General features: G+C 42.2%; 400 protein-coding genes, 6 tRNA genes, 1 rRNA gene and 8 pseudogenes. 241 read left to right on the top strand and 174 right to left on the bottom strand.

Features of this window, described 5'->3' with window-relative positions; genetic code table 11:
• Positions 1–105 precede the first annotated feature (105 nt).
• Positions 106–227 (top strand): 5S ribosomal RNA (gene rrf / locus E7X57_RS09205).
• A gap of 533 nt (positions 228–760) precedes the next feature.
• On the opposite strand, the gene E7X57_RS09200 is transcribed toward rrf, so the two are convergent.
• Positions 761–1,114 carry a helix-turn-helix domain-containing protein gene (locus E7X57_RS09200; protein WP_135612663.1) on the bottom strand — a complete coding sequence of 118 codons (354 nt, stop codon included), beginning with the start codon at positions 1,112–1,114 and terminating at the stop codon, positions 761–763.
• 322 nt (positions 1,115–1,436) lie between these two features.
• Between E7X57_RS09200 and E7X57_RS09195 the strand changes: the two genes are divergently transcribed.
• Positions 1,437–1,670, top strand: coding sequence for a sulfurtransferase TusA family protein (locus tag E7X57_RS09195; protein ID WP_135612662.1), 234 nt, complete (start codon positions 1,437–1,439; stop codon positions 1,668–1,670).
• Positions 1,671–1,777: 107 nt separating this feature from the next.
• On the opposite strand, the gene E7X57_RS09190 is transcribed toward E7X57_RS09195, so the two are convergent.
• Genes E7X57_RS09190 through E7X57_RS09180 form a run of 3 tightly spaced genes read right to left on the bottom strand, consistent with a single transcriptional unit; the run spans position 1,778 to position 4,355 of the window.
• Positions 1,778–2,785 (bottom strand): DUF169 domain-containing protein, encoded by a 1,008-nt coding sequence (locus tag E7X57_RS09190; protein ID WP_135612661.1) that lies wholly within the window; start codon positions 2,783–2,785, stop codon positions 1,778–1,780.
• Positions 2,782–3,963 (bottom strand): O-phospho-L-seryl-tRNA:Cys-tRNA synthase, encoded by a 1,182-nt coding sequence (gene pscS, locus E7X57_RS09185; protein ID WP_256369417.1) that lies wholly within the window; start codon positions 3,961–3,963, stop codon positions 2,782–2,784. Before pscS (E7X57_RS09185) ends, E7X57_RS09190 begins: the two co-directional genes overlap by 4 nt.
• A 59-nt stretch (positions 3,964–4,022) precedes the next feature.
• On the bottom strand, positions 4,023–4,355 hold the full coding sequence (locus E7X57_RS09180) for a thioredoxin family protein (RefSeq protein WP_135612659.1): 333 nt from the start codon (positions 4,353–4,355) through the stop codon (positions 4,023–4,025).
• 14 nt (positions 4,356–4,369) lie between these two features.
• On the opposite strand from E7X57_RS09180, the gene E7X57_RS09175 reads away from it, so the two are divergent.
• Complete coding sequence (locus E7X57_RS09175) at positions 4,370–4,597, top strand: hypothetical protein (RefSeq protein WP_135612658.1); 228 nt, start codon at positions 4,370–4,372, stop codon at positions 4,595–4,597.
• A 56-nt stretch (positions 4,598–4,653) separates the two neighbouring features.
• Here the strand turns inward: E7X57_RS09175 and E7X57_RS09170 are convergent, their stop codons facing one another.
• Positions 4,654–5,613 carry an inorganic phosphate transporter gene (locus tag E7X57_RS09170; RefSeq protein WP_135612657.1) on the bottom strand — a complete coding sequence of 320 codons (960 nt, stop codon included), beginning with the start codon at positions 5,611–5,613 and terminating at the stop codon, positions 4,654–4,656.
• Positions 5,614–5,830: 217 nt separating this feature from the next.
• Here E7X57_RS09170 and E7X57_RS09165 point away from each other — a divergent pair, with 217 nt between their 5' ends.
• From E7X57_RS09165 to E7X57_RS09145, 5 genes are all read left to right on the top strand, one after another.
• The gene (locus tag E7X57_RS09165; RefSeq protein ID WP_135612656.1) at positions 5,831–6,691 is read left to right on the top strand and encodes a 4Fe-4S binding protein; all 861 of its coding nucleotides are present in this window, start codon (positions 5,831–5,833) and stop codon (positions 6,689–6,691) included.
• Positions 6,692–6,805: 114 nt separating this feature from the next.
• Complete coding sequence (locus E7X57_RS09160) at positions 6,806–7,549, top strand: phosphoadenylyl-sulfate reductase (protein ID WP_135612655.1); 744 nt, start codon at positions 6,806–6,808, stop codon at positions 7,547–7,549.
• 92 nt (positions 7,550–7,641) lie between these two features.
• Complete coding sequence (gene cysD / locus E7X57_RS09155) at positions 7,642–8,550, top strand: sulfate adenylyltransferase subunit CysD (protein WP_135612654.1); 909 nt, start codon at positions 7,642–7,644, stop codon at positions 8,548–8,550.
• A gap of 14 nt (positions 8,551–8,564) precedes the next feature.
• Positions 8,565–10,094 (top strand): sulfate adenylyltransferase subunit CysN, encoded by a 1,530-nt coding sequence (cysN, locus tag E7X57_RS09150; RefSeq protein WP_210409054.1) that lies wholly within the window; start codon positions 8,565–8,567, stop codon positions 10,092–10,094.
• 264 nt (positions 10,095–10,358) lie between these two features.
• On the top strand, positions 10,359–11,060 hold the full coding sequence (locus tag E7X57_RS09145) for a DNA alkylation repair protein (RefSeq protein ID WP_244603658.1): 702 nt from the start codon (positions 10,359–10,361) through the stop codon (positions 11,058–11,060).
• Between the two features lie 16 nt (positions 11,061–11,076).
• On the opposite strand, the gene E7X57_RS09140 is transcribed toward E7X57_RS09145, so the two are convergent.
• The 3 genes from E7X57_RS09140 to thrC form a co-directional block, all read right to left on the bottom strand.
• Positions 11,077–11,985, bottom strand: coding sequence for an ABC transporter substrate-binding protein (locus E7X57_RS09140; protein WP_135612651.1), 909 nt, complete (start codon positions 11,983–11,985; stop codon positions 11,077–11,079).
• Positions 11,986–12,083: 98 nt separating this feature from the next.
• Positions 12,084–12,359, bottom strand: coding sequence for a ubiquitin-like small modifier protein 1 (locus E7X57_RS09135; protein WP_135612650.1), 276 nt, complete (start codon positions 12,357–12,359; stop codon positions 12,084–12,086).
• A gap of 21 nt (positions 12,360–12,380) precedes the next feature.
• Positions 12,381–13,628: a threonine synthase gene (gene thrC, locus E7X57_RS09130; RefSeq protein WP_135612649.1), complete on the bottom strand. Its 1,248-nt coding sequence runs from the start codon at positions 13,626–13,628 to the stop codon at positions 12,381–12,383.
• 358 nt (positions 13,629–13,986) lie between these two features.
• Here thrC and moeB point away from each other — a divergent pair, with 358 nt between their 5' ends.
• Complete coding sequence (gene moeB / locus E7X57_RS09125) at positions 13,987–14,805, top strand: molybdopterin-synthase adenylyltransferase MoeB (RefSeq protein ID WP_135612648.1); 819 nt, start codon at positions 13,987–13,989, stop codon at positions 14,803–14,805.
• Positions 14,806–14,859: 54 nt separating this feature from the next.
• On the opposite strand, the gene E7X57_RS09120 is transcribed toward moeB, so the two are convergent.
• Positions 14,860–15,096 (bottom strand): sulfurtransferase TusA family protein, encoded by a 237-nt coding sequence (locus E7X57_RS09120; RefSeq protein WP_135612647.1) that lies wholly within the window; start codon positions 15,094–15,096, stop codon positions 14,860–14,862.
• Positions 15,097–15,337: 241 nt separating this feature from the next.
• Between E7X57_RS09120 and E7X57_RS09115 the strand changes: the two genes are divergently transcribed.
• From E7X57_RS09115 to E7X57_RS09100, 4 genes are all read left to right on the top strand, one after another.
• Positions 15,338–15,748, top strand: a complete 411-nt coding sequence (locus E7X57_RS09115) for a threonyl-tRNA synthetase editing domain-containing protein (RefSeq protein WP_135612646.1) — start codon at positions 15,338–15,340, stop codon at positions 15,746–15,748.
• A gap of 68 nt (positions 15,749–15,816) precedes the next feature.
• Positions 15,817–16,449 carry a hypothetical protein gene (locus tag E7X57_RS09110; RefSeq protein ID WP_135612645.1) on the top strand — a complete coding sequence of 211 codons (633 nt, stop codon included), beginning with the start codon at positions 15,817–15,819 and terminating at the stop codon, positions 16,447–16,449.
• A gap of 9 nt (positions 16,450–16,458) precedes the next feature.
• The gene (locus E7X57_RS09105) at positions 16,459–17,151 is read left to right on the top strand and encodes a tetratricopeptide repeat protein (RefSeq protein ID WP_135612644.1); all 693 of its coding nucleotides are present in this window, start codon (positions 16,459–16,461) and stop codon (positions 17,149–17,151) included.
• Between the two features lie 300 nt (positions 17,152–17,451).
• Positions 17,452–18,687 (top strand): PGF-pre-PGF domain-containing protein, encoded by a 1,236-nt coding sequence (locus E7X57_RS09100; RefSeq protein WP_135612643.1) that lies wholly within the window; start codon positions 17,452–17,454, stop codon positions 18,685–18,687.
• 215 nt (positions 18,688–18,902) lie between these two features.
• Here E7X57_RS09100 and E7X57_RS09095 read toward each other — a convergent pair whose 3' ends face one another.
• The 3 genes from E7X57_RS09095 to E7X57_RS09085 form a co-directional block, all read right to left on the bottom strand.
• On the bottom strand, positions 18,903–19,838 hold the full coding sequence (locus tag E7X57_RS09095; RefSeq protein WP_135612642.1) for a UDP-N-acetylglucosamine 3-dehydrogenase: 936 nt from the start codon (positions 19,836–19,838) through the stop codon (positions 18,903–18,905).
• Position 19,839: 1 nt separating this feature from the next.
• On the bottom strand, positions 19,840–20,916 hold the full coding sequence (locus tag E7X57_RS09090; protein WP_135612641.1) for a DegT/DnrJ/EryC1/StrS aminotransferase family protein: 1,077 nt from the start codon (positions 20,914–20,916) through the stop codon (positions 19,840–19,842).
• A 102-nt stretch (positions 20,917–21,018) separates the two neighbouring features.
• Positions 21,019–21,687, bottom strand: coding sequence for an acyltransferase (locus tag E7X57_RS09085; RefSeq protein ID WP_135612640.1), 669 nt, complete (start codon positions 21,685–21,687; stop codon positions 21,019–21,021).
• A 278-nt stretch (positions 21,688–21,965) separates the two neighbouring features.
• On the opposite strand from E7X57_RS09085, the gene E7X57_RS09080 reads away from it, so the two are divergent.
• From E7X57_RS09080 to ftsY, 10 genes are all read left to right on the top strand, one after another.
• Positions 21,966–23,237, top strand: coding sequence for an adenylosuccinate synthase (locus E7X57_RS09080; protein ID WP_135612639.1), 1,272 nt, complete (start codon positions 21,966–21,968; stop codon positions 23,235–23,237).
• A 197-nt stretch (positions 23,238–23,434) separates the two neighbouring features.
• Positions 23,435–23,884: a 30S ribosomal protein S19e gene (locus tag E7X57_RS09075; protein ID WP_135612638.1), complete on the top strand. Its 450-nt coding sequence runs from the start codon at positions 23,435–23,437 to the stop codon at positions 23,882–23,884.
• 109 nt (positions 23,885–23,993) lie between these two features.
• Positions 23,994–24,350: a DNA-binding protein gene (locus tag E7X57_RS09070; protein WP_048193900.1), complete on the top strand. Its 357-nt coding sequence runs from the start codon at positions 23,994–23,996 to the stop codon at positions 24,348–24,350.
• 2 nt (positions 24,351–24,352) lie between these two features.
• On the top strand, positions 24,353–24,946 hold the full coding sequence (locus E7X57_RS09065; protein ID WP_135612637.1) for an alpha hydrolase: 594 nt from the start codon (positions 24,353–24,355) through the stop codon (positions 24,944–24,946).
• 156 nt (positions 24,947–25,102) lie between these two features.
• Positions 25,103–25,258 (top strand): 50S ribosomal protein L39e, encoded by a 156-nt coding sequence (locus tag E7X57_RS09060; RefSeq protein ID WP_135612636.1) that lies wholly within the window; start codon positions 25,103–25,105, stop codon positions 25,256–25,258.
• A gap of 10 nt (positions 25,259–25,268) precedes the next feature.
• Positions 25,269–25,535: a 50S ribosomal protein L31e gene (locus tag E7X57_RS09055; RefSeq protein WP_135612635.1), complete on the top strand. Its 267-nt coding sequence runs from the start codon at positions 25,269–25,271 to the stop codon at positions 25,533–25,535.
• Positions 25,536–25,584: 49 nt separating this feature from the next.
• Positions 25,585–26,238 carry a translation initiation factor IF-6 gene (locus tag E7X57_RS09050; RefSeq protein ID WP_135612634.1) on the top strand — a complete coding sequence of 218 codons (654 nt, stop codon included), beginning with the start codon at positions 25,585–25,587 and terminating at the stop codon, positions 26,236–26,238.
• Positions 26,239–26,282: 44 nt separating this feature from the next.
• Complete coding sequence (gene rpl18a, locus E7X57_RS09045; protein ID WP_135612633.1) at positions 26,283–26,459, top strand: 50S ribosomal protein L18Ae; 177 nt, start codon at positions 26,283–26,285, stop codon at positions 26,457–26,459.
• A 5-nt stretch (positions 26,460–26,464) separates the two neighbouring features.
• A complete protein-coding gene (gene pfdA / locus E7X57_RS09040; protein ID WP_135612632.1) occupies positions 26,465–26,881 on the top strand; it encodes a prefoldin subunit alpha in 417 nt (138 codons plus the stop codon).
• A gap of 58 nt (positions 26,882–26,939) precedes the next feature.
• Positions 26,940–28,079, top strand: coding sequence for a signal recognition particle-docking protein FtsY (gene ftsY / locus E7X57_RS09035; protein ID WP_135612631.1), 1,140 nt, complete (start codon positions 26,940–26,942; stop codon positions 28,077–28,079).
• Positions 28,080–28,223: 144 nt separating this feature from the next.
• Here the strand turns inward: ftsY and trpA are convergent, their stop codons facing one another.
• From trpA to E7X57_RS09010, 5 genes are all read right to left on the bottom strand, one after another.
• Complete coding sequence (trpA, locus tag E7X57_RS09030; RefSeq protein ID WP_135612630.1) at positions 28,224–29,000, bottom strand: tryptophan synthase subunit alpha; 777 nt, start codon at positions 28,998–29,000, stop codon at positions 28,224–28,226.
• A 1-nt stretch (position 29,001) separates the two neighbouring features.
• On the bottom strand, positions 29,002–30,186 hold the full coding sequence (gene trpB, locus E7X57_RS09025) for a tryptophan synthase subunit beta (RefSeq protein WP_135612629.1): 1,185 nt from the start codon (positions 30,184–30,186) through the stop codon (positions 29,002–29,004).
• Between the two features lie 32 nt (positions 30,187–30,218).
• Entirely contained in the window at positions 30,219–31,022 is an 804-nt protein-coding gene (locus E7X57_RS09020) for an indole-3-glycerol-phosphate synthase (protein ID WP_135612628.1), read from the bottom strand.
• Between the two features lie 67 nt (positions 31,023–31,089).
• A complete protein-coding gene (locus E7X57_RS09015) occupies positions 31,090–31,452 on the bottom strand; it encodes a hypothetical protein (protein ID WP_135612627.1) in 363 nt (120 codons plus the stop codon).
• Entirely contained in the window at positions 31,445–32,233 is a 789-nt protein-coding gene (locus E7X57_RS09010) for a hypothetical protein (protein ID WP_135612626.1), read from the bottom strand. The genes E7X57_RS09015 and E7X57_RS09010 overlap by 8 nt, the downstream gene beginning before the upstream one ends.
• 260 nt (positions 32,234–32,493) lie before the next feature.
• On the opposite strand from E7X57_RS09010, the gene E7X57_RS09005 reads away from it, so the two are divergent.
• The 7 genes from E7X57_RS09005 to E7X57_RS08975 all read left to right on the top strand — a co-directional run bounded on the left by E7X57_RS09005 (position 32,494) and on the right by E7X57_RS08975 (position 37,942).
• The gene (locus E7X57_RS09005; protein WP_167880958.1) at positions 32,494–33,261 is read left to right on the top strand and encodes an archaellin/type IV pilin N-terminal domain-containing protein; all 768 of its coding nucleotides are present in this window, start codon (positions 32,494–32,496) and stop codon (positions 33,259–33,261) included.
• Between the two features lie 41 nt (positions 33,262–33,302).
• The gene (locus E7X57_RS09000; protein ID WP_135612624.1) at positions 33,303–34,076 is read left to right on the top strand and encodes an archaellin/type IV pilin N-terminal domain-containing protein; all 774 of its coding nucleotides are present in this window, start codon (positions 33,303–33,305) and stop codon (positions 34,074–34,076) included.
• Positions 34,077–34,307: 231 nt separating this feature from the next.
• Positions 34,308–35,213 (top strand): hypothetical protein, encoded by a 906-nt coding sequence (locus E7X57_RS08995; RefSeq protein ID WP_135612623.1) that lies wholly within the window; start codon positions 34,308–34,310, stop codon positions 35,211–35,213.
• A gap of 108 nt (positions 35,214–35,321) precedes the next feature.
• Positions 35,322–35,564 carry a thioredoxin family protein gene (locus E7X57_RS08990; RefSeq protein ID WP_135612622.1) on the top strand — a complete coding sequence of 81 codons (243 nt, stop codon included), beginning with the start codon at positions 35,322–35,324 and terminating at the stop codon, positions 35,562–35,564.
• A 14-nt stretch (positions 35,565–35,578) separates the two neighbouring features.
• On the top strand, positions 35,579–36,499 hold the full coding sequence (gene trxB, locus E7X57_RS08985; RefSeq protein ID WP_135612621.1) for a thioredoxin-disulfide reductase: 921 nt from the start codon (positions 35,579–35,581) through the stop codon (positions 36,497–36,499).
• Between the two features lie 82 nt (positions 36,500–36,581).
• On the top strand, positions 36,582–36,974 hold the full coding sequence (locus E7X57_RS08980; RefSeq protein WP_135612620.1) for a DUF2111 domain-containing protein: 393 nt from the start codon (positions 36,582–36,584) through the stop codon (positions 36,972–36,974).
• A gap of 77 nt (positions 36,975–37,051) precedes the next feature.
• Positions 37,052–37,942: a serine/threonine-protein kinase RIO2 gene (locus E7X57_RS08975; RefSeq protein ID WP_135612619.1), complete on the top strand. Its 891-nt coding sequence runs from the start codon at positions 37,052–37,054 to the stop codon at positions 37,940–37,942.
• A 114-nt stretch (positions 37,943–38,056) separates the two neighbouring features.
• On the opposite strand, the gene E7X57_RS08970 is transcribed toward E7X57_RS08975, so the two are convergent.
• The 14 genes and pseudogenes from E7X57_RS08970 to E7X57_RS08905 all read right to left on the bottom strand — a co-directional run bounded on the left by E7X57_RS08970 (position 38,057) and on the right by E7X57_RS08905 (position 50,873).
• Positions 38,057–38,920, bottom strand: coding sequence for a DMT family transporter (locus E7X57_RS08970; RefSeq protein WP_135612618.1), 864 nt, complete (start codon positions 38,918–38,920; stop codon positions 38,057–38,059).
• Between the two features lie 72 nt (positions 38,921–38,992).
• Positions 38,993–39,307 (bottom strand): hypothetical protein, encoded by a 315-nt coding sequence (locus E7X57_RS08965; protein ID WP_135612617.1) that lies wholly within the window; start codon positions 39,305–39,307, stop codon positions 38,993–38,995.
• A 48-nt stretch (positions 39,308–39,355) separates the two neighbouring features.
• Positions 39,356–39,796 (bottom strand): class II SORL domain-containing protein, encoded by a 441-nt coding sequence (locus tag E7X57_RS08960; RefSeq protein WP_135612616.1) that lies wholly within the window; start codon positions 39,794–39,796, stop codon positions 39,356–39,358.
• Positions 39,797–40,112: 316 nt separating this feature from the next.
• Positions 40,113–40,397 (bottom strand): monomethylamine transporter, encoded by a 285-nt coding sequence (locus E7X57_RS08950; protein WP_135612614.1) that lies wholly within the window; start codon positions 40,395–40,397, stop codon positions 40,113–40,115.
• On the bottom strand, positions 40,384–41,811 hold the full coding sequence (locus E7X57_RS08945; RefSeq protein WP_135612613.1) for an APC family permease: 1,428 nt from the start codon (positions 41,809–41,811) through the stop codon (positions 40,384–40,386). The genes E7X57_RS08950 and E7X57_RS08945 overlap by 14 nt, the downstream gene beginning before the upstream one ends.
• A gap of 237 nt (positions 41,812–42,048) precedes the next feature.
• Complete coding sequence (locus tag E7X57_RS08940) at positions 42,049–42,948, bottom strand: GAF domain-containing protein (RefSeq protein ID WP_135612612.1); 900 nt, start codon at positions 42,946–42,948, stop codon at positions 42,049–42,051.
• Positions 42,949–42,993: 45 nt separating this feature from the next.
• A pseudogene (gene mtbB, locus E7X57_RS08935) lies at positions 42,994–44,397 on the bottom strand ([dimethylamine--corrinoid protein] Co-methyltransferase).
• 10 nt (positions 44,398–44,407) lie between these two features.
• Complete coding sequence (gene mtbC, locus E7X57_RS08930) at positions 44,408–45,049, bottom strand: dimethylamine corrinoid protein MtbC (protein WP_135612611.1); 642 nt, start codon at positions 45,047–45,049, stop codon at positions 44,408–44,410.
• Positions 45,050–45,170: 121 nt separating this feature from the next.
• Positions 45,171–45,323: a hypothetical protein gene (locus tag E7X57_RS12520; protein ID WP_167880956.1), complete on the bottom strand. Its 153-nt coding sequence runs from the start codon at positions 45,321–45,323 to the stop codon at positions 45,171–45,173.
• A gap of 15 nt (positions 45,324–45,338) precedes the next feature.
• The gene (locus E7X57_RS08925) at positions 45,339–45,635 is read right to left on the bottom strand and encodes a hypothetical protein (protein ID WP_135612610.1); all 297 of its coding nucleotides are present in this window, start codon (positions 45,633–45,635) and stop codon (positions 45,339–45,341) included.
• Between the two features lies 1 nt (position 45,636).
• The gene (locus tag E7X57_RS08920; RefSeq protein WP_135612609.1) at positions 45,637–46,689 is read right to left on the bottom strand and encodes an EamA family transporter; all 1,053 of its coding nucleotides are present in this window, start codon (positions 46,687–46,689) and stop codon (positions 45,637–45,639) included.
• Between the two features lie 132 nt (positions 46,690–46,821).
• Positions 46,822–47,472, bottom strand: coding sequence for a methyltransferase cognate corrinoid protein (locus E7X57_RS08915; protein ID WP_135612608.1), 651 nt, complete (start codon positions 47,470–47,472; stop codon positions 46,822–46,824).
• 28 nt (positions 47,473–47,500) lie between these two features.
• Positions 47,501–49,036 (bottom strand): annotated as a pseudogene (gene mttB / locus E7X57_RS08910) ([trimethylamine--corrinoid protein] Co-methyltransferase).
• A gap of 394 nt (positions 49,037–49,430) precedes the next feature.
• The gene (locus E7X57_RS08905; RefSeq protein ID WP_135612607.1) at positions 49,431–50,873 is read right to left on the bottom strand and encodes a trimethylamine methyltransferase family protein; all 1,443 of its coding nucleotides are present in this window, start codon (positions 50,871–50,873) and stop codon (positions 49,431–49,433) included.
• A 378-nt stretch (positions 50,874–51,251) separates the two neighbouring features.
• Between E7X57_RS08905 and E7X57_RS08900 the strand changes: the two genes are divergently transcribed.
• The 9 genes and pseudogenes from E7X57_RS08900 to E7X57_RS08860 all read left to right on the top strand — a co-directional run bounded on the left by E7X57_RS08900 (position 51,252) and on the right by E7X57_RS08860 (position 61,366).
• Positions 51,252–51,902, top strand: a complete 651-nt coding sequence (locus E7X57_RS08900) for a corrinoid protein (RefSeq protein WP_135612606.1) — start codon at positions 51,252–51,254, stop codon at positions 51,900–51,902.
• Between the two features lie 14 nt (positions 51,903–51,916).
• Positions 51,917–53,296 (top strand): monomethylamine:corrinoid methyltransferase, encoded by a 1,380-nt coding sequence (locus E7X57_RS08895; protein WP_135612605.1) that lies wholly within the window; start codon positions 51,917–51,919, stop codon positions 53,294–53,296.
• Positions 53,297–53,747: 451 nt separating this feature from the next.
• Positions 53,748–54,572, top strand: a complete 825-nt coding sequence (locus tag E7X57_RS08890) for a CbbQ/NirQ/NorQ/GpvN family protein (protein WP_135612604.1) — start codon at positions 53,748–53,750, stop codon at positions 54,570–54,572.
• A gap of 5 nt (positions 54,573–54,577) precedes the next feature.
• Positions 54,578–57,592 carry a nitric oxide reductase activation protein NorD gene (locus tag E7X57_RS08885; RefSeq protein WP_135612603.1) on the top strand — a complete coding sequence of 1,005 codons (3,015 nt, stop codon included), beginning with the start codon at positions 54,578–54,580 and terminating at the stop codon, positions 57,590–57,592.
• A gap of 50 nt (positions 57,593–57,642) precedes the next feature.
• Positions 57,643–58,227 carry a DUF2284 domain-containing protein gene (locus E7X57_RS08880; RefSeq protein WP_135612602.1) on the top strand — a complete coding sequence of 195 codons (585 nt, stop codon included), beginning with the start codon at positions 57,643–57,645 and terminating at the stop codon, positions 58,225–58,227.
• A 64-nt stretch (positions 58,228–58,291) separates the two neighbouring features.
• A complete protein-coding gene (locus tag E7X57_RS08875; RefSeq protein ID WP_135612601.1) occupies positions 58,292–58,714 on the top strand; it encodes a response regulator in 423 nt (140 codons plus the stop codon).
• Between the two features lie 293 nt (positions 58,715–59,007).
• Positions 59,008–59,480, top strand: a pseudogene (locus E7X57_RS08870) (PAS domain-containing protein); the annotation flags it as partial.
• Positions 59,481–59,489: 9 nt separating this feature from the next.
• Positions 59,490–59,909, top strand: a complete 420-nt coding sequence (locus tag E7X57_RS08865) for a PAS domain S-box protein (RefSeq protein WP_135612599.1) — start codon at positions 59,490–59,492, stop codon at positions 59,907–59,909.
• Positions 59,910–59,920: 11 nt separating this feature from the next.
• Entirely contained in the window at positions 59,921–61,366 is a 1,446-nt protein-coding gene (locus E7X57_RS08860; protein WP_135612598.1) for a PAS domain-containing sensor histidine kinase, read from the top strand.
• A 924-nt stretch (positions 61,367–62,290) separates the two neighbouring features.
• Here the strand turns inward: E7X57_RS08860 and E7X57_RS08855 are convergent.
• Both E7X57_RS08855 and E7X57_RS08850 read right to left on the bottom strand, forming a co-directional pair.
• A pseudogene (locus tag E7X57_RS08855) lies at positions 62,291–62,568 on the bottom strand (hypothetical protein); the annotation flags it as partial.
• Between the two features lie 94 nt (positions 62,569–62,662).
• Positions 62,663–63,157 (bottom strand): hypothetical protein, encoded by a 495-nt coding sequence (locus E7X57_RS08850; RefSeq protein ID WP_371413186.1) that lies wholly within the window; start codon positions 63,155–63,157, stop codon positions 62,663–62,665.
• A 205-nt stretch (positions 63,158–63,362) separates the two neighbouring features.
• Here E7X57_RS08850 and E7X57_RS08845 point away from each other — a divergent pair, with 205 nt between their 5' ends.
• From E7X57_RS08845 to E7X57_RS08835, 3 genes are all read left to right on the top strand, one after another.
• Entirely contained in the window at positions 63,363–63,761 is a 399-nt protein-coding gene (locus tag E7X57_RS08845) for a DUF2284 domain-containing protein (protein ID WP_135612597.1), read from the top strand.
• Positions 63,709–63,819, top strand: a complete 111-nt coding sequence (locus E7X57_RS12970; RefSeq protein WP_135612596.1) for a hypothetical protein — start codon at positions 63,709–63,711, stop codon at positions 63,817–63,819. Before E7X57_RS08845 ends, E7X57_RS12970 begins: the two co-directional genes overlap by 53 nt.
• Before the next feature lie 241 nt (positions 63,820–64,060).
• Entirely contained in the window at positions 64,061–66,046 is a 1,986-nt protein-coding gene (locus E7X57_RS08835; RefSeq protein WP_135612595.1) for a DUF460 domain-containing protein, read from the top strand.
• Positions 66,047–66,098: 52 nt separating this feature from the next.
• Here the strand turns inward: E7X57_RS08835 and E7X57_RS08830 are convergent, their stop codons facing one another.
• On the bottom strand, positions 66,099–66,644 hold the full coding sequence (locus E7X57_RS08830) for a ferredoxin domain-containing protein (protein ID WP_135612594.1): 546 nt from the start codon (positions 66,642–66,644) through the stop codon (positions 66,099–66,101).
• Positions 66,645–66,732: 88 nt separating this feature from the next.
• On the opposite strand from E7X57_RS08830, the gene E7X57_RS08825 reads away from it, so the two are divergent.
• From E7X57_RS08825 to E7X57_RS08815, 3 genes are all read left to right on the top strand, one after another.
• A complete protein-coding gene (locus E7X57_RS08825) occupies positions 66,733–67,338 on the top strand; it encodes a molybdenum cofactor guanylyltransferase (protein ID WP_135612593.1) in 606 nt (201 codons plus the stop codon).
• A gap of 625 nt (positions 67,339–67,963) precedes the next feature.
• A complete protein-coding gene (locus E7X57_RS08820) occupies positions 67,964–68,788 on the top strand; it encodes a CbbQ/NirQ/NorQ/GpvN family protein (protein ID WP_135612592.1) in 825 nt (274 codons plus the stop codon).
• A 6-nt stretch (positions 68,789–68,794) separates the two neighbouring features.
• Entirely contained in the window at positions 68,795–72,052 is a 3,258-nt protein-coding gene (locus tag E7X57_RS08815; protein WP_135612591.1) for a nitric oxide reductase activation protein NorD, read from the top strand.
• A 153-nt stretch (positions 72,053–72,205) separates the two neighbouring features.
• Here E7X57_RS08815 and E7X57_RS08810 read toward each other — a convergent pair whose 3' ends face one another.
• The 11 genes and pseudogenes from E7X57_RS08810 to E7X57_RS08765 all read right to left on the bottom strand — a co-directional run bounded on the left by E7X57_RS08810 (position 72,206) and on the right by E7X57_RS08765 (position 82,901).
• The gene (locus E7X57_RS08810) at positions 72,206–73,441 is read right to left on the bottom strand and encodes an MBL fold metallo-hydrolase (protein WP_135612590.1); all 1,236 of its coding nucleotides are present in this window, start codon (positions 73,439–73,441) and stop codon (positions 72,206–72,208) included.
• Positions 73,442–73,462: 21 nt separating this feature from the next.
• On the bottom strand, positions 73,463–75,685 hold the full coding sequence (locus tag E7X57_RS08805) for a DNA topoisomerase I (RefSeq protein ID WP_135612589.1): 2,223 nt from the start codon (positions 75,683–75,685) through the stop codon (positions 73,463–73,465).
• A gap of 249 nt (positions 75,686–75,934) precedes the next feature.
• The gene (locus E7X57_RS08800; protein ID WP_135612588.1) at positions 75,935–76,702 is read right to left on the bottom strand and encodes a succinate dehydrogenase/fumarate reductase iron-sulfur subunit; all 768 of its coding nucleotides are present in this window, start codon (positions 76,700–76,702) and stop codon (positions 75,935–75,937) included.
• Positions 76,702–78,378, bottom strand: coding sequence for an FAD-dependent oxidoreductase (locus tag E7X57_RS08795; RefSeq protein WP_135612587.1), 1,677 nt, complete (start codon positions 78,376–78,378; stop codon positions 76,702–76,704). Before E7X57_RS08795 ends, E7X57_RS08800 begins: the two co-directional genes overlap by 1 nt.
• The gene (locus E7X57_RS12780; RefSeq protein WP_244603662.1) at positions 78,375–78,725 is read right to left on the bottom strand and encodes a hypothetical protein; all 351 of its coding nucleotides are present in this window, start codon (positions 78,723–78,725) and stop codon (positions 78,375–78,377) included. Before E7X57_RS12780 ends, E7X57_RS08795 begins: the two co-directional genes overlap by 4 nt.
• A 30-nt stretch (positions 78,726–78,755) precedes the next feature.
• A pseudogene (locus E7X57_RS08790) lies at positions 78,756–79,730 on the bottom strand (lyase family protein); the annotation flags it as partial.
• Between the two features lie 110 nt (positions 79,731–79,840).
• The gene (locus tag E7X57_RS08785; RefSeq protein WP_135612586.1) at positions 79,841–81,331 is read right to left on the bottom strand and encodes a glutamate synthase-related protein; all 1,491 of its coding nucleotides are present in this window, start codon (positions 81,329–81,331) and stop codon (positions 79,841–79,843) included.
• A 35-nt stretch (positions 81,332–81,366) separates the two neighbouring features.
• On the bottom strand, positions 81,367–81,537 hold the full coding sequence (locus E7X57_RS08780; RefSeq protein WP_167880954.1) for a rubredoxin: 171 nt from the start codon (positions 81,535–81,537) through the stop codon (positions 81,367–81,369).
• A 21-nt stretch (positions 81,538–81,558) separates the two neighbouring features.
• Entirely contained in the window at positions 81,559–81,996 is a 438-nt protein-coding gene (locus E7X57_RS08775; protein WP_135612584.1) for a DsrE/DsrF/DrsH-like family protein, read from the bottom strand.
• A 15-nt stretch (positions 81,997–82,011) separates the two neighbouring features.
• Positions 82,012–82,233 (bottom strand): sulfurtransferase TusA family protein, encoded by a 222-nt coding sequence (locus E7X57_RS08770; protein WP_135612583.1) that lies wholly within the window; start codon positions 82,231–82,233, stop codon positions 82,012–82,014.
• Positions 82,234–82,379: 146 nt separating this feature from the next.
• Complete coding sequence (locus E7X57_RS08765; protein ID WP_135612582.1) at positions 82,380–82,901, bottom strand: DUF367 family protein; 522 nt, start codon at positions 82,899–82,901, stop codon at positions 82,380–82,382.
• A 455-nt stretch (positions 82,902–83,356) separates the two neighbouring features.
• On the opposite strand from E7X57_RS08765, the gene E7X57_RS08760 reads away from it, so the two are divergent.
• The 4 genes from E7X57_RS08760 to E7X57_RS08745 are packed head-to-tail and all read left to right on the top strand — an operon-like array spanning position 83,357 to position 86,007.
• Entirely contained in the window at positions 83,357–83,704 is a 348-nt protein-coding gene (locus E7X57_RS08760) for a DUF5518 domain-containing protein (RefSeq protein ID WP_135612581.1), read from the top strand.
• A gap of 38 nt (positions 83,705–83,742) precedes the next feature.
• Positions 83,743–84,483 (top strand): DNA/RNA nuclease SfsA, encoded by a 741-nt coding sequence (gene sfsA / locus E7X57_RS08755; protein WP_135612580.1) that lies wholly within the window; start codon positions 83,743–83,745, stop codon positions 84,481–84,483.
• A gap of 46 nt (positions 84,484–84,529) precedes the next feature.
• Positions 84,530–85,156, top strand: a complete 627-nt coding sequence (locus E7X57_RS08750; RefSeq protein WP_135612579.1) for a class I SAM-dependent methyltransferase — start codon at positions 84,530–84,532, stop codon at positions 85,154–85,156.
• 14 nt (positions 85,157–85,170) lie between these two features.
• Positions 85,171–86,007, top strand: a complete 837-nt coding sequence (locus tag E7X57_RS08745; protein ID WP_135612578.1) for an MBL fold metallo-hydrolase — start codon at positions 85,171–85,173, stop codon at positions 86,005–86,007.
• A 12-nt stretch (positions 86,008–86,019) separates the two neighbouring features.
• Here E7X57_RS08745 and E7X57_RS08740 read toward each other — a convergent pair whose 3' ends face one another.
• Positions 86,020–87,225, bottom strand: a complete 1,206-nt coding sequence (locus E7X57_RS08740) for an MFS transporter (protein ID WP_135612577.1) — start codon at positions 87,223–87,225, stop codon at positions 86,020–86,022.
• 127 nt (positions 87,226–87,352) lie between these two features.
• Between E7X57_RS08740 and E7X57_RS08735 the strand changes: the two genes are divergently transcribed.
• Positions 87,353–87,526, top strand: coding sequence for a PLDc N-terminal domain-containing protein (locus tag E7X57_RS08735; RefSeq protein WP_135612576.1), 174 nt, complete (start codon positions 87,353–87,355; stop codon positions 87,524–87,526).
• 214 nt (positions 87,527–87,740) lie between these two features.
• Here E7X57_RS08735 and E7X57_RS08730 read toward each other — a convergent pair whose 3' ends face one another.
• The 4 genes from E7X57_RS08730 to E7X57_RS12775 form a co-directional block, all read right to left on the bottom strand.
• Entirely contained in the window at positions 87,741–87,959 is a 219-nt protein-coding gene (locus E7X57_RS08730) for a hypothetical protein (protein ID WP_135612575.1), read from the bottom strand.
• A 201-nt stretch (positions 87,960–88,160) separates the two neighbouring features.
• Complete coding sequence (locus E7X57_RS08725) at positions 88,161–89,435, bottom strand: Glu/Leu/Phe/Val dehydrogenase (protein WP_135612574.1); 1,275 nt, start codon at positions 89,433–89,435, stop codon at positions 88,161–88,163.
• A gap of 178 nt (positions 89,436–89,613) precedes the next feature.
• Positions 89,614–91,908, bottom strand: a complete 2,295-nt coding sequence (locus E7X57_RS08720) for a CDC48 family AAA ATPase (RefSeq protein WP_135612573.1) — start codon at positions 91,906–91,908, stop codon at positions 89,614–89,616.
• A gap of 530 nt (positions 91,909–92,438) precedes the next feature.
• On the bottom strand, positions 92,439–94,004 hold the full coding sequence (locus E7X57_RS12775; protein WP_244603657.1) for a formylglycine-generating enzyme family protein: 1,566 nt from the start codon (positions 94,002–94,004) through the stop codon (positions 92,439–92,441).
• A 539-nt stretch (positions 94,005–94,543) separates the two neighbouring features.
• Between E7X57_RS12775 and E7X57_RS08710 the strand changes: the two genes are divergently transcribed.
• Both E7X57_RS08710 and E7X57_RS08705 read left to right on the top strand, forming a co-directional pair.
• Entirely contained in the window at positions 94,544–94,726 is a 183-nt protein-coding gene (locus tag E7X57_RS08710; RefSeq protein ID WP_135612572.1) for a hypothetical protein, read from the top strand.
• A 116-nt stretch (positions 94,727–94,842) separates the two neighbouring features.
• Entirely contained in the window at positions 94,843–95,028 is a 186-nt protein-coding gene (locus tag E7X57_RS08705) for a hypothetical protein (protein ID WP_135612571.1), read from the top strand.
• A gap of 161 nt (positions 95,029–95,189) precedes the next feature.
• Here the strand turns inward: E7X57_RS08705 and E7X57_RS08700 are convergent, their stop codons facing one another.
• Complete coding sequence (locus E7X57_RS08700) at positions 95,190–96,914, bottom strand: PAS domain S-box protein (RefSeq protein WP_135612570.1); 1,725 nt, start codon at positions 96,912–96,914, stop codon at positions 95,190–95,192.
• Between the two features lie 105 nt (positions 96,915–97,019).
• Between E7X57_RS08700 and E7X57_RS08695 the strand changes: the two genes are divergently transcribed.
• Complete coding sequence (locus E7X57_RS08695) at positions 97,020–97,391, top strand: hypothetical protein (RefSeq protein ID WP_135612569.1); 372 nt, start codon at positions 97,020–97,022, stop codon at positions 97,389–97,391.
• A 50-nt stretch (positions 97,392–97,441) separates the two neighbouring features.
• Here the strand turns inward: E7X57_RS08695 and E7X57_RS08690 are convergent.
• The 5 genes from E7X57_RS08690 to E7X57_RS08670 all read right to left on the bottom strand — a co-directional run bounded on the left by E7X57_RS08690 (position 97,442) and on the right by E7X57_RS08670 (position 101,338).
• Positions 97,442–97,519: transfer RNA gene (locus E7X57_RS08690), tRNA-Glu, on the bottom strand.
• Between the two features lie 71 nt (positions 97,520–97,590).
• Positions 97,591–97,944: an Lrp/AsnC family transcriptional regulator gene (locus E7X57_RS08685; RefSeq protein ID WP_135612568.1), complete on the bottom strand. Its 354-nt coding sequence runs from the start codon at positions 97,942–97,944 to the stop codon at positions 97,591–97,593.
• 25 nt (positions 97,945–97,969) lie between these two features.
• A complete protein-coding gene (locus tag E7X57_RS08680) occupies positions 97,970–98,221 on the bottom strand; it encodes an LSM domain-containing protein (RefSeq protein WP_244603656.1) in 252 nt (83 codons plus the stop codon).
• A 173-nt stretch (positions 98,222–98,394) separates the two neighbouring features.
• Positions 98,395–98,766: a DUF3467 domain-containing protein gene (locus E7X57_RS08675; protein ID WP_135612682.1), complete on the bottom strand. Its 372-nt coding sequence runs from the start codon at positions 98,764–98,766 to the stop codon at positions 98,395–98,397.
• 94 nt (positions 98,767–98,860) lie between these two features.
• Positions 98,861–101,338 (bottom strand): DUF5814 domain-containing protein, encoded by a 2,478-nt coding sequence (locus E7X57_RS08670; protein ID WP_135612567.1) that lies wholly within the window; start codon positions 101,336–101,338, stop codon positions 98,861–98,863.
• Between the two features lie 168 nt (positions 101,339–101,506).
• Here E7X57_RS08670 and E7X57_RS08665 point away from each other — a divergent pair, with 168 nt between their 5' ends.
• Complete coding sequence (locus E7X57_RS08665) at positions 101,507–102,442, top strand: ATPase domain-containing protein (RefSeq protein ID WP_135612566.1); 936 nt, start codon at positions 101,507–101,509, stop codon at positions 102,440–102,442.
• A gap of 74 nt (positions 102,443–102,516) precedes the next feature.
• Here E7X57_RS08665 and E7X57_RS08660 read toward each other — a convergent pair whose 3' ends face one another.
• The 6 genes from E7X57_RS08660 to E7X57_RS08635 all read right to left on the bottom strand — a co-directional run bounded on the left by E7X57_RS08660 (position 102,517) and on the right by E7X57_RS08635 (position 111,979).
• Positions 102,517–103,281: an MTAP family purine nucleoside phosphorylase gene (locus tag E7X57_RS08660; protein ID WP_135612565.1), complete on the bottom strand. Its 765-nt coding sequence runs from the start codon at positions 103,279–103,281 to the stop codon at positions 102,517–102,519.
• 18 nt (positions 103,282–103,299) lie between these two features.
• Complete coding sequence (locus tag E7X57_RS08655; protein WP_135612564.1) at positions 103,300–104,427, bottom strand: DUF373 family protein; 1,128 nt, start codon at positions 104,425–104,427, stop codon at positions 103,300–103,302.
• A 444-nt stretch (positions 104,428–104,871) separates the two neighbouring features.
• On the bottom strand, positions 104,872–106,395 hold the full coding sequence (locus tag E7X57_RS08650) for a catalase (protein ID WP_244603655.1): 1,524 nt from the start codon (positions 106,393–106,395) through the stop codon (positions 104,872–104,874).
• Positions 106,396–106,817: 422 nt separating this feature from the next.
• Complete coding sequence (locus E7X57_RS08645; RefSeq protein ID WP_135612562.1) at positions 106,818–107,441, bottom strand: 6-hydroxymethylpterin diphosphokinase MptE-like protein; 624 nt, start codon at positions 107,439–107,441, stop codon at positions 106,818–106,820.
• A gap of 15 nt (positions 107,442–107,456) precedes the next feature.
• On the bottom strand, positions 107,457–110,633 hold the full coding sequence (gene ileS, locus E7X57_RS08640; RefSeq protein ID WP_135612561.1) for an isoleucine--tRNA ligase: 3,177 nt from the start codon (positions 110,631–110,633) through the stop codon (positions 107,457–107,459).
• Between the two features lie 194 nt (positions 110,634–110,827).
• A complete protein-coding gene (locus E7X57_RS08635; RefSeq protein ID WP_244603654.1) occupies positions 110,828–111,979 on the bottom strand; it encodes a KamA family radical SAM protein in 1,152 nt (383 codons plus the stop codon).
• A gap of 522 nt (positions 111,980–112,501) precedes the next feature.
• Here E7X57_RS08635 and E7X57_RS08630 point away from each other — a divergent pair.
• The 25 genes from E7X57_RS08630 (at position 112,502) to E7X57_RS08515 (ending at position 129,730) form a co-directional block, all read left to right on the top strand.
• Entirely contained in the window at positions 112,502–112,987 is a 486-nt protein-coding gene (locus E7X57_RS08630; RefSeq protein WP_135612559.1) for an RNA-binding protein, read from the top strand.
• A 183-nt stretch (positions 112,988–113,170) separates the two neighbouring features.
• Positions 113,171–113,551, top strand: a complete 381-nt coding sequence (sepF, locus tag E7X57_RS08625; protein ID WP_091690040.1) for a cell division protein SepF — start codon at positions 113,171–113,173, stop codon at positions 113,549–113,551.
• Positions 113,548–114,213, top strand: coding sequence for a ZPR1 zinc finger domain-containing protein (locus tag E7X57_RS08620; RefSeq protein WP_135612558.1), 666 nt, complete (start codon positions 113,548–113,550; stop codon positions 114,211–114,213). Before sepF ends, E7X57_RS08620 begins: the two co-directional genes overlap by 4 nt.
• 70 nt (positions 114,214–114,283) lie before the next feature.
• Positions 114,284–115,720, top strand: a complete 1,437-nt coding sequence (gene proS / locus E7X57_RS08615; protein WP_135612557.1) for a proline--tRNA ligase — start codon at positions 114,284–114,286, stop codon at positions 115,718–115,720.
• Positions 115,721–115,749: 29 nt separating this feature from the next.
• Complete coding sequence (gene cobT, locus E7X57_RS08610) at positions 115,750–116,796, top strand: nicotinate mononucleotide-dependent phosphoribosyltransferase CobT (RefSeq protein ID WP_135612556.1); 1,047 nt, start codon at positions 115,750–115,752, stop codon at positions 116,794–116,796.
• Positions 116,797–116,915: 119 nt separating this feature from the next.
• Positions 116,916–117,114 (top strand) — tRNA-Trp (locus E7X57_RS12515).
• Positions 117,115–117,303: 189 nt separating this feature from the next.
• Complete coding sequence (locus tag E7X57_RS08605; RefSeq protein ID WP_135612555.1) at positions 117,304–117,897, top strand: 50S ribosomal protein L15e; 594 nt, start codon at positions 117,304–117,306, stop codon at positions 117,895–117,897.
• Positions 117,898–117,911: 14 nt separating this feature from the next.
• A complete protein-coding gene (locus E7X57_RS08600; protein WP_371413184.1) occupies positions 117,912–118,349 on the top strand; it encodes an RNA-binding protein in 438 nt (145 codons plus the stop codon).
• Positions 118,342–119,070: a ribonuclease P protein component 3 gene (gene rnp3, locus E7X57_RS08595; protein WP_135612553.1), complete on the top strand. Its 729-nt coding sequence runs from the start codon at positions 118,342–118,344 to the stop codon at positions 119,068–119,070. Before E7X57_RS08600 ends, rnp3 begins: the two co-directional genes overlap by 8 nt.
• Positions 119,070–119,432 (top strand): Rpp14/Pop5 family protein, encoded by a 363-nt coding sequence (locus E7X57_RS08590; protein ID WP_135612552.1) that lies wholly within the window; start codon positions 119,070–119,072, stop codon positions 119,430–119,432. Before rnp3 ends, E7X57_RS08590 begins: the two co-directional genes overlap by 1 nt.
• Positions 119,433–119,546: 114 nt before the next feature.
• Entirely contained in the window at positions 119,547–120,320 is a 774-nt protein-coding gene (gene psmA / locus E7X57_RS08585) for an archaeal proteasome endopeptidase complex subunit alpha (RefSeq protein ID WP_135612551.1), read from the top strand.
• Between the two features lie 41 nt (positions 120,321–120,361).
• Complete coding sequence (locus tag E7X57_RS08580) at positions 120,362–121,054, top strand: ribosome assembly factor SBDS (protein ID WP_135612550.1); 693 nt, start codon at positions 120,362–120,364, stop codon at positions 121,052–121,054.
• Between the two features lie 11 nt (positions 121,055–121,065).
• Positions 121,066–121,854, top strand: coding sequence for an exosome complex RNA-binding protein Rrp4 (gene rrp4, locus E7X57_RS08575; protein WP_135612549.1), 789 nt, complete (start codon positions 121,066–121,068; stop codon positions 121,852–121,854).
• 50 nt (positions 121,855–121,904) lie between these two features.
• Complete coding sequence (rrp41, locus tag E7X57_RS08570) at positions 121,905–122,927, top strand: exosome complex exonuclease Rrp41 (RefSeq protein WP_135612548.1); 1,023 nt, start codon at positions 121,905–121,907, stop codon at positions 122,925–122,927.
• Positions 122,908–123,699: an exosome complex protein Rrp42 gene (gene rrp42 / locus E7X57_RS08565; RefSeq protein ID WP_135612547.1), complete on the top strand. Its 792-nt coding sequence runs from the start codon at positions 122,908–122,910 to the stop codon at positions 123,697–123,699. The genes rrp41 and rrp42 overlap by 20 nt, the downstream gene beginning before the upstream one ends.
• 93 nt (positions 123,700–123,792) lie before the next feature.
• Positions 123,793–124,080 (top strand): 50S ribosomal protein L37ae, encoded by a 288-nt coding sequence (locus tag E7X57_RS08560; protein ID WP_135604491.1) that lies wholly within the window; start codon positions 123,793–123,795, stop codon positions 124,078–124,080.
• A 4-nt stretch (positions 124,081–124,084) separates the two neighbouring features.
• Complete coding sequence (locus E7X57_RS08555) at positions 124,085–124,225, top strand: DNA-directed RNA polymerase subunit P (protein WP_081955744.1); 141 nt, start codon at positions 124,085–124,087, stop codon at positions 124,223–124,225.
• 6 nt (positions 124,226–124,231) lie between these two features.
• Positions 124,232–124,699, top strand: coding sequence for an rRNA maturation protein (locus E7X57_RS08550; RefSeq protein WP_135612546.1), 468 nt, complete (start codon positions 124,232–124,234; stop codon positions 124,697–124,699).
• Positions 124,696–124,950 carry a KEOPS complex subunit Pcc1 gene (locus tag E7X57_RS08545; RefSeq protein WP_135612545.1) on the top strand — a complete coding sequence of 85 codons (255 nt, stop codon included), beginning with the start codon at positions 124,696–124,698 and terminating at the stop codon, positions 124,948–124,950. Before E7X57_RS08550 ends, E7X57_RS08545 begins: the two co-directional genes overlap by 4 nt.
• Positions 124,951–125,033: 83 nt before the next feature.
• Positions 125,034–125,387 (top strand): prefoldin subunit beta, encoded by a 354-nt coding sequence (locus E7X57_RS08540; RefSeq protein WP_048193980.1) that lies wholly within the window; start codon positions 125,034–125,036, stop codon positions 125,385–125,387.
• Positions 125,388–125,453: 66 nt separating this feature from the next.
• Complete coding sequence (locus tag E7X57_RS08535) at positions 125,454–126,419, top strand: bifunctional oligoribonuclease/PAP phosphatase NrnA (protein ID WP_135612544.1); 966 nt, start codon at positions 125,454–125,456, stop codon at positions 126,417–126,419.
• Positions 126,420–126,468: 49 nt separating this feature from the next.
• Complete coding sequence (locus E7X57_RS08530) at positions 126,469–127,773, top strand: phenylacetate--CoA ligase family protein (protein ID WP_135612543.1); 1,305 nt, start codon at positions 126,469–126,471, stop codon at positions 127,771–127,773.
• A 45-nt stretch (positions 127,774–127,818) separates the two neighbouring features.
• Positions 127,819–128,256 carry an ACT domain-containing protein gene (locus E7X57_RS08525; protein WP_135612542.1) on the top strand — a complete coding sequence of 146 codons (438 nt, stop codon included), beginning with the start codon at positions 127,819–127,821 and terminating at the stop codon, positions 128,254–128,256.
• 130 nt (positions 128,257–128,386) lie between these two features.
• Positions 128,387–128,734, top strand: coding sequence for a DUF2103 domain-containing protein (locus tag E7X57_RS08520; RefSeq protein ID WP_210409053.1), 348 nt, complete (start codon positions 128,387–128,389; stop codon positions 128,732–128,734).
• An 18-nt stretch (positions 128,735–128,752) separates the two neighbouring features.
• Positions 128,753–129,730 carry a methanogenesis marker 12 protein gene (locus E7X57_RS08515; protein ID WP_210409052.1) on the top strand — a complete coding sequence of 326 codons (978 nt, stop codon included), beginning with the start codon at positions 128,753–128,755 and terminating at the stop codon, positions 129,728–129,730.
• Between the two features lie 9 nt (positions 129,731–129,739).
• On the opposite strand, the gene E7X57_RS08510 is transcribed toward E7X57_RS08515, so the two are convergent.
• Complete coding sequence (locus E7X57_RS08510; protein WP_135612540.1) at positions 129,740–130,594, bottom strand: nitrilase-related carbon-nitrogen hydrolase; 855 nt, start codon at positions 130,592–130,594, stop codon at positions 129,740–129,742.
• Between the two features lie 138 nt (positions 130,595–130,732).
• Between E7X57_RS08510 and E7X57_RS08505 the strand changes: the two genes are divergently transcribed.
• From E7X57_RS08505 to E7X57_RS08490, 4 genes are read left to right on the top strand one after another with little or no spacing between them, the layout of a single operon-like run.
• On the top strand, positions 130,733–131,872 hold the full coding sequence (locus E7X57_RS08505) for a methanogenesis marker 9 domain-containing protein (RefSeq protein ID WP_135612539.1): 1,140 nt from the start codon (positions 130,733–130,735) through the stop codon (positions 131,870–131,872).
• Positions 131,862–132,833 carry a triphosphoribosyl-dephospho-CoA synthase gene (locus tag E7X57_RS08500; RefSeq protein WP_135612538.1) on the top strand — a complete coding sequence of 324 codons (972 nt, stop codon included), beginning with the start codon at positions 131,862–131,864 and terminating at the stop codon, positions 132,831–132,833. The genes E7X57_RS08505 and E7X57_RS08500 overlap by 11 nt, the downstream gene beginning before the upstream one ends.
• Entirely contained in the window at positions 132,833–133,429 is a 597-nt protein-coding gene (locus E7X57_RS08495) for a DUF447 domain-containing protein (RefSeq protein ID WP_135612537.1), read from the top strand. The genes E7X57_RS08500 and E7X57_RS08495 overlap by 1 nt, the downstream gene beginning before the upstream one ends.
• A gap of 3 nt (positions 133,430–133,432) precedes the next feature.
• On the top strand, positions 133,433–133,900 hold the full coding sequence (locus E7X57_RS08490; RefSeq protein WP_244603653.1) for a nucleoside deaminase: 468 nt from the start codon (positions 133,433–133,435) through the stop codon (positions 133,898–133,900).
• Here the strand turns inward: E7X57_RS08490 and E7X57_RS08485 are convergent, their stop codons facing one another.
• Positions 133,901–134,806, bottom strand: a complete 906-nt coding sequence (locus E7X57_RS08485) for a tetratricopeptide repeat protein (RefSeq protein WP_167880953.1) — start codon at positions 134,804–134,806, stop codon at positions 133,901–133,903.
• A 330-nt stretch (positions 134,807–135,136) separates the two neighbouring features.
• Here E7X57_RS08485 and E7X57_RS08480 point away from each other — a divergent pair, with 330 nt between their 5' ends.
• The 8 genes from E7X57_RS08480 (at position 135,137) to E7X57_RS08445 (ending at position 142,557) form a co-directional block, all read left to right on the top strand.
• Positions 135,137–137,656, top strand: coding sequence for a PAS domain-containing protein (locus E7X57_RS08480; RefSeq protein WP_135612535.1), 2,520 nt, complete (start codon positions 135,137–135,139; stop codon positions 137,654–137,656).
• A 160-nt stretch (positions 137,657–137,816) separates the two neighbouring features.
• Positions 137,817–138,662, top strand: a complete 846-nt coding sequence (locus tag E7X57_RS08475) for a hypothetical protein (protein ID WP_135612534.1) — start codon at positions 137,817–137,819, stop codon at positions 138,660–138,662.
• Between the two features lie 216 nt (positions 138,663–138,878).
• A complete protein-coding gene (gene rpl7ae / locus E7X57_RS08470) occupies positions 138,879–139,232 on the top strand; it encodes a 50S ribosomal protein L7Ae (protein WP_048194001.1) in 354 nt (117 codons plus the stop codon).
• A gap of 22 nt (positions 139,233–139,254) precedes the next feature.
• Positions 139,255–139,470 (top strand): 30S ribosomal protein S28e, encoded by a 216-nt coding sequence (locus E7X57_RS08465; protein ID WP_135612533.1) that lies wholly within the window; start codon positions 139,255–139,257, stop codon positions 139,468–139,470.
• 5 nt (positions 139,471–139,475) lie between these two features.
• Positions 139,476–139,664, top strand: coding sequence for a 50S ribosomal protein L24e (locus E7X57_RS08460; protein WP_048194005.1), 189 nt, complete (start codon positions 139,476–139,478; stop codon positions 139,662–139,664).
• Between the two features lie 13 nt (positions 139,665–139,677).
• Entirely contained in the window at positions 139,678–140,127 is a 450-nt protein-coding gene (gene ndk / locus E7X57_RS08455; RefSeq protein ID WP_135612532.1) for a nucleoside-diphosphate kinase, read from the top strand.
• Positions 140,128–140,289: 162 nt separating this feature from the next.
• Positions 140,290–142,065 carry a translation initiation factor IF-2 gene (gene infB, locus E7X57_RS08450; RefSeq protein ID WP_135612531.1) on the top strand — a complete coding sequence of 592 codons (1,776 nt, stop codon included), beginning with the start codon at positions 140,290–140,292 and terminating at the stop codon, positions 142,063–142,065.
• Positions 142,066–142,149: 84 nt separating this feature from the next.
• Positions 142,150–142,557, top strand: a complete 408-nt coding sequence (locus E7X57_RS08445; RefSeq protein WP_135612530.1) for a 30S ribosomal protein S6e — start codon at positions 142,150–142,152, stop codon at positions 142,555–142,557.
• Positions 142,558–142,756: 199 nt separating this feature from the next.
• On the opposite strand, the gene E7X57_RS08440 is transcribed toward E7X57_RS08445, so the two are convergent.
• The 4 genes from E7X57_RS08440 to E7X57_RS12510 all read right to left on the bottom strand — a co-directional run bounded on the left by E7X57_RS08440 (position 142,757) and on the right by E7X57_RS12510 (position 145,976).
• Positions 142,757–144,049 (bottom strand): hypothetical protein, encoded by a 1,293-nt coding sequence (locus E7X57_RS08440; protein WP_135612529.1) that lies wholly within the window; start codon positions 144,047–144,049, stop codon positions 142,757–142,759.
• Between the two features lie 18 nt (positions 144,050–144,067).
• On the bottom strand, positions 144,068–144,916 hold the full coding sequence (locus E7X57_RS08435; protein WP_135612528.1) for a 26S protease regulatory subunit: 849 nt from the start codon (positions 144,914–144,916) through the stop codon (positions 144,068–144,070).
• Between the two features lie 335 nt (positions 144,917–145,251).
• Positions 145,252–145,821, bottom strand: coding sequence for a hypothetical protein (locus E7X57_RS08430; protein ID WP_135612527.1), 570 nt, complete (start codon positions 145,819–145,821; stop codon positions 145,252–145,254).
• Entirely contained in the window at positions 145,821–145,976 is a 156-nt protein-coding gene (locus E7X57_RS12510; RefSeq protein ID WP_167880952.1) for a hypothetical protein, read from the bottom strand. Before E7X57_RS12510 ends, E7X57_RS08430 begins: the two co-directional genes overlap by 1 nt.
• A 170-nt stretch (positions 145,977–146,146) precedes the next feature.
• On the opposite strand from E7X57_RS12510, the gene E7X57_RS08425 reads away from it, so the two are divergent.
• From E7X57_RS08425 to E7X57_RS08415, 3 genes are all read left to right on the top strand, one after another.
• Positions 146,147–147,433, top strand: coding sequence for an SPFH domain-containing protein (locus E7X57_RS08425; RefSeq protein WP_210409051.1), 1,287 nt, complete (start codon positions 146,147–146,149; stop codon positions 147,431–147,433).
• A gap of 141 nt (positions 147,434–147,574) precedes the next feature.
• Positions 147,575–149,365, top strand: a complete 1,791-nt coding sequence (locus E7X57_RS08420) for a PEGA domain-containing protein (protein ID WP_135612525.1) — start codon at positions 147,575–147,577, stop codon at positions 149,363–149,365.
• A 229-nt stretch (positions 149,366–149,594) separates the two neighbouring features.
• Complete coding sequence (locus tag E7X57_RS08415) at positions 149,595–150,890, top strand: tetratricopeptide repeat protein (protein ID WP_135612524.1); 1,296 nt, start codon at positions 149,595–149,597, stop codon at positions 150,888–150,890.
• A gap of 118 nt (positions 150,891–151,008) precedes the next feature.
• Here E7X57_RS08415 and E7X57_RS08410 read toward each other — a convergent pair whose 3' ends face one another.
• Positions 151,009–152,355 (bottom strand): MATE family efflux transporter, encoded by a 1,347-nt coding sequence (locus E7X57_RS08410; RefSeq protein WP_135612523.1) that lies wholly within the window; start codon positions 152,353–152,355, stop codon positions 151,009–151,011.
• 178 nt (positions 152,356–152,533) lie between these two features.
• On the opposite strand from E7X57_RS08410, the gene E7X57_RS08405 reads away from it, so the two are divergent.
• Positions 152,534–152,926 (top strand): co-chaperone YbbN, encoded by a 393-nt coding sequence (locus tag E7X57_RS08405; protein ID WP_135612522.1) that lies wholly within the window; start codon positions 152,534–152,536, stop codon positions 152,924–152,926.
• Positions 152,927–153,042: 116 nt separating this feature from the next.
• Here E7X57_RS08405 and E7X57_RS08400 read toward each other — a convergent pair whose 3' ends face one another.
• The 3 genes from E7X57_RS08400 to E7X57_RS08390 are packed head-to-tail and all read right to left on the bottom strand — an operon-like array spanning position 153,043 to position 155,713.
• Positions 153,043–154,686, bottom strand: coding sequence for an AMP-binding protein (locus E7X57_RS08400; RefSeq protein ID WP_135612521.1), 1,644 nt, complete (start codon positions 154,684–154,686; stop codon positions 153,043–153,045).
• A gap of 36 nt (positions 154,687–154,722) precedes the next feature.
• Positions 154,723–155,124, bottom strand: a complete 402-nt coding sequence (locus tag E7X57_RS08395; RefSeq protein WP_135612520.1) for a thioesterase family protein — start codon at positions 155,122–155,124, stop codon at positions 154,723–154,725.
• Positions 155,125–155,134: 10 nt separating this feature from the next.
• Positions 155,135–155,713 (bottom strand): helix-turn-helix domain-containing protein, encoded by a 579-nt coding sequence (locus tag E7X57_RS08390; RefSeq protein WP_135612519.1) that lies wholly within the window; start codon positions 155,711–155,713, stop codon positions 155,135–155,137.
• A 136-nt stretch (positions 155,714–155,849) separates the two neighbouring features.
• On the opposite strand from E7X57_RS08390, the gene E7X57_RS08385 reads away from it, so the two are divergent.
• From E7X57_RS08385 to E7X57_RS08370, 4 genes are all read left to right on the top strand, one after another.
• Positions 155,850–156,284, top strand: coding sequence for a hypothetical protein (locus E7X57_RS08385; RefSeq protein WP_167880950.1), 435 nt, complete (start codon positions 155,850–155,852; stop codon positions 156,282–156,284).
• Positions 156,285–156,313: 29 nt separating this feature from the next.
• Positions 156,314–157,474, top strand: coding sequence for a tRNA (guanine(10)-N(2))-dimethyltransferase (locus tag E7X57_RS08380; RefSeq protein ID WP_135612679.1), 1,161 nt, complete (start codon positions 156,314–156,316; stop codon positions 157,472–157,474).
• Positions 157,475–157,607: 133 nt separating this feature from the next.
• Positions 157,608–158,186, top strand: coding sequence for a MarR family transcriptional regulator (locus E7X57_RS08375; RefSeq protein WP_135612517.1), 579 nt, complete (start codon positions 157,608–157,610; stop codon positions 158,184–158,186).
• A 24-nt stretch (positions 158,187–158,210) separates the two neighbouring features.
• Positions 158,211–158,900 carry a DUF2110 family protein gene (locus tag E7X57_RS08370; protein ID WP_135612516.1) on the top strand — a complete coding sequence of 230 codons (690 nt, stop codon included), beginning with the start codon at positions 158,211–158,213 and terminating at the stop codon, positions 158,898–158,900.
• Position 158,901: 1 nt separating this feature from the next.
• On the opposite strand, the gene E7X57_RS08365 is transcribed toward E7X57_RS08370, so the two are convergent.
• Entirely contained in the window at positions 158,902–159,636 is a 735-nt protein-coding gene (locus E7X57_RS08365) for a V4R domain-containing protein (protein WP_135612515.1), read from the bottom strand.
• Positions 159,637–159,783: 147 nt separating this feature from the next.
• On the opposite strand from E7X57_RS08365, the gene E7X57_RS08360 reads away from it, so the two are divergent.
• Positions 159,784–160,827, top strand: coding sequence for a class I SAM-dependent methyltransferase family protein (locus E7X57_RS08360; RefSeq protein WP_135612514.1), 1,044 nt, complete (start codon positions 159,784–159,786; stop codon positions 160,825–160,827).
• Between the two features lie 107 nt (positions 160,828–160,934).
• On the opposite strand, the gene E7X57_RS08355 is transcribed toward E7X57_RS08360, so the two are convergent.
• A complete protein-coding gene (locus E7X57_RS08355) occupies positions 160,935–161,408 on the bottom strand; it encodes a DUF2124 domain-containing protein (protein WP_135612513.1) in 474 nt (157 codons plus the stop codon).
• 58 nt (positions 161,409–161,466) lie between these two features.
• The gene (gene mch, locus E7X57_RS08350; RefSeq protein WP_135612512.1) at positions 161,467–162,429 is read right to left on the bottom strand and encodes a methenyltetrahydromethanopterin cyclohydrolase; all 963 of its coding nucleotides are present in this window, start codon (positions 162,427–162,429) and stop codon (positions 161,467–161,469) included.
• A gap of 88 nt (positions 162,430–162,517) precedes the next feature.
• Between mch and E7X57_RS12505 the strand changes: the two genes are divergently transcribed.
• Complete coding sequence (locus E7X57_RS12505) at positions 162,518–162,676, top strand: hypothetical protein (protein ID WP_167880949.1); 159 nt, start codon at positions 162,518–162,520, stop codon at positions 162,674–162,676.
• 11 nt (positions 162,677–162,687) lie between these two features.
• Here the strand turns inward: E7X57_RS12505 and E7X57_RS08345 are convergent, their stop codons facing one another.
• Both E7X57_RS08345 and E7X57_RS08340 read right to left on the bottom strand, forming a co-directional pair.
• Positions 162,688–163,044, bottom strand: a complete 357-nt coding sequence (locus E7X57_RS08345; RefSeq protein WP_135612511.1) for a hypothetical protein — start codon at positions 163,042–163,044, stop codon at positions 162,688–162,690.
• 299 nt (positions 163,045–163,343) lie between these two features.
• Positions 163,344–164,435: a hypothetical protein gene (locus E7X57_RS08340; protein ID WP_135612510.1), complete on the bottom strand. Its 1,092-nt coding sequence runs from the start codon at positions 164,433–164,435 to the stop codon at positions 163,344–163,346.
• A 129-nt stretch (positions 164,436–164,564) separates the two neighbouring features.
• On the opposite strand from E7X57_RS08340, the gene E7X57_RS08335 reads away from it, so the two are divergent.
• The 8 genes from E7X57_RS08335 (at position 164,565) to E7X57_RS08300 (ending at position 171,704) form a co-directional block, all read left to right on the top strand.
• Positions 164,565–165,056: a GbsR/MarR family transcriptional regulator gene (locus E7X57_RS08335; RefSeq protein WP_135612509.1), complete on the top strand. Its 492-nt coding sequence runs from the start codon at positions 164,565–164,567 to the stop codon at positions 165,054–165,056.
• 257 nt (positions 165,057–165,313) lie between these two features.
• Positions 165,314–166,279 carry a COG1361 S-layer family protein gene (locus E7X57_RS08330; RefSeq protein ID WP_244603652.1) on the top strand — a complete coding sequence of 322 codons (966 nt, stop codon included), beginning with the start codon at positions 165,314–165,316 and terminating at the stop codon, positions 166,277–166,279.
• A gap of 12 nt (positions 166,280–166,291) precedes the next feature.
• On the top strand, positions 166,292–167,503 hold the full coding sequence (locus E7X57_RS08325; protein WP_135612508.1) for an ABC transporter permease: 1,212 nt from the start codon (positions 166,292–166,294) through the stop codon (positions 167,501–167,503).
• A 1-nt stretch (position 167,504) separates the two neighbouring features.
• Complete coding sequence (locus E7X57_RS08320; protein WP_135612507.1) at positions 167,505–168,206, top strand: ABC transporter ATP-binding protein; 702 nt, start codon at positions 167,505–167,507, stop codon at positions 168,204–168,206.
• Between the two features lie 285 nt (positions 168,207–168,491).
• Entirely contained in the window at positions 168,492–168,683 is a 192-nt protein-coding gene (locus E7X57_RS08315) for a TRAM domain-containing protein (protein ID WP_048194214.1), read from the top strand.
• A gap of 392 nt (positions 168,684–169,075) precedes the next feature.
• Entirely contained in the window at positions 169,076–170,524 is a 1,449-nt protein-coding gene (locus tag E7X57_RS08310) for a DEAD/DEAH box helicase (protein WP_135612506.1), read from the top strand.
• 126 nt (positions 170,525–170,650) lie between these two features.
• Complete coding sequence (locus E7X57_RS08305) at positions 170,651–171,007, top strand: CidA/LrgA family protein (protein WP_135612505.1); 357 nt, start codon at positions 170,651–170,653, stop codon at positions 171,005–171,007.
• On the top strand, positions 171,000–171,704 hold the full coding sequence (locus E7X57_RS08300) for an LrgB family protein (RefSeq protein ID WP_210409050.1): 705 nt from the start codon (positions 171,000–171,002) through the stop codon (positions 171,702–171,704). The genes E7X57_RS08305 and E7X57_RS08300 overlap by 8 nt, the downstream gene beginning before the upstream one ends.
• A gap of 304 nt (positions 171,705–172,008) precedes the next feature.
• Here the strand turns inward: E7X57_RS08300 and E7X57_RS08295 are convergent, their stop codons facing one another.
• The 3 genes from E7X57_RS08295 to E7X57_RS08280 form a co-directional block, all read right to left on the bottom strand.
• Positions 172,009–173,478: a PAS domain-containing sensor histidine kinase gene (locus tag E7X57_RS08295; RefSeq protein WP_244603651.1), complete on the bottom strand. Its 1,470-nt coding sequence runs from the start codon at positions 173,476–173,478 to the stop codon at positions 172,009–172,011.
• 251 nt (positions 173,479–173,729) lie between these two features.
• A complete protein-coding gene (locus tag E7X57_RS08285) occupies positions 173,730–174,047 on the bottom strand; it encodes a hypothetical protein (RefSeq protein ID WP_135612504.1) in 318 nt (105 codons plus the stop codon).
• Between the two features lie 113 nt (positions 174,048–174,160).
• Positions 174,161–174,781: a class I SAM-dependent methyltransferase gene (locus tag E7X57_RS08280; protein WP_244603650.1), complete on the bottom strand. Its 621-nt coding sequence runs from the start codon at positions 174,779–174,781 to the stop codon at positions 174,161–174,163.
• A gap of 148 nt (positions 174,782–174,929) precedes the next feature.
• Here E7X57_RS08280 and E7X57_RS08275 point away from each other — a divergent pair, with 148 nt between their 5' ends.
• The gene (locus tag E7X57_RS08275; protein ID WP_135612503.1) at positions 174,930–175,601 is read left to right on the top strand and encodes a molybdopterin-dependent oxidoreductase; all 672 of its coding nucleotides are present in this window, start codon (positions 174,930–174,932) and stop codon (positions 175,599–175,601) included.
• A 22-nt stretch (positions 175,602–175,623) separates the two neighbouring features.
• Here E7X57_RS08275 and E7X57_RS08270 read toward each other — a convergent pair whose 3' ends face one another.
• Positions 175,624–175,821, bottom strand: coding sequence for a hypothetical protein (locus E7X57_RS08270; protein WP_135612502.1), 198 nt, complete (start codon positions 175,819–175,821; stop codon positions 175,624–175,626).
• A 208-nt stretch (positions 175,822–176,029) separates the two neighbouring features.
• Between E7X57_RS08270 and E7X57_RS12770 the strand changes: the two genes are divergently transcribed.
• The 3 genes from E7X57_RS12770 to E7X57_RS08260 all read left to right on the top strand — a co-directional run bounded on the left by E7X57_RS12770 (position 176,030) and on the right by E7X57_RS08260 (position 177,764).
• Complete coding sequence (locus tag E7X57_RS12770) at positions 176,030–176,812, top strand: hypothetical protein (RefSeq protein WP_244603649.1); 783 nt, start codon at positions 176,030–176,032, stop codon at positions 176,810–176,812.
• Between the two features lie 231 nt (positions 176,813–177,043).
• The gene (locus E7X57_RS12500) at positions 177,044–177,199 is read left to right on the top strand and encodes a hypothetical protein (RefSeq protein WP_167880948.1); all 156 of its coding nucleotides are present in this window, start codon (positions 177,044–177,046) and stop codon (positions 177,197–177,199) included.
• 76 nt (positions 177,200–177,275) lie between these two features.
• A complete protein-coding gene (locus E7X57_RS08260; protein ID WP_135612501.1) occupies positions 177,276–177,764 on the top strand; it encodes a GyrI-like domain-containing protein in 489 nt (162 codons plus the stop codon).
• A 130-nt stretch (positions 177,765–177,894) separates the two neighbouring features.
• On the opposite strand, the gene E7X57_RS08255 is transcribed toward E7X57_RS08260, so the two are convergent.
• Complete coding sequence (locus E7X57_RS08255) at positions 177,895–178,503, bottom strand: GNAT family N-acetyltransferase (protein WP_135612500.1); 609 nt, start codon at positions 178,501–178,503, stop codon at positions 177,895–177,897.
• A gap of 83 nt (positions 178,504–178,586) precedes the next feature.
• Positions 178,587–178,712, bottom strand: coding sequence for a hypothetical protein (locus E7X57_RS08250; protein WP_135612499.1), 126 nt, complete (start codon positions 178,710–178,712; stop codon positions 178,587–178,589).
• A 310-nt stretch (positions 178,713–179,022) separates the two neighbouring features.
• Here E7X57_RS08250 and E7X57_RS08245 point away from each other — a divergent pair, with 310 nt between their 5' ends.
• Positions 179,023–180,240: a M28 family metallopeptidase gene (locus E7X57_RS08245; RefSeq protein WP_135612498.1), complete on the top strand. Its 1,218-nt coding sequence runs from the start codon at positions 179,023–179,025 to the stop codon at positions 180,238–180,240.
• Between the two features lie 684 nt (positions 180,241–180,924).
• Here the strand turns inward: E7X57_RS08245 and E7X57_RS08240 are convergent.
• Positions 180,925–181,010 (bottom strand) — tRNA-Ser (locus E7X57_RS08240).
• A gap of 89 nt (positions 181,011–181,099) precedes the next feature.
• The gene (locus tag E7X57_RS08235) at positions 181,100–181,822 is read right to left on the bottom strand and encodes a peptidylprolyl isomerase (RefSeq protein WP_167880947.1); all 723 of its coding nucleotides are present in this window, start codon (positions 181,820–181,822) and stop codon (positions 181,100–181,102) included.
• A gap of 385 nt (positions 181,823–182,207) precedes the next feature.
• Between E7X57_RS08235 and E7X57_RS08230 the strand changes: the two genes are divergently transcribed.
• From E7X57_RS08230 to E7X57_RS08215, 4 genes are all read left to right on the top strand, one after another.
• Entirely contained in the window at positions 182,208–183,884 is a 1,677-nt protein-coding gene (locus tag E7X57_RS08230) for a cell wall metabolism sensor histidine kinase WalK (protein ID WP_244603648.1), read from the top strand.
• Positions 183,885–184,104: 220 nt separating this feature from the next.
• Positions 184,105–185,607 (top strand): homocysteine biosynthesis protein, encoded by a 1,503-nt coding sequence (locus E7X57_RS08225; protein ID WP_135612496.1) that lies wholly within the window; start codon positions 184,105–184,107, stop codon positions 185,605–185,607.
• Between the two features lie 2 nt (positions 185,608–185,609).
• Complete coding sequence (locus E7X57_RS08220) at positions 185,610–185,996, top strand: 4Fe-4S binding protein (RefSeq protein ID WP_135612495.1); 387 nt, start codon at positions 185,610–185,612, stop codon at positions 185,994–185,996.
• Between the two features lie 9 nt (positions 185,997–186,005).
• On the top strand, positions 186,006–186,719 hold the full coding sequence (locus E7X57_RS08215) for a UPF0280 family protein (RefSeq protein ID WP_135612494.1): 714 nt from the start codon (positions 186,006–186,008) through the stop codon (positions 186,717–186,719).
• A 54-nt stretch (positions 186,720–186,773) separates the two neighbouring features.
• Here E7X57_RS08215 and E7X57_RS08210 read toward each other — a convergent pair whose 3' ends face one another.
• The gene (locus E7X57_RS08210) at positions 186,774–187,472 is read right to left on the bottom strand and encodes an AIM24 family protein (protein WP_135612492.1); all 699 of its coding nucleotides are present in this window, start codon (positions 187,470–187,472) and stop codon (positions 186,774–186,776) included.
• 654 nt (positions 187,473–188,126) lie between these two features.
• Between E7X57_RS08210 and ftsZ the strand changes: the two genes are divergently transcribed.
• From ftsZ to E7X57_RS08175, 7 genes are all read left to right on the top strand, one after another.
• Entirely contained in the window at positions 188,127–189,311 is a 1,185-nt protein-coding gene (gene ftsZ / locus E7X57_RS08205) for a cell division protein FtsZ (protein ID WP_135612490.1), read from the top strand.
• Positions 189,312–189,426: 115 nt separating this feature from the next.
• Entirely contained in the window at positions 189,427–190,893 is a 1,467-nt protein-coding gene (locus E7X57_RS08200) for a dihydropteroate synthase-like protein (protein WP_135612488.1), read from the top strand.
• Between the two features lie 15 nt (positions 190,894–190,908).
• Positions 190,909–191,367 carry a hypothetical protein gene (locus E7X57_RS08195; protein WP_135612486.1) on the top strand — a complete coding sequence of 153 codons (459 nt, stop codon included), beginning with the start codon at positions 190,909–190,911 and terminating at the stop codon, positions 191,365–191,367.
• A 211-nt stretch (positions 191,368–191,578) separates the two neighbouring features.
• Entirely contained in the window at positions 191,579–191,773 is a 195-nt protein-coding gene (locus tag E7X57_RS08190) for a TRAM domain-containing protein (RefSeq protein ID WP_135612484.1), read from the top strand.
• 244 nt (positions 191,774–192,017) lie between these two features.
• Positions 192,018–193,208, top strand: a complete 1,191-nt coding sequence (locus E7X57_RS08185) for a geranylgeranyl reductase family protein (RefSeq protein WP_135612482.1) — start codon at positions 192,018–192,020, stop codon at positions 193,206–193,208.
• Between the two features lie 490 nt (positions 193,209–193,698).
• Positions 193,699–193,926, top strand: a complete 228-nt coding sequence (locus E7X57_RS08180; protein WP_135612480.1) for a gamma-glutamylcyclotransferase — start codon at positions 193,699–193,701, stop codon at positions 193,924–193,926.
• Between the two features lie 143 nt (positions 193,927–194,069).
• Positions 194,070–194,690: a TatD family nuclease-associated radical SAM protein gene (locus E7X57_RS08175; RefSeq protein WP_135612478.1), complete on the top strand. Its 621-nt coding sequence runs from the start codon at positions 194,070–194,072 to the stop codon at positions 194,688–194,690.
• 109 nt (positions 194,691–194,799) lie between these two features.
• On the opposite strand, the gene engB is transcribed toward E7X57_RS08175, so the two are convergent.
• The 3 genes from engB to E7X57_RS08160 all read right to left on the bottom strand — a co-directional run bounded on the left by engB (position 194,800) and on the right by E7X57_RS08160 (position 198,352).
• Complete coding sequence (gene engB, locus E7X57_RS08170) at positions 194,800–195,423, bottom strand: GTP-binding protein EngB (RefSeq protein WP_135612476.1); 624 nt, start codon at positions 195,421–195,423, stop codon at positions 194,800–194,802.
• A 69-nt stretch (positions 195,424–195,492) separates the two neighbouring features.
• The gene (locus tag E7X57_RS08165; protein ID WP_135612474.1) at positions 195,493–196,752 is read right to left on the bottom strand and encodes a hypothetical protein; all 1,260 of its coding nucleotides are present in this window, start codon (positions 196,750–196,752) and stop codon (positions 195,493–195,495) included.
• A gap of 7 nt (positions 196,753–196,759) precedes the next feature.
• On the bottom strand, positions 196,760–198,352 hold the full coding sequence (locus E7X57_RS08160; RefSeq protein ID WP_135612471.1) for a BatD family protein: 1,593 nt from the start codon (positions 198,350–198,352) through the stop codon (positions 196,760–196,762).
• Positions 198,353–198,631: 279 nt separating this feature from the next.
• Between E7X57_RS08160 and E7X57_RS08155 the strand changes: the two genes are divergently transcribed.
• A complete protein-coding gene (locus E7X57_RS08155) occupies positions 198,632–198,952 on the top strand; it encodes a transcriptional regulator (protein ID WP_135612469.1) in 321 nt (106 codons plus the stop codon).
• 59 nt (positions 198,953–199,011) lie between these two features.
• On the opposite strand, the gene E7X57_RS08150 is transcribed toward E7X57_RS08155, so the two are convergent.
• Positions 199,012–201,306: an ATP-binding protein gene (locus tag E7X57_RS08150; RefSeq protein ID WP_244603647.1), complete on the bottom strand. Its 2,295-nt coding sequence runs from the start codon at positions 201,304–201,306 to the stop codon at positions 199,012–199,014.
• 376 nt (positions 201,307–201,682) lie between these two features.
• Between E7X57_RS08150 and E7X57_RS08145 the strand changes: the two genes are divergently transcribed.
• From E7X57_RS08145 to E7X57_RS08080, 15 genes are all read left to right on the top strand, one after another.
• Positions 201,683–201,753: transfer RNA gene (locus tag E7X57_RS08145), tRNA-Cys, on the top strand.
• A 101-nt stretch (positions 201,754–201,854) separates the two neighbouring features.
• On the top strand, positions 201,855–202,646 hold the full coding sequence (locus tag E7X57_RS08140) for a sulfide-dependent adenosine diphosphate thiazole synthase (protein WP_135612467.1): 792 nt from the start codon (positions 201,855–201,857) through the stop codon (positions 202,644–202,646).
• A 216-nt stretch (positions 202,647–202,862) separates the two neighbouring features.
• Complete coding sequence (locus tag E7X57_RS08135; protein WP_135612465.1) at positions 202,863–204,032, top strand: cysteine desulfurase family protein; 1,170 nt, start codon at positions 202,863–202,865, stop codon at positions 204,030–204,032.
• A gap of 31 nt (positions 204,033–204,063) precedes the next feature.
• Positions 204,064–204,699, top strand: coding sequence for an iron-sulfur cluster assembly scaffold protein (locus E7X57_RS08130; RefSeq protein ID WP_135612463.1), 636 nt, complete (start codon positions 204,064–204,066; stop codon positions 204,697–204,699).
• 60 nt (positions 204,700–204,759) lie between these two features.
• Positions 204,760–205,047 carry a hypothetical protein gene (locus tag E7X57_RS08125; RefSeq protein WP_135612461.1) on the top strand — a complete coding sequence of 96 codons (288 nt, stop codon included), beginning with the start codon at positions 204,760–204,762 and terminating at the stop codon, positions 205,045–205,047.
• A 267-nt stretch (positions 205,048–205,314) separates the two neighbouring features.
• Positions 205,315–205,908 (top strand): FmdE family protein, encoded by a 594-nt coding sequence (locus E7X57_RS08120; protein WP_135612459.1) that lies wholly within the window; start codon positions 205,315–205,317, stop codon positions 205,906–205,908.
• A gap of 16 nt (positions 205,909–205,924) precedes the next feature.
• A complete protein-coding gene (locus tag E7X57_RS08115; RefSeq protein WP_135612457.1) occupies positions 205,925–206,947 on the top strand; it encodes a 4Fe-4S binding protein in 1,023 nt (340 codons plus the stop codon).
• Positions 206,947–208,701, top strand: coding sequence for a formylmethanofuran dehydrogenase subunit A (locus E7X57_RS08110; RefSeq protein WP_135612455.1), 1,755 nt, complete (start codon positions 206,947–206,949; stop codon positions 208,699–208,701). Before E7X57_RS08115 ends, E7X57_RS08110 begins: the two co-directional genes overlap by 1 nt.
• Before the next feature lie 4 nt (positions 208,702–208,705).
• Positions 208,706–209,515: a formylmethanofuran dehydrogenase subunit C gene (locus E7X57_RS08105; protein WP_210409049.1), complete on the top strand. Its 810-nt coding sequence runs from the start codon at positions 208,706–208,708 to the stop codon at positions 209,513–209,515.
• A gap of 9 nt (positions 209,516–209,524) precedes the next feature.
• Entirely contained in the window at positions 209,525–209,914 is a 390-nt protein-coding gene (locus tag E7X57_RS12670) for a molybdopterin dinucleotide binding domain-containing protein (protein WP_210409048.1), read from the top strand.
• Position 209,915: 1 nt separating this feature from the next.
• Positions 209,916–211,223 carry a formylmethanofuran dehydrogenase subunit B gene (locus tag E7X57_RS08100; protein WP_135612453.1) on the top strand — a complete coding sequence of 436 codons (1,308 nt, stop codon included), beginning with the start codon at positions 209,916–209,918 and terminating at the stop codon, positions 211,221–211,223.
• A 2-nt stretch (positions 211,224–211,225) separates the two neighbouring features.
• Complete coding sequence (gene fdhD, locus E7X57_RS08095; protein ID WP_135612451.1) at positions 211,226–212,074, top strand: formate dehydrogenase accessory sulfurtransferase FdhD; 849 nt, start codon at positions 211,226–211,228, stop codon at positions 212,072–212,074.
• A 265-nt stretch (positions 212,075–212,339) separates the two neighbouring features.
• Positions 212,340–213,230, top strand: a complete 891-nt coding sequence (locus tag E7X57_RS08090) for a nitrous oxide reductase family maturation protein NosD (protein ID WP_167880945.1) — start codon at positions 212,340–212,342, stop codon at positions 213,228–213,230.
• A gap of 73 nt (positions 213,231–213,303) precedes the next feature.
• A complete protein-coding gene (locus E7X57_RS08085; protein ID WP_244603646.1) occupies positions 213,304–213,957 on the top strand; it encodes a hypothetical protein in 654 nt (217 codons plus the stop codon).
• Between the two features lie 5 nt (positions 213,958–213,962).
• Complete coding sequence (locus tag E7X57_RS08080) at positions 213,963–214,325, top strand: hypothetical protein (RefSeq protein WP_135612444.1); 363 nt, start codon at positions 213,963–213,965, stop codon at positions 214,323–214,325.
• Position 214,326: 1 nt separating this feature from the next.
• Here E7X57_RS08080 and E7X57_RS08075 read toward each other — a convergent pair whose 3' ends face one another.
• The 3 genes from E7X57_RS08075 to E7X57_RS08070 form a co-directional block, all read right to left on the bottom strand.
• A complete protein-coding gene (locus tag E7X57_RS08075) occupies positions 214,327–215,388 on the bottom strand; it encodes a hypothetical protein (protein ID WP_135612442.1) in 1,062 nt (353 codons plus the stop codon).
• A gap of 183 nt (positions 215,389–215,571) precedes the next feature.
• Entirely contained in the window at positions 215,572–215,724 is a 153-nt protein-coding gene (locus tag E7X57_RS12495; protein ID WP_167880944.1) for a hypothetical protein, read from the bottom strand.
• Positions 215,725–215,913: 189 nt separating this feature from the next.
• A complete protein-coding gene (locus E7X57_RS08070; RefSeq protein WP_135612441.1) occupies positions 215,914–216,663 on the bottom strand; it encodes a winged helix-turn-helix transcriptional regulator in 750 nt (249 codons plus the stop codon).
• A gap of 208 nt (positions 216,664–216,871) precedes the next feature.
• Here E7X57_RS08070 and E7X57_RS08065 point away from each other — a divergent pair, with 208 nt between their 5' ends.
• The 8 genes from E7X57_RS08065 (at position 216,872) to E7X57_RS08030 (ending at position 224,343) form a co-directional block, all read left to right on the top strand.
• The gene (locus E7X57_RS08065) at positions 216,872–217,960 is read left to right on the top strand and encodes an outer membrane lipoprotein-sorting protein (RefSeq protein WP_167880943.1); all 1,089 of its coding nucleotides are present in this window, start codon (positions 216,872–216,874) and stop codon (positions 217,958–217,960) included.
• A 135-nt stretch (positions 217,961–218,095) separates the two neighbouring features.
• On the top strand, positions 218,096–218,323 hold the full coding sequence (locus tag E7X57_RS08060) for a hypothetical protein (protein ID WP_135612437.1): 228 nt from the start codon (positions 218,096–218,098) through the stop codon (positions 218,321–218,323).
• 1 nt (position 218,324) lies between these two features.
• The gene (locus tag E7X57_RS08055; protein ID WP_244603645.1) at positions 218,325–218,834 is read left to right on the top strand and encodes a hypothetical protein; all 510 of its coding nucleotides are present in this window, start codon (positions 218,325–218,327) and stop codon (positions 218,832–218,834) included.
• Between the two features lie 601 nt (positions 218,835–219,435).
• Complete coding sequence (locus tag E7X57_RS08050) at positions 219,436–220,614, top strand: NEW3 domain-containing protein (protein ID WP_135612435.1); 1,179 nt, start codon at positions 219,436–219,438, stop codon at positions 220,612–220,614.
• A gap of 2 nt (positions 220,615–220,616) precedes the next feature.
• On the top strand, positions 220,617–221,519 hold the full coding sequence (locus E7X57_RS08045) for an ABC transporter ATP-binding protein (protein ID WP_167880942.1): 903 nt from the start codon (positions 220,617–220,619) through the stop codon (positions 221,517–221,519).
• Positions 221,520–222,572, top strand: coding sequence for an ABC transporter permease (locus E7X57_RS08040; RefSeq protein WP_135612431.1), 1,053 nt, complete (start codon positions 221,520–221,522; stop codon positions 222,570–222,572). It abuts the gene before it with no gap.
• A gap of 249 nt (positions 222,573–222,821) precedes the next feature.
• Positions 222,822–223,706, top strand: coding sequence for a hypothetical protein (locus tag E7X57_RS08035; protein ID WP_135612429.1), 885 nt, complete (start codon positions 222,822–222,824; stop codon positions 223,704–223,706).
• 22 nt (positions 223,707–223,728) lie between these two features.
• Positions 223,729–224,343 carry a hypothetical protein gene (locus E7X57_RS08030; RefSeq protein WP_135612427.1) on the top strand — a complete coding sequence of 205 codons (615 nt, stop codon included), beginning with the start codon at positions 223,729–223,731 and terminating at the stop codon, positions 224,341–224,343.
• Positions 224,344–224,414: 71 nt separating this feature from the next.
• Here E7X57_RS08030 and E7X57_RS12965 read toward each other — a convergent pair whose 3' ends face one another.
• From E7X57_RS12965 to E7X57_RS08015, 3 genes are read right to left on the bottom strand one after another with little or no spacing between them, the layout of a single operon-like run.
• Positions 224,415–225,155: an endonuclease NucS domain-containing protein gene (locus E7X57_RS12965; protein ID WP_135612425.1), complete on the bottom strand. Its 741-nt coding sequence runs from the start codon at positions 225,153–225,155 to the stop codon at positions 224,415–224,417.
• A 49-nt stretch (positions 225,156–225,204) separates the two neighbouring features.
• The gene (locus tag E7X57_RS08020) at positions 225,205–226,002 is read right to left on the bottom strand and encodes a Rossmann-like domain-containing protein (protein ID WP_135612424.1); all 798 of its coding nucleotides are present in this window, start codon (positions 226,000–226,002) and stop codon (positions 225,205–225,207) included.
• A 22-nt stretch (positions 226,003–226,024) separates the two neighbouring features.
• On the bottom strand, positions 226,025–226,819 hold the full coding sequence (locus E7X57_RS08015) for a nicotinate-nucleotide pyrophosphorylase (protein WP_135612422.1): 795 nt from the start codon (positions 226,817–226,819) through the stop codon (positions 226,025–226,027).
• A gap of 597 nt (positions 226,820–227,416) precedes the next feature.
• Between E7X57_RS08015 and E7X57_RS08010 the strand changes: the two genes are divergently transcribed.
• Entirely contained in the window at positions 227,417–228,157 is a 741-nt protein-coding gene (locus E7X57_RS08010) for a Nif3-like dinuclear metal center hexameric protein (protein ID WP_135612420.1), read from the top strand.
• Complete coding sequence (locus E7X57_RS08005) at positions 228,158–228,373, top strand: hypothetical protein (RefSeq protein WP_135612418.1); 216 nt, start codon at positions 228,158–228,160, stop codon at positions 228,371–228,373.
• A gap of 182 nt (positions 228,374–228,555) precedes the next feature.
• On the opposite strand, the gene E7X57_RS08000 is transcribed toward E7X57_RS08005, so the two are convergent.
• Both E7X57_RS08000 and E7X57_RS07995 read right to left on the bottom strand, forming a co-directional pair.
• Positions 228,556–229,092 carry a tRNA (cytidine(56)-2'-O)-methyltransferase gene (locus E7X57_RS08000; protein ID WP_135612416.1) on the bottom strand — a complete coding sequence of 179 codons (537 nt, stop codon included), beginning with the start codon at positions 229,090–229,092 and terminating at the stop codon, positions 228,556–228,558.
• 5 nt (positions 229,093–229,097) lie between these two features.
• Positions 229,098–230,618 carry an AMP phosphorylase gene (locus tag E7X57_RS07995; RefSeq protein ID WP_135612414.1) on the bottom strand — a complete coding sequence of 507 codons (1,521 nt, stop codon included), beginning with the start codon at positions 230,616–230,618 and terminating at the stop codon, positions 229,098–229,100.
• Positions 230,619–230,907: 289 nt separating this feature from the next.
• Between E7X57_RS07995 and E7X57_RS07990 the strand changes: the two genes are divergently transcribed.
• The 3 genes from E7X57_RS07990 to E7X57_RS07980 are packed head-to-tail and all read left to right on the top strand — an operon-like array spanning position 230,908 to position 235,109.
• A complete protein-coding gene (locus E7X57_RS07990) occupies positions 230,908–232,806 on the top strand; it encodes a type II/IV secretion system ATPase subunit (RefSeq protein ID WP_135612412.1) in 1,899 nt (632 codons plus the stop codon).
• Complete coding sequence (locus E7X57_RS07985) at positions 232,799–233,722, top strand: type II secretion system F family protein (RefSeq protein WP_135612410.1); 924 nt, start codon at positions 232,799–232,801, stop codon at positions 233,720–233,722. Before E7X57_RS07990 ends, E7X57_RS07985 begins: the two co-directional genes overlap by 8 nt.
• Positions 233,723–233,726: 4 nt before the next feature.
• Positions 233,727–235,109 carry a type II secretion system F family protein gene (locus E7X57_RS07980; protein WP_244603644.1) on the top strand — a complete coding sequence of 461 codons (1,383 nt, stop codon included), beginning with the start codon at positions 233,727–233,729 and terminating at the stop codon, positions 235,107–235,109.
• 71 nt (positions 235,110–235,180) lie between these two features.
• On the opposite strand, the gene E7X57_RS07975 is transcribed toward E7X57_RS07980, so the two are convergent.
• The 3 genes from E7X57_RS07975 to E7X57_RS07965 all read right to left on the bottom strand — a co-directional run bounded on the left by E7X57_RS07975 (position 235,181) and on the right by E7X57_RS07965 (position 236,694).
• A complete protein-coding gene (locus E7X57_RS07975) occupies positions 235,181–235,753 on the bottom strand; it encodes a FumA C-terminus/TtdB family hydratase beta subunit (RefSeq protein ID WP_135612408.1) in 573 nt (190 codons plus the stop codon).
• Positions 235,753–236,592: a fumarate hydratase gene (locus E7X57_RS07970; protein WP_135612406.1), complete on the bottom strand. Its 840-nt coding sequence runs from the start codon at positions 236,590–236,592 to the stop codon at positions 235,753–235,755. Before E7X57_RS07970 ends, E7X57_RS07975 begins: the two co-directional genes overlap by 1 nt.
• 16 nt (positions 236,593–236,608) lie before the next feature.
• Positions 236,609–236,694: transfer RNA gene (locus tag E7X57_RS07965), tRNA-Leu, on the bottom strand.
• Between the two features lie 157 nt (positions 236,695–236,851).
• On the opposite strand from E7X57_RS07965, the gene E7X57_RS07960 reads away from it, so the two are divergent.
• The 7 genes from E7X57_RS07960 (at position 236,852) to E7X57_RS07930 (ending at position 242,957) form a co-directional block, all read left to right on the top strand.
• The gene (locus E7X57_RS07960) at positions 236,852–237,310 is read left to right on the top strand and encodes an ester cyclase (protein ID WP_244603643.1); all 459 of its coding nucleotides are present in this window, start codon (positions 236,852–236,854) and stop codon (positions 237,308–237,310) included.
• A gap of 109 nt (positions 237,311–237,419) precedes the next feature.
• The gene (locus tag E7X57_RS07955; protein WP_135612402.1) at positions 237,420–239,165 is read left to right on the top strand and encodes a site-2 protease family protein; all 1,746 of its coding nucleotides are present in this window, start codon (positions 237,420–237,422) and stop codon (positions 239,163–239,165) included.
• 105 nt (positions 239,166–239,270) lie between these two features.
• Positions 239,271–240,275: a TrkA family potassium uptake protein gene (locus E7X57_RS07950; protein ID WP_135612400.1), complete on the top strand. Its 1,005-nt coding sequence runs from the start codon at positions 239,271–239,273 to the stop codon at positions 240,273–240,275.
• Positions 240,276–240,288: 13 nt separating this feature from the next.
• Positions 240,289–240,975, top strand: coding sequence for a TrkA family potassium uptake protein (locus tag E7X57_RS07945; protein ID WP_244603642.1), 687 nt, complete (start codon positions 240,289–240,291; stop codon positions 240,973–240,975).
• Between the two features lie 23 nt (positions 240,976–240,998).
• Positions 240,999–241,775, top strand: coding sequence for a sulfite exporter TauE/SafE family protein (locus E7X57_RS07940; protein WP_135612398.1), 777 nt, complete (start codon positions 240,999–241,001; stop codon positions 241,773–241,775).
• A gap of 145 nt (positions 241,776–241,920) precedes the next feature.
• Positions 241,921–242,015, top strand: a tRNA-Arg gene (locus E7X57_RS07935).
• Positions 242,016–242,099: 84 nt separating this feature from the next.
• The gene (locus E7X57_RS07930) at positions 242,100–242,957 is read left to right on the top strand and encodes a rhomboid family intramembrane serine protease (protein WP_135612395.1); all 858 of its coding nucleotides are present in this window, start codon (positions 242,100–242,102) and stop codon (positions 242,955–242,957) included.
• Between the two features lie 74 nt (positions 242,958–243,031).
• Here the strand turns inward: E7X57_RS07930 and pheT are convergent, their stop codons facing one another.
• Positions 243,032–244,654 (bottom strand): phenylalanine--tRNA ligase subunit beta, encoded by a 1,623-nt coding sequence (gene pheT / locus E7X57_RS07925; RefSeq protein WP_135612393.1) that lies wholly within the window; start codon positions 244,652–244,654, stop codon positions 243,032–243,034.
• A 222-nt stretch (positions 244,655–244,876) separates the two neighbouring features.
• Between pheT and E7X57_RS07920 the strand changes: the two genes are divergently transcribed.
• Genes E7X57_RS07920 through rnhB form a run of 3 tightly spaced genes read left to right on the top strand, consistent with a single transcriptional unit; the run spans position 244,877 to position 250,091 of the window.
• Positions 244,877–247,132, top strand: a complete 2,256-nt coding sequence (locus E7X57_RS07920; RefSeq protein ID WP_135612391.1) for a type II/IV secretion system ATPase subunit — start codon at positions 244,877–244,879, stop codon at positions 247,130–247,132.
• 19 nt (positions 247,133–247,151) lie between these two features.
• Complete coding sequence (locus E7X57_RS07915) at positions 247,152–249,398, top strand: type II secretion system F family protein (protein WP_244603641.1); 2,247 nt, start codon at positions 247,152–247,154, stop codon at positions 249,396–249,398.
• A gap of 48 nt (positions 249,399–249,446) precedes the next feature.
• Positions 249,447–250,091, top strand: a complete 645-nt coding sequence (gene rnhB, locus E7X57_RS07910) for a ribonuclease HII (RefSeq protein WP_135612390.1) — start codon at positions 249,447–249,449, stop codon at positions 250,089–250,091.
• 181 nt (positions 250,092–250,272) lie between these two features.
• Here the strand turns inward: rnhB and purQ are convergent, their stop codons facing one another.
• The 5 genes from purQ to E7X57_RS07885 all read right to left on the bottom strand — a co-directional run bounded on the left by purQ (position 250,273) and on the right by E7X57_RS07885 (position 255,001).
• Entirely contained in the window at positions 250,273–250,968 is a 696-nt protein-coding gene (gene purQ, locus E7X57_RS07905) for a phosphoribosylformylglycinamidine synthase subunit PurQ (RefSeq protein ID WP_135612388.1), read from the bottom strand.
• Positions 250,969–251,217 carry a phosphoribosylformylglycinamidine synthase subunit PurS gene (gene purS / locus E7X57_RS07900; protein ID WP_091690769.1) on the bottom strand — a complete coding sequence of 83 codons (249 nt, stop codon included), beginning with the start codon at positions 251,215–251,217 and terminating at the stop codon, positions 250,969–250,971.
• Between the two features lie 87 nt (positions 251,218–251,304).
• Positions 251,305–251,850 (bottom strand): CDP-alcohol phosphatidyltransferase family protein, encoded by a 546-nt coding sequence (locus tag E7X57_RS07895; RefSeq protein ID WP_244603640.1) that lies wholly within the window; start codon positions 251,848–251,850, stop codon positions 251,305–251,307.
• Between the two features lie 122 nt (positions 251,851–251,972).
• Positions 251,973–252,587, bottom strand: a complete 615-nt coding sequence (locus E7X57_RS07890) for a tetratricopeptide repeat protein (protein WP_167880941.1) — start codon at positions 252,585–252,587, stop codon at positions 251,973–251,975.
• A gap of 140 nt (positions 252,588–252,727) precedes the next feature.
• Positions 252,728–255,001 (bottom strand): hydrophobe/amphiphile efflux-3 (HAE3) family transporter, encoded by a 2,274-nt coding sequence (locus E7X57_RS07885; RefSeq protein WP_371413190.1) that lies wholly within the window; start codon positions 254,999–255,001, stop codon positions 252,728–252,730.
• A gap of 272 nt (positions 255,002–255,273) precedes the next feature.
• Between E7X57_RS07885 and E7X57_RS07880 the strand changes: the two genes are divergently transcribed.
• Both E7X57_RS07880 and E7X57_RS07875 read left to right on the top strand, forming a co-directional pair.
• Positions 255,274–256,776: an asparagine synthase gene (locus E7X57_RS07880; protein ID WP_167880940.1), complete on the top strand. Its 1,503-nt coding sequence runs from the start codon at positions 255,274–255,276 to the stop codon at positions 256,774–256,776.
• 10 nt (positions 256,777–256,786) lie between these two features.
• Positions 256,787–257,470 carry a diphthine--ammonia ligase gene (locus E7X57_RS07875; RefSeq protein ID WP_244603661.1) on the top strand — a complete coding sequence of 228 codons (684 nt, stop codon included), beginning with the start codon at positions 256,787–256,789 and terminating at the stop codon, positions 257,468–257,470.
• Positions 257,471–257,512: 42 nt separating this feature from the next.
• On the opposite strand, the gene E7X57_RS07870 is transcribed toward E7X57_RS07875, so the two are convergent.
• Positions 257,513–258,205 carry an ATPase domain-containing protein gene (locus E7X57_RS07870; RefSeq protein ID WP_135612379.1) on the bottom strand — a complete coding sequence of 231 codons (693 nt, stop codon included), beginning with the start codon at positions 258,203–258,205 and terminating at the stop codon, positions 257,513–257,515.
• Positions 258,206–258,646: 441 nt separating this feature from the next.
• On the opposite strand from E7X57_RS07870, the gene E7X57_RS07865 reads away from it, so the two are divergent.
• On the top strand, positions 258,647–260,752 hold the full coding sequence (locus tag E7X57_RS07865; protein WP_167880939.1) for an ATP-binding protein: 2,106 nt from the start codon (positions 258,647–258,649) through the stop codon (positions 260,750–260,752).
• Positions 260,753–260,790: 38 nt separating this feature from the next.
• Here the strand turns inward: E7X57_RS07865 and E7X57_RS07860 are convergent, their stop codons facing one another.
• From E7X57_RS07860 to E7X57_RS07850, 3 genes are all read right to left on the bottom strand, one after another.
• On the bottom strand, positions 260,791–261,483 hold the full coding sequence (locus tag E7X57_RS07860; protein WP_135612375.1) for an ATPase domain-containing protein: 693 nt from the start codon (positions 261,481–261,483) through the stop codon (positions 260,791–260,793).
• A gap of 68 nt (positions 261,484–261,551) precedes the next feature.
• Positions 261,552–262,697, bottom strand: coding sequence for a hypothetical protein (locus E7X57_RS07855; RefSeq protein WP_135612373.1), 1,146 nt, complete (start codon positions 262,695–262,697; stop codon positions 261,552–261,554).
• A 19-nt stretch (positions 262,698–262,716) separates the two neighbouring features.
• On the bottom strand, positions 262,717–264,363 hold the full coding sequence (locus E7X57_RS07850; protein ID WP_135612371.1) for a DUF835 domain-containing protein: 1,647 nt from the start codon (positions 264,361–264,363) through the stop codon (positions 262,717–262,719).
• A 381-nt stretch (positions 264,364–264,744) separates the two neighbouring features.
• On the opposite strand from E7X57_RS07850, the gene E7X57_RS07845 reads away from it, so the two are divergent.
• Positions 264,745–265,287, top strand: a complete 543-nt coding sequence (locus E7X57_RS07845; RefSeq protein WP_135612370.1) for a TIGR00288 family NYN domain-containing protein — start codon at positions 264,745–264,747, stop codon at positions 265,285–265,287.
• A gap of 111 nt (positions 265,288–265,398) precedes the next feature.
• On the opposite strand, the gene E7X57_RS07840 is transcribed toward E7X57_RS07845, so the two are convergent.
• The 7 genes from E7X57_RS07840 to E7X57_RS07810 form a co-directional block, all read right to left on the bottom strand.
• Positions 265,399–266,577 carry a homocitrate synthase family protein gene (locus tag E7X57_RS07840; RefSeq protein WP_135612368.1) on the bottom strand — a complete coding sequence of 393 codons (1,179 nt, stop codon included), beginning with the start codon at positions 266,575–266,577 and terminating at the stop codon, positions 265,399–265,401.
• 69 nt (positions 266,578–266,646) lie between these two features.
• Positions 266,647–267,483 (bottom strand): NAD(+)/NADH kinase, encoded by an 837-nt coding sequence (locus E7X57_RS07835; protein WP_135612366.1) that lies wholly within the window; start codon positions 267,481–267,483, stop codon positions 266,647–266,649.
• Between the two features lies 1 nt (position 267,484).
• Complete coding sequence (locus tag E7X57_RS07830) at positions 267,485–268,288, bottom strand: bifunctional fructose-bisphosphatase/inositol-phosphate phosphatase (RefSeq protein WP_135612364.1); 804 nt, start codon at positions 268,286–268,288, stop codon at positions 267,485–267,487.
• Positions 268,289–268,313: 25 nt separating this feature from the next.
• Positions 268,314–269,321 (bottom strand): type II glyceraldehyde-3-phosphate dehydrogenase, encoded by a 1,008-nt coding sequence (locus E7X57_RS07825; RefSeq protein WP_135612362.1) that lies wholly within the window; start codon positions 269,319–269,321, stop codon positions 268,314–268,316.
• A gap of 129 nt (positions 269,322–269,450) precedes the next feature.
• Complete coding sequence (locus tag E7X57_RS07820) at positions 269,451–269,639, bottom strand: CooT family nickel-binding protein (RefSeq protein WP_135612360.1); 189 nt, start codon at positions 269,637–269,639, stop codon at positions 269,451–269,453.
• 138 nt (positions 269,640–269,777) lie between these two features.
• The gene (locus E7X57_RS07815) at positions 269,778–270,653 is read right to left on the bottom strand and encodes a DUF89 domain-containing protein (protein ID WP_135612357.1); all 876 of its coding nucleotides are present in this window, start codon (positions 270,651–270,653) and stop codon (positions 269,778–269,780) included.
• Positions 270,654–270,991: 338 nt separating this feature from the next.
• The gene (locus tag E7X57_RS07810; RefSeq protein ID WP_256369414.1) at positions 270,992–271,387 is read right to left on the bottom strand and encodes a transposase; all 396 of its coding nucleotides are present in this window, start codon (positions 271,385–271,387) and stop codon (positions 270,992–270,994) included.
• Between the two features lie 181 nt (positions 271,388–271,568).
• Here E7X57_RS07810 and E7X57_RS07805 point away from each other — a divergent pair, with 181 nt between their 5' ends.
• From E7X57_RS07805 to E7X57_RS07765, 9 genes and pseudogenes are all read left to right on the top strand, one after another.
• The gene (locus E7X57_RS07805) at positions 271,569–272,225 is read left to right on the top strand and encodes a corrinoid protein (protein WP_135612354.1); all 657 of its coding nucleotides are present in this window, start codon (positions 271,569–271,571) and stop codon (positions 272,223–272,225) included.
• A gap of 16 nt (positions 272,226–272,241) precedes the next feature.
• Positions 272,242–273,618 (top strand): annotated as a pseudogene (locus E7X57_RS07800) (monomethylamine:corrinoid methyltransferase).
• A gap of 854 nt (positions 273,619–274,472) precedes the next feature.
• Positions 274,473–275,849: an APC family permease gene (locus tag E7X57_RS07795; RefSeq protein WP_135612353.1), complete on the top strand. Its 1,377-nt coding sequence runs from the start codon at positions 274,473–274,475 to the stop codon at positions 275,847–275,849.
• A 13-nt stretch (positions 275,850–275,862) separates the two neighbouring features.
• Complete coding sequence (locus tag E7X57_RS07790; protein ID WP_135612351.1) at positions 275,863–276,126, top strand: monomethylamine transporter; 264 nt, start codon at positions 275,863–275,865, stop codon at positions 276,124–276,126.
• A gap of 12 nt (positions 276,127–276,138) precedes the next feature.
• Entirely contained in the window at positions 276,139–276,366 is a 228-nt protein-coding gene (locus E7X57_RS07785) for an AcrB/AcrD/AcrF family protein (RefSeq protein WP_135612349.1), read from the top strand.
• A gap of 216 nt (positions 276,367–276,582) precedes the next feature.
• Positions 276,583–277,386 (top strand): winged helix-turn-helix domain-containing protein, encoded by an 804-nt coding sequence (locus E7X57_RS07780; RefSeq protein WP_135612347.1) that lies wholly within the window; start codon positions 276,583–276,585, stop codon positions 277,384–277,386.
• The gene (locus tag E7X57_RS07775) at positions 277,386–278,171 is read left to right on the top strand and encodes a winged helix-turn-helix domain-containing protein (protein WP_135612345.1); all 786 of its coding nucleotides are present in this window, start codon (positions 277,386–277,388) and stop codon (positions 278,169–278,171) included. The genes E7X57_RS07780 and E7X57_RS07775 overlap by 1 nt, the downstream gene beginning before the upstream one ends.
• 32 nt (positions 278,172–278,203) lie before the next feature.
• The gene (locus tag E7X57_RS07770) at positions 278,204–280,384 is read left to right on the top strand and encodes a histidine kinase dimerization/phosphoacceptor domain -containing protein (protein ID WP_135612343.1); all 2,181 of its coding nucleotides are present in this window, start codon (positions 278,204–278,206) and stop codon (positions 280,382–280,384) included.
• 9 nt (positions 280,385–280,393) lie between these two features.
• Complete coding sequence (locus E7X57_RS07765) at positions 280,394–280,804, top strand: response regulator (RefSeq protein WP_135612341.1); 411 nt, start codon at positions 280,394–280,396, stop codon at positions 280,802–280,804.
• Positions 280,805–280,988: 184 nt separating this feature from the next.
• On the opposite strand, the gene E7X57_RS07760 is transcribed toward E7X57_RS07765, so the two are convergent.
• The gene (locus E7X57_RS07760; protein ID WP_135612338.1) at positions 280,989–281,312 is read right to left on the bottom strand and encodes a DUF4405 domain-containing protein; all 324 of its coding nucleotides are present in this window, start codon (positions 281,310–281,312) and stop codon (positions 280,989–280,991) included.
• Between the two features lie 443 nt (positions 281,313–281,755).
• Between E7X57_RS07760 and E7X57_RS07755 the strand changes: the two genes are divergently transcribed.
• From E7X57_RS07755 to E7X57_RS07725, 7 genes and pseudogenes are all read left to right on the top strand, one after another.
• A complete protein-coding gene (locus tag E7X57_RS07755; RefSeq protein WP_135612336.1) occupies positions 281,756–282,412 on the top strand; it encodes a methyltransferase cognate corrinoid protein in 657 nt (218 codons plus the stop codon).
• A gap of 16 nt (positions 282,413–282,428) precedes the next feature.
• A pseudogene (locus tag E7X57_RS07750) lies at positions 282,429–283,805 on the top strand (monomethylamine:corrinoid methyltransferase).
• Between the two features lie 252 nt (positions 283,806–284,057).
• A complete protein-coding gene (locus E7X57_RS07745; protein ID WP_135612335.1) occupies positions 284,058–285,431 on the top strand; it encodes an APC family permease in 1,374 nt (457 codons plus the stop codon).
• 15 nt (positions 285,432–285,446) lie between these two features.
• Positions 285,447–285,710 carry a monomethylamine transporter gene (locus tag E7X57_RS07740; RefSeq protein WP_135612333.1) on the top strand — a complete coding sequence of 88 codons (264 nt, stop codon included), beginning with the start codon at positions 285,447–285,449 and terminating at the stop codon, positions 285,708–285,710.
• A gap of 12 nt (positions 285,711–285,722) precedes the next feature.
• Positions 285,723–285,968, top strand: a complete 246-nt coding sequence (locus E7X57_RS07735) for an AcrB/AcrD/AcrF family protein (protein WP_135612331.1) — start codon at positions 285,723–285,725, stop codon at positions 285,966–285,968.
• Positions 285,969–286,053: 85 nt separating this feature from the next.
• Complete coding sequence (locus E7X57_RS07730; protein WP_135612329.1) at positions 286,054–286,530, top strand: class II SORL domain-containing protein; 477 nt, start codon at positions 286,054–286,056, stop codon at positions 286,528–286,530.
• Between the two features lie 101 nt (positions 286,531–286,631).
• Positions 286,632–287,045: a response regulator gene (locus E7X57_RS07725; RefSeq protein WP_135612327.1), complete on the top strand. Its 414-nt coding sequence runs from the start codon at positions 286,632–286,634 to the stop codon at positions 287,043–287,045.
• A gap of 77 nt (positions 287,046–287,122) precedes the next feature.
• Here the strand turns inward: E7X57_RS07725 and E7X57_RS07720 are convergent, their stop codons facing one another.
• From E7X57_RS07720 to E7X57_RS07700, 5 genes are all read right to left on the bottom strand, one after another.
• Complete coding sequence (locus tag E7X57_RS07720; protein WP_135612325.1) at positions 287,123–287,560, bottom strand: hypothetical protein; 438 nt, start codon at positions 287,558–287,560, stop codon at positions 287,123–287,125.
• Positions 287,561–287,701: 141 nt separating this feature from the next.
• A complete protein-coding gene (locus E7X57_RS07715; RefSeq protein ID WP_135612323.1) occupies positions 287,702–288,340 on the bottom strand; it encodes a MarC family protein in 639 nt (212 codons plus the stop codon).
• 134 nt (positions 288,341–288,474) lie between these two features.
• Entirely contained in the window at positions 288,475–288,750 is a 276-nt protein-coding gene (locus tag E7X57_RS07710) for a hypothetical protein (RefSeq protein WP_135612320.1), read from the bottom strand.
• Between the two features lie 326 nt (positions 288,751–289,076).
• Positions 289,077–289,442 (bottom strand): hypothetical protein, encoded by a 366-nt coding sequence (locus E7X57_RS07705; RefSeq protein WP_135612318.1) that lies wholly within the window; start codon positions 289,440–289,442, stop codon positions 289,077–289,079.
• A gap of 209 nt (positions 289,443–289,651) precedes the next feature.
• Positions 289,652–291,589, bottom strand: coding sequence for a glycoside hydrolase family 15 protein (locus E7X57_RS07700; RefSeq protein WP_135612316.1), 1,938 nt, complete (start codon positions 291,587–291,589; stop codon positions 289,652–289,654).
• A gap of 263 nt (positions 291,590–291,852) precedes the next feature.
• On the opposite strand from E7X57_RS07700, the gene E7X57_RS07695 reads away from it, so the two are divergent.
• Together E7X57_RS07695 and E7X57_RS07690 are read left to right on the top strand one after the other, a co-directional pair.
• The gene (locus E7X57_RS07695; RefSeq protein ID WP_135612313.1) at positions 291,853–292,920 is read left to right on the top strand and encodes a glycosyltransferase family 4 protein; all 1,068 of its coding nucleotides are present in this window, start codon (positions 291,853–291,855) and stop codon (positions 292,918–292,920) included.
• 580 nt (positions 292,921–293,500) lie between these two features.
• A complete protein-coding gene (locus E7X57_RS07690) occupies positions 293,501–293,941 on the top strand; it encodes a universal stress protein (RefSeq protein WP_135612311.1) in 441 nt (146 codons plus the stop codon).
• Between the two features lie 471 nt (positions 293,942–294,412).
• Here E7X57_RS07690 and E7X57_RS07680 read toward each other — a convergent pair whose 3' ends face one another.
• Positions 294,413–294,778, bottom strand: a complete 366-nt coding sequence (locus E7X57_RS07680) for a hypothetical protein (protein ID WP_135612306.1) — start codon at positions 294,776–294,778, stop codon at positions 294,413–294,415.
• Positions 294,779–294,860: 82 nt separating this feature from the next.
• Positions 294,861–295,202, bottom strand: coding sequence for a PRC-barrel domain-containing protein (locus E7X57_RS07675; RefSeq protein WP_135612304.1), 342 nt, complete (start codon positions 295,200–295,202; stop codon positions 294,861–294,863).
• A gap of 115 nt (positions 295,203–295,317) precedes the next feature.
• Here E7X57_RS07675 and E7X57_RS07670 point away from each other — a divergent pair, with 115 nt between their 5' ends.
• From E7X57_RS07670 to E7X57_RS07625, 11 genes are all read left to right on the top strand, one after another.
• Positions 295,318–295,605 (top strand): metal-sulfur cluster assembly factor, encoded by a 288-nt coding sequence (locus E7X57_RS07670; protein WP_135612302.1) that lies wholly within the window; start codon positions 295,318–295,320, stop codon positions 295,603–295,605.
• Positions 295,606–295,831: 226 nt separating this feature from the next.
• Positions 295,832–296,536, top strand: coding sequence for a phosphoribosyltransferase (locus E7X57_RS07665; RefSeq protein ID WP_135612299.1), 705 nt, complete (start codon positions 295,832–295,834; stop codon positions 296,534–296,536).
• 530 nt (positions 296,537–297,066) lie between these two features.
• Complete coding sequence (locus tag E7X57_RS07660) at positions 297,067–297,387, top strand: hypothetical protein (RefSeq protein ID WP_135612297.1); 321 nt, start codon at positions 297,067–297,069, stop codon at positions 297,385–297,387.
• Positions 297,388–297,445: 58 nt separating this feature from the next.
• Complete coding sequence (locus tag E7X57_RS07655; RefSeq protein WP_135612294.1) at positions 297,446–297,859, top strand: hypothetical protein; 414 nt, start codon at positions 297,446–297,448, stop codon at positions 297,857–297,859.
• 15 nt (positions 297,860–297,874) lie between these two features.
• Positions 297,875–298,045, top strand: coding sequence for a hypothetical protein (locus tag E7X57_RS12490; protein ID WP_167880937.1), 171 nt, complete (start codon positions 297,875–297,877; stop codon positions 298,043–298,045).
• 512 nt (positions 298,046–298,557) lie between these two features.
• Positions 298,558–299,082: a VIT1/CCC1 transporter family protein gene (locus E7X57_RS07650; protein ID WP_135612292.1), complete on the top strand. Its 525-nt coding sequence runs from the start codon at positions 298,558–298,560 to the stop codon at positions 299,080–299,082.
• A gap of 52 nt (positions 299,083–299,134) precedes the next feature.
• Positions 299,135–299,575, top strand: a complete 441-nt coding sequence (locus E7X57_RS07645; protein ID WP_135612290.1) for a universal stress protein — start codon at positions 299,135–299,137, stop codon at positions 299,573–299,575.
• Positions 299,576–299,622: 47 nt separating this feature from the next.
• The gene (locus E7X57_RS07640) at positions 299,623–300,564 is read left to right on the top strand and encodes a calcium/sodium antiporter (RefSeq protein ID WP_371413180.1); all 942 of its coding nucleotides are present in this window, start codon (positions 299,623–299,625) and stop codon (positions 300,562–300,564) included.
• Positions 300,565–300,707: 143 nt separating this feature from the next.
• The gene (locus tag E7X57_RS07635) at positions 300,708–301,154 is read left to right on the top strand and encodes a hypothetical protein (RefSeq protein ID WP_244603638.1); all 447 of its coding nucleotides are present in this window, start codon (positions 300,708–300,710) and stop codon (positions 301,152–301,154) included.
• A 210-nt stretch (positions 301,155–301,364) separates the two neighbouring features.
• Positions 301,365–301,643 carry an ACT domain-containing protein gene (locus E7X57_RS07630; protein ID WP_135612285.1) on the top strand — a complete coding sequence of 93 codons (279 nt, stop codon included), beginning with the start codon at positions 301,365–301,367 and terminating at the stop codon, positions 301,641–301,643.
• Between the two features lie 14 nt (positions 301,644–301,657).
• Positions 301,658–303,019 carry a PFL family protein gene (locus E7X57_RS07625; RefSeq protein ID WP_135612283.1) on the top strand — a complete coding sequence of 454 codons (1,362 nt, stop codon included), beginning with the start codon at positions 301,658–301,660 and terminating at the stop codon, positions 303,017–303,019.
• Between the two features lie 28 nt (positions 303,020–303,047).
• Here E7X57_RS07625 and E7X57_RS07620 read toward each other — a convergent pair whose 3' ends face one another.
• Positions 303,048–303,557 (bottom strand): shikimate kinase, encoded by a 510-nt coding sequence (locus tag E7X57_RS07620; protein WP_135612281.1) that lies wholly within the window; start codon positions 303,555–303,557, stop codon positions 303,048–303,050.
• A 144-nt stretch (positions 303,558–303,701) separates the two neighbouring features.
• Here E7X57_RS07620 and E7X57_RS07615 point away from each other — a divergent pair, with 144 nt between their 5' ends.
• The 4 genes from E7X57_RS07615 (at position 303,702) to E7X57_RS07600 (ending at position 308,901) form a co-directional block, all read left to right on the top strand.
• A complete protein-coding gene (locus tag E7X57_RS07615; protein WP_135612279.1) occupies positions 303,702–303,941 on the top strand; it encodes a hypothetical protein in 240 nt (79 codons plus the stop codon).
• Positions 303,942–304,102: 161 nt separating this feature from the next.
• Positions 304,103–305,227 (top strand): MFS transporter, encoded by a 1,125-nt coding sequence (locus tag E7X57_RS07610; protein ID WP_135612277.1) that lies wholly within the window; start codon positions 304,103–304,105, stop codon positions 305,225–305,227.
• A 241-nt stretch (positions 305,228–305,468) separates the two neighbouring features.
• Positions 305,469–306,626 carry a GTP-binding protein gene (locus E7X57_RS07605; RefSeq protein ID WP_135612275.1) on the top strand — a complete coding sequence of 386 codons (1,158 nt, stop codon included), beginning with the start codon at positions 305,469–305,471 and terminating at the stop codon, positions 306,624–306,626.
• Between the two features lie 265 nt (positions 306,627–306,891).
• Positions 306,892–308,901, top strand: coding sequence for a PAS domain S-box protein (locus E7X57_RS07600; protein WP_135612273.1), 2,010 nt, complete (start codon positions 306,892–306,894; stop codon positions 308,899–308,901).
• Between the two features lie 306 nt (positions 308,902–309,207).
• On the opposite strand, the gene E7X57_RS07595 is transcribed toward E7X57_RS07600, so the two are convergent.
• The 10 genes from E7X57_RS07595 to mtaA form a co-directional block, all read right to left on the bottom strand.
• Positions 309,208–311,124, bottom strand: coding sequence for a hydantoinase/oxoprolinase N-terminal domain-containing protein (locus E7X57_RS07595; protein WP_135612271.1), 1,917 nt, complete (start codon positions 311,122–311,124; stop codon positions 309,208–309,210).
• A 70-nt stretch (positions 311,125–311,194) separates the two neighbouring features.
• Complete coding sequence (locus E7X57_RS07590; RefSeq protein WP_135612268.1) at positions 311,195–312,043, bottom strand: cation diffusion facilitator family transporter; 849 nt, start codon at positions 312,041–312,043, stop codon at positions 311,195–311,197.
• An 84-nt stretch (positions 312,044–312,127) separates the two neighbouring features.
• Positions 312,128–312,745, bottom strand: a complete 618-nt coding sequence (locus tag E7X57_RS07585; protein WP_135612267.1) for an acetate uptake transporter — start codon at positions 312,743–312,745, stop codon at positions 312,128–312,130.
• A 331-nt stretch (positions 312,746–313,076) separates the two neighbouring features.
• Positions 313,077–314,462 carry a methanol--corrinoid protein co-methyltransferase MtaB gene (gene mtaB, locus E7X57_RS07580; RefSeq protein WP_135612265.1) on the bottom strand — a complete coding sequence of 462 codons (1,386 nt, stop codon included), beginning with the start codon at positions 314,460–314,462 and terminating at the stop codon, positions 313,077–313,079.
• A gap of 13 nt (positions 314,463–314,475) precedes the next feature.
• Positions 314,476–315,246, bottom strand: a complete 771-nt coding sequence (gene mtaC / locus E7X57_RS07575) for a methanol--corrinoid protein MtaC (protein ID WP_135612263.1) — start codon at positions 315,244–315,246, stop codon at positions 314,476–314,478.
• A gap of 792 nt (positions 315,247–316,038) precedes the next feature.
• Positions 316,039–317,424 (bottom strand): methanol--corrinoid protein co-methyltransferase MtaB, encoded by a 1,386-nt coding sequence (gene mtaB / locus E7X57_RS07570; protein WP_135612260.1) that lies wholly within the window; start codon positions 317,422–317,424, stop codon positions 316,039–316,041.
• Between the two features lie 13 nt (positions 317,425–317,437).
• The gene (mtaC, locus tag E7X57_RS07565) at positions 317,438–318,202 is read right to left on the bottom strand and encodes a methanol--corrinoid protein MtaC (protein WP_135612258.1); all 765 of its coding nucleotides are present in this window, start codon (positions 318,200–318,202) and stop codon (positions 317,438–317,440) included.
• A gap of 143 nt (positions 318,203–318,345) precedes the next feature.
• Complete coding sequence (locus E7X57_RS07560) at positions 318,346–322,011, bottom strand: PAS domain S-box protein (RefSeq protein WP_135612256.1); 3,666 nt, start codon at positions 322,009–322,011, stop codon at positions 318,346–318,348.
• 338 nt (positions 322,012–322,349) lie between these two features.
• Positions 322,350–323,960, bottom strand: coding sequence for a methylamine methyltransferase corrinoid protein reductive activase (locus tag E7X57_RS07555; protein ID WP_135612254.1), 1,611 nt, complete (start codon positions 323,958–323,960; stop codon positions 322,350–322,352).
• A 127-nt stretch (positions 323,961–324,087) separates the two neighbouring features.
• The gene (gene mtaA, locus E7X57_RS07550; RefSeq protein ID WP_135612252.1) at positions 324,088–325,107 is read right to left on the bottom strand and encodes a methylcobamide:CoM methyltransferase MtaA; all 1,020 of its coding nucleotides are present in this window, start codon (positions 325,105–325,107) and stop codon (positions 324,088–324,090) included.
• Between the two features lie 612 nt (positions 325,108–325,719).
• Between mtaA and E7X57_RS07545 the strand changes: the two genes are divergently transcribed.
• From E7X57_RS07545 to ppsA, 9 genes are all read left to right on the top strand, one after another.
• A complete protein-coding gene (locus tag E7X57_RS07545; RefSeq protein WP_167880935.1) occupies positions 325,720–327,144 on the top strand; it encodes a sulfatase-like hydrolase/transferase in 1,425 nt (474 codons plus the stop codon).
• Positions 327,145–327,191: 47 nt separating this feature from the next.
• Complete coding sequence (gene pheA / locus E7X57_RS07540; protein ID WP_135612248.1) at positions 327,192–328,046, top strand: prephenate dehydratase; 855 nt, start codon at positions 327,192–327,194, stop codon at positions 328,044–328,046.
• A gap of 75 nt (positions 328,047–328,121) precedes the next feature.
• On the top strand, positions 328,122–329,015 hold the full coding sequence (locus E7X57_RS07535) for a hypothetical protein (RefSeq protein WP_135612246.1): 894 nt from the start codon (positions 328,122–328,124) through the stop codon (positions 329,013–329,015).
• Positions 329,016–329,065: 50 nt separating this feature from the next.
• Positions 329,066–330,040 (top strand): MoxR family ATPase, encoded by a 975-nt coding sequence (locus tag E7X57_RS07530; RefSeq protein WP_135612244.1) that lies wholly within the window; start codon positions 329,066–329,068, stop codon positions 330,038–330,040.
• A 57-nt stretch (positions 330,041–330,097) separates the two neighbouring features.
• Positions 330,098–330,979, top strand: coding sequence for a DUF58 domain-containing protein (locus tag E7X57_RS07525; RefSeq protein ID WP_135612242.1), 882 nt, complete (start codon positions 330,098–330,100; stop codon positions 330,977–330,979).
• Complete coding sequence (locus E7X57_RS07520; protein WP_135612240.1) at positions 330,979–332,850, top strand: VWA domain-containing protein; 1,872 nt, start codon at positions 330,979–330,981, stop codon at positions 332,848–332,850. Before E7X57_RS07525 ends, E7X57_RS07520 begins: the two co-directional genes overlap by 1 nt.
• Entirely contained in the window at positions 332,850–335,291 is a 2,442-nt protein-coding gene (locus tag E7X57_RS07515; protein WP_371413179.1) for a hypothetical protein, read from the top strand. Before E7X57_RS07520 ends, E7X57_RS07515 begins: the two co-directional genes overlap by 1 nt.
• Positions 335,292–335,414: 123 nt before the next feature.
• Positions 335,415–336,170: a hypothetical protein gene (locus E7X57_RS07510; protein ID WP_135612236.1), complete on the top strand. Its 756-nt coding sequence runs from the start codon at positions 335,415–335,417 to the stop codon at positions 336,168–336,170.
• A gap of 188 nt (positions 336,171–336,358) precedes the next feature.
• The gene (gene ppsA / locus E7X57_RS07505; protein ID WP_135612234.1) at positions 336,359–338,764 is read left to right on the top strand and encodes a phosphoenolpyruvate synthase; all 2,406 of its coding nucleotides are present in this window, start codon (positions 336,359–336,361) and stop codon (positions 338,762–338,764) included.
• A gap of 161 nt (positions 338,765–338,925) precedes the next feature.
• Here the strand turns inward: ppsA and E7X57_RS07500 are convergent, their stop codons facing one another.
• The 3 genes from E7X57_RS07500 to pscS (E7X57_RS07490) are packed head-to-tail and all read right to left on the bottom strand — an operon-like array spanning position 338,926 to position 343,076.
• The gene (locus E7X57_RS07500; protein ID WP_135612232.1) at positions 338,926–340,392 is read right to left on the bottom strand and encodes a homoserine O-acetyltransferase; all 1,467 of its coding nucleotides are present in this window, start codon (positions 340,390–340,392) and stop codon (positions 338,926–338,928) included.
• A complete protein-coding gene (locus E7X57_RS07495; protein ID WP_135612230.1) occupies positions 340,389–341,687 on the bottom strand; it encodes an O-acetylhomoserine aminocarboxypropyltransferase/cysteine synthase family protein in 1,299 nt (432 codons plus the stop codon). The genes E7X57_RS07500 and E7X57_RS07495 overlap by 4 nt, the downstream gene beginning before the upstream one ends.
• A gap of 9 nt (positions 341,688–341,696) precedes the next feature.
• Positions 341,697–343,076 carry an O-phospho-L-seryl-tRNA:Cys-tRNA synthase gene (gene pscS, locus E7X57_RS07490; protein WP_135612228.1) on the bottom strand — a complete coding sequence of 460 codons (1,380 nt, stop codon included), beginning with the start codon at positions 343,074–343,076 and terminating at the stop codon, positions 341,697–341,699.
• Between the two features lie 697 nt (positions 343,077–343,773).
• Here pscS (E7X57_RS07490) and E7X57_RS07485 point away from each other — a divergent pair.
• Together E7X57_RS07485 and E7X57_RS12880 are read left to right on the top strand one after the other, a co-directional pair.
• The gene (locus E7X57_RS07485) at positions 343,774–344,853 is read left to right on the top strand and encodes a hypothetical protein (protein ID WP_210409047.1); all 1,080 of its coding nucleotides are present in this window, start codon (positions 343,774–343,776) and stop codon (positions 344,851–344,853) included.
• Positions 344,854–345,174: 321 nt separating this feature from the next.
• Positions 345,175–345,309 carry a hypothetical protein gene (locus E7X57_RS12880; RefSeq protein ID WP_256369412.1) on the top strand — a complete coding sequence of 45 codons (135 nt, stop codon included), beginning with the start codon at positions 345,175–345,177 and terminating at the stop codon, positions 345,307–345,309.
• Between the two features lie 216 nt (positions 345,310–345,525).
• Here E7X57_RS12880 and E7X57_RS12960 read toward each other — a convergent pair.
• The 4 genes and pseudogenes from E7X57_RS12960 to E7X57_RS07465 form a co-directional block, all read right to left on the bottom strand.
• Positions 345,526–346,626, bottom strand: a pseudogene (locus E7X57_RS12960) (ABC transporter ATP-binding protein).
• Between the two features lie 9 nt (positions 346,627–346,635).
• On the bottom strand, positions 346,636–347,304 hold the full coding sequence (gene modB / locus E7X57_RS07475) for a molybdate ABC transporter permease subunit (protein ID WP_135612223.1): 669 nt from the start codon (positions 347,302–347,304) through the stop codon (positions 346,636–346,638).
• Complete coding sequence (gene modA / locus E7X57_RS07470) at positions 347,304–348,110, bottom strand: molybdate ABC transporter substrate-binding protein (RefSeq protein ID WP_135612221.1); 807 nt, start codon at positions 348,108–348,110, stop codon at positions 347,304–347,306. The genes modB and modA overlap by 1 nt, the downstream gene beginning before the upstream one ends.
• 207 nt (positions 348,111–348,317) lie before the next feature.
• The gene (locus E7X57_RS07465; protein WP_244603637.1) at positions 348,318–350,237 is read right to left on the bottom strand and encodes an ATP-binding protein; all 1,920 of its coding nucleotides are present in this window, start codon (positions 350,235–350,237) and stop codon (positions 348,318–348,320) included.
• A gap of 252 nt (positions 350,238–350,489) precedes the next feature.
• Here E7X57_RS07465 and E7X57_RS07460 point away from each other — a divergent pair, with 252 nt between their 5' ends.
• Complete coding sequence (locus E7X57_RS07460) at positions 350,490–351,047, top strand: CBS domain-containing protein (protein WP_135612219.1); 558 nt, start codon at positions 350,490–350,492, stop codon at positions 351,045–351,047.
• 130 nt (positions 351,048–351,177) lie between these two features.
• Here E7X57_RS07460 and E7X57_RS07455 read toward each other — a convergent pair whose 3' ends face one another.
• Positions 351,178–351,759, bottom strand: a complete 582-nt coding sequence (locus tag E7X57_RS07455; protein ID WP_135612217.1) for a hypothetical protein — start codon at positions 351,757–351,759, stop codon at positions 351,178–351,180.
• A gap of 446 nt (positions 351,760–352,205) precedes the next feature.
• Here E7X57_RS07455 and E7X57_RS07450 point away from each other — a divergent pair, with 446 nt between their 5' ends.
• From E7X57_RS07450 to E7X57_RS07430, 5 genes are all read left to right on the top strand, one after another.
• Positions 352,206–353,348, top strand: a complete 1,143-nt coding sequence (locus E7X57_RS07450) for an alanine--glyoxylate aminotransferase family protein (protein WP_135612215.1) — start codon at positions 352,206–352,208, stop codon at positions 353,346–353,348.
• A 5-nt stretch (positions 353,349–353,353) separates the two neighbouring features.
• A complete protein-coding gene (ribC, locus tag E7X57_RS07445) occupies positions 353,354–353,818 on the top strand; it encodes a riboflavin synthase (protein ID WP_135612212.1) in 465 nt (154 codons plus the stop codon).
• Positions 353,819–354,250: 432 nt separating this feature from the next.
• Positions 354,251–355,516, top strand: coding sequence for a class I SAM-dependent methyltransferase (locus tag E7X57_RS07440; RefSeq protein WP_135612210.1), 1,266 nt, complete (start codon positions 354,251–354,253; stop codon positions 355,514–355,516).
• A complete protein-coding gene (locus tag E7X57_RS07435) occupies positions 355,516–357,981 on the top strand; it encodes an ATP-binding protein (RefSeq protein ID WP_135612208.1) in 2,466 nt (821 codons plus the stop codon). The genes E7X57_RS07440 and E7X57_RS07435 overlap by 1 nt, the downstream gene beginning before the upstream one ends.
• A gap of 407 nt (positions 357,982–358,388) precedes the next feature.
• Complete coding sequence (locus E7X57_RS07430; protein ID WP_135612205.1) at positions 358,389–359,051, top strand: hypothetical protein; 663 nt, start codon at positions 358,389–358,391, stop codon at positions 359,049–359,051.
• 99 nt (positions 359,052–359,150) lie between these two features.
• On the opposite strand, the gene E7X57_RS07425 is transcribed toward E7X57_RS07430, so the two are convergent.
• A complete protein-coding gene (locus tag E7X57_RS07425; RefSeq protein ID WP_167880934.1) occupies positions 359,151–360,260 on the bottom strand; it encodes a DUF2971 domain-containing protein in 1,110 nt (369 codons plus the stop codon).
• A gap of 229 nt (positions 360,261–360,489) precedes the next feature.
• Between E7X57_RS07425 and E7X57_RS07420 the strand changes: the two genes are divergently transcribed.
• Positions 360,490–361,281, top strand: a complete 792-nt coding sequence (locus tag E7X57_RS07420; protein WP_135612200.1) for a hypothetical protein — start codon at positions 360,490–360,492, stop codon at positions 361,279–361,281.
• 73 nt (positions 361,282–361,354) lie between these two features.
• Here the strand turns inward: E7X57_RS07420 and E7X57_RS07415 are convergent, their stop codons facing one another.
• Positions 361,355–361,618, bottom strand: a complete 264-nt coding sequence (locus E7X57_RS07415) for a hypothetical protein (protein ID WP_135612198.1) — start codon at positions 361,616–361,618, stop codon at positions 361,355–361,357.
• A gap of 127 nt (positions 361,619–361,745) precedes the next feature.
• On the opposite strand from E7X57_RS07415, the gene E7X57_RS07410 reads away from it, so the two are divergent.
• Both E7X57_RS07410 and E7X57_RS07405 read left to right on the top strand, forming a co-directional pair.
• Positions 361,746–362,168, top strand: a complete 423-nt coding sequence (locus tag E7X57_RS07410; RefSeq protein ID WP_135612196.1) for a hypothetical protein — start codon at positions 361,746–361,748, stop codon at positions 362,166–362,168.
• Positions 362,169–362,243: 75 nt separating this feature from the next.
• Positions 362,244–362,774, top strand: coding sequence for a YfcE family phosphodiesterase (locus E7X57_RS07405; protein ID WP_135612194.1), 531 nt, complete (start codon positions 362,244–362,246; stop codon positions 362,772–362,774).
• A gap of 39 nt (positions 362,775–362,813) precedes the next feature.
• Here E7X57_RS07405 and E7X57_RS07400 read toward each other — a convergent pair whose 3' ends face one another.
• The 7 genes from E7X57_RS07400 to E7X57_RS07370 all read right to left on the bottom strand — a co-directional run bounded on the left by E7X57_RS07400 (position 362,814) and on the right by E7X57_RS07370 (position 373,388).
• Positions 362,814–364,796, bottom strand: coding sequence for an amylo-alpha-1,6-glucosidase (locus E7X57_RS07400; RefSeq protein WP_135612192.1), 1,983 nt, complete (start codon positions 364,794–364,796; stop codon positions 362,814–362,816).
• A gap of 44 nt (positions 364,797–364,840) precedes the next feature.
• Positions 364,841–366,604 carry a glycoside hydrolase family 15 protein gene (locus E7X57_RS07395; RefSeq protein ID WP_371413178.1) on the bottom strand — a complete coding sequence of 588 codons (1,764 nt, stop codon included), beginning with the start codon at positions 366,602–366,604 and terminating at the stop codon, positions 364,841–364,843.
• 245 nt (positions 366,605–366,849) lie between these two features.
• Entirely contained in the window at positions 366,850–368,049 is a 1,200-nt protein-coding gene (locus E7X57_RS07390) for a glycoside hydrolase family 57 protein (protein ID WP_135612188.1), read from the bottom strand.
• Positions 368,046–369,176, bottom strand: coding sequence for a glycoside hydrolase family 57 protein (locus E7X57_RS07385; RefSeq protein ID WP_135612187.1), 1,131 nt, complete (start codon positions 369,174–369,176; stop codon positions 368,046–368,048). The genes E7X57_RS07390 and E7X57_RS07385 overlap by 4 nt, the downstream gene beginning before the upstream one ends.
• A gap of 58 nt (positions 369,177–369,234) precedes the next feature.
• Complete coding sequence (locus tag E7X57_RS07380) at positions 369,235–370,404, bottom strand: glycosyltransferase family 4 protein (protein ID WP_135612185.1); 1,170 nt, start codon at positions 370,402–370,404, stop codon at positions 369,235–369,237.
• A gap of 77 nt (positions 370,405–370,481) precedes the next feature.
• Complete coding sequence (locus E7X57_RS07375) at positions 370,482–371,456, bottom strand: DUF4931 domain-containing protein (RefSeq protein WP_135612183.1); 975 nt, start codon at positions 371,454–371,456, stop codon at positions 370,482–370,484.
• Positions 371,457–371,564: 108 nt separating this feature from the next.
• Positions 371,565–373,388 (bottom strand): glycogen synthase, encoded by a 1,824-nt coding sequence (locus tag E7X57_RS07370; protein ID WP_135612181.1) that lies wholly within the window; start codon positions 373,386–373,388, stop codon positions 371,565–371,567.
• 213 nt (positions 373,389–373,601) lie between these two features.
• Here E7X57_RS07370 and E7X57_RS12955 point away from each other — a divergent pair, with 213 nt between their 5' ends.
• Together E7X57_RS12955 and E7X57_RS07365 are read left to right on the top strand one after the other, a co-directional pair.
• Positions 373,602–373,955, top strand: coding sequence for a cation-transporting P-type ATPase (locus E7X57_RS12955; protein WP_371413189.1), 354 nt, complete (start codon positions 373,602–373,604; stop codon positions 373,953–373,955).
• A 12-nt stretch (positions 373,956–373,967) separates the two neighbouring features.
• Positions 373,968–376,316: a cation-translocating P-type ATPase gene (locus E7X57_RS07365; RefSeq protein ID WP_371413177.1), complete on the top strand. Its 2,349-nt coding sequence runs from the start codon at positions 373,968–373,970 to the stop codon at positions 376,314–376,316.
• A gap of 152 nt (positions 376,317–376,468) precedes the next feature.
• On the opposite strand, the gene E7X57_RS07360 is transcribed toward E7X57_RS07365, so the two are convergent.
• The 4 genes from E7X57_RS07360 to E7X57_RS07345 all read right to left on the bottom strand — a co-directional run bounded on the left by E7X57_RS07360 (position 376,469) and on the right by E7X57_RS07345 (position 380,671).
• Positions 376,469–377,332, bottom strand: a complete 864-nt coding sequence (locus E7X57_RS07360) for a glycine betaine ABC transporter substrate-binding protein (RefSeq protein ID WP_244603636.1) — start codon at positions 377,330–377,332, stop codon at positions 376,469–376,471.
• Between the two features lie 94 nt (positions 377,333–377,426).
• A complete protein-coding gene (locus E7X57_RS07355; protein ID WP_135612177.1) occupies positions 377,427–378,257 on the bottom strand; it encodes a proline/glycine betaine ABC transporter permease in 831 nt (276 codons plus the stop codon).
• 3 nt (positions 378,258–378,260) lie between these two features.
• Positions 378,261–379,472, bottom strand: coding sequence for a glycine betaine/L-proline ABC transporter ATP-binding protein (locus tag E7X57_RS07350; RefSeq protein WP_135612175.1), 1,212 nt, complete (start codon positions 379,470–379,472; stop codon positions 378,261–378,263).
• 152 nt (positions 379,473–379,624) lie between these two features.
• Positions 379,625–380,671 carry a calcium/sodium antiporter gene (locus E7X57_RS07345; protein ID WP_210409046.1) on the bottom strand — a complete coding sequence of 349 codons (1,047 nt, stop codon included), beginning with the start codon at positions 380,669–380,671 and terminating at the stop codon, positions 379,625–379,627.
• A gap of 190 nt (positions 380,672–380,861) precedes the next feature.
• Between E7X57_RS07345 and ribH the strand changes: the two genes are divergently transcribed.
• Both ribH and E7X57_RS07335 read left to right on the top strand, forming a co-directional pair.
• Positions 380,862–381,281: a 6,7-dimethyl-8-ribityllumazine synthase gene (gene ribH, locus E7X57_RS07340; RefSeq protein ID WP_210409045.1), complete on the top strand. Its 420-nt coding sequence runs from the start codon at positions 380,862–380,864 to the stop codon at positions 381,279–381,281.
• A 53-nt stretch (positions 381,282–381,334) separates the two neighbouring features.
• Positions 381,335–382,477, top strand: coding sequence for a pyridoxal phosphate-dependent aminotransferase (locus tag E7X57_RS07335; protein ID WP_135612173.1), 1,143 nt, complete (start codon positions 381,335–381,337; stop codon positions 382,475–382,477).
• A gap of 71 nt (positions 382,478–382,548) precedes the next feature.
• Here the strand turns inward: E7X57_RS07335 and E7X57_RS07330 are convergent, their stop codons facing one another.
• Positions 382,549–382,980 carry an adenylyltransferase/cytidyltransferase family protein gene (locus E7X57_RS07330; protein ID WP_135612171.1) on the bottom strand — a complete coding sequence of 144 codons (432 nt, stop codon included), beginning with the start codon at positions 382,978–382,980 and terminating at the stop codon, positions 382,549–382,551.
• Positions 382,981–383,100: 120 nt separating this feature from the next.
• A complete protein-coding gene (locus tag E7X57_RS07325) occupies positions 383,101–383,898 on the bottom strand; it encodes a DUF1638 domain-containing protein (RefSeq protein WP_135612169.1) in 798 nt (265 codons plus the stop codon).
• 623 nt (positions 383,899–384,521) lie between these two features.
• On the opposite strand from E7X57_RS07325, the gene E7X57_RS07320 reads away from it, so the two are divergent.
• The 3 genes from E7X57_RS07320 to E7X57_RS07310 are packed head-to-tail and all read left to right on the top strand — an operon-like array spanning position 384,522 to position 389,049.
• Positions 384,522–385,892, top strand: a complete 1,371-nt coding sequence (locus tag E7X57_RS07320; RefSeq protein WP_135612167.1) for a monomethylamine:corrinoid methyltransferase — start codon at positions 384,522–384,524, stop codon at positions 385,890–385,892.
• Between the two features lie 16 nt (positions 385,893–385,908).
• Positions 385,909–387,090 carry a Cdc6/Cdc18 family protein gene (locus E7X57_RS07315; RefSeq protein ID WP_135612165.1) on the top strand — a complete coding sequence of 394 codons (1,182 nt, stop codon included), beginning with the start codon at positions 385,909–385,911 and terminating at the stop codon, positions 387,088–387,090.
• A 30-nt stretch (positions 387,091–387,120) separates the two neighbouring features.
• A complete protein-coding gene (locus E7X57_RS07310; RefSeq protein ID WP_135612163.1) occupies positions 387,121–389,049 on the top strand; it encodes a hydantoinase/oxoprolinase N-terminal domain-containing protein in 1,929 nt (642 codons plus the stop codon).
• A gap of 369 nt (positions 389,050–389,418) precedes the next feature.
• On the opposite strand, the gene E7X57_RS07305 is transcribed toward E7X57_RS07310, so the two are convergent.
• A complete protein-coding gene (locus E7X57_RS07305) occupies positions 389,419–391,011 on the bottom strand; it encodes a sodium:solute symporter (RefSeq protein WP_135612160.1) in 1,593 nt (530 codons plus the stop codon).
• A 1-nt stretch (position 391,012) separates the two neighbouring features.
• The gene (locus E7X57_RS12950) at positions 391,013–391,132 is read right to left on the bottom strand and encodes a symporter small accessory protein (protein WP_371413176.1); all 120 of its coding nucleotides are present in this window, start codon (positions 391,130–391,132) and stop codon (positions 391,013–391,015) included.
• Positions 391,133–391,437: 305 nt separating this feature from the next.
• Here E7X57_RS12950 and E7X57_RS07300 point away from each other — a divergent pair, with 305 nt between their 5' ends.
• On the top strand, positions 391,438–392,343 hold the full coding sequence (locus E7X57_RS07300) for a cupin domain-containing protein (RefSeq protein WP_135612158.1): 906 nt from the start codon (positions 391,438–391,440) through the stop codon (positions 392,341–392,343).
• Positions 392,344–392,386: 43 nt separating this feature from the next.
• Here the strand turns inward: E7X57_RS07300 and E7X57_RS07295 are convergent, their stop codons facing one another.
• The 5 genes from E7X57_RS07295 to E7X57_RS07275 all read right to left on the bottom strand — a co-directional run bounded on the left by E7X57_RS07295 (position 392,387) and on the right by E7X57_RS07275 (position 395,073).
• Positions 392,387–393,109: a DUF1673 family protein gene (locus E7X57_RS07295; RefSeq protein ID WP_135612156.1), complete on the bottom strand. Its 723-nt coding sequence runs from the start codon at positions 393,107–393,109 to the stop codon at positions 392,387–392,389.
• On the bottom strand, positions 393,110–393,850 hold the full coding sequence (locus E7X57_RS07290; protein ID WP_135612154.1) for a DUF1673 family protein: 741 nt from the start codon (positions 393,848–393,850) through the stop codon (positions 393,110–393,112).
• 93 nt (positions 393,851–393,943) lie between these two features.
• Positions 393,944–394,180, bottom strand: coding sequence for a hypothetical protein (locus E7X57_RS07285; RefSeq protein WP_135612152.1), 237 nt, complete (start codon positions 394,178–394,180; stop codon positions 393,944–393,946).
• 33 nt (positions 394,181–394,213) lie between these two features.
• On the bottom strand, positions 394,214–394,630 hold the full coding sequence (locus tag E7X57_RS07280) for a DUF1673 family protein (RefSeq protein WP_135612150.1): 417 nt from the start codon (positions 394,628–394,630) through the stop codon (positions 394,214–394,216).
• Positions 394,627–395,073, bottom strand: coding sequence for a hypothetical protein (locus E7X57_RS07275; protein ID WP_135612148.1), 447 nt, complete (start codon positions 395,071–395,073; stop codon positions 394,627–394,629). The genes E7X57_RS07280 and E7X57_RS07275 overlap by 4 nt, the downstream gene beginning before the upstream one ends.
• Positions 395,074–395,330: 257 nt before the next feature.
• On the opposite strand from E7X57_RS07275, the gene E7X57_RS07270 reads away from it, so the two are divergent.
• From E7X57_RS07270 to E7X57_RS07255, 4 genes are read left to right on the top strand one after another with little or no spacing between them, the layout of a single operon-like run.
• Positions 395,331–395,621, top strand: a complete 291-nt coding sequence (locus E7X57_RS07270; RefSeq protein WP_135612146.1) for a PLDc N-terminal domain-containing protein — start codon at positions 395,331–395,333, stop codon at positions 395,619–395,621.
• Positions 395,618–395,983 (top strand): hypothetical protein, encoded by a 366-nt coding sequence (locus E7X57_RS07265; RefSeq protein ID WP_135612144.1) that lies wholly within the window; start codon positions 395,618–395,620, stop codon positions 395,981–395,983. Before E7X57_RS07270 ends, E7X57_RS07265 begins: the two co-directional genes overlap by 4 nt.
• Positions 395,980–396,345, top strand: coding sequence for a DUF4064 domain-containing protein (locus E7X57_RS07260; RefSeq protein ID WP_135612142.1), 366 nt, complete (start codon positions 395,980–395,982; stop codon positions 396,343–396,345). Before E7X57_RS07265 ends, E7X57_RS07260 begins: the two co-directional genes overlap by 4 nt.
• Positions 396,342–396,662 carry a hypothetical protein gene (locus tag E7X57_RS07255; protein ID WP_135612141.1) on the top strand — a complete coding sequence of 107 codons (321 nt, stop codon included), beginning with the start codon at positions 396,342–396,344 and terminating at the stop codon, positions 396,660–396,662. Before E7X57_RS07260 ends, E7X57_RS07255 begins: the two co-directional genes overlap by 4 nt.
• Before the next feature lie 78 nt (positions 396,663–396,740).
• Here the strand turns inward: E7X57_RS07255 and E7X57_RS07250 are convergent, their stop codons facing one another.
• Together E7X57_RS07250 and E7X57_RS07245 are read right to left on the bottom strand one after the other, a co-directional pair.
• On the bottom strand, positions 396,741–397,253 hold the full coding sequence (locus E7X57_RS07250) for an O-acetyl-ADP-ribose deacetylase (RefSeq protein ID WP_135612139.1): 513 nt from the start codon (positions 397,251–397,253) through the stop codon (positions 396,741–396,743).
• A 56-nt stretch (positions 397,254–397,309) separates the two neighbouring features.
• The gene (locus E7X57_RS07245; protein ID WP_135612136.1) at positions 397,310–398,569 is read right to left on the bottom strand and encodes a GntP family permease; all 1,260 of its coding nucleotides are present in this window, start codon (positions 398,567–398,569) and stop codon (positions 397,310–397,312) included.
• 59 nt (positions 398,570–398,628) lie between these two features.
• Here E7X57_RS07245 and E7X57_RS07240 point away from each other — a divergent pair, with 59 nt between their 5' ends.
• Positions 398,629–399,714, top strand: coding sequence for a (Fe-S)-binding protein (locus E7X57_RS07240; protein ID WP_135612134.1), 1,086 nt, complete (start codon positions 398,629–398,631; stop codon positions 399,712–399,714).
• 94 nt (positions 399,715–399,808) lie between these two features.
• Here E7X57_RS07240 and pyk read toward each other — a convergent pair whose 3' ends face one another.
• The 4 genes from pyk to E7X57_RS07220 all read right to left on the bottom strand — a co-directional run bounded on the left by pyk (position 399,809) and on the right by E7X57_RS07220 (position 403,027).
• On the bottom strand, positions 399,809–401,233 hold the full coding sequence (gene pyk, locus E7X57_RS07235; protein WP_135612665.1) for a pyruvate kinase: 1,425 nt from the start codon (positions 401,231–401,233) through the stop codon (positions 399,809–399,811).
• 91 nt (positions 401,234–401,324) lie between these two features.
• Positions 401,325–401,582, bottom strand: a complete 258-nt coding sequence (locus E7X57_RS07230; RefSeq protein WP_135612132.1) for a hypothetical protein — start codon at positions 401,580–401,582, stop codon at positions 401,325–401,327.
• Positions 401,583–401,723: 141 nt separating this feature from the next.
• Positions 401,724–402,143 (bottom strand): hypothetical protein, encoded by a 420-nt coding sequence (locus E7X57_RS07225; RefSeq protein ID WP_244603635.1) that lies wholly within the window; start codon positions 402,141–402,143, stop codon positions 401,724–401,726.
• A complete protein-coding gene (locus E7X57_RS07220) occupies positions 402,140–403,027 on the bottom strand; it encodes a rhomboid family intramembrane serine protease (protein WP_135612130.1) in 888 nt (295 codons plus the stop codon). Before E7X57_RS07220 ends, E7X57_RS07225 begins: the two co-directional genes overlap by 4 nt.
• A gap of 366 nt (positions 403,028–403,393) precedes the next feature.
• On the opposite strand from E7X57_RS07220, the gene cdhA reads away from it, so the two are divergent.
• The 7 genes from cdhA to E7X57_RS07185 all read left to right on the top strand — a co-directional run bounded on the left by cdhA (position 403,394) and on the right by E7X57_RS07185 (position 412,332).
• The gene (gene cdhA / locus E7X57_RS07215; protein ID WP_135612128.1) at positions 403,394–405,802 is read left to right on the top strand and encodes a CO dehydrogenase/acetyl-CoA synthase complex subunit alpha; all 2,409 of its coding nucleotides are present in this window, start codon (positions 403,394–403,396) and stop codon (positions 405,800–405,802) included.
• A 2-nt stretch (positions 405,803–405,804) separates the two neighbouring features.
• Positions 405,805–406,320 (top strand): CO dehydrogenase/acetyl-CoA synthase complex subunit epsilon, encoded by a 516-nt coding sequence (gene cdhB / locus E7X57_RS07210; protein WP_135612126.1) that lies wholly within the window; start codon positions 405,805–405,807, stop codon positions 406,318–406,320.
• 62 nt (positions 406,321–406,382) lie between these two features.
• Complete coding sequence (gene cdhC, locus E7X57_RS07205) at positions 406,383–407,789, top strand: CO dehydrogenase/CO-methylating acetyl-CoA synthase complex subunit beta (RefSeq protein ID WP_135612124.1); 1,407 nt, start codon at positions 406,383–406,385, stop codon at positions 407,787–407,789.
• A 12-nt stretch (positions 407,790–407,801) separates the two neighbouring features.
• On the top strand, positions 407,802–408,554 hold the full coding sequence (locus tag E7X57_RS07200) for an AAA family ATPase (RefSeq protein WP_135612122.1): 753 nt from the start codon (positions 407,802–407,804) through the stop codon (positions 408,552–408,554).
• A 40-nt stretch (positions 408,555–408,594) separates the two neighbouring features.
• Entirely contained in the window at positions 408,595–409,911 is a 1,317-nt protein-coding gene (cdhD, locus tag E7X57_RS07195) for a CO dehydrogenase/acetyl-CoA synthase subunit delta (RefSeq protein WP_135612120.1), read from the top strand.
• 3 nt (positions 409,912–409,914) lie between these two features.
• Entirely contained in the window at positions 409,915–411,324 is a 1,410-nt protein-coding gene (acsC, locus tag E7X57_RS07190) for an acetyl-CoA decarbonylase/synthase complex subunit gamma (protein WP_135612118.1), read from the top strand.
• A 72-nt stretch (positions 411,325–411,396) separates the two neighbouring features.
• Positions 411,397–412,332 (top strand): alpha/beta hydrolase, encoded by a 936-nt coding sequence (locus E7X57_RS07185; protein ID WP_135612116.1) that lies wholly within the window; start codon positions 411,397–411,399, stop codon positions 412,330–412,332.
• Positions 412,333–412,411: 79 nt separating this feature from the next.
• On the opposite strand, the gene E7X57_RS07180 is transcribed toward E7X57_RS07185, so the two are convergent.
• Positions 412,412–417,640 (bottom strand): cobaltochelatase subunit CobN, encoded by a 5,229-nt coding sequence (locus E7X57_RS07180; RefSeq protein ID WP_244603634.1) that lies wholly within the window; start codon positions 417,638–417,640, stop codon positions 412,412–412,414.
• Between the last annotated feature and the right edge of the window lie 326 nt (positions 417,641–417,966).

Genomic DNA, 417,966 nt, shown 5'->3' with positions numbered 1-417,966 from the left:
CTGATTCAGCATCCTGACCTCTTGAGCAAAGCTCAAAGGTCGCGCGCTGCAGAAGCGCTGATCTGGATTCGGACCTTGGCTTTCATCCATTAATATGAGTTAGAGTACGGCGGCCATAGCGGCAGGGTCACTCCTGTTCCCATTCCGAACACAGAAGATAAGCCTGCCCACGTTGCTTACTGTACTGAGGTACGAGAGTCCTCGGGAAATCTGCGTCGCTGCTGTGCTCACTCGATTACCCTTTTTCTTTAGCTAATTTTGATCTGCTAGTTCTGGCTTTGTTGTTCTGATATGTTTTAATCCATGATCACAATTTGCAGAGTCAAATTGATGCAGATCTTAGTTACTTGCAATTTATCTAACTGATCCCTATAACCTGGGCTTTGGTAAAATCCCCAAATTTATCTGAAGCTACATCTTCCTACTGATTATTAAACCGTGGAGAATCGAGATAATTGAAAAGATTGGATTATTTCTGGTTCTGAATATAAAGTGCAATATTTTTATCCATCGCTGAAGGTCTTATTATAATTTGAATATTTTCCAATATATTTAAATGGGGGATGTATCCTACTGAGAATTAATTTCAATTATCGATTTAAAAACGATATATTGGAAAATGAAAAAAATAGCTAAAATGAGTAATGAACCCATTGTTTTCGCAATGAGTCCGCCATTGGTTGTAACACCTTTTTCCAATCATATTTTAGACATTGGTTTTTTAGGTTATTGGTTTGATCCGTTTTTCACAGAATTAAATTTATGTTGCCAATACTTCGTACTCCTTAGGGACAGTATATACATTGGCAAAGTCAAATTCTGCCTGTGAAGCTGCTTCACCTGCTACTTGCTGCTTGGTCATGTCTTTCAGACCATACAGGCTTTGTCTTGCGTCTTTGAAGTAGAATCTTTCCTGCAGGAAATCCTCATCCTTCAGTCTTCCCAATGCATATCGGATGGTACGGGGGGGAAGATAACTTTGTTCGGCAATTTCTTTCTGTGTCAGAAGACCACCGTATTCAAGTACCTTATAGACAAGTTTTGCAGAAGGTGGCAATCCTTCAATTGTCTTTCTCAGGTGTTTGTCCTTTGGCTCTTCGACGCTTTTTTTCATCTGTACGTTTTTCTCGTGATTGTCAACAAAAGCGATCCCTCATTTTCATTACTCCTTTGTATAGGTTAGATCTAGTAGTATCCATAATTTGATATGGCACATCACAACTTCACTATTGTGAAGTCACAATTGTGAATACAATTCTCTTGTATATAAATATGTCGGCAAATCTCATTAATTTGAGTCAAACCTGCATAATGTTTTTTGTTGCCAGTCTTACATTGGATTGATGAAGAACCCGTCTTTATTTGCCTGTATCTTAGACCTTATATCTTTACAGGTAGAGCTGTCTTCATTCCAATATAAGACTAAAGGTAAAAATATGGCTGAAGAACAAATCGAATTAGATCTCAGGGGGGAGATTTGTCCCTTTACTTTCGTAAAAACAAAATTGCAGTTAGAGGAACTGGAATGTGGTGACCATCTCACAGTGATCTTTGATTATGCTCCTGCAATTTCAAATGTTCCTAAAAGTCTGATAAATGAAGGGCATACTATTCTTGGTATTGACAACGAAGAAAATAACATATGGAAGTTACATATCAAAAAGTCCTGACATCCCGGGAACTTCTTTTTTACCCTCTTATTTTAGTGAGCTGATTATTTTAAAAAGGTAAAAGCAGATCTACCACATCTTATAGAAGAACTGCTTTTACGAATGTTTCACTGTATCGTCTTGCGCTTGAACTTTGCAACACGATCCAGCATTGCCTCTATTCCATTGTTGACAAGTGCGTTGAACTTCTCAGGTTTCATGGCTGCACGCCTTATCGGTTCGTGAAGGTCGATCAGCAGTATTGAATCTACCCAGTTATCCCTGAGACGATAGTTCATCGGTTCCTCGAACAGGTCGGTTGCAACTTCTTCCGAAGCTTTTGCTGCATTTGCATCTTTGAACTTGACAGGAACATGCAGGGTTACTGATGAGCTCTTTCCACTTTCGTCCTTTGGAATGTATAGCCTTACGATCTCATCCCCGAAACGTCCGATGAAATGATCCGTACCTTTCGTGAAACCAAGTGCCAGGATAGCATCCACCAAACGTGCCGGGAGGTCATCCATCAAACAGCCACAGAGCGCTTTTGTGATACTCTCTTCCTTCAGCGATTCTGTGAGTTCAACAAAAGCCCCCATAGGGAATCCGAATACTATCTCATCGTTCCTGTAATCACTGAACATACGAGCTCCGGCACACAAAAGTGAGAGGTTCACCTTGTTCTCCATTACCGGGATGGTCGTACATTCTCCACAGACCGCGAATTCACCTTTGAATTTTGCATCTACCATGCCGCCTTTCACTTTGGAAAGTGTCGCAGCCACACGCATAAGTTTGCTGGCGGTTCCTACAACCACCACCACATCAGGTTCAAATTCACATCTGTCAAGTGGTGTGACGGTCATCGTCCTGGTATCCGCAGGTTTCACCCTTGGATACACATCCCCGTAAGCAGGTTCTGTAAAACCAAGTGCCAGCTCTGCGCTTGCACAGGACATATCGTCAGCCGAACAGGTGTAGGACGTACCAAAGGCCGCCGCTTTTCTAACTATCTCACAATAACGCATCGGGTGCGGAATATTTGGCTCATCATCGCTATTGAACTTGACAGCAACCGGTGTAAGAGGCAACTCGAAGAATTGCCTGAACTGTTTTGTCAGTTCCGTGTATTTCATGCTTCATCCTCCACCGGTATTTCATATTTCCTTGCTATCTCAATGAAAGCTCTGGCAACGTATTCTACCTGAACTCTGCTGAGTCCGAATGTATTCAATTTGAAGCTCTTGCTCATTCCTGGTTGTATTCCTATTATCTTTCGCTTCTTCAGTTCGTGGTAGAGGAAGTATCCTCGTTTCTTTGTCTTGGCAGCAGCCTCAAAGAGCGGCAGTGATTCGAATGCTACAAGCGTATGCTCTGTCGGCTTGACACCCATCTGGTGGAATCCTTCGATACGCTCAAGCTGTGATGCAAGGTATCTTGCATTCTCGACCTGCTCATCCCAATGCTTCACACGTTCCACAACACTCGGGAATGATGCCATCAGTGACATTACCGGAACTCCGAAGACAGGTGAACATCCAAACAGGGCAACCTCTTTTTTTGTGAAGCCACGTCCACTCCAGTCACCTCGGATGGTTGATTTATCGAATACCTGCTGGTTCCATTCAAAGGTAGTTGCGAGTATTCCCATTGGAGCGGATGCTGCCCAGCTTTTGTGCCCGGAAGCACAAAGGAAGTCCACACCAAGTTTTTTGCCATCAATAGGCATTATTCCTGAGGAGTAAGCTGTGTTCAGCAGGAACGGAACTCCGTATTCTTTACAGATCTTCCCAACAGCAGCAGCATCTGCCACATTACCATAGCGATAATCGACATGTGTAAGTAGTGCCAGTGCCGGAAGTGAACCGATGTTGCGTTCTACTTCCTCGAACTTTTCCGCGTAACCTTCGGGATCTATCGTAAATTCAGGGTAGCCGCTATGTGGCACCTCAACGACCTTAAGCTGGTTTGCCTCTGCTGCAAGATATGATGTATAATGTGCAAGTGAATCCAGTACAATGGTCTCGCCGGGTTCGGTGACCATGTGCATAGCTGCCCATTTTGCATGCCGGCAGCCAGCTGTGAATCTTACGTCATCCATATTCAGGAATTCGGCAATGTCTGCTGTAAGGTTCCTTACAGGCGGGTTCTGGACAAGATCGACCCTTGATTCGAAACAGAAGTCACAAACTGAATAACCATCCGCAAATTCAAGCGCTGCTTTCCTGGCCTCAGCTGTAAGCACTCCTCCCCTCTGGATGGGGTTAAGGTTTATGTATGTGCTTTCAATACCCCTGTTCAGATTTTTATAAATATCAAGATTCAGTTAGGAATTCCCCCTGGATTCTTTTGGTCTAATACAATCCTTATTACTCAAAGGAACTCTTCAAGTTCCTCTTGTATCTCGCCCTTTTCCACTCGTCCGATAAGCACGACCTCCCCATTAATAGTGATACTAGGTACTTCTTCTATCCCGAGTTGCTTTGCTCTCTCAGCACCTTCTATGCTTGTTACGTTAATTTCCTTGAACATAACACCTTCAGGAAGAACTTCTATTATCTGGTTCCTGACATAATGGCAGTTCATGCAAATATCGGAATAATATAGTTCTATTAATGTCATCGATGGTCTATTAGCTGCCAGATAAATAACAAGTGGCATCGTGACAATTATTGCCTCCCCCATTACCTTATTAATATCTTGCATATATAAGATATTCTATGGACGCTACAACAATTAACAGGACAAAATCAGCGGTCGATGCCCTTATCGAAGTACAGCAATTGTGGATCGATAATGTCCCGGAGTATGATCTTTCGGACAGGGAACTTGTACTATTGAAAAAACGCCTTAACCGTGCAATGGATAATATCCGGAAGATCTATGACGATAATGAAGAAATTATGAACAGGGCGGAAGAATCACTTAAAATAGAAAATTCCAGATGAATCTGTCACTTATTATGTGACATATCGATCCGGAATATCATCCTCTCTTTTTTTATTCAGGAAATAAGACTGATGGCAGTGTATGCTAACAGACCTGCTACCAATGGTGATATGATCCACATAACTGCAATGCGTCTTACTGTTTTATTCTTTATCGTATCCATGCCTTTATTGGCGCATCCAATGCCAATAACGGCTGCCGGTACTAACTGGCCGAGTGCTACTGGTATGCCGTAATGAGATGCACCGTGGACGATTATCGCTACGATCGCTTCAATGAAGATCGCACGGATCGTACAGATCTCTGCTATCTCCGTTCCAACCGTCTGGAGGATACGACCTCCTATCACTATCGCTCCAATACCAAGTGTAAGACCTCCGATAACAGCTCCTGTTGTCTGGTCTATGAACCCCGCTCCTACAAGAGGACCAACAGCATTGGCAGCATTATTTGCACCTGCTGAATAGGCGACATAACAACCGGTTACTGTCAGAAGCTTTGCAATAGTGCTTCTGATCTGTGCTTCTGATTCATGTTCCACAAGCCAGACGACAAGTCTGGGGTGAAGGTATTTCCCGGAAAGATAAGCAAGTACGAATGCAAGCACTGGTGTGGCAATCCACCATCCGACTATTGTTGATAGCAATTGGGTATCAAGTATCCCGTAGAACAGACCGATTCCTACAATGGCTCCTACTGCTGACTGGCTTGCTGATATCGGAATCTTTAGTATGTTCCCGATGAAAAGACTGATAGCAGCTGCGCTTGTTGCAATGATCGCTGCAGTAAGTGTTATTGTGTTGCCGGGAATTATTCCTTCACCGAGCGTCTTGATCACATCTCCACCACTCAGTACAGCACCAAGCAGGGAAAAAATGGCTATTAATATTACTGCCTGTCTTTTAGTACGGGCTCTTGCACCATATGCTGCTCCCATGGCAGCTGCTGCATTGTTCCCGCCAATGTTGATCCCCATGAAGATCGCAGATGCAATTGCAGCCAGTGCTATTATCATCTATTAATAACCCCCTTCTATTTTCCCTTTTACTTTTATCTATCTCGATTTACTTAGCTTTATTTACATGTCTGATTTGGAGTAAATATATAGCAAATGAAAGGTAATTTGCTATATAGCAGTGGGGAATGGGGCTAAAATTACCACTAAAAGAGTGCAACTTTTGCCTTTTTATATACCTATATATCTCAATCTGTGGAAGTTAGGGTGATAATACATGGGTAATAAGACGATCAACTATGACAGACTCAAAAAAGGCGGTTTTCTTCGCCAGAAGCAAAAAGAAGACCTTTTCTCAATGCGGCTTCGTGTTGTCGGGGGTCAGCTGACAGCTGATCAGCTTCGGGCACTTGCCGATGCTTCTGAGAAGTATGGCAAGGGTGAGGTCCATATAACTGCTCGTCAGGGACTTGAGATCTCATATATTCCATTTGAGGACACAGAGGATCTTCTTGATGAACTTGAGAAAAGAGATGTTCATCAGGGGACCTGTGGTCCAAGGGTTCGTGGAGTAGTTGCCTGTCAGGGTAATCTCATCTGTCCGCGTGGGCTGATCGATGCAGAGGACATTGCAAAAAGGATCGATGAGAAGTACTTTGCCATGGAACTTCCCGGCAAGTTCAAATTTGCAGTTACAGGCTGTCCATCATCATGCATGAAACCACAGGAGAACGACCTTGGGGTAATGGGGGGGCTTGAGCCGGAATGGGTAGAGGGTAAATGTACCTATTGTGGTCTCTGTCAAACAGTGTGTCCCGTGGATGCGATCAAGGTCGAGGATGGAGCCCTGCACTTTTACAGGGACAAATGTAACCTGTGTGGTCAGTGTCTCCTGATATGCCCCACGGAAGCATGGATCAAGGCAAGGGAAGGATATACGGTCTACGTTGGTGGCAAGGTGGGAAAACATCCAAGACTTGGTATCAGACTGACCGAACTCGTAGACGAAGATTCTCTGTTCAGGATTATTGAGAGATCTGTGGAGTTCTTCAAAATAGAAGCAACTTCAGGAGAACGATTTGGAGATACTATCCAACGTGTAGGTTTCGAAGAGTTCAAGGCTTTTGTGCTGGAATGAATCGAGGTTCCGGATCAACAGTATGTAGCTGTTATCCGGATCTCCTTTCTCTTAATTGCTGATAACTATAGATCTAGCATAATCATTCAATAAAAATAATCGGGAAATGGAACTATGCCAGAACCAAATCTGGAATTAATAAAAGAAATAGAACAATTAGCTGAAGAATATAAGGACAGTTCCCCACAGAAAATTCTTGAATATGCCCTGAATAGATTTGGCACAGGTATCTCTATTGCATTCAGTGGAGCTGAGGACGTCGTGCTCATTGATATGGCAACCAAGATCAAGGTCGATGTGAGTGTCTTCTCCCTTGATACCGGCAGACTACACCCTGAAACTTACAAATTCTTCGATGTGGTCCGGGACAAATACAACATCCCACTGGAGATATTCTTTGCAAACAGGGAAAAGACCGAAGAACTTGTCCTCAAAAAAGGGATGTTCTCATTCTATAAGGACGGTCATCAGGAATGTTGTGGTGCCAGAAAGGTCGATCCACTAAGGCGGTCCCTTAGCAAGAGGGCTGCATGGATCACAGGCCAGCGTAAGGACCAGAGCCCTAACACACGTGCATCTATCCCTGTGATCGAAGTTGATTCAGCTTTTGGTGATGGTACACTTGTGAAGTTTAATCCTTTGGCAAACTGGACCTCTAAGCAGGTATGGGATTACATCAGGGAGAACAATGTCCCGTATAATGAGCTTCATGAGAAGGGATATGTCAGTATTGGCTGTGAACCATGCACCAGACCGGTTCTCCCTGGGCAGCATGAACGTGAAGGACGCTGGTGGTGGGAAGAAGCAACCAGGAAAGAATGTGGACTTCATTCAGGAAATGTAAAATCCCGGATTTGACACTCAAAATTAAGACTTCAGAAGAAGAGATTACAGGATCAATTGAGAATGTCATTGAATATATCGATGAAAAAATTAGTGGAGGGTCAAATATGGTCATTACGGAAGAATCTTATCGGCTTTCAAACTTAAAGACACTTGAAGCGGAAAGCATAGGCATTATCAGGGAAGTCGCTGCAGAATTTGATAATCCGGTTATGTTATATTCGGTAGGCAAGGACTCGTCGGTCATGGCCCATCTGGCGATCAAGGCTTTTTACCCGAAAAAAGTACCTTTCCCTTTATTGCATGTTGACACTGGATACAAGTTTCCTGAAATGTACGAATTCAGGGATTATTATACAAAAAAACACAACCTTGACCTGAAGGTTCACAGGAACGAAGAAGCCATTAAAAAAGGTATAAATCCCCTTTCGGTGGGGACGGTCAAATGTTGTGCCGAGCTTAAAACAAAAGCACTCCTTGATGCATTAAAAGAAGGTGGCTATGATGCAGCGTTTGGAGGTGCCCGGAGAGATGAAGAGAAATCAAGGGCAAAGGAAAGGATCTATTCATTCCGCGACAAGCATGGCCAGTGGAATCCGAAGGACCAGAAACCTGAGCTGTGGAATCTCTTTAATTCAAAGATCGATCCCGGGGAATCTATAAGGGTATTCCCGCTCTCGAACTGGACCGAACTTGATATCTGGACATATATTTACCATGAAAATATTGAGATAGTTCCTCTTTACTTTGCAAAGAAAAGACCGGTCATTGAGAAGAATGGTCAGCTAATTCCGGTTTACACGGATGAGCATGAGGAAGAGGTCAAAGAGGTCATGTGCCGCTTCAGGACCCTGGGGTGCCATTATTGTACAGGCGCAGTAAGGTCAGAGGCAGACACTTTGCCAAAGATAATTGAAGAGATGATGGTTGCCCGTCATTCCGAACGTATCACAAGGGTTATCGACCACGATCAGGATAGCTCCATGGAGCAAAAGAAGAAGGAGGGATACTTTTGAAGGGTTCTGACTCTTTGATCGAACAAAATCAGAATATTGATCTATTACGGTTTGCCACTGCAGGAAGTGTGGATGATGGTAAATCAACCCTTATCGGGAGATTACTATATGATTCAAAATCAATATACGAGGATCAACTGAATTTAATAAAGACATTCTCGAAAGCTCATCGAAACCAGGAGATCGATTATTCGTTGGTAACCGACGGTCTGAAATCAGAACGGGAGCAGGGAATTACGATCGATGTCGCATACAGGTTCTATTCGACCCCGAAAAGGCGCTTTATTATTTCAGATACCCCAGGACATGAGCAATATACAAGGAACATGGCTACAGGTTCATCAAATGCATCTCTCGCCCTGATCCTCATTGACGCCAGGAACGGAGTTGTAACACAGACAAAACGTCATTCATTTATCTCATCGCTTCTTGGCATCCGGAACTTTGTAGTTGCAGTCAATAAAATGGATCTTGTTGACTACTCAGAAGAGGTGTTCGAGAATATTGTGAGTGAGTTCAATACCTTTGCTGATAAATTATCGGATGAATCAATTTATTTCATACCCCTAAGTGCCCTCAAAGGTGACAATGTCATCGAACGAAGTGCCAATATGTCATGGTATCAGGGTTCTACATTGCTTGATTACCTGGAGAACGTAAATGTATCCGGTGGTCGCAACCTAATTGATTTCAGGTTCCCGGTCCAGTATGTAAACTGGGGAGGGGGCGATGATTTCAGGGGTTATTGTGGCACAATAGCTTCAGGTGTGGTCCACAAAGGAGATAAAGTAAGAGTTCTCCCTTCGGGAAAAACCAGTGAGATCTCAAGGATCGTCACGTATGATGGCGACCTCGATTATGCTTATGCTCCCATGGCAGTAACCCTTTGCCTTGAGGATGACATTGACATAAGCCGCGGTGATCTGATCGCGAAGGTTGATGACCTTCCTGTAATTGCCGGCAGTCTGGAGGCGAATGTAGTATGGATGGATAGCGCTCCCATGGAGATTGGGAAAGATTATTTGATCAAGCATACTACCAGTACAGTTAAAGGAAATTTCTCAGAAGTACTTCATGAGTTTGATCCTGAAGACATCAGCATGAAACCTTCGGAGTTTTTGAGCTTAAATGAGATCGGAAAAGTTAAGGTTGAGCTAAAGACCCCGATATTTACCGATATTTATTCTGAGAACAAGATCACAGGTTCATTTATTGTAATTGATCCCCACACCAACCAGACGGCTGCTGCCGGCATGATCTCAAAATACAATCAGGTATCTCCTGACAAAGCATGCGAAGCTGTAAAGGCGAAGATTATCCGCTATCCGGGAGACAAAAGGGAAGAGGCACAGACAAATTATGACCGCCTTTCCATGCAGGGTACACATTGTATCTACGTGGATGATGATCTGCTACAGGAAACCCTTTGCAAGGGAATCCCGGTTGACAGTGAGCAATATTCCGATACAATTGAGGATCTGTGCAAGATCGTCACAAGATCAGGGGTGTCTGTGGTTTTGTGCTCTGATCATTTGAGCAATTAAATTTATTGAGATGGGATATCTCTGCATTTGATAATGGGTACGGAGTTACCTTCCTGTCTTCTTTTTAAGTTGGCAGGTTACTTTTCTTTTCTCTCAGAGGATTTTCTCAGGAGAGTGATTGTTGATGATCCAGACGTTTCGCCAGTTAATTCAGTATCTTTTCAGAATAATGGTCTTTGTCTCAGAAATAACAATTCTATATCATGTTTAATTTTTCAATTAGCCGTTAGCATTATACCCTAATCTATTCAATAAAATATGGATATGATCATCGCTAAAATAAGAAAAGAACTGGAACAAAACGCTGATGAGCAAACAAAGCTCAGTTCTTCACGGTTCTTTAAAGAAGACATAAAGTGTTATGGCGTGAAGACTGCTACAGTCAGGAAAATAGCAACTGAATATTTTAAAGACATATCCGGAAAAAGCAAGTCGGAGATCTATTCTTTATGTGAGGAACTTCTGAGCTCAGATTACAACGAGGAAGCCTTCATCGCATTCGAATGGTCATATCGCTTGAGAAAGAAGTATGAATCTGATGATCTCGCCGTTTTTGAAAGGTGGATTGGAGATTATGTCAACAACTGGGCAAAATGCGACACATTTTGCAATCACACAGTGGGTTCGTTCATCGAAATGTATCCTCAATACATTGTTTCGCTCAAGACATGGACAGGTTCAGACAACCGCTGGTTCAGGCGTGCTGCTGCTGTCACATTGATCTTGCCTGCCCGTAGAGGGGATTTTCTGGATGATGTTCTGGAGATTGCCGATCTGTTATTAACAGATAAAGATGATCTGGTCCAGAAAGGATGCGGGTGGATGCTTAAAGAGGCCAGCAAAAAACATCAGAATGAAATATTCGACTACGTCATGCGAAACAAGGAAAATATGCCTCGTACAGCGCTTAGATATGCGATAGAGAAATTCCCGGAAGATCTAAGGAAGAGTGCTATGGAAAAATAAATGTAAAAAATACAATTCAAATTCCTAAATGTTCAACAAACCGAAGGTCGAAGATATCCTTTTGCTCAAGTTTCTTTGAGATATATCCGAGTTCGTTCAGTACATCTACAAATTTCATGGTAGAGCTGATATATTCTTCTGATATGCCTGCTGAGTATTTTGGTGATACTTTATACATATCGTTCACGAAATCCGCATCAATGATCTCGATCGTCTTGGCGACAAGTCTTGATGCTTCTTCGGCATTTTCACGAATGAACTCACAGGCTTTTTCATGCAATTGTATGAACTTCAAAAGAGTATCTGGTGAGTTTTTGATCATCTCAGAGCTTGCAACGATCCCGTAACTTGGATTATCAGGCCACAGTTGTTCAGGCTGGATCACTATCTTTGTATCACAGTATCTCTTTGCCACAACGGCCAGGGATGGTGTTCCGACTGCAACCTTTATCTCCCCGTCGGCTATGGCTTCCGGGATCATGTCAGCCCACTCGTAGTTGCGGACATCAATATCATTCTCAAGCCCTGTTTCTTTGATATAGTTCCTGACGATCACATCGTGGATGGAACCTGAAGGAGGGCAGGCTATCGTATGGCCTTTGAATTGCTTCAAAAAAAGTGTCCGGTCATTTCTGCATTCATCAAGTGTCAGAAATTCGGGAGTTGCGATCATCACTGTCCCTTCAACATGAGCACCTGCAATGCACTTTATCTGCAAACCGCGATCTATTCTTATCATTGCAGGAGGGAGACCAATATATCCGATATCCAGTTCGTTGTTCTCGAACGCCTGGACAATTGCGGGTCCGCCTCCAAAGAGATTCCACTTAGGTTCGATGCCTGCTTTTTCAAGCCAGTCCGTCCCCATCAGTATGAATGAGGTATGGTACATGGTTGAAAGGTGTCCTATTCTTAATCCGGTCATCGATTCACCACTTTAAGGAATTGCAGGTCCTTTTTGATCGATATGCACGATATGCATATATCTTTCAGAGCCTGCTATTCCCTGTTAACTTCCCGGGCTCAGCCTCCGCTTACTGCTGGCAATATTGAAATTTCGTCCTTATCGGTTATTTCGGTGGAAATACCTGAAAGATGCCTTATGTCTTCACCGTTGACGTAGACATTGACGAACCTTCGTACCTCTCCATCATGAAGCAGGCGTCTTTCAAACTCTTCCCCGTACTCAGTAGTAAGTCTATCAAAAAGGGTCTTTATTGTAGTATCACCCAGATCGATGCTTGTTGACCTTGTTTTTGTTATGTTGTTCAATGCTGATGAAAATCTTATAGATACCATTTTACTTCACCTCTTGATGTATTAGTTATTGTTTTTTGCAATATTGCTGAACCTTTTCGTGAATTCGGAATATGACGGTTTGATCGATCCAGGTATTTCAACTGCCCCTGCAATCGTATCCTGTGCTTTTAGACCATTACCTGTTACATATACAACTGTTCTTTCATCGGGGTCAATATGGCCGCTTTCGACAAGGCTCTTAAGTCCTGCAACTGTTGTTCCACCGGCAGGTTCTGTGAAAATGCCTTCAGTTCTTGCAAGCAGGAATATGGCTTCAAGTATCTCCTCGTTCGTCACAGATGCAGCATATCCGCCTGAATTCTGGATCGCCTGTTTTGCATAGTATCCATCAGCAGGATTTCCAATAGCAAGACTGTGGGCTATCGTATCAAGTTCTCTTATCGGGATAACTTCCGTGTCATTCTGGACAGCGGTCGATATAGGAGAACAACCAGTTGGCTGTGAACCTGATATCCTTATGTTACTGCCGGAGTCGATTAAACCTATCTTTTCAAGTTCATTGTAACCTCTGGTAAGGGCACAAAGCAGCGCTCCGCTTCCAAGTGGTGCAACGATGTGGTCTGGAGCATTCCATCCGAGCTGTTCGGCAGTTTCAAAGGCAAGTGTCTTGGAACCTTCCGTATAGTATGGTCTGATGTTTATGTTAACAAATGCCCAGTCGGGATTCTGGTCTGCGACCTCACTTGCAAGGCGATTTGCATCGTCATAGGTCCCGTCAACTGCTATGACGTTTGGTTCGTATGCGAGCATCTGTGTTATCTTTCCGGTTTCAATTGAAGAAGGTATAAAGATGTATGACGGAATTCCTGCTTTTGCAGCATGGGCTCCTACAGCGGATGCGAGATTTCCGGTGGAAGCACAGCCAATTGCAGTAGCACCGAGTTCAAGGGCCTTGCTTACAGCCACGGATGTTACCCTGTCCTTGAACGAATTTGTTGGATTGACAGAATCATCAAGAATGTATAATTCCTTAAGTCCCAGTTCTTTCCCGAGGTTCTTTGCATGATGTAACTTATTGTAACCTGAACCAAGGTCAACATAATTCGTACCATCTATTGGAAGCAGGTCTGCATATCTCCAGATGGATGGAGGTCCTCGTGCGATCTTCTCCTTACTCACTGTGTTCTGTATCTCGTCCCAGTCGTAGTGCACTTCCAGAGGTCCGAAACATTCGTAGCAGGTATTCTGGATCCCACTCGGATATTCAGCACCACATTCTCTGCATTTTAATCCAATTACTTTGCTCATTTTGTATCTCTCCTGACAATCTGTAATTATTAACTAATCGTAATAAAATATGCATATAATATTACCATTAGTTATTAGGCAATATTTGCCAGTTTTTAATTTTGCTTCTTTACAAGCTGTTTTTGAGTGCCTTGTGTGCGGCTGTACAAAATTGCCGCTTTCTATACCTATTTATCAGGAAATTGCACATTTTTGAAAAGATGACACGAATTGGAACCTTTCATAAAAATTCCCACAGGTCCATGGTCAGCTATCATCAAACATAAGAAAACACGATTTTCCATAATAGATCGATCGATCAATCAATCAATCATGATCACTGCAATTCATTGAGATAAATTATTTCAGGGAGGCAAAAATGTTAGGCGAATTTACTGAAGAACAGATCCGGCGTTATTCAAGACACATAATACTGCAGGAAGTTGGAGGAAAGGGACAGCATAAACTACTGTCTTCAAAAGTGCTCTGTATAGGTGCAGGAGGACTTGGATCGCCGATAATACAATACCTGGCCGCTGCCGGGGTTGGGACTATCGGGATCGTTGATGATGATATTGTAGATCTCAGCAATCTTCAAAGACAGGTCATACATGGAGGAAATGTCGATATTCCAAAGGTAGAATCTGCAAAACAATTTGTTAAAAACCTAAATTCTGATGTGAATGTGATCACTTATCAGGAAAGAATAAATCCGGACAATATCCTCGATATCATTAACGATTACGACATAGTGGTTGATGGATCTGACAATTTTGCGACCAGATATCTCGTGAACGATGCCTGTGTGCTTGCCAAGAAACCTCTTTCACATGGGAGTATTTTCCGTTTCGAAGGTCAGGTCACGACCATTCTTCCGGATGATGGTCCATGTTACAGATGTCTTTTTGAGCATGCTCCACCTGCCGGAATGGTTCCAAGTTGTCAGGAAGCCGGAGTTATTGGAGTCCTTCCAGGCATAATTGGTGTTATTCAGGCAACCGAGGTTGTCAAGTACCTGCTGGGATTTGGTGATCTTCTGAAAGGTCGCCTTATATTCTATGATGCCTTTGGCATGTCGTTCGATGAAATAAAGGTCCGTAAGAATCCTTCATGTCCGGTATGTGGTGAAAATCCATCGATAACATCAATCGAGAATGAGAATTACCTGGAAGGTGGTGGCGTCTGTAGTATTGGGTAAAATGATCAAAACACCATGGAATAAGTGAATAAAAAGCATCAAAGGGAATGAATATCAGGCTTTACGGACGTATATGTTGAAGACGCCTCCCTTTTCTTCAACCGCAAGCAGTACATTCCCTGTCTTTTTTGTCCAGGTGGCGATGTTCTGAGGTGTCATGGCCTCATTTGCTATGACTAATAGTACCTCATTTGTTTGCAGCTCATCCATTATTTCCTTTGTTCTTATAAGTGGATACGGGCAGCACTGTCCTCTCACATCAAGTTCAAAGTCTGCTATTATCTTATCCATTTGAATCAACCATGATTATGATCTGTTTAATATTGTAGATATCCAATGAGGCAATATTTGTTATCACTGTATTTCTGCATTCGTCTATTTACCTTTATTTTCTAGTCATCGGCACTTCTTACCGCAAACGTTGTCGTTATGTATGTGGGCAGATCATACTAAGATAATTCAATACTTCAACGATTATGTCATGTTCAGAAAAAGCCATCATTCATTATGTTATTACGGGGGATAAGGATCCATGAAAATGCTAATGTTCGATACGGAATACTTTTGGTTTGAAACTTTTAGCAAACCCCTTGATCACGTAGATGACAGTGAACGAGAGGAAAAAATAGAAGATACGGCAGTTGTTTTCATTCATGTTGAAGCAGAGGATGAACTAAGAAAAAGCAAAGTGGTAAAAAAAGCAGTCGCAAATCTGAAGTGGTATCTTAATAAGGTGAATAAAGAAAGAATAGTACTGCACTCATTTGCTCATCTCTCTTCAAGTAAGTCCTCTCCTGAATTCGCGGTTGAGATAATTCTAGCGATCAAAGAAAAGCTGGATATCAAAGGATTTGATGTTCACACGACTGCATTTGGATACTTTTCTGAGTTTTCGATCCATGTTCGTGGTGAATCACTGGCAAAAGTATTCAAAGAGATATGAAGGTAGGTTTTGCTTGTTCGATTTTATCGCATACCTATAATTAACAAAAGCAACATTCTCGGACATGCATGGGCAATAAGGATGAACTACCTGAAAGTGAAGGATTTGAAGAACTGATCAGGTATACTGTTCCAGGATACATCCTTGGTCTTCTTGCAGGTGTTTTTCTTGATATGCAGGGTTACCAGACAAGTCCTGTTGGACAATGGTTGGTCAGGACCCTTTCAGGTGAAGGCGAAAGCATACTGGAAGGCATCTATTCGATTCGCCAACGCTTTCTTGGTGGCGCGAGTACAATGGCGGAAGCATATGGTTGGGGTAAGCTATTTGGATTGGCAGTGCCCTGGATGATCGATATTGCCAGTCGCCTTGCAGGTGTTAACGTATATGGAGTTGAGGGTTTCTATATTCCTTATTTCTATGCACTTAGTGACCAGATCGGTGCAAACATTTCCGGGATGCTTTTCCTGAAGAGAAAAGAAGGTAACTGGGTCGGTGCGTTCAATAAATATGTTCATCATCCTGTTATGCTAGCAAGTCTTGCAATAATTGTGACCGTACCTGTAGGTCTTTTACTTTTGCGCTTAAATGGTTTTAGTCCAACCACCCAAACATTTACTGCTCTTGAGACCATTGTGGCAAACCTATGCTGGGTTCCACCCCTTGTGGGCTGGTATGTACAGAAAAAAAGAGGGATCTGAGGATATTCTATGGCAAAAGATGATGTAAGTAAGATCGTTGAGAGGTACATTGCCTCTGGAAGATCTGAAAAGGACGTTGAAAGAAAAGAACATTATTTTAAAATGGCTTTACAGCTACAGCCTAAAAATGTCCACGCATTGAACAACATGGCTCTCCTTTTGCAGCAGCAACGCAAATTCAGGGAAGCTGTAGATATTTATGAAAAGATCCTGAGCATAGGCGTTGTGGCAAGACCATATCCTGTATATTATAATATCTCACTTTGCCTGAAAAGCCTTGGTAACCTTGAGGGCGCAAAAACATACATAAACAGGGCACTGGCAATAAAGCCTGATGATGAGCTCTTCCTTGAATTAAGGGAAGAGATCATTGATCTTTTAAGTAGTGGATCAAAGGAATCTGTTCCAAAGATCACCTCAAATACTTCGGAGGTCGGAGCAACCTATGATGAATGGGATCCTCCGGCAGTTTCTACGCTTACGAGTCAGATATATTATGCTGACTGGAATGATTACAAGTATCATCGTGGATTGGGTGAGACCGATCTTCACGAAAAAGTTATCCGGGACAAACTGGATCAGCGGGTTTACTGCTGTAATACATGTCGTTATTTCTCAGCAGGTACATGCAGAAAAAAAGGGAAGGTTGGCAGGAAAGTACTGAAAGATTCGATATGCAAGCAGTTTTTCCCAGCAAAATAATGATTTGATTTATTTTTTACGAAAGTTAATATTATATTTTTTAGCAATTATATTTCATTTATTGGGAAGATTAAGTTTTTTCTAAAAAACCCGTCTATTTATGAAAAGGTTTATCTATTAAGCAGTTATATCATATTTTGCCTTAGGAGAGAACATTGAGACCATTCCTGAACACAACTACAGAAATTATTGTACCACCAATATATTCCCCCACACAACTCAAAGTTCTCTTCTAGTGGTTTCAATCAACAGATAAATATCTTATAAGTAGCTAATTTTTTCTTATAAGTGGTGCTCAATATGATCAATAAAAATATAATTCCAGATAGTTTTACGAATAGTCTTCTAAAAACCCCTGATTCAAATTTACCGGCACGTTTCTTTATGGTCTTTCTGCTGGTATTATTATCATTTGCTCTTATAAGTCCGGTTTCTGCTGAGACTGTTGTAGGTCTTTCTCCTGATAATCAATCTGTGGAATTGGGTTCGGAAATTATTGTTGATGTCTACATAGATCCGGACATACCTATATCCGGAGCACAGTTCGATCTATATTTTGATGGTTCTGTTCTTGATGTAATAAGTGTATCAGAGGGGGATCTGTTTAGTAATACTGGTGCTACTTTCTTCAGTGAAGGTACTATTGACAATACAGGTGGGTCCATAATATATGCACATGGTGTTCTTTTTGGAAAAGATGAGGTCACAAGTCCTGGCATACTTGCAACTATTGTTTTTAATACAAAAGGTTCTGGTCAATCTAACTTGCAGATGGGCAATGTTGTGGTAAGTAATTCCAGTGGAACAGCAGTTCCAATATCGGTTGAAAATGCTGTAGTGAGCATATCAGGTACGTCTTCATCCGGAGGGAGCACCGATGGTGCTGGTTCTGGAAGTAGTGGGGGCGGAGGTGCTGGCGATTCCGGTGAGCAATTTGGGAATATTGAATTCAAAGATGTTACTGAAAGGACGGTTTATAAGGGAATGAATATGTCCTATCATTTCAATTCACCCGATAACCCGATTGTTAACGTAAACTTTACTCCACTAAAAAATTCAGGTTCTATAACTACAACTATTGAAGTTTTGAAAGATCGGTCTGCTTTTGTTCAAGATGATCCCGAGGGGCTTGTTTATAAGAATATGAACATATGGGTTGGGAAATACGGTTTTGCAACTCCTGCAAATATTGAATCCATGACAATTGGTTTCAGGGTCGAAACCTCATGGATGGAAACAAATGATATTAATGCTTCAGCTATCAGATTGAACAGAAATTCTGATGGTAAATGGGAGGCTCTCCAAACCATGTATATGGGTGAAAAAGATGGTTATGTTTATTTTGAATCTTCAACCCCGGGGTTTTCACCATTTGCAATAACTGCAGTTCCGGCTTCAAGCGTAATACCAGATGATGTTTCTCTAGGGGATTCAACATCTGAAGATGATGAAGACCAAACTCTGGACCAGAATCTGGCCTTAGTACTTTTCATTGTGTTTTTGGTCCTTATCGTAAAGCGCGGCAGAGATATGTGATCTCTGCCAATGCACTTTTTTTGCCCGCTTCTCTATTAGGTTTTAATAGTAAGGAATTATCTATTTTAATTTATGTATCTGGAACTTCAAGTATACAATCTCCTCGATCTCCTCAAAATTAAGCTACCGGGAATTTCTTAATTTCCAGTAACCGTAAGTTATTGTTTAGTTAAAAAATAAAGATCCTTAAAATTTACATTAAGCTTAAGGATAATTCAGTCAATCCTGGTTATACTGTCACTATTATAGGATTCTATTGCTGAAAGTGCGACTTTTAGTGCATGTTTTCCATCAATACCTGATTCAAGGGGCGTCTCTCCTGTCTCTACACAGCTGATGAAATGTTCGAGTTCCTTCTGCAGTGGTTCAGCTTTCTCAACCTTTGCATTTCTTACCCAGTTAGCATCATGTATCGTAACTGTTTGATCGATATAGTCCAGGTATCCTACCCCATTTACTCCGATAACTTCCATTTTTCTCACTCTGTGTGGGGTCAGCCAGTTAACATTAACTACACCTGCCTGTTCATCATCAAATCTAAGCATTATGGATGCATGGTCTTCCTTTGAATGAATATCCTTGCCGGCAATGGCGTAGACATCCTTGGCATTGCTGCCGTACATATATGATATGGCATCGATGTCATGTACTCCAAGATCTAAGATGATTCCCACATCCCTGATTCTTGGGTTGTAAGGGCCAACTCTTTTTGTGGAAATAGAGACTATCTTTCCAAGGAGTCCGCTATCGATTATTTCTTTCATCTTTGTTGTTGCAGGGTTGAATCTCTCGATCTGTCCTACCATAAGGATAACCCCTGCTTTTTCAGCGGCTTCTATCATTATGTCTGCATTTTCAAGTGTATCTGCAATGGGTTTTTCTACAAGTACATTCGTGTTTGAATTTATAGCATCCAATGTGACCTTTTTGTGGAGTGTAGTTGGTACAACAATGCTTACTGCATCGAGATCTTCTTTTAAGAGCTCTTCATAATCAGTATAAGCTTTGACATCATATCCTGTTGCCAGTTCTTCGACCCTGTCCTTATCGACATCGGATATTCCTACAAGTTCCACTCCTTCCATTTCGTTGTAGATCCTGACATGGTGCTGCCCCATAGCACCAACACCTATAACTCCTACACGTGTCATTTTATTTTACTCCCTCTATTACAGTTTTGATTATGTGTTTAATGTCTTTCTCTGAAACATCCGGGTGTACCGGAAGTGAGAGTACTTCCTTTGCTGCTTTTTCACATACTGGCAGATCGTAATTGTATCCTGCTGCAATATATGTCGGTTGCATATGTATTGGTATTGGGTAATAGACACCGGTCCCGATTCCATTCTCATTCAGCTTTGTGACAAGATCATCGCGTGCTTCCGTCCTTATGGTGTATTGGTGGAACATATGTTCACATCCTTTCCTGATCGTTGGAATGGTAACTCCGTTTACATCTTTTAGTTCTTCTGAAAGGAGTTGTGCATTCTTCCGGCGTTTAAGGTTGAATCCATCGACCTTTTTGAGCTGAACAAGACCAATTGCAGCTGCAATATCAGTCATTCTGAAATTATATCCTATCATCTCGTGAATGTAACGTTCTTGTGAACCATGTGCACGTATCATTCTTGCTTTTCTGGCAACTTCGCTGTCATTGGTGGTTATTATTCCGCCTTCACCGGTGGTCATGTTCTTTGTAGGGTAGAAGCTGAATGCTCCTGTCCCGAAGGAACCTGCTTTCTTTCCGTGGTAAGTTGCACCATGAGACTGGCATGCATCTTCAATAATTGTCAGGTTGTGATCTTCTGCAATTTCATTTATCTGCTTCATCTCTGCCGGATGGCCGTAGAGGTGTACCGGCATTATTGCCTTTGTATCTTTGGTTATACTATCTTCTATCAGATCAGTGTTGATATTGAATGTTTCAGGTTCAATATCCACAAATACTGGTCTTGCACCGGTATACATTATACTGTTCGCAGTTGCTATGAAGCTAAAGGATGTTGTGATGACCTCATCATTTTTTCCGATCCCATGTGCCAGCAGTGCTGCATGAAGAGCGGCCGTTCCGGAGTTTACTGCAATTGCATATTCTGTACCGATATAGTCAGCAAAAGTAGTTTCAAATTCTGCAACACGCTTTCCTTCTGCGATAATTCCTGAAGCCATCACTTCGGATACCGCAGCTATCTCTTCATCTCCAATGTTGGGTTTTGCTATTGGGATCATTTTATTCCTCATGTGTTTGGAATTATTCCTGCATGGCCTGATCAGATTAGATTAGATTAGATTAGATTAGATTGGATCTGGATGTGCTAGAGTAAAGTTCGATTAGATGCTATTTAATGACCTAAGTTCTTCTGGCAACTCTTCGATCTTTGCAGGGCATCCGATCGCAAGTTTCCATGGAGGTACCTCTCGTGTCACCAGCGCACCTCCTGCTATAAACGCACCTTCTCCGATCTCAACTCCCGGAAGGATGGTGGCATTTGCACCAATTGATGCTCCTTTTCGAATTATGGGGCCTTCAGGGTTGTATTTTTTACGAATTGGATATTTATCATTTGCAAGTACTGCACATGGACCGATGAATACGTTATCTTCGATCGTCACATGCGTTGGAATGTAGACGTTCCCCTGAATGCTGACGTTGTTTCCAATAGTAACGTTTCCATCGATGATCACGTTTGTTCCTATCAGGACGTTATTGCCGATGGTAGTGTTCTCACGTATTATGCAGTTGTGTCCGGTCCTGAAGTTGTTGCCTGTCCTGACATTATTGAAGATCGTTGTATTCGGTCTTATGAATGAGTTGGGGCCAATTTCACATCCCTGAAAATCAGAATCTTCGATGGGGGTATCACCTTCTACTATTTGGGAGAGGATCTTATGTTCCGGATATCCAAGTATAACGTTTTCAAGTACTACTGAATTATCTCCTATAGTGCTTGACCCATATATCCTGGCAGAAGAATGTATTTTTAAATTTATATTATCCAATATGAACTCCCCGGAATCTTATATGTCAGTAATATATTGATAATGTTTATGGTTTGTAACATATTTAATTTTGGGATTGATAGTATTTGTTAGTGCAGTTTTTCATATGATCGACAATTTAACCTTAATCTTACACTTTATTAAGTTGCAGTGAGTGATTTGCCATACTTTCCTTCGTCGGAATAAATTATTATTTGAGCATCAAAAGTGGATATATTATCTTAAAGTCTCTAATGTTGCCAAATGCTTTATATGTATAAACTGCAATTTCCCCCTCTATGTTTACTATTCTGACAGGATCACAGTTTGGTGATGAAGGAAAAGGAAAGATCGTTGATCTGCTTTCAAAAGACTACGATCTTGTCGTCAGGTTCCAGGGTGGCGACAACGCCGGTCATACGGTAACAGTTGGCGAGAATGTTTATAAGCTACATTTGATACCTTCCGGGTTTTTACTTGATTCAAGAGTGTTGATAGGTCCGGGTACTGTCCTGAACCCTGAGGTTCTGGCAGAGGAGATCGATATGCTTGGAGAAGGTGATGTTAAAATTCATTCCGATAAGCTTGGTATCGATGCAAAGACCAGTATCATCATGCCATACCATATTGAGCAGGATGGTCTTCGTGAATCTTCCCGTAAGGAGAAGATCGGCACTACTAAGAGGGGTATTGCTTTTGCTTATATGGACAAGATCGCAAGGGATGAGATCCGTATGGGTGACCTTGTCGACTCCGAGAAACTCCTGCGCAGACTTTCAGAGATGGCACCTTCCAAAGAGGCAGCTATCAGGGAACTTGGAGGGGACCCTTCAATTGTTACCGATAAGGCACTCATTGATAAGTATGTGAAACTTGGTCAGAGGTTAGCTCCGTATGTTACAGATGTTTCATATGAAGTCAACAAAGCTATTGCAGATGGCAAGAATGTAATGGCTGAGGGGGCACAGGGCACACATCTTGATGTTATCCACGGTACTCAGAAGTTCGTGACCTCTTCAAGCACTATTGCAGGTTCAGCATGTGCAAATCTTGGTGTTGGTCCGACTAAGGTGGATGAGGTTCTTGGTATTGTTAAAGCTTATATAACAAGGGTCGGAGAAGGGCCGCTTCCAACAGAGCTTGATGATGAGGCAGGCAAACATTTACATGATGTGGGTCACGAGTTCGGTACTACTACCGGCAGGTCCCGCAGATGTGGTTGGTTCGACCTCCCGCTTTTGAAGAAGGCGATCTTCCTGAACGGCTACACAAGTGTCGCATTGACAAAATTAGATGTGCTGACCGGTCTCGAAGTTAATAAAATATGTGTTGCCTATGAGCTCGATGGGAAAAGGCTGGATTATCCACCGATCGATACTTCCGATCTTGACAGGTGCAAACCCGTTTATGAAGATATGCCTGGCTGGGCTGATGACCTCACAGACGTCAAAAACTATGCAGATGTTCCCGAACCTGCCCGCAACTATGTCGAGCGTCTTGAAGAATTGATGGGAGTACCCATTGAATACGTGTCCGTAGGACCTGGAAGGGAGCAGACTTTCAGGAAATAATGCTCGATTATCTATAATGCAATACATGAGTACAGGGGTATATGCGAAAGCTGCCGAAACACGTATATACTAACCAATAAATTACAACCCTATTTCCATGCACACATTATGGTAGATAATTATACTTGCTGGTAACAAGTTTACTGAATAAATCAAATAGAAATCCAATCGATACATTTCATTCCAAGGAGGATAAGATGACTACAGCATATGATGTTCCTGCTGCAAATATTATTGCAAAGGTGGCAGAGAAACTAAAAGAGAACGATCAGATTGATGCTCCCGTATGGGCAGCTCACGTTAAGACAGGTGTTCATAAAGAATTACCACCTATTGATAATGAATGGTGGTACACCCGCTGTGCAGCTATTATGAGGACCATTTACATGGAAGGCCCTATCGGTGTGGAGAGATTAAGGTCTGTCTATGGCGGTAAGAAGAGGAGAGGCGCAAACCCATCCAAGAAAGCAAAAGGAAGCGGTTCTGTCGCAAGGGAAGCAGCTCAGCAACTCGAAAATGCAGGTTTTGTCCGCAAGTTGAAGAGCGGAAGAGTAATCGCTCCTGCTGGCCAGTCACTGCTTGATAATATGGCAGTTGAGGTCAAGAACGAGCTTGTTGAAACAATTCCAGAACTTGCAAAGTACTGAATGGGTGTTAAGGGAGTTGATCTCCCATCCTGCTCAGATACATGACAATTGCTATATGATGGTTCTATCAGGGCCATTATAATTAAATCGGAAAGGACGTGATGAAGTAATGGTGGACGATATTGAAGCTATCCGAAGAAAGAGACTTGCTGAAATGCAGCAGCAACAGCAGGCTGCTCCTCAGATGCAAAATGATGCCCAGGCCGCATACCAGCAGGAACAGGCACAGGCTGAAAGGGATGCCCAGGTCCAGGCGGTCCTTCGTCAGATCATGACCCCCGAGGCGCGCGAGAGGCTGACTCGCCTGAAACTATCACGCAAGGAACTGGCTGAACAACTTGAATCCCAGCTTGTGATGCTTGCTCAAAGTGGTCGCCTGCAGTCAATGATCGATGATGATAAGCTTAAAGTGCTTCTTTCACAGATGCAGCCCAAAAAACGTGAACCAACCATCACGCGCATGTGATTATGAAAGCTCAGGTACTGTTCAGTGGAGGAAAAGATAGTTCACTATCGGCAATATTGCTTGATCCCTTCTTTGACGTCGAACTTGTGACCTGCAGTTTCTCGATCCTTCCGGTTGGAGAAGTTGCAAAGGTTGCCGCAGATGAGCTGGGTTATTCCCACAGGGTCCTGGAACTTGACAGAGGCATATTGGAATCTGCTTTGGATATCATAATAGATGATGGTTATCCAAGGAACGCTATCAATCACATACACAAGACCGTGATCGAAACGCTGGCAAAGGAAGATGATGTTTCTTTTATCGCGGATGGTGTACGGCGCGATGATCGTGTTCCAAAACTGACCGATGCAGAAGTTCGAAGCATAGAGGACCGGTTTGGTGTAAGCTACATATGCCCTCTTCATGGGTATGGTAGAAGTGCCGTTAATTTACTGGTGAGCCGATATCTGGTGATCGAAGAAGGTCAAAGTGATAGTATTGCAAAAGCAGACTATGAAACTGAACTTCGTGAACTGATAAGGCAGCAATATGGTGATGAAAAAGTACTTGAAATATTTCCGGAGCATGTTCAATCGAGGGTTATCAGGCGTTTCTGATGGTCTGACGATGTTTTGGATAAGCAATTTATAAGCAATTTGTTATGTGAAGGCAGGAATCTATCGTACATAGATTAATAATTTATAGGATAATCGATTTATAGACGCAAATCTTTTAGATTGGCGTTACAATTAATCAATTCACAGGTGAGATAAGTGAGCCACAATACAAAAGGACAGAAAATGAGGTTGGCAAAGGCGCATAACCAGAATCAGCGCGTTCCAACCTGGGTTATCATAAAGACTAACAGACAAGTTGTTAGCCACCCTAAGAGAAGACACTGGAGAAGAAATAGTTTAGATGTAAAGTAAGGTGATGACAATGGCAGAAGACGCGGTAAAGGAACAGATTTACACCATACCACTTCGTCAAGCAAAGCTTGCACCAAGGTGGAAACGTTCCAGCAGGGCAATTTCACTTATCAGGAAATATCTGGTAAGACACATGAAGGCAGAACCTTCACAGATCAAGATCGATGCTTCCGTCAACCACAAGGTTTGGGAGAAAGGTTCACAGAAACCACCATCTTCAATACGCATTCGTGCAGCTAAATTCGAAGATGGGGAAGTTCAGGCAGAACTTGCCTGATCCTTCTTTCGATGATGGATAATATTCAACAAAAGTATAAAGGACAATAATGATCAAAACCGTGAACATTTACGACAATCCCGTTCTAGGGGTTTTTGCCACATGCACAGAGGATGTGGCAGTTGTTCCTATTGGTACAACTAAGAAGGCCATTGATATGATTGCAGAACTGCTTGATGTCAGGGTTATCTCTACACTGGTAAATGGCAGTACTGTTGTTGGCTCCCTTTCCAGGGGCAACTCGAATGGTTTTTTACTATCCAGGGATGCTAATGTCAACGATCTTAAAGACGTTGATGTCCCTGTGGAAGTGCTTCCAGACAGGCTCACTGCCACTGGGAACGTTATATTGGCAAACGATACGGCTGCAATAGTGCATCCGGATATCAGTGACAGGTCCATGGAGGTTATATCAAGGGTTCTTGGTGTGGATGTTCATAGGGGTACAATTGCAGGCCTCGGGACAGTTGGAATGTCTGGCGTAGCTACTAACAAGGGACTTCTGGTTCACCCAATGGTGACGCAGGAGGAACTTGCACATCTTGAGGAAGTGTTCGGACTTTCTGTGGATGTGGGTACTACAAATTATGGCTCACAGGCCGTAGGTTCCGGATTACTGGCCAACTCGAAAGGGTATGTAGCAGGTTCCAATACAACTGGACATGAGCTCGGTAGGATAGAGGATGCTCTGTTCTTTGATTGATCATATTATTGTTAAAATTTAATTTATAAAACAGGTGATTCCGTATGCAGAATTATGTTGTCAAAGGCACATTCAAAGCAGGTCATTCTTGGGAAAATTTTACTAAGACCGTTGAGAGCCAGAACGAGAAGAACGCTCGTGAAAAGACGTATTCCACTTTCGGCAGTAAACATGGTATTAACAGATCATTGATCAAGATCGATAGTATCGTAGAGGCGTGAAGCACATGTCAGAAGTAAGTGAGCAGGATGTGAGAAATCTCGCATCTCAGCATCGCGGGCTCCAGAATCAGGCAGAATCCCTGCAGCAGCAGATGGGAATGGTTCAGATGTCCATCGAAGAGTGCACACGTGCAGTAGGAACTCTCGAGGAACTTGAGGCAGTTTCCGGCAGTATCAACACGATGCTTCCTCTTGGAGGCGGTGCATTCGTACATGCAAATGTCGCTAACGTCGAGAAGGTCGTTGTTAGTGTTGGTGCAGGTATAAGTGTGGAGAAATCTCCTGCTGAAGCAAAGGAACTCCTTAATCAGCGCAAAGAAGAGCTAAGTAAGGTAGTTGAACGCTTGAATGGATCAATTGCTCAGGTCGGACAGCGTATCCAGTCCATAGAATCTATGGTTGGTAACAGAAGTCCGCAGTGATCCTGTTCATGAAGTTCTGATACTCTTTTTATTTTTATTACTTTAAGGATGAGTTTGCGTGTTCAATAAACTCAAGGATAAACTTAGTAATTTTAAACAATCGATCGGAAAGACGATCGATGAGAAAGCGGTTGATCTTGAAGAGCCGGTGGTAGAATCTGTTGAAGCGCCATCTGAAGAGATGGTTGCTGAACCGATCGAAGAGTCCGTCATTCCTGAGGGAAAAACTTCCTCTCCTGAAGTTTCAGCTACTCCTGAATCTTCAATTACTCCTGCAGATCAGCCTGAAGCAAGATCATCATTCAAGCAGAAGATAGGGTTTACCCAAAAAGCAAAGGCTCTTGTTTTCGAACGAGAAGTCATACTGGATGAAGATGATATCAGCGATTCTCTCTGGGAATTGGAGATGGCATTACTGGAAAGTGATATTGCAATTACAGTTGCTGAAGCTATTGTCGAAGCTGTTAAAGCAGAACTTGTGGGCAGCCGTAAAAAGATCGGAAGCAACACTGGTGAACATGTGGAGCAGGCACTAAGGACCGCTATCTACAATGTAATGTCTGCCAATGTTTTCGACCTTGATGAATACATAAAGAACGCTGAAAAGCCTGTTCATATAGTTTTCATCGGTATCAACGGAACCGGCAAGACCACCACTATTTCCAAGATGGCAAAACGTCTGAAAGATATGAAATATTCTGTTGTCATTGCAGCAGGCGACACTTTCAGGGCAGGGGCTATTGACCAGATCGCTATCCATGCAGAACGAATTGGCGTAAAGCTGATAAAACATCAGGAAGGCGGCGATCCTGCAGCTGTTGTCTATGATGCGGTACAGCATGCAAAGGCCCACAATGTGGATGTCATTCTTTCTGATACTGCAGGCAGGATGCACACCAATGTGAATCTCATGGCACAGCTTGAAAAGGTCTGTCGTGTGAGCACTCCTGATCTTATCATCTTTGTGGATGAGGCTGTTGCAGGGAACGATGCTGTAGAGCGTGCAGAGCAGTTCAACGCTGCTGTCCCTATCGATGGGTCCATACTGACGAAAACAGATGCAGATTCAAAAGGTGGCGCTGCGATCTCAATTGCATATATCACTGGAAAACCGATCCTGTTCCTCGGAATGGGTCAGGGATATGATGATCTTAGAAAGTTCGATCCGCAATGGTTTGTGGATCAGTTGTTCGAATGAAAAGATCCCACAAAAAGATATCTTAAAAAATCTTAACAAAAAAAGGTCTTTGAATTTATCAAGGACCTTCTTTGTTACTTTTTGCATTTATTTTTATTTAGCGTTGAATTCTACTATGGTATATTAACCAAATTTTATTATTTCTCAGACTTTGCATCCTCCTTTAATATCGCTTGCAAGCTCTTCAAGGCGTTTGTTAACATTGTTTCCTGATGCAACGATGTCCACGAAAGCGGATCCCACGATGATACCGTCCGCTCCTGCTGCAACAACTTTTGAAGCCTGTTCTCCGTTCGAGATCCCAAATCCGACAGCTTTTGGTATATCGGTCTTCACCCTGGAAAGTATCTGTGCAGTAGCATCGGTGACCTCTGAACGTGCGCCTGTAACTCCAAGCCTTGAAACAATGTAAACAAACCCGGAACTTTTCCCTAGTATCATCTTTATTCTTTCATCTGTGGTGACAGGTGCTATCAGGAAGATCAGGTCTACGCCGTTAGTTGAACATGATGCTGCAAGATCTTCACTTTCCTCTGCAGGTAGGTCTGGTACTATAAGTCCGCGAATTCCGGAATTTACACAATCGGCCACGAATTTGTCAAGACCTCGCTGGAATATCAGGTTATAGTAGGTCATGCAGACAAGAGGTACATCAACATCAAGAGATGCGACGAGCTCAAAATATCTGTCGGGGTTCATTCCGGCTACGAGTGCTCTTTCGGATGCTTCCTGTATTGTTGGTCCGTCTGCAACAGGGTCTGAAAAAGGTAATCCAAGTTCGATAATGTCTGCGCCGCCCTTTATAAGTGAATCAACGATCGCGGGTGTTGCCTCAATATTCGGATCTCCTGCGCAAACATATGCCAGTAGGGCAGCTTCGTTCTTAGAACTAAGCTCATTGAATTTAGTAGATAATTGCATTTTACTCACCCCTGTCGATCTTTCGAACGGCTTCAAGGTCTTTGTCTCCTCTTCCTGAAAGGTTGATGACCACAAGTTCACCAAGCTCTCCTGACTCTGCTGCTTCCATGACGTGGGCAACCGCGTGTGAGGATTCCAGTGCAGGTATGATGCCTTCCATAAGGCTCAGCTCGTGGAATGCATTGAGTGCCATCTCATCATTTGCAACGCGAGGTGTAAGCCTGCCAATATCTGCAAGATATGCCAGTTCCGGCCCAACTCCGGAATAATCCAGTCCGGCAGAAACAGAACTTGATTCCAGGATCTGCCCGTGCTTGTCCTGCAGGATCCGGGTGCGAGCTCCCTGAAGAACTCCATCTTCTCCCACCGACAGTGATGCGGAGTGGAGTGCAGCTCCTTCTGTCTGTTTCATCCCGCTGCCTCCGGCTTCCACAGCAACGAGCTTCACTTCCTTTTCTTCAATAAATGTATGGAAGATTCCCATGGCATTACTGCCACCGCCTGTGCAGGCCACAATGGAATCAGGGAATCGCCCTTCCTTCTCCATGATCTGCTGTTTGACCTCATTTCCTATAACACTCTGGAAATCCCTTACCATCATTGGGTATGGGTGTGGTCCCACTACAGAACCTATAAGGTAATGTGTATTCTCAACATTTGAGACCCAGTCCCGTAGAGCTTCATTAATTGCATCTTTGAGCGTCTTTGAACCGGATTCTACAGGGTGTACCTCTGCTCCCATAAGCTCCATCCGGTAGACATTCATTCTCTGTCTGATGGTGTCCTTTGCTCCCATATAAACGTGGGTCTGGAATCCCATGTTCGTGCCTGCCATGGCTGTTGCGGTCCCATGCTGGCCTGCACCTGTCTCAGCTACAAGTCTTGTTTTTCCCATGTATTTTGCAAGCAGGGCCTGGCCGATGGTATTGTTCAGCTTGTGTGCGCCACCATGTACGAGATCCTCTCTTTTCAGGTAGATCTTTACACCGTACTTCTTGCTCATGTTCTTTGCATAGTATAACGGAGTCTCACGTCCGGCAAAGTCCTTGAGGTAATAATCCAGTTCCTTCAGGAATTCCGGATCGTTTTTGTATCGTTCATATCCTTCCTCAAGTTCCTCAAGTGCAGGCATAAGTATCTCAGGGACAAATTGTCCTCCATACTTGCCATACTTTGGTCCACTCATATCATTTCCTCCTTATCATCATCAATTATATTTTATTCAAGAGCATCAACAAGCTCTTTTGTCTTGCTGTAAATATCGTCATTTTTCACGATGGATGTTCCAATAAGTATCGCATCGGCACCAGCTGAAATCATCCTTCTGACATCATTTGCAGTATAAACCCCGCTTTCACTTATGATGAGATGTTCAGTACCGTTTATGCGATCGTGTTCCTTTATTATCGGTACAAGTTCTTCTGTTGTTGCAATGTCCACTTGCATTGTTGTAAGGTTCCTGTTGTTAATCCCAATGATCTTTGCTGAGGTATCAAGCGCATTGAGCAGTTCCTCTTTATTGTGCACTTCTACGAGAGGCTCGAACCCCTTTGAACGTGCATATAGGATAAAATCTTCAAGTTTTTCATTTAGAAGTCCTGCGATAAGCAGTATAAGGTCACTTTTAACCTCGTCGAACTGGATCTTATCAATTATAAAGTCCTTTCTGAGGACTGGTAATGATATATTTTCCTTTACAGCTGTTAGGTTATCGGTAGATCCATTAAAAAATTCAGGTTCAGTCAGAACCGATATCGCAACAGCACCTGCTTTTTCCATTTCAGTGGCTATTCTTTTTGCTTCTGTTGGATCTATATCTCTTATTTTCATTGAAGGGGAAGCTGGCTTTACTTCAGAAATGATCGGAGCTTTACCTTTCTGTTTTTTCGATAATATCGATTCGATTATCTTTTGTGTATCTGGTGTGAAACTCTCCATTACAGCTTCATTATTCTTGATCTTATAGAGCTCTTTGACCCTATTTTCAGTTGAATTGATAATTTCATGTATTGCAGAATGCATAATAACCACTTATGTACAACAATGCTCATTGTTGTACATAAGTTTAATGGTATATACGTTTTGCGGATTAGGGGAGACGTTCAAGCATTGTCTGCATCGTCTTTGTCCTTTTGTAGAACACCGAAGTTTCCTTTAAAAAGTTTGCAGCTATAAGTCCCTTGTCTGTAATGATGTACCCCCCACGCTGTACTTTTTCAGCAAGGCCTTCAATCTGGAAAACAGTTTTCATCTTGCTCCCAATACTTCCACGATCTGCAACCTGGTCCGTATATTTTCTGATCTGTGAGAATTCTGTTATCTTTCCTTCATTCTTCTTTAGTACCAGCAGTATAATGCGATACTGAATATCTCCTGGTCCCTGGTTGATGCCAAGGGACTGGTAAAACTCAGCAACTTCTTTCTCAAAATCCAAATTGATCTTGTCAGGCATTTACATCTACCTCAGGATCAAACTCGTCCATTTCATCGTAGGGTTCGTAGTGTTTTTCTTCGATCCCAAGCCTTTCCTGCAGTGTAAGTGGGGGGAAATAGGAAAGATATGCTAGGATCGTTCCGATCAGGACGAATATCCTTGCAACAAGTTGCATGACATCGATGTTCGTGATCATGTCTATAAGCATGAAATCGATTACAAAGGATATCGATACAAGTAAGAGTGTTGTATGATAGAGTTGCTTCTTTGAAACCTTCCTGAGGAATATCAATGCCATTATCCCTAATATCATAGCAGTTGGTAGTATGAACAATCCTGTAAGGTATATATTGATGGCAATATCGCTATTTATATTAATGAGGGATGACCAGTATGAAACCTGTGGTTCCATTGCTCCCTGCCTGAATAGCAACATTAGGTATGCTATTCCAAAGATGAAAAAAACCAATCCTGTATATCTGCTTGTCCTTTTATTACCTGTTAGTATATATATTAAAATATATACTAATGGCACAGAAATAAATGCGAAGGGTATTGCTGCTATATAGTACACAGACATATCAAGTTCTGTATTGTTTGTGTAAGCAGCTATCATGCGAAATGCTGTGAGTAAATATGTTATCGCCACAAGTGACCATAGCGATATCAATGCTCTGAGCGAGGGTTTTGTTCTATCGTTCCACAATGGCTTGTTTTTTGTGATCACTGCTGCAAATGTCAAAGATACAATTGCAATAGCAAAGCAGATCGTTATGTTTAGAAGCAGTCCAGCACTCATCCTATTCCTCTTCCTTAACTAAATAATAACTTTTTAAAATGAATATATTCATTATGTTTAATATGGATATGGTCTTTGTTTGAAATTTCCAACCGGAGAGTATATATACTAAATATCTCATACTCATTATGATAATAATATCTTGAAGTACTATATAGCATTGTTTGTTTGGAATGAAATCCGAATAATTATGTTATTGAGTATTTGATACCAACCCACAACTCGTAATTTGGAGAGCCAATATGAAATCTGGAAAGTTTATGTTTATAAGAAAAGATTCCTGCGGACAGGTTGGTATTGGAACCCTTATTATCTTCCTCTCCATGATCCTGGTAGCTTCTGTGGCTGCCGGTGTACTCATCCAGACCTCTGGTGTACTTCAGCAAAAGGCACAGTCTACTGGGATTCAAGCGGCTGAGGAAATATCTTCAACTCTGGAAATTATAGGTATTGAAGGTATTAGGGCAAAGGACACTGGGTCGAACATGTCCGATTCCATTGACCTGCTCAAGATGAAAATGGGTTTAAATGTTGGCACTAGCGAAGTTGATCTTAGCACTCTCATTATTACGATCTCAGATGGTCAGGTCACCAATGATCTGGTCTATGGAAGTAATACTATGTTATACGGTAGTGAAATGGATGGTTTTACCGGCGATGTAAAAACCGGTGACCTTACAGCATTGCTTAATAACACTCATGAGGTTGCAGGACCAAACGTTGCGTCCTTCTTCACTGTAGAAAGAATGAGGGATGAGGACAATTCCTTAGCTGCCTCAACGCCTGTGCTGAACTCAGGAGATATTGCTATCATCTACATTGGAACTGCCAGTTCTGATGCAGTAAATTATACATATCTCGGTGATTTCAACGCCACAGCGCCCGGTACAAGTCTGAAAGATTCAGGATTGACCCTTAATTCAAGGACAACCGTGGATATTCAGATAACTCCGGAAAAAGGATCCCAGACGATCTCCACGTTTATGATCCCAACTCTGAACGTGAATGAAAAATACATGATAAGATAAAATCCCAATGATCTAATTTAACTCTATGAGGAGATGAATAAATGAAAGCAAACAGATATTTGATGAAAAAAGATGAGAGTGCACAGGTAGGTATCGGTACACTTATTATCTTCATCGCAATGGTATTGGTAGCTGCTGTAGCTGCCGCGGTATTGATCCAGACATCCGGTGTTCTTCAGGAAAGAGCATCATCAACTGGCCAGCAAGCTGCTCAGGAAGTATCATCCAACATGATGGTCAAGAGCATTGAAGGTGTAAGGTCCAGTGATGGTACCAACCTGTCTGACTCTGCTGATCTTCTTAAGCTCAAAGTAGCACTCAACATTGGTAGTTCTGACATAGATCTTAATCAGGTTGTCATCACTATAACTGATGGCGTGAATACGAATGATCTGGTTTATGCTGGTAACGATAAAACATATGGTGCTACCATGACCAGTTTCTCAGAGACTAATGCTACCTTAAATCTGATTAACTTACTGTCAGCAAGTACTAATGAAACCGGTGGCGACAACTGTAATTACTTCTTCGCTGTTGAGAAAATAAGAGATGAAGATGAGTCATTCTCACAGGCCAGTCCAATCATGAATCAGGGAGATCTTGTTACAATCTACATAGCCACTTCATCAACTGGTGCAGCCAGTAACACAGTTGTTGGCGATATAACTGTAACAGAGCTTAAAGACTCAGGTCTTACAATCGAGCCAAGAGCACAACTCAGCATACTCATGACACCTGAAGCAGGTTCATCAACAACTGCTGGATTCACTGCACCATCCTTCGGTGTAGACACAAACATTGGTCTCTACCCATAAGGTGAATTAATTCACCTTATTCTTTTTTTTAAATATTTAATTTAAAATTTATATTTTTTGTAGTTATTATTTTATACTTGTTCCATTATATTAGCCTCCGGTTAGTAAATTAAAATAACGTGATGGCATTGTATCGAGTTATGTGCATACTAAAAAGTGCATGGATGATCTAATAGTCATTTTCATATGGTGGTAGTTTTGGAAAATACGTTATTCTGTATATTAATGTGCATGGCTCTGCTACTTGTTGTGGGTAGTGGATGCCTCGGTTCAGGTGGTGATGAAGCGGTAAATGAAACCGTTACTTCATTCCTTACCTCGTTCAATGAGGGTGATGTTGGCACCGCATTTTCTTATTATGAAGGGAAAGATTTCCTTGTACCTGCTACACTGGAGATCAAGTTCAAGAATAAGGACATTATTGTAGGTTCTATAGAGCAGTTCGAACTGAAGGACACTGTAGTTGATGGGGACGTTGGTTATACAACTGCAGTATGTGATGTTACGCTTTTTGAAAGGAATAAAGCTGCTGGCACGGAAGAGAAGCTTATATACTTCAGGGTTCAGAAAGTTGGTGCTCTCTGGACCATTACAAAAGTAAATCTTGATGGACCGATATCTTCTTCTGAAACGCTTGAAAATGTTGAAGTTCCCGCTACACCGCTTGATCCTATTATTAATAATATTCCTCTAATTTCAGGAGTAACAGTTGCTGTGTTGGTTCTAGGAATTATCCTGAGCAAGAAGGATAAGTCCGGGGGTGCTGGTACTCCAGTAGTAGACATTTCAACTGCTGTACCGGTGGAAAAAGAAGCTCTTGCACAGTTCATTAAATTCGTACCTGCTCTCCAGTATTCTGCAGGTTCGAAGGCAGCAGTGGATATATGGGTCAAGAACTTTTCGCAGCAACCATATGATAATTTAACAGTCATTGCCAATTTTCCGGGAACTGTTAAAGTGAAAAAACCTGCATTATCATTTGGAAGCATTGGTCCGGGTGAGACTGTCAAAAAGACCTGGAGCATCACTCCGTCTATTCCGGGTTGGGTTGCCATAGAAGAACCAATGGTCGTTTTCGAATATGCCGGTGGACGATATTCCGGACAGCTCGATCCGATCTGGCTTAATGTTCAGTAAGGATGGGAATGGTTTGCAAGCCTTTTTATTTATCCTTTTTAGTGTGTATTTTTAAAAGATGAGTTACATATTATATTCTGTTGTTTAACAAACCAGGGGAGGTAGTTTATGGTAAAAGTAACTCTTATTCATGCTTCGTGGTGTCATGTTTGTCCTGCTGCTAGAAAGTTCTGGAATGATCTTAGATCTGAACATGATTTTGATTATGAAGAGGTAGATTATGATACTCCGGAGGGCGACGAACTCTCGGAAAAGTATTCGATCATGTCTGTTCCAACAACTATAATCGATGGTGAGATCGCTTTTATAGGCGTGCCTGGCAAGGATGAAGCGCTTTTGAAAATATCCTGATGGGGTAGCTCAAAATGGTATATGATCTAATAATTGTAGGTGGCGGTCCGGGAGGTCTGTCTGCCGGAATATATGCTGTTCGTTACGGGTTGAACACACTTGTTCTTGAGAAAGGATTTGTCAGTGGTCAGATCTCGACCACTGGTGAAGTAGAGAACTATCCGGGGTTTCCTTCTATAAGTGGTATGGATCTGATGGATAAGTTCTCCGAACACGCAAAAGCAGCCGGTGTAGTAGTTGAGAGCAGGGAAATTCTAGGGATCCGATCGGAGGGTGATCGTAAGATCATCAGTACGGACTCCGGAGACCTGGAAACGCTTAGTGTTATAATTGCTACAGGTGCAAATCCACGACACCTCGGTGTTCCCGGAGAGGATGAGTTCCGTGGAAAAGGTGTTTCATATTGTGCTACGTGTGATGGTCCTTTCTTCAAGGGTCGCAATGTGATCGTTGTGGGCGGAGGCGAATCTGCACTTACTGATGTATTGATCCTTTCAAATATTGCAGCTTCTGCCTGTGTAGTGCATCGCAGGGATAAGCTTCGGGCATCACAGATACTTCAGGACAGGGCCTTTGGGAAGTCCAATATTGAGTTCTCATGGAATACGGTTCTTGAGGAGATCATTGGTGATTCTGTTGTAAGGGAGGTCGTACTTCGAGACACCGTTACAAATGATATTTGGAGAACTCCTATTGATGGTATCTTCATCTACGTTGGTATTGAGCCTAATACTGAATTTGTTGATGTTGAAAAGGATGATTCCGGGTTTATTCTGACCGATGAGAGAATGGCCACATCAGTGGATGGTATATTTGCAGTTGGAGACTGCAGGGCAGGTGTCCTGCGTCAGGTTATCACTGCTGTGAGTGATGGTTCGATTGCGGCTTTCGAAGCATATGAATATGTATCTAACATTAAACATAATGGGGAATGAACAGATATTTCTATTATCTTACCCTTTAGGAATACATTAAAATAGTAACTAAATATTTCAATTTCAGGTGGGATGTAATAATATGATGTGTTTGAAGATCTGTCCGGATTCGACTTCAGAAGACCTTAAGCCAATTGCAGAAGCAGTACATTCGCTTCTGGGGATTCCTACTACTATTCGAAGCAAGAGCTTCCATGGGATCCGAATGGAGAAGGGTCAGATAATAGATGATGATTATACTGGTCCTGTTCTGGAAGAGGTACTGGAAAAGAATACGATCATCAGGAAAGTTCCTACAGAAGGTGTCTACAAAGGTAAAGCTGTGGTCGTAGTTCCGATCAGGTCAAATGAAGGTGAAGTTTTAGGTGCTCTTGGTCTTGTAGACCTGGTGGCAGCTCTTGATATCCTCTCTGTATTCCGTGAATATCCTGATATCATCGATGAGGTTGAAGATGCAAGAAAGCGTATGTCATGATAGCATAATTTCCTTTTCTTCTTTTTTTTTTGATCTGGCATCACAAAGCTCTTTAATATTCAGGACAATTACTGCCGATGATAGATGATGTGCTCAAGTTCTTCAGGACACTGGATAGTAAGGACCTCAGAATTCTGACCGGTATTGAGATCGGGATGAAAAATTTTGAATGGGTCCCTATCGAAGAGATCCGTAAATATACTAAACTCTCTTTCGAACAGCTTGAGTACAGGCTTTTTAAGCTTTACAAATCCAACATAGTAGTTGGTACAAAAACCCCTTACGAGGGTTATCAGATATATTTTGACGGATATGATGCACTTGCATTGAACACATTTGTCAAAAGGGGCGTCGTCAGTGCCATAGGTGATGAGATAGGTGTCGGCAAGGAATCAGTGGTCCATGAAGCAATTCAGGAACCTGAGCTGGCCATTGCAGATCCTATTCCTGTTATTATCAAGTTTCACAGGGAGGGGAGGACAAGCTTCAAAAGCGTAAAAAGAGTGCGTGACCACCTTGTTGATCGTGAACACTTTTCATGGATATACGCAGCCAGGCTTGCGGCCAAGAGGGAATATGACATCATGCAGACATTATATGGCAAGATCTCAATACCTAAACCTATTGATCACAACAGACATGCAATTGTCATGGCTCCTGCAAAGGGAAGCATCCTTGTAAAGACCAGGCTTCTGGAGCCGGAATGGGTCCTCGATGAGATCCTTTCACAGATAAAGATCGTTTACTCTGAGGGAATTATACATTCTGATCTTAGTGAATACAATATCTTCGTCAGTGATGAAGGCGTGGAGTTCATAGACTGGCCTCAGTATGTTACAGTAGAGCATCCACATGCAGATGAATTACTTGAGAGGGATGTGTTCAATGTGCTGACACATTTCAGGCGGAAGTACAATCTTGAGAAGGATCTGAATGAGGTAATCTCCCAGATCAAAGAAGATGTATAAAGGTTAGCATCAGAACTCGACTTTTAAAATTACTGGGCGAGTTCGGTTTGGAAACCGGATCTTTAAAAAACACATATTCTTATCATTTTTTAAAAAATTGAAAGAATTAGCTTTTTAGGCTGATATCAATATCAATGCAACAAGGGCAGATAACACACCGATCCACTGTTTGGACGACATATTTTCTTTTAATATCATCCATGCAAGTAATACGGTTCCTGCAGGATAGAGGGAAGAAGTTATTGATGCTATATCCAATCTACCTGCTTGGGATGCCAGTGCAAAAAAAGCGTTACCTCCTGTATTGAAAATGCCGGATAGTATAATGATAGGCATAACATTTCGTTTAGGTAGTATATTCCAAGAAGTTGCGGTTACAGACCTCTTGAAAATGACAAAACCGAGTATAATAAGAATCGCTGTAATACTAGCAACAGCAAGCGGCCATAGTACCGCCGTTTCACTGAAACGGTCAATTGAAATGAAGAAAAGACCAAATAAGGTTCCTGCTATCAATGGTAAGATAAAGTCACGACGTTCTATTTTTGTCTCAAGATCCCCACTTGCAATTAACCAGACTGCTACAACCGCAAAGACAAAACCTATCATCTGATAAATGGAAGGTATTCCTTCATGAAATGCACCATAGATAACCGGAATGGCTGCAGTTACCACGGCTGATAACGGTGCCACAAAACCCATTTTCCCTTCCGAAAGAGCACGATAAAGGGCAATAAGTCCAGCACTTATGAATAGTCCTGCCAGTATTCCCCAGATTATTCCTTCATTTGGCGGCATTTGTTCTTGCAGCAGAAAGGCAGATCCGACCAGTAAAATCAAACCAACGATTTGGACTATCAAGACAACACCATAGACGTTGGCTTTCTTTGATGCAAAACCTCCACTAAAATCACTGGCGCCCCATGACGCGGCTGCCAGTAGACCAAATATTACTACAAGGAATTCAGTTGGTATCATTGTATTCTCCCCATATTGATTTCGATTTAAATAAAATCAAGTTGTTTTGCTAGTTCCTTTCGGACATAATGTTCACTTTTTTGTGGGTTTCCACAACCCATGAACTCGCCTAAAAATACGACAAAAAGCAATAAGTCCAGCACTTATGATTATCCCTGCCAGTGCCCCCCATATAATTTCTTCAATTTGTGGTATTTGTTTTTGCAGTAGTAAGGCCGATCCACCCAAGAAAAGTAAACCCACGGTCGGGACTATCATGGCAACACCATAAATATTGAATTTTTTTGATGCAAAGTCTTCATTAAAATCACTGGCATTCCATGACGCTGCTGCCAGTAGACCAAAAATTACGACAAAGAATTCAGTTACTAATCCAATTGATATCATTGTATTCTCCTCCTATTGATTTATATTAAACAAAATCAAGTTGTTTTGTTACTTTCTTTTGGATACAACATTCACTTCTTTTGCAGATTCCCACAACCCATGAACATTGCAACTTGCAATGGCCTTAAGTTCCGTTCTCACCTCTTTAAGACCACATTTACTGCATAAGTTGACACCATGAATATTGCAGACTACATATTCCGTAGAAGAAATTAGATCTTCACTAGGAATTATATTAAAAATTGCTTCAGGTGTTGGATTTTCAGCCCCTAACTCGTATTTTCCAATCTTATTATCCGCAAACCATACTTCAACCCATTCAATGTAGTGTTCCATTTCCATCACATGTGGTTCTCCTCCAATAGTCACTTTCACCTCAAATGATTCTTCAGATGTTACAATATCAGGTGCTTCAATAATTGGAACATGTTTTTTCTCAACATCTGTTAGATTATTCCTGTCTTTGATCCGTTGGATACCTTCTTCCATATTATCACCCATTAAATTAATTTTTGCCACAGGGAAATTTCTCTTTATACATTTATAATCTGTAATTCTTGACCGAATGATACAGGATCACAACAAAAAAAACAAGAATTACTGCTACCAAACTGAAATAAGATGCTGGATCCCACACGAACTGCATTCCTCCTGTTTCATCCCATCCGACCAGGACTGTACCTTGTATAATAACCGGTGTAACTACGCATATACATGCGATTATAAAAATGAAAAGGATATCAAAAATTTGCATGAAGGGTCCACGTTCTCCGTTTTTATTGGTAACTGCCATTTTCATTCCTCCTTAGTCATAGTAATTAAATGAATACATGTGTTCCTTGATGGAATTATAAACTCGCAAACAACCAATCGTCTCAATACTAAGTAATAATATGAGAAAAATGATGTATAACGGTAAAATCACAGAAAGTTCTGGAATCTTACCCCAAAGGGTGGTGATTGTTTTGTAGAGAATAAATATCTCAGAAAAATACATTATGATCAGCAACAATACCACCACGCCTGCATCTCCCCTCAATTTTCGGACATATTTTGCGGAATCGATTCTTGTATTCTTATCTTCTTTCATTTTTCACAACTCCTTGTCTTTCTATTGGGTCCGGCCATCCCATATCATCACTCCAACTGTGATCGACTTCAAAAGAACGATATCTCCATGTGAAGTAGAAATATGCTATTACATAGAAGATGAGTGCGAAGATTAAATTGTAGCTGTATCCCCAGTGCAGAGTTGACATGATAACTATTGTGAGGAAAATAGTGAAATAAGCCAGCAAGGGATGCAAAGGTCCTGAAAAAGGTCGTACTTTATTAAGTGCATCTTTATCTTTCAAATATTGATCCGGGAACATCTTTCTAAACCTGATCAGGGAAAAAGGGATCAGTACATAACAAACCAAACCCGATGCAATTGCAAAAGTTACAACTTGGTCAAGGAAACCACTGAAAGCGAAGGCAACTGCAATAGGCATTGTAAAGATAACAGCTCTGTAAGGGGTCCTGTATTTGGGGTGGATTGCTGAGAACCATGGAGTCAGGAAATGATCTCTGGACAAAGAAAACCATGATCGTGAAGCATCGCAAACAGTACCATTTGCACTTGAGAGGCAAGTAAAGATGGTACCTACTGCAAGCAATATTATCAAGATCGGTACACCACTACGGCTTGCTGCTTCATAAAGTGGATATGCGGAAACTCCTAGTTCAGCTGTTGGAACTAGTCCTGAACACAAATAAAATGTCATGCCTGCTGCCAACAGAAGTGTTATCATACCAGCTTGTTGTCCAAGAGGAACTGCTCTACTTGGATGTTTGCATTCCTCTGCACACATCGCTGCTCCTTCAATTCCTAGATAAAACCAGGGACCAAATTGCAAGGCTGCTAAAATTCCGATGAATCCGTTGGGCATTGCACCTGAAAAGAGGTACTCTGGATGCCAGACTCCACCAAATCCTGCTATGTTTGCAAAGAAAAATATTATAATTCCGAGAAGTGCGATAAAAGCAAGTGCAAAATTGAGATTTAATACTGCTTCCACACCTCTGTAATTAATAAATGTCAGAGACGTAATGACCAGTAAAGTTACAGGAAATACTGCCAATTCTGCAGATGGAAATATCGCCGTTAAGACTGATGCCATTACAATTGCATCGGCTGCTTCAACAGCGATGAATTCCATATAAACTGCAAGTCCTACAAGTGCGGCTGCACCCGGACCTACAAATAACCGTGCCCAATCATAGGGCCCTCCTGCCAATTTTGTAGAAGCTCCTAATTCACTGGCACAAAGTGAAACCATGACATACATCGTACCGGCGACTAGCAATGCAAAAAGTGAGCCAAGAATACCACCTTTAGCTACAGTAAAATTCCAACCCATGAAATTGCCTACGAGAACGATGCCTACGCCCAAAGCCCATACTTGGTAGGGACGCAACGTTTTGACAAGGACTGGAGTTACTGATATTGTTCCTTCTCCCATTTCTAGATCTCCTGTTCATTTTTTTGATATTGATAAAGCATCTTGAAGCATCCAGCCAACCATGGCAAAGCACAGTAAGTAGATCAATCCATTAGCAACCATCCAAATGTCCATTTTTGATGCCTCCGTTTTTATTCATTAATATTTTTGTAACTGCTATTGGTCATAATTAACACCTAAAAACTTGTATTATTCCAAGGAAATAGTCCTTGAACCTATTCTTCAATATCCTTCCATTCATGCCACACCGTAACGCATATCGTCACTCATAATGGCCATTTCTATAGTACTAATCATAAGGCCAGCTAACGACTTGATAAGATCAAGATCATCACGATCACCTTCCGGAATTATGAATTCAGAAGATGATGAGACAATCAATACCCCTACAAAGTGGTGCTTATGATAGATCGGAATAATAGCAGTGCCTTGTAATCCCTCCTCTTCCATAGAAGAATCCGTAAGTAAAGGATAGATTTCAGAATAATGCATGTATATAGGGAATCCTTTCTTCGCAATCTCTACCGGAATGGAATTTACATCTAAATATGAAAAACTGTTCACAAAATTGGTTGAAAGTCCCTTATGGTTCACAAGTACTAGTCCTTTGTTGACCTCGTCAACAACATACAAGGCACAAATATCTATAGCTTCAAGTCTTGTTGTCAGCTCAATAAGGATATTCGTAGACTCTTCCAGATATACGGGCCAATTGAAATCACTGCCTAGCTCATCCTGAATGGACATAAAATCATCATGTTGTTTCTCATCATTAATATCAACAATCGTTGTCCTCAAACCTTGAATACAACCATCCTTGTCATAGATGATATGTGTATTTTCACGAACCCATCTATAATCACCGTCTAGCATCAATATCCGATATTCCTGTATAAGGTCACCTTCGGAATTGTCAGAATACTCTCGAAGTTTCTTCCTAAAATTTGCAAGGTCAGCAGGATGAATAAGATCTTCATAGAACAAGTCACCAATAAGAAAATCCTCGACTTCATGTCCGAAAATGGATACATTATCTGATACGGACTCAAGTGACCAGCCATCTTCAAACCTCCACACGAACACTACTTCAAGCATATTATCTGGTAAATCTGGTGAGTTTGCAATCCCTTTCATCATACCGCCAAACCTTGTTTAATATCCTCAGTTTCCTAACCCAAAGACTTACTTAATTGCTTCCCTGAACTTGTCGCAGCAATTGATATTGATGCCAAGAACCTTCTCGATATTCATCTTTGCTACGTAGCCTTTTGCACAACCAGGGACTGATGTTATTATTCCAATATCAAGTTCTTCACGAACTTCCCTCATGCGATGCACATCTGTAAGTTCAGCAACATCGACGCCAACTTTTTTGGCAACATATTTCTTTGCTTCGTTGAGTCTCATGCTCTTACCAAGCTGCATCCTTGCTACAAGATCACCAGCACCTCGCATTCCATGCATTCCAGAAGCAAGAATGTGTGCTATGGTCATACCGATTGGGTCGCCGACTCCTATCTATATACCGTCAACGCCGGCAACTTCGACCATTGCCTTGCTTGCACGGGTAACTGCGTCAACTGGTGGAGTTTCGAACATTGGGATGCCACCCACTCCCATGCCCATGTCTACATGACATGGAATTGTTGATGCTTCGACTGCAGCTTTTGTGAAAGTGACTGCACGAGCAAGATTCCAGGCAAATGACATTCCGGTGTTAGTATTGCACACAGGACCAAACACGTTAGCTCCAGCCTTTGAAACAAGTTCTACCTGCTCATGTGGCCAGAGTCCTGCAAGAACTTTACCATCGTATTCAAGTTCACCGTGCATACCAAGTACAAGCTCACCGGCCATGCCTGCTTCAATGTACATGTCAGGGAATTCTTTTCTGAGAGCTTCGATTGCATGGAGGGAAGCATACATGTCACCGTCACCAGCTGCTCCAATAGTATCAAAATTGATTCCGTCGCCACCAACGTCATAGATACGCTTCATAAGCCAGGTGATGTCACGTACTGCGTGGTCACCTGCTTTTTCGATGGAATCCTGGGCTTCTGAGATCTTGAAAGCTTTCATTAGGTCTCCTGGATTTTCAAATGGGCCATCCGGAGTGTAGTAAAGACCTAAGTTTGGCATTGCACCGTACATCATGGGGATAAGCATGTTCTGTTGACAAACTTCCATGACCTGCTGTTCCTGAGCAATAACAGGTTTAACAGGCTTGTAACTGTAGTCAATGTGGCCGAGTTCCATTGTGTCTGCAGCGAAAACTCTCTCATAGATCATACTGCTAACAAGACGACTGGCAGGGACACCAACACCACTGTTACCCTGATCTCCATCAATCTTAAGCGGAGCAATATCGTGAGTAACAACAATCTCATTTCCTGGGTCAACACCTACTATTCTGCTGGGGTTTAGGATGATGTCTGCAATTTTTTCCAGCTCATCTTCGGAAAGCATGGGGATTGTACCAAGGTCTGCTGCATCTGCAGTACCTTCATGGAGTTCTGTCATTATGGCATCCTTTGTCATAAAGATCAGTTCACCGTCACCCATTCTTGTAGAATATTCTGTTGCCATATCGATCACCTCAGAGTAATAGTTCCTTTGCTTTGTTCACAGCTTCACTGGCATTCTCTGCATAGCAGTCTGCACCGCACTTCTTTGCCCATGCATCTGTTGCCGGAGCACCACCGACCATGACCTTTACACTGTCCCTGAGGCCGTTCTCCTTGAGAAGTTCAATGACTTCCTTCTGTCCCGGTAGTGTTGTTGTCATAAGTGCGGAAAGGCCGACCATGTCAGCATCCGTTTCCTTGATCTTGTCGATGAAGTTCTGGAGTGGAACATCCCTTCCAATATCATGAACTTCAAAACCTGCTGCCTGGAGCATTGTTGATACGATTGCTTTGCCAATGTCGTGAACGTCGCCTTCGACGGTACCGTTGACAATTACACCGAGCTTTTCACCGGCCCCACTACCTGCCATTTCGTCTTCCAGTTCTGCGACACCTGCAGACATTGCGTCCGCTGCCATCATAACGTGTGGAAGGAAGAGTTTTCCTCTTTCGAAGAGAACACCAACTTCATTCATACCGGCAGCCAGCCCGTTCTCAATAATATCCGAGCCGGAAACTTCACCGCGAGCCTTCTCAACCGCTGCTAAAACAGCATCTTTCTTGCAGCTGACTACAGCATCAGCTAATTCTTTATATAGTTCTTCTTTTGACATAATTGATCTCCTTTTTCTGGCGATCTTAGTGGGGATGTGCTAAAATATGGGTAATAATTAAGGTATAACAATTTGATTTGTTGAATACGCAGAACTCCCCGCACACATCCCAAATTAACTTTCAGAATTTGGATGCAAAGGTTCTTGCCTTCCAAATTGCCAATAATGCGATTGCAATAATCGCAATCATCCACGTGTACTCAGCAATCGGAAAGGGAGAATTGTACATGTCATAGCCGTAATATCCAAGAGTTAAATCTGCTATTTGTCCCATATCTTGACCTCCTTATCAGACGTACTCCAGACATGCCTCTGATGCACGAGTCTTGCCGAAATCTGTTATCATATATTTATGCAACAGATAATTTTTCTTATAAGTTCCTTCTTCATCAACTTTAGTTTCCATTGCTTTCAACATCCCTCCGGAAGTTAGCTCAATGATATCGAAGTTAATACCATCTCTCCAGTAGTTACCTTGGAGGTTATATTCGTCCTGTATCTGGTTTACAATTTCATTATTCCAATGTTCTTTGTCATCAAGGAATAATTCAAGAATCCTGAATTTAATTGGTTGATCTGCAGTCATGTTATTCACCCCTAAGTGATTCGAGTTCACCGTTATCTTCAAAGAACATGATGAAACTGCCAATGACACATAGAACTGCACCTACCCATACGGTCCATGCAGGTACGGTGCCAAAGAACAAATAAATAAAGATCACAGCACAAAGTCCACTCAGATTTGCCACTCCTTGTCCACGCCCCACGCCGACCAGTGGGAATGACTTGTACCAGCAAACATAGCAGTAGCCAAAAGTGATGCCGGCAAATGACAGTATGAGGATAGATAGCGGGTTCAGTGCTTCAATTGCATATTCGAAAATTGGGAAACCAGCCAGTGCAACAATAGGTATGAGAATAAGCCACCATATAATGTTTTCACCAAGGAATCTAATGGTGATGCCTACATCGGGTTCTGCAATATCTAGGCCCTTGCCTGCAATTGCACCTTCAATTCCCCAACCAACAGCTGCCATGAGACCACCAACATAACCAATCCAGCCAGCACTTCCACTTGCGAGTTCTGCGTAAAGACCTCCGCCAAAGAGAATGACACCACCCATAATGATAACAACAATACCAATGATTGCTCTTTTACTCAATTTCTCACCGTACCACAAGTAGGCGAGAATAGATCCTGTTACCGGGTATAGGAGGGCTGCAACTGCTCCGAAAGCTGCTCCCACGAATCCTATTGCCAGAAATGCGCCCATAATTGCAACAGGGCCACCAAATATGGAAGCAGCAAAAAACCATTTGCTACAGGGTTTCATTGCCTTGAGAGTTCTCTTTATTTCACCGAACTTACCAAGCACTCCGTTCCATACTAATAGGGCAATCATAACTGTCAACGCATTAAATGCAGTAATCAACATAGCAACTATGACGGTTGCCATTGAAGCATTGGAATAGTCGGGAAGTGCAATTTCAGTCCACATAACATCGAAAGGCGGAACCGCCCAGATAATAGTACCCGGAATGTACCACATGGCCCACAAAACTGCACAAAAGAGAGCCCACATATATCCGCTATTAAATCTCCTTTTAATTTCTAATCGCCTCAGCTCTTGAACATCCAAAATTAATTCCTCCGTTTACAAATTTTATAATTATTTATTGATTTATACATATAATCTGTTTTAGCCAGCATCATTTTATTGATGATGAAATAGGGGGATGCATCACAAAGGGTACAACCCAGCAGATTAAATTTACTCAGCAGCTGCGTTACATTTAACGACTGCGTCTGTTGCGTTCTCAGCATAGATGTCTGAGCCGATCTTGTCTGCCCAGTCCTGTGTGACAGGTGCGCCACCGACCATGGTCATGACAGTGTCACGGACACCAGCTTCCTTGAGCTGTTCTTCGATCTGCATCTGAAGGACCATTGTTGTGGTCATGAGTGCAGAAGAACCGACTACAAGTGGGTTGTGTTCCTTGACTGCATCGACGTATGCGCCGATTGCAACATCTCTGCCGAGGTCAACGACCTTGAATCCAGCGATCTTGAGCATTGTTGCGACAATGTCCTTACCGATGGAGTGGATGTCACCCTCGATGGTACCGATGACAACTGTTCCCTTGGATTTTACAGATCCACCCTGTGCCTCAAGGACAGGGGTAAGTACTGCGACACCAGCACTCATTGCTTCGGATGCTGCAATGACGTGTGGAAGGAAAAGAGTACCCTGCTCGAACTGGTCTCCCACTTCGTTCATACCTGCGGTAAGACCGTCCTGAATAAGGGAAACTACGTCAACACCTGCAGCGATTGCTTCTTTGCATACTTCTTCTACTGCTTCTTCATCAAAGTCCATGACTGCTTTTTTTGCTTTTGCATTAATTCCATCCTGTGTAACCATTTTTTAAACCTCCTGTAATTTGTTTAGTTTACATAGTGGCTCTGAAAGCTTCATCGGCCTTGTCCACTACTGCTTTCATATCTTTGACCAGGTCGGCATCAATTGGTGTAACTTCATGGTTTTTGAGCACATCAACAACAACTTCATGTGCAACAGTTACTATGTCCTTGGAACCTGCAGCTTCCCAGTCACCATACATATCCCTATTGAATAGTCTAGGATCAGAAACAACGTCGATGTATTCCCTGGTCTGTTTATGTGCAAGGAAATTGTTACCGATTCCAACCTTTCTGATGGATTCTACTCCCAGAGTAAGATCACTGACGTCTATTCCACGCATTGCGTATTTGGTCATTTCTGCCATATCGTTGTCAAGAACAAGCTGCTCAAGAGAGAATGTCATACCTAGTTCAAGCATTCCCAGTCCATAGAGGGCATTACAGCCTGAAAGTGCAGGAAGAAGCATTGTCATTGTCTTTTCATGAGCTGCCTGGGGATCAGGTATCTTAGCATCTGCCTATCCGGATGCTACATAGGAAGGAAGGCCATAGTACTGTGCAAGTTTGCCGACTGTTGCACTGATCAGGCCAAGTTCAGGTGCACCGACTGGTGCAGTTCCTCTCTTCAGGTCGAATGTGGTGGTAGAGCTTCCATAGAATACAGGAGTTCCGGGTTCTACTAACTCTGCAAGTACGATACCGGCAAGGACTTCTGCATTGTGGGTAACAAGGGTACCTGCACGGAAAACTGGTGAAGAGCCACCGGACATTGCCATACTTAGAACATTAACAGGAGTTCCGTCTCGTGCACCTTTGATGATGACCTGGCATGCATTAACACTGAGTTCAAGTGGGCTGGTTGGACAGAGGAGCATGGAGAATATTGGTTTTTTACGTGCTTCTTCTTTATCTCCGCCATAGTATGCATAAACGATGTCCATATAATGCTCTACGTTTTCTCCAACAGGGTCAAGGTGATGGAAGTGTTTGGAGGTACTCATAATTGGTGTGAATGTCTCGTGTACATCCTGTGCACCTTTACCTGCCCAATCTCTTGCAGAAACTGCCAGTGAATAGAAATCAATGTTGTCTGCCCAGTCACAGACCTTTGCGGTCTTTGCAATATCTTCTTCAACGGAATCTACTGTTGTGAACTTGCCAGGCGCCTCATAGTTGCACATCTTAACGCCGACACCGAAACAGGTCCAGTTCACTTTACCCTTGTGTTCTAGTTTGGTATTATTTTTCTTGTCACGTCCCCAAAGGACAAATCTTGATGGTGCATCCATAAGTGCTCTATTAACGAGAAATTCAGGGATCTTGACATTCTGAGTCCTCTCATCGACTTCGCAACCTGCTTCTTTAAAGATTTGCCTTGCTTCTGGATCAGAAACCTGTACTCCCGGGTCCAGAAATACATCTATGGTTGCATAGTGAATTCTTCTCAAATCATCTTGTGTTAACAAATTGAGTTCTACACCATTCAGGGGATACTGTCCGGGATAGTAATGTTCTTTCATGTTACTTTCACTCCTTTTCCTTTTTTTGACCAGAAAGCTCACCATTCTGTGAAACTAAATTGGTGACATTTTGGCCAATAGGTGCAAGATTAGTAAATTAGGCTTGATAGTTTATCAAAAACAATAATTCTAGATGAATGAATAATACATTTTCAACATCCATAATTTTTTGCTTTTGTTTATTTCCTAATTAGTTTTCTTGCATATGTCAGCACTGTTTCATTAATATATATACTTTATTCAATAACATTTATATAGTACTTTTTAAAATAGTAAACTTTATATCTAATGAAAAAAAAGGAAAAGAACGACTTAGGAAACCCTGCTAACAAAAAAGTTCCACGTGCGATGGTCTAATATTTGTATACAACCAAATAGTAATTTAAGGTTTAAAGTTAAATATCATCTAAGATTTACCAAACAAAAAAGTAGTTGCTTTTCAACGCAACCCTTTCTGGAAAATTTCAATATCTTTAATTATATCTTTATGCACAGGAGTTTCAACATCATGCAATATTACGTCAACTTCTGCTTTCGCTTTTGTTATGACGTTCTCCCCACTCCAGCTTGAAAACGATTCCTTTTCACTTATTCTGGGTGAAAAACACTCATCTCCGGACCATTTTAATGTATGTGTCTGTTTAAAGTAACTTCCCCCTGGTCCGACTTTGCTGATGGTATCCATCCCTATCCTTTCGTCATCAACTTGAACACCTTTGAGCATGCGATCGACCATTCCGACAACCTCGTTGTCAATTACAAGTTGTTCAAGTGAGATCATAGTGCCGTTTTCGACATTTCCTGCTCCGCTTAAATAATTCATGCCTCCTAGAGTTGAAAGGGTCCATTGCATCATTTTTTCATAACCGACTTGTTGATCGGGGATATGGGAATCAGACATTGGGAAAAAACCGTTTGTTGGAATACCGTACCAATTCCCTAGCTGTGCTACACAAGATCCTATGATTCCCATCTCCACTGAGCCGGCAGAGTAGTTTCCCGTTTGCATATTCATTATTGAATTGTAATGCCCGTAAAGAACTGATGCACCTTTCTGGGCTATATTTGCAAGTACTACGCCGCCAAGGAATTCAGCATTACTCTGAACAAGTATTCCTGAGATAGTTATGGGTGCAGTGGCACCACCAACAACACCAGGCATAATTGTGACAGGTATTCCTGCATCTATGCACTTAAACATAGACATGATATGATCCTCTAAATATGCTAATGGGGAAGATGGATCAAAAGCAAGCATCGCAAATGGGCGTCTCTTTAGATTTGCAGGGCCTCCTGCAACCAATTCACATAAAGAAATGAGGCTATCAACTTCATTTTTAGACTCTGGAGCCCCGGTCAGGTAAAACTCAATGGTTTTGTTAGTGTATTTCAATGTTTCAGATACTATGGTAGGTGTTGCAATATTTGAGGGGATGTCAGAAACTCCCATCATTGGTGGGACTATTGAATGAATGTTATCTAGGTGGTGGGCAATCAGGGTAGCGTCTCTGACGTCTTTTAAAGTTCCAGCTCTGGCCATATTGTTCTTTTCGTCAATTACTCCATAACCTGAACCAGTAGATACATAAGTTCTCTTTTTTTCAACATTAATATTGTACTTTGAGTCCAGTCCATACAATTTAACTGAATGGGGGCAAGCTCGTAAGCAGTCTTCAACAAGGTAATTAGGAAACTTAACTATTGAAGTTCGCTTGCTCACATCACACCCCATCCCCTCCAATGCATCCAATGCATATCTTGATTCAATTTTTAGACCTACGTCTCTTAGCACCTCAAGCGATGCATAATGGATCTTCTCACAATCTTCGTCTGAAAGAAACTGTAACTTCCCACTCATCTTATTCTGCAAACCTTTTAGCATAACAAACCTCCTATGGCTGCATATTCACTCATTTCATATTTTATGATTTCTATATATACATTATATGTCGCACTTCATATTATAATTTTAATGAGTGGGGTCTATCATCGGAACTGGGTTTTGCATGTCTTTGTTATTCATATATAATTATTTGAATTTGAATAACTAATATATAAGCTATTCTCAGCAATCCTTTACTATTTTTTGTAGCACTCTCCAATCATCTACAGTAACTCCGTTACCGTCACTTTCTCATATATAAACATTTGCATTTAAAAAACTACTATATGTAATTACCTAAAAAAAACTTAAATATCATATTGAATTATGTTTACTTGACCTAGGAAAATGAGAGGTCAAAAATAAGGAGGATATAAAATGTCATCAAAGGAAGATTTGCTTAAAAAAGCATATGATGCGATTGTGGAAATCAACGAAGATAAGACAGCTGAAACTGTTAAAGAATGGATCAGTAACGATTTTGATCCTGTTGAACTGTTAAACAAGTTGGCCGATGGCTTGACTGAAGTAGGAAAAAAATTTGAAAGGATGGAATACTACCTACCACAGGTCATGATCGCAGCAGATATGATGGATGCATCAACTAAGGAGCTGTCTGCAAAGATTTCTGAAAAAGGAGAATCATCTGCTACGAAAGGTACTGTTGTCATAGGAACGATTGAAGGAGATATCCATGACCTCGGAAAGAATATTGTTGCAGGTATGCTGAGGGCTGGGGGTTTTGAAGTTATTGACCTTGGCAGAGATGTACCTGTTGCAACAATGGTTCAGACAGCAAAAGACAGAAATGCAGATATTATTTCTGGTTCTGCACTGATGAGCACTACCATGCCATACCTTGGCGATATTGTCAAGCTGCTGGAAGGACTGGGCATCAGGGACAACCATAAAGTGATGATCGGAGGAGCACCTGTTACTCAGGATTATGCTGATGGCATCGATGCAGATGCGTATGCTGTTAATGCAGCCGATGCTGTGAGAGCCGCAAATAAAATGGTATCCAAATAAACGAGGTGGATAAAATGTTAGACATCCTAGATATTTATGATCGATTTATTACCGCTGATAAGATTGAAGAGAAGAATTTTGATAACAGAATCCTTCCTCAAAGACTTAATGAACTTGCAAAAGAATATGACATCGAATATAGGCCGGATGAAATTGTTCCCCAGGACATGGACATGGTCGATTCCATATTCAAGGCAGCCATGGACCTCGTTACCGATGTAGGCGTTTATAACATAAACACCAGTAGCGCGATTAAACTTGAGGAAAGCGAAATAAAAGCCAATCTTCGGATTTTGCCAGGTGAAAAAAAATACGGAATTGGTAATGATGCACTTAAGGTAGTTCAGAGGAAAGTTGGCGATAAAAGAGCACCTGTCGTATTTGGAGGTGCTAATGGTGGTGTGATCAGCGAGCAATACTATTCCAAATTCGTAGAATCTGTTGCAAAAGAACCCCTTGTTGGAGGAGTTCTATGTGGTACAGTTGCAACCATTCATGGAATGGAGCTGAAAGCAAGGTCTCCTAGTGAGATGCTCGGTGCAAGAGCTGAAGCCGTATGGGCCCGAGAGGGTTTGCGCATGGCTGGAAGGCCGGGGATGCCAATGCAAAGTATCATGTCTGCAGTTACCAGTGAAGGACAGATCTTTGGAGATGGGCCTGGTGCAGTACGTCCTGAAGACCAGCACCTTGTTTGTCTCTTGAACGATATGAAGGTTGATTGGGATGTTCTTAAGAAAGTTGTCAGTACAACTCAGAACAACTACGTTGTAGAAGGCTGCATGTGCCCGGTTATGGGCGGTTACACCGGTGGACCTGCAACAACTGCTATCGCAAATGTTGCTGAGGGTATTGTTTCATATATCATGCTTGGTGGCCCAGCCTACTCGGTCTGTCCTCCATTCCACCCAATGACAGGTGAAGGTTCAAGTGCTGCCCCAACATTTGTTTCGGCATACACCGGAGCTGCATTAAAGAGAAACACTAAGGGTCTTTATGCAAACTATGTCTTCCCACTTTCTGGAATGTGTACTGAAATGGAGATTGATGAGATTGCAGTGTATGCAGGTGCAATAACTGCAGCAGGCAATGATATCCTCTCTGGTGCTGCAGCTACCTGTGGAACTGGAGTTGATGTATTTTCTGGAATGGATGCTCGTATCACTGCAGAAATTGGAATTGCAGCTGCTAAGATGAGCCTAGCCGATATGAACGAATTCTGTGTTGAACTCGAGAAAACATATGCAGATGCTTTAAAATCTGGCAATGTTCCAAAGGGCAAGACATTCCAGGAATGCTATGACATCGAAAAGGTTCGCCCATCCAAAGAATTCGAAGACCTTTGGGCTAAATCGAAGGCCAAACTGTCAGATCTTGGTATGGAATTCGAATTTTAAGTGAAGTCGGAAAGTTTTGGTGTAATTTTGTTTTAATTGCACCATGCTACCTTACAACCCCTTTAGAAGGTTTTGATAATTCCCATGGAATCAATGATTCCTTATCAAAACCTTCTCCCTTCACCTACAAATTATTTCAGAGATTCTTGTTCCTGAATGAACCTCTATGTTCTGATCGCAAAAAAGTCGGAGGAACGCATGTATCTTTCATATGTACAACGCGGAGTTATCAAAGCTCTTGTATCTGCTAACAAACCACTTACTTTGAGGGAAATAGTACATTCATTAACTAAGCGACCATGTGCCAGAAAACTTATTCCACAAATTGTTCAGCTCAAAAAAGAGGGTATAGTTGAATGTGTGAATAACAGTGATAATGTAATGGAAAGTGAATATAGTCTCGTTTCCGGTTGGTCTGGACACTTTTAGGAATTGAATAAGGGTGATAACGATGAAAAAAATAATTTGTGTGGAACAACCTGTTGAAGAATACATCATCACGGAAGAGCCCTACTATCTTCCGATCGGTGATGAAGTTGAAATATTCACTGCAGCCTATGAAAACAACCTTCCCGTTAACCTGAAAGGTCCCACAGGTTGTGGTAAAACACGTTTTATGGAATACATGGCCTATAAGTTAAAACGTCCGCTTATAACAATATCCTGCCATGAGGATCTTACAGCGAGCGACCTTATCGGAAGGTTCCTTATAAAGGGAGAATCTACCGAATGGAACGATGGTCCTCTCACAAAAGGTGTAAGGTCCGGTTCGATCTGTTATCTTGATGAGTTCGTGGAAGCAAGAATGGATACTAGAGTTGTCATACACCCTCTCACAGATGACAGGCGCATCATGCCTATTGATAAGCTGGGGATAATACTTCCTGCTCCCAACGAATTCATGATGTCTATTTCCTATAATCCCGGATATCAGAGTGTTTTAAAGGATCTCAAGCAAAGTACGCGCCAAAGATTCGTAGCTATGGACTTTGAGTATCCACCTGCGGAACTTGAGACTGAAATCGTGGCACATGAAAGTGGAATTGATAAAGAGAATGCCCGGACCCTAGTAGAGATCGGGCAGAGAATACGGAATTTCAAGCAACACGGTCTTGAAGAAGGGGTCAGCACACGTCTTTTGATCTATACTGGAATGCTGATCAAATCCGGCATCAATTCAAAGGAAGCATGTAAAGTAGCAATGATCAAACCGATCACCGATGATCATGATCTCCAGAAAAGCATAGAAGAGATAGTTTCTGCTATTGTGGAGTGAGGTCTTTGTCCAAAAATAACGGAAAATTGAAAGCTATGGATCCAATGGTTGAAAGAAATTATCAACGATACCTCTCGGAAGTCATGCCCCTAATGGATCCGAAACTTTCTCGGTTATGGCAATCTGTGATCAAGGATATTGCCAGCAAAGATAAAAAAGTGGCAATTGAATTGATCAAACGAACAAAGAACATATTTTCAGTTATCCCCCTCCAACAGCGTGGAAAACTTCTATTATCGTTGGAAAAACTCAATGAGCTTGATTTACAAACTTCACTTTCTTTTTTTGATAATGCACCTTTAGCAATGGCTATTCTCGATGATTCCGATTTCAAGATATGGGAAGCAATAACATTAGATCTAACTGGGGAAAATACAGAGATTGCGATACTTTTCCTGAAAATGACTCCCAAGATGCTTAAGAATCTGGAAATGGTAGAATTGTTGAAATGGGTGAAAAAAGGGAAGAAATTGCTGAAAAGCGATCCACAGATTGCAAATGCATTTTTAAAGGGAAGTTTCAGTGGATTGGAAAATTCATTTGAGAAAACAAACAAATACGAAAGATCATATTTGCTCGATATTGGTGCCTCTCTTGCAATTGTAAACTGGAAATGTGTCCAAAGTTTCTTTGAAAATGCCCCTGAAGTTCTCGCAGAACTCTCAGCAAAAGATTTTGCGAAATGGGTGGTTATTGGTGAAAATATTGCAGAAGAAAGTACTTTTTATGGTTCGGATTATTATAGTAATTCTTTTGTTACACTGAAAAATGCAAATTTGAAATATTGCGGGACAATTTTGAGGAATGCCTGTTTGCTGCTTAAAAAAGAGAGTTTACTTGCAGGAATTTACTTTAGCGAAATTCCGAAAATTTTATTGAATATGCATCCTAGGGAAATTGGTAAATGGGTGGACACAGGAATCCGCGTATTTGAAACAAACCGGGAAATCGCGATCAGTTATTTCCGAAATTCCCGGATGTTGCTGGAAGATCTTGATGTGACAGAACTTGAAGAGTGGGCTATGAATGGACTCCGAGTATTTGAAAAAGATCCATCAAATGCCAGATTATATTTCTCATTAAGATCCAGAAGTTCAAGAGAGTTCGTTGAACATTTGATGAGTGGTGTCGCTCTCAAAAGGGTATCTAAAGTCCTGAAGTATTACGCTTTTGGGATCTCAGGAATTAACTTTGTGATCCGATCACATAACCTTTTGCCGAAAGAACATGTTATGTCCGCACATCCGGTAGTTTCAGGCAGGGTAATATATCTGGAACCAACAATGAAAGGGTACGGAGATTTTGAAGAGAACTTCAATATTTATAAGCTGAGTGTAATGCATGAAGTTGGGCATGCACAATTCGGGACTTCAAAATGTACTGTTGGATCTTTATTATCGTTGTTAGAAAAAATAGGAGTAGATTCAGACACAACATTCCTGAAAGATCTTGCCGAAAAGGAGAAAGATGTATCCAAATCAGAGAATGTGGGAAAACAAGTAGAAGAGAATGAGATAATGGTTAATTTTTCAGCTGCAATAGGAATGTTCCCAAATCCATTCGTTACAACAGATATAATGGGAATAGTGGAGGATGCGCGGATTGAATATAAGACTGTGAACCTTTACAAGGGATTGCGTAGGGAATTTAAAAAAGTAAAGGAACAAATGCTATTGGACAGGCAAAATCCTGAAGGCAGACTTGAAAAATTTATGGAGGCCTTGCTTCTGGTCTCAATTGAGCATGAACCATTATTTGAGATTGATGATGAACTCAAAGTACCATTTGAAAAAACCCGTAACTTGCTGGAAAAGAAAATCCTACAGTCTTCATCATCTACTTTTGACTCCCTTGAAGTTACTTTTGAGATCTACAGCATGCTTGAAGAAAATTTGGGTTCCCTGAAATCCAGGGAATATGACTTTATTCGGAACCTTGAGTACCGAGGGCAGGGAGCTGGACTTTTTTCTATGCCGAAAAATGAAAAAGAGTTTGCAGAACAGATCCTAGAACGCTTTATTCCGCAAAAGCTATTGGATCAGGATGAAGACACCATGATTCAGGATGAGTTGCAATCTGGTCCAAGATGCGCAACTTCGATGAACTGGGACGTACTGGGGAATTACATTTATGATGAATGGGATGCCCGAATTAAAGATTACAAATCTGAGTGGTGTAAAGTTTATGAGGTCTTGCCCATAGGTGAATCCAATGATTTTTATCAGAATGCTATAGAGCAGTACAATCCTGAAATATCGCTCATAAACCGCATTTTTAAAATGATGAAACCTGAATCATTTACTAAGTTAAGAAGACAAACGGATGGAGATGAGATCGATTTCGATGCAATCACGGAAGCTTTCACGGATCGTAAATGTGGAATAAATCCAACTGATCGTCTTTACATACGAAGGGACAAACGTGAAAGGGATGTTGCTACTCTTTTCCTTGTAGATATAAGTGCATCTACAGAAAAAGAGCTGGATAATGGCAAAAGCATACTGGATATAGAAAAAGAAGCTCTTGTCATAATGATCGAGGCACTGGAAAGCATAGGCGACAAATATGCTATCTATGCTTTTTCTGGTGATACGAGAGCTGATGTTGAATACTACAACATAAAGGATTTTGATGAAAAATTCTCCGAGGATGTGGAATGTAAGATCGGTGCTTTGGAACCTGCATACAACACAAGACTGGGAACTGCGATAAGGCATTCCATAACAAAACTAAAGCAGGTTGATGCAAAAATAAAGCTTCTAGTATTGCTATCTGATGGCGAACCTTATGATCTTAGTTTTGGTGAAGGTAAATATGCAGGGAAAATTGCTATTGAAGATACAAGGATGGCCATTCAGGAAGGCAATACTCTTGGGATGCATTTCTTCTGTATCACTGTTGATACTGAAGCAAGTGACTATATGGATTCAATATTTTCTGATGTGGGATACACTATCATTGATAATGCTGCAAGTCTTCCAGAAAGGCTTCCCATTCTCTATAATCGTATAACAACCTGAGATGGTTGATCTTGAATTAAAATCACCGTTAAGTGATAGGAGAGAGCAAAATGGAAAATTTAAGCGATAAAAGTCAATTAGAGAAACTTGTAAACCTTGCACTCCAACATGGTGCAACAAGAGCTTCACTTATAAAAGCAACCGACATTGTTGTTGACGAACGTGTCCGATTAAAGTGCATGGTGCCAAGATGCAACCATTATGGTGATCTGGTATGTCCGCCAAACCTTCCCCCGGTAGAAGAAGTCAGGATGATCATTTCCAGATATGAGGTAGGTATGGTTCTTGCAGTCGAACACAAGAACCCGCCCAAACCTCAGTCCCTTCAGGAATCATCTTCTGTAGAGCATGAGCTTAATAAGAAAGCAAGGCAACTCTCCGATATCTTGCTAACCCTTGAAGGGGAAGCACTAAATAGCGGATATCGTTTTGCTACAGGATTCTCAGCAGGGGACTGCACTTATTGCGACAAATGTGTAGGGGCAGGAGAGGACTGCAGGCATCCGTTTAGTGCAAGGCCATCCATGGAAGGTATGGGTATAGACGTGGTGGGGACCCTGGAAAATGCGGGGATAAAACTCGAATTTCCTGTAACTGATAAAATTGAATGGTGGGGATTATTTCTGGTTGATTAACTGGTAGGATATCTACGAATAGGCATACAAATACTATTTTTTTGAAAATATGGGGGTAGTTACAATGAAAAGAAAGAAAATAGTTGTTGTCGAAGATGAATCGATTATCGGCATTATGTTCAAATTAATGCTTGAGGCAAAAGGTTATTCTGTAACTGGTATGGCTTCAAAAGGAGGGGATGCTATTTCTCTGGTAGAAACCACTCGTCCTGATCTTGTACTTATGGATATTTGGTTAAAAGGTGAGATGGATGGCATTGAGACTGCTATGAAGATTCGTAAGTTGTATAACACTCCTATAGTTTTTATTACTGCAGATTTTTCTAAGGAGACTCGCAAAAGAGCAGATTCAGTAGGTCATCAGGCTTATCTGAAGAAGCCTATTAGGTATGAATATTTGGAGTATGTTGTTCATTCTATATTTTACAAGTCGGTAGATTATGCAAAAGATGCCAATGCTCTGCGAAATATGATGGTTCAGGATTGAATGATATAAATGTAGAGTTATGAAATGAAGAGCGTTGGACTTAATTCTTGGTTTATGGGTGCAATACATGATCAGAAACTTAAAAGAACGTATATCGATTTTTGAAAAGGAACTATTACTAAAAAACCAGGTGATTGAATCAAGTATTAGTGCTATTGCTTTGATAAATCTGGAAGGTAAGGTCATCTACATAAATGCTTCTTTTTAAAGATGTTTGGGTTTGGTAACAAAAAAAATTTTTGCGTGGACATACAACCAGTTTTTGGAATGATCAAATCGAAGCAACAGAAATAATGAAAAAGGTTCATGAAATAGGATATTGGTCTGGTGAACTAACAATTAAAAAAAGGGATGGTTCAAAACTCATAACACAATTTTCTGCTAATTTCATTAGGGACAAATCTGAGAAGCCAGTTGCTATGATGGCATCTTTCATAGACATTTCCAAGCAGGAAGAATTAGAAAAGGATTTTGAAACGATATTTAATTCTGTTAATGATGGAATTCCTATTGTTCAGGATGGTTTAGTTAAATATGCTAATTCAAAAATGGTGGAGATGGCGGGGTATAGCCTAGAAGATGGAATTGGGAAACCATTTTCAGATTTATATGCAAATATCACCGTGAATTTGTTCTTGAAAGACATAAATGTCGATTGGAAATTGGTAAAAACATTCCACCCAGATATGAATTTGATATCATCTCTAAAAATGGCAATCAGATTAGGGTTAAAATCAATCCTTCCATCATTGAGTATGAAAACAGGCCCGCCATTATGGCAATCTTGCGTGATATAACCAAGAATAAAGAGATGCAAAATAAGCTGAAAACATCAGAAAAGAAGTTCAGGACTACTTTTAATAATTCTAATGATGCAATTATCATTTATGATATGGATGGTCACATTCTGGAAGTGAATAAAGTTGCTTGTGAATTTACAGGTTACGCCCGAAAGGAAATTATACAAATGTTAATCATGGATCTGGATTCACCCGAATATGCCTCAAAGATACCTGATAATATCAAGCAATTGCAGGAATTTAAGCATACCATATTTGAAAGCGTATCTTTTTGCAAGGACGGTTCCCTTGTTCCTATAGAACTAAGTAACCGTATCATTGAGGATGAAGGCAAAACAGCTGTACTCAGCATTGCCAGAGATATTACAGAACGTAAAAATACAGAAAACAAATAAAAGAGAGTGAAATGAAATACAAAGAAATCGTTTCAGCAATCGATGCGCTCTTCTGGAAAGCTGATGTAGCAGAAGATGGAAGTTTCACTAATACATATCTATCTCCTTTTGCAGATCAGTTTTATGGGGTAGATGAAGGAACAATAGGATGTGATTGGGATATATTTTTTAGTTATGTACACCCCGATGACCTTTCTTACGTATTCCAAAAAATAGACGAGACCATCAAGAAAAGATTTGCTTTAATTTCTTATGAATATAGAGTCATAAGACCCGATGGAAACCAATTGTGGGTATATGAAAAAGCCATTTCAAATGTTAATTCAGAAGGAACAGTGCAGATCTTCGGAACTACAGTCGACATAACAGAACTTAAAAATATAAATGATGCCCTGATAGTTGAAAAGGATCGGGCACAAAAGTATTTTGATGTTGCTAAAGTTATTATGTTAGTTCTTAACACGAATCGTGATGTTGTTCATATTAATAAAAAAGGTTGCGAAGTCCTTGGTTATGAAGAAGAAGATATTGTTGGTAAGAACTGGTGCGAGAATTTCCTTCCTGAAGAGTTCTGCGAAAAGGTTGAAAAACAAATTGAATATTTAATTTCAAATAGTAACAAGAAAATAGAATACCATGAATATCCGATTTTGAATTCTGCTGGTGAAGAAAGATGGATAGCATGGAATGTTTCGGTACTATATAGTAAAAACGGGGACATCGAGGTTTTCCTCTGTTCAGGACAGGATATCACAGAACGTAAAAGTTTAGAAAATAATTTGCTGAATGCAAAAATAACCTCTGAACTTGCAAATCGCTTCAAGAGTGAGTTCCTGACAAATATGACTCATGAACTAAGAACTCCACTTAATTCTATAATTTGTTTTTCGGATGTGTTATACAATGAGGCTTACGGAGAGCTTAATGAAAAGCAAAGGATATATACAGAAAATATCCATAAAAGTGGACAGAATCTTTTGAAAATTATAAATAATATACTTGATCTCTCAGCTATAGAAGCAAGGGCAACTGAGCTAAATTGTGAGAATTTCCTGCTATCCGACATTCTCAAAGAGATCAGGAGAAATGCTATTCCACTTGCAACGCAGAAGAACATATCCATAGATATCGATACTGACGAAACGATCTTGATGGATGCTGACAAAAACAAAATTAATCAGATAATAAACAATCTGGTCAGCAATGCGATCAAGTTTAACAGTAATGGCGGTTCTATTCTTATCAAAGCACGGAACATTGATAATGAGATAAATATCTCGGTTAAAGATACAGGAATAGGTGTCCCTGAAGAAGAGGTAGAAAAACTATTCGATCCATTCTATCAGATCGATGGTTCATCATCACGCAACTATGGTGGAAATGGGGTCGGTCTCGCTCTTGTGAAGCATTTTGTTGGTATGCATAATGGCGATGTTTGGATTGAAAGTCAGGAATAATTGGGAACTAAGGTTCACATAAGGCTTCCTGCTGAGCAGAAGATTACATCTGAACGTGTAGCAATTGAATCAGATATTAAAACGTACTTCTGATGGTTTAGAAAAATTCTACAGAACAGGTTTTATCAATTTGCTAACTAAAGAACTCAAAATAAAAACAGTTTCTCCTCAATATTGAGCAGTTAACTTAATTTATTCACATCTACTTTTCAAAGGTTATGGAATCAAAGAACTAATGCAAATCACAATCCTACGGGTGAAAATACTCCATCACAATTGGAGGATTGTGCAGAGAGATTATATAGAATTCCGAATAATTGTCTTTAGGAAGGTGAAATAACCCACACAATGTTAAAGAGAAACATTATTTTTAAAACATTGCTGCTTTAAAAATAATGGGGAAATATGATTTATGGTTTTTTACAGACGAAACTATTAAGAATATTGGAGAAAGACTGCAAGACGAAATAAATAACATTTTAAATAATGCACGTGAGGAATATTCTAATTTTGATTGTACGTTTGCTTCGAATTTGTTTGGTTCCCTTCCATTTATTACTTTGCATATAAGGTCTTATCGAGGCACTTTTTGTTGTCCATGTTGTGGCTCTCTCGTTGAAAATTTGGGCATTGTGTCGAAAAAATTCTATGTAATTAATGAAAATGTTACTTTTTGTGTTCGAGGTCGTGATCATGAGACATACTTTATAGAAGATGCTATCAATCGCTAGTACAAGTCAGAAAATTCTTTAAAAGTATCTGTAAATTTGCCTAACCAAAATGATCCTTTAATCTGCAATCAAACACTATGAAATTTCCGTATATTATGGTACCCAAATTTCGAAGGTTACTACAATGAACAATGGAATAAACAATGAATACGAACAGGTAAGAGAGAAACTGATCAAAGTTAACGTACCCAGAAGCATCGGATGCACGGACCTTTCCGAAATCAGTGATGATATACTTGTGCAAAAGGAAATCTTTCTTGTACACTATTCTTCATCGATATTTGATTCTACGGATCTGAGCATACCGCCTGAAGCTAACTCAAGGATATCGAAATTTATCGAATCCCTCCCGAAATTGCTGTTCATATCATATTCTTTCTGCATCTGTGTGACGATCTCGTTGTTCCAGTGCTCCTTCTCATCAGAGAATACTTCAAGCAACCTGAATTTTATTGGACGTTCTCTAGCTATATCCCTCACCTCTCAGTGATTCTATATCACCTGTTTCTTCAGAGATCGTTACAAAGCTATCCAGGACACAAAGTGCACCACCGACAAGTACGGTCTATGCTGGGACCTGTGCAAGGAAAAAGTAAAGGAAGATAAGTGCACAGAGGCCGTATAGGTTAGCAATTCCCTGTCCATGACCCACACCAATTAATGGGAAGGACTTGTACCAGGAAACATAACAATATCCAAATGTAATTCCTGCAAATGATAGAATGAGTATAGACAGTGGGTTGAGTACTGCAATTGCATATTCAAATATTGGGATGCCAGCCAGTGCAATAATAGGTACGATGATGATCCACCAGATGATGTTCTCACCAATGAAACGAATTGTAATGCCCACATCAGGCTCCGCAATATCAAGACATTTTCCGGCAATTGCACCTTCAATTCCCCAACCGCAGGCGCACATCATCCCACCAATATAATCTATCCAGCTAACATTGCCTGCAGCGAGATCTGCAAGAGCGCCACCTACGAATATGGTGATTCCGCCAATCACAATGACAATAATACCAAATGCTGCACGCCTTCCAGAAAGGCTTCCCATTCTCTATAATCGTATAACAACCTGAGATGTTTGATCTTGAATTAAAATCACCGTTAAGTTATAGGAGAGGGCAAAATGGAAAATTTAAGCGAAAAAAGTCAATTAGAGAAACTTGTAAACCTTGCACTCCAACATGGTGCATCAAAAGTTTTACTCATTATAAGGCTCTGATATTGTTGTTGATGAACGTGTCCGGTTAAAGTGCATGGTTCCAAGATGCAACCACTATGGTGATCTCGTATGTCCACCAAATCTCCCACCTGTAGACGAAGTTCAGAAAATTATCTCCAGATATAAGGTCGGTATGGTGCTTGTAGTTGAGCATAAGAACCCACCCAAGCCTCAGTCCCTTCAGGAATCGTCATCTATAGAGCATGAGCTTAATGTAAAAGCAAGACGCCTCTCCGATATCCTGCTAACCCTTGAAAGAGAATCATTAAGTCGTGGATATCGTTTTGCTACAGGTTTTTCAGCAGGAGACTGTACTTATTGTGATAAATGTGTAGGAACCGGCGAGGAATGTAGCCCCCCTTTTCAATGCAAGACCTTCTATGGAAGGCATGGGCATAGACGTAGTTGGAACATTGGAAAATGTGGGCATTAAGCTCGAATTCCCTGTGACTGATAAAATTGAATGGTGGGGATTACTTCGAGTGGATTAGTTGATGATCTCTATAAGATACTGTTCGTTCAAAATAGCTTTTAAATTTTCATCAAGTTAATAACTTGATTCATGCAGTTAGTCTCCAATTTTTAATAGACTATCGATCTGTTTTTTCATTATTTAATAGTCACTTTACTCTACCTATTCCCTTTTAAAATGACACCAACTGGGTATATATTTCTCTTTGACATATATTACATGGGGAAACATAATCAAATTTTATGCAATGATGGTACATTATGCAAAATCCAGATTATAAAGCCGGGGTAATATTCGGCATAGACATTGCAAAAGGCTCTTCCAGGGCTCGGGAATTGCCAAGATATGCAGTTGCTGTGCTGAAAGAGGGGGAGGTAACCCATTATAAAATGGTGCGCCTTCCGCGTATATTGAAGTTGGTTCGCGAAGAGCATCCTGAGTATATCGCAGTGGACAACATTTTTGAACTGGCTTCTGGCAAGAAGGAGCTTGTGCGTTTTCTTGAGAAACTTCCTGAAGGTGTTAGGCTTGTGCAGGTTACAGGCGGTCTGCACAAGAAATCCCTTTTACATCTTGCAAAGGAAAATGGACTGTCCTTCAACCAGTTCGATCCCAACGAGGAGGCAGAAGCATGTGCACGGCTTGCAAGCATGGGAGTTGGCTCTGAAGTATCCCTTTTTGAAGACATCACGAAGATCAAGGTTAGTCGTGCCCGCTCCCTTGGGCGTGGTGGATGGAGCCAGAACAGGTATCGTCGTAAGGTTCACGGAGCTGTGAGGGAAAGGAGCCGTGAGGTTGAGGCGATATTGAAGAAAGCTTCAAAGGAACACGGCTATACGTACACAAGCAGGATCTCCAGCGGGTTCGGAGGTTATGTGCGTGCTGAGTTCACAGTATATGCAAAGAGGAATCAGGTGCCCGTTGGTTCCGGTTCCACTGCGGATGCCCAGATCCGTGTAAGTAACGTGGTGCGAGATAAGATCAAGTACACTCCTTTAAATAAGCTCAAAAGGCGGCCTACGATCGTGGGGGTAGACCCTGGCACCACAGTGGGAATAGCTATACTCTCCTTCGATGCTGATCTTCTGCTTCTGAAAAGTATTCGTGGTATTTCCCATGATGAAGTTGTCAAACTTATTGCTGAGTATGGGAAACCTGCGGTCATTGCTACGGATGTCACGCCAACACCGGGTTCTGTGGAGCGTATCAGGCGCAGCTTCAATGCTGTGATAAACATGCCTTCAGCTGAGATCTCCTCTGAGGAGAAGATAGCACTTGGAAGGCCTTTTGGATATTCCAATGATCATGAACGTGACTCTCTTGCTGCAGCTCTTTATGCTTACCGGAATTACAAGAACATGTTTTCGCGTGTTGAGAAGAAAGCGCCTTCTCATCTGGATATGGATAAGATCAAATTGTATGTGATCCAGGGTGCTTCCATAGGTGAAGCCATTGAGAAAGTTTCCGGCGTGCCGATTCCTGAAAAGAAGCCCGTGAAGGTTCTGGAAACTCCTGATGAGGATACTGAAGAAAGGTACAGGAAAATTTCAGAGAAACTTAAGTTAAAGGATACTCAGATCAGCAATCTCAGAGATTATCTCCAGGAACTCAAGAAGGAGTTGAAGTCAAAGGATAAGCGTATCTCAAAACTTGAACTTAAGCTGGAGAATATGAGGAAAGCCAACCATCTTCAGATCCGCAAGGACAAGGAGATAGAGATACGTGAACATAAGATCTCATCTCTGAAGAAGGACCTGCGCAGGTCTAAAAAGTCGTTAAAAAAGGCCTATTCCAACATTAAGAAACTGAAGCAGATAAGAAAGATGGAGATAAAGGGTGAGGGGATCCCTGTAAAAATACTTCCTTCTTTTACACGTGAGGCAATTTTAGAAATAAAGGATCGTCTTGGCATCAAGAAAGGTGATGTCATTTTCCTTCAGGATGCAAGTGGTGGCAGTACAGTGACAGCTTCAATGGTCGTTGAATTGGGTGTTCGTGCTGTGATAACTTCCTCGGATATGACCTATGCTGCAGAAGATGTTTTCTTCAGGGCAAATCTGCCTTTGCTTAAAAATGTTAGGATGCAAAGAGTTGACGATCTTGCAGTAGTGGACCCTGCTCTTCTTCAGGAGGCTCTGGATGAGTGGGAAAAGGAAGCTGAGATAAAGCGTCAGGAAGATAAAGAAAAGAAATTGAAGCATCTTGTGGATGAGTACAGAAGTGAGAGGCGCAGGGGCCTTGTTTGAACTGTATGCCTTCTCCCTCTACCCCATCTCTAATTATAAGTCTCAATATCCCTTATTTCCTGTCAAAGAACAGGTTTTTGCCCTTAATGCTGAGAGGAATTCCACATGCGATATCAGCATCCAGAAGTCCGGCTGACAATGCTCCGGCACCCACTGAGTACATTACCCTGTTGTCAACACAGAGGTCCTTTGCCTTTGCAGCAGCGCTTCCAAGTGCAATACCCATGTCGATGTACTTGAACGAACAGTGCGGACCTGTAAAATCAATATCTACTTTTGAGTGCTGGAGCATATCCTTGCAGCTTTCAAAACCACAGGCTCCACAGTTGAGACCAACGACACTTTCGGTCTTGAAACCGATAAGTAATACTGCATCTGCATTGCGTACATTCTGTGCATCACGTTTGAAGAATGCAAATCCTTCCCCTTTCCTGTCTGCCATTTTTTCCATAGCTGAGGTAAGGATCTCGATATCTTTTGTTTCCAGTAATGCTGTTACAATATCGTCTTTTCCTTTTGCTTTAGGCGCTGTTCTTGCTGCAACAAGTATTGTCTTTGCAAGTATCTCAATAGCTTCGGATTCAGGATTAAGTTTCATGAACATATTTATGTTATTTCCAGACTTAATAATTTCTGTGTAAAGCTATACACATCTATTTGTATTATCATTCTCAATTAAAATTCACATGACATTATCAGCATTGATCCTTGCAGGCGGGCGCGGGAGGCGTCTTGGAAATGTGGAAAAGGCCCTGATGAACTGTGATGGGAATTCCGTACTGGAAAGAACGATCAATATACTTGACGATATAGTTGATGAAGTGCTGGTCTCTGTAAGGGATGAAGAGCAGAAAAAAGAGTTCGAGACTTATGCCTGTGGAAAAAGAATGGTTCTTGATAGCTATTCTGAAATAGGCCCCCTGGCAGGGATCCTTGAAGGTTTCAAAGCGGCAAAGGGTGAATATCTCTTTGTGACCGCATGTGATATGCCTTTTATTGATCCGAAAGTTGTTGAGCTCATGTTCCGTTGTGCAGAAGGACATGATGCAGCAGTACCCTTGCGTCCGGATGGTTCCATGGAGCCATTGTGCGGTGTCTATCGTGTTGATCCGATGTTGCCTTTGATCGAGAGGTCAATAAGCTCAGGAAAGAGGTTCATACTTGCGCCGGTCTTTGAACTGGATGATGTTGTGGGTGTTGAAATGGAGCGTATCCGTGAGATCGATCCGGAGTTAAGGACATTTATTAACATCAACACTGTTGATGATATGGATGAACTGAATATTTGTTGATATCTCATTACATTTTAGATTTTTATTTGGGATCCTAAAATTCATCACAACTAATTTGTTTTCTATGTTTCTTTTAGATACTGTTTTTTCCATAGGTTAAACAAAATCTATTTATATAAGTCAACCTCATACTCATTATGAGGATGTTATTACATCCCATAATTGCAGGCAATTAAGTCTGATACAAGAGGGGAACGATTTGAGAGATGCAGAATCAGGACAACAGGAAGAAGAGTCTAGCCAGATTATGTACGAAGAAGAATGTAATGGGTTCTATTCAAGTTCAGGACAGGCGTTTATCAGGATACCGATGAAATAATTGGATTTCCAATGTTTGCTTCATCGATTGTTTGATCGATCCATTCGGTTTATCTGATATTAGGCAGAACTTATTCAGCAAAAGGAATGTCTTTTTTAATTTCTTCTTTTTGCTTTTAACCATTTTATTTGATCGCTACTATTTTTATTTAGGATTCATCTAGATTTCATCTAAGTTTTATCTAAAATTCAATAATATTTTTCCAATTTGTTTGTCTTATTTTATTTTCGATCCACCTCTTTCATCTGCAAAACATTATCAACTTTGAACACTAAAATTATATCAAAAAGTTTGAGAGTGATCCCAATGACCGATATTATTTGTTCCCAGCAGCGTGTTGAAGAATGCGTTATCAAAGAAGAACCATACTACGTTCCTGTTGGAAATGAGGTTGAGATCTTCAGGGCTGCTTATGAAAATAAACTTCCTGTCAGCCTTAAGGGACCAACCGGGTGCGGGAAAACACGTTTTATCGAATATATGGCCTACGAACTGGGGCGTCCTCTTATTACGATCTCCTGTCATGAGGACCTGACAGCTAACGATCTTATTGGCAGGTTCCTGATAAAAGGAGAATCAACAGAATGGAACGATGGTCCCTTAACAGCTGCTTTGAAGAACGGTGCTATCTGTTACCTTGATGAGTTCGTGGAAGCAAGGATGGATACGAGAGTAGTAATTCATCCGCTTACGGATGACCGGCGTATCATGCCCATCGAGAAAATGGGTATTGTACTTCAGGCACCACCTGAGTTCATGCTGACCATCTCCTACAACCCGGGATATCAGAGTGTGCTGAAGGATCTGAAGCAGAGCACAAGGCAGAGATTTGTTTCCATCGACTTTGACTATCCACCGGCTGAACTGGAAACCGATATAGTTGCTCATGAAAGTGGAGTGGATGAGGAAACTGCCCGGACCCTTGTGGATATTGGACACCGCATACGTAATTTTAAGCAGCATGGTCTTGAGGAAGGAGTAAGCACCCGTCTTCTCATATATGCAGGCATGCTTATCAGGTCCGGGATAGGACCGGGGGAAGCATGCAGGGTTGCTATGGTAAAGCCGATAACCGATGATGCTGACCTCCAGAAAAGCATGGATGAGATCATATCAGCTATCATGGAGTGAAGGTAATTGTCGCAGGATGAAGGGGAGGTCGTTCATCTTAATGATGTAATTGATATCCTGGATTCAGCAGGTCTGCTCGAGGACCTGTCAGATGTGGAAATTTCTGAAATATCGGCTGAATTTGAAAAAATACCTCTGGAAAGGCTTGTACTTTTCAGAAAACAACCATCCCGGTTTGTAGAATGGTTCTCTATCTGGATGTATTCACTTAACAAGGACAAGGGTCTTGAAAATGTCTATTTATCTGAAACTTTTCCCGCATTTATTGACCTCGGTTCTGCCACTTTCAGTAGTTTGGTCGAACTGGCCACAGAACTTAATTCTTTGAATTCCAGTGTCGGAAATGCATTTCTGGGAAAGATCGAAGAGCTTGGACTTTTGATGGAACCGGAACTTTTAGCCATCTGGTATCCGATGATACGGGAGATTGCCGGCAACAAATGGAGAACTGCTATTGAGCTTATTGAGCAGACTGTGATTGTCCTTCCTGCTCTTCCGGAACACCAGAGAAAATTGCTTTTGCTCTCCTCAAAGGAATTCAGGAATATTGATCTTCAGCTGTTCCTTACATTCTTTACCAGTGCACCTCTTGCATTAGCCACACTCAGCAGAAGTGATTTTGGGAAATGGTCTCATCTCGGGGAAGAACTTGCCTTTGAGAACAGTGATGTTGGCACTTTATTCCTGAAGATCACTCCAAAGTTCATTGGCAGGATCAACATTGACGATCTTGGAGAATATGTGGATATTGGCAAAGAGCTCTTTTCACATGACGAACCAGAGGCTGCGAAGACCTTCTATGAAGCAGTTTTCAGGGGATTGGGAAACGATCTTCTGCGGGCTGACAGGGAAGAAACAAGACTTCTGATCGATATTGGTGCACAATTAGCTAACATTTGCTGGAGATGTGTTGGGAGCTTTTTTGAGAATGCACCTGTGATTTTAATTCATCTGAAAGAAAAGGAGTTCGATAAGTGGGTCTCTATTGGGGAGAGGATTTCACAGAGTTCGACATTTTATGGCTCGAACTATTTCCACAGTTCTCTTTCTGTATTGAAGAGCACGGATCGGAAATACTATTCGACAATATTCAGTAATGCAAACCTTCTGGCAGAAAATAATGGAATGCTTGCAGGCATCTATTTCTCCATCCTGTCGGATGTCATGCTCAATATACATCCGAAGGAGATCGAAAGATGGGTGCATATAGGTTTTGAAGTCTTTGAGATTGACAGCGAAATGGCATTCAGCTTTTTCAGGAATTCCCCGGCATTGTTAAAGGACCTTGATGTTACAGAGCTCGATGAGTGGGCAAAAAAGGGCATTTCCATTTTTGAAGGGGATCGTGGTAGTGGCAGGTCTTATTTCTCGCTTAAGTCAAAGGGTGCAACGGAATTTGCTGAAAAACTGATGAGTGGTGTGGCACTTAAACGTGTGTCAAGGATCCTTAAGTATTATTCAGTGGGGATCTCAGGTATAAATTTCACAATACGTTCAAAGAGTTTCCTGTCAGGAGAGTTCAGCAAGTACCCTAATCCGATAGTCTCTGGCAGGACGATCTATCTGGAGCCTACGGTAAAAGGGTATGGGGATTTCGAGGAGAACTTCACTATCTATAAGTTGGCTGTAATGCATGAAGTAGGACACATCCAGTTTGGAACTTCGGTCTTTGAGCTGAAGGATATTTTGCCACTGCTCGATAAGGTCGGTATGGACATCTTTGATCTTCCTGGGGATGTGGGAGTTGATCATGTTGTTACGTCCGCCGTAGTTGCATCCGTTATCGGAAAACTTCCAGCTCCATTCATTGCTGCCGACATAATGGGAATTATAGAAGATGCAAGAGTGGAGTACATGACAACATCCCTTTACAGGGGATTGCGCCGGGAGTTTGAAAAAGTAAGGATGCAGATGTCACAGAACAGAACTCCGGATGCATTCGGTATTGGGAAGTTCATAGAAGCTCTTTTACTTTACTCTGTAAGTATCGAACCATCGTTTGAAATTGAAGATGATCTCAAGGAAATTATTGATATTTCTCATGAAATGCTTGTGAATAATGTTTTCAAGCCTGATTCATCCACACTTGATTCCCTTGAAGCAGCTATCGATATCTATGAAATGCTTACTGATAGTTTTGGTCCCCTGGAATTACTGGAATATGTTCCTATAAGGAATTTTGACTATCGTGGAATGGGTGTTGGTTCATCCTCTCTCACTCAAGCTCGTAGTGAAGAATTTACGGAGCAGATAATGGAATCTTTTATTCCACAGACGATCCTTCCGGACGATGAAGAATTCATAGAGGACAGGCCGGGCAAAGGGCCGGAATATGCAAGATCGAAGAACTGGGAAGTGCTTGGAAGTTACAGTTATGATGAATGGGATTCTCACATGCAGGACTACAAGAACGACTGGTGCACTGTCTATGAAGTATCCCCTTCAGGAAATGACAATGAATTCTACCTTGGGGCCAGAGAGCATTATGCACGTGAGATCACTCTGATCAATCGTATCTTTAAGATGATGAAACCGGAATCCTTCCGTAAATTACGCAGGCAACTGGATGGGGATGATTTTGATCTTGATGCTTTGATCGAGGCCTTTACTGACAGGAAGTGCGGTATCAATCCAACAGACCGGTTATACATTAGAAGGGATAAGCGTGAGAGGGATGTTGCCACCCTTTTCCTTCTGGACATGAGTGCATCAACGAGGAAGAAACTGGGAAATGGTCGTCGGATACTTGATGTGGAAAAAGATTCACTTATAATAATGACCCAGGCACTTGAGGGCATAGGAGATAAGTATGCAATAGCAGCTTTTTCCGGTAATACAAGGTCTGATGTTGAATTCTATACGATCAAAGAGTTCAACGAGAATTTCTCCGAGGAAGCTGAATGCAAGATAAGTGCTCTTGAACCTGCAATGAACACAAGGTTGGGTGCTGTTATCAGGCATTCCATTTCAAAGCTTAAAGAAATCGATGCAAAGGTCAAGCTTCTTGTCCTGCTTTCAGATGGTGATCCTTATGATCTTGGTTTTGCTGATGGTAAATACGAAGGTCAACTGGCTATTGAGGACACAAGAGTTGCAATACAGGAAGGCAATGCACTTGGTATGCACTTTTTCTGTATTACTGTTGACAGTGAAGCAGGTGAGTATCTGGATTCCATCTTCTCGGATGTAGGGTACACTATAATCGATAATGCAGCTACACTTCCGGAAAGGCTTCCTATGCTTTACAACAGGATCACTACGTGATGTATTAAAGCAACGCTAAGTGATGCCAAAGTTATGTTAGTTTGATCTTAAAATGAGAATGATCAGGATAATCTAAAAAAGTGGAATTGCAGACATTATATCTGCAATTCTTTAATGTATTCTTATGAAAAGCCTGTGAAGTCTTTATGGCATTTAGATCGTAACGTCTTCACCGTTGGCAGGAGCATATCCTTCTGCACCGATCTCTTCATTGACCCATGTGGCGAAATCTTCTGCGTTCTCTCCATGCATTGGGAAAACCTTCTCTCCGCCTTTGTCACAGAAATCTTTCACAAGCTGTTTTAGCTCACTATCGCCGCAGTGGGCTGAGAAATCATACTGCTCCACCTTCATGCGGACCTGCTGGATAACTCCATCGTTATCGATAATGCCGGTGTCGAGCATCATTCTTCCATTGGTGCCTTCTACCTGATAGCCTGTAAGCATGATCTTGGACTTTGCGTCTTTGTAGAGCTGGTTGATATAGTAAAGGACAGGTCCGCCGTTTAGCATACCAGCAGTTGTCACGATGACAGATCCATGAAGTGGAACTTTTGATCTTTTTCTGCCTTTGACAAATGTTGCATTATCAAAAGCATGTTTCAGGTGTGCCGGATTCTTCAGGTAATCAGGATGGTTCATCAGAAGCTTGTAGATACCGACTCCCATTCCATCCACATAGCAGGGGATGCCATGGTCACTGAGGAACATAAGTATTTCCTGTGTTCTTCCTATAGCAAAAGCAGGGATCAGGACATTGCCGCCCATGTCCAGCGTGTCCTTTAATGAATCGATAAATTCCCTTTCTGTTTCCTTTCTGGAAGGATGATCTTCATTGAAATATGTGCTTTCTGTTATAAGGGCATCTGCTTTTGGAAGTTCATCTGCGACAGGCACAAGTCTTGTGTCGCGGGTGTTGAAATCACCGGTGTAAACAATGCTTTTTCCATCCTTTTCAAGATAGATCGCGGACGAGCCGGGTATGTGACCTGCATTATAGAACTGTGCAGTGTATCCGTGAGCATGGAATTCTATGCCTGTGTCCACCTTCTGGGTTTTCATTGTCAATTGCTGGAGTTCCCAGCCACTATAGGGTACGGATCTTCCTTCTCTTTCTGCTATTGCAAGTGTGTCCTTTGCGAGTATATGTGCAAGATCTGCTGTTGGTGGTGTCATGAAAACATCGGGTTTCATGTCCATGAGGTTTGCAACAGCTCCACAGTGGTCAAGATGGCCGTGTGATACAAAGACAGCTTTAGGATGAACTTCGCTCACAGGATAGAGTGGTTCCTCTCCCGGTTTGATGCCATAGTCGACCAGTATCTCGTCGTTGATCAAGAGTGCAGAACGTCCAACTTCCTTACAACCGCCTTTGAATCCCAGTTTCATTTGTATCCCTTCTTTGTTTATTTATGCAACAGCTTCCTGCCACTTCATGATCTTTCCGACAGGTATGCTGGTGCTTTTCGAAAGTTCTATTGCGTTTACTTCACCAAGCTCATCTACAGTTGAAACGCCTGCATCCTTGAGCTTTTCAGCTGTAACCTTTCCGATACCGGGTACATCCAGTATCTTCTCAGGTCTTGGAACTTCAGGAAGCTTCTTTTTCTCTTCTTCCTGTGTTTTCTTCCATTCGATGAAATTGCATTGCGGGCAGCCAAGGTCCCACGGTCGTTTTCCGGCATTTATTATCTTAATGTGGTTGATGCCGTGTTCCTCACATGTTTTATCAGTAACAATAACCTGTCCACTCTTTGGAAGTGGGAGGGAGAAATTGCAGTCAGGATAACCGTCACAACCGATGAACCTCGAACCTCTTTTTGAGCGCCTGACTATAAGCTTTGATCCACACTCTTTACAGATGCCGATGACCTTATCTTCGCGAAGACCGGCACGTAAGGATTCTGATATCTTTTCCTTATTTACTTCAAGTTCGACAAATACATTATCGAGCATCTTCCTTGATTCGCTCAGGACATCTTCCTCATTGACATTGCCTTCTGCAATACGGTCCATATCCTCTTCCAGCTTGCTTGTCATGTCATGCCTTGTGATCGTAGGAGCATATTCCTCAAGGGCCTCTACTACTGCAAAGGATGTTTTTGTAGGCTGGAGCGGATTTCCGTGTACGTATGCTCTTGAATAGAGCTTGCTGATAATCTCGTGGCGTGTTGCTTTTGTGCCAAGTCCAAGTTCTTCCATGATCTTGATGAGCCTACCCTGTCCATATCTTCCGGGTGGCTGTGTCTCCTTGGATGTCATCTCTTTGCTCTTTATAGTGAGCACATCACCCTCTTCAAGAGCAGGTAGCAGCCTGTCCTGTGGTGCATTATATGGGTAGTACCATCTCCATCCTGCGTGAAGCAATCTGGCACCGTTCGCTTTGAATTCCTCGCTTTCAATGTCGAACTTTACCTTTAGGGTCTCCCATTCAGCCTCTTCAGCAAAGGTCGCAAAGAATCTCCTGACCACCAGTTCGTAAAGCTTCCATTCCTGGTCATTGAGCTCGCTTTTCTTTGCAAGCGATGCGGGATAGATAGGAGGGTGATCAGTGGTCTCTTTCTTACCACGTGTCGGAACAAGTTTTTCCTTGGCGAGCAGCTTTTCGGCATATTCCTTGAAAGTGCCTTTCCTGAAGACCTCGATCTGTTCTCTCAGGTCGATGGATGCCGGATAGACTGTGTTGTCAGTCCTTGGATATGAAATGAAACCGCTTGTATAGAGTGATTCTGCGATCCTCATGGCATTGGCAGCACTATAACCGATGGAACTTGCAGCACCTATGAATTCAGTGGTATTGAACGGGGTAGGTGGCTTGTCTATCTTCTTTGACCTGACGACAGAGGTAACGGTTGCATTGTCACCTATGATGTCCATTACCCGTTCTGCTTCTGCTTTGTCCCAGAACTTCAGGGTCTTGTGCTGGATATTGAAGAGTTCACCTTTATCATCTCTGAGTGTGGCAAAAATTTCCCAGTATGGCTGTGGGATGAAAGCCTGTCTTTCTTTCTCCTTGTCGACTATCAGCGCAAGGGTTGGTGATTGTACTCGTCCTACAGATAGGAAAAGCTTACCTAACCTGCCTGCTGAAATGGAAAGGTATCTCGTGAGCGATGCACCCCATACGAGGTCGATGACCTGTCTGGAATGGCCTGCATCAGCAAGATTGAAGTCAATGGCTGCAGGGTTTGCAAAAGCATCATCGATCTCTTTCTTTGTGATCGCACTGTAGAACACACGGTCAAAGTCGACTTCAGGATTAATCTTCTTTATGATCTCAAGCGCTTCGACACCAATAAGTTCTCCTTCCCTGTCGTAGTCAGTAGCAATGGTGACGTGTGTCGCTTCCTTTCCCAGCTTTTTAAGGGCACTCACGATTTTTACATGTGTGGGCGTGGTGATAACCTCAGCATCGATAAGCTCTCTTGACTCTACTTTTTGCCAGTTGTTGTATGCTTTAGGGAAGTCCAGCTGGACGATGTGTCCACTAAGCCCCATAACAACGGTCCTGTCATCAGCATTGAACTCGTAGGTATCCATTCCGCTGACACGTACCTGCTTTGGCTTCTTCGGGGCAAGGATACTTGCTATCCTCTTGGCTGCAATGTGTTTTTCTGCTATGATAAGATGCATCGAAAACTCCGGTATTATCGATTTATAAATATATGGAATGTTTTGCCGTTACCAGTGAAATTATAATAGGTATGTCAGATGTTGAAAAATCTTTATATAATAAAAACTTTTGTGTCACACTAATATTCTCATATATTCGTTCCCGATAATCTGTTCCTGTTGAAATAATGTGGGATAATGTATTATATGCTATTCTGTCCCTTCCAATCCACATTTCATAATGATCTTTAAAGAACGGTAATACTTATTTTACTCTTCTTTTTTCTTATTTGTATTTATCCTATTGCGAAGTTCAATGATCCCCAACGTAGGTGCTACCTTTTTAGGACAGACTGCAACACATTTGTACACAGTGTCGCATCCCCAAACACCGGATTCGGAGTCCACGATCCCAAGCCTTTCTTTACGATTGTCTTCATTTTCCCTGGGATCAAGGTCAAAACGCCATGCTTTTGCAAGAGCTGCCGGACCGTAGTATTTCCTGTCTCTTTCTGCAACAGGACATGATCCGTGGCATATCGCACATAGGATGCAGTTGGTATATTGTTCAAGCCTGACCTGCGTTTCCTGATCCATAATGTTTTCCTTTTCAGGAACATCTTCCTTCGTCTCAAGCCAGGGTCTTATACTTTCCAGGAGGGAATAGAATGGATCCATATCTACCACAAGGTCACGGATGACCTCCAGGTTCGGTAGTGGTTCTATCAGTATCTCATCATTGTCTGTTTCTGTCTTCTTGTTAGCTATCAGGACCTCCGGGTTCCCTTCATTCGTAGGTTCCTTCCTCAGGTCAGATACCTGTACCTTGCAGGCGAGCCTTGGTACCCTGTTAATAAGCATTCCACAACTTCCACAGACAGCACCCCTGCACGAATAGCGGAAGGTAAGGCTTCCATCAAGCTTTTCCTGGACAAAGAACAATGCTTCCAGTAAATTCATTCCCGGCTTATCCTCAACCTCAAAGAGATCATACCATACCTTTTCGCCATCCTGTCTCCTTATCTTTAGCTTTATCATCAGTATGTCCTCCTCTGTGGCTGGAATATAGTTATGTTAACATCTTTGTATTCCAGTCGGGGTCCTTCCGGTGTATGGTATGCAAGTGTGTGTTTTAACCAGGTTTTATCATCCCTTTCAAGGTAATCGGTCCTGTAATGTGCTCCCCTGCTTTCCTCACGTACCAATGCCCCTAATGCGATCGCATGAGCAAGGTCCAGCATCCCCTTAAGTTCGATGGCATTAAGCAGTTCCAGATTGAACTCCCTGGCCTCTGTTCTGACCTTCAGTGACTTTGCCCGCTCTTCCAGATTTTTGATATCTTCGACTGCCTTTTCAAGTTTGCCTTGTTCCCTGAAAACTCCCACATTCTCCTGCATGGTCTTTTTGAGTTCCTCACTGATACCGGAATAAGTTTCACCATCATTCCCTCTCATCTCGGAAATAGTAGTTCTTTCACTGTCAAGTGCTTTTTCCAGAGGAGCATCGCTTGTTTCTTCCAACGATTTAACATAATCTGCTGCATGTACTCCTGCTCTTCTTCCAAAGACCACCGTGTCAAGAAGGGAATTTCCTCCCAGCCGGTTTGCACCATGAACGCTTATGCAGGCACATTCCCCAACTGCATAGAGGCCATTTGCAGGAGTGGCTCCATCCTTGTTCGAGCTTATTCCGCCCATTGAGTAATGTTGTCCGGGTTGCACCGGGATAGGCTCCTCCACAGGATCAATACCTGCAAAATCGATGCATATCTGCCTTATGCCGCCCAGTCTTTCTTCGATAAGGTCCTTTCCAAGGTGAGTTATATCCAGATGGATATATCCTCCGGGGAATCCTCTTCCCTCGTCGATCTCCTGCTGGATGGACCTTGCAACGATATCCCTGGGGGCCAGTTCCATTGATGAGGCTGCGTAGTTTTTCATGAACCTTTCATGGTCCTTGTTGTAGAGGTATCCACCTTCACCCCTTGCACCTTCGGTGATCAGTATATTAGTGCCCCATAATGTTGTGGGGTGGAACTGTACGAATTCCATATCCTGCAGTGGCACCCCTGCACGATAGGCCAGGCTTATCCCGAAACCTTTGTTGATGATGGCATTGGTGGATTTTGCGTAGATCCTCCCGTAACCTCCGGTGGCAAGTACTGTGGCCTTTGCCTTGAAAACCTTAAGTTCGGAGTTTAGCAGGTTCATAGCTACAAAACCCAGACACCTGTTATCCTCGATGACAAGTCTTGTTACAAGCCATTCCCTGTAGACCTTGATGCCAGCACGTAAGACCCTTTCATGAAGTGTATGGAGAAGGTTATGTCCGGTCCTGTCTCCGGCGTAGCAGGTCCTTGGGAATCCTGCCCCTCCAAATGGACGTTGTGCTATGGTCCCATCATTCTTCCTTGAAAAATTGGTGCCCCAGTGTTCCATTTCAAGAACCCCGTCAGGAGCTTCCTTGCATAATATCTCAACAGTGTCCTGGTCGGCAAGGTAATCGCTTCCCTTTACCGTATCAAATGCATGCGATTCCCAACTGTCATCTGAGCCAAGGGATGCATTGATACCTCCCTGTGCGGCTCCGGAGTGGCTGCGTATCGGGGGAACCTTTGAGATAATAGCTACGTCCACTCCCTTTTCATGAAGCTCAATCGCACACCTGAGACCTGAAAGACCGCCCCCTATCACTATCACTTCATGTGATATCATTTTTCCACTCCTGTCATGTTGATAGGATCAAGAAGTTGTTCTACGTCTTTCTCATCCATTATGTTCATCTCCTTCACGACCTCGATTATGCTCTTGTTCTCCCTGTGTGCAGTGTGTGCGATCTCTGCTGCTTTCTCATAACCTATGGTTGTTGCAAGTATAGTGACAAGAGCAAGGCTTTGTTTCGATAGTTCCTCACATCGTTCCCTGTTCACAGTTATTCCTCGAAGGCACTTTTCCGTAAAGGAGATCGATGCACCTGTCAGGATCTCTATCGAGCTCAGAAGATCATAGGCAAGTACAGGGGTGAATACGTTGAGTTCAAGCTGACCTCCCTGTGCAGCCATCGTTATTGTTGTGTCATTCCCGATGATCTGGAAACATGCCATATTAAGCATCTCAGCCATTACGGGGTTCACTTTCCCGGGCATGATGGATGATCCTGGCTGTACTGCCGGAAGATTTATCTCTCCGATACCTGTTCGCGGACCGCTTGAAAGAAGGCGCAGGTCGTTTGCGATCTTGATAAGGCTTACAGCAATACTTCGCAATGCACCTGATGCTCCAAGAATGGCTTCTGCAGACTGCGTGGCCTCAAATGCGTTTTGAGCAAGCCTGAAATCCTGGCCTGTGATATGTTCCATCTCTTTAATTGCCAGCTGTCCGAATTTTTCCGGTGTGTTCAGTCCGGTACCGACAGCAGTACCTCCCATGTTCAGTTCCTAAAGACCATCAATGGCTACTTCAAGCCGCTTGATCCCGAGTTCAAGCATATGTGCATATCCTGAGAATTCCTGTCCGAGTGTGACCGGCACAGCATCCTGAAGATGCGTTCTTCCCGGCTTGACGATTTCCATGAACTCAGCCGATCTTTCAGCAAATACTGTCAGCATTTCCACAAGTGCAGGCATGAGCTCTGAATTAATGGTCTCCACAGCCGCAATGTGGATAGCAGTATGTGTCGTATCATTTGAGGATTGGGACATGTTCACATGGTCATTCGGGTGAATTATGTCATAATGTCCCTTTTCGAACCCAATGATCTCAAGTGCCCTGTTGGCAATGACCTCGTTTGCGTTCATGTTCTGTGATGTTCCCGCACCTGACTGGAATGCATCCACCACGAACTGGTCATCGAACTTTCCTTCTCTAACCTCGCTTGCAGCCCTGATTATGGCTTCTCCCTTTGTGATGTCAAGCTTTCCGGATTCCATATTTGCACGTGCGGATGCCATCTTAATTGCAGCCTGTGCTTTCACAAAAGAAAGAGGTAGCCTCTGATGGCTGACCTTGAAATTATTAACTGCCCTTGTTGTCTGAGGGCCATAATAGGCTTCCTCAGGTACTTCCACTTCCCCAAGTGTGTCTTTCTCTAAACGGATATAACCCCCCCGGGTTTATTTTATGGCTTTACTTTATAGGTCTGCTTTATAACCTTATTTTTGATTATATGCATCAGATCTCATACATGTTCGATGTCCGTATGATCTGAAATTTCGGAATTTGTGGTGCAAAGGTCAGTGATGCTCAACTTATGAACATCATCATTTCCTGTGAGCCTTGCGAAATTCTCAAGCTCTTTGGTGGACACTCTCAGGAAGTTCTCAAGTTTCTTCGCGGAAATGTCGATCTTAAGTCTGGAACGAAGTTCAGGGTTCTGTGTTGTGACCCCGACCGGACATTTGCCGGTATCGCATTGCCTGTATTGCTGGCAGGCACATGCCATGAGCGCTGCTGTGCCTATGGCAATGGCATCTGCACCTAGTGCCAGTGCTTTTGCAAGATCGGAAGATACACGCAGACCGCCTGTAATTATCAGTGAAATATCCTTTATGCCTTTTTCATCAAGGAACTTCCTTGCACGGTAAAGTGCGAATATCGTAGGTATCGATGTTGAGTTCTTGACAAATTTTAGTGCAGCAGCAGTTGCTCCGGGTCTTCCGTCAATGGTAATGAAATCAGGTCCTGCGTAGACAGCAACTTCAAGGTCAGCTTCTATATTTCCTGCTGCCATCTTGATGCCTATGGGCTTGCCTCCGGAGGTCTCTCTCAGCCAATCGACCTTTGCTTTCAGTTCTTCCTTGCTTCTGATATCATCAAAATGTGCCGGGCTTACGATGTCAGTGCCTTCAGGGAATCCTCTGATCTCCGCTAATTCATGTGTTACCTTCTCGGCAGGCAGGTGTCCGCCCATGCCAGGCTTTGCGGATTGTCCGATCTTGATCTCGATAGCATCCACTTTCTTCAGGTTCTCTTCGGTGGCGCTGTATTTGTTAGGTACATATTCAAAAATATACTTGTGAGCTTTCTCCATGCTCTCTTTAAGGATCCCACCTTCTCCGGAACACATTGCAGTTTTTACAGCAGCACTTCCCATTGCAAGGGCCTGCTTTATTTCACTGGATAATGCGCCATATGACATATGGGTAATGAACACAGGAGTTTCAATGACAAGCGGGTGTTTTGCTTTTGGTCCTATGATAGTTTTAGTGTTAACAGCTTCATCCTCGTTAAGAGGTATCTTTGCAAGCTGTGCTCCTCTAATAAGGATATCGTTCCATGACAGTACAGCCTGTTGTGTCCTCATCGGCTCAAGGATCGATTCACCGGTTACTGATATCTTATGGATGTCTTCCATGTAGGGTTCAGTGATGTCAGAAGTCCTTCTCCACTCTCCCAGATAGCCGCTGATATCTACTTTCCCAAATTCAGATATAGTTATCTTGCTCTTTGTACCGCATTTCGGACAGGTGACTATTTCTTCGGAGGTGACCTCCTCGATCTCTTTTTTTTCGACAGGCATCTGGTGGTTCTTGTCAGCACCACATATGGGGCACCGCCAGTCATCCGGAAAATCTTCCGGCTTTGTTCCGGGTTTTATGTCGGTGTTCGAATCTCCCCTTGTATCATCATATTCAAAGGCACCACACACGTTACATCGGTATTCGGTCATCCCGAAAAAGCCTCCTTTTATCAGGTAAAAAAGTATCAGACAGGCATCTGGTGGCTTTTGTCGGCACCACATATAGGGCATTTCCAGTCATCCGGGAAATCTTCCGGTTTTGTACCCGGCGCAATGCCCATTTCAGCGTTGCCTTCTGTATCATCGTATTCAAAAACATTGCACACATTACACTTATATCCTGCCATTTCACTCATACTCCCGTTGTTAACTTTTATTTAAATGAACAGTGTTATTTTCGCATCTCTTGCCTCATTGACATAGGTTCCCACTGCACCGTACTCATCGATCCATTCAGTACGAAGCTCTTCGGCTTTTACTCCCATGATCTCCATGGTCATCTCACAAGCGAGTATCCTTCCACCCAGTTCCTTGTAGTCGTTCATGAGCTTTTCAAGAGAAGCAACATTTGCTGCTTTCATGCGTTTGTTTATCATCCACTTTCCAAGTCCCAGCATGTGCATCTTGGACAAAGGTCCCTTTTCAAGCCCGCCTTTCTTGAGTCTCTGGAGTCCCCAGAAAGTAAAGTACATGGAAACATCCATTCCCATTGCAAGTGCTCCATTGCCAATTATAAGGGCGCTGTATAGTTTGTCCATATCCCCACTATGGACAATGATGACAGCTTTATCAGTAGTCTCTGCAGTATCGGTCATAGTAACCCCCAAACGTTACCTTCGTATCTTTATCTTCCATTCCTCATCTTTTTGTTCAACATCAATGATCTCAAGCCCCAGTGCTTTGCAGGCCATTGGTATTTCCTTTTTTGATGCAGGATGTGTTCCAAGAATAGTGACTTCATCTCCTTCTGATGCCTTCTTCAAAGCTTTGCGGCATTCTACAAGAGGAACAGGGCATGTTTCGCCTCTGGTATCGATTTCTATCTCTGTCATATTTTAATTTCCCCCATAAATTTGTGTAGATCATAAATGTGATGCAGCACCATAAATAGATCCCAAATAAACTATCTTTATTATACTATTAAAGTATTGTTACCTTGTCAAAAATAGCCCCAATGCATTACTCTTTCCTTCATTGATCAGATGTATTCGCCCTGGATCCTGATGATATCCTTACTGTCCTTTGCTTTGGAGTAATCTTCAAGCGGCTCTTTATTGACCTCAAGGAAACTATGTCCCCAGTTGAACTTTGAAAGGATCTCCTCTGCCTGTTCCTTATTACCAAGTATATATAGGGCTGCTGCAAATGCTTCTACGGAGTTGAGTTTGAAAGGCCTGCCGAAGTTTACAGGATTGGCAGCTACAAGATACGGAAGTGCACGGTGTTTGAGCTGCAATCTCAATAGTTGTGGGAATACTTCCTCAACTGTCTCCCAGGAACAATCAAGGACAGTTATGTTCTGCTCGTTCCGGTCTGCCGGAGAAAGGGCTTGTTCTGCCATCGGGTCGAGAAGAATGGACCCTCGTGGGATTTTCTGTACCTTGTCGAAAAGGCGGGCAAGGTCAAACCGTGCCATCTTTTTCCCGGTGCATTTTTTCGGATCGCACTGGCGAGCGTGATAAATGTGAAGGTGGTACTTTTTGTCTTTCTGTTTATCCATGAAGCATTAATTGTTGTATTTGAGGTTATACTTTTTGGATTCCTGCTACTCGCAAAAGTTGATGGCCAGGTCGAAAATACGCATAAAAATGAGCTAGGCTGGGGTAGCTATAAGCCAGAATCGATATAAGGAAGGGTTGATCTGAACAAAATACTGTATATACAGGAATAGGCATGAAGCCTGATACTGAGAAATTCCAGCATCAGGTTCAAATTGGTGGTAGTATTCGTTTTTCCTCAAAGACATTCTCAAATAGGTTTTGCTAGTGTCTTTCAGTAATTGCTAATTGACATACTACTATTTAAATGTTAACGGCGTAAACATTGTTAATATATTCAGATGCGGTATGGGTGCCAGCTCTTGATTTTATAACATATGTTCTTTTTATTTTCAATAGATAACTAAATAATATGTTTAGTCCTATATTGCATGATATAGTAACAGGACACGTTCTTATGAATATTATAAAAGGAGCAATTATTGGGCTGGGTTGCACGCTCATTCTGTATATAGTACCGCTGGTAAATGCACTTTCTCCGTTCTTCGGAGGTTTTCTCGGAGGGTATGTTGCTTCCGAAGGTGCTTTCGGTGGCCTTAAAGTAGGTATTTTGATGTCTTTACTGGCAGCTATTCCCGGATTCTTACTTTCAGGTGCTCTGGCACTTCTGCTTAAGGATATTCCTGTGATGGGTGCTATTCTGGCAGGATCCAGTCTTTTCATCACTTTAGTAATTGTCATCTACACTGCTATATTCGGAATTATCGGTGGTGTTGTAGGTGGAGTTGTAGCAGATAGTAATTGATCTCCCCTTTTCATTTTTATTATCCGGGAAGCCAAATAATGCCTGAAAAAAAAGTGGTTCTGGAGATCCCATGGGATGCTGAAGCAAAATTATTGTCAAGACCTAACCGATTCCTGGGGATAGTGGATATAACATCAATTTCCGGGTCTCCTGTTGATATACGAGAAGAAAAGGTCCACATTCATGATCCCGGAAGACTTGAAGACCTGCTTTATACAGGAAATGACCTGCTCCTGAAAAAAGCCGCGAATACTAATCGAAAGACAGGCTGGGATGTCATTGCTGCTAAAGCTGAAGATGGCTGGATCCTGATAAATTCAGCATTCCATCGCAAGATCGCTGAATGGTCTATAAGGAATGAGATCTGCCCTTTCCTTGAAGGGCTGGATTCAGTTGCAGCTGAGCAGAAGTTCGGGGATAGCCGGCTGGATTTCCTCCTGAGGAAAGGTAACACGAAGATCTGGGTGGAAGTAAAAGGATGCACTCTTACTAATGGTCGGAAAGCAACATTTCCCGACGCCCCAACGTCAAGGGGAAAAAGGCATGTTGAAGAATTGATAAAGGCGGTTAGGGGTGGTGATGAAGCACTTCTCCTCATACTGATCTTCAGAAAGGATGTACAATGCTTCGCACCGAACGAAGTAATTGACCCTGACCTTGCATCTGCTTTCAGGAATGCTATGGATGCCGGCGTTAAGGTATGTCCTCTGGTATTCGGCTATGAGGGAAGGGAAATTATCTACAGGGGCAGGATACCTTTGTGTGATGGCTGGAAATGACTTTGAATTATTGCTTATGATAATTGGTTATAGGGAGCTGATGTGATTGGATATCGAGGAAGTTGTGAGGATCCATGCAAATCCTTCAGGTGAAGATGGAAAAAAAGTTGGTATTGAGATGAACGAGCACCATTATGAATTGTGGAAATGGGGCATTGGTCATATTTCCACTGATCCGGAGTCATGGATACTCGATGTTGGCTGCGGTGGTGGTCGTGCTGTGAGTATCCTTGCGGATCTTGTAGAGGCTGGTAAAGTTTATGGTGTAGACCATTCCAATGAGATGGTAGGTCTTGCTACCGAGTTGAACAGGACTGCGGTTGACAGTGAACATGTCACCATAATACATTCTTCTGTCTCAGAGTTGCCGCTACCTGATAACATGTTCGATATTGTCACGGCTTTTGAGACGTGCTATTTCTGGCCGGATATCGTAGAGGATCTCAAAGAGGTCAGACGTGTGCTCAAAGATGGTGGCATGCTTCTGATAGTCAATGAGATGTACGAGCATAGCAACTTTGAGGGTCGGAACACGCCTTTCACTGAAGTTGGCGGGATGAACATATTCTCACCCCAGGATTACCGGAATATGCTTGAAAGTGCAGGTTTTTCTTCTGTTGAGATCGATGAGGTTCCGGAAAACAACTGGATAACTGTTATCGCAAAGAAATGAACAGGGGGTTGAATATGCAGGTGACAGAACATGTCCATGCCATTAAGATACCTTTCAGTCTCACCACCGACTCAGGTATTGTGGTCAAGCGCTTTGTGTATGCTTATCTCATCTATGGAAAGAATGTTTGCCTTGTGGACTGTGGTGTTGCATCCTCTGAAAAACTCATCTTCGACTACATGAAAAAGACAGGCAGGGATCCGCAGGAGATCTCACTGATAGTGCAGACGCATTCCCATGCGGATCACATCGGCTCTACTCCTGCGATAAAGGAATTAACAGGATGCAAAGTTGCTGCTCACAGGGATGCTGTAGAGTGGATGGAGCATCCTGATATCCAGTTCAGGGAGCGTCCAATACCAAATTTTGATACCCTTACAGACGGTCCGGTGAAAGTGGATCGTGTCCTTGAGGATGGGGATGTGATCAACCTTGGGAAAGATATGTCCCTGAGATTTATTCACACTCCAGGTCACTCGAAAGGCTCGATCTCATTACTGTTATCTTCTGACAACGTACTGTTCTCCGGGGATTCTATTCCTCTGGTGGGGGATATTCCCATCTATGATAATGTTGCACAAGTTCTCTCATCACTCAGGAAACTTCGGGATGTGTCTGATGTGAATGTACTTTTGTCCTCGTGGGATGATCCAATTGAGGGTGAGGATGCCTATAATGCAATCGATGAGGGAATTGAATATGTCAAAAAGGTTCATGAGGCGGTTCAGAACTTCTCATCTGTTTCATGGGAAAAAGTGCTGGAAGATATTGGATTGGAAGGCTTTCCTGTCAATCCACTGGTCGTTAGGACCTTTGAATCTCATTTGAAAGCGGATGGAGATCTTTCCTGATCTTTCTGTTTTTCATTTGATCCCATTATTACCAGTATTGGAACTGCTCTTCCTTAATGCAGCCCATACCAAAATTCCTGATAGGACGATCAGTAGGCTGCTGATGTGGAATGGTGTTTCAAAACTAACATAACCTCCAAAAACTCCTCCTATCAGAGGACCCATTGCTACTCCTGCTGCCTGTGCACCGGTTATAGTACTTATCCTGCTACTGATCTTTTTCTCGCCCGATAGTTCCACTGCAAGAGCAAGCAGGGGTGTCTCAACTGCTGCCATGGCTATACCCTGTAGTAATCTCAGCAGGATAAGGGCGTTTATGGTATCAACGTGTCCGAGGCCATAGACGATTATCGCGTTGAAGAAGATACCTGCAATTATGGGAAGCTTTCTTCCGAACCTGTCCGAGAGGATACCTATTGGTACCTGGAATACGATCCTTGAGAACACATAAGCAGATAGTGCTATCCCGAGCAGGAACTCGCTTGCTTCAAGTCTTGTCTGGTAGGCAGGCAGGAGGGATAGTATGAGCATTATGCCTACAAGCATCATGAACATGGCAATGGCGAGTATCTTGATGATGAAAGGGCCGTCAGTTGATCTTTCATCCGGTTTTTTGATCTCAGGTGCTTTTGTTTCCTTCACAAAGAGGACTATAAGGATGGTACTTAACAGGACAAGGGCTGCACTGATGTAGAATCCTGCAACGAATCCATAGTAGGTTACAACAGCACCACCGACCACTGAACCGATTCCAAATGCTGCACCTCTGAGAGTGGAGTAGATGCCTATTGCCTGCCCCCTGGCCGTTGACGCAGAGAGATGTGTGACCATTGTAACGATGGCGGGAATGGTCGCACCTATTGCAATTCCCTGGATCATCCTGAAGAAAAGTATTGATTCAAAGTAACCTGAGATCGCATAGGTGTAACAGATAATTGCGAAGACTATGTAACCGATGGTCAGGAAAAGCTTCCTCCTGTCAAGTCGTTCACTTAGTCTTCCCATATATGGTTGGGATATGGAGTTTGCCAGCCCGAAGACAGTTGTTGCGAGTCCCGCTTTGAGAACAACGGGCATATCCTGCAGTATCAGGGAGTCCATGTTCGCAACGTATAAGGGAAGTATGAATACCAGCATTCCGGTAGCAAGGTCCTTGAATAGCTTTGATATGGAGAGGACGTAAAGCTGGCGCTTGATTGGATGGTCCGAAGATGCCATATATTCATTTATTTATGATGTATGGGTATAAAAGGAAGTAGGTTGCTAGCTTGTTATGGTTTTCTCATCAATTTTAAGATAATTTTAAATATTAATCATGTGAATATAACATCGGAGGTTAATAAAAATGCTCGAAGCAATATGGGGCCTTATAGTATTGGTTTCAGTTATCTGGGTTATCTATGATGTAGTGACACAGAATAAAGGGTTAAGCGGTTTAATGAAAGTGGTGTGGATACTTGTAGCACTTGTATTCGGTATCCTTGGTGCCGCTGTATATTACTTTGTAGGCAGAAAATAAGATTTCTGCTATTTTTATTTTTTTGAAATAATTTGAAAATATATCCCTGCTGGAATGAAATGAAATATAGTTTTTTCTAAAAAGCAAGTCATATCGAACCTGTGGTACTTTAATACTGGATATGTTCGGTAAAAAAAAAATGATCCCTCATTGATTTATCTTTCTGAATATCATTGCCTGTCCATGGCAAAAATGGATCAATTTATTTATTTATTTATTTATTTTTGGCTCGAGAAGCCAGTCCTCTTGAAAGTACCTTGTAGGTCATCAAATATACTCCAAGAACTAACAATATTATATTTTGAGTGAGTGTAAGACCACTGTTGGATAGGACTGGTATGTTAATACCAAGAAAATTGCTTATACTGGCAATGAAGAATGCAAATCCTGCTATCTCACTTATAATACTTTGGTTTTTGTCGATTATTCCCATAATTGATCATCCATGAATTCGGTCATTAATTCTAAGTTATTATTTATTAACCGGAACCAGCTGCTTCAAGTGTTCGATCATCTCTAATGTAATGTTAACGATCTGCCACTCTAAATGGTCTTTATTTGTATTTAATTGCAGTGTATGAAGAAAGAAAAAAGAGAATGTAATATCAAAAATGAATGTGGGAAATAAACGTCATTAAAGATTCCCACGGAGTCTTTCAGCGTAGAGTATCCTGCGAACTGAGAATTGTAATGCTGCTCGCCTCATACTGCAATCTTGTTCCATGCATATCTCATATACTTTATCGAACGCCGTTATCATCTTCTGCTGAAGTCTTTCCAGAACTTTGTCTTCTTCCCAGTAATCCTGACTGAGGTTTTGTATCCATTCAAAGTAACTGACCACAACACCACCGGCATTAGCAAGTATGTCCGGTACGATTATTACGGATTTTTCAAGTAATATTCGGCTTGCATCCATTGTAATGGGGGCATTAGCAAGTTCAAGGATTATTTTTGCTTTTATGTCATTCACGTTCTCGCGTTTGATCTGTTTTGAAAGAGCTGCAGGGATGAGTATTTCACAATCGGATTCCAGCAATTCTTCATTGGTTATATTCCTGCTCTCCGGGAAATCGATCACGCTTCCGGTCCTGTACTTGTGGTCTATGACCTCCATGATGTCAAGACCTTCCTCTTTGTATATTCCGCCACTTGAATCGCTTACTGCACATATTGTAAATCCTTTTTCATAGAGTATGCGTGCAGCGTTCAAGCCTACTTTTCCGAATCCCTGAATGGCAACACAAAGGTTCGACTTGTCCAGTTTGGCTTTTTCCATGGCTGCTTCAAGGATGTAGACGCCTCCAAGGGATGTGGAATATTTCCTGACCTGGCTTCCTCCTAATTCTATCGGTTTCCCGGTAACAATTGAAGGCGTGTGTTCCCTTTTGATCCTTTCGAACTCGTCAAGGATCCATACCATGATCTGCTCATCGGTATATACATCAGGTGCAGGGATATCCTTCAATGGTCCGATGTAGTCAGCGATCTCTCGAATGTAGGCCCTGGTAACCCTTTCAAGTTCACCTCGGCTGAGCTCTTTGGTATTGGTGACGATGCCGCCTTTTGCTCCCCCGAATGGTATGTCAACAAGAGCACATTTTATGGACATCAGGAATGCGAGGTCCCTAAGATATTCAACGGTAAGGTCTGGATGATATCGTATTCCTCCCTTGGTGGGCCCTCTGGCATCATTGTATTGAACCCTGTGACCCACGAACATCTTCATTCTTCCGGAATCCATGCGTACAGGGAAATGTACTGTAAAAGAACGTTTTGGCATGTCGAGCAGATCGATCTCTTCTGTTGACATAGCAAGGTGATCATATAGGTTTTCCATCTCCTGCATGCACAATGAGCAGGTCATTGCACTATCCGCATGGATCCTTTCGAGTTTGTTTTCTACCATAATTGCACTTCCTGATCTTCCCTTATGCTAATATTCGAGTAACCGTTTTTCTTTATCAAAATGAACTTGCCAGTACTCTATCGATATTCGGACTGGCAGTGAGCCCATGGAAATTCCCAATAGGTATAATAGTTCATTGTTCTTAGAACTTATAACCTGAACTGATGTTCCTTATATATCAGCCATAGACTGGGCTCTCTATCTCTCTGGATCTCTTTGTCTTAAGGTCGCCCTTAAGATCCTCGTAATATTTCATGGTGTCAGAAGTGACCGATGTTCCTGTTTCAGCGATGGCCTTCAGGAAATGCTTCTGTGAGACCTCTTTTGCCATTAGGTCTTCACGAAGGGCAAAGCGTCCTGCTTTTTTACAGACCGCAGCAACATCAGCTCCGGTGTACTTGTCTGTTGAAGTCACGAGTTCATCTATATTTACATCACTTGCAAGTGACATCTTTTTGGTATGGACTGAAAAGATCTTGCGCCGGGTGGGCAGATCAGGCACGGGAACAAGTATAAGCTCATCAAATCTTCCCGGGCGAAGAAGTGCCGGATCAATGATGTCAGGTCTGTTCGTAGCACCTACTATCACAACGCCATGGAGCTCTTCAAGTCCATCAAGCTCTGAGAGTAACTGGTTCACGATACGTTCGGTAACCTGAGGTTCTCCCATTGCTCCTCCGCGTATGGGTGCAAGTGCATCAAGCTCATCAAGGAAAATGATGGATGGTGCTACCTGACGTGCACGGGAGAACATCTCCGAGATGTGCTTTTCAGATTCCCCATACCATTTTGAAAGAAGGTCACTTCCCTTTGAGGTTATAAAATTAGCATTAGATTCATGGGCGATGGCTTTTGCCAGCATGGTCTTACCGGTTCCTGGAGGGCCATACAGCAATACTCCCTTTGGAGCTTCCACGCCGATACGCTGGAACGATTCCGGATTTTTAAGAGGCCATTCAACAGCTTCCTTGAGCAGTTCCTTAACATCTTCCAGTCCTCCTACATCGTTCCATCCAACATTTGGTGTCTCTATCATGATCTCACGCATGGCGGAGGGCTCCACATCTTTCTGTGCCACCTTGAAATTTTCGGAGGTGACAGTCAGCTTTTCAAGGATGTCTGCAGGGATGTGTTCTTCTTCAAGGTTGATCTGGGGAAGGACCTTTCTGAGCGAGCTCATTGCCGCTTCACGACAAAGTGCTGCAATGTCCGCTCCCACAAAACCATAAGTGGTCTCAGCCAGTGCCTTAAGGTCCACATCATCTGCAAGTGGCATTGCGCGGGTGTGTATCTGGAATATTTCCAGCCGCCCATCCTGATCAGGCACATGTAGCACTATCTCACGATCGAACCTTCCGGGACGGCGCAGGGCCATATCCAGGGCTTCCGGACGGTTGGTTGCACCAATGACGATGACATTCTTACGTTCCTTGAGGCCGTCCATCAATGAAAGAAGCTGTGAGACTACTCTTCTTTCGACCTCTCCGGTAACTTCTGCCCTTTTTGGTGCGATGGAATCGATCTCGTCAAGGAATATGATTGCAGGTGCATTCTTTTCGGCATCATCGAATATCTCGCGTATCTGATGTTCGGACTCGCCATAGTATTTGGACATTATCTCGGGACCGTTAATGGAAACGAAATAAGCATCGGATTCATTGGCAACTGCTCTTGCCAGCATGGTCTTGCCGGTCCCGGGCGGGCCGTGAAGCAATACGCCCCTCGGTGGTTCGATGCCCAACCGGTCAAATAGCTCCGGGTGCTTTAACGGTAACTCGATCATTTCCCTTACTTTAGCTATTGCTGGCTTGATGCCTCCAAGGTCCTCATACATTACAGTAGGGATCGATTGCTCTGGCGGGAGCTCTATAGCTTCGGGTAGCAGCTGAAGTTCTGTGACATCAGTGATCTTGACAATGCCCTTTGGGGATGTTGAGACTACCTGCATTTTGATCTCGCCCAGGCCGAACGAGTAATCAAAGAGATCGCTGAACATATCCTCGAGCATCATGCTCCTGGCAGGGCTTTCCTTTGATCTCTTGAAATGTGTAGTGGAGATAAAATCCCCTTTTGATACGGTCCTGTTCCTGAAAACGGATGTCAGGATCTCACTTGAGGCTGAAATGTGCATACCTTTGCTCACAGGTGCAAGAGTGACACTAAGTGCTTCCTTCCACTCTGCCTTCCTGACCTCGACATAATCTCCAATGCTGATCTTTGCATTGGCACGCACAAGACCATCCATTCGGATGACATCAAGCCCGACGTCTGCAGGATCAGTATTTATCGCAAGTGCTGATGTTTGACGTCCGCCCTCGATCTGTACAACCTCATACTCTCCGACATCGATCTTTTCCCTCTGTGCCGGATCGATACGCACAATGCCTTTACCCACATCTTCCTGTGATGCCTCTGCTACTTTTAATTTAATACTAACCCCGTTCGAATTGTTTTTTTCTACAATTGCTGGCATATCCCTATCTCCCACAGATAATCTAAATATATGATATGTTAAGTTCAAGTATTTATTATTGTTTGGAAGTGATGTAGGGAGTTTTTCAGATGGTTTTGCAGGAATTACTTTAAAGAAAATGCTATCGATGACCTGCCAGATAACAAATTACGACAAGAACATGATCCTCGATCACGTTGCCAGTGTCAACATAGTCTTTGATCCCGGAGGTTCAATTCATACATCTTGCACAACAAATCGGGGATATAGGTATCTTCAAAAAACCGAACGATCTCAATTAATTTGCTAACAATTTTAAAAAAGTTGTTTTTATTTCTAAGTGCATATTTTATTAAAATTCGATATGTTTAATAGATATATGATGTTCATGATAGAAAACGTTCATAAGTATACCAACTTCCGTTCCCATTCGATCAACAACATCTTCAGACTTTAAGATCCTCTTCCTTTTAATTATCAATTCCTCTTAAAGTATCACTTTCATTTTCCATATCATCGATCATATGTTTCCTTTCTTACCACAGTAAATATCACACGTCCATAACAAGACGGAATCCTACGGTGTTAAGACGTAAATCGGGCTCAATAGATGTACGGCTCGCAGAACGGCAAGTGCTGGGATCTGCGTTCAAGCTACCACTCCTCAGGGTTCTAAAATCAGAAATACCCTCCTCCCAGGCACTTCCAACCTCTGGAGCACCTTCATAATCAGGATGCCATTCATCCTGAACAAATTCATAGACATTGCCATGCATATCATACAAACCCCAGCTATTGGGTTTCAGGTGCCCTACTGAATAAATGTCTCCAGTGTGCCACGCATACTCATGCAAGTTGGATTCATTGTCCCCGAAGTAATATCTGGTTGTTGTACCTGCCCTACAGGCATATTCCCACTCTGCTTCAGATGGCAGTCGATATTTATCTGTACCTTCCATTGAGTTCAATTTTTTAATGAATTCCTGTACCTCATCCCATGATATACTTTCAACCGGCCGATGATCTCCTGTGGAGTAAGAGGGATTACTACCCATAACCATAGCCCATTGCTCCTGGGTAACCACGTATTTGCCGAGATAATAATCTTTTTCGATGGTCACTTCGTGGATAGGCCCTTCCCTATCATAATACCTGCCTTCCTCATCATTAGGGGACCCCATCATGAACTCACCCTTAGGGATAAGCACAAACTTCATTCCAATAGAGTTGGTATAGTTCTTGGGCAGCTCCTGTGCTCTTATGACCTCTTCGTTTTTGACAGCATTATCATTAACATTTTCAGTTGCGATAACAGTTTGAGCCGTATTTAAGATCCCCAGATCCTGAGGTGATATACCCTCCGAATTATCAGTAAAAGGAATAGCAACTAAACTTACAAACAACCAGGCTGCTATTATGATACCTACCCACTTGATCAGGGCACCTTTCCTCGATTTCCGGGCTTTCACAGGTTTCTGCCGTTTTTTCTTTGCCCCTTCCTGCTCTTTCCGTAATTCCTCTTCTTCACGCTGCTTTCTTGCTACCTTTTCCTTCTCTTTCCGGAACTTCTCTTCTTCAAGTTGCTTTCTTGCCGCCTCTTCCTTCTCTTTCCGGAACTTCTCTTCTTCAAGTTGCTTTCTTTCTGCCTCATCCCATTTTTTCAGCAATTTCTCTTCTTCAAGATGATTTCTTTTTTCCTCTTCTTTTTCTTTCCACATCTTTGTTGCTTCGTGAAGTTTCCTCTCGAAATCTGTAGCTTTCGAGCTCAGGGATTCCAGAATATTCGGTTCATTTTTATCAGAAGAAGAAGAAGAAGAAGAATAAAAATAAAGATCAGGATCAATGTTTTGCTTTCCATTTTCATCTCCCAAAATGTTCACACCACCATCAGAAGGCGATGTAAATGCAACCCACCCAGATCCCAAATTGACTTTATTGGCATTTGCACTATTGATGTTCCAAAAGCGTGTAGCTTTTTTACCACCTATAGTTGATGCTGGAAGCTTACCCCCGTAGTCTCCATCCATATAAACGTATTTAACTCCCTGGTGACATCCCTTTTCTTTTGCTTTTTCGCATACAGATGGGGGAACTTCCATACCAAGTTCGTTCTTCATGATATTATCCTCTTAATATCAATCATTACATACGTATCCGCCACAATTTACTCCTCTATTCTATAGTTGTATGAATTGATCCCGACATATTCTTTTTAGCTTAACACTAATAAATCATACCGAATCTCAATAACAAAGTAGTTATTTTGCTGTTCTCAGCGACCGGAAGCAATAAATTACATTTGGAAATGAAATATATCAAATTTTGGGAATGATAAATTCAGAGAGTATTACTTTATCAAAGAGGAGATATCCGGAAGTTGATAAATTATCCTAGTTTTCGATGTCTTTTCCCTTTATTGGTTTATTGACATATATATGATACTTATCTATACAATATCCATAATATTAACATATTATCCATAATTAACATACATAACTAACTTTTTCATTTATAATAACAAAATATTTTTATCGGCAATTTGAGCACAAAATTTGCAATTCTTCTCAAGTTAATATGCCTCATTGTTTTTTATAAGATCATTCCAGTTAATCGAAGATACCCAGATTGAAATAAATAAACGACTTGAAAAAGTCATGTGGGTACATTCCCGGTACTTGAGGACCAGATGTGCGAATGGATTCCGGGAGATGGAAAGTCGCCTGACAGAGTCGACGCACTGGTGTGGGCACTAACTGAGTTACTTCCTCCGGAGAAGCCTGGTACCCCGATTCCTCGTTTTAGTGGGGGATTCGGTGTGAGTGGTGGGGTTAGAATTTAAATTTTTAAAATAGTATGATAAACTTTATCTATAGTAGTAATAAAATATTACATTGTTACAATGTTTTACTTTAGCAAACGGAGGAAGTCGATGAAAATACAGAATTTGATGCAACCATGATTGTAGTGGCAAGTGAAGATACTGTAAGAACCATTATTGATTCGGATCATCCACTAAAAGCGTCTATTGATGCAAGAGACAACGGTGAAATTGTTATCGAACCAGTGGGCATTGTGAACAGCGTTACATACACGGTTGTAAATGGTGTAATAAAAGCATCACAGTTGCTTGAGCTCTTTTAACACCGGTGTGGCAGCTTCAGGAATGCTCGTCAACGTTTTTGTCATTATTCCGTTGGCTACTATCTTTTTTTAACTTTCCTTTTTATAACCCGACGTGACATCCTACTTCATGTCACAAATTCAATCTACTTCTCTTGTAGAGTCCGTATTAAATAGTCAAGTTAAACTTCGGATATTCCCTGATTGATTGGTATACTAAAAGTAAACGTACTGCCTTCTCCCACATTGCTTTCAACCCAAACCTCACCACCATGCATTTCAACAAATTTCTTGACAAGTGCAAGGCCAAGACCGGTGCCTCCATATTCTCTGGCAGTTGAAGAATCCACCTGAAAGAAAGGCTTGAACAGTTTATCCCGATCCTCTGGTGAAATACCGATGCCAGTGTCCTTTACAGAAATATGCACAAAGTCCTCTGATATTTTTCCTCCGATTGTCACTGATCCACCTTGATCTGTGAACTTAATGGCATTGCTCACGAGGTTGTAAAGAATCTGCTTGAATTTTATCATGTCTGCTTTAATGGTAGGCACTTCAATGTCGATGTTACATGTCAGGTCAATTTCCTTCTCTGATGCAATAGGCATCATCAATGCTTCTACTTCATCAATAGCATCGGATACAAAGAATTCATTAATATGAAGATCCATCTTACCGCTTTCGATGTTTGAGATGGATAGGATGTCGTTGATGAGATTCAAAAGATGCTTTCCACTTTTATGAGCATTGGATATGTATCTCTTCTGTTTTTCATTCAAGGGACCAGAGTTCTCATTCAAAAGTATATCCGAAAAACCAATAATTGAGTTTAAAGGTGTTCTTAGCTCATGGCTCATATTTGTGATAAATTCAGTCTTGACCCGATTAGCATTTTCGGCAGTAATTTTGGCATTGATTATCGCTTTCTCTGTCTTCTTGCGTTCGGTGATGTCACGAACAACACATAGTAAAGCCGGCTTTTCTTCATATTTAATTATCCGGATACTCAACTCAATTGGTATGGTGGAACCACCCTTACAAACGCCAACTGTCTCAAAGATAGCATATCCTTGCTTGCGTAATTCCTTCATTCGTTCCAGTGATTCTTCTATCTGTTCGTGAGGTTCCAGGTCCCACATCTTCATCTGCAGCAGTTCATCCCGGCTGTACCCCAGAAGTTCACAAAATTTCTGATTAACGTCCCAAAAGTGACCCTCTATGCCTGCTATACTGATTCCATCATTGGCATTTTCAAATATAGTTCTGAATTTCCTTTCAGACTCCTGCAAATCGGTCTCAGCCTTCTTGCGTTCGGTGATGTCACGGGCAATGCTTAGGATTGCTGTCTTTCCACCATATTGAATAATTTGAGAACGTATCTGACCATAAGCATTGGAACCATTCTTGAGAATAGAAGCTGACTCGAAACTGGTGTATCCTTTCTTGTATAATTCTTTCACTTGTTTTTTGTAATCAATTTCAGGAAAGCCCATGTCCTTATATGTCATTTGCAGCATTTCATCCCGACTGTAACCCGTTTGTTTACATGCTATAGCATTTACATCAATGAAACGACCATGAAGATCTATCAGATATATCCCATCATTAGCCTTGTCAAATATGGTTCTGAATTTTTCCTCAGATTCTTGCAGAGAATGTTTAACATCCCTGTAGCTGCCGATTTCTTGATCAGTTTCATTGTAGCTACGGAGGCCATATATTGCAAGACCGGACATCAAAACTAAAAATCCAAAAATGGGTGCATGTACCACTTCATGTGCTTGAAACCATTCACAAAACATCTGGATTCCGCCAGATATTTTTGCTATTATTGTCACGATAATGGTCATAACCACAATAATGGCAATTTCTCTGAATGTCCTGTTTATTTTCAACTCATTAACCATGCAAGACCCCTTGCAGTAGATATACTATGATATATCTTTTTATTGTTATAAAAAATTGTTTCTTTTAAACTTTCCTTTTTATAATCCGACGTGACAGCCTCCTTCATGTCACAAATTCAATCTTCTCTTCTTTCTGAAACTCCACTCATTGAAGGCTACTCTGTCACCCTGCCAATTGTCAAAGTTGGTACGAAGGCCTACAGTGCTGATGGTAAAGAATTCACCCTCACGAAAAATGCATTGGAATCGGGGCTGAGTCGTGGAAAGATGATTTCTCGCACAGATTCCGGATATCCTCATTTCCTGGCATTGGGTTGGTGTTCACATTCATGTGAGGAAGTTATCGTTTGTAGAGTCGGCAACTGGAGACTTCGTCTCATGCATGAAGTTGGTCATGAGGTCGGGATGGAACATGTGAGAAAGAAAGGCTTTTTGATGCATCCTTGGGGATTTAGGGGAGAGAATAGGTTATTATGATTGGGAACAGAAAATAAAACACTTGAAAAAAGGGAGCATAACAAAAGTTTTGGTGCTCCGGCCGGGATTCGAACCCGAGTTTTCAGCTCGAAAGGCTGGAATGATTGGCCGGACTACACTACCGGAGCACGCTGTTTTTTGCTTACCTTGAAGCGACCCTAGTAGGTACGTTAGCAATATAAAGCTTTCGGCTGAAGGGTCATTCTTCGTCTGTTTTGTCTTCGTCGTCCTGTTTTATCTGGTTGATCCAGGTGGATAGTAGTTCGCAGATCTCAGGCTGGCAGGCTAATCTGCAACCTGCGCAGGGTGAGAACATCTCTCCTGCGAGAAGAAGGTCATAGGATTCCTCTTCTGGTGCGACTACTTTGATCAAATAGGTCCTTGCGCCGTTGTTGACTGCAGACTCACGGTATATCAGGTCTGAATTCATCAACTTGGTGATGACCCTTGAACATTTGCGACTGTCGATCTCCAGCATCTTCCAGAGTTCGTTCTGGTAGACGCCGTCCTTGCTATCGCCTATAAGTTTAAGAGTTTTTTCTTCTATTTCCATGGTTTATATCCGGAAAATAAAAGTTTTAGTTCTCTACAGGCACGATCAGGATTATGTTGTTTCCTCTCAATACAACGGAACCAAGAGAGCGCAGGCGCTGTCCGTCAGCTATCTCAACAGTGTCCACAAGGTGAAGGTTAAGGTAATCATCAGCACTTTCTAATGTACCTTCAAGAATATGCTGGTTGCCTTTCATCTCTACCTGGACCTTAGATCCTATCAATTTCTGAACTTTCTTATTTGGGAACAAGATCGTATCCTCACATGCATTACTCAAAGATAATTAACAATATGATCTGCAATATGTATTACTACGTATTGGAAAAAGTAAACTGTCCAACCTACTATTTATTACTGCCGATTAGAAAGCCGAATAAGCTTCTATTATTTTATTATTACAGTAGGTATGCAGCTAACTTCTTCAAGTTTAGTTTTAGTTTTAGTTTAGCTTTAGATATATCCCTGTATCTCGGATGTATCCTCAGGCTGCTTCATTTTTGGTTGCTGTTTCTGCACTCTGGTGATCGGTCCGAACATTGCCTCGTAATCGCGGATGTGCTGTTCAAGCCAGTGTGAAAGCTCCAGTGCCGCAAGGGGTGAGAGTATCACTTCTGTCTCAATGTTTCTCTGGACCACCTGTGAATTAGATGACTTGTCGAAGCCTTTTGGGCTGTCATTGTAGAAGCCGATCCTGAAATCATACGGGCTGTGCCCGCCAAGTGCACCGATAGCATAAACCTGTTTGAAGTCTTCAGGTTTCCTTATCTCGATCTTCAACTTTTTTGTCACTTTACCTTCAGGATTTTTGTTCTCTTCTGTCATGGTCATATATCCTTCAAAAGCCGTACCTAATTTTGAAAAGTAATTGTTAACATACATTATAAGGTTTTGTTATCATTGATCCAAAGTGCGATCTTCATCTTACGATAAGCTTCTTCAGATGCCTCGCCGAATTTGCCAGGTCCTTTTTGGAATAAGCCTTTGCGATCATTTCAACAGCATCAAGGTTGCGTATTGCATCATCCAGGTATCCCAGCAGGTCTCCCGGGTAGGCAGTGATCCCGTACTTATTCTCAAGGTAGTTCACGATCTGTATAGGATCATGACCATCCACTCTCAGGTTTATGATCTTCTCCGAGAACAATCTCTCAGGACAGCCGCAGTAAGGACTTTCCTTACAACCGCAGGTCAGGAAATCAGTAGCGAAGTTCAGGATCTGGTCCTGCATCTTCATTTCAAGCCTGGAAAGGTTCTCGCCCTCAAGAACAATGTCCATGGAAGCTCCCTGGAACACCCTTGAAGGCATGTTGATCTTCAGTGCAGTAGATATTTGTGCTGCATATTTGAAATAGACCGCTTCAAAGAACTCAAGGTTGGTTATTATCTCCACCGGGTTGTGGTCGGAAAGTACTGCATCCCTTATCAGGAATGCCTTTGAAACGGAAAGGAAATGCCCGGCTGCAATGCTTCCGAACTTCGTAAGTGCTATATTGTCCCCTTTAATGTTCACGAACTTCTTTTTCTGGAGCTTTGAAAGCAATTCTTTCAAAGAATAGGTTGCAAGCATGCCCTTATGTATCGCCTCAAGGTCACGCTTGGACGATGTCACCGCAGCAGTGGCCAGGATCTCTTCCATCTGTTCCTCTTCACCATATTCCACATCGGTGTGTTCCATCTCTCCGTTAAGGAGTTTGATGGCAACCTCTTCCTCAGTGCCGGTCTGCTCGCTTGTATAGCTCTTCTGTGGCGTAGCAAGCACCACTACCACACCCCTGTCATGGAAATCCGGCCTTCCTGCACGTCCCAGCATCTGCAGGAACTCCTGCATGGTGAGCCACTCTATACCCATTGAAAGGGATTCGAATATTACCTGTGATGCAGGGAAATCAACACCTGCTGCAAGTGCAGCGGTTGTGACCACGACAGGTAGCTCTCCCTTTTCAAAACGTCTCTCTACCTTCTTCCTCTCCTGCATGGAAAGTCCTGCATGGTAAGGGGCAGTAGATATTGGAAGTGCCTGGGCTATTCGATGGCAGTTCCTTCGGGAATTCGTAAAAATGATGGTCTGGCCCTTGTGACCTTTAGATGATGTTCTGGCATACTCGTCCCGCACAAGCTTTGACATAAGTCTGATCTTGTTGCTCTCCGGGCAGAACAGCAGGTGGCGCTCAATAGGCACAGGCCTGTATTCATACTCCACAAGCTCGGCGTCAAGCCTTTTCGCAAGCAGCTTCGGTTTAGCCACGGTTGCTGAAAGATAGATGAACTGTGCTCCTGATGCTACATACTTCAGCCTTCCGATGAGTCCGTCCACCCTATGGCCACGCTCAGAATCCTCTATCATGTGGACCTCATCGATAACAACAGTGCCTATCTGACCCAGAAGGTCTGAGTCCTTTGACCTTAATATGTAGTCAAGACCTTCATATGTGGCCACAATTATATCCGAATCGAGAGTTCTTCGCATGGACTTTGTCTTCGATGTGCGTATCCTGGAGCTTCCCACTCTTATGGATGCCTTAAGGCCGAGTTCAGAATACCTCTTGTTGAACTGGTCATACTTCTGGTTCGCTAATGCCACAAGCGGTACAAGATATAGCATCTTACCCTGACCACGTATGATGTTCTCAATACCGGCTATCTCTCCAATGAGCGTCTTTCCGGTAGCAGTTACCGATGTCACAAGCTGGTTCTTACGCTTTAACAGTCCCTTTTCCACCGACAGGGATTGTACAGGCAGCAGTGTATCGGATTTCTTTAATAATATCTTTTTAAACTTATTTGACAGCGGTATGTCCTTTATCCTGACCTGTGTAAGTTGTGTCTGGGCTTCTATAGTATCAAACCGGGTGTATTCAAGGTCGAGGTCTTCCGGGCTCAGCATTCCTATTGTGCGATCAAGGTCCCGTGTGGTGAGCATGATCTGCTGGATACGCTCTGCTGCTTCGTCTCCGAAATAGCTATGAGCATTTCTAAGTGCACGGTCCAGTTCTTCTTTTGCACATTCTTCACAAATAAGCTCATGATGATATTTGATGGATTTCTTATTGATAAAATTGAATCTCTTTTTTAAAAGGCAGAACCTGCACACATGTGCATGCTCCCAGTCAAGATGGAAACCTGAAAGAAGCTCCTTAACATCTTCCTCTCCTTTCTTCTCGCTTTCGATATCAATGAGAATACGCTCTGACATCCTCAATAGGTCTATGAATTCTTCAGGTGGTCTGAGTTCGTCCTTTTCATCCCTGAATATCCTGAACTTGTGTGGACGCGGTCCTGCGTCTGCCTTTCTCAGAATAAGCTCTCCGGTAAATTGGGGAAGACGTTTCCTGTCCTTAATGGCCATTACAATGACCTTGGCCTTTTCGGCCTTGAGAAATGTCCACAGAGTCATTTTCGCGTTTCAAAGAGATGTACTTGTATATAAATCATGTTTATTTAGGGATGTTACTTGGAATGTACTTTCTGTGTTCACATGTGTTCATACCTTTTATATGCATGTACATGCCTACATTTGATTGAGTATATCTAAACTGATTGTATAATTCGGTGTGGGATAAAAATGTCAAGTCAGCTTTCTGTAGGTACGGAGGTAATAATTACTCCGAGGACGTCGCAACATAAAGTAGCGGCAGAACAAGAGGTGTCTCTTACAGAAGATGCCCAGGTTCGCAGGAAGCTTGAGCTACGTACCGTCCCGAAGGAAACTGTTCCTGTAACTGAAACAAATGCTGTAGAGGAGAGCCGCATAACAGCTGATGTCAGTCCCGTCCAAAAGAATTTATGTGATGGTCCTGTTGTCGTTCCAACTGGCATCTACGTATTGGACAGGACCCTTGGGGGAGGCCTGCCCCTAAATTCAATGGTCTATTTCTCTGCAGATCCAAGATCCATGTCAGAAGTATTCTTTTACGAGTTCACACAGTCCCGTAAAACCTATTATTTTACCACTGGGCGCAGGCCTAAATATGTGCGCAGGGACATCATGAACCAGAATCTTGATCCTTCGAATGTCATATTTGTGGACATCTACAGTGAGTATTATTTCACTTCCATGGGTGACATGGTCGATAATCTGGGTAATGGCCACATTGATTCCAAGATTATCGAGTACGCTGAATATAACTTACGCACCATCCTGAATAATTCAAAGGGAGAAGAGGTCAATATCATTTTTGATAATTTCTCGTTCTTCATGAACCTCAATGTGAATCCGGGACTTCTCAAGCGTCTGATCAATCTTCTATATGAGACCACGAAAGAAGCCAACAGTATTACATTCCTTTATTCCCTGAAAGGCAGTCATGATGAAAAATCTGAAAATGAGATCCTCAATGCATCAGATGTTATCTTTGATGTAGATGTTGAAAGGCATCCTGATAAGATCATGAGCAAGCTTTCGATCCCAAAGATACGTGGAATGGCACCTAAAACAGACGTTATCAAGTTCAATGTCTCAGAAGGCATCAACATTGATACGTCAAAGGATATTGCATAATCCCTTTTTTATTATCTTCTTTTTCAAATTCTGCTTTTCGTTAGCCTGGATCTTCAAATTAGACTAAAACGAACTTAAAGACGTGCCCCTTGTGTAGCATTCATGCATTCACATTCACGCGTTGGGGGAATGCAGTCAATAACATCGGTTAGCACACTCAGCAGTATATCCTGCGTCGTACCAAGCTCATCCACGACTTCATCTGCCGTTATCTTGTTTTCGGTAAGTCCACATGCCTGGTTCGTTATGGTACAAATGGAGGCATAGCACAGTTCCAGCTCTCGTGCAAGGACAACTTCCGGAAGTCCTGTCATACCAACAATATCTCCGATCGTACTCATCATTTTTATCTCTGCACGGGTCTCAAAGCGTGGCCCTTCGGTACAAACATATGTTCCTCTGGTATAGTCAAGCCCTTTTTTCTCAAGTGTTTCCATAAGGCATTTGCTGATAAGAGGACAATATGGTTCTGTCATATCAACATGAACTGTGTTCTTGTCATGGAATGTGGATATGCGGCTTTTGGTAAGGTCTACAAAATCATCAGGTATAACAAAACTGCCGAGTGCATGACCTTTCATGGTTCCTACGGAATTGGTGGCTACTATCTTTTCCACTCCAAGTTCCTTTATCGCCCATATATTGGCACGATAGTTGATCATATGTGGAGGAACATGTTCAGCAGCTCCTGAATGCCGGGGTACTATGGCTATGGTCTTATCATTCAGTTCGCCAATATATACGCCAACATCCCCGTAAGGTGTATTGACGATCTTTGCAGATCCTTCTATAAAAGATGAGAATCCAACGCCACCAAGTACTGCTGCATCGATTTTCATGTGTGGTAATCGGTCTTATTATTTTTTAGCTTTACCCTTTTCTTTCTTCAGAAGCTTCTCGGGTGATGTATTGCTCATAGAGATCCTTATGCCAAAAAGTGCGATCATTATGGCACCTACTACTGAGTACACGAAGTATTGCAGGCTCAGTTCATTGCTTGCTGCATCGCCGGCAAGAGCGCTTACTGAGAGTATATAGCTGCTTGCACCCCAGAAAAGCAGACCAATTGCTATTATGAAAAGAGCCGGTGCTATCTCTTTTACTGTAAAGGTTTTGCTTACTTTCTGGTCGACCATCTTCCCGATGTCTGCAAAAAGAATGGCTATAACGTACCACCAGATGGTGACATTAATGAAAACGGTGATGAGGGTTACTATCCCATAGTACCAGCTGCCGCCTGTAATGTAGTATTGCCAGAGCGTCACAGCGCCGATCATGGTGGCGATCACTCCAAGGATGGCAGCGATCGTGTAAGTGACAAAGGTCATCTGGCCTTCATAAAAAGCATCTTTCATCCTTTCTCTTAAAAGCGCGAATGGCTGGTCAAGGTTGAATCCCCTGTAAAGCATGTACATTCCGATAGCGGCTGAAATACCAATAATTGCGCCTTCCGGATATCTTGCCAGCAGGAAAATTGCATAGATAAGTGCTGCAAGTCCTAATGGCACAAAGAAGGTCTGCGATATTTTCGGATCGTTCAGTGCATTTTTCAGGATATAGTAAGTACTTTCGAGGTTTGCACTTTGCTTAACCACGATACGTTTTACTGAATCGATCTTGATACGGGATTGGACGATGGGCAGGAGTGTTTCATCTTCTGCTCCATCGGATATGAATATTGCATTTGTGATCTCATTCTCGCTCAGGAATGCATCCAGCTGGGCAGATATTTTCTGGTCTGATATAACGCCCACATTCTTGTCACCTGCAAATGTGATTATCTGGGCATCAAGCCCCTTTGCAAGCAATTCATCAAGAACATTCACGCCGCCAAATATTGTATTGCTGTCGGAGTCCTCGGGGTCTGCAGTTGCAAGTTTCACTGCTGCATCGATGTTATCTTCACGTCCTATGAGTGGGGTGATAACATTTGCTTTTTCACCAAGATCATTGTCTCTGTCGATGCATATGACTAAAGTTTGCATGAAACCTCTTTATTTTAAATTTATTAATAACACTTCAATTCTGTTCATTGTGTTATAATTCACTATCTGACTTTAGAAGTATTACAATTAAAAGAATATAAAGGATACTATCTACGCTTTTATATTATTGTATCTGATGCTGTATTTTTAATTGATCTTCGCTGTCTCGATCCCGGTAATAAAATTACAATTTCAAATACTCATGTTCGACAGAATGATCTGCTATATCTCTCTATATTTTCAGCAATCTATTGATCTGAAATGCAATGATATGTATAGTTCGAACTATTGCAATTAGTTCGATATCTGTTCATAAGTAGCTTAATGTAAAGTGATCCTGCAGTTGCCTTCATCATGGCCATATCCGCCGTGAAACCAGAAATGATTGGAAATCAGGATCATTCGGTTTCACAGTGGATGGAAAACATTTCATCGCATTTCACTTTACTTTTCAGTCGCTTTTGCACGTTCTTCTTTGGTCATATTAGCAAGACGTTCTACTTCCTTTACATCCAGTCCCAGTCCCTCGGCTACCCGGCTTCCATAATCAGGATCCGCCTTGAAGAATAGAGCTGTCTGCCTTAGCTGGATGCGCTTTTGTGCACCTGATATATGGGACACAATATTGCCTACCAGATTCTCACGGGCCTGATCATCCATAACATTACGATACAGGTTGCCTGCCTGTACAAAATCATCGTTGGGATGGTTATAAGGTGTACGTGCTGCCGGGCCGGATATTTCAAATTCAGGCTCAAGAGCATCCGCATCTGGCCCAGGTCCGCCAAAACTGTTTGGCCAGTAATTTGGTCCGCCACTACCATTGCCATCAATGCGCATAAATCCGTCACGCTGGTAACTGACTTCCGGTGCGTTCTTGGGTATGTTCACAGGGATAAGGTGATAGTTGGGCCCAAGTCGGTGGATGTGAGTGTCGTGGTAGGAAAATACTCTGGCTTGCAGCATCTTGTCCGGCGAGATCGCGATCCCTGGCACAAGGTTGGCCGGACTGAAGGCTGCCTGCTCAACTTCTGCAAAGTAATTTTCCGGGTTCCGGTTCAGTACCAGCTTGCCTATCTTGATGGTCGGGAAATCCCCGTGTGGCCAGACCTTGGTTATATCGAGGATATCGAACCGGTAGTCTTTGGCCTGCTCCGGTGTCATGATCTGCATTTCAAGGGTCCATGATGGGTAATCTCCTCTTTCAATAGCTTCATAGAGGTCCCTTGTAGCATGATCCGGGTCGCTGCCACTTAATTTATCCGCTTCTTCGCGGGTCAGGTTCTTTATCCCCTGGTCAGTCTTGAAATGGTACTGTACCCAGACGTAATTACCATCTTCAGTGTACCATTTGTATGTGTGGCTCGAGTAGCCGTTCATGTTGCGGTAAGTTGCAGGTGTACCCCTGTCCGAGAACAGTATGGTGACCTGATGAATGGATTCCGGGGTAAGGGAAAGGAAATCCCAGAACATGTTCGGGTCCTTACAGTTGGTTGCAGGATTTCGTTTCTGTGTGTGGATGAAATCAGGGAACTTCAATGGATCCCGAATGAAGAATACAGGGGTATTGTTCCCTGTCAGGTCGTAGTTTCCCTCTTCTGTATAGAACTTAATGGCAAATCCACGCGGATCGCGTGCTGCATCAGCAGACCCTTTCTCACCACCTACCGTTGAAAAGCGGACAAAGACTTCAGTACGCTTGCCGATATCTGAAAGGAATTTGGCCTTTGTGTATTTGGTAACGTCGGCAGTCACTTCGAAGTAACCTCCTGCACCTGCACCCTTTGCATGTACAACGCGCTCAGGTATTCGCTCGCGGTCAAAGTGTCCGAGTTTCTCCAGCAGATGCACATCCTGCATCAGGACCGGTCCACGTTCCCCTGCTGTCAAACTGTTCTGATCGTCCCCGACCGGGATCCCAAAGGCAGTAGTTAATACCTTTGGAGTTTTCTCATTTGTATCACTCAATCTTGGTTCCCCCATTGTTGATCTAATTTCAATTGGTGTTAGCAAGAGAATAACTGAAATCTTTCTTATGCTTCACCTTTCTTGAAAGAATAGTATTATATCGATCTCCCCCTGTCGAGGAAACGGAGGGCGACCCCATGCTCACACTATTCAGTAATTCTTTGTATTCTAATTTCTGGTGTTCAGACAGTTTGCCCCCAATTGTCTGATAGAAAATTTATGCTTACATCTTATTTATCTATTCTGTAAGCAGGTTGTGAATGGCAAGCAGTAAGTGATATTGATCTCGATTATTGGTGATTTTCAATATGTAGCGAATTGCTAAAGCAAAAGCTGTTCAATAACCTCTTTGTGTTATCGATTAAGAAAAGACATTGGCTTTGCAATAAAACCAGCCTGGGTAAAATCAAAAAAAGAAAGTTTCAGAAAGCTCCTAAGAGCCTCTGTGCCCACTTGAGCTTCTTTTCCTTCATAGGTGTCACGTTCTTGTCATAGAAATCAAAACCTACAAGGGTTATGCTTTCAGCATTGAACTCGTGTGCAAGGAAGACGCATCTGTCCCCGTCCGTGAAACCACCGAAGTTGTGGATGTTTCCAAAAGGTTCTGCCTGGGTGGTGCCGATGACGTTCCTGAACTGTGGGACGTATCTTAGCAGCTTTTCAGTATTGTCACCATGTGCATGGACGACCATGATCGAACCTTCCTGATTTGCCTGGATCTCTTTTTCCACATCGCCATCAAGGTCTGTTACAATTACGTGTGGGACAATACCCTTATCTATCAGGGGTGCTGTGGCGCCATCGGCTGCTATGATCACGTAGTCTTCTACGTTGACCTCCTTCAGGTCGATCAGAAGCTTTGGTGCATTGCCACAAACAAGGACGTCCTTTCCGCTGATCAGCTCCTCAAGTGTGTTCGTATCGGCAGTACCTGCCCCTATCAATAGATTGGAAAGGAGGATGGCGGAATTCTCATCATCCTCTCTGGAAAAACCGAAGTCTTCGAGAATCTTCTCGTAGACTGGTTCCCATTTCTTAAAATCCATTATCTTACCTCGGTCTCATTCTTCTTTTGAGATCGCGATGTGCATTGGAATGCCTTCGACATTCCAGTCCTTTGCAAGCTCACCGGTGGTATCGACATCTAAACCGACCACAAGAACCCTTGCACGAACTTCCTTTGCGATGTAGTTCTCAAAGTCAAGTACAAGGTCAAGGACTCTATCATCGTCGATCTGGATGTGTGCCTTTATGCTGTCATCAACATCGAGGTCAAGCTCCTTGCGCATATCCTGTATCCTGCGGATAACTTCCCTTGAGTATCCTTCGGATTCGATCTCGCGTGTAAGGGTTGCATCGACAAAGACAACTCCGCCTGCAAATTCAGCACTTGCTACAGCTTCCGGAAGTGTTTCGCTGAAGTTCACCATCTTCTCTGTGATGGTGATATTAGTGCCATCTGCAATGGATATCTCCATTTCACCGTCTGCAAGTCCCTTCTTTAGATCCATAGCATCCATCGAAACGATCGCTGCATTCACCTTGCCGGCATCTCCCTTGAAGACAGGTCCGATCGCTCCGGGGTTTGGTGCGGCTTCAACTCCGAGTTCCTTCCAGCTTTCGCCGATCTCTATAAGTTCGATATACTTGGCGTTGGTCTGGTCCATAAGGACATAGCGAAGTTGTTCAACGGCTGCAACGGTGTTCTCGTCGGCAGGGCTGACAACGATGCGTGATACAGGCCATCTGAGCTTGCGTCCGACCTTCTGGCGTGCGTTCGAAGATGATTCGACCATAGAGCGTACCGCTTTCATATGTGCTTCAAGGTCCACGTCCACAAGTGCCTCGTCGACAGTTGGCCAGTCGCAAAGATGGATGGTTACAGGAGCATTCTCATCGACATTCCTGACAAGGTTCTGGTACATCTCTTCTGCAAGATGTGGCATGAATGGTGCGATCAATTTTGCAGTTGTAACGAATACTTCGTAGAGCACCCTGTAAACTGCAAGTTTATCAGGATCGTTCGCTTCGGTCCATGTCCTTGGCCTGATAAGCTGGATATACCATCTTGAAAGGTCCTCAAGCACGAATTCATTAATAGCACGCATTGCCTTGTGCAATAATCTCTCGTCCATTGCTTTGTTGACATCCGCAATGACGGACTGCATGCGTGAAAGGATCCACTTGTCCTCGCTTCTCAGGTGTGCTTCAACGGACTCGTATGAAACTTCCTGTGGGTCGAACTTGTCAAGTGCCATGTATGGAAGCGGGAAACGATAGACATTCCACAGAATGTTGTTTGTCCTGTGTATTGTTGCGATCTCATCCCAGTTGAACTTCAGGTCTTCCCATGGTGCGCTGGATGCAAGTACGTATGCCCTTAGAGTGTCAGCACCGAACTTTTCGATGACCTCTGCTGGCTGCACAACATTTCCAATGCTCTTTGACATCTTCTTTCCGCTGCCATCGAGGGTAAAACCGTGCATCAGCACGTTCTTGTATGGAGCTTTACCAAATGCTACCATGCTGGCACCAAGCTGTGAATAGAACCATCCGCGTGTCTGGTCGTGTCCCTCTGTGATAAAGTCAGCAGGCCACCACTCATCGAACTTTTCCTTTGTTTGCGGGAACCTAAGTGTAGCCCAGGATGCCACTGCAGAGTCGAACCATACGTCGAAAACATCTTCCACACGTTTCATGGTGCCGCCACAATCACAAGGCATGGTGATCTTGTCAACATACGGTCTGTGCAATTCAATATCTGCATCTGCACCTGAACGCTCCAGAAGCTCTTCCTTTGTGCCGATCACATCGATCTTTGCACACTTTGAACATTTCCATACCGGAATTGGGATACCCCAGTAGCGCTGTCTGGAGATACACCAGTCACGTGCACCTTCGATCCAGTCCTTGAACCTTGCAGAACCTGCCCAGTCCGGTGTCCAGTTGACCTTCTTGATCTCTTCAAGCATAGCTTCTTTGAGCTCGCCGATCTTCAGGAACCACTGTTCGGTTGCAAGGTAAATGATAGGTGTTTTGCATCTCCAGCAGTGACCATACCTGTGGCTGATGGTCTTTTCGGAAATAAGCAGTCCCTTCTCGAGTAGATCATCCATAACAACGCGGTTTGCATCGCGGATGTTCATGCCGGCGTATTTTCCTGCTTCATCTGTGTAGCTACCATTGGAACCTACGGGGCAGAAGATCGGCAGCTCGTTCTTTACACCGACCTCGAAATCGTCAACACCATGTCCGGGAGCAATGTGGACACAACCGGTGTTCTCTGCTGTAACATAATCTGCATTGTAGACCTTGTGTTCGATCTCAGCCTGGAGTGGCACGAGGTCTGCAAGAGGATGCTCATAGGCCATGCCTGCAACATCTTTTCCGCTCATGGTCTCAAGGATCTCGTAGTCTGCGTATCTTCCTATTCTGAGTACGTTCTCTACAAGTTCAGTAGCCATTATCAGTGTTTCACTGTCACCTTCAACGTTGTATGCCTTTACTCTGGCATACTCGAACTCCGGGTGTACTGCCACAGCGATGTTGGATGGGATGGTCCATGGGGTGGTGGTCCATATAACGATGAATGCATTCTCTTCATCTTTTAATTTGAATTTGATGTAGATAGATGGGTCATCACGGTCCTCATACTCGACCTCAGCATCAGCGATAGCTGTTTCGCATCTGGGGCACCAGTTAACGACTCTCTTTCCGGTATCAAGCAGATTTTTTTCCTGTGCCTGTTTCAATGTCCACCATGCAGCTTCTATATACTCATCCTTGAGTGTCATGTATGGATCTTCCCAGTCAAGCCATGCACCAAGGGTGCGGAACTGACCGGTCATATCATCCTTCTGGCGAAGTGCGAACTCCTTGCATTTTTCAATGAAATTGCCGACACCATATGCTTCTATGTCTTTCTTTGACTCAAAACCAAGCGCACCCTCGACCTTTACTTCGATAGGAAGTCCGTGCATATCCCAGCCCGCCCTGTCAAGGATATCATGGTTGTTCATGGACATGTATCGCAGGATAGAGTCCTTTATTATCTTGTTCCAGGCAGTACCGAGGTGGATATGGCCTGTTGTGTATGGAGGTCCGTCCACAAAATAGAACTTCTTGGCGCCTTTTCTGTGTTCACGTACTGCTCTGTATGCATTATTTGCTTCCCAGAACTCGTGAACCTTCATTTCGATCTCATTAGCATTGTACTGATCAGTAACTTCTTTTATCATGCTGGTGGCCTCCCGGATAGGTCCAGTTTCTTGGCTACGTTATAGATACCATCCTAATGCAGTAACCAATTTAAATATTATTGTATGATGCTGCCACAATGAAAATTAAAACAAAAAGTGTGTGCACACAGATCGTGCGAATTAAAGTAATCTTTAATGTTGTGTAAACATGATCTGTGCAGTTAATGGTTATTTTAGTCAAAGAAGAACTTCTCTTGCCCAAAAGCGGGTTCAAGATCATTAAGCCATGAAGCTGTTGGTGAATATTTCGCAAAGAAAGGCTTGCGCACCCAGTTGCTTTCACGTCCCTGAAGGAACTCAAGAACAAATACCTTCTCATCGTTGATCTCCTGAACGCCGAGAATATTGATCTTCCCGGGGTCAGTGGACATGCTTGGTCCGCGAACTGTTCTTGCAAGCCCGCTGACGTTCTGGTATGCGTTCTGGAATATCTCCCATGCCCTTGCCATAGGTACATCGAAATAGTGCTTTGCACCTGTGTTCCTTACCATGAACATGTAATAAGGTATACAACCCAGACGAACCTGCTCTCTCCACATCTCTTCCCAGAGTGCAGGATCATCATTGATGTGTGCTATCAGGGGGGACTGGGTTCGTATCTGTGCACCTGTTGCACGGATGTTCTGTATCGCTTTCTTCACAGTATCGGTGGCAAGTTCCCTGGGATGGTTGAAGTGTGCCATGAGAGCCATGTGCTTTTTGTGTTCTGTGACATTGCTGAAAAGAGAAAGAATATCTTCGCTATCTTTATCTGATACAAAACGCTGAGGCCAGTAGCTTAGTGATTTGGTACCTATCCTTATGTTCTCAAGGCTGCGAATATCTGCTTCAAGGAGTGGTTCTATATATTTTTTGAGAAGGCCCGCACTCATGGTCATGGGATCCCCGCCGGTGAAAAGCACATCCTTGATCTCAGGATGTTCCTGGATGTATGATATTAGTAGTTCGATCTCACGACTGGCAAATTTCAGGTCGTCCATTCCAATGAACTGTGCCCACCTGAAACAGAATGTGCAGAATGCATGGCAGGTCTGGCCCTGTGCAGGGAAGAATAGGATCGTTTCATCGTATTTGTGCTGCATTCCACTGATAATTTTTCCATCGTGTTCCGGAACGTTCTTCTCCAGTTGTCCTGCAGGATGGGGATTAAGGCTCAGGCGTATTTTCTGTATCTCCTTCTGTATCTCTTCTTCCGGAGCATCATTTCGGAATAGGTCCGCCATTTCTTTGTAGTGCTGTGGGAGCAGCATGTCCTTGTTAGGGAATGTCAATGTGAATATCGGATCATTTGGGGCATCATCCCAGTTGATAAGTTCCTCAACCACATAATTATTAACACGGAATGGAAGTATCCGTGCAGCAATTTCTATCTCCTCCAGGTGTTGCTGGCTTAGATCCTTTATCTGATGAATGTCTTTGTAATTCGAAAGAGTGTATGCAGAATACTTCTTTCTCTCAGCATAACTTATGGTAGGGCCTCCATAATTCGTTTTTTAGAAATACTGGTCAAGTTGGACGGTTATAATCTACTTAATGTGAATTATTATTAATGTCTATCTTGAATTTCTCTGTATACGAATTGCAATGTACTTATATGTATCATTCGACCAAGTTCTAAACATTCACGATTTTCAATGTTTCTTTTTGGCCTTGATAATTCAGGTATTTGTAACATCTGATATAATCCATGGTTCTTTTTGGGTATTATCTAAAGGAATTGAAATGCTTCGTTAAATTATGGTTTCAGTTTATTTTCCATCCCTTTCGATATCGACTGCGCGAAACGTTTAAGGGTGAATGATGCTTAATGTGGTGCAAGCTAATATTATCTTATCAAAGGTGGTAAGTTGAAAATAAAGTCCAGAGTTCAACTACGAAAATCTGCAAAGAATAAATTGTTGACTTCCCTTAGGTCCTCCTTTGGTGATGTCATTGACAAGATCGAAGAGCGAAAGTTAGAAAGTGCTACTGCGGACTGGTTTAAGATCATAATCGTGGATGGGGGTATCCTGTTCTTCCATGAAGGGGACGAGCATCCTTTCCCAACTGTAAGGGGCGTACTGGAGCTTGGGCTTGATTGCTGTAAAGTGACAGTGGATGCCGGAGCAGTAAAATTTGTTGTCAACGGTGCAGATATAATGTGTCCGGGTATCGTAAGTGCTGATCCTGAAATTGCGGCGAACGATCTTGTTATAATCACAGAAGAGACTCACGGTAAACCGCTTGCTATTGGTCGTGCACTAATACCTGGAAGCGGGATGGTCGGTAAGTCCGGGAAAGCAGTAAAATCCATTCATCATGTAGGGGACGACCTGTGGAATCTTGAAGCCTAAGATGTCGGCGATATTTTTGAATGCAAAGCCATCATTAAAATATGATGACCATACATAATAAACCCGTTAACATTGCTGCAAAGCTAAAAGTGCCTAAAATGGCTAATGGCTTAAATATTAAAAGACTTAATAGTGATATATTCTATATCCATTCAATAAAATTTTAACACAAAGGTGCGGACTATGGCAAATTTCATGGACAAATTATTTGGAAGCGGATCAAAGGGTGCAACAGATGCTGACGAATATACCGAGCTTGATCTCGGCAAGTTTGAGCAGGAACTGGCAGATGAACCTGCAGAGACCTATGTCAGAGTGGCAGAACTTACGAACCTGAATGAGCTTCCAGGTCTGAAGAAAGAGGTCTATGATGGCAATATCCTCATGATCGATATCTCCAACATCAAAGCTGACAAACTCATGCTCGACAGGGCACTCAAGGACCTGAAGGATGTAGTCATCGATGTGCATGGTGATATTGCGGGTATCAAGGATGACCAGGTACTTGTTACACCAACAGGCGTCAAGATAGACAGGTCTAAGATAGTTGGTGGAAGGTATTGAGCACAGAGAACGATTCCGGGGAAGGATCCCGGAAATCTTTTGAAACACGAACATCATGCCCTCTCTGCCATGAGGAGCTTGTTATTAAGTGGAATGGCGATCAGATCCCCTATTTCGGGGAAGTGATGTATATTTCGACTACTTGTTCTAACTGTAGTTTCAGGTTCACTGACACTATGATCCTGACGCAAAAAGAGCCAGTGCGTTTTGAAATGATGGTAGAGGGCCTGGAAGATCTTAATGCAAGGGTAATTCGTTCCACGTCAGGTACTATCCGCATTCCTGATCTGGGAATTGACGTTGAACCGGGCTCAGTTTCAGAGTCCTATGTGACAAATATTGAAGGTATCCTTGAAAGGGTCAGATCTGTTGTTGTGACTGCCACTGAGTGGGTAAAGGATGAACCTGAAGCACATGAACGTGGCTTAGAGCTACAGAAGATGCTCGAGGAAGCTATTGAGGGTGAACTTCCATTAAAGGTAATTATCGAAGATCCTCTGGGAAACAGTGCTATTATTTCTGAAAAAGCTACATCTCGTACTCTTTCTGAAGAAGAAGCAGCTAATCTCCATAGTGGTATGGTAGTGTTTGACATCGATTCTTCCGAGCTGGAAGTCGATTCTTCTGATAAGATCCAGCCTATTGGAAATGAATATAAATGATGCATGTGTTAGCTGACACAATTCTAACTAAATATTCTAATTGAATCATTTTGATCTTATTGGTGACATTATGGCCGAACAAGAAAAAGAAGCAGCGCTTCCTCCAAAAGAGAACTTTAGTGAATGGTATAACGACTTGCTCCAGGTAGCAGAGATCATGGATGTACGTTATCCTGTGAAGGGTTCGTACGTATGGTATCCTTTTGGTTTTTCCATTCGCAGGAACGTTTATAGGATAATTCGTGAACTTCTCGACAAGGACCATCAGGAAACGATGTTTCCTCTTTTGATACCTGAGAATGAGTTCATGAAAGAAGCTGAGCACATTAAAGGTTTCGAGAATGAGGTTTACTGGGTATTGAACGGGGGAACAACTCCTCTTGATGTAAAGCTTGCACTTCGTCCTACCAGCGAGACTGCAATTTATCCGATGTACCGTCTCTGGGTACGTTCACATGCTGATCTTCCATTGAAATTGTATCAGATCGTCAACACTTTCAGGTATGAAACAAAGCATACCCGACCACTTATACGCCTTCGTGAGATCACATCTTTCAAGGAGGCTCATACAGTACATGCTACATGGGATGATGCTGCTGCACAGGTGGATGAGGCCATAAGGTTATATTCTGAGTTCTACAGAAGGCTCGCAGTTCCTGTTCTGCCTTCAAAACGACCTAACTGGGACAAGTTCCCGGGTGCTGATTATACGATCGCAGTGGATGCACTGATGCCTGATGGCAAGACATTGCAGGTCGGAACCGCCCATCATCTGGGTGACAATTTTGCAAAGACCTTCGATATCAAGTATGAGGATGCTACAGGGGAGCAGGTCTATGCTCACCAGACATGCTATGGTGTTTCTGAACGTTCTATTGCTGCTCTGATCTCTATTCATGGTGATGACAAGGGGCTTGTCATGCCACCGGAGGTCGCACCTGTCCAGGCAGTGATCATTCCGATCCTCTTCAAGAAATCTGAAGCCGTTCTGGCCGCATGCAATGATGTAAAGGAAACTCTTGAAGCTGCAGGTGTTCGTGTTACTATCGATGATAGTGACAAGCGTCCTGGTTCCAAGTACTACAAATGGGAAATGAAGGGTGTTCCTTTAAGGATCGAGATCGGTCCGAAGGACCTTGAGAAGGAAGCTGCTATGCTTGTAAGGCGTGATACTGGTGAGAAGGAACAGGTACCTCTTTCATCGATTGCTAATGAAGTGATCGAGAGGTTCGCAGTCATCCAGTTCTCCCTTCTGGAGAATGCAAAAGAGAACCTTAAAGCACGTATATTCGATTGTACTACTGTGGAAGAGATAAAAGAGAAGGTCTCTGAAGGTATTGCACATGTCCCATGGTGTGGCGAGGAGAAATGCGGACTTGAAATGGATGAAGAGGTTGGTGCAGGTATACTTGGAATTCCTACTGATCAGGATGAAGATGGGAACTATAAGTGTCCTATGTGTGGCAAAGATACCAGCATAAGGGTTTACGTTGCAAAGACTTACTGATATTATAATGACATGGGAGGGTGATAAAAATGGAATCTCTGATAGCTAATGATAAGAAACCTGAAAAGCCACTTTTCATTTGTGTGCTGGCAAATACTGAAACTGCATACATTGAAAAGATATCTGCAGCAGGAAAGACTGCCAAACTGACGGACTATACTCCCACAGGGGATGCAGAACTTGTGGAGACCGGTGGTATCATCAGTACTCCGGTAATTCCCATGACCCCTCCTTACAACACTCCCACTCCAGGCCTTATCACGCGTGCATCTTTACAGCTTTCAAATGTGCCTCATCTATTCGTTAATTCAGGTTTAAAGATCGCTCCTAAGGTTCCATTTGAGGACCTTGGTGCTAAACCCGGTGAGGATATCCGTAAGGAGATCGCGGTTCATGATGTTGAGGTTATTATTGAGCGTGCACGTGAAGTTGGTGAGAAGGTGCGCGATGATCATGACATGTTCGTGATCGGGGAAAGTACTCCTGCCGGAACGACCACTGCAATGGGTGTGCTCAATGCTCTTGGGTACGATGGTCATGTGAGTAGCAGCTCTTCTGAAAACCCGGTTGCTTTAAAGCAAAAAGTGGTTAGTGAAGCAATGGAGGTCTCAGGCGTTACAAAGGGAAGTCTGCGGTCTGACCCTCTAAAGGCCCTTTCATGTCTTGGTGATCCTATGATGCCGGCAACCGCAGGTCTTGTGGAAGGCCTTAAGGGTAAGCGTGTTATCCTTGCGGGAGGTACTCAGATGGCAGCTGTATATGCTTTCATGAAACATGCAGGTACTGATCTCAGTAATGTCTCTATTGTGACCACTAGCTATGTGGTAGATGATGAAAGTGCCAATTTCAATGAGATCATTGAAGCGCTTGATGCGGATATGCATGCTATTGACCCTGGATTTGGTCGTTCTTCACACAAAGGCCTGAGGCAGTATGAGCTTGGGTATGTTAAAGAAGGCGTTGGTGCAGGCGGTGCACTTTATCTTGCAGGTCTTCTGGGTGTGTCTGTGGACAGCATCCGTGAAGAGATCGAAAAAATCTGTGTTGAGCTTGCTGACCTTATAGATGCGGAATAATTGATATTGTCGTGGGTTTGAATGTATCTGGGTGCATTCTATACCCGATTTTTCTGTCCCTCATACCGATACCTATATCATCGATGAGATGTATCTGAGGGTTGCAATCGCAAGGTTGCGGGGCTGTGGCCTAGCCAGGAATGGCGACGGGCTCCAGCGGATAAATGATGAACAACGGGTCTGCTGAGATCTACCCGACGGGGTGGGTCAGTGAGGAACCGTTGGAGCACTGATGTGTGTTCTTTAAGAACATTTACTGTCGTAATGGCAGTGTTCGGAGAGACCCGTCGATCGTGAGTTCGAATCTCACCAGCCCCACGTCCTTTCTTTTCATTTTATTAATTTTCAAATAGCCTTGCTTCTTTTGGTTTTTGTCTTATACAAAGCTTTAAATGGTATGTTGTATGTACTACCGAATGTTTCATTGTCGGGATGAGAGTCCCGTAGGAGTGTGGCCGAAGTAATTTTGGCTGAACCGTGAAACTAACGTGAAACAAGGTGAATAAATTGTCAAAATCATTTTATGGATATGTAAGAGACGCATGGAAGAACCCCGGGGATTCATATGTTCGTGATCTCAGGTGGGAAAGACTTCAGGTATGGAGAAAGGAAGGCTCAGTCACAAGAGTAGAGCGGCCAACCCGTATCGACCGTGCACGAGCACTTGGTTACAAGGCAAAGCAGGGTATCGTCGTAGCTCGTGTAAAGGTACGAAGGGGTAGCATGAGGAAGTCCCGTTACATCCGTGGTAGGCGTACTCAGCACACAGGCAAGAACAAGATAACTGTCGGCAAGAGCATCCAGAGGATCTCTGAAGAGCGTGCAAGCAGGAAATTCCCTAACATGGAAGTACTTAACTCTTACTGGGTTGGCGAAGACGGTAAACAGAAATGGTATGAAGTTATCCTTGTTGATCCAAGCCACCCTGTTATCAAAAGCGACAAGAATCTCAACTGGATCTGTGACAAGGCTCACAGTGGAAGGGCATTCCGCGGTAAGACCAGTGCAGGTCGCAAAGGCAGAGGTATGAGGACGCGCGGTACCGGTACTGAAAAGACCAGACCAAGCATCAGATCAAACATCAACAGCAGCAGAAAGTGATTCACTATATATCTGTGCGTGTAACCGCACATGCTACAGAGGATGAGTCCAGAGTAAGAGATGCTCTGGACCTCTTTTTATTAAATTCATTTGATAAAGGCAAGTGTACTGATACTGGGAAGTATGTTGAGGTACTGAATATAGAAGGTTACCATGGTAACCCGATTTCACTTTTAAGCACGACCATCAAACGAAAACCTGACACACGTGCTTTTGCAACATTTGTTCGTAGTAATATGTCTCCTGATGACGTGGGACTACTTAGAAGTGAGATGCCTGACAGGCTGGATGAGGACCAGATGTTTCACTTAAGGTTCGATAAGCAGGCGGCATATAATGGTAAGGTCAAACTTTCCTCTTCTTCTGATGCGATAATCGTGAAGTTGAAGATAGAAACATATCCAAAGGACCGCCAGCAGGCCGGATATATTGTGGAGGAATTATTTGGCTGATCCTGTGTTCTATGACCTTTGTGTTCATTGTGCACCAGATGGCAAAAGTACGCAGGAAGAAATGGTTGCAATGGCAAAACATCTGGGTTTTGGTGGCATTGCACTAACTAATCATTCGAATTCGGACTCTCTTTCAAAAGGTAGTTCTGACAACGGGTTTGAGATATTACGAGGAGTCGAACTGGTCTCTTCTAATCCTTCAAAGCTCCATGGACTTGTGGGAAAATATCGCAAAAAAATGGAGATACTTGCTGTACATGGCGGCGATGAGGGCATAAATCGTGCAGCTGTGGAAAATCCGAATGTGGATATACTTTTGCATCCCGGCACTCCAAAAGGATGCGGATTGAACCATGTGCTTGCAAAGTCCGCAAGTGATAATAATGTCGCAATTGCATTTGATATGGCTTCTCTGATAATGTTATGCGGAGGTCGGCGTGTGCACAGTCTTTCCCATTTCAGGGAGATCCTGGCACTTACAAGGAAATATGATGTTCCGTTTTTGCTTACGAATAATGCATCATTCTCCTATGGTCTGCGTGCTCCGCGAGAGATGATGGCCCTGGCAACACTTTTTGGAATGGAACGCGATGAGGCCTTAATGGCTTTGAGTGAGACTCCGGCAGACATCATAAGAAGATTTCGCCGTGGTACTAATTTCATATGTGAAGGTGTGGAGATCCTTGAGGATGATCTTTCTGGCATGGATGGTGAGGATTAATGAAGATACTTCCTCCGACACAGCGTACTAATAAAAGGTACTTTGCCTTTGAACTTATAGGTGGGGCTGGTGTGGATCGGAGTGACCTTCTTCGCGAGATATTTTCGTGTGCAGGGTCGCTTATCGGTGATCAGGGTTCAAGTGAATGTGATATAAGATTACTTGATTTTGAGGATTCCAGGGGCGTCGTACGTTGCCTCCGGGAAAGAGTTGATATGACACGTGCAGTTCTTGCTTCAGTGAGCTCAGTTAATGGGAATCCTGTTATTATCCATGTTCTGGGTATATCAGGTACTGTTCATGGAGCAACAAATAAGTATTTAGAAGGGTGTACGGTATATAGTCCTGAAGAAAAACCATGAACATCCATTTATAGAATAATTTAAATAAGTTATAAGTGAACTAGGTGAATGTACAGAAACTCTATTCATACGTTTTTTAGCATCACGAAAGTAAATAGTAGGAGATAAAAGATCATGCAAATGGCACCACAAATGGGTTATGATAGAGCAATTACTGTTTTTAGTCCTGATGGAAGGCTCTTCCAGGTAGAATATGCAAGGGAGGCTGTCAAGAGAGGTACTACGGCAGCTGGCATAAAAGCAAAGGACGGTGTGGTTCTGTTGGTAGATAAGAGGATCACAAGCAGATTGATAGAGGCAGAGTCAATTGAAAAGATCTTCCAGATAGATGAGCACATAGGTGTTGCAACATCAGGCCTTGTTGCAGATGCACGTGCACTTGTAGATCGTGCAAGGGTCGAAGCCCAGGTAAATATGGTCACATATGACGAGCCTATAGGTGTAGAGGTCCTTTCCAAGAAGATCTGCGACCATAAGCAGACCTATACCCAATATGGCGGAGTTCGTCCGTATGGCACTGCTCTTTTGATAGCAGGCGTTGATGACAACAAACCAAGGTTATTTGAAAGCGATCCAAGCGGTGCACTTCTTGAGTACAAGGCAACTGCTATTGGTGCAGGTAGGAACACCTTCATGGAAACATTCGAGGAAAAACACCGCGATGACATGACCATGGATGAAGTTGTTATGCTTGGTATGGAAGCACTTTACAGAGCAACAGATATGAAACTGGATGCATCCACACTTGAAGTGGGTATGGTAACTCTTGAAGACCACCAGTTCAGAAAATGTCCCGAAGAAGAGGTCGCATCCTTTGTGGAACGTATTCTTGAAGAACACAAGGAAGACGACAAAGAGGAAGAGTCCGAGGGCCAGCCGGAAGAGTAATTCATTTTAAAAATTGCTTAGTAAATAGGAGGGAGTAGATTATGGTATCACTTGATGAATCATTGGTTGCAAGGTTGAAGAAAGGCAGCAAACATTATGAAGTACTTGTAGACCCTGATGGAGCACTGGAATTCAAGAAAGGTGGCAACGTAAAGATCGAGGATATTCTTGCAGTCGAGTCCATCTTTGAGGATGCCAGTACCGGAGATCATGTGGCCGAGTCAGATCTTTCCAATGCGTTCGAGACCACTGATGTGTTCGAGATCGCAGCACATATTATAAAACACGGTGAACTTCAGCTCACTAAAGAGCAGAGGAAACATATTCTTGAGGAAAAGACCAAACAGGTAATTTCCATTATTGCACAGAACGCTATCAATCCACAAACAAGGACCCCTCATCCAGCGGCACGTATAGAGAAGGCCATGGGTGAAGCAAAAGTTCATATTGACCCATTGAAAAGCGTCGATGAGCAGGTCAACATTGTGATGAAGGCGATCAGGCCAATTATACCAATACGCTTTGAAGAAGTAGAGGTAGAGGTCAAGGTCCCTGCAGAATACGCTGGTAAATCATATGGTGATATTGCTAAGTTCGGTACTATGCTCAAGGATAGATGGGAAAATGATGGATCATGGGTTGCTGTGGTCAAGATGCCTGCAGGATTGCAGAATGATTTTTACGGTCTTGTAAACCATCTGACAAAAGGTGATGCTGAAACCAAACTTTTGTAAGAGGCTAATTTATGGATCGGAAAATCGTAATCCCCGGACAGCTCCTTTCTGATAAGGAGAAAATGGCCGGACCGGGAACATATGTAAAGGACGGCAAGGTCTATTCCTTGCTCTATGGAATTGCAAACGTCAAGAACAAAGCTTCAGTTGTACCTTTTTCAGGAAAGTACTATCCTTCACGCAAGGATTACATAATCGGTACTGTAATTGATGTAACTCCTTCGAATTGGATAATGGAAACTGGATCTCCTTATGACGGATTGCTTCATGTTTCCGAATATCCAAAGCGCGTAGATTCCTCAGAAATGAGGGGATGTATGACTATCGGGGATTGCGTAATTGTTCGTGTAAAGGATGTCAGCAAGTCCATGAAAGTGGAACTTACCATGCGTGAGCCTGGTACGAGAGTGCTGACAAAAGGTCGTATCATCGATGTTGTACCTGCAAAGGTCCCTCGTGTGATCGGTCATAGTGGTTCCATGGTATCGATCCTTAAGAAAGAGTCGAACTGTGATGTGTTCGTAGGAAAGAACGGCCGTATCTGGATCAACGGAAGATCAGATGATATGGATCATCTGGCGGATGCTATCGAAATGATCGAACGTGAATCTCATATATCCGGTTTAACGGATAAAGTGGGCAGGTTCCTGAGAAATGAACCGGAAACGGTTGCGGAGTCGGATGCGGATGAGCTGATAGAGGAAGAAAGGTCAACTCTGCCCGCAAAAGAAGACAATGTTACAGAAGAAACCTGTCGTAAGGTCGATGCTCTCCTCGACGATGAAGTGGATGAGGCATAAACAAGGCCTGCTGAAATATGGGAGTAAAGAGATGAAATTGGAGATTGAATATGAGTGATAAACCGGAAAAATTTATTGATGAAAACGGGATTCGCCTTGACGGTAGGCGTGTTGATGAGATCCGCCCTATGACCGTTGAGATGGGCGTACTCTCAAGGGCAGATGGTTCATGTTATCTTGAATGGGGTAATAACAAGGTTCTTGCTGCAGTTTATGGCCCAAGGGAACTTCACCCACGCAGGCTTCAGCGCCCAGGTGAAGCGCTTGTAAGATACAGGTACAATATGGCAGCATTCTCTGTTGAGGACCGTATACGTCCTGGTCCAAGCAGGAGAAGCACTGAGATATCCAAAGTAAGTGGAGAAGCATTCGAGCCTGTTGTTATGAAGCAGTTTTACCCATCTGCTGTTATCGATGTATTCGCAGAGGTCCTTCAGGCTGATGCAGGAACAAGAACAGCAGCAATCAATGCTGCAACACTCGCATTAGTGGATGCCGGTATCCCTATGAAGGGACTGGTGGCTGCCTGTGCTGTCGGTAAAGTGGATGGTCAGCTTGTGATCGATCTTAACAAACCTGAGGACAACTATGGTGACGCTGATCTGCCTATTGCAATGACCGAAGATGGTGAGATAACTCTCTTGCAGATGGACGGAAATCTGACCGTTGAGGAGATCAACAAGGGCATTGAGATGGTCAGGGAAGGCTGTGAGCAGATATTTGCAATACAGAAAGCAGCTCTTTTAGAAAGGTTTGGCAGTGCTGAAGAGGAAGAGGTCCTTGAAGATGCTGAGCTTCAGGCTGACATCATGTCCGAGGAAGAAGAAGTTTCTGAAGCAGCTGAAGAAGAGGATGATGTTGAAGAAAGTGATGACATCGAAGACATCGAAGTTGCAGAAGCTGAAGATGTTGAGGTCGAAGAAGCTGAAGCCATGTTCGAAGAAGACGTCACTGAATTTGAAGTGAGCGAGGAAGAGATCGGGGAAGCAGCAGAATTAAATGAAGAAGAAGTCGCTTCAGAGCCAGAGGGCGAGGAGTCCACTGAGGAAGAGGGTGAGAAATATGAGCAATGAAGCTGTATCAAGACTGAAAAAAGATTTCATATTCAACCTGGCTCTCAAGGGTCAGCGTGAGGATGGTCGTGCATTCGATGAGATGCGTGACATTAAACTTGAGACCAATGTCATAGACAAAGCAGAAGGCTCTGCAAAGGTCTGCTACGGCGATACTCAGGTCATTGTAGGTGTAAAGCTTCAGGTCGGTACACCTTTCCCGGATTCTGCTGATAAGGGTGTTATAATCACCAGCATGGAATTGAACCCGATCGCTTCACCAGACTTCGAGGCAGGCCCTCCAAGGCCCAAAGCTATCGAAATGGCACGCGTGGTCGACCGTGGTATTCGTGAATCAGGCGCAATTGATTTAAACAAGTTGTGTATTACGGAAGGAGAAGAGGTCTGGATGGTCTTTTTAGACGTCCATGTCTTGAACGACAGCGGAAACCTGCTTGATGCAGCATCACTTGGTGCAATTGCAGCTCTCATGACAGCAACCATCCCGGCAGAACGCGAAGGCCGTGGAGAGGATACGAAGATGCCTATTCGTGAGATGCCTGTATCACTTACCTTCGTTAATGTTGGAGGCGAGTATTTCATTGATGCAAGCAACAACGAGGAGTCGATCTGTGATACAAAGGTCACTATCGTTTCCAACCAGGATGGTTCGATCTGTGCCATGCAGAAGAGCGGCGCAGGCTCGCTTTCAGAGGAAAAGTTCCTGAAAGCTGTTGAAAAATCATGTGAAATAGGCGCTAAGATAAGGGAGGAGTACCTCCTTAACATATGAGTTTGATCGATGCTCATCGTAGCAGTTCATGACGATTTATCCGATCATTATAAGCTCGATTATTAAGGAATCCACATCAAGGAGACGATTATAATGGCAAAAAAATACTCAAAGAAAGGACGTGTGTCCCGATCTGCAGGAAGATTCGGCACACGCTATGGAAGAAGAGACCGTAAGTTGGTTGCGGATCTTGAAGAAAAGATGCACATGCCACACAAGTGTGCAAACTGTGCACGCCTGACTGTAAAGAGAGTTGGGACCGGCATCTGGAAATGTAAAAAGTGTGGATATACCTTTGCAGGTGGCACATACCTTCCAACTACTACAGTAGGTAGTACTGTAATGAGGTCTGTTAAGAAAGCCACTGAGCAGGTTGAGTAATCATATGGACTACAAGTGCACTCGATGCAAGCGCCCGGTCGAGATCGACTACGAGTATACCGGAATCCGCTGTCCTTATTGTGGACACAGGATTCTTGTAAAGGAAAGGCCGCAGGCATCGATCAAAACAGTCAAAGCCGAGTAAGAAGTCATGTTGATAACTTCTTCTCGCAAACCTTCTGCCAATACTCGTACTTTGTGCAAGTATTTGGCATCTTTTTTTAATTGCGAGTATTTGACCCGGGGTAAAATGGGTCTTGCTGACGTTATGTCATATTCCGACGATACCAATTTAGTCGTCGTTGGTGATTATCATGGAAGTCCCGGAAGCCTCATATTCTACGATGAGGATGGGGCAGAGCTTTTGTCCATTCGTTTGAGCATTTTCTATCCTGATGGCTACAAATTTTCCAACCTCAAATCCATGGAACCTGTTCTAATGGGGGACGGTGAACTTGGAAATATGCTGTCACATTACCTTGGCATTCCTAATGACGAATGTGATGGGATGGCTAAATGTATCCGTGTAGAAGATGACAGGATGGAGTTCCTGTATTCAGGTAAACTACTTTTCAGACTCAATGTAAAAAGCTACAGGGTGCCGGAGGCAGCTGTTTGAAGCTATTTTCAGAATCTGTTATAATGATGGATGATGCCGAAGCTGTCTATAGGTCAATCCTGCCTGAGCTGGAGACCACTGTAACTGACAGGTCTTCTGTAAATGTGGAGGTCAGGAATTCTTCTCTCGTAATGTGCGTAAGTGCTGACGATATTATTTCCATGCGTTCAACATTAAATACGTGGCTCCGTCTTGTGCAGATTGCACATGATGTATGTGTGGTCAGCAGGAATGCCTGTAATGGCATATGAGATGCCTGCTTTTTGTTTTACCTTATTCGTGATAGAAACATTAAAATCATTTCAGGTTTATTGATTGGTCAGGTGAAACCAAAATGAGTTCAGAAATACCCCCACAAGTACAGAACCAGCTTGCACAATTGCAGCAGGTTCAGCAGCAAGCGCAGTCTCTTGCAATGCAGAAGAACCAGATGGCTTCTATGCAGAAAGAGTCAGAAATGGCACTTGAAGAACTTGAAAAGCTTTCAGATGACGCTGTTGTTTACAGGGCTGTAGGAGACCTTCAGATCCAGTCTACCAAGGAAGAGACCGTAACAAAACTCAAAGAAAGACTTGATACACTTTCATTGAGACTTCAGTCACTGTCCCGTCAGGAAGAACGCATCTCAAAGCGTTTTACCCAGCTCCAGGAACAACTTCAGCAGGCAATGGGTACGCAGGGACAGTAATCCTTGTAAACCCACCGATTATCTTTTCAGAGATTCTATATTCTTTGGGAAAGATGAGAGGTAGAAATGCAGGTTGATGAAGTTGGCTTTTACAATAGACTTCTGGATTATCACAACATCTTATATCTATGCCATCGCAATGCCGACCCTGATGCTATAAGTAGTGCATTTGCACTCTCTGAAGCAATAGGGGGGACCGTAGGTCTGGTAGATGGTAGCAACAGAGTTGCCTCCCTTCTTGTTGATAAGCTAGAGATCGATGTAGTAGAAAGTCCAAATCCGGAAGATTATGATCTGGTAGTGGTAGTAGATACATCTACCAGCGCACAGCTTAATGACATTAAACTTTCTAATTACTGCGTGATAGATCATCATGCAACTACTGCACTTACAGAAAATGCTGCTTTTTACCTTCACCGCAATGCAACATCTGTGGCGGAGATCGTATATGATGTACTAACCTGCATGGGTGCTCCCATCATGCACCGACTGGCATTGGGCCTGATGGCAGGGGTCGTTACGGATACCGGGCATTTCAAGCATGCTACAAGCAAGACCTTCAAGACATTTGGTGAGATAATCGAGTCAAGTGGTGTGGAGTATGCGGAGGTGCTTGACTTGATGGCTTCAACTCCTCAGGATGTCTCGATGAGGATCGCAATGCTCAAGTCTGCTTCACGTGCAACTATCGAGCGTATTAATGACTGGCTTGTGGTGACATCCAATGTAAGTTCCTTTGGCGGCTCTGCATCATCTATGCTGATCAATATTGGCGGAGATGTTGCTTTTGTTGGCACTGCACGTGGCGATAGCATAAGGGTGAGTGGTCGTGCAAAGCGTGATGCTGTAAATGCAGGAGTGAATCTTGGCAAGATCATGGAAGAGATCAGTGGTCACTATGAGGGTACTGGTGGAGGCCATGCCGGTGCAGCAGGCATCGATGTCGTTGCCGATATGGACACTATTCTTTTTGAATGTGTCGAGTTGGTAAGAGAAATTTTGAAGGATAAGAAAAACCCGTTGAGTTTATAAGTGGTTATGACAAATCCTCATCAATATTGATCAACAATAGCGTGATAATATGATAGAATACTGGAATCCACAGATCGAGAGAATGCCTGTCGATGAGTTAAAAAAAGTACAGGAACAAAAGTTGTGCCAGCTTGTAAAATATGTTTATGAGCATTCTCCTTTTTACAAAAAGAGATTCGATGATGCGGGTGTAAAACCTGAGGACATCAAGACACTGGATGATGTTACAAAGCTACCATTCACATTCAAGAAAGACCTGAGGGACACTTATCCAACAGGTATGTTCTGTGTTCCGAACAACAAGCTTGTACGCTTCCACGTTTCATCAGGGACCACTGGCAAACCTACTGTGGTCGGTTACACTGATAATGATATTCAGACATGGTCAACTTCCCTTGCACGTGCATTGACATCCATTGGTGTAGGAAGGGACGATATCATGCAGATAGGCTATGGCTATGGTCTTTTCACAGGTGGTCTTGGTATGCACTACGGTTCAGAAGAAGCCGGATGTACCGTTCTTCCTACCAGCTCCGGGAATACCGACAGGCAGATCGAACTTATGCAGGACCTTGGGTCCACTGTCATTGCATGCACTCCTTCATACCTTTTGTTCATGATCGAAGCTGCAAGGGATGCAGGCATCAGTTTCCAGGATGATACAAAGCTTCGCGTAGGCGTGCTGGGTGCCGAGCCATGGTCCGAAGAGATGCGTAAGAGGATCGAAGATTCCACGGGCATCAAGGCCTATGATATATTCGGAACATCCGAACTTAGTGGTCCTCTCTTCACTGAATGTCAGTCTCAAAATGGTATCCATATATGGGCAGACCAGTTCCTTGTAGAGGTCATCAACCCTGATACCGGTGAACCTGTGGCAAATGGCGAACGCGGTGAGCTTGTGATCACAACACTTGTGAAGGAAGCATTGCCGCTTATCAGGTACCGGATCGGTGATATAACTGTTCTGAACTGGGATGAATGTAAATGTGGTCGTACACATCCACGTATCATGCGTGTACTGGGTCGTGCTGACGACATGCTTATCGTTCGTGGCATCAATGTCTTCCCTGGGCAGGTGGAATCCGTTCTGATGGATATTCCTGAGGTTGGCGAGCACTTCATGATCATCGTTGACAGGGTCAATGAACTGGATATCATGAAAGTGCAGATCGAAATGAATGACGCTGCTTTCAGCGATAAGGTCACTGACATCATGGACCTTGAGAAAAAGGTGGCTTCAGCCCTTAAGAGCGTGCTGAACATTGCTGTTAAGGTAGAGCTCGTCGAGCACGGGTCATTGCCACGCTCAATGGGTAAGGCAAAGAAAGTTATCGATAACAGAAAGATATAAAACTTTAGAAGGAGTCATTCTAATAGAACTTAAGGGGTTGATCTCATGGAAGAGAAAATGATCAAACAGATCTCATTATTTGCAGAGAACAAGCCGGGAAGGCTTGCAAACATCGCTGAGAAGTTTAAGGAATCCGGCATTAACATTCGCGCTTTTACTATTGCTGAAGCCGGAGACTTTGGTATAATCAGGATGGTTGTGGATAATCCCGATTCAGCTCATAAAGTGCTCCATGATGCAGGATTTACTGTATCCGAGACAAATGTTCTTGGTGTGGAGATGGAGGATGTGCCCGGCCAGCTTGCCATGATCGCAGATGTTCTCAGTGAAAAAAACATCAACATCGATTATGCTTATGCCTTTGTAACAAAGACCGAGAAAGCATTCCTTATTGTGCGCGTAAATGATATCAGAGGTGCTGTCAAGGCTCTTGATGGCGCAAACATCCGTCTGCTCGATATGAGCGACGTGCATGACATTTAAGTGGATAGAAGCACCGATCGGTGCCATATCCCCTTCCTTTTTTACTTTAATTTACTTTGTTTTTCCATATCTTTCCTTTTGATTTATATATGTCAGTAATGTTTTTATATCAGCTTTTCAAATTTCGTGCATGGAAGATAATTCGATTAAAAATTGGGAAGCTTTGTTAAAAGGGAAACTTCACGGTGCGCACTCCACTGTTATAGGTGAGCGTCAGGGAAAAAAGATCCTCGGTATCATAAGCCAGCACGAAGAGGTCAAGAGCATCATTCCATCCGTTATAACCGTCAAAGGAAAGAGCTCTCCTGGTGGGAATCTTGCTGCAAAGGTACTGCGTCCTGATGAAAGGGGTAACCTGCGAATGCTTTTGTCCCATGGCACTTCTTCACAGGAAATAAGGATCGTTACGACCGTTGCCACTCATGATGAAGGTGAGCGTGTGATGGAAGAACTTAACGCCATGCTTTTTGACATCTAATATTTTAAGGTGTTAATTATGTTCATCGGGGTTGATCACGGTACTAATGCAATGCGTTTTGCCGGGATCGGTAAAGACGGTGTAAATACTTTCGAACTGCCGCGTTCAGAAGTAGCAAATATGTCCGGACAGGAGATCCTTGATTCGGTCACTTCCGGTCTGGGAGTCCATATTTCGGATATCGAACTTGCTGCTGTTACCTATTCTATGGGTGATGGCATCGTTGCTATTGAAGATCTTAAGGATGTTTCATCCCGCGGGGTTATCAGTATCGAGGGTGTCGGAAAGAAGACCGGCGCAGGTACCCGTGTTTTTGATGCGATAAGGGAATCCGTCATACCTGCAGTTTTGATCCCGGGAATCCATTCGAAAAGTAACACTGACTCTCGCATGAACGTTTTTTCACATTCGACCAGTCCTGAAAAGATCGGGATCGCATACAATGCTTACTCTACAGGTGTTGATGATTTTGTAGTTTCTGATATCAGTTCCAATACTGTGACCGTAGGTGTCTGTGGAGGTAAGCTTATAGGTGCGATCGATGCCTGCATCTTTGCTCCGGGAACTCAGCATGGTCCTCTTGATCTTGAAGCTATTAGGGATGTCGATGCAGGCAAATGCAGTGCAAATGATGCTTTCATGAATGCCGGTGTATTGAACAGAAGCCCTTATTCAGGTGTTGAAGATCTTCTGAATGCCCTGAATGGCAATGAGGATGAGGCTGTACTTGCAATGGATCGTATTTCACTTTTCGCAGCCATGGAGATCGCTGCAATGCAGGTACTGATGGAGGACTATGGATCAAGAGGTGAGATTTTTCTTGCTGGTTCCATGGGTGAAGAGGATTATGTCGTGGATCGGATAGGAAAGCATATTGGTGTGAACCCTGATGTACTTGGCAAATGGAGCGCTTCTATTGGGTGTGCAGAGATCGCCCGTGATATTGCCGGTGGGGCAGATAGTATACTTGGGCTTGATGTCCATTTTAGTTTCTAATTTCTATCATTAGTAAAGTTCAGGTCTGCGGTCATCAAAGACCGTAATTGCTTTTCTCGTATCTTTCATCATTTTTGGATCGATATCGTGAATGATGAAGCACTCCTTATCTTTTGCATCTGCAAGTACGTTTCCAAGGGGGTCAAGGATCATGGTGGCTCCAAAGAATGTGGAGCTGGGGTCTTTACCAGTTCTATTGCAGGCAATATGGTATATCTGGTTCTCAATAGAACGTGCTGTTGCAAGTGATCTCCACTGATATTCCCTTGGGTTTGGAAACTCTGCGATGGTTATAAGAATATCAGAACCGGCGATAGCCAGCTTTCTTGCAATTTCCGGGAAACGCATCTCATAGCAAATCTCCAGTCCGATGGAAAGGTCATAGCTTTTAAGGCGGATAGGTTCGATCTGGTCGCCGGATGTGAAATACCCTTTTTCCTTTCCGAATGGATGTGTTTTGGTGTATGTTCCTGCAAGCTCCCCGTTCTCTATACAGAAGCCCATATTCGTGAAGTTATTTTTTCTCCGTTCTACTTTCCCTTTTCCTTCTAATTCTTCTTCCCTTTCCATTTCTTGTTCTTCTTCTTCTTCTTTGCCATTTTTCTGTATTATGGATCCGATAACAACACAGGAGTTCTGCCTTGAGAAATCTCTCAGTTGTTCGATGGTAGGGCAGGGTTCTGATTCTCCTGCGTTGTCAAGGTCTTCATAGCAGAATCCGGTAGAGAATACTTCGGGAAGCACTATGAGCTCTGCACCATTTGAAATTGCATTTTCAGAAAGCATGAGTGCTTTGTTGATGTTGTCCTGTTTTTTGCAATGGGAAATATCCATCTGGATGGCTGCAGCCTTTATAGGTTTCACTTGATATCCTCTCTTTCTTTTTGATTGATTCTCTTGCTCTCTGTATATATCAATTTGTTCTGTAACGTTACATTAATATGGAACTACTTTCTTTTACAGCCCAAATTAAGCTAAATAAACCTTAATGAGGCTATTATTGTGAGTGATGAACTTTTTGATCTGCAGATTGGTTATGTCAAATTCAGCAACCCTATAGCCCTTGCGCCAATGGCGGGTGTTACCAACAGTGAATTTGCAAACAATTATGCAAAGAATGCCGGTCTTGCTGTGATCGGCGGATATAATCTGGATGGGGAGACGAATATAGCGGCTAAGGCGCTTGTTGAGAATGGTCGGGATGAGTTCATAACCGATACTCCGCTGGAATTTTTGGAAAATGAAGTTAAAGCTATCAACATTGATGGTGCTGTGGCCTTTAATGTCAGAAGTACAACCCTTGAGCCATTGCTCAAAGCTGCTGAGGTCATAAAAAATGCCGGCGGGATCCTTGAGCTGGATGCCCACTGCAGGCAGGATGAAATGGTATCCATCGGTGTTGGTGAAGCACTGATGAAGGACATGCCAAGGCTTGCAGACTGGATATCTAAGATCAAAGAAACAGGTGTTGTTCTTTCTGTAAAGGTCAGGGCAAATGTGGTCGACGATATAGCTCTTGCAAGGGCCATCGAAAATGCTGGTGCAGATATACTTCATCTGGATGCTATGATGGAATGCGCAGGTGCGGACCTTAGTGCTATACTGCGTGTCCGTGACTCTACAAGGCTATTCCTGATAGGCAACAATTCCATTCTTGATTTCTACGATGCTAAAGAGATGTTCTCAAAAGGTGCTGACATGGTCTCTGTTTCAAGGGGCGTGCTTCAGGACCCGCATCTTATTGATCATCTCGTTGAGGAAGTGACCCTGCTTCAGGAGCAGATCGGCTGGTACAATTCACCAAAGCATGTCTGCCGTGGTGAAGGGGATCTTAGGGGACTTGCATTCTGTTGTCTGCCTGTTAAACCATGTGCTGTGCACAACAAGGCAGGGCAGCTTGGATACAGTCCTAAGGAATTTGCCAATATCAAGATGGAATTTGCAAAAGACACCCCTCTTGAATTCGGGGATAGTACCTGTTTTGGCAGTCTTGTTTGGTGTTGTAAGATCTCAAAACCCTGTTATTTAAGGGATGGAGTTCTTGATCTGCTTGATCTTTCTGCAGCAGATTACATGAAACTGAAGAAAGACCTTGCAACTTATATACTAGATAATGCTAAAAAACCTGTGAATGAATTTTAATTATCATGGGACAACAGCCAATGGACTGAGCTGTAACGGGAAGTCTGCAGCATCATATATTGCGCGTTGTGCCCAGCTTGCAATGATCCTGGAGGTCTCAGCTTCTCCGAAACCTGGAAATATTGACCGTCACCATGATTACGATGACACCAGGTACGAGCACTTCCTTGCATCTGCTGTAAGCATCTATCCTGTAATTGAAGATGCATCCGGAGGATGCACTGGTATTGGTGAGAGCTTAAAGAACGCTGTTTGCCAGAGCAATTCCTGGCAAGCTGGTGGTAACACCCATTTCGGTGCATTTCTTCTTCTTATCCCGCTATCTATGGCTGCAGGGGATCTTCTGGAAAATGACGGAACCTTTGATGTGGACAGGCTTGTCAGTCGCGCCCATGAGATCGTAATGTCAACGAATACAGACGATGCCCTGGATTTCTACAAATGTTTCAGTTCAGCAGGGGTGCGTGTGAATGATGTGGATGAGTTCGATCTTCAGGATGAAGGGTCGCTGGGCTCATTGAAGGAAAAAGGGGTTACATTATACGATCTGATGGTAATGTCACAGGGGTATGATCAGATAGCCAACGAGTGGGTCAATGGGTTCAAAACATGCGCATATTGTGCACAGACAATAAATCGCTTAATGACCGCTTCTGATGATGAAGATTCTATCCCTGATATTAATCAGGTCATCGTTTACACATTTTTGAAGTTGCTTTCTGAAAATCCGGATACGTTCATCCAGACAAAGACTAATATAGAAACAGCGGAAAATGTTTCTATGCAAGCAAAGTATATTATTTCAAAAATAGAGAATAACGATTACAAAATGTCTTTATTCTGGGGAGACATCGAGAGTTTCGATGAGGATTTACTTGATAAAAGGTTAAATCCTGGATCTACGGCAGATATGGTAATAGCAGGCATTTTTATAACGTTGCTTGGGGGCTTGAGATTCTAATGGCAAAAATTGATCTTGATACGTTTGGTATAAATGAAGGCATAAGTGAAATGATAGTGACCACCTATCAGGGTTGGTCTCCAAATGCTGCTCCAATGGGTATCATTCGTAAGGGTGATGAGTTGCTTGTACGACTTTTCAAAGGCTCTACTACATATAGTAATGTCCTGGCAGAGCATAGGCTTGTGGCCAACCTTGTCTATGATCCCCTTCTTTTTGTGCGCACCACGTTTGGTGATATCGATAATTCTGAATTTGAAGTTTTCACTCACGATGAACGTGGGTTTGCAGTACTCAAGGACGCAGTATCATGGGCCGTTTTTGAGTGTGTTGACATGAAGGAAACACCTGAGGCGATGGTGGCAAAATTAAAACCTCTCCATGCGCGGATGAACAAACATGTTTTTAGGTCGGTAAACCGGGGATTTAATCTCGTTATAGAATCTTGTGTGCATGCTACACGCTACGAGCTGACAAATGATGAAAAATACATGAGGCTTATCAAGGCTTATTCCTGCACTGTGAACAAATGTGGCGGTAAAGCTGAAAAGGATGCAATGAAGTTTCTTCTGAACTACCTCGAGGGGAAAAAGTAACACATGTCTGATAACTTCATGGAAATTGCCGTGGAGGAAGCACGCAAAGGCATGCAAAATAATGAAGGTGGTCCTTTCGGAGCTGTTATTGTAAAGGATGGAAAGGTCCTTTCAAAGGCACATAACAAAGTGCTTGGCACCAACGACCCCTCTGCACACGCTGAAATAGTTGCGATACGCGAAGCTTCTTCAATTCTTGAGACCTTCGACCTTTCAGGTTGTGAACTATATGCTACTACCATGCCCTGTCCAATGTGCCTTTCTGCCATATGCTGGGCGCGTATAAGGAAATTATATTACGGGACCAGTACCGATGAAGTTGCTTCCATAGGGTTTGACGATGGCATGATCTATGATATACTGAAAAAAGGTGCTTCGCCATCCGTATTGGAAAAGACCAATATCGAATGTGAAAGCTGCCGCAAATTGCTGGTTGAATGGGAGAAAAAACCTGATAAGATGATGTATTGATCACCTATCGGTCTTTGGTTCATATTCAAGCGTTTCTTTTGCTTCTTCCTGCCTTCCAAGTTTTAATAGTATCTCTGCTTTGTTCTCACGTGCAGCGTTGAAATCCGGTTCAATGTGAACTGCATTAGTGAAAGCCGTTAATGCATCTTCATCCCTGCCGACATCTGCCAGACAGTTGCCCAGGCAATACCATGCATCAGGGAATGCTTTTTTTATTTCGAGTGCGCTTCTGTATGCTTCGATAGCTTCTTCCTGCCGTCCCAGCTTATCAAGAGTATTTGCTTTAGCATACCACACTCCTGCAGCATTTGTCTTTAATGTGGGGTCGGGGTCTATGTTCAGGAGAGAATAGCGTGGGAACTCAAAATTCATTATGCCTGCATATTCGATGGCTTTTTCATATGCTTCAAGTGCATCTTCAAAGCGTTCGATTTGATAGAGAGCATTCGCCTTGCAGTACCATGCATCAGGCAATTCCGGTTGCATCTCAATGGCTTTATCAAGGACCTCAAGTGCCTCTTCATATCGACTGATGCTGAACAGAACAAAACCTCTGCTGAATATGATCCTTGGATCTTCGGGACTTTTACTTAGTGCTTCATCGATGATCTCAAGTGCATCTTCAAATCGTTGAAGTTTAAAAAGAATAAAACATTTGTTGAATCGGGCATCTCTTGCTTTTTTCTCGATCCTCTTTGCTTCATCTTCCATATCACTTTCCAGCAACATTTGCTGCGTCTCTTCCAGCATATCTGCAGCTTCATCATATTTTTCCAGTGCTTCTTCATAACGTGCCATTTCAAAAAGAACGTAGCCTTTTCCAAATATGCTCTCTGCTGATTTTTCCATCTGCTTTAGCTTTCGCCTGTAAGATGTTTGACTAAAGATATCCTTGAAAATGCCCATAGGTTGAATTAGAATAAGGCTGTTGATATAGTTTTTGCAGAAGGATGTCAGTTTCATGTAATGTTGACTGTGATCATCCCGTTAGCTTTAGTTATCCTGTTAACCATGGCTATAGCATCAATTGTCGTTTTTTGACCTGTTAAGGTAAATTCTTTTCTAAAATATAACATACTTATAAAAAACAAAATGATTTTTTGTATGTTCTTTGTATTAATGTATAAATAGGTTCATTATCTAATATATATCTACAAATTTATTGGTGTTGATCATATTACTGCCAGAAAAACGAATGAAAATAGGGCAAAAATACCTTTTCTTGATGCAGAATCTATGGAAGAGGTATTTTCATCTGTGGTCAACTCAAGTCCTGCAGTGGTCTTTGTCTGGAGGGAAGATGAAGGCTGGCCTGTGGATTTTGTTTCTGAGAATATTTCTCAGTTCGGTTATGATCCGGAGGAATTTATTTCCGGTAAACTCCGATATGTTGATATTTTACATCCTGATGATGCGGATATGGTCATGTCCGAAGCATCCTGGCATGTTAGCAAAGAAGATACAAGCTTTGATCTAAGGTATCGTATTCTCACCAGATCAGGTGATGTCAGGTGGGTAGATGAAAGGACATCTGTCCACTATGACGATTCTGGTAAGCTCAAGTTCTATCACGGGATAGTTGTTGATATAACTGAACAGAGAATGGATGATATTGCACTTCTGGATGGTGCACTGGAAATGAAGAACACGCTGGAATCGGTCATAAATTCCAGTCCGGTTGTTGTTTTCTTATGGCGTGCTGAAGATGACTGGCCTGTTGAGTTCGTCTCGAAGAACATTGATATGTTCGGTTATTCAGTGGAAGAGTTCACCTCGGGGGAGCTTGTTTATGCTGATATTGTGCACCCGGAAGACATCGGTCGGGTACGTGCAGGAGTTTCTAAATCGACTGAAGGTGGCTATTCTGATTTCTTTCAGGAATACCGGATACTGACAAGGTCGGGTGAAGTTCGCTGGGTGGATGAGAGGACACATCTTCATCACAATTCAAAGGGTGAGGTCACATATCTCCAGGGTATTATAGTTGATATCACCGGGCGTAAGAAGATCGAAAATGTGTTGCACACAGAGGAACTGCGTATCGAAGCGGTGCTGAATCTTTATCAGATGACCGATTCATCTGTTCGGGAGATCATGGATTATTCTCTGGAAGAAGCAGTAAAGCTGACCGGAAGCCATGTTGGATATCTTGCTTTTGTGGATGTGGATGAATCTACAGTTACAATAGACTCGTGGTCCGGAGAGGCGATGAAGGAATGCTCACTCATGGTTAGGGATGCCGGATCTCATTTTGATCATGCTGGTCTCTGGACTGAATCTCTAAAGCAGAAACTTCCTATTATTATCAATGATTATTCTGCAGATAATCCTTCGAAAAAAGGCTATCCTGATGGGCATATGGCTATTACGAGATTTCTGAGCATTCCTATATTTGAAAGGGATCATGTTGTTGCCCTTGTTGGCCTTGGCAATAAATGTGGGGATTATGACCTGTCAGATGTGAGGCAGGTAACACTTCTGATGAATGGGATGTGGAATATCCTATTACACAAAAAGGCAGATGCGGAACTTCGTCGCTCCCTTGATATTCAGAAGATCCTGGGTGATGTGATCAAAAGCAGCCCTGCTGTTGTATTCTTATGGCGTGCCGAGGAGAACTGGCCTGTTGAGTTCGTGTCTGAGAATGTTGCCCAGTTTGGTTATTCTGTTAATGATTTTATTTCGGGTAAGCTTGTATATGGTGACATAGTCCATCCATATGATCTGGAGCGTGTGCAAAAAGAGCTTGCCAAGAGGGTGGATGCAGGCTTCATGGACTTTAACCAGGAGTATCGCATATTTACTAAGTTCGGGGACGTGCGCTGGGTTGATGAAAGGACGTTCATAAAACACGATGAGACGGGGAATGTAAGGTACTTGCAGGGTATTATCGTGGATGTTACGGATCGGAAACATTCTGATGATTTCATGCATGTGCAACTTGACCTTGACACGGTCCTTAGTTCTGCTAATACAATTGAGGAAACCTTCGAGCAGATGCTGAGCTTTAGCCTGAAGGTCGATCCTGTGGATTCCGGCAGATTCTATCTTCTGGACGAAGTAACAGGTGATTTGAAGCTTGTTGCACACGAAGGCCTGTCGGAGCGTTTTGTGAAAGATACTTCCGTTTTCCCAAGGAACTCTGTCCATAACCGTTTGGTCATGACCGGGCAGCCAGTTTATAAACATCATTCCGAACTGAATGCGATCGGTGCCGGGGAAAAACTCCAGTATGAAGGTCTTCATGGTACTGCCATTATTCCTGTGAAGCATGAAGGCAATGTTATAGCAGCGCTTTGCCTATCATCACACAGTGAATATGAGATCCCTGATAATTCACGCAGTTCCCTTGAAACGATAGCTAACCAGATCGGTATTGCTATCTCCAAAATGCGATCTTCCTCTGGTATTGCTCAAAAATATAAAGATCTTCGATCCCTTGTTGATATGATGGACGATTTGATGGTCGTGATGGATATGGACGGGTATGTCCTTTATGCTAACAAGGCTGTAGCAGACTGTCTGGGATTTTTGGAAGATGATCTTTCTGATATGCATTATCTGGAACTGCACCCGGATTCCGAATGGGATCGGTTGGATTCTGTTCTCTCGAAAGTAAAGGTGGGAAAAACGATCGTTTTCGAAACATCTATGGTGGGTGCTGAAGGTCCTTTGCATAAAGTTGAGTCAAGGCTTATGTGCAGCGAATGGTCCGGTCAGCCCTGTGTTATCTCTACCTCCCGTTTTCTTGATTAAGTTCGCTCCATATTGCGACCGAATAAACTTCAAACTGGCCTTTTTTTGTTTGTCGGGGCAAAACAAAGAGCCTTATATATGAGTATGTAGATAGGATGTTCCAACTTTTAAAAAAGTGCTTTTATTAGAGCACTTCTAATATTTATCCTGGAGTGTATAAATGAATCAGAAATATATAGCGATCTTTTTGGCGGTCATTATGGTAATGTCCATACTGCCTTTCTTTTTCACTGGAAATTCGAATCAGGCAAATGGGGACAGTTCATCTATAGAAGCGGCCAGCTTTGATTCCATACCTGGCAAACACGTGGATTACGAATTGAACTCTATTAGTGACGGGCTTGCGGTAACAGCTGAAAATGCTGTTGCTGTACAGTATTTTGATATACAGGCTATTAGAGGCACTCCTCTTGAGTTGATCACAGGAAATACATCACAGCTTGATGGCATCTATGGGGCACAGGTAACTAAGATGTATGCTGCAGAATATGCTGATGGAACATGGTTCAATATGCATGAGATCTCTCCGCAAATCGTGGCATTCCAGTATTACTTGTCACCAGATCTCTACAATGGTTACCAGCTTCTGTCTCGTGGCAACGATGCGTACAATGTGGTCGGTGAACCAATGTTATTGGGTGAGAAAGATCAACTGGAGTCTGTTCTGGATGCAATTGAAGGCGAATCTACACCAACTACCGAGTTTGATCGTATTCTTGAATTCGTAGAACCGGGAGCTGAAATGCAGCGTTTGCTTGTAGTGAATGATGGTTTTGCGGATCAATACTATGTTGGAATGAAACTTGAGGATGATATGTCATACTCAAGGACCGCTGTCTACCTGAACCCAACAGAGGGTACTATTAACAATGTAACATCCTTTGCAGCTAACAGTTCAGACCGTGCTCTCTTTTATGATGTCTATTCAGAGGATGACATCCTGAAAGTTACTGTGAGTTCCAATGTTTCGAACTTCTATTCTCTGGCTATGGAGCCTGCATGGTGAGATCCCGTCTCACCTTTTTTTCTTTATCGATATATTTTCTGCAATATGCGTTGTATTTTGGCGCAAGCTATATATGTGACTGTGGCGATTCATACCAAATACTTCGGCGCATGTAAGTGTTGTTCCATTCGGGAAAAATAACTTGCTGCGTTAAGTGAATTACAATGAATAATGACAAGCCGCAACATAAGGTGCGGTTTCGAAGGAGAATTTAATATGGCAAAATTTGACGTTCCTGACGAATTAGCAGATAAAGCACTTGAAGCAATCGAACTCGCAAGAGACACCGGAAAGATCAAGAAAGGTACAAACGAAGCAACAAAAGCTATCGAGAGAGGCATTACAAAGCTTGCTGTCATTGCAGATGACATCGAGCCAGCAGAAGTTGTTGCTCACATTCCTGCTCTTTGCGAGGAAAAGAACACACCATACATTTTTGTAAAACAGCAGAAAGAGCTTGGTGCAGCTTGTGGCATAGGTGTCGGCTGTGCAGCTGTTGTGATCACTGATGCAGGAAAGGGCGGCGAACTTGTAGAAGACGTTGCACAGAAAATCAGTGCACTCAAATAAACGATAACCGGAGGCATCTCAAATGGCAGAGGATGATACAGGCTTCGCAGCCGAGGTTATCGATGTTATCGGTAACACTGGTATGCATGGTGAAGCAAGCCAGATCCAGTGCAGGGTTCTTGAGGGTCGTGACAAAGGCAGGATCATTACAAGAAACTGTGTCGGTCCGGTAAGGATAGGCGATGTTTTCATGCTTATGGAGACATCAAGAGAGGCTAAGAAATTAACTACCAGGTGATGATAATGGAACAGAGAAAGTGTTCATTCTGTGGTGAGCCACTTGAGCCGGGAACCGGCTTGCTCTTCGCAAAGAAAGATGGTTCCTCCTATTATTTCTGTTCTTCAAAGTGCAAGGGTAACTTTGATCTTGGAAGACTTCCAAGGCGTACTGTCTGGACAGAACAGGGTAGGATATACCTGAAGAAAGCATAAGCGGGTGTTTCTGATGGAAAGAACTTATGTTATGATCAAACCTGATGGCGTTCAGCGCGGTCTTGTCGGAGAGGTCCTTTCAAGGATCGAGAAGAGAGGACTTAAGCTCGCAGCTTTGAGGATGAGCGTAATGGACGAGGCTACTGCAAAGGATCACTATAAAGAGCACACCGAGAGGCCATTTTTTGGTTCCCTCGTTTCATATGTGACCTCAGGACCATCCGTCTCAATGGTTGTAGAAGGCAAGGATTCTATCAAGATCATGCGTGCCGTCAACGGTGCTACAAATCCTGTAGAAGCATTACCTGGCACCATTCGTGGTGACTTCGCTATCGAGACCGGAAGGAACGTTGTCCACGCATCAGATGCTCCTGAATCAGCAGAGCGTGAGATCGCTCTTCACTTTGAAGAGTCTGAGATCACAGGCTATTCCAGGATCGATGAAGGACAGCTTTACGAGTAAGCCTAAAGGATCGAACCATCGATAACTGAATGATATTCTGAAGCGTCGGGTCGGGCCAGTTCCGGCCTGTCGTGGATGTCATATTCAAAGGGTCATATTGGCCCTGGATATATTTTTTATCACTGATCTGATCAATAAGATAATTCCAAAGGGAGCTGCACTATGGCTGTAAAGGATGACTTAAGAACCCCTATCGTATGTGTAATGGGGCATGTGGATCACGGAAAGACCTCACTGCTCGATAACATTCGCGGAAGTGCGGTTGTGTCCGGGGAGGCTGGTGCTATTACCCAGCATATCGGTGCAACCGAGGTTCCTATAGGCTCCATTGTGGAGAAATGTGGAAATCCCGGTTTACTGGACCAGTTCATTGTTCCGGGCCTTTTGTTCATTGACACTCCTGGTCATCACGCTTTTACGACCCTTAGGAGTCGTGGCGGGGCTCTTGCGGACCTTGCTGTTGTTATAGTGGATATTAATGAGGGCTTCAAGCCCCAGACCATTGAAAGCCTGCACATATTGAAGCAGCACAAAACTCCTTTTGTAGTGGTTGCCAACAAGATCGACAAGATCCATGGCTGGAACCCGCAAAAAGATTCTCCTTTCATGGCATCCTACAACAAGCAAAGCGAGCATGTAAGGACCAGTCTGGACAACAAGTTCTATGAAGTTATTGGTGAGCTCTATAATCATGGGTTCAGCTCGGATCGATATGATCGCGTAGCCGATTTCCAGCATAATGTTGGTGTCATACCTATCAGTGCTATTACCGGGGAAGGAATTCCTGACCTCTTGATGGTGCTTCTGGGACTGGCACAGCGATTCCTGGAATCCAACCTGCATTACGATGCAACAGGTCCGGGTGTCGGAACCGTACTCGAAGTAAAGGAAGAACGTGGGCTTGGAACCACTCTTGATCTTATACTTTATGACGGAACACTGAAAAAAGGCGATACGATCGTTGTTGGAAGCCTGAATGAACCTATACAGACAAAAGTGCGTGCAGTGCTGAAACCTCGTGTCCTTTCCGAAATTAATGTGGAGGATAAGTTCAAGCAGGTCAGCAAGGTAACTGCTGCTGTTGGTGTAAAGGTCTCAGCTCCGAATCTCGATGGAGCTCTTTCAGGCGGTTCTGTGAGGGTAGCAACTCCTGAGACACTTGAGACGGTTGTTGAGGAAGTTCGCAGTGAGGTTGAGGACGTTCAGATCGATACTGACCAGAGCGGTATAAGCATCAAAGCAGATACTATCGGATCTCTTGAAGCTCTCGTAAATGAGTTGAAGAAAGAAGATATTCCTATTCGCAAAGCAGATGTTGGTGATATCTCTAACAGGGATATTGTGGAAGCTTCAGCTATTGAAGACCCATTCCACTCTGTGATAGTTGGATTTAATGTTAATATTCTTCCTGATGCAAAGGAGAAGTTACAATCTACAGGTGTCAAACTGTTCATGAATGATGTCATCTATCGTCTTATTGACGATTATAAGGACTGGATCAAAGAGCAGCGTGCACTTTCTGAGAAGACCATCTCCGAGACCATCATCAAGCCTGGAATGTTCACCATCATGCCGGATTGTACGTTCAGGCAGAGCAAACCGGCTGTTGTAGGTGTAAGGGTCATTGGTGGAGTTGTCAAGACCAAGGTAGATGTAACCAATGAAGATGGCATTGTTGTTGGTACCATAAAAGGTCTTCAATCCCGTGGGGAGAATGTTGGTGAAGCACGCACTGGAATGGAAGTTGCTATGAGTATCGAAGGGCCAACCGTGGGAAGGCAGATACACGAAGGCGACGTCCTGCATGCAAATATACCTGAAAGACATGCCAAGATCCTTGAGCATGAACTTTACGATTCACTTTCGGCGGATGAATTAGACGCAATGGATGCATTTCTTGAGATCAAAAGAAGGGACAACCCCTTCTGGGCGAAATAAATATAATATATATGTCTGTTAGACATATACCAGATCAAATTAATTAAACAATAGATAAATATTACTAATATTTGGAGGCAAATCATGGCAGATTTTAAAGTTGTAGTTTCAGATCCAAAAACCAAGACCTACCAGTTCGATATCACTGGTGCTGAAGCAAACCAGTATATCGGTAAGGCTATTGGCCATACCGTAGATGGTTCTACAGTAGGTCTGGATGGATATACCCTGACAATCACAGGTGGTACCGACAACAGTGGTTTCGTAATGAGCCCTGACCTTCCGGGTTCAAAGAGGCAGAAGATCCTTATTGCAAGAGGCGTCGGCTATTCAGCAAAAGCAAAAGGTGTACGCCGCCGAAAGTTCCTTCGTGGAAGGGAAGTTGCAACAGATGTTACTCAGATCAACACAAAGGTTACTGCATACGGTGACAAGACCATTGAGGACATCCTCGGTGGCGGTGCAGAAGCTGAAGCACCTGCAGAAGAGTGATTATTTCACTCTTTCCTATCTTTTTTTAATTTAATTTATTTTTGATTGCTTAACTTTAATAATTTAACTCGTTTAATTTAATTCATTTAACCCAATAGTTAAATCTATCAACAAGTTCATTTCGTTAAAAAAAGTAATGCATCAATAGTTATGTCCGATTGATTGATTGTGCTGTTAATTCTTTATACCTGACCTTGCATTATTTTGATCTTGTATATTTTGGTGAGTCCAGCCCAACATCGATGAGCACTTTCTTCTTGACAAGGCCGCCTATAAATTTTTTAGCTCCGCTCAAGTTAAGCCCGGAATATTCCATAACATCATCGAGGCCAAAGTATTCTTCATCTTCAATGAGTTGATCTACGATCTCTGTCAATTTAGTAATGTTTCCGTTTGAGGAATGCCAGAATGCGAATTTACGGTTATTTTCATCAGTTTCATTATAGGCAAGATCGTCTTCCGCCAGATCGTAGATGAAAAATCCCAGTCTCTGATGTGAATATGTTTTTACCCAGTCCTTTATGCTTTGATCCCAGAAGCTGCTGATAAAGCATAGGCTCATATACTGGTTTTGTTCGATGGTACTTGCTTTTGCCTGTATCATCTCGATGATATCTCTTTTATCATCTATGGATTTCCAGTAGTTATCGACAATAAGCATTGGGGATCTGAACCTACCTTCCTTTATGGTGCCACGGACACTTTTTTTTGAAAGCTCGACCTTCCATTGTTTGTCTGCGATGTATTCTCCATCATAGGATATCTCTGGATGATGTTTCTCAAATTTTTGCTCCAGAGCATTGATGTAACTGTAAAGTTTTGAAAGCGTTCCAGTATCGAGTTCATCTTTTTTAGCAGGGGTCTGTTCGTTATTCAGGGCCGAAGGTTCAGCTACAATATCATCGCTTGAATTGGTCCCGGGTTCGGAGGGATAAGTTCCAGATATTTCAGAAAGTTCAGTTTTGTCTTCTGCAAGATCCTTTTCCTCAGCTTCCTTCTGCTCTTTCTCTCTTAATTCTTTTTCCTGCCTTTCGCTTTCTTCCTTTTCGGTTTGCTTTTTACTTACGATCCTGTTCTCATATTCGCTCAGGTTCTTGTTTGTAAGCTCGATCCTGTGGCTAAATCCCATCTCCATTTTATCCACAAGGTCACTGATAGTAAATACGTCGACACTTTCGCCGGTAGTAATGCCATTCTCCACTTCCTGAAGCAGCATTCTGGATGTTTCTACGAATCTTTCTTCATTCTCATAGAAATCATCAATATTACCTTCGTGACTTCCGAAGGAGTCAAGTTCTTTCTTTTCAGCTTCTGATATCAGTCCTGTTATCCTCGTTCGAAGCTGTCGAAGTTGTGATGTAGCGGCTGAATCCTTTTGTTGATATGTCTTCTGGATCAGTTTTTCTATACGTGAATGCGTGCTCTTCAGGAGTTCATGCACTTTTTTCCTGTTCTCTTCCTGCAATGTTGTGGGATGGGATTCCAGATCCATATCGTTCACTCTCTGTTATCAGTGGAATAGCTCGCTAAAGACTTCCTCTTCGCCGCTCTTCTTTATTTCACGCTGTGCTTCGGAATACCAGCTGGTGATGGAAGGTTTCCTTTGTTCAAGTACTTTGATAAAATCATCCATCTTTATCTTCCGGGGCTCTGCGCCACGAAGTGCCTCTCCAAGGGGGATGTCAGCAGCTTCTTTGCAGATCGCTGAAATGTCTGCTCCGGAATATGACTCGGTAATCTCTGCAAGTTTATCTACATTAACATCAGCATCGATCGGTCTTTTCTTCAGATTGATCTTAAAGATGGCAATTCTCGCAGGAAGGTCTGGTTCCGGCACGAAAACGAGTTTACTGAAACGTCCCGGTCTGCGAAGTGCCGGATCTATGGCCCATGGCTCGTTGGTAGCTGAAAGGACCAGCAGGTTATCATCGGTTGTATCCACTCCATCCATCTGGGCAAGCAGTTCATTGACAACTCTTTTAGCATAGTCTTCAGCTTCACTTCGCCTGCCAGCAATGGAGTCGATCTCGTCAAAAAAGATGATTGCTTTCTCACATTCTCTGGCAGTGTCAAAGACCTTCTTTATGTTCTTCTCGGAAGCACCTACCCATTTGCTTACAATACTACTGGTTTTTACACTGATGAAGTCAGCACCGCACTCCTTTGCGGCGGCCTTTGCCATCATTGTCTTACCACAACCGGGGGGTCCGTGCAGGAGTATTCCTTCACCGGCTTTCTGTCCATACATCTGGTAGAGTTCCTTGTGTGTGAAAGGATATATTATCGCTTTTCTGATATCTTCCTTTACGGTCTCAAGGCCCCCAATATCAGAAAATCCGATGTCCGGCTTTTCTGTCATTATCAGGTCATCTTTTGATAATGATGATTCATCAGTGTCCTCTTTTCCCCCTCCTCCTGATCCGGAATACTGGACACCTGATCTTTTAAGTGACTGTGCTTTTGTAAAAAGGTGCTCTGCAAGATCACGCTGTGTATTCTTATCTGTTTTGTCAGTTGAGAGCTTTGAAGCTTCGTTGTAGAGCTTTGCCGACTTTAAATATAGCTCTCTTGCCCTCTCTTTCTCTCCTTCCAGTGTTTTGGCAGCTTTTGCATAGCCTCTAGCTTGCGCTGCCAGTGAACTTGCAGATTCCAGATTTGCACCTCCGCAGTGTTTGTCAGTAGGATCTCGGTAGATTATTCTGACTCAGCTATTTCTGATTCTATCTTCTTTGATAGTTCATCTTTGGATGATGTATCAGTGCTAAGTTCTGCCAGTAACTCAGACCTGAGTGAATCCTGTATTTCGCTGAGTTCTGAACCTCCGTTCATAGCGGCATCCATTGAAGAAGTCATCATACTGGTGGCGGTATTCACTTTTTCCATGGATGTACGGATATTGGTCACAGCCCCTTCAAGCTTTGATGTATCAAAACCAAGTTCTTTTTGCCATTTTCCGAGGTTATCTCCGATTTCAACTACTTCTTTTAGTCCGGTCTGCATTTCGATAACATCGGTCATGGACTGTGCCATCTCTACCATGCTGCCGATGGTATTCACCTGTCCATCGACCATCGAATACCTGCGGGAGGCTACCCTAAACTCCCTGTCGTTACCTTCCGAAAGAGCTTCCTTGGCCTTTGTACGAGCTGCTTCTCTCTTTTTGCCAAGTTCTTTTTCTCGTGCTGTCAATCTCTGTTCGGACATTGATAACTTTGTTTTCAGTTCTTCAGGTGATACTTTCTTGAATGGATTGGTGAATCCCATTATATTTCCTCCTCCATTTTCTTTTGTTTGGCATACCTTATACATATTTTCAATGCTTCAGACGTGTTGATCGCAACTCCTTCTTCAACAAGATGCTGAAGATATTGTTTGCTGTCTTCTGAGATCCTTGCACTTACTGGATATGAACGACCCATTTTATCTCCTCATGTTCAGGTTTTTGTTATTTTTGTTTTGATATAACTGCAGATCGATAGGTGGATATCTGCGATATCGTATGCCTATGTATACAATAGAAAACATTTTATATATTATTTGTCCAATGTTATTCTATAGCATATTGCCGGATGATGGAGGTATTGGAACTATGGCGTTCAAATGGAAGAAGGATCTTGATGATATTGCACGTGTTATCCCTAAGAAGAATGTAAAAGGTTTCTTCAGCAAGTCTATTACTCTCTCACCTAATGAGAAAGCTGTGATGATAAAGAATGGTGTAGTTGAAGACATCATTGACAGTGGAAAGATGAGAGTCGGTGGCCTGCTAAAACCAGGAACCTTACGCAAGGATGTGGATGTTGCTCTGATCGACACCTCCTTTAAGGAGCTGAGGTGGGAAGTTCCCGGTCTATGGACCCGCGATGATCAGGAAGTTGGGTGTGGAGGTATCCTGAGATTCACGATCAACGATTCAAAAAAGTTCTTTAACATGATATTCTCCTACACGGTTCCGGAGAAGAACGGGGAAAGAAATCTCTCTATCTTCGATATTTACGATCGCCTTGAAAGCGAAACAATAACCCGTGTCCTTGAACCGGAAGTTCATGGTGAAGATATTGAATCCCTTTATGGTAACCGTGATCTTCAGCTGAGATTGGAAAATGAGCTTGAAATGCAGCTTAAGGACACTCTTTTGTTATGGGGACTCGAGCTTGTAAAATACACTTGTGAGTGGGACTTTGGCAACTATGCTGTTGTGAGAAAGGAACGTAGTGAGTTCCAGGTTCGTGAAGAGCTTAAAGAAATGTCCGCTCTTGAAAATGAGGGCGATCTGGACCGTGACAGCCGGATAAATGTTGCAGCCACGAGGGCTGGATTTGCAGAAGAAACAGTAAGTGCAGCTCATTACAGGACAGAAGAGGAGAAAGATGCTCTTCATAGGTCAAGGATCTCACATATCGAGAATCAGGCCGATGCTGTTGAAGCAAAACAGGCAATAGATACTTTTTCTTCATGGAAGCAGGCAAATACCGGAGCCAAAAGGGATGATCTTGAACTTGATGAGGACATGAGCGACCGTAAACATTCTCGTGACATGGAATATCTGGGCAATGTTATGGAAAAAGGCGGTTCCGATGTTGCAAAGGTCATTGCACAGGGCCGTGAGTTCCAGAATATGTCTCCTGAACAGCTTGAAGCCCTTGCTAAAATGAAAGAAGCGGAGAACATTGCAAAAGAGGATAAGGTCCGGTTCATGATGGATGTTGAGGACCGCGAGCGTGAGGATTCATATCGCAGAAAGGAACTGGATGCGGAAATGATGGGTGCTGCACAGGCCCGCAGGACTCCGGGTGTAAAGAAATGCCCTGGCTGTGGCAGCACAGTCCCTGCAGAAGCACATTTCTGTGGTCAGTGCGGGAACAAGCTCGCTTAAATCCAGTGTTTAAGGGCAAATAATATATTTTCAAAAATATGCTTATAAGAACGATATCTATTATAAGTATAGCTTTGCTCCGGAAATAACGAATTACGATCAAATTTAACACAATATGATAGTTACCACAGGTGTACGATCTTGATAGCAAAACACGTGAAAATACTGATATTATTATCCGTTTTGGTCTTGTCATTATCCTTTGCAGGCAGTGCTTCGTCAACTCTGAACTATAATGTTGCACTCTCTGAGGGTGAATCTTTCTGGCTGGAAGATGGATATGTTCTTAATATAATTGATATTGATACGTACAATGACTATGCCCAGATCTCCGTTACATGGAATGGCTATGATGTTCACAATGCTATCTACTATGAAGGGGATTATTTCGATTATGACGACGACCTTCTTTCCCTGGAATTTGATATAGAAGACATCTATTCGGGATCATATGTTGACCAGATGGATATCGATGGTCTTTATATATTCTATAAGGATTTCTCACAAGGGACTATAGTGCTCTACTCAATTCCAAAAGGGTACGATGTCTATCTCAACAGTTATTATTATGACACAAGCGATGGCTACACTTTCATACAGTTAAGTAATCTTGAACCTGGTTACCATTCTGTAACTTTGGAATCATCAGGATATGATGATATGCAGGCAAGTTTCTACATCTCATCCGGTGAGGTCCAATATTATTCCGTCTCAGATTTTAGCAGATCTTCCAGCGGTGACTCTGACAGGATCGACCCCACATACTATGACGATTACGATAATAGTAACAATGGGGCTGGTGTCCTTCTTCTTATTCTTTCCTTCATCTTTGTGGTGTTATTCTTAAGGGGCATCATTAAAGCACGAAGGCGGAACAAGAAGTCTAAACGATCTGCAGCTGGTGGTTTTGGAGTTAGTCCTGCAAAGGTTGATCGTTCCTCAAAGACTGCCAGTAAGCCTGAGCCGGTAAAAGTTCCTGAAACAGTGACTGAAGCCGAAAAAGCTCCATCCATGCCCATGGGAGCTGGTGTCGGGAAAGCACCATCTTCGCCTTTGAAGGAAAGTGGCTCTATTGTGCTAAAATCTGCTTTCAACTACCGTGGCGCTCTTCTTCAATACAAAGTAAAGGTCGAGAACCATACTTCTGAACCGATAGGTGACATCAGAGTTACTCTTTTTGTACCTGATGTTTTCCTGCTAAAAGAGGCTGAGAAAACGATCTCGATGCTTGAACCCGGTGAAGGTAAGACAGTTACATTTGAGGTCCGTCCTACTGGTGAGTGTGGTGATTGTAAGATCTCCGCAGGCATTGATTACTATGATTATAACACAAAAAAGCGTAGCCATGTTGATCTTGAAGGCAAGATGGTAAGTGTGGTGTGTCCGGTACTTCGTGTCAGGCAGATCGATGAACCTTCCTGGAGGTCGGTGGTCACGACATTGATCTCAGCAGAGGAAGACTCCAAAGACCTTGAGATCCCTGCAGAGAACCTGTTCGATATTGCTACAAGAGTTCTCAAGGACATGAACATGTACATGATCGAGCCGGAGATCACGTCAACACCAAGTCTTTTCACGGGTGTTGCAAGGTTCTATGCTGAAGGGGTCAGCGGTCTGAAATATGCTTCCTATGTTGAAGTTGTAGGCAAGCGCAGATCGCGCCTTATATTGAGGGCATGGGCTGAAAAAGAAGATGCACTTACCGGCTTCTATCATAAGATGCTGGAAGAGATCGAAAAGAGGACCGATATCAAGCTTTTTGTTGATGAGGGGTCCATGCAATATAACATAAGAACTACCAATATCACTGACAGCCTTATCCAGCGCTCTACTATAGGTTCGGAACCTGAGGTCAGGAAGTGTCCGAATTGTGGAAAAGAAGTAAAGGATAATGCAAAGTTCTGTGAAGAATGTGGGGAAAGGCTGGACTGAACCGGCAAATAATTTCTTGTCTGAATCCACCATCCCTTATTTTTTTCTTTTTTTCACTGAAAAAGCATATAACTGATGCATTTGATTCTTATATGTTATTTACTTTATATATTTTATAATTTAAAAAGGTGGTTTGGTGTCAGAATATTTGGAGTTGGTCACAAAGAAAAAATGTGCCAAAAAAGCGCTGCTTTTACCAGCGTTAATTTTACTTCTATTAACATTATCAATGAGTTCTGTAAGTGCTTCTTCTGTAACTGAATGGGTGGCAAGCGGGAATGATATGCTTGATGAAGGGGACTATGAAGGTGCATTGAACGCATTCAATTATGCTATCAGCTTGCATCAAACACACTCGGCTGCATGGCTGGGTAAAGGCGATGCATATTACTATATTGGTAATTATGAGGAAGCTATAGCTGCCTACGACCAGGCTCTATTGTATAATCCGGATTCTATGGATGCATACGCAGGCAAAGCAGATTCTCTCATAAAGCTTGGAATGTATGATGAAGCATGGTCTCTCTATGATGAAGCAACTGCTATGGGTGATGATGATGCTCAGATCTGGTATAGAAAGGGTCGTATCCTTTATGAGTTCAGCCAGTATGGTGAGTCTCTTGAAGCATACGACATGTCCTTATCGATCGATCCGGGTTTCATCTATTCATATTCAGGCAAAGGCTATTCACTTCTTGAAATGAACAGGTATTCGGAAGCTCTCGATAATTTTGAATCGGCAATTGAGATGAATGAGGATTATCTGGTTGCATGGATAGGTAAGGGTGATGCTCTCTATGGTCTCGGACTCTATGAAGAAGCTATTGATGCTTACGATCATGTGATCGCAGAAGATCCGGGAGATGCTTCTGTTTGGTCAGGCAAAGGTTATTGTCTCTATGAGATGGGAGAATTCGAGGATTCAATAAATGCTTTTGATGAGGCAATAGCGATCGATCCGGGTTATGTTAATGCCTTAAGTGGTAAGGGTTTTTCACTCTTTGCTCTTGGCAATTACGAGGAAGCTATCGAACTATTCGATGCAGCAATAGAGGCTGACAGTACCTATGCAAAAGCATGGGCAGGAAGAGGGGATGCTTATTCTGAGCTGGGTTTTCTTGAAGATGCCCTGATATCTTATGAAAGGTCTGTTGAACTCTTCGCTGGAGATGCGGACGTACTTTACAACCTTGGTCGCGTACTATTTGATCTTGGCCGCCACGATGAGGCCCTTGCTGCTTTTGAATCTGTTCTTGAATTGGATCCTGAACATTCCCTTGCACTTATTGGTCAGGGATATAGCCTTTATGAGCTTGAGGAGTATGACAAGGCGCTGGAGGCATTTGATGAGGCATTGGTTATCGATTCTGAAAATAAAGTTGCCTCTGAAGGCAAAACTATGATCGAGTCTCAGGTCAGGATGGGGTGGCTAAGAAGCCCGCTTTCTGTAGCAGTACTTCTACTTGCTTTAGTAGTACCTTTGATATATTTCTATTACAGGAAAAGACAACAGAAAATGGAATGATGGCTATCTGTCCATCATTTTCACTTTTTTATTTGATTTAATCTAATTTATTTTACTTTTCATTTTAATTTATACTTGTCACGATCCTATTATTTCCTCTCTTTCCGATCTTGTGTGATCATGCTCTCATGCTGGTAATTTCTTTCCTCGTAATGAGCACTGCGACCACGCAGGCAAGAAAATCCGAGATTGGGAACGATATCCATATGCCATTAAGGCCGAAGAACAAAGGTAAGATAATTACCAGTGGTGGCAGGAATATTATCTGTCTGGAGAGTGTAACTGCAAGCGATCCCTTTGATTTTCCCAGTGATTGCAATAGTGCAGTGGCAACCACCTGGTAACCAATGAATGGCATCATAAGGAATGATATCTTCAGGGCTGTGATTCCCATGGATATAAGTTCGGGGTCATCACTGAAAACACGAATGATCTGCTCCGGTATCAGGAAAACTATGACAGTACTAACGATACACATTCCTGTGACAATATAATTCGAAAGGGAGACTGTCTTCTTGACCCTTGCATACTCGTTAGCTCCGTAGTTGTATCCTACTATTGGTTGTATTCCCTGTTTAATCCCTATAATTGGCATGAGTGTAAGCATGAATACCTTAATGATGATACCAAAGACCGCGATCGATATATCTCCTCCGTATAACAGTAAGCTCTGGTTGAAAAGAAGGAAGAGACTACTTTCCACTACATTGAATATGAATTCAGACATTCCGATGGAAATGGTCTCGCCAAGTATTCCTGTGTCAGGTATCATGTATGCAATAATAAAATCCAGCCTGCTCAGGCTGCTTGCATAATAGTAGGCAACCATGACACATCCGACCAGTTGTGAGATCACCGTAGCAATTGCTGCACCTTTTATTCCCATTCCGAACTCGAAGATGAACAGTGGATCAAGGATTATGTTCGTAACGCTGGAGACCAGCATGATAGCCATTGCAAACTTTGTATTTCCTTCTGCACGGATAGCATTGCTCATGGCTGCAGAGAATGTGAAGAATGTCGTTCCGATGACAATGTACCTGGTGTACTCGTTGGCAAAAGGGAGTACAATATCAGAAGCACCAAAGACCTTTAGCATGGGGTCCAGAAATATCAGTCCAAGAACTGTAAAGGCAATACTGGCGGTGACTACCAGTGTGACCATGTTGGCAACCGTTTTCTCAGCTTTTATTATGTCTTTTTTGCCCAGAGCTCTTGAGATTATGGATGAACCTCCGATCCCGACTCCCAGGGCGATCGCCATCATGAGGATCTGTACCGGAAAAGCTACGGATATGCCGGCGATTCCCAGCATGCTTTGTTCTCCAAGCCCCCTTCCGACAAAAATGGTGTCCACAAGGTTGTATAATGCCTGTACAAGCAATCCTACTATGGCGGGTGTTGATAGTTTGACTATGAGGTTGCCGATGGATTCATTCCCAAGCATTGCATCGTTCTTGTGCATTATATTTTATCTCTTTTGTTTATTGAAGGAATATGCAAAAAGAGAACTTCTTGTACTTATATTTAGTTGGACCTTTCTAAGGTCGATTGGATTAGAATTACTATCTTATAATTCTGGCAGGAACATCAAAAACAGTGACTATTTATTTTATTACTGCTATTGATTATGTGGGGATAATATGCAGGATGAACTTATCGTAGAAGCAACCGATGGAAATTGGGAAAAGCTAGTTGAAAAGGAATCACTTCCAGTCGTGGCAATGTTCTATCTTACTACATGTCCTCACTGCAAGGCAATAGAACCTTATTTTCGGGAGTATGCCGAAGAGTTCAGCAGATCCTGTAAATTTGTCAGGATCGATGCAGAACAGAGTCCATGGACTGCGGAAAGATATGGGGTAGAAGGAACACCCACTTTCGTATTTCTTTGTGGGGGCACTTTTTTGCAGGGTCTTGCCGGAGTATCTCATCCTTCAATGCTTAAGAGTAATATCGAGGATTTCATTAAAGATGGAGCGACATGTGCCTCTAACATCACTAAATTGAAGTACGATATCTCTTTGTATGAATGAAGGTACGAAAATTACAATGGATGTTAGAAAATCTTTCTAGTATGAAATATTGGATCAGAACTTTTAAAATAGAACATTAAAGGGCCTTTTGAGGACCCTTTAATAGATGTCGAATCTTACTTTTTCTTATTTTCCAGGAGTTCAACTGCCATATCGCGTAATTTGAACTTCTGAACTTTTCCACTGGCTGTCAGCGGATATTCCTTAACTATAAAGATGTTCTTTGGAACTTTGTAGCGTGCGATCTTTGTCAAGCTGTAATCCCGTATATCTTCAGGAGTAAGCTCAGAATCATCGTTAAGAACTACGAATGCACCTACTATCTCGCCATATTTCTCATCAGGGATACCGACTACCTGTGCATCCTTAATGCCATCAATGGTATAGAGGAACTCCTCGATCTCTCTTGGGTAGATGTTCTCTCCGCCGCGGATGATCATGTCCTTTATTCTTCCGGTAATGCGGTAGTACCCGTTCTCGTCCACTGTTGCAAGGTCACCGCTGTGTAACCATCCATCTTTATCAATGGCTTTTTCGGTCATTTCAGGCATCTTGTAGTAGCCTTTCATCACATTATATCCGCGGCAACATATCTCACCCTGCTCATTTGGCTTGACAATTTCCCCGGTCTCGGGGTCCACGATCTTGACCTCAATATGATCCATTGAGGTACCTACAGTACTCACACGGCGGTCAATAGTATCGTCAGTGCTTGTCTGGGTGAATACAGGTGATGCTTCGGTCAGGCCATATGCAATGGTTATGTCCTTGCAGTTCATATCATCAATGACCTTCTTCATAGCCTCTATCGGACATGGTGAACCTGCCATTATGCCGGTCCTCAGGGAGGACATGTCGAACATTTCGAACATTGGGTGTGAGAACTCTGCGATGAACATTGTAGGCACACCATAAAGTGCAGTACATTTCTCTTTCTGTACCGCAGCCAGTACTACGAGGGGGTCGAATAGCTCTATCATTACAAGGGTTCCGCCATGTGTGAGGGTTGCAAGAACACCGAGTACGATACCGAAACAGTGGAACAGTGGTACCGGGAGGCAAAGCCTGTCCTCTTCTGTGAACTTTTGTCTTTCACCGATGTAGTATCCGTTGTTGAGGATGTTCTTGTGTGTGAGCATGACACCTTTCGGGAAACCGGTGGTTCCTGAAGTGTACTGCATGTTGATTACATCTTCACAACCAAGGGTCGTCTTGATGCGATCAAGTTCATCTCTGCTGGTGTGTTTTCCAAGAAGCAACATCTCAGCGGTGTTGTACATACCCCTGTGTTTTTCCTGTCCTATGAAAATGACACTTTCAAGTTTTGGATATTCCTCGCTCTTGAGATTTCCTCTCTTGCAGGTCTTCAGCTCAGGCACCAGTTCGTAGATAGTCTCAACGTAATCGACATCCCTGAAGTGGTCAACGATCGCGAGCGCTTTCATGTCAGACTGTTTCATGACATAGGCAAGTTCATGGCTTTTGTATGCAGTATTCACTGTCACCAGTACTGCACCAATCTTTGCAGTTGCAAACATGAACGTAAGCCAGTCAGGTACATTACGTGCCCATATACCAACATGGTCACCTTTTGTTATCCCTATGGACAAAAGCCCTTTTGCAAGGTCATCGACCCTTTCATTGAATTCCTGGTATGAAAAACGCAGGTTTCGGTCAGGATAGGCAATAAAGTCCCTGTCAGGGTCCTTTCTAACCTGTTCCTCAAAGAACTCGCCAATAGTAGATTCAGTAAATAGCATGATATCAGGTCCTATAGATTCTGTTGTTCGTTTTTATTAATCTGCGATGAGGTGTTCACTTAATGATTCCCTGATGTCATCTGGTAAAGGAACTGATTTCTTGTTGATGAAATCATAATGTACTATAACGGCAGTTCCCCTGGTCTTTAGTTCTCCTTTCTGCCAGGCCTCATGTAGCAAGGTGAAGGAACTATTACCTAGTCTCTGGACATAGGTCCTTATTTCAACATCCCCGTCAAAGAACATCTCTCCGAGGAAATCAATATCGATCCTTGCCATGATAAGGTTCCACTTTTCATGGTTCAGGTCAAGATCTGGCTGGAACATCCTGAATATGGGGTTTCTTGCCAGTTCGAACCATTCCGGAAGTACAGTGTTGTTGACATGGCCAAGGCCATCGATATTACCAAATCGCGGTGTCACAGTTGTAACGAACATTTTTCATCCCTTAGATAGGTGTGTAGACTACTGCCAGTATCCTTGCTTCATTTTCTGTTGCATGTAGATCATGTGGCACAACGGAATCATAATAGATGCTGTCCCCTGCGGACAAAGTGTAGTTCTCTTTTCCATATGTCACTTCTATGTTGCCGTTAAGCACATAGATGAACTCCTCGCCCTCATGGGATGATAGTTCGTGCTCCTCTGCAGTCTTGAAAGGGTGGACATCAATTATGAATGGCTCCATGTTCCTGTCCTGCTTGTCTGCTGCAAGTGAATGGAAATCGAGTGCACTTTCTTCAGAGCTTTTGGATTTTCCGGAAAAACGAACTACGTTGGATGAAGCTCCGTTTCTTACTACGACAGGACCGGTCTGTGGCATATCATCAAGGAATGTGCCCAGACGTACTCCCAGTGCACGTGCGATCTTCAAAAGAGGTGTCAATGATGGAATCAAATCTCCTGCTTCCAGTTTTTCTATAAGTTCCACACTGCTCTGACTTTCTTTGGCCAGCTCTTCCACGGTCATCTCATGATTCTCACGGAACTGGCGTATCTTCTCTCCTACGCTGTTTTTTTCTGTCAATGTATTCACCTCTTTTGCGCAGATCAACGCAAATAAATGGTATTTCAAATTAGAATCGTAACTTAAATAGGTATCTGTTATGGTTTACAGGCAACGTTTATAATATATTGAAAACCAAATGTCATTGTGAATTCAAATGAAGAGTAAAATACTGGTATTAATATTGGTGCTATCATCTTTATTGATGGCAGGATGTATTGGGGACAATGGGGACATAACTGAGGAAGAGAACGAAACTCCTGTTGATGTTCCTGATGAGAACGTCTCAGACGATGATGTTCCTGTTGATGAGAACGGAGAGGTCATCGAACCTCAGGTCTACGTAATAAGGTTGGATAGGTATGCTGCAATACCCAATTATCTTGAGATAAATAAGGGGGATACTGTACACTGGAGAAATGATCAGAGCGAGAGGAAACTCATATTTGAGGTTATAAGTGAAGATGGTCTTTGGGAGGAGCAGAGGATCAATTACGGAATGAGCTTCAATTACACCTTTACAGAGGCAGGAACTTATAATTTCACTGTCCCTCCATGGAACAGTATGAACAGTACCGTTATTGTTAAATGATGGTGGACTGTACATCGTGAAATATGCAGATGAAGAGCACAAAGGTAACCGAAGGTAATACTACGGTCCTTGTACCGGTACCTCCTGAAGGCGTGCCATTCCCGCCATCAGAAGCACCGGTATTCTACAATCCTCATATGGAACTGAATCGCGATATCTCCGTCGCAGCTACTTTAGCGTATGCAAGGAGACTTGCATTCCAGAAGGAGATCGCGATATCTGATATACGATATGTTGATACCATGTCAGCATCAGGTATAAGGGGACTTCGGATCGCCAATGAGGTTGGTGTTTCAACTACTTTGAACGATTGGAGCGATGAGGCCTTTGAGCTTATTCTTGAGAATATCGAACTTACCGGTCTTTCGGAGAACGCAGAAGCCACATGCAAGAACGCGAATGTTCTGATGCATGAGAGAAGGTTCAATATTGTGGACCTCGATCCTTTTGGAAGTCCGGCACCTTACCTGGATGCTGCGACAAGGTCAGTTGTTCATCTTCTTGAGGTCACTGCCACGGATACCGCTCCACTTTGCGGTGCGCATTTTAATTCAGGAATGCGGAAATATGCTGCTGTGCCATTGAACAATGAGTTCCATAGTGAGATGGGCGTGCGCATCCTTCTTGGCAAAGTTGCAAGGGAACTTGCAAAGCATGATAAAGGCATGATCCCACTTCTTTCACATGCTACGAGGCATTATGTACGTGCTTATCTTCAGGTTAAAAAAGGTGCTAAACAGGCAGACAGGACTCTCAAGGAACTTGGATTCCTTGTCCATTGTGAGAAATGCGGACAAAGGAGATTTTTCCATGGGCTGGCTGTTGCGATCGATGATAAATGCCCTTCATGTGATAGCAATATGCAGATCGCGGGTCCTCTATGGCTGGGACAACTGCATGAAAAGGAGTTCTGTGATGAGGTTCTGGCAGAAATGGAATCTCTGGATCTTGGTAAGAAAGAGCAGGCAAAGAAGATCATTGTTGCCTGTCGGGATGAATCTGACATGCCTTTCTTCTATGATCAACATCTGATATGTAAAAGGATTGGAATTTCGGCACCTCCAATGGATGCTTTTGTCGAAGCCCTTCGGGAAACAGGTGCCAGTGTTTCAAGAACGCATTTTAGCGGCACCTCTTTTAAGACCGATGCAGAGCTTGATCGCATAAAAGATGTCCTGAGGGCACTGTGAGCTAATAGGATTACACTATCATATATTTTCATATACGATTGATGTACTATAGAAAGTAATATATATCAAATTAGATAATCATTATTTTGTTGAAAAGTATTCAGTTATTAATATATATTCAGAGGAGATTAGATTGGCAAAGGAAAACCCGGAATATCTGTTCTTGCAGGAGAAGCCAACACTTGCTTTATTGGCTATCTGGTTCTATGGAAGGACATATGCCTCTGTTATCACAAAAGAGATCAATTCCACATTCGCACATACAACAAAGATAATGTCAAGAATGGAGGAGGATGGTCTTGTAGTGTTTTCTGTTGAAGGGCGCATCAAGTATGTTGAGTTGACCGAAAAAGGGCACAATGTCGTTTCCCTCCTGAAGGACCTTATCATCTCTCTGGGTGGTGAGCTTCCGGATGAATATGATCTTGAGGGCAGGCATGAGGTTAGTAATGTTGAACTTGATCCGACTTCTGCTGAGATCCTGGACAGGATCAAAAAGTTGCGTCTCAAGGTTGAGAGTATTTACAAAGAACTTGTGGATTCTAATGCTGATGCCGAGACTTCCAAAAGAAAGCTTGGACCATTTAGCCGTGAACTAGCGATGATCGGTGAGGCGATCGATTCTTCTGATATTCCTGTTGATAGTGAGGTTATCATTGCCTTTGATGCTACAAGGGAAGTATTCCTGTCCCTTCTGAACAAAAACGGTTAAATGCTTGCTGTTCAATGAGTAGCCATGGAAACAGCAATTTTAACTATCAAACTATACGCTAATTTAGAACGTGCGTTAAGCTCTGCAGCGTTCATGCTGGAAAACGAACTTAAGGATATTGATGCCACCGTCGAAGTTTCAGTAAATTCCGAAGGCTGGCTTCAGGCAAATGTTTCAGGCGAGGATGAAGTATTTGCGGCCAATTTCCTGACCGATAAATATGGCACTCCTGTTACCAAAGTAGAAAATACTGTGGCCTACAAGGGCTCTATTTCCTCAATTGATGATGAAGGGATAACTGTTGATATCGGTGTTACTGTAAAGCTCCTGCCGGAGGCTCTAAAAGCTCTTGGTGTGGGCAGTGTTTCACAGATAGCATCCCGCTTTGGCTTGATCCCACATTTCCCGGTTTCTGTCAGGATCGAAGGACAGGATGGTATGATCACAGGCCGTTTTACTAAGGACCAGCTCGACCTTCTCTGGGGATGGAAAAAAGCAGCTACCGACAGGCTTATTGTGAACTCTGTGACACGATCTGAACTGAAAAGTGCGATCAAGAAGAAGGGTCATGGAAGGGATATCTACGGCATCGAGAGGATCGGCCTGCTGGAAAGTGTAGTGGTCTGCCGTGAAAAAACCGATGGTCCGGGAATTGTAGCGGAAATAGGTCCTCTGGTAAAAGCAGATATCGGTGTAATCAGAGGAACTCATTAAATCATTGCATTACGAAAAGGCAGTGGTCATCGCCATTGCCATGGCATTTGATCTCCACAAGATTACACTGCATGTTAAGTTTCTGGTATATTATTCCCTGAAGAAGTCCTTCACTAAAAGAGCAGAGTTTTTGTCCGATGTCAGGTGAGCCTTTACACACAAAGCAATCCTCGATCTGTATTGCCAGGGGATCATAGGATAAAACAGAAATGTATCCGAGATTATGAGTCTCCCAATAATCGACGACTTCTTCAAAAAGCCCCTCAAGGTATGTGGATGTAAAATTTTCAGCGACCCTCATACCAACGTCCTGGCCGATGGTTTCCATTATTGGCCTGTGGTTGATACCCTGGGCATCAAAGCCACTTTGCACTGCATGAAGAATAGATGTTAGTAGATCTCTTTCACTATCGAATGTGGTAGTAAATTTGTTTAGTGCCGCATGGTAGTGTTCCACGATGGGCTTCTGTGAGCAGGCGGCATACTGGGAACACATCACATAGGTCTTCTTACGCTTGTCCTTTGGATCGATCCTTTCTTCCAGAAGGTTATTTTGCTTAAGGTCACTCAGATGCACGGAGATCGTGGATTTTGCTTTTCCTGTGTATTTTACGATCTCATCGAACGATCTCGAACTATCTTTCAATAGCTCCATTATCTGGAGCTTTACCGGACCCTCGATGGCAATAATGCCATCACTATTTGAAAATAGTGCAGTGTGACCTTCGCCTTTCATATTTAGTAATTGCTTAATGGATATATAAAAGTTCGGTAGTATCCGAATGATTTTATATTTTCCTCTCGCATTCCGTTGTTTTTTTGTATAAAATGTGCTGTCTGACCGATAGTTTATTTTCCTCTTAACATAGATTCAGGCAGGTCTATGAAAGCAGTAATAATTTCTGTCAGGGATGTGGAAAAAGTAAAGGATCAACTTATTTCCTTGAATATTCTGGATAAAGGGAGGAAGATAAGGATAGTTGAACATCCGAATGGCAAATTTGCTGAGATCCCTGTAATTTCTGATATGGATCGATCTGATGTTGATGGATCCGATATTAGTGCATTTGATATCGTTGAGCAGGAAGGGCCGGATTTCTATCGTTCTGCCATGTCCTTAAAAGAGCATCTATGTGGAATTGTTCCTGAAGAGCTGCTTAGTAGTGTTCCATCTGGATGGCAGGTACTTGGCGATATTGTTATCGTGAGTATTTCTGAGGAGTTGCAAAGCTACAGGGAGGATATCGCAAGAAAACTCCTTGAGATAAATCCGAGATGCAGGTGTGTATTACAGGATTTCGGCATAAAAGGCACTTTCAGGGAGCCCGAACGCGAGATCATCATCGGTGAGGAAACTGAAACTATCCAGAAAGAGCATGGATGTTCTTTCAAACTGGATGCTACGAAGATCATGTACTCAAAGGGGAATCTTGCTGAAAGAAAGCGCATGAGCAAGCTCGGTAAGGATGAGGTTGTTGTGGACATGTTCGCGGGAATTGGTTACTTTTCGATCCCTCTTGCAGTTCATGGTAAACCCAAAAAGGTCTATTCCATTGAGCTGAATCCGGTTTCCTACAATTACCTGCTTGAGAATATACGGCTGAACCACCTCGAGGGAATTGTCGAGGCAATTAATGGGGATTGTGCAGAGGTCACACCGCAGGGAATCGCTGACAGGGTGATCATGGGTTATGTGGGGATCACTCATCACTATCTGGATAGGGGTATAGGAGCCATCCGAAAGGAAGGTGGTATGCTCCATTATCATGAGACCACTCCTGAGGTACTTGTTTTTGAGCGTCCTATTCAGAGGATAAAAGAGGCTGCTTCTGCTCTTGGAAGGGATGTTGAGATACGCGGATGCCACCGTATCAAGAAATATTCTCCCGGGGTCTGGCATGTTGTGGTGGACGCTTTCATTAAATGATGGCCGATGCCGCGATATCTTATGCAATGATGGTCACATAATTGTAACAACAATTGTCAGTGATAGCCAAAATAATAAAAATAAGAAAGAGAAGCTGTGCCCTTAGTTCACAACTTGATCGTACTTGCGGAAAGATCAGAATCGATGATATAATCGAAGTCGATCGGTCCGATCCAGCACTGGGTATCGAACATTGACTGGAAACATATACCGATAACGAGTGTGTTCTCAGCACTTTCGAGAATGTCGTCCAGATTTTCTTTTATGTTTTCAACATCGATCTTCATCTTTGGCATTGCAAGTCCGCCAAGAAGCACGACCGTGTCTGCATGATGGTCAATATCATCGCCGATCTGCATGCCGCTGGGTGTTGATACAATTGCTTTTGCTTCGTGGTGCCTGATGTCAGGAATGAATCCGACTTCAATTGGTGCATCCCTTATCACGTATGCCATAAGTTCTGCAAATGGGGTACAGAAACCGGTGGTTCCAATGAACATAATTCTTTTTGAATCCTTCACAAGTTCTCTGAAGGATGTCAGCAGTCCGCCGATTCCACTGGCGTTATTGATTACTTCCATGATCACTCCAATAAAAAAAGTTATACAGCCGTAATGGCTGCATATTCAGTTAATGAATTTATACGTTCTTGATGCCGAAGGATTCGAGAAGGATGCCAGGGTTGATGCGACCGCTGGTGAATGACTTCTTGGTTGCGACATCGTTGATGGTGATCTTTGCAGGAGCGAACATACCGGCATCGACCTTGAAGAAGTCGAAACCTGCTTCCTTGAAGGTTGTGTAGAATGGCTTGCCGAAGTCCCTGGATGTGCTTGATGGTGCCTTCTTTACGAAGTCTTCAAGTTTCTCTGCGTCTCCGTATTCAACGGTGTAGTATGTCTCACCACAGTAGATGATACAGTCATTGGTTGAACCCATGCACTTTGTGTCATCTCCGACAATAGGTGCGATAGGTGCGACACCGAAACCGCTCTTGATGGTGTTGATGTCAAAGCCGATTGATTCGAGCTTGTGGATACCTGTCTCAACGACCCTTGCGGAGATCTGCACGGAACCTGCAATTGATGAGGTTGGTGCGACTGCGATGTAAACATTCTGTGGCTCGACACTGCAGTGCTTTGCGATGTATTCAACGATCTCTTCGGTAGGGAGCTTGTCGGATTCCATTACGAGAACTGCTGCATCTGCATCGTCCTTGTATCCGATCTCTTCATAGAGCTCTTTTGGCTTGAGTCCAAGACCCCTTGCAGGACCGGATCCCATTCCAAAATAGTCACCTACTGCAATTCTCCATCCTGCATACTGGGATGCCATGCATGCTATTGTCGGGTGGTCTGTAGCAACCTGAATAGCAGGTACTGGGAGGCCATCCAGATCGACCTTTGTGTATGAGACCTCTGCAAGATCTGCAAGGCAGAGGCGTGAGAGGTACATACCTGCATCATATCCACCTTCTACATTGACACCACAGTCAATGATGGTAGCGCCGTTCTCAAGTTCCTTTGATTCGACCTTGATCTCTTCTTCCCAGTCTAACATCTCATCAATAATAGCTAATCCCTTTTCGTTGACACTTATCATATTAATCACTCTACATGGTTTGGTGTCAATGATTGGGTTGGTTAGAATATGAATTTATCGGTATCTGAAAAACATCTGATGGATAATTATGGCATCAGTATACGTGATTTCCGGGGATGGCATATTCTATAAAGATATGATCGGGAAAGCTAAGGGTGATATGCTGTTCCAGAACCATCCCGGCTTATTCAGTGGGCATACTACTCTTTACAGCAAGAGCAAAGTCCTTATGATCGGAGTAATATAAATTTTTGAATTTCACATTCCCATTACAACAGATGAGGTTCCGCCATCAACTGCATCTAAAACACTCCAAAAGGCCTTTGCATCCTCGATATTATCAAAGAAAAACACCTTATCATTGTAGGTGGTCATAAAGAATGTTACACCAGGATCCGTCTCTTGATCGTAGGATACAGGTACTTCTCCACCCATATGGCAATACTCGATATATTCCGTAGCTGGTTCCACAAAAAGCTTTCCTTCAGGTGAATACTTTCCACCATGGCAGTAAACACCTTGCTCATTTAGGAACTTCTTGTAAGCCTCAACAGCTTCTTCAAACTTATCATTTTCAATTCCAAAGTTCACAATCTCTATCTTCTGTTCACTCATAAGTTTACATCCCCTTTTTGAAGTCATGTAGGTTTATAAGCATATATAATTATTTGAGTATTCGAATAATTATATACTAATTCTTTTTATTCTATTTACTTTAAAATCGTTCGAACCTCAAGTCTCTATAAAATACAAAGCTAAAGCTCTTCTCAATACAACAATACAAAAAAAGAAGGGTGCTTAGGCATCCTTTTTTCATAACTCTTCTCTTCAAACTTCCTTGTGATGCTCGGTTACTGCCAGAAGGTAAATACAGGTTTCCACAAAGTGTTCGGTAACCTTGTTCATAATATCTATCAAGCTTCTCTATCTTCTTCCTCTTCTCCTTCCTTTTCCTCATCGACCCACTCTACATCAAATAAAGGAATTTCCACTTCAGGATACCACTGCTGCAGGAACGTGATCATGTGATACTTCATAAACACACTTGCAGGCAGGGCGATCAATGCAAGCAGGAATATGAAAATTACCAGCTCTATCAGAATTATCGGTACGAGGATTATCCATATGGCGATTTCTGATCCGGGCATGATCGTTGTGAGGATGAAGTATAACAGGAGGTCTGCGAGCAGGAGGAATAGGCCCACTGCGATCATCACTAACAACAAGAGTATACCTATTATGATCGCAACAGCAATACCAAGTATCATTCTTCCGAACCAATAGCCGATTATTTGCTTCCAGTCTTTCCTGAATTGTCCGAGGACGTTGGCGAATGCACGGAAGATGCCGGTTTCGGTGTAAATGGCAACAGGGATCGAGAGGTTGATAAATGAACTGATGATGCCTCCGATTATTGCTACTATCAGGATTATGCCGATCAGCAGGAATATTGCGGAAACAATGGCAATCATTATGGTCTCTTCTAAGTTCTGGCCTGAAGAGACTATCAACGGCAGTACAAATGGGAGGGCCATGGCCACAATGATGGCAAGCAGAAGGATGCCTACTAATAGCCTGAATGCGAACAGTCCCAGACCTTTTCTCAGGTATTTGCGGGAGTATTCCCAGAATTTCACTTCATTGCTTACCAGGGAGTCAACGAACACGAACTCCATTACGCTTGAGACGTATGAGAAGAACAGTATAAGGGCAAATATGAATAGTATTATTGCGATTATCAATCCCAGGTCCGGGGCACTGGTGGGGATCTGGTCGGCCAGTTCTCCGAACGAGTCAGCGAATCCTTCGAACGGACCTGAATCTTGGAAGTCGTAATCATTGGACGAATAGCTATTGCCGCTACCGTTGAAATTGCTCCCACTACCACCGATAAGCATAACGATGATCGCGAGTTTCATCCATTTCCAGAAATCAAAGGGCTCAAAAAGGCATTTCTTTGTTCGGGACAATGCTTTATCCACAGCTTCGGCTACATACCAGTCCATATGTCTAAATATCGTCAGATAGGATAAATAGTTTATGATGTAATGCCTCAGATATCATTGTCGTAACATATAAATCCAACATCCACAATATCTATTAATTACTGGAAATCATGTAAATAAGGCGTTGAAATGAAAACCGCAAAAAAAGAATTTGAGGATCTTGTATATCAGGGGATGAGGTCCTACGGACTTGATGAACTTTCCTCGAAATTGCTTGCAATACTTTATTCTGCACCGGATCTGCTAACCCTGGATGAACTTTCTGCAATGACCGGATATAGTTTTTCAGCAGTTAGTGCGGAAATGAAAATGCTTAGTGGAATTAAATTAGTGGAAAAAACAAAGAGATCCGGTTCAAAGAAATTGTACTTCTCAGTTCAAAGAGATATGCTGACAATGACCATTAATGCAGTAAGATCCAAGAGCGAGTTCATGGTCGCTCCTGCACTTAAAGATCTTCCTGCAATAATTGAAAAATGTAAGAATAGTAAAGCAGAGGGCTCAGAAGAAGTACTCAAAATAATTGAAGATTACCATCATCAAATGATCGCATTAGATCTGATTTTAAAAAATCTTATTGAATTTACAGAAAAGATTCGAAGTGGGGAGAATAGAACATGAAGCAGAATACAAAATTAACATATTTGCTCTTATTAGTTTTTGCAGTTATCCTGACTGGAACCGCTACTGCTGAATCGTCTACTTCCGGATATATATGCGTAGAAGCACAGGTATAGGAAATAAGCCCTGATCCGGTAGGTATCGATGAAGAATTCATCCTGGCTATTGATCTCGAGAGTTGTGGTTCTAAAGCTCCCGAAGACATTACCTTTGAGATAATCAGCATTCCTCCTGATATCATCGTTACGGAAGATCTGGTGACTACAATTTCGAAATTACATTATAGTACAAGTGAAAGGCATCTTGTATATCACATGAGGACAACTCCTGATGCTAATCCTGGTCCTCATATCATAAAGATGAAATTGACACATGCAAATATGGCTCTCACAACAACAAAATATTATGATATTGAGGTGAGGGTGACAGGTGAAGATGCAGAACCGAGGATATCTTCTGTGGAAACCAATCCTGAATACATCTATGAGGGGGATACGGTCGATCTAAAATTGGGTATAGATAACTTCGGTGAAGCGATTGCAAAATCTGTATCAGTTAGCCTGGATCATGAGTTTGAAGGAATTAAGAATTCTACAATTGGAACTCTTGGCATGAACGGCACTCAAACTGCATTGTTCAAATTCAAGGCAGACAAGTCCGGGGAGTTTGAGATACCTGTTATTATTTATTATGAAGATGATTTTGGCAAACAAAAAGATGAATATGACATTAAAATAACCGTGCTTGACAAAAAAGGAAGTCTGAACCTTGCATCTGTGAAGGTAGATCCTGTTCTTCCTTACGTGGATGATACTGTGGAATTGACCATGAGGATCGAAAACTCCGGTGACAGGACAATAAATTCAATAAGGGTCTATGCTGACCATCCGTTCATGGGCTTAAAAGAATCCTTTATAGGAACTCTTGATCCGAACGAAGACGGACCTGCGGTTATCACTTTCATAGCTGATGAAGCAGGGGAATATGAGATCCCTGTGACAATTACGTATATTGATGATTTTGGAGAAGAGCAGGTCGACACGGTGATCAATGTCATTGTTCTGGAAAGTAACAGTGGGGTAGGAACAGCTGCGATCGTATTGCTTGTCCTAGCAGTTATTGGGGGATTGATCTACAATAATTACAGGACTAAAAAGTCAAAGGATGAGATAATCAAACAGTTAATGGAAGGCAATGATAACTCTGCTGACAAAGAAGAATAAGAGGTCTCCAATATGATCAACGATATCAGGGTGGGGGCTCTCATTGCAGCAAGCAGCATAAAAAGAGGGAACAAAAAAACACTGATGTTCATAGTTTTTGTTCTCTCGCTCATTTTTATGAACTTAGTGTTCCTTCCATCAATGATAGGGGGAATGACTGTTCTATTTACTGGATTTATGCAGGACTACCCTTACGGGGACGTTGTCATTGAACCTTCAGGCGATAATACCTACATCAACGATGCTGATAGTGTCCTGCAGAAGGTCCGGGCAGTTGAAGGTGTAAGGGCTGCAACAAAGAGACTGGATGTGGGTGTCTCGATAGAGCATAAACAAAAAGTGGTGGGGTCAACGGTGACCGGTTTGCTTCCGGCGGAAGAGTATGAGATCTCACAATACCCATATATTATCAAAGAAGGGGATTTCCTTGGTGAGCTTTCCAGGGATGAGATCATCCTTGGTTCTATAATATCAGGCACAAGTACAACTTTTGGAGAAATATATGATGACCTTGGTGAAGCCAGAGTAGGATCGCTTGTTGATGTAACATACAGTAATGGTGTGAAAAGGACCTATAAGGTCAAAGGCATCATGGAAGGAAATTTTGAACTTGTTGATCTCAATGCACTGGTTCACTATAAAGAGATCGAAGATGTGTATGGTCTGGAAGGTAGTAAAGCTACTACTGTGGTTGTAAGGATCGACGAGCAAGGCACTGAGGAACAGATGAAGAACAAGATAAGGGACGCCGGGGTGAATGAGAAGGTCTTCACATGGGCTGATAAATCAGAGACCCTCATAAAGCAGGCAATGCAAAGCATGGGCGCTATAGATGTCATGTCCAAGTTCGTGAGCCTGATCGTTGGTGCAGCACTGATACTTATCATAATCTATATCAACATACTTAACAGGAAAAAAGAGATCGGCATTTTAAAAGCAGTAGGCATTACCCCAAGATCAATAGTACTATCCTATGCATTCCTTAGCATGTTCTATGTTTCCTTAGGGATAATCGCAGGATTGGTCCTATACTTCTCACTCATGCTTTATTTCCAGGCAAATCCGGTGGTATTCTATGAGACCATGGAAATAAGGCCCGTGATAGATCCTATGCTGTTGATCCAGAGCATAATTACAATGCTTACACTATCAGTAATAGCCGGCACACTTCCTGCATGGAGTGTATCAAAAGAGAGCATACTCAAAGCCATATGGGGAAGATGATATGATCGTTGTAAAAGACCTCAAAAGATATTATGGGTCAGGAGAAACTGCTGTCAAGGCTCTCAATGGTGTTTCGTTCGAAATAAATAAAGGGGAATTTGTAGCCATTATGGGCGCATCCGGTAGCGGAAAGACGACCCTGTTAAGGATCCTGGCCTTGTTGGACGATGCGACCGCCGGAGAATACACCATTCGGGGATTGCAGGTTTCCAGCTTACCTGAAGCCGAAAGAAGCTATTACAGGCTGACACAGGTCGGTTATGTATTCCAGGACTATGCGCTCATTAATGAAATGACGTCTGCAGAAAACGTTTATGTGCTTTCCATGATGGAAGGGAAATCAAAAAAGGAATCCTATAATACTGCTCTTGAAGCATTAGACAAGGTTGGTATGAAAGATAAATATGATAGGGTTCCTGATGAATTATCCGGTGGGGAAAAACAAAGGGTAGCGATTGCAAGGGCCATAGCCAAAAAGCCTGATATAATGTTTGCTGATGAGCCGTGTGCAAATCTGGACACCAGAAACTCAAAACAAGTTCTGGATGTGTTCAAAGAATTGAATGACAATTATGGACAGACAATTATAATGGTAACACATGAACCGTGGCATACTGAGTATGTTGACAGGGTTATTACTCTTGAAGATGGTATTTTAGTTAGTGATGAGCAAGTAAACGAAAAAGAGGCTAATGACGTATAAATCCTAAAAGGCCTCTTTTAATTTATACAATTTTAATTCATGCAATTTAATTTTTCCCAATGCTACCTTTTCTAATAACCGTATGAACTATGGAGTTGTTGTGCAAAAGAGTTATATACTATGATTACTTGGTAGGAGTGCTTTTAGAGGCAAAAACTAATTTAATAAATTATAGGTCTAGATGGTATTTCCTTAACTGTATTTACTATTTTTTCGTATGTTTACTAGAGTCTGTTTATTATCTTTTTAAGCACTTTAAAGGAAGTGAAATATTTGTTCAACAACATGGAATCAACTGCTCCAGTAGAAGCTGGCGAAACATACGACGTAACAATTGAAGATACCGCAAGAGAAGGCGATGGAATCGCTAGAGTAAGCGGTTTTGTAATCTTTGTCCCAAGCACAAAAGTTGGCGACGAAGTAACAATCAAAGTTACCAAAGTAATGAGAAAATTCGCATTTGGCGAACTCGTTTAATTACTCTAATTAATTAAACACGTTTGGCAGATCAAGTTTTTGATCTTCCATTCTTATTTTTCTTACATTTTTATTATTTTTATCTGGACATTTTGTTCTGTTAAACATTTACTTATCAGAATCAACAAGCAAAAAGTGGTCGATCATTTACTCATGAGGGAGATACAAGCATACATATGGTAACTTTTAATGATCGGACCTATAGGATCTGCTTTGTGATTCCTGTTTGATATTATTAAAAGTGTTCAATAATATTATCATTAAATTCACAGGCCTTTACTGTACGCAATTAACTGTAAGGGTTTACCCATAAATCAGCATGATCTTTTCTTATCAGATAAGATGAGTCGGATCAATTTTCAACGAGTTTTAACTTTAACCCGAGGTATAACGTGTCATTCGAGAATCTAAATTTAATATTCCCGCTTCAGCGGGCATTGTCCGAGGAAGGGTATACAACACCTACTCCTATTCAGGAACTATCCATTCCCCATCTGTTGAATGGCAGGGATATGATAGGTATTGCTCAGACAGGTACAGGCAAGACAGCTGCATTCATATTGCCAATTCTTCACAATATGTCTGCATCTTACAAGGCACCACGTCCTAGATTTCCTCGGGTGCTTGTGCTTGCACCTACAAGGGAACTTGCAGCACAGATCGGGGATAGCTTTGCTACGTATGGCAAATTCACCCGTTTCAAGCATACCGTGATCTTCGGAGGGGTTGGTCAGACACCACAGGTAAGAGCTCTCTCAAAGGGTGTGGATTCCCTTGTAGCAACTCCTGGCAGACTGCTGGACCTGATAGAGCAGGGACATGTCAACCTTTCAAATGTGGAATACTTTGTACTTGATGAAGCAGATAGAATGCTTGACATGGGATTTCTCAATGATGTTTACAAAGTTGTTGGAATGCTGCCAAAAAAGCGTCAGTCGCTTTTCTTTTCAGCTACTATGTCCCCGGATATATCCACTCTTGCCAGAAAACTGCTAACGAATCCTGCGCATGTAGAGGTCACTCCCCAGGCAACAACTGTTGAACGCATAGACCAGTTCATATTTTTCGTGGATTCTGAAGATAAGAACGAATTACTGTTACACTTACTAAGGGGTGAGCATCTGGAGTGTGTTCTCATATTCACACGCACAAAGCACCGTGCTAACAAGGTCACTGAGATGCTCAACAAGAACAATGTTCCTGCCGGGGCTATTCACGGTAACAAGTCCCAGACCCACCGTACAAAAACACTTCAGAGTTTCAAGTCCGGAAACCTGCGTGTACTGGTCGCAACAGACATAGCTGCTCGTGGCATCGATATCGAGGACATATCACATGTAATTAACTATGACCTGCCGAATATCCCTGAGAGCTACGTGCACCGCATAGGACGTACAGCAAGAGCAGGAGCTGACGGAACAGCATACTCTTTCTGTGCAGCGGATGAGCGTGACTTCCTTCGTGATATCGAAAAGCTTACCAACATGGATATCGAGGTCGCTGAACATAATTATCATTCTGAAAAGGCAAAGAATGCCACAGGTGATGCAGCAAAGCCAGCTCCAAAACAACAGAGAGGGCGAAAGGGAAGCACCGGAGGTAAAGGCAGGGGCAGAGGCAAAAAGGGAGAAGGTAAAGCTAAGAAAGGAGATAGCAAGCCTAAAAAGGTAGAAGGCAAAGCTAAAAAAGGAAATTTCAAGGCTAAAAAGGTAGAAAGCAAAACTGGACGATCAGAAAATACCAATAGAAGCCAGGGTCGAAATCAGACAAAGAAAAAGTCTGGTCAAAGTCCAAATAGAAGCTCTGGTCGAAATTCAGATAAGCCCGGAAATCAGCAGTAATTGAGCACTTTCTTTCATCAGGTCCATGAATTAATGCATGGACCGAAACTTCTATTGTCTGCTACTGACCTTACACCCGCCTAACACCAATATCTTCGAGTTTGCACATATTATGAAAGTGATTCAATGAAGCGTATCGTTCAGTTCGTTATAATTCTCGCTATATGTTTTGTGGGTGATACTATCCATAATTTCCTTAACCTTCCGATTCCCGGAAGTGTGTTGGGTATGCTGCTATTACTGGCACTGCTACTGACTGGTATCCTTAAGCTATCCATGATCGAAGATGTAAGCAACTTCTTGTTAAAGCATCTTTCATTTTTTTTCATACCGGCAGCTGTGGGGTTGATAACCTGTTTCTCCATACTAGAAGGAAAATGGACTGCCTTGTTGTTCATATCTGTGGTCTCGACCATCATCATTGTAGTTGTGACCGGTATAACGGTACAGATACTGATGAAAAGGAGGAAATCCTTTGAGTGAAATAATTTCTTCCCTGGTGAGATCTCCGATCTTTGGTATTGGTATATCCTTATTAACATTCTATGCAGGCAGCTTACTCTACAAAAAGACAGTTTCTCCCCTGCTAAACCCTCTCGTGCTTAGCATGCTGGTGATAATGGCTTTTCTATTAAGTTTTCATATAACCTTTGATGATTACAACAGGGGAGGGCAGTTCATATCTTTCTTCCTTGGCCCTGCTACTGTCATCCTGGCGGTACCTCTGTATAAGAAAATTAGTATCTTTAAGGAAAATGTCGTTCCAATAATTACAGGGATCGTTGTAGGTTCAACAGCAGGTATTGTGAGCATAATTGTCATGTGCAGGATGTTCGGGCTTGATCATCTACTAAGCATCTCCATGATTCCAAAATCAGTTACAACGCCCATCGGAATAGAGATATCGAACCAGCTTGGCGGTATGCCATCCATAACGGTTGCAGGCATAATCTTCACCGGAATAGCAGGTATTCTGCTTAGTCCCCTGATATGCAAGTTGTTCAGAATAGAAGACAAGGTGGCTATCGGAATTGCCATAGGAACTTCATCTCATGCCCTGGGCACGACCAAGGCCGTTGAGATGGGAGAGGCGGAAGGGGCCATGAGTGGACTTGCTATTGGTATTGCCGGATTGGTGACTGTGTTCCTTGCTCCGATACTGGCTAAGATACTGCTGTGAGGCAGGTTGGTAACATTCCAGCAATTCCAAAAAATAATTGACGTTGCTTCCCTGGATGGATCAAGTTTATATGGGGATAGTATGAACTCTGACTTTGCATTGGATCGATACTAATAGTCCCTATCCTCCAGACATCCTATAAACCATTTAGGTTTCATCATAGCAGCCATATACAACATTGTAGCTGTTGTCGCAGGCTATTTGAGATCGAAGTAGGAAAAGAGAACGATTAATGTTCGCGTTTGCTAACAAAATATAAGGTTCTATTTACTAAAGCAGGTGTATTCGATCTAATATTATAACATTAATAACTAGATGTATTTTCTAAATTTGTTGGTATGCTAAACCCGAAGGTGCTTCCTTTTCCAACTTCACTATCTACCCAAACCTTCCCGCCATGCATATCGACAAAATATTTTACAAGGGCAAGACCTAGGCCTGTGCCATTATATTCCTTTGATAGTGATGAATTCAGTTGGATAAATGGATCGAACAGTTTTTGTTGGTCATTTTGTGAGATACCTGATCCGGTGTCTTCTACAAAAATAAAAATTTGATCATCAGATCTGTCTACTCCGATCGTCACAGATCCTCCACGATTTGTGAACTTGATTGCATTGCTTACAAGGTTATACAGTATCTGCTTGAACTTCAATGCATCTGCGACTATTATAGAATCTTCGATATTGATGCTGCATTTAAGGTCAATGTCCTTCTTTTTTGCAAGAGGTAACATTGTAGATTTTATTCCATTGATGGTGTCAAGAACAACAAACTTTTCGGGAAATAGCTTCATCTTGCCAGCTTCGATCTTTGACAAATCCAGCATATCATTGATCAGTTCCAAAAGATGCTTACCACTTTTATTAACGTTATATAGATAGTGTTTCTGGGTTTCATTCAAGGCACCAAAGTCCTCACTACAAAGTATATCCGAGAATCCGATGATCGAATTGAGAGGGGTTCTTAGTTCATGGCTCATATTTGTGAGAAATTCTGATTTGGCATGGTTAGCAGCCTCCGCAGCAAGTTTGGAATTGATCATTGCTTCTTCTGCTTTCTTGTGTTTGCTAATGTCTCGTGAGATGCCAAGAATAGCCTTTTTCCCCTTATAGTCAATAAGTCGAGAACTAATCTCAGCCGGCATAAGGGAACCATCTTTTCGAACATGAGTTGTTTCAAAGATGATATGTTCATCCTGAAGTATCTTATTGATTCGAGCCCCGACCTTTTCTAAATCATCAATTACATCTATGTCCTGTGGTTTCATCTGGAGAAGCTCACTTCGGCTGTATCCCAGTTGGTCACAAGCCATCTGATTAACTTCCAATAATTGACCATTAAGGCCAGTTAAGTAAATTGCATCATTGGCATTTTCAAACAATGTTTTGAATTTATATTCACTTTCTCGCAAATCCTTTTCTGCTTTCTTGCGTTCGGTTATATCTCTGACAACGGCTAGAATGGCAGGGTTTCCTTTGTATTTAATTGGGCGAATATTAAATTCAATTGGTACCAATGAACCGTCTTTGCATCGACCCATAGTTTCAATAATTCCGCCCCCTTGATTCATTTTTTCAAAAATTTGCCCAATGAATTTTTCTCCAAGTTCTGGGGGTATTATATCCATTCCCGTCATTTGCAACAATTCATCCTTTTGATATCCCAGATTATCACAAGTTATCTGGTTTACTTCCAAAAAACGTCCTTCAAGGTCGTAGATAAGAATTCCATCGTTTACGGAATTAAATATAGTTTCAAAAAATTTCTCCATTTATTCCCACCAGCACATAAGACTAAAATATATTTCCAATAAAGTATCTCTGGCAGTAAATATATAGATTTCCGAAAAAGGACACTGTGAAAAATCTCTTTCCTAATTCATCAGTCGTGATGTTATCACACATGTACATGTAACTGCTCAGTATAGAAAATGCAACGTATAAACTCTTCTTCACGAATGATGTAGAAAAATAATCAACAAAAAAAGGATGCATACACATCCTCCTTTCGTAAATAGCTTCTTCAGGAGTCCCTGTGGTGCTCGGTTGCCGCCAACAGGTCAATACCGGCATCAGTAAGTCTGTAGATGTCTTCTTTGATCACTACGATGTTGGCATTTTTCAGGAAGTCCATGTGGTACTTGAAGGAATTGTCGTCAACTTCGACTTCTGCTTTGAGCTGGTCTTCCGGTTTACCGAAAGCACCGATGGCACCAACCATTTTCCTTCTTATGGGGTGGGATGCTGCTTTGTCAAGCATTTCATGCTCTTTCTTTACCCTTTCTCCTTCTGAAGGTTTCTGCATTATCATATCATCAAGTTCATCGTAATCGTCTTCCATTTACTTTTCACCTCTTCTGTTCTATAGTTGAGCGAAGATATCTATAATGATTAATCATTTATAACACTATCGTTTTCGATATGTTACATCTATCAGTTATGAGCATTTTTGAGTTACTTATTTGGCTTGCTAATGAAAAGCCTGAATATGTCTGTAATGGTCATATGCTTATCTTCTATGACCGTTGCTCCACCTTTCTCTATATTTGTCCTTGTGTCGCGGTTCACATTGAAGCCGAAAAGGCCGTTTGTTACAGGGTTCATGATATCCTGCATAAAAGCTATCAGGAGGTTCCTTGTGCGGACATGCTCCAGATTGATGAGCTTCCCGTCAGGTTTGCACACCCTCACAAATTCTTCTACACCTTTTACCGGATCAGGAACTGAGCAAAGAACAAAGGTCGTGACGACAGAATCGAATACATTGTCCTTGAATGCAAGATTCTGTGCGTCCATCAGTATCAGATCGACATCGATTCCTGTGGCTCTCTTCTTTGATTTTGCTGCCATTCCGGGGGAGAGGTCGATGGCCACCATATGCACACCTTCGGACCTTGGATAATAGCTAAAGTTCTTTCCTGTTCCGAATCCCACTTCAAGGTATTTGCCTTCGATCTTTGAGAATACCTCGGGTCTCCATCTTTTAAAGACGAGCCTTTCCATTATGCCTTCAAAAAGGTCGTAAACATGTGAATAGCGGTTATATCGATGAAGCACTTCTTTTGTTTCTGCCACTCTGATTCCCCACACAAATTCTGTTCATATGGTATATTTAGTTTCGTCCTTCAAATTTATCAGTCCTTTCACAGACCCCTTCAACGAAGATCTTTCACAAAAGATATTTTATCCATAAGCATCAATCCTTCTTAGGGAGGGTTCGCGTATGAATTGGACAGTTAATGTAATTATGGTATTTCTTGTATCTCTGGTAATATTATCTTCAGGCTGTGTATCTTCGGATACGGATGATGGAAATGATGGGGTCTATGGGGATGAAGTGGAAATCCTTGAATATCAGGGAGTAGAGCTTACACCGATTAGTGAACAGAGGAACAATGCCATAGAGGGGACTCAGCGTATAAATGAGGACACATACCTGCTAAGGATCGATGGAATGGTGGATGATCCTCAATCTCTTACCTATGGTCAGGTTACTTCATACCCGAACGTTTCAAAGGTTGTGATCCTTGATTGTGTCGAAGGCTGGGGCTTTACTGCAAAATGGACTGGTGTTCCTGTAAAGACACTTCTTGATGAAGCAGGTGTGCAGGACGGGGCTACCACTGTGATATTCTATTCCGAAGATGGCTATTCCACAGCTCATGATCTGGACTATCTTGTTGACAACAACATCATCCTCGGGTATAAGCTGAATGATGTGACGCTTCCAGAGGATAGAGGTTTCCCATTCCAGCTTGTGGCAGAAGGAAAGTATGGCTATAAATGGGGAAAATGGATAACCAGCATCGAGGTCACAGATGAACCTTATGAAGGATACTGGGAATCCCGGGGCTACAACAATAATGCTGATGTAGGCGGACCTCGGTTTGGCTGAGGCTCCTCTGCACTTTTTCCTTTTAGTCCTTTGAATATATGGTATATTCCACGATCAGCAAGAACAGTGGGAACAAAGTGCTTAGCAGGATCTGAGTATCCGCCCCGATCACTTCGATCTCGCTTATCATGTTCAGTGACCTGAAGATCAGATAAATTATTGCTCCGAGTGTAATGCTCTGGAGGATCCCAAAGATCCAGAAGATATTCCTGTTTTCCATTCGTGATACCTCACATATTTATTTTTGTTCTTCTGTCTCTTAACATTTTCCTCACAAACAGTTTGATCAATCCGGTTAATGTTCGGTTTCATGTTTCAATAGCTATTTTAGACAAAACTATTAATCAAGACATTAGCAAAATTATTAAATAAAATAGTGGAATATTTTTACATTGTTTTTGAATGTGAAATTGGGAGTTTAGATCAAAATGTCAAAGATTGGAACTCAGGAAAGATACCTGCTAATTTTTGGATTGCTGTTGGTATGTGTGATGATTTTAGCATCTGCAGGACTTGAGATCGCAAAACAGAATGGGAACGAAACCGGAGTTGAGTCCCTTGTCGAAGTGTCTGATGATATCCATGCTGAAAACAGTGATATAGTATCAACAGCAGGAGGGTCAAGTGAAGATGCTCTTTACACCAGCATCAGCACAGAAGGCGAGCAAAGCACTGGACCAGCTAATGAAACAGCGACCGATCAATCAAGTGAGAACAGAGATAAAGCTACGATGTCAATCAGTGCTGAGCTTGAATATGTGAGTCCTGAAGAGATGAGCGATCGGTCCGACGTGATCCTTATAGGTACGGTAAAGGAGATCCTGCCAAGCAAATGGAACACTGAAGATGGTGAGAGGCCGCCCGATGATATCAGTGAATTGGGATGGCATGATGTTCTCTATACCGATGTAGTGATAACTGTGGACGAGTATCTCAAGAATCCACTGGTCGATAAAGAAATCATAGTCAGAACACAGGGCGGCGAAGATGATATTGTCGTCATAGATGTGGAGGACGAGCCTTCCTTCAAGCCTGAGGAAAAAGTATTCCTTTACCTGAAAAATGACACATGGGTCGATACTATGGATCATGGTCCTGAACACTTTATGGTCACTGGTGTTTCGCAGGGTAAATTCACATTGACTGATGATGGGAAGGCTACCAGTTTCGGCGAACCGCTTACTCTGGATGAGCTTCTGGATACGATCTGAACTATGGAACACTAACCGGATGATATTATGCCAGGGACACATTTTCACCCATTGATCTGGGGTGCAATGACATTCATTCTTGCGATTCCTGTCAGTTATTTCATGTTCAGTGAAATAAAATGGAAATTTGCTTTAGTTATGGCAATTGGTATGACTATTGGAGCGTTCATAGGGAACTTGCTTTGAAAGATTCATTCTTGAGGTAGAATTATTCAAAGAAGAAATCCAGTCATGGTTGTAATCGTGATGATTGCTATCTTATGCCTTCTGCTTCTTACTATTATAACCGCTGTTCCCAAGCTGCAGGTCGACGGTGCAGTACTGATCGTTGAGAACAAGGACATTGCAGACCATGGGGTGAGGCTGGAGATGTGGGGAGAATGTTGATCTGTTCGTCTCTTACTATAAGTTTTTATAGTGCATATTACAGAAAATAGTTTGAAATTAAAAGTAGGTGATAAGTTTGGAAATTATAAACGAACCAGGGATAGCAGAAATAGAGGGGAGAACCGTAGCATATGTTTCCTTTGTCGGCAACTATGTGGGCAATGTCGAGGTCTTTGCAGAGCTGTTCGGGAAATTGGGCAACTGGGCAGGTCAGAAACAATTGATGGGACAGGATACTCTTTTTATGTCTGCTTATTATGATGATCCAGGTGTTACACCTCCGGAAGAACTTAAGCTGGATGCGTGCATGACCATCGACGATGATGTTGAAGTCGAGGGGGAGGTCAAGAAGCAGAAACTTCCTGGTGGAAAATATGTAGTAATGCGTGCAGAACTGACAGGAGCAGAAGAATATGGTCCTGCATGGGAAAAGATCGTTGAGTGGCTGATGCAGAATAATCTTGAGATCGATATGTCAAGGCCAAGTTATGAGATATATCTGAATAATCCTGAGGACCATCCGGAAAAGCATCATATTCTGGATATCTGTATGGCTGTTGAGTGAATATGGATAGAAAAATGAAGGAAAAAGAGTGTTTCACGAAAAGGACCACTCTTTTTGATCTTTTATGAATGAACAAATCTCAAAAAGCGATCTCTTTTCTGCTATACTTAATAGAAAATAGGTCATTCGTTTAAAATAATTGAGTATCAAGAACGTGTTTTTCTTTAGGGGTAAAGCCCTTATCAAAATTATCCAGATCTTCCTCGTTTATTTCAAAAGAATCTGATGCATAGAACTTTCCGGATATCGTATCCAGACTCTCATCATAGAGTTCTAATGTCATAAAAGCCTCGAAGTTCTCACCGGAAGATGTTTGAATGTTATATTCTGTGGCATTTTTGAAACCAAATCTTTTATAGTATTCCGGATTGCCAAAAATAATTATGGCCTTGTATCCCAAATGCTTTGCTTTTTCAATGGAATGCTCCATCAGCAATGAGCCTACGCCTTTATTTTGATATGATGGCAATACTCCGAGAGGACCCATACACAGAACTTCGAATTCTTTGTTTTCGTTATTGATCACTTTTGCTTTTGAATAGATAATACTGCCAATGATCTTATCCCCATCACATGCAACATGATCCAATTCTTTTACAAAATCAGATGATCTTCTCATATTGTGTACAATAAGATGTTCAACACATCCCGGTTTATACAGATCCCAGAATGCTTCCCTTGTCATGTTCTCTACCTCTTTGATATCACATTCTTCTTCCGGACGAATTAAAATTTTCATAGTCTTTCTACCTCAATTAAATACGTAAATTTAAGGCCTCGTAGTAATATTTAATAAATGTTCTTAATATATCAGGAATATGTTCAACGCGGTATATAGAACATGACAAAAACTCCCACAAGTGCGATCAATGCTCCTATGATCTCATATCGATCCGGATCTTTCTTATCAACAACAAATCCCCATCCAACAACACGACTAGACCTCATCGTAATGTGAGTAGATCGAACAAAAACGCACTTTGATCCGACAAATGGGAAAATCGAACATTAAGCTTTTACAAATAGAGATGCCGATGATCGGGGTAGTACATGGCCATATCAAGCTTGATGTGCTGGATCAAATCACAACAATAGGTAGGATGGCGGAATGATAAGCCGTTAACTCTCAATGCGCATGTGAGTGAATAGCTGGTCAGTGAGTGATAGTAATGAGATTATGGCACAGGGAAATAATTTTAAAGATGTCCGTGGTATATAACAATGTTAATTTTAGTTAAATGAGTGGGGGCTAAAAAGGATGGATACTGAATATTCAGAAAATGCCAAGGTATATTTGAACGCTTTATGTGATGTAAAACCAACCAGAAGCACTGGTTCGGCAGGTAATCGTGAAGCAACGGACTTCTTTGCAAAAATAATTAGGCCTTATGACTATGCAATTGAAAGCGATTCCTTTAATTGCATGGATTTTGAGAGTGGAAAATCTTCATTTGGATCCGGGGATGGATCTTTTGAAATTTTTCCAAGCCCTTTTTCTCTTGAATGCAATGTAGAATCGGAATTAGAAACAGTTTCGACCATTGAAGAATTAGAAAAATGCAAATGCGGAGACAAGATCCTATTAATGAAAGGTAAAATCTGTGATGAACAGCTGATGCCAAAAAATTTTGTTTTCTATAACCCGGAACATCACAAAAAAATATATTCCCTTTTGGAGACAAAAAAACCAGCAGCTATTATTACTGCGACAGAACGCAATCCGGACCTTGTAGGGGCAATATATCCCTATCCTCTTATAGAAGATGGTGATTTTGACATTCCTTCTGGATATTGTAAAGATACTGTTGGAAAAGAAATAGCAAAAAGAACAGGGGACCTGTTTAAACTAAAAATCAATTCCAAAAGAATTCCTTCAACTGCCTGTAATGTTATTGCACGGAAAAATTCAGAAGCCGATAAAAAAATTGTCATTTGTGCACATATAGATGCAAGAGCCAGCACACCAGGTGCATCGGATAATGCTTCAGGAACCGTGGTACTACTACTTCTTGCTAAAATGCTTTCCGATTATCAAAGCAATATTTGTATTGAAATAGTAGCTTTTAATGGTGAGGATCACTACAGTGTAGCAGGACAGATGGATTACCTGCATAAGTATCAAAAAGAGTTTGATAAAATAATTCTGGCAATCAATATAGATGATGTTGGTTTCAAAAAAGGTAAAACTGCTTATTCATTCTATGAATGTTCAGATGAAACAAAACAAAACATTTCTAAAATTTTATCGAAACACAAAGGCTTAACAGAGGGAGATTCCTGGTACAGCGGGGACCACATGATATTTGCGCAAGATCTCAAAGAAACAATGGCATTTACCTCGGAGAGCATACCTTTTTTGATGAAAACAATTACACATACAGAAAAGGATACACCGGATATCATTGAATACGAAAAACTTGTGGAGGTAGCATTTGCATTAAGGGATATTGTAACACATATAGATTCAGAAAATTAAGATAAAGACAATATGAATTTGAAAATATTGGTAGTTCGTTTTTGTCACGTTACCTATATTCCCGAGATATCATGTGAGGATAAGGCTCGAACCTCAAGTGTCCACAAAATAAAGATGGTTTCTGTCAGGGTAGTATAATGACGTGCCTTATGGTGATATCATCAATCACCATCACTATCACCATCGCTTCTGCTTCCTCGATCTCACCATATCCAAATAGAAATAAAGTACTAACAAGCCAATCCCAAATGCAAAGGCGATTGCTCCCAGTATATACCACATGTATTGCTCAAAGAAGTTTGAATCTAAGGTCATCATAATTATTGCCTCTGCTTGTGTCTTTGATTAGTATATACACTTTTAACTTAAATAATTGTCATGCCGTCTTTTCATGCTTCCACAAAATACAAACGTTTCGACACGTGTCAGGTTATGCAGTTGACTTAGATGTTTGAGAACCTTTGCATTGGATAGACCTTCGGCAAAGATAGTATTTTCAAAGTCAAAAATAAGTTATTTATTCGTAGCAGAATAAGGGGAATCAGCAATTTGCTTTTCAGCTGCTGATATTTTCTTTTCATATTTATACAGTTCCATGCTTACCACCTTCAGCGATCAAAATTCTGTAATATATACAGGATCCAGATGGGGTGAAAGTGTGTAAGCATCGAACTGCTGATTTTACGCTGAGGAGGAGATTCGAACTCCTGCAGCGCGTTAGCACTACCGGTTTTCAAGACCGGCGCCGTAGTCCACTTGGCTACCTCAGCAATTGAATGGTTCCTAAATAGTGTTTTCAGGTATAATACTTTTGCTCCGATATGCGGTATCGGATCTTCAGAAAAGAATATGAAGAGGTTTACTCTTCACTTTCTGTGATCTCTTCCTCAGCTTCTGCCTCTACAGCAGGTGCCGGGGTCTCAATCGGGTAGGTTTCAACGTAGCTTACTTTCTCAAGACCTACGTACTTTACAAGTTCATCTGCAACTCTTCCCTTTGACATGAGCCAGCGCTGGTTGAATGAAAGCATTGCTGGTACTTCAATGGATACTTTATTGTCATTGACCTCTACTTCAAGGTCTGGGACTCCGGTGTAGAGTGCAAGAATACCTTTTACCTTCTCAGCAACGTCTTCGATCTTCTCATCGATGGTGTACTCGTAGTAAACTTCCTTGCCTGCAAGTGGGTGGTTGAAGTCAACACGTACCCTGCGTCCGATGATCTTTGTGACGGTACCTCTCTTGTTGTCGATCTCGATGTTCATGCCAGGGTATGCTTTCTGGTCTTTGAACTTTGTAATGGAAATGTTCTCAACAAGTTTTGGGTCGTGTTCGCCAAATCCATCTTCTGGTGCGATAACAACGTTTCCGCTGTATCCAACTTCCTTGCCTGCAAGATCAGCGTCAAGACCTGCAATGGTGTGTCCTGCGCCTACGATAACTATGTCGCCACCGTACATGCCGCGTGGGTTGTAGATCTCGTTTTGTTTTGCAAGATCCTCATTGGTTGTATCAAAGATCTGGTTTGCATCGAACTTTCCGGTGTATGACAGCTTAATAACGTCTCCTTTTTCTATTGCCACTATAATCAACTCGATTAAATTTGTAAGTATTTAGTTAATGTCCAAGCGTTTGATTGATGTAAAGAATTTCTTCTGGCTATACTCTTTTGCCTTTAATAAGTTTTTGGGATAATTTCCGGATGATACCATTCAATAAATGGATCCAACTTTTATCTGGACACACTCTTCTAAAAATTTACCCTGTCTTTTCCTGTGTTTTTCTGGTTAATTGTATAATTATCAGCACCAGCCTCATCATAATTATAATAATTATTTAATTGGCTAACAATCGTAACTCAATCGGTGTATATTTATTATTATACAAATCTCAACATATACATATTTATATATGCGTATCACAATTGATTATATACAGTCTACAATCTGGCCAATGGGATGAGGTCGTATGAATGAAGAACAAGATACATCTATGGGAATTCGTGGAAAGGTCGATCTGGAATCGATCCTGAAACAGTCTCTTGAAGAAATAAAAGATTCAGCTGAGACAAGGGTCCGGCTGGAGTCTATCATTAACAGGAGTCCTGCAGCAATATTTTTCTGGTCTGCGCAAGAAGGTCGCCCTGTAGAATTTGTGACCGAAAATGTTGAAAAGTTCGGGTATACTGAGGAGGACTTTGTATCCGGAACTCTGCTTTATCATGATATATTGCATCCGGATGATCGGGAAAATGTCCAGAAACTGATCGATGAAGCTGTTTCTGAAGGAAAAGAACAGTTCAACTATGAATACAGGCTTCTGACAGAATCTAATGATGTCCGATGGGTATACGAGAGCACTTTGATCGAAAGGAATAGTGATCAAAGTATCAGCCACTTTTATGGTATCATTTTTGATATAACAAGTCGCAAGCTTGCCGAAATGGAGATCGCGGACAACGAGCGTGACATTTCAGTCCTCTATTCTGCAGTCACACTTGCTTCTGAGTCACTGGATATCGATGACCTGCTTTCGGAGATCCTGATGGAGATCGGCGATCTTCTGGATATCGATTCAGGTGGAGTATATATTATCGATCACGATAAAAGGGAGGCCAACCTCAGGGCACATATTGGACCTGAAGATGATCTTGCATCCAACATTTCTTACTCTAAGGAAGAGGATATGTTCAAGGATGTTGCAGACCTTCCAAAGCATGCCATTATCTCAGAAGAGGTTGTCAGGAAAGATTCCCGCTTTGTAACAAGAAGTAATCTCACCTTCTATCTCTATTCCAGGGATAAGGTAATTGGTTTTGTTCTTTTGCAGATATCGGACGATGAATCAATTAATGAGAAGAACATAAAAGTCCTTGAACACGTGGGAAAACACATTGGTATTGCCATCGAGAATGCCCAGTTGTTCGAGAAGACGCAGGGTGATTATGAAGATCTCCGATCCGTCGACAAAATGAAGAATGAGTTCTTTGCAAACCTCAGCCACGAACTGAAGACGCCTATGATATCGATCAAAGGTTTCAGTGAACTTCTGGGTGAGGGGAAATTCGGTCCGCTAAGCGTCGAACAGAAAAGAGCCAACGATGCTGTTGTAAGAAACGCTGAGAAACTGAGAAGCCTTATTGATTCCTTGCTTTACATGAGCATGGAAAAGGAAGGCAAATACAAATACAATTTCACAACAGTTTCAGTCAGGAGATTTATCCTCAATTCTATTGAGGGTGCACGTGCCCAGGTAGGTGCAAATAATATAATCTTCAAAGAAGAAGTCCCTGATAACATTCCAAACATCTGTGGTGACGAAGAACGTCTGACAACTGCATTGAACAATATTCTGGATAATGCGGTCAAGTTCATGTCTGAAGGAGAGGTATCAATTTCCGTTCAGGATGAAGCTGATCATATTCATATCCGTGTGAAGGACAATGGTATTGGAATTCCCAAGGATAAGGTGGATAAGGTCTTTGAAAGTTTCTATCAGGTGGATGGGTCTCTTACACGGATATATGGCGGTACAGGTCTGGGTCTGCATGTGTCCAAGAGGATAGTTGATGTCCACAATGGTAAGATATGGTTGAAGAGTCTGGAAGGTTTTGGTACTACTGTACATATAACATTACCAAAATGATTTTTTCTTTCTCTTTTTCCTTTTAATTTTCAGGTTTTGACTTTTGATATTTAAGTTTCAAATTTTAATTTTAAATTTTTCCTTCCAGCTTCCAGCTTGTAAATTATCAATTTCCTCGTCTCTTTTTTGATCTTGAAGCTAATTTGCCTGAATTTTTAAATTACCGGAAGTAATATATGCACGATTGATTATTACTCCATATAATGCAGAGGTAATTTATATGGTCAAAAAATCAATTCATGAGATCAATGGCAGGATACGTGATGGTAGCGTTAACGTTGTAACTGCTGAGGAAATGGTGGATATTGTAGGTGAATTAGGGGCAGAAGGTGCTGCTAAAGAAGTAGATGTTGTTACAACCGGTACCTTCGGTGCCATGTGCTCCTCAGGCGTTTGGCTGAACTTTGGTCACTCGGAACCTCCTATCAGGATCGGCAAGCTATGGCTTAATGATGTGGAAGCATATTCCGGTGTTGCTGCCGTAGATGCCTATATAGGTGCGACACAGCCATCCGGGTCAAAGGGCATTGAATATGGCGGTGCACATGTAATTGAGGATCTGATCCGCGGTAATTCCATTGATCTGCACGGTACATCTCCTGGTACTGATTGCTATCCAAGAAAGGTTATTGATACAACCATCAATATCTATGACCTGAATCAGGCGATCATGCTGAATCCGCGTAATTCCTATCAGAAATATAATGCTGCGACCAACAGCACAAATCACACTCTGCACACTTATATGGGTTCCCTGCTACCACATTATGGAAATGTTACATACTCCGGTGCCGGGGTGCTTTCACCTATGCACAATGATCCGAACTATGAGACCATTGGTACAGGTACGCGTATTTTCCTGGGCGGTACTCAGGGGTATATTGTGGGTGAAGGAACACAGCACTCCCCTGCAGCAGGTTTTGGGACACTGATGCTAAAAGGCGACCTCAAGAAAATGAGTTCTGAATATATACGTGCTGCAACATTCGAAGGGTATGGCACATCACTTTATGTGGGAATGGGCATACCAATCCCTATTCTCAATGAAGATCTCGCAAAAGCCACTGCAATAACAGATGATGATATTGTCACTAACCTGCTTGACTACGGAATCCCCAGCAGGGATAGACCGGCACTCAGGACAGTCACATATGGAGAACTTCGTTCAGGCTCTATAGACATTGACGGAAAAGAAGTTCCGACCTCTCCGATGTCAAGTTTCAAGAAATCGCGTCAGATAGCCAATGAACTAAAGGATTGGATCAAAGCCGGTGATTTCTTTGTAAGCATGCCTGTGGAACGTCTCCCTACGACAACACCATGCAATGCAATGAAACAGAGCAATGTGAATCCACTTGTGCTGGATATAATGTCCCCGGATGTTACAACTATCCATGATGATGCAGGTTTTCATGATGCTGCCAAGATTATCATGGAAAAGCAATTCAACCATCTGCCTGTAGTAGATAGTGGGAATCATCTTGTAGGAATCGTTACTTCATGGGATATATCAAAGGCTGTGGCAAAAGATGAATATGATCTTGTTAAGGATATAATGACCCGAAATGTTGTCACAACAAGTCCTGACGAAGCTATCGACATTTCCGCTTTCAAACTGGATAGCAATAATGTTTCGGCACTTCCTGTGATCGATTCTAATAAGCATGTTGTAGGTATAGTCACAAGTGATGATATCAGCAAATTGCTCGCAAGGAGGCACTAAACATGATGATCAAAATAAATCTGGCTGCGGATATCGTTACAACACCTATCCTCGCAGAAGCGATTATAGAAACAGGTTCATTACTGAACATCTCCCAGGCACACTTTGATCCGATCCACGGTGAAGTTGTGGCTGAGATCCCTTCCGATCAGCTTACGAAGATCCGTGATTCCCTTGTTAGCAGGGGTGCTGAGGTCGTGGTACTTGATACTCCGATACATAGGGATGAGGACGAGTGCGTGGAATGTGGTGCTTGTATCTCTGTCTGTCCGGTGAAGGTATTCTCATTCGCAGATGACTGGAGCATTGAGGTAGATTCTGATAAATGTATCCAGTGTGGTACCTGTCTAAAAATGTGCCCACATAACGCCCTGGCCCTTGGCCAGTGATTCGGGATCATGAAAGAGCATTTTCAGCTCAAGGAGACCATTGTCACCATTGTTGGTGACGAGCAGTCTCATATTGATGCAGCAAAGCATGCTATCGCTCTGCATAGGGCAGAACTGGAGGGATATATCCTCCGGGATCCTTATTTTAAGATAACACTGGAATCCTATGAATGCAGTGAGGATGCACCGGAAGTCGTCAGGAGGCTTGTAAAGGCAGGCAATATTATGGGTATTGGTCCCATGAGCGCCGTTGCCGGTACAATATCAGCACTTGCTGTTGAAGCGATGGTGGGTGCAGGTGCCTCTTATGCGATAGTTGATAATGGCGGAGACATTGCGATCATTAATGACCGGCAGGTTGTCATTGGCATATATGCAGGAACTTCTTCAATAAAGGATATAGGACTTGTAATTGAACCTTCTTCAAAAATTCGTGGGATCTGCACTTCTTCTGGTACTGTGGGTCCATCCATAAGTTTTGGTCAGGCAGATGCTGCTGTCATATTTTCGGATGATATCTCGCTGGCGGACTCTGCGGCTACCGCCCTTTCAAATTCAACTGATACCGGACGGGATGCTGTTGAGAAAGCATTCGAGGTCGTAAAAGGTATTCCTGGTATAGATGGTGCTCTGGTGGTCCAGGGGGAATATATGGGAATGTGGGGTAATGTACCAAAAATAAGTCGTGCTGATGTGCGATATGAGTGCATTACCAAGGGATAAATCTAATTTGGAAGGCGCATTGCTGCACCTTCGCTTATTTTATGCTCTTTATTTTTAAGAAGGGGGTGCTGCCTGGAAAGGTACTTCCTCATATGGCTGTATTACCACAAAGCCTTCTCCTTTGAAAGCCATCTGTACACTTTCCCCGCTTGTACGTCCGACAAGCGTCTTGAGGGATATGTCGGTTTTAAGGTCCGGTTTCAGGTTGCCTGACCATGCAACTGTTGCATTTGGATCAGTGAAGACCGGTCTGTTCTTTGTTACCTTAAGTGTCAGTGGATCATAGTGTGTTGTGATCGCTACCATTCCGGTACCTTCAAGTTTGACGTTGAAAAGTCCTCCTGCGAGCATTCCGGTAACCTTTTTCATGATCTTGATGTCCCAGTTTATTCCATCTTCAAAAGCAAGAAGGTCATTGCCATTGACAAAAATGGAGTCGTTATCAAGTTTGAGTATGGAGATCTTCTTGCCTTCATCTGCAAGGTAAACTTTTCCCTGGCCTTCTGCTTTTGTAAGGCTGACACCTTCTCCGGTGACTGCCTTTTTTAGCATTTTTCCAACACCATGTTCGAGTACGCCCTCTCTTGTGAACTTCACGTCACCAAGGTACGCTACCATTGAGCCACGCTTTGTCCATACCCTTCCATTAAGGTTAAGCTCAAGCATCCTGTCCCTTTCAAGCTCAAATAAACCTTCTCCAAGGTCCTTTTGACCGGTCATTTCAATAAATTCTTCTACTGAATATCTTCCCATGTGATCATTCCCTGTTATCTGATATCTTCTTTTATCCAGAAAGTACTTCCTATCTATTCAAATTTATAATTGATAGCAAGTACTTTCTGGAACTTTACAAGTGATTATTGATCAGGTTATATAATAAAGTTCAGTATAATATTTATTTTACAATATTTGCAAAGTATGCTTTTTCTTTTAAATACAAAAGTTCGACAATATTCGAATTCTAAATAGTGCTAAATATCAAATCGATTGCAGTGATGTCCAAGTGCTTTGCGACAATTGTCGATAACCTTATATATCAATATCTATAAATAGTATTTTTAGACGACAGTCATATTGGAATAGGTCCGACAAATACTTAGGTTTTTGTCAGTTTGGTCTGTTTCATATGTCAGATTTATTTCTGACAGCAAGAGAGGGTGATGTGAAGAACGTTATCGGGGTTCCCGGTAGTAGTAACTCAGTCAGTGACTACTATAGACTACTTCATTTTTGCCGGAATATAACCGTTCGCTTACAACACGGACGGCCGCAGGGATGCTTGCGGACAAGAGAGAGTAAAGCCTCCTGAAATAATCGTAGGGAGCATAACATTGATCTAAACTACAGTCGGCGTGTTTAACACACGCAAATTGCAGCAGAATGCAATATCCAAGAGAGGGGATGAACGTGCAGTCTATAGTACAAGAAGCATTAAGACATACAGAGAAAGAGAAAGAGTACAGGCAATCAGTATCAGCAGACGACCAGTTCGATGGGTTCGGAATGCCCCGGATCACCATAGTTGGTTGTGGCGGTGCTGGAAACAACACCATCAACCGTTTGTACAACATCGGTATTGAAGGTGCAGAAACTATTGCTATTAACACCGATAAACAGCATTTGGATCACATCCGTGCTGACAAGAAGATCCTTGTCGGTAAGACCCTTACAAGAGGTCTTGGTGCTGGCGGTTATCCTGAAGTTGGCGCAAAAGCTGCAGAGCTTGCACGCGGTACCCTTGAAGAGATATTCAAGGAAAGTGACCTTGTTTTCGTAACAGCTGGTATGGGTGGAGGAACCGGTACTGGTGTAGCACCTGTTGTTGCAGAGATCGCAAAAGAACAGGGCGCTATCGTAGTAGGTATGGTCTCCAGTCCGTTCAGAGTAGAGCGTGCACGTACCGTAAAAGCTGAGGAAGGTCTTGAGGAATTCCGCAGGGCAGCTGACACTGTAATCGTTCTTGACAACAACAGGCTTCTTGATTATGTTCCAAACCTGCCTATCGAGCAGGCATTCTCCGTGATGGACCAGCTTATCGCTGAGACCGTAAAAGGAATCACAGAGACTATCACACAGCCATCTCTCATCAACCTTGACTACGCAGATATTCGTGCTATCATGGGCTGCGGTGGCGTTGCTGTCATGCTTGTCGGAGACAGCAAGAACCAGGACAAGAGCAACGACGTTGTTCGCACAGCACTTAATCACCCACTCCTTGATGTTGACTACAGAGGCGCAACAGGCAGCCTTGTACACATCACAGGTGGTCCGGATCTTAGCCTGAAGGAAGCAGAAGAGATCGCAGCATCCCTTACCTATGAGCTTTCACCAAATGCAAATGTCATCTGGGGAGCACGTATCAGGGACGATTACGAAGGCAAAGTGCGTGTTATGGCCATCATGACCGGTGTACAGTCTGCACAGGTTCTTGGTCCTCAGTCCCAATCAGGTATTGTTGAGAACACAAATACAAATACAAACACATCGAGGTCCTCCTCTTTTTCTCGGGTCGAACGGGGACGTCGTACAATAGTTGAACCAATAGGTGCACAGGCATCACACGGCGGTTCAATTATTGACATCATCCAGTAAGTTCCTTTTTCATGGGTCGGTGTGGAATATCACCGATCCTGTTCCATCTATTTTTTGATCGATCTGCTTTTCTTGCAATAGATATTCTTTTTTATAATGCAGCTAATCTTAGGTCATGGAAATTCTGGTCGCAACCGGTAAGCTTGCAGAGAAAACTGTACGTTACTCTGTAGTTGATAATGCCGATGTTCTTGTTCTGGATATTGAAGTAGCCGCATTTCTTACTCCTCACAGGTTGCTCTCTGCCCTTAAAATGCAGCAGAAGAAGTATGATGTGATCTTTATACCGGGTTTTTGTACCGGAGATTTTTCACTTGTTGCAAAGGAGCTGGGGTGCAAGATCTTCCTTGGTCCCAAACATGCTTATGATCTCAGTAGCGTACTTCGATTTGTCGACGAGATGGAATTCTCGCTGGAGGTTCCTGCATGCGAACTTCTCTCCGATGTATGGAGGGATATTGCCCTTGAAACCCTTGATGGGATCGAGGAAAATGCTGAACCGCTTATGAACCTTATAAATGTGAAGCTTGGTGGCGATTCCCGAATGAAGGTTATGGCCGAGGTTGTGAATGCAACTGGCCTTGATGAGGAAACACTTTCTAACAGGATCACTTCGTTCATCAAAAAAGGTGCTGACATTATAGATCTTGGTGCATCACTCACTGCATCTTCAGAAGATGTAAAGAGGGCTGTGCGTGTGGCTCGTAAAGTATCCACTGTTCCTATAAGCATTGACACGCTTGGATCGGAGTTAATTAAAGCTGCACTGGCTGAGGGTGTCGATCTTGTGTTGAGCCTGAATTCCAGTAACATTGATGAAGTAGCAGGGGATGTTGCTCGTGCAGGAGTTGCAGCAGTCATAATTCCGGATGCAGGGGGAGGCTTAGGAAGCCTTTTAAAAAACATCGATGCAGCCAGATCAGCAGGAATTAGTAATATTATTGCCGATCCTGTGCTTGATCCCATAGGACATGGCATCTCAAGATCGATCGTAAGGTATTCCAGATTCCATGAAGAGTATCCTGACGTTCCTGTGTTCTTCGGGGCTGGGAATGTAACTGAGCTCATTGATGCTGATTCTGTAGGGGTCAATGCAACCCTTTGTGGAATTGCTGCAGATGTGGGTTCATGCATTTTGTTCACGCCTGAGTTCAGTGAGAAAACACGTGGTTCCATAAGTGAACTTAATACAGCAGCAAAGATGATGGCCCTTGCAAAGGAAAGGGAAAGCTCTCCAAAGGACCTGGGGATCGATCTTCTATGCCTTAAAGAAAAACGAAGGCGTCCGGATGTTGAAGTTCCGGAAAAATATGTCATGGCGCAGAAGTTTGCCGGATGGGAACTTGACCCGTTAGGTCCTTTCAGGATAGGTACAGCTGCAGATGATGATGGTGGCGTTATTGTCGCACAACATGAAAAAGCAACGATCGTGGGGCAGAATGCAAGAGATATAATGGACACTATTATGAAGATGAAGCTCATATCAAAGGTGGACCATGCATCCTATCTCGGATGTGAACTTGAAAAAGCTGAAATAGCTCTTCGTCTTGGAAGGAGCTATTCGCAGGATGATGATCTTTGATCTTTAGGTGTTATGATGAAACTGGAAATTAACGATAAAGAAGCAATTGTTGAGATACTGGCAGCAAGATACTTTGCAGATCAGGGCTGGAAATGGATAAGTCTCAGGCGTGATGTGGGTCGGATCTACAAGAGCTTTGAAGAGCTCGAAGACCAGTATAATGCTTATCCTTATATGAGCAAGGACTGGTATGTGGAGAACTCTGCATCAAAGAATATTCACCTATGCAGTAAATGGGATGAGCTCAAAACGTTTGTGGATTTCCTGAAAGCTTATTCAGATGACTTTGATTTCCTTGTTAGTAACAATGACAGGAAGATGTTCTGCATCGCTACTTCTGATGGTCAGATCACGGACACCCAGAAGCGTGCTATTACAGAGGCAAGGAATCTGAGGTGTAATGTCTTTGTTTTCAAGGCAGAGGTTCCGGATGAGATGGATTTCGAACTTTTGCAGGTAGGCGGCGGCTATTAATTCCGATGTCTTCCTTTACGTTTTTTTAGACCAGAATCCTTATATCCCATCCATGCAATTTAATTAATGCTTTAAAGTATAACTTTTTGCTTCGAACGTAAGGTATTAGGTGGTATTTACTCAAGTATGTGCTTCTTTTTCCATTATGTTTTTCAGCTTAGTTAGTCCTTTCAAGCATCACAAAAAGGATGTGAAATATTTGTTCAACAACATGGAATCAACTGCTCCAGTAGAAGCTGGCGAAACATACGACGTAACAATTGAAGATATTGCAAAGGAAGGAGACGGCATCGCAAGAGTAAGCGGTTTTGTCATCTTTGTACCTGCCACCTCCGTTGGCGATGAAGTGACTATCAAGGTCACCAAAGTAATGCGCAAGTTCGCTTTCGGTGAAGTAGCTGACTAATTTCTCAGCTTCTTTTTTGATGTGAAGGATAGATCAAATTATTCTTTACACAACGTTTTTTTCTAATTTCCTACTTATTTCCCTGGTTTTTCTAATTTCATCCTCTTATTTACTGATCTATTTTTCCTACTTACTTACTTACTTACTTACTGGTTTAGCTGAGTACTTCAATCACTCACTAACATTTGGTGGATTGATCGCTGAAACAGATTTATAATATATTACTCTTATAGAACACATTCCCATGACGCCTGAAAACTCATATGATCTGATCATTGTCGGTGCAGGGCCTGCCGGTTCTACAGCTGCAACCTATGCAGCTCAGGCAGGTGCATCCGTACTTCTCATAGATAAAAAGAAGGATATTGGTATACCACTCCAATGTGGTGGTTTCCTTCCTCATCTTGATACTTTGCAGGAGCTTGTTCCAAATGCTGAGCTTCCCTTTACTCTTGAGTCCATACCTTCGGACTGTATCCATGCTTCAAGCAGTGTACAGCGCTTTATCGCTCCCAATGGTAATTCCAAGGAATTTGAGGTCGATGCTGATGCGATCGACAGGCGCAGGTTTGACAAGTACCTTGCAAAGGAGGCAGGCAAATCCGGAGCACAACTCATGGCAGGTACCAATGTCCTTGAGGTAAACGGTACGACAGTTGAGGTAGATGGTGTTTTCGGCGAACATACGATCCATGGAAAAGTTCTCATTGGTGCGGATGGTCCTAATTCGATCGTTGGTAAAGCAAAGGGACTTGTGCGTGATCCTGATCCAATGGGTACAGGTACAGCATTTGAGTATGAGGTAAGCGGTGTGGATGTTGACCGGGATGCTGTAGAGATGTACTTTGGAAAAGATTATGTTCCCGGCGGCTATGCCTGGGTGATCTCACAGGGAGGCGATACTGCTAATATAGGTGTGGGTATCAGGGAAGTCCTTTTCAGGAATGGCATGTCTGCAAGGGATTATCTTGAAAGGTTCATGTATGAGCACCCAATTGCCAGTAAAAAACTGACTGGCGGTTCTATCATTTCCGTTGTTTCCGGGCTTGTGCCTGTTGGTGGTGCTCCTAAAGTGACCTCTACAAAGGATACGCTGGTTGCCGGTGATGCTGCCGGCCACATCATAGCTACCAATGGTGGAGGCATATCTACTGCAATGGTCGGTGGAAAAATAGCTGGTCAGACTGCCGTTGATTTCCTTGAGGGCAAATGCAAGCTGACAGATTATGATGAGCGCTGGAGAAGGGAGATGGGACTTGAGATCAAGACCGCGGTCTATGTGAGAAAGCTGATGGATAACCTCATGCGCTCCGATTCAATGATGTCTGCAGCGATCAAAATGATCGATCCTGAACATATGAAGGCGCTACAGTGCGGGCAGTTGCCGGATGCTGTCAGGAAAGGCCTCATCAAGATGAACTTTGGAATAAAATAAGCGTTCTTTACTTCAAGTGGATGGGTGAGAGGATGGGGAAGTTTTTCATGGAGGATATACGGGTATTTGGAGTGGTTTTTCCGGAGTGAATGTGTGGTGATGCAAGATCAACCTGGGGAAATCCACCTTTATCTCCCACCCTTATAAAAGTAAGAGTTTCTACCTAAAACTCTTTGCGGTAGGTTGATGCATATTGATTTTTATATATTTTCATATCATTCAAATAGTTTGGGATCCATAGTTCTCACATAAAGATGGGTTTGAAGTCTAAATCTGTGCAAAATCATATAAACATTCAATTAGGGCTTTGGTGAAATAGTCACTTTATGCAATGCTTTTTGAGCTTGTGATCGATAATTTTTGACCATGTCAAAATGTGGTTACAAGGCGTTTAGTATAAATCCTCTATCTATGTATATAGTCGTTTAATCGTGGTGCTTGGATGTATTATGAAAAATAAAACAGAAAAATAGGCATCTGGGTGGGTAAAATGAGCCTTTTATTTGTTTACGGCACTTTGAAATGTGGATATTGTAATCATCATCTGCTTGGTGATTCTGTTCTTGTATCTAAGAACTATACAAAGGAAAGATTTCGTATGCTTGACATGAATGAGTTTCCCGGAGTGGTGATGAGTGAACCTGAATCAAGGATCTCCGGTGAACTTTTTAACGTGGATAGTGAAACGTTAGATATCATCGATGATCTTGAAGGGTAGTGGTTCTTCAGGGAGGATGTTTTGTTGGACAATGGCTCTAAAGCAGACATGTATTTCCTTTCGCCGAATGTTCCATATGAAAAATATCCTGTTATGGGGTCAGGTTACTGGGAAGACAATAATGTAAACATAAGAGGTTGTAAATGACAGAAAACGAATTTGATGGGAATCTTGAGAATGTTGGTACACTTTGCTACGAAGGGCATGACAACCTGTACCTTAACATAACTAACAGATGCAGTGCAAGTTGTGTTTTCTGCATACGTGATGTTTCAGATGGAGTTTATGGTTACGATCTGCGCCTCAAAAAAGAACCCTCTGTTGAGGAAATATTAGAAAAGCTCGAGTCTCTTGATCTGGGTAAATATCGGGAAGTAGTATTTACAGGGTTCGGCGAGGCAACGCTCCGTTTTGATGTTCTTCTGGAGGTCACTCATTGGCTCAAGGAACGTGGCGTAAAGGTAAGGCTTGATACCAATGGTCATGCACAGTTGATCTATCCTGAAAGGAATGTTGTGGCAGAGTTGAAGGAAGCGGGCCTTGATGAGGTGTCTGTGAGCCTTAATGCAGAATCTGAGAGCAAATATAATGAGATCTGCCGGCCTGCTTTTGAGGGTTCCTATAATGCTATGCTGGATTTTGCAAGAGATTCCATTGCGGCGGGTATTCATACCCGTATGACCGTTGTGGGCTTTAATGACATCGATATTAAAAAATGTGAAAAGATAGCACTTGATATCGGTGCCGTGTTCCGCGTAAGGTAAAATAAAATGTAAGTAAGTTATGGATCTAATTAAATTGTAGGTAAGTGAAGCTTAATTTCATTTACCTATAGTTAGCTCATAGTTGTATCATATTTAATTGATAATTATCTCAGATGTATTTGAAAAGGTCATCTCTTTTAATATCGTGAAGACGCTTTCGGAGTAGCCCTTTAAGTGTTTTGACATCTCCTTTTTTTGCACTTGTTGGAGCAATTATGTAATTCCACTGGTTCCAGGGTGGGGTCAGGCCAAGTTTTTCAACGATGCCATCAAGTCTCTCTTGCTGTTCTACGTCTTTTATCCGATCCATCTTGTTTATGGCAACAATGGTATCAAATCCAAGTTCATTGAAAAGATCGAACATTTCGATGTCAATAGGTATCTGATTACGGCTTTCCCAGCGTTCGACCACATCTATGAATGAAACTGCATCAGTGACAAGGACTGCTATCTTTATTCTGTCGGCATTATCCTCTATGTAACGTACGATCTGGTCCTTCACGATGTCCTGCTTTCGATCTTTGACCCCGCTCATGAATCCGAATCCGGGAAGATCTGTAATTAACAGATCAGAACGCAGGCTATGGGCAGGCTTTAATGTAACTCCCGGGCGTTTACCAATCTTCACTTTTTTACCTGTAAGCTCTCGTATGATGGACGATTTTCCAACATTTGATCTTCCCGAAAGTATTATCTCGAACTTAGCTTTTTCAAATCCTTGTTCTTTTTTCATGTCTCATTCCTGTAGCCTTAAACTATTGAGATGGCTAAAAAGATTTCGTTCTATATGGAAGATGAATACTCATTTGTATTCAAGCGCTTCATTAATTATTCTCATCGTGTTATCGATGATGTCCTTTACAGATCGAATACGTCCGAATGAAGGGTATTCAATGTCCTCTCCATCACTTTCAGTGATGTTTTCAGAAACTTCTGTCTCCAGATCATCTTCCGGCATTTCTTCAATGGGATCTGGTACTTCTTCTCCTTCTTCGAATAAGTAGAATCTTTTCGTTTTCAAAGTGTCAGAATATCCTTTTGAATCTGAGAAGTATACTTCTGCCGAAGGAACTATTGGATTTACTTTAATATCCTCTATCCTTATGGAATACTCCAGGGTTTTGACTTTATCAGGGAAAATGACCATCTCAGTTGCTGTTTTTCCTTCCATAAGAACTGAATTTGGCAACATTTCATCTTTGATCTCTAGATATGCTGCACGATTACCTTCATTTTTAACTTTTATAGTAATATCATAAATTTGTGGATTATTTCCATCAACTGTGACTGTCTTTGTAGCATTGATGTATGGTCCGTATACAACCAGTTCTGTTGAGTTGGTGTATTGGTAATACTTTATCCCATTGTCTGTAATTTCGATCTCAGTTGGTGGGATGGTGTAGTTTCCAGGACGTAATGCTTTGACAGAATACTGAATAGTGTTTTTTGAATATGGGCTTATATTGATCGTTTGGTCCACATTGATATCAGGGTCTATTAGAATATTTTCAGGTAACGTTTCGTTTATCAGGACACTCTGAAATTCAAGGTTCCGAAGATTGTTTATCTGGATTGCAATGAAGACCCTTTCATCAATGTAGGTATCTTTGTACTTTGTCTTGGTCACAGAGATGGTGTTATTGATCCAGCTATCCATCTCTTCCTCTGTAACGTTAAGTGTAGAAACCTCTATTTTTGTATATGGTGCCGGAATATCATTTCCCGTAATGATTTCAAAAGCAGTTATGTTCAGTCTTTCACCAAAGATCTTGGTGTTGGGTATCTGGCTGTTGTTGACCGAGAGCAGGGCAGTCCATTCTTTCGATTCATCGGAGTTGATGGTAAGCATTACGTAATCTGTATCAATATCGAAAGGTCTTGCTTTTGAGAAATCGTTCGCCTTGATCAAAAAGCCATCTACCTCTATACTATCTCCCCAGTAAAGGGTATAGTTAGCCGATTCGTTCCAGTTCGTATCCTCATCGGACGAGGCGATGGCTGTATTTACACATAGGAATGTGACAAATAAAATGATCAGGCAGATTTGTATTCTCACACGCATGATCGATTTATTTTCTCCTTCTTATTGCCAGATAGACACCAGCAAGCGCTGCAATTGCGAAGATCGATTCAAAGCCAGGTTCCACGACCTCTTCATTTGATTCAGTTCCTGCTTGTGAACTATCTTCGTTCGATGGGTTACTTGTACTTGATGATGTTGAGCTTTCCTCAGGTTCCGGAATTTCGACTGTTATTTCAGGCATGTTCGATATCTTTTCACCTTTGTAGCTTTCCATATCTATAAAAGTTGCAGTTGCAGGTGAAAGTTTGAAGGTTCCTTCATCATTCATCTTCAGAATGTATGAATAGCTTCCGGATTCACCTTTTCCCAGTACCTTATCATAGGCAGTTTCACCACTCACAAAACTGGTGCCTTCCGGGAAATCAGTAGAAGATACTCTGGTGCTCGCATCCCTGTTACCTTCGTTCTTTGCTGTTACAGTGACTTTAACCTCGGTTCCTGGCTCTACTTTTGTTTTGTCTATGCTCTGGGTTAGGGTGATGTAAGGTCCATTTATCTCTATTTTTGGATCTTCTGATTCATATGTGTAGGTTTTACCATTAGAAGCTGAGAATGTTGCAACTGCTTTAGGTGATGTGTAACTTCCAGGTTTGATGGGTTTTAGTGCATAGGTGAATACTTCAATGGTTTCTCCTGGCTTGAATGACACCGTTTTCTCAAGTGTTACACTGTCTTTAAGTTCCATGCTGGAAAGTACAGTGTCTTTTATTGTAACTGAGTCCATGGTGTAGATCCCATAATTGCGGACGGCTACTGTAACATATGCAGTCTCATCCATGTAGAGCTCTTCGGCAATGGATTTTGTAAGTAGAAGCTCAGCTTTTGGGAGTACAGTTATTTCTTTTACCTTACTGTCTTCGTGGATGTCACCATTAATATCTTTGGCTCGCACTGTTACATTTATATCAAGATCGGTCTCTTCCCAAAGGTGCGGCACTTCAAGGTCTACCTCTATGATTTCAGAGGTCTCGCCTGTGGCTAATGTTGTTATGTGGGTCTTGAGATCTCCATCGGCTAGCTCCATTCCTGCAGGATCAACGATGACCTCAACATCTTCTGCTTCTGCATATCCTTTATTTTTTACAGTGATGGTAGTTACCACTTCTTTTGGATTGCTCGGAGACCTTGGATCATACTCGTTCTTTTCCGTCTGGATGGTAATGTCAAAATCAGGAACGCCTCTTCTGTATACTTCGATCTTCACAGTAGGGTCTTCCATGTTACCGGTCCACTGATCGACATTGGTCTTTAGTTCCTTGATGACGAGTTTAACATCCTGGCCATTCTCTTCATCCCTGTAATCCCAGCTGTCAGCGAAGCCGAGGGAGGCGATTTCTTTGAGCTGTCCATCTTTTGACAAGGATAAGGATACAAAACCATCAACTGAAAAATCCTCTGCTTTGATCACATATGTGTCATAAGAATCATCTTTTGCTTCTCCATTTTCGAAACTATGCCCCCAGTGTAGTGTGGCTGTTTCTGTAGACTTCCATTCGATATCGTCAAGCGTATATGCAGATGCTGTAAATGACAATATGCAAAGCACCATTAGTAGTATGATCAAAGCTTTCCTGAACATGGGACCCCTCTTTTAATGATTAACTATTTGAGATTATGATCTATATCTTTTATTTATCAATTGACAATATATAATATCATATTTTATTTAACTCTTATACCTGTAATGTAGCTACATAAGAGTAACTACTTCCAGATCGATACATCTTTACAAACATCTTCTATTTATATTATTTACTCTATAGAATTTCACAATAGTGAATACATATATATGTTACAAAGCCATATTATGAAAGCTATATAGCATTGTAATGTGTTATAGCATAGCGTAAGTGATATTATGAATCTGGAAACTCCCTGTCAGGCAGTTGTATGGGATATCCTCCCGGCTATCCGTGCAGCGCTTGCAATGGAACTTGTAAAAAACGGGATCTCACAGAAAGAAGTTGCAAAGATGTTTGGAATGGCCCCTTCTGCCGTATCTCAGTACCTGACAAAAAAACGAGGCTACCGTATAGAATTTGATGACGATGTAAAAGGATCGATTTCCCGTCTTGCTCTTGAGATACAGGAGGGCAAGGTGGATAATGTCCCTGCAAAGATCTGTGGGATATGCAGGGATTTAAGAAGAGGTGAGGGCGCCTGCCCTGCGGAAGATTGATGTCTTCCTCATCTCGAAATTATCGAAAAGCAATTATTTCGATTCTGTTTCTTCTTTCATTAGTCATTCTGTTCTTTTTCTGAAGCGCCCATCTCATCAACCGGTATGGTGAAAGTGAATGTACTTCCAGCTTCTTTTTTACTTTTTACACGAATGTTCCCGCCATGTAGTTCCACAAAGTTCTTGACAAGAACAAGTCCAAGTCCGGTCCCCTGATAATTTCTGGAATTATCTGAATCGATCTGCCTGAATGGCTGGAATATCTTTTCGATATGTTCCGGTGATATCCCAATACCTGTATCAGTAATGCTGAACGTCAGCTGATCACCCTCACAGGCTGCTGTTAGGTGTACTTTTCCGTTTTCATCTGTAAATTTGATCGCATTGCTTAGAAGGTTGTACAGTATCTGCTTGAATTTAGTTTTGTCTGCATTTATAGTTGATATGTCCTTTTCAATATCGACCTTCAATTCAATTTTCTTTTTTAGTGCAAGTGGCTTTATGATGGTTACAATATCTGTTGCAACTTCTCTGACAGAAAAGAGCTCATAATGAACTTCCATTTTTCCGGCTTCGATCTTTGAAAGGTCAAGGATCTCATTAATAAGGTTTAGAAGGTGTTTTCCACTGTTCCGTATATTGACAATGTACTTCTCCTGCTTTTCATTAATGGGGCCTGCAATTTTTTCGAGCATTATGTCTGAAAAACCAATAATTGAATTAAGTGGTGTTCTTAGTTCGTGACTCATGTTTGCAAGGAATTCGCTCTTGGTCTGGTTGGCGGCTTCAGCATCCATTTTTGCTTTTATTACGTGGTCTTCAGCATTTTTTCTTTCTGATATATCAACGATTATTCCCTGCAGGTAGTTTATATTATTATTTTTGTCAAATCGTAAAAGTGTCTGTTCTTCAATCCAACGGATCTCTCCTGATCTTGTTCTTATCCTGTACTGGCTGATGAAATGCGGAATTCTCTTTATGATATTCTCTGAGAGTGTATCTTCAACACGTTTAAGGTCACCTGGGTGGATTATATCTGCATAATTTATGAATTTTGATACGAAGTCATCAGCAACATATCCGAATTGAGTTATGTTTCCGGATACGAGTTCTACCGGCCATCCTTTTTCATTCTTCCATTTAAAGACGGTCACGGGACTATGGTCTATAATATTTCCCATCTCTTCATTAAGTTCATTTGAGAGCTGGAGATTGTCAAGTAGATGATTCAATCCGATCGTAAACTGTTTAAAATCAATATCTATATCGGTGTTTGCTCGAGTATCAAAATCCCCGTTTAAGGCGGAATCCGAAATATTTTTAAAATCATCGATGATGTTTCCTATGTTTTTGCTCACAGTGTTTGCTGTAAAGAATGCAACTAATCCCATGAACAATATTGCGATCACGGAAATTGTGATCAACTCATTTCTCAGGTCCACGACGCCTTCAAGCATGTCCTCTTTTGGGACTACAAGTATGAATGAGTAGTTACCTTCTTTTGTAGGTTCATAAAATGCGACAACCTGCTTTCCGGTAACCGGATCTATTGTTTCGATGTGACCACTTTTTCCTTCTTTGATGTCATCTGCCATCTTTGCAAGTTCATCATTGAGATCGTAAAGTGTTTTTTCACCGATCCATTCTTTTTTGGTTGGATGTGAAAGAATAACTCCCTGGTTGCTGCTTAGTATGGCATATCCATTCTGAAATACTGTAATATTGCTTACGATTGCGTCCAGGCCATTTAGTGTTACATCAACTCCTCCAATTCCAATGAAGTGTCCCTCGTGGAAGATAGGTGTTGAGTGACTTATAATGATTTTTTCTGAGTACCAGTATGGTTCTGTAAGAACATAATTTCCTGTAGATTTTGGTAACATGTAGTAGTCAAGTTCTTCATAATCTTTCAAAGGATCAAGACTAATATTACCGTCCAGCTTATTCCAGTAGGGAATAAATCTTCCAGTGGAATCATGACCTGTCGTATTTGCATATTCACTGTCTCTTCCATCATATGCATCAGGTTCAAAACAAACGTATGTCCCAATAAGTTCCGGATTTTTTACGAGTATCTCTTTCAGGATCAGATTAATTTCTTCCCGATCGCATGTCCGATCTTCAAATATAGTGTCTGCAATTGTCTTTGAAATTGCACGATATTTAACTTGGTCCGCATTGAATTCATTGGCATATTTGCTTGCAGTCTCTATAGATTGCTGGTATGCGAGTTCTTCATGTTGGGATGTTGTAGTTGAGATTATTAGAAAAGTAGATGCAATGAATACAAGAAATGTTCCTATGGCAATATACACTGTAAGTTTTTGCCTAAGTGTAATATTTTTTAGGCCCACTCAATACACTCCTATTCTTAAAAGGCAAGTGAAATAAATCATTATAATTTAATATTATATTTGTTATAGTACTTGAAATTATATTGTCTTGTGGCTTATTCTTCTCCTTTTTTGCTCATTACTTCTAAATGGAATCGACATATATTCATCATCAAGACTTCACAATGGTAAACAAACAACTATTGGCTGGATGTTAGAGTGGTTATGCGTCCGACTGCAGATCGGAATATGTGAATTTGATTCTCACTTCGGTCTTTTGACAAAATTGTTTTCGTTCTTTGTTTACCTTCTTCTCAAGTTGCTTACAACATAATCTATATATAGAATTGACATATATTCACGATTGTGACTTCACAATAGTGAACAATCGCATCTTGGCTGGATGGCAGAGTGGTTATGTGTCCGACTGCAGATCGGAGTATGTGAGTTCGATTCTCACTCCGGCCTTTGAAATAAGACGTAAGGTTTAGCATTTGGTTTATTTTGTGAACCAGATTGGCTTACCTCTTCTGATAATTTACCGATCATCTCTATACAAAGGTGAATAAATGAATCAATTCGCACAAGCAACTGAAAAAGATATTACGCGTTCGATAGTTGAAGAATTCCTTGGAGATTTCCTTAATCACATTGAAAGTGATGTGATCATTGTTGGCGGAGGGCCAAGTGGTCTTGTGGCAGCAAGGGACCTTGCATCTAAGGGTATAAAGACCGTTGTGCTTGAGAGCAACAATTACTTTGGTGGCGGTTTCTGGTTAGGTGGGTACCTGATGAACAAGGTTACAGTAAGAGCACCTGCACAGAGGATCTTTGACCAGCTTGGTGTTCCTTACAAGGAAGTACCTAATATAAAGGAAGGTCTCTATGTTGCAGATGCACCGTCTGCCTGTTCCAAGTTGATCTCAGCTGCCTGTGATGCAGGTGCTTTTATGCTGAACATGAACAAGTTCGATGATGTTGTTCTCAGGGACGGACGTGTTTGCGGTGCTGTTACCAATTGGACACCTGTATCGGCATTACCACGCGCCATAACCTGTGTGGATCCGGTGGCTATCGAGACTAAATGCGTTATTGATGCAACAGGACATGATGCAGTCGTAGCCAACTCCCTTGCAAACCGTGGTCTGGTAGACCTTAAAGGCTTCTTAGGAATGGATGTTGATAATTCCGAAGATGCTGTGGTGAACAACACTTCAGAGCTTTTCCCGGGACTCGTAGTTACAGGAATGGCCGCAGCTACATGTTTTGGTCTTTCCAGAATGGGCCCTACTTTCGGTGGCATGTTGGAGTCCGGTGTAAAAGCTGCAAAGATCGCTGAAGAGATCGTAAGATCCAGATAATATTTTGTGGATGGGCAACTTGTGTTGTTCCATCCCTCTCCCTATTATTTTATGCTGTAATTTTACAGTAAATAGTTAACGCTTTATACAGTTGTCAATATAATCTCTCTATATCATTTACTCTCTGCTACGGCTGCTTGTTGCAGTCATCTGTTATATCTGTGCAGAGTGAGTTTAATATTTGTATATTTATTTGATCAAAGAGGTGTTTGCCAGATGTTCGATAAGACAGTATATCTTGACAATGCTGCCAGTACCCGACTGGATGAGAGGGTACTTGAGGCAATGAATCCGTATTTTTTTGATACTTATGCAGTTGCTACTTCTGAATTTGGTTATTCAATGGGCATTGATTCCAAGGAAGGACTTGAAAGGTCCCGGAAGATAATTGCATCTGCTCTTGGTGCAAATGCCAATGAGGTAGTGTTCACTTCGGGAAGCACCGAATCGAGCAACATGGCAATAAAGGGAGTTCTTTCTGCATTGAAGGGTAAGAAGGATGATCACCTCATCGTATCCCGGCTGGAAGATTTTTCCGTATTGAATACTGCGAAAATGCTTGAAAAGCAGGGCTATAAAGTAGATTTCATAAACGTTGACAGTGAAGGAATTCTTGATCTTGAAATGCTTAAGGCTGCTATTACTCCGCAGACTGCATTAGTATCTATCCAGCATGCAAATCAGGAGATCGGCACATTGCAGGATATTAAGGCCATAGCAGACATCTGTAAAGAAAATGAAGTCCTGCTGCATACTGATGCAACTCACAGTTTCACAAGGATCCCACTTGATGTGAACGAGATCCCTGTTGATCTTGTAACGGTCTCAGCACATACTATCCACGGTCCTCGTGGGGTTGGTGGTTTGTATATCCGGGAAGGTACGCCTATCAATAAATGGATGGATGGTGGCTTCCAGGAGTTCGACCTGCGAGCAGGCATTGAGAACATTCCTGGTGCTGTAGGATTTGCAACTGCGGTCGAACTGGTAACCCCTGAGGAGAATGAGCAGCTTAAAACGATGAGGGATCACATTATCGAGCGGGTACAAGCTGAGATATCCAGCGTTACGCTTAATGGCAGTGCTACAAGCAGGCTACCACAGAACGCGAATCTGACATTCCATTATGTTGAAGGTGAATCTATCACACTGCATCTGGATATGATGGGATTTGCCGTGAGCACGGGTTCAGCATGTTTCAGTCGCTCCCTTGAGGCAAGCCATGTGATACTTGGTATCGGTGGCGACCATGAGCGGGCCCACGGTTCATTGCGTTTTAGTTTCGGAAGGTTTAATTCCATGGAAGATGCAGATGCTATTATTGATGCATTGAAGGAAGTTGTTGCTAATCTCAGGGCTATAAGCCCGCTGTCAGCAGATGAGTAAATCAATATCGAGAAATACAAGAGGTGGTCATATGAATTTCCCTTATAGTAAAGAGGTACTTGAGCATTTCAAAAACCCGCATAACGTGGGCAAGATGGATGATCCGGATGGAAAGGGTCTCGAAGGCAGTGCAGCATGCGGGGATATGGTTGCTGTTTACTTGAAAGTGAATACGGATACCCTTGTGATCGAAGATATTTCCTTCGAATCATATGGTTGTGCATCCAACATTGCTACAGCTTCTATTATTACTGACCTTGCAAAAGGAAAGACCCTGGAGGATGCTAAGAAGATCACATGGAAGGAGGCTGCAGAAGCACTTGGAGGGCTTCCTGCGGTCAAAGCGCATTGTTCTGTCCTGGCAGTAGAAGGTCTTAGGTCCGCTATACGTGACTATGAAGAAAAGCATGGTCTGGTCGTTGAGAAAGAAACAACCGATGAGGAAGTTGTCAAAAGGCGCCTGAAACATGTGATGAACCCTATCAAGGGCCTGGATATCATCAGAACCGAACTTGTGATGAAGATCACGGTCGATGAAGGTAATGTGCGTGTAGTGCTTGACCTTCCGTCCCATCACCAGTTTGCAGCTGCAATAAAAGAGGATATCGTTGAGAAACTGGAAGCTCTCTGGGATGTTGAAAGCGTCACGGTGGATTTCATCTCCTGATAGTTTCTTTTTGACTTTTTTATTTTTAATTTAAATTTTTAAAACGGGTTTTTGGTAACTATGGAAATAAGGTCTATTACTCCCTGTAAGAGTGGTCCGGATATTCAGCATGTGATAGCGCAGCTTGACAATGAGATAGATATTGCAAAGGCATGTGAAGCTCTGAAAACAGAGGAAGGGGAAATGATCAAATTTTTGCGTTGTTCTGAGGAGCTTGGAGCTATCCGTTTCACGTCCGGTGCTATGATGGTCCTTATTTACAAGAGTGGCAAGATCACTGTAAGGCATGCTGCGAGTGAGAAAGTTGCAAAGGGTCTGCTGGATCGAATAGCTGAGCTTGTGGAATGAGTTATTTTTTAAAGAGCAGTATTAAACATTCTTCATAAAATCTATCTTTTTAATTTTCTTTATTTTTTCATTTTAATCTATGCAAGCCGTTCATTCAACTCAACAAACCTGAGTATTTAAGCATCCCTGCCATGTTTTTACCGGCAACGATAAACTATATATAATTTTCACCATTATGTTCCTTAGCATTACAGGCGGTGCTATAGAACTGTCTGTTAAGGATCCGGCCGATCCTATGCACTACTTTCATATTCAAGAGGTCTTCATATGGATGATGAAATGGATAATATTCTAAAACAGATTAAAGAACAAGATCCAGAGCTATTTTTACAGGTGGAGAAGATCATTCCTTTCCACGGCTATTTGAGCACAGGGGCACTTATTGGCCTGCAGATGCTCAATATGTCAAAGAGACTCCTTGATGTTAAGGAAGGTGAACGTATCTACGCTACAGCAGAGACGTACAACTGTGTTCCAGATCCTTTCCAGATCCTTGAAGGTGCTACCACCGGAAACAAGGGGCTTAAGGTGAAGGATTACGGAAAGATGGCTGTTACTGTCAACAAGCGTGGTGCGCCTGGTGAGAAAACAATGCCTGCTGTCAGGATATATCTTGATCCTGAAAAGACAAAGGCATATCCAAAGCTTTATGCATGGTACATGAACACTGAGAAAGTACCTCATGAGGTAGTTGTTCCGATCGTCCTTGAGGCGGGAGAGAACATTTATTCTTATTCTTTTACAGAGATCGAAGTACCGATCAAGAAACGCAAGCAAGTAAAGCTTTGTGACAAATGTGGAGAGAGCTTTGTCTGGTACGAAGGCGAAGCACTTTGTGAAGCATGCAGACATGAGCAATAATTACGGAGTAGATTAGATGAACGAAATAGTGGTTTCGACAAAAGATAACAAGCAAGTGGTCTACATGCCACACAAGTGCATTGGTTGTGGAACCTGTACAATGGTCTGTCCTAAGGACACCCTGATCATAGGTTCCGTGGGACCTGTTGCCAGGGGACTTATCAACAAGGATTTCCTGGACATAAGAGACAACTGCATTACATGTGGAATGTGTACCAAGATATGCCCAACAGGCGCTCTTGAGATGAGAGAAGATGGAAAGCCTGTGTGCAACGACAATTTCCTTTGCAGCACTATCGCACCAACAACTGTTAACGATGACTGTGTTCACTGTGGTCTTTGTGAACAGATCTGTCCACAGGGTGCTATAGAGGTCCAGCAATGGCTTTCAAATGACAACAGTGCACGCGTAGATGGTAAGACGATCATCGACAACAACGACTGTGTACACTGTGGATGGTGTGCTGAGGTATGTCCAAAAGATGCTATTACAGTCCAGAAGCCTTTTGCAGGTACATGGATGCGCGACGAGGATGTCTGTCAGGCATGCCGCACATGTGTGGATGTTTGTCCATGCAATGCACTCTTCAATCCTGAATGGGATATTGGTGAGAGGGTTGACAAGGTCGCACAGCGTCCTGATGCATGTCTCTACTGTGGTGCATGTGCAGTCGCATGTCCGGTAGATGCTATTGACGTTCAGAAGACCGAGATCCTTACAGCTATGGAAAAGAAGGCCGTCTTCGAGAAGAAACTTGTCAATAAGCCTTCAGCAACACCTGTTCTGACATCAGTGCTCATGACTGACGAAGATGCATGTCTTGGTTGTGGTAACTGTGTCATCATGTGCCCTGTCAATGCTAATTCCTCAAAGTTCCTCGCAGCTGGTGCACTCAACGATATTGACGAGAAACCATTGCTTGAGGTAAGGAACGGTAGCATCAAGGTCATCGACCAGGAAGCATGTGGCTCATGTGGTGCCTGTGCACTGATCTGCCCGACATCCGCAATATGGCTTGAGAAGAGAGAGGTGGAATAATGGCTGGAACTATTGTAATTAAAAACGGATCTGTCTATGACCCGCTCAATGAAGTGAACGGTGACAAGCAGGACATTTTCATCAAGAACGGTAAGGTCGTATCTGAGCTTTCAGATGCTGATATGAGAGATGCTAAGGTCATTGATGCAACAGGCAAGACCGTAATGCCTGGTGGCGTTGACTCTCACTCACACATTGCCGGTGCAAAGGTAAATGTCGGTAGGATGATGCGTCCAGAGGATGGTTACAAGGCAACCATGACAAAGACAGACATTACACACTCCGGATCAGGAGAGACCGTGCCATCTGTCTACATGGAAGGATACGAATACTCACAGATGGGATACACAACCGTCTTCGAGGCAGCTGTTCCTCCAATGGAAGCACGCCACACACACGAAGAGATGCGCTCCATTCCAATGCTCGATATGGGTGGATATCTTGTTCTCGGTAACAACTGGTTCATGATGCGCTACCTCAAGGAAGGCGACATTGAAAAGGCAGCAGCATACGTCTCCTGGATGATGAAGACACACAAGACCTATGGTATCAAATGTGTCAACCCGGCTGGTGTTGAGAACTGGGGATGGGGTAAGAACGTATCTTCCCTTGACGAAGCGAATATCCACTTCGAGGTAACTCCAAGAGAGATGATCGATGGACTTACCGAGGTCAATGAGATGCTCGGTATGCCAATGTCAATGCACCTTCACGCAAACAACCTTGGTCATCCAGGAAACTTTGAAACAACAAAGGAATCCCTGAAAATGTCCAAAAGTGTGAAAGCAAAGCAGGACATGGGTGTCGAATGGGCAGAGACAAAGCTCGACCCAAGCAGGGACCAGTCCGTGTACCTCACACACATGATGTTCAACGCATTTGGCGGTACATCCTGGCGTGATTTTGAGTCCGGTGTCAAACCTCTTACTGATTACATCAACAGCACAGACCACATTGTAATTGACAGTGGTTGTGTACCATTCGGTGAAGCAACATGTATGACTGGTGATGGTCCTTCCATCCACGATCTCTCAGTGCTTACCGGTGGCAAATGGTCAAACACAGATGTTGAACTCGAATGTGGTTCAGGTGTCTGTCCATTCACATACCTTAAGAGCAACCCTGTTCACAGTACCCAGTGGGCAATGGGTCTTGAATGCCTCCTCCTGATCGATGATCCATGGAAGGCTATCATGACAACCGACAGTCCAAACGGTGGACCGTTCACCAAATACCCACTCGTTATGAGCTGGTTGATGTCCGAGAAGTTCAGGGACCAGACTTTCAGTGAATGCCACAAGTGGGCAAACGACAGAAGCACACTCGGTGGGGTCGACAGGGAAATGTCCCTTTACGATATTGCTATCATGACCCGTGCTAACACATCAAAGACCATTGGTATGGCACACAGGAAGGGTAGCTTCGGTGTCGGTGCAGACGGTGATGTTACTATCTACGATATTGATCCAAGTAAGATCGACACAAGGGAATACTCCGACCTGATCAACAAGTTCAGCACCGCTGAATACACCGTCAAGGACGGACAGATCGTCTGCCACAACGGTGAGATCACCATGATCCCTGAGAAGAGGACCTATTACACCGATGCGAGTGTTCCGGACGCAAACGAGAAGGAAATGCTCAAGGATGTGCAGGAATGGTTCAGGTATTATTCACACGGTTTCAACCACTATCCAACACCTGAGAAGTACCTCGTGAACCCAACAGCGATCAAGGTAAACACGGAGCAGTGATATCATGGCAGAAGTTATTCTTACAGTAAATACTGAGATCGGTATCAAAATAGAGGCAGATGTTATCACTCCTGATACATTCGCCGGTAAAAACAAAAGTGAGATCGAGTCTCTGCTGGTATGGCAGGGACCAAAAGAGTTCCCACTCTCTTCCTTCTTTGATGTAGAGGGTGATGCAGGAAGTTCCGCAGAGGACACTTCTATTGTCATCAAAGGTGACACTTCCAGAGTGAAGCGCATCGGTGAAAAGATGACAGCAGGCAAGATCACCGTTGAGGGATCTGTAAGTATGCACGTAGGTTCCCAGATGGAAGGCGGCGAACTCCTTGTAAAAGGCGACGCTGATTCCTGGGCAGGAATGGAGATGAAGGGCGGACTCCTCCACATCGAAGGTAATGCTAAGGACCACGTAGGTTGCGCATACCGTGGAAAGTGGGTAGGAATGTCCGGTGGACGCATCGTCGTCGATGGCAATGTGAGCAACAACCTTGGTGGCGGCATCAGCGGCGGAGAGATCGTTGTTGGTGGAAATGTCGGTCACTACTGTGGTATTCGCCAGAACGGCGGTCTGATCGCTGTAAAAGGAAATGCGATCCGCGCAGTTGCTGCTGAGATGACAGCCGGTACAATGGTTGTTAACGGAACCATCGAAAGGTTCTCACCTGGATTCGAATATGTAACAAACGAAAGCGACCTTAAGTTCGATGATATAGAATGCCCTGGTAACTTCAAGAAGTTCCTCGGTGACAATGCTATCACAAAGAGGCCAAAAGGCACACTCTATGTCAATCAGGCAGCAAACATGGATCTGTGAGGTGTGATGATGAAAGTATTACTTAACACAGGAAGTACCATTGACGAGGGCAGGCTTGCAAAAGGCGGTGACAAATATACAGAAGATTACAGACAGGAATGTGCTGTATGCTGGATCTCACCTTGTGATTTTGCAACTCTTGGAAGCCCGGAAAAAGTAAAAGTAACAAGTAAGGACGAAAAACATTCCATCATAGTTTTCACAAAGTGCACAGATGCTGTAATGGATGGAAATGTATTCATGCCAAGGGCTATCTGGTCCAACGTGGTCATTGACCCTGACACCTTCTCAACAGGTTCTCCTCTCTACAAGGGTAATCCTGTAACTGTAGAAGCAGGTGAGGGTGAGGTGCTAAGCGCAGAGGATGTTGTCCTTAAACTATACATGGGAGGTAACTGATATGGTTTTTAAGAACATTATGTGTCCGGTTTGCGGAGCATCATGTGATGATATTCAGGTAGAGCTCGGGGACGGCGAGATCACTGTCAAGAACGCATGTAAGATGGGTAATGGAAAGTTCCAGGAGATCGTAAGCAAACACCGTCTTAAAGACCCTCAGGTCAGGAAAGACGGAAAGCTTCAGAAAGCTGCATGGGACGAGGCAATTACAAAGGCAGCAGAGATGCTTGTAAACGCTGAGAGACCTCTTTTCTTCCTCGGAAGTGAGACCTCATGTGAAGCACAGGAAGTCGGTCTTCACATCGCAGAGTACCTTGGTGGTGTAGCAGATTCCAACGCTACCATTTGCCACGGTCCTACTGTCATGGGTATCCAGGAAAGCGGATGTCCTGCAGCAACAGCAGGTCAGACCAAGAACAGGGCTGACGTTAACATCTATTGGGGAACCAACCCTCTGGCATCCATGCCAAGACACATGTCAAAATATGCTGTCTTCCCAAGAGGCTACTGGTCCAAGAAAGGCAGGTTTGACCGTAAGGTCATCACAGTTGACCCAAGGGTAACTGACACTGCAATAGCATCAGATCTTCACGTCCAGCTCAACCCGAACACTGACTATGAGCTTCTCAGCGCACTGCTGACACTTCTAAATGGCAAGAGGCCACACCCATCTGTCGAGCAGATCACCGGTGTGCCAATCTCTGTTATGGAAGATATGGTCGAGACGATGGTCAATGCAAACTTCGGTAGCATTTCCGTTGGTCTTGGTCTTGGTTCATCTATCGGTAAACACAGGAACGTGGAGCTTGGACTTAACCTTGTCAAAGAGCTCAACAACAACCACGGAACAAAGTTCGTACTCGGTGCACTGAGAGGTCACTGTAATGTAGCAGGTTTCAACCAGATCGCATCATACCTGTACGGATACCCATTCGGTATCGACTTCTCAAGAGGATACCCAAGGTACAACCCTGGAGAGACCACAACCGTGGATGTTCTGAGGGAGAAGGACGTAGACGCTGCATTCGTAATGTGTGCTGACCTTGTCAACCACATCCCTGCAGATGCTGCATCATACCTGGCAGAGATCCCAATGACCTGCCTGGATATTGCACCATGTCCAACAGTCACTGCTTCAGATGTTGTTCTTCCTGGTGTCATTGACGCAATGGAGAATGATGGTACATTCTACAGGCTCGACAACGTGCCAATGTACTTCAAGCCATTCACAAAACCTCCATTCGAGTTCACCCAGAGCAACGAAGACACACTCAAGCAGCTCTTCGCAAAGATAAAGGAAATTGCATAATCATGCCGTTGGATTGGCACGTCGAGAGGAAGATCGGTCAGAACAACTTCTGGCGGGATGAGGAGAGGGATGTTTCCGCTCCTTATCTTCCTTACAAATGTGTCGAGCTTACGGAAGATGGCAATAACGAAATAGACGTGGATGTCATCGTTGAGAAAGAATTCCATCTTTCTCTCAATGATGTCCCACTTGCTTCTTTTTTTGCTACCCCAAGGGAGTTTAAGGAACTCGCTGTGGGATTCTTATTATGTGAAGGATTTATTGATCACGCCATTGATATCATCTCAGTTGAGGTCGAAGATGACAAACTGCTATGTCATGCGGATATCTGCCCGGACCGCATCAAAAAGACCAGGCGGGATATCGACCCGGACTCAAGATTCGATTTTTGCAGTTGTGCTATTGGTTCCAGGCCATGCGGTAAAAAGATCGGAAGCGAAACCGATCTTAAATTTGACCGGAAAGTATTCTTCAAGGCAGTCGAACACCTCAAAAAGGATGCAAAGACATGGAGACGTACCGGAGGTACACACTCGGTCATTGTCTGTGACAGCCAGGGCGAGATCCTTGCATTCTGTGAAGACGTAAGCAGGGCTTCAGCAGTTGATAAGGCAGTTGGCAAAGCAGCCCTTGCAGGTGTTGATATGTCAAACTGTGCACTGGTCGCTACCGGAAGGCTGTCGGTCACAATGGTCTCCAAGGCCATCAATGCAGGAGTTTCCGTACTTGCCAGCAAAGCAGGTCCTATTAATGAAGGGATCGATCTTGCAAGGGCAACAGGGCTGACACTGGTAGGTTTTGTCCGTCCTCCTCATATGTATGTATATAACGGCATCGAGAGGATTGTTTGAGAGAATTTGTAATATCCTTTTTACTTATTGTTCACTTCTTTTGCTGAATTCTCTTAAGATCCATTTTCTATACTGTCAACCACTAGCATTACTTATTTTTAGGTGACATAATTAATTTTATATAGTCGGCATGTCTATTTCATAATGGTTTTGTTTAGTATCGATATTCATCGATCTGGATGGAAATTGTATCATGCTTTGAAGCAACAAGATGTGCTTTACTGCCAGAACCGGTTGTTACAGTGCTTTATTAAGGGGTACTATATTGAGATTTAATATTTACTGCACGATATTCCTGATATTTTTAATTGTAGCCAGTTCCAGTGTTACAGCTAAAGAGATTACTGTAGATGATGACGATGGAGCTGCATATTTCATTTCCATACAGGATGCTGTTAACTCTTCAAAAAATGGTGATACTATTGTGGTCTATCCCGGTTCATATATCGAGAACGTGTATGTTGATAAAGAAATTAAATTGATATCGGATTCAAACGATCATGATGAAGTCTATGTCTATGCAACCAATCCTGATGACCCTGTTATCCATATAAATGCAGATAATGTTACTGTCCGCGGGTTTGCATTATTGGGTGTTGAAGAATATAATCAGGCGGGAATATTTCTCGATGAGGTCTCTGGAAATTTAATTGAAAACAACGATGTTGTGATCTTGAAGTATGGTATTTGCCTGTTGAATTCCAGTAATAATACAATTGCTGGCAACACTATCAATCCGGATAACTATAAGGTGTATAGCTCCTCCGGCCAGAATCCGGCTGATATCGGCATCAAGCTTTATATTTCGGATGACAATGTTTTGTCCAACAATGTTGTAAATTCAAATAATGATATGGGTATTTCTCTCCAGATATCCAGTAATAATACATTGGACAATAACCATATCTCACAAAATGAGATTGGTATAAATCTTGTTTCTTTTAGTCAGGGAAATATAATAACGAACAACTCTCTTTCTGATAATTTGAAAGGTATTGAGGTGGATGGTAATGCTGTGAACCATATCTACAATAATGAGATCACAGTTCGAGAGGAAAAGGAAGAAAGATCTTTTAAAATCTCAATAGCTCTGATTATACTTTCAGCAGTGTTTGTTCTCTTTATAATACGTAAAATGCGGGGTATGGTATTTTGATGCAGAACCATATTGAGAAATTTGAAGTAATGTGTCAACAGGAGTTGATCTCGTGAAATTGAATATTAAAATTATGATCTTTCTTCTAATTCTATCCGCACTGACATTAAATGCATGTGCGGATGTACCAGTTTTCGATACACGTGAGATTGACAGATGTGTGAAAATAGTGAACCTGGATGAGTTCCCGGAAATTGTGCTGGTCGGACACATTACAGGCCCTATAATCCAGTGTGAGAATCCTTACATAATCAGTTCGGATACATGCCTGACTCAGTATTATGTGGCCAATGACCTGACAATCTATGCGATAGACAAAGATTATCTGGAGGCCAAAGGGCTTGAAAATATCGATCTGGAAACAGATCCGAACCTTTGTTCATTTGAAGTTGGTGTCGTTCCTGATATAAATGTTGTACATGAAAATGATCCGCTCATCAGGGAAGAGGTCGAATATTCCATAGCCGGGTTTTCAGAAAACAGGTTGATCACCTATACATCAAAAAAAGTTTCAAAATACAATGATGGCAGCCCGGATCGGATCGAAACATTTGAAGAACCCGATATTCCGGGTATAAGAGCGACGATAAAAGAAAACGCCTCTTCTGTAGAAGAAAACATATCTTCCATAAGAGAAGATATGCCTATGGGTGAGGGAGAAGTAAACGATGAGGGGATCTTGGTTTCCATAATTCGTTTTCTTAAGGATCTATTCAACATTAAGTGATATGAATGATCTATGAATATCACTTTTTGCTTGCATTGCTGGTTACTGTAATGGTGGAGACAACGATGCTCTTTGCACTTGTCCGTTATCTCTTCAAAATAGATCGGGCAACGATCCCTGATTCATTGTTGCTATTCACAGGAACTTTTTGTTCCTTCTCGACACTTCCGTACCTCTGGTTCGTACTACCAGTGTTCATCAGAACATATTCTCATCTGGTTGCCATCGGAGAGATTTCAGTGGTCCTTGTGGAAGCTGTGATGTACTATTTTATATTGAAGGTCAGAATGGAAAAAGCACTTTTCTTCTCCTTCATCTGTAATCTTGCTTCCTTTTTGGCAGGAGTATATTTGTTTTCTCTTTTTTGAGTTATTCCCGGGACCTTTTCCTGAGATACAAAATTGCTGCTAGACAGAAAATTACAAAGATACTGATCGTTGAGAACGTGCTTACACGAGGTTCCTTTGAGATCGTGATCTTTGTATCCGTGGAAATATCATACATGTAGACATCATTGTATTCGTTCTTCCATGTTATGTAGTTATCATGTATTGCAGGATATCCATGCTGACCAGAAACTTCGCTTATCGATGTTGATACTTTGGTAATTAGGTCGTACATGAAGATGGCAGTATCACCATTTTTCACACCCTCCCACACGACATAGTTGCCATAGATCGCAGGGTTCAATTTGGAGGCAGTATCGGTTATAAGCTGTTCTTCTTTTCCTGTGGAAATATCATATATATAAATATTCCACTCCACATCTTCGTGATTGAATGTCTGCCATACAACATAGTTTCCATGGATTGCAGGGTTTCTACTATCGGTCATGTTCGTGAGTTGTTTTTCCACTCCTGTGGAAATCCCGTAAATGTAGATGATACGATAGCTATTGCGTTTATCCTGCCAGACAATATAATTCCCATCAATTTCGGTTTCTTCCTGATCACCGGGAGCAGTGCATATCTGTGTCTCTTTTCCTGTAACAAGGTCATACATGTAAATATCCCATTGTCCATTGCGATTATCCTGCCAGACGATGTGATTTCCATCGATTGCAGGTTTTTCCTGATCAGCTAAATCTGTACATATTGGAGTTTCTGATTCTGTGGAAATGTCATACATGTAGATGTCATAATTCCCATTGCGATGATCTTCCCAGACGATGTAGTTTGTATCAATTCCGGGACTACCCTGATAACCAGCAGCTGTGCATATGGGGTTCTCTATTCCTGTGGCAAGATCATACATGTATATGTCCATACTCCCATTGCGGTAATCGTGCCATACAACCTTGTTCTCATAGATTGCTGGTTGCCCCTGATAATCAGGATCCTTATATTTTAGTGGAGGGATATCGGCAGCTGCTATGCCTGCGTTCATTGCCAAAAAAAGAATACCTATAACAAAACATACTTTTAGTTTCATATCTTAGACTACCACATGTTTACGATATTTTCTCCTTAGTCAACCTGGTATTCTCAAATTATTTTTCCAATCTCTACATCAACTTAAAATTTAAACCAGCACTGATGGACTACGGCCCTCAAATATCGGCATATATTATATTGTCAAGTTCCGATTTTATTCGGGGTTTTTGAGAATACTTCTTCATGATTTAGTAGCAACCAGAATTAAGGTAGCTATGGGTCCAAGCAATAAGGAAATGAGAAACCAATTGAGACCTTTTTTATTCTTACTTTGGGCAATTCCTGCATTTATTAATGCAAGAGTCCCCCATCCTACAGCATAACTCTGTTCCATGTATAACTACCTCTTCAATTTATTATTGCTTTTTTACGGCAGGATTAATACTTTTATATAATATTTATTTGCTTTATTAAAGAAAAATAATGTTTGTGATTTATTATTATCTTTATGTCCATTTCATCGAACTGTTCCAATCGCTACATCAGCTTGGAATTTACTCTAACTTCTGATGATTAATGTTTCTCATATTTCAGCATGAATTACTGTGTCCAGCTCCGATTCCATCCGAGGGTCCAGAGAATATCTTCTGTATCTTCCATCCTTTTCTGCCAACAGCAGTTCTTTTGTGGTCATCTTTCTCAAGTGGTATGAGACCGTGCTGCTAGTGATGCTCAAAGCCTGTGAGATCTCGTTGTTTGTCATGCCTGGCTTATCCCTGATCATCAGGAGGATACGTTTCTGATTTGCATCCTGCAAAAAGGGAGCTATGATCCGGGCTTGCTCGCTGTATGTCGAATTATTCTGAAAGAACCTTGGAGAGCTTCCATGATCGGATACAATGATCTTGTGTTCGCTGTGCAGCCTTTTCAGATGGTACTTTACAGTACCGCGGTTTAGCTCAAGATCATGTGATATATCAGCTACACTACATCCCGGATTACTTACGATATGATCAAAAACATAGTTTCTGTTCTTATTTGCAAATATCAGATTGAACTGTGCCAGTATTATGGGGGATATTTTAGCAAGCCCAATAGCTGCCAAGAACACGGTAAAGATATGTATCATCTGCAATTTTAAAGGAAGTTCCCAGAAAGTTAAGGTGCTGGATGCTCCTTCATAATGGTAACCTGGCTCATAAAGCTCCTCGCTGGCTGGTACTATGATGTATTCACTTTCGGCTGTATTGTATTCGGATTCCACATATACGACCCCGCATGCCAGAAGTGGTACTAAAAATAAGATCAGGATTGCTAGTATCCATTTGTTCATTTAGTTCGTATAAGACTTTTTAATGTATAAACATTTCTCAAATTTCAAGCATTAGTCTAAAAATAATCTCTATGAATTTCATGTACATCGTTCAGTTCGATGAAATGGACATAAATAATTTATAAAAGAAAACAGGTATATTGACACACATAATAAAAATTTTTGTCGAATTAGTAATGGTGTAAATTGGAGGATGAGGGACTTGAAAATGACTAAAATATTACTTTTATTGCTATTGATGTGTTCTGCATTGTTCTCAGCGGGATGTGTGGATGAGCAGCTCACGGCAGAAGAGATCGCAGAGCAAATGCAGCAGAAATCAGAGAATATTGAGGATTACTCGTATACAATGTACATTACCTCTTCTTTAGACGGAGAGGATTATGTTCTGGAAAGTGAAATGCTCTTTAAAGAACCACGCAAGATGAAGTCAGTTGTAATACAACCTGCTGAGGAGGCAGGAAGTCTTACAGTTTCAGACGGAGAGACCATCTGGACATATATTCCAAATGAGAACACGGTCATGCAAATAGAAATGCCTGACATTTCGGAGGATGCCCAAATGGATTATGTCGGTATGATCGGCGGTATCCTGAATGAGAGCGATATTTCGTTTTTGGGTATTGATGAATTTGATAGCAGGACAGTTTATGTAATAAGGATGATGCCGAAAGAAGAGACTGAAACTCCCTTCTTTGGAAGTAACGTAAAAGCTTGGATTGATAAAGAAACCTGGATGCCGCTAAAATATGAAATGTACGATGAGGATGAAAATCCGATGATCTCATTTGAGATTCGGAACCTGAAGGTAAACACCGGCATTTCAGATGATGAATTCGAGTTTAAAATCCCGGAAGGTGCAGAGGTAGAGGTCATTGATCCTATTGATATGAATGAAATTGCAGCTCCGGAAGAGGTCACATTGGAAGAGGCTGAGGATACTGCAGGTTTTGACTTACTTTTACCTTCATATATTCCGGAAGGCTATGAGTTTGATTGTGCACTGATCTTCAACAATAGTGCTACGTTTGAAGAAGATGTTTTTGAAAAGGTCATATTGGTATACAATAAGGGAGATGACTGGATCCGTATATCAGAAGTAGTTTATGAAACCGGTTCTTCGGATATATCTGACTTAGATGATGCGGAAACAGTTGGTATCAATGGTTCCGAGGGAAAATTTGTAGCTTTTGTTCAAACCAATCTTTTAAGATGGACAACAGGGGATATTGAACTGAGCATACTGGGGATGGAGGATAAAGATGAGATCGTGAAAGTGGCGGAATCCATGGTCTGATCTGATTAAGTTGTTTTTTATGTCCATTTCATCGGACATTTTCTAATCTTAGTTCGATGAAATGGACATATAACTATTATATTTCGCTTGATGTCATCGAATATAATCATTAAAAAAAAGTAGGATGAAGAGCTTATGAATAATCCTGGTAAAATACAGCTGAACTACATAATATATGCATTTGTATGTGCAGTCATTGGTGCAAATCTATTTCTGGCTTCTATTGGGCAAATGTTGACATCACACATCTTTTACCAGGAATATCTTTTTGGACCGCTTCTTATCTGGACAGGTTTTGGTATCGGCTTTGTATTTCTTGTGGCATCAATATTTTTCGTAAAGGAATCTTTTGGAGCATTGTAAAATGATGGACAGTTTAACTAGTATACAAAAGAAATACATTATTTTCTTCTGCCTCGGTATCTTTGCCTTCTATCTAAGTGGTTATGTTCTCAGAGGCTTCCATCCACCCCAGAACATCTATTTGATGCTACTCATTTTCCTGATACTTTTTGGTATCGGTGTAGTGGCCAGCAGAGAAATATCCAGTGTTTTTGTCGTAAATGCATTTGTAATTTCGTTTGTGGCTTTACTTCTGATCTCTGCCGGTTTCTTTGCATGGAGTGCTCACAGCCATATGTATTCTAAAACGATAGATGCTGAGCTGCTGGACTATACTCCTGAGGATTTTGTCGTTGTAACGGAAGAGGAGCTGAAAGAATATCCTGCCCTGAAGGAAACCATTGAGACTCAGAGCTATGTGAAAGCAAGTCCCGGGGAATGGGAGCGAACAATTGAGTTCCTTGAAGAAAAGGGATCCTGTGATATCAAGGTGGAGGATGAATATTATGGGGTCAGCTTTGCGACTGCGTGATTAGTCGTTATCTTCGAGACTATTGTTTTGACTATCGGGTATAGTGCCAATTTATGGGTCTATTTTTCTTTTTGGAGACTTATCAATGATGAAACAGGTTTCAATATTGTGAAACCCTTCATCTCAATTGGTCGTAGCATGCTGTTTTTTATGGGGTGTGAATTTTGCCCTTTCGGTTGACTTGTCACTTGTCGTGAAGTATTATTAACTGTATTTTCAATCTATTTTCTGCATCTCTCTGGTTTGTTTTGCTACATAAGTAAAGGTCTTTTCACGTGTGGGCCTCTGTTTTTGAGCATGCACTTACCGGATCAGTTACTTGTGGAAAAATAAAATGTTGTGCGTCTTGGAATAATGGGCAAATATCTGAGTTTTTTCTATTTTTTCCGAATATAATTGCTTCACTTAAATACTGTGTCGCTCTCCAATAACCTCTTTTCGCATTGATGCAACGTGTTTCAGGCTAATTCAAAATACCGTTTCAGCCTATTGTGGTTTGATCATAACTGACAAGGATGGATTAAATGAATCAAAATCACATGTTATTGGAAAAACGATCTTACCTGTTCTTATTGGCAATTTCCCGGGAGGTTTGGGCTTGATGAACAGAAAGATGATGGTGTTGTCATTTATTATGGCAATTTTTGTACTTGCTGTTCCTTCACTGGCTGTAACTAATTCCGTAGAAGTATCTGATCTTGATGATATTGACTATGAAGGCTGGCTCAAAGAAGAGATCGAACTTTCAGCCAATGAGGAGATCAAATTAGGCAACTACAGTTTAAATTACATTTATCCTCAAAATGGCGGTCCTTTTGTCGAAGATCTGACCATTCAGGAAAAAAGGACAGATACTGCCGGTAATGAGAGGTTCTATCAGATAGCAGATTTCAGTGGTCATGAAGATATCTATGATCTCAAAGGAAAGGTCATCTTTATTGAACGCTCATCACTGGCATTCCGGATAGATGAGATTGATGATGACGGCCTTAAGCTGACGGTCTGGTCGAATGAGGATATTTTTTTAGATGTTGAGATATTCACAGATGTTCCTGAATTCGTCCAGTTCTATAAAGACGAATCCGTTAGCATCCCTTTAGAGATAAATAACTCCGGTTCCATTGATGAAACATTTGATCTTGGAGTAAATGGGCCGGGATTTTATTCTTATGAATTTGTTTCTAATGGCTATAAAGTATCCAGAATAAACGTGGATTCCGGAGATGTGGAAAACCTGGAACTCAAACTTCACATCGATAAGAATTGTCCGGCTGGAGATTACAATTTAAGCATAAGTGGTTCAGGAAGGACTTCAGATATTTTGTACTTACCTTTTAGCGTTACGGAAGACCTGAATACTACGAGTGACCCGGAACTGACGATGCAGCTTTCAAGTCTCTATGTTTCCGGTGAGGCAGGTTCAGAGGTCACTGTACCTGTAAGGGTGCTCAACTCAGGTAATGTCGATCTTGAAGATATCGATCTTGACACAGATTCTCCGGGAAACAACTGGGACCTTGAGTTTTCAGAAAATGACATTGACAGGATTAATTCAGAAGAATATGTGAATGTTGATCTTAATATCAGGATTCCTTCAGAGGCTGAGAATGGTGATTATTTTGTAGATATCAGCGCGGAATCCGGTGATGTTGAGGCTGACGAGACGAAGTTGCGTGTCAATGTCAAGAGCAGCTCGAACTCAGCATGGATCGGATTATTGATAATAATTCTTCTGGTTGTAGGTCTGGTCTTTGCGGCCAAAAAATATGGGAGAAGATGAGTATGGACAAAATACTTGAAATACAGAACTTAACGAAAACATATGATGGCTTTAAGGCAGTTGATAATGTGTCCCTTGACATCAATGAAGGGGATCTTATCGGGTTATTGGGCCACAACGGTGCAGGAAAAACAACTCTTTTTGTAATGCTCACAGGGCTTACAATACAAACATCAGGGAGTATAAAGGTACTTGGTGAGGATATCGGGAAGAACATGATGATGTTAAAGGAGAACATCAGTTTTCTTCCGGATAACACACTTTACTACGAGAACCTGACCGCAAAAGAGAACCTGGAATATTTCTGCGATCTGGCGGATGCAGATCGTTCAAAGGTCCCGGAACTTCTTGAGATCGTAGGGATGAGCAAGTGGGCAGACAAGAAAGTCGGTGAGTTCTCCAGGGGAATGGTGCAGAGGGTAGGATTCGCACAGGCTCTTGTAAAGGAACCGAAGGTCATCTTCCTTGATGAGCCTACATCAGGTCTTGATCCCGAAGCAAGGGTAGAGATGAACCAGCTTTTAAAGAAGCTTAATGACAGGGGAATCGCGATCGTAATTTCTTCCCATGTACTATCGGAGATCAAGGATATCTGCTCAAAGATTGCTATCATGAAACAGGGGAAGCTTGTTGCTTTTGATACACTAGAGAATCTCCGCAGAAAGGAAAATAGCAATATCATCCTGCTGGAGACAAAAGATCCGGAGAGCACAATGGAAGTCCTCAGTTCGATCGATTCTATCAAATTTGTTCGTGAAGGCAATATCTTCAGGATAACTTCTGAAGAGGATGTCAGGGAACGGATCAGCTCGGAACTGAGTAGCATAGGTGTCATTATTTTGAACCTCAGGTATGAAACTGAGGATCTTTTCGATATCTTTGGAAAATATTATCAGGTGGATTAAATGAACTTCAATAAAATAAAGACCATAGCAAAAAAAGAGTTCTTTGATAGTGTGAAGAGCAGGTCTTTTGCTATCGTATTTGGAATCTTTTTAGTACTGATATTAACATCTTCAATTTCCGGTGTAAATCAATATAATGAGGATCTTCAGAGCTATCAGGAAAATATGGCGAATTTTGGAAATGTGAAAAGCAGTGATATATTCTTATCATTTCCCGAACCGGAACTGATGTCTGTACTTTTTGGAAATATCGTGTCGAACATTGCAGTGATGGGTGCGATACTGGCAATAATGCTTGGATATAATGCTATTTCCGGTGAAAAAGAAAGAGGAAACCTGAAATTACTGTTGTCCTATCCTCTTTACAGGGACGATGTTATCAATGGCAAGTTCCTTGGAAAGATCGCAGTACTTGTCATGACACTGGTGATAACCACCCTTATATCGGTATCTGTTGCATTGATCATGGGTCTGGTCCCGACAGGTGACGATATCATTAAACTGATGTTGTTCATGGCTGTTTCCATAGTTTATCTTGTAACATTCTTAGGAATAAGCATATTCTTCTCGACTGTTTCCAAAAATGAGACCAGCTCGATGCTGAACTCGTTTATGTTCTGGATCGTCAGTGCGATACTAATAACTTCAGTTTCGGGTTTGGTTGCAGACACCATGGTTCCGGAAGCTCAGGGTTCTAATAGCGTATCTTTCATCGTATCCGGAGATACTGGTTCAAAATTTGACATGTCAGACTTTGAAGATGCGTCCCAGGGATTAGGGATGGATGGCTTTGATAGTTATGAAAAGAAGTGGAAGGTCCAGAATATGATCGAAGCTTTGATCTCGCCCAGTCTGAATTATGAGCAGGTGGCAAATGCTATTCTGGGAAGTTCGGGGGATAAATTTTCACTTGTGGGCAATGATCCGACACAAGACCTTTCGGTCTTTGAGATCCTCATGGGTAAAATGACAAATCTGGTCAGCATGTTCCTCTGGGCAATAGTTTCTCTCATAGCGACTTATTATGTCTTTATGAGACAGGACATCAGGTGATATGATCGATTGATTGCTTGATTGCTTGATAGGGATCAAGGGCTAATAATGGCATGTCTTCTTCCCGTTATTAGTCCTCGGACTCTGTGATGTCTATAATGGTTTAATTTAACTCCGGATCAAAAATGTAAATATTAGGCGTTTCAAATGTTTCTCGTTCACTTGCTCTGGATGTATCTCCTTGAAGCAATGTTCCTGTAGCTAAAATACATTATCTTATATATTATTAAATAAAAGGGGTTTATGCTTATGATGGATCGCAATACTGGTAAAACGGCTGTTCTATTAATTACTATGTGCCTATTAGCTGCGATCGCAGGAGCTGCGACCAGCCAGTTTCTTCTGGATGACGATAATTCCGATAAGCCTGTTAAAGAGGAATTACGAATTCCCGGTTCACTTGTGAACGATGATGTAGGGCTCATTATTCAGGATCTGGAAAGGTCAAATCCGGACAATGTTATGATTATTGATGATGGTTTTATCCTTATGGGTTCAGCTGTAAATGAATTTGATGAATTCTATTTTACCGATAGAGTCAGGTTTAATGAAGTTCAGGCTGTAGCAGCACCTGTGGGAATTGAATATATTGTAAGTGATGGTAATATCAAATACTCTCAGGACCTGACCAAATATTACCTTTCTGACGATACTATCACTGAAAAGTTGTTTATTCCGGAAAGCTTCCTGAATGAGAACATCAGTTCCATACTAGTTGAGCTAAATTCAACTTATAAAGATGCTGTTGATATATCCGCTGATCCGATCATGATCTCCGGAAGAATGCCAATAAATGACTTCAACAATGTTTATTTTTCGACCGGATCAAGTTTCGAGTGGGATCAGGGCGATGATGGGGCTGAAGAGACTATAACACTGAATGTCTTTAAAGATGATACCCTGTTGTATTCGGAAGATTATACTTATTTCTATAACAGGGGTCTATTGAGCAAAGTTGATGTGATCGACGGGGGAAGTTTTGTGATACTTTCCTACGATGAACTTGAAAAGCTGATCGAAGGCGATGAAGAAACTATCGAGCACTACAGCTCGGTCCTTGAGAACATGAACAGTACTTCAGGTAACATTGTCAATGTAGAGATTGGCACTGCTGTCGGTATAGGAATTATCTGAATTAATATTGAGGGGATCTGGCATGGAAAAGAAAGATACATTTTTTGCGATAATCCTTGCAGTATCTCTGTTTTCTTTATCACTGCTTCTTTTTTCACAGGGAATGTCCAGTCTTTCTGTTTCTCTTAAGGATGGTAGCACTGTAGGAGTTGAGGTTCCTCTTATGTTCCCGGTAAATTCGGTCTTTCTGATGCTTATGATGGCATCGGCTGCAACCTATTGTGCTACGATGTTCACTTCGGACATATTCACTTCGGATAAACAGAATTTGCCTGAAATCGGGCAGTATCTTTCTGATCCCATTATTAGCTCCACATCATTCAATGATACTGATTCCCTTCCAGAATTCGACAATTCATCCAACGACATATCATCATCGGTCAATCCGGTCAGTAATGTTGTGAATCCAGATGCCACTGAACACAAAAAGGACCTTGTTGCAAGAGTTCTTGATGGGGATTCACGAAAGCTTTACAGGATCATAGCTGAAAAAGAAGAGATCCTCCAGAGTGAATTGGTTCTGGAATCCGGATTTTCCAAAGTAAAGGTAAGCCGTATACTCAAAAAGCTTGAAGATAAATCCCTGGTAGAAAGAAAGCCTTATGGAAACACGAACAAGATAACTGTTTCATTATAATCCATACGATGGTATGGCTGATATTTATCCTGTCATGTCTTGTCAGATGACGATTTTACAATTTATTTTCGTCATTCCATCTTCTTCAGACAAAGGCAGTAAACCTCGATCCCCGCACCACGGCATGCTGTCATCCTGCTGTTGTCAATACTCGCACAGACGATACCCAGACGTATATCCTCGGGATCAACTTCGTACTTTTCAGCATAAGGCAGCTTGAACCTCTGCACCTGACCGATGGCATTGTCTCTTGCGTTGATCTCGATCTCTATCAAAAAGTGCTTTTCCTGCTCATCGATAAAGACCGCGTCTATCCTGCCGCCATCGACCTCTACTTCTATCTCGTGGAATGTCAGTCCGGGTTCGATAAGCTCCGGCAGGCTGGTGATCATCCTTGAGATGTCATCTTCGGTAATATGGTTCGATTCCAGTGCTTCCTCCACACTGGAAGAATTTTGGATAAGGTTCAGGTATTGGATTGCGGTCGTTAATTTGTTGTTCTTCACATTGGGGTGGACGGAAATATCCTTTCCATCCCGGGAATGGATGAGAATGCCTACGTTGCTCAGGTTCTTCTTGCGTGAGATGGGAAGTGATCCCCTGCCTTTGCTGACAACGCCGATGGCATTCTTCCTGCTGATAACACGGATGGATTCGATAAGTTCTTCCTTTTCATCATCCCTGAGATCTTCTATAGCCAGTATCTCAAAGTTGCATTGATGGCTATCTCTGATATTCTCCAGTGAGTCGATGATCGGTCTGATCGTCTCTGAGGGTGTGTCTTCCCTTGTGTAGAACTTGAAAGTATCCATTCTGTAATTCCTTTTACCGGTGAAGGTTTTATCTTCTAATCTGATTATTTTATTTAACGAATGAGACCTTCTCACCGCATTTTTTAAGCAAATGCTTAGTTCCGCCTGCTTCACTGACTATCTTTAACATAGTGTCAGCATCGTTTATTCGTGTTCCCATCACCGCCGTAAACCCTTTGTCATAGAATGGCTGCGGTAACATCACCGCAGAAGGTCCGAGAAGTATGGCTTCGCGTGCATTTCCTTTCATGGATATCAATTCATCCGTTGTCCCGTTCACCAGTGTGCTGGCAGTTATTATGACAACATCTGATCCGGAAAGTACTTCTGAAGCGTCACTCTCCTGAACCACAGTTATGCGGTCATCAAAGATTTCCTTCTTTTCGATCACTGTAAGCTGTTCAGTGATCTTCAGTATCCTTGGTATCATAGGACTGAAATGGCCTACCATTCCAACTTTGTCACCAGGCTTTATCAGGTCAAGAACATCAGCATCAGAGAATTTATACTTCTCAGGATTTTTATCGCATATCATGGTTGCAAGGGCATTTACGGTTGCCACTCCGACAACAGCCTTGAGCGTGTTATCTGATAGTGCCATTTCCATGATCTCTGATACAGGCCTGCCGGTCATATCGCCCGCCTTTGGTAGTGTTGAACAATGAGCTGAATCCGATTGGGATGATTGGGGTTGTGTGGCTGCAATTCCTCCATAACCGCCCGTGATCCTTACTCCGCTATAGACGACACCAACCCTGATATCTTCCACATAGATGTCATCCAGTTTTTCTTCGAGTTCCTGCCTGATCTGTTCAAGCAACATTTCCATTAAAGAATTATTTCCCATTTTAGTTCCACCTGTCAGCCTCTTATCCGAGCCGGTCTATTTTTGTTGTTAGGTCAAAAGGTTTTGCGTAATATGGCGCGGTGGTCACAACAATATCAACAGCTGCTGCATATTTTGGTATATCCTTGAACTCAATGCCGCCAACTGCGATCTCAAGTTTCGGGTTGAGCTTTTTAAGCTCAGGTGCCACTTCTTTTAGCTCCTCCGGGGTGTAGTGATCAAGAAGCAGTATGTCTGCAATAGGTGCGTATTCGAAGACCTCTTCCTTTGTCCTTGGTTCGATCTCGATCTTTCTCATGGAACTAAGCTTCCCGAAAGAACCTACTACATTGAAGTGATTTTGTGTAATAAGGATCGAATCGCTCAGGGAATTTCGGTGATGATCCCCATCTCCTGCCCTGACTGCCTTAAGTTCATATTTACGAAAACCCGGGTGTGTCTTTCTGCTGGTGGCGATCTTTACATCAGGATTGACAGCTTTTGCAGCATCTGCAACCTTTTTTGTTTTTGTGGCGATGGCACAGGTCATGGAAAGGAATGTCTGTGATATTCTCCATAATTTGAAGATAGTTCTAAGGTCGCCTTCTGCCTCTAATAATATAGAATTTTTGTCAAACTTTTCCCCGTTGTCCAGAAATGAAATTATTTTCAGTCCTTTTTTTTCATAGAACTCGGCAAGGTCATCTGCACAGGCTGCAATGCCTGCATCTCTTGATATTATTTTTAGAGCCCCCTCTCCTTCGATCTGAAGGATCTCAGTGGTCTCATCCCCATAGGGGCAATCTTCCAGTAAATAATGTTCAAATGGTTCGATCATTCTGTCACCTATTATGATATGTTAATACAGTCGATGTCTTATTGCATTGATTCCTGCGTCTGAATTGCAAGTATTGATATGGTCTATAAATATCTTGCTAACTTCTTCTGAAATTAACGCTGTTATTTTATTATTTCAGAAAGTCATCTTTGTATTTTCGCTGGATGCATAGCTCCTTTAATTTCCTTTTTTATGTATTAGAAAGAGTCTTGTAGAGCCGGTATGGAAATGATCGCAATTCTGGCAGCAAGCACGCCAAATGTTCTGCGATCCTTTCCTATACCTGGCTTCTACGCTTAAGCACCGTTTCGGTGCCTGCACATATGTGATGGTCCTGTTACCCTGTTCAAGATAATCCTTATTCCACTGCCGGAGTAGATGAGTTTATGCAGTGGATAGGGGCGTGGTACGGGGAGGGCCGATCATATCAGTGTGATGTTCGGGTCTAATGTGCATTTTTGTTTATTTGATCTCATACACTGGGATGAGCGTTATGTCAGCGTTATGTATGAATGAACATAACGGATATATATTTATCGATTTGATCTCGGACCTTTTTCCGATAAATTGATATTTCCAAAAAATTATTGCTATAGCATGGAACTATCACGCATAGTAGAAATACTGGAAGAGATCGCACCTCCTGAACTTGCAGAGGATTTCGATATTGGCAGGATCGGCCTTACTCTTGATCTGGACAATGATGTCAACAGAATAGCGGTTGCACTTGATCCTACGGAGTATGTCTTGAAGCGTGCAGCCCAGATCGGTGCGGACTTGCTTATCACCCATCACACGCTAATATTCCATTCTGTGAACCTGATCTCAAAAGAGCTTGCAGGTCTTTTAAAGATCGCTCTTGATAATGGTATTTCCCTTTATTCCATGCATACGAACTATGACCGGGCCGAGGGTGGTGTTAATGACGTCCTTGCCCGGCGTCTTGGTCTTGTTGATGTGAAGGATGTAGGCATGGGTCGGATCGGCAGGATCGATGAGTGCTCTGCTGATGTTTTCGTGAACCATGTTTCAAAGAGCCTTAATACTCATCTTCAATATGTGGGTGGGAAAGATTCCATTTCAAATGTAATGGTTTTTGGTGGCAGTGGTTTTAAGGATGATTTCCTTGACATAGCAAGGGAACACAATGTCGATGCATATGTTTCTGCTGAACTTAAACATGATATCCTGCGCAATTATGATGACATCCTGCTTGTGGATGCCACTCATTATGCTACAGAGAACCCGGCAATGGAAGCACTTTGTGGGCGCCTGAAGAACATGCTCAACATTGATGTGGAATTTATTGACAATGACCCATTTATCGGAGTGTTATGAATGAGCGCAAAAGAAGAAGAGGGACTGGAGGGCGATGAACTGACGGACGATGAACTGGATGAACTGATGATGGAACAGTCCAAAACTCCAGGGTGTAAAAAGCACAGAGGTTATGGGAAGTTTGACAAACCTCCTGTCAACCGGGGAGTAGCAGTCAGTTCTGATTCCGACAAAGAACAAAGTAAAAAAGAAGATGATGATGAAGAAGAAGAATAAAAATAAGAATTATTGATATCGGAAAAAGAAATGGAATAACAAAACAGGAACGATATCAGGATAAATGGAACAACAAAACAGGAACGATATCAGGATTAAATGGAACGTGATATCTGTTCCCAATATGCTTGATCTCTTATATCTAAGAATTTGTTCCTGTTGTTTTTTAACTTTTTCAAGTCTTATTCTTTACTTTTATTATCAATTACCCTTTTTCCGTATTCCGTGGGTATGATAGTTAATTCTGCATCTGTGAACTCCTGCCTTAAAGGTTCATTCTGTGCGATCCTGTCCATGGTAAGGGCAACTGCAGCTACTTCTGAGTGTGGCTGGTTGCCTACCGCAACATTCCAGTCTGCCATGTCATATATTTCAGTAGGTACTTTTTCGGCACCTACAACGATCATGAGCTTCTCACAGCCTTTGATATCCTCAGTTGCATCAGGCAGGTTTATCCCGTACATGGAAAGATGGCAGACCTTGCCGCCTTCTTCTTTCCATTTTTCTATCTCGCTTTTCCAGTTGACATCGTTCTCGACATAAAAGCTGCCTCCCCATCGGTCTGCAACATCTTCGATGGCATTCTTAATGCCTTTGTCATTGGAGGCTAGGAGCATTCCTTCTGCACCAAGTGCTCTGGCTGTCAGTCCGACATGTGTGGTTATTCTTTTATCCCTCTCAGGACGATGGCCTAGGCGGAGTATGACTACTCTTGGCATTTTTGTCAGATCTCCTTAAAGCTCTGGATACGTTCCAGAAGCATTCCCTCTGCGATGAATGGTGGTTTTGCCTTCGCATTTTTGAGAGCAGTGTTGAGTTTTGATTCTTTTTCAGCATAGATGGTGAACAATTTTTCTCCTTCCTTGATCGGCTCACCAAGTTTTTTGTGAAGCAACAAACCTGCTCCTTTGTCATTTGGAGCACCGGCGATCCTCGCGATCTGAACCAGCCTTTTGTTATCAAGTTCAAGAATATATCCATTAGTAGGGGCAAGAATATCTGCAGTGAATTCACCCACTGCGATATCCTTATGGGTTACGTTCGGATTTCCACCCTGTATCTCGATGATCTGCTTGAACTTTTCAAGGGCTTTTCCATTCTTCAGGGTTTCGATAGCGAGATCATATCCCTGATTCTTAGTTGCCACTCCACCCATTTCAAGAAGCATTCCTGCCAGTGCTGCACTCTTTTCTATCAGGCTGTTAGGACCGTCGAAATTCTCAAGGACCTTTAATGCTTCAATGACCTCAAGTGCAGGCCCAACTGTACGTCCGACAGGTGATGCGCCGTAGGTCAAAGCACAGTCTACGTCCATTCCAAGCCTGTCTCCCAAATTGATCAGGTCCCTTGCAAGCTTTCTTCCTTCCTGGACAGTTGGTATCTTTGTACCTGGTCCGGTTGGTATGTCCATTACAACGTGGTCTGCACCAATTGCACCTTTTTTTGCCATAATGGATGCCAGCATCTGGCAATGTGGATCAATGGAAAGTGGATACTCGACCTTGATCAACTTGTCATCAGCAGGTGCGATATTTGTGGCACCACCCCACACAAGAACACCACCAACTTTTTCGGTCATCCTCTTAATCTCATCAGCGTCGAATTCGACCGGTGCAAGGATCTCCATAAGATCAGCAGTCCCGCCTGCTCCGGTTATTGCCCTTGAACTGGTTTTTGGTATAACAAGTCCATTGGCTGCAACAATAGGCACTATGAGAAGGGATATCTTGTTTCCCGGCACTCCGCCGATGGAATGTTTATCCATGATGGGATGGGTGTCGAACTCAAGCTGATCTCCGGTTTCGATCATTGCTCTTGTTAGCCATTCCGTTTCATCATCTGTCATGTCGTTAATGTATGTTGAAGTAAGGAATGCTGCAAGTTCGATCTCACTAAGGTTTTCTTCCACGATGTCCTTAACAAGTGTCTCGATCTCATCTTTGCTGAGCTTTTTAGCATCCATGACCTTTTTGATGATGTATGTTGACCTTGGTTTTTCTGCAGGGAATACTTCTATGCTTTCGGTCCATTCCTTTTGCATTGCTTCCTTGACCTCATGGTAAAGACCGATCATTCCCGGTGATATCATGTCCTCGGTAAAATCCACAATGGCTGTAAGCGTCTCATGATCTTTTATTCGAACGCGATCCCCTTCATTGACACCCAGCTCCTTTGCATCGATGGTGTTCAGGATTACTTTGTATTTGCCAACTTTGATATCAATAGGTTGTACTTTTAGTTGCATATTTTTCACCTTATTAACTCTGTACTACTTTTGTTTTTGTGGATAAATAGATTTACATTGGCTCACTCATTATGGGTCTGTTCGATCTTTCATTCTTTTGAATTAACCAATAATGATTTATAGCACACAACATTATAATGATAATGATGAGTTGTGAGGACAATTTGCGGTAACTATATAAGCCGTAGATGCGTACTCTTTTTAGCAGCAATCAAGGACTGGCATGGGGGCCTTAATAGTTCTTATTGTTGTTATGATCAGGAATGACGATTACCAAAGGCGTGGTATAATGGTTGAAAATTTGAATCCTCAAAGTGCCGAGAAGGAAGACGAGATAGAGTCTGTGGAAGATGGCATCGTTGATATAGTAGATATAGTTGAAGATGATTCTCTTTCAGGGGAGCTTTACACAGAAGAACTCGGTGATAATATCGAGGACATGGAAAGCATCTCCAATGATGAAGAATATGAAAGTGAGGATCAAAACAAACTACCAGAGGAAATTGAATCCTTATGGGAAAAGACGATAAAAGAGATTGCAGAAGAGGAAGAAGAAGTTGAGGAGTTTGAAGAGACTCCAATGTTCATTTTCAAGAAAGAACCCTTCTATCATCGAGTGATCAATGCTTTTAAGACAAAAGAATACGAGGTAGAGGAATATGATGTGGCCATTCATGGTCCTCTTGTAGATATTGCTCTGGATGAAGAGTCCGGGTTTGAAGAGATCGAGTTCTTTGAAATAAATCCACCTTATTCTTATGTTAGGATCTCTTATAATTCTGATCTTCATGAGTATCAATATCAGGTCCTTGAGCCAAAATTTTCTGATGAAGAAGAAAAATTGTTCAGGATGATAAAGGAGCGTATTGCTGAGGTTCTTCATGCACACTTGAAAAGCATGTCAAGGGAAGTTGCAGAAGAATACCTTCGTACTAACGTTAATACCTTCCTTGTTGATTATAGGATCCGGCTCACTACCCTTACACGGGAGAAGATCATGTATTACATCATCCGTGACTATCTCGGATATGGTGAGATCGATGCCATGATGCGTGATCTGCTAATAGAAGATATATCCTGTGATGGTCCTAATACGCCGATCTACATATACCATAAGAAGCATGAGTCCATTCCTTCAAATGTGCTGTTTGATTCGGATGATCATCTGGATCCACTCGCTATCAGGCTTGCACAAATATGTGGAAAACATATTTCCATCGCAAATCCGTTGCTCGATGCAACATTGCCTGATGGATCACGTATACAATTAACACTTGGAAGGGAGATCACTACCCGAGGTAGTACTTTTACTATACGTCGATTCAATGAGGATCCAATAACACCTTCCGATCTTATTGGTTATCATACGTTCTCTACAGCAATGCTGGCATACATGTGGCTTGCTGTGGATTCAAGCAAGAGTGTTATCTTCTCCGGAGGTACTGCTTCAGGAAAGACCTCTGCAATGAATGCTATTTCAATATTTATCCAGCCGGAAATGAAGATCGTTTCTATTGAGGATACAAGGGAATTGAACCTTGCTCACCCCAACTGGATCCCTGGTGTTACACGTGAAGCCTTTGGTGGTGAATCAAAAGGTTCCATTGAAATGTACGAACTGCTGAGAGCATCACTGAGGCAGCGTCCGGAATATATCCTGGTGGGTGAAGTAAGAGGTGCTGAAGCATATGTTCTGTTCCAGGCAATGTCAACAGGACACACAACGTTCTCGACAATGCACGCTGACTCTGTGCAGTCGATCGTACACAGGCTTGAGAACCCTCCTATCAATATTCCGAGGATCATGATACAGGCACTTGATATTGTGTCTTTACAGGTTCAGGTAAAAGTTGATGGTGAAAGGGTCAGGCGGTGTAAGACTCTTACAGAGATCGTTGGTGTTGATCCAAGGACTGGTGAGTTGCTTACAAATGAAGTGTTCTCATGGAATGCTGCAAAGGATCTTTTCCAGTACTCAGGTCGTTCCTATGTTCTTGAGAGTGTTATGGATGCAAGAGGCTGGACCGAGGCCAAGGTGAGGGATGAGTTACAGCAGCGTCAGGATGTCATGGAGTGGGCACGCTTGAAGAAGATAACTCATTTCAGGGACTTCTCTAAGATCGTGGTTGCGTATAAACGTGAACCAGAAACACTATTGAAAGTAATAAGGCAGGATTTGAATGGATAATTCATACTTTAGTATTGCATTTGCAATATTTGGGAAACACTATGTGAACAAACGTTCAAAGTATTTCTCACTTAGAAAAAACCTTTTGAGAAGCAGGATCAACATAGGTTATGACAGATACCTTTCAGGTGTCCTCCTAATGGCAATTCTAAGTACATTGCTGTTGTTTATCCTATTCAATGCCCTCCTTTATATCATTCCAATTCCTGATATTTCCGGAATGGCACTTGGTTTCCCTGCCTGGACTGCAAAATATGTTGCCTATAAGACCCTTGCGATCCGCGTATTTGGAGGTATTGCATTTGCAGGACTCTGCTTCAGCAGTATCTATTATTTCGCCATGTTCTATCCGGCCATTGTGGCATCTGACAGAAAACGAAAGATAGAACAGATGCTTCCCTATGGTATTAATTATATGTCCGCTATGTCTGGAGCAGGAGTTCTTCCGGTAGATCTGTTCCGTTCCCTTGCATCCAATGAAATTTATGGTGAAGTTGCTGTGGAAGCAAGATATCTTGTGCGTGACCTTGAAGTATTGGGGTATAACCTTGTGAGTGCAATGAAGAACCTTGCAGCTTCTACCCCTTCTCCAATGATGCAGGAATTCCTGCAGGGTTCTATTACCGTTGTAACATCAGGTGGTGATCTGGAGCCTTACTTTAAGATCAAGGCCGATCAATATCTCATAGACAACAGGCAAAGACAAAAGGAATTCCTTGAGACGCTTGGTCTTATGGGTGAAACATATGTTACTGCATTTGTCGCAGGTCCTCTTTTCCTGATAGTCGTAATATCGATCGTAGCATTGATGGGTGGAGCTGACTTTATGTTCCTTTATCTGATGGTATATGGTATAATCCCAGTTGGAACTCTTATGTTCATAGTTCTTGTCAGTGCAATAACGCCGGAGGACTGAGATAATGAAGGATGTAGAGAATACTGGATCTGATGATATTATCGAGACCAGTGAGATTACTGAATCTGATGATATTACCGAAACCGGTGAGTTTGCTGAAGCCGATAAGCTTGCTGAAGCCGATGAGTTTACTGAAACCGGTGAGTTTGCTGAAGCCGATAAGCTTGCTGAAGCCGATGAGTTTGCTGAAGCCGATGAGTTTACTGAAACCGATGAGTTTACTGAAACCGGTGAGTTTGCTGAAGCCGATGAGTTTGCTGAAGCCGATGAGTTTGCTGAAGCCGATGAGTTTGCTGAAGCCGATGAGTTTACTGAAACCGGTGAGTTTGCTGAAGCCGATGAGTTTACTGAAACCGATGAGTCTGCTGAATCTGGTGAGCTTGCTGAAGCTATTGAGTTGGGTCCGAACGGGGAAACCATTGTAATTAATGAGGTTGAGATCCCGGAAATGGATGAGAGGGAACTCGGTAAGATCGAACAATATGTCATTGATCTGAAGCTTGGGGAGTCAGGAAAGAACATTCGTTTAAAGGAATTCCTTAAGAATCCGAAAGACGCATTTTATAGGTATCCTTATTATGCTATGTTCTTCAGTGGGCCTGCTGCTCTTTTGTTCATGATAATTGGATTCTCGTTCACCTGGGGAACACCAACCATCGATCACGTTATCTTATTTTCGGTATGGATATTTATTATCCCGCCAGCAATAACCTATTACAGAAAACATAAATTTGTTAACAAGGTCGAAGAGTACATGCCAAATTTCCTGCGTGATATTGCAGAAATGAGCAGGGCAGGTCTTACTCTCCCTGCAGCATTAGGTACTGTTGCAAAGGGTGAATATGGTGAAATGACGGATGAGATCAAGAAAATGGATGCATCTGTCTCTTGGGGTATTTCCTTTGAAGAAACCATCGAATACTTCGCAAAAAGAATGAACACACCTCTTATATCACGTGCAGTAGCCCTGATCACTCAGGCAAGTCGTGCAGGTGGTCGTGTGTCATTTGTACTTGAAGCTGCTGCAAGGGATGCAAGCGAGATAAAAACACTTGAGAGGGAACGTCGTGGTAACATGGCTGTTTACGTAGTGATCAGCTACATAGCTTTCTTCGTGTTCATCTTTGTGATATTGATGCTGACAACTCGCTTTGTTCCTACTATGTATGAAGCAAGTCAGGCAGTGGCAGGTGCTTCTGCAGGAGGTTCCTTTATTGGAGGTTTTGATCCTGATGCTTTCATACGTACCCTTTTCCATGCATGTCTTCTACAGGGGTTCATGAGTGGTCTGGTTGCAGGACAATTGGGAGAGAACCGGCTTTCCGGAGGTCTGAAGCACTCATTCATACTGACCTTCATTGGTTGGATATGCTTCCTGATACTGTGATGAAAAGGTGCTTGTAGCTAAACAAATGAACAAAAAAGTAAGAATGTAATCAAATAATAAATAAAGAGAGTTCACTTCTTTGAAAAGGACTCTCTCGCTTTTTCTTTTATAGATGTGAAAAGGTCATTTCCTTTTGTGTCAATACCGACAATGAGGGGGCCGAACTCAACGACTTCAAGTTCCCATACGGCTTCAGGCATTCCAAGGTCCGGCCAGTGAACCTGGGGTACATTCTTAATAGAACCTGCTGCAAGTGCTGCACATCCGCCGGTATATGCGAGGTAGATACATTTCCCTTTCAGGCTTTCAGCCACGTTGTTCATACCACCTTTTCCGATAAGGGCGCGAACGTTGAAATGCTCCAGAAGGTTCGGTGTCATCTTTGACATCCTGTCGCTTGTAGTAGGTCCGGCTGCAACTACTCCCCATTTTCCTTCTATCTGCTGCATCAGGGGTCCGCAGTGGTAAATAGCTGCACCTTCCAGTTCAAAAGGTAACTCAAGGCCTTCCTCATGCATTTCAAGTATGCGGGCATGTGCTTCATCACGAGCTGTAAGTACAGTCCCTGTAAGATAGACAATATCGCCGGCATCGAGTTGTTCGATGTCTTCTTTCTTAAGAGGTGTATTTAGATGGTACTCCATTATTTCTCACCTCCAAGTGTAACCGAAGCGTGCCGGTTTGCCCAGCACTGGATGTTAATAGCCACAGGCAGGGATGCTGTATGGCAGTGAGATGTGTTAAGATGTACTGCAAGAGCAGTGGTATCGCCGCCAAGACCCATTGGACCGATTCCCAATGAATTTATTCTGGCAAGGAGGGTCTTCTCTTCATCATTCATGTCATTTACAGTTCTTAAAAGTGAGGATTTCGCAAGCCTTGCAGCTTTGTCGAAAGATCCTCCTATTCCCACACCTACAATAACAGGTGGACATGGTCGGCCTCCTGCATTGAGCACCGTTTCAACAATGAAGTCATCAATGCTCTTAAGCTCGGTGGGATTCATCATTTTCAGAACGCTCATGTTCTCGGAACCTGCACCTTTTGGGGCTACTGTTATTTTCAGCTGTTTTCCTTCAACAAAGTCATATTTGATATCGGGAAGTCCTTCACCGGTATTGTCACTGCTGTTGCTTCGGCTAAGCGGATCAACAGCATTTGGGCGCAATGGTACCTGCTGGGTTGCTATCCTTGTAGCTTCAAGTATTGCTCCCTTAATGTCAAAATCAATATTCAGGTCCCTGCCGATATCGACATAAAATATAAGTATGCCTGTATCCTGGCAGAGGGGGATGCTATTGTTCCCTGCAATCTCAATGTTCTTAAGGATCGCTTCTATCTGCGATCTTGCAACGTCGCTGGATTCATTTTCTTTTGCTGTTTCAAGAGCCTTTATCACATCATCAGGAAGAAGCGTCTCAGCTTCCTTTATTATGTTAATAGTGGCTTTAACTACAGCATCATAAGTTATATTGCCAATCAAAAAAGATCACCTTAAATGGTGCGGGAGAAGGGATTCGAACCCCCGAACGTCTACACGAGCAGATCTTGAGTCTGCCACCGTTGGCCACTTGGTTACTCCCGCATTTGAGAAATACGTTACCAGAAATAGCAGTATTTGTTATAAACTTATCTATCGTTAATTCATATGTGCTTTTTTATTTTGAACGGAAAGGCCATATTTGCGATAAATATGCTTTTCTTTGAAATATATTTATTTAAGAGTAAGTAATTGTAATCTAATGATGACGACAGATATACCTGAAAATAATGCATCCTTTGATTCTCACAGGATCGAAGAAAAGAACAAAGAAATGGTTCTTGGCATTTCAGATCGTGGTTGGCATCCAAAACAATTGACGGATAAGTGCAGCCCTGATTATCATATGCATTTTGGCGGTGAGACTCTGGACCTTGAATCCCTTATGGATTTTATGGCATCCATTCACAAGGCACTTCCAGACCTTCATTTTGTTATTAATGATGTTATTGCTGAAGGTGATAAAGTTGTGACCCGGTGGACTGCCAGTGGTACACATCTGGCTGATTTCCAGGGTGTTCCTCCCACGCACAAGCCGGTGACCTTTACCGGGATCACGATCACACGTATAGAGGATGGACTGATCGCTGAGGACTGGGAAGAGGTGGATCAATTGAACTTTGCCCAGCAGTTCGGTGCATTTTCATCTGATATGCTTTAACAAGATCGAATAATATTCAGGCGTTAATGGCATATCTTTTATACAAACAAGTACCAGATTAGTTGAAATACATGTTCTTATTCCAGACATATAACCCCGGAGAATTCATTTGATAGAAACCAGAATTTTGATCGCCCTGTTCCTTTTGTACTGGGTCATAGTTTCGATCCTTGACAAAAAGGGCATACTTGAACGATATAACATCTCTGCCTATGGTCCTATTCTTATGATAAGGACTCTCAGGGGTCAGAAACTGTTGGACTTCCTTGCAAGACCCAAAAGCATGTGGAGATTATTCGCCAATGTCGGCATAGTCCTGATGTTCATTGGCATGTTCGCCATGTTCTTTATTATAGTTGTATCAGATGTTGCCATGTTGTCATCCATTGGGGACAATACTCTCCCTGAACCTGGTAAGTTCAATGAGGCAAGGAATATTTTCCTAATTCCGGGTGTAAATGAGTTCATACCTCTTTCCTGGGGTATTATTGCTCTGCTGGTAACTCTTGTAGTACATGAGTTCTCACATGCGATCCTCTGTAAGGTCGAAGGTATCAGGGTCAAGTCTATGGGTATCCTGCTTGCTGTAGTTCCTATCGGAGGCTTTGCCGAACCGGATGAAGAAGAGCTTTTCGGGGTGAAAAAGGAAGCTGATGATAATCTGGTAGCAAGTTCTACTAATGGCCCTATAGAAAGGAAGATCCTGGGTATGGATAAAAAGCCCGATAATAGCAAAGTGGCTACAAGGGAACAAAGGGCACGGATACTGGCAGCTGGTGTCATGTCTAATTTCGTAGTTGCAGCAATTGCATTTATACTATTGTTCGGTCCTGTGCTTGGGGCGATATCACCTCTTGGTGATGCCATGATAGTTAATGTCACACCTGATTCTCCGGCAGATATTGCAGGACTTCAGAATAATATGGTGATCACACAGATCGATGACACGCCTGTTGAAAATGCGAATGATATTTTGCTTTACATGAGTAGCGTTGAATCCGGAACTGTGGTGGAAGTGCATGCTGCCAAAGACCGGGTGGTCTCGGTCTATGATGTTCAGGTTGGAGATGACGATACTGAAGATATCAAAGGTATCTATGTAAATGATATAGTACCGGATTCGCCTGCTGAAGCTGCAGGAATTGAAAAAGGCATGTTGCTCATCAACATTGATGGTATTCCAATAAACTCATCGGATGACTTTTTGCTCTTCATGAATTCGACAAAAGGTGGTCAGGTGATCCTCGTGGAAACGGTGATGGCAGATAGTCCTGAAGAGAATGTATCCTCTGCTTTCTTTGAAGTAGAACTGGCTTCAGATACGCGTACAGTTTCTGAAAAAGGTTTCCTTGGTGTTTATTATGGTTCGAATGGACTCAAAATAGCTCCTCTTTGGATCACTGTAGGTGAGTTCCCGGCAAAGGCCTATCTCGAAGCCCTGCGCTCAATACCTTCATTAATGACCGGTTTTGTTGGCTGGATCATACTTCTGGGCCTTCCTATCGTTGGATTTACAGGTGAAGGTTTCCCTGGATTTAGTGGCACACTTGCCCAGTTCTATCATCCGGTAGGATGGGGTGAACCTCTGGGTATCGGTGTGTTCTGGATCGCTAATACTTTGCTATGGGTCGGCTGGCTTAACTTCTATGTTGGCCTTTTCAACTGTCTTCCGTCAGTACCACTGGATGGTGGTCATGTGTTCAAGGATTATCTCAGGTCCTTTGTTGGCAGGCTTGTATCGGACGAGAGAAGGGCAACAGATATATCGGCAGCTATAGCAGCAACTTTTACATTTGTGATCCTTATATCATTCCTGTTCATGATATTCGGGCCATATATTGTACATGGATTCTGATAGCTACAGGAGTTTGAAAGAATCCACGAATACAATATGAATTGGTATGGGATCAATAAAAGCACTATGAATAAAACATAACGTGAGAATTTAAGAGGTAGCGAGATGAGATATCCAAAATTCTTGAGTTCGTCGATTGCAGCTTACATTGCAATGTCGATCGTTGTCGTTCTGCTTTATATGGTGCTTTTCATACATCTGATGGAATATGAGGGACAGCATAAATACGCCAATCTGGCAAATGCTATCTACTGGGTTATGGCTTCTGTAACTACAGTTGGTTATGGTGATATTGTCTTCCAGTCGATGATCGGTAAGATCTTTTCAATTGTAGTCATGGTCTCAGGTATTCCTCTGTTCTTTGGAATATTGATCACACTGGTCATCACTCCATGGTTCGAGAAAACTATGAAACTTCCTCTTGCTGTCAAGGTTCCTAAAAAGTATTCGGATCACATCATTGTCTGTGGGTATAATGCACTTGTGGAGACCCTGGTGGAAGAGTTCAAGGAGCAAAATACAAGTTTTGTAATTGTATCAGAAGATGAGGATGCTCTGCGAATGTTATCCAGGAATAACATTTCCTGCATATATGGGGACCCTAGTGATGAGAACACACTTGAAAATGCTAATATAAACTCTGCTCGCTTTCTCATTGCTAACCAGTCCGATAATGAAAATGCGAACATTGTTCTTACCGCACGAAAAGTCAGTGATGTCAGGATAATTGCTGTTGCAGAAGATGCTTCCAAGATAAAATACCTGAAATATGCTGGTGCTGATCGTGTCATATCGCCTAAACTGGTACTGGGCAGGTTCTTTGCAAAGAAGGCTGTTGATCCTTTCCTTGGCGTGCTCTTTGGTACTACCGAGTTCTTTGATGGGTGCAGCATCGTCGAGTTTCCTGTATACTCAAAAAGTGAATTGATTGGAAAAACTCTGGCACAGGCTACAATTCATGAAAAGACCGGAGCTACTGTCATAGGCTTACGAAAAGGAGGACAACTTACTTTTAATATTCATCCCGGGGATGTTATAAAAGATAATACTGTCATTCTTGCAGTAGGTAGCAAGGGACAGCTTCAGAAATTAGGTAAATTGACCGATTAAAGGGAACAATATTATGATGACAAATGAACATTTGATCGTACTTGGCTATGGTGATGTTGGCAAAAATATAGTTGAAGTATTTGTTGAGAACGATGTTCATTTCATCGTAGTTGATAAAAATGAGGTTGCATTTTCAAATGTCGAGTTTGAGCATATCATTGGTGATGGGACCGATGAAGCTGTCCTCAAGCAGGCAGGTATTGAGAAAGCATCTACTGTGATCATTACGCTGAATACTGATACCGAAGTTATCTTTGCAACTCTTATGGCACGTGGCCTAAAGCCTGATTGCATCATTTTCTCCCGTGCAAATTCTGTGAACTCCATTGATAAGCTATACAAGGCCGGAGCAGATTACGTAGCTTCACTTTCCATCGTATCAGGTCAGCTGCTTGCCAAGATCACATCCAAATGCACCCGTTCGGAATGTTATCAGCTTTATGAGGAGATCGTACTCTATGAAGGTATAGAGATCGAAAAGTTCCAGCTTAAGGAAGGTTCCAGTATGGTTGACAATAGTATAGGGGAACTTGATCTCGTCAATAAATTTGACTGCAAGATCATAGGTGTGGAAAGAAAAGGCTTAGTGACTGTCTCTCTTCCTTCTTCCTTCGTGCTGAATGTGGGCGATACGATCGCTGTGGTGGGAAACAGGGAGCATGTCGAGAAGTTCAGGAATATTTTTATTAAACAGGATTGACCTCTTTCGCTGGATATGTATTTATGGAACCATTTTTTTATATCATAATTGTTTTATGCCTTTCCATTCTTTTTTCGTTCCTTGGAATGGGTGGCGCGATCATATATGTTCCTTTGCTGTACTGGCTTGGAATGGACCTTTTGACAGCGATTGCTATTGCATTGTTGTTAAACGTGGTGACCACATTTTCGGCATCTCTTACTTATATTAAAAAAAGGATGGTGGATTTTCATACAGCTGCACCATTTATAGTATCCTCTGCAATAGCTGCACCATTTGGGGCCTTTATCTCACAATCTGTTCCTGATACTACAATATTAAGCACATTCAGTCTGGTAGTTGCATTGGCAGGTATCACTGTTATATTTTCAAAGAGGGTCGGAAATACGGAAAGTGAAGTTAAGGCCAGCCGAAAAGCACGCTTCATCATCGGTATCATTTTGGGCTTGTTTATCGGAACAGTTGCAGGAATGCTTGGCATTGGTGGCGGTACATTTCTGGTTCCTATCTTGCTGCTTCTGGGATTTGGAATAAAGAGTGCACCTGCAACATCTGCATTAGTTGTTCTCTTCTCTTCTCTTTCCGGTTTTCTCTCCCATATTGGTAGTTTACAGATCGATCTTTCACTTCTTGCTGCCATGGGATTTACAGCACTGGTGGGAGGGCAGCTGGGTTCCCGTCTGATGTATCTTCGGCATGACAGGCTCCGTTCATTTTTTGAAAAATATTTCAGCAAGATGCTTGGGATAGTGCTCCTGCTGATAGCAGTGATGCTACAATACTCTCTTATTGGGAAATAATTATAATAAAACATGGCCGGGAAATAAGAGTAATATATAATTCCATGATGATGCGAACCTGAAATTATGCTCAACGATATCATTTCTATGATAGAAAGGTTTAATACGAACTATCACAATGATACAACGCAATTCTAAGTTGCATGGGCCCGTAGGGTAGCCAGGACATCCTCATGGGCTTCGAAGTGGATTATCCCGCGAAGAGACCCATTGACCCGCGTTCGAATCGCGGCGGGCCCGTATTTTTATTAACTTTAACTTTATTTCTGCTTAAATATAGCCTACTAACAAAAACTTATAATGTTTTGAAGATCATTATCATTTATGAGTATTGGACTAAAAGAAGAGATCAGTAAATTCCATTTTTTGAATGTAAACTGGAAGGACCTGGACATCTTTCTTTTATTTCTTTTTATACCATCTCTTTTGTTGATGTTATTTTTCCTGCCGGACTACATGAAGCTTGACCATTTCATTCTATTTCCGCTGGAACCAAAGATCGAAACACTTTTTTTGTCCAATTATATCCATTCCTCATATTCTCATCTGATGAAGAACCTGGTCTTTTATCTGGTCCTCATGTTCCTGATAATTAATTTTGAAACCGATAGGAATTTTTTCATCATATCATTCTTGCTATTTTCTTTCGTACTTCCATTTATTGTTTCATTTTCAATGGTATATTTTATAGACCTTCCATTTCCTGTTCAGGGATATTCAGGAATTATAAGTGCACTGGTAGCTTACCTGATGTTTGCTTTTTACAGGTATTGCAAAAAATATTATTGTCCTAAAATAGGGCACGAGTTCGTTTATTTTTTGATATTTTTGAACTTGTTCCTGGTACTTTTCAATTTAAAGGCTTCTATTTTTATGTACCTTGGAATTTCTATACTTCTGCTGGTAACTGCTTATGCTAATCGTCCGTTCTTTGATTGTATTTCCCTGAAACTCCATTCATTTTGTGGATCCGGTATAAAGCATGTTTCATCGAGTTTCATTCTTATCTATATCGCACTTATTTATCTCATTCTTGTATATTTTCTGATAGGTCTGCCCTTGCTGATCCCTGAAAACATCGTAAATGAAACAGGCATTGTGAACAGCCTGGGCCATTATACGGGTTATATATTTGGGTTAATGTCCGCTCTTATGCTTGAACAGGCGAATAAGATAATTTAAAAAAGAAGTTTCCCGGATAGCTCCGGGAATATTTGCCGGGGTATTTAATTTTCCCACATTGGCTATTTTGTGTTTCATTCTGTCATATCGATCTCAAAACCAACAACAGGCTGTCCAAGACCAAAGTTGACGATAACTCCCGGGTAGAGTTCTCCCATTACGCCGACCTTCTTACCATCGACAATAATGTCAGCACGCCTGCCTTCGATAAATGCAGGATCAGTTGATTCGGTTACTTCGTATGGAATATCCCTTTCTCTCATCACAGCGTCCAGGACTTCCCTGATCTCTGTGAAGTTTGCCTGTGCATGAATTGAAGCAGCTGAAAGATGGAGCCTGTTCTTTGCATTCACAACAACTTCTCCTACCTCAAAAATGCGTTGTGGAAGCTCATGGTGCTGGTTCAGGGAAAATATTTCCATGAGGTTTGGTAATATGGTGGTGCGGACCATTGTCTGGTCTTCACTTATAGGGTGAAGTACGAACGTAACATCATCTGTCTCTTCACGGCACATCCATTCGAAGTGTACTTTTTGGCTGGTGAGCGTAAAAGGCATGACCTCGGAATATCCAAGGCTTACCATTATCTCGCGCATTGCTCCCCTTGTGAGGGAAATGGGGTGTGCGCTACCGATGGTGGCATTCTTTGGGAATTCACTCTGGATCTTATCAAAGCCATATCCTATGGCAATATCCTCAATAACATCGAAATTGTGCAATATGTCTGCCCTGTAGGACGGAACATCTATGTCAAAGTTCTCTCCGTCATCTGAAAGGCCTGCACCGAATCCCATTCTTTCCAGCTCGTTTATGATCTCTTCGTTGGTAAATTCCACGCCTATAAGCTCATCGATCTCAGATCTTGGAAGTTTGAGAGCGCGAGGTGTCATGTCAGGAGTGACCTTTTCTGTTCCATCCGGATAGACGATCTTAACCGATCCGACCTTGCCGCCTCTCTCTGCAAGTGACGTCACTACGATGTTAAGTGCAGTGTAGACTGCATCTCCCAGGCCGGTCACATCAATGAAAAGGTCCGTGGTGCTTTCTTCTACTCTCGTAAGGGTTCCATTGATAATTGGTGGGAATGAAAGGACATCTCCCTTTGAATCGGTTATCAACGGGTACTTTTCCATTCCTTCAAGGATATCGGCAAAGCGTACTCCCTTTGGATGTTCTGCAAGGATCTCATCCATTGTCATTGGTTCTGTAAAATCAAGAGGTACGAATTTATGATCAGGGTCAACTGCCTGATACTTGAATGGCGGAGTGATATTTGCCATATCGTGGACACCGATGGAAACTTTCTTCCTGTTCCTTCCAAGTCCCCAGTGAAGGGATTCCTGAAGGTCCATCAGGGATTTGATAGAGCTGGATGTGAAGTTTATTCCCCTTACAACCGCACAACCAAGTACCGGGCGGACTTTTCCTATATGTTCATCAAGTTCTATTGTAATGTCCGACGGTGTTACATCATAATGACAAAGCCCGGTTTCGATGTTCATAAATCCGCGCATGGCCCTTGCTACTCCTTCCACACTGTAAAGGTCAGGGCGGTCAGGGAAGAACTCAATGTCTATGGACTCTTTTTCAATACGTTCGATGTCTGCACCTATCATTGGTACACGGTCAATGATCGTATCCTTGTCTGAACGTGTGAGTGATTCCAGATCCTCATATTGTAAGGTAATTATTGGCATGTGGGATATCTCCGTGGTCATATTATATGACCATTAGCAATTTGAACCGATAATAGAACGAACATGTATAGCTTTTGATTTAATATTTTTCATCAATTTTCTTTGCAATGCACGATTTTAAATGCAATACCTTTAATAATGTATAATCATAATTATAATAATAATAATATTAGATCACACCATCTGTGACTATCATATGCACAGAACCCTTGCGGTGTAACAATGGCAAAAGAGGCAGAAGAAAATCTGAATGACGACAGGTTGGATGGCATTGAACATGCTGATCAGAAGCCTGTTGTAGGAAACGACCCTGATACGACGAATGAAGGAGAGGATCTTAGCGAGAACCTGTCCGGATTTCACGATAGTAATGATATTAGTGAAGATGATCTTGAAGCAGTTATTCTAACACCAAGGAGCAGACCAAGAAAAAGTATTGGTTCTTCCCCTGAAAGGAAAAGTTTTGATAATGAAGCTGATGAAGAACTTAATATCCTTCTGCCAAGATATGATAAATTTTCCCGTCCGGAATTCGAATCAGGATCCTCCACACAGGATCGGAGATCAAAAGATGGTTATCCCAATGGTTTTGAACCTGTTTCCATCGATCCGGAAGGGTTTGATCAATCGTTACACGAAGAGCGTACCATCACAGAAACGTTCCCAAAGACGCATATTGAGCTGACAGGGGAGGATAGCACTGATAACAAAGATGTCAGTGATATTCATATTGTCGATGAACTGGAAAGTAGAAATAAGATCGCTGATCCGGAAAAAGCCAACAAGGGCTTTGAAGATGCTGTCGAAGGGAATATTCTTAAAGATAGTGTTTCCGAAGATATCCTTCAGGAAGACTTACTTCAGGAAGAACATGGTTCTGAGGACGATGAAGGAATTCCAGCTGAAAAGATAGGTATTGTCGATAAAATAAAGAATCTCTTTAGAGGGGAGAATGAGGAGATTGAGCCTTATGACCCGGAAGTCCATGGGATCCTTTCTGAATTCACAGGAGTTGAGGACTATGAAGAAATTGATCGTTACTGGACCTCGGAACCATATGTTTTTATTGTCATTCTTTATAACGAGGATCGCAATGATCATATCTATTATATAGTCGAACCTTCACTTTCTGACTTTGAGCAGGTCTTCCTGACAGAGATAAAGGACCGTCTTCACAATGAGCTTCTGGTAGAAGATATTGATGAAAATAAAGACAAGGAAGAAGTGCTTGAAAAAGAGATACGTGACATCATCAAGGACTATGCTATCGAAATAACTCCTGCAATGCTTGAGAAGGTATTTTATTACATAAAGCGGGATTTCATCAGATTCGGCAAGATCGATCCACTGATGAATGATAGCTCAATAGAGGATATTTCCGGTAATGGACACAGTAAGCCGATCTTTCTTTATCATCGTTCATATCAGAACATTGCTACTAACATTATTTTTGAAGAAAAAGAACTTGATTCTTTCATTATCCAGCTTGCACAGAAGAGTGGGAAGCACATCTCAGTGGCAGATCCGATGGTCGATGCAACTATGCCGGATGGATCAAGGATACAGATGACACTGGGTGTCAGTGTTACAACCCATGGCAGTACATTTACGATAAGGAAGTTCAGTGAAGAGCCTATCACCCCGGTAGACCTCCTGAAATGGGGAACATTCTCTCCGGAATGTATGGCATATCTTTGGTTATGTATTGAGAATAACAAGAGCCTGATCTATGCTGGTGGTACCGCATCCGGTAAGACTTCTTCCCTGAATGCTGTATCTCTATTTATCCCTGAAAAGGCTAAGATCATAAGTCTTGAAGATACAAGGGAATTGAAATTGCCTCATCCTAATTGGATCCCGGGTATGACCAGAGATTCCTTCACAGCAGACGATCGTGGTTCTGTAGATATGTATGATCTTCTTAAAGCTGCATTACGTCAACGTCCGGAATATCTCCTTGTAGGAGAAGTCCGTGGTAAAGAAGCTCTGACATTGTTCCAGGCAATGTCCACAGGACATACAACTTTCTCGACAATGCATGCAGATTCAGTTCCTTCAGCTATCCACAGACTTGAGAACCCGCCCATCAGTGTACCGCGTAATATGATACAGGCACTGGATATTATGTGTATCCAGGCACAGACATATTCCATGGGCAAGCGTGTCAGAAGGAACCTGAAAGTGGTGGAGATCATTGACATTGATCCAAATACACGAAACGTCAGGACCAATGATGTTTTCGTGTGGGATTCTTCGACCGATGTCTTCCATAGAACAGGTGATTCAAAAGCTTTGATGGATATCCGTATGAGAAGAGGCTGGGGTACAATGGATGTCAACAGGGAATTGACAAACAGGCAGCGTATACTGGAATATATGGTTGACAATGATATTAAGGACTTTAAGCAGATCTCTGGTATCATTAATGCCTATCAATCCACACCGGAAAAAATCTTGAAGGAACTCGATCTGCTATAATGTTCTTTGGAGTGATAAGGTGACAGAAGACAGGTCTCTGGAAAAAGCTCATGAAGGCGAAATGCAGGAAAAAGTTCCTGATATTGCTGACCTTGTCGAAGAACAGGGGAGTCTTCAGGATATCGAACCTTCGATAGAAACGGAGGGTAGCATTTCCTCCTCACTTTCTTCCGGAACTAAAAAGGATCCATTCCTTAGTGGTATCAAACGAAAGCTATCCGGAGGGCCAAAAAAGGACAATGGAACGTTTGACAGGTTCTTTGAATACTTCACGATCTTTAAAAAGATCCCTTTTGCATTACTAGGTGATCGGATAAAGGCAAGGAAAGAAAAATATGCACATCTTCAGGTGCAACTTTTCCAGGCACGTGTGCCGCTTTCATATGAGATGTATGTTTCAAATGCTATCTTCTATTCAGTGCTTTGCTGTGTAATTGGCCTCATTCTGGGTCTTTTCCTCTCGCATGTTGTTGTGAATTTGGTCGGACTTCCTGCTACTATAACAAATCTGGAGCTCAGTACATCTACTTCCTGGATACTACAATTTAAATCATTGTTTATCGGATTTTTGATAACCGTTCTTTTTGCTATAATTCTTGGAGGTGTCACCTATGGAATGTTTATGCTTTACCCGGGCTTCAAGGCAGGTGAACGCAAGGGTGACATTGACAGGCATTTGCCTTATGCTGTAACTTTCATGTATGCTCTTTGTAAGGGTGGTATGAATATCATCGAGGTATTCAGGCTATTGGCTCGTTCAGAGGATACTTATGGTGAGGTTTCAAAAGAAATTGATGCTATCCTGCGTGAGATGGACTATTTCGGACACGACCTGAGAACTGCTATCTCGAACATTAGCGATATAACTCCTTCAGAAAGGTTCCAGGATCTGATGCAGAATCTTCTGACCATCATTGACAGTGGTGGAAGTATTCCACATTATTTCCAGGATAAGTCTGAACAGTACCTGCAAAAATCGGTTGTGGACCAGAAAGGATTCCTGGAGACCCTGGCATTGCTCTCAGAATCCTATGTTACGGCATTTGTTGCCGGTCCTCTCTTCATCATCATACTTGGTGTTATGATGGCAGTAATGGGTTCCGGATCAGATGTCATGGTATATGCGATTATTTATGCTGTACTACCGATCGGTTCACTGATGTTTGTTGTGATGATCAGCATTATCACTCCAAGTGAGAGTGGAGAGCCCGATATCCTGCCTACTACATTAGTCCTTGATCATGGTATTCCTCAAGTCCCATCATATCTTGAACCTGTATATAATGAAGCAGGTGAACTGATAGATGAGACTGAAGAAAAGGTTAGGGAGAGGGCATTGTATGAGGATCTTGCAAAGTCTAAAAAATCATTATCATTAAGGGGTTTCTTGCAGAATCCGGTCAAACCGCTGCTAGATCAACCTCTTTATACACTTGCTATTACATTACCAATTGCATTTCTGGTTATTATTATTCCCTTCTGGTTAAACAAAGGAGACCTTTCTGCAACATCAGATATCGTTGCTTTTATTGATGATTATATTGTGCTTGGCCTTTTCCTTGTGATAGTGCCCCTTGCTCTTTTCCATGAGGTTAAATCTCACAGGAAGAAAAGCCTTGAGAAAAATTTCCCGGATTTCTTAAAAAAGCTTGCAAGCACTAACGAGACCGGAATGACACTTCGTGATTCCATAACACTTATGGCAACTTCCGGTAAAGGAAACCTCGGCAAAGAGATCAACAGGATATGGAAGGATATCTTCTGGGGGATGAATGTTAATGATGCTCTCATCAGGTTTGCAAACAGGCTTCGAACTCATGTTATAGCACGTTCAATGACCCTTATTACAAAAGCCAATGAATCAAGTGGTGATGTGGGTGAAGTGCTTCTGGTAGCAGCACGGGATGCGGCATCCGAACAGTCCATGAAACGTGAGCGTTCAATGAACATGATGATCTACATAGTCATCATTTATATTGCATTCTTCGTGTTCGTTGGTGTCATCTATGTTATCTCTACGACCTTCCTGGCCGAGATGGCAAATGCCGGTGAAAAGATGGCTGAATCAGGAACCCAGGCCGGTGGCTTCCTCGGGAACTTTGACCTTGAAGCATACACTCGTTTGTTCATGCATGCTTCCCTTCTTCAGGGATTAAGCTCCGGGCTCATGGCAGGAGCAATGGGTGAAGGTAATGTGCTTTCCGGACTGAAGCATTCAATAATCATGATCACTGTCGGTTATCTTATATTCACCCTGTTCGTATGAGTAGTTGTTCTGCTTTAAGCAGGACAATTACAATGATGGGAGATTACAATGAAGATCGTGGGAATTGATGAAGCTGGAAAAGGTCCTGTAATAGGTCCGATGTGTATTGGTGGTGTGAGGATTGATAAGAGTAAAAGCAATGCTCTTAAGAACCTTGGGGTTGCCGATTCCAAGAAACTTTCACCAAAAAAAAGAGTGCATCTTGCTTCCCAGATCAAGAAGTATGCAGATGACTATTTTGTTTTTGAAGTATCCCCTGATCAGATAGATGAACTTCGTAAACTGATGACCATGAACGAGATCATGGTCCTTGGCTTTGGAAGTGTGATCGAGAATCTTCCGGGTGACGAGATCTATGTGGATGCGGCTGATGTAAAGGAAGAACGCTTTGGTAGACGTCTTCTTGAGAATTATTTAAAAAATCATCCCGACACAACAGCTCCTAAAATAGTTTCAAAGCATGGCGCTGACGATCTTTTCCCGGTTGTATCTGCAGCATCCATTGTAGCGAAGGTCAGGCGCGATGAACTTATTGAAGAGCTCAAAAAAGAGATTGGTGTGGATTTTGGCAGTGGATATCCTTCAGACCCAAAGACCAAGCAGTTCCTGAAGGATTGGTATGATGAGCACGGCTCACTGCCGGATATCGTCAGGCATTCCTGGAAGACTGCACAGAACATCGTTGAAAAATAAGGATGATCTGATTATCAGGAATGGATCAGGCTAGGTCCGACAAGAACAGATCTGGTCGGGCCGGACAATAATAGGTTGTGTTAGGGCAAGGTATACTAGCATAGGTTGTACTAGCTAGAAGACAAAATTAAAGAATAGAAAAGAAAAGAAAAGAAAAGAAGTTGAGTATATTCAGGTAATATTACCTGTTGTTAATATACTCTACCATTGACTGGAACATCCTGACACCATCATCGGAGCCAAGAATGGCTTCAGATGCTCTTTCCGGATGGGGCATAAGTCCCATTACATTCCTTTTTCCGCTCAGTATGCCTGCAATGTTCTCCTGTGATCCATTGGGGTTTACTTCATCGGTCACATTGCCATCTTTATCCACATACCTGAAAGCTACAAGCTTTTCATCCTCCATATTTGAAAGGGTCTGCTCATCAGCATAGAAATTTCCTTCCATATGGGCTATAGGTATTCGGATCACCTCGCCTTCCTTGAAAGCGGAAGTAAATGGTGAGTCTGTGGTCTCTACTCTCAGGTAAGTACCTTCACATCTGAACTTCGGGTACATGTTGGTTGCAAGAGCACCATTAAGTAGTCCTGATTCAGTGAGTATCTGAAAACCGTTGCAAATACCCATTACCGGCTTACCTTCATCTGCCATCTTCTTGATGGAATCCATGATCGGTGTGCGTGATGCGATAGCACCTGCGCGCAGGTAGTCACCATAGGAGAAACCACCGGGTATCACTGCGCCTTCGAACCTGTCAAGGTCATGCTCCTTGTACCATACAAGCTCTGCGTCCACTCCGACAACGTCTTTCAGTACGTGCAAAACATCAAGATCACAATTGCTTCCACCAAACTGAATGATGGCTATTGTCATTTAAGCTTCCCTCATGTCGATGGTGTAATTGTGTATGATCGGGTTTGCGATAAGTTTCTGGCACATCTCATCAACCTTCTTTTCTGCCAGTTCACTGGACTCTTCCTCAAGGTCAATTATGTATCTCTTTGATGTCCTCAGTTCGTTTGTGTGGTATCCAAGGTGCTCTAATGCCCTTTTAATAGTGGTACCTTCCGGGTCTAGCATTCCCGGCTTAAGCTCGATTGTTACTTCTGCACGATATTGCATTTTGATCCTCTGTTTTTGCTATAATGTGATTAGGGGTATAATGGCTATCAAGCAATTAAAAATATCGCTTTAACATCCAACTTTAACTTATAATGTTTGTTTTGCATTCCATATTCTTTGCACAAGGGTAAAGTGTGCAAGTACTGCTATAACGGCTACTGCAATTAAAATATATCCTGTGATTGCACCCACTACCAGTATAATAAGCCTTTCAGACCTCTCTGCAACTCCTACGTTCATCGAAGTAGATCCTGCGGCTTCTGCTCTGGCACGTGTATAGCTGACCATGTATGAGCCGATCAATGCGAGAACACACCATAACCACAATGGTGCCTGCAGTAATGTAGCCTGATGGATGCTTCCGTTCACCGAGCCATAAATGATGCCTGCAAAGATGACAGCATCTGCATATCTGTCGCAGACCGAGTCCAGCACACCTCCAAATGGTGTGATATTCCCTGAAGCCCTTGCGACTGCACCGTCAAGAACATCGAAGATGCCGCTTAGCATTATGAAGACCGCGCCCATGATAAGCTCGCCTATGGCAAATTCAAGGGCTGCAATGCCACTGATAAGAAGTCCTATGATGGTTAGTATATTTGGTGAGATCGGAATGTTCTTTGCAAGCGGCAAAACTGAGATTCTGATAGTATCTTTTAGTTCATTGAAAATAATTGATCCCTCTTGCTATCAAGTTCTGTCTATAGGGCGATATTATTGATGAAAGTACTTATTAAAGTTATTTGTAAGCCATGTTAAGCAATGTTTTTGAGCTTTTTCATTGCATTTGCCATATTGTTTTTTGCATCTTCATAGTCCGGGTCCATGCTGAGAACTTTTGTAAAGCAGGTAATAGCTTCCTCATACTTGCCAAGGTGGGAATATGCAACGCCTTTCTTATTCCATGTAAGGGCATATTTTGGATTGAGCTCCATTGTGATATTGACATGCTCATAACTTTTGATGGCTTCCTCATACTCTCCAATTAGGTCATGGATCATTCCTTTGTTTATCCATGCATTATCATATTTAGGTTCGATCTCGAGGACTTTTGAATATGATTCGATCGATTCTTTATGATAACCGAGGTATGAATGTGCAATTCCTTTGTTGTACCATATATCGGGATTAAGGGGGTCAAGTTCTAATGCCCTTTCAAAACAGTAAACGGCTCTCTTATATTCACTGAGATCACAATAAGCGATCCCGGTGTTAGTCCACACCAGTGCTAATGCTTCCTCATTCCACAAAAGAGGATCTCTGGAATCGGATTCAAGTACTGCAGAATAGTATTCGACCTTTTCTTCCGGATATTCGGCATGGAATCCAAGATTGAACAGTTCTTCTATTGTTCTTTCTTTCCCTTCCATTAAAGATGACTCCATTCTTATTTATGAACAAAAATATGAAAAACTACTTGCTTTTTGGCATGCCAAAAATTAATTGGGATGCTTTAACGTACAAATATCTTTCAAATTAATAGAGCAGGCTTAGAATATATATTCAGTGGTCAATATACTTCATTGGTTTCGGGAATTATTCTTCCCAATCTTCTGTCCCTCCAGGTGTCAAGGTAGACGAGTACTGGCGGGAATACGATGAAAGTGGCAAGGAGTGCCAGTGCAACATCGATCACAGTAACCATACCAAAGTTGCTGTTCATTGAGAATGGGGATGCTATCAATGCTGAGAAACCAAAGAGTGTCGTAAGACCTGAGGTGATGATCGCTTTTCCGATCTTCTTACTTGCCTCGCGCATAGCTTCTATAGGCGTGTGCCCTTTCTCCTTTTCCTCGAAATAGCGTTCCATCATCAGGACCGCATATTCGGACCCCACTCCGAGTATCAACGCGCCGAGGGTCGCGGTCATCGGTGTATATTCGATACCCATGATATACATGATACCTCCTGCCCAGCCGATGACCATCAGCATGGTAATTACTGGTGTGAATGCTTTGAGCCAATCTCGATAGATAACGATCAGCCCGCCAAAGACCATAAAAAGTCCAAGCATTGTCATTGCAACACGTCCTGTTGTCAATGCTGAAATTACTTCTGTGAAGGTCACTGTATCTCCGGTGATGGTGACACTGACATCCGGTGGCGGTGGCATCCACATCACATCCGTCCTGACAATGTTCACAAGTTCTTCCATTCCCTTGATCCCAAGGCCTTCCCATGCGTTCCCGATATCAAGGTTCAGCAGGAGCATGCTATTGCTATAGATGTATCTATTACGGACGTCTTCAGGAAGCTGATCATAAATAGCCTGTATATCATTCCTGTTGTCGGGGATCGTGCCACCGTTCATTTCCTTAACGATCGGAACGATGCTGTCAGCTCCATAGATGTCACTCCTGGCTTCTGTCTCATGTTCACTGAACCTATCCATCCAGTGCAGAACATCGGGATCTGCTGTATCATCGACTTTAATTATCAGATTTAGGTAGACCCCTCCTCCAAGGACGTCTGCCATGTGGTTCCAATCCACAAGCGCAGGCATATCGGTTGGGACGAATGTCTTCATATCTGTCTGTATAGGAACGAGAGAATCTGTGTAGAACCCTGCCATACACAGGGACACTGCAAGGAAAAGCACTATTCCCGGATGTTTTATCGTTGTCATAGTGGTCTTCTCTATAAGTTTTTCAAGAGAATCCACCTCATTCTTACTGTTCGCTTCTTTCCTTTTCCTTATGCTGATAGAAGGTTTCAGGGAAGCTAATTTCCTGTAAATGCGATTTTTCTTTCCAAGAACATCCAGGCCGTAGATCAGCGTGACCCCTACAAAAAGGGATGCAAGGAAACACATGAATATTCCAATAAGCAGGAGTTTGCCAAAATCCTGTATCATCGGGACCGAGGATGTGAAAAGGGAAACAAATCCAAGGGAAGTTATGATAAGTGCAATGAATACTGCCGGTCCTGTATGTTTGATAGTCTCTGTCACAGCTTTGGATTCGGACTCTCCTTTATCCAGCTCTTCTTCAATACGATTATGGAACTGGATAGCATAGTCTATTCCAAGACCAACAAGTATGGGGAAAGCAGACATTGAGACCATGCTCATGGGTATCCTGACATATCCCATTACGCCGAATGTGTAAATTATACCCAAAAAGACGATTGCAAGGGGGAGAAGTCGCCACCTGACATGTCTGAACACCAGATAGAGCACTATTATCATCAGAATGGCTGAGAGTAGCAGCAGAGGTCCCATACTGGCATTCATCTCGTCTTCCATTGCGACATTGAATGCAGGATCACCTGTTACTATTACTCTATATTCAGGAGGGAAGTCTGCAAATTCTGCTGCGAATTCAACTTCTCTGAGAATTTCCCTGAGGGTATTCTCATTTGTGTCTCCTGCTGCTTTTACAAAGATAACCGTATGTTGTTTATCAGGCATCAATGACTGGGGACCTGCGATCAAGAGCAGATCATCTATCTGTGTCTGCTCATCCGGTATGGCGTACCTTCCTGATGTCTGGAAATTAGTTTCCTTTATCACGGAAGCTATACTGGAGGTTTCCACTACGCCTTCGATAGAGTTTGAAAGGTACTCGAGACGGTCCACGGCCTTTAACAGTTCCGGATCAGTTACATCACCGTTCTCTACAAGTACTACCATGGATTGCGTGTAGAATATGTTAAGGAAAAGATGGTCATAGTCCTGGTAAAGTTGCGATGTCTTTTCAACAAAGGTGTCAGTTCCTGATTCCATGCTGATCTGGCTGGCCCCGCTAAAAGACAGGATTATGAAAAGAAAAGCTACAAGAATGATCGGCAGGGCATTATTCTCAATAAAAAAGCCCAGTTTTTCGAATAGTTTTTTCAGAAATATCTCTCCTTAGTCCTCATCATATTTTTTTGACGGTAGTAAGACCGGAACGAGTCCATGAACATTTATCTGCTGGTTTAAAAAGAGTTGATACGCTATATATTTTTGTGCATATGCATTTTCATTTTCCGCGAAATCTCCTCATCGTTTGCTTTTCGAATGTCTTCTTATATTTCCGATACATAGATATATGGTTGACAGGTTCTTTCAAATACATGGGCAGAATTGCAGGTTATTATGGCACGGGGGATGCGAGCTTAGTTCCCTGTGCTATTTTCAGGGAGATGAAAGGGCGTGGGAACTATGATGCTCTAATCTATACAAAGGGTGAAGTTCTTAGTCACTCATCAGGATCGAAAATTTCTGGCCTGTTTTCCGATGATTCCATGATCACCTTCTTTGATCCTGCAATGGTTCCTGCAATAAAGCTTCCTCTACGAACCACAGACGATATCATGGCTGTTTGTGATGTTGATCTCTATAACCGGGAAAATTTGTCTGCAAGTTATGGGGATAATATTGCTGATGCCATCTGGAATGATGCTGAACTCTTTGTTTTCTACCTGAATGGTATTTTTAAAAAAGCAGTTGCAGGTAAATTAGATCGATTGGAAACTCTATCCTTTCTTGACACATCACTTCGTCAGTTACGTGGTGTTTATGCATTTGCCTGTAAGACAGATGACAAAGTGTATCTTGTCAGGGATCTCATAGGTGTAAAATCTCTCTGGTATGATCTTTCCGGAGGGTTTGCTTTTGCTTCTGAGAAGAAATTCCTTGAAAAAGCAGGTTATACCGAAGTAAAAGAACTTTCTCCCCGGCAGATCTTATGCTATGACCTCTGTGACAGAACAATTACGTTTCATGACCGTGATTTCCTTTCCGAACTTCCTGAGGTTAAAGGTTCAGAAGATTCTGTACGCGACGAATTGCTGAAGTTGCTGAAAGATGCCGTTTCCGTACGTGTTCCTGATGAGGATTTTGGAGTCATGTTCTCCGCCGGCATCGATTCAACGATCCTCGCATCCATTTGTAAGGATGTAGCCGAAGAAAAAGGTGTTTCTGTTACCTGCTATACTGTCGGACTTTCCGGTAATACTTCCTCACCGGATATAATCTGCGCAAAAAAGATAGCTTCAGAGCTTGGATTTGAACTGAAGGTCCATGAGATTGACCTTGGTACCGTTGAAGAATACCTTAAGGTGGTAGTACCTCTGATCGAGGATGCCAGTGTCCCGAAGACCGGTGTTGCAATGACAATGTATGCTGCAAGTGTTGCAGCGAAGGAGGATGGGATCAATGTCCTTTTTGCAGGAGCCGGTGCAGACGAGCTTTTTGCAGGATATAACCGTTACAAGCAATCCGGAAACATAAATCAGGACTGTTTGAAGGATATCCTTGAAATGCACGAGGTGAACACGTACAGGGATGATACTGTTGCATCGTTTACAGGAATCACACTGCGTCTTCCATATCTTGATGAGAGGTTTGTAGAGTACTCACTGGCGATTCCGGATAAGTTCAAGATGTGTGATGACATGAACAAAGTGATCCTGCGCAGAGTTGGTGAGGAACTTGGGTTGCCAGAGATCATTACAAAACGCAGCAAAAAAGCTGCTCAATATGGAAGCCGTTTCGACCAGGCATTGAAAAAACTGGCAAAAAGTTCTGGGTTTAACAGCAAGACCGATTATATCAGTAGTTTTGAAGGAGAATGATAGAGTGAAAATGGGTGTTCTTTTCAGTTCAGGCAAGGATTCGAACTATGCATTGCATATTATGCAGGAGAGAGGTCATTCTATAGAATGCCTGATCACCATCAAGAGCAAAAATCCTGATTCTTACATGTTCCACACTCCAAATATCGACCTGGCAAGACTGCAGGCAGAGGCTATGGGACTGCCTCTGCTGGAAACCTTCACTCAGGGTGAGAAGGAACTTGAGCTTGAAGATCTCAAGAACGCCATTGTGCAGGCGCAGGAAGAATTCAGTATTGACGGAATTGTTACCGGTGCATTATATTCCAATTACCAGAAGGACCGGATAGAGATGATCTGCAATGAGCTTGGACTGGAGTCGTTCTCTCCGTTGTGGCACATTGATCAGGAGCAGGAGATGAGGGAGCTGCTGGATAAGGGGTTTGAATTCATCTTCAGCAGCATTGCAGCTTATGGTCTGAACAGCAGCTGGGTCGGCAAGACAATAGTAAGTAATGATGTGGATAGACTTGTGAAGCTTAACGAGAAGATCGGTCTGAACATTGCAGGCGAAGGCGGTGAGTTTGAGAGTTTTGTCACCGATGCCCCGATGTTCACAAAAAAGATAAAGATCAATCAGTTCAGGCTTGTCGAACGCGATGAATACACTGCAAACGTTGTAATTGAGAATGCGGAATTGGTTGATAAAGAATAATCCTTATTTTTAGAAAAAATAATTTTGATCGAACCTATCCGATCAGAAAATAGTACTTTTGTATATCTGCAGTCCATCGTTTGAAACGGTTAGGATGTGAGAGTCCATACTATGCGATGATGCGCGCATTTTTCTCACTTTCAAATAGCGATTTGCAGTATTATCTTTTGTGTGGAATCCCAGTTCGATTATGCCGTCTGCGAGATAACCTTCGAATTCATGGTTAAATCCAGTCGAGTCTGCTGTTTCCAGGATCAGGAAAGTAGTAAGGTTTTCTCTTCTTAATGGCTCTAAAAGGTGGTAAAGTCGCTTCCTCATGAGCTGAGGGTCGGTGTCAAGAAGTGAATAAAGTGCACCCAGTGAATCCAATACCAAACATGTGAACTTATCTCCCAGTCTGTGTTTGTGTTGAATGATGTTTGTCTCGATAAGGTTTAGCAAATCGCCTGAGTACATATTCGACTGGAGTCTGCAATCGGTAAAATCCGATATGAGCAAGCTATCTGAAGGTTCAATTCCCATACTTTTCATATTATTAAGATGGTTCTTCTTGCTTTGCTCAAGAGTAATGTAAGCACCAAATTCATCACATTCGTTTAGATATCGTGATAATATTGAGAATGCAAGTCCTGATTTAAGGCTTCCCGGTGCGCCAGTGATCAGAACTACGCTTCCTTTTGGTATATCAGTTTCAAATATTTCATTAAGACCTTCAATAGTATCTACAAATCTCACTTACATCATTCCTTTGTATTATCTTTAGCCGAGATCAATTTAGTATCAATCTTTGTATAAAAGCCGTTCAATACCATTTATGGAATGGATGCATCTGAAGAGATAGTGATGCTCTTAGTTCCACTTAAAATACGTATCGAAACCACCACACTGAGTTTGGTATCTATCTATAAATATTTTGTCATCCAAGTTAATATATTATTAAATATATACTATTACTTCTCTGTTTATTTTCATAAGACTGTCTGCCGTTCGATCAAATTCTTTAATTCCATGTTTCTTTATCGGAAAATTGATTTAATGATATAATATTATACTACCAATGGTACTTATATGTGGTTTAAACAATTATTACCAACATCTTTGCTATCATATATAGGATAATTAAATATGGTTTTTACAGAAAAAAACGTTACAGATATATCTGTCAAAGGATTCTATATGACGCAATCAAAAATGGATCTGAATTCGGACTCCATAATATCTATTTTTAAAAATGTTCCTTTCATTGCAATCATTGTGAATAACGATGAAAGGGTTGAATTTATTAATCGTGCTACGACCGATGCTCTGGGAAAAGAAGGAGATAAATCATTTGGACTTCTTGGTGGGGAGCTGTTAGGGTGTGTCAATTCATTAATAGGGGATGGATGTGGAAAAAATGAAGCGTGCTCAGATTGTACTCTGCGAAATTCTCTAATTCACACGTTTGAAACCGGGGAAAGCATTTACAAAAAAGAAGCTGAAATGAACCTGGAGACCAATGATGGTGTTTTAACACACAATTTAACGATATCAACAACTTATGTGCACCAAAAAGACAATCCAAAGGTCTTGTTGATTATAGACGATATTTCAGAAATAAAAAAAGTAAATCTGCTCATCGAAAGAAAACTTGAGATTGAAAGAACTGTAGCATCTATTTCTTTGATGTTCTCCTCTAACAAAAATATAGATCATAATATTAATTTTGCTCTAGAGAAAATGTGTCATTTATTTGGAAGTAGTAGAAGTTATGTATTTCTATTTTCTGATAATGGAACTTCGATGGACAACACACATGAATATTGTTTTGAAAAAGTAAAATCACAAAAAGAAAACCTTCAGGGACTTCCAACTGATATGTTCCCCTGGTGGATGGACAAGCTTCATAATGGTGATTCGATCCGCATTAAAGATATCTCCACCTTGCCCTGTGAGGCATCGGCAGAAAAAAAGATACTCGAGATGCAAGGTATAAAATCGTTGATAGTTGTGCCTCTGTACGTGAGCAATGAACTTGCTGGTTTTATTGGACTGGATAATGTTCTGGATATTGTCGAGGTTGATGAAGAAGATGTAGCTATTCTCCATATGGCATCCCACATTATAGGATCTGCACTTGAACGTAAGCAGGCAGAAACAATGCGAACAAGTATGGAAAATGAGCTGAAGGAAAGCGAAAAAAAATATCGTGAACTTTTTGAACATGCCATAAGTGGTTTTGCCCTTCACAAAATTATTACCGATGATGATGGTGAAGTTCTGGACTATACATTTATTGATGCTAATAATGCCTTTGAGATTTTGACAGGCTTAAAGCGCGATGATATAATCGGAAAATGTGTTACAGAAGTGTTACCGGGCATTGAAGAAACACCTTTCATTAAAAAGTATGGGGATGTTGCACTAACCGGAAAAAATCTACGATTTCAACAATATTCGGAAATACTAGACAAATTTTTTGATATTTCTGCATATTCTCCCCAAAAAGGATATTTTGCTACGATCTTTACTGATATCACCAAAACCAAACAAGCAGAAGAAGATGCGCAAAATGCAAAACGTGTTGCTGAAGCTGCCAATCAGGCAAAAAGCGATTTCATTGCAAATATCAGTCACGAACTAAGGACTCCTCTTAATTCGATCATTGGTTTTTCAGATCTGCTTAATTATGGAACATTTGATACACTAAATGATACTCAGAAGAAGTACATTTCAAACATTTCCCTAAATGGAAAACATCTTTTAGAGTTGATAAATGATCTTTTGGATCTCTCGAAGATCGATGCTGGTAAGATGGATTTTGCTCCTGAGAAGTTTGTTCTTGCTGATCTAATCGAAGGAATAAAATGCACAATGCTTCCTTTTGCAATAAAGAAAGAGATCGAAATAAACTATATTATTAATATTAATGATCCTGTTATCGAAGTAGATCCTGTAAAATTCAAACAGATACTTTACAATCTGTTAAGCAACGCAATTAAATTCACTGGTTATGGAGGATCTGTTACAATGGGTATTGATACGACCGATAAAATGATCTCTGCTTTTGTAAAAGACAGTGGGCCTGGTATTTCATCGGGTGATCTGGAGAAACTATTCAATCCCTTTAGCCAGCTAGGTTCATCGAACTCACGCGAATATGCAGGCACCGGTCTTGGACTTGCTATTGTCAAGAACTTTGTCGAAATGCATGGTGGTGAGGTTTGGGTTGAAAGTGAACCTGGAACAGGAAGCACTTTCGGGTTTAATATTCCGCTTTATCCTGAAAACGCATCCTCTTGATCAATTTTAAATTGAGTTGATGATCTCCTGAGAATGGATCAGAATATAGTTCCTCTGTATATCTGCAGTCCATCGTCTGAGACTGTGAGGATATAAGGGTCCATGTTATGAGCTGATGCACGCATTTTTTTAACTCTTATGAAGCGGTTTGTACTGTCATCTTTCGTGTGAACGCCCAGTTCAATTATACCATCTGCAAGATAACCCTCAAAGTCATGATTAGGTCCATTTGGATCAGCTACTTCCAGGATCAGGAACGTTGTAAGGTTTTCTCTCCTTAGTGGTTCTAACAAGTGATAAAGCCGTTTCCTCATAAGACGTGGTTCAACATCCATCAGGGAATAAAGTGCACCCAGTGAATCCAATGTTAAACATGTAAACTTATCTCCCAATTTATGTTTATACTGGATGATATTTGTCTCGATAAGGTTTAGCAGATCACCTGAAAATTCATCATACTGAAGCCTGTAGTCTGTAAAATCTGATATGGTTAGATTCTCTGAAATTTCTATTCCCATACTTTCCATATTCTTAAGATGACTTTGTTTATTTTGCTCAAGAGTTATGTATATGCCAAATTCATTACTTTTATCAAGATATTTGGAAAGGATAGAGAAGGTCAGTCCTGATTTGAGACTTCCTGGCGGACCAGTTATTAGGACTACACTTCCTTTTGGTATATCGTTTTCAAATATGTCATCAAGGCCTTCAATTGTATCTATAAATCTCACTAATACCACCATTGTTTGTACTGGATTTTGTTGATAATATTCTCAGACTTATGTAGTTGTATTCGTTGTTATTGTAAAGTCCTTTTGAAATGTTCCGGACTAACGCTTCTTTCAAAGTTCAGTGTATGTCTGATAGTTTCAAAACCATTATTTGATAAGGTCTTATCACTTTCAATAAGTCGGTTATCAATTAACTCGTTTAATTGTGAATTAAGGTAGTCCGGTTCAAAATACAATGTATTTGCTATATTGTAATCTTCCCTGATCCCTAAATAGAGGGATGTCAATAATCTGATCTGAATGTTTTCCTTTGCATTAAATATTTTTTCTAATGCAAGTATGACCTGTGAGTTTTCGCACTCGATATCAATTAATGTGCCGGATCGGGTTTGTATGTGAATATAAGGTTTGTTGATATTTGACACTTTCAAACCGATGTCTTTTATTTCCGGTACCATTATGTAACGCCAGAGATCTTCCAGGAAAACAGAGCCTGATGTAAAGGAATATTCGTATTTCTTTGTGAATTGGACCATAGTGTCCTTTGGGTCTAAGCTATTGGATACTATCTGAGTTTCTGCTTCTATTTCCGGTTCAAGTTCAAAATGAATAGGGTTTTCAATGTTGGTGCTAGATATTCCTTTTGTCTTCTCAAGATAGTATTGACCTTGCTGTGTTATTCTTGCAGACTCATTTACCATATCTCTTCTTTTAAGCGTATCAAAAGCACGTTGAAGTACATTCTTGTCCTCAGATATCAGTGGTAAGTAACTATTGATATCTTTTGTTCCGGTTGCGAGCAAGCTCAAAAGCTTTATTTCTTCTTCTTTTAGCCCTTCAAAGTTAGTATTAATTCGTAAACCTATTTTTTCAATTAAATGGTCTTTTATTTGTGCAAGATCTTGTGGATTACCTGCGAGGATCATTGAGTGCCTTATGTGCGAAGAACCAAACAACGAGCTTTTCTTATAGTTCACCATCAGCTCATCAAAATATCCACTTTCTTTACGGATATCATTGATAACTGCCGGGGAAATATCACTTCCCACGGCTTCTATTGATTGGAATGGTATCACTTTCCAGCTGGTTTCCGTAGGGAACCAAATTTCATTATCTGTAAAGTTAACAACACCATGTTCCCATGAAAAAACCTGGGTATTCATGCTGTTTATTACTTGGGGTAAATCGATAGCATATGAAATTTCAGCTTCCATTTTGTAACCTTTTACCGATTTAAATTTCTTCTTCTAACGGTTTCATCCATCTCTTTAGTAGATGGTATTCTTTTGGTTCGAAGATATTCGAATCAATATTGAAGATCAATCTGGAACTTGATACCATTATGCTGTCATTGGTTTGCTCGATGAACTTGACCACAGATTTAAAATCGTTTTCAAGGACCAGATATTCCAGGCCATCAACAAGTATGATTCCATCATGTGCTTTTTTCATGAAATTTTCGATCGTTGGATGGAGTTTAAATATTTCTGAGGGTGCTATAGATGGGGATTCTGAGCTTTTATTTTTTGTAAGCCAGACGATCGGGGTTGTCTGGATATTATATTTCTCCCTGATCTTTGCAGGGTTTTCTCTGGTGATACAAAGACCTGGATTACCCTGTTTGACCATCTTTGAAAATATCTCATATGCACCCATGCTGTCATCTTCATGCTGGATATATGTATATCCGGATTCAAGTTTGGGTAGGTCGCTTATATCACCGCTTTCTTCAAGTGAAGGTTTTTCTAATGAAGGATCGATCAAAAGACCACGTAATTCTGATATATTCTGGAGACTGATGATCAATTCTTTTTCATCATCATTTTTCGTTATAAGAGAAGTAGATGCATTAAGCTCGATAGAATTTCCATTTTTCTTTAAAATACCTAATGTAAAATCTTTTTTATCAGTAAACTCGATATTCTGGTTGTCACAAACAAGTTTTGATATTGATATGCCAAGCATATCAGTAACTTCAAAACCCAAAAGTTCAGCTGCACTTTTATTAGCTTTCAGGATCTTGTTTTCTTCATTAATGACAATTGTAGCAATTGGTGACATCTTAATAAGCAGGTCTAAATGCTCATTCGCTGTTTTAAGATTATTTTCTACATTTTTCCGTAACGTTATATCTTCGCCTGAACAAAGGATTCCATAAGTAGTTCCATTTTTATCTTTTAACTTTATGGCATTCCAGGAAAGTATTTTTTCGTTCCCGTTTTTTGTCATTATAATTTTTTCACGAACATCACATGCATCTCTGTTCAAATTTGCCATAAGGGTGTTGAAACGTTCCCTAAATTCATTTCGGTACTTTTCTGGAACAAAATTGTCGTACCAGTTAAGACCAATTATTTCTTCTTTGGAGCATTCAAGTATATTGGAACCCTTGTTGTTAATTTCAATGATGTTTTGATCATTATCAAGTACAAGTATTAGAACACCTGCTATATTGAGATACTTCTGTGCTGTGTCTCTTTCTTCAAGTAACAGGTCGTGCTGGTGTTTTAGTTTGAGCAAGGACCTTATTCTGCTTTTAAGTTCCAGTATGTTAATGGGTTTGGTAAGAAATTCATCCGCACCTGCTTCAATGCCTTTTATTCTATCTTCTTTTTCAGATAGTGCTGTAACAAGGATTATTGGGATGAACTTTGTTTCTTCATCGGTTTTGAGCATCTTGCAGGTTTGGAAACCATCCATCATTGGCATAAGAATATCAAGTAGTATAATGTCAGGTTCGAATTGCTTGACCTTCTCTAATGCTTCTTTACCACTAGTAGCCATAGCAATCTCATAGTCATTTGAAAGATAGGCTTCCATAACTTCAAGATTTGTTATCTCATCATCTACGACCAATATTTTTGGCAAATTGTTTGTCAAGTCATGATCACCTTGAATTAGTTGTAGTGGGCACCAAGCTCTATATTAGAATTTCCTGGCGAAAAATGCTTTAAATATATTGAATTAAATATGGTCTCTTTTAATAAATATGTTACCATGATTCTTATTTTCCCGGCTGATGTCCTTTATTAAATAAATATTCTCAATTTCCATTTGGTATAGGTAATAATATCAAGCGGAGATACTAAATAATAGTTGCTCATTTCCTAAAAGGAAGGGATGGAGGGACATGTTGCAATTTATTTCGATCACTTGTAATTCAGGTGTGATCCAATTTCATAGATAATGCAATGCCCAACTAACATAATCATTATAATCTATTAGGGAATTTATTATATTAGTAATAAAATTGAGGGAAGCATGCAGAACGTTAAAACTGGATTTAATTCCATTGTAAAATATCTTAGTACAAAAAAGGAAACCGATAGGAGGCGCATAGGACTCCTTGTTGACGGCCCTAATGTGCTACGCAAGGAATTTAATGTAAACCTTGAAGAGATACGTGATGTATTAAAAGAATATGGTAATGTAAAGATCGGCAGGGTGTTCTTAAACCAGTATGCATCGGACAAACTTGTAGAGGCAATAGAGAACAATGGCTTTGAACCTATCATCTGTTCAAGTGATGTTGATGTACGTCTTGCAGTGGAGGGGATGGAGCTTGTATATAACCCGACAATTGACACTATTGCACTGGTAACAAGGGATGCTGATTTCAAACCACTTCTAAGCAAGGCCAACGAACATGGAAAGGAAACCATTATCTTTGGCGTTGAACCCGGATTCTCAACAGCTCTACGTAACTCCTCTGATTATGTTGTAATACTTGATAACAACCAGATGAACTATCACGATGAGGAAGAGGCTGAAAATATAAAGAAAAAAAGATTCGTATCAATTTAATGTTTCATACGAGTCTATATCAATAGATATTCTGCATGCAAATGGTTTCACATGCAGTTTCTAAAACGATTTTTTTAACTTCGATCGATATTCTGAAAGTATAATTTCAATTTACTCCTGATGGGATCGGACATTTTGGATAAGAGTTTCCAGCCTTTCACGAGATAATCCTTTTTTAACCTCGGTGCAGTTCTTTACCTTAAGAATGAGATCACAGAGTTCATCATGGCCTAAGTTATAGCCAAGATCCTCAACTATTCCTTTAAGCGCCTTTCTCCCGGTGTGTTTGCCTACTATGAGATTGCGTTTTCCGCCTACCATTTCTGGACTGAATAGTTCGTAGGTCCGCGGTTCTTCCAGAATAGCCATTACATGGATCCCTGACTCATGGGTAAATGCATGTTTGCCAACTACGGATTTATTGACAGCAATTGGTAATCCGGAATATTCCTGAAGCTTGTTCGAGATCCCGGTAAGCTTTGTAGTATCATATCTTTCAATACCATGCTGTACCCTTAATGCAACAAGCAACTCTTCAAGGGAAGCATTACCTGCTCTTTCACCAATGCCATTGACCGTGGTATGCAGTTGCTTTGCACCGGCCTCTGCAGCTACAAGAGTATTTGCAGTTGCCATTCCGAGGTCATCATGGCAGTGGATACAGATAGGTGTATTGACCACTTTTTTGATCTCAGAAACAAGATAATGGGTAGTTGCAGGGCTTAAAATGCCAATAGTATCTGCGATACTGACATAATCTACCTTGTATTCTTCAGCTGCAATGAATGCTTTTTTAAGAGTTTCCACATCGGTCCTGGTTCCATCCTCGGCTGCGAACCTGACCTTAAGTCCATGGTCCTTTGCATGCTCAATACTGCTCATTGCACAGCTGAACACATCTGCGCAGCTTTTGTGGTACTTGAACTTTAAATGAAGATCTGACATTGCAATGAATATACTGACAATATCAACATCGCAATCGATCGCTGCGTCAACATCACTTATCACAGAGCGTGCAAGGCAGCAAATATTTGAGTCCAGACCCATATTGCTGATCTCTTTGACGGTCTCTTTCTCAGAACTGGATACCACAGGAAATCCAGCTTCGATAACCTCGACGCCTATGGCGTCAAGCTCCGTTGCAAGATCGATCTTTTCTTCCTTTGTGAAAGCTACGCCTGGGGTCTGTTCACCGTCCCTCAATGTCACATCACATATCTCGATGTCAAGGGGCTTCATATCGATGAAGTTCATAAGTTCATTTTTGGAATAATAATCAGTGTTTGACATAGTATTGATTCCCACTCGTTGTTTGAGAAAGCAATATATAAATATGTAGGTTTTGGCCCTACTTTTTAATTACCTGAGCTTGCTCTCCACTCTCTCGTAAAAACCGCTTGCAGATGTTTCTACAAATCTTGCGGGGAAATTGGACATTGTAAGGGTAACAACATCATTCTCTTGTATGGTATGGGTGTACTGGCCGTCAACTACAAGGGCCGCTTCCTTTTCCGGAATGATCATCTCGACCTTGATAAGGCTCTCTGCAGGGACCACCCATGGTCTTGAAGATAACTTGAAAGGTGCAAGGGGCACAATTAGCGTTGCATTGACGTTCGGATCAATGATCGGTCCGCCAGCACTCATTGCATATGCAGTAGATCCGGTAGGGGTGGCGATAACAACGCCATCGGCACGTATATCTTCCACTTTCCGGTCATCGATAGTGATCCTGAAGGTAAGTATCTTTGCAGGTCTTGCAGTTGTGAGCACAACTTCATTGGTTGCAGGTGGTATCTTTTCTCCGTTGAGACTGACGGAAAGGCGGGAACGTTCACTGTACTTGAAGCCCTTTAGCACCTTTTCAATGGTCTCAATTGCCTCTGAAGGATTTACGTCTACAAGAAATCCAAGTGTTCCCATATTTATGCCTAATATTGGAAGGGGGTCCTCCATGCGGGCAATATTGCGAAGTACGGTGCCATCTCCTCCTACTGATATCAGAAGTTCGACACCTTTTTCCCTCATGTCCTCTACAGGTGTAATTTTTACATCATGCAGATGCAGGGGCTCGGCAGTTTTAGGAGTTATGGATATATCAACTTTTGAATTGAAGTGCTCCACGATATTTCTGACCATCTCAAGTGCATCTTCATGGTCACACCGCGATACTATCCCTATCTTTTTGATGGTCATTTTAGTGCCTCTCTATAAGGTTTAATATGTCAGAGTGTGCATGTCCGTTCGAAGCTACCATATAATATGGGTTTATCACACTTCCTTTGAGCTTAAGCGGGGAGCCTTTACCATCGGTAACCTTGCCTCCTGCTTCCTCTATTATCAATTTTCCGGCAGCAACATCCACAAGACGCAGGGAGCCACGAACATCAACGAATGCATCAAGACGTCCGGATGCTACATAGCATAGCTCCAACGCCACGCTTCCGAGTATCCTTATCCTGCGAACGGTTTTACAAAGATCTACTGTCCTTTCTACATTTTTTCGATATCCATAGAGACTTATGCAGAAATCATTCAGAACGGGATTTCCGGAAGGGGTGATCTTTTGACCATTAAAATACGCTCCCTTTCCCAACCCGGCATGGAATACATCACCATTTGCAAGGTTCTTCACATATCCAAAATAAACAGAAGTATGGTCCGGATTGCCAATTGCAATTGAAATGCTGTAGGCGGGAATACCATTGGCAACATTGTAGGTACCATCAAGGGGGTCCATAATGATAGAAAATTCTGGATCTTCGCCCAGCTTTATCTCTCCGAATTCCTCACTTAAGATCCTCATTGAGCGACCATTTTCCCGGAGAACCTCAAGTATCGCTCTCTCTGAGATGTCATCAATTAGCTTGGTATCGGTGCCATCAGCACCCACATAGACCGTTTCGAATGCTTCAGATGTATCGATAAGGTCGGAAATTGCATTTCCGGCAGCATCTGAAAGCAAGTCACATAATTCCAGTGCCTGTGGAAAAGTTATCATATTTAGTGAAAAAATAATGGGCAGATCAGATGCCCATTTTACTGTTCGTTTCAGCAATGGACTTGTTCCCATCGCTTTCAAGTTCCATCATTGCGCGGATGGCATCCACATTCTCAGGGATAACATCTGATTCCTGGTGTATGGCCTGGAAGAAGTAGAGCTCTCCTTCATACATTGTGATGGATTCGTTCCATATGCAGTTCTCCCACATGTCGCCTCTTGGCCTGCCAAGGTCCTTTGCAAGCTCCATGATCTCGGCGGTGGACGTGATTCCCTTTCCAACGAACCTGACACGACTCTGCTCTGCAAGGATATTCTCAACATCCTCTGCAGTACATTCCTTCTCAAGCTCAAGGTTGATAGTGTGCAAGTGCATCAGTGTTGTAGGAAGCTTGACGGCAGTTGTTGCAACATCAATGCCAGGTATGACGGTCTTTACATCAGGACCGTGGTGTGATGGTAATTTGATAGGATTTGGGACGATCGCATTGATAGGGCCGTGTTTGATGTCGTTTGGGTCAGCTGATCTTCTCATAAGGGTTATGCGTGCCTTCTTTACTCCAAACTCCTTATCGAGTGGTGAAAGAACACGGCAAAGTCCTGTTGTGTTACAGGAAACGACCCTGACGAAGTCCTTACCAAGAGCCTCTTCATAGTTGGTCTCAGCGTTGAAGGAACAACCTGCAATTTCATGTGCCTCGCCACCCTGCCAGATAGCCTTGGTGCCTGCCTTCTCGTAAAGTTCCTTGTTAGTAGCACCAACTTTACCAGGGGTGCAGTCAACCACAAGATCGGCTGCTTCGATCATGTCGTCAACTGTACCTGCAACTTCAATGCCTTCCTGTTCCATTGCTTCTACCCTGTCAGCAAGAGTATAGACGTTATATCCCTTCTCCTGTGCCATTACAGTCTCGAAGTTAGGGCGAGTCTTTGCAATGCCGATGATCTCCATGTCATCCTGAAGCATTACAGCATCTGCCACTCTCTTACCAATGGTTCCGTATCCGTTTATTGCAACTTTAGCTTTAGTCATTTAATGTACCTTCCATTACGAATTTGACACATTTCAGTATAAGTATATTAGTATGAACGCCAGTCTGGCACCGGAGCATATGTTACCACAGTAAAAATGCCTGTAGGCATTGATATGTCTCCTGTTAATTCAATTTCCAATAATTATAGTTTCCCCTTTTGAAAAATCGACCTCTTTTATTGCACCGAAGATGATCGTTTTTTCCCCGAATATTCCTGTAAGTTCTATGGAATCCCCATCAACCACCATTTTAGTGACTGATTCCATAACTAATTCTCTTTCATTGCCGTTGATAACTATTGCATTTAGTTCGCACATATTTACACCTGTTATTGGTATCATTGTGATGGTACGTCAGGCCATCGGTGAAATTATTTTGAACTTATTCATATGCTTTAGATTACGCATTAATATGTTCTAATAATAGATAACTACTTTCACACAATCTTCCAGATCTTATCTCACGAGCTTTGCCACTGAATATCCCATTTCAAGGCCCATGTCTTCTGCTACAGCTTCGCATTTTGTACGAAGCAGGTATGCAATTGGTCCAAAATTCCTTTCGGACATGGTCTCATAGTTGGCCATTCCTTTACTTATTATTAGGCTTGCATTCTCAAGGGCATCAATGAATTCCGCAGGTGCTTCTTCAAAACAGACTCCTACAGCATTTGAGCCTGTGGTCAGTACCCGGTCCACCTTCTTGTCAAGCTCAAGCTCCCGTACATTTTCCATGGTAACATCAGTAAGCATGGGGGCACCGCGTACTACAAGTGTGATCTTGCCACCAACCTTCCTGATGATGTCAAAAACAAGTGTATCAAGGATGATCTCGCCGCAATTGTCAACCACATATACAACATCATCAAGCATTCTGAACATCTCGGAGGTATCATCCACATCAAGTCCTTTTCGGAATATTTCCGCAAAGGTCTCATCAAAAACATCTTCACCTACGTCAAATCCCATGATGCCGAAATCGAAAAAATTCCCAATAACAGATGCTAACACGGCTCTTTTGAACATCTCCTCATCTGTCGGATCGCCAGAATAAACTAATGAATGGGCATATGGATAGACTTTTTCTGCTATCTGGTTGCTTAATTGCCTGAGCTCAAAATATGGGTCCTCATCATTGAGTACCTCGTATGCTTTTCTGTGGATGGCGGTTGATACTACGCCTGCAGGCACTCCGGGCTTATATGTCTCTTTGAGCACATCGATCCCTGCCAGCATGGTCTTGTGTATCAGCTCAGCGTCATTGGTTGAAAGCTTTGCTTCATAGTGAACTCTGGAAAGAAGGCAATACGTACATCTAGCATCCATTTTCATTATTTTGGCCCTTTTAGTTGTAATAAGTAGTAATATCTATATTCAGATGGATGTATCAAATAGACGTCATACACATAAGTTTAACTCAAAGTACGCCTATGTGCCCTGACACGGCACGGGGTGAAGCGGAAGGCACCTTCCGGCAAAAATGAAACTTAATGAAATAACGTAAATTCGCAGTAAAAATATCCGCATAAGGGAAATATCTTATTCAATAAGAATATTTATTTCCGATTTAGGTGTATATTATATAAATCTATTGTTGTCTCTTGTTTATATACCTACATAAGTGCAGAAAAAAAGAAAATATGGGTAAAAGAACAAAATAAAGTAATCTTTTAATCAAGGGACTTAAGAATAATCCTAACTTGTTTTAATGAATATTCCACTCCAAATTTCTCTTTGATCAGGCTGGCAACCTGGGCAGTTGTCCAGCTCTTTTGCACCCTTAGGTATATCTTCAGATCATTCTTCTGGTCTTCGCTTAGTTTGGAAGGTCTGCCACCGCCATGTCGAGGTAATAATCCTGCATAGCCATCCTTATTCCATCGTTTTTGCCATACATATGCAACCTTTTTGGTAACGCCGACCTTGCTTGCAGCTTCCTCCACGGAGTCTCCCATATATCTATGTCGGATAAAGTATAAACGATTCAGTACTTTGATCAACGTCTCAATATATCGTATTCTTTTGTTGAGTTCCTGATGAGTCAATTTTTTTTGAATTGGAATCATTTCTGTTTTTACCATGTCTGTTGATATGGTTTTATAAGTATAAATACATTGGTTTCGTGTTGGAAAAGCTTAAATACGAGTATTCGCAAGGATTACCTGCAGTTGAACAGGACAAACGACCTTTCGGGAAAACAAGACTTTCCGATCGGGCTGTAAGACTGCTATTAAAAAGGTGATGAAAATGGGAAATCAGGAACTTTTTGACAAACTTAAAGATGCAATAGTAAACCAGGACATTAACGGATGTCCAGCACTGACACAGGAAGCTCTCGATGCAGGAATGACTGCATTCGACATTATCAACGAAGCACTTGCACCAGGAATGAAGATCGTCGGTGACAACTTCGAAGCAGCAACTATCTACCTTCCACAGATCATGATGTCTGCAAAGGCAATGAAAGCTGCAATGGAGATCCTTGAGCCAATTCTCGCAGAAGAGAAAGGCGACGAAGAGGGTGTTGGAATGGCTGTAACATTCGTACAGGAAGGAGATATTCACGATATCGGTCACCGTCTTGTTACAACAATGCTCGGTGCAAATGGATTTGACATCCTCGACCTTGGAACAGATATTCCAAACGAAGATGTTGTTGAAGCAATTGCAAAGAACAAGGGCAAGAAGATGATCCTTGTAGGTTCCGCACTTATGACAACCTCAATGCTCGGCCAGAAAGACGTAGTAAGGTTACTTGAAGAAGAGAACCTCAGGGGCGAAGTCAAGATCATGTTCGGTGGCGCACCAGTCACAGATGAATGGATCGCTGAGTGTGGTGCAGACGGCACAGCCGAAAATGCAGCAGAGGCAGCAAGAGTAGCACTTGAGCTTATGAGCGCATAAATTAGGGGTAATTAAAATGACATTCACAAAATCAGTAAATTGTTTTGATTTTTATGACCGAGCACAGACCGGTGAGAAAGCTACCCAGGATGACTGGGATTTGATGACCATTCCAATGAAGGCAATGGAACTCAAGCAGAAATACAACCTTGACTTTGGTACCGAGACCGTTCCAACCGACAAGGACCAGATGGAGAGACTCTTTAAGGCAGGTTTCGACATGCTCCTTGAGTGTGGTATCTACTGTACCGACACAAAGAGGATCGTCAAATACACAGAAGACGAACTCTGGGACGCAATCAACAACCCAATGCCAGCATTCCAGCTCGGTACAGGCAGAGATGCAGTACAGATGAAGAAGAGGACAGTAGGCGACAAGAGAAAGCCAATAGTACAGGGTGGTCCAACAGGTTCCCCAATCTCAGAAGATATGTTCTCTGCAATTCACATGAGCTATGCACTCGAGAAAGAAGTTGACACAATTGTAAATGGTGTTATGATGACGGTCCGTGGTAAGCCACCTATACCAGGCAGCCCATACGAGATCCTCGCAGCAAAGTCAGAAACAAGGATCATCAAGAACGCAGCAGCAATGGCTGGCAGACCTGGTATGGCTGTTTAGGGACCTGAGACTTCCCTGTCCGCTCAGGGAAATATCGCTTCCGACTGTGTCGGTGGTCAGGTAACAAGTGACAGCCACGAAGTATCACAGCTCAACGAGCTTAAGATCGACCTCGATGCAATTGCAGTTATGGCTCACTACAAGGGCAACAGTGACATCATCATGGACGAACAGATGCCTATCTTCGGCGGATACGCTGGTGGTATTGAAGAAACAACAATCGTAGATGTTGCAACTAGCATTAACTCCATGATTATGAGCAGTGCAAGCTGGCACCTTGATGGTCCTGTCCACATCAGATGGGGATCCACCAACACCAGGGAAACCCTCCAGATCGCAGGATGGGCATGTGCAACAATCAGTGAGTTCACAGACCTTATGACCGGTAACCAGTACTATCCATGTGCAGGTCCATGTACCGAGATGTGCCTCCTCGAAGCAGCAGCACAGTCCGTAACTGACACAGCATCCGGCCGTGAGATCCTCTCAGGTGTCGCAGCTGCAAAGGGTGTCATCACTGACAAGACAACCGGTATGGAAGCAAGGATGATGGGAGAAGTCGCACGTGCAACAGCAGGCATGGACATCGACTCAGTCAACGCTGTCATCAACAATATCGTCAGCTCCTACGAGGGCAACTACGCAAACGCTCCTGAAGGTAAGAGATTCCAGGATTGCTATGACGTTGCAACTGTCACACCAACAGACGAGTATGTCAAGGTCTACGAGGGTGCAAGGAAGAAACTCGAAGACTTCGGTCTCACATTCTAAGACTGAGATCTTTACAAGATCCTTTTTGCCAGCAGGATCTGCTGGCATTCTTTTTTTCTTTTGTATTACTTCTATATTGGATACTGCAAATATTGCATTATTTGCTACGATCACGGATCAATAAACGAATTGTTATATTGGATATCTATTGTAGTAGCTTTCAATAACATGATCCTAATTCATCACCACTAATGTTGATACGGGCATATTTAACATAATACTCTAAAATGAAATTAATCGGGACTTTCTGTTTAATTCATATATTAGTGTCATGAACATTTCAGATCGAATAAAATTCTATTTGAAAAATTCTTCAATACTATATGATGAGAATTTCTAGATCAAAATTTTATAGGCTTGATGGATTGGGGTCAATGGTCAGATTGCCAATAATATTGTGTGCGGCATCATCCCTCACTATTTAAAAAAGCTTAACTTTATCATGCACAAAATATATATACTAAATTAAGTTACATGCCAAAGCACATTGTTTTTTTTATAATGTCTTATCGTTCTATTTCTATGTTAACTATTTTTTAACAATCGTAATGCAAAAATATATATATTTCACAATTAGGCAGGCAAATTCCGGTTAGATGTTAGCAAAAAAATATAAATACTATAATGTAATTTGTGGCACAAATTTAGCAAATTAAAAGTAATCTTATCCTAAAAGGATTGTCAGCATTGATTACATTGAAAATGATCTTGCTATGAGAGTAAAGGTGTAGAAAAATGGATACATGGACTATTATCAATGGGATCATCTATTTGACCTGTTTTGTTTTGATAGGTTGGATGTTATTAGATGCCAGTAAAGTCTCAAAATAATTGTGGTTTTTAAGGAGTATTAAATGTCTGGAAATACAAATTCAGGACATGCCGGTGTCGTAAAGACACTCCGCCCCTATCACGTATGGGCACTTGGAGTTGGCATTGTTCTGGTAGGCGAATACATGGGTTGGAACTTTACAGTTGCAAAAGGTGGAATACTTGGTTCACTCTTTGCATTGTTGGTTGCAGGTACCATGTTTGTAATGGTTTCTTTATGCGCTAGTGAACTAGGATCATCAACTAAACTTGCAGGCGGACCTTATGATTGGGCAAGATTATTCGTAGGACCCGGTGCAGCTGCACTTGTGGGTCTTGCAGTATATATGGAATTCATTGCCCTGGAAGCTGCTGATGCTATTGTCGTTGCATCCATCACAAATTCGATCTTCCCGGAAATACAAACATTCCCGGTTACATTGCTAATCATCGCATTCTTAACATTTATGAACTATCGTGGAGTCGTGGCTGCTCTTAATCTTAACTTTGCACTCACATTCACTGCATTGATAGCTATTATTGTTTTCTTCTTCGCCAACATTACCGGATTTGCCGGCACATGGCATCCGGAATATCTCATATCAGGAGCTATGCCTAACGGTTTTATCGGTATTTTTGCGGCTCTGCAATTTGGTCCCTGGTTCTACCTTGGTATCGAAGGAGCAGCAATGTGTGCAGAAGAATGTAAACATCCAACAAGAGCAGTTCCTCTTGGACAGCAAGCAGGTATGATAACCCTTCTTCTCGGTTCAGGTATGACACTTTACTTATGTTCAGGTCTGATCCCAGCCGCAGAACTCGGTACTTCAGTATACCCACTCTTTGAAGCAGCAACAGCAACAGGTTCAAAATTCCTTATTGCAGCTCTCGGTATCGGTACACTTTTCACCTGTCTTGCAAGCGCAAACGGTACAGTTTGTGACGCATCACGGTCATGGTTTGCCCTTTCAAGGGATAAATTTCTGACAAATTGGTTCGCTGACGTGCATCCACGTTACAGCACCCCATACAGGGCAGTCATTTTCACAATGCCTATCGCAATCGCATTTGCATTTAGTGGTTTCCTCGATCAGGTCATCACCTTTTCAATCATATCAGGTCTAATCTGCTATGTAATGATCCCATTTTCCCTGATCCGCTTTAGGAAGTTATTCCCAGAGCACAGCAACAAGGTCCGCCCGTTTGTGGGCCCTTTGCAGCCAACAATTGCATACATTACGATTTTCCTTGCCATTGTGATCATGTCTACCCTTAACTGGGGATACAATTACAACCTTATCTTTGGACTCTTGTTCTACGTGATAGCATACTTCTACTTCTCGTGGAGATACAAGAGCATTGAGATAAGTCACGATTGGGGAGAAGATCTCGGATGGCCTGAACCCGCACATAGGAGATAATGGAGGAAGAATAATGGTAAATAAGACAAAATATCACAACGACCTCAAAAAAGATGCAGGCATTATTGTTCTTGTATTAGGACTCTTGTTCTTCTCAGAGACATTTGTCTTCTACAGAATAATATCAACTCTGTGGGATGCAGTGCCTGAAGTTCGTACCATGTTCCCGGTCTACCTCTTATTCCTGTTACTCCTGCTCGGGATCGAGACCCTCGGTTGCATCACTGTGTACAAATCCATCAAGGAACACATGTACGACTTTAAATATTACGATTAAGGAGATGGAAATATGGCAAAATCTGAAGTAAAAAGTAGTATGATCATGCAGATCGCAGATATCCTGTTCATCTTCGTTGTCGCAGGTATTTGTGTAATAGCTCCTGTACTTGTACTTGGAGCTGATACTGGACCCATGGTATTCGAATGGAATCCTTTAGAATACTTCGGTCTGCTGGCAGTGATCCTTGTATTCTTTGCTGTGATCCTGCACCACTCTCTTAAGAACTATATTTATTAAATAGATTCCAAATGGTTGTGGTTTAACTGCCACAACTTCTCCTTTTTATATTTTTTACTGTCATTGAAGCTTAATTTTCATAAGATGTTTCTAAATGAATTTCAGTTACATTCGCAACAATAAATAGAAACCTTCTTATCTAACAAACAATCATTATGCTGTTATAAAGAAAGGCTGAAATGTATCATCAGCAGTATTTCGGGATAAAGGGGTATAATGACATCGTCACTGACAGACCATGTTTGGCTTTCTGAAAAAAGAACGAACCTGCTATTGTTGCTAATGGAAGGTCCTCGTGACATCGAACAGATAAAGATGTCTCTTAATGTGACATCGCGCGGAATGATGCCACAGATAAAGAAACTCAAGGATAAGCACCTTATTATCGAAGAGGATGAGCACTACAAATTATCGAACATCGGAGAGCTTGTTGTCAGGAACATGCTACCCCTGATCAACACATTAAGTATGATCACCGAGAACAAGGATTACTGGGAGCAACATGACATTAACATCCTGCCCCCTCACCTTTTCAAACGACTTCATGAACTCGGAAATTATCTGTTGCTTGAACCTGATCTTCACTATACCTTTGAGATCCCGAAAGAATTTACCGAAAATCTCCTGAAATCAAAGGAGATCATGTCTATCATCTCTTTTTACAGGCCTGAATACCCAAAGTTCTATTCTGAACTTGCAGAAATGGCAAATAATCTGACACTGATTCTTTCAGAATCGGCATTTAAGAGAATGAAGACTAACAATATGAAAGAACTTGATTTCCTTTTATCCGCAAAAAATACACGGGTTTTACTATATCAGGGTGAAGGAAGACCTCCGGCTATTGATGTATCCGAGTGGTTCATGTACATCAGCTTTTTGAGGGAGAATGGAAGCTATGACCACAATGATATAATGAGCTTTGATGAAAGTGCTTTGAAATGGTGTACTGAGTTGTTCGATCATTATTGTGATCGATCTGTAGAAATAACAGATGTTGAACCGGGTGGGGATATATAATGGTATTAGACCTGATAGAAACCCTCTTCCTTTCAGAGAAAAGAGAAAATTTACTTCTTTTACTTATCAACGGTCCTGCAGACATAAAGAAGATCAACTCAACACTTGATGTTAGTTCCTCTTCCATACTCCCACAGATAAAAAAACTCCGGGAATCAGGGCTTGTCCATAAAGATGATACTGGGTCCTATGAACTGACAACTATAGGGAGGCTTATAGTAGAGAACATGAAGCCGCTTTCCAGTATGCTGAAGGTTTTTGATAAATCTGATCTTTACTGGGATGATCGCGAACTGAGCACAATACCGGAGGAACTTCTTAACAATATAGGTGATCTGGGAGAGATCGAACTTGTTGTGCCTGATCTGGATCACATGTATGAAATCCCGGAAAAATTAATAAGCAACACCAATGGCTCACAAGAAATGAGTGCAATGGTATCATTTTTCCATCCGGATTTTCCCCGATTCTACAAAGATATAACTAACAGGGGAGTAGCTCTTGATCTGATCGTTACAGATTCTGTATTTGAAAGAATGCAAAATGACTATGAAGAGGAAATAGGCTCCATATTAGAATCTGGAAATGCGACTTTTCTAATTTGCAGGGATGAGTCCAAAGCGCCTACTTTTAATGTTACTGAAAAATGTGCCTATATCAGCTTCTTTAATAGTCAGGGAAGATACGACCACCGTGACATCATCACATTTGAGGACAGTGCAATTGATTGGTGCAAAGAGCTCTTCTCATACTATCGTGAACTTTCACGACCTGCCAACGAATAAAATCTATCATTAAAAATGAATGTGGGCCGAGTATGCAATGGAAAGATCTGTCACTGAAATTTAAATTGGTACTTTATATAGTCGTAGGCATTTCCTTCATTTTATCAGCTTCATCAATCACTATAATTTCTACAGTCACAGAACAGGAAGAACAGCTTGCATACCATGACTCTATCCAGAATGCAAAAAGCTTTGCCCATCAGTACAATGCCGACATGAAGGCAAACATGGCAATAGCTAATTCATTGGCAGCGCTTATGGTAAAATATGACTCCGCTGACCGTAACGAAACAAACGAGATGCTTAAACAGCTACTGGTAGAGAATCCTCACCTAATTGGATCATATGTTGGTTTCGAACCGAATGCCTTTGATGGAAGAGATGCTGAATTCATAGGAACAGAAGGCCATGATGAGACCGGAAGGTTTGTGCCATACTGGAACACGATAAACGGTCCGATCAGTGTTGAGCCTCTTGTAGATTATGAGATGTCCGAATATTATCAGGGCCCAAAGAGCCTCAAACAAAACGTGGTCACAGAACCTTACCTTTACCAGGGGGCACTGATGGTAAGCTATGATTCTCCTATCATCAGGAATGGGGAATTTGTTGGCATCGGTGGTGTTGATGTATCATTAAACTATGTGGATGAAGCGGTAAGTAGTGTAACAGCCTTCGATACAGGTTATCTTTTTATGGTTAGCAACGATGGAATACTTGTTTCACATCCGGTGAACAAGGAATGGATCGGAACAAACTCCCTCCATGATTTTGACGTCCCAAAAATAGCCATTGCTGCTGAAGATATAAAGAATGGAATTGGTGGCCATATTGACACCATCGATCCGGTAACCTCAAAAGAGGTTGTCATGTTCTATGAACCAATTGAAACCGGAAATTATGCAATTATACTTGTTGTACCTCCCGAAGAGATGTTCGCAGGTGTTAATTCCATAAGATCCGATTTAATCTCCATTTACCTATTCTCCATCTTGTTCATGGGACTAATGGCCTTTTTCATAGCATCTTCATTTACAAACAGGATCGATGAGATCGTAGCAGACTTTAAGAAGATATCAGGAGCAGCTATAAGGGGAGATTTTGATGCAAGGGCAAATACTGATGTTGAGCTCGATCTCAATTTAATACCAAAAGGGTTGAATGAGATCCTTGATTCTCTTACCAGCTATTCTAAAGAGCTACAGAATTCCTATGAACTCATAACTAAGATGGAGGCAGCCGTTAACAGCAGCAGGGTCGTTGTGTTCTGGTGGAAAAATGAAGAGGACTATCCTGTCGAATTTGTTTCAAATAACATTACCCAATTCGGCTATTCGCTTGAAGAATTCACATCGGGCAAAGTACTCTATGGTAACATAATACATCCTGATGATCGAAAAAATGTATGGGATGAACTGCAGGATTGTGCAGATAAAGGAAAGGAAAATTTCCACAAAGATTACAGGATCGTCACAAAGAATGGAGATATACGGTGGATACATGAAGATACCTACATCCAGAGAGATGAAGAAGGAAATATCACATATTTCCAGGGAACAATTCTTGATATTACCGAACGCATTGAAGCTGAAGATAGTCTCAAAGCAATGGAAGAAGTACGTACCAAGGAGATCCATCATCGCATTAAGAATAACCTGCAGGTAGTTTCAGGAATGCTTTATCTGGAATCCCTGAAGTTCAAGTTTCAGGAAGTTGTAGATTCCTTCAGGGACAGTGAGAATCGTGTCCGTTCCATTGCGCTGATACACGAAAAGCTCTACCAGTCAAAGGATCTTGTTAGCCTTGATTTTGCTGATTACATCAAGAACCTGACAGATCACTTATTCCACTCATATAATGTAGATCAGGAAAATGTTAAACTGATATTGAACGTTGAGGATGTTTTCCTGGGAATGGATACGTCTGTCCCTCTTGGAATCATTATCAATGAACTGACATCAAACGCACTGCAACATGCTTTTGGAAATGGTGAAAAAGGAGAAATAGAAATTGATTTCCAAAAAGATGACGATGTCTTCACACTAACAATTAGTAATACGGGGGAACCATTCCCGGAATCTATAGACTTCAAGAATACAGAATCGCTTGGACTTCAGCTTGTAACGAACCTGACAACCCAGATAGACGGTGAGATAGAACTGGATAAGAGCAATGGAACAAAATTCAAGATAACTTTCCGTGAGAACAGATAAGGTGTTAATATGAAAGCTACCAGAATACTCGTAGTAGAGGATGAAGCGATCGTAGCAATGGTGATCAAAAAGAGGCTCATGAACCTTGGTTATAGTGTCTCGGGTGTTGCTGCTACAGGAAAGGATGCAATTACCAAAGTGGAAGGAACATTCCCTGACCTTGTTCTTATGGATATACTGTTAAAAGGGGATATGGATGGGATCGAAGCAGCTGAAGAGATACGAAAGCGCTTCTCAATACCTGTAGTATACCTTACAGCTCATTCCGACGAGAATACCCTGGAAAGAGCAAAACAAACAGAACCCTATGGATACATACTCAAGCCATTTACAGAAAGGGATCTAAGCAGCAATATTGAAATCGCGATACACAAACATCTGAAGGAAAAGCAAAAAGATAATTCTGCTGGAGAGGAATAACACCTTTTTCCAACCTTTGCTGTCATCCTTTCCAGGTCCCTCTCACAAAATGAGCAATCGCAGGAATAGGTTGCTAAAAATATAGCTGTCTTCTTTTGCAAGGGTTTAATTGCAAACATAACAAAAAGATGACTTCTACTTCTGATGAATCCATGGAAGCATCAACAACTCATGTTTATTTTGATCAGGACTTCGTTTGATCAGAGGACTTTTGTTCACAGAGACATTCATCTCCTCTTTTACTTTTCCTGAACAGGTTTGCTTTAATGCATGAGATCCATTTCCAGTGAAGTATGAAATGGATAGCAATAAAAACTGTCAGTAGTATGGATGATCTGTTGTGTATCATTGTCCATGTGGTTTTGGTAAGTCCCATATAGACCTGGTACCTCCCCTGTGGAATTCCCTCCGGGATTACAAGATACATGAAAAATCCTGTAAAAGCCACGATTATGAAAAGTAACAAAAGTATGGTATCCACAATATAATTTGTTCTGGTTCTGTTCAATTTCTATCCTCTTTTATCTGGTAAATGTGAATAGAGACCATGGTTAAAAGTCGTTGTGTTTTCAAAAGGATGTAAGGTCATAGAGAATGAGGTCCACGTAATTTATCCTGAACACAGATCATACTACTACAACACCTTCCAATATTCCATTTTCAGTTCATTTTCGTGATAATAGTTTTGTCGATTTTAATGCCTTTGTCCTTTTTGATCTAATTGTCAATTCAGCTTAAAAAATACATTTGAATGATAAGGTCAAATCACCCGGGTTTCGCCTTATTGTGCTGACATCGTCTGTTCAATAGGTCGTGTAATATTTTAATGCAGTTTCCAAAAACGCAATCGGCTAGGTTATATAACTTTCAGGACACTGTTGTATTTAGTAATGCCTGTGATGATTTGGCATTGACTTACCTAAACTGAGTAATACAAAAAGGTGAAATAAAATGGGAAATCAGGAACTTTTTGACAAACTTAAAAATGCAATCGTAAACCAGGACATTAATGGATGTCCAGCAGCAACACAGGAAGCACTCGACGCAGGAATAAGTGCATTCGACATTATCAACAACGGATTAGCACCAGGCATGAAGATCGTCGGTGACAACTTCGAAGCAGCGACAATCTACCTTCCACAGATCATGATGTCTGCAAAGGCAATGAACGGTGCAATGGAGATCCTCGAGCCAATCCTTGCAGAAGAGCAGGGAGACGACGAAGGTGTCGGAATGGCTGTAACGTTTGTTCAGGAAGGAGATATTCACGATATCGGTCACCGTCTTGTTACAACAATGCTTGGTGCAAACGGCTTTGAGATCATGGACCTTGGAACAGATATTCCAAATGAGGATGTAGTCGAAGCAGTTGCAAAGAACAAGGGCAAGAAAATGATCCTTGTCGGTTCCGCACTGATGACAACCTCAATGCTCGGCCAGAAAGACGTAGTAAGGTTACTTGAAGAAGAGAACCTCAGAGGCGAAGTCAAGATCATGTTCGGTGGCGCACCTGTCACAGATGCATGGATCGAGGAGTGTGGTGCAGACGGCACAGCCGAAAACGCAGCAGAGGCAGCCAGAGTAGCACTTGAGCTTATGAGCGCATAAATTAGGGGTAATTAAAATGACATTCACAAAATCAGTAACTTGCTTTGACTTCTATGACCGTGCACAGAACGGTGAGAAATGTACCCAGGATGACTGGGACTTGATGACCATCCCAATGAAGGCAATGGAACTCAAACAGAAATACAACCTTGACTTTGGCAACGAGTTCGTTCCAACCGACAAGGACCAGATGGAGAGACTCTTCAAGGCAGGTTTCGACATGCTTCTTGATTGTGGTATCTGGTGTACCGACACAAAAAGGATCGTCAAATACACAGAAGACGAGATATGGGATGCAATCAACAATCCACATCTGGAATTCCAGCTTGGTACCGGCAGAGATGCAGTACAGATGAAGAAGAGGTCCGTTGGTGACAAGAGAAAGCCAATCGTACAGGGCGGTCCAACAGGTTCCCCTATCTCTGAAAATGTATTCATGCCAGTTCACATGAGCTATGCACTTGAGAAGGAAGTCGACACGATCGTTAATGGTGTAATGACAACAGTTCGCGGTAAACCAACCATCCCAGGTAGCCCATACGAAGTTCTTGCAGCAAAGACAGAGACAAGGCTCATCAAGAACGCAGCAGCAATGGCTGGTAGGCCAGGTATGGCTGTTTAGGGACCAGAGACCTCCCTGTCCGCTCAGGGTAACATTGCTTCCGACTGTGTCGGTGGCCAGGGTTGCAATGACAGCCACGAAGTATCACAGCTCAACGAGCTTAAGATCGATCTCGACGCAATTGCAGTTATCGCACACTACAAGGGTAACAGCGACATAATCATGGACGAACAGATGCCAATCTTCGGCGGATACGCTGGTGGCATTGAGGAAACAACAATCGTGGATGTTGCAACTCACCTCAACTCCATGGTAATGAGCAGTGCAAGCTGGCATCTTGATGGTCCTGTCCACATCAGATGGGGATCAACCAACACCAGGGAAACATTGACCATCGCAGGATGGGCATGTGCAACTATCAGTGAGTTCACAGATCTCATGTCTGGTAACCAGTACTACCCATGTGCAGGTCCATGCACAGAGATGTGCCTCCTTGAAGCAGCAGCACAGTCCGTAACTGATACAGCATCTGGTCGTGAGATCCTCTCAGGTGTCGCATCAGCAAAGGGTGTCATCACTGACAAGACAACCGGTATGGAAGCAAGGATGATGGGAGAAGTCGCACGTGCAACAGCAGGTATGGACATTGATTCCGTAAACGCTGTACTCGACAAGCTAGTTGGATCATATGAGGGCGACTACGCAAAGGCACCTGCAGGCAAGACATTCCAGGAATGCTACGACGTTGCAACCGTCACACCAACTGACGAGTATGTCAAGGTATACGATGGTGCAAGGAAGAAACTCGAAGAGTTTGGTCTTACATTCTAAGACTAAAATAGTGTATCGATAGTTTTGCCAGCGACTCTCGCTGGCTTTTTTTTATTCATCATTTGTCACTATTTAATAAGATAATTCATTGTCAAATCAACATAAAACAATGCTAAAGGGGGCATACAATATGGATATGTGGACTTTAATAAACGGGGTTATCTACCTCATAGCCTTTGCCTTAATAGGTTGGATGTTGCTAAACGCTAGTAAAGTATCCAATGAATAAATTGATAAGATGGAGGAGGATCAATGTCTGAAAATTCGAATGAACCGATCGAACTGGTAAAGACGCTACGTCCATATCATGTATGGGCACTTGGTGTCGGTATCGTGTTGGTCGGTGAATATATGGGTTGGAACTTCACAGTTGCAAAAGGTGGTATACTCGGTTCACTCTTTGCACTTCTGGTTGCAGGTACCATGTATATTATGGTTGCATTATGCGCTAGTGAACTGGGTTCATCCACAAAACTTGCAGGAGGACCTTATGATTGGGCGAGATTATTCGTAGGGCCGGGTGCGGCGGCCATTGTGGGTCTTGCTGTTTATATGGAATATATTGCTCTGGAAGCTGCCGATGCTATTGTCGTAGCATGGATAGCGGAATCGATATTCCCGGATATACAAACGTTTCCGGTCACATTGCTCGTTATCGCAGCACTCACATTTATGAATTATCGTGGAGTTGTAGCGGCATTAAACCTTAATTTTGCTTTAACCTTCACTGCTTTGATCGCTATTATAGTATTTTTCTTTATGACTATCAGCGGAGTAGGTGGAACATGGCATCCTGAGTATCTTATTTCCGGTGCTATGCCAAATGGTTTCATAGGTATCTTTGCAGCACTCCAGTTCGGTCCATGGTTCTATCTGGGTATTGAAGGAGCAGCAATGTGTGCTGAGGAATGTAAGCACCCAACAAGAGCAGTTCCTCTTGGTCAGCAGGCTGGTATGATCACACTGTTGCTTGCAGCAGGTATGACACTCTATGTCTGTGCAGGATTCATCCCAACAGAGATGCTTGGTGTTTCTGCATACCCACTATACGAAGCAGCAACACAAAGTGGAGTTAAGTTCCTGGTTGCTTTCCTTGCAATAGGTACACTATTTACCTGTCTGGCAAGTGCGAATGGTACTGTCTGTGACTCATCAAGATCATGGTTCGCTCTTTCAAGAGACCACTTCCTTACACCATGGTTCTCAGCAGTACACCCAAAATACAACACTCCATACAGAGCAGTTATCTTTACAATGCCAATTGCGATCGCATTTGCATTCAGTGGTTTCCTTGATCAGGTCATTACGTTCTCGATCACATCAGGATTGGTATGTTATGTGATGATCCCATTCTCCCTGATACGCTTCAGGAAGATGTTCCCGGAACACACGCAGAAAGTACGTCCATTTGTTGGACCACTACAGCCTTATCTTGCATACTTCACGATCTTCCTTGCGATCGTGATCATGTCAACACTGAACTGGGGTTACAGCTACAACCTCGTCTTCGGACTGGTGTTCTATGTGGTTGCATACTTCTACTTCTCGTGGAGATACAGAAGCATAGATGCAAAACACGACTGGGGAGAAGACCTTGGATGGCCTGAACCTGCACACAGGAGATGAACGGGAGGCGATAAAATGGTAGATGAAGCATTATATCATAACAAATTGAAGCAGGACGCAGGAGTGATCCTGGTTGTATTGGGACTGCTATACTTCTCGGAGACGTATATTGTCTACAATATCCTGTCAACTCTTTGGGGCGAAGTTCCTGAACTGGGTACGATCTGGCCGATCTACATAGTATTCTACCTATTGTTGATAGGTATAGAGACTATCGGATGTCTGAGGGTCTACAATTCCATCAAGGAACACATGTTCGACTTTAAGTATTACGACTGAGGAGGAAAAGACATGGCTGAAGAAGTAAAAGAAAGAAGCATGTTCATGCAGATCGCGGACATCCTGTTCATCTTCATATTAGCAGGTATCTGCGTTGTAACTCCTGTAATCCTTCAGGGAACGGTCCTTGTAGGTTGGGAAGGAACAGGCGGTATGCAGTTCGTATGGGATCCAGTCTCATATTTCGGCCTCCTGGCTGTAATAATTGTGTTCTTTGGTGTGATCCTGTATCACTCGGTGAAGAATTACAGGTTCTGAACATGAGAAATAGTTGTCAGCAAATTGCTGGCAACTATATATTTTCAAAGACTATATAATATAATGAATTAAGGGGTGAGATTCTATGACCGAACAAGTAATTAACCACCTGAAAGATCCGGAGAATATCACGGAAACCGAGATGAAGCATCTCCCTGTTATCGAATCTGAAGATGTGATGACAGCAGAGGGTTCATTTAAAGTTACTGTGAGACTCGGAGAAGTCCCACACGTAATGCAGGATGACCACTATATCGAGTGGATTGAACTGTATCTGGGGGATACGAAGGTCGGAAGAGTTGAGCTTTCACCTTCCGATGAGAAAGCAGAAGCAACATTCACTGTAGAACCTACAGAAGAGATCGTTGGAATACGTGCCTTCGAGATCTGCCATATTCGTGGTGTGAACGTTTGTGGGGACTGTGGGACAAAAGCTGTGATAATGAAGCTTAAAGCATTAGCAAGCTGCAATGTCCATGGCCTTTGGCAATCTGTCAGGCAAGTTGAGATCATGTCAAAAAAGGTTAAGGAAGGAAAATCCTGCGCCTGGCATGCAAAATAAATGAATATGATGTATGGGGGTACATCTACAGAAATGCCGGAAATATCTCTGGCATTTTCATATTTTTTTAGATTTATATTGTTTTCTAGGGAGTGGGAGCTATGAATGAAAAGAATATCCTCATAGTGGAAGACGAGATGATCGTTGCCATGATGATCAAACTTAAACTTCTGGATATGGGATATAAGTTTGCAGGACATGCCACATCCGGGGAAGATGCAATAAGAATGGTTGAAGAGGAAAAGCCAGATCTTATTATCATAGATATTTACCTGAAAGGAAAGATGGATGGCATTGATGCTGCAACTGAAATTCTGAAGTCACACATTGTTCCAGTTATCTTTCTTACCGGAGATCCATCCAGGGAGACAAGATCAAGAGCATCCATTGCAAATCCTGTTGGTTATCTTCAAAAGCCTTTTATGGATGAGGAATTAGAGTATATTATAGAATCTGCCTTCCATAAGGCCAAGAGTCCTGCCTTCAAGCAAATGGCCCTTGATATGGTCGGATGATTTGTATTTAATCTTTTTTTATACTCAACTTACTGTCAATCGCGACCTTAAACAGCATTAAGTCAGGAAACAATACATTATATGGGACTGGGAGCGGAAGGGACTTTTGCCAACTGGCTGTGATACCCCCTTGCTTCTGCTCCCACATCGTGCTCCTTATTTTTAATGCGATTACCGCTTAATTTTGTCGGTGTGCCAGCACCATCGTACACTTCGATCTTCGCATCGGTCGTCTCCTTGACATACGCTTCTGTGAGGTAGTCATGCATTTTGACAAGTGTGATGTCTACAGGTGCTACGAATGCACCGTAAATCTGGATGTCTGATCCACTTGCAAGATCAATGCCGGCAGTTGCGAGTGCGGTTGGTGTGCCTACGCCTGCTGTCAGAACCACGAATTTGGATTTGTGATCATCGATTTCTTCGTCCACGAATTCAAACTCAGCTGATATCTTCTCAGCAAGTGTGCCACCTCTTTTCCTGAAATCTCCTGGAGTAATAGCTGTATATGCCATGTATCAGTGACTAGAAGTGGAGTATAAAATGGAAAGTTGAAATATGATTATTACTGTTGGTGAAAGAAAATAAATCATGGATAATGTCACCATTATTAAAAGGTCAACATTAAATATTCTAAAAGATATTTGTAGTCATATTTATAATGAATTCAGACTCAAATAAATTCCCCAGATACCACTGGCGACCATACTTACTGAGATCGCACCCAGGAACAGACCGAATAGCCTTGTAAGTACCAGCATTCCATTATATCCCATTTTTTTGTGTATTCTCCTCGAAAAGAGAAATGTTACCATGGCTATTGAATAAGTTAGTATCAATGCGAGTATTATCAGAAACTTTTGCTGAACCACTTCAGCAGTTTCTGTAAGAACTATAGCTGTTGTTATGGTACCAGGACCTGTTAAGATAGGCATTGCAATTGGGAATATCCAGATATCTTCACGTTTATAGGCTGCATCTATCTCTTTATCAGTAATGTTTTGTTTTGAGATCTTGGCATGTGTCATATCAAAAGCTACCATTAAAAGTAATATGCCACCGGCAACTTTCAGTGAATCAAGACTGATACCAAGAATATCAAGAATAATGGTTCCCGTAAAAAGGAAGAATAAGGCAATAACAAATGCCAATGTAACAGATTTCTTTGCAATTAAGTTCTTTTCACTTCGGCTCAGGCCATCGGTCAGCGTTATAAAAGTAATTACTCCGGTAATAGGGCTTACGATAACAAATAATTTGATAAAAGAATAAATGAAATACCCGACACCATCCATTTGTTAATACAAGTGCATATTGATTAAAAAGTATGCGATTGTGATATCATCTTGAGATTATGTAGAGTACAAACTGGTGATTCCACCGAAATTCTTGAAAATATAAGAAAAAGAGAGGGAAAACAAATTCCCTCTTAAATTCCGTTGTCATACAGTGCTGCATACGGTTCCTTGACCACAGTGACCTGGTCAAACCAGAACTGTATGATAACGTCATGTGTCTCGTTGTCCGTGTACTGGTTGAAGTTGAACCCGAAGTTAGGCACGGTGCGGGTGGTCTTCCTACCATCAACAATAGTCGGATAGCTGATCTTCTGAGTTGAGTACCGTGGACTGTTGTTGTAGTAGATGGTATCGGCAGGATTGTTCTTGTCAAGTGCCAGAACATAGCCTTCATCGATTCCGGACATCAACTTGTGCACGCCGGACCCAATCACTGGGATATTGATGGAATCGCCTGTAATGGTCGGTGTACCGTAGATCTCTTTCTGTTTGGTTTTATCAATGTCCGCAGAGGTGAGGTAGCCCTTCAGCTCATACCATTTGGTCTTGTTGGTAAAAAGATGTCAGTCATCCTGTATGGATATCCCTCACGTTCCATCTGTTCCTCGAGCCGGATGAGATAGTCTACGGGTATTGCAGAGGGATCGCTCCAGACAGCTGCAGGTGTCCAGGCAGGCGTTGTAGCAGCAGCTTTGATAGCAGTTGCAATATCATCATTGTGATCATGTGAAAGTCAGAATGCTACTTTGTTGTAAGCACGCCTGATCTCGTCCACACCATCTGTGAAGTCAATGGCATCTTCATCAATGCGGATGGCAAATCCTTTCTTGTTCAGAAGTCCAGATTTCATCTCCATTGGCGTGATGTCAAGATAAGTCCAGGCTGCACTTGGTGTCCTGGTACGTGGCTTCTTCTTGGTGTCACTGGATGCACTCACGGTCTCCTGCTTGTAGGATACCGCACGTGCATCTGCCTTGACCTTTGGAAGCATCTCAAGGAATGGATGCAGAGGCTCCATTATCTTGAATACTTCACCGACTACGAACTCTTTTCTCAGAAACTTCTGGTTTTGACCTGAAACCTGAGTAATTTCAATCACCTCTTAATATGTACATAAATCAGTGACTAGATTCGGCTTATAAAAAGGAAAGTTGGAAAATAGTAAGATGCAAATAATTGAAAAATAAACAAGAATGTCAGCAGTTCGCTAATATTCAATCCTTTAATAATAATCCTAAAAGCAATTATAATATTCCAATATCCAGTTTATTTACATTAAATCTCGGAAATCGATGCTTAACTCTATCGTTACTCCAGTGATTTTGCTTTCTCGACAAAGGCCATGACAGTTAGTACAAAAGTGGCATGTGCCCAGGTGAGAGGACTCACACTTAAAGGACTCCCATCAAACGGATTCAGCTGCTCTGCCAGCATACCGGTCTCTGTGGCTCTATCTGTGACCCACAGTATTATCTCCCTTGCTTTTTGCAGGTCGCTGATACTCTTTGCCATCTGTATATACCATTGTGCTACCCATAAGGTACATATGAACCAAGGATTACCTGGAATTATCTCCGGATCGTATTGCGCAACTTCTTGATATTTATCCTTATAGAAGCGAGCGATGCCTCCTACCTCAGTCTTCACTGACAGTATGTTTTCTATACTTTTCATAGTGCTAACCACTCTGGCATCGTCGGGGGGGAGCACCCCGAACTGGGATACGGCGTAAAGACTGGCATCTACGGTCTCATCCCTAGGGTTGATGCTTCGCAAGAACCGTCCCAGTTCCTTATCATACAGGTGATTCTCGATCCCCCATTTTATTTCCATGGCAGCCTTGTTGTAGCTTTCTGCAAGGTTAGTGTCTCCATACATTGTTGCAAACTTGGCAGCACATATGAGTCCCGCATAAACTGTCGAACATGTATAGCTGTGAACCGCTCTTTTTTCCTCCCACAGATTATAACTGGGTTTTGGGAGTCCAGTAGAAGGATCCCTGTACTTGGTCATGAACTCGGCAGCTGGTATTATCATTGAGTGATAGGCCGAATCGATGTTCTCGATAGATCTTGTAATTTTATAATGATTCCACAAAGCCACGATAATAAGTGCTGTACTATCTTCCTGTATCGGAAGTTGGATATTTCCCTCAGCTGTTATCCAAGGCATCCAACCACTTGCAAGGGTACCTGTAGGATTGTATTTTTGCAGGAAATATCCGTGATCATGGAGAAGTACTTGACAGTATTTAAAGAATTTTTGCGCAGTCCCTGAGTAACGAGTTATGTCCAGTGCCATGGCAACAAATGCACTGTCTCGCGGCCACATATAACTGTATGAATCCATGTTGAACCTTCCAAGAATATCACTATCATTGGCAGCTATGATCGCGCCATCGTTATCGATCTGCGATCTTATAATAAGTAGACTGTGTTTGAATAAGTCTCCCACTTTTGGCGGAAGATCAAAAAAATCGTACTTTTCCTTGTTCACCCATGAATAAGAGTGCTGTCCTACATAACTCATGATCTTTTCAGGTGTTGTATTATGGACAAGCTCATTGAGCCGCTTGACTTCAAAGAAAGTTTTCCCTACTGCGATCCAGCAATATATTATTTTTGTTTCTCCCGCTGCCAGATGCTGGGAGAAACTTATTATACTTTTCACTGCCCCAACCTGAATGGAGTTCATGTTAAGCTCTCCAGACTTAATAGTACCAGATTCATCTGTCCCTTTTGGACCTACTTCATACTGGTCAAAGTATGGTGAGCCACTAATAAGGAAGTAGCGCGAGTCCTGATAATGTATTATGGATTGCAATGCAGGGTCAAAGATAGCCGTATCACCGTTCGGGTTCTCGTAAAGGGCAATATCATGGCTGAAAAGTAGCTTCAGGTCCACATCTATGGTATCGGTATTGGTTATTGCTATCTTTCGAATGAATACATTCTCATGAGGATGTACACATTCGTTAAGCTTCAACTCAATTTCAAGACGATCGTTGCGATAGTAGCTATCAGTTACCAACCGATCTTTCTGGTAACCAAGTTTGTGGCTCCAATCATCGCCGATCAGAGAGACCATACCAAGGTTTTTTCCTTCCACTTTCACCCCTATCCTACAATGTCGTCCATTCACATGGTTCTCATTTCCAATATGGGGGAAGTACATGTCCCGGATGCTTGCATTCATATCAAGATTCACTAGCAGTGAACCGTTTCCAACAACGAGTGGTTTAGGCATTTGAGCGTCACCTTTAACGTAGATTCTCACGTATAAATGTACATCATGAGCTAAAGTAGTTTCCTGTTTTATGGGATACGAGAAATGACGCCATTAAATTATCGGGGGTTCTAATTTAAAGGGTCAACATACCTAATTGGCTGTGATACTATAACGGGATAAAGTGTGGGGGTATAATTACGGATTTCAGTCTAAAAAGGACCGACACTGGTGCGAACATAGGAATCCTTTCTTATGAGTATCCACCAAATTTTTTTGGTGGAGTGGGCATCCATGTAGGTGAGTTAACCAAAAGTCTTGCAATCGGAAATGATCAGATACATGTGTTTACATCCAATGTACAGGAATCGAACGAACCGTTGGTCCGAAACGTATGGGTACACGGACTACCAGAACTTCATTATCAGGCATCTAATAATTTCAGTGCGGTATATAAAAAGATACTGACCAACATCAATGTGGCTGCGATGGTGAAGAAACAGTTTTCAGGTGGTAGTCTGGATCTGTTACACTCGCATGGTGGGTTGATCCAGTTAGCTGCTGCATTATCAAAGCAGAGCACCCGGCTGCCACTGGTGATGACAGTTCACAGTATAGATATCAACAGAACGAAGCCAGACGGGCTTAGTGTTATGATGGAGAAAAATGTGATGGCCATGGTGGACAGGTTCATTGCAGTATCAAAGTCCATACAAGAAGAACTGGAGCAAACATTTGGAATCGAACATGATAAGATTACGATTATTCCAAACGGTGTGGATACTGAGACATTCAAACACCAAAATGCGGATGACATCCAAAGAAAATACAAACTTGATAACCGATTCGTTGTGCTGTTTGTTGGAAGGAATGACCCACAAAAGGGCGTGATGTATCTGGTTGATGCCGTGCGAAGGCTCCAGAAAGACATCCCAGAGATAATGCTGGTAATGGTCGGCCAGCCGGATATATATCATGACAAGCATATCCTCTGCCTTCCGCATGTGGGGAAGCATGAACTCATTAAATTATACTCTCTCTCCGACGTGTTCGTGCTGCCAAGCATCTACGAGCCTTTCGGTATTGTGCTCATGGAAGCCATGGCATGTGAAACCGCGTGCATTGGGACACGGGTTGGAGGGATACCAGACATCATTGACCACAACCGGACCGGGGTTCTGGTGGAGCCGGAAAGCGGTGCAAATATCGCAGAAGCGATTGATAGATTATATCATGATCCAGAAAAGAGGTGCCTGATGGGAAAAATGGGCCGTGAGAGGGCGATAACATACTTTGACTGGCAAGATATAGCAAAGAAGACTGGGGAGGTATACCGGCAGGTGCTTAATTAAAACCAGAGTCTGCTCTTGATGTACTCAATGTTAGCCTATCATGGATTCGATTCACACATGTGCCTCTAGATCACTCTTTCTATGTTGCATCTGAAACCCAGATAAATCTCTCCCACTCGCACCTAATGTCAAGCCAGATATGATTGACACACAAGCATCTCAGAGCAGAAATGTACTCAAACGATAGAAGAGCCACCACAACAAACAACCATCATCGAATTGTAGAGGAGTGAAACTGCACAATAAACTCAAAACAATTACAGTAGTTCGCTAATTTCAATTTAAAATCATATAAACGAATCATACGATATATTTATATGAGGTGAAATCCCCTCCCCATGTATATCCAGTCACAAAAGAAAGCCTCCTCTACTCAATTTTAAATGAAATTTTAATATTGTTACGGTTATATATTATATCTCAATTGACAACTCGCTTTTATAGGATGTGTCCAAAGTAATATTTGGGATAAGTTTTAGTTGTGTAAATTGTATTTATCAAGACTCATGAATTAAAATGCTACAAAATGAGTCTATAAACGACTTCTATTAGATTATGGGACAAAGGGGGAGGGGGTAAGATGAAAGGGAATGTCTGTAAGAAAATTATGATTGCAACCGACGGTTCAGATAATGCAAAAAACGCAGTTTCTTATGGTATTGAAATTGCAAAAGGGACTGGGGCTGAAGTTTATGCAGTATATGTTGTTTCTGACGAGTATGGCCTAGTTGCACGAAGGGGCATAAGTTGGGCGAAGGAAATTGAAGAAAAATTAGTTGATAGGGGAGAACGTGCAACTGCATATGTAGAAGAAGCTGGAAAGAAAGTTGAAGTTCAGGTGGGATCTGTATTGCTCAAAGGCAGACCAGCTGAAGAGATCATCGATTATGCAGAGAAAAATGATATTGACCTGATAGTGATGGGCACACTTGGTTTGACGGGAATTAAGAGGTTCTTAATCGGTAGTGTAGCAGAAAATGTTGTTAGACATTCCAAGGTATCGGTGCTGGTTGTGCGATGACATGTGGGAGTCTGAAAATCTGTTAATTTTCAAATATCCATTTCTCTTTCTCATCGTCCCAGTACAGTCCAGCTTTCCGCTTCTGTTCTTCGAAAAACTCGTAAGGAGTGTCAAGCTCAGGATCATTGAAGAAGACTACACTTCGGTGACGACAATGGGGTTCGTGAAGGGTCTGAAGAGCTAGATCTGATTGTTCAGTCCCATACTCAAACATTTTTCCAACTAAGCTTGCGTGGCTGGGACGGGTCCTAGAGTCCAATGCTCCCACATATCTCCAAAAATGAAATCCCATCTTCTGATGACCTATAGCTCGACCTTCAGCCTAGGCAGAGTGTGTTGCAGTTCGTCCAAGCATATCTGCGTAGTTGCCTACGGTGGTGACGTATTGTTTTGTTATGACCTTCTCGACTTCGCGTAGAGTGTCATCCTTACCAACTTGGACAATCTTCCGAGTCTTGTCAACATTGTTGATCACAACCTTCTCTTGACCGTCCAGGACCTGCTTGGTATAGTTCGCGATTTCTTTGTATCCACCATTGTCTCGTAGGATATCCCGAGCTTTGTCTTTGAGCTGTTCACCCATCTGTAATTGAATTCCATGATGTATCCGAAGTGTTCAGCTGACAGTTTCTTGATAGCACGTTCCTGCTGGTCTGATAGTTCCTTGTCATCGGGGTATAACGGCACAGTGATTGGATTTGAGCCTGCTACGAAGGCAACTGCTATCCACTTAGACATAGATTCAGTCTGCTGAGTATCGAGTTTGGAAATAATGATGTCGATATTCTGATCGATTGTTTCAAGATCAAGTTCTGTGGATGATCGGAGGATAGACACATGAGGAAGTTAAGTCTTGAGTATAAAAAGGAAAGTTCAGGAACCGTTACATGATGTCCCTGTAATACAAAATTGATGTTATTTAGCAACTCACACACAACGGACAGCCAAAGTGCTTGTAAATCTTTTCTTCGTATTCGCGAGTAGATATATCAGGCCATTTCTCTTCTGAAAAACCCGGTGCACTATCCAGCGTGGAGCTAGCAACATCCAGAATAAAACTGTGTTTTTCCCCCAATTTGAAAACTCCCCACGGAATGCCAACATATCCATCTCTACTTTTAAGCGACACAATGACGTATGGAATACAATTTTGCTCCAAGTCTATCATAAAGTCTACGAAATTCCCAATTTCTTTTCCTTCTGCATCCTTTATAGGATCCCTTTCTATAGTTTCTACTGATAGCATTTTCGGTTTTGTCATATTCGAATTAACCCCCGTTAAACGAATTCGATGAGCATTTGTTATGCCCGTTATATTATTCAAGATGAAACTATTTAGTTATTATCATAAAGTGCAGGATGAGGAGTGTATGACTATGATCACTAAAGAAGACGTGATGAAAGTTCTTAAGAAATGCTACGATCCCGAGATTCCGATCAATATCGTGGACCTTGGGTTAGTGTACAATGTAGATGTTGAAGGCGACCAAGCCAATATAAAAATGACCCTGACAACGCCAAGCTGCCCGATGTATGCAGTGATTCTGGATAATGTCAAGCAGAAGGTTGAATCGATTGACGGGATAAAGAAGGCTGAAATCGAGTTGGTATGGGATCCCCCATGGACACCTGATCGCATATCAAAAGAAGTAAAAAACGACTGAGAATTAAATAATGGTCATTGGAAGCCACATAAAAAGGAAAGTTCAGGAACCGTCACAATCCCCTTTCCATGAACATGAGTACCGGCTCAATACCCTTTATTTTCTTCAAATCCTTGAAGATATTCTGGATGAAAAAAGATGGTTTTGACCATCATGCATGGCTGAAACTAAATATAAAAATCAATACTCGAAACGTTTTTACAGAATGAGAAATGATTCTATATCAATGGCAGCTGCGAATAAATATCCACCTGCTAATCGTAACGCATTTAAATGTGATTTGATAGGTTTTAGAGAAGTACACAGCCTTGCTAAGACACTTGCTAACAAAATAAAAGGTTCTGGATATTTTCCTGACATCATAATTGCGATAGGCAGAGGTGGCTATGTGCCTGCCAGGTTAGTGTGCGATTTTCTACTTTTTGATGACTTAACGTCAATAAAGATCGAGCACTACAAAAGAGCTGCAGATATTCAAGAGACTGTAAAGCTCAAGTTCCCACTGTCTATCGATATTCATGGTAAAAAGATCCTTGTTGTGGATGATGTTACCGATACGGGTAAAACACTAAGTCTTGCCGTAGAATACCTGAAACCCCTTAAACCGGCAGAGATCAAAACGGGGGTTCTCCAGCACAAAATATGTTCGGATTTCGTTCCGGATTATTATGCCAAAAAAATAGTTAAATGGCGCTGGATCGTTTACCCATGGGCTGCTTATGAAGTTCTCACAGGATTTACCGAAAATATAATTGCTGACAGGACTTTAACCCCCAAGCAAATTTGTAATGAATTTGATGCCTGCTACAGTATAACTATAAAACGATCGGATCTGACAGAAATACTTGAAGACTTGAAGGAAAGGGGACGTATAGAGTGGATTGATGATAAAGGGAATATACTATGGAGAAAAGCAAACGTTTCGAAGTAAACTGTGGCTAAGTGGATTGCAGGTGCTTTGATTTGTATAAAAGACAAGTCAGAAACGTATATAATTTTCACATCCTGAATTGCAAAATATTAAATGGACTCTGTAGAAATCATTTGCCTAACATTTTCGTTGCTCGTTATGGATGGATATATAAGCAAAAAAACATATGTCGCATTGGGGAGTTCTTTAAGGATATCTTCAATTCGATTCCCACATTTGAATTCTTGGCCTTTTGGAACTCACCTCTACATTCTGTTTCTCCATAACTTTGCAAACTCTATCATCAACAGAAACTTTCTGTTCCCAGCCATCCCCTCACATGAGTATTGAGAGTAAACGGCTTATCACTCTTGGGTATTCTGCTTCGTGTACTGTCCTGATAGACAGCATTTGTATTTAATAGAACAACAAACAACTTCATAAACAATAAATCATAAAAGAGGAGATTGTATGGGGGTTATTTGATTTATTGAAGAGTGAATTCGCCTTTACCGAAATCAAAACAAATGATAAAACAGGGGAGTGATTTTATGGTCGAATCTGACGTTGTTGAGGTTGTTAAGCTACACAACGAATTAGAAGAGCTTCAGAAAAAAATTGCAGCTAAAGTACCACTTGATGAATTATTAGATGAATCGTTCATGAGAATATACACGTTTTTTGGATTTGTTACTGTCCAAGAACTTATAGATGCCTGTGAAGGACTTATCGGTCTTGCTTATTCAGATATCGATAAAAACGATGAAAAATTCAATGAGTACATCAGGGATAATACTTCGTTTGACAACTGGTCTGAAATGATTGGTAAGGCAACCATGTTATGGGCAGAAAAACAATTAGAACAAAAATAAAGTTCTCTCGAAAATTGAAGGATAGGGTACTAACAATCGATATAAGCGGAAGGGTAGCATGGGGCTCTTTGATTTTTTGAAAGGAAAAACTTTGGAAGAAAAACCAAAGCAAAAACGTTCGAATACAATTGATCAATATTCAAACATAAAAGCTTTGCATACCGAATCGATGATGTACTTTCAAAAAGCGAGGGAACTCTATGAAAACAACGAAGAGTTTTTCCCGACACTCCAAGAATCGGCACGATTTCAATTGCTAAATCATCAAAAAAATGGTATCTACAGAGTGGAAATACTTGCTGCAGGATCCCAATCATGTAAAGTATGTCGTGTATTTGAGGGTATGGTAGTTACAATTGAAGAAGCATTTGAAAAGATGCCTATCCCACATAAAAACTGCAATCACAATCCGAATGAAAATGGAGAGGGGTTCTGTAGATGTCTGTATATACCATACATTGAGGATGTGTAATTTAAAGGCGAAATCATGTATGTCCGCACACGCTGCTCTCACTGTAAGCAAGTCGATTACCACGACATTGCAATAAACACGCTGGTACACAAGACCGTATTCAGTGACCACAGTCAGATTAATGATCTCACTCGTACCGAGGCCTCCGGAGCATCCACACAGTACAATTGCTTTGTTCCGGAGTGATGCAAATGGTAGGATTGAACGGATCTCTTCCTTGCTCGGGGCGTTCTTATGATTTTCAAGTGGAACTGCATGCTTTGATTTCCCAAGATTTGGAATGTCGATATCGAAGTTCCTGTAGAAGGACTTGACAGCTGACATCTATATGCCGATTGTCTTGGGAGCATAGTCAGCCTTGACAAGGGACTGGTGGAAATTGATCATATACTGTTTGATCTTTCTCTCCCGGGGAATCAGACCATTGCGGTTATCGTCCTCAGCTTCGCGAATAAGTTCCTCTGGTGACTTTTCGTAAAGTCTATGTACTTACAGATACAATGTAAATATCGGGTACGGGTACTATCAGAATATTCCTGGTCATCAAACCAGTCCTCTATCATATACTCGTCAGCAATTTCGTCCACCTTGGGCATTGACGAATGTATTGATGATCAAGTGTTCGGTCTAATGTTTACTCAGGCCGTTCTCTTCTGATCACAAAGAAAAGTTTAAAAGATCCGGCAGAGAAATTTGATATGAAGCTTAATAAGGAACAGGGTCGATATATTATTCTGGGTAGTATCGATGGTCTTCTGGCTGTGCTTGGTGTGGTAATTGGAACCTCGCATGTTGTTGATGATCCTTCAATTATCATAAATGCAGCACTTGGTGGTGCGGTCGCACTGGCCATGACCAATGGTATTGGATCATATCTTGCAGAGAGTGCCGTCGAATACGGGAATCTGGCCGAACTCGAAAAACCATTACTAAGGAGTCTGGAATCAACTGATCTCGAAGCCAGGACAAAAAAGAAGATATGGAACGATTCAATAGCTCATGGCGGGTCAAGCTTTCTAGGATCCCTTGTCCCGATCTCGCCATTCTATTTCTTTGACGAGATGGCTCTTGAGATAGCTGTCGTATTAAGCATCTCTGTTCTTGCCATACTGGGGATCTATTCCGGGAAGATAGCAAAGCAAAGTATCATAAAACATTCTGTGAGAATGGTCGGGCTTGGTATTCTGATCGTTGCTGCTGTTACATTACTCGGACTTGAATAAAAGGGAATCCGGTAAATAGATGGAATACAAATAGATTAATGGAGTTGTCATTATGGGGGATATAGCATACAGGAACATCCTTGTTCCAATAGACGAGACACAAATGTCAAAAAGAGGTGTCGACCACGCCCTTCATGTTGCAGAAAAAGAAGGCGGCAATCTCATAATCGTCTATCTGGAAAAAAAGAAGGAACTTGAATCCATCTTTCCAAAAGAGCTTTCTGAGAAAATGCTGGCAGTTGTTAAAGAGAACATCGAAGCTAACATGGAATATGCACTAAGCGAAGCTGCAAAAGCAGGTATCTCAGCCGAAAGGATCGTTCTCAGCAGCGAAGATATAGGTGGTGACCTGATAAGGATCGCAGAAGAAAGATCAGTAGACCTTACGGTCATGGGATCCGAGTCCCTGAGGAAAGATCCGCTTGGCAGTCTCACACGCTGGATAATTGCAGCGGATGTAGGGCCAGTACTTGTTATCACCAGCGAGGACTGACACATTCAGTTTAAATGTAATGGAAAGCTATAGGGTAGACCATGGTGATGTCGACTTTATTGCTTTTCCTGTTAGGCCTTATTCTGATCACTAAAGGAGCGGATTGGTTCATCGAATCCGCAGTATCCATTTCCACAAAAAGTGGTCTCCCAAAGATCCTTATAGGGGCTACAATTGTAAGTTTTGCCACAACTGCTCCCGAGTTCACCGTTTCTGCAATAGCTGCATATATTGGTCACACCGATCTCACCATAGGGAATGCAGTGGGCTCAGCTATCTGTAACATCGGCCTGGCACTGGGATTGGTCATAACGATCAAAGCAATACCCCTGGAAGATGAAGGTTTCCTCCATAAAGGCGCCATCATGCTTTTTTCAGGACTCACGCTTATAGCTTTAACACTGGATGGCAATCTAACATCAATTGATGGTCTGATACTGCTTGCTATTTTCGTAGGTTTCCTTTACTACAACTACCGACTTCAGTCTGCAATATTCGACGGACCGGAAAATAAGAGGGAAAAGTTGTCCCTGAAAGAAATGAGATCAGACATTTTCTATTTCATAATTGGCTCAGCATGTGTGGTTATTGGCAGTCGTGTACTTGTAGACACAGGAACTGAGATCGCATACTGGCTGGGGATCCCTGAAATGATCATAGGACTGACACTTGTAGCCCTTGGGACATCGTTACCAGAGCTCATAACTGCTATTTCCGCAACATTGAAAGGACATCAGGACCTCTCCATAGGCAACATCCTTGGTGCAAACACAATGGACATTGCAATGATACTGGGATTCTCATCACAGATCCGCACACTTCCTATCCTCGATCAATCTATCAGCTATGACTTCCCGGTCATGATCCTCATTATGCTGATGCTGGTCATCTTTGGAATAACAAGAAAACGGCTTGACAGGTGGGAAGGTGGAGTGATCCTTATCACATATTTTGCCTACATTGCAGGTCTTTTCATATTCTATAATTGAGAATTGTACTAAACCGGATCATTATAATGGATATTGTTCGTCTAAGATCCATTATACCTTTTCTCCTACATCCTGGCAAAAAAGTAATGTACCTCTCGATATGCTTAAATCCTAACAAACTGAATTTATTATGGGGAATTACAATGAGCAAAATATGGCTGATATTATTGATTGCTATCACTATGGTAGCTGCAGGATGTTCTGGTGACGATACTGAGACAACGACCTACACAGACGATGATGTGGAGATCACAGTCACATCACCGGATGATGCTGAAAATGAATGGTGTCCTGTGGGAACTACATGGCAAGCATCAAATCCACAAACCGGTGAGAGCATGGAAATGGAGATCGTCGGAACCGAGGTCATTAATGGAGTGACTCTATGCAAAGCAGTCGTCGAGATCGAACCTGTTACAGAAGATATTGCTAAAATTGAATACCTGTGGTCAGAAGAAGCTGAGATGGTTATCTGGACCAGTTACGATACATCCGACAATGTCATATCAGAAATGAAAATCATCGATGGGGTTATGACCATCACAGATGAGAACGGACAGGTCATGACCTTCGACATGAATGAACAATAATATGCCTTTGTGAATATGTGGTATTTTCCGCAATATTCACCTTTTTTACGTTTTTTCATATTATCTTTCCTTTCTTCATGGATCTCCGGACTAAATTGATATTTTTGTTCTCCTGGACGATTTCCCTTAGAAAAGGTAAAGAGCTATAATCCATCACATAGTATAGCTCAGCATCACATTCAACTAATCACTTTATAGAAGGATAGAGAAATGAGCTCAACCCGCTTCATAATCACTGTAATCGGTATCGACAAGATAGGTATTGTTGCTAATATCACAAAGGTGATGGCAGATTTCAATGTAAACATTGTTGACATTAGCCAGACCCTTATGGAAGACCTGTTCACCATGATAATGCTGGCAGGTGTAAAATATGAGAACTTCGATCTGACATCATTCCAGAAAGCAATGTCTGAAGAAGGGGAAAAGCTTGGGGTGGAAGTGCGTGTCCAGCATGAGGATGCATTCCGCTTCATGCACAGGATCTAAAAGGAGGATATCGTATGCTTGTACATCCTGAAGAGATACTGGAAACCATCCATATGATCAAAGCGGAGAACCTCGATATCCGCACAGTTACAATGGGTATCAACCTTCGTGGTTGCTGTCACAATGATATTGAAGTTTTTAATGAAAGGATCTATGAGAAGATCACCGGTTATGCAAAGGAACTTGTAAGGACCACAGAAGATATACAGAATCTCTATGGCATCCCGATCATAAACAAACGCATAGCTGTAACTCCAATAGCCATCGTTGCCGAAAGCTGTGATTCAGATGATTATGTTTCCATTGCAAAGACACTTGACCGTGCAGCAGAAGATGTGGGAATCGATTTTATTGGCGGTTTCAGTGCCCTCGTGCATAAAGGAGCAACACCTGGAGACATAAAACTTATCAATTCCCTTCCGCAGGCACTTGCAACTACAAAGAAGGTCTGTGCATCCATAAACGTAGCTACCACAAAAGCAGGTATCAATATGGATGCTGTGGCAATGATGGGGGATATCATCAAAAAGACCGCGGAAGCAACAAAAGATGATGATGGGATCGGCTGTGCAAAACTTGTTGTCTTTGCCAATGCACCGGAAGACAATCCGTTCATGGCTGGTGCATTCCACGGTATAGGCGAACCTGATTGTGTTATAAATGTAGGTGTAAGCGGTCCGGGAGTCGTGAACTCTACCATCAGGGAACTTAAGGACCCTAACCTTGGTGAGATCTCTGAAGCGATCAAGAAAACAGCTTTTAAGATTACAAGGATGGGTGAGATGGTCGGAAGGGAAGTTTCCCGTCGTCTCAATGTTGAGTTCGGTGTTGTTGACCTGTCCCTGGCCCCAACACCTGAGATCGGTGACAGTGTAGCTGCTATTCTTGAAGCAATGGGACTTCAGAACTGCGGGACCCATGGGACCACAGCAGCCCTTGCACTTCTTAATGACGCCGTGAAGAAAGGTGGATCAATGGCATCCTCGTATGTCGGAGGCTTAAGCGGTGCATTTATTCCGGTAAGTGAAGATGCTGGTATGATACATGCAGTTGAGATCGGTGCGTTGAGTCTTGAAAAGCTCGAAGCTATGACAAGTGTCTGCTCTGTGGGGTTGGATATGATAGCTATTCCGGGTGATACAAGTGCCTCCACGATCTCTGCTATCATTGCAGATGAGATGGCCATTGGCATGATCAACAAGAAGACAACTGCTGTGCGCCTGATACCTGCCCCGGGAAAAAAAGTTGGTGACAGCGTGGAGTATGGTGGACTTCTGGGACGTGCACCTGTCATGGCCGTATCTAAATTCAGCTCAGAGGAATTTATAGGGCGCGGTGGAAGGATACCAGCACCTATACAGGCACTTACGAACTAATGTTTAACGTAAATAATGGGAACGCGGATCAGCTGCCATTTCTCTCGGAGCAGATAGCAATAATTCTGTCCGCAATGGCACTTTTCCTTTCGCCTTTCTCTATTTTAATGTGAATATCCAGGTATTTTTCATATAGCACCTTACGCTCATGATATAGCTCTTTCAGGCTTTTTTCCTTCAAACCCACAACTCCTCTTTTAGAAGGATCGATCCTGCGAGCTATCCGTCCAAACGGGGCATCCAGATAAACAATAGTTGAGAGTGTCCTCAGGTGCTCCATAGCAACTTCAGAATAGATCATACTGCCTCCTGTTGCAATGATACAATTTCCCGAGGGTTCAAGATCAAGAACAACCTGTTCCTCCAGTTCAAGAAAGGCATTATCTCCGGATTTGTCAATGAATGATTGCAGGCTCATACCTATCTTTTTCTTAATGAGGGAGTCGATATCAACAAAACCATAACCCAGTTTCTTTGAAAGTAACTTCCCAATTGTGGTCTTGCCCACACCTGACATTCCAATAAGCGTGATGTTCATGTTTTGACTCATTTGTGATTTGCTCAAAGATTATCAGGATCGAATAAATAATTTTCATCAAAAATAAATGCCAGTGTAAATATATATCTAGATATATAAACTAATTCATAGTTAAGTTTATATCGTAATGAACTTCCTTTATATATGGGAGAATCCAAAGTGGATCAGTTAAAGGAAAGTCTGGGTGGAGACCTATCTACAAATGGGCAGAAAATACAGACGCCAGTAGGTCATGCATTAAGAATGGACACTGATTTTAGCGTAAGAACTCCTAAAGGAACACTGAATGGAAAAGCCGGGGATTATATCATTAAGCACGAAAGTGGCATGGTATCCATAATTAAATCATATGTTTTCAACAAAAAATATGACTTCTTACGCTAAAAAGAATTCAACTAGCATTCTAATGAAAAAATGAATTGCTATACGTTTTTAGTTGACGCTATGTATTTATTCGGTCTGTATCCTGAAAAGAATAGCTCTTTTAGAACCCTTGTCAGGATGTAAAAGCTTATCTAACTTCCAGAGGAATAACAGACACTATCATGGATCATGAAAGGTTCTTACTCTATTCTTCCGCTTTTGTAATAATGGGTCTTTCCAATGCAGTCATACCCATACTTCCTGAGCTTGCTGCTACCGGGCAGACGACAGCTGTTACCTCAACAAGCCTCTTATACTCATCTTTTTTCCTGGGTGCACTTTTCACTATGCTCCCATTCGGAATTCTTAGTGACAGATTCTGCAGCATGAAATTTGTAGTACTCGGATTGATACTTTCATTCATATCAGGAATCGCTATAGCCGTCACAAATGATTTCATGATCCTCGTGCTGGCACGCTTTATTGAGGGTGCGTCATGTGGTGCGTTCTTCCCCGCTGCATTTTCAAGGTTAGCACTGTTCACAAAAAAGATGCGATACATTGGCGAATTTAATTTTCTGATCAATGGAGGACTTGCTGCAGGTGTCGCTATTACCGGTTATCTTGCGGATATCAGCATTAAATATGGAATATACCTTTTTGTTACGCTAACTGCCTTTACCCTGGTTTTCGCATTCTATCATATGACCTGCCTTGCCGGAAAACAGGACAACGGAAATGTGTCAGGAACAAGCACAATGTCGGCTAGAACTTATATCTCATTTGTTACAAGCAAGAGCTCACTCAGTATATGGATAATTTCATTCCTGCTTGCAGGATCAAGTGGTGTGCTCGTATCTCTTTATCCTGAGTATGGCAGCTCCTTTCTGACAAAGACCGAGCTGGGGGTCGCCATCTCATTATTATACCTGTCAACCATGATCTCATCGATCACAATAGCACGTTTTAATTTTAGCTACGATGATCTCATAAAAAAAGGCATCCTTATCACAACGTTCGGGATAATTGCAACCATATATTACCCAATGGCAGGATTTACTGTTATAGGTCTTGGATCAGGGATCATGTTACTTGGACTTCCACTGGCGATCACAACCATGAAGATCGATCATGGAATGGCAATGGGTATTTACAATACCTGCATTTATGCAGGACTGGCATTGATGCCACTTATAGCAGGAGTATTTACAGGAGCATTTGATATTGGGACGATATTTGCAGCGACTGCATTGCTATTCGGTGCAACTGTGCTCCTGAATCATTTTTCGATGCGATCTTCATCATGAAAGTAATGACAGGATCATACTTTTTCATCTCTAATACGATGTTATAATTATTTTTATTGATAATGAGTAACTCTTTAGCATCAATTGCCGGTGTAAACAAGAGTTTAGGGGAGCAGGCCGGATAACTGGAATCAATATCAAAAGATATAATAACCAGTAATATCGAACATATAAAGAGAAAAGGACGTCTCATTTTTGGATCGGATGACACGTTCCTAAAAACAAAAGAGGAGCTACTAAAATGCTAACACTTGTAGTTGGCGGTTTTCTTGGAAGCGGAAAGACCACCACAATAATCAATACTGGTAAGTATCTCGTGGATAAGGGACTCAAAGTTGCTATTATCGTCAACGAGATCGGTGAGATCGGGATCGATGGTGACATCATCAACAAGTTCGGTTTTGATACAAAAGAGATCACGAACGGTTGTATCTGTTGTTCACTCAAGATGGGCCTACGCTCGACTGTGATAACACTTTTTAATTCTTACAATCCGGATGTCCTTATAATCGAACCTACCGGAATTGCATTTCCAAATGTGATCAAAAGAGAGGTAGAACTGATGGACCTGGGAGAAGGTGCAGAAATAGCACCTCTTGTAACCCTTATAGATGGCAGCAGGTTCAAACACCTGCTAAAAGAGATGAAACATTTCTCCACCCGCCAGATAGAGGATGCAGAGATCCTTGCCATTAATAAGATCGACCTTATGGACAACATCCAGATACCTATTATAGAAGAATCTGTACAGCAGCTCAACAAAAAAGCAAAAGTGATACGTATCTCTGCAAAGAATAGCGATGAAAAATTCTATAGTTTCATGGACATGATACTTCCTGAGTCAATACTTAATGGATCTCCGGATGCAAAAGTTCAGGAAATGAAACCGAAAGAGATGGGTAGGACATCCCTTCCTCCTGAAAATAGCATATCCCTTGTCAGCAAAAAAGATATGGGACTTATCAGGGACGAGCAGGAAATTGAAAACTCTATAGACGCATCAGGGGTTGCAACCTACGCTGTAGAATATAAGATCCGGGACAGAATGGATCTTGATAGAGCAAAGATGATAGCCAGGGATATCATGGCAAGCATAAAAGCAGAAGTAATGGAGCATAGTCCTGAGTTCATTGGTCATATCAAAATGTTCCTTGATTCTGATGCGGATACAGTGAAAATGAACGTCACAGCATACTTCGAAGATCCGCAATTAGAGCTGATCGAAACAGGAAAGAATGAAACTCCTAAATTAAAGATACTTTCAGCAATATCGAATATGGATAAAGAAGAGCTTGTGAAGATCGTAGATAACTTTGCAACAGACGTGTTCACTCGTTATGGGGTTGAGATAGAAAAAATTGATCCGCATCATGAACACGGACATTCACATCAGCATTAAGACGGTTGCTTACAATTTTAGCATGTTCCTGACAAATTTTTAGTTAAGGGGCAACCTCTTGTTGTATAATACGCAAATAATTTAACAAACGTATGTAATTCGAAAGGCAGACAAATGTAATGATAATAACTACAATAATATTAAAGCCCAACATAGAATTGGCTTTTAATATCGTTTTTCTTTTTCAAGGATACTTAATGATAGTTACAGTACCGGGGGAATAAGAATTTCCAAAGATATTATCAAAAATAAAGAGGTAGAAAATATGTCTCAGGATTCGGAAAAGAACTACCGTCTTATCTTTGAGAATTCACCTCTGGGAATTTTTCATTTTGACCAAAATGGGATGATAACTCATTGCAATGACAAATTCCTTGAAATTATATCTGCTTCAAGAAAAGATGTTATTGGCTTTAATATGGTGACTTCTATTCGAAATGAAAGGATGAAGGATGCCATCAAAGCGGTTCTTTCAAGAAAACCGGGTCATTTTGAAGGAAAATATTGCACTGTGATCAGTGGCGAACTTATTTTTGTAAAAGCTGATTACAACCCAAACATATCAGAAGAAGGCACTCTTCTGGGTGGTATCGGTATCTTTGAAGATATCAGTGAACGTAAGATGGCAGAAGAAGCGCTAAAGGGATCCGAAAAGAAGTACCGAATGATCTTTGAGAATTCACCAATGGGAATATTCCACTTTGATCAAAATGGGATGATCACACATTGTAATGAAAAGTTCCTTGAGATCATTGCTGTATCCAGAAAAGATATTATTGGCTTTAATATGGCAACTTCGATCCAGGATGAAAAAATGAAGAATGCTGTTAAAACAGTACTCTCTGGAAAGCCGGGTCATTATGAAAACATGTATCATTCTGTAATCAGTGGCAAAATAACGCCAATTAAAGCTGAATACAGCCCTAACATATCAGAAGATGGTGATCTTCTGGGTGGCATCGGCATCTTTGAAGATATCACAAGACGCAAAGAGGCTGAAGATGCCTGGAAGCTTGATGAGTATCGTCTCGAAACACTTTTGCAACTTAATCAGATGACCGATAGGTCAATTCAGGAGATCGTAGACTTTGCCCGTGAAGAAGCTGTCAGGCTTACTCAAAGCAAAGTTGGTTATATCGCATTCGTAAATGAAGATGAGGCCGTTCTCACAATGCATTCATGGTCCAAAACTGCTATGCAGGAATGCAAAATAAGGGATAGGCCTATAGTTTATACCCTGAAAAGCACCGGACTTTGGGGAGAAGCGCTGAGGCAGCGAAAACCCATTATTACAAATGATTACAATGCTCCAAGCCCCTTAAAGAAAGGATTTCCAAAAGACCATGTGAAACTAACACGCCACATGAACATCCCCGTGTTTGATGGTGAAAAGATAGTTGCATTAGCAGGCGTAGGGAACAAAGATGAAGAATATAATGAATCCGACGTTCGCCAACTGACGTTACTTATGGAAGGTATGTGGAGAATTATCCAGAGAAACCAATCCAAAGAGGCACTTCAAAAATATGCAAATGAACTTTCAAAGGTGAATAAAGAACTGGAAAAGGCAAACGAGGATCTCAAATCCCTTGATGTGATGAAGAATGAGTTCTTATCCAACATAAGCCACGAACTTAAAACACCGCTTGTTTCCATCAAGGGTTATGGAGAACTCGTTTTTGATGGAACCCTGGGATCACTCAATGAACAGCAAAAAAAGGCAGTCAATACAGTTTTGAGAAATTCTGAACGGCTCAGACGCCTGATAGAATCGTTATTGTTCATCAGCGGACTGGAATCCAGGGCTATCCAATATAATATCGAGAAGGTCTGGATTGCAGAGATCATAGATAATGTAGTAAATGACGTAAATTTGCAAATTAAAGAGAAATATTTGAAAATTGAAAAATGTGTACCTGATAATTTAGCTTTGATAGATGGAGATAAAACCAGACTTTCCGATATGTTGACCAACCTTATTGATAATGCAATAAAGTTTACCCCTTCAGGAGGCATGATTGTCCTGAAGGCATATGAAGAGGAAAAGTACCTGCATATCGAGGTAGAAGATACCGGAATTGGAATACCTCAAGAACTAATACCAAACCTATTCCAGAGATTTTACCAGATCGATGCCTCGATCAAACGCAAATATGGCGGAACAGGTGTGGGGCTTTATATTTGCAAGAGCATCGTTGAAGCCCATAAAGGAGATATATGGATCGAAAGTGAAGAAGGGAAAGGTACCACAGTTCACATCAGATTACGCCGGTAAAAATAAGTTTCACATTTTTTCATCTCTCTAGAACAAATCATGTTCATCATTTTTTAGTCTTCCACCTAACTCTGTTTTGTGTCAGACATCCATGCAATAATTGGATGAAATTGTTTCTAGTCTATCAGAGATTCTACATCAGAGAGCTTGTTACCAGGATTTTCAAGATGCTTGCCCCTTCTTTAAAAGCTAAGTTGTTAAGGATATAATACAAAATAATTACAATAGGTTACAAATATTGCTTCTGTTGGAGAGGTTTATCAGAATAATCTTCCTTTAAATTTAATTTTAAATCTAATTTTAAATTTAAATTATCCCGACACCAACAAAGGTCAGTTTTGATTCCATCGGAGGATGATGCCATCCTTCCGGTGAAACATGCTTTTCTGTTACCGTCACATTGACGTTGCTTTCCCTGATGCCACATTCACTCATATAGCTGAAGGTAAGCGACCTGCCACGGTCATTAGCAAAAGATAATGCCTGCACATATGTGTCGAACTTCAGTCTTCCATCGGGAGAGAATACAAAAAAATCCCTTTCAGGGTTGTTCAATGATACCGGTTTTATCATGATCTCGAACCTTTTGATACCTTTCCCGAAAAGTGCCCCAGCTGCATTACCAACTTCAGCATGGTCGGGAACGAGTATGTCAGCATTAATAAAGGACCTGATCTCGTCTTTATAGGCAATTACAGGACCTCCAAGCAGTACCACCGGAACTTCTACGTCGAACTTTGCCTTGAACTTCCCATCAACGATTTTTTCAATACCTGAGCGTTCAACCCCCGGCAAGATGTAAGACATCAGCTCAAGTGCCATATTCCGAGCAAATCTTTTTTTAAGGAAAGCTGAAAGTTCATATTTGCCGGTATTGTTCAACTTTGCAATGACATCTGCACCCAGTTTCGATGCCTCTGAGTTCCACTCATTATACTCGCCCAATACATGCAGCACATCGGTTGGTGTAAAACCGATCGCCTGAACAAGTCTTTTCTTTATAAGAGAACTCAATACAAAGGACGATGGTGGTTTTTTCAAGCTGCCGGACATTTCATCAAATGAAACGGGATCATCACCGATCACCGACAGGACCATCTCCTCGTTCTCTGTCAGATCAACGATCTCATGGCCGTTCCTCACAAAGAATTTGGTCGGCTGGATATTTTCGTCAAAAAGCCGGCGTGAAGGAACCACTATTCTCTTTAGTTTTTCGAGAAAGCCCTTATACTTAACCGCAGCAAGACATAACGGTTCTACTCTTCTGGGACCTATGTAAACGTTCTTGTCCTTAGTCCAGATATGGCTGTCACCGCCCATTGCAGATGTTTCCATATGGATTGCCTTGACCTTTGTCTGCCAGCCACCAACAACTGCACCTGCTTCACTAAGATCCGGAACATTTTCGCAAATCATTGAAACATCAGTACTTGTTCCACCAACATCTATGACAGCACAGGTGCCAATACCGGATAGATAGGACGCACCTATCAGACTTGCAGCCGGACCTGAGAATATTGTTTCAATGGGTTTTTCCAGTGCATCCCGGATGCCAACCACGGAACCATCACATTTGAGCATGATAAGCCTTGCATCCATCTGTCTTCTTTTCATCTCTGTGATTATGGCGTTTATGAAATGTTTTCCAACAGGAAGCAACTGTGCGTTCAGATAAGCTGTAACCGACCTTTCATAGGCACCAATATCCTGCGAAAGTTCATGACCACATACCACTGGTTTACCTGTCAGTTTTTTGATCAGTTCCTTTACCCGGAGCTCATGCTCGGGATTACGTATGCTGAAATGTGAAGATACAGCAAAAGCTGACACATTGTCCTGGACCCTCTGGACGAAGTTTGTCACTGCATCGATATCCAGAGGTGCCATCTCTTCCCCCATATGATCATGACCGCCTGACACAAAAATGATGTTATTTGTCGGGAAATCCTTTTCGATATTGTGGTCACCTGCAAGAATAAGGCCGACAGGATAACCGGTATCTTCAAGAACGGTATTTGTTGCAAGTGTTGTGGAAAGCGATACAAGTTTTACTTTTTTCAGGTATTCCTGATCGATACCATCAATTGCATTCTTTATTCCTTCGATAAGATCCGGATATGTTGTCAGTGCCTTGTTGGAAGTTACAACTGACCTGTCAGAATCCCTCACAAGGATCGCATCCGTATATGTTCCGCCTGCATCAATACCCAAACTATATTGCATTGGTTATCACCGTTCTTTCCTGACGTTATAATTGGGCAGCTACCGGCCCAATTGAAATCGTAAATTCTAATTAGTTATAGGGCTCGATATAGACAAATACGTCTGATACCCCTCTAAAACTCCTCTTAAGATCGTTTTCAATGCGTGCCACCAATCTTTGTGAATCCCTGATATGCATATCAGACATAACCTTCACATGCAGATCAACAAAAAGGCTCTGCGAAACACCATGTGCACGCACCCTGTAGCAATCTTCCACGCCATCGATTGAATTCACGATCCTGCATACAGCATTTTCATCGAGCATGCATGCATCACATAATGTATTACTTGATTCTACAATGATGGATGCACACTCTTTGAAGAGAAATGCCACGATCAGAAATACGACCAGGAGTTCTGCCAGTGGATAGATCGTCCCTGATATTAGTATACCGGCAACAATGATCGATAGCAGAAGGTCTGTTTCTATAAGAGATGTGTTGAACATATCATTTTTTGCCGGAGATATATCTTCTTTTTTGATCTTCAGTATCAAAATATCCAGTATAATTGTAAAAAGTACTGTTCCAAATACAAACGGGTAATATCCGGAATAACCATCTGAAGACGCGGTCGTAATTAATGTTTTAAGAATTTCAAGACCAAACAGAACGAACATTAAAGCAACAAAAAAAGTGATCAATGAACCATATTTTTTATAGCCATATGGATGATCAGACTCAGCAAAATGTGAAACTACTTGTGGACCGAATATTCTTGCAGATCCTATTATACAGACGAAAAGTGAATAATATCCTATTGATCCAATTGCAGAGAGGTCGGCATACATTCCCATAGCTATCTTTAGTATTGCCATTGCCAGGTAAAATATAAAAACTACAAATGATATTCCTTTTAATGTAGCTATTGCCCACATTTCGACCCCTTCATTTTTGAGATCAAGTAACAACCGATCAGATGATCGGCTGGAAACTTGATAGTATCTATTTTGCACCGTGATTCAGAGAGGTGCAACTGTCTTACCAAACACGGAATTCGCTACAAGTGCAAGTGAAGTGTACATTGCACAAAGACCAAGTAATAAGGTCATGTAACCTGCAATTACGCCAACTCCCATCCCAAAGTTTGCTGCTGCATTCAGGAAGAATGTCAGGGTGAGTGTGATGAATACCACAATTATTGCCTTGATTCCGATCTTAAATGTAACAAGCAATAACACAAGGGAAACTATACCCCATATCAGAAGGTAGAAACCAACGGATGCTGCACTGGCTGAACCGAGAACTCCTTCTGCAATTCCAGTAGCCATTAGTATGAACGCAAAGGAGAACCAGAACAGGCCAAAGGCTGAGAATGCTGTTGCTCCGAAAACATCGCCTTTCTTCCAACCTTCAATACCTGCAAATACCTGTGCAAATCCACCAAGGAAAATGGACATTGATACTACCATAGTAGCATCTGCAAAGAATCCTGATCCCATCAGGCCAAGCATTGTAGCAGCAAGACCAAGTCCCATGAATCCGAGTGGTGCATGATCTGATGTTTTATCGATTATGTGAAATTCATTCTCAGGCTTACATAAAATACAGTTCTCTGGTGTCTCTTCATTATTTGTCAAATATGATCACTTCCGGTTTTATTGTAATAATGGGTGTTGTAAACTACTAATTAGTAATATATATTCAAACAGTTCTAAATTGTAATATATAATCGAGCACACTATTGCTCATTGAAAAATAAAAATAACGATTTAAGGAGATAAAGGAGTTTGTAAATTCCTGGGTATCGCCTCCTATCTATTCATTTACTTTAGGGAAAGAATATTACCGTAGTTAGTTAAGGGGTTTTAAAATGTCTGTAATACAAAAGTGATTTTTCAAGGTGATGAAAGTAGCCCCGAATAATCCGGGGCTACTGTCCACGTCTGGAAAACCGTTTTGGAAATCTGCTTAGAGACCGTAGTTCTCAGGCAGGAATACCTTAACTTCTTCCTTGTACTTGGCCATACAGTCACTCATGAAGGTGTCCTGGTCATCTGTAAGTGCAGACAGTGCATCCTTTGCATCTGCAAGTGCACCCTTCTCGAACCTTGTGAGTTCAAGTTTACCAGCCATTCCTTCTTCCATGATCTCTACAGATTTGAGTGCAGCATTCTTTGCACGGAGGTAGATATCGTTTCCGTCCTTGACAATTGCCTCACCAACGCGGTATGCATTGTCATATGCAAGCACATAGCCCTGTGGATCCCTGTATTTGTCGGAAAGTGTGAACAGGTCTCTGAGATCCTTTGCTTTTCCTGTTGCAGTTGCTGTGTTCATCAAAGCACAGTCATATGCGAGGGATTCTGACCAGCACTGTACGGATGTACCACCAAACTCAGCGTGGTATTCGACAGACTCGTTTGACCAGAGGTCACAGCATTGCATGACAAGATTACCCATGACATCAGAGTGTGCACAGGTTGAGCTCTTACCTTCCTGTGCAATTGGAACACCGGCAATTGATTTTATGATCGTGTTCTCATATCCACAGTCCTTGCCCGGACCTACAGCTCCTGCCTCGTATGCTGCGAGTGACCTTGGTGCTGAGATTGCCCTTGCGATGATAGCAAGTGTGTGAGCAAGGTTCTTGTCGAGCAGACCGCCACCAATGAACATTGCAGTGTTTGCTTCGGAACAATCAGTATCACCAGCTGCAACGACGTTGTTCTTCTTTGCGACACTGGCGATCTCCTGCCAGATGAAGTCCATATCCATGGTACCAAGGCAGCCAATTGCGTAGAGCATACCAGGAACATCGTTCCTCAGGATAGCATAGTCGAATACTTCCTTACCACCCATTGTCTCAATGGAGAGCAGGTCAGCACCATTTGATGCTACTTCTTCGAAGGATTCCATAAGAGTGTTGAATTTGTCACCTCTGAGCTCAAGGAAGTCACGGTCTTCACGGATGTCACCAGGTGTGTGCCTTAATGCACATTTGATGCCGTATTCGTCGTGGAACTCTTCCATGATCTCCTTCTGTGCGTGTGCGACCTCTCCTCCCCATGTTGGGTTGTTGGTCATCTGTTCAACGTGTTCTGTCTCAAGTACTACAGATGGGAAACCTACCTGGACCATACGGTTCATGATATCTGTGGTGATCCTCTGGTATTCCTTGACGAGTTTCTCCTTTGATGCACCTGCTTCAGGTCTTGGAGCATAGTTCACTTCAGGGGATGTATATCCGCCACCGATCTCAAGGCCAAGTCCTGCCTTTACAGGGAACTTTGATTTACCGAAGATCATTTCATCTGCATTGCCATATGCCATCTTTGTGTATCTGTTTATTGCCATTTTTCTCACCCCTTTAGTGTTTATGGAATTCCTCTTTCAGTGCGCTAATACTTGCACCGGCCACGATCTTATCTGCCATCTTTGGTGCGTCAGCAGCTTCTTCACCGTAGACACCTAGGTCATAGGTAGTTACAAAGTCCTGGTTGACTGCTCCGCCGCCACAGGCGAATGGGACCTTAAGACCTGCTTCAAGAAGCCTGTCGTTGACAGCCTTGAAAGCGTACATTGTTGTTGTCATCAGTGCAGTACCTGTAAGCATGATCGGTTTCTCAGCTTTGACAGCCTCGATAACTTCATCCACAGGAACGTCACGTCCAAGGTCAACTACTTCGTATCCGTTTGCTCTGAGAAGAGCAGCAACGATGGTCTTTCCAATGTCGTGTACATCTCCTTCTGCTACATGGCATACTACTTTGCCCTTTGAAACAGGTGCTTCGTCAGACTGTCCCTTACAGAACTCAATACCATCGAGCATTGCATCTGCGGACATCATGACGTTTGGAAGGAAAATTATGCCCTGGTCGTACAGATCTGTGACAACCTTCATACCTACCATGAGAGCATCGTCGATCAATGCAATTGGGTTCTTGCCTGCATCGATTGCCTTCTCGAGACCTTCGACAACGTCGTCTTCCTCGCCTTCAAAGATCGCTTCTGCAATTGATCTGAATAACTCATCCTTTGGATAGAGTTCAGCTGCAGCGTCTTCAGGCGTCATTGCCTTTTCCATTTTTACATTGTACCTTACCAGAATTTCACTGGGGTCTACATCGAAACTGGTCATGTTTTACTTCCTTTGTTCTTTTTTATATATTGAAACGATCATTCTATAGTTAGAAGATCGTTTTCGATCCAATCCATAAGATTCCATCCTGAAATCCTAATAAAACGTCTGGTATTTCAATATATAAACGTTTCTATTTTATGGTTTTAATATATAAAGATATCTAATTTGACCAATTATCTTCAAGACTATATTCTTAAAAATAAAAGTGCTTATTGATAGTGAAAATCTGGTGAAATATAAACATTAGTGAAAACAATAGTCTAATTTAGTAGAGATATTCTTATATAAAATAAATGCCAGGCACTTTGAGTAAACTAATATAAAAACATATCTCACAAAGTAAGATCGAATTGAAAACGTTACATGTAATAAAAAAAGTCAATTGATTCCGATAATATAATTTAATTAAAGGAAATCCGGGAAATCTATATTTAATGTTGTAGAAATCTATATATAATAAAATACATATTCATTTTTTATCAACAGAAATGAAAAACACTATCAAAAGATAGAATAAACGAAAAGACAAAAAAATATAGGTCCATTCATTTTGGAAAAATTTCTAAAGAATGGTGTAACCTCTAAATATTGTATCAAGCATATAATAATGTAGATTTTTCAAAAATAATTATGGCAATCAAAACGCTTAAATAATACTATTCTGGGCAGCACATGCATTGACGAACAGATGATCCTGAATAGCATGAAACTAACCTTGTACCGCAATTAAAATAAGAATAATAGTACTCAAATTAAAAATAGAAAAGTGAAAAATGAGAAGTTATCTTCTCAATAACCATAGTTTTCAGGCCTGAATTCAGGCATTTCAGACTTAAATTTATCCATCTGCGCTTCAATGAAAACATCCTTTTCATCGGTAAGGGAATTAAGTACCTTGCTTACCTTTGCCAGAGATACTTTCTCAAATTTGGAAAGTTCTAACTGTCCTTTTGACCCTTTCTCAATAATATCACAGGCTTCAATTGCAGCGTTCCTGGCACGTAAATAGATATCATTACCATCTTTTACGATAACTTCCCCGAGCCTGTACGCATTATCAAATGCGAGCATGAAGGACTGAGGATCACGATATCGGTCCGAAGCCATTAGCACATCCCGGAATACTTTTTCATAACCAGCTTCAATAGCTGTATTCAGCATTGAGCAATCATAGGATAATGTTTCGCCCCAACACTGGACACTTGTACCGCCAAATTCACCGTGATATTCTACGGACTCATTGGACCAGAGATCACAGCACTGCATAACAAGATTACCCATAAGATCCGAATGAGCACAGGTGGAAGCTTTTCCTTCCTGTGAAATGGGAACTCCGGTTATAGCCTTGATTATTGTGTTCTCATAACCACAATCCTTTCCCGGGCCAACAGCTCCTGCCTCGTATGCTGCAAGTGATCTCGGTGCAGAGATAGCCCTTGCCACTATAGCCATTGTATGGGCAAGTTTCCTGTCAAGGAGACCTCCTGCAATGAACATAGCAGTATTAGCCTGGGAACAATCAGTATCTCCTGCAGCAATTACATTGTGTTTCTTTGCGATGCTGCTGATCTCGGACCAGATAAATTCAACATCAAGAGTTCCAAGAATTCCGATCGAAAATAAAATTCCCGGTATATCGTTATGCAGGATAGCAGTGTCAAAAACGCTCTTTCCTCCAAGTGACTCGATCGAAAGCATATCCGCACCGTTGGATGCTACCTGCTCGAAGGATTCCATAAGGACATTATAAGGGTCTCCCCGCAGGTCAAGACTCTCACGACCTCCGCGGATATCGGCAAGAGTATTGCGCAATGCGCATTTGATACCATATTCGTCGTAATATTCTTCCATGATGGTCTTCTGGGCATGTGCAATCTCTGCCCCCCATCCCGGATTAGTGGTCATCTGAAGCACATGTTCGGTCTCAAGCACTACGGAAGGAAAACCTACCTGAACCATCCTTTGAAGGATATCAGTTGTGATCTTCTCATATTCTGCGACCAGTTTCTCTTTTGACTCTCCTGATGAAGGCCGGGGTGCATAATTCACCTCTGCAGAAGTATAACCGGCTCCGATCTCGAGATCAAAACCCGTTTTTACAGGATAGAGGGAATGTCCGAAGACCATATCCTCAAAATCATCGTATGCCATTTTTGTATAACGTTTAATATCCATAACGTAACCACCATCAATGTTTGTGGAACTCCTTCCTGAGGCGTTCAACATCAAATCCTTTCAGTATAGCATCTGCGATCTTCGGAACGTCTGCTGCTTCCTCACAGTAGAGGCCAAGATCGTACTGGGAAATAAAATCCTGTGTAACTGCTCCCCCTCCACATACCACCGGAACGTTAATATCACTATCAAGAAGACGGGAGTTTACATCCTTAAATGCAGACATTGTAGTTGTCATAAGGGCAGTCCCGGTAAGCATGATCGGATTTTCCCTTTTCACAGCAGCAATGACCTCCTCAACGGGAACATCTTTTCCAAGATCAATGACCTCATAGCCTTTTGCCCTGAGAAGCACTGTTACGATCTTCTTGCCGATATCATGTATGTCACCTTCCACAACATAGGAAACGATCTTGCCCCTGTATTCGTGTTCTTCACCGGAGCGTTCCTTACAGAACTCAATTCCTTCGATCATTGCCTGGGCTGATATGATAACGTCAGGAAGATAGAGCATATTACCATCATAAAGTGTTGAAACGATATCCATTCCCATCATAAGTCCATCATTTATCAGGTGCAAAGGATCCTTGCCCTTATCTATCGCATTCTGAAGACTTTCCACAACTTCATCTTCGTCACCTTCAAAAACAGCTCTTGCAACTTCACGTATAACTTCATCTGTCGGGAATAGCTCCTCTGCAACTTCTTCAGGAGTCATTTCCTTTTCTACTTTCAGATTATATCGCACTAATGTATGTTGAGGATTTATGTCGATCATAAATTATTCCTTCATAAATATCAATGGTCTATGTTCCATCTCATAATAATTAACAAATATAAGTTAATAAATCATAATGTTAAATCATATAATATATTTAATGGATTATATCTTAAATTTGCAACTCCTTAACCCACTAGATATCAGGTCCTGTTCACCTCACGACAGGCAGCTATTAATGCTCCCTGTTTTTTCCATCTGCCTTTTGTCAATCTCGTCTCAACAGAAATTACCATTCCAGTGCTGGTCAGCAAAGGAAGTGTGAATACAACACCTTTACCTGAAGCTGCATTATTAAAGTAAGTTGCTACATCAAGCACTTTATTGTGCGGATGCATTTTTATGAAGTTCATGCCGGTTATTTCCTCTTTTGAATAACCAAGCTTTTTCGTCACGCTTTCATTTGTATAGAGAACGCAACCTTCCTGATCAAGAACAAATATGAGGTCTTCAATGCTGTCCAGAAGTAATTTCAGATCGTTCTGGTTCTTCTGGAGATCAACCTCGGTTTCGATACGGCCTATTATAGACCCTATCTGTGCAGCAATGGTCTCCACTGATGCATGAACATCATAAGGTATATCGTACTCGACATGGGATGCAAGGAAAAGAACTGCTACGATCTCCTCTCTGTATTTTACAGGAACAACTGCAGTAGCAAGAATTCCTTCATCCACACGATTATCATGGCGTGTCTGTGGGAATATCTCTGAATAAAGTTTATAGAGCGGATAACCCATAAGGAATAACCTGCTTTGTATAGTATCAGGACTATAGTGAGAATTGTTCTTCACAAAATCTTCAGAGAATCCATTATGCGATACAAGGTTCAGGTCGCCATTATTCTTATCAAGGATATAAAGGGCTCCACAATCAAGACCCTCGATGTGTAAAGAGAACTCCAGAAGCTGGTCAAAGGTTTCCTGAATGTCCCCTGAAGGGGTGAACAGGTTGCCTACCTCCGATTCAATATTAAGGAACTGGTTGATCCTTTTACGCTCTGTGATGTCCAGGATGATACCCTGAATATGGGCAAGGTTACCCTCCTCGTCATATTGCGGAGTTGACCTTTCCACCACCCAGCGTACATCACCGGATTTTGTTATAATACGATACTCGATGTTATATTCTGATGCACCTTCCGAATTCTTCCTGGTAAAATATGCCTGTACCCTCTCCAAATCAGATGGGTGGATAATGTCACTATAATTCAGCTTTCCGGAAATGAATTCTTCCGTTGAATAACCAAACTTTTCGATGTTCTCAGAAACGAACTCTACAGGCCAATCAGATTGGGATCCCCAGAAGAAAACAACGGCAGGGCTGGTCTTTATTACAGCCTGCAGAACCTTCTGGACCTCAAGGGATCCAAGTAATTCCTGCTCTTTTTCTTTCTGTTCTGTAATATCATGGATGATAGCCATTACAGAAAGTTTTCCATCGTGCTCAATGCGAGAAGCTGTTATTTCAACCGGAACGTACCTTCCATTCTTACCCAGGAGAAAAACTTCAGATTTACGATTGACACTCTTTTTCTTTTCAAGTATCTTTAAAAATATCTTCTCCATCATTCTTCTGTATTCAGGTGCAAGATACCTGGAAAATTTTGTCCCCTTTACTTTATCAGCAGATATTCCCACAATATTGCAGAACATTGGATTTGTGAAAAGAAGCATGTCATCCAGAATTATGATGATACCATCATTTCCTTTTTCAACAAGGGTTGAATACTTTTCCTCAGAAGTCCGAAGTGCTTCATTCGCTTCCTTTTGAATTATCAGTTTCCACATGGACTGTATAAGTAGTTTCAAATTATGCGTGTCAAGGTAATTGTATGCCGTATCCTTGCTACCGACACCCAGCACAAATTTGATGGAACCATTATCATGAAGCGGGATCTCCAGAAGACTGTTCGATCTCTTTGATCCATCAGGCTTATTGTCACGATCTTCCAGAATGTTAGAAAACAGGGGTTCCCCTGTTGAAATACGTTCTTTAATATTCTTTTTCAGATTCGAAGAAAAATCATTAATATCTTCAGTAAATGCATACTGACCCTTTTCATCTTTGAAAAGGTATAAAAACATATCAGGCATTCCATCGTCCCCTAACCTGATAAGATAACCGTTACTGCTTTGTGTAAGATCAAGAGCTGATCGAAGGGCAAATCTGATAATGCTGGAGACATCAGCATCTGACATCTGACTGAGTTCAAGAAGCTTTGTCAAACGGGTCTCATTCTGCTGAAGGGACTCTTCTCCCATTTTATGTAGGGTTATATCATCAAAGATGGCCATGCCGCCCTGAGGAAAACCATCTACTATCAATGAACTTAGGTTCAAACGCAGTATCACAGATTCGTTGTGCCTTGTAAGCTGGGTCTCAGCTGCAAAGTTATTGGACCTTCCTTTAAGAATATCGCTAAGACCTTCCCTTACGTTATCATTCTGCAGGAGATCAAATAAACTCTGCCCTATCATACTTTCATGGAGACGCTCGAAAAATTCATCAAATATTTCATTGGAGTTAGTGATGATGCCTTCCTGATCAAAGCGTACAATTCCCATTGGGGATTTCTCAAAGATGAGGCGAAAATTCTTCTCAGTATCAAGGAGGGCTTCTTTTGCCTTTCTTTTTTCGCGGATGTCACTAATAGTTATGATCACTCCGTTTTCTCCGGCATAGTCACTACGGGAAGCAGTTATTTCCACAGGTATGTTTTCTTTATCTTTTGAAAATATGTTTATTTCATATTTTTTAGGATCATTCTTCTTGCTGGATGTCCATTTTTTGATCTTTATCGAGATCATACGATGATATTCAGTAGGAAGATGGGAAAAGAGATCTGAACCTATGATATCTTCTTTTGCCAGTCCTCTCAGTTCACAGAATTTCGTGTTAGCATACTTAACAACATCATTCTGAACAACAATGATCCCCTCTGTTCCCTTTTCAACGAGAGAAGAATATTTCTCTTCAGATGATATCAGCTCTTCTGCTTTTTTCAGTTCAGTTATATCTTCAAGCGATGCAAGTAGCAGACATCCGTCATCCGGGGACAAAGATATTTGACTTGCATTCAACGAAATAGAACGTGTACCAATGTTGCTAAAATCATATGTGAATTCCAGATCCCTGATGGGTTCCCCTTCCGCACAAATATTGCTTAAATTACTAAAAAGCTCAGGAGAATCTTGTCTGAACTGGTCAAACTTTCCTGCATTTTTACCAATTATATCCTCAGGCCTGACCTTAAACAGATCATAGAAAGAATCGTTCGCATAGATCACCTTTAGATCGTTACCAAGTATTAATATCGATTCTTTTAGTGAACCAAGGATAGATTCGAAATAACAATTTGCATGACCGGAATTAGGGAAACTGACCATTTCCATCATAAAACCATAAGCAGATCCAATTGCCCCATCAGAAGCAACTGTGAGATCATTGAGTACCTTTACATTTGCTACAGAGCCATCCTTTGCCAGTATCCTGTAATCCTGGAAAAAAGATGTGACTCCCTCAGTTTTACGATGATCTTCTATCTCGGAGACCACACGTCTCAGGTCATGGGGGTGGACAAGATCGGAATATGAGAATTTTTCATCCCTACATTCTTCAACAGCATATCCGAAAAGTGATATGTTATCAGAAACATCCAGGATCTTCCAGTTATTTCCAATGTCCCAGGAAAAAAAGACAGATGCTTCGCTATCGAATTCGGGCATGCTGCCCAGTATTGATATAATAGACTCCTTTTCAGCAGGTTTTAAACTTCTGTGTACTCTGGAACTGTATATATTATACATCTCCCGTTTTGCACGTTTTTTTAAGTTGTCAGTTATCTTACTTTACACATTTTTTAGCTATTAATCTGAAGATGACATATTTATTGCTTTTGATTTTGTCAGATATTTGATATAACAATAGCAATATTCCTCCAATAAGTTATAACTTCCACAGTTTTATTAAAGACATTCCTCTTAAACGAAAGGATTATCTTAAATTAAGGAATAATTGAAATTGCTCACATCTAATGATCTATAGTAGCTTCCTTCGATCCAATCCTTTACTTTTAGATCAATATCCAGTACTGAGTGCCTTTTAGGTGTGAGCTTACATCTTGATCCATTAGTTTTACCAGGGCTTATCCCATCACTTTGAGCTTGTTCCAGTCAAGCACATCCTCTGGACATACATGAATGCACTTCTGGCAATGCGCCCCATCGCAGAGATCCGTCCGTATACTGACATTGCGATTCTCCTCTTTTAGGGCATCATTTGGACATATATCCATACATTGGTGGCAATCGATGCAACCTTCAACCTCCATCTTAAGAGAAGTTCCAACCTGTTCGAGAACGTGCAACCCCTCATCCCCAAGGTCAGGAATATCCTTCAACACACGTTTTTCAACATTCGGGGTCGTCTTTACTACATCAATTGTGGGCAGCCCTTTTTTCCTGAGAAACTTTTTCAGGCCCTTGAATGGCATTCCTTCGTTCCAGTAGGAAAGTTCCAGGATATAAGCTTCTTTAAAAGCTTCATCAGTTGCGAACATTACGTGAGTACCAACGATCTCCCTGGCAATCTTCTGGAGTTCCCATAGCCGATCTTCCGAGAGCAGGATCTCCTTTGCAACTATCAGGGATGTGTTGCCTATCTGGCAGACATTTGAAACATTGTAAGGGATCATACCGATACGATGCGCCTTCAATGCATCCATATATGTGCCTGCAGCACCGGACATGTAGGCTATCTGCACATCTTCCATAGATATGCCTGCAGCATTACACAGCGTTACATGGCCTGCACGTATGGCACCAATAGCTCTTCCTGCTTCTGCAAGGTCTTTTTCTGTGAATTTCACATTATCCTGAAGGTGGATTATTTTATCACTTGTGTTGATATTTGGCAACTGGATGAGCCCGTTGTCCATAGCTTCATCAATAAGTGCTATCACTCCGGTTCCGGTGATTCCGGATGCTTTTATGGAACCGTCTTCAACAACATCTCCGGTCTTATAATTTACAAGAGAACCCCGGATAGTGTTCATTTCCTCGTCAAGGACAAAGTTTCTCAGGTTACCATTATTGAACTCAATATCTGAGATCACAAAAGGACGTGCAATACTTCCGTCTTCGATCTCCTGTCCTTCAAGTGCAGGCCCCGCTGCTGCAGAACCTGTATAGATAATATTCCCTACTTTAAGGGCCATTTCAGCATTGGTCCCATAATCTGTGGCAATCGAGATTTCATCCGAGTTCAACATTCCTGATTTAACGATCAATGCAAGGGCATCAGCACCGACTTCGTGTTTGATGGCAGGTGGGATAACGACCTTGCAATCAAGATCCTCAAGTCCTTTGATCTGTATGCTGTCAACAATTGAAGCATCGCGCTCTTGCTCCTGAATGTTCATCAATTGTTTTTTTCTTTCACCTGCATATGCAAGATCATCAATAGGAATTCCCTGGAAAAGTGATAGTTGTATGGGGTTACCACAAATGGCTATCCTGTCCACGGTGCCATTCTCAGGCTCAAGCTCATTGACAATATGCCTGAAAGCACTGATAACCAGCCCATGTGCCTTGTCCTGTCCATAGGTCATAGCAAAATCCAGGTGATCCATTACATTTGCACCTGGGAGAGGATTCCTCATAGTAATTACAGTCCTCTTTATTTCACCATTGTCCAGATCCACTTTCTGTGCCCTGAAACCACTTGTTCCAAGGTCTATTGCAATTCCCGTTCGCATAATCATGACTCCCTGTCCGATCGACCTCGATCGTATGATTTGAAATTAAAATTGAAATTGAGACTTATAAAGTTCAAAAATAAGTTAAGGTCCTGATCTTCAGGGCCTTTAACTTAAGGAACATTGTTCAAGCAAAGAACTCATCCCTTGCTTCAACAAGGGCTTTGACATTCTCCACAGGTGTATTTGGTGCAATACCACATCCGGGGGATAATACAGCAACACCATCTTCCAGTGCTCTTTTTGAGTCTTCCTTGACCTTTGCCACATCACCTGAAAGCAATGTGAAAGGACTGGATACATTGCCTACAATAACTGCCCTGTCACCTGCTGTTGCAATAGCACCTTTAAGATCTTCGACCTTCTCTTCGATACTAAGTCCTTCGAACTTGCAGTCTGCCATCATGTCAAGGATAGGGGTGACATTACCACAGACGTGTAATACCATCGGGCATTTTACAGCTTCTGCAAATCTTGCAAGTCTTGGCTTGAGAACTGTGTCGAATGTGGACGGGTTCATCAGGTCAGGGGATGCTACAGGATCAGGTACACAGATAACATCTGCACCTGCATCTGCTAATGCGTTTGCGTATTCGATGCATGCATCGGTTGCAAAGTCAAGGATGGTCTCAAAGTCATCTGGTTTCTTAATCGACCATTTCATGAACTTCTTAACACTTGCAAGATCAGATGCAAGGGTTACAGGACCTTCCATGCCCGCAACCAGGGGGATATCATCTCCGACCTTTTCTCTTATGATCTTTGTTGCTTCAAGGACAGCAGGGATCCTTCCATTAGCCAGCAGGTCTGCAGGCATCTCAAGGTTGTCTACACCTTTTGGATATGGGTGATCAGTAACAGATGGCTGCCGGTTCTTTGTTCCCATGTTGACTTCACAGCCCATTGCCTCTGCAAGGACGGTAAGGCAGTATGGGTACCTTACAGCTTCCAAACCACCGATCTCATGTGATGCGATCGCAAGAGTTGCCATCTTTTCAGGATCTGAGTGGGCTTCCGGCCACGCAGCACCAGTCTGGTCCATGAGTTCTACAATAGCAGTTTGTGTTACAGATACTACCGGAGTTCTGTCAACTGGTTCTTTAGCTAATGCTTTTAATAGTCTTTCTTTAGGGTTTAGATCGGTCATATATAACACTCCAATATAGTTTATGATCTGGTCAGACCAGATATGGCAAATATTATTTCAAACTCGCAAATTGGGTAGATTTATCCAAAATAAAATCAGATTTTGTATTATATAAACATTTGTTTTTGTGAAATTTAATATATAATATTTTCTATAGGAGGTATATTTAATATTAATTATTATCTAAAAATATAAAGTCTATTGATATTGATTTTTTCAAATAAACATAGGATGATAAAAAAATGACTATATTGTTAGCCACATCTCTTATATATTATAATTGGAAATCTGTGGTAGCAATATACTATAAAATCAAATCGATTCAATTGAGTATATTTTTTGCTTTCTCAAATACTAGTGGGGAAAAAAGCACTTCAATAGACACTATAAGTAAATAATTTAATTTCAGTATTTGATAATATATAATATCTTATAGATTAAGCTATATACTATGTATTAGAAAACAAACATAATTAGCAGGTATAAGTTGCAAATAACAAGAAAAAATAAAAAAATAAAATCAGAAATTAAAAAACAGTACTTATTTTATTCTGAACAAATATTGTCCACAGGATGAAAAACGGGCAAATATCAAACAATATTTATAGAGTTGTGAAGATCATTCTAATAATTTGCTTTATAGTTTCTTCCAGTGCGCTCCCTGCCGGCGCCCTCACCAAAATAGACGTTAATTCGATCAGTACACCAAACGGAGCAGTCATTTTAATTATCGATGGACTTGGTTCATCCTACATCTATCCTGAAATCACCTCTTATGCACTCGATGGGACGATCATTGGGAAACCAGTTGCCAGGAATCTTTCCGTTATATCAGATAAAGGATTGCGAGTGCTTAATGTGATAACGCCTTCAACGGAAGGTGAGAATGGACATTCAGTGATCGTAACAGGTAATTCCGGAGCAACTCCTGCAATGGTTGCCTATTCCGATGCAACGATCTATGACATTGCACACAAAAATGGATACCAGAATTTTGCTATTCTTGAAAAAGGAGATATACCGGAAATAATTGCAGAACAGGATATATGCATACGCGATGTTACGACATCCATCAATGATCCGCAGATGGAAATTATTGCAAATTCCCCAGGTCGGAGCGAACATGACGATATGCAAGCGTCCCTAATAGAAATACTGGAAATAAATGCAAAATTAGCACCGGATTATATTGAAAAGTATCCCGAAGGTAGCATTGAGCGTTATTATGCCTACAATCGCTGGGCCATGGACAGCACGATAGAGATCATCGACCTGATGAATGAAAAGTATCCTGAACAGAAGTTCATCCTTACTGTCAACGTAGGTGCAGTAGATACAGCAGGACTCTATCGCAGGAGTGAAGGTTATACTGATACCATCAAAGATCTTGATATTATGATAGGTGAATTGTATGAACTAACAAAAGAAAATGATCTTGCACTTATACTTACATCAGACCACGGCATGGCATTCCAGTCTGCAGATGGAAGAGGGGGAAGCAAATCGGATCAGTATGCCAGCCAACCTGAAGTTCTCAGGATACCTTTCATTATAACATCAAAGAACCTGAACAATGAAGTTCTTGAGGGGGAGTTCGGACAGCAGGATATTGCACCTACTATACTTAGCGTGCTTGACCTGCCTGATGAAATGCGTTTTACGAACGGCAGATCCCTTGCTTCAAAAGATCATGTCAATTTTAAAGTGTTACTGCCTGAAAAAGGCAATGTTACGATATGCAGGGGCAATGAAACAATCGCAGATGCAACCGGAGATGATTCATATGTCTTCTATGGACTTGAAAAGGACAGGCAATATGATATCAAAGTGAAAACTACAGGAGATCCGGAGACTATAATGGAAAGAACAGTATTTTCAGACACCGATCGGGTCATCCGTTTCGATCCAACACCGGATATTTCGAAAGGAACCGAAGACTCTGGGCAGAAAGATATACGTCGTACGATCGGTTCGGTCCTGATAGTACTGATAAACCTGACCGGATTGGGAATTATCTTCAGGCTCCTTAAAAGATGACAGTTGGTAACACAAACTATTTTTATAAAGCAGTCCCATTCTAACCGATGATCGTTGGCGTACTTGGACCTGCAGGGTCCTACTCAGATAAAGCTGCAAAAGGCTGGATGAAAAAACAGGGCATCGACGGAAAAGCATCCCTGTTATACTATGATGATATTACCGATACATTTTCCGCGGTTATCGAAGGTAGGACCGATATCGGGATCGTTCCTATTGAGAATTCTATCGAAGGTTCAGTGGGCATAACGCTTGATCTTTTGCTTGAAAGTGATGTTACTATAATAGGAGAGGTCGTTGTACCGATCGAACACTGCCTGCTATCCAAAGGGAATATCTCCGACATCAGGATCATACTTTCACATCCACAGGCACTTGCACAGTGCAGGCAGTTCATAAGGACACATTTCAAGGATGTGGAGATACGCACAACAGGAAGCACATCACATGCTGCCAAACTTGCCAACGAGTTTGAAGAAATGGCAGCCATTGCATCAAAGGAATCAGCAGAAGCCTACGGTCTTAACATACTGATGCCAAATATTCAGGACCGGGAACAGAACCACACTCGTTTTATTGCCATCCGGAAAATTGACGGGGAAATGGATGAAAGCAATATCAATGAAACTGATGTCTATAAGACATCCGTAATAGCCGATATCGGGAATGACAGGGCTGGTTCCCTTTATGAGATCCTCGGTGAATTCGCAAAGAGGGACATAAATCTTACAAGGATCGAGTCAAGACCATCCAAACGCTCGCTCGGTGACTACCTTTTCTACATAGATCTGGAAGGAAGCGCATCCGATGCAGTTATAAAAGATGCTCTCTATCATATTGATTCCAAAGTGTCCATGCTAAAGGTTCTTGGCTCATATAAGGGCTATCTTCTGGACAAATAAACACATATTTTTATATAAAGGGATAAATAGTGGTCATAGTAATCTTAGAAAACCATCATTAAGGGATCTGTACTTATGGATATTGATGCATTTATTAAAAAACAGGAGTCTGCTGCTAATAAATACAAGCGTATCTATAAGATACTTGATTTTTCCATTATCACATTAATATTGTTCACTCTGCTGAAGATACTGAAGATCGACCAGGTGCTTTTTAAATTCAGGACCTTCGAGTTATACGCAGATTCAACATACGGTCCTTCTGATGCCATCTCGGCCGGGATCTTGTTCCTTGCATTAATATCCATCTTCATTGCAGTCCTGCTCACGTTTGCTATACACTTCAGGGACAGGAAGATACAGATAGTACCACTTATCGAAGAAAAGTTCCCTTCACTGAACGAGAGGTTACGAACTGCAAACGATAACAAGAATCTCCATAACATCATTGTTGACGAGCTCATGGACAATGTCCTCAAGATCGCTTCAAAGGTAAACTCTTCCGAGCTTCTCGAAAAGAAGAGGTTCAAGGCAAGCATGGCACTTCTTGTTGTCTCTCTTGCAATCTTCAGTTTCGTTATCTTTACCGACTACCAGTCAGACGTTGACCCCGGTGAACTTGCAGGTCTGATCGAAGACATAGCATCCGTAGTCGGCAAAGAGAATGCAACATCTCCTGACGAGATATTTGTACTGGAGGATGACGGAGACGGGAACGGCGGTGATGAAGATCTTATGGGTGAGCCGGCTGTAATAGTGGTTGAAGGAGAAGAGGTAGATCTCTCACTTCCTCCGGGAGCAGGAACAGGTTTTACAGCAGGTGAAGAAGGTGAGGAGCTGCCACCTGATTTTGTGAGCTCGTCCGCCTATGAGGTTGGACTTATCTCATCCCCTGCCTATTATGAGCAACTCCCTGAAGGGTATGAGAGTATTATAAAGGAATACTTTGAAGAGATGGCTAAGAACTAAATATATCACATTAACATATTCGATCGATTGCATACCAAGGAGAACATTAAATGAATTCCAATGACGCCGGATCCGGTGAACTTGAACAGGTCTACAGAGGTGCTGGAGATGCCTTTGCAGCACTTTTCAATGAGATATCAAAGGTCATAGTCGGACAGAAAGAGACAGTTGAACAGATCATCATTGCGATCCTGTGCAACGGCCACGCACTGATGGAGAGCAATCCCGGACTTGGAAAAACACTGACAGTATCTACTATATCCAGGACAATGGACCTTGATTTCAGCAGGATTCAGTGTACTCCGGACCTTATGCCTGCAGATATAACAGGTACACATATCATAGAGGAAAGAGGCGGAAGCAAGGAATTCAAATTCGAGCCAGGTCCCATCTTTTCAAATATCGTCCTTGCAGATGAGATTAACCGTGCTTCTCCAAAGACCCAGTCAGCATTGCTTGAAGCTATGCAGGAAAAGCAGGTTACCGTTGGAAATGATACGTTCCTGCTTGACAAACCGTTCTTCTTACTTGCAACTCAGAACCCTATTGAGATGGAAGGTACTTTCCCTCTTCCGGAGGCACAGCTTGACAGGTTCCTTTTGAAGGTCCTGCTGGACTATCCGTCCTTCGAGGAAGAAAAAGAGATCGTAAGACGCTACACGCAGTATGATGAACCACATGTCAGGAAGGTACTTGACAAGAAAATGGTACTACAGTTACAGCGCCTAACAAGGGATATGCCAATTGCTGATGATCTGAAAGAAAGGGCGATAAAGATCGTGATGGCAACCCGCAAATGGACCGACTTTATCGAATATGGTGCATCACCAAGGGCATCCATCGGTCTGATACTTGCAGCAAAGGCACGTGCATTGGTAAACAGCAGGAACTTTGTCAGCAACGAGGATATCGAGGCCATGACATATCCGATCTTAAGGCACAGGATCCTCCTGACCTTCGAGTCTGAAAGGCGTGGGATCACACCGGATCAGGTCATTAAGGAAATACTGTCAAAGGTCAAATGACATCCCGATAAATGTAGTAAGTGTAAGCCAATGAATAACGAAAACTGATATTAAACCATGAGTGACAGGAAACACAGGATCGATGTGGATTTCTTCCGCCAGCTGGACCGCTTTACTTTCATGGTAAGAAAGCGGGTTTCCAGTGTCTATGCAGGAAGCAGGCGTTCAACACATAGCGGTCGCGGTCTTGATACCCTTGGATATGTTGAATATCACCCCGGAGATGATATCAAATCCATCGACTGGAACGTATATGCAAGGTCCGAAAAACTCTATGTAAGGGAGTTCGAAGAGGACAAATCAGTAACCACCCACATACTTTTGGATGCCAGCAACAGCATGGACTATTCCACTGGCGATGTTACAAAATACGAGTATGGAGCCATGCTTGCAGCCGGTTTTGCATATCTTGTCACCAAGGACAACGACAAGTTCGCCATATCCACATATGCCGAGGACATTACTATCTCACAGACACACAGGGGCAGACGCTACCTTCTCAGGGATATCGACCGGCTGGCAGACGTGGAACTTGAAGGAAAGACCGCATTGAACAGCTGTGTTGAACAATATGAGCGGGTTATACGATCACGGTCACTTGTTGTCATTATTTCAGATTTCATGGAGGACTTAAGTTCCATTGAATCAGCGATCTACCGTTTATCACATCACGACCTCATGCTTATACAGGTGCTGGATACTTCCGAAAGCGATCTATCCATACACGGACATGTAAAGCTCCTGGACCTTGAAACAGATGATGAACTGAAGACATACCTCAGTAATAATTTTAAGGATAAATATCAGGAAGAACTACAGGCACACATTGAGGGAATTAAAAAGATCTGCGACCATGTCGGTGCCGATTTCTTTACATTCACAACTGATACCCCCGTATTTGATGCGTTCTTCCACACAATTAACGGGAGGCGGGTCTGATGCCTTTTGACAATATACTCGGACTTGCAGCCCTTGCAAGTGTGATCCCACTCATTATACTATACCTGTTACGACCAAAGCCACTTCAGCTGAAGATCCCTTCCCTGATGTTCCTGATGCGGGCAGAACAGAAGAAAAAGCGGTTCGCTAACTTAAGAAGACTTATCAGGGATCCTATATTCCTTGCACAATTACTGGTTCTAATACTGATATCCATCGCAGTGGCAGCTCCATTCTATACATCCGAGGAAAGCCTGAGTGGAGAGCATACTGTCTTTGTCATTGATGCTTCTGCAAGTATGAACACTGACGGAAGATTTGACAGTGCTACTGAGATCGCAAAGACCTATGTCAGCAAGAAGAACAGCATCATCCTTGCACAGAACATTCCGGTCACGGTTCTTGAAGCCGGAGGATCCTCGGCTACAAAGGACACGCTGGACGGATTGTCGGGAAAGGGCACGGTGGCAGACCTGTCAACTTCCATCACGAATGCAATGCGAATGCTTTCTAACGAAGGTGGAAGAATAATTGTCATATCAGATTTTACCAACTGGGAAGGTGAGGATCCCGTTTCTGCAAAGAGACTTGCGGAATCCTATGGGATGAAGGTAAGCTTCGTAAGGGTTGGAGCGCCTGCTGACAACGTAGGTATAATTCAGGGCTGGCTTGAAGCTGAGGAGAATAGCTACACTTACAACTGTGTTGTCAAGAACTACATGGAAACCACACAGAACGTCAACCTGGAGATCGATACATCCGGAAGTGAAACAAAGAAGAGCGTTACACTTGAGGTTAAGCCATTCTCGACCAATCAGTTCAAACTGACAAATGTTGGACCCGGCGTCTCAACACTCAGGATAACAAAAGATGACAGCCTCATAACTGACAATACAGCTTACATATCAATTCCTTCGGACGTTCACAACGAATTGCTCCTTGTGACCGATGTCAAGAATTCGCCGGCTTCAGTTGCACTTTCGTTACTACCGAACATAAGGGCAACCCAATCGAACAACGTCCCGTCGGATCTCAGTGACTACAAAGTTGTCGTGATAGACACACAACAAAGAGCACTGACTACCGAAGAGGTTACACTACTTGATACTTTCATAAACAACGGCGGAGAAGTACTGTTCATTGCATCCTCAACACTTGATCCGGTAGTTGCAAGCTTTGACCTGCTCAAGTTCCTTCCGGTAAAACCAATTGCCATGATGGAAAGCAACAATGGGGAAGCCCTCAAAGTTGTTCAGGAGACAAGGCTGACGGAAGATGTCAGGTTCGAGGATATTGCAGTTTACACTTATCTTAACGCTACCATCAGGGCAGATGCGGTCTCACTTGTAGATACTGATTCAGGCATCCCGATGCTTGCCTACTGGAGTGTCGGTGACGGAACCGTGATGTACCTTGGCCTGAGCGATGAGCTTGGCGAGGATGCATGGAACAATTTCCATAACCTGCCTGAGTATCCTGTCCTATGGGCAAAGCTTATCGCATGGCTTGGAGGAGCGGGAGATATCGGTGACTACAACGTCCAGACAGGTGCGATTTCCGCACTTCCAAATGAGATGGACGTTTCCACACCTTCCGCAACCGTGACCACCAGCAGACTGCTCTATGATGAGGTTGGAATATACGAGGTTGCAGGAAAGAACATTGCTGTCAATCTTTATGATGACATGGAATCTGATACCACCATCGATTCATCCGGTGTCATGGACCGTGCCACATCCCAGGAAGGTTCCCAGATCGTGAGGGAAAATACCTACACATCCAAGAATTACATTGATATCTATCTCATCATTATTGCCATGCTTCTGGTGATCGTTGAGATACTTATTATCAGAAGCCGGGGTGAGCTATGATGTATGCTTTTGAAGAACCACTGGTACTATTACTTATCCTGCCGATAATTGCCGGCGGACTATACCTCATAAAAAAAGGTGCAAGAAGGACATTGATACTTTCACGCATCATCGTGCTTTCACTGCTTGTGGTGGCGCTGGCATCCCCCTTTTCAATTGTCAGCGAGGTCACCAGTGACGATACACCCCAGATGATCATAATCTCGGATGAGACCGGAAGTATGGAATTGTTCGAAGAAGGGGTCGGCGACAAGGTATATGAATCCCTGACTGCAAACACCCCGACCACCCTTGTCAGGCTCTCCGGTGACAGCACTTCTCTGGGGGATGCCGTCGAGCAATATTCCAGCGGAGATAACCAGATCGTACTGGTAACGGACGGTAATAGCAATTTTGGAAAGGATCTCGAAGAAGCTCTCCAGTTTGCCGGGGAAGTTGGCACCACCGTTTATTCAGTGGAACCGGAACTTGAGAAGAACGATATAAGCGTGCAGATCCTGGGCGATAAGACTGTAGTCATCGGAAACGAGAACCAGTTCGATGTGCTTGTCTCACAGGCAGGGGATGAAGAGATAAGGTATAGTTTTGAGGTTTACGCCGGAGACACACTTGTCAGGAGTGGTACCTTCACGCAGAACACACGCACAAGAACAATACGTGTACCTTATACTTTCAAGAAACTTGGTGCACAGGAATTGAGCGTTACCCTTACACCGCTTACATCCGATAAGGACAGTATCAATAACAAGTTCTACAAGGCTATCTACGTTGTACCCAAACCGAAGATCAAACTAATGACCAGTGATACTTCCGCACCTCTTGGAAATGTACTGTACAACCTGTATGATGTGTCCAACACGAACGAGTTCACAAATATTGATGATAAGAAGACAATAGTCCTTGATAACCGTAACATAAGGACACTTTCAGAAAGTGATATTGAGATGCTCAAGGAGTTTGTAACTGACGGGAATGGTCTTGTTGTTGTGGGAGGAGAAACCTCATTTGACCAGGGAAATTATTTGAACTCATCATTTGAAGATCTTCTGCCTGTCCTGTCAAAGCCAACAGACTGGAAAGGCGGGAGAAGCATTGTTCTTGTTCTTGATGTCTCTCAAAGCACATTCCACCATGAGACACTTTCCGACATCCTCGGAAATGCTATCTTCATACTTGAAGATGAGAACCTGAGGGATGCCTATGCAGGCGTCATCGCCTTTGGAAGTGAAGGTATCGATGTTTCAGGAGGACTGGTCTACCTTGGAAGTCAGGCAAATGTCTTGAAGCTTGAAGAGGACATCTCAGCATTGACACCGGGATCGACCAGTGAAACATCCCTTGACCAGGGACTTCTCATTGCACAGGACTGGCTTGAGAACGAGGTAGGGGAACTGGATATCATTATCATTTCTGATGGTGGTATAGAGCAGTCCTATGAAGACAGTCTTGTGGTAGCAGATGAGATCCACAATGGTGATATCCAATTCTATTATGTTCATGTCAAATCAGTTGCACCATCACAGAGGGACCAGTTCGGCAATATCTATGCAGAAACTCTCATGGAAAGCGTGGACGGAATATACTTCCCGGTCCAGAAAGGCGAACGTGCAAACCTGGAGTTCGAAGATCTGGACATCCCTGACGAGACCGGGGACGATGAACCGGTGATGACATCATTCCCGCTTATCGAATACAACCCGAACCACTTCATAACCCGTAACCTGGAAGTTGAAGGTAACATCACCGGCTACAATGACGTTACACCAAAAGCAGGTGCTGACAGGATCGTTGTGACTGCCACAGGCAAGCCGGTCATCACCACATGGAGATATGGGCTTGGGAGAGTTGCATCCATTACTACTGATAACGGTAAAGGCGGCCAGGCAACATGGAGCTCACAGATGTACTCCGGTAATAATTCAAAGCTGATCTCCTCGACCATGAACTGGGCGATAGGCAATCCGCAGGTAGAGGAAGGAACCGTGGTCGAAGGAGATGACACATGGTTTGGAAGTCCTGCAACACTTTACATAACACGCTACGATGAAGGTATTCCAAAACTCAAGTACAAGGGAGAGACACTTGAGCTTGCGGTTACAGGACAGAATACATATGAGACCACGATCGAGCCAAAGAACATCGGAATGCATGATGTTTCAGGTTATCCGATAGCTGTGAACTATGCCATCGAGTATCGTGATGTCGGTCTGAACGAGGACCTGCCTGTGCTCATCAAGGCTAATGGTGGTAAAACCTATAGTGAGAACGAAGCACTGGCACTGCTGCTTACAGATGCAAAGGCTAACTCCCTGAAGAGCGTTGAGCAGCCGGTCAGCCAGAAGCTGCTCTTCCTTATTGCAGCATTACTGCTTTTCCTCACAGAGATAGCAGTAAGAAGAATCAGGGAGATCAGGGCAGCGAACAGGGAAAGGGCAGAGTGAACTAATTCTACCTTCATTTTTTAAAAAACGCATGCAGAAGACTACGGATTTGTTCGTAGTTAAAGTAATGAATATATAACATTCGTTCGTTCTATAACTTGATGATACACATCAGGTGATATTATGAGAACAAAAAACGCTTACATCCCACTAATTATACTGATCATACTTTCGACGATCACTGCCGGTGCTATGATAATGAACGATACTGATAGCAGCGATAAGATAATGGTCGACGACGAAGGACTTGAAGCAGATGCTCCAACTGTTGATGGAGATATCTCCGAAAGTGATTCACTACAGCCTATAAAGACAATTGCTACTGTCATTGGCATCGACTCATGGGACGGAACGAAAGTCCTGCTTCTTGACCAGGATGATAGCGATATCGGGGAAGGCTATCCATGCGACCTGTACCTTATGATCGGAGAGGAAACAATCATCACAGACAGTGATGGAAACGAGCTTTCAATTGATGATCTTACTGAAGGAACAAGAATTGAAGCACACTATGGACCAATGGTAACAAGAAGCCTGCCGCCACAAAGTGGAGCTGTTAGCATTGTTATACTTGATGAGGATGTCCAAACCGAACCACAGCCTGTTAAGACGATCGGAACGATCCTTGGAACTGAAATCTGGAGTGAGAACACAGTCCTGCTTCTTGATCAGGATGACAGTGATATCGGGGAAGGTTATCCATGCGATATCTTTCTGGTAACAGCTCAGGAAACGACCATCACAGATAGCAATGGAAATGAACTTACCATTGAAGATCTTACAGAGGGAACAAGAATAGAAGCTTACTATGGACCAATGGTAACAGCAAGTTTGCCACCACAAAGCAGTACTTTGAAGATCGTGGTCTTAACAGAGTAAAATTTAAACAGTAACTGCATGGATACAAAAAGTGATCAGCTTTTTGACCATGCCTTCTTTTTTAGATCGTTTTGATCATTCTCATTTTCTACCAACTATCTCCTTTTCTCCCAAAAGTCTAATACCCTTAAAAAATAATCCTATTTACAGTTAAAAGAATAATTTATTCTCATAACCGGGGTTTAATCATGGGAGATAGCAAATACATTCGATGGTTCGAAGAGATACGTATAGATGATATTCCTTCAGTTGGCGGTAAGAATGCCTCGCTTGGTGAGATGTACCGCGAACTCACCGAAAAGGATATCAAGATTCCAAACGGGTTTGCGGTTACTGCGGATGCTTACTGGCATGTCCTGGAATCTGCGGGTGTGCTTGACAAACTCAAGGATTCCCTGGAAGGACTGGACACAAGAGATGTCAACGACCTTGCTGAAAGAGGGAAAAAAGCAAGAAGCATAGTACTCGATGCAGGCATACCGGATGACCTCTGGGAAGAGATCAAGGAAGCCTACGATAAACTGAGTGAAGAGTATGGAACTGAGACCGATGTCGCGGTTCGCAGTTCTGCAACAGCAGAGGATCTTCCTGATGCTTCATTTGCAGGACAGCAGGAAACATACCTCAACGTACACGGTTACCACTCCCTGAAGGATGCATGCAATCGTTGCTTTGCCTCCCTTTTCACGGACAGGGCGATCTCATACCGTGTGCACCACAAATTTGATCACTTCAAGGTCGGCCTGTCAATAGGCGTCATGAAGATGGTACGCTCAGACCTTGCATCCAGCGGAGTTACTTTCACCATTGACACTGAGTCCGGCTTCGAAGATGTTGTCTTCATAACAGGAGCTTACGGTCTTGGAGAGAACATCGTGCAGGGACTTGTCAATCCGGACGAATTCTACGTCTTTAAACCCACCCTTAAAGAAGGTTACAGGTCGATCATCCAGAAAAAGCCGGGTAGTAAAGAGATAAAAATGATATACGGACGCGGGGATTCACGCATACTTACCCGTAATGTGGAAGTTCCCCTTGCAGACCAGAGGAAATTCTGTATCAACGATGAAGAGATCCTCCAGCTTGCAAAATATGCTGCCACCATTGAGGACCACTATTCTAAAAAGAAAGGCAAGGCTGTGCCCATGGATATCGAATGGGCAAAGGACGGTAACACCGGTGAGCTTTTCATTGTACAGGCCAGACCTGAAACCGTCCAGTCAAGGAAGAGAAAAGATATTCTTGAGACCTATTTCCTTGATGAGAGGTCAACTGTTCTCGTCACTGGCAGAAGTGTAGGTGACAAGATCGCAGTCGGAAAGGTCCGCGTGGTCGATGATGTTTCAAAGCTATCTTCTTTCAAACAGGGAGAGATACTCGTAGCTGACACAACAACTCCTGACTGGGAACCTATTATGAAACGGGCAGCTGCTATTATCACAAACAAAGGTGGAAGGACCTGCCATGCAGCCATCGTCAGCCGTGAGCTGGGAGTCCCCGCCGTTGTGGGTGCACAGGATGCTACTGAAAAACTGTGGAACGGAATGGATGTCACGGTGAGCTGTGCTGAAGGTGATATCGGCAGGGTCTACGAAGGAATATTACCTTTCCACATCGAGACGGTTGACCTCAAGGGCTTAGGAAAAACAAAGACCGAGATGATGATGAACCTCGGAAATCCGGAAGAGGCATTTGCTCTTTCCATGATACCGAACGATGGTATCGGACTTGCAAGACTTGAGTTCATAATCACGAGTTACATCAAGGTCCATCCCATGGCACTGATCCATCCTGAAAAGATCGAAGACGAAAGTGTGCTTGAGGAAATTGAAAAACTCACCTCCGGATACAAGAGTAAGGAAGTCTATTTCGTGGAGAAGCTTTCCCAGGGAGTAGCCACCATTGTAGCTTCATTTTATCCGAAGCCCGTGGTGGTACGCATGAGCGACTTCAAGTCAAACGAGTATGCCAGCCTTATCGGCGGGGAATACTTCGAGTTCGAAGAGAGCAACCCGATGATAGGTTTCAGGGGAGCATCACGCTATTATGACGAGCGCTACAGGGAAGGTTTCGCACTTGAGTGCAGGGCTATGAAGAAGGTCAGGGATGAGATGGGACTTACGAACCTCATCCTCATGATACCTTTCTGCAGGCGTATCGAGGAAGCGGAAAAAGTGATCGCTGAAATGAAAAGGAATGGACTGGAAAGGGGACAGAATGGCTTGCAGGTATATGTCATGTGTGAGATTCCAAGCAATGTGCTGTTGATTGATGAGTTCAGCAAATACTTCGATGGTTTTTCCATAGGCTCCAATGACCTTACCCAACTGACCCTTGGTGTGGACAGGGATTCGGAGATACTGGCATCGTCCTTTGATGAAAGGGATGAAGCTGTGAAGAAGATCGTTTCCATGGCAGTTCAGGGAGCAAAGAGGAATGGCAAACACAGCGGGATCTGTGGTCAGGCACCCAGTGACTTCCCTGAATTTGCTGAGTTCCTTGTGAGGGAAGGTGTCGACTCGATCTCTTTGAATCCGGATTCGGTTATGAAGATCTCACTAAAGGTTCTGGAAACGGAAAAAGAGATGGAATGAAATGGGAGAGCTATCTCTCTTTCATTCATTCTTGTTTTTGGTAGATTCTTCTTTTTTAGTCATTTCAATTTGTAGAATCTGAAATTCCTGAAATGAAAGATATGTAAGATATCAAAAGTCTAAAAAATAAATAATACAGCTAAAAATAGAAAATAAAAAGATCAACCGATCAGCCGGTTGATATCCTCACTATCGATAATTCCAACGAGCCTTTTCTTTTCATCGACCACAGGCAAAGCGGAAATGCTATGTCTTTCCATGCGCTTTGCACCGGCAATGATAGGCTCATCCGGCATTGCCACAAGCACTTCTTTTGTCATGATATCATCCAGATCGACGGATTTTAATGCAACCGCCTTTGAGATATCCCACGACGTAACGATACCTGCAAGGCATCCTTTCTCATTGACAACCGGCAGATGTGTCAGTCCTTCCTCAAACATTACCTTTGCAGCGGTCTCTATGCTCACACCTTCCCTGATGGTCGCAACCGCTTCGGTCATGACATCACCAACGGATGTGTGTGTCAGGAAATTGTGAACCACATAATTGATGTGACCGCTCTCGAGAAGGAAAGCATCATGGCCGTAGCTGGACTCGATCTCCCGGTAGCTTACATCGTGGTCATTGAAGAGAAGAGCTTCCACTACCTTCTTTGATTGGTATGGGGGATACAGCCAGTCCGATGTTATGGAGATCAACAATATCTTTGCCTGAATCTCCTTCAAACCTTCTGCAAGGGAGCCGTTCTTTGAAAGGTCGAAATAATCCACTGCCTTTGTCACATATAGATAGGAATTGGCATCAAACCTTTCGGTAAATGATTCTCCCTGGTATTTCAGGTAGCTTTCGACCTGGAAATCATGTGACATATCGAATTTGTATCCCTCACCTTGCTGCAACTCCCTTCCGAACTTCTCGTGCATGGAATCATCGCTAAGATAAGTGATATGGGCTATCATTCTGGCTGTGGCTAACCCATGCACAGGAGGTTTTCCAGAATAATAGTCGCCTTCATCCCAGTCAGGATCGGAGACTATGGCATTCCTGCCAACCTCATTGAACGCTATCTGCTGCGGCGATGAAACTGCTGTGGAAGCGATAACGACCGCTTTCCTCACAAGGTCAGGGTAAGCAACTGTCCACTGGAGGGTCTGCATACCACCCATGGAACCACCTACCACTGCAAGTAGAACTTTGATCCCAATATGATCTATCACTCTTTTCTGGACGTTCACCATATCGCCGATAGTTATCACTGGAAAAGTGATGCCATACGGTTTGCCTGTATCGGGATCCAGTGATGCAGGACCTGTAGTTCCCATACAGCCACCCAGTACGTTTGAACAGATCACGAAATACCTGTCAGTATCGAGGGCTTTTCCCGGTCCTATGACATCTTCCCACCATCCGGGCTTACGGTCATCGGGACTATGCCTGCCAGCAGCATGTGCATCGCCTGTAAGGGCATGGCAGACAAGGATAGCATTACTTTTGTCCTTGTTGAGGTTACCATAGGTCTCATAGGCGACCCTAATATCCTTTAGGGTCTGCCCACCTTCTAAGAGGAACTCACCTTCAATTGTATGATAGTTAGTTCCAACAATACCTACGGATCTCTCGCTCACTGCTGAGACCTCTCTAAAGCCTGATCAATGTCGGCAATAATATCTTCTGCATTCTCAAGACCTACGGACATCCTGATGAAATCATCAGTTACACCGGTCTGCTCACGCTCTTCCTTTGTGAGTTGTTGATGTGTCGTTGATGCCGGGTGGACAACAAGTGTCTTTGCATCACCGATGTTAGCAAGGTGGGAGAGCAGTTCTACGTTCTCGATGAACTTCCTGCCGGCTTCCAGTCCGCCCTTGACACCGAATCCGAGGATAGCGCCATAGCTTCCTTTCAGGTATTTGCCTGCAAGTTCATGGGAAGGGTGGTCTTCAAGACCAGGGTAGTTCACCCATTCGACCAGCGGATGGGATGCAAGGTGTTTTGCTACCTTTAATGCATTCTCACCGTGTCTTTGTACCCTTAAAGGAAGTGTTTCAACACCTTGTATGAACTGGAATGCATTGAATGGGCTCATTGCAGGTCCAAGGTCACGCAGATGTTGTGTTCGAACCCTGAGTATGAAAGCAAGATTTCCCATTCCGGGAATATCACCGAAGGATTCCCAGAACTTCAGGCCATGATAACTTGGGTCGGGTTCTGTGAACTCAGGGAACTTTCCATTGTCCCATTTGAAGTTTCCGGAATCTACGATAATACCACCTATGGAAGTACCGTGACCTCCAAGGAACTTGGTTGCGGATAACACTACTATGTCTGCACCATACTCTATCGGCTTTGCGATTCCTACACCCACGGTGTTGTCCACAATTAGAGGAACACCTGCATCATGAGCGATCTTCGCTATCTTTTCAAGATCAGGAACATCAAGCTTTGGATTTCCGATTATCTCTACGTAGATGGCACGTGTTTTGTCGGTGATGGCCTTTTCGAACTCTTCCGGTTTTGTGGAATCCACAAAGTGCACTTTCCTGCCGAATTTTGGAAGGGTGTGATTGAAGAGCTGGTATGTACCACCATAAAGGTTGTTGGCAGAGACTATCTCATCACCAAGCTGTGTGACGGCCAGTACTGTTAAGGAAATAGCAGCCATGCCTGAAGCTACACCAAGTGCTCCTGTGCCACCTTCGATGGCAGCTACTCTTTCTTCCAGAACACCGGTCGTTGGGTTCATCAGGCGTGTGTAAATGTTGCCGAATTCCTTCAGCGCGAAAAGGTTCGTTGCGTGGTCTGCATCCTTGAAGAGATAAGCAGCAGTCTGGTAAATAGGGACTGCACGTGACCCCGTCGGGTCAGGCACATGTCCTGCATGCAATGCTAATGTGTCTAATCCATAATTTTTGTCAATCATAATTGTACCTCAGTTGATGTTAAGTTCGTATTTTTCAGCGATCTCAAGGAATGCATCCGAGAGATAGTGTATCTGGTCCCATGAAAGTCCGTATGTGCTCAGCTTCCAGCTTCTTGTAGCACCGGGGAACTCACCTGCTATACCTCGTTTCTTCAGTTCGTCACTGAAGAAGTATCCCCTGCGCTTGTGCGTCTTTGCTATTTTGTCGAAGCTGTTGGTGGTATCTACTTTGGAAAGGGCATGCTTTCTCGGGAACTCGCTCAGCACTTCATTTCCTTCGATCCTCAGGAACTCGTTGAGGAAATAGTTGGATTTCTTGACTTCCTCATCCCAGTGCTTTGTCCTTTCTTTCACATATGGGAACGATGCCATCATTGACAGCAACGGTGCTCCCATCAGTGTGCACCCAAGGAACTCGACCTCCTTGATGCCGAACTTTCTTCCGGTCACATCACCGACCATCTGGGTGGTCCTGAAAATCTTGTCAGACCATTCATCAGTGGTTGCCAGTACTCCTGAAGGAGCTACAGATGCCATGCTCTTGTGTCCGGAACCTACTACGAAGTCCGCACCGAGCTTCTTTCCATCAACAGGCATGATACCAACTGTATATGCTCCGTTGTAAAGGAACGGAATTCCGTATTCCTGTGCCACTTTACCGATACCATAGATATCGTGTTCATTACAGAACAGATAGTCGAAATGGTCGATCATGATAAGGGACGGCAATTTACCGGTCTCTTTCTTTACTTCATCGATCTTGTGTGACACTGATTCGGCTATGAGTACATTTTCCTCGTTCACAGGAGCTTCTTTTACAATTCCACCGGCACCTTCCACAGCGAGGAATTCCGTATAATGTGCAAATGCAGATACGACCACCGTATCACCCTTTTCAACAAGAGTTGAAGCAACGGCCTGGAAACCTCTCCTAGCACCGGGAACTACTCGTGCTTGATCCATTCCAACGAACTCTGCGAGCTCTGTGTGGAACTCTGCGATCGAAGGTTTTTCGATCTTATCGAGCCTGAACGGCTTTCGGCAGTTGTCACAGGTTGAGTACCCGTCCCCATAAGCTATAACAGCTTTGCGGGCTTCCGGTGTTAGTCTTCCACCGGCCTGAATGGGCTGTATATTTATGAACTCCTCTTCCCTTGTTCGGCACATAAGGTCGCCCACAATACTGACAGGTTGTGTTTGGCCGTCTTTTGCGCCTATCTCCTCGATAAGGCCGCCAAGACCCGACACGATCTCAGAAAAGCGTTCAGACTGTTCATTGCTCATACCCGTAGGTAAAGCCTGCCTGACTATCTGCCTGAGATCCTCCAGTGCGAACTGGGTTTCGAATATTTTGTTGGCGAGATATTTTTTGTTGATTTGTTCATCCATTCTGTTACCACCTGCTCGGTTCGGGATAAGCAAAACTGTAAAAACAATTTTGAACCCCAATCGATCGGTCTGCTATACCTGAACCACTCTCTTGCTGGTTCCTTCAATTTGTTAACGGTGTTAACTGCGTATAGATCTACAAAACTGCTATATAAAAGTAGCTGACTGTAGCACTTATAAGTTGCAGAAGTAAACCCACGCCATACTATGGTGTGATTTAATTATATATAAAGTAAAGGATTGTGGCAATGTGTTTATATGTACATTAGCACCCATATTATAGCGGCAAAGTACACACATTTTGGATACACTTTTATAGGACGGAATTTAATATATATTATACGAGGTCAGGAGTTTGCCGTTTCTCTTGACCTTGGAACTGATCTGAAGGGTCTGGGGACTTTTCAGGTTTTCGATGTGGGAGTACATCTGAACTTGCATATCTCGGCCATATATCCCGCCTGGCCTTGATATGTAAATGCATCATAATTGCATCGTAATTGACAGAATGATATAACTTTTTTTGAATTCTAATTCTTTCATTATTATTCAGAGCCTCTTAGGATTCTCTGAATTGGACCATTACAATTGAAGATTTTTAAGTAAACCTTAATAGCAAGAAAACCCCAGTACTATATATACAATATTAGGTGGGGTTACTATGAAAATTGATAGAATTTTATGGTTTTTACCTATAATGCTACTGCTCTTATTCGCAGGCAATGCAAGTGCAGCGTCAATGTTTGACGCCGGGGATACGGTAATCATAGACGATATCGTTGAAGACGATGTCTACCTTGCAGGTGATACACTAATAGTAAGTGGCACTGTGCTGGGCGATGTAGTGGCCACCGGTGGCACGGTCCAGATCGACGGGAATATTACCGGCGATCTCATTGTTGCTGCAGGCGATGTGACCATTACAGGCAGCATTGGAGATGATATCAGAGTTGCATGTGGTAATCTCGAACTCAGCGGCCATGTGGGTGACGATCTTCTGGTTACTGCCGGATCAGTGTCAACAACTGAGACCACAACTGTTGGCGGTGACACGACCATAAGAAGTGGAGATGCAGATATTGCAGGAAACTTCGGAGGCCTTTTGGATGTCTCAGCAGGTGAGCTCATGTTCTCCGGTAATGTGGAAGGAGATGCAATACTTGATGCAACTGACCTGACGATCGAACCGGATTCAAGCATAAAAGGTAACCTCGAATACAGTAGTTCCAAAGAAATATCGATCCCTGCCGGGACTGTTGGGGAAGAGATAAAGTCCGAAAGGACAGAACAACGTGAAGACGTATTCGATGGCGATGGCGTGCTAAAAGTGATATCCTTCATCGGCAAGATCGCCTATTACCTCTTCCTGTTCGCTCTCGGTGTAATACTCATCCTGGTCTTCCCGGAAAAGACCGAAGAGATCGTAAAGGACATACAGCAAGAACCCTTCAAGAACATCGCGGTGGGACTTCTCTTACTGATAGGTGCTATAATCGGATCATTCGTCCTGATGATAACGATCATCGGCATCCCAATTGCACTCTTACTGCTATTGCTGCTGTTCATCGTCCTTCTAATTGCAAAGGTATACACTGCAATGTGGCTTGGAGAGATAACCTTCAAAAAAGCAGGTTTCAACTATAACCAGTGGTCTGTACTGGCAGTTGGTCTTTTCCTGCTTCTGATCCTGACAGAACTGCCATTTGTAGGAGGGATCATCAGCCTTCTGGCTACACTGGTAGCTATGGGAAGTATGTACTTTGCATTGAAGTATTAACGCAGGGGACATACTTTCAATTTATTTTATTTTATTTTTGATTATAGCTATTTTAGTTGTTTTAATTTTAATTTTAATTTGAAATTGTCCTATCTATAATCAACTTAAAATTTACATTTTATATTAGCTTAGATAATAACGCATTTAATCTATTTGAGAAAGAATATATACTATTAAGTTTTTTGGTAGGGCGAGAAAATGACTATTTGCTTTCCATCCGATCACCAAAAAATAGAGGATACTGGTTTTCAGCAGGTTGCAAATATTGATCTGATCTCAAAGAACAAAAGGAGATATTTGTTAGTAAGGAGTTGAATGTAAATGTTAAAAAAATATAAAACACAAAATGTACCATCTGTTGAAATTAAAGTTTCCTATGACCCGGAAACAAACAAATGCGAAAAAGCATATAATGTTGTATTCCCAAAGTACACCAGTGCGATATACGACGATTGATACCTTTTCTGCTTTAGATTTCTGAAATGATACCTTATTGGGCTGATGCTTTAACGTCATCTGCCCAAAACTATTTTTTGATTTTTGAAGGTGGGTCTTGTTTAAATGATGATGCCTGCACAAGCAGACAACAGCATCAACATCTTCACTCCACATCCCCATTGATCACTACCATGATCTCCTTGAAGCTTTCAAGTGATGCCTCAATGATCTCATTCACTCAAAGACCAGCACATCATCCGGCGATATCTCCACGATCACGCGTGAAAAACCGATCTCACCTGAAAAACGTGTCGGAACCTCACAGAGCAGGACAAAATCGCTTCGATCAAGTTCTACGGCCACCATTTTACTGCTACCCTTATCGGTAACATCAATGACATTGCCTGCAAAAATATTGCCATCACCGGAAAGCAAATTCTCATCATAAGGTTTCAGGTGTACATTCTCAGGTCGGATCCCGCAGGACACATTTTCAGACCCGGATACACTGGAGCCTGTAATGAACTGCAGACCTCTGCCTTCAATCACAGTTCCTCCGGGAGATCTACCTACAACCTTTCCGTTGTCAAAAATATTGCTGACTCCCACAAGCTCGGCCACGTTCCTGTCAACAGGAGAATAGAAAACATCCCTTGGGCTGCCTGTCTGGTGAACTTTGCCATTATGAAGAACTACCACCCTGTCAGCAAGTGAAAATGCTTCCTCCGGACTGTGGGTGATGAAAAGAACCGGTATCTTTAGCTCCTTCTGGATCGCTTTTATTCTCTCCCTCAGGCGCATCCTGACTACCATATCAAGAGCAGAAAATGGCTCATCCAGTAGCAGTATCTGGGGATTGGGAGCAAGAGCACGGGCAAGGGCGACCCTCTGCTTCTGACCGCCTGATAGCTGGGAAGGATACCTGTCCTCAAGCCCCTCGATGTGCAGAAGACGTAGCATCTCGAACATCCGCTCCTCTTTCTTCTGCATATCCCATCCCTTAAGACCATAGGTGATATTCTTCTTCACATCCATATGCGGGAAAAGGGCATAGTTCTGGAAAACATAGCCGGGACGCCTGTACTGTGGCTGGAGGTTAATTCCCTATATGCTGTCGAAATATGTCTTGTCGTTAACAACAATACTACCATTCTCAGGAGTTTCCAGCCCTGCGATGCATCGAAGTGTCGTAGTCTTACCGGAACCGGAGCGGCCAAAAAGGACAACCAGCTCATCCCCTGTCTCAAAAGCAGCATCGAGTGAGAAGACATCCTCACGACTTCCCTTTTTATTTCGGGACCTGTATTCCTTTGACACACTTACCTTTACACCCATCTGAATACCTCACATGCTCCAGCGGTTTACAAATCTTGCAGTCAGTGCCATGGAAACCAACGAAACAACAACAAGAGTTATTACAAGAATATTTGCCAGTGTATCATTGCCTGACTGGAATGCAGTATAAATAGACAGTGACATCGTATTTGTCTTCCCCGGAATATTGCCTGCAACCATAAGAGTAGCACCGAACTCCCCGACAGCCCTTGCAAAACTCAGCACAATACCTGCAAGTATGCCTTTTTTGGCAAGGGGAAGGGTCACAAAGAGCATTGTTTCAAGTTCACTGTGGCCAAGTGTATAGGCTGCATACTCCAGTTCACGATCCACCGCACTGATCGCAGAAGCCGTTGTCTTAACCATCAGTGGAAGCGAGACAACAAACGCTGCTATCACAGCAGCATGCCATGTAAAAAGCAGTGACCATCCCGTCAGTTCAAATATGGTCTGGCCTATTATTCCGTTCTTGCCCAGCAGGATCACAAGAAGATAACCGGTAACCGTAGGCGGAAGTACCAGTGGAAGTGTCACAAAGATGTCTGCGAGCCATTTCCCCCGAAACTCCCGCCTTGCAAGTGCATAGGAAATGAAAATTCCAAGCACAGCTACAAAAGCAGTGGAAAGTACTGCCACTTTAAGAGTTATCAACAGGGGGATCCAGGCATCTTCAAGCATTAATTCTCATCCGTTACTGTAAAACCATACTTTTCGAATATATCTTTTCCTTCATCTGAAACTACAAAGTCTATAAATTCCTGAGAAGCTTGCTTTTCAGTCGAAGAGGAAACGGTCGCAATAGGATAGCTTATGCTGGTTCTTAACGGGATCTCCGCTACAACTTCGATCTCATCCATATCGGAGTTCATTGCATCGGTCATATAAACAAAACCTGCATCCACTTCTCCGTTCTCGACATAGACCAGTACCTGCTTCACAGTTTCTGCATAAATGAGCTTTTCGCTGACATCATCCCACAGTGAAGCTCCCTCAAGTGCACTTTTTGCATATCTTCCTACCGGTGCAACCTCCGGATCCCCAATGGCTATTTTTGTGACTGACACATCAGCAAGATCATCAAGGGTCATAATATTGTTATCACCATCAATTTCACCGGATGCCGGGACGATCATCACAAGCGAGTTCTCAGCAAAATCATGCCTGGTCCCAGTATCGATCAATTCTCCTGATTCAAGAAGATCCATGTGCTTCTGGGAAGCAGATGCAAAAACATCGATAGGAGCCCCGGCTTCTATCTGCATGCGAAGGGAGCCGGAACCTGCAAAATTAAGGTTCACATCAACATCCGGATTCTGTGCTTCAAATTCCTGTTCGATCTCTGTGAAACTCTCAGTCAGGCTTGCAGCAGCTGAAACTGTGATCTCGGTATTCTCTTCCGCCTGGGATGACGGCATTACTAACATAGCAGCGGCTGCAATCAAGATTACTGCTGCAATAACCATTATCAGATGATTCTTTTCCATAAAATCCCTCATGTCGACCTTAATACACCGTTATGTTTTGGTGAACATAACGGTATGGAATTGGATTATTTATATAAAAGATTATTCCCAAATTTTATTCCCAATCTCGAAAAAAGCATATACATCCGTATTTGGAAATACCGGATCACTATAGCATGGACGATATGGGTAAAGCCTTCTCAAAGAAGAATTCAAGGGCAGGTGCCATTATTGCTTGCTTCCAGTAACTTCCCGTTCATCCCTTGATTTTGGAAGCCTTATATGAACCGTGGTTCCATGGTGTGGTTCACTCTCGATCCAGATCTCACCGGAATGTGCATCAACTATCTCTTTGCAGATGTACAGACCCAGACCGGTCCCTCCATATTTTCTTCTGATGGACGAATCGATCTGGTAGAACTTCCTGAACAGGTTTGGAATTAGCTCTTTGGGAATGCCTATTCCAGTATCACTAACGGTCAGGTGCATGTATCTTTCTTCCTCATATGCACCCAGGGTTATCATGCCACCTGGATGAGTGAACTTGATGGCGTTATCAACTAAATTGTTCAGCATATCGACCACTCGATCTTCATCGGCTTTGATCGCTGGAAGATCAGAAGCTACTTTCTTTTCAATATGCAGATCGTTCGCTTCAACAAGCATGATGGTATCCAGGAAGGTGCTGTTTATTATATCTTCTACAAGTGACTCTTTGAAGTCATATTCAATGATCTCTGCCTGTGCCTTGCTCACGTAAAGCAGGGAATCTATCAGGCGCCTGAGCCTTTCTGAATTACGTAGCACGGTTCCAAGTGATGTTTTCTGCTGGTCGTTGAGCTGTCCCAGGGATTCATCATATACATTCTGGGTATAGCCTTTAATGCTGGTAAGAGGTGTTCTCAGCTCATGGCTGACATTTGACAGGAAAGAATCCTTCATCTGATCCAGCGATTTGAGTTCCTGATTTGCTTCTTCAAGCTCATCTGAATAGGTCTGGAGCGAGTCAAGGATATCATTCAAACCCGATGGTATCTTCCTTAAATCCACTTCCACGTCCGTTTCAGCTCTCCTGCTCAGATCGCCTTTCAGGGCAGAGTTCGAGATATATGCAAAATTGGATACGATATCATTTATCGGACGTGTTATGGACATCGCGACAAGATAAGCTGCACCTGCCATGAAAATAAGTGCAAGCGATGATATGAGGATCAGTTCATTCTGCAAGGCTGTGACATCCGCAAGCATATCATCTTCCGGGATCACCAGAATAAAAGAATAATTTCCAGTACGTACCGGCTCATAGAAGATTATCGAATACTCGCCTGTTGTTGGATCAATGGTCTCAATATGACCTCCCTTTCCGACGATGATGTCGTCAGCCATGCGTGATATCTCTGGATCGTTAAAATCATCAAGTGTCTTTGTCCCGATCCATTCCTTGTGTACAGGATGAGATAGCAGTATACCAGTATTGCTTGTCGTAAAAGCATAGCCGGCTTCAAAAGCAGTTACATTGGAAACGATCTCATCGATGTAGTTGAGTGAGACATCAACACCGCCGATACCAACGAACTCACCTTCCCTCATTATTGGTGCTACATAGCTCGCAATAAGTTCACCCTGATACAGGTATGGTTCTGTAAGTACTTCCTCTTCAAGCTGTTTTGGCAACTGGTAATAATCTAAGGTATCATAGTCAATAAGGGGTTCCACGAACATGGTCCCTCCGATCTTGTTCCAGTAAGGTACAAGGCGGCCTGTGGAATCATATCCTTCAGTATCTGCAAATTCAGCATCTCTTCCGTCAAAAGCATTAGGTTCAAAACCAGTATAGGTACCTATCAGATTGGGATTATCAACAAGGATCTCCCTTAGGAAATCGTTAACTTCATTCCTGTCAGAGGAATTGTAAACGGTCAGTGTGCTTGCGATGGTCCTTGCAATGGCCATGTTCGATTGCATGTCCGAGTTGAACTGGTTTGCATAATTGCTTGCTTTATCTATGGATTTCTTATATGCAAGTTCCTCATACTGGGATGTGCTGGTATTGATAATGATGGCCGTTGTAACAGCCATTACTATAAGGACACTGAATCCGATGTAAAGGATCAGTTTCACTTTTAGAGGCACATCATCCATTTTCATATCGCACACCTTGGCGAAAGCGCATAGATATAATACAAATTATATGAATGAGATCTAATTTACCTTAAATAAGAAACTCAAAGGAAAGAACGAAGTTCCATTATAGAACAATTATACTAACCTCGGTCCCCTAATCCCTAATATTATATTTTAATGATAAACATATAAATGTCTGCCTGTTGCAATCATTTAGCATATTTTTGCATTAAATAATCAAACCTTTTAAATAGAATCATTACTATCAGTAATATTATGCAACTTCCGACTCCTGAGAGACTAAGGCAGAAAAGGATCGAACTGAGCCTTACACAGAGCGGTCTTGCAAAGCGTGCGGGTGTTAGTCAGCCTTTGATAGCCCGTATAGAATCCGGCGATGTTGACCCCCGGCTTTCCACACTCAGGAAAATATTCACCGCTTTTGAGGAAGTTGAAAAGGAAAAGATACTTGCAAAGGACATAATGCACAGTCTTGTGATATTTGTTTCCTCTGAGGATTCCGTAGAATCCGCTGTTAACCTGATGGAAAAACATGGGTTTTCGCAGGTTCCGGTGATCGATAATGGAGTCCCTGTGGGGAGTATCTCCGAGGACACTATCATCAAATACATGGCAGACAGGAAGGCTTCTACCATATCCCAGATGAAGATCAAGGATATGATGGGAGATGCATTCCCGACCGTCTCACCAACTACTGAACTTGATGTGATCTCACACATGCTTGAGCGAAATCCTGCTGTTCTGGTACTCGAAAAAGGAGTTACCACCGGTTTTGTCACAAAGCACGATGTGATCAAGCTTTTGCATGGTTAAACCCAAAAAACGAACGAATATTTGGATATTAAAACAGAAAGTGAATAAATAAAAACTTGGACTGCAAAGTTTTGATAAAACAAAAACATAAAAGAGGTATGGATTGATTCCACACCACTGGCAATTACAGTCACTTCATTTTCTTATTGTTTGCTTGTGCTGGGCTTGCATCTGGCCCTCCTCCCTTATCCATCAGTCTTATGCAATCCCACTGCGATCTTATGATTTCTTCCTGACCACTCGTGGTGTTTAGTGCCGTAAAGCGGACTTCTACTTTCTGCTTATCTTCAGGTAGATCTGCAGAAAGACCAGCGGCGACAAGTTCCGTCATATTAAACTTCAAACTTAAATCCATAAGCCCATCTGGTCCAGGTGTTCCACAGCATGGATATTCTGAATCAGGCACTATAACTGGACCTGCCACATCTTCAAAGCTGTATCTCAGGTATGGAACATATACTAGTTCGAATACTCCTGGTCCAGTTTGTTTATAGAAACCCAACTCGATTGGTTCACTTAAATTAATATCCGTCACATTCAAAAATTCTCCGCCAAGAATAGCGACTGGTAGTACTCCACCTCTATTTATGTTGATTGAATTTGGACATGAACCCGGTTTTACATCGATGTAGTTATGACCCATTGCAGCTGGCATAACAGCCAGTAAAGTCATCATCGCAATCAAAATCACAGTCAATTTTACTATTTTCATAACTGCTGCCCCCTTTTATACTACTTTTATTAGATGCCTTACTAGGATCATCTAATATCAAATAAAAGTTATGTGATTATTAATATATAAACTCTCTGCAAAAATGAAAACAGATGCGCATTATCATAATTATGAGAATTTTGGTATAAAATCCCGAAATGCCCATCAACCGACGGTGCGAAGTAACGTATGAAAGAGATGAACAGTAGTAGAGTCCAGACAGATGCCACTGCAAACCCTATAAAAGTCGAGGAGATATCACCATTCTACATCAGGTAATAACCAGCTCAACGTATAACATCTCTATTTTTTAATAGAATGCATTACTAATTACCAACGTGGACAAGCAAAGTGTTCAAGAACCTTCAACTCCATGAAACCAGTTATATACTAGGTTTACATTAGATACGACATTCATTAATTTATAAAAATACCAGGAGAATTATATGGACCTTGAAGACACATTACTTATGATGCCTGGCCCTGTTCCTGTTGCACCAAAGGTGCTTAGGGCAATGTCAAAACCCATGATCAACCACAGGGGTAAGGAATTTTCTGCAATGTTTGATGACTGTACTGCAATGCTCAAAGAGATCTTCCAGACGCAGAACGATCTCATGATAGTCAGCGGTTCAGGAACAGCTTCAATGGAAGCTGCTATCGGATGCACCATCGATAAGGACGACAAGGTCGTCGCTATCGAGAACGGTAAGTTCGGTGAAAGGTTCAAGGACATCGCAGCCAGATACGGTAAGGTAGTTCCTCTTGAGTTTGAATGGGGACAGTCCGTTGACCTCGGCCTTGTGGAAGAAAAGCTTGCAGAAGGCGCAAAAGCTGTCACAATGGTCCACAACGAAACTTCCGCAGGTATCCGCAATCCTGCAGAAGAAGTAGGAAAGCTTGCAAAGAAGTACGATGCTCTGTTCATAATGGACGGCGTTACCTCCATCGGTGGAGATGATGTTAAGGTCGATGAGTGGGGAGTTGACATCGCTGTAGTAGGTTCCCAGAAATGTGTTGCTGCACCACCAGGACTTTCCATGCTCTCCGTAAGCGAGCGTGCATTTGATGCAATGACCAAGGAAAACCTGCCATACTATCTTGACCTTAAGGCATACAAGAAGAGCGCAGACAAGTCCCAGACACCATACACACCTGCAGTACCACTGTTCTTCGGACTTCAGGAAGCACTGATGATCGTGATGGATGAGGGTATGGAAGCAAGGGCAAAGCGCCAGGCAACCGGTGCTGCTGCTATCCGTGCTGCAATGGACGCTATGGGTATCGAGATGTTCCCACAGCTCAATGAGGTCAGCGGTTACTCTAACACCGTTTCTGCAATGAAAGCACCTGAAGGTGTCAGCGGCAACGATATCAAGGGCGGAATGATGGACAAGGGAATCATCATCGCCGGCGGTCAGAACAGACTCAGCGGCAAGATCTTCAGGATCGGAAGCATGGGCAATGTCGCACCAAAGGACATCATGCTGACAATCCAGGAACTCGAACTTGTACTGAAGAAACTCGGCGTTGTTAATGCGATCGGTGCAGGCACAGAGGCAGCTGCCAGCGTACTTGACACACTTTGAATCACATGAAGACCATAGGCGTAGTAGACACGACCTTTGCACGTTTCAACATGGGACGTGCTGCTGTCGATGAGATCCAGCAGAACGTGTCCGCTAAGATCAAGCGGATCACAGTTCCCGGCGTAAAGGACCTGCCGGTAGCATCCAAGAAACTCATAGAAGAAGAAGGATGCGACATCGTCATAGCCTTAGGCATGCCCGGAGCCAAGGAACAGGATAAGATCTGCGCACATGAAGCTTCAACCGGCATTATACAGGCACAGCTTATGACGAACACCCACATCATAGAGGTGTTCGTTCATGAAGATGAGGCTAAGGACGAAAAGGAACTGGCATTTCTTATGGAAATGCGCTCCCGTGAACATGCCTTGAATGTCGTTAACATGTTGTTCCATCCCGAAAAACTTGTCAAGCAGGCCGGCACTGGCCAGAGGCAAGGGTTTGAGGATGTTGGGACTTTGAGACATTAAAGTAGTTTCTTTATTCTTTTTTTTGATCTATTGAAGGAGAGAGAAATCTCTATAACGAACTGGGATACTCTATGTTCTCAACGAGCAGGAGATCAACGAAAAAGATGGTTTGAATAAATAAAATCGTCGTCATGTTACACTAAATAACTGTCCATGTTGTAACAATGTACTTCGTCAGGACGATAAGTTCTGCAGCCAATGTTCCCTGGTACTTGACCATGAAGCTCTTGAGCATGTGCAGGTTCATGAGAAGATTACACCTCAACTGCTTGAATCTTTGGTTAAGTCTGATTTTGGAAGAGGGGTATTGGGAAAACTGCAATAAATTACAAAAAGTATATGTACAAAAATAATTAGTATGTATTACTAAAAAATACTTGTGCAATGCAATTTTAAACTATAATCATAATTAGTTCGCCAGGAAGACACATAATGATTCAAATTAATGACTTACAGGAAATAGATTTTGAATCTATACCCATTGATCCTTTCTGGAATACTGGAAATGAAAAAGAACTAAAAATGCACAGAATTCATTCTTATCCAGCAAAGTTCCCAGCTTTTATAACTACAAAAGCTCTTGAATATGCAAAAGAAAACTCTCTAAACACAAATCAAGTTGCTGACATATTTTGTGGCTGTGGGACAGTTGCTTTCGAAGCAAAGAGAAATAATATTGATTTTTGGGGATGTGACCTGAACCCAGTCGCTACGATGATAGCCAAAGCAAAAAGTCACAAATATCAGATTGGCAGATTGGATACGTATTATGAAGCTATCGTTTGTGCATATAATAAAATACCTGTTGATAACAAGTGCTATGAGTCAGCCAATGGACGCTTGAAATACTGGTATGATCAAAAAAGTTATGAGGATCTTTTGCGCTTAAAAATAGCAATTAAAGATTCAACGCCTGACAAAAGTAAATATCGTATGTTTTTTTTGTGTGCATTTTCAAATATCCTAAAGCCAACATCCAGGTGGCTTACGAAATCAATAAAACCACAAGTAGATCCACATAAAATCCCCGTTGATGTTCTTCAAGTCTTTATTGAACAATATCGCTTTATGGCAAAAGCAAATGAAGAAAGTGACTTAATCGGAAAGTCATTAGCCGAAGTAGTAACTGGAAACTTGTTAGATCCTACATTGAACAAGCCAAAAGTTGATATGATTATCACAAGTCCTCCCTATGTAACTTCTTATGAATATGCCGATTTGCACCAACTATCAAGTTTGTGGCTTGATTTTGCAGATGATTTCAGGGAACTAAGAGAAGGGTCAATCGGAAGTCGCCACCATGTTTACAATTTCGAACGAGAATTAAAAAAATTGAATAATACTGGTACTAATATTGTTTCTAGATTAGCTGATCAACATAATGGAAAGGCTCGTTCTGTAGCAAAGTATTTTTTGGATATGCAACAAGTTGCAACATCATGTTATTCAATGCTTAATAGTGGTGGTGCAGCACTTTTCGTAATCGGCAACACTGAGTACAAAGGTGTTCGTATCAATAATGCACTTCATCTTGCCGAATCACTTAAAAATTGTGGATTTAGTGAAGTGATTGTTACTAAGCGTAAGATTAGCAACAAAATATTGACTCCTTATCGAGATAGCAAGGGTAGATTTACAAATGATGGTAGTGGACACAAAATATACAGTGAAGAGTTTATTCTAATTGGGAGAAAATAATGTCAGTCGAAACATGTGGGGAAGTCATTGATACAATAGATGTAAAAATAAACTATCGTATCATCGAATTGTTTTCAGGTGGATTGTATTCAAGTCCAAATAAAGCTTTTGAAGAACTCGTGTGCAATTCATATGATGCCTTTGCAGATAAAGTTGCAGTCCATGTTCCTTCCGATTTAAGCGTAGACGGTGCTCACATATGGGTTTGTGACAACGGAGAAAGCATGGATCAGCAGGGTCTAAAAGATCTATGGAATATTGGGAAATCTGCAAAGAGAGAAAATCCAAATTTAGATAAAAAACGATTGCAAATTGGTCGTTTTGGAATAGGAAAATTGGCGACTTATATTTTAGCACGCAAATTGTCATATATTTGTAAAAAGGATGGCAAATTTTTAGCCACTACTATGGACTATTCAGGAATAACGGATGACAAAGAAAAATTACAACTTGATGAAAGAGAAATTAGTGAAGAAGACGTTAAAAATGTACTGGATACATATATTAACAATTCAGCTTCACAAAAAATGCCTTTTGAACTTTTTGGATCAAATGCTGCAGAGGCGTGGACTTTTTCACTTCTTACTGAATTAAAACCCAAAGCATTAGAAATTAAAGAAGGGAGACTTAAATGGATTCTAAGTACGGCGTTGCCTCTTAACCCAGGATTTTCACTTCATTATAATGGAAACAAAGTTCAATCATCAAAAATTAATAAACCAATACGTAAAACGTGGGTTTTGGGAAAAGATGATCACGCAGCAGAAGGATTAGATGTTGCATCGCCAAGAGAGGAAAATGGTGCGTTTTTTGTTGATTTTGATAATTTAAAAGGAGTTTATGGTAAAATCGACCTCTATGAAGATTCCCTTGTAGATGGCAGTAAAGCTTCTGAGTTGGGGCGGAGCCATGGTATATTTTTGATTGTGCGAGATCGTTTAGTAAACTTAGACGATCCTCTTTTGGGAATGAGTGCATTTTCACATGGTCCATTTAATAGATCTAGAATTGAAATACATGCAGATGAGTTAGATGAAAACTTAACTTCTACTCGCGAATCAATTAAAGAATCTTTGCCATTAAATCAATTAAAAGAGTATCTCAAGAAAAAAATCAATAATGAAGTTAAAAAATATCATTTTGATGAACAAAACCGTATTGATCGAGAACAAAGCATTTCATATCGTTTGTCACAAACATCATTAACTCTTTCAAAGAGACCTCTCTATGCTTTTGCAAAGAACTTTTATGATGGAAAAATTATAAACCCATTCCTCATAGAAAAACCACCTTTAGACAAAAAAGTGGCATTATTAAAAAACCTTAAAAGGGAAATGTCAAGTGACGAAACAATTATTAAAGAAATAGAATGGAAGATTCTGGACTCAAGTGATCCAATTGGTAAACTTGACTTAATCACCGGAAAACTCAAGATTAATTTTCTCCATCCTTATATTGCAAATTATAGTGATGCATATCGAGACACATTACCTGTCCAGTTCCTTGTAATAGCTGAAGTTTTGACTGAAGCCCATCTTTATGAACTTGGTATCGATGAATCAAATGTAAATGCAATAATGAAGCGTAGAGACAACACTCTCCGAAAATTATCATTGTCGGATCGTGAAGGAGTCACTGCGGTTGCCCAATTGCTTAAAGATTCGAAGGCAGATTCTACTGGACTTGAAGATGCTGTACATAGAGCATTTCTGTCATTGGGATTTGAGTCAAGAAAGATTGGTGGTAATGGTGAGCCAGATGGGATAGCGAATGCAGTACTTGGATTCTCAAGTAGTGATCAGAATGAAAACTATTCCCTCACTTTCGATGCAAAAAGCACAGGCAAGGATAAAATACAAGCAGGTACGACGAAACTTTCTGCAATAAAAAGGCATCAGACTAGTTATAATGCAGATTTTGCTATCGTGGTTTCGATTAATTACGCAGGTGCAAAAAACCCAGATAGTGCAGTTTCTAAAGAAGCAAAACTACAAAAAGTAACTGTTATCACTATTCCTGATTTGTGCCATTTATTATTACTTTCAGTGCCTAAACAGATTGGTTTATCAAAACTTCGTGATTTGTTTGAAACATGCCATACTCCTGCTGAAGTTTCAGAGTGGATTAACAATGTTGAATCAAAGAAAGTTAATACTGGCCCTATAAAAGAAATACTTGATGTAATTTACGAGATCCAATCTACTGATACAGAACCTCCTGAGATCGGGGTTGTTCGAAGGGAAGTAAATAAGCTAACAGGCCGAAACATTTCAAAGAAAGAACTGCAATCAATAATAGAAAGCCTCAATGTTTTTGTTCCCGGGTTTGTTGAAATCGAAGGAGAAAGAGTAGGTATAAACGGCCATCCGCGCAAGATTCAAACTGTAATAAATCATACCATAGGGAAAATACCCGATGAACTTAGGAGCCTATATGAAGCTACTTATTCTTTCGAAGACTTGTGAATTATCGAAATGGTTAGTTGAATTTTTAATAAATGATAAAAGTACACGCGCTGCCAATTAGAGCAGTAATGTCAAGCTCGATATTCATCTTTTGGATTAAGTAAAAAAGCGGAATGTTAAGAATAAAAAAGGATGCTCATTGTACCTTTCCAGCACCATTAAAATTGATTGAATTGTTTCAATATATGTTGCTGGATTCACACAATAACTGAAAACATCCATGTTTTCATTTGCATCATAGTGGAAGACAAATTGGTAAGTTTCACCGGGTCCAATATAGAAACGATGAGTATCTTCCCACATCGTTACTCCATTATCTTGAAATCGAGCCATATCACAATTTCCAAAAATATATATGTAGTTACAACTGTTTCCACTTATAATTAAAAATTGAAGGGTGGTAATATATGGCAAATAATATTTGGCTATCCAGATTAACGCTAGAATCTGGTGGAAAGGCAGGCGTGTGCTCATTAGACGTTGATAGAAGCCGAGTGAAAAAAGAAGTGAAGGAATACAAAGAAGATGTATTCCCATTGGAGAACGATATCCTTTTTGAAAAAATTGATATGTCGGATTACCAAGAAATTAATTATTCCATCTTAATAAAAGAATTATATGAAGGAAGATTGAGACAAGGTTGGGGATGGAAATTTGAAGGACTAAGCACAGATTTATCAAAAAATGAAGAAGATTGGACAATTAATTTCATAAAACTTCACTTCAGATTATTTGATAAAGATGTGAAATGTAATCGTGCATGTGGAAGATACAAAGTATTACACCAAATGAAGGACATGGTCAAGGGAGATGTAATATTTATTCCACGGATCCCAGATTATGGTTCATTTAGTGTAGCTAAAGTCAAAACAGGCTATTCCTTCGATTCTAACGAAAAGTGGATGAGTTTCTGTCATATTATTGATGTTGATAATATAAGATCATATAAGTATGAAGATCACTTTGAAGGAAAGACATTTAACCCATATAGAAGAGCTGTGAATAAAATTGGAACAACTCATATGAATTATCCCGTTTTGGATGAGTTCTTAAAAGAACATTATTATTGATAATGTTTTAAAATATAGTATTTCATACAAAGAAAGAGGGCATAATTCCCCATCATTTCTTGTTCTTTGCAGCTGCAGACTGAGCATGTGCTTAAAAGTTCATGTAATATTGGGAATGAAGTCTTTAATATCGATTTTAATCCGGTTAGGAGAATTCGTTATTTCTATATAATCTTTTAACTGCTTTCTGAACTTATTGTATTCATTTAGATACTTTGCTTTATTCTTTATATCATCAAAATTTACAACATTTTCATAAGGAGAACCAAAATAAACTCTTACAATATTGCCAATAAAATAAGCTCCTTTATCCCCATTTATTAAAAATCGATACTCGTTTTCATGTTCCCAATTTGGGAATTTTCTCGTGATAATCTCTTTTACTGTTTTATTGTTACTAGAAGAATCGTTATCATACGTGATTTTTTTTATTTCGCCATTATCTATAGAATTCTCATTGGTAACTTCAATTTCAATAGCAACTCCCTTAAAACCACTTGCATAATAACCCCAAAGCAGTGGATTATTTAAAGCATTCCGATGACTTAATGAACAAAACACAGTAGCATTTTTTTCAGAAAATAAAGTATCAATTGATTCCTGGCAATAAGTTGAAAATACTCCTTCCATAGGATCATTATGATCCCATAATTTAGAACAGTAAAATTTGCCTTTTTCAATAATTTCTTTAGCGCGGTCGAATTCTTCCTTATTCGTTAATGATCTGAACTTTAATAATTTAAGGGGCTTAAATCTAACACCATCAACCTTTCTTCCATTGTCAGATATGGTTTCACCCAATTCAGCATTACCAGACAAAGCCAATAAATCCACAATATGAGGTGCTGTTTTTGTATCAGTCGATTTGTTATATTTTGTTTTTGCTATTTCTTTCAGTCTGCCTTCAAGTGAATTCACATTATAGTTTTCCGATATACTTGATCCAATAGGAACAAAATCACAACCATTAAGGAATGAGATGGCTTCCTTTAGTCTCCAATAATCAATATACAAAATGCTTCCTGATTCTAATTCATCTTCAGATCTAAATTGAAGCTTTATTTTTTGTTTAGACTCATTAAGATCTATTATTTTGAAATTTTTTGGAACTCTTTTACGTTGAAATACTCTTCTCGGAGATTCAAAATCTTTGTCTATATTATTTTTTAGAAAATCAATTAGTATCTCAAAGTAATTTACTGAAACCATCTTATACCTCCGCTTCATAATCTTATAAACAGTCAATAAAAAACTAATACAATTTAAGATTTTTGAAATGGTACTGTGTTTGACCTTTCCTCTAACAAAATACAAGTGTTGCTTGTCGGAGTGATGTCTAATAATTAGTATTTTTGGTTTATTTTAACATATCAGATAATTTTAAGTATGTATAATTTTATTTAAATTTAACATTCATTACCAAATATGAGGATTTAAGTTGAAAAAATTAAATGATTTAGTATCAGGAAGCATTTTGTATATTGATCATTGGAGACTAAAGGATTGGAGCAAAATAATAATAATTATATCGATTTTTCTTATTGGCGGTTTTACAATTTTGTATTCCATTGATTATAGTAGCATATGGGTACACGAACATATTGGAATCGATTCATACCAATTTGTTGGTAATCTCCATCTTACTAATGATGTAAACTATCAAAATTTAAATTATTCAATTGATCGTGATGTTAATTACAATGCAATTGAAAACCTGGAAGAAATAGTTGAAGTGCAGAAAAAACGATCAATCAAATTATTATTTCTAATTAGTCTAGGATATATATTAATTTTAGGAATAGCCATTTTCAGTTATTTTAAAAAAGATAGAATCGAACATAATTTTAATAAAGATTTTGAAAATAACATTATGGCAATTGTTGGGACTTTTTTAGGAATTTGTTTTGGTTTATCTTCGGGATCATATTTGCTTTTAATTTCTTTAAGAAAAGAATATTTATTTCAACTTCTAATATTAATCACTCAGAATATCCCTTATGAAAAACTTCCAATTGTTGAATGGGATGCTAGTTACCAAACGTTATGCATTAGTTACGTGGGATTTGGAATAATTTCTCTTTTATTATCATCTAGCTTATTGCTTCAAATTGTATACCTTAAATTCAAAATTAAAAATTTTAAACTTTGTAGTGATGCATATTTATTTACTGCTATTGCAATTGCTATCGAAGTATTCTATATTTTGTCCAAAGTTGATCATTATTACTAATGCTCTAACTATTTTTATATATTTAAATATATAAAAATATTATGCACAAGTATATGTACAAAATTGTTCAACTTCAACCTCTAACAAAATACAGATGCTGACGATCAGGGCAGTACATATCAAGCTCGATCTTCATACGCTGAATTAAATCACAGCAATACTTGGCAGCAACACCAAAGTTCTTCTTAAGCAACTTACAGAATTCCCTAGTAGTCATTCCATCGTAAACGTAGCCTTCAAGCTCCCGGAGAATTAACCTGGCAAACTCTTCTTCGTTTACCGAATCACATATTTCAGGCTCATCGATATGAGCAAACGTTTCCTTTTTCCTACTCATTAAACTCATCCACGCAACTTCAAATAAAACAGAACAATAAAAAACACTGAATTACATCTATAAACTTACAACATTAATTTTTAAATAAAAAAATAAGTTTTTATCTTCAAAGCTCAAAATTACTAATGTGATCCCGAAACTTTACTTTTATTCCCTTGGTATTTGGGTGCTGTTCATCATACCTGCCATACTGAATTGTATGTCAGGGGGGCTTTATGCACCCTATACAGATGAACTTCTTACCCACCAGATAAGTTCGGTGATCTTCTGCATGCTCATATTTGCAGTTACCTACGTTTTCCTGAAATATTCAGGTGTTTCGGGCACATCCATACAGTTTATTTATGTTGGTTTGATGTGGATGCGCCTGACAGTATCCTTTGAACTCTTCTTCGGACATTTTGTCATAGGTTATTCCTGGCAGCACCTGCTATATGATTACAATATCTTTGAAGGACGCATCTGGTTACTCGTGCTGATCGTAACAGCAACTTCTCCCTGGCTTGCCAACAGGATGATCGGTATTTCGACTAACAAAATTTCACAATGATATCTATAGGAAGTATGGGGGGAGTAATCATTATATGCCAGTAATGTACAATTTTAATTATTTAATGGGGGTTACATGAAACTAATTATCTTATCAGACACACATATTAAAGCCGGGCAGTCGCTTCTGGAGTTGTTGCCGGGTGACCTGGTCACAATTATGAAGAACAGTGATATCCTGATCCATGCAGGGGATTTTGAGACAATGGAATGTTACAATGAACTGGCAGGTTTAGGAGAACTTGTTGCAGTTCGTGGGGACACCGATGTACCTGAATTGATGGAACTTTTGCCTGAAAGGCAGGTCATTGAGGTTGAAGGTGTCAAAGTAGGTGTCATTCACAAGGGGCAACTGACATCTGACAACCCGGACGGTCTGCGCTATCTTGCAAAAGAGATGGGCGTAGATGTTCTGATCTTCGGGCATTTCCACCATCCGATCATCGAGGATTATGAGGTGCTTCTGCTTTCTCCTGGAAGTGCGATCGTACCTGGAGTTGCTGAACCCAGCGCTATACAACTTGACATCTCTGAGGGCAAAGTAAAGGGGAGTGTGATAAGGTGCGATGGGGATGTGTGCAGTTATTTTGAGTATGAAAGGAAGTGAGTTCAAAGTTCCTTATATCCCGATCCCATATTTACGGTGTTAATTTTGACCATTCAGATCTTCAACATAGGTCCGCAGTATTTCGGCAACACTCCATGCCTGTGAGATACATCCACCGGGTCTGTGTGGCGAATCGCCATCAAATATCTCGGAGATCGTTCCTATTCCAGCCTCATCAAGGTGAGCTTCAAAATGAACTAACAAGTGCCTGCAATATTCCAGACTTAACGGAGACTTGTTATTGACCTTTGCATATGCAGTAACGAAAGGTCCGAGTAACCATGCCCAGACAGTCCCGTTATGATATGCGTGGTCCCGGCAATCTATGCTACCCTGGTATCTTCCATTGTAGCGGCTGTCTTTCGGCGATAAGGACCTCAGTCCAAAAGGAGTTAATAGATCTTCCTTCACCTTTTCAACGATCATCATTTTCTTTTCATGATCAAGCATCGTGTAGGGAAGTGAGACTGCAAATATCTGGTTCGGCCTGACAGCTGCATCTTTACTGACCGACATATCCTCATTTACAGAAACGCAGTCATAAAGGCACATATCCTTCTGGTTCCAGAAAGTTTCAGTGAAGTTGCTCTTTGCCAGTTGAGCAATTTTCTGATACTTCTCTGTGTCTTCACCTAATATTTTTCCCAGCCGGATGGCAGTACATAGCGCATTATACCACAAAGCGTTTATCTCACAGGCTTTTCCTGCCCTTGGTGTGATCTCCATGTCCCCGATCTTCACGTCCATCCAGGTAAGCTGAGCATCATGCTCAATGAGTCCGTCCTCATCCATTCGAATTCCGTATAAGGTTCCCTCAGTGTAATTCTGAATTATGGACACAACTGTTTTCCACATTTCCCTGACAAAACCTGCATCCTTCGTATAGGAATAATATTTTCCAAGAGAATTGATGAACCACAGTGAAGCATCAACCGTATTATAATCGGGAGGGTAAATTCCATCATCGGAAAAACGGTTTGGTATGAGGCCTCCTGAACAGTTCTCAGAAAAGGTTGTCAGAATATCTTTTGCATCATTGAACCTTCCTGTTACAAGAGTAAGTCCCGGAAGTGATATCATCGCATCTCTTCCCCAATCCGCAAACCAGTGATAGCCTGCAATGATCGATCCTGAGCTGGTAGAACTGCGTTTAACAATGAAAGAATCTGCAGCATTAACGAGCTTCTGTGTGAAGTCACCCTTTAAATTGCAATGATCCTGCAAATCTTTCTGCCTTAGGAGTTCCCTTTCATATCCGGAATTAACAAATTCAGAATTGATATCCTTCTTTTTCAGTATTCTATCCGAGGCCACAACGAATAACTCACACGCAGGCTCATGAATTTGTTTTTCAAAATAGCCGGGGTTATAGAGGTCTTCCTGATAAGCTTCCCCTCGTTCACGTTCAACGTCATACTCGATATTATAGTTCCAGTAAGGTTTCCGTCTATACTGCATGTTGGATCGTAGCTGGAGAAGACCATCATCAGTTCCAAGCTGAACTCCTGTAGGATAATGTATTTCACTAAAACGGATGTCACCTGCTTTCCCAAGATGGTGAAAATCCCTGTTTGTAACAAGAGGTAATATCCGGAAAACGATATCCTCATTATCGGGATTGAACAGTTTATATTTTACAATTGTCGTGTTCTGTCCATAGATCATGAAAATGGTCTTTATCAGCCTGATGTTTCTGATGCTGTACTCAAAGGTGGGTAAAGGGGAAGCAGAAAAACGATCGAGATATTCGAAACCCGACGGGTAAATTGTATCGGGATAACTATGAGTTGCAAGATGATAGACCTCATGTCCGACAATGATCTCTTCATCAAGGGAAGAAAGCAGGACCCTTCGGTCAACCGGAGGGTTTGCAGAAGCTATCAGGAGTCCATGATATTTTCTTGAATTCTCACCAATGACAGTGGATGATGCATAGCCTCCGATGCCGTTCGTGATCAGCCATTCCCGGGAAATAGCAGAAGTATGGTCAAATTCACCATTATATGTTGCAAATGGATCCATCTGAATTACACCTTAAGATATATTCACTTCGAACTTAATATCTGTCACTCTTCTTTCAACTGGTCCAGAAGCAGTGCATTTTCAATAAATAGTGCACAACTCCAGCCCAAAGGCCTGGCCCATGCAGCTTTTCCTGTATTCCTGTCCACCTGCTCGGATAGGAGACCGGTACTCGTTGCACTCCTCATTGTCCATTTTATATATTCAATTGCTTTATTCACCAGCAGGTCATATTCATCATCCCTGTTCTTAAGCGATATAGCAAGAGTCAGCAAGGCACGGGAAAGCCATAGTGTTGTGACTACCCACGGGTTACCGCCGATATAATCATCATTTTCGTAACGTTTGATCCCAAAATAGCCATTGACCGAAACCCTGAGAGTCTTTTCAATATGCTCTATCATTGAGAGTATCATACCCTTTTCATCAGGATCAGTTGGTGACAGAAGACCAAAAGGAATGAAAGTGCCTATCATGCTCGAATCTATAGTTCTGTGGACATTGTTGTCAATAATACCCCGGGAAAAATAACCTTCCTTAAGCCACAGCTTATCAATGGTTTCTTTCCTGACCAAGTCAGCCCTGTCAGACCACTTTTTAGCGAGCATGTGTTCATCATTCTCTTCAGCCAGATGAGCAGCACCTTTCAGACCGGCATAGATAGCAGCATTTGTATAGCTGAATATCCCTTTTTCTGATTCCCACAGGCATCTGCATGGATCATGAAGGCCCTGCTCGGTCCTTCCCATAAGGTATTCTGCACCCTTCCAGACAGTTTCCCGGATGTTTTCCAGAGTTTCGTCTTTTTTAGTTCCTTCCAGTTCCCGATAATATCGATCAACTGCATAAAGCGTTGAACCGGTCTCATCTATCTGTGTAGTATCGTCGAAATTACCCCAGGAGGGTGCTTCCTTTCCATCAAGCCAGTATCTCTGGAACCATGATCCATCAGGAAGTTGTGTCCTTTTGCACCATCCAATGAACTTTTCTGCATATTCAGGATAGCCGGCATTCATCAGGGCAAGAACAGATTCTACTGCATCCCTGTTCCAGCAAAATCCATATCCTCCGCACATCTCAAAAGCAGGATCGAACTCAGGAGCAGCGATACATGATCCCTCATCGTGATCGGTCAGCAGTTTAAGGGAGAGTAATGAACGAGAGTATAAATTATTGAGCTCTTTTTTGATTAGTGGATCATCATCAAGTGCTGATAACTCCAGAGGTCGCTTCTTTGATAACCACTGATCTGAACTATCTTCAGATCCATGCATCATGTCAGCATTGGATTGTTTCAGAACATCGTCCATCAGGTCGTATATCAACTGTCTTTCTGAAGCAATGCCGATAAAAAGTGTGATCGTTACTGTTTCGCCAGACCGGAGGTTAAGGTCCCAGCCTATCGAATTGTCCATATCGCCTATATCTTCCATATTTTGCTGGAGCTTGCCATCTTCCATATCATTTCTGGCACTTGCAACCCATCCGTTCTCCTGTATCTTGCCGACATGCCATTCTTCAAATCCCGGAGCACTTGCCAGGCCGACGTAGAAGTTGTGCATGTATTGAACAAGAAGACCGCTGTTCACATCACAAAAAGCAGAGTTCTTTTTATGGGTTTCTCCAACCTGGAAATTAGAATAATAATAAAATTTGCCAGTGAAATGTTCTTTTGAGGTGATCTCATATTTCCTTACAAGGATCGTACTGGACTGATGCACAAAATCATGAATTGATACTTCGATACCGGAAAAATGGGACAGGTGGGTCTTAACTATGTTCGTATCACCCTGAAATTCCTGTTTCACATTCCATTCAGGAGAATCCAGCCATAGTAATTTTCCATTTTTGTAAATGCAGGCTTTGGACTCTCCAACGTGTTGAGCCCAATCTCGCCGGGGGTAAAAAAATCCCTGTAGATCGCCCTTTTGACCCATTGATATAAGCAGTTTATCATTGCCAAGTATGGCATTTGGATGCCGGATCAAACATATCGCTCCATTTTAGGATCCTTTCAGCTTATTCATTCATTATTCGTTCGTCTATTGATAATTCACTTATCAATTTCAGCCAGTTTCCTGAAAACACAGGATTTGAAATCCAATAATACTGCAATAAAATTTATTGCTGCATCATATGGTGATGTATGAATACTGAAATAAGAATGGACATCCCCATCACCCATCCATTTTGTGCTCATGTAGTAATAATGGTCGGAGGTCAGAAGATGCTTCCAGATGTTGATGAGTTCCGGGTCCTTTGTTCTTTTTACATAAGGGCCAAGCCGCTTTGCCTCTTCGAAGCATCTGCGTTGCATATCGTTGCCAAGCCATGCACTTGTATCTCTCTCCATATCTGCCCATGAAATTGTGTTAAAGTCTCCGACATCTATCTCTCCTACCGGTTCATATTTCTCAATGACTTCGGAAGGAGTATTGAACTCAAGACCCTTGCTAAGAACCTCATTCGGTAAAGCCCGGAGGAAATCAAAGATACCGGAGTCAGCCCATTGATGTTCACCAAAGGTCTCGTAATCCATGAAGATATTCAGGCAATCTCCTTGTTCCTTAGATGCCCAGCATGCCCACTTGTCAGCAGTTAATGGATACTCTTCCCACCATCTTGCTGAGAAACGATAACCTATGTCATCACTCATTTTATAATTCCTCATAAGAACGGCGATGTCACAGTCCTTTGCCTTGTAGACATGATTTGGAGACCGGGATTCCAGCAGCTGGTCAACACCTTCTGTAAGGATGGCTTTGTAACCCATGGAGGAGACAGTCTCTGCAACACTATTATTGTAAAGGAGTTCTGTGTTCCTGAAAACCTGTGGTTTTACACCAAGCAGGTCTGAAGTGAGATCATGGTGGGTTTTTATTTGTTCCCTGAACTCATCCTTGCTATCAAAAAGACCTGCAAGAGAATGATAATTTGTTTCATCAAGGAATTCCACACATTTTGAATCAGCAAGTTGGTTGAAAATATCAAGGACATCAGGATTCCATTTTTCACACTGGCTCAGAAGAGTTCCGGTTATTGAAACACTGAACTTGAAATTGCCTTCATGCTGGTCAACGAGTTCTGCCAGAAGAGTTGTAGCCGGAAGGTAGCACTTATTGGCAACCTTTTCAAAGATGTTCCTGTTTATTGCAACATCAAAATATCTTTCAAATCCTTTAGAGTCATCCGGCCAGAACCACTTTAAACGATAAGGCTGGTGGAGCTGGAAGTACATACACACAGATCTCATACTTTCACCTCCAGTATTGCACGTTTAAAGTCCGAGATCGCAGAGAAGATATTGACAGCCTTTTCATATCCATGATTATTGTTTTCATCCCCCATCTCCAGCAATATCTCACTTTGTTGAAAGTATCGATAGATACAATTCAATTTATTATATTCCGGAGCGTCCTTTATGGATTCCATGATATTTCCTATCTCGATCAGCTCATGCAGGTACAGATGCTGGGGATGATTGCCCATAAGATTATGCATACCATAACGGGAGGTTGACCTGTTCATGATAGAAGGTAGTTCCTTTGTCTTGAATTTCTTCAAAGCTTCTTCAGGTGTTACCATGGAAATCCCATATTTCTCAAAACTTTCCGGAAGATCTATCAAGAATTGGAGTATATCGCTCTTGTTCTGCTGATGGGCAAGGATAGAGCTATATTTGAAATGCAATGTCGTAACATCGCCTTCCATATTTGCTATCCATGAAGCAAATTTATCAGCTATCAAAGGATAGCTTATCCATTTCTGGTCTGAAAAGCGCAATTCTATGTCTTCACTTAGGGATATATGGCGCAACAATGTTGGTATTTGATCGCCATAAACGTGTTTTGGATCACTTCCATATAAGAGATTCTCCGAACCTTCTGAAATAAGGCACTTGAACTTCATTTCCTTAAGGATCGTACTGAGCTCCTTTGTAAGTATCAGTTCCGAATTTATGAAGGTCCGGGGATTAATGTTGAAGATATCTTTGATCTTGTTCCGATGCATTGAAACCTGTTCTTTAAATTCTTTATTATCAGGGAAAAGGGATGACACTGAATGATAATAGGGTGAGGCTGAAAAACCGGCACCCCTATCCTTAAGCTCCTGAAATGATCCAATTAAAGCAGGATTCCACTTACATTGATCTAAAAATATTCCGGATATATCAAACGTATACTTTGCTCCATTATCAATGGAATCCAGCAAAGCTTCATTCGCACGAATTATCTGCGGAGCATTTCGTTCCAGGCCAGAGAATATCTGGGGTTGGTCGAAATATGTTTCGAACTCCGCAGAGCGATAACCCTCAGATGGCCAATACCATTTGAGCACACAAGGTAGATGTACCTCTGAACAGATGCAAACTGACTGCATTCACAAGCCTCGTATTTTATTATATTTCCAATGCATTAGTCATTAATGCTATCGGAATTCATTTTTTGAGAGCATCAAGGTACGCTTCACTTGTTTGTTCTGCGATCTTGTGCCAGTTGTATTTGGTGTCGATAAGCTCTTTACCAGCCTGTCTCATGCTGCCATTGGAGAGATCATCAAGCACGTAATTTAAGCCCCATGCAATAGACTCCGAATTTTTGTAAACAAGGATGCCATCAACGAAATTATCGATTATTTGTACAGCATCTGTTGCAACGATGGTCCTTTCAGCATCCCATCCTTCAAGAACAACTATCCCGAAAGGTTCGTTCCTGCTTGGGATACAGAGAATATCACAGGCATTTATCCAGTCCCTGGCAGTTTCATCATCCGCATAGCCCAGGAAATGACAACAATCAGAACATTCTCCGGAACTTGCAAGAGACTCGCAGTGAGGGCGCATTTCACCTTCGCCAATGAAGATAAACTGAGTATCCCAGCGATGATCTTTCACTTTAGGAACTGCTTGAACAAGCAGATCAGGACCCTTCTGGTAGCTCATACGTCCTATGAACAGAACAACCGGTGCAAGAGGATGGATCCCAAATCTTTTTTTCACTTCTCCGGCGTCAACTTCCTTTTTCATTTTTCCGTGGAAGATACCATTTGGAATGATAGAGATCTTCTCATCAGGGATCTGATACAGGAACTTGACCTCGTCTGTAAGTTGTTGTGAAGTGGATATGACACTCGTGGCTTCATAACCGGCTTTCCATTCCCTGTGAGATATTTCCCTGGCTTCCCACCAGTCCCCATGTACATTACCGTTCCTTCCCCATTCGGTACTGTGATATGTGGTCATGAAAGGAATTCCAAATTCATATTTGATCCTTGAAACAACATTGAAAGGATGCCAGTCATGGACATGCAATATATCGAACTTGCCATGTTCCTCCGTAACATCAAGGAATCTTGAGTACATTGAATCACACATACTATCCATTTGCTGGACAAGTCCTCCGTCAAGAGAATGGTTCACACGATGGTAGTGAACTCCATTGACTCTCTCATATGGTTCAAGTTCATGATTTCTTGTAAATATATGCACTGAATGTCCCTTCTCAGCAAGAGCTTCTGCAAGTTCGGAAACATGCGGTGCTATACCGCCTACTTTTATCGAGTGTAAACTCTCCCAGGAGAACATCCCGATGTTCAAATTTTTCCCCATTTTTTTTCAACCCTAATTATTTTATATTCTTATGTAAATATGTCTATAAATATTTAAAATTATCATCTAAAGCGGCTTTAAAAATTGCCCTGAAGATAATTGACAGCCGTTTCAGGCGGCATTGTATTGATGAATACCTCGGTATTTTTCTCAAATCCCGCTGTCTTAGTTGTGACCGGCTGAATCTTTAAGTTAAAGTGATATCCAGTTTCATCCCGTAACTGATAGAACATGTAATTATAAGGGATCTCGCCAATGTTGTTCCATAGGCTTGATAAAGCAGAATGAATTGCTTTTCCAAGAGAGTTCAACTGGTCCTGGTCGAAACCAGATATGTGATTTATATGTACCTTAGGCAGAACCCACATCTCATATGGAACTTTTGAGCAATAAGGCGCTATAACCAGAAAATGCTCATTTTGATATATGGCCCTCTCACTTATCCCTTCTTTCTCTACAATATCACAATAAGGGCATCCTGAATATGAATCGATGGCTTTCATTTCTTCCATTAACACCGGAGGTTTGATTGGCATTGCTATCAGCTGTGAATGTGTATGTTCCAGAGATGCACCTGCCTTTTCTCCCCAGTTCTTGAAAAGTGAAACGTATTCTATCTTATCCATAGATTCGTAGTGTATTACACGATCCTGATATACCTTCATAAGTAATGCCATTTCTTCGTCGGAAAGATCGGGTATCACTTTCTCATGTGAAGGCATTTCGACGATAACTTCATGAAAACCATAGCCTGGAATCACATAGGGATCGGAATTGACTTCACTGGTATCCGGAGCAAGTGCAGGGTAAAGATTTGGTATGCAACGCACATCCCATCCTGTTATTCTTGAAACTTCGGAATCCTTCAGGATGTTACCATTTTTATAAACAGCAGTTGCAAGCGGTGTTTTATCTTCTTCACCGGCACAAAATACACATTTGCTGTTTGTTCCTTCTTTCTTTTCTGCTTTGAAAACCGAAGGTCTCTTACTTCTTCCGGGTGCAATTATGCAATACTCATCCAGAAAATAATGTTTACGTATCTCTGACATTTTCCCCATCATCCCCAATATAATATTCCAGGTTATTATATTATAGCTACTCTAGTTATTTTTTAGTAATATATCTCAGTCACCTTGCATCAGAGCACTGATCGCCTTTTACAGGTCCTTGTGCTCATGTTTTGGTTTTGTACCTGTAAGCATCTCGTAATATTGCTTAGTAGGCTCCTGCCAGTTCATGTCCCTGGCAAGGAGATTTGCTTCCTGGCATAGGAAATTGTATTTTGTCTTATCGTCAGTGTAAGTGTCTATAAAGTAATCCATGGTAAGTGCATAATCTGCTATCGTTTCAAGATAGGCCTGATCGATATTGTCAACTACCAGTACTCCTCCCATCCCCATCACAAGGCGCTTGACGGTCTTTAGTGCATCACTGAATCCACAGACCTTGCTCACAATACTGGGGGTTGCTTCCTTTCCTGCCTCAAGGCCGGTTAAGAGGAATGGCTCATAGCGGGATGGGAATATGCCGGCAATACAACCAGCCATGAACTCATCGACCGTCATGTTGAAACCACCATCATTATTAGACAACCATTGAGGATAAAGAATAGCAGAGACATACCTGTCACCATTTGGAAGTCTGGAACATTCAAGTCCTCTCTTTTCGATCATCCTTTGGATCCGCAACTCTTCACCGATCAGCGTCTCTTCATTGAGCATGATCGGGAAATTTTCCGGCAGATTCGTTTTTGGACCATGGGCAGTTATGATGAAACACACGACCCTGTAGTTCTCATTAAGCCTGCCGGCCTCGACCTCTATTCTTACCATCCTATCAAGAAGAAGAAGTGAATCGAGCAGGTCAGGATAGCCTTTATTTTCAATTTCTATCCTTGATATGGAGAATATCGGTATGATCCTTTCCGGTGACAGCTCTACGCTGTTATAGGTATTGTAAAGTTTACTGGAAGTTAACTCCTGGATCTGAGTTCGGAACTTTAGCTTTTTATTCCATAGTTCATCGATATCCTCTATGTCAATATCGATACCATTTCTCACAATAATGGAATCAATATCATAGAACAATTTGATCTCTTTTTTTGTAGAATCTCCCACAGCAGTTACAACATCTGCATATGAGGACAACGACTCAAGGGATGCCATGTTTTTTGGAACCCCATCGCCCCATGAACTGTCGTTATCACGTATTTTCTGGATGGAAAGATGTCCTGCAACTCTGCCTGGGATAGTTGCATGATAAGTTGCAACTGAATTAATAGGAACACCAATTTTCTTGAGCCTAGCAATTGTATAAAAGACACCGAACTCGTGGCAGTGCAATGAAACATGCCATGAAGGTATCAGGGAACTGGCAAATTCAGAGATCAGTTCATCCTCATAGGTTCTCGCTTTTTCTTCCCTGAGAGCTACAAGTGTATGGACAAATTCGGATATTGCATACGAAAGATTTAGGTAATGCGTATATTCTATCCTGTTACCCATGCCCTCATATGACAGGGAATCAAGCCCAGTGAGCTCATATGCTTCAGTTTTTATCTTATTTTCCAGACAGACATGTTTACCATTATATTCAATTATAGTCCTGCAGAAATCACTGGTCCTGAACATAAGGTAGATAATTTCGATCTCTTCTATCTTTCTGGCTCCAACAATAAGTTCTATACCTTTTTCCTGGAGCTTTTCGATGATAGTTGAAAGTCCTTCATCAGGAACGAAGTCTTCGAACTCACTCATATCTGTGATACGGTTCAGACCCTTGTTCCAATCCGAGCCACTATATCCATAATAAGGGCATGCAACAAAGATCTTTGGAGTTGACTCTTCATCTATGGTTCCGTCTTCAAGCATTTGAGCAAGATTCTTTACTTCAGCATCAATAACATTCCATATGCCGCCCATCTTATTGGACTTTGGACCAGCTTCTTCACCAGCAATAATAATACATTTACGTTCGAACATCCGGTACCCCCCGAACTTATTAATTGTCTTCAGATATTGGTGGGAGTACTATATTAGTTTTTGTAATGTTATCAATTATATTATCGATTTCTGAAGAAAATTGACCCGGGAATTATATCAACCTCCATTTTATCATATGGAATAAAATCTATATCCTATTATTACAATTATATGTACAAATATGTTAAATGTTGAGAGTATGGGGGTAAAAATATACTCAACAATGACGTTCCTGATTGCAGGGCAAAAGGCGATGAGCATAGCATCTATCTTGAAGAATTTCTCAAAAGGTTCGATGCTGATGCTGAAGGATTAACATCAGCTGAAGCCTTGGGCAGGCTGGATCTATGTGGAAAGAATATTCTTGAAAATATAGGAAGCGAATCAGCTCTTAAAAAGTACTTGAAACAATTCCACAATTTTTTCTCGGTCCTGCTTATCACAGGAGCTTTACTTTCATATACAGCAGAACTGCTGGACCCTGGAAAAGGAAACCTGTATATAGCGATCGCACTTTTTGGAGTTGTTATTCTTAATGCCACTTTTACCTTTATACAGGAATACTAGACCGAACAGATAATGGCGAGTTTCCGCCAGCTTATACCTCCTGTTGCTAAGGTTTTGAGGGATGGGAAAATTAAGGAGATCCTGGCATCTGAAGTGGTTGTAGGAGATGTCATATTCATTGAGGAAGGCGACAAGGTCCCCGCTGATGGAAGGCTAATTGAAGAAAATACCTTAAAGGTTGATAATTCGTCGCTGACCGGAGAGGCTGAGCCACAGTTACGCTCGCTTGAATGTACCCATCCAGACGTACTCGAATGCAGGAATATGATATTCTCAGGTACGCTTGTATTGATAGGGAACGGAAAAGCTGTTGTTTATGGGACTGGCCAGAACACGCAGATGGGAAAGCTTGCAACCCTTACGAAACAGACAACATCAGTTGAAACCCCTCTTCGCAAAGAGCTTAACACTTTCATTAAGATCATCTCTGTAATTGCAATATTTCTGGGCATATCCTTCTTTGCGATCGGCTTTGTAATTAATGACCTGTTCCTTTTGAATCTCATTTTTGCCATAGGTATAATCGTTGCCAATGTCCCCGAAGGTCTGCTTCCAACTGTGACCCTTGCCTTAAGCCTGTCCTCAAAAAGAATGGCAAAAAGGAACGCACTAATCAAACAGCTCGAATCAGTGGAAACACTTGGATCGACCACAGTCATCTGTACTGATAAGACCGGGACACTGACCCAGAACAGGATGGCGATACATTCGATGACCTTGGGCTTTGAACAGATCGATGTTGCAAATGAGGAAGTTCCGCCAGACAGTTTACTGAAAGTAGCAGTACTTTGCAATAATTCAAGACTTACTGAAGGACCGGTGGGATACAAGGGAGATCCCACCGAAGGGGCTTTGTTGATGTACGCATCAAAATTCACGGACATTGATGTGATGCGGAAAAATAATACTCGTTTGAAAGAGTATTCGTTCGATTCCCTGAAAGAAAGGATGCAGGTCATTTACCAGACCGATTCGGATGAAAAGGAATCCTACCTTAAAGGAGCAAGCGAAGTGGTTGTCAAAATGTGTGACCATATCCTGATGAACGGAGACGAAGTACCTATTACCGAAGAGGATAGGAACGATCTTCTTGACATGCATTTGAAGATAGCTGAAAGGGGAGAGCGTGTGCTTGCTCTTGCATATCGCAGGGCTGAAGGGGAAATTGAATATGATGCAGGTTTTACATTCATCGGTTTTGCCGGAGCGGTCGATCCTCCCAGACCGGAGGTAAAAGATGCTATTCAAAAATGCCATCGGGCTGGAATTAAGGTAGTAATGATAACAGGCGACCACCCGGTAACTGCCGTTTCTATCGCCAAGACCGTGGGCTTCAGTAGCAATAACCATGAACCGATGATGATCACGGGTGCTGAGCTGGATGAATTATCACTCGATGAACTTTCAGAAAAATTAAAGGCACCGGATATTATATTCGCACGAACATCCCCGGTCCAGAAGTTGAAGATAGTACAGGCATTCCAGGCAATGGGAGAGATCGTTACCATGACCGGGGATGGTGTCAATGATGCTCCTGCAATAAAGAATTCAGACATGGGAGTAGCCATGGGAAGTGGTACGGATGTTGCAAGGGAATCTGCTGATATGATACTTCTTGATGATAACTTTGCCACCATCGTAAATGCAGTGGAAGAAGGAAGGACCGTCTTTGATAACATCAAGAAGTTCATTGCCTACATCCTTACAAGCAACATCCCGGAAATACTGCCATTCATTGCATTTGTCCTGCTTGCGATCCCCCTGCCTATGAACGTGCAATTGATCCTTGCTATCGACCTTGGTACGGACATACTCCCGGCACTTGCCCTGGCTGTTGAGAAAGGCGAAGGGGATATAATGAACCGGCCTCCCCGCTCAAAATATGAAAAACTCCTGACGCCCCAGGTACTTCTGACATCATACGGAATGAAAGGACCCATAGAGGCCCTTGCAGGCTTTACTTGTTACTTTGCAGTACTTCTGGACGGCGGATGGACATGGGGACAGGCATTGCTGAGCACTGAGCTTCTGTACAGGCAGGCAATAATGGCATTTTTTGCTGCGGTCATAATATGCCAGGTCGCAAACCTGCTCGTATCCCGCACAAGGGTGGAATCAGCATTCTCAAAGAACCTGTTTACGAATAAAATGATAATGCTGGCGATAGTGAGCGAATTAGTGATACTTTCCATGATAATGTTCTATCCGTTCGCAAACACGATATTTGGAACAGCACCTGTTTCGGTGGAATATCTTCTACTTGCAGTACCGTTTGCAATATTGTTATTCGTACAGGATGAGATCAGGAAATATTACATCAGAAAGGGATCATTGCTTGCAAAAGTTTTCCTGAAGTGGTGATCTCATTGAACCATGATACTCGAAAGTGATGGGGTTAGTTCCCCTCTCAAATCCACTACGATAAATAAAATATGGACTTATCAAAAGTAATTTATAAGTAGTTATATTCTTGGACAGAACAATAAGTTAACAAAAAGAAAAATGGAAGGGGATCACTCGCCCAACCACTCGTTTACCTTTTCAGGATTGTTCTCTATCCATTTTGCCGCTGCTTCCTCTGGAGACATGTCACTCTCCATGTCAAGCATTACCGACTGTATATCTTCATGTGACCAGTGGAACCTTGTAAGCACGCCATATACTTCCGGCATGTCCTCTTCAAGACCCATGCGTGCAAGGGTGTCCACATTATCTGCCTGACCAAATACACCTTCCGGATCATCGAGGTACTTGAGATCCCAGCGGCCAAATGACCAGTGTGGTGACCAGAGTGTAACAATTATAGGCTCTTCATCAGCAATGGCCCTGCTAAGCTCGGCAGTCATTCCAGCTGTACTGCTTGAGATAAGTGTGTAATCAAGTTCGTATGCCTCAATTGCATTTTCGGTATTCTGCATGATCCCTGCACCAGGATCGATACCTATTATCTCAGAATCGAATGCATCCTTGTTGGCGTTGAGCTCTTCGATAGAATCAACTTCAACATATGTAGGAACTGCAATTCCCAGTTGGCATCCTTCAAGATTGTGTCTGACGTTGACAACCTGGTCACCATATTGGTTCCAGTAGTTTTCCTGAGTGACAGGTAACCATGCGGATGTTGTAAAATCAAAGTCTCCCTGTGAAAGACCCTGGTAAAGTGCACCTGCGTCAACTGCTACGATTTCCACATCATAACCCTTCATCTCAAGCACCTGTTCTATCACATTGGTGCTTGCGATCTCTCCGTCCCAGAGAACGTATCCAACTTTTACTTTTTCAGAAACAGTTGCATCTTCGTTTGCATCTCCCTGCTCTGCACAACCAGCTGCAACAAGAGTTAGTATCAATACTAGGATCAACATAAATGATTTCATTTTACTTTTCAAAATATCACAAACTTTAAAATATTCTCCAATTTTTTTCATACAGTTATCATACGGCATTGCCGCTATGAAAGATAGATGCATCTTACTTAGGCGTAAGATGCTGTGTGAACCTGTCAAGTATGACCGCAATGATCACAATTCCAAGTCCTGCTTCGAATCCCTGACCGATATCGACCCTCTGTATGCCGATAAGGACCTGATATCCCAGACCTCTTGCACCGATCATGGCAGCTATTACCACCATTGAAAGTGAAAGCATTATACACTGGTTGACACCTGCCATAATACTTGGCAGTGCAGTTGGAAGTTCCACCTTGACCAGTTTCTGCAATGGGGTCGAACCAAATGCATCGGCGACCTCTGTCAGTTCCTTCGGGACCTGCCTGATGCCCAGGTTTGTAAGCCTGATGGCCGGAGGCATTGCGAAAACGATCGTTGCAACCAGTCCGGGGACATTTCCAAGTCCGAAGAATATGACAGCAGGAATAAGGTACACAAATGAAGGCATTGTCTGCATCAGGTCAAGTATTGGCTTGATCACATGGAATGCCACTTCATTCTTTGCTGAGATTATTCCCAATGGTATTGCAACAAGTAATGCAAGGAAAGCCGATGCAAGTACAAGTGCAATCGTTTCCATAGACAATTCCCACAGTCCCATATTATCTATCAGGAGTAGACCAACAGCACTTCCAATTGCAAGTTTTCGATCTTTCTTACCAATGAAATATGCAGCAATTGCAACGATCAGTGTGAATAATATAGGAGGGAACAAAAGCAGTATATCATTAAGACCGGAGATCATGTAATCGGTCACATCACTGAACAGGTCCAGAGCCATTCCAAAATTATCATCGATCCAGTTGACCAGAGTTTCCGCACCCTCGCCAATCGGGATCTTAGGCATATCCATTGATCACACCTCCTCGATCGCAAGTGCACCGAGTACACTTCCTCTTACAATTATTCCAATAAGTTTTCCATCTTCTTTTGCAACTCCAAGGGGAGAACTGTTCTCTATTACCGGGATAAGTTCATTTAAAGGAGTATCCGGATGAATGATCGTGACATCATCGGACATAATATCCCTAAGGCTCTTTCCTTCTTTTGAACCTTTTAGTGCATCATCTACTGTCATGATACCCTCAACGTGCTTTTCCCTGTTCACGACAAAAATAGAGGATATACCATGTTCTCTCATCAATTGCAAAGCAACTTTCGGACCGGAGTTAATTGATACCACTGGTTCGGCACGTTTCATTACCGCTTCTGCAGTAAATATCTTGGTCCGGTCAACACCTGCCACGAACCTTGAAACATAATCATCAGCAGGTTCTGTAAGGATCTCTTCAGCAGTGCCGATCTGGGCGATGTTCCCGTCATTCATTATCATGATACGGTCACCCAGTTTCAGCGCTTCATCAAGGTCATGAGATACAAAAACGATCGTCTTTTGCATCTTATCCTCCAGTGCAAGCAATTCATCCTGCATCTCGCTTCTTATAAGGGGGTCAAGAGCGCTGAAAGCCTCATCCATCAGAAGGATATCGGGATCATTTGCGAGTGCTCGTGCGAGTCCGACCCTTTGCTGCATCCCTCCGCTAAGCTGGGAGGTCTTGCTTTCCCCATAGCCCTTCAGACCAACAGTTTCGATAGCTTCATTCGCCTTAGCATACCTCTCTTCCTTTGATACACCTTGTATCTCGAGACCGTATGCAACATTGTCCAGAACTGTTCTGTGAGGAATAAGTGCAAAATTCTGGAAAACCATTCCCATCTTTTTCCGACGCATCTCTCGCAGTTCCTCTGAACTTGCCGTGGCTACATCGTTACCATCGAGGAGGATATGTCCGTCAGTGGGATTAATCAGGCGGTTAATACATCGCAAAAGAGTAGATTTTCCAGAGCCTGAAAGGCCCATAATTACAAAGATCTCGCCTTCGTAGATATCGAAATTGATATTGTAGAGTCCAACGTTTTGTCTGGTCTTTTCAAAGATTTCACGCTTTGAGAATCCCTTTTCAATAAGAGAAAGTGCTTTTTTGGGCTTTTTCCCAAAAATCTTAGTTAGGTTTCGTACTTCAATTTTCTTTTTTGGCTTTTGGATACTAAAATCTCCAGTTAACATTGAATGCATTCTCAATGCTGAATAAAAACTTATTGAGGTCTTAATTTCGTTGGCTCTAATCAGTGAAACGATGTGTTATATATTTTGGGGTTGCAAAATATATCGATTGGAGTGTCCACAGATCATTTACAAATTTAATAATGGTTCAGTGATCACAAGAACACATCGGACCTGAACAACGATATCAGGAAGATCAGATAAAGCAAGATCAGTGCTATTCCTTCTATTCTCCTGATCTCCCAGTGAGTATTAATGAACCATAACAAAACTACGCTGATCATGATCATGAACGGGATCGTGAACATAATACTGAGTCCTGTTATTTCGAGAGGGAATACAAATGCAGAGATTCCCAGTACCAGGAAGATATTCGTGATGTTGGAGCCGATAACATTTCCTATCGCAATATTACCATAACCTTTACGTGCAGCAGATATTGTAACCATAAGTTCAGGAAGTGAAGTTCCTACTGCAACCAGTGTGACACCAACAAAGGTGTCAGGGACCTGAAAGAGTTGTGCAAAGAATATCGCTTCGTTGACAAAGTATCTGGCACCAAATATTACTGCTATTCCGCTAACAGCGAGAATAAGAAGATCTTTGGAAATGTCACTGCGATCCCTTTCAGTCTCTTTTTTATCATCGGAGTTAAAGCCATTGATGCCCTCTCTGATACGATTGTTCATTGACTCTACATATTTGAATTTGACAAAATAACTTATAAATTCCTTGAAATAGGACTTACCTTCATATTTTGACTTGTCCTCGAACAAAAAGAAAACGTAAGCTACGTAAAAAAGGATAAGGATAACTGCTTCACCTCTTGATAGTTGCAGATCAAATGCAAAAAGCAGGAAAAGCGTGGAAGCAAAAAGCATAATGTATCCATCTCTTTTCAGCATATCTGAATCGGTCTTCACTACAGCAATGATCGCAGCACAGCCGACTATAAGGGCTATGTTCGCAATATTCGAACCTACGACATTTCCGACAACAATTCCACTGGATCCTGAAAGTGAAGCCGCTATAGAGGAAGCAAGTTCAGGTATTGAAGTTCCAATCGCAACAAGAGTCAGCCCGATAATAAATTCTGAAACCCCAAGTTTTTTTGCAATAGCAGATGCTGAACTGACAAAAAGGTCCGAGCCTTTTACCAACAGTATCAGGCCGATAAGCAGGATAGCGACATTTGATAGCATCAGCTTGTTATTTGAAAGCATTTCTATTAATATTTGTGTATCATGTCCTCATTTTTGTGTATGATATTGTGAATAATAGGGATCATAAATTGGATGAAATTATAGTCTATACGTATATTTATATGCAAGATTGATGTTTAATGAATAAGAGAACTTAGACATTATATACATTATAAAGGAGTTTAATGCTTTGAGTGATAATGAACCTATTAGATTGGGATTTGTTGTAGCTGAGTTTAACAGGGACCTGACATACCAGATGGAGCTTTTGGGAGCAGAGCATGCAAAGTTCCTTGGCGCTGAGGTCATAGACACTATTCTGGTACCTGGCGTATATGATATGCCTCTTGCTATCAAGAAGCTTTGCAAGCGAGACGACATCGACGCTGTTATCACAATTGGTATTGTGATCGAAGGTGCTACAAAGCACGACGAGATCGTTGTACAGCATGCTGCAAGGAAGATCACCGACCTTTCACTGGAATTTGACAAACCTGTGACACTTGGTATTGCAGGACCTGGCATGACACGCATGGAAGCACACCAGCGTGTGGATTACGCAAAACGTGCTGTTGAAGCTGCTGTAAAACTTGTCAGGCGTCTTAAATAACCTGGACCATTTCAGATCGAACTTTAAAAACGATATAACAAAGGGTAATTCCTATGCCATCATCAAGACTTGAGCGTGTAGAAGAATCGGCAACGATCAAGATCGCAAACGCTGCCAACAAGCTGAAAAGTGAAGGTATCGATATCATCAGTTTCAGCCTCGGTGAACCGGATTTTGACACTCCTGAACATATTTGCAAGGCAGCTGCCGACGCAATGTACCGTGGTGAAACACATTATGCACCATCCAACGGTATTCCGGAACTCAGGGAAGCAATTGCAAACAAGCTTGTAAATGAGAACAAGCTTGATCTTACACCAAATGATGTACTTGTCACTCCTGGTGCAAAGCAGGCGATCTTTGAGATCATCATGTCAGTCCTCGACGATAATGATGAGGCTATCCTTCCTGATCCTTCCTGGGTATCCTACAGTCCCTGCATCAAATTTGCAGGTGCAAATCCCGTATGGGCGCCTACTGATCCGGATAACGGATTCATGCCTTATGGAATTGAGGAACTCATAACTGACAAGACAAAGCTCATCATCGTAAATTCCCCATGCAATCCAACAGGAGGAGTGTATGATAAAGAGATGCTCAAGACAGTTGCAGACCTTGCTATCGACCACGATCTGCTTGTGATCTCCGATGAGATATACGAGAAGATCATCTATGATAAAAAGCACATCAGTATGGGCTCACTGGATGGCATGCACGACCGTACCATAACAGTTAACGGCTTTTCAAAAGCATATGCTATGACCGGCTGGAGGCTTGGTTACGTGGCAGCTATACCGGAACTGATGAGCGGTTTCAAGAAGATCCATTCCCACTCCGTAAGTAGTGCTACAACATTCGCACAGTTTGGTGGCGTAGCAGCACTGGAAGGACCTCAGGAACCTGTCAATAACATGATCACGGAATTCAAGGCAAGACGGGATATCCTTATCGATGGCCTGAACAGGATCGGCTTAAAGTGCAAGAAACCCGACGGTGCTTTCTACGCATTTGCCGATGTAAGTGAGTTCGGCAATGGTGATGAAGTAGCAGACAAATTGCTACAGGAAGCACACGTAGCAGTAACTCCGGGATCAGGTTTCGGATCAAGCAGTAAGGATTTCATAAGGATCTCCTATGCTACATCACAGGAAAGGATAAGGGAAGCACTTCAGAGGATAGAGGAAACACTCCTCTAAGTCTTTTTATTTTATATCTATTTTTTAGATCCCCATTCGATCCGGGATCGATCGCTTGATCAATACTAATATCAGTCTCTACTCTCGCAGTATCGCTCGAGTATTTTATTGACAATTCTCCCACTGCTGTATAGTGGACACTTCAGTGATTCATCGATGCGTGTGACCTTTGCCTTAAAGCCTCTTTCTGTCAGGCTTTTCTGAAGTTCCTCAATATCAAAGGTCTGGTCGTGACCAAGAACGATAATGTCGGGGTCGATCTCGTACAAAGGCTCGAAAATATCCTTTTCACTTCCAAGTAATGCTTTATCTACTACTCTTAAAGCACTTATCACATCAAGTCTCTGTTCTTCAGGAACAATGGGCTTTGCTTTGTGCCTTATCATGGAATCCCTTGCAACCAGAACATAAAGCTCATCACCACGAGCACGGGCACTACTTAAGAAGAAAACATGTCCGGGATGTAAAATGTCAAAAGTTCCTGTGGCAAGTACTCGTTTCACGAAAGATCACCCTAGATATATGGATAAATGGATTTATAGATCGATGGATCTTACAGTTCAGGTAATGCACACAACCTTAATAATATTATGCAGGGGACAAGCAACATGGAATTCGACTGATCAGTGTTCCCTTTTCAAAACTTCATTGCGGAACTTCCTGTAGCAGCCTTCAATGAGGCCAAGCTCTCCCTCGATATTCAGGATATCAAAGTCGAATATCTCAGCGAACTCCTTAACGATATCATCGAACTTCTTTTCATAACGCAGTCCGGTATCCAATTTTGCTACTTTCTTGTAGCCGACTGCATCAAAAACGAATTTAGAAGTTTCAGTATCATTTGGGTCCTTTCCAAAACCACCGGCAACAAGCATATCTCCCCAGTTCGCAGCCCACATGGGTGTCAGGAAAAAAGTACCTATTCCTTTGAAGCTCTTGAGGTGATGCAGGTATGCCTCTCTGCCTCCAAGCACTGCCCCGATGCAATCATCGATGATCTCGCCGTTCTCTTCCTTGAGAATACAGATCTTGCATTCAAGATCCTCGAGATCGCTTTCAACATCACCCAGGACATTACCGCAAAGTCCATAGAACAAAAGTATACCTTCCGAGTAAGATGACATGCCCTCTACTTTCTTATATACCTCGGATTTGAGGTTGGTGGGTATAGCATGTAATGCAAATTCAAGTATATTCACAATAAAGCAATAGGATTCAGTACACTGATCTGAGCACATGGATGCCAGTTTGCTTTCAGGTATAAGTTTGTAAGAAACCCCTATGTCATCAAGCTTCTTTACCAGACCTTCACAGTCCTTGTTCTCGACAACGATCAGATTATCTATCAAAGGATCATGTTCAACAAGATGAACGATCTCATCTTCGAACATCCTGCATCCTATCAGGCTTATTACAGGCATAGTTTACTCCTCTTTTACAGTAGATAATGTTGCAGGTCGGAACTATATAAGGATGTCTATTATAGTCGTTTTTGTCGCTTTTTGATGGGAATCAGGTGAATATTTCGGGAAACAAATGCGACAAGTGAAAAGCGACATTAAAACGACAAAAAGAGACAATGAAAGTGAGGGGTTTCCAAGGGTTCTTTACACTATATGAAGAAGAATACTAAGGACTAGATAGCATTTACTTTGAATAAACACATTCAAGAGCGGTTAAATCAATGGGGTCAACTTGTGGAGAATGCCAAAAGTTGATTTAAAAAATCAACTTTTCGATTAGATCTATCTTATTGACAACTAACTTTGTTTAATCTTTATTCAATGCAAGAAGATCATTTTAATCCTTCAGAAGGAGCAGCATTCTCTAACTAGATCTGATACTATTCACAGGTGAAAATGAGAGGGTATCCAGTTTCCTTCCATGTCAGAATAGGTTCATGTATGATTTGCATGGAAAACTATATATGGATTCCATGTCAATGGAGGTTTAGGGAATAATTTCATGGAGTTTTCACAAGATTAACAGTAAAACAAAATGAAATGAAAAAAGTCAAACACGGGAAAATAAAGGAGTCAATATTATGAACAACATATACAAGTACCTCAGATCTGCCACTACAGGTGAAGAAAAATCAGAAAATGAACATGATATGGAAGTATTCATGAAATCACAGGAACTGGCAGAACAATTCGATATCAAATATGACGGAGAAAGTATTGTACCAACTGATACAAGCCTTGCAGACTCCGTATTTGAAGCTGCAGTCCAGTTAGTGACATCTGTGGGCATCTACTGCATTGACACAAAGAAAACCATACAGATCGAAGAAGAGGATATTGTAAAGTCCCTGAGCACTTCCGAAACGCTTGAGATAGGAAGAAAGAATGAAAAGATCACAGTTCCCTTCAGGTACATTATGGACTCCGAACCACCGGTCATAATCGGAGGGCCTATGGGAGGTACTGTTTCCGAGGAGAACTTCCTTGAAGTTCACGTAAGTTCTGCCATGGAGCCTATTGTACAGGGTATATATGCAGGTGCACTTGAAAAGATGGGAGGTAAAGGAATACGCGGGAAAACACCATTTGAGATGCTTGCCGCGCTGAAGGAAGCCAGAGAGGAAAGGCTTGCAACAAAACTTGCAGGACGTGAAGGTCTTACATTGATGGGACCCGGAACACCGACCATCTCACAGGCATATATGCTGGTTTCTTCCGATGAACTGTACTCCAGTGCAGATGTCCAGGAGGCCTACCAGCTGGATGAGCTTAAGACTGACTATGAGACATTCTATAAATCCATATTCCACCTTGAGCACGGTAACCATTTCCTGAGCGGCCAGTGTCCGGTTTTTGGAGGAACAGGTATCGGCTCACCTGAAGGACTTGCTATCGTTGATGTTGCAGAGACCATACAATCAAAGCTGCTCACTGGTGCCAGTTTACACGTTTCCGGTGCAGTCCATGTGAATACAAATTCATCCTCAGCAAAAGAGGTCATGTGGGGTTCTAACCTATCATCCCTTGCTATTTCACGTAACATGCACCATTACATAGGAAGATATTACTGGAATCTTGCAGGCTGCTGTACTGATATGATGTTCTATGAGACCGCTGCACAAGCTATAGGAGATACTGTTTGTGGAAGGGACGTACTGATAGGGCCAGTGGGTGCCCGCGGAGCAGGTACCGATCACTCCACAGGACTTGAATCCAGGTTCATGGGAGAAGTTGCACACATGGCAACCGGCCTGACACTTCTGGAAGCAGATGAGGCTGCCCGGAACATCTATAGGAAATATGAGAACCTGTTGGTACATGCTCCCGAAGGCAAACCTTTTAACGAATGCTATAAAGTGAAATCAGAGTATGAAATGAAGCCTACAGACGAATACATGAAACTCTACAAGGAAGTATTCGCAGAAGTTAGAAAATACTGTGGCATCGAGTGATAACTGTGGAATCAACATGAATGATATTTTCGGAACAGATGGAATCCATATATTCAGGAACAGGGCATCGCTTTCTCCAAGGCATCTTCCGGACAGGCTTGTTGGAAGGGAAAAGCAGATAACTGAGCTTGCTTCACTGATAAGACCTGTTCTCCACCATGGAGAGCCTGCAAATGTACTGATATCTGGAATTAAAGGGACAGGTAAGACAACTATTGTGAGATTTGTCCTGAAACAGCTGAGCGTGAACATTGAGAAGAAAGGCCTTAACGTTGTTCCGGTCTTCATCAACTGCCGGAAGATCAACACGACCAGCAAGATCATACTTGAGATGCTGAACATGGTATCACCCGAAACAGAAGTTCCAAGAACGGGACTCTCAATGGGAAAATATTACAGAGCATTATGGAAAGCGCTGAACGAAAAGAGGATCACAATAATTGTGGTCTTTGATGAAATCGAGGCTCTGAAAGACAAGAACATACTTTATGAACTCAGCTATACCAGCGAGAATATGAGCATCGAAGAAGACATATTCATAGGCATTATTGGAATTAGTGATGACATATTCTTTTACCCTAAGGTCGAGCAAACTGTTGTTTCAGCACTCCAGTACAGGAACATAGTATTTCCACCATATAGCGAAGAAGAGGTTGAGCAGATACTGAACGACCGCTGTAAAATTGCGTTTGTGGAAGATGTTGTGGACGGAGGAGTAGTACCACTATGTGCGGAGCTATCCGGAGAGGAGCATGATTGTGGTAGAGCCCTGAATTTGCTGGAAAAAGCAGGAGATATAGCAGACATCACGAATGAGGATAAAATAACTGAAAAACATGTCTTGCTTGCAAATGAAGAGATGGGAGAAAAAGACCTGTTAACCTCACTTGAAAACCTCCCCCTCAATTCAAAGCTTGTCCTGCTCAGCATCATCAGACTTAACGGGGAGCTGAACGATAAGATCACAACAGGCCAGATAGAAATGCTCTACAGGAAGTTCTGTGATCGTATAGGCACTAATCCACTAGGACGCACAAGCGTCTCAGGTATTGTCTCAGAGTTCGATATGATGGGGATCATCTCAGCGCCTGTGCGGAGCAGGGGAAGATATGGCAAGACACGTCTCATATCGCTCAGGAAGAACACAAAGAAGATGCAAGACATACTTTACAGGGACTACAGGCTTAAGGAACTGTGACATGAACGTACTTAGCTAACGGAGATCAACATGAAACTAAACCTTGGAATTGATGCAGGTGGTACCTATACAGATGCAGTTGTTGTAAGAAGTTCAGATGATTCAATAATTGCATCCTATAAGGCCCTGACTACTTACCCGGATCCCCTTGATGGTATCCGGGAAGCACTTGACGGGATTGGCCAAGAGATGCTTTCACAGGTTGATGCTGTGTCAGTATCCACCACACTCTCGACCAACACGATCTTGGAAGGTACGGGATTCCCGGTTGGACTGATTCTTGTAGGGGATTATGTTATCAGCACTGACCTGCCCACAGAACATTTCATACAGGTAAAGGGAGGCCATGACCACAAGGGCGGTGAAGCAGAACCTCTGGATGAAAATGCAGTAAGGGAATTTGCCCAAAGGGCAAAAGAAAATGTGTCAGCTTTTGCAGTTTCTTCCTATTTCAGCATCAGAAATCATGAACATGAATTGAGGGTCAAGGAGATCGTCAAGAAGATCACGGGAATGCCTGTAGTATGTGCCCATGAGCTATCACAGGACCTGGGAGCATTTGAAAGAGCTGTGACAGCATTCTTCAATGCACAATTACTCCCCATAACCGAGAGGTTCATGTCCAGTGTAGAATCCGAGATAAGAGGTCGTGGCATGGAATCAAAGATATTCATGCTCAAATGTGACGGATCTGTGGTCGGTATCAAGAGGGCACTGGAAAGACCGATCGAATCCATATTCTCAGGACCAGCAGGAAGCCTTGTTGGTGCTTCCTTCCTCTCAAATAGAGAGAGCTGTGCGGTTATAGACGTTGGAGGAACAAGTACTGACGTATCCGTTATAACAAATGGTGTCCCCGAAATGAGCGAATCCGGTGCTGTTGTAGGCGGATGGAAGACCAGGGTCAAAGCCATAAGGATGGAAACCTCAGCACTTGGAGGGGATAGTGATATCTGGGTCAGTTCAGGAAAGGTCAACTTTGGTCCACGAAGAGTCATACCTCTATGCAGAGCAGCAGCACAGTTTCCGAAATTTCTCAGGCAGCTTGCCACTAACCCGATTCCTTCCAAAGGATTACTGGGGAGGAACTTCCAGCCTACCAAATTCTACATAAGAACAAAGTATGAGCAACTCGAACTAACTGATATAGAAATAGAAATCCTTAATGCCATTCATGACGAACCGACTTCTCTTAAGGAGATACGTTCGCGTATCAACAAATACCCAGCATCAAAACATCTGGATACGCTCATGCAGAAAAGGCTGATACAACCTATCAGTTTCACACCTACGGATGCCCTCCATGTGCTCGGAGAATATACGAAATACAATGATGAAGCTTCACGTCTTGGTGCACAACACCTCGCTCCCCTTTATAAGATGGATGCAGATGAATTTGCATCATATGTCAAGAAGGAGTTTGCCAAGAACATGGCAGCTGACCTTGTGTCATTCTTCCTCGAGGATATATCAAGAGAAGAGATACGCAATATATTCGATTCAGAAGCACCGATTCAGTTCAAAGTGCATGTGCCAGTGGTGCTGATCGGCGGCCCTGTGATAGCATATCTCGAAGAAATAGAGAAGCTTATCGATGCTGAGATCATCCTACCGGAATTCGCAAGTGTTGGTAATTCTGCAGGAGCATTGGCTGCAAAAGGAATCAGAAGGTTTGAGATACTGATACGCCCTGTTTCCATGGCCGCACCGGACTGGGAGTGCTATGTCTATTCCGAGAAAGGGAGAGAGATCATCGATGACTATGAGGATGCGCTGGAACATGCACTTAAGCTTGGCAAGGACACCATCTACGAGTATATGAAGGAAATCGGTCTTGACCCGGATTCGGTGAAGATTGACATCAAAAAGGATGAAGTGACCCTCGAAGGATCCGATACACTGGTGGAGACCAAGATCGTTGTTCTGGGTGTTACCGAACACATCGAGGAAGATGAATAAGAATTAAGAAAGCGAATGCTAGAAAGATGCATTTATATCCTCTTTTTATTTGATTTTTTTAATCTATTGGGTTTAGTCGTTTTAATCAAAAAAATAAAAGTAACTGCATCTTTGAATATCGCACTTAAATCCTTCTTCTGAATATGTTATAAACCATACCGAGAACTCCGATTGCGAGAAGTGAACTAAAACTGGGCAGTAAATTAATTTTGAAAAGTTGCATTTTTCATAATTACCTATGTCCCAAAACAATCATGCGGAAGATCAAATCCGAACTTAACACAACAATACAAAAAGAAAAACGAAATAAAAAAGCCAGATGCAGGCTTTAACATCGCCTGCAACTCATAATTTCCCAATAATAAATTCTCAATTTTTAGTTCCGTAGCACTTGTCAAGGTGATCCACTGCTGGTGGGGTCGTAACAAGACTTACACCAACTGCAACCAACATTGCGAGTGGGGTTGCTACAAGGATAGGATCGATAACTGTCCATGTTCCTGTGAGCAATGTCTCTGTGCCAAAGAGAGCCTGGCAGATACCAAGAGGGGCTGCTTCCTTTGCATGGACGAAAGTGAGCCAGAAAAGGCTGCTAAAAGTACCAACAACAAGGCTTGCAATTGCACCTTCCTTTGTCATTCTCTTCCAGAAGAGTGCACCCATGTATGTTGGGAGGAAAGCTGCTGCACAAAGCCCGAAGAATATCGCAGTAGCCCTTGCAATGATGCTGATCGGCAGAATGTATGCAAGAATGACACTGATCAGGATGGCAACTGAGATACCGATCTTTGTAACGTCAACGGTCTTTCTTGCATTACCCTTCATCAGGAACTCGCGATAGAAGTCGTGTCCGATAGCTGTTCCCATTGTGTGGAACTGTGAGCTCAGGGTTGACATTGCAGCTGCAAGTAAGGTTATCATGAAGACGATGACGAACATCTCAGGCATTGCACTGTTGATGTATTCAGGCATGATAACGTCCATGTTTCCTTTTGCAACTTCAATAGCAAGCATTCCGGTAGTATTAAAGAAGTAAACGTTGGAAAGTCCACCTACGATGTATGCGACTCCTGCCATCATGAGGATGAAAGGACCACCAGCGAAGACTGCCCTGTTAAGGGATTTCTTACTGTCAACGGTCATGAACCTGACCGCAAGCTGTGGCTGTGCAAGTACACCGATACCAACACCAAGGATGATGGTTGACACCATTGTCCACCAGATGGGTGAACCAAATACCGGCATTGCTGTCCAGCCCTGATGACCACCGGCTGCCAGTGATTCAGGTACAAGAGGTGCAAGATCCGTGAGTGCCTGATGAGCTTCAACGATACCACCAAGCTTTGCATAGGTAAGTGCGAGAAGAACTGCCATACCACCGAGCATAAGGGTTCCCTGAAGTGCATCGGTGTACATGACCGCAAGCAATCCGCCTGTGATAACATAAGCAGCAACAATAACTGTCAGGATAAGGACGGCAATATCATAGTCAACAGAAAGTGCGGTTTCCATGAATCTCGCACCACCGATGAGGACAATTCCTGCATAAAGAGGCATGAACACAGCGATAAGGGCGCCGGAATAACCCTGAATGAAACGTGACTGGAAACGTCTTCCCAGAAGTTCAGGGAATGTAACAGCATTGAGGTTCACACCGATCCTTCTTGTCCTTGCACCGAAAACGACGAATGCAATGAATATACCCACAAAGATATTCATGAACACGAGCCAGAGGGTTCCAAGGCCAAGCGTTCCTGTCACACCGCCAAAACCGATGATCGCAGCTGTACTGATAAAGGCTGCACCATAGGAAAGTGCGAGAATGTAAGGATTGACGTTCCTTCCGGCGAGCATGTAGTCGTCGACCTCTTTAGTTCTCCTGTATGCAAGCCAGCCGCAATAGAACACGGCGAGCATATAGATCAGGACAAATATTCCCAGGGTTGAAGTACTGACCGCCATCTTAGCACTCCTCGTCCTCTTCTTCGTTCCACTTTAAAATTCCATATACCATACATCCCAGTGCACTTACAATACACAGGACATATGCTAACCATATTTGAGGATCATCGATACCTAACATAACTACCACTTGCCATTATTTTGATTGATGCTTGCTAACACGTAGCAAGATGAATAATGGTGATTGTTAACAAGAACCATACTTTAATGTTTCGAAGTTATTCGAGTAAAATAATACAATTAATTGAATGTAAATGCGCATCAATGGAGCTACAAGTACAGAGATGTTTTAGAATAGACAGGCTTGTATTGTGAGCACATCATAAAAAGAAAAGACAATGGGTACGTACCAAAAATATGTATTATTTTGAACTTTAGAAATATACAAATATAGAAAATCACGATTGGTATACCTGTGATTACCCGATGAAAAAAATAACAGGCGTTTTTATTATTATTTTACTTATATCAACCCTTGGAATGGGTTGTGTCGGATCAACAGAAGGTACAGACATTAGTGAACAGGATGATCTAATTATCGTAGAAGAGCAGAGTGAGCTATATTCCCAGAAACAGGAAAGAATAGCCCTAGTCAATGCCGCTATCGACCTGATAGGTGAAAAAGGAGAGCTTGCATTTCCTGAATTCAGGCAAAAGGACAGCCAGTGGTACCATAATAATTCCTACATCACCGTCTGGAAGACTGAAGGAATACGTGTTGTTTTCCCTCCTAAGGTAAGTGGGGAAGGTGGGAGCGTGCTAGATCTTGAAGACTACAACGGTGAGCCGTTGGGTATGATTATCATTGACACCGCTTTAAGCGAAGAGGGAGAGGGATGGGTCAATTATTACTGGCCAAAACCAGGTGAGACTGTCCCTTCCAAGAAGTCCACTTTCGTCAAGAGAACTACGATCGATAATCAGACATACCTTGTGCATTCCGGATTCTACGTTAATGATTATATCTATACCAATGATGTTGAGGATCTGGAACATTTCAGCCGATTTGGAGACGTTTTTATTGGAAATTTGCTCCACCCGGCAACAGTTAATAAAGAACTGGAAGTCAATTACAGTATTGCCCATGTTATTATCAAACCGGGGAAATCCATTGAACCTCACATGATGAATAATCCGGAAGTATATTATGTACTTGAAGGCGAAGGGGTCCTCTACATAGAGGATGTACCATTTGAGCTGAGCAAAGGAAAGCTTGTTCACATACCTGCAAACTCAAAGCAATACACGGAGAATGCCGGGGATGTTGACCTTGAGTTCTTTGCTATAAATCAGCCTGTCTGGTCAGAAGAGAACGAGGAAATGGTGGAGTGATCCGCCATCACCCCTTTCTTTTGACTTTTCAAAAGACAGCATTTTACGGCGTCTTCCCGTAATGCTCAATAGCATCCTGTATTTCGGATGCTGTCGCCTCATCAGTTATAAGTGAATAATAAGGACTCAATCTATACCATTTCTTATTTTTGTATTCGATGTACAATTGTGTGTCCAAATTGTAGTAATCTTTTTTCTGTTTTTGATATGCAAACAGGGATAATGGCAATAGTGGGACCATTGATAGGATTGTTCGCCATTCTCCCAGCATAACCATATGTGTAACTAATGCAAAAACGATTACAAAAGCTATGCATTTCAACATCAGGAGTGTTTTCTTTGAGTACTGTGCAAGCTTGTTAGAAATGATGGTCCCGATCTCACTGTGGTTTAATGTAATATTTTTCAGCCCGATGGAACTTAAATGCACACCAGAATCATTGACCAAAATGCTTGCCTGAAAGCTCCTGGCTACAATGAAATAGCATAAAATATATGCCACTGACAGAATTATTAAATAATTCAAAAGATCAAGACGTGAAGGAAGATGAAGCAATATACTAAATCCTATTATTAGGAAAGCAGTATACAAGCTGCTATTGGTTGGAAATGTTACGTTAGCAGATCGGAAAGATTTAGTATTTGATCTGCCGGAAGGTTCGAGTGATTTATTCACAAAATCAAGAGCCGGATGTGATCTCAATTTCGTTGAAGGTGCATTTGGACACCATCCCATCATTCTTTTGACACTTTCAAAGGATACCATTTACTGTACACCCCTGTAATGTTCAATCGCAGCTTGAATTCTGGATGCTGTCATCTCATCAGTTACAATCGAATAATAAGACATAGATTCATACCATCTTGTATACCGGTTTTTATTTTCATATTGGATGGATAATTGTGTAGCCATATCATGATATTTCCTATCGAGTTTATGTTTTGCAAGCAGGTATACTGGCACTAACGAGACAATAGATATGATCATTTGCCACTCTCCGCGTATTGTTGCTGAATAAGCAGCTAATGAGACAATAACTGTTAGTGGTATTACGAGTAGTAGAGTTATCAGAACTGTAGATCTAGTTCGCTTATTTAATGTGACGGATGTTATTTCTCTGTACTTTAGTGTAATAGACTTCATCTCAAAAGACTGTAGATGGATCCCATTCTCATCAATTAAAACGTTTGAATGAAATATTTTTGTTACTAGTAAGTAAAATAAGAGGCACATTGCAACAATGGTGGGAATAAAGATGGTAGAATCCTGGCCCCTTACAAAAAACAGGACCATATTAAAAACGGATACAATGATGATGAAAAACAGGGAAGTATTTGCAGGGAATATGACATTTCCAGATTGAACAAGTTTAACGTTTGTTCTTCCTGAAGGTTCGAGTGAATTATTTACAAAATCAAGATTCTGATGTGATTTTATTCTCGTTGATGTTCTATTCGGACACCAACCCATGACTTTCCGTATAGTCTCTGCCACATTTATTGTCATACCAATTTCCTCAATTTCTCAAACAGTTCTTCTGCCATTTTTGTAGGATCGTCCGGTCGTTGAACCTTGATCGAATCTTATTTTCAATGGACATTATGTATTCAGATTAGGCAATTTTCTTTCACGATCAGCTTTTTCTCGTTTAATTTTACTGATTTTCAATAAACCGAGTATGCCAATTATTCCAAAAGCGAGTATGCTTAAAGATATCAGAATCGTCCTCTGTAAGTCTACATCAGTACCTAATAGATAAATTGAAGCGGATACTATAAACAAAGAAATTGCAATCAGTGAAACAATAGTTGCTTTTATTTCATTTTCTTGATTCATTTGTCTTAGGCTTCCCTTATTTGATTTTCATGTTCATGAGATCTTGGTCCGGTTGTCCTGAATCCTTACCAGACAGTAATACAACACTGCACCTATGAAATTCAGGAAAATTAAGGCAATCGACCAGATCACTTTATCATATTCGCCTTTACCGGGAAAACGATCTGTGCTTCTTTGCAGACAGTCGGCTAACATGAAAAGCCAGAAAACAAGGGCTACTAGGATGATTCCCCATAATAGTTGCCCGATGTGATATGTGAAAACGAGTATCGCGAAAAATGGTATAAGTCCAACGATAGTCCGTTCTGAGTTTCTTTTATTCATTATTCCTGAAGGTTTCAGTGAAGTGTTTGCAAAATCAATCTGCTGAGATGATTTTGATTTTCCCATAGTTGTATTGGGACACCATCCCATGAATTTCCGTATAGTTTCTGCTACATTTATTGTCATACTAACTCCCTCAACTTCTCAAATAGTTCCTCTGCCAGTTTTGTAGGATCGTCCGTCTGTTCGAGCTTTATCTTCATCTCATCTGCAAAATCCCAGAGCAATTCCATGCATTCCTTGTACCTGCTGCACTCATTGCAATCTCCTTCGTGCTCATACCACACCTGAACACCATGTTTTTCAGACACAAAGATCAAGGCACTAACATTCAGAGGAATTGACTGACCGAACAATATGCCCCTTTCAACGTTCATACTCTCCACATGGATCTGGTTTGACCTTGCCATCTCAAGCAATATATTTTCAACACGTTTGTCCATGCCAATAAGTGCCCTGGATACTGCCTGCCTGGAGATATTGAATGAGTGTGCGATATTGATATTGCGGGACCCACTTCTTCGCAGTTTCCAGAACTCGAACTGTCTATCTCCTGTTGGAAGGAACATATGTCAACATATGTATGTTTACTATAAATACATTGTTAATTTATTTTATCATTGAGCAAAAATAAATAAGAAATATGTCATTAATTATTTTTTATACAAAAATTTGGTATGTTTCTACTAATTAAAAATTCTATTTAACATAATAATTTGATGGGATGGACATAAGATTCTTATAATGAAATTTTCAGTTATAGTGTTAAGACGCTTAAAATGAATAAATGATGAAATTGAAAATGATTGGAAGGGAATGAATGCAAATGAGTAAAAGTGATTCAGAATGGATAGTTGCCGGACTTATTGTATTCTTTGCGATAATTGTTTTTGCATATCACATAGGCCAACTGCTATGGGGAATATTCCTAATAGCTCTTGTTTTCTGGTTTTTCATGTTGGCTGACTGTCTGCGAAGAGGGACAGATAGTTTCCCCGGCAAAGGAGAGTATGACAAATTGATCTGGTCGGCTGCCTTAATTTTCCTGAATTTCATAGGTGCGATATTGTATTACTATCTGGTAAGAATTCAGGACAACAGGGGCGAAATATCATGAGCAAAGAAGCTGCAACAATATTAGGAACCGTTGGCGGATTTTTTGGAGTTGCCGCTTCAGCATGCTTATTTTTGTTTGCAGCTTTCAATTTAGGATTCGGCAGTAGAATTTTAGAATACCCTCCAGCTCCTATGGAAGTCTTTATAATCCTGGGCATTGGCCTCATAGCACTGGCATTGGGCATGATAGGAATTGCCGGATCAGTTGTTGCTAGAACGGACAAAAAGAAAGGTGCTAAATTAATGCTGGCATCAGGTATATTTGGTTTCTTCCTGCTCTTTGCATTGTGGATCATACCGGGAATATTACTTACTGCTGGTGGGATTCTGGCAATGAAAGATGCCGGTGGGGATTTTTCATGAACACAAAAGTTGAAACAGCATTGGGAGTTATCGGGGGTTCTCTGGGAGTCCTTGCGTCAGCCTTCATCTTTTATATCGTGCTGGCTGGTATCTGGCCAGGCGGAGGTTCCATAACATATGCGTCTCCAGAGGACTTCGGATTTATGGTGGTTTTTGGAATAGTTACACTGATAGTAGGTTTGGTGGGAATTGCCGGAGGAATTATTGCTAAATCAGACATGAAAAAAGGTGGCAAATTAATGCTGATATCCGGCATACTCGGATTCTTTTTATTCTTCACTTTTTGGTGGATCATACCAGGAATACTGCTCACTGCCGGGGGGATCATGGCAATGAAAGATAACAGGAAGGAAATATCATGAGCATAAAAGTTGAAACCGCTTTAGGCTTCTTGGGAGGATCATTAGGAGTGATAACATCATTGGTCATATTCTACGACACAATATTCGCACTGACTGATTCTTTGCTGGCAATGATATTTTTTGGGCTGATTTCATTGATAGTGGGATTGGTAGGAATTGCAGGAGGGAATATTGCTAGAACTGATATGAAAAAAGGAGGAAAATTGATGCTTGTATCCGGCATAATAGGATTTGGCCTATTCTTCTGGATATGGTGGATCAATCCCGGAGCTTCACTTACAGTTGGCGGAATTCTGGCAATATGGGATAAGGATTAAATAAATCACATCAATCGGCCCCTTATTACAACAGACTGTAATGAAGAGATGAATGTAGATCGCATCCCCTTATGCCATCTATTCCTCAAGAGCACGTGAATAGCTATCAAATGCTCTGTCATTAAAACAAATTATCAGAACTTTCTCTATAGAGCTGTTCTTCCCAAGAAAACCAGCGATCTCATTTACTGCTATCCTAGAAGCTCTTTCTACAGGAAAACCATATGCACCTGTGCTTATTGAAGGAAAGGCTATCGTCCTCACACCATTCCTTACCGCTACTTTCAGGCTATTACGATAACAGCGAGCCAGCATCTCATCTTCCCCGTAAGTTCCTCCCCTCCAGATCGGACCAACGGTATGTATTACCCATTTTGCAGGAAGATCATAACCGGAGGTGATCTTTGCTTCTCCCGTGGGACAGCCTTTCAGTCTTTTGCATTCTTCAAGAAGCTCAGGACCTGCTGCTGAATGTATGGCACCATCCACTCCGCCACCTCCCAAAAGGGAATTGTTGGCAGCATTAATGATTGCATCAACATTCAGTTCTACAATATCACCTTTGGTAACTACTATCCTGTCCGAAAGCATACATTATAGTTTGGCATGATAGGATTTTAGGATTATCCTGCTTTTTCCTACAAGTTTTACCCAAGCATGAAAAACACCATGGCACAGCAGAAGATCAGAACTCCTGCACCAGCAAGAGGAAGCGTGAACCTGCGAACGACAGTGGGTATTGAATCTCCTGTGGAGCGCTGTATCAGCCAGAAATAAGGATCGCTGACGTATGAAACGATCAGTGTGCCAGCTGAGATCATCAGTATGAGAGGAATTGTTGGTATAGAAGCAACAATGTCTGTACCGGCGAGAATGGTTGCCGTAATGACTGCTGTCACCACACGGGAACCCTGAGCCGTCTGTATAAGGACTGCAAGTACGAACGGAATTACTACTACCGGAAGAATACCTGATATCAGGGCAAATACCTCATCCGGGAAACTGCTTGCGGATATTACGAAACCAAGGGCCCCTGCACCGCAAAGGTCGAAGAGTATGATACCTGCATTCTTTGTCCCTTTCTCAAGTGCGAGCCTGCGAGGCCCTTCGCTTACCAGCAGAAGTGAAGCGAACACGGAGATAACAAGAGCAATGTTCACATCACTAATTGCTGAAAGCGGGGAGAACAGATAACCGATGGTTATCAGTACAACAGGCAGTGCTATGGGCAGCCAGACCTTCCAGCGAGGCAGGGAAAGCATAACCGGCTCTACAAGTCCTTCTAATTCCGGAACCGGGTGCTGTTGGCCTTTGCTAAGTCTTTTCGAGACAACATAACCGATACTGAGCAGGAACAGGGAAAGAGGAACAGTTATGAGATTAATGCCGAAACTCTCAGATCCCGGGACTCCAAAGGTTGTGCTCATGCTGTAAACAACAGGCAATGGTAAGATGAGTACGAATGAAAGCACACTTCCGAAAGCTGCCATGTAGAAAAGTCTTCCATTTGATGAATGTTCCTTCTCCATCTGTTCAATAAGCGGAAGCATCACCACATATGCAGTAAGACAGCACATGAGTGGAATGGAAAGAAGGTAACCTACAATTCCTGCAGCCATATCAGGAGCTTTGATGGTTCGCCTCACATCGTCCACGATCTTCTCAATGAAATGACCATGTCTCAGGATCTGGGCTATCACTGCTCCGCAATAGATGGGGATCCCCAGGAGGGAGAAGATACGACCGGCACCCCCGGTTACATACTGTACCAGCCATTCGGTCATTCCATTGAGTATTCCAAATATGAATGCAGCTGCTATAAGGGTCAGGAAGGGAGTGACATGGAACCTGATCGTGAGGACGCTGATGAAAATAATAATAAATATAAAGATGAGCAGTGATTCCATACAAGGCTTGATGTATCAGAAGATATATGATGGCATCGGAAGAACGAAGGAGCAATAAAATGGATGAAGACCTGCTTGCTGTGGATTATTGTATCGATTGTGGAAAGTGTTATGATGTCTGCCATATTTCAAAAGTTACAGACAACAAGTATACGCCAAGATCGAAGATAATGCTTCTCCAGAAGCTGCTCGATGGGGATGAGCTTGATCAGGAAGAAATTAATGATATTTATCTTTCAACCCGCTGCGGTGCCTGTGATGATGTCTGTCCCATGAATATTCCTATCACCGATATTATCCAGAGAGAAAGGGATCTACTGGTAAAACAGGGAAAGGAACCTGCCAGAACCACACAGATATGCAGGAACATTCTCGAGTCAGGAAGCCCGGGAAGGAAAGATGCTTCAGTTCGAAACTCCTGGGCCACGAATGATCTTGGGCTTGAAGATAGCTCGGATGTAGCCTACATGGCAGGCTGCTGGATAGCATTTGCACATCAGGATATTGCACGCTCCACTATTAAGCTACTCAATGCAGGAGGAATAGTACCAAGAGCAATTCCGGAAGAGAAATGCTGTGGTCTTTTCCTGATAGACAATGGTCATCTTGAAGAAGCTAAGGAATATGCAAAAGAGTATGTTGAATATCTCGAATCCCTCGGAATAAAAAAGGTCATTGCTTCATGTCCGGGATGCTATACGGTACTTAAGGAAGAATATCCTAAGCTCTTCCGTGAACCCGAATTTGAAGTGATATATTCACTTTCACTTTTCGATCAGCTCATTGATGAGGGGAAACTTACTCCAAAGAATCTGAACAAGACTGTATCTGTAAGGGATGCCTGTGCTATCATGGAAATGTCCGATATCCCCAGGAAGATCCTTTCCTCAATGGGGGTTGAGGTCAGGGAAATGTTCGACAGGAAAACTGCCTGCTGTGGCGGTCCTGCCGGTGTGAAACCAAATTTCCCGGAAATTTCATCAAAGGTTGCAATGCTTACCATTGAACATTTCAAAGATGCACCTGATGGTACTGTGTCCTACTGTCCTTTCTGTTACCATCATCTGGAAAATGTGTGCCATGAAAAAAATGTAGAGATCGATATGCAGGACATCTCACTACTGCTTTTGCAGAGCATACTTTAAATTTGAATAACTAACGGCTTATAATGACGGGATAATTTACGATTATCCAGTCATTCAGTTAGTTAGCTAGTTAGTTGGTAAGCTGTCCAGCCAATCATTCAGTCAGTTGGATGATCTTCAGAAGATTCGTACCGCCTTCATGACCCTGGGTCAGGACGATCATATCGCCGGATTTTCCTATGTCCTTTGATCTCATTGTATTGTTGATCTTCTCTTCAAGGCCTTCAGACCCATCCATTACTTTGATAGGATATACGCCATACGAATAGGCTAGTTGTTCACAGGTCAGGTCGAGGTGGCTCATTGCAATTATCCATTCATCTGGCTTGAATCTTGAGATGCGTCTTGGAGTGCCACCGGAATATGTGGGTATTACAACATACTTTATAGGAAGCCTGTTGATCGCTTCATGTACCTGAAGTGAAATAACATCACTGATGTTCATAGTGGTCTCATCGATACCTTTTCTGATAAGGTCAAGACCAAAGCCTTTCCTTGTACGCCACGTTTCGGTCTTCTTTGCAATATTGACCATTGTACTAACGGTCTCTACCGGATATTTTCCAACCGCTGTTTCACCGGATAACATTACAGCGTCGGTTCCGTCAAGGATAGCATTTGCCACATCGGTCGCTTCTGCGCGTGTTGGCCTGATATTTTCGGTCATTGACTCAAGCATATGAGTTGCAGTTATCACCGGGATCCCGCGAAGATTTGCTTTATGGATCAGCTCCTTCTGGACGATCGGAACTTCCTCTATAGGTATTTCTACCCCAAGATCGCCACGTGCAACCATCAGACCGTCGGTCATATCCAGTATGCCATCAATGTTCTTCAGGGTCTGACTTCTCTCTATCTTTGCTACAAGGAAAACAGAATGACCCTGTTTCTCAGCATGGTACCTTACCTTCTGTATATCTGAACCCCGCTCAATGAATGATACGCTAAAACAATTGACTCCCTCACCCAATGCAAAATCCACGATATCAAGGTCCCTTTCTGTAACAGGGTCAAGTAAAAGGTCGGTTTCGGGCAGGTTTACGCCTTTATGAGAAGAAAGCAGACCCCCGACAACGACCTCACATTCAGCTTCATTGTTGCAGACACCACTACATTTCATCTGGATGAAACCATCATTTAAATAAACGTTTGAGGTCTTTGCAATACAGTAAGGAAGCTTATCAAAATCAACAGGTATCAGATTGCCTGAACCTACTATCTTATCAGTGGTCAGTTTTACTTTATCCCCTTTCTGCAGGGTTAGGGGCTCATCCTGAAGCTGACCTACACGGATCTTCGGACCTGGGAGATCGGCCATAATAGAAACAACAACATCCAGCTCCTGACGTAGTTTTTTGATCGTACGGATGACCTTTCCATGGCTTTCAAAGTCGCCATGGGAAAAGTTGATCCTCGCAACGTTCATCCCGTTCAGTATAAGCTTACGTAGCATTTCTTCCGAAGAAGATGCAGGTCCGATGGTGCATACTATCTTGGTCTTGTGATCCGGCAGCTTCATGGAACTCATAGTTGAACTATAAGCTGGCTGCCTTAAAGCATTAACTATGTAGAATTAAATGTATTTGGTTGAAAAAAAGAATTGAAAGGTATTATTTTGTTTCTTCAGATTCCGCGTGATACACAATTGAGTCCCTTGCGTATGTCCCACGCTTTTTGGAAGGATTGGAAGCAAATAGTTCCCCCATCTCCAGAGAAAGATCTGTAAACCTTTCATGAAGCGTATTAATGTAAGCTGTCAACTCAGTGATCTGACCATCAAGGTCCATGATCATTTCATCTTTTTCCTGTAGCTGATGCTTAAGTCCCTCGATCTGTCTCTGAATTTCCTTGAATGGATCATTTTCCATAAATAGCACCTCTTAAGAGATCATGAATAATAAATAATAGAAATTTGATGTATCTTTAATGCCAACTTAACGGATAAAGCTTATTGTTTATTAACCTGTATGGAGGCTTTAAAAGATACTATTCGACTCTATAATGAAGGTTTACAACATTTCCCCAAGAAAACTTCTCTTTGCACGTACTTCAACAGGCCGGTCTTCAAGCCTGAAATGGTTGATGGCTTTTTTACCCTGCTTTTTTCTTGTATAACGCAATTCTCCTCCGTAGAGCAGAAAATCATTCATCACATCTTCGAACTGGATGCGTTCTGTGTGCGATAGTTCTATTACACTTATTCCATCAAGAAACCAATTATATACTTTAAGAAGAAAGACCTCACGCACACGTTTAAGCTTGTCAGGATCATAATTGCATGGTGCAGTAAGGTAGATGGTTTTTTTAAGCTCAGGCGACCATCCCGCGATCTTTTCTTCCATTTCAATAAATTGTATGGGGATCTCTTCCCCTTCTTCAGGTCTTGGCCGGTATCTTGAAAGGTGGCGGCTATCAGTTTTCAGATTCACCACCTTCGAGGGTCATACTCTGCTCTTCTGCGTTGTTTTCTGGTATTTTTGATCCGAAGTCCCATGTACAGTCCTATCAGGACACCACTAAGATGAGCGGTATGGGCGATCATATCAGGAGCTCCTATTAGTGCAAAGTCAAGCAGTACAAAGAGTAAGAGTGCATATTTTATCTTCATAGGTATGAAGTATACATATACCTGCATATCCGGGGCTAATATGGTAAGTGTCGCGAAAACTCCCATGATGGCACCGCTGGCTCCGACCATCGGATAGTAGCTGACACTGGTGGTAAGTGCATACCCAAGGGCGGCCACAACACCTGAAATGAAGTACACATACAGGAACATGTCTTTTCCTATACGTTTTTCCAGTTCTCTTCCAAAGAAGAATAGTACCAGCATATTAAAGAATATATGTCCGAAACTGCCATGCAGGAACATATGTGTGACCATTGTCCATGGTCTTGCGAACATTGTGCTCGGGACAAGCTGGAACAATTCCGTATAGCCTGGTATAAGTTGAAGGAAGAATGAAATGATGCAGATAAATATAATTGCCATTGAAGGACTTGTCGATATTGATGACCTTGTTTTGTGAACTGCGCCTGTGGCAGCTCCTTTTGCAGCATTTTTGGCTGCATCCTTCATCATGTTCTTTATAGCGTCATCAATTTCCGATCCGTATGCCTGACCTCCGGTGGTGCTTCTTTTATAGTCCCCTGATGTTCCTGATGTGCCGGAAGAATATCCTGCACTGCGATCAAGCCCCTCGCAGGCATGTCTTTCAGGAAGTCTGTGGTCTGAGCAGAACGTTTTGCCACAATGGCGACAGGTAAACATCATAGGTTCCTGTTTGCCACATATCCAGCATTTATTATCCAAAGTATCCTCCCGATCATAATTAGTATTGTCTTGATCTAATATGTCAATATCTGCTATCAAATAAAATGATTTCTAAAGGTACCCGGCTACATACCTTATTATTTGATAATGTGTGTGCATTTTTTAAAATTTAATGGATGTACATATCGTTTTTGTAGTTTGTAACGGTGTAAACTCACAAAAGAATTGTCTAGTATAATCATGATAAATAGCCAAAGCGTTTATATATGAGATGCGCATACTAAATCCACATTCAAAAGACTATACGTCAGTTATTACGTTTTATACAATTCGTAACACCCACGGGGAAATTATCTATATACCCCTCTAACTATGAAATGTTCAATCCAGGAGGAGAGAAAACATATGAGTGAGCTAACTACAGGTAGCTTTTCTATCGACAACCTTGAAAATGTTCAGATCACCATCAACAACATTGTAGGTGCTATTGAAAAGGAAGCTGAAAGTATTGATGCTGAGATGGGGCCTACAGTTAAGCCCGGAGTCTCATCACTAAGAGATTGGGATCACAATATTCTGGACAGGTACAATCCGGTCTATACTCCAATGTGTGACCAGTGTTGTTACTGTACTTTTGGACCATGTGATCTTAGCGGTAACAAAGAAGGAGCATGTGGTATCAATCTTGAGGGTCATAATGCACGTGAGTTCATGCTTCGTGTTATTACAGGAGCAGCAGCACACTCAGGGCACGGAAGACATCTTCTTCACCACCTGATCGACCTGCATGGTAAGGATTTCCCTCTTGATGTTGGTGCTACTAATATTATTGCTCCAAATGTCCAGCTTGTCACAGGTGTCCAGCCAAAAACACTTGGAGATCTGGATAGTGTTCTCAGCTATGTTGAGGAACAGCTTACCCAGTTGCTTGCAGCTGTTCACATGGGTCAGGAAGGAGCAGCAATTGATTTCGAATCAAAGGCCCTTCATGGCGGTATGCTTGATCATGTTGGTATGGAGATCTCAGATATCGCACAGATATCCTGTCTTGATTTCCCTAAGGCAGATGACGAACCGCCTCTTGCTGATATCGGGATGGGATGCCTTGATTCTTCAAAGCCTACACTGATCGTTATCGGACACAATGTTGCGGCGATCACTGATATCATTGATTACATGGAAGACAATGGTCTTAACGATAAGATCGAGCTTGGAGGTCTGTGTTGTACTGCACTTGATATGACACGTTACAAGGCAGGTGATAGAACACCACCACGAGCAAAGATCGTTGGTACTCTTGCAAAAGAGCTTAAGACGATCAGGTCTGGAATTCCTGATGTTATCATTGTCGATGAACAGTGTATCCGTGCCGATGTCCTTGAAGAGGCAAGTAAGCTTATGATACCTGTTATTACAACTAATGACAAGGTAATGTACGGACTTAAGGACCGTTCAAATGATGAAATTGAAGACATCATTGAAGACCTTACTACCGGTAAGGAAAAAGGTGCACTTATATTCGATTATGAGAAGCTCGGAGAGCTTGCACCTCGGCTTACTATGATGATGTCCGAGATAAGGGAACAGAAAGGCATCAAGGCACTTCCAACAGAGGAAGAGCTCAAGGATCAGGTCGACAAATGTGTTCACTGTCTTGCCTGTGAGATCGCATGTCCTGACAACCTGCCAATAAGCGAAGCAATGAAACTCGGAAAAGAGGGTGACTTCACAAAGTTCGAGTGGATCCATGACAAGTGTGTCGCATGTGGCCGCTGTGAATACGCATGTCCAAAGGATATCGATATCGTTAACGTTATCGAGAAATCCTCACAGCGTTTGATCAGTGAGGAAGTTGGAAAGGTTCGTGCCGGCAGAGGACCTATCAGTGATCCGGAGATCAGGGAAGAAGGTGTCAACCTTGTTCTTGGTACAACGCCTGGTATTGTTGCACTGGTCGGTTGTTCTAACTACCCTGATGGTACAAAGGACCTTTATACAGTTGCAGATGAGATGCTCAGAAGGAACTATATTGTTGTTGTTTCCGGTTGTTCTGCAATGGACCTTGGTATGTACAAGGACGCAGATGGTCAGACACTCTATGAAAAATATCCTTCAAGGTTTAGGAGTGGTGGCCTGATGAACGTAGGTTCATGTGTTTCCAACTCACATATCACAGGAGCAGTGATCAAGGTCGCAGCTATCTTTGCACAGAAGAATATCTCAGGTAACTACGAAGAGATCGCAGACTACACACTCAACCGTGTTGGTGCTGTTGGTGTTGCATGGGGTGCATACTCCCAGAAGGCAGCTTCCATTGGAACAGGCTGCTCAAGGCTTGGTATCCCGGTAATCCTCGGTCCTCATGGTTCAAAGTACCGCAGGGCACTAATTGCAAAGCCTTATGAGGAAGAGAAGTGGAGCGTCTACGATGCAAGAAATGGAAGCGAGATGAAGATCCCGGCAGCTCCTGAATATCTGCTTACTACTGCAGAGACAGTTGAGGAAATGATGCCAATGCTTGCAAAGAGCTGTATCCGCCCAAGTGATAACAACATGGGTAGGATGATCAAGCTGACACATTACATTGAACTTAGCCAGAAATATCTTGGTATCATGCCCGAAGACTGGTACAAGTTTGTCAGGACAGAAACTGATCTTCCGCTTGCAAAACGTGAAAAACTGCTTAAGATACTGGAAGAAGAACATGGTTGGGAGATCGACTGGAAGAGGAAGAAGATCCTTTCAGGACCAGCAATGAAGTCCGATGTTTCAGCTCAGCCGACTAACCTCAAGAGACTTTGCAAGGAGGCTTAATCATGGTCGACGTAATTAAGAACACGCAGATGCACTGCTCATATGGCTGCAAGACCTCAAAAGCGGTCCAGCCAAATGTTGCAGGAAAGTTGATATCAAAGGCAAAGCGCCCTCTGTTCGTTGTAGGATCTCAGATCCTTAAAGACGAAGAGTTGTTGAAACGTGCCATTGAGATCGCAAAGAAAGCTGATATGCCGGTAGCTGCTACCGGCCATTCTATCAAGGGTTTTGTGGATGCAGGTGTAGATGCAAAATACATCAACGTCCATGCTCTTGCAACATATCTTTGTGATCCTAACTGGACCGGCCTTGACGGCAAAGGCCAGTATGACACAATAATTTCACTGGGACATTTCAAGTACTATATCAATCAGGTATACTCAGGTCTGAAGAGCTTCTCTAAGCTCAAGACCATCTCCATTGACAGACATTATCTCCAGAATGCTACTATGTCTTTTGGTAACATAACTCCGGAGATACACGTTGAAGCACTGGACGAATTGATAGAGAATCTCTAATACCCGACAAAATCACATAAATCAGATTACAAACATTAGATTACCATTACGGAGGACAAAATATGGCAGAGGAATTCCCCTTTGAGATATCCCCTATGTTCGAAGGGGAAAGAATTAGAAAGGACGGCATGCACGTCGAACTCTCAGGACCGAAATCAAAAGGTTACGAGCTTGTAAGAGCTACACCTATGGATGAAGTAGAGGATGGTAAGTTCACACTTATCGGTCCTGATCTTTCAGAAATGGAAGAGGGATCAAGACATCCATTCGCAATGATCTACAAGATCGCAGGAGAACTTGTGGAAGAAGACCTTGAGTCTATCGTCGAACGTAGGAACCACGATTTCCAGAACTACATCCAGGGTTTAATGCACTTGAACCAGCGTTATGATGTATGGATACGTGTAAGCAAGGATGCTGTGGCTAAGGGCTTGACATCATTTGAGCCAATAGCACAGGCTGTTATGATGCTCTTCAAGAATGAACTTCCATTCATAGAGAAGGTCGAAGCTGTCTATGTGACAGATCTTGCAGAGATCGAGAAAGAGATGGACAACGTAAAGGCTATCTACAAGTCAAGAGATGACAGAACACGTGACCTGCATGATGAGGACGTAGACACATTCTATGGATGCAGTCTCTGTCAGTCATTTGCCCCATCCAATGTTTGTGTTATCACACCAGACAGGATCTCTCTTTGTGGTGCTATCAACTGGTTCGATGGTCGTGCAGCAGCAAAGGTCGACCCTGAAGGTCCACAGTTCGCTATTCCTAAAGGCGATGTTGTCGATGCTGAATCCGGTGAATTCTCCGGTGTTAACGATATCGCAAAATCACTTTCAAGCGGTGAATATGATCGTATCAAACTTCACTCTTTCTTTGAATATCCACACACATCATGTGGCTGCTTTGAGGTAGTAGGTTTCTACATACCTGAGGTCGATGGTATAGGCTGGGTAGACAGGGATTATGCAGGCACTGCACCAAACGGTCTTCCATTCTCTACAATGGCAGGTCAGACTGGTGGTGGAAAGCAGGTTTCTGGTTTCCTTGGTATCGGGATAAATTACTTCAGGTCACCAAAGTTCATCCAGGCTGATGGCGGATGGGACCGTGTCGTATGGATGCCAAAACACCTGAAAGACCGGGTGCTTTCTGACATACCTTCTGAGATCGCTGATAAGGTTGCAACCGAAGAAGATGCTCCGGACCTTGATTCACTTAGGAGCTTCCTTACTGACAAGAACCATCCAATAGTCGAGAGATGGGAAGCAGAGGAAGAACCTGAAGCAGAAGAAGAGGTAGAGGAAGAAGCAACATTTGCAGCACCGGCAATGATGCAGGCAGCAATGCCAATGCAGGGTATGCCAATGATGATGCCACCTTCATCCGGAACCGGCGGCGTTAAGATCATTCTCAAGAACGCAAAGGTCAGCATAGACAAAGTGATAATCCAGAAAAAGGAGTAAACGAGGCCTTCTGTGACAAAAGTAATTGCAATAACAGGTAAGGGTGGAACAGGGAAGACTGCAATAACCAGTCTTCTCATCCGCCATCTTACAAGAACTGATAAGCTTGTCCTCGCTATCGACGCTGACCCGGATACAAATCTTCCGGAGACCCTTGGTTGCGAGACTGTCAAGACAGTCGGTGATATGAAGCAGTTCATGCAGGATGAAAGGGACAACTTCCCTCCTGACATTAACAAGGAATCCATCTTCGAATCAAAGATCTATGAGATCCTTGAGGAGATGCCCAAGTACGACCTTATCGTAATGGGTCGTCCTGAAGGCTCCGGTTGCTATTGTTATGTCAATAACCTGCTTCGTGGTATCATGGACAAGGTCGTAAAGAACTATGATGTTGTTATTCTTGATACGGAAGCCGGACTTGAGCATTTCAGTCGTAAGATCATCCGTGATGTTGATGATCTCATCGTGGTTACCGATGGCTCAAGACGTGGTCTGAGGACCGCCGAGCGCATCAGGGAACTTACCGAGGAGCTTGAGACCAACATAAAGAATATCTATGTTGTTGCGAACAAGGTCACAGATGCCAATAAGGAAGAAATCAAGAAAACTGCAACAGATCTTGATCTCGAACTCATCGGAACTGTTCCGATGGACAGCATGATCGCAGAAAGAGACCTTAAAGGGCTGCCCCTTTTCGATCTTCCTGACGAGTCTGTTGCTGTACAAGAGGTTGGAAAGATCGCGGAGAAACTTGGTTTATAAGAACTTTCATTACTTCATTTAAGCAAATGGTGGAATTCATATGTCAAATAAGATGAAATTATCAGGTCTTACTGATATTCTAAAAGATCTTGATGTCGAGTCACTTGAAGGAGTGACCATCGAGGGAGACATCGAGCTTGATATCAGTGGAGGCGGAGGTCTTAATCCTGCTATGGCCTATGCACTTGGTCATGAAGCAGCACAGATCTCATTACATGTCGCAAACATCGCAAGGATGTTGGGATACCCTGTTGACCAGCTTTTTGCTGCATCCATGGGCGGACTTCCACAGGCACCTGTAGCCGGACAGTCCAGGATACAGGATCTCATTCCTGCAAAGTTCGATGTTTCTAAGATGAGCGAATGGGCAACTCCTATCCAGGAAGTGACCCTTGGTGCCACATCAGCAGATGGTGGCTCAAGGAAGAGCACTGTAACTCTGGGTGGCGAGAATGCACTTCCATATTACTTCGATGCTGAAATGCCACACCGCAACTACGTTACAATGGATGTCTTCGATATGCCTATCGGAATGGCAAAATCTGTCAAAGGCAACTATGAAGATGTCATGAACGATCCTGCGGAATGGGCAAAGAAGGTCGTACGTGACTTCAATGCAGATATGGTTACCATACACCTTATCTCAACAGATCCTCTCATCAACGATACACCTGCAAGGGAAGCAGCAAAGGTCGTAGAGGATGTCCTCCAGGCAGTTGACGTACCTATTGTCATCGGTGGTTCAGGTAACCCACAGAAGGACCCTGAGGTTCTCGAAAAGGCAGCTGAGGTCGCAGAAGGCGAACGTGTACTTCTGGCATCTGCAAGTCTCAACCTTGATTACGAAAGGGTTGCAAAGGCTGCAACAGACCACGGCCATGCAGTACTTTCATGGACACAGCTTGAGATCAACGCACAGAAGGAACTCAACAGGAAGCTCATGAAGCAGTGTGGTGTCCCAAGGGACAGCATCGTAATGGACCCGACAACCGCAGCTCTTGGTTACGGTCTGGACTATGCTTACACTAACATGGAACGTATAAGGCTTGCAGGTCTTATGGGTGATGAAGAACTGACATTCCCAATGTCTTCCGGTACTACCAATGCATGGGGTGCCCGTGAGTCATGGATGAAGGAATCTCCACTCAGCCAGGATTCCGACTGGGGTCCACGTGAGTACAGAGGTCCTATCTGGGAGATCGTCACAGGTCTTACACTCTCACTTGCAGGAAACGATATGTTCATGATGATGCATCCAACATCTGTACAGGTACTCAAGGAGATCACACAGACACTCTATGGTTCCATTGAGGCAGATGAGATCGACATTTCCAACTGGATCGGAGCGGAGGTGTGAAAAATGAAAATTAACAGCCCTCTTGAAGCTTATAAATTCCTTCCGGGCACCAACTGTGGTGAGTGTGGCGAAACATCCTGTATGGCATTTGCATCCCACCTTATTGACAGGTCATTGAAAGCTACTGATTGTACACCTCTTGTAAATGAGGGAAAGTACAAGAAGAAGTATGCTGAGCTGGAAGCACTTCTTGCACCTGAGATCAGGGAAGTTGTGATCGGTGTCGGTGAAAAGGCAGTAAGCATTGGTGGCGATGATGTATTGCACCGCCATAAACTTACATTCTTCAACAAGACCGCATTTGCATACGATGTCTGGGACACTATGGATGAGAAGGACCTTGTTGAAAGAGTCAACAAGATCCAGGACTTCAAGAAATTCTATGTAGGAGATTTCCTGACACTTGACATGATCGCAGTGCGCAGCATTTCAGACGATCCTGCAAAGTTCGCAGCAGCAGTAAAGAAAGTAATGGAAACCACTGACTTCCCAATGGTCCTCTGTTCATTCAACCCTGAAGTCCTCAAGGCAGGACTTGAGGTGGCAGCAGAGAAAAGACCGCTCCTTTACGCAGCTAACAAGGACAACTGGCAGGATGTTGCAGCTCTTGCACAGGAATACAATGTTCCTGTGACAGTGTTCGCACCAAATGACCTTGATATGCTCAAATCACTGGCTAAGACATTCTCAGAGAATGGTATTGAGGATGTTGTCCTCGATCCGGGAACCTTCCCAACAGGCAAGGGACTGAGAACAACCTTCCAGAACTTCCTGAAAATCAGAAGGGCAGGCATCAATGGTGATCGTGACATTGCATTCCCAATCATGGCAGTACCTCTTACAGCATGGATGGCACACGATGACGATGTCAGCGCATCCTACTGGGAAACCGTGGTTGCATCAGTGTTCACTGTCAAGTACGGCGATATCATGATACTCCACAGTATCGAGGGATACGCACAGCTTCCAGAAGTTCACATTCGTGACACCATCTACACCGACCCACGTAAGCCGGTCACAGTAGATCCGGCAGTCTATGAGGTAGGTTCACCAACAGCAGATTCACCTATGCTTGTCACAACCAACTTCGCACTGACGTACTACACTGTAGAGAGCGATCTGTCATCCAATGGCATTGACTGCTACCTTACAGCTATCGACACCGATGGTATTGGTGTGGAAGCTGCTGTAGCAGGCGGTCAGCTCACAGCTGCAAAGATCAAGAAGGGACTGGAAGATGCAGGCTTCGACATGAAGGAGAAGCTCAATAACAATGTCATTGTACTTCCGGGACTTGCAGCACGTCTTCAGGGTGATGTGGAAGACGAAACTGGTGCCGCTGTTATGATCGGTCCGGCAGATTCAGGAAGACTTCCTGGCTGGATGGAACAGAACTGGCCACCAAAGAAATAAATCTATTTATCCTATCCGTGTCAGCTCTGGCACGGAAAACCTTTTTTTTATTGTACTACCATTTATCTAGCTATGGCTAAGATCGAACCAAAGCAAACTTTTCTAAAACGTCACAACAACGTTGTACTTCTTATCGGTGTTTCACTTCTACTCGCAGGTTTTTATGGTCTCTTCTATAGTGGTCAGGAAGATCAATGGACAATGACAGATGATGGCTTGTTGTCATATCCTGAGCGTGAAGAACTTGAATATTCCGTCATCAATCTTGATAATTCCAACTCTGGTTATGTTGTAAAGACCATTTCTTACACAAGCAGGGAAACGGAAGTGAATTCCCTTCTGACCATTCCCAAAACAGGCAATAATGATAGCAATACAGTTCCTGGCGTTATCATATTACCTGGTGCGGGAGTTACTAAAGAGGACGAACATGGCCTTTCTGTGCTGCTGGCCGATATGGGCTATGCATCAATCGTCATAGACCAGCGAAATCTTGGTTCAGTGAATGTGGAAAATGATATAATGCTCTTCAGGAACGGTGCTGAACCTGTAGAATTCCTTATGGTATATGATGCACTGATGGCTTCAGATGTGCTACGTGATCAGGCGAGGGTCGATGACTCGAAGATAGCAATGCTTGGTTCTAGCAATGGTGGAAGGTTTGCTATCATTGCAACGTCAATCGATGAGTCCATCTCCGGTGTTATAGGCATAAGTACAAGCGGATATGGATCTGATTCTCTCGACCGGGAAGAGGTAATTGATCAGGCAGCTTATGATCTTTACGTATCCATTGACCCTGACAACTATGTTGGTGGCATATCTCCACGTCCTTTTGTGATGATACACTCGCTCAACGACACGATCATTCCTTACGATGCAGCTATGAGTACATTCGAAAAAGCAGAAGAACCAAAGTCATTCGGAACAGTTGATGGCACAGCACATGGTTACACTGATGCGATGTATCCATATCTGAAGGATGGGTTGGAAATAATCTTTGCTTAATGGATGAATGAATAATTAAGCTATTAAAAATAAAAAATAAAAAAGAAACAGGCATCCATTTAAGGATGCCACTTATCCTTTAGAGTCTTTGCCTGCGGAATCCATATATGATAGTTCCTACAGCAACAAGAACAACTGCAGTAGCGATCACATCAGATCCTGAGAAACCACTCGAGGAGGCGTTCTCTTCAGAGCTTGATTCCTTTTTCATCTCGTATCCTTCCACATAGTTGTCATCCACTGCAGATGCCTGTTCTGTAGCAGTTCCATAACCGGCTGCATCATTGCTTGTGCTTGTGCTATTGACTATGTTTGCAGAAGGTGTGTTCGAACTGCTCTTGTGGGAACTCGTTTCAGGATAACGATGTGTTGCGTCCTGCATCAATTCATTATATTTGTCGATGGTTTCCTGTGAAACAACACCTGGTACAGACATTATACCCTGTACATAATCATCGAACATAATATTTCCACAAGTATGATGACAGCATGTAACACCATTTCTGACCATGGATTCTGCATATTCACTCACAAGGCTTTGAAGTACCTCATCAGATGCATCCCAGTATCCTTTACGTATGGCCTCGATCATCCTTGCTTGCATTGATTGCTCTGCCCACGGGTTTTCAGCTTCGAACCAATCATCAAGTCCAAGGCCGTATTTGTCTTCCATGTAGACGGTATACATTTCGTTCCACATGTCGGCGGTAACCTCATCCGGAAGCATTACGTTAAGTCCCCAGAAGTCTTCCAGCATCCGATCTAATTCGCTTGCACCAACATATCCGTGTTGCATCATGCCTTCGATCCATGTAGGGTTCCAGTATGTAGAACGCAGATCCCTTGCAAGGAAAGCACCAAGTGTTTCTGTCATTGCCTGGTTTGGATCCTTCAGGTTCACAATGAACATTTCCGGAGTATCGCCGGAGACATTCCTGACTGCCATTCCGAAACCTCCGAAGAACTCATAGGTATGGTCAAAGATCACACTGCTACTTCCACGGCCGGAATTGCCGCTTCTGCTGAACAACACAGCTTCGGTATCTGCAAGTGCATTCTTGAATACTTCTGTGTCCTTGAAAGCCCATATATTGTCACCGTAGGCGTAACTCATAGAGTTGATGTAAAGGTTTGCAAGTTTCTCTTCCTCGGTCCAACTACCACTTGCATCAACTGCATTGGTCAGGCCACCGATACCCCAGCTTCCATCGTCCGGACCAAATATCCTGCATTTTGAAAGATCTCTGGCATCGGATGAAGTGTAACTTCCTGTGGCTATAAGAGCATCATAGATAGTGTCTGAATGCTCCTTTACGTAGTTGTCATATGTGGTGCTTTCTGCTTCTGCTGCAAGTCTTACTGCCCTGTCCATAAGCTGGATCTGCCATTTCCAGTTGTCACGATAGACACCTGTCGTAGTGACAACTACATCGATCCTTGGCCTGCCTAGTTCCGCTTCTGGAATGAGTTTGACTCCCTCCACTTTACCGGATGAGCTATAGTCTGGTTCCACACCCAGCAGGTACATTATTTCAGCTTCCATGACACCCTTATGCCTCATGGATTCGGAAGACCACATTACAAATCCGACCTTTTCAGGATACTCTCCATCATGATTTGCCTTCCATTCTTCCAGGAATTGATCAACGAGCTCCTTACCCATTTCCCAGGATTCCTTTGTTGGAACAATGTTCGGGTTAAATGCGAAGAAGTTCTTTCCTGTAGGCAGTACTTCATCAGGGCTTCTTGTAGGATCATCACCCAATGCTGGCGGGATGTACTTTCCGTCAAGGGCATTGATCATACTGTCAAGTTCGGCTTGTGTAGATGCTTTTAATGCATTAGAATAGTCTATTGCACTATAGAGGTCGTTGACAACAGTTAGCTGTTCATCAGTGAGACGCCTGATTATTACAACAGTGCAATCTGGTTCAGCAATTTGAGTTTGATCCTGGCAGATACCCGAAACTTCTCCAAGAAGGGAATTGACAATAACTCCCGCATCATTGTCCTTATACATAACAAGGTCAAGGTTAGCCTTGGAAGATTCAGTTGAATTTATTTCAATATTTTCGGTTGTAAGATACCAGTTATCTCTGCCTTCACTATAATACAGTGCCGTAATGTCATATTCACCGTCACAAACTCCTGTGAATGTGTAGTTTCCTGTTGAATCTGACTGTTGCATGTCAATTATTTTTCCATCTTGTTGGAGAAGCAGTTTAGTCGTATTTTTGGCATATAGGGAACTCATAGCTGAATATTGAGCTCGTCCGAAAATTTCAACAGAACCAGATACTTCTACCTGTGGATTTGCTTCCATAAGGTCGAGTACGTATTCAAGCTCCTGATTGGTAGTGCCCGTTCCGTTCTTTGAAAGGTTTATATTGATGTCAGGTATAGCTTTTCCGCCTTCAGCAGTGATGTATTCACTTCCGGTTAACCATCCATCTGCAACTTCTTTGAATGCATAGACTGTGTATTTACCATCTTTTACAAATTTGATGTCGTAAGCTCCGGAGTCATTTGATGTTACATTTGAATAATACTGACCGGATGAATAGTCAATGTTGAAAACATCAATAACAACATCCATTGAATTGTTTCCATTCACCACAACATCTTCAAGCAAAGCATCAAGAGCATTTGGAGAGTGTGCAGGACTCAATTCATCAGGATCTTCGCAGAGGCCTGTTGCATTGACATGTTCCCTGAAGTCGTTTCCAAGCATTGATTTGACCATTGCAACGAGACCTTCATCGCTCATATCTTCGCCAAGTATGTGAAGACCATAAGGCATATATGAAGATGATATCTCGTGCAGATAGTCGTGTACCGGACCATAGAGAATGAAATTGTCAAATGTGTCGTTATCCATTGCGGAAAGTTCTTCGGGTGAAACATCCAGATCCTGCTCAAAATTAAGATCTTCGTAGTAGTTAATTATGGAGTTTTTATATGTCTGTTTAGAAGAACCTTCACCTTCTTCATAATTATGCATTGCATCATGAAGCTGAGTTAAGTTTCCGTAAAGTCCTGAATTGACTATAGGTGCAGTAAGATGGTCTATCATCACTGCATTACCTCTTCTCTTTGCGGTTATGCCTTCTCCGATACCTCCGACATCATAGAGGTAAACAACAGGCATATCCTGTATCAGGAGAGCTGGCCAGCATTCTTTGACAGAGAGCCCAACTCCTTTACCGTCCAGCCATTCCTGTGTACCGTGTCTTCCGAAATGTACGACAGCATCAGTATCGAAACCTCCTTCAGCCTGTTCCTTGTTCAGCCACAGGTAGAAAGCAATGTAGTTGTGTGATGGTGGAACTGATTGGTCGTGATACAGCATTGTATCATTTATTGTAAGGCCTCGTGGGGGTTGTGGTGCAATGAGCACATTTCCAACTTCGATCTTCGGGAACACAAAGTACTGGCCGGATTCATTTTCATAGACCATTCCCTGACCCGGAGCTTCGCCCCATGTATCAATTACACTCTGGCGTGCAGCAGGTTCAAGTTCATCGAACCATTCCTGATATGTTTCCACAGGCAGAAGTTCCACTTCATAGTTCTCTACCATGTATTCAAGTTCACCAGGAGCCCAAACTCCGATATTCCTGCCCTGCTGGAGCACAAGTTCAAGGAATTCAGATCTATTGAGGTTCATTCCATCCAGATCGTAACCTGATTCGTTCATTGCACTTAGAAGATTAGGTATACTTGGTGCAACATCAAGATTTGCAGCTACTAAAGCACCCTGTTTGCCGTGGTTATAGTAGATTATGGCAACTCTTTTGTCTTCGTTTTTAATGTGCTGCAGATCCATCCAGCGAACCGTACGGTCTACCATCCATTTCATCTGATAATCTATTGGTTGGAAGGTCCAGGCATCCATTTCCTCATTATATTCTTTTCCTCCTATGACAATGGATTCGATCTCACCACCAATCTCCATGATAGGAATCTGATACTGGAATCTTCCATCTTGTCCGCTGACGGATTCTTCCCATTCCTTGATAGTACCCTGATACTGGATACCATTGATCACAGGGACTTCCATCTCCTGAAGAGCTTCAGTCTGCCATACGTAAGAGGACATGCTTGATACGCCCATTCCCACATCAATGAATGCATTGACCTTCCATTCATTGTCAGCTTTGAAATACGATTCAGCATCATCCATGTCATAAATTACACTGGGGCGGAATGCAGGTATTACGTTGATGCCTCTTGATTCCAGCTCTTCGATAAGTGCTTCGGTAACACCGTCACACAGGTCGCCGTCATGGCCTTCAAAGAACGTTACGCCAACGGTGTAGTTGTCAGGATTGTATACATGATGTTTTCCGTCATCATCAGAGTACCACTCCAGGTAAGAATCCAGGTCTTCGAATATTTCGTATCCTGCATCCGGGTGGACGATCCCAGTGGTTGGGGTTATTGATGGTTCTTCTATCTTGATAGGTCCTGTATAATTTGTGAAGGGCTCTGAAAGGTCAACCACTGAAAGGTAGGTGATCAGGCGAACGATATTGTTGTCATACTGTTCCATCCAGTAATCTTCAAGATATGGATGTTCTGTATGATTCACATAATTTATGTTGCTGAACTCTTCAAGGTCATAATTGTGGTCATACACAAAGGTTCCCGGATTTGTTTCACTGATCATTTCCTGAACCTGTGGTTTGAGGTTTGCACCCAGGAAACTCATGCCTCCTTTCCAGCTGATGAAAACAACGTCATACTTGCTCATGTCGATGCTATCATTAAATGGTGTGTAGAAGATCTCCACTCTATTTTCACGATAGCTGCCATAAACATCGACATAGTCTTCCATGGCCATATCTTTAACAGCCTGCTTTGTCATGTAGGTCTCTTCAGCGCCAAGAACAAGGAAAAGGACGTTTTTGGTCTTGTTTTCCTCTGGCAAATTGCTTGTGATCAGGCTGATCTTCCTTTCAATGTCACTTCCTTTAGGGTTGGTCGCAGTAAGTTTTACATTGAAGAATCCAACACTGTTATATGTGTGTACAGGATTTTGTTCTGTAGAAGTGAAGTTGTCACCGAAATCCCAGTACCACGAGGTTGCGTTTTCTGAGAGATCGTTGAATTGAACATCTAAGGGGCAGTCACCGTATGTTGTATTGATTGAGAAATTAGCAATCGGTAGAGAGATTTGTCCCTTTTCTTTAAGCAGAACAATTGTGCATGATTTGGATTTTGTACTGGTATTTGTTATTCCAGCAATTGATGAACGATTTAATAATGAATAAACTTCTGAATGATCTACTGGACCTCTTTTTTCCAAGTTCACAATTTTGTATTCATCAGAATTATTAATTTCCAGATTAAGCTCCTTGTTATATGGAATTATTGAAGTTCCCATTGGAGTTTCATTGACTGCAATTAGAGTGTATTGTCCATTAGGGAGATCGGGAATTATGAATTGACCATTTAGATCACTCGTTGTATTTGCAACCAGTTTTTGAGTTTCAGAATCCAAAACTACAATTGTGCATGATTTGGATTTTGTACTGGTATTTGTTATTCCAGCAATTGATGAACGATTTAATAATGAATAAACTTCTGAATGATCTACTGGACCTCTTTTTTCCAAGTTCACAATTTTGTATT

Source organism: Methanococcoides sp. AM1, assembly GCF_900774055.1.
Lineage (GTDB): Archaea > Halobacteriota > Methanosarcinia > Methanosarcinales > Methanosarcinaceae > Methanococcoides.
Note: the sequence above shows the minus strand (reverse complement) of the source record. Positions and strands in the feature narration are given on the sequence as shown.

What these genes read in the sequence shown, in the direction of transcription:
- E7X57_RS08360 (WP_135612514.1), top strand. Translation starts at nt 159,784, where the DNA reads ATGAAAGCAGTAATAATTTCTGTCAGGGATGTGGAAAAAGTAAAGGAT.
- mch (WP_135612512.1), bottom strand. Translation starts at nt 162,429, where the DNA reads ATGATAAGTGTCAACGAAAAGGGATTAGCTATTATTGATGAGATGTTA.
- E7X57_RS09070 (WP_048193900.1), top strand. Translation starts at nt 23,994, where the DNA reads ATGGTGGACGATATTGAAGCTATCCGAAGAAAGAGACTTGCTGAAATG.
- E7X57_RS07385 (WP_135612187.1), bottom strand. Translation starts at nt 369,176, where the DNA reads ATGCAGTCAGTTTGCATCTGTTCAGAGGTACATCTACCTTGTGTGCTC.
- E7X57_RS08730 (WP_135612575.1), bottom strand. Translation starts at nt 87,959, where the DNA reads ATGGGAATAATCGACAAAAACCAAAGTATTATAAGTGAGATAGCAGGA.
- E7X57_RS08195 (WP_135612486.1), top strand. Translation starts at nt 190,909, where the DNA reads ATGAAACTGGAAATTAACGATAAAGAAGCAATTGTTGAGATACTGGCA.
- E7X57_RS07510 (WP_135612236.1), top strand. Translation starts at nt 335,415, where the DNA reads ATGAGAACAAAAAACGCTTACATCCCACTAATTATACTGATCATACTT.
- E7X57_RS07770 (WP_135612343.1), top strand. Translation starts at nt 278,204, where the DNA reads ATGCAATGGAAAGATCTGTCACTGAAATTTAAATTGGTACTTTATATA.
- E7X57_RS07920 (WP_135612391.1), top strand. Translation starts at nt 244,877, where the DNA reads ATGGCAAAAGAGGCAGAAGAAAATCTGAATGACGACAGGTTGGATGGC.
- E7X57_RS09000 (WP_135612624.1), top strand. Translation starts at nt 33,303, where the DNA reads ATGAAAGCAAACAGATATTTGATGAAAAAAGATGAGAGTGCACAGGTA.
- E7X57_RS07240 (WP_135612134.1), top strand. Translation starts at nt 398,629, where the DNA reads ATGGATGAAGACCTGCTTGCTGTGGATTATTGTATCGATTGTGGAAAG.
- E7X57_RS08440 (WP_135612529.1), bottom strand. Translation starts at nt 144,049, where the DNA reads ATGGATCTGGAATCCCATCCCACAACATTGCAGGAAGAGAACAGGAAA.
- E7X57_RS07600 (WP_135612273.1), top strand. Translation starts at nt 306,892, where the DNA reads ATGTCTCAGGATTCGGAAAAGAACTACCGTCTTATCTTTGAGAATTCA.
- E7X57_RS08795 (WP_135612587.1), bottom strand. Translation starts at nt 78,378, where the DNA reads ATGATATCACATGAAGTGATAGTGATAGGGGGCGGTCTTTCAGGTCTC.
- E7X57_RS12770 (WP_244603649.1), top strand. Translation starts at nt 176,030, where the DNA reads ATGTCAAAGATTGGAACTCAGGAAAGATACCTGCTAATTTTTGGATTG.
- E7X57_RS08165 (WP_135612474.1), bottom strand. Translation starts at nt 196,752, where the DNA reads ATGCGTGTGAGAATACAAATCTGCCTGATCATTTTATTTGTCACATTC.
- E7X57_RS07660 (WP_135612297.1), top strand. Translation starts at nt 297,067, where the DNA reads ATGGTCGAATCTGACGTTGTTGAGGTTGTTAAGCTACACAACGAATTA.
- E7X57_RS08965 (WP_135612617.1), bottom strand. Translation starts at nt 39,307, where the DNA reads ATGATATCAATTGGATTAGTAACTGAATTCTTTGTCGTAATTTTTGGT.
- E7X57_RS08900 (WP_135612606.1), top strand. Translation starts at nt 51,252, where the DNA reads ATGTCATCAAAGGAAGATTTGCTTAAAAAAGCATATGATGCGATTGTG.
- E7X57_RS07315 (WP_135612165.1), top strand. Translation starts at nt 385,909, where the DNA reads ATGAATGATATTTTCGGAACAGATGGAATCCATATATTCAGGAACAGG.
- E7X57_RS08925 (WP_135612610.1), bottom strand. Translation starts at nt 45,635, where the DNA reads ATGACTGCAGATCAACCAATTAAATTCAGGATTCTTGAATTATTCCTT.
- E7X57_RS08845 (WP_135612597.1), top strand. Translation starts at nt 63,363, where the DNA reads ATGGTTCCAAGATGCAACCACTATGGTGATCTCGTATGTCCACCAAAT.
- mtaC (WP_135612263.1), bottom strand. Translation starts at nt 315,246, where the DNA reads ATGACCAGTTTCGATGTAGACCCCAGTGAAATTCTGGTAAGGTACAAT.
- E7X57_RS08785 (WP_135612586.1), bottom strand. Translation starts at nt 81,331, where the DNA reads ATGACCGAATACCGATGTAACGTGTGTGGTGCCTTTGAATATGATGAT.
- E7X57_RS07390 (WP_135612188.1), bottom strand. Translation starts at nt 368,049, where the DNA reads ATGAGATCTGTGTGTATGTACTTCCAGCTCCACCAGCCTTATCGTTTA.
- E7X57_RS08465 (WP_135612533.1), top strand. Translation starts at nt 139,255, where the DNA reads ATGGCAGAGGATGATACAGGCTTCGCAGCCGAGGTTATCGATGTTATC.
- E7X57_RS07715 (WP_135612323.1), bottom strand. Translation starts at nt 288,340, where the DNA reads ATGGATGGTGTCGGGTATTTCATTTATTCTTTTATCAAATTATTTGTT.
- E7X57_RS07460 (WP_135612219.1), top strand. Translation starts at nt 350,490, where the DNA reads ATGCAACTTCCGACTCCTGAGAGACTAAGGCAGAAAAGGATCGAACTG.
- cdhA (WP_135612128.1), top strand. Translation starts at nt 403,394, where the DNA reads ATGAGTGAGCTAACTACAGGTAGCTTTTCTATCGACAACCTTGAAAAT.
- E7X57_RS12490 (WP_167880937.1), top strand. Translation starts at nt 297,875, where the DNA reads ATGTATGTCCGCACACGCTGCTCTCACTGTAAGCAAGTCGATTACCAC.
- E7X57_RS08830 (WP_135612594.1), bottom strand. Translation starts at nt 66,644, where the DNA reads ATGAAACTTAATCCTGAATCCGAAGCTATTGAGATACTTGCAAAGACA.
- ndk (WP_135612532.1), top strand. Translation starts at nt 139,678, where the DNA reads ATGGAAAGAACTTATGTTATGATCAAACCTGATGGCGTTCAGCGCGGT.
- modA (WP_135612221.1), bottom strand. Translation starts at nt 348,110, where the DNA reads ATGGAAAAGAATCATCTGATAATGGTTATTGCAGCAGTAATCTTGATT.
- rpl7ae (WP_048194001.1), top strand. Translation starts at nt 138,879, where the DNA reads ATGGCAAAATTTGACGTTCCTGACGAATTAGCAGATAAAGCACTTGAA.
- E7X57_RS07945 (WP_244603642.1), top strand. Translation starts at nt 240,289, where the DNA reads ATGATGACAAATGAACATTTGATCGTACTTGGCTATGGTGATGTTGGC.
- E7X57_RS08020 (WP_135612424.1), bottom strand. Translation starts at nt 226,002, where the DNA reads ATGGGAAATAATTCTTTAATGGAAATGTTGCTTGAACAGATCAGGCAG.
- E7X57_RS08950 (WP_135612614.1), bottom strand. Translation starts at nt 40,397, where the DNA reads ATGAAAGAAGATAAGAATACAAGAATCGATTCCGCAAAATATGTCCGA.
- E7X57_RS08825 (WP_135612593.1), top strand. Translation starts at nt 66,733, where the DNA reads ATGACATTATCAGCATTGATCCTTGCAGGCGGGCGCGGGAGGCGTCTT.
- E7X57_RS08660 (WP_135612565.1), bottom strand. Translation starts at nt 103,281, where the DNA reads ATGAAAATCGATGCAGCAGTACTTGGTGGCGTTGGATTCTCATCTTTT.
- E7X57_RS07560 (WP_135612256.1), bottom strand. Translation starts at nt 322,011, where the DNA reads ATGTATAATATATACAGTTCCAGAGTACACAGAAGTTTAAAACCTGCT.
- E7X57_RS12965 (WP_135612425.1), bottom strand. Translation starts at nt 225,155, where the DNA reads ATGGATACTTTCAAGTTCTACACAAGGGAAGACACACCCTCAGAGACG.
- E7X57_RS08050 (WP_135612435.1), top strand. Translation starts at nt 219,436, where the DNA reads ATGAACAGAAAGATGATGGTGTTGTCATTTATTATGGCAATTTTTGTA.
- cdhD (WP_135612120.1), top strand. Translation starts at nt 408,595, where the DNA reads ATGTCAAATAAGATGAAATTATCAGGTCTTACTGATATTCTAAAAGAT.
- pheA (WP_135612248.1), top strand. Translation starts at nt 327,192, where the DNA reads ATGATCGTTGGCGTACTTGGACCTGCAGGGTCCTACTCAGATAAAGCT.
- E7X57_RS07735 (WP_135612331.1), top strand. Translation starts at nt 285,723, where the DNA reads ATGGCTGAAGAAGTAAAAGAAAGAAGCATGTTCATGCAGATCGCGGAC.
- E7X57_RS09165 (WP_135612656.1), top strand. Translation starts at nt 5,831, where the DNA reads ATGGGTAATAAGACGATCAACTATGACAGACTCAAAAAAGGCGGTTTT.
- E7X57_RS08460 (WP_048194005.1), top strand. Translation starts at nt 139,476, where the DNA reads ATGGAACAGAGAAAGTGTTCATTCTGTGGTGAGCCACTTGAGCCGGGA.
- E7X57_RS07185 (WP_135612116.1), top strand. Translation starts at nt 411,397, where the DNA reads ATGGCTAAGATCGAACCAAAGCAAACTTTTCTAAAACGTCACAACAAC.
- E7X57_RS07345 (WP_210409046.1), bottom strand. Translation starts at nt 380,671, where the DNA reads ATGCTATCAAATGTCGCTATCCTGCTTATCGGCCTGATACTGTTGGTA.
- E7X57_RS09020 (WP_135612628.1), bottom strand. Translation starts at nt 31,022, where the DNA reads ATGCATTCTGCAATACATGAAATTATCAATTCAACTGAAAATAGGGTC.
- sepF (WP_091690040.1), top strand. Translation starts at nt 113,171, where the DNA reads ATGGCAAATTTCATGGACAAATTATTTGGAAGCGGATCAAAGGGTGCA.
- E7X57_RS08210 (WP_135612492.1), bottom strand. Translation starts at nt 187,472, where the DNA reads ATGGGAAGATATTCAGTAGAAGAATTTATTGAAATGACCGGTCAAAAG.
- E7X57_RS07400 (WP_135612192.1), bottom strand. Translation starts at nt 364,796, where the DNA reads ATGGATCCATTTGCAACATATAATGGTGAATTTGACCATACTTCTGCT.
- E7X57_RS08435 (WP_135612528.1), bottom strand. Translation starts at nt 144,916, where the DNA reads ATGACAGAAAAGCCGGACATCGGATTTTCTGATATTGGGGGCCTTGAG.
- E7X57_RS07700 (WP_135612316.1), bottom strand. Translation starts at nt 291,589, where the DNA reads ATGCCTAAACCACTCGTTGTTGGAAACGGTTCACTGCTAGTGAATCTT.
- E7X57_RS07325 (WP_135612169.1), bottom strand. Translation starts at nt 383,898, where the DNA reads ATGCCTGTAATAAGCCTGATAGGATGCAGGATGTTCGAAGATGAGATC.
- E7X57_RS07740 (WP_135612333.1), top strand. Translation starts at nt 285,447, where the DNA reads ATGGTAGATGAAGCATTATATCATAACAAATTGAAGCAGGACGCAGGA.
- E7X57_RS08015 (WP_135612422.1), bottom strand. Translation starts at nt 226,819, where the DNA reads ATGATCGAACCATTTGAACATTATTTACTGGAAGATTGCCCCTATGGG.
- E7X57_RS07730 (WP_135612329.1), top strand. Translation starts at nt 286,054, where the DNA reads ATGACCGAACAAGTAATTAACCACCTGAAAGATCCGGAGAATATCACG.
- E7X57_RS09115 (WP_135612646.1), top strand. Translation starts at nt 15,338, where the DNA reads ATGAAAATGCTAATGTTCGATACGGAATACTTTTGGTTTGAAACTTTT.
- trpA (WP_135612630.1), bottom strand. Translation starts at nt 29,000, where the DNA reads ATGCAATTATCTACTAAATTCAATGAGCTTAGTTCTAAGAACGAAGCT.
- E7X57_RS07250 (WP_135612139.1), bottom strand. Translation starts at nt 397,253, where the DNA reads ATGCTTTCGGACAGGATAGTAGTTACCAAAGGTGATATTGTAGAACTG.
- E7X57_RS07665 (WP_135612299.1), top strand. Translation starts at nt 295,832, where the DNA reads ATGGCAGCTGCGAATAAATATCCACCTGCTAATCGTAACGCATTTAAA.
- E7X57_RS08415 (WP_135612524.1), top strand. Translation starts at nt 149,595, where the DNA reads ATGAGTTCTGTAAGTGCTTCTTCTGTAACTGAATGGGTGGCAAGCGGG.
- E7X57_RS07880 (WP_167880940.1), top strand. Translation starts at nt 255,274, where the DNA reads ATGGGCAGAATTGCAGGTTATTATGGCACGGGGGATGCGAGCTTAGTT.
- E7X57_RS08975 (WP_135612619.1), top strand. Translation starts at nt 37,052, where the DNA reads ATGATAGATGATGTGCTCAAGTTCTTCAGGACACTGGATAGTAAGGAC.
- E7X57_RS07375 (WP_135612183.1), bottom strand. Translation starts at nt 371,456, where the DNA reads ATGTCAGAGATACGTAAACATTATTTTCTGGATGAGTATTGCATAATT.
- E7X57_RS07520 (WP_135612240.1), top strand. Translation starts at nt 330,979, where the DNA reads ATGCCTTTTGACAATATACTCGGACTTGCAGCCCTTGCAAGTGTGATC.
- E7X57_RS08140 (WP_135612467.1), top strand. Translation starts at nt 201,855, where the DNA reads ATGAATCAATTCGCACAAGCAACTGAAAAAGATATTACGCGTTCGATA.
- E7X57_RS07435 (WP_135612208.1), top strand. Translation starts at nt 355,516, where the DNA reads ATGTCAGTCGAAACATGTGGGGAAGTCATTGATACAATAGATGTAAAA.
- E7X57_RS08190 (WP_135612484.1), top strand. Translation starts at nt 191,579, where the DNA reads ATGGAATCAACTGCTCCAGTAGAAGCTGGCGAAACATACGACGTAACA.
- E7X57_RS08325 (WP_135612508.1), top strand. Translation starts at nt 166,292, where the DNA reads ATGATCAACGATATCAGGGTGGGGGCTCTCATTGCAGCAAGCAGCATA.
- E7X57_RS07950 (WP_135612400.1), top strand. Translation starts at nt 239,271, where the DNA reads ATGAGATATCCAAAATTCTTGAGTTCGTCGATTGCAGCTTACATTGCA.
- E7X57_RS09180 (WP_135612659.1), bottom strand. Translation starts at nt 4,355, where the DNA reads ATGCAAGATATTAATAAGGTAATGGGGGAGGCAATAATTGTCACGATG.
- E7X57_RS07805 (WP_135612354.1), top strand. Translation starts at nt 271,569, where the DNA reads ATGGGAAATCAGGAACTTTTTGACAAACTTAAAGATGCAATAGTAAAC.
- E7X57_RS08430 (WP_135612527.1), bottom strand. Translation starts at nt 145,821, where the DNA reads ATGGGATTCACCAATCCATTCAAGAAAGTATCACCTGAAGAACTGAAA.
- E7X57_RS07725 (WP_135612327.1), top strand. Translation starts at nt 286,632, where the DNA reads ATGAATGAAAAGAATATCCTCATAGTGGAAGACGAGATGATCGTTGCC.
- E7X57_RS08895 (WP_135612605.1), top strand. Translation starts at nt 51,917, where the DNA reads ATGTTAGACATCCTAGATATTTATGATCGATTTATTACCGCTGATAAG.
- E7X57_RS07930 (WP_135612395.1), top strand. Translation starts at nt 242,100, where the DNA reads ATGAGTATTGGACTAAAAGAAGAGATCAGTAAATTCCATTTTTTGAAT.
- E7X57_RS07405 (WP_135612194.1), top strand. Translation starts at nt 362,244, where the DNA reads ATGAAACTAATTATCTTATCAGACACACATATTAAAGCCGGGCAGTCG.
- E7X57_RS07605 (WP_135612275.1), top strand. Translation starts at nt 305,469, where the DNA reads ATGCTAACACTTGTAGTTGGCGGTTTTCTTGGAAGCGGAAAGACCACC.
- E7X57_RS08410 (WP_135612523.1), bottom strand. Translation starts at nt 152,355, where the DNA reads ATGCACAAGAACGATGCAATGCTTGGGAATGAATCCATCGGCAACCTC.
- E7X57_RS08540 (WP_048193980.1), top strand. Translation starts at nt 125,034, where the DNA reads ATGAGTTCAGAAATACCCCCACAAGTACAGAACCAGCTTGCACAATTG.
- E7X57_RS08495 (WP_135612537.1), top strand. Translation starts at nt 132,833, where the DNA reads ATGGCAAAAATTGATCTTGATACGTTTGGTATAAATGAAGGCATAAGT.
- E7X57_RS08745 (WP_135612578.1), top strand. Translation starts at nt 85,171, where the DNA reads ATGCAGGTGACAGAACATGTCCATGCCATTAAGATACCTTTCAGTCTC.
- E7X57_RS07845 (WP_135612370.1), top strand. Translation starts at nt 264,745, where the DNA reads ATGCAGAACGTTAAAACTGGATTTAATTCCATTGTAAAATATCTTAGT.
- E7X57_RS08580 (WP_135612550.1), top strand. Translation starts at nt 120,362, where the DNA reads ATGGTATCACTTGATGAATCATTGGTTGCAAGGTTGAAGAAAGGCAGC.
- acsC (WP_135612118.1), top strand. Translation starts at nt 409,915, where the DNA reads ATGAAAATTAACAGCCCTCTTGAAGCTTATAAATTCCTTCCGGGCACC.
- E7X57_RS09160 (WP_135612655.1), top strand. Translation starts at nt 6,806, where the DNA reads ATGCCAGAACCAAATCTGGAATTAATAAAAGAAATAGAACAATTAGCT.
- E7X57_RS07940 (WP_135612398.1), top strand. Translation starts at nt 240,999, where the DNA reads ATGGAACCATTTTTTTATATCATAATTGTTTTATGCCTTTCCATTCTT.
- E7X57_RS07335 (WP_135612173.1), top strand. Translation starts at nt 381,335, where the DNA reads ATGCCATCATCAAGACTTGAGCGTGTAGAAGAATCGGCAACGATCAAG.
- E7X57_RS08270 (WP_135612502.1), bottom strand. Translation starts at nt 175,821, where the DNA reads ATGGAAAACAGGAATATCTTCTGGATCTTTGGGATCCTCCAGAGCATT.
- E7X57_RS07815 (WP_135612357.1), bottom strand. Translation starts at nt 270,653, where the DNA reads ATGAAAATGGATGCTAGATGTACGTATTGCCTTCTTTCCAGAGTTCAC.
- E7X57_RS07360 (WP_244603636.1), bottom strand. Translation starts at nt 377,332, where the DNA reads ATGAAATCATTTATGTTGATCCTAGTATTGATACTAACTCTTGTTGCA.
- E7X57_RS12780 (WP_244603662.1), bottom strand. Translation starts at nt 78,725, where the DNA reads ATGGCTGCACAGGGAGGTCAGCTTGAACTCAACGTATTCACCCCTGTA.
- E7X57_RS08520 (WP_210409053.1), top strand. Translation starts at nt 128,387, where the DNA reads ATGGAAGATAATTCGATTAAAAATTGGGAAGCTTTGTTAAAAGGGAAA.
- E7X57_RS07615 (WP_135612279.1), top strand. Translation starts at nt 303,702, where the DNA reads ATGGGAGAATCCAAAGTGGATCAGTTAAAGGAAAGTCTGGGTGGAGAC.
- pfdA (WP_135612632.1), top strand. Translation starts at nt 26,465, where the DNA reads ATGTCAGAAGTAAGTGAGCAGGATGTGAGAAATCTCGCATCTCAGCAT.
- E7X57_RS08305 (WP_135612505.1), top strand. Translation starts at nt 170,651, where the DNA reads ATGAAGCGTATCGTTCAGTTCGTTATAATTCTCGCTATATGTTTTGTG.
- E7X57_RS12520 (WP_167880956.1), bottom strand. Translation starts at nt 45,323, where the DNA reads ATGGGACAAATAGCAGATTTAACTCTTGGATATTACGGCTATGACATG.
- E7X57_RS08765 (WP_135612582.1), bottom strand. Translation starts at nt 82,901, where the DNA reads ATGGATAAACAGAAAGACAAAAAGTACCACCTTCACATTTATCACGCT.
- E7X57_RS07280 (WP_135612150.1), bottom strand. Translation starts at nt 394,630, where the DNA reads ATGACAATAAATGTAGCAGAAACTATACGGAAATTCATGGGATGGTGT.
- E7X57_RS09080 (WP_135612639.1), top strand. Translation starts at nt 21,966, where the DNA reads ATGTTTACTATTCTGACAGGATCACAGTTTGGTGATGAAGGAAAAGGA.
- E7X57_RS07320 (WP_135612167.1), top strand. Translation starts at nt 384,522, where the DNA reads ATGAACAACATATACAAGTACCTCAGATCTGCCACTACAGGTGAAGAA.
- E7X57_RS09015 (WP_135612627.1), bottom strand. Translation starts at nt 31,452, where the DNA reads ATGCCTGACAAGATCAATTTGGATTTTGAGAAAGAAGTTGCTGAGTTT.
- E7X57_RS07620 (WP_135612281.1), bottom strand. Translation starts at nt 303,557, where the DNA reads ATGAACATCACGCTTATTGGAATGTCAGGTGTGGGCAAGACCACAATT.
- E7X57_RS08380 (WP_135612679.1), top strand. Translation starts at nt 156,314, where the DNA reads ATGAAGAGCACAAAGGTAACCGAAGGTAATACTACGGTCCTTGTACCG.
- E7X57_RS08180 (WP_135612480.1), top strand. Translation starts at nt 193,699, where the DNA reads ATGAGCCTTTTATTTGTTTACGGCACTTTGAAATGTGGATATTGTAAT.
- E7X57_RS07710 (WP_135612320.1), bottom strand. Translation starts at nt 288,750, where the DNA reads ATGTCCGGAATCGATGAAGGCTATGTTCTGGCACTTGACAAGAACAAT.
- E7X57_RS07430 (WP_135612205.1), top strand. Translation starts at nt 358,389, where the DNA reads ATGGCAAATAATATTTGGCTATCCAGATTAACGCTAGAATCTGGTGGA.
- E7X57_RS09110 (WP_135612645.1), top strand. Translation starts at nt 15,817, where the DNA reads ATGGGCAATAAGGATGAACTACCTGAAAGTGAAGGATTTGAAGAACTG.
- E7X57_RS12775 (WP_244603657.1), bottom strand. Translation starts at nt 94,004, where the DNA reads ATGAAGAACGAACTTGGTATGGAAGTTCCCCCATCTGTATGCGAAAAA.
- E7X57_RS08130 (WP_135612463.1), top strand. Translation starts at nt 204,064, where the DNA reads ATGAATTTCCCTTATAGTAAAGAGGTACTTGAGCATTTCAAAAACCCG.
- E7X57_RS08315 (WP_048194214.1), top strand. Translation starts at nt 168,492, where the DNA reads ATGGAATCAACTGCTCCAGTAGAAGCTGGCGAAACATACGACGTAACA.
- E7X57_RS08000 (WP_135612416.1), bottom strand. Translation starts at nt 229,092, where the DNA reads ATGCCAAGAGTAGTCATACTCCGCCTAGGCCATCGTCCTGAGAGGGAT.
- E7X57_RS07795 (WP_135612353.1), top strand. Translation starts at nt 274,473, where the DNA reads ATGTCTGGAAATACAAATTCAGGACATGCCGGTGTCGTAAAGACACTC.
- E7X57_RS07980 (WP_244603644.1), top strand. Translation starts at nt 233,727, where the DNA reads ATGAAGGATGTAGAGAATACTGGATCTGATGATATTATCGAGACCAGT.
- E7X57_RS08085 (WP_244603646.1), top strand. Translation starts at nt 213,304, where the DNA reads ATGATCTTTCTTCTAATTCTATCCGCACTGACATTAAATGCATGTGCG.
- E7X57_RS09140 (WP_135612651.1), bottom strand. Translation starts at nt 11,985, where the DNA reads ATGACCGGATTAAGAATAGGACACCTTTCAACCATGTACCATACCTCA.
- E7X57_RS08995 (WP_135612623.1), top strand. Translation starts at nt 34,308, where the DNA reads ATGGCTCTGCTACTTGTTGTGGGTAGTGGATGCCTCGGTTCAGGTGGT.
- cdhC (WP_135612124.1), top strand. Translation starts at nt 406,383, where the DNA reads ATGGCAGAGGAATTCCCCTTTGAGATATCCCCTATGTTCGAAGGGGAA.
- E7X57_RS07610 (WP_135612277.1), top strand. Translation starts at nt 304,103, where the DNA reads ATGGATCATGAAAGGTTCTTACTCTATTCTTCCGCTTTTGTAATAATG.
- E7X57_RS08500 (WP_135612538.1), top strand. Translation starts at nt 131,862, where the DNA reads ATGAATTTTAATTATCATGGGACAACAGCCAATGGACTGAGCTGTAAC.
- E7X57_RS09100 (WP_135612643.1), top strand. Translation starts at nt 17,452, where the DNA reads ATGATCAATAAAAATATAATTCCAGATAGTTTTACGAATAGTCTTCTA.
- E7X57_RS07890 (WP_167880941.1), bottom strand. Translation starts at nt 252,587, where the DNA reads ATGGAAGGGAAAGAAAGAACAATAGAAGAACTGTTCAATCTTGGATTC.
- E7X57_RS08490 (WP_244603653.1), top strand. Translation starts at nt 133,433, where the DNA reads ATGTCTGATAACTTCATGGAAATTGCCGTGGAGGAAGCACGCAAAGGC.
- E7X57_RS08135 (WP_135612465.1), top strand. Translation starts at nt 202,863, where the DNA reads ATGTTCGATAAGACAGTATATCTTGACAATGCTGCCAGTACCCGACTG.
- E7X57_RS08215 (WP_135612494.1), top strand. Translation starts at nt 186,006, where the DNA reads ATGAAAGAGCATTTTCAGCTCAAGGAGACCATTGTCACCATTGTTGGT.
- mtbC (WP_135612611.1), bottom strand. Translation starts at nt 45,049, where the DNA reads ATGTCAAAAGAAGAACTATATAAAGAATTAGCTGATGCTGTAGTCAGC.
- ribC (WP_135612212.1), top strand. Translation starts at nt 353,354, where the DNA reads ATGAAGACCATAGGCGTAGTAGACACGACCTTTGCACGTTTCAACATG.
- E7X57_RS07990 (WP_135612412.1), top strand. Translation starts at nt 230,908, where the DNA reads ATGGTTGAAAATTTGAATCCTCAAAGTGCCGAGAAGGAAGACGAGATA.
- E7X57_RS08230 (WP_244603648.1), top strand. Translation starts at nt 182,208, where the DNA reads ATGAATGAAGAACAAGATACATCTATGGGAATTCGTGGAAAGGTCGAT.
- E7X57_RS07790 (WP_135612351.1), top strand. Translation starts at nt 275,863, where the DNA reads ATGGTAAATAAGACAAAATATCACAACGACCTCAAAAAAGATGCAGGC.
- E7X57_RS08080 (WP_135612444.1), top strand. Translation starts at nt 213,963, where the DNA reads ATGATCTATGAATATCACTTTTTGCTTGCATTGCTGGTTACTGTAATG.
- E7X57_RS08740 (WP_135612577.1), bottom strand. Translation starts at nt 87,225, where the DNA reads ATGGCATCTTCGGACCATCCAATCAAGCGCCAGCTTTACGTCCTCTCC.
- E7X57_RS07780 (WP_135612347.1), top strand. Translation starts at nt 276,583, where the DNA reads ATGACATCGTCACTGACAGACCATGTTTGGCTTTCTGAAAAAAGAACG.
- E7X57_RS08555 (WP_081955744.1), top strand. Translation starts at nt 124,085, where the DNA reads ATGGACTACAAGTGCACTCGATGCAAGCGCCCGGTCGAGATCGACTAC.
- E7X57_RS07670 (WP_135612302.1), top strand. Translation starts at nt 295,318, where the DNA reads ATGATCACTAAAGAAGACGTGATGAAAGTTCTTAAGAAATGCTACGAT.
- E7X57_RS09200 (WP_135612663.1), bottom strand. Translation starts at nt 1,114, where the DNA reads ATGAAAAAAAGCGTCGAAGAGCCAAAGGACAAACACCTGAGAAAGACA.
- E7X57_RS07995 (WP_135612414.1), bottom strand. Translation starts at nt 230,618, where the DNA reads ATGCAACTAAAAGTACAACCTATTGATATCAAAGTTGGCAAATACAAA.
- E7X57_RS08945 (WP_135612613.1), bottom strand. Translation starts at nt 41,811, where the DNA reads ATGGGAGAAGGAACAATATCAGTAACTCCAGTCCTTGTCAAAACGTTG.
- E7X57_RS08590 (WP_135612552.1), top strand. Translation starts at nt 119,070, where the DNA reads ATGAAGATACTTCCTCCGACACAGCGTACTAATAAAAGGTACTTTGCC.
- E7X57_RS08645 (WP_135612562.1), bottom strand. Translation starts at nt 107,441, where the DNA reads ATGGATTTTAAGAAATGGGAACCAGTCTACGAGAAGATTCTCGAAGAC.
- E7X57_RS07775 (WP_135612345.1), top strand. Translation starts at nt 277,386, where the DNA reads ATGGTATTAGACCTGATAGAAACCCTCTTCCTTTCAGAGAAAAGAGAA.
- E7X57_RS12495 (WP_167880944.1), bottom strand. Translation starts at nt 215,724, where the DNA reads ATGGAACAGAGTTATGCTGTAGGATGGGGGACTCTTGCATTAATAAAT.
- E7X57_RS07825 (WP_135612362.1), bottom strand. Translation starts at nt 269,321, where the DNA reads ATGACTAAAGCTAAAGTTGCAATAAACGGATACGGAACCATTGGTAAG.
- E7X57_RS08550 (WP_135612546.1), top strand. Translation starts at nt 124,232, where the DNA reads ATGTTGATAACTTCTTCTCGCAAACCTTCTGCCAATACTCGTACTTTG.
- ileS (WP_135612561.1), bottom strand. Translation starts at nt 110,633, where the DNA reads ATGATAAAAGAAGTTACTGATCAGTACAATGCTAATGAGATCGAAATG.
- E7X57_RS07595 (WP_135612271.1), bottom strand. Translation starts at nt 311,124, where the DNA reads ATGCAATATAGTTTGGGTATTGATGCAGGCGGAACATATACGGATGCG.
- E7X57_RS08530 (WP_135612543.1), top strand. Translation starts at nt 126,469, where the DNA reads ATGATAGAATACTGGAATCCACAGATCGAGAGAATGCCTGTCGATGAG.
- E7X57_RS08780 (WP_167880954.1), bottom strand. Translation starts at nt 81,537, where the DNA reads ATGAGTGAAATGGCAGGATATAAGTGTAATGTGTGCAATGTTTTTGAA.
- E7X57_RS08475 (WP_135612534.1), top strand. Translation starts at nt 137,817, where the DNA reads ATGAATCAGAAATATATAGCGATCTTTTTGGCGGTCATTATGGTAATG.
- E7X57_RS07425 (WP_167880934.1), bottom strand. Translation starts at nt 360,260, where the DNA reads ATGGTTTCAGTAAATTACTTTGAGATACTAATTGATTTTCTAAAAAAT.
- E7X57_RS07865 (WP_167880939.1), top strand. Translation starts at nt 258,647, where the DNA reads ATGACGCAATCAAAAATGGATCTGAATTCGGACTCCATAATATCTATT.
- E7X57_RS08835 (WP_135612595.1), top strand. Translation starts at nt 64,061, where the DNA reads ATGCAAAATCCAGATTATAAAGCCGGGGTAATATTCGGCATAGACATT.
- E7X57_RS08340 (WP_135612510.1), bottom strand. Translation starts at nt 164,435, where the DNA reads ATGGACTGGTATGTAGCCGAAGCTGTGGATAAAGCATTGTCCCGAACA.
- mtaA (WP_135612252.1), bottom strand. Translation starts at nt 325,107, where the DNA reads ATGACCGATCTAAACCCTAAAGAAAGACTATTAAAAGCATTAGCTAAA.
- cobT (WP_135612556.1), top strand. Translation starts at nt 115,750, where the DNA reads ATGGAATCTCTGATAGCTAATGATAAGAAACCTGAAAAGCCACTTTTC.
- E7X57_RS12500 (WP_167880948.1), top strand. Translation starts at nt 177,044, where the DNA reads ATGGTTGTAATCGTGATGATTGCTATCTTATGCCTTCTGCTTCTTACT.
- E7X57_RS09075 (WP_135612638.1), top strand. Translation starts at nt 23,435, where the DNA reads ATGACTACAGCATATGATGTTCCTGCTGCAAATATTATTGCAAAGGTG.
- E7X57_RS07465 (WP_244603637.1), bottom strand. Translation starts at nt 350,237, where the DNA reads ATGAAAATGGATGATGTGCCTCTAAAAGTGAAACTGATCCTTTACATC.
- E7X57_RS08110 (WP_135612455.1), top strand. Translation starts at nt 206,947, where the DNA reads ATGGCTGGAACTATTGTAATTAAAAACGGATCTGTCTATGACCCGCTC.
- E7X57_RS08880 (WP_135612602.1), top strand. Translation starts at nt 57,643, where the DNA reads ATGGAAAATTTAAGCGATAAAAGTCAATTAGAGAAACTTGTAAACCTT.
- E7X57_RS09195 (WP_135612662.1), top strand. Translation starts at nt 1,437, where the DNA reads ATGGCTGAAGAACAAATCGAATTAGATCTCAGGGGGGAGATTTGTCCC.
- E7X57_RS08720 (WP_135612573.1), bottom strand. Translation starts at nt 91,908, where the DNA reads ATGCCAGCAATTGTAGAAAAAAACAATTCGAACGGGGTTAGTATTAAA.
- E7X57_RS07690 (WP_135612311.1), top strand. Translation starts at nt 293,501, where the DNA reads ATGAAAGGGAATGTCTGTAAGAAAATTATGATTGCAACCGACGGTTCA.
- E7X57_RS08685 (WP_135612568.1), bottom strand. Translation starts at nt 97,944, where the DNA reads ATGGAAATAGAAGAAAAAACTCTTAAACTTATAGGCGATAGCAAGGAC.
- E7X57_RS07840 (WP_135612368.1), bottom strand. Translation starts at nt 266,577, where the DNA reads ATGTCAAACACTGATTATTATTCCAAAAATGAACTTATGAACTTCATC.
- E7X57_RS08875 (WP_135612601.1), top strand. Translation starts at nt 58,292, where the DNA reads ATGAAAAGAAAGAAAATAGTTGTTGTCGAAGATGAATCGATTATCGGC.
- E7X57_RS09090 (WP_135612641.1), bottom strand. Translation starts at nt 20,916, where the DNA reads ATGATCCCAATAGCAAAACCCAACATTGGAGATGAAGAGATAGCTGCG.
- E7X57_RS08160 (WP_135612471.1), bottom strand. Translation starts at nt 198,352, where the DNA reads ATGTTCAGGAAAGCTTTGATCATACTACTAATGGTGCTTTGCATATTG.
- E7X57_RS08480 (WP_135612535.1), top strand. Translation starts at nt 135,137, where the DNA reads ATGGAAGAGGTATTTTCATCTGTGGTCAACTCAAGTCCTGCAGTGGTC.
- E7X57_RS08005 (WP_135612418.1), top strand. Translation starts at nt 228,158, where the DNA reads ATGAGCGCAAAAGAAGAAGAGGGACTGGAGGGCGATGAACTGACGGAC.
- E7X57_RS08820 (WP_135612592.1), top strand. Translation starts at nt 67,964, where the DNA reads ATGACCGATATTATTTGTTCCCAGCAGCGTGTTGAAGAATGCGTTATC.
- E7X57_RS07485 (WP_210409047.1), top strand. Translation starts at nt 343,774, where the DNA reads ATGCTACTGCTCTTATTCGCAGGCAATGCAAGTGCAGCGTCAATGTTT.
- trxB (WP_135612621.1), top strand. Translation starts at nt 35,579, where the DNA reads ATGGTATATGATCTAATAATTGTAGGTGGCGGTCCGGGAGGTCTGTCT.
- E7X57_RS08890 (WP_135612604.1), top strand. Translation starts at nt 53,748, where the DNA reads ATGAAAAAAATAATTTGTGTGGAACAACCTGTTGAAGAATACATCATC.
- E7X57_RS08105 (WP_210409049.1), top strand. Translation starts at nt 208,706, where the DNA reads ATGGCAGAAGTTATTCTTACAGTAAATACTGAGATCGGTATCAAAATA.
- E7X57_RS08345 (WP_135612511.1), bottom strand. Translation starts at nt 163,044, where the DNA reads ATGAGTGAACAGAAGATAGAGATTGTGAACTTTGGAATTGAAAATGAT.
- E7X57_RS08385 (WP_167880950.1), top strand. Translation starts at nt 155,850, where the DNA reads ATGAAGAGTAAAATACTGGTATTAATATTGGTGCTATCATCTTTATTG.
- E7X57_RS12670 (WP_210409048.1), top strand. Translation starts at nt 209,525, where the DNA reads ATGAAAGTATTACTTAACACAGGAAGTACCATTGACGAGGGCAGGCTT.
- E7X57_RS08905 (WP_135612607.1), bottom strand. Translation starts at nt 50,873, where the DNA reads ATGCTAAAAGGTTTGCAGAATAAGATGAGTGGGAAGTTACAGTTTCTT.
- E7X57_RS08275 (WP_135612503.1), top strand. Translation starts at nt 174,930, where the DNA reads ATGAATTGGACAGTTAATGTAATTATGGTATTTCTTGTATCTCTGGTA.
- E7X57_RS08370 (WP_135612516.1), top strand. Translation starts at nt 158,211, where the DNA reads ATGGAAACAGCAATTTTAACTATCAAACTATACGCTAATTTAGAACGT.
- E7X57_RS08185 (WP_135612482.1), top strand. Translation starts at nt 192,018, where the DNA reads ATGACGCCTGAAAACTCATATGATCTGATCATTGTCGGTGCAGGGCCT.
- moeB (WP_135612648.1), top strand. Translation starts at nt 13,987, where the DNA reads ATGTTAGGCGAATTTACTGAAGAACAGATCCGGCGTTATTCAAGACAC.
- E7X57_RS07650 (WP_135612292.1), top strand. Translation starts at nt 298,558, where the DNA reads ATGAAGCTTAATAAGGAACAGGGTCGATATATTATTCTGGGTAGTATC.
- E7X57_RS09190 (WP_135612661.1), bottom strand. Translation starts at nt 2,785, where the DNA reads ATGAAATACACGGAACTGACAAAACAGTTCAGGCAATTCTTCGAGTTG.
- E7X57_RS08445 (WP_135612530.1), top strand. Translation starts at nt 142,150, where the DNA reads ATGGCAGATTTTAAAGTTGTAGTTTCAGATCCAAAAACCAAGACCTAC.
- E7X57_RS07290 (WP_135612154.1), bottom strand. Translation starts at nt 393,850, where the DNA reads ATGACAATAAATGTGGCAGAGACTATACGGAAAGTCATGGGTTGGTGT.
- E7X57_RS07655 (WP_135612294.1), top strand. Translation starts at nt 297,446, where the DNA reads ATGGGGCTCTTTGATTTTTTGAAAGGAAAAACTTTGGAAGAAAAACCA.
- E7X57_RS08120 (WP_135612459.1), top strand. Translation starts at nt 205,315, where the DNA reads ATGGATGATGAAATGGATAATATTCTAAAACAGATTAAAGAACAAGAT.
- E7X57_RS07265 (WP_135612144.1), top strand. Translation starts at nt 395,618, where the DNA reads ATGAGCAAAGAAGCTGCAACAATATTAGGAACCGTTGGCGGATTTTTT.
- E7X57_RS08915 (WP_135612608.1), bottom strand. Translation starts at nt 47,472, where the DNA reads ATGGTTACACAGGATGGAATTAATGCAAAAGCAAAAAAAGCAGTCATG.
- E7X57_RS08405 (WP_135612522.1), top strand. Translation starts at nt 152,534, where the DNA reads ATGCAGGATGAACTTATCGTAGAAGCAACCGATGGAAATTGGGAAAAG.
- E7X57_RS07785 (WP_135612349.1), top strand. Translation starts at nt 276,139, where the DNA reads ATGGCAAAATCTGAAGTAAAAAGTAGTATGATCATGCAGATCGCAGAT.
- E7X57_RS08035 (WP_135612429.1), top strand. Translation starts at nt 222,822, where the DNA reads ATGATGGATCGCAATACTGGTAAAACGGCTGTTCTATTAATTACTATG.
- pheT (WP_135612393.1), bottom strand. Translation starts at nt 244,654, where the DNA reads ATGCCAATAATTACCTTACAATATGAGGATCTGGAATCACTCACACGT.
- rrp41 (WP_135612548.1), top strand. Translation starts at nt 121,905, where the DNA reads ATGAGTGATAAACCGGAAAAATTTATTGATGAAAACGGGATTCGCCTT.
- E7X57_RS08850 (WP_371413186.1), bottom strand. Translation starts at nt 63,157, where the DNA reads ATGGGAAGCCTTTCTGGAAGGCGTGCAGCATTTGGTATTATTGTCATT.
- purQ (WP_135612388.1), bottom strand. Translation starts at nt 250,968, where the DNA reads ATGACAATAGCCATCATTCAGTTTGGTGGAAGCAATTGTGATCTTGAT.
- E7X57_RS08770 (WP_135612583.1), bottom strand. Translation starts at nt 82,233, where the DNA reads ATGACAGAGATAGAAATCGATACCAGAGGCGAAACATGCCCTGTTCCT.
- E7X57_RS07310 (WP_135612163.1), top strand. Translation starts at nt 387,121, where the DNA reads ATGAAACTAAACCTTGGAATTGATGCAGGTGGTACCTATACAGATGCA.
- E7X57_RS08800 (WP_135612588.1), bottom strand. Translation starts at nt 76,702, where the DNA reads ATGATAAAGCTAAAGATAAGGAGACAGGATGGCGAAAAGGTATGGTAT.
- E7X57_RS07305 (WP_135612160.1), bottom strand. Translation starts at nt 391,011, where the DNA reads ATGGCGGTCAGTACTTCAACCCTGGGAATATTTGTCCTGATCTATATG.
- E7X57_RS07350 (WP_135612175.1), bottom strand. Translation starts at nt 379,472, where the DNA reads ATGTTAACTGGAGATTTTAGTATCCAAAAGCCAAAAAAGAAAATTGAA.
- E7X57_RS08070 (WP_135612441.1), bottom strand. Translation starts at nt 216,663, where the DNA reads ATGAACAAATGGATACTAGCAATCCTGATCTTATTTTTAGTACCACTT.
- E7X57_RS07630 (WP_135612285.1), top strand. Translation starts at nt 301,365, where the DNA reads ATGAGCTCAACCCGCTTCATAATCACTGTAATCGGTATCGACAAGATA.
- E7X57_RS08355 (WP_135612513.1), bottom strand. Translation starts at nt 161,408, where the DNA reads ATGGAAGTAATCAATAACGCCAGTGGAATCGGCGGACTGCTGACATCC.
- E7X57_RS08485 (WP_167880953.1), bottom strand. Translation starts at nt 134,806, where the DNA reads ATGGGCATTTTCAAGGATATCTTTAGTCAAACATCTTACAGGCGAAAG.
- E7X57_RS08335 (WP_135612509.1), top strand. Translation starts at nt 164,565, where the DNA reads ATGAAAACCGCAAAAAAAGAATTTGAGGATCTTGTATATCAGGGGATG.
- mtaB (WP_135612260.1), bottom strand. Translation starts at nt 317,424, where the DNA reads ATGGATATTAAACGTTATACAAAAATGGCATACGATGATTTTGAGGAT.
- E7X57_RS08700 (WP_135612570.1), bottom strand. Translation starts at nt 96,914, where the DNA reads ATGGTTAATGAGTTGAAAATAAACAGGACATTCAGAGAAATTGCCATT.
- E7X57_RS07820 (WP_135612360.1), bottom strand. Translation starts at nt 269,639, where the DNA reads ATGTGCGAACTAAATGCAATAGTTATCAACGGCAATGAAAGAGAATTA.
- E7X57_RS09095 (WP_135612642.1), bottom strand. Translation starts at nt 19,838, where the DNA reads ATGACACGTGTAGGAGTTATAGGTGTTGGTGCTATGGGGCAGCACCAT.
- E7X57_RS07295 (WP_135612156.1), bottom strand. Translation starts at nt 393,109, where the DNA reads ATGGTATCCTTTGAAAGTGTCAAAAGAATGATGGGATGGTGTCCAAAT.
- E7X57_RS09055 (WP_135612635.1), top strand. Translation starts at nt 25,269, where the DNA reads ATGGCAGAAGACGCGGTAAAGGAACAGATTTACACCATACCACTTCGT.
- E7X57_RS08155 (WP_135612469.1), top strand. Translation starts at nt 198,632, where the DNA reads ATGAATCTGGAAACTCCCTGTCAGGCAGTTGTATGGGATATCCTCCCG.
- trpB (WP_135612629.1), bottom strand. Translation starts at nt 30,186, where the DNA reads ATGAGTGGACCAAAGTATGGCAAGTATGGAGGACAATTTGTCCCTGAG.
- E7X57_RS07720 (WP_135612325.1), bottom strand. Translation starts at nt 287,560, where the DNA reads ATGGCATATACAGCTATTACTCCAGGAGATTTCAGGAAAAGAGGTGGC.
- E7X57_RS08980 (WP_135612620.1), top strand. Translation starts at nt 36,582, where the DNA reads ATGATGTGTTTGAAGATCTGTCCGGATTCGACTTCAGAAGACCTTAAG.
- E7X57_RS09010 (WP_135612626.1), bottom strand. Translation starts at nt 32,233, where the DNA reads ATGAGTGCTGGACTGCTTCTAAACATAACGATCTGCTTTGCTATTGCA.
- E7X57_RS08525 (WP_135612542.1), top strand. Translation starts at nt 127,819, where the DNA reads ATGGAAGAGAAAATGATCAAACAGATCTCATTATTTGCAGAGAACAAG.
- E7X57_RS08245 (WP_135612498.1), top strand. Translation starts at nt 179,023, where the DNA reads ATGGATACTGAATATTCAGAAAATGCCAAGGTATATTTGAACGCTTTA.
- cdhB (WP_135612126.1), top strand. Translation starts at nt 405,805, where the DNA reads ATGGTCGACGTAATTAAGAACACGCAGATGCACTGCTCATATGGCTGC.
- E7X57_RS12505 (WP_167880949.1), top strand. Translation starts at nt 162,518, where the DNA reads ATGGCATCAGTATACGTGATTTCCGGGGATGGCATATTCTATAAAGAT.
- E7X57_RS08865 (WP_135612599.1), top strand. Translation starts at nt 59,490, where the DNA reads ATGGCAATCTTGCGTGATATAACCAAGAATAAAGAGATGCAAAATAAG.
- thrC (WP_135612649.1), bottom strand. Translation starts at nt 13,628, where the DNA reads ATGAGCAAAGTAATTGGATTAAAATGCAGAGAATGTGGTGCTGAATAT.
- psmA (WP_135612551.1), top strand. Translation starts at nt 119,547, where the DNA reads ATGCAAATGGCACCACAAATGGGTTATGATAGAGCAATTACTGTTTTT.
- E7X57_RS09170 (WP_135612657.1), bottom strand. Translation starts at nt 5,613, where the DNA reads ATGATAATAGCACTGGCTGCAATTGCATCTGCGATCTTCATGGGGATC.
- E7X57_RS07755 (WP_135612336.1), top strand. Translation starts at nt 281,756, where the DNA reads ATGGGAAATCAGGAACTTTTTGACAAACTTAAAAATGCAATCGTAAAC.
- rnhB (WP_135612390.1), top strand. Translation starts at nt 249,447, where the DNA reads ATGAAGATCGTGGGAATTGATGAAGCTGGAAAAGGTCCTGTAATAGGT.
- E7X57_RS08970 (WP_135612618.1), bottom strand. Translation starts at nt 38,920, where the DNA reads ATGATACCAACTGAATTCCTTGTAGTAATATTTGGTCTACTGGCAGCC.
- E7X57_RS08030 (WP_135612427.1), top strand. Translation starts at nt 223,729, where the DNA reads ATGGAAAAGAAAGATACATTTTTTGCGATAATCCTTGCAGTATCTCTG.
- infB (WP_135612531.1), top strand. Translation starts at nt 140,290, where the DNA reads ATGGCTGTAAAGGATGACTTAAGAACCCCTATCGTATGTGTAATGGGG.
- E7X57_RS07380 (WP_135612185.1), bottom strand. Translation starts at nt 370,404, where the DNA reads ATGGGGAAAAATTTGAACATCGGGATGTTCTCCTGGGAGAGTTTACAC.
- E7X57_RS07440 (WP_135612210.1), top strand. Translation starts at nt 354,251, where the DNA reads ATGATTCAAATTAATGACTTACAGGAAATAGATTTTGAATCTATACCC.
- E7X57_RS07255 (WP_135612141.1), top strand. Translation starts at nt 396,342, where the DNA reads ATGAGCATAAAAGTTGAAACCGCTTTAGGCTTCTTGGGAGGATCATTA.
- E7X57_RS09050 (WP_135612634.1), top strand. Translation starts at nt 25,585, where the DNA reads ATGATCAAAACCGTGAACATTTACGACAATCCCGTTCTAGGGGTTTTT.
- E7X57_RS08775 (WP_135612584.1), bottom strand. Translation starts at nt 81,996, where the DNA reads ATGACCGATACTGCAGAGACTACTGATAAAGCTGTCATCATTGTCCAT.
- E7X57_RS07525 (WP_135612242.1), top strand. Translation starts at nt 330,098, where the DNA reads ATGAGTGACAGGAAACACAGGATCGATGTGGATTTCTTCCGCCAGCTG.
- E7X57_RS07270 (WP_135612146.1), top strand. Translation starts at nt 395,331, where the DNA reads ATGAGTAAAAGTGATTCAGAATGGATAGTTGCCGGACTTATTGTATTC.
- E7X57_RS08115 (WP_135612457.1), top strand. Translation starts at nt 205,925, where the DNA reads ATGAACGAAATAGTGGTTTCGACAAAAGATAACAAGCAAGTGGTCTAC.
- E7X57_RS08055 (WP_244603645.1), top strand. Translation starts at nt 218,325, where the DNA reads ATGATGGACAGTTTAACTAGTATACAAAAGAAATACATTATTTTCTTC.
- E7X57_RS08395 (WP_135612520.1), bottom strand. Translation starts at nt 155,124, where the DNA reads ATGTTCGTTACAACTGTGACACCGCGATTTGGTAATATCGATGGCCTT.
- E7X57_RS07960 (WP_244603643.1), top strand. Translation starts at nt 236,852, where the DNA reads ATGATGACGACAGATATACCTGAAAATAATGCATCCTTTGATTCTCAC.
- E7X57_RS07675 (WP_135612304.1), bottom strand. Translation starts at nt 295,202, where the DNA reads ATGACAAAACCGAAAATGCTATCAGTAGAAACTATAGAAAGGGATCCT.
- E7X57_RS08225 (WP_135612496.1), top strand. Translation starts at nt 184,105, where the DNA reads ATGGTCAAAAAATCAATTCATGAGATCAATGGCAGGATACGTGATGGT.
- E7X57_RS08060 (WP_135612437.1), top strand. Translation starts at nt 218,096, where the DNA reads ATGAATAATCCTGGTAAAATACAGCTGAACTACATAATATATGCATTT.
- E7X57_RS09120 (WP_135612647.1), bottom strand. Translation starts at nt 15,096, where the DNA reads ATGGATAAGATAATAGCAGACTTTGAACTTGATGTGAGAGGACAGTGC.
- E7X57_RS08535 (WP_135612544.1), top strand. Translation starts at nt 125,454, where the DNA reads ATGCAGGTTGATGAAGTTGGCTTTTACAATAGACTTCTGGATTATCAC.
- E7X57_RS07495 (WP_135612230.1), bottom strand. Translation starts at nt 341,687, where the DNA reads ATGATTGACAAAAATTATGGATTAGACACATTAGCATTGCATGCAGGA.
- E7X57_RS07625 (WP_135612283.1), top strand. Translation starts at nt 301,658, where the DNA reads ATGCTTGTACATCCTGAAGAGATACTGGAAACCATCCATATGATCAAA.
- E7X57_RS08670 (WP_135612567.1), bottom strand. Translation starts at nt 101,338, where the DNA reads ATGACTCTGTGGACATTTCTCAAGGCCGAAAAGGCCAAGGTCATTGTA.
- E7X57_RS07555 (WP_135612254.1), bottom strand. Translation starts at nt 323,960, where the DNA reads ATGCGAACGGGAATTGCAATAGACCTTGGAACAAGTGGTTTCAGGGCA.
- E7X57_RS07275 (WP_135612148.1), bottom strand. Translation starts at nt 395,073, where the DNA reads ATGTTCCTTCCAACAGGAGATAGACAGTTCGAGTTCTGGAAACTGCGA.
- E7X57_RS08220 (WP_135612495.1), top strand. Translation starts at nt 185,610, where the DNA reads ATGATGATCAAAATAAATCTGGCTGCGGATATCGTTACAACACCTATC.
- mtaB (WP_135612265.1), bottom strand. Translation starts at nt 314,462, where the DNA reads ATGGCAATAAACAGATACACAAAGATGGCATATGGCAATGCAGATGAA.
- E7X57_RS08045 (WP_167880942.1), top strand. Translation starts at nt 220,617, where the DNA reads ATGGACAAAATACTTGAAATACAGAACTTAACGAAAACATATGATGGC.
- E7X57_RS07450 (WP_135612215.1), top strand. Translation starts at nt 352,206, where the DNA reads ATGGACCTTGAAGACACATTACTTATGATGCCTGGCCCTGTTCCTGTT.
- E7X57_RS12510 (WP_167880952.1), bottom strand. Translation starts at nt 145,976, where the DNA reads ATGGGTCGTTCATATCCAGTAAGTGCAAGGATCTCAGAAGACAGCAAA.
- proS (WP_135612557.1), top strand. Translation starts at nt 114,284, where the DNA reads ATGGCCGAACAAGAAAAAGAAGCAGCGCTTCCTCCAAAAGAGAACTTT.
- cysD (WP_135612654.1), top strand. Translation starts at nt 7,642, where the DNA reads ATGGTCATTACGGAAGAATCTTATCGGCTTTCAAACTTAAAGACACTT.
- purS (WP_091690769.1), bottom strand. Translation starts at nt 251,217, where the DNA reads ATGCAATATCGTGCAGAAGTAACAATCGAGCTTAAGCCGGGAATGCTA.
- E7X57_RS07300 (WP_135612158.1), top strand. Translation starts at nt 391,438, where the DNA reads ATGAAAAAAATAACAGGCGTTTTTATTATTATTTTACTTATATCAACC.
- E7X57_RS09175 (WP_135612658.1), top strand. Translation starts at nt 4,370, where the DNA reads ATGGACGCTACAACAATTAACAGGACAAAATCAGCGGTCGATGCCCTT.
- E7X57_RS08255 (WP_135612500.1), bottom strand. Translation starts at nt 178,503, where the DNA reads ATGAAAATTTTAATTCGTCCGGAAGAAGAATGTGATATCAAAGAGGTA.
- E7X57_RS07515 (WP_371413179.1), top strand. Translation starts at nt 332,850, where the DNA reads ATGTATGCTTTTGAAGAACCACTGGTACTATTACTTATCCTGCCGATA.
- E7X57_RS07285 (WP_135612152.1), bottom strand. Translation starts at nt 394,180, where the DNA reads ATGAATCAAGAAAATGAAATAAAAGCAACTATTGTTTCACTGATTGCA.
- E7X57_RS08065 (WP_167880943.1), top strand. Translation starts at nt 216,872, where the DNA reads ATGACTAAAATATTACTTTTATTGCTATTGATGTGTTCTGCATTGTTC.
- E7X57_RS08990 (WP_135612622.1), top strand. Translation starts at nt 35,322, where the DNA reads ATGGTAAAAGTAACTCTTATTCATGCTTCGTGGTGTCATGTTTGTCCT.
- pscS (WP_135612228.1), bottom strand. Translation starts at nt 343,076, where the DNA reads ATGGATGAACAAATCAACAAAAAATATCTCGCCAACAAAATATTCGAA.
- E7X57_RS07975 (WP_135612408.1), bottom strand. Translation starts at nt 235,753, where the DNA reads ATGGAGTACCATCTAAATACACCTCTTAAGAAAGAAGACATCGAACAA.
- rrp4 (WP_135612549.1), top strand. Translation starts at nt 121,066, where the DNA reads ATGGATCGGAAAATCGTAATCCCCGGACAGCTCCTTTCTGATAAGGAG.
- E7X57_RS08695 (WP_135612569.1), top strand. Translation starts at nt 97,020, where the DNA reads ATGTCACAAATTCAATCTTCTCTTCTTTCTGAAACTCCACTCATTGAA.
- E7X57_RS07230 (WP_135612132.1), bottom strand. Translation starts at nt 401,582, where the DNA reads ATGGAAAATGATCCATTCAAGGAAATTCAGAGACAGATCGAGGGACTT.
- E7X57_RS07415 (WP_135612198.1), bottom strand. Translation starts at nt 361,618, where the DNA reads ATGAGTAGGAAAAAGGAAACGTTTGCTCATATCGATGAGCCTGAAATA.
- E7X57_RS08560 (WP_135604491.1), top strand. Translation starts at nt 123,793, where the DNA reads ATGGCAAAAAAATACTCAAAGAAAGGACGTGTGTCCCGATCTGCAGGA.
- E7X57_RS12970 (WP_135612596.1), top strand. Translation starts at nt 63,709, where the DNA reads ATGGAAGGCATGGGCATAGACGTAGTTGGAACATTGGAAAATGTGGGC.
- E7X57_RS08760 (WP_135612581.1), top strand. Translation starts at nt 83,357, where the DNA reads ATGAATATTATAAAAGGAGCAATTATTGGGCTGGGTTGCACGCTCATT.
- E7X57_RS07640 (WP_371413180.1), top strand. Translation starts at nt 299,623, where the DNA reads ATGTCGACTTTATTGCTTTTCCTGTTAGGCCTTATTCTGATCACTAAA.
- E7X57_RS07745 (WP_135612335.1), top strand. Translation starts at nt 284,058, where the DNA reads ATGTCTGAAAATTCGAATGAACCGATCGAACTGGTAAAGACGCTACGT.
- E7X57_RS07765 (WP_135612341.1), top strand. Translation starts at nt 280,394, where the DNA reads ATGAAAGCTACCAGAATACTCGTAGTAGAGGATGAAGCGATCGTAGCA.
- pyk (WP_135612665.1), bottom strand. Translation starts at nt 401,233, where the DNA reads ATGAAGCTGCCGGATCACAAGACCAAGATAGTATGCACCATCGGACCT.
- E7X57_RS08860 (WP_135612598.1), top strand. Translation starts at nt 59,921, where the DNA reads ATGAAATACAAAGAAATCGTTTCAGCAATCGATGCGCTCTTCTGGAAA.
- E7X57_RS08010 (WP_135612420.1), top strand. Translation starts at nt 227,417, where the DNA reads ATGGAACTATCACGCATAGTAGAAATACTGGAAGAGATCGCACCTCCT.
- E7X57_RS07810 (WP_256369414.1), bottom strand. Translation starts at nt 271,387, where the DNA reads ATGATTCCAATTCAAAAAAAATTGACTCATCAGGAACTCAACAAAAGA.
- E7X57_RS08365 (WP_135612515.1), bottom strand. Translation starts at nt 159,636, where the DNA reads ATGAAAGGCGAAGGTCACACTGCACTATTTTCAAATAGTGATGGCATT.
- E7X57_RS08200 (WP_135612488.1), top strand. Translation starts at nt 189,427, where the DNA reads ATGGAAATTCTGGTCGCAACCGGTAAGCTTGCAGAGAAAACTGTACGT.
- E7X57_RS09065 (WP_135612637.1), top strand. Translation starts at nt 24,353, where the DNA reads ATGAAAGCTCAGGTACTGTTCAGTGGAGGAAAAGATAGTTCACTATCG.
- E7X57_RS08075 (WP_135612442.1), bottom strand. Translation starts at nt 215,388, where the DNA reads ATGAAACTAAAAGTATGTTTTGTTATAGGTATTCTTTTTTTGGCAATG.
- E7X57_RS08285 (WP_135612504.1), bottom strand. Translation starts at nt 174,047, where the DNA reads ATGGAAGACGATTACGATGAACTTGATGATATGATAATGCAGAAACCT.
- E7X57_RS07590 (WP_135612268.1), bottom strand. Translation starts at nt 312,043, where the DNA reads ATGTGGGCAATAGCTACATTAAAAGGAATATCATTTGTAGTTTTTATA.
- mtaC (WP_135612258.1), bottom strand. Translation starts at nt 318,202, where the DNA reads ATGATCGACATAAATCCTCAACATACATTAGTGCGATATAATCTGAAA.
- E7X57_RS07535 (WP_135612246.1), top strand. Translation starts at nt 328,122, where the DNA reads ATGGATATTGATGCATTTATTAAAAAACAGGAGTCTGCTGCTAATAAA.
- E7X57_RS08940 (WP_135612612.1), bottom strand. Translation starts at nt 42,948, where the DNA reads ATGATGAAAGGGATTGCAAACTCACCAGATTTACCAGATAATATGCTT.
- E7X57_RS07355 (WP_135612177.1), bottom strand. Translation starts at nt 378,257, where the DNA reads ATGGATATGCCTAAGATCCCGATTGGCGAGGGTGCGGAAACTCTGGTC.
- E7X57_RS07370 (WP_135612181.1), bottom strand. Translation starts at nt 373,388, where the DNA reads ATGTTCGAACGTAAATGTATTATTATTGCTGGTGAAGAAGCTGGTCCA.
- E7X57_RS08665 (WP_135612566.1), top strand. Translation starts at nt 101,507, where the DNA reads ATGTCAAGTCAGCTTTCTGTAGGTACGGAGGTAATAATTACTCCGAGG.
- E7X57_RS08400 (WP_135612521.1), bottom strand. Translation starts at nt 154,686, where the DNA reads ATGCTATTTACTGAATCTACTATTGGCGAGTTCTTTGAGGAACAGGTT.
- E7X57_RS07455 (WP_135612217.1), bottom strand. Translation starts at nt 351,759, where the DNA reads ATGAAAATAGTAAAATTGACTGTGATTTTGATTGCGATGATGACTTTA.
- E7X57_RS07855 (WP_135612373.1), bottom strand. Translation starts at nt 262,697, where the DNA reads ATGGAAGCTGAAATTTCATATGCTATCGATTTACCCCAAGTAATAAAC.
- E7X57_RS07830 (WP_135612364.1), bottom strand. Translation starts at nt 268,288, where the DNA reads ATGATAACTTTTCCACAGGCACTGGAATTATGTGACTTGCTTTCAGAT.
- E7X57_RS08425 (WP_210409051.1), top strand. Translation starts at nt 146,147, where the DNA reads ATGGCGTTCAAATGGAAGAAGGATCTTGATGATATTGCACGTGTTATC.
- E7X57_RS12950 (WP_371413176.1), bottom strand. Translation starts at nt 391,132, where the DNA reads ATGTTAGGTATCGATGATCCTCAAATATGGTTAGCATATGTCCTGTGT.
- E7X57_RS07260 (WP_135612142.1), top strand. Translation starts at nt 395,980, where the DNA reads ATGAACACAAAAGTTGAAACAGCATTGGGAGTTATCGGGGGTTCTCTG.
- E7X57_RS07875 (WP_244603661.1), top strand. Translation starts at nt 256,787, where the DNA reads ATGGGTGTTCTTTTCAGTTCAGGCAAGGATTCGAACTATGCATTGCAT.
- E7X57_RS08810 (WP_135612590.1), bottom strand. Translation starts at nt 73,441, where the DNA reads ATGAAACTGGGATTCAAAGGCGGTTGTAAGGAAGTTGGACGTTCTGCA.
- E7X57_RS08250 (WP_135612499.1), bottom strand. Translation starts at nt 178,712, where the DNA reads ATGAGGTCTAGTCGTGTTGTTGGATGGGGATTTGTTGTTGATAAGAAA.
- E7X57_RS09105 (WP_135612644.1), top strand. Translation starts at nt 16,459, where the DNA reads ATGGCAAAAGATGATGTAAGTAAGATCGTTGAGAGGTACATTGCCTCT.
- E7X57_RS08960 (WP_135612616.1), bottom strand. Translation starts at nt 39,796, where the DNA reads ATGGAAGAAGGTATCCAACGGATCAAAGACAGGAATAATCTAACAGAT.
- rpl18a (WP_135612633.1), top strand. Translation starts at nt 26,283, where the DNA reads ATGCAGAATTATGTTGTCAAAGGCACATTCAAAGCAGGTCATTCTTGG.
- E7X57_RS07365 (WP_371413177.1), top strand. Translation starts at nt 373,968, where the DNA reads ATGGCGAGTTTCCGCCAGCTTATACCTCCTGTTGCTAAGGTTTTGAGG.
- E7X57_RS07835 (WP_135612366.1), bottom strand. Translation starts at nt 267,483, where the DNA reads ATGACCATCAAAAAGATAGGGATAGTATCGCGGTGTGACCATGAAGAT.
- E7X57_RS08295 (WP_244603651.1), bottom strand. Translation starts at nt 173,478, where the DNA reads ATGGAGAAATTTTTTGAAACTATATTTAATTCCGTAAACGATGGAATT.
- E7X57_RS08040 (WP_135612431.1), top strand. Translation starts at nt 221,520, where the DNA reads ATGAACTTCAATAAAATAAAGACCATAGCAAAAAAAGAGTTCTTTGAT.
- E7X57_RS08175 (WP_135612478.1), top strand. Translation starts at nt 194,070, where the DNA reads ATGACAGAAAACGAATTTGATGGGAATCTTGAGAATGTTGGTACACTT.
- modB (WP_135612223.1), bottom strand. Translation starts at nt 347,304, where the DNA reads ATGCTTGAAGATGCCTGGATCCCCCTGTTGATAACTCTTAAAGTGGCA.
- E7X57_RS07635 (WP_244603638.1), top strand. Translation starts at nt 300,708, where the DNA reads ATGAGCAAAATATGGCTGATATTATTGATTGCTATCACTATGGTAGCT.
- E7X57_RS12880 (WP_256369412.1), top strand. Translation starts at nt 345,175, where the DNA reads ATGTTAAAAAAATATAAAACACAAAATGTACCATCTGTTGAAATTAAA.
- engB (WP_135612476.1), bottom strand. Translation starts at nt 195,423, where the DNA reads ATGAAAAAAGAACAAGGATTTGAAAAAGCTAAGTTCGAGATAATACTT.
- E7X57_RS08655 (WP_135612564.1), bottom strand. Translation starts at nt 104,427, where the DNA reads ATGCAAACTTTAGTCATATGCATCGACAGAGACAATGATCTTGGTGAA.
- E7X57_RS08320 (WP_135612507.1), top strand. Translation starts at nt 167,505, where the DNA reads ATGATCGTTGTAAAAGACCTCAAAAGATATTATGGGTCAGGAGAAACT.
- sfsA (WP_135612580.1), top strand. Translation starts at nt 83,743, where the DNA reads ATGCCTGAAAAAAAAGTGGTTCTGGAGATCCCATGGGATGCTGAAGCA.
- E7X57_RS07985 (WP_135612410.1), top strand. Translation starts at nt 232,799, where the DNA reads ATGGATAATTCATACTTTAGTATTGCATTTGCAATATTTGGGAAACAC.
- E7X57_RS08805 (WP_135612589.1), bottom strand. Translation starts at nt 75,685, where the DNA reads ATGCATCTTATCATAGCAGAAAAACACATTGCAGCCAAGAGGATAGCA.
- E7X57_RS09145 (WP_244603658.1), top strand. Translation starts at nt 10,359, where the DNA reads ATGATCATCGCTAAAATAAGAAAAGAACTGGAACAAAACGCTGATGAG.
- ppsA (WP_135612234.1), top strand. Translation starts at nt 336,359, where the DNA reads ATGGGAGATAGCAAATACATTCGATGGTTCGAAGAGATACGTATAGAT.
- E7X57_RS07530 (WP_135612244.1), top strand. Translation starts at nt 329,066, where the DNA reads ATGAATTCCAATGACGCCGGATCCGGTGAACTTGAACAGGTCTACAGA.
- E7X57_RS07245 (WP_135612136.1), bottom strand. Translation starts at nt 398,569, where the DNA reads ATGGAATCACTGCTCATCTTTATATTTATTATTATTTTCATCAGCGTC.
- E7X57_RS08675 (WP_135612682.1), bottom strand. Translation starts at nt 98,766, where the DNA reads ATGACAGAAGAGAACAAAAATCCTGAAGGTAAAGTGACAAAAAAGTTG.
- E7X57_RS08515 (WP_210409052.1), top strand. Translation starts at nt 128,753, where the DNA reads ATGTTCATCGGGGTTGATCACGGTACTAATGCAATGCGTTTTGCCGGG.
- E7X57_RS08125 (WP_135612461.1), top strand. Translation starts at nt 204,760, where the DNA reads ATGGAAATAAGGTCTATTACTCCCTGTAAGAGTGGTCCGGATATTCAG.
- E7X57_RS08100 (WP_135612453.1), top strand. Translation starts at nt 209,916, where the DNA reads ATGGTTTTTAAGAACATTATGTGTCCGGTTTGCGGAGCATCATGTGAT.
- E7X57_RS09135 (WP_135612650.1), bottom strand. Translation starts at nt 12,359, where the DNA reads ATGGTATCTATAAGATTTTCATCAGCATTGAACAACATAACAAAAACA.
- E7X57_RS09005 (WP_167880958.1), top strand. Translation starts at nt 32,494, where the DNA reads ATGTTTATAAGAAAAGATTCCTGCGGACAGGTTGGTATTGGAACCCTT.
- E7X57_RS07645 (WP_135612290.1), top strand. Translation starts at nt 299,135, where the DNA reads ATGGGGGATATAGCATACAGGAACATCCTTGTTCCAATAGACGAGACA.
- E7X57_RS08725 (WP_135612574.1), bottom strand. Translation starts at nt 89,435, where the DNA reads ATGGTAGAAAACAAACTCGAAAGGATCCATGCGGATAGTGCAATGACC.
- E7X57_RS08705 (WP_135612571.1), top strand. Translation starts at nt 94,843, where the DNA reads ATGATTGTAGTGGCAAGTGAAGATACTGTAAGAACCATTATTGATTCG.
- fdhD (WP_135612451.1), top strand. Translation starts at nt 211,226, where the DNA reads ATGCCGTTGGATTGGCACGTCGAGAGGAAGATCGGTCAGAACAACTTC.
- E7X57_RS08735 (WP_135612576.1), top strand. Translation starts at nt 87,353, where the DNA reads ATGCTCGAAGCAATATGGGGCCTTATAGTATTGGTTTCAGTTATCTGG.